The organism is Bacillus sp. JK74, from assembly GCF_053663395.1.
Genome location: NZ_JBSJQB010000001.1, coordinates 1 through 460,188 on the forward strand (window position 1 = coordinate 1; position 460,188 = coordinate 460,188).

General features: G+C 47.2%; 462 protein-coding genes, 2 tRNA genes, 1 other RNA gene, 7 pseudogenes, 3 riboswitches and 2 other annotated features (1 of these 477 only partly in view). Of the genes and pseudogenes, 137 read left to right on the plus strand and 335 right to left on the minus strand.

Annotation, left to right across the window (positions count from 1 at the left end; genetic code table 11):
* Positions 1-165: 165 nt before the first annotated feature.
* Positions 166-972: a sequence feature (16S ribosomal RNA rRNA prediction is too short), on the minus strand.
* Positions 973-1,338: 366 nt separating this feature from the next.
* Positions 1,339-1,439: riboswitch (TPP riboswitch) on the plus strand.
* A gap of 100 nt (positions 1,440-1,539) precedes the next feature.
* The gene (thiT, locus tag ACWJJ5_RS00005; RefSeq protein ID WP_146284167.1) at positions 1,540-2,121 is read left to right on the plus strand and encodes an energy-coupled thiamine transporter ThiT; all 582 of its coding nucleotides are present in this window, start codon (positions 1,540-1,542) and stop codon (positions 2,119-2,121) included.
* Positions 2,122-2,151: 30 nt separating this feature from the next.
* Here thiT and ACWJJ5_RS00010 read toward each other — a convergent pair whose 3' ends face one another.
* Positions 2,152-3,507, minus strand: a complete 1,356-nt coding sequence (locus ACWJJ5_RS00010) for a flotillin family protein (protein ID WP_454022094.1) — start codon at positions 3,505-3,507, stop codon at positions 2,152-2,154.
* Between the two features lie 19 nt (positions 3,508-3,526).
* Positions 3,527-4,057 (minus strand): NfeD family protein, encoded by a 531-nt coding sequence (locus tag ACWJJ5_RS00015; RefSeq protein ID WP_102422044.1) that lies wholly within the window; start codon positions 4,055-4,057, stop codon positions 3,527-3,529.
* Between the two features lie 145 nt (positions 4,058-4,202).
* On the opposite strand from ACWJJ5_RS00015, the gene ACWJJ5_RS00020 reads away from it, so the two are divergent.
* The gene (locus ACWJJ5_RS00020) at positions 4,203-4,691 is read left to right on the plus strand and encodes a DinB family protein (protein ID WP_102422043.1); all 489 of its coding nucleotides are present in this window, start codon (positions 4,203-4,205) and stop codon (positions 4,689-4,691) included.
* 1 nt (position 4,692) lies between these two features.
* Here ACWJJ5_RS00020 and ACWJJ5_RS00025 read toward each other — a convergent pair whose 3' ends face one another.
* The 3 genes from ACWJJ5_RS00025 to betB all read right to left on the minus strand — a co-directional run bounded on the left by ACWJJ5_RS00025 (position 4,693) and on the right by betB (position 8,043).
* Positions 4,693-5,274, minus strand: coding sequence for an MOSC domain-containing protein (locus ACWJJ5_RS00025; RefSeq protein WP_102422042.1), 582 nt, complete (start codon positions 5,272-5,274; stop codon positions 4,693-4,695).
* A 71-nt stretch (positions 5,275-5,345) separates the two neighbouring features.
* Positions 5,346-6,554, minus strand: coding sequence for a choline dehydrogenase (gene gbsB, locus ACWJJ5_RS00030; RefSeq protein ID WP_003152181.1), 1,209 nt, complete (start codon positions 6,552-6,554; stop codon positions 5,346-5,348).
* A 16-nt stretch (positions 6,555-6,570) separates the two neighbouring features.
* Entirely contained in the window at positions 6,571-8,043 is a 1,473-nt protein-coding gene (betB, locus tag ACWJJ5_RS00035; protein WP_003152180.1) for a betaine-aldehyde dehydrogenase, read from the minus strand.
* 200 nt (positions 8,044-8,243) lie between these two features.
* On the opposite strand from betB, the gene cudC reads away from it, so the two are divergent.
* The 3 genes from cudC to ACWJJ5_RS00050 all read left to right on the plus strand — a co-directional run bounded on the left by cudC (position 8,244) and on the right by ACWJJ5_RS00050 (position 10,330).
* Positions 8,244-8,798, plus strand: a complete 555-nt coding sequence (gene cudC / locus ACWJJ5_RS00040) for a choline uptake/conversion transcriptional regulator CudC (RefSeq protein WP_146277402.1) — start codon at positions 8,244-8,246, stop codon at positions 8,796-8,798.
* A 160-nt stretch (positions 8,799-8,958) separates the two neighbouring features.
* Positions 8,959-9,498, plus strand: coding sequence for a biofilm surface layer hydrophobin BslA (gene bslA, locus ACWJJ5_RS00045; RefSeq protein WP_070082729.1), 540 nt, complete (start codon positions 8,959-8,961; stop codon positions 9,496-9,498).
* Between the two features lie 163 nt (positions 9,499-9,661).
* On the plus strand, positions 9,662-10,330 hold the full coding sequence (locus ACWJJ5_RS00050) for a potassium channel family protein (protein ID WP_058906302.1): 669 nt from the start codon (positions 9,662-9,664) through the stop codon (positions 10,328-10,330).
* A 33-nt stretch (positions 10,331-10,363) separates the two neighbouring features.
* Here ACWJJ5_RS00050 and ACWJJ5_RS00055 read toward each other — a convergent pair whose 3' ends face one another.
* Positions 10,364-11,209, minus strand: a complete 846-nt coding sequence (locus tag ACWJJ5_RS00055) for a glucosaminidase domain-containing protein (RefSeq protein WP_077722742.1) — start codon at positions 11,207-11,209, stop codon at positions 10,364-10,366.
* A gap of 141 nt (positions 11,210-11,350) precedes the next feature.
* Positions 11,351-12,526 (minus strand): NO-inducible flavohemoprotein, encoded by a 1,176-nt coding sequence (gene hmpA / locus ACWJJ5_RS00060; RefSeq protein WP_094247926.1) that lies wholly within the window; start codon positions 12,524-12,526, stop codon positions 11,351-11,353.
* Between the two features lie 216 nt (positions 12,527-12,742).
* Here hmpA and ACWJJ5_RS00065 point away from each other — a divergent pair, with 216 nt between their 5' ends.
* Entirely contained in the window at positions 12,743-13,384 is a 642-nt protein-coding gene (locus ACWJJ5_RS00065) for a cupin domain-containing protein (protein ID WP_454021482.1), read from the plus strand.
* A gap of 67 nt (positions 13,385-13,451) precedes the next feature.
* Here the strand turns inward: ACWJJ5_RS00065 and ACWJJ5_RS00070 are convergent, their stop codons facing one another.
* Positions 13,452-13,772: a hypothetical protein gene (locus tag ACWJJ5_RS00070; protein ID WP_454021481.1), complete on the minus strand. Its 321-nt coding sequence runs from the start codon at positions 13,770-13,772 to the stop codon at positions 13,452-13,454.
* 1,090 nt (positions 13,773-14,862) lie between these two features.
* Complete coding sequence (locus ACWJJ5_RS00075) at positions 14,863-15,990, minus strand: response regulator aspartate phosphatase (RefSeq protein WP_377802808.1); 1,128 nt, start codon at positions 15,988-15,990, stop codon at positions 14,863-14,865.
* Between the two features lie 320 nt (positions 15,991-16,310).
* Here ACWJJ5_RS00075 and ACWJJ5_RS00080 point away from each other — a divergent pair, with 320 nt between their 5' ends.
* From ACWJJ5_RS00080 to ACWJJ5_RS00090, 3 genes are all read left to right on the plus strand, one after another.
* Positions 16,311-16,514: a hypothetical protein gene (locus tag ACWJJ5_RS00080; protein WP_015387806.1), complete on the plus strand. Its 204-nt coding sequence runs from the start codon at positions 16,311-16,313 to the stop codon at positions 16,512-16,514.
* Positions 16,515-16,637: 123 nt separating this feature from the next.
* Positions 16,638-16,766 (plus strand): hypothetical protein, encoded by a 129-nt coding sequence (locus tag ACWJJ5_RS00085; RefSeq protein WP_255219924.1) that lies wholly within the window; start codon positions 16,638-16,640, stop codon positions 16,764-16,766.
* 114 nt (positions 16,767-16,880) lie between these two features.
* On the plus strand, positions 16,881-17,144 hold the full coding sequence (locus tag ACWJJ5_RS00090) for a hypothetical protein (protein ID WP_014305651.1): 264 nt from the start codon (positions 16,881-16,883) through the stop codon (positions 17,142-17,144).
* Between the two features lie 176 nt (positions 17,145-17,320).
* Here ACWJJ5_RS00090 and ACWJJ5_RS00095 read toward each other — a convergent pair.
* The 3 genes from ACWJJ5_RS00095 to ACWJJ5_RS00105 form a co-directional block, all read right to left on the minus strand.
* Positions 17,321-17,393: transfer RNA gene (locus ACWJJ5_RS00095), tRNA-Ala, on the minus strand.
* Positions 17,394-17,520: 127 nt separating this feature from the next.
* Positions 17,521-18,351, minus strand: a complete 831-nt coding sequence (locus ACWJJ5_RS00100; protein WP_167860373.1) for an undecaprenyl-diphosphate phosphatase — start codon at positions 18,349-18,351, stop codon at positions 17,521-17,523.
* Positions 18,352-18,442: 91 nt separating this feature from the next.
* Positions 18,443-19,603 carry an AI-2E family transporter gene (locus ACWJJ5_RS00105; RefSeq protein ID WP_014305691.1) on the minus strand — a complete coding sequence of 387 codons (1,161 nt, stop codon included), beginning with the start codon at positions 19,601-19,603 and terminating at the stop codon, positions 18,443-18,445.
* A 179-nt stretch (positions 19,604-19,782) separates the two neighbouring features.
* Between ACWJJ5_RS00105 and ACWJJ5_RS00110 the strand changes: the two genes are divergently transcribed.
* Positions 19,783-20,769, plus strand: a complete 987-nt coding sequence (locus ACWJJ5_RS00110) for a Gfo/Idh/MocA family protein (protein ID WP_173612855.1) — start codon at positions 19,783-19,785, stop codon at positions 20,767-20,769.
* 31 nt (positions 20,770-20,800) lie between these two features.
* On the opposite strand, the gene ACWJJ5_RS00115 is transcribed toward ACWJJ5_RS00110, so the two are convergent.
* The 5 genes from ACWJJ5_RS00115 to tlpB (ACWJJ5_RS00135) form a co-directional block, all read right to left on the minus strand.
* Positions 20,801-21,325, minus strand: coding sequence for a type 1 glutamine amidotransferase domain-containing protein (locus ACWJJ5_RS00115; protein ID WP_003152143.1), 525 nt, complete (start codon positions 21,323-21,325; stop codon positions 20,801-20,803).
* A 65-nt stretch (positions 21,326-21,390) separates the two neighbouring features.
* Positions 21,391-23,493: a methyl-accepting chemotaxis protein TlpB gene (tlpB, locus tag ACWJJ5_RS00120; RefSeq protein WP_454022095.1), complete on the minus strand. Its 2,103-nt coding sequence runs from the start codon at positions 23,491-23,493 to the stop codon at positions 21,391-21,393.
* 19 nt (positions 23,494-23,512) lie between these two features.
* Positions 23,513-25,498: a methyl-accepting chemotaxis protein TlpB gene (gene tlpB / locus ACWJJ5_RS00125; RefSeq protein WP_032876853.1), complete on the minus strand. Its 1,986-nt coding sequence runs from the start codon at positions 25,496-25,498 to the stop codon at positions 23,513-23,515.
* Between the two features lie 127 nt (positions 25,499-25,625).
* Entirely contained in the window at positions 25,626-27,614 is a 1,989-nt protein-coding gene (gene tlpB / locus ACWJJ5_RS00130) for a methyl-accepting chemotaxis protein TlpB (RefSeq protein ID WP_102422037.1), read from the minus strand.
* A gap of 184 nt (positions 27,615-27,798) precedes the next feature.
* Positions 27,799-29,784 (minus strand): methyl-accepting chemotaxis protein TlpB, encoded by a 1,986-nt coding sequence (gene tlpB / locus ACWJJ5_RS00135; protein WP_071392228.1) that lies wholly within the window; start codon positions 29,782-29,784, stop codon positions 27,799-27,801.
* A gap of 141 nt (positions 29,785-29,925) precedes the next feature.
* On the opposite strand from tlpB (ACWJJ5_RS00135), the gene ACWJJ5_RS00140 reads away from it, so the two are divergent.
* A complete protein-coding gene (locus ACWJJ5_RS00140) occupies positions 29,926-30,663 on the plus strand; it encodes a protein-glutamine gamma-glutamyltransferase (protein ID WP_043867366.1) in 738 nt (245 codons plus the stop codon).
* A gap of 17 nt (positions 30,664-30,680) precedes the next feature.
* Here ACWJJ5_RS00140 and ACWJJ5_RS00145 read toward each other — a convergent pair whose 3' ends face one another.
* The 7 genes from ACWJJ5_RS00145 to ACWJJ5_RS00175 form a co-directional block, all read right to left on the minus strand.
* Positions 30,681-30,932: a hypothetical protein gene (locus ACWJJ5_RS00145; RefSeq protein WP_014305693.1), complete on the minus strand. Its 252-nt coding sequence runs from the start codon at positions 30,930-30,932 to the stop codon at positions 30,681-30,683.
* A gap of 25 nt (positions 30,933-30,957) precedes the next feature.
* On the minus strand, positions 30,958-31,989 hold the full coding sequence (locus tag ACWJJ5_RS00150; RefSeq protein ID WP_454022096.1) for an NAD(P)H-dependent flavin oxidoreductase: 1,032 nt from the start codon (positions 31,987-31,989) through the stop codon (positions 30,958-30,960).
* A complete protein-coding gene (locus ACWJJ5_RS00155; protein ID WP_229154418.1) occupies positions 31,986-32,402 on the minus strand; it encodes a secondary thiamine-phosphate synthase enzyme YjbQ in 417 nt (138 codons plus the stop codon). Before ACWJJ5_RS00155 ends, ACWJJ5_RS00150 begins: the two co-directional genes overlap by 4 nt.
* 121 nt (positions 32,403-32,523) lie before the next feature.
* Positions 32,524-34,182, minus strand: coding sequence for a glycoside hydrolase family 13 protein (locus tag ACWJJ5_RS00160; protein ID WP_454022097.1), 1,659 nt, complete (start codon positions 34,180-34,182; stop codon positions 32,524-32,526).
* A gap of 89 nt (positions 34,183-34,271) precedes the next feature.
* Positions 34,272-35,561, minus strand: coding sequence for a hemolysin family protein (locus tag ACWJJ5_RS00165; RefSeq protein ID WP_007408640.1), 1,290 nt, complete (start codon positions 35,559-35,561; stop codon positions 34,272-34,274).
* A 42-nt stretch (positions 35,562-35,603) separates the two neighbouring features.
* Positions 35,604-36,281, minus strand: a complete 678-nt coding sequence (locus ACWJJ5_RS00170; RefSeq protein ID WP_003152125.1) for a zinc metallopeptidase — start codon at positions 36,279-36,281, stop codon at positions 35,604-35,606.
* A gap of 46 nt (positions 36,282-36,327) precedes the next feature.
* The gene (locus tag ACWJJ5_RS00175; protein ID WP_454022098.1) at positions 36,328-36,591 is read right to left on the minus strand and encodes a hypothetical protein; all 264 of its coding nucleotides are present in this window, start codon (positions 36,589-36,591) and stop codon (positions 36,328-36,330) included.
* Positions 36,592-36,723: 132 nt separating this feature from the next.
* Here ACWJJ5_RS00175 and ACWJJ5_RS00180 point away from each other — a divergent pair, with 132 nt between their 5' ends.
* Complete coding sequence (locus tag ACWJJ5_RS00180; RefSeq protein ID WP_003152123.1) at positions 36,724-36,978, plus strand: protein mistic; 255 nt, start codon at positions 36,724-36,726, stop codon at positions 36,976-36,978.
* Complete coding sequence (locus ACWJJ5_RS00185; protein WP_003152122.1) at positions 36,975-37,961, plus strand: potassium channel family protein; 987 nt, start codon at positions 36,975-36,977, stop codon at positions 37,959-37,961. The genes ACWJJ5_RS00180 and ACWJJ5_RS00185 overlap by 4 nt, the downstream gene beginning before the upstream one ends.
* On the opposite strand, the gene ACWJJ5_RS00190 is transcribed toward ACWJJ5_RS00185, so the two are convergent.
* The 3 genes from ACWJJ5_RS00190 to ACWJJ5_RS00200 are packed head-to-tail and all read right to left on the minus strand — an operon-like array spanning position 37,958 to position 40,157.
* Positions 37,958-38,362 carry a YugN-like family protein gene (locus tag ACWJJ5_RS00190; protein WP_003152121.1) on the minus strand — a complete coding sequence of 135 codons (405 nt, stop codon included), beginning with the start codon at positions 38,360-38,362 and terminating at the stop codon, positions 37,958-37,960. The two genes, ACWJJ5_RS00185 and ACWJJ5_RS00190, sit on opposite strands and share 4 nt — an antisense overlap.
* 22 nt (positions 38,363-38,384) lie before the next feature.
* Positions 38,385-38,783, minus strand: a complete 399-nt coding sequence (locus tag ACWJJ5_RS00195) for a transporter (RefSeq protein WP_070082274.1) — start codon at positions 38,781-38,783, stop codon at positions 38,385-38,387.
* Between the two features lie 21 nt (positions 38,784-38,804).
* On the minus strand, positions 38,805-40,157 hold the full coding sequence (locus tag ACWJJ5_RS00200; RefSeq protein ID WP_454022099.1) for a glucose-6-phosphate isomerase: 1,353 nt from the start codon (positions 40,155-40,157) through the stop codon (positions 38,805-38,807).
* A gap of 397 nt (positions 40,158-40,554) precedes the next feature.
* Between ACWJJ5_RS00200 and ACWJJ5_RS00205 the strand changes: the two genes are divergently transcribed.
* Positions 40,555-41,121 (plus strand): NADPH-dependent FMN reductase, encoded by a 567-nt coding sequence (locus ACWJJ5_RS00205; RefSeq protein ID WP_003152115.1) that lies wholly within the window; start codon positions 40,555-40,557, stop codon positions 41,119-41,121.
* A gap of 124 nt (positions 41,122-41,245) precedes the next feature.
* Entirely contained in the window at positions 41,246-41,890 is a 645-nt protein-coding gene (gene ycaC / locus ACWJJ5_RS00210) for an isochorismate family cysteine hydrolase YcaC (RefSeq protein ID WP_070082276.1), read from the plus strand.
* Between the two features lie 297 nt (positions 41,891-42,187).
* On the opposite strand, the gene ACWJJ5_RS00215 is transcribed toward ycaC, so the two are convergent.
* Positions 42,188-43,360, minus strand: coding sequence for an iron-containing alcohol dehydrogenase (locus ACWJJ5_RS00215; protein WP_003152109.1), 1,173 nt, complete (start codon positions 43,358-43,360; stop codon positions 42,188-42,190).
* 85 nt (positions 43,361-43,445) lie between these two features.
* The gene (locus ACWJJ5_RS00220) at positions 43,446-44,609 is read right to left on the minus strand and encodes an iron-containing alcohol dehydrogenase (RefSeq protein ID WP_003152105.1); all 1,164 of its coding nucleotides are present in this window, start codon (positions 44,607-44,609) and stop codon (positions 43,446-43,448) included.
* Between the two features lie 227 nt (positions 44,610-44,836).
* Here ACWJJ5_RS00220 and ACWJJ5_RS00225 point away from each other — a divergent pair, with 227 nt between their 5' ends.
* Positions 44,837-45,073 (plus strand): DUF378 domain-containing protein, encoded by a 237-nt coding sequence (locus tag ACWJJ5_RS00225; protein ID WP_003152104.1) that lies wholly within the window; start codon positions 44,837-44,839, stop codon positions 45,071-45,073.
* Between the two features lie 47 nt (positions 45,074-45,120).
* Here the strand turns inward: ACWJJ5_RS00225 and yugI are convergent, their stop codons facing one another.
* From yugI to ACWJJ5_RS00240, 3 genes are all read right to left on the minus strand, one after another.
* The gene (yugI, locus tag ACWJJ5_RS00230; protein WP_003152102.1) at positions 45,121-45,513 is read right to left on the minus strand and encodes a S1 domain-containing post-transcriptional regulator GSP13; all 393 of its coding nucleotides are present in this window, start codon (positions 45,511-45,513) and stop codon (positions 45,121-45,123) included.
* A 195-nt stretch (positions 45,514-45,708) separates the two neighbouring features.
* Entirely contained in the window at positions 45,709-46,878 is a 1,170-nt protein-coding gene (locus ACWJJ5_RS00235; RefSeq protein WP_102422031.1) for an aminotransferase, read from the minus strand.
* Positions 46,879-47,379 carry an Lrp/AsnC family transcriptional regulator gene (locus ACWJJ5_RS00240; protein ID WP_003152098.1) on the minus strand — a complete coding sequence of 167 codons (501 nt, stop codon included), beginning with the start codon at positions 47,377-47,379 and terminating at the stop codon, positions 46,879-46,881.
* Between the two features lie 152 nt (positions 47,380-47,531).
* Between ACWJJ5_RS00240 and ACWJJ5_RS00245 the strand changes: the two genes are divergently transcribed.
* Positions 47,532-48,353 carry an alpha/beta fold hydrolase gene (locus tag ACWJJ5_RS00245; protein ID WP_454022100.1) on the plus strand — a complete coding sequence of 274 codons (822 nt, stop codon included), beginning with the start codon at positions 47,532-47,534 and terminating at the stop codon, positions 48,351-48,353.
* Between the two features lie 24 nt (positions 48,354-48,377).
* Here the strand turns inward: ACWJJ5_RS00245 and ACWJJ5_RS00250 are convergent, their stop codons facing one another.
* The gene (locus ACWJJ5_RS00250; protein WP_003152094.1) at positions 48,378-48,638 is read right to left on the minus strand and encodes a DUF1871 family protein; all 261 of its coding nucleotides are present in this window, start codon (positions 48,636-48,638) and stop codon (positions 48,378-48,380) included.
* 87 nt (positions 48,639-48,725) lie between these two features.
* Here ACWJJ5_RS00250 and ACWJJ5_RS00255 point away from each other — a divergent pair, with 87 nt between their 5' ends.
* The 3 genes from ACWJJ5_RS00255 (at position 48,726) to ACWJJ5_RS00265 (ending at position 51,729) form a co-directional block, all read left to right on the plus strand.
* Positions 48,726-49,889, plus strand: a complete 1,164-nt coding sequence (locus ACWJJ5_RS00255; protein WP_454022101.1) for a MalY/PatB family protein — start codon at positions 48,726-48,728, stop codon at positions 49,887-49,889.
* Between the two features lie 122 nt (positions 49,890-50,011).
* The gene (locus ACWJJ5_RS00260) at positions 50,012-51,295 is read left to right on the plus strand and encodes a sensor histidine kinase (RefSeq protein WP_077722759.1); all 1,284 of its coding nucleotides are present in this window, start codon (positions 50,012-50,014) and stop codon (positions 51,293-51,295) included.
* A gap of 47 nt (positions 51,296-51,342) precedes the next feature.
* The gene (locus ACWJJ5_RS00265) at positions 51,343-51,729 is read left to right on the plus strand and encodes a kinase-associated lipoprotein B (RefSeq protein ID WP_003152087.1); all 387 of its coding nucleotides are present in this window, start codon (positions 51,343-51,345) and stop codon (positions 51,727-51,729) included.
* Positions 51,730-51,753: 24 nt separating this feature from the next.
* Here the strand turns inward: ACWJJ5_RS00265 and kapD are convergent, their stop codons facing one another.
* Positions 51,754-52,371 (minus strand): 3'-5' exonuclease KapD, encoded by a 618-nt coding sequence (kapD, locus tag ACWJJ5_RS00270; protein WP_003152084.1) that lies wholly within the window; start codon positions 52,369-52,371, stop codon positions 51,754-51,756.
* A gap of 150 nt (positions 52,372-52,521) precedes the next feature.
* Here kapD and ACWJJ5_RS00275 point away from each other — a divergent pair, with 150 nt between their 5' ends.
* From ACWJJ5_RS00275 to ACWJJ5_RS00285, 3 genes are all read left to right on the plus strand, one after another.
* A complete protein-coding gene (locus ACWJJ5_RS00275) occupies positions 52,522-53,766 on the plus strand; it encodes a multidrug efflux MFS transporter (RefSeq protein ID WP_032862488.1) in 1,245 nt (414 codons plus the stop codon).
* A gap of 89 nt (positions 53,767-53,855) precedes the next feature.
* A complete protein-coding gene (locus ACWJJ5_RS00280; protein ID WP_014305709.1) occupies positions 53,856-55,730 on the plus strand; it encodes a transglycosylase domain-containing protein in 1,875 nt (624 codons plus the stop codon).
* Between the two features lie 21 nt (positions 55,731-55,751).
* Entirely contained in the window at positions 55,752-56,165 is a 414-nt protein-coding gene (locus ACWJJ5_RS00285) for a thiol-disulfide oxidoreductase DCC family protein (RefSeq protein ID WP_014305710.1), read from the plus strand.
* 14 nt (positions 56,166-56,179) lie between these two features.
* On the opposite strand, the gene ACWJJ5_RS00290 is transcribed toward ACWJJ5_RS00285, so the two are convergent.
* Positions 56,180-56,737, minus strand: a complete 558-nt coding sequence (locus ACWJJ5_RS00290) for a YufK family protein (protein WP_007408662.1) — start codon at positions 56,735-56,737, stop codon at positions 56,180-56,182.
* 174 nt (positions 56,738-56,911) lie between these two features.
* Here ACWJJ5_RS00290 and malK point away from each other — a divergent pair, with 174 nt between their 5' ends.
* The 6 genes from malK to ACWJJ5_RS00320 all read left to right on the plus strand — a co-directional run bounded on the left by malK (position 56,912) and on the right by ACWJJ5_RS00320 (position 64,361).
* Positions 56,912-58,513 carry a malate sensor histidine kinase MalK gene (gene malK, locus ACWJJ5_RS00295; protein ID WP_003152078.1) on the plus strand — a complete coding sequence of 534 codons (1,602 nt, stop codon included), beginning with the start codon at positions 56,912-56,914 and terminating at the stop codon, positions 58,511-58,513.
* Entirely contained in the window at positions 58,506-59,213 is a 708-nt protein-coding gene (locus ACWJJ5_RS00300; RefSeq protein ID WP_003152077.1) for a response regulator, read from the plus strand. Before malK ends, ACWJJ5_RS00300 begins: the two co-directional genes overlap by 8 nt.
* Positions 59,214-59,614: 401 nt before the next feature.
* A complete protein-coding gene (locus ACWJJ5_RS00305; RefSeq protein ID WP_003152075.1) occupies positions 59,615-60,688 on the plus strand; it encodes a BMP family lipoprotein in 1,074 nt (357 codons plus the stop codon).
* A 141-nt stretch (positions 60,689-60,829) separates the two neighbouring features.
* Positions 60,830-62,362, plus strand: a complete 1,533-nt coding sequence (locus ACWJJ5_RS00310) for an ABC transporter ATP-binding protein (RefSeq protein WP_070082281.1) — start codon at positions 60,830-60,832, stop codon at positions 62,360-62,362.
* Positions 62,355-63,401, plus strand: coding sequence for an ABC transporter permease (locus ACWJJ5_RS00315; RefSeq protein WP_012118308.1), 1,047 nt, complete (start codon positions 62,355-62,357; stop codon positions 63,399-63,401). The genes ACWJJ5_RS00310 and ACWJJ5_RS00315 overlap by 8 nt, the downstream gene beginning before the upstream one ends.
* Positions 63,402-64,361, plus strand: a complete 960-nt coding sequence (locus tag ACWJJ5_RS00320; protein WP_454022102.1) for an ABC transporter permease — start codon at positions 63,402-63,404, stop codon at positions 64,359-64,361.
* A 44-nt stretch (positions 64,362-64,405) separates the two neighbouring features.
* On the opposite strand, the gene ACWJJ5_RS00325 is transcribed toward ACWJJ5_RS00320, so the two are convergent.
* A complete protein-coding gene (locus ACWJJ5_RS00325) occupies positions 64,406-64,624 on the minus strand; it encodes a hypothetical protein (protein WP_070082282.1) in 219 nt (72 codons plus the stop codon).
* A gap of 242 nt (positions 64,625-64,866) precedes the next feature.
* Here ACWJJ5_RS00325 and ACWJJ5_RS00330 point away from each other — a divergent pair, with 242 nt between their 5' ends.
* Genes ACWJJ5_RS00330 through mnhG form a run of 7 tightly spaced genes read left to right on the plus strand, consistent with a single transcriptional unit; the run spans position 64,867 to position 70,636 of the window.
* Positions 64,867-67,269, plus strand: coding sequence for a Na+/H+ antiporter subunit A (locus ACWJJ5_RS00330; RefSeq protein ID WP_167860383.1), 2,403 nt, complete (start codon positions 64,867-64,869; stop codon positions 67,267-67,269).
* On the plus strand, positions 67,266-67,697 hold the full coding sequence (locus tag ACWJJ5_RS00335; RefSeq protein ID WP_007613424.1) for a Na(+)/H(+) antiporter subunit B: 432 nt from the start codon (positions 67,266-67,268) through the stop codon (positions 67,695-67,697). Before ACWJJ5_RS00330 ends, ACWJJ5_RS00335 begins: the two co-directional genes overlap by 4 nt.
* Positions 67,697-68,038 (plus strand): Na(+)/H(+) antiporter subunit C, encoded by a 342-nt coding sequence (locus ACWJJ5_RS00340; RefSeq protein ID WP_003152063.1) that lies wholly within the window; start codon positions 67,697-67,699, stop codon positions 68,036-68,038. The genes ACWJJ5_RS00335 and ACWJJ5_RS00340 overlap by 1 nt, the downstream gene beginning before the upstream one ends.
* Positions 68,031-69,512, plus strand: coding sequence for a Na+/H+ antiporter subunit D (locus ACWJJ5_RS00345; RefSeq protein WP_094247541.1), 1,482 nt, complete (start codon positions 68,031-68,033; stop codon positions 69,510-69,512). The genes ACWJJ5_RS00340 and ACWJJ5_RS00345 overlap by 8 nt, the downstream gene beginning before the upstream one ends.
* 5 nt (positions 69,513-69,517) lie before the next feature.
* Entirely contained in the window at positions 69,518-69,994 is a 477-nt protein-coding gene (locus tag ACWJJ5_RS00350; protein ID WP_071392239.1) for a Na+/H+ antiporter subunit E, read from the plus strand.
* Complete coding sequence (locus ACWJJ5_RS00355; RefSeq protein WP_012118311.1) at positions 69,994-70,278, plus strand: Na(+)/H(+) antiporter subunit F1; 285 nt, start codon at positions 69,994-69,996, stop codon at positions 70,276-70,278. The genes ACWJJ5_RS00350 and ACWJJ5_RS00355 overlap by 1 nt, the downstream gene beginning before the upstream one ends.
* A complete protein-coding gene (gene mnhG / locus ACWJJ5_RS00360; RefSeq protein WP_003152056.1) occupies positions 70,262-70,636 on the plus strand; it encodes a monovalent cation/H(+) antiporter subunit G in 375 nt (124 codons plus the stop codon). The genes ACWJJ5_RS00355 and mnhG overlap by 17 nt, the downstream gene beginning before the upstream one ends.
* Before the next feature lie 39 nt (positions 70,637-70,675).
* On the opposite strand, the gene ACWJJ5_RS00365 is transcribed toward mnhG, so the two are convergent.
* The 6 genes from ACWJJ5_RS00365 to degQ all read right to left on the minus strand — a co-directional run bounded on the left by ACWJJ5_RS00365 (position 70,676) and on the right by degQ (position 75,502).
* The gene (locus ACWJJ5_RS00365; protein ID WP_007613430.1) at positions 70,676-71,059 is read right to left on the minus strand and encodes a hotdog fold thioesterase; all 384 of its coding nucleotides are present in this window, start codon (positions 71,057-71,059) and stop codon (positions 70,676-70,678) included.
* Positions 71,060-71,080: 21 nt separating this feature from the next.
* Entirely contained in the window at positions 71,081-71,725 is a 645-nt protein-coding gene (locus ACWJJ5_RS00370; RefSeq protein WP_003152052.1) for a response regulator transcription factor, read from the minus strand.
* Positions 71,726-71,805: 80 nt separating this feature from the next.
* Positions 71,806-74,157 carry a sensor histidine kinase gene (locus ACWJJ5_RS00375; RefSeq protein ID WP_454022246.1) on the minus strand — a complete coding sequence of 784 codons (2,352 nt, stop codon included), beginning with the start codon at positions 74,155-74,157 and terminating at the stop codon, positions 71,806-71,808.
* Positions 74,135-74,305: a competence pheromone ComX gene (comX, locus tag ACWJJ5_RS00380; RefSeq protein ID WP_045208751.1), complete on the minus strand. Its 171-nt coding sequence runs from the start codon at positions 74,303-74,305 to the stop codon at positions 74,135-74,137. Before comX ends, ACWJJ5_RS00375 begins: the two co-directional genes overlap by 23 nt.
* Positions 74,302-75,231, minus strand: coding sequence for a polyprenyl synthetase family protein (locus ACWJJ5_RS00385; RefSeq protein WP_454022103.1), 930 nt, complete (start codon positions 75,229-75,231; stop codon positions 74,302-74,304). Before ACWJJ5_RS00385 ends, comX begins: the two co-directional genes overlap by 4 nt.
* A 130-nt stretch (positions 75,232-75,361) precedes the next feature.
* A complete protein-coding gene (degQ, locus tag ACWJJ5_RS00390) occupies positions 75,362-75,502 on the minus strand; it encodes a degradation enzyme regulation protein DegQ (protein WP_003152043.1) in 141 nt (46 codons plus the stop codon).
* 465 nt (positions 75,503-75,967) lie between these two features.
* Between degQ and ACWJJ5_RS00395 the strand changes: the two genes are divergently transcribed.
* The gene (locus ACWJJ5_RS00395; protein WP_014305721.1) at positions 75,968-76,309 is read left to right on the plus strand and encodes a hypothetical protein; all 342 of its coding nucleotides are present in this window, start codon (positions 75,968-75,970) and stop codon (positions 76,307-76,309) included.
* Between the two features lie 6 nt (positions 76,310-76,315).
* Here the strand turns inward: ACWJJ5_RS00395 and ACWJJ5_RS00400 are convergent, their stop codons facing one another.
* The 11 genes and pseudogenes from ACWJJ5_RS00400 to essA form a co-directional block, all read right to left on the minus strand.
* Complete coding sequence (locus ACWJJ5_RS00400; protein WP_003152038.1) at positions 76,316-77,536, minus strand: EAL and HDOD domain-containing protein; 1,221 nt, start codon at positions 77,534-77,536, stop codon at positions 76,316-76,318.
* A 129-nt stretch (positions 77,537-77,665) separates the two neighbouring features.
* A complete protein-coding gene (locus ACWJJ5_RS00405; RefSeq protein WP_014305722.1) occupies positions 77,666-79,132 on the minus strand; it encodes a nicotinate phosphoribosyltransferase in 1,467 nt (488 codons plus the stop codon).
* Positions 79,133-79,149: 17 nt separating this feature from the next.
* On the minus strand, positions 79,150-79,701 hold the full coding sequence (locus ACWJJ5_RS00410; RefSeq protein WP_025853916.1) for a cysteine hydrolase family protein: 552 nt from the start codon (positions 79,699-79,701) through the stop codon (positions 79,150-79,152).
* A 96-nt stretch (positions 79,702-79,797) separates the two neighbouring features.
* Positions 79,798-80,196, minus strand: coding sequence for a YueI family protein (locus tag ACWJJ5_RS00415; RefSeq protein WP_003152031.1), 399 nt, complete (start codon positions 80,194-80,196; stop codon positions 79,798-79,800).
* Positions 80,197-80,261: 65 nt separating this feature from the next.
* On the minus strand, positions 80,262-80,510 hold the full coding sequence (locus ACWJJ5_RS00420; RefSeq protein WP_003152028.1) for a YueH family protein: 249 nt from the start codon (positions 80,508-80,510) through the stop codon (positions 80,262-80,264).
* 72 nt (positions 80,511-80,582) lie between these two features.
* Entirely contained in the window at positions 80,583-80,804 is a 222-nt protein-coding gene (locus tag ACWJJ5_RS00425; protein ID WP_003152026.1) for a spore germination protein, read from the minus strand.
* A gap of 61 nt (positions 80,805-80,865) precedes the next feature.
* A complete protein-coding gene (locus ACWJJ5_RS00430) occupies positions 80,866-81,972 on the minus strand; it encodes an AI-2E family transporter (RefSeq protein ID WP_014418769.1) in 1,107 nt (368 codons plus the stop codon).
* 135 nt (positions 81,973-82,107) lie between these two features.
* Positions 82,108-82,344, minus strand: coding sequence for a DUF2642 domain-containing protein (locus tag ACWJJ5_RS00435; RefSeq protein WP_003152023.1), 237 nt, complete (start codon positions 82,342-82,344; stop codon positions 82,108-82,110).
* A 137-nt stretch (positions 82,345-82,481) separates the two neighbouring features.
* Positions 82,482-83,012, minus strand: coding sequence for an HD domain-containing protein (locus ACWJJ5_RS00440; protein WP_003152022.1), 531 nt, complete (start codon positions 83,010-83,012; stop codon positions 82,482-82,484).
* Positions 83,013-83,176: 164 nt separating this feature from the next.
* A complete protein-coding gene (locus ACWJJ5_RS00445; RefSeq protein ID WP_007408685.1) occupies positions 83,177-83,908 on the minus strand; it encodes a (S)-benzoin forming benzil reductase in 732 nt (243 codons plus the stop codon).
* Positions 83,909-83,968: 60 nt separating this feature from the next.
* A pseudogene (gene essA / locus ACWJJ5_RS00450) lies at positions 83,969-84,112 on the minus strand (type VII secretion protein EssA); the annotation flags it as partial.
* An 82-nt stretch (positions 84,113-84,194) separates the two neighbouring features.
* Between essA and ACWJJ5_RS00455 the strand changes: the two are divergent.
* From ACWJJ5_RS00455 to ACWJJ5_RS00465, 3 genes are all read left to right on the plus strand, one after another.
* Positions 84,195-85,424, plus strand: a complete 1,230-nt coding sequence (locus ACWJJ5_RS00455) for a PucR family transcriptional regulator (protein ID WP_070082292.1) — start codon at positions 84,195-84,197, stop codon at positions 85,422-85,424.
* A 103-nt stretch (positions 85,425-85,527) separates the two neighbouring features.
* On the plus strand, positions 85,528-86,658 hold the full coding sequence (gene ald / locus ACWJJ5_RS00460) for an alanine dehydrogenase (RefSeq protein ID WP_070082293.1): 1,131 nt from the start codon (positions 85,528-85,530) through the stop codon (positions 86,656-86,658).
* A 117-nt stretch (positions 86,659-86,775) separates the two neighbouring features.
* Positions 86,776-87,453, plus strand: a complete 678-nt coding sequence (locus ACWJJ5_RS00465; protein WP_039254039.1) for a YukJ family protein — start codon at positions 86,776-86,778, stop codon at positions 87,451-87,453.
* Between the two features lie 44 nt (positions 87,454-87,497).
* On the opposite strand, the gene ACWJJ5_RS00470 is transcribed toward ACWJJ5_RS00465, so the two are convergent.
* From ACWJJ5_RS00470 to ACWJJ5_RS00505, 8 genes are all read right to left on the minus strand, one after another.
* The gene (locus ACWJJ5_RS00470) at positions 87,498-87,713 is read right to left on the minus strand and encodes an MbtH family protein (protein WP_070082294.1); all 216 of its coding nucleotides are present in this window, start codon (positions 87,711-87,713) and stop codon (positions 87,498-87,500) included.
* A gap of 18 nt (positions 87,714-87,731) precedes the next feature.
* On the minus strand, positions 87,732-94,859 hold the full coding sequence (locus ACWJJ5_RS00475) for an amino acid adenylation domain-containing protein (RefSeq protein ID WP_454022104.1): 7,128 nt from the start codon (positions 94,857-94,859) through the stop codon (positions 87,732-87,734).
* Positions 94,860-94,873: 14 nt separating this feature from the next.
* A complete protein-coding gene (locus tag ACWJJ5_RS00480) occupies positions 94,874-95,800 on the minus strand; it encodes an isochorismatase (protein WP_003152006.1) in 927 nt (308 codons plus the stop codon).
* An 18-nt stretch (positions 95,801-95,818) separates the two neighbouring features.
* The gene (locus ACWJJ5_RS00485) at positions 95,819-97,444 is read right to left on the minus strand and encodes a (2,3-dihydroxybenzoyl)adenylate synthase (protein ID WP_031378404.1); all 1,626 of its coding nucleotides are present in this window, start codon (positions 97,442-97,444) and stop codon (positions 95,819-95,821) included.
* 18 nt (positions 97,445-97,462) lie between these two features.
* Entirely contained in the window at positions 97,463-98,659 is a 1,197-nt protein-coding gene (dhbC, locus tag ACWJJ5_RS00490) for an isochorismate synthase DhbC (RefSeq protein WP_454022105.1), read from the minus strand.
* A 23-nt stretch (positions 98,660-98,682) separates the two neighbouring features.
* Positions 98,683-99,468, minus strand: a complete 786-nt coding sequence (locus ACWJJ5_RS00495; RefSeq protein ID WP_077722775.1) for a 2,3-dihydro-2,3-dihydroxybenzoate dehydrogenase — start codon at positions 99,466-99,468, stop codon at positions 98,683-98,685.
* Positions 99,469-99,603: 135 nt separating this feature from the next.
* A complete protein-coding gene (locus ACWJJ5_RS00500) occupies positions 99,604-100,476 on the minus strand; it encodes an alpha/beta hydrolase (protein WP_454022106.1) in 873 nt (290 codons plus the stop codon).
* 175 nt (positions 100,477-100,651) lie between these two features.
* Positions 100,652-101,248, minus strand: a complete 597-nt coding sequence (locus ACWJJ5_RS00505; RefSeq protein WP_012118333.1) for a sulfite oxidase-like oxidoreductase — start codon at positions 101,246-101,248, stop codon at positions 100,652-100,654.
* A gap of 99 nt (positions 101,249-101,347) precedes the next feature.
* On the opposite strand from ACWJJ5_RS00505, the gene ACWJJ5_RS00510 reads away from it, so the two are divergent.
* Complete coding sequence (locus tag ACWJJ5_RS00510; RefSeq protein ID WP_017419438.1) at positions 101,348-101,941, plus strand: biotin transporter BioY; 594 nt, start codon at positions 101,348-101,350, stop codon at positions 101,939-101,941.
* A 45-nt stretch (positions 101,942-101,986) separates the two neighbouring features.
* Here the strand turns inward: ACWJJ5_RS00510 and ACWJJ5_RS00515 are convergent, their stop codons facing one another.
* Together ACWJJ5_RS00515 and ACWJJ5_RS00520 are read right to left on the minus strand one after the other, a co-directional pair.
* The gene (locus ACWJJ5_RS00515) at positions 101,987-103,315 is read right to left on the minus strand and encodes a Na+/H+ antiporter NhaC family protein (protein WP_003151993.1); all 1,329 of its coding nucleotides are present in this window, start codon (positions 103,313-103,315) and stop codon (positions 101,987-101,989) included.
* A gap of 132 nt (positions 103,316-103,447) precedes the next feature.
* Positions 103,448-104,938 carry a leucyl aminopeptidase gene (locus ACWJJ5_RS00520; RefSeq protein WP_003151992.1) on the minus strand — a complete coding sequence of 497 codons (1,491 nt, stop codon included), beginning with the start codon at positions 104,936-104,938 and terminating at the stop codon, positions 103,448-103,450.
* Between the two features lie 147 nt (positions 104,939-105,085).
* On the opposite strand from ACWJJ5_RS00520, the gene ACWJJ5_RS00525 reads away from it, so the two are divergent.
* Positions 105,086-105,562, plus strand: a complete 477-nt coding sequence (locus ACWJJ5_RS00525) for a divergent PAP2 family protein (RefSeq protein ID WP_003151991.1) — start codon at positions 105,086-105,088, stop codon at positions 105,560-105,562.
* 28 nt (positions 105,563-105,590) lie between these two features.
* Here the strand turns inward: ACWJJ5_RS00525 and ACWJJ5_RS00530 are convergent, their stop codons facing one another.
* The 4 genes from ACWJJ5_RS00530 to ACWJJ5_RS00545 form a co-directional block, all read right to left on the minus strand.
* Entirely contained in the window at positions 105,591-106,232 is a 642-nt protein-coding gene (locus ACWJJ5_RS00530) for a 3D domain-containing protein (protein WP_003151990.1), read from the minus strand.
* Between the two features lie 100 nt (positions 106,233-106,332).
* A complete protein-coding gene (locus tag ACWJJ5_RS00535; RefSeq protein ID WP_003151989.1) occupies positions 106,333-106,653 on the minus strand; it encodes a YuiB family protein in 321 nt (106 codons plus the stop codon).
* A 68-nt stretch (positions 106,654-106,721) separates the two neighbouring features.
* A complete protein-coding gene (locus ACWJJ5_RS00540; RefSeq protein WP_007408708.1) occupies positions 106,722-106,847 on the minus strand; it encodes a YuiA family protein in 126 nt (41 codons plus the stop codon).
* Positions 106,848-107,020: 173 nt separating this feature from the next.
* Positions 107,021-108,241 (minus strand): NAD(P)/FAD-dependent oxidoreductase, encoded by a 1,221-nt coding sequence (locus ACWJJ5_RS00545; protein WP_012118337.1) that lies wholly within the window; start codon positions 108,239-108,241, stop codon positions 107,021-107,023.
* Between the two features lie 311 nt (positions 108,242-108,552).
* Here ACWJJ5_RS00545 and yumC point away from each other — a divergent pair, with 311 nt between their 5' ends.
* The gene (gene yumC / locus ACWJJ5_RS00550) at positions 108,553-109,548 is read left to right on the plus strand and encodes a ferredoxin--NADP reductase 2 (protein WP_003151984.1); all 996 of its coding nucleotides are present in this window, start codon (positions 108,553-108,555) and stop codon (positions 109,546-109,548) included.
* A 40-nt stretch (positions 109,549-109,588) separates the two neighbouring features.
* Here the strand turns inward: yumC and ACWJJ5_RS00555 are convergent, their stop codons facing one another.
* Positions 109,589-109,732 carry a hypothetical protein gene (locus ACWJJ5_RS00555; RefSeq protein ID WP_003151982.1) on the minus strand — a complete coding sequence of 48 codons (144 nt, stop codon included), beginning with the start codon at positions 109,730-109,732 and terminating at the stop codon, positions 109,589-109,591.
* Between the two features lie 217 nt (positions 109,733-109,949).
* On the opposite strand from ACWJJ5_RS00555, the gene guaC reads away from it, so the two are divergent.
* Entirely contained in the window at positions 109,950-110,930 is a 981-nt protein-coding gene (gene guaC / locus ACWJJ5_RS00560) for a GMP reductase (protein WP_031378398.1), read from the plus strand.
* A 62-nt stretch (positions 110,931-110,992) separates the two neighbouring features.
* Here the strand turns inward: guaC and ACWJJ5_RS00565 are convergent, their stop codons facing one another.
* The 7 genes and pseudogenes from ACWJJ5_RS00565 to ACWJJ5_RS00595 all read right to left on the minus strand — a co-directional run bounded on the left by ACWJJ5_RS00565 (position 110,993) and on the right by ACWJJ5_RS00595 (position 115,865).
* Positions 110,993-111,214 carry a DUF5970 family protein gene (locus ACWJJ5_RS00565; RefSeq protein ID WP_003151978.1) on the minus strand — a complete coding sequence of 74 codons (222 nt, stop codon included), beginning with the start codon at positions 111,212-111,214 and terminating at the stop codon, positions 110,993-110,995.
* Positions 111,215-111,230: 16 nt separating this feature from the next.
* On the minus strand, positions 111,231-111,758 hold the full coding sequence (locus ACWJJ5_RS00570; protein WP_176283514.1) for a stage II sporulation protein M: 528 nt from the start codon (positions 111,756-111,758) through the stop codon (positions 111,231-111,233).
* The gene (locus ACWJJ5_RS00575) at positions 111,755-112,459 is read right to left on the minus strand and encodes an ABC transporter ATP-binding protein (RefSeq protein ID WP_003151975.1); all 705 of its coding nucleotides are present in this window, start codon (positions 112,457-112,459) and stop codon (positions 111,755-111,757) included. Before ACWJJ5_RS00575 ends, ACWJJ5_RS00570 begins: the two co-directional genes overlap by 4 nt.
* Positions 112,452-114,107, minus strand: a complete 1,656-nt coding sequence (locus tag ACWJJ5_RS00580; protein WP_454022107.1) for a hypothetical protein — start codon at positions 114,105-114,107, stop codon at positions 112,452-112,454. Before ACWJJ5_RS00580 ends, ACWJJ5_RS00575 begins: the two co-directional genes overlap by 8 nt.
* Before the next feature lie 82 nt (positions 114,108-114,189).
* Positions 114,190-114,525 (minus strand): uberolysin/carnocyclin family circular bacteriocin, encoded by a 336-nt coding sequence (locus ACWJJ5_RS00585; RefSeq protein ID WP_003151973.1) that lies wholly within the window; start codon positions 114,523-114,525, stop codon positions 114,190-114,192.
* Positions 114,526-114,592: 67 nt separating this feature from the next.
* Positions 114,593-115,165, minus strand: coding sequence for a hypothetical protein (locus ACWJJ5_RS00590; RefSeq protein WP_014305740.1), 573 nt, complete (start codon positions 115,163-115,165; stop codon positions 114,593-114,595).
* A 262-nt stretch (positions 115,166-115,427) separates the two neighbouring features.
* Positions 115,428-115,865 (minus strand): annotated as a pseudogene (locus tag ACWJJ5_RS00595) (GNAT family N-acetyltransferase).
* A gap of 452 nt (positions 115,866-116,317) precedes the next feature.
* Between ACWJJ5_RS00595 and ACWJJ5_RS00600 the strand changes: the two are divergent.
* Complete coding sequence (locus ACWJJ5_RS00600; protein ID WP_077722779.1) at positions 116,318-117,079, plus strand: SDR family oxidoreductase; 762 nt, start codon at positions 116,318-116,320, stop codon at positions 117,077-117,079.
* Between the two features lie 144 nt (positions 117,080-117,223).
* Here ACWJJ5_RS00600 and ACWJJ5_RS00605 read toward each other — a convergent pair whose 3' ends face one another.
* The 4 genes from ACWJJ5_RS00605 to ACWJJ5_RS00620 all read right to left on the minus strand — a co-directional run bounded on the left by ACWJJ5_RS00605 (position 117,224) and on the right by ACWJJ5_RS00620 (position 120,229).
* On the minus strand, positions 117,224-117,586 hold the full coding sequence (locus ACWJJ5_RS00605) for a HesB/IscA family protein (RefSeq protein ID WP_003151967.1): 363 nt from the start codon (positions 117,584-117,586) through the stop codon (positions 117,224-117,226).
* Between the two features lie 76 nt (positions 117,587-117,662).
* The gene (dapF, locus tag ACWJJ5_RS00610) at positions 117,663-118,517 is read right to left on the minus strand and encodes a diaminopimelate epimerase (protein ID WP_012118345.1); all 855 of its coding nucleotides are present in this window, start codon (positions 118,515-118,517) and stop codon (positions 117,663-117,665) included.
* Between the two features lie 123 nt (positions 118,518-118,640).
* Positions 118,641-119,858 carry a NupC/NupG family nucleoside CNT transporter gene (locus tag ACWJJ5_RS00615; protein ID WP_024085753.1) on the minus strand — a complete coding sequence of 406 codons (1,218 nt, stop codon included), beginning with the start codon at positions 119,856-119,858 and terminating at the stop codon, positions 118,641-118,643.
* Positions 119,859-119,992: 134 nt separating this feature from the next.
* Entirely contained in the window at positions 119,993-120,229 is a 237-nt protein-coding gene (locus ACWJJ5_RS00620; protein ID WP_007408721.1) for a YuzB family protein, read from the minus strand.
* A gap of 266 nt (positions 120,230-120,495) precedes the next feature.
* Here ACWJJ5_RS00620 and ACWJJ5_RS00625 point away from each other — a divergent pair, with 266 nt between their 5' ends.
* Positions 120,496-121,563, plus strand: a complete 1,068-nt coding sequence (locus ACWJJ5_RS00625) for an NAD(P)/FAD-dependent oxidoreductase (protein WP_007613539.1) — start codon at positions 120,496-120,498, stop codon at positions 121,561-121,563.
* 37 nt (positions 121,564-121,600) lie between these two features.
* Here ACWJJ5_RS00625 and ACWJJ5_RS00630 read toward each other — a convergent pair whose 3' ends face one another.
* Positions 121,601-121,927, minus strand: coding sequence for a YuzD family protein (locus ACWJJ5_RS00630; protein ID WP_044052935.1), 327 nt, complete (start codon positions 121,925-121,927; stop codon positions 121,601-121,603).
* Between the two features lie 79 nt (positions 121,928-122,006).
* On the opposite strand from ACWJJ5_RS00630, the gene ACWJJ5_RS00635 reads away from it, so the two are divergent.
* Complete coding sequence (locus tag ACWJJ5_RS00635) at positions 122,007-122,342, plus strand: NifU family protein (RefSeq protein ID WP_169510385.1); 336 nt, start codon at positions 122,007-122,009, stop codon at positions 122,340-122,342.
* A 40-nt stretch (positions 122,343-122,382) separates the two neighbouring features.
* Here ACWJJ5_RS00635 and ACWJJ5_RS00640 read toward each other — a convergent pair whose 3' ends face one another.
* The 5 genes from ACWJJ5_RS00640 to yutH all read right to left on the minus strand — a co-directional run bounded on the left by ACWJJ5_RS00640 (position 122,383) and on the right by yutH (position 128,966).
* Positions 122,383-124,359, minus strand: a complete 1,977-nt coding sequence (locus ACWJJ5_RS00640; RefSeq protein ID WP_454022108.1) for a S9 family peptidase — start codon at positions 124,357-124,359, stop codon at positions 122,383-122,385.
* 103 nt (positions 124,360-124,462) lie between these two features.
* Positions 124,463-125,392, minus strand: coding sequence for a homoserine kinase (gene thrB / locus ACWJJ5_RS00645; RefSeq protein ID WP_003151940.1), 930 nt, complete (start codon positions 125,390-125,392; stop codon positions 124,463-124,465).
* Positions 125,389-126,447 (minus strand): threonine synthase, encoded by a 1,059-nt coding sequence (gene thrC, locus ACWJJ5_RS00650; protein ID WP_156735854.1) that lies wholly within the window; start codon positions 126,445-126,447, stop codon positions 125,389-125,391. Before thrC ends, thrB begins: the two co-directional genes overlap by 4 nt.
* The gene (locus ACWJJ5_RS00655; protein ID WP_003151938.1) at positions 126,447-127,748 is read right to left on the minus strand and encodes a homoserine dehydrogenase; all 1,302 of its coding nucleotides are present in this window, start codon (positions 127,746-127,748) and stop codon (positions 126,447-126,449) included. Before ACWJJ5_RS00655 ends, thrC begins: the two co-directional genes overlap by 1 nt.
* Positions 127,749-127,949: 201 nt before the next feature.
* Positions 127,950-128,966, minus strand: coding sequence for a spore coat putative kinase YutH (gene yutH / locus ACWJJ5_RS00660; RefSeq protein WP_156735736.1), 1,017 nt, complete (start codon positions 128,964-128,966; stop codon positions 127,950-127,952).
* A gap of 154 nt (positions 128,967-129,120) precedes the next feature.
* Between yutH and ACWJJ5_RS00665 the strand changes: the two genes are divergently transcribed.
* Positions 129,121-129,621: a phosphatidylglycerophosphatase A family protein gene (locus ACWJJ5_RS00665; RefSeq protein ID WP_060561902.1), complete on the plus strand. Its 501-nt coding sequence runs from the start codon at positions 129,121-129,123 to the stop codon at positions 129,619-129,621.
* A gap of 26 nt (positions 129,622-129,647) precedes the next feature.
* Here the strand turns inward: ACWJJ5_RS00665 and ACWJJ5_RS00670 are convergent, their stop codons facing one another.
* The 4 genes from ACWJJ5_RS00670 to lipA form a co-directional block, all read right to left on the minus strand.
* Positions 129,648-130,418 carry a TIGR01457 family HAD-type hydrolase gene (locus tag ACWJJ5_RS00670; protein WP_172614944.1) on the minus strand — a complete coding sequence of 257 codons (771 nt, stop codon included), beginning with the start codon at positions 130,416-130,418 and terminating at the stop codon, positions 129,648-129,650.
* A 33-nt stretch (positions 130,419-130,451) separates the two neighbouring features.
* Positions 130,452-130,886 carry a DUF86 domain-containing protein gene (locus ACWJJ5_RS00675; protein WP_003151930.1) on the minus strand — a complete coding sequence of 145 codons (435 nt, stop codon included), beginning with the start codon at positions 130,884-130,886 and terminating at the stop codon, positions 130,452-130,454.
* 25 nt (positions 130,887-130,911) lie between these two features.
* Positions 130,912-131,187 carry a YutD family protein gene (locus tag ACWJJ5_RS00680; protein WP_003151928.1) on the minus strand — a complete coding sequence of 92 codons (276 nt, stop codon included), beginning with the start codon at positions 131,185-131,187 and terminating at the stop codon, positions 130,912-130,914.
* A 217-nt stretch (positions 131,188-131,404) separates the two neighbouring features.
* Positions 131,405-132,301: a lipoyl synthase gene (gene lipA, locus ACWJJ5_RS00685; protein ID WP_003151923.1), complete on the minus strand. Its 897-nt coding sequence runs from the start codon at positions 132,299-132,301 to the stop codon at positions 131,405-131,407.
* Between the two features lie 201 nt (positions 132,302-132,502).
* Between lipA and lytH the strand changes: the two genes are divergently transcribed.
* Positions 132,503-133,480, plus strand: a complete 978-nt coding sequence (gene lytH / locus ACWJJ5_RS00690) for an L-Ala--D-Glu endopeptidase (RefSeq protein ID WP_003151918.1) — start codon at positions 132,503-132,505, stop codon at positions 133,478-133,480.
* Positions 133,481-133,517: 37 nt separating this feature from the next.
* On the opposite strand, the gene yunB is transcribed toward lytH, so the two are convergent.
* The 6 genes from yunB to ACWJJ5_RS00720 form a co-directional block, all read right to left on the minus strand.
* Positions 133,518-134,276 (minus strand): sporulation protein YunB, encoded by a 759-nt coding sequence (yunB, locus tag ACWJJ5_RS00695; RefSeq protein ID WP_454022109.1) that lies wholly within the window; start codon positions 134,274-134,276, stop codon positions 133,518-133,520.
* Between the two features lie 126 nt (positions 134,277-134,402).
* Positions 134,403-135,797 (minus strand): bifunctional metallophosphatase/5'-nucleotidase, encoded by a 1,395-nt coding sequence (locus ACWJJ5_RS00700; RefSeq protein ID WP_003151914.1) that lies wholly within the window; start codon positions 135,795-135,797, stop codon positions 134,403-134,405.
* 17 nt (positions 135,798-135,814) lie between these two features.
* On the minus strand, positions 135,815-136,636 hold the full coding sequence (locus ACWJJ5_RS00705) for a sulfite exporter TauE/SafE family protein (protein ID WP_454022110.1): 822 nt from the start codon (positions 136,634-136,636) through the stop codon (positions 135,815-135,817).
* Between the two features lie 19 nt (positions 136,637-136,655).
* Entirely contained in the window at positions 136,656-137,507 is an 852-nt protein-coding gene (locus ACWJJ5_RS00710) for a DUF72 domain-containing protein (RefSeq protein ID WP_039253989.1), read from the minus strand.
* A 26-nt stretch (positions 137,508-137,533) separates the two neighbouring features.
* A complete protein-coding gene (locus tag ACWJJ5_RS00715) occupies positions 137,534-137,875 on the minus strand; it encodes a YunG family protein (RefSeq protein ID WP_146284132.1) in 342 nt (113 codons plus the stop codon).
* 72 nt (positions 137,876-137,947) lie between these two features.
* Positions 137,948-139,309 carry an allantoinase gene (locus ACWJJ5_RS00720; RefSeq protein WP_165409388.1) on the minus strand — a complete coding sequence of 454 codons (1,362 nt, stop codon included), beginning with the start codon at positions 139,307-139,309 and terminating at the stop codon, positions 137,948-137,950.
* A gap of 179 nt (positions 139,310-139,488) precedes the next feature.
* Between ACWJJ5_RS00720 and ACWJJ5_RS00725 the strand changes: the two genes are divergently transcribed.
* The gene (locus ACWJJ5_RS00725; protein WP_454022111.1) at positions 139,489-141,084 is read left to right on the plus strand and encodes a PucR family transcriptional regulator; all 1,596 of its coding nucleotides are present in this window, start codon (positions 139,489-139,491) and stop codon (positions 141,082-141,084) included.
* 108 nt (positions 141,085-141,192) lie between these two features.
* Here ACWJJ5_RS00725 and ACWJJ5_RS00730 read toward each other — a convergent pair.
* The 5 genes and pseudogenes from ACWJJ5_RS00730 to allC all read right to left on the minus strand — a co-directional run.
* Positions 141,193-141,327: pseudogene (locus tag ACWJJ5_RS00730) on the minus strand (XkdF-like putative serine protease domain-containing protein); the annotation flags it as partial.
* Between the two features lie 61 nt (positions 141,328-141,388).
* Positions 141,389-141,667: a hypothetical protein gene (locus ACWJJ5_RS00735; RefSeq protein ID WP_077722787.1), complete on the minus strand. Its 279-nt coding sequence runs from the start codon at positions 141,665-141,667 to the stop codon at positions 141,389-141,391.
* Between the two features lie 1,283 nt (positions 141,668-142,950).
* The gene (locus ACWJJ5_RS00740) at positions 142,951-144,147 is read right to left on the minus strand and encodes an MFS transporter (RefSeq protein WP_007410110.1); all 1,197 of its coding nucleotides are present in this window, start codon (positions 144,145-144,147) and stop codon (positions 142,951-142,953) included.
* A 121-nt stretch (positions 144,148-144,268) separates the two neighbouring features.
* On the minus strand, positions 144,269-145,522 hold the full coding sequence (locus tag ACWJJ5_RS00745; protein ID WP_454022112.1) for a pyridoxal-phosphate-dependent aminotransferase family protein: 1,254 nt from the start codon (positions 145,520-145,522) through the stop codon (positions 144,269-144,271).
* 18 nt (positions 145,523-145,540) lie between these two features.
* Positions 145,541-146,782, minus strand: a complete 1,242-nt coding sequence (allC, locus tag ACWJJ5_RS00750) for an allantoate deiminase (protein WP_454022113.1) — start codon at positions 146,780-146,782, stop codon at positions 145,541-145,543.
* A gap of 219 nt (positions 146,783-147,001) precedes the next feature.
* Here allC and ACWJJ5_RS00755 point away from each other — a divergent pair, with 219 nt between their 5' ends.
* On the plus strand, positions 147,002-147,871 hold the full coding sequence (locus tag ACWJJ5_RS00755) for an endonuclease I family protein (RefSeq protein WP_070082321.1): 870 nt from the start codon (positions 147,002-147,004) through the stop codon (positions 147,869-147,871).
* Between the two features lie 48 nt (positions 147,872-147,919).
* Here ACWJJ5_RS00755 and ACWJJ5_RS00760 read toward each other — a convergent pair whose 3' ends face one another.
* Positions 147,920-149,026 (minus strand): ABC transporter ATP-binding protein, encoded by a 1,107-nt coding sequence (locus ACWJJ5_RS00760; protein ID WP_454022114.1) that lies wholly within the window; start codon positions 149,024-149,026, stop codon positions 147,920-147,922.
* Between the two features lie 155 nt (positions 149,027-149,181).
* Here ACWJJ5_RS00760 and ACWJJ5_RS00765 point away from each other — a divergent pair, with 155 nt between their 5' ends.
* Positions 149,182-149,910 carry a GntR family transcriptional regulator gene (locus ACWJJ5_RS00765; RefSeq protein WP_454022115.1) on the plus strand — a complete coding sequence of 243 codons (729 nt, stop codon included), beginning with the start codon at positions 149,182-149,184 and terminating at the stop codon, positions 149,908-149,910.
* Between the two features lie 24 nt (positions 149,911-149,934).
* Here ACWJJ5_RS00765 and ACWJJ5_RS00770 read toward each other — a convergent pair whose 3' ends face one another.
* The 5 genes from ACWJJ5_RS00770 to ACWJJ5_RS00790 form a co-directional block, all read right to left on the minus strand.
* Positions 149,935-150,789: a PfkB family carbohydrate kinase gene (locus ACWJJ5_RS00770; protein ID WP_071392249.1), complete on the minus strand. Its 855-nt coding sequence runs from the start codon at positions 150,787-150,789 to the stop codon at positions 149,935-149,937.
* A 13-nt stretch (positions 150,790-150,802) separates the two neighbouring features.
* Complete coding sequence (locus tag ACWJJ5_RS00775) at positions 150,803-151,687, minus strand: carbohydrate ABC transporter permease (RefSeq protein WP_003151895.1); 885 nt, start codon at positions 151,685-151,687, stop codon at positions 150,803-150,805.
* A gap of 3 nt (positions 151,688-151,690) precedes the next feature.
* The gene (locus ACWJJ5_RS00780) at positions 151,691-152,581 is read right to left on the minus strand and encodes a carbohydrate ABC transporter permease (RefSeq protein ID WP_373364971.1); all 891 of its coding nucleotides are present in this window, start codon (positions 152,579-152,581) and stop codon (positions 151,691-151,693) included.
* Between the two features lie 24 nt (positions 152,582-152,605).
* Positions 152,606-153,871 (minus strand): ABC transporter substrate-binding protein, encoded by a 1,266-nt coding sequence (locus ACWJJ5_RS00785; RefSeq protein WP_071392604.1) that lies wholly within the window; start codon positions 153,869-153,871, stop codon positions 152,606-152,608.
* A 73-nt stretch (positions 153,872-153,944) separates the two neighbouring features.
* Positions 153,945-154,931: an SIS domain-containing protein gene (locus tag ACWJJ5_RS00790; protein ID WP_070082323.1), complete on the minus strand. Its 987-nt coding sequence runs from the start codon at positions 154,929-154,931 to the stop codon at positions 153,945-153,947.
* A gap of 196 nt (positions 154,932-155,127) precedes the next feature.
* On the opposite strand from ACWJJ5_RS00790, the gene ACWJJ5_RS00795 reads away from it, so the two are divergent.
* Entirely contained in the window at positions 155,128-156,054 is a 927-nt protein-coding gene (locus ACWJJ5_RS00795) for a MerR family transcriptional regulator (RefSeq protein ID WP_454022116.1), read from the plus strand.
* Positions 156,055-156,087: 33 nt separating this feature from the next.
* On the opposite strand, the gene ACWJJ5_RS00800 is transcribed toward ACWJJ5_RS00795, so the two are convergent.
* Genes ACWJJ5_RS00800 through ACWJJ5_RS00810 form a run of 3 tightly spaced genes read right to left on the minus strand, consistent with a single transcriptional unit; the run spans position 156,088 to position 158,142 of the window.
* Complete coding sequence (locus ACWJJ5_RS00800) at positions 156,088-156,678, minus strand: sporulation delaying protein family toxin (RefSeq protein ID WP_007410098.1); 591 nt, start codon at positions 156,676-156,678, stop codon at positions 156,088-156,090.
* On the minus strand, positions 156,671-157,615 hold the full coding sequence (locus tag ACWJJ5_RS00805) for a sporulation-delaying protein SdpB family protein (RefSeq protein ID WP_094247518.1): 945 nt from the start codon (positions 157,613-157,615) through the stop codon (positions 156,671-156,673). Before ACWJJ5_RS00805 ends, ACWJJ5_RS00800 begins: the two co-directional genes overlap by 8 nt.
* A complete protein-coding gene (locus ACWJJ5_RS00810; protein WP_454022117.1) occupies positions 157,612-158,142 on the minus strand; it encodes an SdpA family antimicrobial peptide system protein in 531 nt (176 codons plus the stop codon). The genes ACWJJ5_RS00805 and ACWJJ5_RS00810 overlap by 4 nt, the downstream gene beginning before the upstream one ends.
* A gap of 123 nt (positions 158,143-158,265) precedes the next feature.
* Here ACWJJ5_RS00810 and ACWJJ5_RS00815 point away from each other — a divergent pair, with 123 nt between their 5' ends.
* The gene (locus ACWJJ5_RS00815) at positions 158,266-158,538 is read left to right on the plus strand and encodes a DUF1648 domain-containing protein (protein ID WP_007410095.1); all 273 of its coding nucleotides are present in this window, start codon (positions 158,266-158,268) and stop codon (positions 158,536-158,538) included.
* Between the two features lie 38 nt (positions 158,539-158,576).
* On the opposite strand, the gene ACWJJ5_RS00820 is transcribed toward ACWJJ5_RS00815, so the two are convergent.
* The 3 genes from ACWJJ5_RS00820 to ACWJJ5_RS00830 all read right to left on the minus strand — a co-directional run bounded on the left by ACWJJ5_RS00820 (position 158,577) and on the right by ACWJJ5_RS00830 (position 160,872).
* Positions 158,577-158,951, minus strand: a complete 375-nt coding sequence (locus tag ACWJJ5_RS00820; RefSeq protein WP_007410094.1) for a nucleotide excision repair endonuclease — start codon at positions 158,949-158,951, stop codon at positions 158,577-158,579.
* 66 nt (positions 158,952-159,017) lie between these two features.
* A complete protein-coding gene (locus ACWJJ5_RS00825) occupies positions 159,018-160,133 on the minus strand; it encodes an NAD(P)/FAD-dependent oxidoreductase (RefSeq protein ID WP_168237165.1) in 1,116 nt (371 codons plus the stop codon).
* 37 nt (positions 160,134-160,170) lie between these two features.
* Positions 160,171-160,872 carry a class I SAM-dependent methyltransferase gene (locus ACWJJ5_RS00830; protein ID WP_094247516.1) on the minus strand — a complete coding sequence of 234 codons (702 nt, stop codon included), beginning with the start codon at positions 160,870-160,872 and terminating at the stop codon, positions 160,171-160,173.
* Between the two features lie 77 nt (positions 160,873-160,949).
* On the opposite strand from ACWJJ5_RS00830, the gene ACWJJ5_RS00835 reads away from it, so the two are divergent.
* Both ACWJJ5_RS00835 and csn read left to right on the plus strand, forming a co-directional pair.
* Positions 160,950-161,414, plus strand: a complete 465-nt coding sequence (locus ACWJJ5_RS00835) for a DUF2691 family protein (protein ID WP_102422535.1) — start codon at positions 160,950-160,952, stop codon at positions 161,412-161,414.
* 133 nt (positions 161,415-161,547) lie between these two features.
* Positions 161,548-162,384, plus strand: coding sequence for a chitosanase (gene csn, locus ACWJJ5_RS00840; RefSeq protein WP_454022118.1), 837 nt, complete (start codon positions 161,548-161,550; stop codon positions 162,382-162,384).
* Between the two features lie 35 nt (positions 162,385-162,419).
* On the opposite strand, the gene sufB is transcribed toward csn, so the two are convergent.
* The 19 genes from sufB to ACWJJ5_RS00935 all read right to left on the minus strand — a co-directional run bounded on the left by sufB (position 162,420) and on the right by ACWJJ5_RS00935 (position 179,204).
* Positions 162,420-163,817, minus strand: a complete 1,398-nt coding sequence (sufB, locus tag ACWJJ5_RS00845; RefSeq protein ID WP_454022119.1) for a Fe-S cluster assembly protein SufB — start codon at positions 163,815-163,817, stop codon at positions 162,420-162,422.
* Positions 163,818-163,836: 19 nt separating this feature from the next.
* Positions 163,837-164,280 carry a Fe-S cluster assembly sulfur transfer protein SufU gene (gene sufU, locus ACWJJ5_RS00850; protein WP_007613601.1) on the minus strand — a complete coding sequence of 148 codons (444 nt, stop codon included), beginning with the start codon at positions 164,278-164,280 and terminating at the stop codon, positions 163,837-163,839.
* On the minus strand, positions 164,270-165,490 hold the full coding sequence (sufS, locus tag ACWJJ5_RS00855) for a cysteine desulfurase SufS (protein ID WP_454022120.1): 1,221 nt from the start codon (positions 165,488-165,490) through the stop codon (positions 164,270-164,272). Before sufS ends, sufU begins: the two co-directional genes overlap by 11 nt.
* Entirely contained in the window at positions 165,490-166,803 is a 1,314-nt protein-coding gene (gene sufD / locus ACWJJ5_RS00860; protein ID WP_003151874.1) for a Fe-S cluster assembly protein SufD, read from the minus strand. Before sufD ends, sufS begins: the two co-directional genes overlap by 1 nt.
* 17 nt (positions 166,804-166,820) lie before the next feature.
* Positions 166,821-167,606, minus strand: coding sequence for a Fe-S cluster assembly ATPase SufC (gene sufC, locus ACWJJ5_RS00865; RefSeq protein ID WP_025853878.1), 786 nt, complete (start codon positions 167,604-167,606; stop codon positions 166,821-166,823).
* Between the two features lie 176 nt (positions 167,607-167,782).
* A complete protein-coding gene (locus ACWJJ5_RS00870; RefSeq protein ID WP_003151857.1) occupies positions 167,783-167,935 on the minus strand; it encodes a hypothetical protein in 153 nt (50 codons plus the stop codon).
* Positions 167,936-168,127: 192 nt separating this feature from the next.
* The gene (locus tag ACWJJ5_RS00875) at positions 168,128-168,505 is read right to left on the minus strand and encodes a carboxymuconolactone decarboxylase family protein (RefSeq protein WP_031306536.1); all 378 of its coding nucleotides are present in this window, start codon (positions 168,503-168,505) and stop codon (positions 168,128-168,130) included.
* A 92-nt stretch (positions 168,506-168,597) separates the two neighbouring features.
* Positions 168,598-169,413, minus strand: a complete 816-nt coding sequence (metQ, locus tag ACWJJ5_RS00880; RefSeq protein ID WP_156735751.1) for a methionine ABC transporter substrate-binding lipoprotein MetQ — start codon at positions 169,411-169,413, stop codon at positions 168,598-168,600.
* 13 nt (positions 169,414-169,426) lie between these two features.
* Entirely contained in the window at positions 169,427-170,095 is a 669-nt protein-coding gene (locus tag ACWJJ5_RS00885) for a methionine ABC transporter permease (protein WP_003151851.1), read from the minus strand.
* Positions 170,088-171,113: a methionine ABC transporter ATP-binding protein MetN gene (metN, locus tag ACWJJ5_RS00890; RefSeq protein WP_003151850.1), complete on the minus strand. Its 1,026-nt coding sequence runs from the start codon at positions 171,111-171,113 to the stop codon at positions 170,088-170,090. The genes ACWJJ5_RS00885 and metN overlap by 8 nt, the downstream gene beginning before the upstream one ends.
* Positions 171,114-171,218: 105 nt before the next feature.
* Positions 171,219-171,325, minus strand: a riboswitch (SAM riboswitch).
* A gap of 110 nt (positions 171,326-171,435) precedes the next feature.
* A complete protein-coding gene (locus ACWJJ5_RS00895; protein ID WP_003151848.1) occupies positions 171,436-171,786 on the minus strand; it encodes an SCP2 sterol-binding domain-containing protein in 351 nt (116 codons plus the stop codon).
* A 96-nt stretch (positions 171,787-171,882) separates the two neighbouring features.
* On the minus strand, positions 171,883-172,203 hold the full coding sequence (locus ACWJJ5_RS00900; protein ID WP_003151847.1) for a thioredoxin family protein: 321 nt from the start codon (positions 172,201-172,203) through the stop codon (positions 171,883-171,885).
* A gap of 2 nt (positions 172,204-172,205) precedes the next feature.
* Positions 172,206-172,571: a toprim domain-containing protein gene (locus ACWJJ5_RS00905; RefSeq protein ID WP_007410083.1), complete on the minus strand. Its 366-nt coding sequence runs from the start codon at positions 172,569-172,571 to the stop codon at positions 172,206-172,208.
* Positions 172,572-172,640: 69 nt separating this feature from the next.
* Positions 172,641-172,877: a YusG family protein gene (locus ACWJJ5_RS00910; RefSeq protein ID WP_003151845.1), complete on the minus strand. Its 237-nt coding sequence runs from the start codon at positions 172,875-172,877 to the stop codon at positions 172,641-172,643.
* A gap of 54 nt (positions 172,878-172,931) precedes the next feature.
* Positions 172,932-173,315 (minus strand): glycine cleavage system protein GcvH, encoded by a 384-nt coding sequence (gcvH, locus tag ACWJJ5_RS00915; RefSeq protein ID WP_003151844.1) that lies wholly within the window; start codon positions 173,313-173,315, stop codon positions 172,932-172,934.
* A gap of 59 nt (positions 173,316-173,374) precedes the next feature.
* Positions 173,375-173,731, minus strand: coding sequence for an arsenate reductase family protein (locus tag ACWJJ5_RS00920; RefSeq protein WP_070082331.1), 357 nt, complete (start codon positions 173,729-173,731; stop codon positions 173,375-173,377).
* A 113-nt stretch (positions 173,732-173,844) separates the two neighbouring features.
* The gene (locus tag ACWJJ5_RS00925; RefSeq protein WP_182069480.1) at positions 173,845-175,629 is read right to left on the minus strand and encodes an acyl-CoA dehydrogenase family protein; all 1,785 of its coding nucleotides are present in this window, start codon (positions 175,627-175,629) and stop codon (positions 173,845-173,847) included.
* Between the two features lie 19 nt (positions 175,630-175,648).
* Complete coding sequence (locus ACWJJ5_RS00930) at positions 175,649-176,824, minus strand: acetyl-CoA C-acetyltransferase (protein ID WP_003151841.1); 1,176 nt, start codon at positions 176,822-176,824, stop codon at positions 175,649-175,651.
* A 10-nt stretch (positions 176,825-176,834) separates the two neighbouring features.
* Positions 176,835-179,204 (minus strand): 3-hydroxyacyl-CoA dehydrogenase/enoyl-CoA hydratase family protein, encoded by a 2,370-nt coding sequence (locus tag ACWJJ5_RS00935; protein WP_015387743.1) that lies wholly within the window; start codon positions 179,202-179,204, stop codon positions 176,835-176,837.
* A gap of 190 nt (positions 179,205-179,394) precedes the next feature.
* Here ACWJJ5_RS00935 and ACWJJ5_RS00940 point away from each other — a divergent pair, with 190 nt between their 5' ends.
* Positions 179,395-179,535 (plus strand): YuzL family protein, encoded by a 141-nt coding sequence (locus ACWJJ5_RS00940; protein WP_003151836.1) that lies wholly within the window; start codon positions 179,395-179,397, stop codon positions 179,533-179,535.
* 29 nt (positions 179,536-179,564) lie between these two features.
* Here the strand turns inward: ACWJJ5_RS00940 and ACWJJ5_RS00945 are convergent, their stop codons facing one another.
* Positions 179,565-180,473: a proline dehydrogenase family protein gene (locus tag ACWJJ5_RS00945; RefSeq protein WP_077722805.1), complete on the minus strand. Its 909-nt coding sequence runs from the start codon at positions 180,471-180,473 to the stop codon at positions 179,565-179,567.
* Positions 180,474-180,562: 89 nt separating this feature from the next.
* Between ACWJJ5_RS00945 and ACWJJ5_RS00950 the strand changes: the two genes are divergently transcribed.
* From ACWJJ5_RS00950 to ACWJJ5_RS00965, 4 genes are all read left to right on the plus strand, one after another.
* Positions 180,563-180,820 (plus strand): hypothetical protein, encoded by a 258-nt coding sequence (locus ACWJJ5_RS00950; protein WP_003151832.1) that lies wholly within the window; start codon positions 180,563-180,565, stop codon positions 180,818-180,820.
* Positions 180,821-180,831: 11 nt separating this feature from the next.
* Positions 180,832-181,164, plus strand: coding sequence for a spore coat protein (locus tag ACWJJ5_RS00955; RefSeq protein ID WP_003151830.1), 333 nt, complete (start codon positions 180,832-180,834; stop codon positions 181,162-181,164).
* 138 nt (positions 181,165-181,302) lie between these two features.
* Positions 181,303-181,764: a MarR family winged helix-turn-helix transcriptional regulator gene (locus ACWJJ5_RS00960; RefSeq protein ID WP_003151828.1), complete on the plus strand. Its 462-nt coding sequence runs from the start codon at positions 181,303-181,305 to the stop codon at positions 181,762-181,764.
* A 19-nt stretch (positions 181,765-181,783) separates the two neighbouring features.
* Positions 181,784-183,379: an MDR family MFS transporter gene (locus ACWJJ5_RS00965; protein WP_007410079.1), complete on the plus strand. Its 1,596-nt coding sequence runs from the start codon at positions 181,784-181,786 to the stop codon at positions 183,377-183,379.
* A gap of 105 nt (positions 183,380-183,484) precedes the next feature.
* Here the strand turns inward: ACWJJ5_RS00965 and ACWJJ5_RS00970 are convergent, their stop codons facing one another.
* Positions 183,485-184,372, minus strand: coding sequence for a LysR family transcriptional regulator (locus ACWJJ5_RS00970; protein ID WP_070082334.1), 888 nt, complete (start codon positions 184,370-184,372; stop codon positions 183,485-183,487).
* Between the two features lie 121 nt (positions 184,373-184,493).
* Between ACWJJ5_RS00970 and ACWJJ5_RS00975 the strand changes: the two genes are divergently transcribed.
* Together ACWJJ5_RS00975 and ACWJJ5_RS00980 are read left to right on the plus strand one after the other, a co-directional pair.
* Entirely contained in the window at positions 184,494-185,240 is a 747-nt protein-coding gene (locus ACWJJ5_RS00975) for an acetoacetate decarboxylase (RefSeq protein WP_077722808.1), read from the plus strand.
* A gap of 13 nt (positions 185,241-185,253) precedes the next feature.
* A complete protein-coding gene (locus ACWJJ5_RS00980; RefSeq protein ID WP_454022121.1) occupies positions 185,254-186,294 on the plus strand; it encodes a ketopantoate reductase family protein in 1,041 nt (346 codons plus the stop codon).
* A 176-nt stretch (positions 186,295-186,470) separates the two neighbouring features.
* Here ACWJJ5_RS00980 and ACWJJ5_RS00985 read toward each other — a convergent pair.
* The 4 genes and pseudogenes from ACWJJ5_RS00985 to ACWJJ5_RS01000 all read right to left on the minus strand — a co-directional run bounded on the left by ACWJJ5_RS00985 (position 186,471) and on the right by ACWJJ5_RS01000 (position 190,059).
* Positions 186,471-186,738 (minus strand): annotated as a pseudogene (locus ACWJJ5_RS00985) (YusU family protein).
* Positions 186,739-186,740: 2 nt separating this feature from the next.
* A complete protein-coding gene (locus ACWJJ5_RS00990) occupies positions 186,741-187,565 on the minus strand; it encodes an ABC transporter ATP-binding protein (protein WP_003151820.1) in 825 nt (274 codons plus the stop codon).
* 155 nt (positions 187,566-187,720) lie between these two features.
* Positions 187,721-188,158, minus strand: coding sequence for a YusW family protein (locus ACWJJ5_RS00995; RefSeq protein ID WP_077722810.1), 438 nt, complete (start codon positions 188,156-188,158; stop codon positions 187,721-187,723).
* Between the two features lie 119 nt (positions 188,159-188,277).
* Positions 188,278-190,059, minus strand: a complete 1,782-nt coding sequence (locus ACWJJ5_RS01000; protein ID WP_317461638.1) for a M3 family oligoendopeptidase — start codon at positions 190,057-190,059, stop codon at positions 188,278-188,280.
* A gap of 132 nt (positions 190,060-190,191) precedes the next feature.
* On the opposite strand from ACWJJ5_RS01000, the gene ACWJJ5_RS01005 reads away from it, so the two are divergent.
* Both ACWJJ5_RS01005 and ACWJJ5_RS01010 read left to right on the plus strand, forming a co-directional pair.
* Complete coding sequence (locus ACWJJ5_RS01005) at positions 190,192-191,034, plus strand: SDR family oxidoreductase (protein WP_454022122.1); 843 nt, start codon at positions 190,192-190,194, stop codon at positions 191,032-191,034.
* A gap of 88 nt (positions 191,035-191,122) precedes the next feature.
* Positions 191,123-191,587 carry a Dps family protein gene (locus ACWJJ5_RS01010; protein WP_038461591.1) on the plus strand — a complete coding sequence of 155 codons (465 nt, stop codon included), beginning with the start codon at positions 191,123-191,125 and terminating at the stop codon, positions 191,585-191,587.
* A 46-nt stretch (positions 191,588-191,633) separates the two neighbouring features.
* On the opposite strand, the gene ACWJJ5_RS01015 is transcribed toward ACWJJ5_RS01010, so the two are convergent.
* A complete protein-coding gene (locus tag ACWJJ5_RS01015; protein WP_146284087.1) occupies positions 191,634-192,995 on the minus strand; it encodes a S1C family serine protease in 1,362 nt (453 codons plus the stop codon).
* 276 nt (positions 192,996-193,271) lie between these two features.
* On the opposite strand from ACWJJ5_RS01015, the gene ACWJJ5_RS01020 reads away from it, so the two are divergent.
* Positions 193,272-193,949, plus strand: coding sequence for a response regulator transcription factor (locus ACWJJ5_RS01020; protein ID WP_007410069.1), 678 nt, complete (start codon positions 193,272-193,274; stop codon positions 193,947-193,949).
* Positions 193,946-195,301, plus strand: a complete 1,356-nt coding sequence (locus ACWJJ5_RS01025; protein WP_166705797.1) for a sensor histidine kinase — start codon at positions 193,946-193,948, stop codon at positions 195,299-195,301. The genes ACWJJ5_RS01020 and ACWJJ5_RS01025 overlap by 4 nt, the downstream gene beginning before the upstream one ends.
* A gap of 27 nt (positions 195,302-195,328) precedes the next feature.
* Here ACWJJ5_RS01025 and spxO read toward each other — a convergent pair whose 3' ends face one another.
* A complete protein-coding gene (gene spxO / locus ACWJJ5_RS01030; protein ID WP_003151811.1) occupies positions 195,329-195,493 on the minus strand; it encodes an anti-adapter protein SpxO in 165 nt (54 codons plus the stop codon).
* A gap of 178 nt (positions 195,494-195,671) precedes the next feature.
* Here spxO and ACWJJ5_RS01035 point away from each other — a divergent pair, with 178 nt between their 5' ends.
* Positions 195,672-196,547 (plus strand): TetR/AcrR family transcriptional regulator, encoded by an 876-nt coding sequence (locus tag ACWJJ5_RS01035; RefSeq protein WP_017418948.1) that lies wholly within the window; start codon positions 195,672-195,674, stop codon positions 196,545-196,547.
* 35 nt (positions 196,548-196,582) lie between these two features.
* Here the strand turns inward: ACWJJ5_RS01035 and fumC are convergent, their stop codons facing one another.
* Together fumC and ACWJJ5_RS01045 are read right to left on the minus strand one after the other, a co-directional pair.
* Complete coding sequence (fumC, locus tag ACWJJ5_RS01040; protein ID WP_003151808.1) at positions 196,583-197,971, minus strand: class II fumarate hydratase; 1,389 nt, start codon at positions 197,969-197,971, stop codon at positions 196,583-196,585.
* A gap of 67 nt (positions 197,972-198,038) precedes the next feature.
* Positions 198,039-198,224 carry a YvzF family protein gene (locus ACWJJ5_RS01045; protein WP_003151806.1) on the minus strand — a complete coding sequence of 62 codons (186 nt, stop codon included), beginning with the start codon at positions 198,222-198,224 and terminating at the stop codon, positions 198,039-198,041.
* Positions 198,225-198,340: 116 nt separating this feature from the next.
* Here ACWJJ5_RS01045 and ACWJJ5_RS01050 point away from each other — a divergent pair, with 116 nt between their 5' ends.
* Genes ACWJJ5_RS01050 through ACWJJ5_RS01060 form a run of 3 tightly spaced genes read left to right on the plus strand, consistent with a single transcriptional unit; the run spans position 198,341 to position 201,967 of the window.
* The gene (locus ACWJJ5_RS01050) at positions 198,341-199,783 is read left to right on the plus strand and encodes a spore germination protein (RefSeq protein WP_039253912.1); all 1,443 of its coding nucleotides are present in this window, start codon (positions 198,341-198,343) and stop codon (positions 199,781-199,783) included.
* A complete protein-coding gene (locus ACWJJ5_RS01055; RefSeq protein WP_454022123.1) occupies positions 199,758-200,858 on the plus strand; it encodes a spore germination protein in 1,101 nt (366 codons plus the stop codon). The genes ACWJJ5_RS01050 and ACWJJ5_RS01055 overlap by 26 nt, the downstream gene beginning before the upstream one ends.
* Positions 200,855-201,967: a Ger(x)C family spore germination protein gene (locus ACWJJ5_RS01060; RefSeq protein WP_326212077.1), complete on the plus strand. Its 1,113-nt coding sequence runs from the start codon at positions 200,855-200,857 to the stop codon at positions 201,965-201,967. Before ACWJJ5_RS01055 ends, ACWJJ5_RS01060 begins: the two co-directional genes overlap by 4 nt.
* A gap of 42 nt (positions 201,968-202,009) precedes the next feature.
* Here the strand turns inward: ACWJJ5_RS01060 and ACWJJ5_RS01065 are convergent, their stop codons facing one another.
* The 11 genes from ACWJJ5_RS01065 to ACWJJ5_RS01115 all read right to left on the minus strand — a co-directional run bounded on the left by ACWJJ5_RS01065 (position 202,010) and on the right by ACWJJ5_RS01115 (position 211,845).
* Positions 202,010-202,642: a response regulator transcription factor gene (locus tag ACWJJ5_RS01065; RefSeq protein ID WP_003151798.1), complete on the minus strand. Its 633-nt coding sequence runs from the start codon at positions 202,640-202,642 to the stop codon at positions 202,010-202,012.
* Positions 202,620-203,702 (minus strand): two-component system sensor histidine kinase LiaS, encoded by a 1,083-nt coding sequence (gene liaS, locus ACWJJ5_RS01070; RefSeq protein WP_003151796.1) that lies wholly within the window; start codon positions 203,700-203,702, stop codon positions 202,620-202,622. The genes ACWJJ5_RS01065 and liaS overlap by 23 nt, the downstream gene beginning before the upstream one ends.
* A complete protein-coding gene (gene liaF / locus ACWJJ5_RS01075) occupies positions 203,699-204,430 on the minus strand; it encodes a cell wall-active antibiotics response protein LiaF (RefSeq protein WP_003151794.1) in 732 nt (243 codons plus the stop codon). The genes liaS and liaF overlap by 4 nt, the downstream gene beginning before the upstream one ends.
* 26 nt (positions 204,431-204,456) lie before the next feature.
* Positions 204,457-205,326 (minus strand): LiaG family protein, encoded by an 870-nt coding sequence (gene liaG / locus ACWJJ5_RS01080; RefSeq protein WP_094247510.1) that lies wholly within the window; start codon positions 205,324-205,326, stop codon positions 204,457-204,459.
* 105 nt (positions 205,327-205,431) lie between these two features.
* A complete protein-coding gene (gene liaH, locus ACWJJ5_RS01085; RefSeq protein ID WP_003151791.1) occupies positions 205,432-206,109 on the minus strand; it encodes a stress responsive protein LiaH in 678 nt (225 codons plus the stop codon).
* Between the two features lie 13 nt (positions 206,110-206,122).
* Positions 206,123-206,503 (minus strand): protein liaI, encoded by a 381-nt coding sequence (locus ACWJJ5_RS01090; protein ID WP_003151789.1) that lies wholly within the window; start codon positions 206,501-206,503, stop codon positions 206,123-206,125.
* 166 nt (positions 206,504-206,669) lie between these two features.
* Positions 206,670-207,938 (minus strand): MFS transporter, encoded by a 1,269-nt coding sequence (locus ACWJJ5_RS01095; protein ID WP_070082346.1) that lies wholly within the window; start codon positions 207,936-207,938, stop codon positions 206,670-206,672.
* A gap of 164 nt (positions 207,939-208,102) precedes the next feature.
* Complete coding sequence (locus ACWJJ5_RS01100) at positions 208,103-208,672, minus strand: cob(I)yrinic acid a,c-diamide adenosyltransferase (protein ID WP_077722819.1); 570 nt, start codon at positions 208,670-208,672, stop codon at positions 208,103-208,105.
* A complete protein-coding gene (locus ACWJJ5_RS01105; RefSeq protein ID WP_454022124.1) occupies positions 208,669-209,895 on the minus strand; it encodes an ABC transporter ATP-binding protein in 1,227 nt (408 codons plus the stop codon). Before ACWJJ5_RS01105 ends, ACWJJ5_RS01100 begins: the two co-directional genes overlap by 4 nt.
* On the minus strand, positions 209,892-210,938 hold the full coding sequence (locus ACWJJ5_RS01110; protein WP_003151785.1) for a FecCD family ABC transporter permease: 1,047 nt from the start codon (positions 210,936-210,938) through the stop codon (positions 209,892-209,894). Before ACWJJ5_RS01110 ends, ACWJJ5_RS01105 begins: the two co-directional genes overlap by 4 nt.
* The gene (locus tag ACWJJ5_RS01115; protein WP_017418938.1) at positions 210,901-211,845 is read right to left on the minus strand and encodes an ABC transporter substrate-binding protein; all 945 of its coding nucleotides are present in this window, start codon (positions 211,843-211,845) and stop codon (positions 210,901-210,903) included. Before ACWJJ5_RS01115 ends, ACWJJ5_RS01110 begins: the two co-directional genes overlap by 38 nt.
* Positions 211,846-212,032: 187 nt before the next feature.
* Between ACWJJ5_RS01115 and ACWJJ5_RS01120 the strand changes: the two genes are divergently transcribed.
* Positions 212,033-212,824, plus strand: a complete 792-nt coding sequence (locus tag ACWJJ5_RS01120) for an SDR family NAD(P)-dependent oxidoreductase (protein ID WP_017418937.1) — start codon at positions 212,033-212,035, stop codon at positions 212,822-212,824.
* A gap of 50 nt (positions 212,825-212,874) precedes the next feature.
* Here the strand turns inward: ACWJJ5_RS01120 and ACWJJ5_RS01125 are convergent, their stop codons facing one another.
* The 5 genes from ACWJJ5_RS01125 to ACWJJ5_RS01145 all read right to left on the minus strand — a co-directional run bounded on the left by ACWJJ5_RS01125 (position 212,875) and on the right by ACWJJ5_RS01145 (position 217,218).
* Positions 212,875-213,753, minus strand: coding sequence for an SMP-30/gluconolactonase/LRE family protein (locus tag ACWJJ5_RS01125; protein WP_071392260.1), 879 nt, complete (start codon positions 213,751-213,753; stop codon positions 212,875-212,877).
* A 63-nt stretch (positions 213,754-213,816) separates the two neighbouring features.
* On the minus strand, positions 213,817-215,559 hold the full coding sequence (locus tag ACWJJ5_RS01130; protein WP_070082351.1) for a HAMP domain-containing sensor histidine kinase: 1,743 nt from the start codon (positions 215,557-215,559) through the stop codon (positions 213,817-213,819).
* Entirely contained in the window at positions 215,556-216,275 is a 720-nt protein-coding gene (locus ACWJJ5_RS01135; protein ID WP_071392261.1) for a response regulator transcription factor, read from the minus strand. Before ACWJJ5_RS01135 ends, ACWJJ5_RS01130 begins: the two co-directional genes overlap by 4 nt.
* Positions 216,276-216,448: 173 nt before the next feature.
* Complete coding sequence (gene rsoA / locus ACWJJ5_RS01140) at positions 216,449-216,685, minus strand: sigma-O factor regulator RsoA (RefSeq protein WP_003151778.1); 237 nt, start codon at positions 216,683-216,685, stop codon at positions 216,449-216,451.
* Positions 216,682-217,218, minus strand: coding sequence for a sigma-70 family RNA polymerase sigma factor (locus ACWJJ5_RS01145; protein WP_088005512.1), 537 nt, complete (start codon positions 217,216-217,218; stop codon positions 216,682-216,684). The genes rsoA and ACWJJ5_RS01145 overlap by 4 nt, the downstream gene beginning before the upstream one ends.
* Positions 217,219-217,460: 242 nt before the next feature.
* On the opposite strand from ACWJJ5_RS01145, the gene ACWJJ5_RS01150 reads away from it, so the two are divergent.
* The 3 genes from ACWJJ5_RS01150 (at position 217,461) to ACWJJ5_RS01160 (ending at position 219,383) form a co-directional block, all read left to right on the plus strand.
* The gene (locus ACWJJ5_RS01150; RefSeq protein ID WP_003151774.1) at positions 217,461-217,616 is read left to right on the plus strand and encodes a YvrJ family protein; all 156 of its coding nucleotides are present in this window, start codon (positions 217,461-217,463) and stop codon (positions 217,614-217,616) included.
* A gap of 117 nt (positions 217,617-217,733) precedes the next feature.
* Positions 217,734-218,894: an oxalate decarboxylase family bicupin gene (locus ACWJJ5_RS01155; protein WP_007410043.1), complete on the plus strand. Its 1,161-nt coding sequence runs from the start codon at positions 217,734-217,736 to the stop codon at positions 218,892-218,894.
* 66 nt (positions 218,895-218,960) lie between these two features.
* Positions 218,961-219,383 carry a regulatory YrvL family protein gene (locus ACWJJ5_RS01160; RefSeq protein ID WP_070082354.1) on the plus strand — a complete coding sequence of 141 codons (423 nt, stop codon included), beginning with the start codon at positions 218,961-218,963 and terminating at the stop codon, positions 219,381-219,383.
* Between the two features lie 35 nt (positions 219,384-219,418).
* On the opposite strand, the gene ACWJJ5_RS01165 is transcribed toward ACWJJ5_RS01160, so the two are convergent.
* From ACWJJ5_RS01165 to ACWJJ5_RS01175, 3 genes are read right to left on the minus strand one after another with little or no spacing between them, the layout of a single operon-like run.
* Positions 219,419-220,225, minus strand: a complete 807-nt coding sequence (locus tag ACWJJ5_RS01165) for an ABC transporter ATP-binding protein (protein ID WP_003151771.1) — start codon at positions 220,223-220,225, stop codon at positions 219,419-219,421.
* Between the two features lie 18 nt (positions 220,226-220,243).
* Positions 220,244-221,254, minus strand: coding sequence for a FecCD family ABC transporter permease (locus tag ACWJJ5_RS01170; protein ID WP_025853867.1), 1,011 nt, complete (start codon positions 221,252-221,254; stop codon positions 220,244-220,246).
* Positions 221,254-222,291 (minus strand): FecCD family ABC transporter permease, encoded by a 1,038-nt coding sequence (locus tag ACWJJ5_RS01175; protein ID WP_172401312.1) that lies wholly within the window; start codon positions 222,289-222,291, stop codon positions 221,254-221,256. The genes ACWJJ5_RS01170 and ACWJJ5_RS01175 overlap by 1 nt, the downstream gene beginning before the upstream one ends.
* Before the next feature lie 247 nt (positions 222,292-222,538).
* Between ACWJJ5_RS01175 and ACWJJ5_RS01180 the strand changes: the two genes are divergently transcribed.
* Together ACWJJ5_RS01180 and ACWJJ5_RS01185 are read left to right on the plus strand one after the other, a co-directional pair.
* Positions 222,539-223,477 (plus strand): iron-hydroxamate ABC transporter substrate-binding protein, encoded by a 939-nt coding sequence (locus ACWJJ5_RS01180; protein WP_229154466.1) that lies wholly within the window; start codon positions 222,539-222,541, stop codon positions 223,475-223,477.
* 146 nt (positions 223,478-223,623) lie between these two features.
* Positions 223,624-224,538, plus strand: a complete 915-nt coding sequence (locus ACWJJ5_RS01185) for a class I SAM-dependent methyltransferase (protein ID WP_229154467.1) — start codon at positions 223,624-223,626, stop codon at positions 224,536-224,538.
* A 53-nt stretch (positions 224,539-224,591) separates the two neighbouring features.
* Here the strand turns inward: ACWJJ5_RS01185 and ACWJJ5_RS01190 are convergent, their stop codons facing one another.
* Both ACWJJ5_RS01190 and sspJ read right to left on the minus strand, forming a co-directional pair.
* Positions 224,592-226,004, minus strand: a complete 1,413-nt coding sequence (locus ACWJJ5_RS01190) for an amino acid permease (protein ID WP_070082356.1) — start codon at positions 226,002-226,004, stop codon at positions 224,592-224,594.
* 110 nt (positions 226,005-226,114) lie between these two features.
* Positions 226,115-226,296: riboswitch (Lysine riboswitch) on the minus strand.
* Positions 226,297-226,418: 122 nt separating this feature from the next.
* A complete protein-coding gene (gene sspJ, locus ACWJJ5_RS01195) occupies positions 226,419-226,559 on the minus strand; it encodes a small acid-soluble spore protein SspJ (RefSeq protein WP_003151760.1) in 141 nt (46 codons plus the stop codon).
* Between the two features lie 183 nt (positions 226,560-226,742).
* Between sspJ and ACWJJ5_RS01200 the strand changes: the two genes are divergently transcribed.
* Both ACWJJ5_RS01200 and ACWJJ5_RS01205 read left to right on the plus strand, forming a co-directional pair.
* Positions 226,743-227,225, plus strand: a complete 483-nt coding sequence (locus ACWJJ5_RS01200) for a metal-dependent hydrolase (protein WP_003151759.1) — start codon at positions 226,743-226,745, stop codon at positions 227,223-227,225.
* Positions 227,226-227,267: 42 nt separating this feature from the next.
* Positions 227,268-229,124 carry an LTA synthase family protein gene (locus ACWJJ5_RS01205; RefSeq protein WP_454022125.1) on the plus strand — a complete coding sequence of 619 codons (1,857 nt, stop codon included), beginning with the start codon at positions 227,268-227,270 and terminating at the stop codon, positions 229,122-229,124.
* A gap of 30 nt (positions 229,125-229,154) precedes the next feature.
* Here the strand turns inward: ACWJJ5_RS01205 and ACWJJ5_RS01210 are convergent, their stop codons facing one another.
* The gene (locus ACWJJ5_RS01210) at positions 229,155-230,081 is read right to left on the minus strand and encodes a substrate-binding domain-containing protein (RefSeq protein ID WP_229154469.1); all 927 of its coding nucleotides are present in this window, start codon (positions 230,079-230,081) and stop codon (positions 229,155-229,157) included.
* A 117-nt stretch (positions 230,082-230,198) separates the two neighbouring features.
* On the opposite strand from ACWJJ5_RS01210, the gene modA reads away from it, so the two are divergent.
* From modA to ACWJJ5_RS01245, 7 genes are all read left to right on the plus strand, one after another.
* Positions 230,199-230,996, plus strand: a complete 798-nt coding sequence (modA, locus tag ACWJJ5_RS01215; protein WP_102422517.1) for a molybdate ABC transporter substrate-binding protein — start codon at positions 230,199-230,201, stop codon at positions 230,994-230,996.
* Positions 230,977-231,660 carry a molybdate ABC transporter permease subunit gene (gene modB, locus ACWJJ5_RS01220; protein WP_070082360.1) on the plus strand — a complete coding sequence of 228 codons (684 nt, stop codon included), beginning with the start codon at positions 230,977-230,979 and terminating at the stop codon, positions 231,658-231,660. The genes modA and modB overlap by 20 nt, the downstream gene beginning before the upstream one ends.
* 93 nt (positions 231,661-231,753) lie before the next feature.
* Positions 231,754-232,401 carry a response regulator transcription factor gene (locus ACWJJ5_RS01225; protein ID WP_102422547.1) on the plus strand — a complete coding sequence of 216 codons (648 nt, stop codon included), beginning with the start codon at positions 231,754-231,756 and terminating at the stop codon, positions 232,399-232,401.
* A gap of 5 nt (positions 232,402-232,406) precedes the next feature.
* Positions 232,407-233,510, plus strand: coding sequence for a sensor histidine kinase (locus tag ACWJJ5_RS01230; RefSeq protein ID WP_232213123.1), 1,104 nt, complete (start codon positions 232,407-232,409; stop codon positions 233,508-233,510).
* 119 nt (positions 233,511-233,629) lie between these two features.
* Positions 233,630-234,565, plus strand: a complete 936-nt coding sequence (locus tag ACWJJ5_RS01235) for an ABC transporter ATP-binding protein (protein WP_015240573.1) — start codon at positions 233,630-233,632, stop codon at positions 234,563-234,565.
* Between the two features lie 23 nt (positions 234,566-234,588).
* On the plus strand, positions 234,589-235,683 hold the full coding sequence (locus tag ACWJJ5_RS01240) for an ABC transporter permease (protein ID WP_434685908.1): 1,095 nt from the start codon (positions 234,589-234,591) through the stop codon (positions 235,681-235,683).
* Position 235,684: 1 nt separating this feature from the next.
* The gene (locus ACWJJ5_RS01245; protein ID WP_077722833.1) at positions 235,685-236,830 is read left to right on the plus strand and encodes an ABC transporter permease; all 1,146 of its coding nucleotides are present in this window, start codon (positions 235,685-235,687) and stop codon (positions 236,828-236,830) included.
* A 32-nt stretch (positions 236,831-236,862) separates the two neighbouring features.
* On the opposite strand, the gene ACWJJ5_RS01250 is transcribed toward ACWJJ5_RS01245, so the two are convergent.
* Positions 236,863-237,693 (minus strand): aldo/keto reductase, encoded by an 831-nt coding sequence (locus ACWJJ5_RS01250; RefSeq protein ID WP_007410023.1) that lies wholly within the window; start codon positions 237,691-237,693, stop codon positions 236,863-236,865.
* 221 nt (positions 237,694-237,914) lie between these two features.
* On the opposite strand from ACWJJ5_RS01250, the gene ACWJJ5_RS01255 reads away from it, so the two are divergent.
* A complete protein-coding gene (locus ACWJJ5_RS01255; RefSeq protein ID WP_020954314.1) occupies positions 237,915-238,400 on the plus strand; it encodes a hypothetical protein in 486 nt (161 codons plus the stop codon).
* 36 nt (positions 238,401-238,436) lie between these two features.
* Here ACWJJ5_RS01255 and ACWJJ5_RS01260 read toward each other — a convergent pair whose 3' ends face one another.
* From ACWJJ5_RS01260 to ACWJJ5_RS01280, 5 genes are all read right to left on the minus strand, one after another.
* Entirely contained in the window at positions 238,437-240,452 is a 2,016-nt protein-coding gene (locus ACWJJ5_RS01260) for a Na+/H+ antiporter (protein ID WP_077722834.1), read from the minus strand.
* A 346-nt stretch (positions 240,453-240,798) separates the two neighbouring features.
* Positions 240,799-242,514: an assimilatory sulfite reductase (NADPH) hemoprotein subunit gene (gene cysI, locus ACWJJ5_RS01265; RefSeq protein WP_052827842.1), complete on the minus strand. Its 1,716-nt coding sequence runs from the start codon at positions 242,512-242,514 to the stop codon at positions 240,799-240,801.
* 27 nt (positions 242,515-242,541) lie between these two features.
* Complete coding sequence (locus tag ACWJJ5_RS01270) at positions 242,542-244,350, minus strand: assimilatory sulfite reductase (NADPH) flavoprotein subunit (protein ID WP_434685904.1); 1,809 nt, start codon at positions 244,348-244,350, stop codon at positions 242,542-242,544.
* Positions 244,351-244,524: 174 nt separating this feature from the next.
* On the minus strand, positions 244,525-246,840 hold the full coding sequence (gene helD / locus ACWJJ5_RS01275; RefSeq protein ID WP_454022126.1) for an RNA polymerase recycling motor HelD: 2,316 nt from the start codon (positions 246,838-246,840) through the stop codon (positions 244,525-244,527).
* Between the two features lie 172 nt (positions 246,841-247,012).
* Positions 247,013-247,621, minus strand: coding sequence for a trimeric intracellular cation channel family protein (locus ACWJJ5_RS01280; RefSeq protein ID WP_007410017.1), 609 nt, complete (start codon positions 247,619-247,621; stop codon positions 247,013-247,015).
* Between the two features lie 222 nt (positions 247,622-247,843).
* On the opposite strand from ACWJJ5_RS01280, the gene ACWJJ5_RS01285 reads away from it, so the two are divergent.
* Positions 247,844-248,644 carry a zinc-dependent metalloprotease gene (locus ACWJJ5_RS01285; protein ID WP_025853854.1) on the plus strand — a complete coding sequence of 267 codons (801 nt, stop codon included), beginning with the start codon at positions 247,844-247,846 and terminating at the stop codon, positions 248,642-248,644.
* A 34-nt stretch (positions 248,645-248,678) separates the two neighbouring features.
* Here the strand turns inward: ACWJJ5_RS01285 and ACWJJ5_RS01290 are convergent, their stop codons facing one another.
* From ACWJJ5_RS01290 to csoR, 6 genes are all read right to left on the minus strand, one after another.
* Positions 248,679-249,098 carry a disulfide oxidoreductase gene (locus ACWJJ5_RS01290; RefSeq protein WP_014305812.1) on the minus strand — a complete coding sequence of 140 codons (420 nt, stop codon included), beginning with the start codon at positions 249,096-249,098 and terminating at the stop codon, positions 248,679-248,681.
* Positions 249,088-249,759, minus strand: coding sequence for a DsbA family protein (locus ACWJJ5_RS01295; protein WP_014305813.1), 672 nt, complete (start codon positions 249,757-249,759; stop codon positions 249,088-249,090). Before ACWJJ5_RS01295 ends, ACWJJ5_RS01290 begins: the two co-directional genes overlap by 11 nt.
* A 117-nt stretch (positions 249,760-249,876) precedes the next feature.
* Positions 249,877-251,988 carry a heavy metal translocating P-type ATPase gene (locus ACWJJ5_RS01300; RefSeq protein WP_454022127.1) on the minus strand — a complete coding sequence of 704 codons (2,112 nt, stop codon included), beginning with the start codon at positions 251,986-251,988 and terminating at the stop codon, positions 249,877-249,879.
* Between the two features lie 149 nt (positions 251,989-252,137).
* Positions 252,138-254,567, minus strand: coding sequence for a heavy metal translocating P-type ATPase (locus ACWJJ5_RS01305; protein WP_454022128.1), 2,430 nt, complete (start codon positions 254,565-254,567; stop codon positions 252,138-252,140).
* An 83-nt stretch (positions 254,568-254,650) separates the two neighbouring features.
* Positions 254,651-254,857, minus strand: coding sequence for a copper chaperone CopZ (gene copZ / locus ACWJJ5_RS01310; protein WP_015240581.1), 207 nt, complete (start codon positions 254,855-254,857; stop codon positions 254,651-254,653).
* A 75-nt stretch (positions 254,858-254,932) separates the two neighbouring features.
* On the minus strand, positions 254,933-255,238 hold the full coding sequence (csoR, locus tag ACWJJ5_RS01315) for a copper-sensing transcriptional repressor CsoR (protein WP_013353610.1): 306 nt from the start codon (positions 255,236-255,238) through the stop codon (positions 254,933-254,935).
* A gap of 138 nt (positions 255,239-255,376) precedes the next feature.
* Here csoR and ACWJJ5_RS01320 point away from each other — a divergent pair, with 138 nt between their 5' ends.
* Positions 255,377-256,417 (plus strand): oxidoreductase, encoded by a 1,041-nt coding sequence (locus ACWJJ5_RS01320; protein ID WP_454022129.1) that lies wholly within the window; start codon positions 255,377-255,379, stop codon positions 256,415-256,417.
* 45 nt (positions 256,418-256,462) lie between these two features.
* Here the strand turns inward: ACWJJ5_RS01320 and azoRB are convergent, their stop codons facing one another.
* The 10 genes from azoRB to ACWJJ5_RS01370 form a co-directional block, all read right to left on the minus strand.
* Entirely contained in the window at positions 256,463-257,098 is a 636-nt protein-coding gene (gene azoRB, locus ACWJJ5_RS01325; RefSeq protein WP_003151719.1) for an FMN-dependent NADH-azoreductase AzoRB, read from the minus strand.
* Positions 257,099-257,292: 194 nt separating this feature from the next.
* On the minus strand, positions 257,293-258,621 hold the full coding sequence (locus ACWJJ5_RS01330) for an LLM class flavin-dependent oxidoreductase (protein ID WP_070082371.1): 1,329 nt from the start codon (positions 258,619-258,621) through the stop codon (positions 257,293-257,295).
* The gene (locus ACWJJ5_RS01335) at positions 258,618-258,905 is read right to left on the minus strand and encodes a glutaredoxin family protein (RefSeq protein WP_003151715.1); all 288 of its coding nucleotides are present in this window, start codon (positions 258,903-258,905) and stop codon (positions 258,618-258,620) included. The genes ACWJJ5_RS01330 and ACWJJ5_RS01335 overlap by 4 nt, the downstream gene beginning before the upstream one ends.
* Before the next feature lie 2 nt (positions 258,906-258,907).
* Entirely contained in the window at positions 258,908-259,924 is a 1,017-nt protein-coding gene (locus ACWJJ5_RS01340) for an LLM class flavin-dependent oxidoreductase (RefSeq protein ID WP_070082372.1), read from the minus strand.
* Positions 259,921-260,700 (minus strand): amino acid ABC transporter ATP-binding protein, encoded by a 780-nt coding sequence (locus ACWJJ5_RS01345; protein ID WP_025853847.1) that lies wholly within the window; start codon positions 260,698-260,700, stop codon positions 259,921-259,923. The genes ACWJJ5_RS01340 and ACWJJ5_RS01345 overlap by 4 nt, the downstream gene beginning before the upstream one ends.
* On the minus strand, positions 260,697-261,404 hold the full coding sequence (locus ACWJJ5_RS01350; protein WP_070082373.1) for an amino acid ABC transporter permease: 708 nt from the start codon (positions 261,402-261,404) through the stop codon (positions 260,697-260,699). The genes ACWJJ5_RS01345 and ACWJJ5_RS01350 overlap by 4 nt, the downstream gene beginning before the upstream one ends.
* Positions 261,405-261,419: 15 nt before the next feature.
* The gene (locus ACWJJ5_RS01355; protein WP_070082374.1) at positions 261,420-262,142 is read right to left on the minus strand and encodes an amino acid ABC transporter permease; all 723 of its coding nucleotides are present in this window, start codon (positions 262,140-262,142) and stop codon (positions 261,420-261,422) included.
* Between the two features lie 22 nt (positions 262,143-262,164).
* Positions 262,165-262,977, minus strand: a complete 813-nt coding sequence (locus tag ACWJJ5_RS01360) for an amino acid ABC transporter substrate-binding protein (protein WP_015387707.1) — start codon at positions 262,975-262,977, stop codon at positions 262,165-262,167.
* 25 nt (positions 262,978-263,002) lie between these two features.
* A complete protein-coding gene (locus tag ACWJJ5_RS01365) occupies positions 263,003-263,815 on the minus strand; it encodes an amino acid ABC transporter substrate-binding protein (RefSeq protein WP_070082375.1) in 813 nt (270 codons plus the stop codon).
* On the minus strand, positions 263,812-264,351 hold the full coding sequence (locus ACWJJ5_RS01370; protein ID WP_003151702.1) for a GNAT family N-acetyltransferase: 540 nt from the start codon (positions 264,349-264,351) through the stop codon (positions 263,812-263,814). Before ACWJJ5_RS01370 ends, ACWJJ5_RS01365 begins: the two co-directional genes overlap by 4 nt.
* 152 nt (positions 264,352-264,503) lie before the next feature.
* Between ACWJJ5_RS01370 and ACWJJ5_RS01375 the strand changes: the two genes are divergently transcribed.
* Positions 264,504-265,394 carry a LysR family transcriptional regulator gene (locus ACWJJ5_RS01375; RefSeq protein WP_070082376.1) on the plus strand — a complete coding sequence of 297 codons (891 nt, stop codon included), beginning with the start codon at positions 264,504-264,506 and terminating at the stop codon, positions 265,392-265,394.
* A 38-nt stretch (positions 265,395-265,432) separates the two neighbouring features.
* Here ACWJJ5_RS01375 and ACWJJ5_RS01380 read toward each other — a convergent pair whose 3' ends face one another.
* The 3 genes from ACWJJ5_RS01380 to ACWJJ5_RS01390 all read right to left on the minus strand — a co-directional run bounded on the left by ACWJJ5_RS01380 (position 265,433) and on the right by ACWJJ5_RS01390 (position 268,183).
* The gene (locus ACWJJ5_RS01380; protein WP_327967688.1) at positions 265,433-266,227 is read right to left on the minus strand and encodes an SDR family NAD(P)-dependent oxidoreductase; all 795 of its coding nucleotides are present in this window, start codon (positions 266,225-266,227) and stop codon (positions 265,433-265,435) included.
* A gap of 114 nt (positions 266,228-266,341) precedes the next feature.
* A complete protein-coding gene (locus ACWJJ5_RS01385; RefSeq protein ID WP_327967685.1) occupies positions 266,342-266,647 on the minus strand; it encodes a barstar family protein in 306 nt (101 codons plus the stop codon).
* 18 nt (positions 266,648-266,665) lie between these two features.
* Entirely contained in the window at positions 266,666-268,183 is a 1,518-nt protein-coding gene (locus tag ACWJJ5_RS01390; RefSeq protein ID WP_327967683.1) for a ribonuclease domain-containing protein, read from the minus strand.
* Positions 268,184-268,651: 468 nt separating this feature from the next.
* On the opposite strand from ACWJJ5_RS01390, the gene ACWJJ5_RS01395 reads away from it, so the two are divergent.
* Positions 268,652-268,816 (plus strand): site-specific integrase, encoded by a 165-nt coding sequence (locus ACWJJ5_RS01395; RefSeq protein WP_236823033.1) that lies wholly within the window; start codon positions 268,652-268,654, stop codon positions 268,814-268,816.
* On the opposite strand, the gene ACWJJ5_RS01400 is transcribed toward ACWJJ5_RS01395, so the two are convergent.
* Positions 268,779-268,931: a hypothetical protein gene (locus ACWJJ5_RS01400; RefSeq protein ID WP_223883513.1), complete on the minus strand. Its 153-nt coding sequence runs from the start codon at positions 268,929-268,931 to the stop codon at positions 268,779-268,781. The two genes, ACWJJ5_RS01395 and ACWJJ5_RS01400, sit on opposite strands and share 38 nt — an antisense overlap.
* 114 nt (positions 268,932-269,045) lie before the next feature.
* Positions 269,046-269,351, minus strand: a complete 306-nt coding sequence (locus ACWJJ5_RS01405; protein WP_146275503.1) for a barstar family protein — start codon at positions 269,349-269,351, stop codon at positions 269,046-269,048.
* 177 nt (positions 269,352-269,528) lie between these two features.
* On the opposite strand from ACWJJ5_RS01405, the gene ACWJJ5_RS01410 reads away from it, so the two are divergent.
* Positions 269,529-270,182 carry a hypothetical protein gene (locus ACWJJ5_RS01410; RefSeq protein WP_101562435.1) on the plus strand — a complete coding sequence of 218 codons (654 nt, stop codon included), beginning with the start codon at positions 269,529-269,531 and terminating at the stop codon, positions 270,180-270,182.
* A gap of 950 nt (positions 270,183-271,132) precedes the next feature.
* Here the strand turns inward: ACWJJ5_RS01410 and ssrA are convergent.
* The 6 genes from ssrA to ACWJJ5_RS01440 form a co-directional block, all read right to left on the minus strand.
* Positions 271,133-271,495: a transfer-messenger RNA gene (gene ssrA, locus ACWJJ5_RS01415) on the minus strand.
* 168 nt (positions 271,496-271,663) lie between these two features.
* On the minus strand, positions 271,664-272,134 hold the full coding sequence (gene smpB / locus ACWJJ5_RS01420) for an SsrA-binding protein (protein WP_003151688.1): 471 nt from the start codon (positions 272,132-272,134) through the stop codon (positions 271,664-271,666).
* A 139-nt stretch (positions 272,135-272,273) separates the two neighbouring features.
* A complete protein-coding gene (gene rnr / locus ACWJJ5_RS01425; protein ID WP_454022130.1) occupies positions 272,274-274,607 on the minus strand; it encodes a ribonuclease R in 2,334 nt (777 codons plus the stop codon).
* A gap of 18 nt (positions 274,608-274,625) precedes the next feature.
* Positions 274,626-275,366 (minus strand): alpha/beta hydrolase, encoded by a 741-nt coding sequence (locus tag ACWJJ5_RS01430; RefSeq protein ID WP_454022131.1) that lies wholly within the window; start codon positions 275,364-275,366, stop codon positions 274,626-274,628.
* A gap of 118 nt (positions 275,367-275,484) precedes the next feature.
* Positions 275,485-275,715, minus strand: a complete 231-nt coding sequence (gene secG, locus ACWJJ5_RS01435) for a preprotein translocase subunit SecG (RefSeq protein ID WP_003151681.1) — start codon at positions 275,713-275,715, stop codon at positions 275,485-275,487.
* 123 nt (positions 275,716-275,838) lie between these two features.
* Positions 275,839-276,024 carry a helix-turn-helix domain-containing protein gene (locus tag ACWJJ5_RS01440; protein ID WP_087920807.1) on the minus strand — a complete coding sequence of 62 codons (186 nt, stop codon included), beginning with the start codon at positions 276,022-276,024 and terminating at the stop codon, positions 275,839-275,841.
* 195 nt (positions 276,025-276,219) lie between these two features.
* Here ACWJJ5_RS01440 and ACWJJ5_RS01445 point away from each other — a divergent pair, with 195 nt between their 5' ends.
* The 3 genes from ACWJJ5_RS01445 (at position 276,220) to ACWJJ5_RS01455 (ending at position 277,485) form a co-directional block, all read left to right on the plus strand.
* Positions 276,220-276,630: a helix-turn-helix domain-containing protein gene (locus tag ACWJJ5_RS01445; RefSeq protein WP_014418895.1), complete on the plus strand. Its 411-nt coding sequence runs from the start codon at positions 276,220-276,222 to the stop codon at positions 276,628-276,630.
* Positions 276,631-276,654: 24 nt separating this feature from the next.
* A complete protein-coding gene (locus ACWJJ5_RS01450; RefSeq protein WP_003151674.1) occupies positions 276,655-277,086 on the plus strand; it encodes a helix-turn-helix domain-containing protein in 432 nt (143 codons plus the stop codon).
* A gap of 81 nt (positions 277,087-277,167) precedes the next feature.
* Positions 277,168-277,485: a winged helix-turn-helix transcriptional regulator gene (locus ACWJJ5_RS01455; RefSeq protein ID WP_003151672.1), complete on the plus strand. Its 318-nt coding sequence runs from the start codon at positions 277,168-277,170 to the stop codon at positions 277,483-277,485.
* Positions 277,486-277,570: 85 nt separating this feature from the next.
* Here ACWJJ5_RS01455 and ACWJJ5_RS01460 read toward each other — a convergent pair whose 3' ends face one another.
* The 9 genes from ACWJJ5_RS01460 to ACWJJ5_RS01500 form a co-directional block, all read right to left on the minus strand.
* Complete coding sequence (locus tag ACWJJ5_RS01460) at positions 277,571-278,974, minus strand: sensor histidine kinase (protein ID WP_146275507.1); 1,404 nt, start codon at positions 278,972-278,974, stop codon at positions 277,571-277,573.
* Positions 278,965-279,627, minus strand: coding sequence for a response regulator transcription factor (locus tag ACWJJ5_RS01465; RefSeq protein WP_102422552.1), 663 nt, complete (start codon positions 279,625-279,627; stop codon positions 278,965-278,967). Before ACWJJ5_RS01465 ends, ACWJJ5_RS01460 begins: the two co-directional genes overlap by 10 nt.
* A 21-nt stretch (positions 279,628-279,648) precedes the next feature.
* Complete coding sequence (locus ACWJJ5_RS01470; RefSeq protein WP_025853836.1) at positions 279,649-280,422, minus strand: lantibiotic immunity ABC transporter MutG family permease subunit; 774 nt, start codon at positions 280,420-280,422, stop codon at positions 279,649-279,651.
* On the minus strand, positions 280,419-281,153 hold the full coding sequence (locus ACWJJ5_RS01475; RefSeq protein WP_154303070.1) for a lantibiotic immunity ABC transporter MutE/EpiE family permease subunit: 735 nt from the start codon (positions 281,151-281,153) through the stop codon (positions 280,419-280,421). The genes ACWJJ5_RS01470 and ACWJJ5_RS01475 overlap by 4 nt, the downstream gene beginning before the upstream one ends.
* Complete coding sequence (locus ACWJJ5_RS01480; protein WP_070082384.1) at positions 281,150-281,863, minus strand: lantibiotic protection ABC transporter ATP-binding protein; 714 nt, start codon at positions 281,861-281,863, stop codon at positions 281,150-281,152. The genes ACWJJ5_RS01475 and ACWJJ5_RS01480 overlap by 4 nt, the downstream gene beginning before the upstream one ends.
* 110 nt (positions 281,864-281,973) lie before the next feature.
* The gene (locus ACWJJ5_RS01485; protein ID WP_172614977.1) at positions 281,974-282,651 is read right to left on the minus strand and encodes an ABC transporter permease; all 678 of its coding nucleotides are present in this window, start codon (positions 282,649-282,651) and stop codon (positions 281,974-281,976) included.
* A gap of 18 nt (positions 282,652-282,669) precedes the next feature.
* On the minus strand, positions 282,670-283,587 hold the full coding sequence (locus ACWJJ5_RS01490) for an osmoprotectant ABC transporter substrate-binding protein (RefSeq protein ID WP_146275513.1): 918 nt from the start codon (positions 283,585-283,587) through the stop codon (positions 282,670-282,672).
* A gap of 14 nt (positions 283,588-283,601) precedes the next feature.
* The gene (locus ACWJJ5_RS01495) at positions 283,602-284,255 is read right to left on the minus strand and encodes an ABC transporter permease (protein WP_014305838.1); all 654 of its coding nucleotides are present in this window, start codon (positions 284,253-284,255) and stop codon (positions 283,602-283,604) included.
* Positions 284,256-284,271: 16 nt separating this feature from the next.
* Positions 284,272-285,417 (minus strand): betaine/proline/choline family ABC transporter ATP-binding protein, encoded by a 1,146-nt coding sequence (locus ACWJJ5_RS01500; protein ID WP_454022132.1) that lies wholly within the window; start codon positions 285,415-285,417, stop codon positions 284,272-284,274.
* 285 nt (positions 285,418-285,702) lie between these two features.
* On the opposite strand from ACWJJ5_RS01500, the gene ACWJJ5_RS01505 reads away from it, so the two are divergent.
* Positions 285,703-286,236 carry a GbsR/MarR family transcriptional regulator gene (locus tag ACWJJ5_RS01505; protein WP_003151660.1) on the plus strand — a complete coding sequence of 178 codons (534 nt, stop codon included), beginning with the start codon at positions 285,703-285,705 and terminating at the stop codon, positions 286,234-286,236.
* A gap of 34 nt (positions 286,237-286,270) precedes the next feature.
* Here the strand turns inward: ACWJJ5_RS01505 and opuCD are convergent, their stop codons facing one another.
* From opuCD to opuCA, 4 genes are read right to left on the minus strand one after another with little or no spacing between them, the layout of a single operon-like run.
* Positions 286,271-286,945 carry a glycine betaine/carnitine/choline/choline sulfate ABC transporter permease OpuCD gene (opuCD, locus tag ACWJJ5_RS01510; protein ID WP_454022133.1) on the minus strand — a complete coding sequence of 225 codons (675 nt, stop codon included), beginning with the start codon at positions 286,943-286,945 and terminating at the stop codon, positions 286,271-286,273.
* A gap of 17 nt (positions 286,946-286,962) precedes the next feature.
* Entirely contained in the window at positions 286,963-287,856 is an 894-nt protein-coding gene (gene opuCC, locus ACWJJ5_RS01515; protein WP_102422576.1) for an osmoprotectant ABC transporter substrate-binding lipoprotein OpuCC, read from the minus strand.
* 37 nt (positions 287,857-287,893) lie between these two features.
* Positions 287,894-288,547 carry an ABC transporter permease gene (locus ACWJJ5_RS01520; RefSeq protein WP_003151654.1) on the minus strand — a complete coding sequence of 218 codons (654 nt, stop codon included), beginning with the start codon at positions 288,545-288,547 and terminating at the stop codon, positions 287,894-287,896.
* Between the two features lie 20 nt (positions 288,548-288,567).
* Positions 288,568-289,707 (minus strand): osmoprotectant ABC transporter ATP-binding protein OpuCA, encoded by a 1,140-nt coding sequence (opuCA, locus tag ACWJJ5_RS01525; RefSeq protein WP_062623563.1) that lies wholly within the window; start codon positions 289,705-289,707, stop codon positions 288,568-288,570.
* A gap of 260 nt (positions 289,708-289,967) precedes the next feature.
* Here opuCA and ACWJJ5_RS01530 point away from each other — a divergent pair, with 260 nt between their 5' ends.
* Positions 289,968-290,525 (plus strand): GbsR/MarR family transcriptional regulator, encoded by a 558-nt coding sequence (locus ACWJJ5_RS01530; protein ID WP_014418904.1) that lies wholly within the window; start codon positions 289,968-289,970, stop codon positions 290,523-290,525.
* Positions 290,526-290,545: 20 nt separating this feature from the next.
* On the opposite strand, the gene ACWJJ5_RS01535 is transcribed toward ACWJJ5_RS01530, so the two are convergent.
* Positions 290,546-291,178 (minus strand): NAAT family transporter, encoded by a 633-nt coding sequence (locus ACWJJ5_RS01535; protein WP_015418237.1) that lies wholly within the window; start codon positions 291,176-291,178, stop codon positions 290,546-290,548.
* A 439-nt stretch (positions 291,179-291,617) separates the two neighbouring features.
* Here ACWJJ5_RS01535 and ACWJJ5_RS01540 point away from each other — a divergent pair, with 439 nt between their 5' ends.
* The gene (locus ACWJJ5_RS01540; protein WP_015387695.1) at positions 291,618-292,328 is read left to right on the plus strand and encodes a hypothetical protein; all 711 of its coding nucleotides are present in this window, start codon (positions 291,618-291,620) and stop codon (positions 292,326-292,328) included.
* 38 nt (positions 292,329-292,366) lie between these two features.
* On the opposite strand, the gene ACWJJ5_RS01545 is transcribed toward ACWJJ5_RS01540, so the two are convergent.
* Positions 292,367-294,157, minus strand: a complete 1,791-nt coding sequence (locus ACWJJ5_RS01545; protein ID WP_454022134.1) for a zinc ribbon domain-containing protein — start codon at positions 294,155-294,157, stop codon at positions 292,367-292,369.
* A 131-nt stretch (positions 294,158-294,288) separates the two neighbouring features.
* On the opposite strand from ACWJJ5_RS01545, the gene ACWJJ5_RS01550 reads away from it, so the two are divergent.
* On the plus strand, positions 294,289-294,750 hold the full coding sequence (locus tag ACWJJ5_RS01550; protein WP_454022135.1) for a GNAT family N-acetyltransferase: 462 nt from the start codon (positions 294,289-294,291) through the stop codon (positions 294,748-294,750).
* Between the two features lie 30 nt (positions 294,751-294,780).
* Here the strand turns inward: ACWJJ5_RS01550 and eno are convergent, their stop codons facing one another.
* From eno to ACWJJ5_RS01570, 4 genes are read right to left on the minus strand one after another with little or no spacing between them, the layout of a single operon-like run.
* A complete protein-coding gene (eno, locus tag ACWJJ5_RS01555) occupies positions 294,781-296,073 on the minus strand; it encodes a phosphopyruvate hydratase (RefSeq protein WP_007409956.1) in 1,293 nt (430 codons plus the stop codon).
* A gap of 27 nt (positions 296,074-296,100) precedes the next feature.
* Positions 296,101-297,636: a 2,3-bisphosphoglycerate-independent phosphoglycerate mutase gene (gpmI, locus tag ACWJJ5_RS01560; RefSeq protein WP_003151620.1), complete on the minus strand. Its 1,536-nt coding sequence runs from the start codon at positions 297,634-297,636 to the stop codon at positions 296,101-296,103.
* Positions 297,629-298,390, minus strand: a complete 762-nt coding sequence (tpiA, locus tag ACWJJ5_RS01565; protein ID WP_003151618.1) for a triose-phosphate isomerase — start codon at positions 298,388-298,390, stop codon at positions 297,629-297,631. The genes gpmI and tpiA overlap by 8 nt, the downstream gene beginning before the upstream one ends.
* 25 nt (positions 298,391-298,415) lie before the next feature.
* Positions 298,416-299,600 (minus strand): phosphoglycerate kinase, encoded by a 1,185-nt coding sequence (locus ACWJJ5_RS01570; RefSeq protein ID WP_167860436.1) that lies wholly within the window; start codon positions 299,598-299,600, stop codon positions 298,416-298,418.
* Between the two features lie 53 nt (positions 299,601-299,653).
* Between ACWJJ5_RS01570 and ACWJJ5_RS01575 the strand changes: the two genes are divergently transcribed.
* Positions 299,654-299,806 carry a hypothetical protein gene (locus ACWJJ5_RS01575; protein WP_015387688.1) on the plus strand — a complete coding sequence of 51 codons (153 nt, stop codon included), beginning with the start codon at positions 299,654-299,656 and terminating at the stop codon, positions 299,804-299,806.
* Between the two features lie 113 nt (positions 299,807-299,919).
* On the opposite strand, the gene gap is transcribed toward ACWJJ5_RS01575, so the two are convergent.
* The 3 genes and pseudogenes from gap to ACWJJ5_RS01590 all read right to left on the minus strand — a co-directional run bounded on the left by gap (position 299,920) and on the right by ACWJJ5_RS01590 (position 303,653).
* Positions 299,920-300,927 carry a type I glyceraldehyde-3-phosphate dehydrogenase gene (gene gap, locus ACWJJ5_RS01580; protein WP_003151611.1) on the minus strand — a complete coding sequence of 336 codons (1,008 nt, stop codon included), beginning with the start codon at positions 300,925-300,927 and terminating at the stop codon, positions 299,920-299,922.
* Positions 300,928-300,960: 33 nt separating this feature from the next.
* On the minus strand, positions 300,961-301,995 hold the full coding sequence (gene cggR / locus ACWJJ5_RS01585; RefSeq protein ID WP_003151607.1) for a gapA transcriptional regulator CggR: 1,035 nt from the start codon (positions 301,993-301,995) through the stop codon (positions 300,961-300,963).
* Positions 301,996-302,259: 264 nt separating this feature from the next.
* A pseudogene (locus ACWJJ5_RS01590) lies at positions 302,260-303,653 on the minus strand (sugar porter family MFS transporter).
* Positions 303,654-303,909: 256 nt separating this feature from the next.
* On the opposite strand from ACWJJ5_RS01590, the gene ACWJJ5_RS01595 reads away from it, so the two are divergent.
* Positions 303,910-304,998, plus strand: coding sequence for a GntR family transcriptional regulator (locus ACWJJ5_RS01595; protein WP_326375034.1), 1,089 nt, complete (start codon positions 303,910-303,912; stop codon positions 304,996-304,998).
* A 29-nt stretch (positions 304,999-305,027) separates the two neighbouring features.
* Here the strand turns inward: ACWJJ5_RS01595 and ACWJJ5_RS01600 are convergent, their stop codons facing one another.
* From ACWJJ5_RS01600 to ACWJJ5_RS01610, 3 genes are all read right to left on the minus strand, one after another.
* Positions 305,028-305,954: an ATP-binding protein gene (locus ACWJJ5_RS01600; protein ID WP_454022136.1), complete on the minus strand. Its 927-nt coding sequence runs from the start codon at positions 305,952-305,954 to the stop codon at positions 305,028-305,030.
* The gene (locus tag ACWJJ5_RS01605; RefSeq protein ID WP_454022137.1) at positions 305,951-306,310 is read right to left on the minus strand and encodes an ATP-binding protein; all 360 of its coding nucleotides are present in this window, start codon (positions 306,308-306,310) and stop codon (positions 305,951-305,953) included. Before ACWJJ5_RS01605 ends, ACWJJ5_RS01600 begins: the two co-directional genes overlap by 4 nt.
* A 122-nt stretch (positions 306,311-306,432) precedes the next feature.
* Complete coding sequence (locus tag ACWJJ5_RS01610) at positions 306,433-307,437, minus strand: LLM class flavin-dependent oxidoreductase (RefSeq protein ID WP_167860437.1); 1,005 nt, start codon at positions 307,435-307,437, stop codon at positions 306,433-306,435.
* A gap of 275 nt (positions 307,438-307,712) precedes the next feature.
* Here ACWJJ5_RS01610 and ACWJJ5_RS01615 point away from each other — a divergent pair, with 275 nt between their 5' ends.
* Positions 307,713-308,120, plus strand: coding sequence for a hypothetical protein (locus ACWJJ5_RS01615; protein ID WP_003151600.1), 408 nt, complete (start codon positions 307,713-307,715; stop codon positions 308,118-308,120).
* A 31-nt stretch (positions 308,121-308,151) separates the two neighbouring features.
* Here ACWJJ5_RS01615 and ACWJJ5_RS01620 read toward each other — a convergent pair whose 3' ends face one another.
* On the minus strand, positions 308,152-309,030 hold the full coding sequence (locus tag ACWJJ5_RS01620) for a LysR family transcriptional regulator (RefSeq protein WP_146284052.1): 879 nt from the start codon (positions 309,028-309,030) through the stop codon (positions 308,152-308,154).
* Positions 309,031-309,127: 97 nt separating this feature from the next.
* Between ACWJJ5_RS01620 and ACWJJ5_RS01625 the strand changes: the two genes are divergently transcribed.
* Positions 309,128-310,045 (plus strand): DMT family transporter, encoded by a 918-nt coding sequence (locus ACWJJ5_RS01625; RefSeq protein WP_070082403.1) that lies wholly within the window; start codon positions 309,128-309,130, stop codon positions 310,043-310,045.
* A 34-nt stretch (positions 310,046-310,079) separates the two neighbouring features.
* Here the strand turns inward: ACWJJ5_RS01625 and ACWJJ5_RS01630 are convergent, their stop codons facing one another.
* The gene (locus ACWJJ5_RS01630) at positions 310,080-311,420 is read right to left on the minus strand and encodes an amino acid permease (RefSeq protein ID WP_022553812.1); all 1,341 of its coding nucleotides are present in this window, start codon (positions 311,418-311,420) and stop codon (positions 310,080-310,082) included.
* Between the two features lie 61 nt (positions 311,421-311,481).
* Positions 311,482-311,721: a binding site (T-box leader), on the minus strand.
* A gap of 632 nt (positions 311,722-312,353) precedes the next feature.
* On the opposite strand from ACWJJ5_RS01630, the gene ACWJJ5_RS01635 reads away from it, so the two are divergent.
* Positions 312,354-313,661: an amidohydrolase family protein gene (locus tag ACWJJ5_RS01635; RefSeq protein WP_146275529.1), complete on the plus strand. Its 1,308-nt coding sequence runs from the start codon at positions 312,354-312,356 to the stop codon at positions 313,659-313,661.
* Positions 313,662-313,690: 29 nt separating this feature from the next.
* Here the strand turns inward: ACWJJ5_RS01635 and ACWJJ5_RS01640 are convergent, their stop codons facing one another.
* From ACWJJ5_RS01640 to ACWJJ5_RS01650, 3 genes are all read right to left on the minus strand, one after another.
* Positions 313,691-314,665, minus strand: a complete 975-nt coding sequence (locus tag ACWJJ5_RS01640) for a LacI family DNA-binding transcriptional regulator (protein WP_327934824.1) — start codon at positions 314,663-314,665, stop codon at positions 313,691-313,693.
* Positions 314,666-314,733: 68 nt separating this feature from the next.
* A complete protein-coding gene (locus tag ACWJJ5_RS01645) occupies positions 314,734-315,402 on the minus strand; it encodes a YczE/YyaS/YitT family protein (RefSeq protein WP_071392307.1) in 669 nt (222 codons plus the stop codon).
* Positions 315,399-316,286 (minus strand): Cof-type HAD-IIB family hydrolase, encoded by an 888-nt coding sequence (locus tag ACWJJ5_RS01650; protein WP_070082406.1) that lies wholly within the window; start codon positions 316,284-316,286, stop codon positions 315,399-315,401. The genes ACWJJ5_RS01645 and ACWJJ5_RS01650 overlap by 4 nt, the downstream gene beginning before the upstream one ends.
* 437 nt (positions 316,287-316,723) lie before the next feature.
* Between ACWJJ5_RS01650 and ACWJJ5_RS01655 the strand changes: the two genes are divergently transcribed.
* The 3 genes from ACWJJ5_RS01655 (at position 316,724) to ACWJJ5_RS01665 (ending at position 320,653) form a co-directional block, all read left to right on the plus strand.
* Complete coding sequence (locus ACWJJ5_RS01655) at positions 316,724-317,581, plus strand: MurR/RpiR family transcriptional regulator (protein ID WP_032858358.1); 858 nt, start codon at positions 316,724-316,726, stop codon at positions 317,579-317,581.
* A gap of 172 nt (positions 317,582-317,753) precedes the next feature.
* Entirely contained in the window at positions 317,754-319,298 is a 1,545-nt protein-coding gene (gntK, locus tag ACWJJ5_RS01660) for a gluconokinase (protein ID WP_007407372.1), read from the plus strand.
* A gap of 26 nt (positions 319,299-319,324) precedes the next feature.
* Positions 319,325-320,653 carry a GntP family permease gene (locus ACWJJ5_RS01665; RefSeq protein WP_015418256.1) on the plus strand — a complete coding sequence of 443 codons (1,329 nt, stop codon included), beginning with the start codon at positions 319,325-319,327 and terminating at the stop codon, positions 320,651-320,653.
* A gap of 35 nt (positions 320,654-320,688) precedes the next feature.
* Here ACWJJ5_RS01665 and ACWJJ5_RS01670 read toward each other — a convergent pair whose 3' ends face one another.
* The 5 genes from ACWJJ5_RS01670 to ACWJJ5_RS01690 all read right to left on the minus strand — a co-directional run bounded on the left by ACWJJ5_RS01670 (position 320,689) and on the right by ACWJJ5_RS01690 (position 325,706).
* Positions 320,689-321,411, minus strand: a complete 723-nt coding sequence (locus tag ACWJJ5_RS01670) for a LutC/YkgG family protein (protein WP_167860443.1) — start codon at positions 321,409-321,411, stop codon at positions 320,689-320,691.
* Positions 321,411-322,841 carry a LutB/LldF family L-lactate oxidation iron-sulfur protein gene (locus tag ACWJJ5_RS01675; protein WP_167860444.1) on the minus strand — a complete coding sequence of 477 codons (1,431 nt, stop codon included), beginning with the start codon at positions 322,839-322,841 and terminating at the stop codon, positions 321,411-321,413. The genes ACWJJ5_RS01670 and ACWJJ5_RS01675 overlap by 1 nt, the downstream gene beginning before the upstream one ends.
* 27 nt (positions 322,842-322,868) lie before the next feature.
* On the minus strand, positions 322,869-323,585 hold the full coding sequence (locus ACWJJ5_RS01680) for a (Fe-S)-binding protein (protein WP_167860445.1): 717 nt from the start codon (positions 323,583-323,585) through the stop codon (positions 322,869-322,871).
* Between the two features lie 180 nt (positions 323,586-323,765).
* Entirely contained in the window at positions 323,766-324,956 is a 1,191-nt protein-coding gene (locus tag ACWJJ5_RS01685; RefSeq protein WP_454022138.1) for an aminotransferase-like domain-containing protein, read from the minus strand.
* Positions 324,957-324,986: 30 nt separating this feature from the next.
* The gene (locus ACWJJ5_RS01690) at positions 324,987-325,706 is read right to left on the minus strand and encodes a FadR/GntR family transcriptional regulator (RefSeq protein WP_017418877.1); all 720 of its coding nucleotides are present in this window, start codon (positions 325,704-325,706) and stop codon (positions 324,987-324,989) included.
* A 205-nt stretch (positions 325,707-325,911) separates the two neighbouring features.
* Here ACWJJ5_RS01690 and lutP point away from each other — a divergent pair, with 205 nt between their 5' ends.
* Positions 325,912-327,588: an L-lactate permease LutP gene (lutP, locus tag ACWJJ5_RS01695; RefSeq protein ID WP_102422570.1), complete on the plus strand. Its 1,677-nt coding sequence runs from the start codon at positions 325,912-325,914 to the stop codon at positions 327,586-327,588.
* Positions 327,589-327,625: 37 nt separating this feature from the next.
* Here the strand turns inward: lutP and rpoN are convergent, their stop codons facing one another.
* Entirely contained in the window at positions 327,626-328,936 is a 1,311-nt protein-coding gene (gene rpoN, locus ACWJJ5_RS01700; protein ID WP_230014609.1) for an RNA polymerase factor sigma-54, read from the minus strand.
* Between the two features lie 77 nt (positions 328,937-329,013).
* Here rpoN and yvfG point away from each other — a divergent pair, with 77 nt between their 5' ends.
* Positions 329,014-329,232, plus strand: a complete 219-nt coding sequence (yvfG, locus tag ACWJJ5_RS01705; RefSeq protein ID WP_003151570.1) for a protein YvfG — start codon at positions 329,014-329,016, stop codon at positions 329,230-329,232.
* A gap of 13 nt (positions 329,233-329,245) precedes the next feature.
* On the opposite strand, the gene ACWJJ5_RS01710 is transcribed toward yvfG, so the two are convergent.
* The 15 genes from ACWJJ5_RS01710 to ACWJJ5_RS01780 all read right to left on the minus strand — a co-directional run bounded on the left by ACWJJ5_RS01710 (position 329,246) and on the right by ACWJJ5_RS01780 (position 344,959).
* Positions 329,246-330,211 (minus strand): polysaccharide pyruvyl transferase family protein, encoded by a 966-nt coding sequence (locus tag ACWJJ5_RS01710; RefSeq protein ID WP_454022139.1) that lies wholly within the window; start codon positions 330,209-330,211, stop codon positions 329,246-329,248.
* Positions 330,190-331,362 carry a DegT/DnrJ/EryC1/StrS family aminotransferase gene (locus tag ACWJJ5_RS01715; RefSeq protein WP_025853490.1) on the minus strand — a complete coding sequence of 391 codons (1,173 nt, stop codon included), beginning with the start codon at positions 331,360-331,362 and terminating at the stop codon, positions 330,190-330,192. Before ACWJJ5_RS01715 ends, ACWJJ5_RS01710 begins: the two co-directional genes overlap by 22 nt.
* 4 nt (positions 331,363-331,366) lie before the next feature.
* Positions 331,367-332,014 carry an acetyltransferase gene (locus ACWJJ5_RS01720; RefSeq protein ID WP_167860451.1) on the minus strand — a complete coding sequence of 216 codons (648 nt, stop codon included), beginning with the start codon at positions 332,012-332,014 and terminating at the stop codon, positions 331,367-331,369.
* On the minus strand, positions 332,011-332,619 hold the full coding sequence (locus ACWJJ5_RS01725) for a sugar transferase (protein WP_322544288.1): 609 nt from the start codon (positions 332,617-332,619) through the stop codon (positions 332,011-332,013). Before ACWJJ5_RS01725 ends, ACWJJ5_RS01720 begins: the two co-directional genes overlap by 4 nt.
* A complete protein-coding gene (locus ACWJJ5_RS01730) occupies positions 332,616-334,133 on the minus strand; it encodes an MATE family efflux transporter (RefSeq protein WP_454022140.1) in 1,518 nt (505 codons plus the stop codon). Before ACWJJ5_RS01730 ends, ACWJJ5_RS01725 begins: the two co-directional genes overlap by 4 nt.
* A complete protein-coding gene (locus tag ACWJJ5_RS01735; RefSeq protein WP_101562452.1) occupies positions 334,130-335,164 on the minus strand; it encodes a glycosyltransferase in 1,035 nt (344 codons plus the stop codon). The genes ACWJJ5_RS01730 and ACWJJ5_RS01735 overlap by 4 nt, the downstream gene beginning before the upstream one ends.
* Complete coding sequence (locus ACWJJ5_RS01740; RefSeq protein WP_058906373.1) at positions 335,161-336,237, minus strand: polysaccharide pyruvyl transferase family protein; 1,077 nt, start codon at positions 336,235-336,237, stop codon at positions 335,161-335,163. The genes ACWJJ5_RS01735 and ACWJJ5_RS01740 overlap by 4 nt, the downstream gene beginning before the upstream one ends.
* A gap of 4 nt (positions 336,238-336,241) precedes the next feature.
* Entirely contained in the window at positions 336,242-337,279 is a 1,038-nt protein-coding gene (locus ACWJJ5_RS01745; protein ID WP_128574701.1) for a glycosyltransferase family 2 protein, read from the minus strand.
* 18 nt (positions 337,280-337,297) lie between these two features.
* The gene (locus ACWJJ5_RS01750) at positions 337,298-338,401 is read right to left on the minus strand and encodes an EpsG family protein (RefSeq protein ID WP_014305874.1); all 1,104 of its coding nucleotides are present in this window, start codon (positions 338,399-338,401) and stop codon (positions 337,298-337,300) included.
* Between the two features lie 3 nt (positions 338,402-338,404).
* Positions 338,405-339,541, minus strand: coding sequence for a glycosyltransferase family 1 protein (locus tag ACWJJ5_RS01755; protein WP_182069569.1), 1,137 nt, complete (start codon positions 339,539-339,541; stop codon positions 338,405-338,407).
* Positions 339,534-340,376, minus strand: a complete 843-nt coding sequence (locus tag ACWJJ5_RS01760; RefSeq protein WP_015387673.1) for a glycosyltransferase family 2 protein — start codon at positions 340,374-340,376, stop codon at positions 339,534-339,536. The genes ACWJJ5_RS01755 and ACWJJ5_RS01760 overlap by 8 nt, the downstream gene beginning before the upstream one ends.
* Positions 340,373-341,512, minus strand: a complete 1,140-nt coding sequence (locus ACWJJ5_RS01765; RefSeq protein WP_014305877.1) for a glycosyltransferase family 4 protein — start codon at positions 341,510-341,512, stop codon at positions 340,373-340,375. The genes ACWJJ5_RS01760 and ACWJJ5_RS01765 overlap by 4 nt, the downstream gene beginning before the upstream one ends.
* A gap of 15 nt (positions 341,513-341,527) precedes the next feature.
* Positions 341,528-343,345, minus strand: coding sequence for a polysaccharide biosynthesis protein (locus ACWJJ5_RS01770; protein WP_172614994.1), 1,818 nt, complete (start codon positions 343,343-343,345; stop codon positions 341,528-341,530).
* Between the two features lie 220 nt (positions 343,346-343,565).
* Entirely contained in the window at positions 343,566-344,246 is a 681-nt protein-coding gene (locus tag ACWJJ5_RS01775) for a CpsD/CapB family tyrosine-protein kinase (protein ID WP_003151543.1), read from the minus strand.
* 5 nt (positions 344,247-344,251) lie between these two features.
* Positions 344,252-344,959, minus strand: a complete 708-nt coding sequence (locus ACWJJ5_RS01780; protein ID WP_454022141.1) for a YveK family protein — start codon at positions 344,957-344,959, stop codon at positions 344,252-344,254.
* Between the two features lie 244 nt (positions 344,960-345,203).
* On the opposite strand from ACWJJ5_RS01780, the gene slrR reads away from it, so the two are divergent.
* The 3 genes from slrR (at position 345,204) to ACWJJ5_RS01795 (ending at position 347,537) form a co-directional block, all read left to right on the plus strand.
* Positions 345,204-345,659 carry an HTH-type transcriptional regulator SlrR gene (gene slrR / locus ACWJJ5_RS01785; protein WP_017418863.1) on the plus strand — a complete coding sequence of 152 codons (456 nt, stop codon included), beginning with the start codon at positions 345,204-345,206 and terminating at the stop codon, positions 345,657-345,659.
* An 80-nt stretch (positions 345,660-345,739) separates the two neighbouring features.
* On the plus strand, positions 345,740-347,188 hold the full coding sequence (locus tag ACWJJ5_RS01790) for a carboxylesterase/lipase family protein (protein ID WP_173613783.1): 1,449 nt from the start codon (positions 345,740-345,742) through the stop codon (positions 347,186-347,188).
* Between the two features lie 148 nt (positions 347,189-347,336).
* The gene (locus tag ACWJJ5_RS01795) at positions 347,337-347,537 is read left to right on the plus strand and encodes a hypothetical protein (protein WP_014418938.1); all 201 of its coding nucleotides are present in this window, start codon (positions 347,337-347,339) and stop codon (positions 347,535-347,537) included.
* Between the two features lie 31 nt (positions 347,538-347,568).
* Here ACWJJ5_RS01795 and ACWJJ5_RS01800 read toward each other — a convergent pair whose 3' ends face one another.
* Positions 347,569-348,099, minus strand: coding sequence for a dihydrofolate reductase family protein (locus tag ACWJJ5_RS01800; protein ID WP_109567228.1), 531 nt, complete (start codon positions 348,097-348,099; stop codon positions 347,569-347,571).
* Positions 348,100-348,178: 79 nt separating this feature from the next.
* Complete coding sequence (locus ACWJJ5_RS01805) at positions 348,179-348,808, minus strand: YczE/YyaS/YitT family protein (protein WP_173613782.1); 630 nt, start codon at positions 348,806-348,808, stop codon at positions 348,179-348,181.
* Between the two features lie 134 nt (positions 348,809-348,942).
* On the opposite strand from ACWJJ5_RS01805, the gene ACWJJ5_RS01810 reads away from it, so the two are divergent.
* Positions 348,943-349,461 (plus strand): GNAT family N-acetyltransferase, encoded by a 519-nt coding sequence (locus tag ACWJJ5_RS01810; protein ID WP_070082421.1) that lies wholly within the window; start codon positions 348,943-348,945, stop codon positions 349,459-349,461.
* A 40-nt stretch (positions 349,462-349,501) separates the two neighbouring features.
* On the opposite strand, the gene ACWJJ5_RS01815 is transcribed toward ACWJJ5_RS01810, so the two are convergent.
* Complete coding sequence (locus tag ACWJJ5_RS01815) at positions 349,502-349,990, minus strand: phenolic acid decarboxylase (protein ID WP_014305882.1); 489 nt, start codon at positions 349,988-349,990, stop codon at positions 349,502-349,504.
* A 21-nt stretch (positions 349,991-350,011) separates the two neighbouring features.
* A complete protein-coding gene (locus ACWJJ5_RS01820) occupies positions 350,012-350,170 on the minus strand; it encodes a DUF3237 family protein (RefSeq protein WP_079898226.1) in 159 nt (52 codons plus the stop codon).
* Between the two features lie 395 nt (positions 350,171-350,565).
* Between ACWJJ5_RS01820 and ACWJJ5_RS01825 the strand changes: the two are divergent.
* From ACWJJ5_RS01825 to ACWJJ5_RS01840, 4 genes and pseudogenes are all read left to right on the plus strand, one after another.
* Positions 350,566-351,584 (plus strand): annotated as a pseudogene (locus ACWJJ5_RS01825) (lipase); the annotation flags it as partial.
* A gap of 13 nt (positions 351,585-351,597) precedes the next feature.
* Complete coding sequence (locus ACWJJ5_RS01830) at positions 351,598-351,909, plus strand: hypothetical protein (RefSeq protein ID WP_264101207.1); 312 nt, start codon at positions 351,598-351,600, stop codon at positions 351,907-351,909.
* Positions 351,910-351,914: 5 nt separating this feature from the next.
* Positions 351,915-352,065: pseudogene (locus tag ACWJJ5_RS01835) on the plus strand (DUF6262 family protein); the annotation flags it as partial.
* A 95-nt stretch (positions 352,066-352,160) separates the two neighbouring features.
* Positions 352,161-353,012 (plus strand): pentapeptide repeat-containing protein, encoded by an 852-nt coding sequence (locus ACWJJ5_RS01840; protein WP_454022142.1) that lies wholly within the window; start codon positions 352,161-352,163, stop codon positions 353,010-353,012.
* Positions 353,013-353,402: 390 nt separating this feature from the next.
* Here the strand turns inward: ACWJJ5_RS01840 and ACWJJ5_RS01845 are convergent, their stop codons facing one another.
* The 4 genes from ACWJJ5_RS01845 to ACWJJ5_RS01860 all read right to left on the minus strand — a co-directional run bounded on the left by ACWJJ5_RS01845 (position 353,403) and on the right by ACWJJ5_RS01860 (position 357,496).
* The gene (locus ACWJJ5_RS01845) at positions 353,403-354,290 is read right to left on the minus strand and encodes a tyrosine-type recombinase/integrase (RefSeq protein ID WP_454022143.1); all 888 of its coding nucleotides are present in this window, start codon (positions 354,288-354,290) and stop codon (positions 353,403-353,405) included.
* A 199-nt stretch (positions 354,291-354,489) separates the two neighbouring features.
* Positions 354,490-354,565, minus strand: a tRNA-Arg gene (locus tag ACWJJ5_RS01850).
* Between the two features lie 214 nt (positions 354,566-354,779).
* Entirely contained in the window at positions 354,780-356,249 is a 1,470-nt protein-coding gene (locus ACWJJ5_RS01855) for a glycoside hydrolase family 32 protein (RefSeq protein ID WP_102422876.1), read from the minus strand.
* 14 nt (positions 356,250-356,263) lie between these two features.
* Positions 356,264-357,496, minus strand: coding sequence for an MFS transporter (locus ACWJJ5_RS01860; RefSeq protein WP_102422875.1), 1,233 nt, complete (start codon positions 357,494-357,496; stop codon positions 356,264-356,266).
* Between the two features lie 390 nt (positions 357,497-357,886).
* On the opposite strand from ACWJJ5_RS01860, the gene ACWJJ5_RS01865 reads away from it, so the two are divergent.
* The gene (locus ACWJJ5_RS01865; RefSeq protein WP_003151514.1) at positions 357,887-358,861 is read left to right on the plus strand and encodes a LacI family DNA-binding transcriptional regulator; all 975 of its coding nucleotides are present in this window, start codon (positions 357,887-357,889) and stop codon (positions 358,859-358,861) included.
* Positions 358,862-359,108: 247 nt separating this feature from the next.
* Positions 359,109-359,705 (plus strand): ATP-dependent Clp endopeptidase proteolytic subunit ClpP, encoded by a 597-nt coding sequence (gene clpP, locus ACWJJ5_RS01870; RefSeq protein ID WP_003151513.1) that lies wholly within the window; start codon positions 359,109-359,111, stop codon positions 359,703-359,705.
* Positions 359,706-359,748: 43 nt separating this feature from the next.
* Here clpP and ACWJJ5_RS01875 read toward each other — a convergent pair whose 3' ends face one another.
* Positions 359,749-360,609, minus strand: a complete 861-nt coding sequence (locus ACWJJ5_RS01875; RefSeq protein WP_077722897.1) for a LysR family transcriptional regulator — start codon at positions 360,607-360,609, stop codon at positions 359,749-359,751.
* Between the two features lie 173 nt (positions 360,610-360,782).
* On the opposite strand from ACWJJ5_RS01875, the gene ACWJJ5_RS01880 reads away from it, so the two are divergent.
* A complete protein-coding gene (locus tag ACWJJ5_RS01880; RefSeq protein ID WP_077722898.1) occupies positions 360,783-361,913 on the plus strand; it encodes a 2-methylaconitate cis-trans isomerase PrpF family protein in 1,131 nt (376 codons plus the stop codon).
* A gap of 42 nt (positions 361,914-361,955) precedes the next feature.
* Positions 361,956-363,332: an MFS transporter gene (locus ACWJJ5_RS01885; protein ID WP_060674016.1), complete on the plus strand. Its 1,377-nt coding sequence runs from the start codon at positions 361,956-361,958 to the stop codon at positions 363,330-363,332.
* A gap of 208 nt (positions 363,333-363,540) precedes the next feature.
* Here ACWJJ5_RS01885 and ACWJJ5_RS01890 read toward each other — a convergent pair whose 3' ends face one another.
* Positions 363,541-364,116 (minus strand): LOG family protein, encoded by a 576-nt coding sequence (locus ACWJJ5_RS01890; RefSeq protein WP_017418850.1) that lies wholly within the window; start codon positions 364,114-364,116, stop codon positions 363,541-363,543.
* A 115-nt stretch (positions 364,117-364,231) separates the two neighbouring features.
* Between ACWJJ5_RS01890 and ACWJJ5_RS01895 the strand changes: the two genes are divergently transcribed.
* On the plus strand, positions 364,232-364,552 hold the full coding sequence (locus ACWJJ5_RS01895; protein WP_003151506.1) for a MazG nucleotide pyrophosphohydrolase domain-containing protein: 321 nt from the start codon (positions 364,232-364,234) through the stop codon (positions 364,550-364,552).
* A 44-nt stretch (positions 364,553-364,596) separates the two neighbouring features.
* Here the strand turns inward: ACWJJ5_RS01895 and ACWJJ5_RS01900 are convergent, their stop codons facing one another.
* Together ACWJJ5_RS01900 and ACWJJ5_RS01905 are read right to left on the minus strand one after the other, a co-directional pair.
* On the minus strand, positions 364,597-366,186 hold the full coding sequence (locus ACWJJ5_RS01900) for a SulP family inorganic anion transporter (RefSeq protein ID WP_014305896.1): 1,590 nt from the start codon (positions 366,184-366,186) through the stop codon (positions 364,597-364,599).
* 2 nt (positions 366,187-366,188) lie between these two features.
* Positions 366,189-366,770 (minus strand): beta-class carbonic anhydrase, encoded by a 582-nt coding sequence (locus tag ACWJJ5_RS01905; RefSeq protein ID WP_003151503.1) that lies wholly within the window; start codon positions 366,768-366,770, stop codon positions 366,189-366,191.
* A 400-nt stretch (positions 366,771-367,170) separates the two neighbouring features.
* Between ACWJJ5_RS01905 and ACWJJ5_RS01910 the strand changes: the two genes are divergently transcribed.
* Positions 367,171-368,136 carry a 2-hydroxyacid dehydrogenase gene (locus ACWJJ5_RS01910; RefSeq protein WP_070082431.1) on the plus strand — a complete coding sequence of 322 codons (966 nt, stop codon included), beginning with the start codon at positions 367,171-367,173 and terminating at the stop codon, positions 368,134-368,136.
* Positions 368,137-368,340: 204 nt separating this feature from the next.
* Positions 368,341-368,730, plus strand: a complete 390-nt coding sequence (locus ACWJJ5_RS01915) for a ribonuclease (protein ID WP_223151841.1) — start codon at positions 368,341-368,343, stop codon at positions 368,728-368,730.
* 59 nt (positions 368,731-368,789) lie between these two features.
* On the opposite strand, the gene ACWJJ5_RS01920 is transcribed toward ACWJJ5_RS01915, so the two are convergent.
* The 21 genes from ACWJJ5_RS01920 to ACWJJ5_RS02020 all read right to left on the minus strand — a co-directional run bounded on the left by ACWJJ5_RS01920 (position 368,790) and on the right by ACWJJ5_RS02020 (position 388,829).
* Positions 368,790-369,536, minus strand: coding sequence for an arylamine N-acetyltransferase family protein (locus ACWJJ5_RS01920; protein ID WP_017418847.1), 747 nt, complete (start codon positions 369,534-369,536; stop codon positions 368,790-368,792).
* Positions 369,537-369,560: 24 nt separating this feature from the next.
* Positions 369,561-369,818, minus strand: a complete 258-nt coding sequence (locus ACWJJ5_RS01925) for an HPr family phosphocarrier protein (RefSeq protein WP_025853523.1) — start codon at positions 369,816-369,818, stop codon at positions 369,561-369,563.
* A 23-nt stretch (positions 369,819-369,841) separates the two neighbouring features.
* Positions 369,842-370,792 carry a DNA-binding protein WhiA gene (gene whiA / locus ACWJJ5_RS01930; protein WP_017418846.1) on the minus strand — a complete coding sequence of 317 codons (951 nt, stop codon included), beginning with the start codon at positions 370,790-370,792 and terminating at the stop codon, positions 369,842-369,844.
* Between the two features lie 26 nt (positions 370,793-370,818).
* Positions 370,819-371,772 carry a gluconeogenesis factor YvcK family protein gene (locus ACWJJ5_RS01935; RefSeq protein WP_007407422.1) on the minus strand — a complete coding sequence of 318 codons (954 nt, stop codon included), beginning with the start codon at positions 371,770-371,772 and terminating at the stop codon, positions 370,819-370,821.
* On the minus strand, positions 371,769-372,656 hold the full coding sequence (rapZ, locus tag ACWJJ5_RS01940; protein WP_012118535.1) for an RNase adapter RapZ: 888 nt from the start codon (positions 372,654-372,656) through the stop codon (positions 371,769-371,771). Before rapZ ends, ACWJJ5_RS01935 begins: the two co-directional genes overlap by 4 nt.
* Positions 372,657-372,681: 25 nt before the next feature.
* A complete protein-coding gene (locus ACWJJ5_RS01945) occupies positions 372,682-373,149 on the minus strand; it encodes an 8-oxo-dGTP diphosphatase (RefSeq protein ID WP_003151491.1) in 468 nt (155 codons plus the stop codon).
* 273 nt (positions 373,150-373,422) lie between these two features.
* Positions 373,423-374,373: a thioredoxin-disulfide reductase gene (trxB, locus tag ACWJJ5_RS01950; RefSeq protein WP_007407423.1), complete on the minus strand. Its 951-nt coding sequence runs from the start codon at positions 374,371-374,373 to the stop codon at positions 373,423-373,425.
* 206 nt (positions 374,374-374,579) lie between these two features.
* On the minus strand, positions 374,580-375,992 hold the full coding sequence (locus ACWJJ5_RS01955; RefSeq protein ID WP_003151485.1) for a C40 family peptidase: 1,413 nt from the start codon (positions 375,990-375,992) through the stop codon (positions 374,580-374,582).
* A 397-nt stretch (positions 375,993-376,389) separates the two neighbouring features.
* The gene (locus ACWJJ5_RS01960; RefSeq protein WP_060674008.1) at positions 376,390-377,844 is read right to left on the minus strand and encodes a tetratricopeptide repeat protein; all 1,455 of its coding nucleotides are present in this window, start codon (positions 377,842-377,844) and stop codon (positions 376,390-376,392) included.
* Between the two features lie 115 nt (positions 377,845-377,959).
* On the minus strand, positions 377,960-379,021 hold the full coding sequence (locus ACWJJ5_RS01965; RefSeq protein ID WP_182069576.1) for a sensor histidine kinase: 1,062 nt from the start codon (positions 379,019-379,021) through the stop codon (positions 377,960-377,962).
* On the minus strand, positions 379,018-379,695 hold the full coding sequence (locus ACWJJ5_RS01970) for a response regulator transcription factor (RefSeq protein ID WP_015387652.1): 678 nt from the start codon (positions 379,693-379,695) through the stop codon (positions 379,018-379,020). Before ACWJJ5_RS01970 ends, ACWJJ5_RS01965 begins: the two co-directional genes overlap by 4 nt.
* 36 nt (positions 379,696-379,731) lie before the next feature.
* On the minus strand, positions 379,732-380,349 hold the full coding sequence (locus tag ACWJJ5_RS01975) for a hypothetical protein (protein WP_327967602.1): 618 nt from the start codon (positions 380,347-380,349) through the stop codon (positions 379,732-379,734).
* 88 nt (positions 380,350-380,437) lie between these two features.
* A complete protein-coding gene (locus ACWJJ5_RS01980; protein ID WP_007407428.1) occupies positions 380,438-382,207 on the minus strand; it encodes an ABC transporter ATP-binding protein in 1,770 nt (589 codons plus the stop codon).
* Between the two features lie 210 nt (positions 382,208-382,417).
* A complete protein-coding gene (hisIE, locus tag ACWJJ5_RS01985) occupies positions 382,418-383,038 on the minus strand; it encodes a bifunctional phosphoribosyl-AMP cyclohydrolase/phosphoribosyl-ATP diphosphatase HisIE (RefSeq protein ID WP_454022144.1) in 621 nt (206 codons plus the stop codon).
* Positions 383,035-383,793: an imidazole glycerol phosphate synthase subunit HisF gene (hisF, locus tag ACWJJ5_RS01990; RefSeq protein WP_077722906.1), complete on the minus strand. Its 759-nt coding sequence runs from the start codon at positions 383,791-383,793 to the stop codon at positions 383,035-383,037. Before hisF ends, hisIE begins: the two co-directional genes overlap by 4 nt.
* Positions 383,790-384,527: a 1-(5-phosphoribosyl)-5-[(5-phosphoribosylamino)methylideneamino]imidazole-4-carboxamide isomerase gene (hisA, locus tag ACWJJ5_RS01995; protein ID WP_454022145.1), complete on the minus strand. Its 738-nt coding sequence runs from the start codon at positions 384,525-384,527 to the stop codon at positions 383,790-383,792. The genes hisF and hisA overlap by 4 nt, the downstream gene beginning before the upstream one ends.
* Positions 384,524-385,162 (minus strand): imidazole glycerol phosphate synthase subunit HisH, encoded by a 639-nt coding sequence (hisH, locus tag ACWJJ5_RS02000; RefSeq protein WP_138093023.1) that lies wholly within the window; start codon positions 385,160-385,162, stop codon positions 384,524-384,526. Before hisH ends, hisA begins: the two co-directional genes overlap by 4 nt.
* Positions 385,163-385,747, minus strand: a complete 585-nt coding sequence (gene hisB, locus ACWJJ5_RS02005) for an imidazoleglycerol-phosphate dehydratase HisB (protein WP_454022146.1) — start codon at positions 385,745-385,747, stop codon at positions 385,163-385,165.
* Entirely contained in the window at positions 385,713-387,026 is a 1,314-nt protein-coding gene (gene hisD, locus ACWJJ5_RS02010; RefSeq protein WP_454022147.1) for a histidinol dehydrogenase, read from the minus strand. The genes hisB and hisD overlap by 35 nt, the downstream gene beginning before the upstream one ends.
* Positions 387,023-387,664, minus strand: coding sequence for an ATP phosphoribosyltransferase (gene hisG, locus ACWJJ5_RS02015; RefSeq protein WP_012118547.1), 642 nt, complete (start codon positions 387,662-387,664; stop codon positions 387,023-387,025). The genes hisD and hisG overlap by 4 nt, the downstream gene beginning before the upstream one ends.
* Positions 387,657-388,829 (minus strand): ATP phosphoribosyltransferase regulatory subunit, encoded by a 1,173-nt coding sequence (locus tag ACWJJ5_RS02020; RefSeq protein WP_101562470.1) that lies wholly within the window; start codon positions 388,827-388,829, stop codon positions 387,657-387,659. Before ACWJJ5_RS02020 ends, hisG begins: the two co-directional genes overlap by 8 nt.
* Before the next feature lie 241 nt (positions 388,830-389,070).
* Between ACWJJ5_RS02020 and ACWJJ5_RS02025 the strand changes: the two genes are divergently transcribed.
* Positions 389,071-389,796 carry a C39 family peptidase gene (locus ACWJJ5_RS02025; RefSeq protein WP_003151460.1) on the plus strand — a complete coding sequence of 242 codons (726 nt, stop codon included), beginning with the start codon at positions 389,071-389,073 and terminating at the stop codon, positions 389,794-389,796.
* 16 nt (positions 389,797-389,812) lie between these two features.
* Here ACWJJ5_RS02025 and ACWJJ5_RS02030 read toward each other — a convergent pair whose 3' ends face one another.
* The 4 genes from ACWJJ5_RS02030 to hprK are packed head-to-tail and all read right to left on the minus strand — an operon-like array spanning position 389,813 to position 392,773.
* Entirely contained in the window at positions 389,813-390,331 is a 519-nt protein-coding gene (locus ACWJJ5_RS02030; RefSeq protein WP_007407438.1) for an acyltransferase, read from the minus strand.
* Positions 390,332-390,334: 3 nt separating this feature from the next.
* Positions 390,335-390,985 (minus strand): pyrophosphatase PpaX, encoded by a 651-nt coding sequence (ppaX, locus tag ACWJJ5_RS02035; RefSeq protein WP_454022148.1) that lies wholly within the window; start codon positions 390,983-390,985, stop codon positions 390,335-390,337.
* A 25-nt stretch (positions 390,986-391,010) separates the two neighbouring features.
* Complete coding sequence (gene lgt / locus ACWJJ5_RS02040; RefSeq protein ID WP_101562471.1) at positions 391,011-391,826, minus strand: prolipoprotein diacylglyceryl transferase; 816 nt, start codon at positions 391,824-391,826, stop codon at positions 391,011-391,013.
* A gap of 14 nt (positions 391,827-391,840) precedes the next feature.
* Positions 391,841-392,773, minus strand: coding sequence for an HPr(Ser) kinase/phosphatase (gene hprK / locus ACWJJ5_RS02045; RefSeq protein ID WP_003151456.1), 933 nt, complete (start codon positions 392,771-392,773; stop codon positions 391,841-391,843).
* Between the two features lie 169 nt (positions 392,774-392,942).
* Here hprK and nagA point away from each other — a divergent pair, with 169 nt between their 5' ends.
* Genes nagA through ACWJJ5_RS02060 form a run of 3 tightly spaced genes read left to right on the plus strand, consistent with a single transcriptional unit; the run spans position 392,943 to position 395,600 of the window.
* On the plus strand, positions 392,943-394,133 hold the full coding sequence (gene nagA, locus ACWJJ5_RS02050) for an N-acetylglucosamine-6-phosphate deacetylase (RefSeq protein WP_454022149.1): 1,191 nt from the start codon (positions 392,943-392,945) through the stop codon (positions 394,131-394,133).
* A complete protein-coding gene (gene nagB / locus ACWJJ5_RS02055; protein WP_146284032.1) occupies positions 394,130-394,855 on the plus strand; it encodes a glucosamine-6-phosphate deaminase in 726 nt (241 codons plus the stop codon). The genes nagA and nagB overlap by 4 nt, the downstream gene beginning before the upstream one ends.
* A gap of 13 nt (positions 394,856-394,868) precedes the next feature.
* Positions 394,869-395,600, plus strand: a complete 732-nt coding sequence (locus ACWJJ5_RS02060) for a GntR family transcriptional regulator (protein ID WP_012118554.1) — start codon at positions 394,869-394,871, stop codon at positions 395,598-395,600.
* 144 nt (positions 395,601-395,744) lie between these two features.
* Here ACWJJ5_RS02060 and ACWJJ5_RS02065 read toward each other — a convergent pair whose 3' ends face one another.
* The 6 genes from ACWJJ5_RS02065 to ACWJJ5_RS02090 form a co-directional block, all read right to left on the minus strand.
* Positions 395,745-396,320, minus strand: a complete 576-nt coding sequence (locus ACWJJ5_RS02065) for a TetR/AcrR family transcriptional regulator (RefSeq protein WP_146284031.1) — start codon at positions 396,318-396,320, stop codon at positions 395,745-395,747.
* Between the two features lie 166 nt (positions 396,321-396,486).
* Positions 396,487-400,356: a metallophosphoesterase gene (locus ACWJJ5_RS02070; protein ID WP_454022150.1), complete on the minus strand. Its 3,870-nt coding sequence runs from the start codon at positions 400,354-400,356 to the stop codon at positions 396,487-396,489.
* Between the two features lie 93 nt (positions 400,357-400,449).
* Complete coding sequence (locus ACWJJ5_RS02075) at positions 400,450-400,809, minus strand: phage holin family protein (RefSeq protein ID WP_014418984.1); 360 nt, start codon at positions 400,807-400,809, stop codon at positions 400,450-400,452.
* The gene (locus ACWJJ5_RS02080; RefSeq protein WP_003151448.1) at positions 400,810-401,004 is read right to left on the minus strand and encodes a PspC domain-containing protein; all 195 of its coding nucleotides are present in this window, start codon (positions 401,002-401,004) and stop codon (positions 400,810-400,812) included.
* Positions 401,005-401,008: 4 nt separating this feature from the next.
* Complete coding sequence (locus ACWJJ5_RS02085) at positions 401,009-402,106, minus strand: DUF4097 family beta strand repeat-containing protein (RefSeq protein ID WP_454022151.1); 1,098 nt, start codon at positions 402,104-402,106, stop codon at positions 401,009-401,011.
* A gap of 24 nt (positions 402,107-402,130) precedes the next feature.
* Positions 402,131-402,457 carry a hypothetical protein gene (locus ACWJJ5_RS02090; protein ID WP_003151444.1) on the minus strand — a complete coding sequence of 109 codons (327 nt, stop codon included), beginning with the start codon at positions 402,455-402,457 and terminating at the stop codon, positions 402,131-402,133.
* 198 nt (positions 402,458-402,655) lie between these two features.
* Between ACWJJ5_RS02090 and ACWJJ5_RS02095 the strand changes: the two genes are divergently transcribed.
* Positions 402,656-402,895, plus strand: coding sequence for a hypothetical protein (locus tag ACWJJ5_RS02095; RefSeq protein ID WP_003151443.1), 240 nt, complete (start codon positions 402,656-402,658; stop codon positions 402,893-402,895).
* A 48-nt stretch (positions 402,896-402,943) separates the two neighbouring features.
* On the opposite strand, the gene uvrA is transcribed toward ACWJJ5_RS02095, so the two are convergent.
* From uvrA to ACWJJ5_RS02110, 3 genes are all read right to left on the minus strand, one after another.
* The gene (gene uvrA / locus ACWJJ5_RS02100; protein ID WP_454022152.1) at positions 402,944-405,817 is read right to left on the minus strand and encodes an excinuclease ABC subunit UvrA; all 2,874 of its coding nucleotides are present in this window, start codon (positions 405,815-405,817) and stop codon (positions 402,944-402,946) included.
* Positions 405,818-405,824: 7 nt separating this feature from the next.
* Positions 405,825-407,810, minus strand: a complete 1,986-nt coding sequence (gene uvrB, locus ACWJJ5_RS02105) for an excinuclease ABC subunit UvrB (RefSeq protein ID WP_454022153.1) — start codon at positions 407,808-407,810, stop codon at positions 405,825-405,827.
* 175 nt (positions 407,811-407,985) lie between these two features.
* Positions 407,986-408,222 (minus strand): CsbA family protein, encoded by a 237-nt coding sequence (locus ACWJJ5_RS02110; protein WP_003151438.1) that lies wholly within the window; start codon positions 408,220-408,222, stop codon positions 407,986-407,988.
* Between the two features lie 299 nt (positions 408,223-408,521).
* Here ACWJJ5_RS02110 and ACWJJ5_RS02115 point away from each other — a divergent pair, with 299 nt between their 5' ends.
* The 4 genes from ACWJJ5_RS02115 (at position 408,522) to ACWJJ5_RS02130 (ending at position 414,474) form a co-directional block, all read left to right on the plus strand.
* Positions 408,522-411,023: a PEP/pyruvate-binding domain-containing protein gene (locus tag ACWJJ5_RS02115; RefSeq protein ID WP_454022154.1), complete on the plus strand. Its 2,502-nt coding sequence runs from the start codon at positions 408,522-408,524 to the stop codon at positions 411,021-411,023.
* A gap of 71 nt (positions 411,024-411,094) precedes the next feature.
* Positions 411,095-411,718 (plus strand): TetR/AcrR family transcriptional regulator, encoded by a 624-nt coding sequence (locus ACWJJ5_RS02120; protein WP_015387638.1) that lies wholly within the window; start codon positions 411,095-411,097, stop codon positions 411,716-411,718.
* Positions 411,691-413,028, plus strand: a complete 1,338-nt coding sequence (locus ACWJJ5_RS02125) for an MFS transporter (protein ID WP_146275608.1) — start codon at positions 411,691-411,693, stop codon at positions 413,026-413,028. Before ACWJJ5_RS02120 ends, ACWJJ5_RS02125 begins: the two co-directional genes overlap by 28 nt.
* 162 nt (positions 413,029-413,190) lie before the next feature.
* Positions 413,191-414,474 carry a BslA/BslB family hydrophobin gene (locus ACWJJ5_RS02130; RefSeq protein WP_079898227.1) on the plus strand — a complete coding sequence of 428 codons (1,284 nt, stop codon included), beginning with the start codon at positions 413,191-413,193 and terminating at the stop codon, positions 414,472-414,474.
* Positions 414,475-414,516: 42 nt separating this feature from the next.
* Here the strand turns inward: ACWJJ5_RS02130 and ACWJJ5_RS02135 are convergent, their stop codons facing one another.
* From ACWJJ5_RS02135 to ctpB, 3 genes are all read right to left on the minus strand, one after another.
* Positions 414,517-415,707, minus strand: coding sequence for a S1C family serine protease (locus tag ACWJJ5_RS02135; RefSeq protein ID WP_039063710.1), 1,191 nt, complete (start codon positions 415,705-415,707; stop codon positions 414,517-414,519).
* Between the two features lie 74 nt (positions 415,708-415,781).
* Complete coding sequence (swrA, locus tag ACWJJ5_RS02140; RefSeq protein ID WP_014305920.1) at positions 415,782-416,135, minus strand: swarming motility protein SwrAA; 354 nt, start codon at positions 416,133-416,135, stop codon at positions 415,782-415,784.
* Between the two features lie 372 nt (positions 416,136-416,507).
* Entirely contained in the window at positions 416,508-417,869 is a 1,362-nt protein-coding gene (gene ctpB, locus ACWJJ5_RS02145) for a carboxy-terminal processing protease CtpB (protein ID WP_418214798.1), read from the minus strand.
* 206 nt (positions 417,870-418,075) lie between these two features.
* Here ctpB and ACWJJ5_RS02150 point away from each other — a divergent pair, with 206 nt between their 5' ends.
* Complete coding sequence (locus ACWJJ5_RS02150) at positions 418,076-419,482, plus strand: right-handed parallel beta-helix repeat-containing protein (protein WP_070082454.1); 1,407 nt, start codon at positions 418,076-418,078, stop codon at positions 419,480-419,482.
* 46 nt (positions 419,483-419,528) lie between these two features.
* Here ACWJJ5_RS02150 and ftsX read toward each other — a convergent pair whose 3' ends face one another.
* The 26 genes from ftsX to degS form a co-directional block, all read right to left on the minus strand.
* A complete protein-coding gene (gene ftsX / locus ACWJJ5_RS02155) occupies positions 419,529-420,419 on the minus strand; it encodes a permease-like cell division protein FtsX (protein ID WP_013353766.1) in 891 nt (296 codons plus the stop codon).
* Entirely contained in the window at positions 420,412-421,098 is a 687-nt protein-coding gene (ftsE, locus tag ACWJJ5_RS02160; RefSeq protein ID WP_003151418.1) for a cell division ATP-binding protein FtsE, read from the minus strand. The genes ftsX and ftsE overlap by 8 nt, the downstream gene beginning before the upstream one ends.
* Before the next feature lie 218 nt (positions 421,099-421,316).
* On the minus strand, positions 421,317-421,649 hold the full coding sequence (gene cccB / locus ACWJJ5_RS02165) for a cytochrome c551 (protein WP_454022155.1): 333 nt from the start codon (positions 421,647-421,649) through the stop codon (positions 421,317-421,319).
* Between the two features lie 35 nt (positions 421,650-421,684).
* On the minus strand, positions 421,685-422,533 hold the full coding sequence (locus tag ACWJJ5_RS02170) for a YitT family protein (RefSeq protein ID WP_058906389.1): 849 nt from the start codon (positions 422,531-422,533) through the stop codon (positions 421,685-421,687).
* 169 nt (positions 422,534-422,702) lie between these two features.
* Positions 422,703-423,804, minus strand: a protein-coding gene (prfB, locus tag ACWJJ5_RS02175; RefSeq protein ID WP_096034905.1) for a peptide chain release factor 2 whose coding sequence is annotated in 2 segments (ribosomal slippage) — positions 422,703-423,731 and positions 423,733-423,804 — 1,101 coding nt in all. Because the reading frame shifts where the segments join, the coding sequence is not laid out codon by codon here.
* Positions 423,805-423,878: 74 nt separating this feature from the next.
* Positions 423,879-426,404 (minus strand): preprotein translocase subunit SecA, encoded by a 2,526-nt coding sequence (gene secA / locus ACWJJ5_RS02180; protein WP_071392358.1) that lies wholly within the window; start codon positions 426,402-426,404, stop codon positions 423,879-423,881.
* Between the two features lie 166 nt (positions 426,405-426,570).
* Positions 426,571-427,137, minus strand: coding sequence for a ribosome hibernation-promoting factor, HPF/YfiA family (gene hpf / locus ACWJJ5_RS02185; RefSeq protein ID WP_003151413.1), 567 nt, complete (start codon positions 427,135-427,137; stop codon positions 426,571-426,573).
* A 194-nt stretch (positions 427,138-427,331) separates the two neighbouring features.
* Complete coding sequence (locus ACWJJ5_RS02190) at positions 427,332-427,709, minus strand: hypothetical protein (protein WP_003151412.1); 378 nt, start codon at positions 427,707-427,709, stop codon at positions 427,332-427,334.
* Positions 427,710-427,718: 9 nt separating this feature from the next.
* Entirely contained in the window at positions 427,719-428,063 is a 345-nt protein-coding gene (gene fliT, locus ACWJJ5_RS02195) for a flagella biosynthesis regulatory protein FliT (protein WP_003151410.1), read from the minus strand.
* Complete coding sequence (gene fliS / locus ACWJJ5_RS02200; RefSeq protein ID WP_003151407.1) at positions 428,063-428,464, minus strand: flagellar export chaperone FliS; 402 nt, start codon at positions 428,462-428,464, stop codon at positions 428,063-428,065. Before fliS ends, fliT begins: the two co-directional genes overlap by 1 nt.
* 19 nt (positions 428,465-428,483) lie before the next feature.
* Positions 428,484-430,004: a flagellar hook-associated protein 2 gene (locus ACWJJ5_RS02205; protein ID WP_101562485.1), complete on the minus strand. Its 1,521-nt coding sequence runs from the start codon at positions 430,002-430,004 to the stop codon at positions 428,484-428,486.
* 249 nt (positions 430,005-430,253) lie between these two features.
* On the minus strand, positions 430,254-431,255 hold the full coding sequence (locus ACWJJ5_RS02210) for a flagellin N-terminal helical domain-containing protein (RefSeq protein ID WP_071392361.1): 1,002 nt from the start codon (positions 431,253-431,255) through the stop codon (positions 430,254-430,256).
* Between the two features lie 144 nt (positions 431,256-431,399).
* A complete protein-coding gene (gene csrA / locus ACWJJ5_RS02215; protein WP_003151402.1) occupies positions 431,400-431,624 on the minus strand; it encodes a carbon storage regulator CsrA in 225 nt (74 codons plus the stop codon).
* Positions 431,618-432,049, minus strand: a complete 432-nt coding sequence (gene fliW / locus ACWJJ5_RS02220) for a flagellar assembly protein FliW (protein WP_060657507.1) — start codon at positions 432,047-432,049, stop codon at positions 431,618-431,620. Before fliW ends, csrA begins: the two co-directional genes overlap by 7 nt.
* 29 nt (positions 432,050-432,078) lie before the next feature.
* Positions 432,079-432,648 (minus strand): DUF6470 family protein, encoded by a 570-nt coding sequence (locus ACWJJ5_RS02225; RefSeq protein WP_003151397.1) that lies wholly within the window; start codon positions 432,646-432,648, stop codon positions 432,079-432,081.
* A gap of 90 nt (positions 432,649-432,738) precedes the next feature.
* Positions 432,739-433,656 (minus strand): flagellar hook-associated protein FlgL, encoded by a 918-nt coding sequence (gene flgL, locus ACWJJ5_RS02230; protein WP_003151396.1) that lies wholly within the window; start codon positions 433,654-433,656, stop codon positions 432,739-432,741.
* Between the two features lie 11 nt (positions 433,657-433,667).
* On the minus strand, positions 433,668-435,185 hold the full coding sequence (gene flgK / locus ACWJJ5_RS02235; protein WP_015387629.1) for a flagellar hook-associated protein FlgK: 1,518 nt from the start codon (positions 435,183-435,185) through the stop codon (positions 433,668-433,670).
* Between the two features lie 15 nt (positions 435,186-435,200).
* Positions 435,201-435,683 carry a flagellar protein FlgN gene (locus tag ACWJJ5_RS02240; RefSeq protein ID WP_003151394.1) on the minus strand — a complete coding sequence of 161 codons (483 nt, stop codon included), beginning with the start codon at positions 435,681-435,683 and terminating at the stop codon, positions 435,201-435,203.
* Between the two features lie 14 nt (positions 435,684-435,697).
* Positions 435,698-435,964, minus strand: coding sequence for a flagellar biosynthesis anti-sigma factor FlgM (gene flgM, locus ACWJJ5_RS02245; protein ID WP_003151393.1), 267 nt, complete (start codon positions 435,962-435,964; stop codon positions 435,698-435,700).
* A 69-nt stretch (positions 435,965-436,033) separates the two neighbouring features.
* Positions 436,034-436,453, minus strand: coding sequence for a TIGR03826 family flagellar region protein (locus ACWJJ5_RS02250; protein ID WP_043867469.1), 420 nt, complete (start codon positions 436,451-436,453; stop codon positions 436,034-436,036).
* 73 nt (positions 436,454-436,526) lie between these two features.
* On the minus strand, positions 436,527-437,216 hold the full coding sequence (locus ACWJJ5_RS02255) for a phosphoribosyltransferase family protein (RefSeq protein ID WP_196616643.1): 690 nt from the start codon (positions 437,214-437,216) through the stop codon (positions 436,527-436,529).
* Positions 437,217-437,221: 5 nt separating this feature from the next.
* Positions 437,222-437,506, minus strand: coding sequence for a late competence development ComFB family protein (locus ACWJJ5_RS02260; RefSeq protein ID WP_017418816.1), 285 nt, complete (start codon positions 437,504-437,506; stop codon positions 437,222-437,224).
* 57 nt (positions 437,507-437,563) lie between these two features.
* Entirely contained in the window at positions 437,564-438,949 is a 1,386-nt protein-coding gene (locus tag ACWJJ5_RS02265) for a DEAD/DEAH box helicase (protein ID WP_454022156.1), read from the minus strand.
* A gap of 107 nt (positions 438,950-439,056) precedes the next feature.
* Positions 439,057-439,905 carry a DegV family protein gene (locus ACWJJ5_RS02270; RefSeq protein ID WP_146284021.1) on the minus strand — a complete coding sequence of 283 codons (849 nt, stop codon included), beginning with the start codon at positions 439,903-439,905 and terminating at the stop codon, positions 439,057-439,059.
* Positions 439,906-440,002: 97 nt separating this feature from the next.
* The gene (gene degU, locus ACWJJ5_RS02275; protein ID WP_003219701.1) at positions 440,003-440,692 is read right to left on the minus strand and encodes a two-component system response regulator DegU; all 690 of its coding nucleotides are present in this window, start codon (positions 440,690-440,692) and stop codon (positions 440,003-440,005) included.
* Between the two features lie 76 nt (positions 440,693-440,768).
* Positions 440,769-441,932, minus strand: a complete 1,164-nt coding sequence (gene degS, locus ACWJJ5_RS02280; RefSeq protein ID WP_003151385.1) for a two-component sensor histidine kinase DegS — start codon at positions 441,930-441,932, stop codon at positions 440,769-440,771.
* Between the two features lie 222 nt (positions 441,933-442,154).
* Between degS and ACWJJ5_RS02285 the strand changes: the two genes are divergently transcribed.
* Positions 442,155-442,802, plus strand: a complete 648-nt coding sequence (locus tag ACWJJ5_RS02285) for a YigZ family protein (protein ID WP_060657503.1) — start codon at positions 442,155-442,157, stop codon at positions 442,800-442,802.
* 4 nt (positions 442,803-442,806) lie between these two features.
* A complete protein-coding gene (locus ACWJJ5_RS02290) occupies positions 442,807-444,021 on the plus strand; it encodes an LCP family protein (protein ID WP_070082459.1) in 1,215 nt (404 codons plus the stop codon).
* 89 nt (positions 444,022-444,110) lie between these two features.
* Here ACWJJ5_RS02290 and ACWJJ5_RS02295 read toward each other — a convergent pair whose 3' ends face one another.
* The 12 genes from ACWJJ5_RS02295 to ACWJJ5_RS02350 all read right to left on the minus strand — a co-directional run bounded on the left by ACWJJ5_RS02295 (position 444,111) and on the right by ACWJJ5_RS02350 (position 458,432).
* Complete coding sequence (locus tag ACWJJ5_RS02295) at positions 444,111-445,187, minus strand: glycosyltransferase family 4 protein (RefSeq protein ID WP_003151382.1); 1,077 nt, start codon at positions 445,185-445,187, stop codon at positions 444,111-444,113.
* A 132-nt stretch (positions 445,188-445,319) separates the two neighbouring features.
* Entirely contained in the window at positions 445,320-446,516 is a 1,197-nt protein-coding gene (tuaH, locus tag ACWJJ5_RS02300) for a teichuronic acid biosynthesis protein TuaH (RefSeq protein WP_454022157.1), read from the minus strand.
* Positions 446,517-446,535: 19 nt separating this feature from the next.
* A complete protein-coding gene (gene tuaG / locus ACWJJ5_RS02305) occupies positions 446,536-447,294 on the minus strand; it encodes a teichuronic acid biosynthesis protein TuaG (protein ID WP_003151380.1) in 759 nt (252 codons plus the stop codon).
* Between the two features lie 23 nt (positions 447,295-447,317).
* Positions 447,318-447,998 carry a teichuronic acid biosynthesis protein TuaF gene (gene tuaF / locus ACWJJ5_RS02310; protein WP_156735502.1) on the minus strand — a complete coding sequence of 227 codons (681 nt, stop codon included), beginning with the start codon at positions 447,996-447,998 and terminating at the stop codon, positions 447,318-447,320.
* Complete coding sequence (tuaE, locus tag ACWJJ5_RS02315) at positions 447,995-449,482, minus strand: teichuronic acid biosynthesis protein TuaE (RefSeq protein WP_454022158.1); 1,488 nt, start codon at positions 449,480-449,482, stop codon at positions 447,995-447,997. Before tuaE ends, tuaF begins: the two co-directional genes overlap by 4 nt.
* Before the next feature lie 67 nt (positions 449,483-449,549).
* A complete protein-coding gene (tuaD, locus tag ACWJJ5_RS02320) occupies positions 449,550-450,890 on the minus strand; it encodes a UDP-glucose 6-dehydrogenase TuaD (protein WP_454022159.1) in 1,341 nt (446 codons plus the stop codon).
* A 4-nt stretch (positions 450,891-450,894) separates the two neighbouring features.
* Positions 450,895-452,091: a teichuronic acid biosynthesis protein TuaC gene (gene tuaC / locus ACWJJ5_RS02325; RefSeq protein WP_454022160.1), complete on the minus strand. Its 1,197-nt coding sequence runs from the start codon at positions 452,089-452,091 to the stop codon at positions 450,895-450,897.
* Complete coding sequence (tuaB, locus tag ACWJJ5_RS02330) at positions 452,088-453,536, minus strand: teichuronic acid biosynthesis protein TuaB (RefSeq protein WP_454022161.1); 1,449 nt, start codon at positions 453,534-453,536, stop codon at positions 452,088-452,090. Before tuaB ends, tuaC begins: the two co-directional genes overlap by 4 nt.
* A 36-nt stretch (positions 453,537-453,572) precedes the next feature.
* Positions 453,573-454,232, minus strand: a complete 660-nt coding sequence (locus tag ACWJJ5_RS02335; RefSeq protein ID WP_003151373.1) for an exopolysaccharide biosynthesis polyprenyl glycosylphosphotransferase — start codon at positions 454,230-454,232, stop codon at positions 453,573-453,575.
* Positions 454,233-454,449: 217 nt separating this feature from the next.
* The gene (locus ACWJJ5_RS02340; protein ID WP_454022162.1) at positions 454,450-455,940 is read right to left on the minus strand and encodes an N-acetylmuramoyl-L-alanine amidase; all 1,491 of its coding nucleotides are present in this window, start codon (positions 455,938-455,940) and stop codon (positions 454,450-454,452) included.
* 21 nt (positions 455,941-455,961) lie between these two features.
* Positions 455,962-458,082, minus strand: a complete 2,121-nt coding sequence (locus ACWJJ5_RS02345) for a SpoIID/LytB domain-containing protein (RefSeq protein ID WP_454022163.1) — start codon at positions 458,080-458,082, stop codon at positions 455,962-455,964.
* A gap of 32 nt (positions 458,083-458,114) precedes the next feature.
* Positions 458,115-458,432, minus strand: a complete 318-nt coding sequence (locus ACWJJ5_RS02350) for a hypothetical protein (RefSeq protein ID WP_003151370.1) — start codon at positions 458,430-458,432, stop codon at positions 458,115-458,117.
* Between the two features lie 181 nt (positions 458,433-458,613).
* On the opposite strand from ACWJJ5_RS02350, the gene tagU reads away from it, so the two are divergent.
* Entirely contained in the window at positions 458,614-459,531 is a 918-nt protein-coding gene (tagU, locus tag ACWJJ5_RS02355; protein WP_003151369.1) for a polyisoprenyl-teichoic acid--peptidoglycan teichoic acid transferase TagU, read from the plus strand.
* 32 nt (positions 459,532-459,563) lie between these two features.
* Here tagU and wecB read toward each other — a convergent pair whose 3' ends face one another.
* On the minus strand, positions 459,564-460,188 hold the 3' portion of the coding sequence (gene wecB / locus ACWJJ5_RS02360; protein WP_015387618.1) for a non-hydrolyzing UDP-N-acetylglucosamine 2-epimerase. The gene runs 515 nt beyond the window's last position; 625 of the gene's 1,140 nt are visible here — the last part of the coding sequence; its start codon lies off the right edge, out of view; it ends in the stop codon at positions 459,564-459,566.

The following is a 460,188-nucleotide window of genomic DNA, read 5'->3' on the forward strand; positions in this document are numbered from 1 at the left end:
CATCAGACTTAAGAAACCGCCTGCGAGCCCTTTACGCCCAATAATTCCGGACAACGCTTGCCACCTACGTATTACCGCGGCTGCTGGCACGTAGTTAGCCGTGGCTTTCTGGTTAGGTACCGTCAAGGTGCCGCCCTATTCGAACGGCACTTGTTCTTCCCTAACAACAGAGCTTTACGATCCGAAAACCTTCATCACTCACGCGGCGTTGCTCCGTCAGACTTTCGTCCATTGCGGAAGATTCCCTACTGCTGCCTCCCGTAGGAGTCTGGGCCGTGTCTCAGTCNAATTCCACTCTCCTCTTCTGCACTCAAGTTCCCCAGTTTCCAATGACCCTCCCCGGTTGAGCCGGGGGCTTTCACATCAGACTTAAGAAACCGCCTGCGAGCCCTTTACGCCCAATAATTCCGGACAACGCTTGCCACCTACGTATTACCGCGGCTGCTGGCACGTAGTTAGCCGTGGCTTTCTGGTTAGGTACCGTCAAGGTGCCGCCCTATTTGAACGGCACTTGTTCTTCCCTAACAACAGAGCTTTACAATCCGAAAACCTTCATCACTCACGCGGCGTTGCTCCGTCAGACTTTCGTCCATTGCGGAAGATTCCCTACTGCTGCCTCCCGTAGGAGTCTGGGCCGTGTCTCAGTCCCAGTGTGGCCGATCACCCTCTCAGGTCGGCTACGCATCGTCGCCTTGGTGAGCCGTTACCTCACCAACTAGCTAATGCGCCGCGGGTCCATCTGTAAGTGGTAGCCGAAGCCACCTTTTATATCTGAACCATGCGGTTCAAACAACCATCCGGTATTAGCCCCGGTTTCCCGGAGTTATCCCAGTCTTACAGGCAGGTTACCCACGTGTTACTCACCCGTCCGCCGCTAACATCAGGGAGCAAGCTCCCATCTGTCCGCTCGACTTGCATGTATTAGGCACGCCGCCAGCGTTCGTCCTGAGCCAGGATCAAACTCTCCGATAAAGTAGTTTGACTGACTACGCACATCGCTGTGCGATTTATTTAAAACTTTGAATTAACAGGTACGTTTTGTCTTGTTTAGTTTTCAAAGATCATTACCGCTTGTTGAAGCAGCTTTATTATCTTACCACTCAGCTTCTTTTATGTCAACAACTTTTTTTAAGTTGTTTCCGAAGCATTTCGTTGTTGTCTGCTGTTCATCAGCGACGTTTAATAATATAACACCCTTTTGAAAATATGACAATAGTTTTTTTAAAAAATCATTAATTATTTTCTTTCATACCTTATTTCAGTTTCTCTTCTATAGAAAGATAAGCTGTCTTGTGGTTTGGCCTATTTTCTTGTATAGTAAGATTGAACTAAATACTTGATGACCACAAGGGGAGCATTAAAGCTGAGAGTGAACGTTTTGTTCTGACCCTTTGAACCTGTTAGTTAACGCTGGCGTAGGGATGTGGCAAAGCCAAATGATTTGCAGTTTATGTAAGCAGCGCGCGGACCTTTTCCCATCCTTCCCCGCGCTGCTTTTTTGTTTATCCTTGATACGGTTGTCTGACCAGGGGGAAAACTATGAATCATTCAACACAGCTTGTGCGCTTAATTGAAATTGCGATTATGACCGGGGCGGCTGTCATTCTTGACATTGTCTCAGGTATGTTTCTCCGGATGCCCCAAGGCGGTTCGGTCTCTATTATGATGATTCCGATTTTTTTGATTTCATTCCGCTGGGGAGTGAAGGCCGGGCTTACGACAGGCTTTTTAACAGGGATTGTCCAGATCGCCATCGGCAATTTGTTTTTGCAGCACCCGGTGCAGCTATTTCTCGATTACATCGCGGCATTTGCAGTTCTCGGTTTCAGCGGCTTGTTTGCTTCCGGTGTACGAGCATCGGCATTGAATAAAAAAAGAGGCGCTTTAACGATGTATGTTATAGGCGGTGTTTTCATCGGCAGTGCACTGCGCTATGCGGCGCATGTGGTCTCCGGAGCTGTCTTTTTCGGAAGCTATGCTCCGAAGGGTACGCCGGTCTGGATTTATTCATCCGTCTATAACGCGACTTACATGATTCCTTCTTTTATCCTTTCAGCCATTGTCCTTATCTTATTATTCATGACTGCGCCGCGGCTTCTTGAAGCTAAGCGGACGAACTGAAACAGCAGGCGGTTTACGCCTGCTGTTTTTTTATTCCGGGCTGTGCCGTTCGTTAGAATCACTCAGTTCTTTTGTAAGTTCATTTATGCTTTGTTTTATGTTTCCTTTGCCTGAAAAATTCTCAATCAGCTCTTTTACATTGATTCCGGAAGATGCTTTTAAGCTTTCCTGGAGACCGGCCATTAAATTGGTTGCGTAGCCTGTGACTTTATTGGCTCCGCCGTTTTCACCGCTTCCTCCCGTATCCACGACGGTAATTTTATCAATGTTTGAAAGAGGCGCTGAGACTTGTTTTGCGTATTCAGGCAGCATTTTCACAATCATATCAAGGATTGCAGCCTGCCCGTATTTTTCGAATGCGTCGGCGATTTTTTCTTTAGCTTCCGCTTCTGCGAGACCTTTCAGGCGGATGACTTCCGCTTCGGTTTCTCCTCTCGCCTTTTCAGCCTCCGCTTTAGCAAGACCGTCAATTCTCACGCGTTCCGCTTCCGCCTTGGCCATCGCTTCGATGCTGTACTGCTCGGCATCCGCTTCGGCGAGCTGCTTCGCTTTTGCGGTTTCAAGATCATATGCCTGGTCGGCATTGGCTTTTGCTGTATCCTGCTCTCTTCTGTATTCCGCCATTTTCAGCTGATTGATTTTTTCCGCTTCAGCTATTTCCGTCGCCCGCTCCAGCTCTGATTTTTTTGCGTCTTTATCAGCGGCCGCGCGTTTAATCCTCGTCTCTTTATCCGCTTCTGCCGTGGCAATGTCCGCATCCCGCTTGACTTGGGCGATTCTCGGCTTACCTAATGATTCAAGATAGCCGTTTTTATCCCGGACGTCTTTAATCGTAAAAGAAACGATCATCAGCCCCATTTTAGCAAGATCCTGAGACGCGACCCGCTGGACTTCCTGAGAAAACTTTTCCCTGTTTTTATAAATCTCTTCAACGGTCATGGAGCCGAGGATGGAGCGCAGATGGCCTTCCAGCACCTCCCGCGCCTCCTGCTCACGGTCGTCCTTGGATTTCCCCAAAAATTGTTCAGCCGCTGTGGCGATTTCACCGATGGAGCCTCCGATTTTAATAATGGCGGTTCCGTCGGCCATTACCGGCACGCCTTGCTCTGTATAGACTTCAGGTGTAGAGACATCAAGTTTGCTTGACAGTAAACTGAGAGGTTCTGCCTGCTGGAATACGGGGAGCACGAACGTTCCCCCGCCCCGGACGATTTTCAGACGATTTCCGCCTTCATCAATGTGGACGTTCTTATTTCCCAAATAACTTCCGGTCACGATAAGGGCTTCATCCGGCCCCGCTGTCCGGTACTTCGTAATAAATACAGCAATAAGTGCGATAAGTAAAAAGAATACGATTCCGATAACAATGATAATCGGCATAGTCATAACAGTTCCCCCTTAGATATCAGATTGGTTCATGCGGCGTCACAAAAAGCACTCCGTCTTTCACGTCAATCACTAATACGGCCGTTCCGTACTTGATCTGTTCTTGATCAAAGCTGACGGCTGATTTAGAAATGGCGCCCCCTATTCCCTCTATGATCACTTCCCCATAGCCGTCTTTCGGGACGGAAGTAATGACCCTGCCGACTCTGCCCTTTAAATCTGTCTCCCGATATGCGAGCGATTCTTCCGCTGATGAAAGCGGGACAAGGACGAAGAAGTGAAGCAGGCTGACCAAAAGAACCGAAAGAACAAATGAAAGTAACGCAATGACAGGACTTGATAGCGGAGCGGCGATTTCGCCGATATAACCTGAGGCTGAAAAGATTGTTAAAAAAGACAGAATCAATGCAGGGTTTAAAAATGAAACAGGAATGGCTTCCGAGAGGCCGTGAAACACATCTTGAAAAAACAGAATCAAAAGCGTGAGACTTCCCGAAATAATCAATGTGTAAAGATAGACCGTTTCAAGCGACAGATGAAATATGTCCACATTCTATCCTCCTTTCGGCTTGGTGTCGGAGTGTTACTTTATATACGGATGTAAAGGTAAATGGTTTCAATTTTCTGATAAGTAAGGCTGATTACATGATTATCCAATCCGGATATGATATGTTTACTCTAAAGGAGGAGATAGGATGAGCATTTTTAATGAAGCCAGACAGCAGACCTGGGAAGTACTGAAAGGACTCTCTGATGAGGAATTCAACCGAAAGCCCGCGGCTGATGAGTGGAGCGTGCGGGAAGTCCTTGACCATTTAAAGAAAATTGACGAAACAGCGCAGGCCCTTTTATCAAAGCAGGCAAAAGACGCACCGTTTAAAAAAATCGAAGACAAACCGATGGAGTTTATAGAGGACAGATCAAATAAACGGCCGGCGCCGTCACACCTCGAACCTGAGCAAAACCGAATCTCAGTCATTGAAGCAAAACAAGAATTAGATACGGCAAGACAGCAGCTGACCGCAGTTATTTCATCATTAAACGAGGAAGATTTTGAACGTGTGCTTCCGCATCCCGTTTTTCAAGAACTGACGATCCGCCAGTGGATTGATTTTATCGGCCATCATGAAAAGCGTCACATCGATCAAATAGAAGAAATCAAGAAAAAAATCGAGAAGGTCTGAGTCAGACCTTCTCGATTTTTTTCTTGACGCGTTTCGGTTCATAAGAATGGATGGTGACCGCATCGCCCGTGCATATATCACCCGGGCGTTCAACAATACAGACAATTCCTCTTCTGCCCATCGCGTGCCTCACAAACGCCGCGGCGAGTTTTGGCTGACCCGGATAAAAGGATTGAATGACTTCTCCCGGCTGAATGCACGGATCATTTTCTCCCTCGCACAACAGAGACGCGCCGCTTGGAAATATCAATCTGCTTCCTTCTTTAAGCGGCGTCAGCGCAGAAAAACCGCTGATTGCAATGTTAGCGCCGAGCCATTCGGGAAAGATATGAGAAATCCCCATCTTCTCCGCAATGTCATCACATTCCTCCATGGACACGATTGAAATTTGTCTCCGGTTAAAAATTTCCGTTCCTCTTTCATACATCGGCTCACGCGCGCCGGCCTTTTTTGTCAGTCCGAAATGCAGGTCACCGGGAAACCCGCCGTATTCCGCGCGAAGCTTGTCCATCTTTTTGGTAACAAATTGTTCGGTATCCGCTATATATACGCCTTCCGTCTTTGCTGTTATGCGTTTCCACATCAGCCACCACCGCCTTTTTCTTGACATTATCCTTAAAAAACCCCGCTCTGTAAAGGAGCGGGGTTCATTTATTATACCGTTTTCGGCGTTAAGTCAAAGCAGCGTTTGTAAATCCAGTTGTATGCTTTCTCATTCAAATCTCTTGGATTTCCGAATGTTTGCGGATCTTTCATGGCTTCTTTTGATAAACGTTCAATCATGTCCGGAGACACACCTTGTTCTTCTAAACTCGGCACCTCTAAATCTTTTACAAGATCATACATCCAGTTGACGGACGCTTTGGCCGCTTCTTCGGTTGTCATGTTGCTTGTATCGATTCCGAATGCTTTGGCGATGCGGGCGAATTTTTCCGGATAGCCTTTCCAGTTGTATTCCATTACCGGTCCCATCATAGCTGCGACGCATTGTCCGTGAGCGACAGGGATGATGCCGCCGAGCGTCTGGCTCATCGCATGCGCCGCGCCTGCTGATTCACTGCCGTATGAAAGGCCGGCAAGCATCGCCGCCTGCGCCATGCCGTATCTTGCTTCCAAATCCTCTCCGTCCGCAAACGCGCGCTTAATATAATGCGCCGCATATTCAATGGCCATTAAAGCGACGGCATCAGTGATCGGCTGCGCGAATTTCATCGTATAGCACTCGATGGCGTGCGCAAGTGCATCAATACCTGTCATGGCCGTCACATGCGGAGGCATGGACGTGTGCAGCTCAGGGTCAATGACCGTTAAATGCGCGGCGATAAGCGGTCCGCCCGTATTGAATTTAAATTCTCTTTCCTCATCTGTAATGACCGCCCATTGTGTGACCTCTGAACCTGTTCCCGCAGTCGTGGGGATCGTTGTCAGCGGAGGAATACGGTTTTCCAGCGGCTTTTTCCCTTCCGCGGCTTCATAATCAAGCACGCTTCCTTCGTGTGTCGCTTCTACCCCGATCGCTTTCGCCGTATCCATGGAGCTTCCGCCGCCGACAGCCACAAGACCGTTGCAGTTTTCTTTTTTATACAGTTCTGATCCTTCGTTCACAAGACGTACAGGCGGGTTCGGCTCCACTTTGTTAAACAGGACGACTTCGATGCCCGCTTCCTGCAAAGATTCAATGACCGGGTTTGCCACTCCCGCGTTATAAATTCCCGGGTCTGTTACGAGCAGCGCTTTTGTGACGCCAAGCGCTCTGACTTCACTTCCCGCGTGCTGAATCGCGCCGATTCCGTGTTTAATGACTGTCGGGATTTCGAATGTATGGAATTTATGCATGCTTTCTACTTTCATATTTAATGTCATATTTATCTCCTCCTAATTATGCTTGAAACCAGTTCACAGCCGCAGGTTTCGTGTTGCGGTAAATATGTTTGATTTCCGTGTATTCTTCCAGGCCGATTTTACCGAGCTCACGGCCGAAGCCCGATTGTTTGTACCCGCCCCATGGCGCTTGCGCGAAATACGGGTGGAAATCATTGATCCATACCGTTCCCATCCGCAGTTTGGCGGCTACGCGTTCGCATTTTTCAATATCCTTTGACCATACCGCTCCGGCCAGCCCGTAAATGGTATCGTTGGCAAGTCTGATCACTTCTTCTTCAGAAGAAAATGACTCGACTGTTAAAACGGGGCCGAAGATCTCCTCTTGGACTATCCGCATATCAGACTTGCAGTTTGAGAAAATAGTAGGTTCATAGAAAAAACCGTTTTGAAGGGCGGGATCATCAGGACGTTTGCCGCCTGTTTCCAGTTTTGCCCCTTCTTCGATACCGATTTCTACGTATTTTTCGACTTTGGCCCGATGCTCGGCGGAAATCAGCGGACCGCTTTCCGTATCTTCATGAAAACCGTTTCCTAATTTGATGCGTTTCGTGCGCTTGATCAGCTCGGCTAAAAATTCATCATGAATGGCTTCGTCCACCAAAAGACGTGACCCTGCTGAACAAACTTGACCGGCATGGAAGAACACGGCGTTCAGCGCTTGATCTGCAGCTGTTTCGAGATCTGCATCTTGAAATACGATATTCGGATTTTTGCCGCCAAGCTCCAGGGCAATCTTTTTCACGTTGCCGCTTGCCGCCTGCATGATTTTTTTGCCTGTTTCAATTCCGCCCGTAAAAGAGACCAAATCGACGTCGAGGTTTCTCGCCAGCTCGTCGCCGACAGAGGCGCCCGGCCCCAGCACGAGATTGGCGGCCCCTTTCGGAATACCGGCTTCTTCTATTAATTGAAAGACTTTAATGGTTGTCAGCGGAGTAATCTCGCTCGGCTTTAAAACGATCGTGTTTCCGGCCGCAAGAGCGGGAGCGATTTTCCAGCTCGCCTGAAGGAGCGGATAGTTCCACGGCGTAATTTGTCCGCATACGCCAATCGGCTCTCTGACGATTTTACTTACTGAATCGGGAATCGGAGATGAAATGACTTCGCCTCCGTCTTTATCCGCCAAACCGGCATAATATTGAAATACATTTGCGATATCATCCATATCGGCTTTACTTTCTTCAATCGTTTTTCCTGTATCAAGCGATTCCAGCTCAGCTAATTCGTTCAGATCGCGTCTGATTAATTCCGCAATTTTCAGAACAAATTGTCCGCGCTCGAGCCCGGAAAGCACCGGCCACTCCCCTTCATCAAATGCTTTTCTGGCTGCGGCGATGGCTTTCACCGCATCATCCCGGTCTCCTTCGCATACCGTTGCAATTTCTTCTTGATTAAATGGATTAATGATACGGCGGGTCTGTTTTTTTTCTGCACTGATCCATTCGCCGCCGATATAAAGCGTTTTGCTCATAAGAGTCCTCCTTACCGAGAAGTAAGTTTGTTAAATAAAAATTTAATGTTTTTAACAATGTTAATTTAACACATGTTTTTTTGCCTGTCAAAACCCGGTCAGTCCGTTTAGATTTTGACATTTTGTCATGATTCGTTAAGATTAAGAACATAAAGAAATGACTTAACAAATTTAAACTTCAAGAGGAAAAGAGGGACAGTATGGATGAGAATCCAGAATTCGCAGCTATAGAACAAGCCAGGGAGCTTGTCATTGATTCCATTGCAGAGACGATGGATCTTTACGGAATCACACGGAGTGTCGGGATTTTATACGGAACAATGTATATGAGGGATGAAATGACGCTTGACGAAATGCGTGAGGAACTGCAGATGAGCAAACCGAGTATGAGCACGGGCGTTAAAAAGCTGCAGGATTTAAATGTGGTCAAAAAAACCTTTCACCGCGGCACACGGAAGCATACATTTGTAGCGGAAAAGGATTTCTTTACGTTTTTCACGAATTTCTTTCCGCCGAAATGGGACCGTGAAGTTCAGGTGAATTTGTCAGCCATCGTACAGGCTCAGGCGGATTTGCAGTCCGTTTTGCTGGCCGAGGAAGGCAGCGCGGAATTACAGGAAGAAGCGCGGCAGTTATATGATCAGCTTGAAAGCTCGAAAGCTTATTATCATTGGCTGAAGCGGCTCGCCGACTCGGTTCAGAGCGGGGAGATTTTTAAATTTATTCCGATAGAAACGGACGAAAAAAACGCCTGATTTTGATTCAGGCGTTTTTTTGTCGTGATTTGATTATTTTTGAGAAAATATAGGAACATAAACCCATTTACTTCCATTAAAATTGATGGTAAATTTTTATAGGTATGGTCGTTCTTTTTTAAGAACAATCAGCAAATTTTTTTTAGGGGGATTTATGAAAATGAAACAGAAATTTTTCTCAACTGTCATGGCAAGTTTATTCGGCCTGGTTTTGCTTCTTTCTCTGCCGACAGCGTCATTCGCCGCTGAGTCAGGCTCAACCGTTCACGAGCCGGAAATGTCCGCGAAAGCGACTGCTACCTTATTTGCAAAATATACAGGTGCCAGCCAGCAGGAATGGTCATTTTCTGATATCGAATTGACGTACCGTCCGAACACGATCCTGAGCTTAGGCGTTATGGAATTTACCCTTCCTAGCGGATTTGCGGCTACAACAAAAGATACAGTCAACGGACACGCTTTGCGTGAAAGACAGATTCTGAATAACGGCAAAACAGTCAGACTTCCGTTAAACATTGATTTGCTCGGCGCAGCGGAATTTAAGCTTTCTCTTAATAATAAAACATTGCCTGCTGCAGGTACATATAAGTTCCGTGCAGAAAATAAATCATTAAGCATCGGCTCTAAATTCTATGCTGAGGACACAATTGTTGTTCAAAAACGCAGCACACCGCCGACACAGCCTTGCAACTGCAAATAATTGCGAAAAACGGACCGGCACAAGCTCATCGCTTGTCAGCCGGTCTTTTTTTGTGCTGTTTTCTTTCTTCCGGCCCTCGCATTGACAAACCCCTGAAACAGGAGTACATTCTTGTTTGTTGTATTTGGAGTGACGAAAACAGTTTCTTAAGGAGTTATGAGGATTGGGAAAAATCAAAAATAAACAATTTGCCGTCATCGGACTCGGCCGTTTCGGCGGAAGCATCTGTAAAGAGCTTTTTAAAATGGGGCATGAGGTGCTTGCGATCGATATCAGCGAAGAGCGGGTCAACGCATACTCCTCTTATGCCACGCATGCCGTGCGGGCAAATTCAACGGAAGAAAGCGAGCTTCAGTCGCTCGGCATCAGAAATTTTGAATATGTCATCGTAGCAATCGGCGCCAACATTCAGGCAAGCACGCTGACGACGCTGTTATTGAAGGAGCTGAACATCCCTAATATTTGGGTGAAAGCGCAAAACTATTATCATCACAAAGTGCTTGAAAAGATCGGTGCTGACCGTATTATCCATCCCGAAAAGGATATGGGCGTGCGGATTGCGCAAAGCCTTTCAGATGAAAACGTCTTAAATTACATCGATTTGTCAGATGAATACAGCATTGTGGAGCTTTCAGCCACGAAAAAGCTGCATTTAAAATCCATTCTTGATCTCGGCGTCCGGGCCAGATTCGGCTGCACCATTCTCGCCGTGAAACATAATGGAGACATTCAGCTGTCCCCTTCTCCGGAGACTGTCATTCATGAATGTGACTGCCTTGTGCTGATGGGGCATAAACGTGATATTAAAAGGTTTGAAACTGAAGGAATGTAAAAAAGCCGGCAAGCTGCCGGCTTTTTTTGATGCTTATGTTTCTTCACTTAACTGGACGGCGGTTTGGTCAACCCAGCCGATCAGCTCATCTTTCACTTGAATTTGGTACCAGACGGATTCTCCGTTTTGTTTTTCAGATACGACTTTAATATGCTCGCCGGTAAACTTTTGCGCCGATGCCAGTTTAATAGAATGCCGCTCTTTCGACGGCTTGGACCACACGTCTTCAATGGCGTGGTCTTTGATGGCGCCTTTCTTATCAACTGCTTTAAGAGAGGCATTGATTTTGTCATATTCATTCAGGTTATAGGTTTCTATGACATCTTTAATTTTTTCAGCATAGCCGGGGTCTGTGGCGTAGCCGGATTTTTGAAGGGCAGCCGCCGCTGTTTTATAATTGTCCGCTTCAATGACGGGCTTGTACTTCTTTTTATTCCAAGACGTTCCGTTGACAAATAATTTGGCATGGTCATCCATTGATTCAAAAAACGTGCTGTATTTACGGAATTTTGCCCGAATCGTTTTTCGTTTTCCTTTTTCAAATTCATCCGTTTTCATCGTGACGTGTTTTCCTTTATAATCACCTTTTACACCGAACAGGTTGCGCGCTTTCCCCGCAAGCTCACTGTTCCCCCAGTCCGATTCGAGAATGGCCTGTGCGAGGGTGATGCTCGGAAGGACATGATATTTCTCATATAAAATCTGAGCATGCCCGGAAAGGCTGTCAATAAAGACCTGCTGCTCGTCCACCTCTTCAGGCGGTTTTTCTTCCGTCACTATGAATTTCGAAAATACCATTGATACCAGAAATAATCCGAATATAAGAGATACAGCAAAAAGGCACCCAAGCACCCTTTTGGTCTTTGCTTTCTTTTTCATATCAACCTTCCTTTAATTCCGGAATCACTAGATTTATAATTTTACTGGTCATTGATGAAAATTTCAATAAAATAGGGAAAAAGACGGAGAAAGAACACATTGTGCAAATAAAAAAGACCCCTCTTTGAGGAGTCTTTTTTGTTATGCCATGCTCAGCTGAGGGCCGAACAATTCATATTGAACAGAATCAGAGTCAAACCCGAGTGCAAGAATCATATCTTTCATTTGCGTCATAAACTGCGCTGACCCGCACAAGTAACATTCAGCATCTTGATTCAGATGAAGCTGCTCCAAGAAGGTTTGATCAATCCGGCCGCTGTAAAAAGGCTTGTCTCCTGAGCGGTCTTGTTCTGCCGGTTCACTGTAAACATAAATGACGTTAATATTCGGATGATTCTCCGCAGCTTGTTCAGCCTCTTTGCGGAACGCGGCGTACTCTCCGTTTTTCGCGGCATGAATAAAAGTAACGGAACGCTCCGGCTGTTTTTCGGCGGCTGTTTTCAGCATGCTCATCATCGGCGTGATTCCGGAACCGGCACTGATAAGAACAACCGGTTTTTCGGCAGCAGACAGCTTGAAATCTCCGGCGGGTGCGCTGACTTCAAGTTTATCTCCCTCTTGAACTTCATTGTGGAGATGAGAAGAAACCGCTCCGTCCTTTTTCACAGAAATCCGATATGCGCCTTTTCGAGAAGCATCAGACAGACTGTACTGGCGAATGTGCGTATAAGGCGAATCCGCAATCCGCACTTTAATGCTGATATATTGTCCCGCTTCAAATCCAGGTAGCGAAGAGCCGTCACTCGGTTTGATATAAAACGATGTGATATCTTTGCTTTCTTTTGTTTTCTGTATAACCGTAAATTCTTTATACCCCTGCCATCCGGCTTCATTGTACATGTCTTTTTCAATGCCGATGAAAGCCTCCGCAATAACACCGTAAGCTTTTTCCCATGCCTGCATAATCTCAGGAGTTGCGGCATCCTGCAGCACATCCTTAATCGCCAGAAGCAGATACTTTCCGACAATCGGATAATGTTCCGGTTTTACACCGATGCTTGTGTGCTTATGGCCGATCTGTCTGACCGCCGGAATGATTTGTTCTAATTGATCAATATTCGCCGCAGCCGCAATGACTGCATTTGCCAATGCTGCGCGCTGAGTCTGTTTCTTTTGGTTCGTTTGGTTAAACATATTTAACAGTTCGGGATGATCTTGAAACATCAGGTTATAAAAGCGCCCGGTGATGTTTTCTCCATGTGTTTTCAATACAGGTACTGTGCTTTTGATGATGTCTATTGTTCTCTCATCCAGCATGTTCATCCTCAACCCTTCTAAAGATGTATTTTCAATATATCTTTATAGTAAGAGATATTTCGAATAAAAGATATATCTAAAATGAATCTTTAAAAAGTCGTCACAATATTGTGTTGGATTTGGAATTTATGGATTTCACCTCCTTTTTTATCACCCGGTGAAACAGGGACACATATATTTGGGAATATACGTTTAAAGATGAAAGCGGGGGATTGCATGGTTTCCGATATTGATTACACGTCTCCGAATACACAGTTCACTTATGATGTGAATGAGAGCCGTTTTTTTACGAAAGATGCTCGGAACTTTATCAATGTATTGGGGATTAAACAGTTAAACACGCTTGAAAATATTTCATTATTAGATATCTTTCTGAGTAAAACAAATGTGATTGAACCGCATACCCATCAAAACGCCGCTGAATTGGTGTACTGTATTTCGGGTTCCGCGGTGGTGTCGATGCTGAATCCGTTCACCCAGAAAATACGTAATTACCCGATTACCCCCGGGCAAGTGGCGAATATTCCGCAGGGGTGGTGGCATTATGAAGTCGCCACTTCAGACAAAACCCATCTTTTGGCCATATTTGACGCCCCTTCGCCTGAAGTGATATACGGCTCGGATATACTCCGTCTGACGCCGCCGGAGATCATGGCGCATACGTACTGTCTGAATGAGCATGAGTGGGAAAAAGCCGTTTCACCGATCCGGCAATCAACTGTGATAGGCCCCGATAAATACTGCGGACAGTCTGAAAACACGGGTATTCATGATATGAATAAGCCTTATCAGCCAAATACGCATTATCCCAATGATCCGTATCAGCATTATGTTCAGCCGTTCTATCGGGGGTATTAAATGGGAAACGGAGCGGCATTCAAGCTTTGACGAAAAAAGCCCCTCATTGGAGAGGGGCTCTTGATCATTACGGTCCGGTTCCGCAGCTTACTTTGTACTCGCCTTCGGACGATTTTTTTGAATAACATACGTGCGGCGTCTGTCCGGTTTCATCTTTCCAATTGAACCAATTTACATAATAAAGGTTCCCGGCCTCTCCGCCTCCTTCTTCTTTTTGAAGAATCGCAAAGCAGCTTTGATACGGATATCCTTTTTTATAAATGTCATGCCTGATGGCTCCTTTTTCTGAAGCAGACGTGAAAATGATGGGAGAAAGAGCCGGGAGCGCTGTTAAAAGAAGTGCCACTGCCGCTGAAAGAGTTAGTATAAGATAGATTTTCTTTTTCATTTTTCCTCTTATTCCTTTCATTTAGTTGTTAGAAACGAAGCGGAACACAGAGGCTGCTGCAGAGGATTAAAAACTTATAAAGGTATGGAGCCAAGGGGGCTCGAACCCCTGACCTCTACGCTGCCAGTGTGGAGATGAGTTTCTGATACGAACAGACGTTTTGTTTCAAACCCTAATCTTTTATTTGGCTAAAAATGAATAAGCTGGTCCCAAAATAGGATTATAAATTAAAGGTTAATTTTCCACTAGACCTGCCATCAAAACGCCCATCACAATCAATAATAATAGTAAAAGTAAACAAAGTGCTAGGATAACAAAAGAAATATTCTTTGCAATTCCTTTAGGGGATTTGATTGCTAGAATACTCCCCACGACAATTCCTAGGATTCCAAGCGCCCAATGAATATGAGGCAGAAAGCACAATCCGAATAAAAGGATGATAAGCGACACGAACCCAAAATACTTTCTCATTTCTCTCCTTTCTATTTTCCCTCCCTTAAATTGAAAAGAAAATTGAACTTATAAATATTGAGTGCCATATTTTTTAAATATTAGCATAGAATTATCGTTCGAGCTTTATGACGGCGGATACATACGCGAGGTTATCTGCGCAGTTCATTACGGGACCACCTACGGAAGGAATTTCGTGTGAAGAACTTAAAGGGGGATACATTATTGTATTTGATTCTCTTTTATCCGTTGAGACTTATGAAGTTGGGAGATGATCAAATGACTGATTTTGAATGAAAAGTGCACCGGATTATCTTTAGATCCAATTCAGGAAGAACCCCTCCTTGGATGAATTGAAGAGAAAAACTGGCAAGGATGAACGCGCTATCCGGGAAGCAGTGAAGAACCTCATGAGGCAGTGTGTGCTGAAGTGGGATAAGCATAAAAACAAGTGGATGTTTTGAAACAATATAATGAAGAAAGGAAAAAAGCCTTTTCCGAAGAAAAGACTTAAGCTGTTCAAGTTTGAAGGCGATCAGAAGCTACTTTGATTGTATCTTGTGCTTGTTTTTCTACTGAGCTCATACCCAACCCACATACTAAAGTCAATGACAGACCCAGGACGATGAAAATGCTCTTTTTAAAATTCATACTGGCACTCTCCCCTTTGAATTTGTGTTTGTGTATCAACCATTTTTTTATGATAAAAATAAGAATTCTCAAACTCCCTTGAATCTGCGTAAACAGATGCAGTTTCGCAAGCAATATCTTCAACATATGAGTAATTCTTATTCTTCTCCAGATACTCAATTGTTTCATTAACTCCCTGTTGATCCACTGCATCCACATAAAGAGCCTTCAGATACCCCTGTAGATTTTCGAAAAGCTTATCGCCTTGGTATACCGCGGCCGACAAACCTTTTTTGCTTACTTGGATACCCTCAGCCATTTTCCCTTGTTTAAAGAGGAATTTTGCATAAGAAAATAAAGAGTGCGGCAAGTTGCTCAGTTTTGCTTTTTCGGTTATCTCTACTGCTTGCCTTAAAAATATCTCAGCCTTTTCATAGTCGCCCCTATCTCCGAAATTTGTACCCAAATTATAAAGAGCAGAACTAATCAACCTCTTGTTATCTAACTCTTTTGATAAATCAAGAGCCTTTTCAAGATGCGGCTGACTCTTCTCATAACGCTTAAAATCAATATAATTCCCTGATATAACAAATAGACATTGAATTTTCCGGACCTTATACAACTCATACTGATCGTAAATATCGAGCGCTTGCTTTACGTGATGCATGGAGACGTGGCTTTGTTTCATACCGTAATATGCTTCAGCCAGTTTAAAATGAAACTCCGCTCTCTCAATTTCATCATGCACATGAACGAGTTGTTTTTCAGCCTCTCTATAAAAGCCGATCGCCTTTACATACTGCTTTTGATCAAATTCATACATGCCGCGGAAAAATAAAGAGTAATAGCACAGCAGGCCGGAAATTCCTTTATTTGATGCTTCGATTTTTTCCAGCAGCTCGTCAATTGTCGGTCTCACACGGGTAGTCACCGGTTCTAAATAATCCAGCATGAGCTGATGGCGGAATTTCATGAGGGTGTAGTAAATCAGTAGATACTCGTCTTCTTCCATCTCATTTATTTCTTGTTCCACTTCCGCTTTCAAAATCTCCGCATCCGGAACACTGAACTGACGTATCATTTTGTACCATTCATTAATCTTAACGCCAACCTCCGATGACGGTAAAACAGAACTCACAAGGCCACTCCTCCTTTTATATAATATTCTAACATTTCCATAATATGTTTGGACGAAAAAAAACCGCAATTTGTTTGCAGTTGCCAGATTACTTATTTTCACATAACTGTTGGAAACGTCCATTCTATTTGCGATAATAAAACTAATGTATGGGGAATATAAATGGGAGGGATTAAGGATGTGTCATTTAAAATGAGCCTTACTTTATCACTCAAATGTTTTAAGCTGTATGAAAATGTGTACTTTGGGATAGCGTTTATAAGTAGACTCTCTACAAGTCTACTTTATTTTTTTCTCATAAATAAACGAGGTGAAAATCAATGGATGGTATAGAATTTTTAGAAAATATGACACGACTCGGAGTACTCATTTTGGTGTTCTCAGGATATGCTGTTTATTGGAAATTAGGTAAAACAAAAAGAGAGCGAGGGCTTACAAAATTTGAAGCTTGTCTTAGGTTCTCTGTCATGTTCGGTATATTAGCTTGGGGGGGTTCGACTCTTGCTTTGAGTTTATGGTCATAATCTTTTTTGTCGATATTTTACTTATCCTGTCTAAACAGATTAAAACTAGATAAATGTACCCTTATTTAGAAAAATGTGTTACCGTGTAGTTTCTTGTACAAGTTTCTAAAAGAGGAAGTTATAATGTTGAAAAGATTAGTTTTTCTGGCGTTGACCCTACTTCTTGCTATTGCTACAATAGCGCCAACAGTTTCAGCAGAGGAAGAGAACGGGTTAGATGGATTAACTAAAGAACAAATTGAAAAATTTTGAAAAGAAGTTGAGTACATCTTTACTAAGATTGTAATTTTTGAAGAAGAGACAGGCTACACAGTTAATGAGGATGAGCTTGAAAAGTCTCCTTATACCAAAGGTCAAAAAGAGGGTATGATCGCTTTCGCTAAATATATGAATAAGGAATATAAGTATGCAAGTGTCCAAAAGAACACTGTTCGAAGATGCCTTGAAGATGCTATTGGTATCTCTAAAGGAGCATTAGATAAAGTTCAAAAGGCAATTGAAAAAGGAGATTGGTGGACAGTATTAGAATATCTGGGCAAATTAGGCGTAGCAATTTCTCCACCAGTATTATTTACATTCTTCCTGTTCTGCGGTGCTACACCAGCAAAGGTTGCTCCGCAAGAAAATTGATAAACAATAAAGCCGCCTTTAGAGGCGGCTTCTTCAATCCTAATTGAAGGCGAAAAGCAACTAAACTTCCTCAAAATAAATTTTTCGTCCCCAAATTGTCCCCAATTGCTTTTTTGGGCTATTGGCTCTGTTCCTGACAAATAAAAAAACCCTTATAGAATAAGGGTTTAAAGGTATGGAGCCAAGGGGGCTCGAACCCCTGACCTCTACGCTGCCAGCGTAGCGCTCTCCCAGCTGAGCTATGGCCCCGTGCTGTAACGTCATGTTTTATTATAGACGACTCTTCTATGAATTTCAAGCAGAAAATTCAGTTTGCTCATATTTTCCTGAGACGTTTTTCGAACATAAAAAGAAGACCCTCCGGGGGCCTCTTCGTTTATCGCACGAGCATGATTAAAATGATGCCGAGGATGACACGGTAAATGGCGAACGGGACAAGCTTAATCCGGTTAATGAGCCGAAGAAAAAATTTGACGACTAAGAGGGCGACGACAAAGGCGCAGATAAAGCCGACAAGAAAAAACGGAATCATGTCATAAGAAAGACTGCCCCAGTATTTCACCAGCTTCAGAAGGCTTGCGCCCGCCATAATCGGAATGGCCATAATAAATGTGAAGTCTGCGGCTGCCCGGTGATTCAAGCCGACAATGACACCTCCGGCAATCGTTGAGCCTGAGCGGGAAAATCCGGGCCATAAGGCGAGACACTGGAATAATCCGACACAGAAAGCCTGTTTGTAGGTGATTCTGTCCACCGTATCGATCGTTTCTTTCCTTTTATTGATCCAGTCCGCTATAAGCATAAGCACAGCTCCGGCAATTAATCCGTAAGCGACCGTTCTGACGGAGAATAAATAGCGGTCAATGAAATCCTCAAATAAAAAGCCGAGCACCGCCGCCGGAACAAGACCGACGGCGATTTGCGAGATGGTCAGCCTGTATCCCTTCCGCTGATCGCGCGTGACGTTTTTTTTGAGGCCGAGTAAATGTAATATCCGATCCTTAAACACAATGGCCACCGCCAGAATCGAACCGAGCTGAATCACCACTTTGAAGGAATTGGCGGCTTCCGGATTCATCAGGCTTCCGGATTTCAGCCAAATGTCATCCGCTATGATCATATGTCCCGTGGAAGAAACCGGCGCGTATTCCGTCAGCCCTTCCACGATTCCCAAAACGGCTGCTGTGAACATCTCCCATAGTGTCATCCCATTCTTCCCTTCATTCATCATTTACAAAAGAGAAGCTCTCCTCTGAAGGAAAGCCTGTCTTATAATAAATATCATGTCCGTTCCAATTTTATGACTTCGATACAGCATCATTTTTTTCTTCTTCATATAAATGCGAACGCATTTTGAACCAATCAAACAGATGGGTCGTGACCACTTTGATGACCGCATACCCCGGGATGGCCAAAATAATGCCGACAACCCCGAACAGCTTTCCGGCGGTTAAAAGAACAAAGATGATGGTAATCGGGTGAATGTGAAGATTTTTCCCCATGATCTGCGGCGAAATTAATTTACCTTCCACGAGCTGGACAACGGTCCAGACAATCGCAAGTTTCAGCAGCATAAGAGGCGAAGTGACCAACGCGATAATAATCGCCGGCGTGATGGCAATGGTCGGCCCTAAATACGGAACAACGCTCGTACAAGCGGCAATGACCGCAAGCAGGGAAGCATAATCAAGTCCGATAATCAGATAGCCGATAAATAATAAAAACCCGATGCAGAAGCTGACGATGACCTGTCCTCTGATATAGGAGCTTAATCTGTGGTTCATTTCACTAAGCATCGTATACGTTTGTTCTTTCAGACGGGTGGGCACAAACTTTAAGATATAGATCGGCAGTTTTTTGCCGTCTTTCAGCAAATAGAACAGAATAAACGGCACGGTCACAATTGAAATAATCACTTCAGTCAGCGCGCCGATAAAATTCCCGACTCCGGTAAATGTGCTGTTTGCAATTGTCGCCGCCTGCGCCGATACTTTATTAGCAAGATCGGAAATGTTGATATTCATCGTCTTTTGCGCCTGATTTACAAAATCGCTTCCGATCAGGCTTTTCGTCTGATCTTCAACGATGTCCACATATTTCGGCAGGTTGTCGATCAGGCTCATGATCTGTTCCTTTAAAAACGGAATAATTGAAACGACCGTAATCGAAATCAGCCCTATAATAATGAGGTAAAGGAGCAGGATGGAATAGACTCTTTTCACTCTTATTTTTTCCAATATATCTACGATCGGATTAAGCAGATAATAAACAATTCCTGTCAAAATGACGGGGAGCGCAATCGTTTTGAGCAGGACGATAATGGGTGTGAAAATAAATGATGTCTTCATAAAGACAAGGATATTGAGACCGATGAGCAGCAATACAAGCAAAAACAAGACAAATTTATTGTCTAAGAAAAACTGTTTAAATCTGCCGCCCCATGTTTGCAATGTTTCCACTATTGTTCCTCCATCATATGTATTTTACTTAAATTGTACACTATCGTTCCTGTAATGAAAAATAATAACCGGTCTCTATGGGGATTTTTCCTATCCGTTTAGCTGGCAGCCTTTTTTCCATTTATGTTTCTTTGAAAAAAAGCTATAATGTAAGCCAATACATAGAAGGAGCGATAGCAATGATTCGATTTGCAACAGTCGGAACGAATTGGATTACAGAACGATTTCTGGAGGCGGCTTCTGCTATTGATGACTTTCAATTAACGGCGGTTTATTCCAGAACTGAGGAACGTGCGGCGGAATTCGCCGGCAAACACGGCGCTGCTCATTATTTCACCAGCCTGAAAGAAATGGCGGAAAGCAAAGCCTATGACGCGGTGTATCTCGCCAGCCCGAATGCATTTCACAAAGAGCAGGCGGTCCTTTTTATGGAACACGGCAAGCATGTACTGTGCGAAAAACCGTTTGCGTCTAACGCAAAGGAAACGGATGAAATGATTCACGCAGCCAAAACGAACGGCGTTCTCTTGATGGAAGCCATGAAAACGACGTTCCTGCCGAACTTCAGCATGCTTCAACACCACTTACATAAAATCGGACCCGTCAGGAGATTCACGGCAAGCTACTGCCAATATTCATCACGATATGATGCATATAAAAACGGTACGGTGCTTAACGCGTTTAAGCCTGAATTATCGAACGGTTCGTTAATGGACATCGGCGTGTACTGCATTTATCCGGCCGTCGTCCTGTTCGGCAAACCGAAAAACGTCATTGCGACCGGTCATAAACTAGCATCCGGCGTTGACGGCGAAGGCACGGTCATTCTGTCATACGACGGATTTGAAGCGGTGCTGATGCATTCGAAAATCTCAAATTCGTTTGCCCCGGCGGAAATTCAGGGTGAAGACGGCACGATCGTTCTGGACAGCATTCACGGACCGGAACGGGCGGAAATCCGCTATCGTGACGGCCGGACGGAAGACATTTCAGTCCCTGATCTGAAACCGTCGATGTACTACGAAACGGCTGAATTCATCAATCTTCTTCGAAACGGACAGCGGGAGTCTTCCGAAAATACATTTGAACGTTCTTTCATTACGGCGAGCATTATGGAAGAAGCGAGAAAACAAATCGGAATCGTCTTTCCCGCCGATCAAAACTAAAAACATCCGCCCGGATTCGGGCGGATGTTTTTTATTTGGACGCTAACAGGTCAGCAAACGCTTTTGCATACTGCGGAAGGTCGGGCGGGCGGCGGCTTGATACAATGTGGCCGTCAGTTACGACAGCTTCATCCAGCCACTGTGCCCCTGCATTTGTCATGTCGTCTTTGATGCCGGGCGTGCTCGTTACTTTTTTTCCTGCAAGAATTCCGGCAGATATAAGCACCCAGCCCGCATGGCAGATCTGGCCGATCGGCTTTTTCTGCTCGTTCATCGTACGGATGATGTCCAAAACTTCGGGATATCTTCGCAGTTTGTCAGGAGCCCAGCCGCCAGGCACGAGCACGGCATCATACTCCTGAATAATCAGGCTCTTAAAATCGTAATCCGCCGTCGCGGGCACCCCGTATTTTCCTTTGTATGAACGGCCCGCTTCTTCTCCTATTAAATGAACGATCGCGCCTTCCTCTCTCAGCCGGTAGACGGGATACCAAAGCTCTAAGTCTTCAAAATCGTCACTGACAAGCGCTATGACTTTTTTGCCTTCTAATCTCATCACTGCCACTCCCTTCTTTTATATTAGTGTATCGCTTTTTTCAGATGAGGAAAAGAAACAGCTCGTTACAGCTGTTCTTCGTCTTCAGACTGAATCGTAAATTTCCGTGTGACCTGCTGCAGTTCTTCAGCCATATGCGCAAGCGTTTCGGCGGATGAACTGATTTCTTCCATGGAGGCCAGCTGCTCTTCAGCTGAGGCGGCGATGTCTTGAATGCCGGCGGACCCTTCTTTGGCGACTGAGGTAATGTCCTCCACTGCGTTTGTCACATTTTGCGACCCGGCTGCAAGCTGCTCAAGCGTTCCGTTCATATGCTGCAAGGCGCCTGAAATCTGAGTCGTCATTTCTGAGATTTTTTTGAAGCTTTCGGCCGTTTGATCCGTAATATCGAGGCCTTCCTTCACATCTTGATTCACCGCTTGGAATACGGAAAGCGATGTGGCGATTTCTTTGACGATTTCCTGAATCAGCGTTTCGATTTCCTTCGCGGAGCCGGCGGATTGTACGGCAAGCTTTCTCACTTCTTCCGCAACGACGGAGAAGCCCCGCCCGTATTCGCCTGCTCTGGCCGCTTCAATGGCCGCGTTTAAGGCAAGCAGATTTGTTTGATCGGCAATGCCGTTAATGACGTTCAGAATGCTCTTAATGTCGTGCGACTTCGTTTCCAGCCCTTTTACGACCGCTTCCGCCTGCTGTACGGAACGATCAATCGTTTTCATCTGGCCGACCGTTTTCGCCACTAATTCTTCTCCGCTTCCGGCCGTTTCAGAGGTTTGGATGGCGGATTCAGTGATTTCCGCCGATACATTCGCCGTCTCGGCAATGCCGGCATTCATTTGGGAAAGGTGATCAGCACTTTCTTCCAATTTCTCGCTTTGTGATTCGTTTCCGTTTGAGAATTGTTCAATCGCCAGAGTAATATGCTCTGTCGCCTTGCTTGTCTGTCCGGCGGATGCCGTCAGCTCTTCGGATGAAGAAGCGACATGTTCGACGGATGATTGGATGACGCCGATGACAGACCGGAGTGATGCCGACATCTCATTGAAGCTTTGGCTGAGCTGCCCGAATTCATTTTTTGACTTGATGTCAATGACTTCCGTTAAATCGCCGTCACTGATTTTAGCTGATGTCGAGACAAGTTTTTTGAGCGGTTTTGCAATCGAGCGAATGATAAAGAAGATTAAAATACCGCCGACGATAAGAGAAACCGCCAGGATGATCAGCGCCATTTTCATGACAGGCGAGGCTGCGTCATGGATCTCACTGACAAAAAATGTGCCGGCGATTTTCCAGCCCGTCAGTTTGTTTGTCGTGAAGGCCATTTTCTTCTGCTGTCCTTCAAACATGTATTCAAACGATCCGCTTGATTTGGAAAATACCTCTTTCGTCCACTCTCCGGAGCCTTCCGTTCCCGCTTTTATAGTCGGATGGGCGATGTATTTTTTATCCCCCGTTGTAATGAAGGCAAATCCTTTATGACCGATCTGGACGCGTTCGGAAGCGTTCAGCAGGTCGCCCAGATTAATATCAAGCGCCACAACGCCTGATCCGTCTTTTGTCTGCTGGGCAATCGTAACGACAGTCTGTCCGGTTGCAGCGTCTTTATAAGGCTCGGTAAACACCGGCTGTCCGTTTTTTTCAACCGCCTTTGTATACCACTCGCGCGTGAGCGGATTATAATCGGACGGCATGTCAGCGGACGGATATTTCACAAACGCTTTGTCGCGAGACGCGGCGTAAATTGACGCGACATCGCCATTTACGGTGACATACTGCTTCATATTGTCGAGCAGTACCGATTTATTTTTCGTGTTCAGTTTTTCCTTTGTGATTGATTCGCTGTAGTAGTCAATCGCTTTCAGCTTGCCTTCGAGCATGTTTTCCAGCACGCTGTTCAGTTCGCTGACATTTCCCTGGGCGCTGTGGGTCAGTTCTCTTTCTAATGTACTCCCCGCCGTTTGGTAGCTGAAGTAGGCGAGTATGCCGACCGGAAGCACCAATACGGCTAAAAATGCCGCGATCAGCGGCTTGCTGATGGATGGCTGTTTGATCCAATGTATCAGTTGTTTCATTTTTTCAGTCTCCTTCTTTGAAAAGCTAAATCTAATATCGTCAGATAGGACAAAAGATTTATTAAAAAAACTAAAAAAAACACCCAAACAGCACATTTGGGTGTTCTATGACCTATTAATCTATTTTAAATCGTTTCGTCATATCACGTAATTCTTCCGCCATCTGGGATAACGTTTCCGAAGACGAACTGATTTCTTCCATTGAAGCCAGCTGTTCTTCGGCAGAGGCCGCGATATCCTGAATGCTGGCGGAGCTTTCTTTTGCGATGGACGCGATTTGCTCAGAAGCTCCTGAAATCTGCTGTGATCCTGCTGTCAGCTGTTCTACCGTCGCATTCATATTTTGAATTTCTCCGGCGATCTGGTTCGTCATTTCAGAAATCCGTTTGAAGCTCGTTTCGGTCTGATTCGTAATATCCAGTCCGCTCTCCACCTCTTTATTGACCGATTGGAACATGCCGAGAGATGTATTGATTTCGTTGACGATTTCTATAATTAAGCTTTCGATTTCTTTCGCTGAATCGGCAGACTGGACCGCAAGTTTTCTGACCTCTTCGGCGACGACTGAGAAGCCCCGGCCGTATTCACCCGCACGCGCGGCTTCAATTGCCGCATTCAGCGCAAGAAGGTTTGTCTGATCAGCGATTCCGTTAATGACACCGAGAATGTTTGTAATGTCTTTTGATTTTGTCTCAAGTCCGCGCACCACTTGTTCAGCTTCTTTCACTGACCGGTCAATGACGTTCATTTGGCCGACCGTCTGGTGGACGAGCTTTCCGCCTGAATTGGCGACTTCCGCTGATGTGACGGAGGATTCGGTAATGACGGCAGATGCTTTCGCCATATCTTTAAGCCCGCTGTTCATTTGATAAATATGTTCCGCCGCGCTTTCGATATTTTCACTTTGGCTTTCATTTCCGTTAGAAAATTGTTCGATCGCCAGTGTGATATGTTCCGTTGCCTTGCTTGTCTGCTCCGCTGAAGCCGTCAGCTCCTCTGAGGAAGATGCGACGTTATTCACGGAATCCTGGATGGCATGGATGAGAGACCTGAGTGAAGCGGCCATATTGTTAAAGCTTTTGCCAAGCTCGCCTAATTCATCTTTTGACTGAATCTCGATCGTTTCTGTTAAGTCGCCTTCACTGATTTGTTTCGATGATGTCACAAGCTGCTTGAGCGGTTTTGTGATTGAACGGATAATCAGCACCATGACGATGGTTCCGATGACAATCGCTAATACGAGAACGAGCAGGGACAGATGAAGGATCGGCAGGGCCGCTTCATGAATTTCGTCCAGATACATTGTTCCGGTAATCTTCCAGCCTGTCAGCCCGTTCGTATCATAAGCCATTTTCTTTTCCTGGCCGTCGTATTTGTATTGAAAATCACCTTTTTTGCTGTTGTACAGCTGTTCAGCCCAATCCCCGTTTAATACTGTGCCTGACGTGCGGTTCGGGTGGGCGACCACTTTTTTGTCTTTCGTCAGGATAAAAGCGTAGCCGGATTTTCCGATGTTCACTTTCTTTGTCGTTTTCAGAAGCTCATCGATTTTCATATTGATGGCGACGACCCCTGAGCCGTCTTTCGTCTGCTGAACGACCGTCACGACCATCGTATTGGTGGAAGCCGTGCGGTAGGGATCTGTTACAACAACTTTCCCCTTATTTTCCACGGCCTTTTTATACCAGTCTCTTTCAAGCGGATTATATCCTTTAGGCATCTGCAGATCCGGATACCGTGTGAAATGTCCTTCCGTGTCACTCGTATAGATGGATTCCACGTCTTTATTGATCTTCATGTACTCTGTGAATTTATCGGTAATTTGCGATTGGTTTTTCGGCTTGTACCGATCCTTTGTGAGCCAGTCGCTGAAATATGCCGTTCCGTCTTCCTTTTGGCTGATGCTTGTGTTGATCATATCGTTAATCTGCTGCACATTATCTAGTGCGCTTCCCATCATCTGCCTGTCAAGCGTACTTACCGCCGATTGATAGGCGATAAAAGCCAGCGTTGAAATAGGAAGAATGAGAATGGCCAAAAAAGAAATGAGCAGTTTTCTTGTAAGCGATCTCTGCTTGATGATTTGCACAATTTTTTTCATCTGCTATATCTCCTCTTGCGTGTTTACCCTTCATATCGGCAATTATGGGTAAATATACACATCCAAAAAGAAGAAATATAACGAAACATACTTTTTACCTATTACAAAATTAGTCTTTTAGACTTAATTAAGAGTTTATCTTAAAACGCTTTGTCAGTTCGCGTAATTCTTCCGCCATTTTTTCCAGCGTGACGGCTGAGGAACTGATCTCCTCCATGGACGCAAGCTGCTCTTCAGCTGAAGCCGCGATGTCCTGAATGCCGGCCGCGCTTTGTCTGGATACGGCCGCGATATCCTCTGAAGCGTTTGATACTTCCTGAGATCCGGCAGAAAGCTGTTCCACGGTTGCATTCATATTTTGCAGTTCACCGGCAATCTGATTTGTTTTGGCGGAAATGTCCCGGAAGCTTTTTTCCGTTTCGTCCGTTAACTGAAGTCCGCTTTTCACCTCGTGATTGACGGATTCCAGCATTCCGAGCGAAGTATGAATTTCTTTGACGATTTCATGAATTAAGGATTCGATTTCTTTCGCTGAATCGGCGGATTGGACGGCAAGCTTTCTCACTTCTTCGGCAACGACTGAAAAACCGCGTCCGTATTCTCCCGCTCTTGCCGCTTCAATGGCTGCATTTAAAGCAAGCAGATTCGTTTGATCGGCAATGCCGTTAATGACGCGCAAAATGCTGGTGATGTCCTGTGATTTGAGTTCAAGCCCTTGTACGACTTGCTCCGCTTTACTTACGGATTGGTCAATGGCGCCCATCTGGCCGGCTGTTTTCTTGACAAGCCGCTCACCGGCGCCGGATATCTCCGCCGATTCAATTGACGTTTCCGTCACCATGGCTGCCGCTTCCGCCAGATCGCTGAGCCCGTCTTTCATCTCATTCACTTGTGCTGTCGCTTTATCAATACTCTCACTTTGGTCTTCCGTTCCATTAGAAAACTGTTCAATCGCAAGGGTGATATGTTCCGTTGCTTTGCTCGTCTGCTCAGCTGAAGCCGTCAGCTCCTCTGAGGAAGAAGCGACATGTTCAACAGAGTCCTGAATTCCCTGAATAAGCGAACGGAGTGAATCTGTCATATGATTAAAACTTTTACCGAGCACGCCGAGCTCATCTTGAGAGCCGACATCAATGGTTTCCGTCAGATCCCCGCTGCTGATTTTTTCCGCTGAAGCTACGAGACGTTTTAACGGTTTGGTAATTGAGCGGATGACAAAATAAATGAAAATCATCCCTGCGGCGATGGCTATCGCCAATATGATAACGGCCAGAGTCAGAACCGGTCTTGCCGCATCTTTGATTTCATCCACGGACATGGTTCCGCTGATCTTCCAGCCCGTCGCTTCATTGGTCACGTACGCCATTTTTTTCGCTTTCCCGTTCAGCGTATATTCATAGTCGCCTTTTTGCCCGCTGTATAATGTATCAACCCATTTTCCCGATACCGCCGCGCCGGCTTTTTCATCACTGTAAGCAACGGCTTTTTTATTTTTGCTGAGGATAAAGGCGTATCCTTCTTTTCCGATGTTCACTTCTTTTGTCATCGTGATGAGATCGTCGATTTTTATATCAATGGCGACGACGCCTGATCCGTCTTGCGCCGCGCGGGCCATGGTGACGACCATCTTTTTGTTTGAGATGGACTCATAAGGGTCCGTGATGATGGTTTGGCCTTTATTCTCCATGGCTTCCTGATACCAGCTTCTTTCAAGCGGATTGAAATCGGCCGGCATATCGGCATGCGGATAACGGGTAAACGTTCCTTCCTTGCTGCTAGAAAATATGGCGGACGCTTTATCATTGCTTTCAATAAACTGTTTGAACCTTTCTTGCATTTCCGTTTGGTTTTTTTCTTTAAATTTAGCGCTTGTCGCCCATTCGCTGAAATATGCTGAGCTTTTTGTAAACATTCCGATCCGGTCATCAATCATATTGTTTAAGATTTGCACATTTCCTTCGGCGCTTTCCATCATTTGCTTTTCAACGGATGAAGCCGCCGAACGGTAGGCGCCGGCAGCCAATACTGCTACCGGAATAATTAAGATCAGTAAAAATGAAATAATAAGTTTTTTGGCTATTGATTTTCTGGCGATTTTTTTTGCTGTTTTTTTCAATTTTGTAAACCTCTTTCAATCATTTACTGTTTATATCGGCCGACTCCCTTTTTATTACATTGAAAATTAAGTCATAAATGAAAAATAGTTCTATGTACTCCCTTTGTATGTAAGACTTTTTATTTAATTATCCGGCTGTCACTATAAAAAAGGACGCCTTCCACCTGGAAAGCGTCCTTTTTTACTAGTTGATTTTAAATTGTTTCGTTAATTCCCGCAGTTCTTCGGCCATTTGCGCCAACGTATCGGCGGATGTGCTGATTTCTTCCATTGATGCAAGCTGTTCTTCTGCGGATGCGGCAATATCCTGAATGCTTGCTGCGCTTTCCCGTGATACGTCCGCAATATCCGTCACTGCAGCTGAAACGTGCTGAGAGCTGTCTGACAGCTGTTCAACCGTGCCGTTCATCGATTGAAGCTTCTCGGCGATATCGTTCGTCATGCCGAAGATATTCTGGAAGCTTTCTTTCGTGCGGTCCGTCACGGCAAGTCCTGATTGCACTTCTTCATTGACGGATGTAAACATGTGAAGCGATGTATTGATCTCAGCCGTGATTTCCTGAATGAGTTTTTCAATCTCTTTGGCAGAACCGGCGGATTGGACGGCAAGCTTTCTCACTTCTTCGGCTACTACTGAGAAGCCCCGCCCGTATTCACCCGCTCTTGCCGCTTCAATGGCTGCATTTAACGCAAGCAGGTTTGTCTGATCGGCAATACCGTTGATGACTCTTAAAATATGAGTGATGTCTTTTGATTTGGCCTCAAGGCCTTTTACAACCGCTTCCGCCTGCTGGACCGATTGATTGATGAGATTCATCTGCCCGACGGTTTGCTGCACATATTCTTCCCCGGTGCCGGCAGCTTCCTTCGATTGTTTAGATGCTTCCGTAATGGATGATGATGTGCGGGAAACGGCGGCGAGTCCGTCGTTTATATGATTCAGCTTGGCTGAGCTTGAATCGACTTTTTCGCTTTGCTCTTCATTCCCGTTTGAAAACTGCTCAATCGCCATTGTAATATGTTCCGTCGCTTTGCTTGTCTGCGAAGCTGAAGCGGTCAGCTCTTCCGATGACGCGGCCACGTTGTCGACAGAGTTTTGGATCGCGCTTATCAATCCGCGCAGAGATTCTCCCATTTCATTAAAGCTCGCGCCGAGTTCGCCCAATTCATCTTTCGAGCGGATATCAATGGTTTCAGTCAAGTCTCCGCCGCTGATTTGTTTAGAAGAGCGGACAAGCCGTTTCAGCGGTGACGTAATGGATCTGACAATCAACAGAATTAAAATTCCCCCGATGATAATGGATGCTGCAAGGACAATCATCCCCATCGTCAGCACCGGTTGTGAGGCGTCTTTAATTTCGTTGAGCTCCATGCTCCCCTCTATTTTCCATCCGGTCAGTTTATTTGTCGTAAACGCCATTTTTTTATTTTGATCATCGAGCTGGTATGAAATAATGCCGCTGTCTTTGCTGTATACCTCATTCAGCCACGGGGTTGAAACTTTATCGCCCGGTTTGTGGTCTTTATGCGCGACATAGGTTTTATTTTTGGACGTGATAAACACGAATCCTTTTTGTCCGATTTTGATTCCCTGCATCTGCTTCAGCAGCTGGTCAATCGTAATATCCATGGCCACTACGCCTGTTCCGTCCTGCATCTGCTTTGCCACGGTAACGACCATGCTGCCGTCGCTTGCCGCGGTGTACGGGTCGGTGACAACGAGCGTGCCGCCGGCCTTCACAGCGTCTTTATACCAAGTGCGTGTTCTCGGATCGTAATCGGCCGGAGTATTCTCCTTCGGCGCCTGTGCGTAGCTGCCGTCTTCCGTACCTCCGTAAATGCGGGCTACGTCCTTATGAATAGACGTGTATTGCCCGAACTTTTCTTCAAGAGCAGACATGTTTTTCTTTGAGAAGGATGACCCTTTTAACGTTTCGCTGAAAAATTCAATCGCCTTTGCTTTTGCGCCGATATCATTTGTAATGGTTGTGTTAAAAGATTCGATGTTATTTTTCGCGTTGCCTGAAATCTGATCATCCAGCGAATTGCTCGCCGTATGGTATGAACTGAATTCTAACACGAGAATCGGTATGATTAAGATCACGATAAATGAAATGATTAATTTACGTGAAATCGATGCCTTTGTGCACCAATTAATGAATTTTTTCATATTAAGCTGCTCCCTCAAGTGTGATACCTTATATATCGGCTCAGTCTTCACATTTTGTTAACATTTCCTCCTTTTTTATGACTTGATTTTCATTGCCCAAGCTTCCTGCATATCTTATAAAAAAAGATAGGGGGCGCGCAGATGATTATCATATCCGGCCAAGTGCTTCGGCCTCAGGACATCGCGAACTGGCAGACGGAAGAAAGCCTTGTTCCGTATATAAATGACCTGCTCAATTCTCCCGTACAATTCGATTACGGGTCGATTGCTGAACTGATGTTCGAGGTGCGGCTGCGCCGCCATATTGTGGAAGCCGCAAGAGAATTGCACGGATCAGGTGTGAAATTTGCAACTTTCGCCAAAACATACGGAAATACGGCTTATTGGAGACTGACGCCGGAAGGAGCCCTGGAGCTGAAGTACAGGATTCCCGCTTCAAAAGCGATTCGGGACATTATTGAAAACGGCGCGTTTTACGCATTTGAATGCGCTACCGCCATTGTTGTGATTTATTATCTGGCCGTCTTAAAGACAATCGGTGAAGAACGGTTTAACCGGCGTTTCCGGGATATCACTTTGTATGACTGGCACTATGAGCATCTGCCGATCTACACGGAAACCGGCAGCCACTTTTTACGGGGAGATTGTTTATATTTTAAAAATCCTGATTTTAACCCTGCAAAGGCCCAGTGGCGGGGAGAAAATGTCATTGTGATGGGGAATGATCAATATTTCGCCCACGGTCTCGGGATTCTGACCGCTGAACAAATCATCCAGAGATTGAATTCTTTAAGAAAAAAAAATGCCGTGCAGCCGGCTTATCTGCTTAACCAGGCAACAAGGCTTGATGCACCCGCGCTTTATCAGATCATGCATTAAAACAATCCCATCGTCTGTCATTGTGACGATGGGATGTGAAATGCTTTTCTTTTCCGGTAAAAAGCCGTCGTGCCGAGCGCTTGGTTTGCAGCCCATTCAAACTTCTCTAAATCATGGCGGGTGACGGCTCTGTCCCGTCTGCTCCATTTAATGGCGCGGACAAAGTAATACCCTTTAATCGGCGCCATGGTGACTTTGGAATGCGGAAAATCTTCAAAGACAAACTCAATAGTTCCTCTTTTTTTATAGGACATTTGAAGAATCTTCATCATCCATCACCTCACGATTTCTGGATTATGATTCGCACAATCCGTCCAAAACGGTTTTCACGTCTGTCGGCCCTTCAAGTTTCGCGGCGGACTGGCCGGCCCATAAAGACATATACTCCGCGTCTCCTGATTGAGCCGCGTGCCCGCGCATCGGCTTTGTCAGCGTATTATGCAGCGGATAAGGCAGCGTTTTTCCCTCGTCAGCTTCATATGTTTTCATGAACTGATTTACGATTCCCCGCGCCTGTTTTCCCGAAAACAGGGTGGTCAGCCGCGTATCGGCTCCTTTTGATTCGGCAATGGCTTTTTGATATGCCGGTGAGGCGCTGCTTTCTTCACAAAGGAGAAACGGTGTTCCTACTTGAACGCCGTCCGCACCCAAACATCGGGCCGCCTGCACCCCGCGGCGGTCAAAAATGCCGCCTGCCGCAATCACCGGGATATTCAGCGCGTCTTTAGCCTGCGGAATCAGCGCCATAAGGCCGAGAGCCGGTTCTCCTTTAACCGGCAGAAACGACCCGCGATGCCCGCCGGCTTCTATTCCCTGAAGGATAACGGCGTCCATTCCCCGTTCTTCAAAAGCCTTCGCTTCCTCCGGCGTTGTCGCCGTGCCGAAAAGGAAACAACCGCTTTTCTTCAGCTTTTCCGCCGTTTCTTCCGGCGGCAGGCCGAAGGTGAATGAACACGCTTTGATTCCGTAACGGATCAGAAGCTCCGCTTTTTCCTCGAAATCATTCCATTCTTCTTTCAGATCAGAGAACGGCTTGGCGTCTTTTGCCCTCGGGATGCGGGCTTTCCATTTTTCAACGAGTTCCGCCTCAGGCATCTGTCTTTCTTCCGGGACGAAAAGATTTACTTGAAAGGAGCGGTCCGTCAGCTCTTTCATCTCGATAAGCTGTTTTTCAAGCGCTTGCGGGCTGACGTATCCTGAAGCGAGGCTTCCGAGCGCCCCTTCATTTGATACCGCCGAAGCCAGACGCGGCGTGACCAGCCCGCCGGCCATCGGCGCCTGAATGACGGGCTTTGTTAATGATAACGGACTCATCCACTCACTCATTTGTTTTCCTCCGTTTCAGCCAGTATTTTGATATAACATGTTCTGTTTCGCGGACCGTCAAATTCGCAAAAATAAACGCCCTGCCATGTTCCGAGTATCAGGCGCCCGTCTTCTATGATGACATGCTGAGAGGCGCCGGTTGTACTCGCTTTCATATGTGCCGCCGTATTTCCCTCCATATGCCGGTCCAGTTCGTGCTCCCACGGATACATTTCATCAAATCTTCTGAGCATATCCCTTTTCACATCCGGGTCGGCATTTTCATTGATGGTAATGCCGGCGGTGGTATGGGGACAGTATATGAGCGCCAAACCGTTTTTTACGCCTGTTTCGCGGAGAAAAGATTCGGCTTCATGTGTGATGTCGATCATTTCATCCCTTTTGTTTGTTTGAATCTGCAATTTTTTCAGCATATGAATGCCTCCTTTCTTTTTCTCTTCCTTTCCCATATTCGTTTCTGTATTTGTCTTTTCCTGTCGGATCGCGATGATAAACGCAGATCACAAAAAACTTCAGCCTCGGGACTGAAGTTTTTCACCATATATATACGCGGGCCTCATAAGGCTTTAAGAGGAAGGATGTCACATGGCGGTGCGCTTCTGTTTCCGCGTTTGCAAGCACGAGAGAAGCGGAGTCAAGCGGATAACCGGGATGCCTGTATAAAGCGGGGGTTCGGGACAGATTTGTGATGATCAGGGCGGTTTTTGTTCCGTTTTTTCTTAGATAGGCATAAATCTGCCGGTCATTCGGAAGCAGCAATTCATATGTGCCGCTGATCAATACGCCGTGTTCTTTTCTGAGGGCGAGCAGCCGTTTGTAGAAATGGTATACGGATGTTTCATCCTGCAATTGTGATGCAGCGTTCAGCCATGTGTGATTCGGATTCACTCCGAGCCACGGAGAAACATCAGAAAACCCGCCGTTCGCCTCACCGCTCCATTGCATCGGTGTCCGTGAATTATCCCGGCCCTTCTTCCAAATGATCTTCATCACTTGTTCATGCGGAACGCCGCGGGACGTCTCTTTTTCATACATATATTTAATTGCGGCGTCATCATAATCTTCAATGGATGGGAACGAAACATTGGTCATTCCGAGCTCCTGCCCCTGGTAAATAAACGGCGTGCCTTTCATCAGCATATACATCGCGGCGAGTGCCTTGGCGCTTTCTGTCAAAAACCGTTCGTCACCCCATACCGAAACGGAACGGGGCTGATCATGGTTCTCCATAAATAACGCATTCCAGCCCTTTCCTTCAAGGCTGTTCTGCCAGTCGGACAAGACGCGCTTAAGCGCCGGAATGGAGATGCTTTGATCATCTTCCGTATCCCAGAGGCCGAGATGTTCAAATTGAAAAATCATTTGAAAGACGCCGTTTTCTTCACCGGCCCAATCAGTTGCCTCCCAAGCCGCCACTCCGTTCGCCTCGCCGACCGTCATGATCGGATAGCGCGAAAATGTTTCCCGCTTCAGCTCTTTTAATAGATCCATTATGCCTTCTCCGTTCATATGATACGGGAAAGACGGGACGTACGGGAGACCGTCCGGGTTCGGCATGTCAGGGAGCCCTTCTTTTTTCTTAATGTGAGAAATGGCATCCACCCGGAAGCCGTCTATGCCTTTATCAAGCCACCAGCGAACCATCTCATAAACGGACTGCCTCATCGCTTCGTTTTCCCAATTTAAATCAGGCTGTTTTTTGTCAAACAGGTGCAGGTAATACTGGCCGGTCTCTTGATCATATTCCCACGCTGATCCGCCGAAAATGCTTTCCCAATTATTCGGCTCTTTGCCGTTTTTTCCGTCTCTCCAGATGTACCAGTCCCGTTTTTCGGAATCTTTCGCTGAGCGTGATTCGATAAACCAAGGGTGCTCATCGCTTGTATGGTTGATGACGAGGTCTATAATCAGCTTCATGCCGAGCGCATGGACATCCGCAAGGAGCCGGTCAAAATCCTCCATCGTCCCGAATTCGCCGGCAATTTGTTTATAATTCCGAATATCGTAGCCGTTGTCCGCGCCCGGCGAGTCAAAAACGGGACAAAGCCAGATCACATCCGCCCCCAACTCTTTTATGTAATGAAGCTTTGCTCTTATGCCGTTCATGTCGCCGATTCCGTCCCCGTTCGAATCCATAAAGCTTCGGGGATAAATTTGATAGACGGCCGCCGTTTTCCACCAATCTGTTTTCATATCGACACTCCTTTCTTTACAGCATATGAAGGAGCGGGACGAAGAAGCATTTTTTCCATAAAAAAAGCCTCATTGCAAAAGCAGGAGGCTCAGAAATCAGTTTTTTTAATTTCAACGAAGCGGATATGATGGTCTTCCGCTTCAAGCACCTTAAATTCACACCCTTCGGCATGAAACACATCACCATTTTTCAGCTCCATTTTTTGTGTTAAGAGCCAGCCGGCAATCGTGTCAATGTCTTCATTTTCGATGGCGATATCAAGAAGATCATTCACCTCTTCTATGAGCGCCTTGCCGTCCATCACATAATGGTGTTCGCCTTTTTTGACGATGTGGGGCATTTCATCCTGGTCATATTCATCACGGATTTCCCCGACGATTTCCTCCAATATGTCTTCGACGGTCACAAGTCCCGCCGTGCCGCCGTATTCGTCAACGAGAATCGCCATATGAATCCGCTCCTTCTGCATGCGGATCAAAAGCTCCTGAACGGGGATGCTTTCAATGACTCTGATGACCGGACGCATAATTTCTTTTAATTCAATGGAGCGGCCGAGAAAATACGCTTTAAATAAATCCTTATTGTTAATAATGCCGAGAATGTGATCTTTGTCTTCCTTAATAACCGGATATCGCGTATACCGTTCGTTGATGATCAAATGTATGGCTTCATCAACTGACTGTTCAAGCGAGATGGCGGCGATTTCGGTGCGCGGCACCATGATTTCTCTGGCGACCCGATTATCGAATTCAAATATTTTATTGACGTAACGGAATTCAGATTGATTGATTTGACCTTTTTTATAGCTTTCGGACAAAATCAGCCGCAATTCTTCTTCACTGACCACGACCTCATGTTCTTTTACCGAATGAAAACCGAACAGCTTGACCAAAAATCCGGCTGAGCCGTTTAACAGCTTAATAAACGGGTACATCACTTTATAAAACAGAATGAGCGGTTTCGCCGTCCACAGACTGACGGCTTCGGCTTTTTGAATGGATATCGTTTTCGGCGCAAGCTCTCCGATGACGACGTGCAGATACGTGACGGCGATAAACGCCGCAATAAACGTGACGACGTGCGTAATAGATGACGGCATTCCGATCAGGCTGAAAACAGGATGAAGAAGCCGCTGAATCGTCGGTTCACCGAGCCAGCCGAGTCCGAGCGCCGTAATCGTAATGCCGAGCTGGCACGCTGATAAATATTCATCGAGATTTGAAATCACCCTGTGCGCCGCGAGCGCCCGGCTGTCTCCGGTTTCAACCAGCTCCGCGATTTTTGAACCGCGGATTTTGACAATCGCAAATTCCGCAGCGACAAAGATAGCCGTTAATCCGATTAACAGCATAATGAGAATCAGTTTTAATATAAGCAAAAAAACCCCTACCGCAAACGGTAAGGGGCCACCTCCTTCGTGTTAATTCTCATCACGACCATTTAAGAAAATCATCACAAAACGAAGCAGCTCGAATAATGAAACGAGCGCCGCAGCCACATACGTCAGCGCGGCGGCGTTCAGCACTTTATTCACGCCGTGTTCTTCACTGTTGCGAATGAATCCTTCCGACACGATAATCCGCTTCGCCCTCGCGCTGGCATTAAACTCGACAGGCAGTGTGACAAGCTGGAAAAAAACAGCGGCCGAAAACAAAATAATGCCGAGTCCGATTAAGTTCAAGCTGCCCAGGAGCATCCCGCCCAAGAAAAGCAGAGGGGCAACCCCGGAGGCAAAATTGACGACCGGAAAAATTTTGTGCCTCAGCACAAGCGCGCCGTATGATTCCTGATGCTGCAAAGCATGTCCGACTTCATGGGAAGCGACGGAAATGGCGGAAATGGAGCGGCCGTAATATACCGGCTCAGATAAACGCACCACCCGCTCCGTCGGGTCGTAATGGTCTGTTAAAGTGCCTCTTACCGGTTCTACCGGCACATCATATAAACCGTTAATATCAAGAATCCGTCTTGCCGTTTCCGCCCCCGTCCGCTGACTGGAGGCTTCCACGTCTGAGTATTTCTGAAAATTGCTTTTCACTTTAAATTGTGCCCAAAACGACAAACCCAATGCAGCAATTGTTAAAAAGATAAACAGCATATTATCCTCTTCCTTTTTCTCTTATATCGTACGATCTGCTTATATATTATTTTAATGATTGCCCGCTTTCCTGTACAGAAATCCGCTTCTTTTTTCTGACAGGAATCAATCCTCCGAGCATGATGAGGATACACCCGGCCACACCGATGTAAAACGGAAACGTGCCTGCGGTCTCTTTTGCAAAAACAAGCCATGAAAATCCGCCGGACATGTGATTGTATCCATTCAAATCGAAAATAAGCAATACGGCCGCCGAAGCGAGCAGCTGCGCTCCGGCCAGCGCCGCCAGCAGTTTTTGAATGACTGTCATTTGACTCACCCTTTTTCGGTCCGCTTTCTTTATCATATGAAAAAATAAGGGTGAATATGTTTTCGGCGATTTTTGAAAGACATCAAACGAACTGGGACATACTGTATAAAAAAAGATACAGGTGTGATCGACATGAAAGTGACAAATGGCGAGAAAGAACAGCTGAGCAATGCGATAGACAGAATGAACGAAGGGCTTGACGCCTTCATCCAGCTCTATAATGAATCGGAAAACGACGAACCTCTCATTCAGTTTGAAGATGAGACGGCCGACTTAATCAGACATGCACGTGACTCATACGGCCAGGAACAGCTGGACGAAAAACTAAACACCATTATTAAGCAGATTTTATCCATCTCTCTGTCGAAAGAAGAGCCGGACGAATGAAATCAAACCGTATATTTATTTCCTGGCTGAGATGGCCGTTATATGTTCGGATCGGGCTGATCATTATCGCCTTGATTTTATTGTTCGGCCAACTCATTTACATGCTCGAACCGAAGCAGTTCACGTCTGTGTTTGAAGGGGTTTGGTGGGCGGTGATTACGGTGGCCACAGTCGGCTACGGCGATTACGTTCCGCAGACGCCGCTCGGGCAGATTGCCGGCATGGTGCTTGTATTAAGCGGAGCGAGTTTTGTGACCGCCTATTTCGCCACGCTTTCTTCAGCCGTATTCAGCAAACAGCACCGCTATGTCGAAGGGAAGGTCGCCTTTAAAGGCAAGGGGCACGTCATTCTTATCGGATGGAATGAAAAATCGCATATGCTGCTGAAAGAACTGCAGCACATCGCACCGTCAAAAACTGTCGTCCTGATTGATGATTCATTAAGGGAAGGGCCGCTTATTGAAAACGTCCATTTCATCCGCGGACATGCCGCTGATGACAGCACGCTCAATAAGGCGAATATTACGGAAGCTGATACCGTCATTCTGACAGCGGACCAGCAGAAAAATGAATCCGAAGCTGATATGCTGTCGGTATTAACGCTTCTCGCCATCAAAGGGCTGCATCCGTCCGTTTATTGTATCGTAGAAATTTTAACGGAACGGTATGTCAAAAACGCCGAGCGCGCAGGAGCCAATAAGATTCTGTGCACATCACGCCTGTCGAGCCGGGTGATGTTTGAGCATTACCGGGTCAAGCTGCAGCTTGCCAAACCGCAAACGCTGTCAGATCTGACACTGGAGAAAAAGGTGCGCATCATTCCCGTCCCCGAGGAACTGAAGGGCTCATCTTATCATGACTGTGCGCTCTATTATCTCAAACGGAGTACCACGATCATCGGCATACAAAAAGAAGAGGGGCCGATGCTGACCCCTCCCCTGTCATACCAGGTGCTCGATACTGATCTGTTTTTGGCTCTTTAATGCAGCAGGACGTCTTCCAGCTCTTTCACAAGCGAGATGCCGATATCTGTATATGAGCGGTCAATTGCCGCATCCCGCCGTTTCGGCTCGGAGAATTGGTTGAATAATGACTCAAAAACACCGCCGCCTGCTGCATCATCCGTTTCCTGCTGATAAACGTGCCTGAGCAAAAAGGGTGTGCCGATTGTAACGGCGGCCCCCCGTTCATCCAGGTGTCCCTTATTTGCTTCAACAGGGATACGGAGAAATAAATAGCCGTCCTGATCGGAAATTTTGTAATCAAAGAACCCGCGGTCATACTCCCAGCCGCCTCCGATGGTATAACCGATCGGTTTCATCACCTGTTCCAATTCGCGGAGTAAAAACGATTGCCCTTCAAGTGAAGATGGTATGCTGATCATGTGCATATGCTCCTTTTTGTCTTTAGCGTCCCCGCTCTGCGGTATCTTCATACGGCGTCCGGGAAGAACCGGGAGCGGCAGACAGACGCTGAAAAGAGGTAACGGCGCATTCAATCAGAACATACGTCACAATTGCGGAGAGAACGGCTTCCGTTGAAATATAGAAAACGGCGGCATAGAGACAGCACTTCGTGATCAGCGTATGCATCCGGCCAACCTTCAGTTTCAGCCGGACCATGTCCGTAAACAAGCCGAGAGGAAAAGCGAAAAACAGGATGGTTTGCAAGAGGGATTCAGGAGACAGTTTTAGTGCCGAATAGACGATAGCGGCGGAACAGACGGAAATGAAGACATGCTTACATAAAAGCCGCATCAATTCATCATCACACCTTTCACGGTTTAAAAAAGGCTGACCCGTCATGCTGAGGGCCAGCCCTTCTTTTTATTTTTCAAGGCGTTTTTCAAGCTCTGCTTTTTTCTCTTCAAAGCCCGGTTTGCCGAGAAGCGCGAACATATTCACCTTATAGGCTTCAACACCCGGCTGATCAAACGGGTTGACTCCGAGCAGATAACCGCTCATCGCCACCGCTTTTTCAAAGAAATAGACGAGATATCCAAATGTATATGCATTAAGCTCCGGAATATTGATAATTAAGTTAGGCACTTTTCCGTCTGTATGGGCAAGCATCGTGCCTTCAAACGCTTTTTTGTTGACGAAATCGACCGTTTTGCCGGCTAAGTAATTTAAGCCGTCGAGATCATTTTCCGCTTCTTCAATTGTCAGCTCATGCTTCGGTTTTTCAACGTTCAACACGGTTTCAAACAGATCGCGTCTGCCTTCCTGCACGTATTGACCGAGAGAGTGAAGGTCAGTTGAGAAGTTAGCGGAAGAAGGATAGATGCCTTTTTCATCTTTTCCTTCACTTTCGCCGAAGAGCTGCTTCCACCATTCCGCAAAGTATTGCAGCGCAGGCTCATAGTTGATGAGCATTTCAATGGTTCTGCCTTTATTATACAGAACGTTGCGGACGACGGCGTATTGATAAGCTGCGTTCTCTTCTAATTCCGAGCTGGAAAAGTCTTTGCTTGCATCAAGAGCGCCTTTCATCATTTCATCGATATCAGCCCCGCTTACCGCAATCGGCAGAAGGCCTACCGCAGTCAGAACGGAGAAACGTCCGCCGACATCATCAGGAATAACGAACGATTCGAAGCCTTCTTCATTAGAAAGCGTTTTTAAAGCGCCGCGCTCTTTATCAGTTGTCGCATAAATCCGCGCTTTCGCTTCTTCTTTTCCGTATTTTTCTTCAAGAAGTTTGCGGAAAATCCGGAAAGCGATTGCAGGTTCCGTCGTCGTGCCTGACTTAGAAATGACATTAATAGAGAAATCAGCGTCTTCCAAAAGGTCCATAACATCTTTCATATAAGTTGAGCTGATATTGTTGCCGATAAAGATAACTTGAGGGTTTTTGCGCTTATCTTTCGGCAGAACATTATAAAAAGAATGATTGAGCGCTTCAATCGCCGCGCGGGCGCCTAAGTATGAACCGCCGATACCCACGACGAGAAGCACGTCTGAATCTGATTTGATTTTTTCAGCGCTTTTTTTAATGCGCGCGAATTCTTCTTTATCATAGTTTTCAGGGAGGTCCACCCAGCCTAAAAAGTCGCTTCCGGCGCCTGTTTTTTCATGGATATTATGGTGTGCCGTTTTTACGAAATCACGTGCGTATGTAAGTTCATGTTCATTGAAAAAAGGTAACGCTCTTGAGTAATCAAAGCGTACATGCGTCATTTGCTTGTCCCTCCATCACGGTGAATTGTTTTCTCTTTCACTTTATATGAACTCACCCGCTAAATCAAGTCATGAAGAAGGCATGATGAATACGGGATTTGCGCTAAAGATGCGTTCATTTTTTATACAATATCCCGGATTCGAAATAGTTATATTTGTAATAATCGTGAAAGAAGTAACGAATCGAATGTTGGTGATCCAGGAACGTATCACCTTTACTTTGGAGCAGGTTGACATCCATCGCCAATACCGATGGGACGGTTCTTTTTATATAGTACTCCTCTTGAGAGGCTGCCGCGCAGGTATATTAAGGAATAAATGTCCATTTTTAAAAATAGTGTCTATATTTGGGGTATCATGTTAAGATGAAAATAATTTTAAACCGGGAGGTGATTTTATGACTAAAACCATTGGTCTTATTTGTGGAAGTTTACGAAAAAACTCGTATAATCGAGTGATTGCTCAATCATTGATTGACTTCGATAATGCGGCTCAATTTCGCTGGGTTGAAATAGACAGTCTTCCTTTTTTTAACGAAGATTTAGAAATCGCCGGAGCACCAGACTCCGTAACATCCTTTAGAGCTGATATACGAGACGTTGACGGCGTCATCATTGTAAGTCCAGAGTACAATTCAGGAATTCCGGGGGTATTAAAAAATGCATTGGACTGGGCATCGAGACCGCGGACCTCTTCTGTTTTAAACAGAAAACCGGTTGGCTTAATCGGAGCAACCCCCGGAGGGTTCGGCACCTCTTTTGGTCAAATGCAAATGAGAGAAGTACTCGAAGCTATGCAAGTCAATGTTCTGCCCTTTCAAAAAATGCTGATTTCGCAAGTCCATGAGAAAATTGATTCCGCTCAAAACATACTTACGGATGAACAAACAAAACGTTATCTTCAACGCTATTTACAACAGTTCATCCATTGGATTGATCATGCTCCGGTTCCCGTTCCGGATTAATTGAAGGATCATCACCCTCACGAAAAGTCACCTCAGAAATAACTTTCTATCTATACAGCATATGAATAGATTTACCGTTTTCCATTGACCAACTGACTTGCCTTAATTCAAGGAGGATGATAAAATGTCTGATCTTTATTCCCGTCTTTCAAAAGATGATGCTGCCGTGCTTTTAGTTGACCATCAAACGGGCCTTATTTCCGGGCTCGTGCGTGACTATGGCGTTGATGAATTTAAAAACAATGTATTGGCTCTCGGTGATACGGCTAAATTCTTTGATTTACCGGTTATTTTAACAACCAGCTTTGAAAATGGACCCAACGGACCGCTCATGCAAGAACTCGCTGATCTCTTTCCTGATGCGCCAAAAATAGCCCGTCCCGGACAAATTAACGCATGGGACAATGAAGACTTTGTTAAAGCCATTGAAGCGACCGGCAAAAAACAGCTGATTATCGCGGGGGTGGTAACAGACGTCTGCGTTGCTTTTCCTGCGCTTTCTGCCATTAAAGCAGGCTACGAAGTGTTTGTTGTGACAGATGCTTCGGGGACGTTTAATAAGCAAGTAGCAGATGCTTCATTAACCCGTATGGCTCATGGCGGCGCGCAGCTTATGAACTGGTTTAGCGCAGCATGCGAGTTACAGCGTGATTGGCGCAACGACGTTGAAGGTTTTGGCGCATTAATCTCCAGTCATCTTCCCGGTTATCAAAACTTAATGGGAAGCTATATAGGGGCGCAGCGGGACCTTAGTACACAAAATGCATAAAAAGGAGCGCTGATTGAATCAGCGCCCCTTTTTTAAATTCGCGGCTCTTCATCTTCATGATTTAGATTGCGTGTAAACAGATGACAGGCAATCGCAAAGTTAATTGGTCCTTTTCTGCTAAATGTACAGAAACAGGGAGTCAAATCCGCATCATGTGATACGAAACGATTTCCATAGTTGTCTCATGGCAAAGGGTGTTTCACTTGCTCCTAATGAACTAATAGAAAATCCGGAAAGAGGGACTCCCAAAACGGTTACATCTGCAGCATGAAAACCACTCCGGCCTGGAATGTGATCCTACAGTGACGCCTTTAAGATGGCAAGTACGTCATCTTTGTTCAGTTTTTGGAAATTGCCGAATCCGCCGTATTCCATTTCTTTTGCGGCGATGTCTGCGATCAGCTCAAGCTTGTCTTCGCCGATGTCATAATCCGCAAGGCGGGACGGTGCGCCGAGGCTTGTCCAGAACGCGGACAATTTATCGATTCCTTCAAGCGCAATTTCTTTATCCGTTTTGCCTTCAGTATCAATGTCAAACATATTAAGCATGAGGTTTTTAAAACGGTCTACATTTGTATCAAGCGTGTATCTCATCCAGTTCGGGAACAGAATCGCAAGTCCTCCCGCGTGAGGGATGTCATAAACCGCTGATACGGCGTGCTCCATCGTATGGGAAGCCCAATCGCCGAAATAGCCCATTTGCAGCGTGCCGTTTAATGCGATCGTACCCGCGTATAAAATCGTTTCGCGGTGCTTATAGTTCTCAAGGTCTTCCAAAAGTTTCGGCGCTGTTTCAATTACCGTCTGAAGGACCGCAAAACACATTCTGTCCTGAAGCGGCGTGTTTTCAACATTGTGGAAGTATTGTTCAAATACGTGGCTCATCATATCCACCATGCCGTATACGGTTTGGTTTTCCGGAACGCTGAAAGTATTCTCAGGATCTAAAATGGAGAAACGCGGATGAGTGACATTGCTGCCCCATACGAATTTTTCGTTTGTTTCCCAATTTGTGATAACGGAATCAGGGTTCATTTCAGAGCCTGTCGCCGCAAGCGTCAGCACCGTGCCGAACGGGAGCGCGTCCTGCGCCGTTACTTTTTTGCTGTAAATGTCCCATGCGTCGCCGTCATATTTCGCACCGGCCGCAATCGCTTTTGTACAGTCGATGACACTTCCGCCGCCGACTGCGAGAAGGAAATCAATCTCATGCTGTCTGCACAGCTCAATTCCTTTATTTACCGTTTCCAGACGCGGATTCGGTTCAACGCCCGCAAGCTCATGAACGGTTGCGCCTTCTTCTTTTAAGATGCCTGTTACTTGGTCATACAGGCCGTTTCGCTTAATGCTGCCGCCTCCGTAAACAAGCAGCACGTTTTTCCCGTATTGCTTCAGCTCTTTTTTCAATTGGTCGATTTGACCTTTTCCGAAAATCAGTTTCGTCGGATTGTAGTACGTAAAGTTCTCCATTTATCATGACCTCCAAAAAAATCGTAAGGGAATTACTATAACACAGAAAAAAAGGAGCTGCCAATCCGGCCGCCCCTTTATGTTATTACAATGATGCTTTCAGTATCGCAAGCACATCTTCTTTCTGCAGTGACTTGAACTGTCCGAATGCTCCGTTTGCCATCGCTTTATCTGCAATCGTATCCAGCTTCTCATCAGAAATATCATAATCAGCGAGTCTGTTCGGAGCGCCGAGACTCGTCCAGAAATCAGACAGCCTGCTGATTCCTTCAAGTGCGATCTCTTCATCTGATTTGCCTGTCTCGTCAATATCGAAAACACGGACGGCAAGCTGTTTAAAGCGGGCCGGATTTTCTTTGAGCACATGTCTCATCCAGTTCGGGAACAGAATCGCTAAACCTCCGGCGTGCGGTATATCGTAAACCGCTGATACCGCATGCTCGATGTTGTGTGTGGCCCAATCCCCTCTTGCGCCCATTGACAGCATTCCGTTTAATGCGATCGTGCCTGTATATAAAATCGTCTCACGAAGCTCGTAGTTCTCCAGATCATTGATCAGCTTCGGCGCTGTTTCAATCACCGTGCGCAGAAGCGATTCACACATCCGGTCCTGATACGGCGTGTTTGACGTGTGGTGGAAATATTGTTCAAACACATGGCTCATCATATCGACCATGCCGTAAATGGTGTGGTCTTTCGGAACGGTAAAGGTGTTTACCGGATCGAGAATAGAGAATTTAGGGTAAACGAGCGGGCTCCCCCATCCATATTTCTCTTGTGTCTCCCAGTTTGTGATGACTGATCCGGAGTTCATCTCTGAACCGGTCGCCGCAAGTGTCAGCACTGTTCCGAACGGCAGCGCTTCTTTCGGCTGGTGTTTTTTCGTGACGATATCCCACGCGTCGCCGTCATATTTAGCGCCCGCCGCGATGGCTTTCGTGCAGTCAATGACACTTCCGCCGCCGACGGCCAATAAGAAATCGATGCTGTTTTCTTTACAGAGCGCAACACCCTTGTTCACCGTTGAGACACGCGGATTCGGCTCTACGCCTGCCAATTCATGCACGGTAACTCCTGCTTTTTTCAGCAGTTTGGTTACTTGATCATAAAGACCGCTGCGCTTAATGCTGCCGCCTCCGTATACGAGCAGTACGTTCTTTCCGTACGGCTTGATTTCTTCAGGAAGTTTTTCGACCTCTCCCTTTCCGAAAATCAATTTGGTCGGATTCCAATATGTAAAGTTTTGCATGACATCTCCTCCTTTGGATTTATATTATGCAGAAAGTTGACGTTCAATGTAAAGCAATCCGCTTTTTTGACGGCACATCACACGGTTTACAGACAGCGGCTTCCCGGGAAAGGCACTTGTACAGCTTGAGACAGTGTGTGATTTACACGGCAGAGAAAGTATGCATAGATTCTTTGCTTTGTCACAATCTATAACTGTTTCACGAATTCATAGAGGAGGTTGTTTACATGAGTGTTATTCAGCGTATCTGTCTCGTATTAACGATTATCGGCGCTATTAACTGGGGACTGATCGGATTTTTCCAATTTGATTTAGTAGCAGCCATCTTCGGCGGCCAAGGATCAGCTCTGTCGCGGATTATTTACGGTCTTGTTGGCATCGCCGGTCTGATCAATCTCGGCCTGCTGTTTAAGCCGAACGAAGAAACATCCCGCGAGGAAGCGGCAAATCCGGAAGTCAGATAAACATAAAAAAAGCACCGAACATACATATCCGGTGCTTTTTTTGATGGTTATTTTTTGATAAGGTCTTTGCGGTTGGACTGTTCGATCCACTCTTCAAGCTTATCTTTCAATGTGTTGAAACCTTGCGGAGCAGATGTTTCTTCAGAAACTTGTGCCGCTTTCGGTTTTCTTGGTTTGCTTTCTTTTCTTTCAGGCGCCGCTTGAGTCGCACGGATAGAAAGGCTGATTTTGCCTTTTTCTTCGTCAACTGCAAGTACTTTTACTTGTACTTCGTCACCGATTGAAAGGTGTTCGTTAATGTCTTTTACGAAACCGTGAGTGACTTCAGAAATGTGAACAAGTCCTTGAGTTTCTTCATCTAATGCAACAAACGCACCATACGCTTGTAATCCTGTTACTTTACCAGTGTAAACACTGCCCACTTCAAATTTTGCTGCCATTCATAACAACTCCTAAGTTAAATTAAATACAGATTATACGCAATTTAAAATTATATCATACAAGTTTGTTTTTCGCAAAGAGAACTTTTTTACATCATCATGTTTAAGCACAGATAAAGGGGGTATACTATGATTACGAAGGCTTTCTAGTATTCCCCCCTTTTATTTGGATGCGAACCGGGTTCGTATCTTTTTTTATGCCCTTTTTTCAACAAACCGTTTGATTCTGACGAGCGCTTCCTGAATCTGCTCAATGGATGTCGCATAGGAACATCTGATGTAGCCTTCGCCGCTCGGGCCGAATACATTCCCCGGAACGACGGCTACTTTTTCTTCAATGAGCAGCTGTTCCGCGAATTCTTCTGAACTCATGCCGGTCGACTGAATGGAAGGAAAGGCGTAAAACGCTCCGCCGGGGTGGTGGCAGCCGAGTCCGATTTCGTTCAATGTTTCCACAATCAGGTTTCGGCGTCTCCGATAGCTTTTTTTCATTCTTTCGACGTCTTCCTGACCGTTTTTCAGCCCTTCAAGCGCCGCGTACTGAGCCATGGAAGGCGCGCACATCATCGCGTGCTGATGAATTTTGAGCATGGCATCCCTGATCACGGGAGGCGCCGCCGTAAATCCGAGTCTCCACCCCGTCATGGCAAATGCTTTGGAGAAACCTGAAATCAAAATCGTCCGCTCCTTCATGCCGCGGATGGCCCCCATGCTCGTGAAAGGCTCATCATATGTCAGTTCGGCATAAATTTCATCGGCAAGCACGATCAAGTCGTGTTTTTCAGCGAAAGCAGCGATGGATTCAAGCTCTTCTTTCGAATAGACGGAACCAGTCGGATTTGACGGCGAGCATAGAAGCAGCGCTTTTGTTTTGTCCGTCAGGGCCGCTTCAAAATCGGCTGATGATGCTTTGAAACCTTTTGCAGCTACAGTCTGAATCGGCACCGGCTTCGCCCCCGTCAGCGTCACGAGTGATTCATATGCGACAAAACACGGTTCGGGAATTAACATTTCCTCTCCGGGATTCATAATGGCGCGGACAGCGAGATCAAGCGCCTGGCTTGCCCCTACCGTAACGATCAGTTCACTGTCAGGCGAATAACTCAGGCCGAACCGCTGATCTAAATAGCGGCTGATTTCTTCTCTCAGTTCATAAAGACCCGCATTTGCCGTATAAGCCGTATAACCCTGTTCTAAAGAAAGAATACTCGCTTCCCTCACGTTCCAGGCCGTCACAAAGTCAGGCTCTCCCACTCCCAATGAAATGACGCCTTCCATCGTAGCAGCCAGATCAAAGAATTTGCGGATGCCTGACGGTTTAATCTGCTGCACGTAGTCAGATAAATAAGAAGTCTTCGTTTCCATTTACGGAGACACCACGATTCTTTTGTCATCGTCTCCGCTTTCAAAGACTTTGCCGTCATGCTTATATTTTTTCAGGATAAAGTGCGTTGTCGTGGAAACGACGGACTCAAGGGTGGACAATTTTTCAGACACGAAGCTTGCCACGTCTGACATCGTGTTGCCGCGGATGACGACAGATAAGTCATACACCCCTGACATCAGGTACACTGATTCAACTTCCTGGAATCTGTATATCCGTTCAGCGACTTCATCAAAGCCGACATTTCGTTTCGGAGTGACTTTTACGTCAATCATCGCCGTGACGCCTTCCAGCCCGTCGACTTTGCGCCAGTCGATCATCGCCGCATAATCAATGATGACTTTTTCCTTTTCAAGCTTTTCAATGATGCTTTTGACTTCTTCGGCGGGAATGTTCGCCATTTTCGCGATCGTTTCCGCATCAACGCGGCTGTTTTCGTCTAAAATTTCTAATATTTCTGTTTCTTTTTCCGTCAGCTTCATACATTTCACACCTTTGCATTATCAAAAATCTTCATGACATTATATCACGATTTTCGACAAATGCTAAGAAAAACCCGAAAGAAACCAGAGCTAAAATCTGACAATCAAAAAAGCCTTTACATTACAACAAAGAAAGGACGGCGAAGGCTCTCATGGAAGCTGTTTCACCGATTAAACGGGCCGCGATAGACGGAGTTGAGCTGTATTACGAGCATTATGAAAATCCCGGCAGACAGACACTCGTCTGCGTACACGGTTTTTTATCTTCGGCATTCAGCTTCAGAAAACTGATCCCGCTGCTCAGAAACCATTATGATATTATCGCCGTTGACCTGCCTCCTTTCGGGCAATCGGAAAAGTCACGGACTTTCGTATATACTTACGCAAACCTCGCCAAGCTTCTGATCGGACTTCTGGAAAATCTCGGTATCAGCCGGGCCGCACTCATCGGCCATTCGATGGGCGGCCAGATTTCCTTATCCGCGTCTCTTCTCAGACCCGAGCTTTTTTCAAAAATCGTCCTGCTGTGCAGCTCGGGGTATTTAAAGCGCTCGCACCCGTCGATTATATTCGGGACGCACCTCCCTTGTTTTGACCTGTATCTTAAGTATTGGCTTTCAAAAGACGGTGTGCTGAAAAACCTGTTAAATGTCGTTCACGACCGGACGCTTATCGATCAGGAAATGATTGACGGTTACGAAAAACCATTTACAGACCGCCAGATTTTCAAAGCGATGACAAGGTTCATCAGACACAGGGAGGGCGATTTAGAGCCCGAGGATTTGAAGAAAGTGCAAAACCCCGCTCTTTTAATATGGGGAGAAGAAGACCGGGTCGTTCCGGTCTCAGTCGGAAAACGGCTTCATGACGACCTGCCGGATTCCATTCTGTATTCACTCAAGGATACGGGACACCTCGTACCCGAAGAGCGCCCGGAGTTTGTTTCAGAGCGGATTTTTGAATTTATTCAATAAAAAAACCGGCGGAACCGCCGGTTTTTAAGGGGTGCAGGAGCTGCTTTCTTTTATGAACAAAAGCTGCTCGGCGGCCTTTTGGCAGCCTTCGATCGGAAGCTTTTGCTCAAATGAAGCTTCAAAGATATCCTGAATGGCTGCTGCCAGCTTGTCGGCACGGTCTTCACTGTAGACGGCCTGAACGATGTCGACGGCTTCTGTCTCATAAAAATCTTCTCCATATTTAAACGGGTCCCACTTGGCAATGATTTTCATCATTTCCATGACCGCTTGGCTTTCTTCCATTTTTCATCACCGCTTATAATAAAGTTTGCAAATCTATTTTATCATAGATACGCTGTGCAAAATAATGATACTACAGGAGTGACATACATGAACTTTGATCTTCGAGAAAACCGTCTTGGCACACAATCGGTGAAATGGGACAAGGCGGAAGCGTTATTCGGCGTATCGGATGCACTTCCGATGTGGGTTGCCGATATGGATTTCCGCGCTCCCGAAGCGGTCACTGACGCCTTAAAAGCCCGCCTTGACCACGGCATATTCGGTTATACGTCTCCTGACGAAAACACAAGAGAAGCTGTCGCTTCATGGCTTGAGACACGGCACGGCTACCGGCCCGATCCCGCAAGCATCACGTTCAGTCCCGGAGTTGTCACGGCAATCAGCATGGCAGTACAAGCCTTTACCGAACCGGGCGATCCGGTGTTGATTCAATCACCGGTGTATACGCCTTTTTATCAGATGATCAAGGAAAACAAACGGCAGGTTTTACATAACCCATTACGGGAAGAAAACGGCGTCTACTGCATGGATTTTGAGGATCTTGAGAAAAAGCTGAACGATTCTGAGGTCAAGCTGATGATTCTTTGTAATCCCCACAATCCGTCCGGCAGAGCGTGGAGCCGGGATGAGCTTATGAAGCTCGGATCGCTGTGCGCCGCCCATAACGTCACCGTCGTTTCTGACGAGATACATTCCGACTTGATGCTGTACGGAAAGCCGCATACGCCTTTTGCTTCTCTGTCTGAGGAGTTTGCGCGGATTTCCGTTACTTGTGTCGCGCCGAGCAAGACGTTTAATATTGCCGGCATTCAGGCATCCGCCATTATCATTCCCGATCGTTATAAGCGGGCGAAATTCTCCGCCACATTGCATCAGAACGGGATTTCCAGCCTCAACACATTTGCGGTTGCAGCAATCGAAGCGGCTTATACAAAGGGAGGCCCTTGGCTTGACGCGCTGATTCCTTACATTGAAGGGAATATGAAATTGGCTGAGGACTTTTTAAGAAAAGAATTGCCGAAAGTCCGCATGATGAAACCTGACGCTTCCTATTTGATCTGGATGGATTTCAGCGGATACGGATTTTCGGATGCCGAGCTCAAAGAAAGAATGCTCAAAAAAGGGAAAATCATATTAGAGCCGGGAACGAAATACGGACCGGGCGGCGAAGGATTTATGAGACTTAATGTCGGCTGTTCAGCCGCAACCGTAAAAGAAGGGCTTGAGAGAATGAAAGCAGCGCTCGCTTAGCAGCGGAAAGAACGCCTTTATCAGACGAGATAAGGGCGTTCGCTTTAGAGAAATATATACTTTTTTTGCCGGTAAAGATGTTATAATAGATTCATATTTACATAGGAAAGGATTTCGCATAAATGGAGATTGTAAAGGATTACCTGCTTCACTTCTCTTTTATTTTATTCCCTATTTTTCTTTATCAAGTCTTCTGGCTCAGCAAGCCCGATTTGCTTGTACCGAGAGCGAACCGCCTGCTGGTCGCCGTATTTGCAGCGTCATCTTCATTATTATGTACGGCTTTTCCCATCCAGGAGCTTCATTCCGTCCGTTACGGTTTGCAGCTGATTCCCATTATCGTCTGCCTGCTTTATTCCGGTACCGCAGCAGGACTTGCCGCAGGGGCGGCATCCGTTTTTTTTCAGCTCATATGGTTTGAACCTTCCGCTCTTTTTTTCTTATCCTTAATTCCTTTTTTAATCATCATCCCTATCCAGCTCCAAACGAAATGGCCTTTTTTCTCAAAGCGGAAGAAACTGCTTTTCGCTCTTCTCATCGGCTGCACTGAAACCGCCTTATTAACCGCATCTGTCTTCATCTATTCCGCGACCAATATTTTCAATTTTCAAAATCTATCTTCCGTTTATTATGAGGCGGCAGTATCCGTTTTTTTTCAAGTCAGCGCCCTTTTGCTGTGCATTTATTTGATTGAGATCATCGATGAGAATGCGTCCATGCGGGCAAGGCTGATTCACTCAGAAAAAATGGCCGTCGTCAGCGAGCTTGCGGCAAGCGTCGCCCATGAAGTCCGCAATCCGCTTACGGTCGTCAGAGGTTTTGTGCAGCTGCTGTTCAGCGGCGAGCAGCTTCAGGACAAATCCCACTCCGGATATCAGAAACTTGTGCTGTCCGAACTCGACCGGGCTCAGACGATCATTACGAATTATCTCGATATGGCGAAGCAGGATGACTATGAAAAAGAAAAGTTTGATATTTCTCTGCTCGTAAAGGAAACAGGTTCCTTAATGGAGTCTTATGCCAATTTTAAATCGGTGACCGTGACTGTTCAAAGCGAGCCTGATTTATATGTGTTCGGCGATGTAAAAAAACTGAAACAGGCCTTCATTAACCTGATTAAAAACAGTATTGAAGCCGTGCCCTCTGAAAACGGCCGAATCGAGGTCTCCGTCCAAAAACAGGAAGAGATGATTCTCATTCAGATTACGGATAACGGAATCGGCATGTCCGATGAAGAACTGCAGAAACTCGGCAAACCGTATTATACGCTGAAAACGAACGGCACCGGGCTCGGGCTTACCGTGACATTCTCGATTATTCAGCATCATGAAGGCTCCGTCTATTTCACCAGCGGCGAGTACTCGGGCACAACGGCTTCAGTCAGGCTTCCGGCAGCTGTTCACTAGCCAATCGCGTTGATCTTTTATAGAATAACTAGAGAGAGGTGAACGCTATGAATTCGTTTGAAATCGGCACAATCGTAAAAGGGTTTTATAAAACAGGAGCATACATAGGGGAAGTGACAGACGTCAGGCCCAATCACTATTTAGTGAAAATTAAAGCCGTTCTGACGCATCCCGCTCAAGGAGATCTTCATCATCCGAAGCAGGCGGATGTTCCGTTCTTTCATGAAAGAAGAGCGCTTGCATTCGGGGAACAGACAAACATACCGCATCAGATGGTCAAACCGTTTGATGGCGAAGTTCCTGATTATACGGCTTCCTTACAAGCGGCGTCTGCCCGGCTGAAAGATCAGCTTACAGCGGACGGCTCAGAATGGGCGGAACGTTCGCTCGCCAACTTGGCCGCGTTAGAGCGTGACTATTTTAAAAGAACTTGACCCAGTCGGCATGATTGGGTTTTTTTATGTGGCCCGGCGAAACAGTTCAGTCAGATCGACGCGATCACCGATCGTCGGAGGTTTCGGTTTTTCAAGATATTGTTTATCCCGCTCGACAAGCTTGAATAATTTGTATGTCGTCCGCGCATCATCCAGCGCTTTGTGATGCGTGCCCGTTCCTTTATCGCCATACTCTTCCGCCGCTTTCCAAAGGCCGGTCAATGTTCTGTCGCCGAAGAAGTTTTTGTATTCAAGGGACAGATCCCGAAGTTCTCCTTTGAACGGAAAAGGGATGTGGTTAAACATGCAATTTTGCTTTAACACTTTCATATCCATATTGCCCCAGGTGACGATCGTGCAGTTTTTATCAGGATCAAGCTCATTTAATTTGCGGATGAATTCATTAAACGTGATTCCGCCGTCCACGTCTTTTTGGGTGATGTTCAGAAAGGTTTTGCATCGTTTCGTCAGCTTTGGAAATTTTTTCGGTTTGATATAACTCGAAAACGTTTCAGTCACTTCATCATTCACCGTCTTGACAATCCCCGCTTCAATAATCTCAGGAAAGAAATTTTGCGGGCTGTATTTTCCGTCAGGCATCGTAAATTCAAAATCAATAATGAGCAGACTGCGCTGATCCACTTTTTTACACCTGCCTTTCCTCCGATCAAAAATGATATTTTATGATAGTATATCAGTTTCCCCTCTGAAACTTTCTTCATTTTCTAAAAATAATGAATTCTCCTATATCCGCATCGAAAATACAAATACCGGATTCATTCCTATATACTAATGATTAGACACACGAAAATTAAAGAAGGTGATGTTATTTCTGTCCGTAAGAAGAACTTCGTCGTCATTTGGATTACAAATTTCTTTATTTCCGCCAGCATGACCATGATTGTTCCGTTTCTTTCGTTATATATCGAAACGATCAGCCCCCATTCGGGCGGGTATGTGCAGAGATGGAGCGGGTATGTGTTCGGCGTCACGTTTTTAATGGCGTTTGTGATTTCCCCGTTTTGGGGCAGATTCGGCGATAAGCGCGGCTACAAAAAAATTCTCTTGATCACAGGCACCGGCATTGCCGTCAGCATTTTATTGATGGGGTTTGTGACATCGGTTTATCAGCTGTTTGTCCTGCGGCTGCTTATGGGCCTTGTAACAGGCTTTGTTCCGACATCGCTTGCCATGATTTCGGCGCAGACGCCGAAAGAGACTGCCGGGAAAACGCTCGGCACACTGCAGATGGGTCAGGTGTCAGGCACTTTATTCGGACCGATGCTGGGCGGGCTGCTCGCTGACAGCTTCGGGTTTACGTACACATTTTTTATTACGTCTTTTGTTATTTTCGTATCCGTGCTTCTCGTTTTATTTCAGGTGAATGAGCAGCCGCTCGGCGAGAAACAAAACAAGCGGAAAACCTATTCCAGAAAACAGGTGCTCTCCTATATTTTTCACCAGCCCGCGCTTTGGGCGATGATGGTGCTTACCATGATCGTGCAGACCGGCAATTTCAGCATCCAGCCGCTGCTCGCTTTATATGTCAATGAGCTGCACGGACCTGTTAATTTAGCCTTTTTCTCCGGAATGGCGTTTTCAGCGACCGGACTCGGAAGCTTATTGCTTGCCCGGAAATGGGGGGACTTCGGCGACCGCTTCGGCCACAGCCGGATCTTAATCGTGCTTTTGATTGCCTCAGCGGTGTTTTTTATTCCGCAGGCGCTCGCCTCCTCCCTCTCCATTCTGTTAGTCTTCAGATTTCTGTTCGGCATGGTCATGGGCGGCACGCTCCCCTGCATTACGGCCGCGATCCGCGTCAGGGCGCCGGGCAGCATCCAGGGAGAGGTGCTCGGCTATAACGTCAGCTTTCGTTTTCTCGGAAACGTGCTCGGCCCTCTGCTCGGAGGTGCGGTCTCAAGCGGTTTTTCTATTTCGGCTGCTTTCTACGTCACCGCCTTTCTCTTTTTAATAGGCGCGGGGCTTTTATGGATGGCGGGACATCTGCAAAAGGATACAGCGTCAAACGCGGGCTGACCGGCAGCGATCACGATTTCTTCTAAATTTAACCTTCTCGTATTCTTAAAAGAATGATACGATATGGCTAGAAATCAGGAGAAAAGAGAGTGACCATGGTACGTAAAATAATCGGATGGATTTTGCTGCTCGGCATTATCCCGTTGTGTGCATTTACAGTTATTGCTTCCGGCAAAGAGGTAAAACAAATCAAGCCTTTTGATCAGGTGCTCGATAAACATATTGACTTAAAAGCGATCAACCTGGTTCAAAACAGTTACATGTATGACAGGGACGGAAGCCTTGTTTCTGAGATTGTCAGCGATCATGAGAACCGCGTGATCGTGCCCTTTAATAAAATACCGAATGAGGTAAAACAGCTGTTTTTAACCTCTGAAGACCGCCATTTTTATGAGCATAAAGGGTTTGACTTTATGGGGATGGTCAGGGCGGCCGCCTCCAATTTCAAAGATCATAAAATTGACCAGGGCGCCAGCACCATCACCCAGCAGCTGGCAAGGAATGTGTATTTAAGCCATGAACGCACCTTCAGCCGAAAACTGACGGAGCTGGCCTATTCCTATCAGCTTGAGAAAAAATACAGCAAAGATGAGATTTTAGAAGGCTACTTAAATACGATTTATTTTAATAACGGTGTATACGGTGTCGGTTCGGCGGCACAATTTTATTTCAGCAAGCCGCTGAAATCTCTCACTTTGGGAGAGATGGCCTTTATCTGCGCCATCCCTAATAACCCTACATTATATGATCCTCTCAAGCATTTTGATTATACGAAAAAACGACAAGTCAGATTGCTTAACGGATTGAAAAAAGCAGGCGTTATATCCGGGAAACAGCTGAAAAAAGCCGAAAAGGAAAAGATCAAGCTTGATATAAACGAAAAAACAAATAAATATCCTGACTATGTTTCCTATGTAAATGATGAATTCACACAGCTTGTTTCCTCATCCGAAGGCTATGACAAACGTCTTGAAAAAGCTTCCGGAAAGGCGAAACAAAAAATACAGAGTGAGCTTTCCGACAGAGTCAGCACATTGTTAAAAGACGGCGTGAAGATTTATACGGCGCTGAATCCGTATATGCAAAACCAGGTCGTCGCCCAAGTGAATCAAAATCTGCCGTATGCAGGCGTCCAGGGCGGAGCGGCCGTGATTAATCATCAGACACATCAGATTATCGCGCTTTCAGGCGGGAAAGATTATCATAAATATGATTTCAACCGCGCCTATCAAGCATACAGACAGCCCGGTTCATCCATTAAGCCGCTGCTTGATTACGGACCTTACATTGAAAAGACCGGCGCAACGCCACACAGCAAGATTGACGCAAGCAAATTCTGCAGTGCGGATTACTGCCCGCAGAACTATAATAACCGCACGTACGGCACGGTTACGCTGGAAACGGCGTTTAAATACTCGTACAACACACCGGCCATCAGAATCATGGACCGCGTCGGCGTTAATAAGGCGTTCAGCTACCTTGAACCGTTTCATTTCGCGAAGCTGGTCAGCGCGGATTACCGTCTGCCTGCGGCGCTGGGCGGTTTTACAAACGGCATGACGCCGCTTGAAATGACCAATGCGTACACCACGTTCGGCAACAACGGCGTTTATACGCCGAGTCACGCGATTACAAAAGTGACTGATTTAAAAGGAAAAACGATATTAAAATGGAAAGATGAGCCGGCGCAGGTATTCAGCGTGCGGACCAACATGCAGATCAAAGAAATGATGAAAGCCGTCGTCAAAAGCGGAACAGGAAAGAAAGCGAACTTTAAAGCTCCGTACGTCGGCGGAAAATCAGGAACGTCAAATGACTATCACGATATGTGGTTTGTCGGCCTGACGGATGCTTATACGATGGGGGTATGGGTCGGCAAGGATACACCGTCAAGCGTCGAATACCTTCATGACGCAAGCCCTCAGCTTTCGATCTGGAAAAACACGCTGCAGGCAGCTTATTAAAGATAACGGAGGGGATCCGCTTTGAAACCAGCTCAGCTTCCGGACCGCGTGCTTTTGTTTGACGGCGTCTGCAACTTATGCAGCGGCGCCGTTCAATTCATCATTAAACGCGATCCGGCCGGCAAAATCTCATTTGCATCATTGCAATCAGATACCGCCCGGGAGCTTTTGGCATCAGAAGGACTTCCGACAGAACAATTTGACAGCATGATTTTCATCGAAAACGGGCGGATATACAAAAAATCCGCAGCCGTGTTAAAGGTTTCGCGTCATCTCCGCGGAGCCTGGCGGCTGTCAGCGGTTTTTTTCGCAGTGCCCCGCCCCCTCAGGGACAGAGCCTATTCTTTCATCGCCCGGCGCCGTTACAAATGGTTCGGAAAAAGGGAAGCATGCATGCTCCCCTCCCCTGAGATCAAAAACAGATTTCTGTCTTAACAAAAATGGCTAGCTTACACAGGTAAGCTAGCCATTATGCTATTATAAAGCTTGATAAAGATGTACAAAATACCGATAACAAAAGTAAACCAAAACAGAATCTCAAGCAATATAAAACCGATCAGCGAAACGATCGAGAGTGTCGAATAGATTCTGTACACCATGAAAATCAAATAAACGAGCGTAACAACGGCAAATAACGCCGCAATCCAAAAACCATTCTGCACGAGCGCAAAGGAAAGAATTCCTCCGCCTACATAAATTAAAGAGCCTAATCTGATTTTTTTCAGATTGTCCCCTTCAGGGTCATTTGTGAAAAACAAAAGAGACAGCTCTGTCACTGTGTTTGCAATCAGCTTCAAAGCCGAAAAAAGCATAAAATACACAAGGGCGAACGCTGCAAAAAGCGCCAGTCTGATCCCTTTCTCAGAGAAATAATCCAGCATCCCCTGATACATGCCGAGCGTCTGAAGTATCTTCATGACATAAAGCGAGGTAGAAATGGATAATGACGAACTAAAAAGCAGAATCGCAACGAGCGGAAAATAACCCGTCCAATAAGTATTTTTCATATAAAAAGTCCCTTTCTGTAATCTACCTCACTTATTATGGAGGACTTAAAACACATTGACAAGATAAAAAATTCCATTTTTCCTCACTTTTACGAAATAAGGGCCTGATCTTCACAAACAGGCTTTTTCGGAGTAAAGTAGAACGCGGGAATGATAAACGTAAGGAAGGCTGTTATGAAAAAAACATTAAAATTGCAAACCCGATTAACGATATTCGTCTGTATTGTCGTCCTTATCGCACTTTGTATCACCTTTTTCACGATCAGCGTCCAGACCGCAGACCGCGTGAAAGAAGAAGAACGGACAACCGCGCTGCGCACCGCAAAGCTGGTCGCGGAAACACCGAGTGTCGCGCAGGCATTGCAAACAAGAAAAGGGCTGAAAGAGCTCCGGAATTATACACTGGATGTCCAGCATACGACAGGAACCGAATTTGTCGTGGTGATGGATATGAACAGCATCCGCCTCACCCATCCCGACGCAAATAAAATCGGGAAGAAATTCACCGGCGGAGACGAACAGCCGGCAATGCACGGCCATATCAAAACGAGCACATCAGCGGGCACTCTCGGAAAATCCATGAGAGCCTTCGTACCGATCTATGGAAAAGATAAAAAACAAGTGGGCGTCGTTTCGGTCGGAATTTCGCTTAACAAAATACAGGATGTCGTCAGCCACAGTTTGAGACCGCTTTATTTCATCATCTGCGTAAGTATTTTTGTCGGCGTCATCGGAGCCGTGATTGTCGCCCGCACCGTCAAAAACATTATGTACGGTCTTGAGCCTTATGAAATCGCCACCCTCCTGGAAGAGCGGAGCGCCATGCTCGAATCAACGAAGGAAGGCATCCTGGCGGTTGACGCGCGGGGAAAAATAAAGCTCGCCAATGCGGAAGCGAAACGGCTTTTTATTAAAATGGGTATTCCGACTAATCCGGTCGATCAAGATGTGAACGATATTCTCCCGAAAAGCCGGCTGAAACAGGTGATTGAAACGAAAAAACCGCTTCAGGACAGGGATATCCGCATTAACGGACTTGAGCTGGTCTTTAATGAAGTTCCGATTCATCTGAAAGGACAAACCGTCGGAGCGATCGCCACGTTCAGGGACAAAACGGAGGTCAAACATTTAGCAGAACAGCTGTCCGGTGTTAAAATGTATGCAAACGCATTAAGAGCCCAGTCTCATGAATTCATGAATAAGCTTCATGTCATTTTAGGGCTTGTCCAGTTAAAAGAATACGATGATCTCGGCACTTACATTAAAGACATTGCCATTCAGCAGAAGACGGAAACAAGCGAGATTATAAGTGATGTCAAAAGTCCGGTTCTCGCAGGGTTTCTTCTGGGAAAACAAAGCTACATACGCGAGCAGGGCGCTGATCTGGACATTCAGCTCGGCAGCCTGATTCCGAATGCGGCGGATCCGGCCGTCATCCATGAGCTCATTACGATTATCGGAAACCTGTTAAACAACGCGCTCGACGCAGTGGCGCAGATGCCGAAAAAAAACATTACGTGCTCGATGCGGTTTCAGGATCGCCAGCTTGATATAGAGATTACGGATACGGGAGCCGGAATGTCTGCGGCAGACCAAGCCCGTATTTTTGAACAAGGTTATTCCACAAAAGGGACAAACCGGGGGTTCGGCCTCTATTTCACCCAGCAGGCAACAGAAAATTTAAAAGGCCATATGATTGTGACAAGTGAAAAGAATGAAGGAACGACTTTCAGTCTTCGCATTCCGTATGAACCGAAGGAGGAAAATGATGATTAATGTACTCATAGTTGAAGACGACCCCATGGTGGGTGAATTAAATAAACGCTATCTCAGCCAGATTGAAGGATTTCAGCTGAAAGGGATCGCATCATCCTTTCAAAGCGCGCTGCACGTGCTGAGCGAGCATCATATCGATCTCATCCTTCTTGACATTTACATGCCGGGAAAAAACGGGCTTGAGCTTTTAACGGAAATCCGCAAGCAGAATGAATCGGTTGATGTCATCGTCATTTCGGCCGCAAGCGAGCTGGACGTCATTAAAAAAACGCTTCGGTACGGCGCCGTCGATTATTTAATCAAACCATTTGAATTTGACCGCTTTCAAACCGCTCTTTCCGACTACAGACGCAAGCAGAAAGTTTATCAATCACACAGAAGCATGACACAGAAAGAATTGGATGCCGAGCTTTTTCAAAAGAAAGAAGCGGCGGAAAAGGTTCACCTTCCGAAGGGATTGACAAAGAGCACGCTTAAACTCATCTGGGCGAGCATTGAGTCTTTCGGCGACGGCTCTTTTACCACGGAAGATCTCGCCAAGCATACTGAAATCTCGCAAGTCTCCATCCGGAAATACCTTAAATTTCTGGAAGACATACAAGTGCTGAATGTAGAGATGGCGTACGGCACGATCGGCAGACCCGTCTTTCAATATCATATCAACACCGGCAATGTCAGCAGCATCAAACAATATTTATAATGTCAAAAAGCGCCGTTTCGCTGTGAACGGTGCTTTTTTACTGTCATATCCCGTGACAAAAGGCTTGAGATTCCTTTTTGATATGCTATATAAGGATAATGACCCGGCTGATCCTCCTCTGTTTTAACCAGATGAGGAAGCCGATTCATAAAATTGATATTTTTTAAAAAATAAGCAAATTTCTATTTATTTATGGCGGGTAAAATGATAAATTATGATTGGTTAGCAGATCTTTTCAGATAAGTCATAAGTCCCGAACCCGGAAGAGACAGCCGCTCAAGGCGGGAAAAAGAGAGACGTCTCATCATTATTATCAGAAAGTTTTTTCGATTCTGCATCCGGCACGGGGACTCAAATCTGAATTGAACGGCACAGCCATATTTTACAGGGGGGTTATATCTTTGAAAAAACGCAAAATCGGAATGGCGATGGCGCTCATCGCAGCGGCCGGAACCATATTAAGCGCATGCGGTTCAAGTGACAAAGCAAACGGCTCCGGCAGCAAAAACTTTACCGTCGGCATGGTAACGGATATCGGCGGTGTTGATGACAAATCATTTAACCAGTCCGCCTGGGAGGGCATCCAGGCATTCGGAAAAGACAACGGGCTTACAAAAGGCAAAAGCGGTTTTGACTATCTTCAATCAAAATCAGATGCAGATTATACAACGAACTTAAATAAATTAGCGCGGGAACACTTTGACCTGATTTACGGCGTCGGGTATCTGATGCAGGATTCCATCAGCGAAATCGCCGATCAGCGCAAAGACACACATTTTGCGATCATTGATGCCGTTGTCAAAAAAGACAACGTGGCGAGCCTTACATTTAAAGAGCAGGAAGGCTCATTCCTCGTGGGAGCGGCCGCTGCGCTATCGAGCAAAACGGGAAAAGTCGGATTCGTGGGCGGAATGGAGTCTGAATTGATCAAAAAATTCGAAATCGGCTTCCGCGCGGGTGTACAAGCCGCAAATCCGAAAGCGACCGTCGAAGTGAAATATGCGGGCGGGTTTGACAAAGCCGATGTCGGCAAGGCGACGGCTGAAAGCATGTACAAATCAGGCGTTGACGTCATTTATCACGCGGCCGGCGCAACGGGAACGGGCGTCTTCACAGAAGCGAAAAATCTGAAAAAAGAAGATCCGAAGCGGAACGTATGGGTTATCGGTGTTGATAAAGACCAGTACGCGGAAGGCCAAGTCAAAGGCACAAAAGACAATGTCACTCTCACATCAATGGTCAAAAAAGTGGATACTGCCGTGGAGGACTTAACGAAAAAAGCGAGTGACGGTAAATTCCCGGGCGGCAAAACATTAACATACGGTTTGGCGCAAGATGCAGTCGGCATCTCGGATCATAAGGAGAACCTTTCTGACGATGTCATCAAAGCAACAGACGATTGGAAGAAGAAAATCGCGGACGGACTCGAGATCCCTTCAACTGAAAAAGAATTGAAATCCTTCAAGGCTGAGTAAGAACCAGGGGATAAGGAGACTTCCGTGCTTATCCCCTCTCTTTTTTGAAAAGAGCGGTGAAGGAAAAGCTGCATCTCTTGCAGCTTTTCTTTTGCCAAGCTCTTTCTCATCAAAGTATCTCTGAAAAGGAGCGACAAATCGGTGGATTATATCATTGAAATGCTTAATATACGCAAGGAATTTCCCGGAATCGTCGCCAATGATGACGTCACGCTTCAAGTGAAAAAAGGCGAAATACACGCCCTTCTCGGTGAAAACGGCGCCGGAAAATCGACACTCATGAACGTTTTATTCGGCCTGTATCAGCCGGAAAAAGGCGAGATCCGGGTGCGTGGCGAACGCGTTCACATCAACAGCCCGAACAAAGCCAACGATCTCGGCATCGGGATGGTACACCAGCATTTTATGCTTGTGGATACCTTTACCGTCTCAGAAAATATCATTCTCGGAAAAGAACCGAAAACTTTCGGCCGAATTGACAGACAGCGCGCCGACCGGGACGTGCGCGATATTTCCGACCGTTACGGCCTGCACATTGATCCTGAAGCCAAAGTTGCCGATATCTCCGTCGGTATGCAGCAGCGGGCGGAAATATTAAAGACCCTCTACCGGGGCGCCGACATTCTCATTTTTGACGAGCCGACCGCGGTGCTGACTCCGCACGAAATTCAAGAACTGATTCAGATTATGAAAAATCTTGTCAATGAAGGAAAATCAATTATCCTCATCACCCACAAATTAAAAGAGATTATGGAAGTCTGCGACCGTGTCACCATCATCCGGAAAGGAAAAGGCATTACAACACTTGATGTCGCACATACGGATCAAGATGAACTGGCAAGCCTTATGGTCGGACGCGAAGTGTCATTCAAGACGGATAAACAGCCGGCCGAACCAAAACAGGAAGTGCTTTCGCTTTCTGATGTAACGGTGAAAGACGCGCGCGGCGTTGAGGCGGTCAAACAGCTCTCCCTCTCTGTCAGAGCCGGTGAAATCGTCGGCATTGCGGGCGTTGACGGAAACGGCCAGTCTGAATTAATTGAAGCCATTACAGGTCTCAGAAAAACAAATGCCGGCACGATCATGTTAAACGGCAAACAGCTCCAAAACATGCCGCCCAGGAAAGTCACTGAAGCAGGAATCGGGCATATTCCGCAGGACAGGCATAAACACGGGCTCGTCCTTGATTTTCCGATCGGAGAAAATATCGTACTGCAAAGTTATTACCAAAAGCCTTACTCTTCTTTCGGCATATTAAATAAACACACGATTTATGACAAAGCGCGAAGCCTGATTGAAGAATACGATGTCAGAACACCTGATGAATATACGCCTGCGCGCGCTCTCTCCGGGGGGAATCAGCAAAAGGCCATTATCGGCCGGGAAGTGGACAGAAATCCGGATCTTTTAATTGCGGCCCAGCCGACGCGGGGACTCGATGTCGGCGCGATTGAATTCGTCCATAAAAAGCTCATTGAGCAGCGTGATGCCGGTAAAGCGGTGCTTCTGTTATCTTTTGAACTTGATGAAATAATGAATCTCAGCGATCGCATCGCCGTCATCTTTGAAGGCAGCATCATCGCAAACGTCAATCCGCTTGAAACAAACGAGCAGGAGCTCGGACTTTTAATGGCGGGTAGTAAGCAAATGGAGGCGGGGAAAACACATGATTAATCGACTTTCTCATCTGGCTGTGCCGCTGATTGCGATCATCCTTGGATTAGCTGCGGGTGCGGTCATCATGCTCGCCAGCGGCTACAATGTCGTAAGCGGGTATTCGGCTCTTTGGAGCGGCATTTTCGGTGAAGTGTATTACATCGGGGAATCGATCCGGCAGATTACGCCATATATTTTGTCCGGATTGGCCGTGGCATTCGCATTTCGGACCGGCCTTTTTAATATCGGGGTTGAAGGACAGCTCCTTGTCGGCTGGACCGCCGCGGTGTGGGTCGGCGCTTCCTTTGACGCCCCCGCTTACATCCACCTTCCGCTTTCATTATTGGCGGCTGCGGCTGCGGGCGGCATTTGGGGCCTGATTCCCGGATTTTTAAAAGCCCGTTTTTTTGTCCACGAAGTGATTGTCACGATCATGATGAATTATATCGCTCTTCATTTAACCAATTATCTCATTTCCGATGTCATGACGGACCACCGGGACAAAACAGACAAAATTCATGAAAGCGCGTCGCTCCGCTCCCCGTTTTTAGAGCAGCTGACAGATTACTCCCGCCTTCATTGGGGCATTCTGATCGCTCTGTTTGCGGCAGTCCTCATGTGGTTTATCATTCATAAAACAAAAAGCGGATTTGAATTCCGGGCTGTCGGCTTTAACCAGCACGCCGCACAATACGCCGGAATGAGCGTCAGAAAAAATATGATGTACGCCATGATGATTTCCGGCGCCTTCGCAGGGCTTGCCGGCGCGATGGAAGGACTCGGAACCTTTCAATATGCGGCGGTTAAGGGCGCCTTTACCGGCGTCGGCTTCGACGGCATTGCGGTTGCGCTTCTCGGCGGCAGCACGGCAATCGGCGTTGTTCTGGCGGCATGTCTTCTCGGCGGCCTTAAAGTCGGGGCATTAAATATGCCGATTGAATCCGGGGTGCCTTCTGAAGTCGTTGACATCGTCATCGCCATTATTATTTTGTTTGTGGCATCAAGCTACGCCATCCGTCTCATCCTTGATAAATTGAAGAAAAAGGGGGCGAAGTAAGTGGACTTCCTGCAGATTTTATCCATTATTGTCCCGGCAACACTCGTATATGCGGCTCCGCTTATTTTAACCGCTCTCGGCGGCGTGTTTTCTGAAAGATCGGGGGTTGTCAACATCGGTCTTGAAGGACTGATGATTATCGGCGCCTTTACAAGCGTCATGTTCAACTTATTTTTCGGACGCGAGCTTGGCGCCGCCGCTCCGTGGCTCGCCTTGGCTGCGGCTATGATTGCCGGCGGACTGTTCTCACTGATCCACGCGGCTGCCGCGGTTTCTTTCCGCGCCAATCAGACGGTAACCGGTGTGGCGATCAATATGCTCGCGTTAGGAGCAACACTGTTTATCGTCAAGCTGATCTACGGAAAAGCGCAGACTGATAAAATCCCGGAGCCCTTTTACAAAACGAACATTCCCGTGTTAAGCGATATTCCGGTTTTAGGAAAGATTTTCTTTTCTGACGTATATTATACGTCGATTTTAGCCATCGTACTGGCCTTTGTTTCCTGGTTTATTTTATTCAAAACGCCGTTCGGCCTCCGCATCCGTTCTGTCGGGGAACATCCGATGGCGGCCGATACGATGGGAATCAACGTGTTCGGCATGCGCTATATCGGCGTCATGATCAGCGGGCTGTTCGGCGGGCTCGGCGGCGGTGTGTATGCTTCCACGATCGCGCTTGATTTCACGCACTCCACCATTTCCGGACAAGGCTTTATCGCTCTCGCCGCGCTGGTTTTCGGCAAATGGCATCCGATCGGCGCGCTCGGGGCTGCGCTGTTCTTCGGGTTTGCGCAGAGTTTGAGCATTATCGGCTCGCTTTTGCCCCTGTTCAAAGACATTCCGAATGTATACATGCTGATGGCTCCTTACATTCTGACCATTCTCGCGCTTGCCGGCTTCATCGGCCGCGCGGATGCGCCTAAAGCCAACGGCATCCCTTATATTAAAGGAAAACGCTGATTGCCACACAAAAAGAGTTCCGCACCCTGGTGCCGGAACTCTTTTCATCTATATACGATTCTGATATACTCACGCGGCTGAAACGGCGTTTGCATTGATTCAGCCGCACTCAGCTTGTCTTCTGCGTATTCCGCACCGAGAAAAAAACGCTCCCAATCATCTGCCTCCGTCTGCTGCCGCGTTTTGCAGAAATCATCTGCTATGAATGTTCCTGCAATAATAGAACAAAATATTCCAATACAAGCCGCCGCCTTTCTCTTCATCTGACCAGCTCCTTTTGTAAAGCTTGATCTGAAAAAGAAATGTATATACAAAGATCCGGATATTTGATAAATTTATTTTGGGTTCAAAAGACCACAAAAACACAAAGAGGAATACATTATGCCGTAGCAGGGTAAAAAAAAGTGCGATATAATTTGTACTGGGTCCTATGACCGTGAATTGATTGATTCATTCTTACATAAAGCAGTTGCTTGATGAAAAAACAAGCAAAGGAGGTCTTCTGTTGCAGCTGTTACATTTCGCGATTTTGGCGCCTTTTTTATTTGCATTTATCGTTCCCTTTCTTTATAAACGGGTAAAACAAGTCCATACAGGCTGGTTTGTGCTGACAGTGCCCGTTGTGCTGTTTGTTTACTTTATCAGCAAGCTCCCTGTCACAATGGCTGGAGAAACCGTCCGGTATGCGGCCGAATGGATTCCGTCCCTCGGTATTAACTATACCGTTTATATTGACGGACTCGGGCTGTTATTCGCTTTACTGATTACGGGCATCGGCTCTTTGGTGACGCTTTACAGTATTTTTTACTTATCGAAGGACAAAGAAAAGCTCGGCCCCTTTTATGTGTACCTGCTGATGTTTATGGGCGCGATGCTCGGCGTTGTGCTCGTCGATAACGTCATCGTGCTTTATATGTTCTGGGAGTTGACAAGCCTGTCATCCTTCTTATTAATCGGGTATTGGCATAAGCGGAAGAAATCACGCTACGGGGCGGAAAAATCACTGCTGATTACCGTCGGCGGCGGGCTGTGCATGCTCGGCGGCTTTATCCTGCTGTATCTGATGACGGATTCTTTCAGTATCAGGGAAATGGTTAACCAGGTGCATATTATCGCAGGCCATCCGTTCTTTATTCCGGCGATGGTTCTCCTGTTATTGGGGGCCTTTACGAAATCAGCGCAGTTTCCGTTTTATATCTGGCTGCCTGATGCCATGGAGGCGCCGACTCCTGTCAGCGCCTATCTGCACTCGGCTACAATGGTGAAAGCGGGTATTTATCTGATTGCCAGATTCAGTCCGGTTTTTGCTTTTTCACCCGTCTGGTTTTGGACGGTTGCCTCAGTCGGTCTGATCACGATGGTATGGGCTTCCTTTAATGCGATTAAACAAACCGATTTAAAAGCGATTCTGGCATTTTCCACAGTCAGCCAGCTCGGTATGATTGTATCGATGCTCGGCGCAGGAGCCGCCGCGCTTCATTATCAGCATTCAGAGTATTTTACGGCGGCTGTCACCGCGGCTGTGTTTCACTTAATTAACCATGCTACTTTTAAAGGAAGTTTATTTATGGCGGTCGGCATTATCGACCATGAAACGGGAACGCGGGATATCCGCAGGCTCGGCGGCCTGATGGCGCTCATGCCGGTAACGTTTACCGTTTCACTGATCGGAACGTTTTCCATGGCCGGCCTCCCTCCGTTTAACGGCTTTTTAAGTAAAGAAATGTTCTTTACAAGTATGCTGCGGATTGCTCATGCAGATATTTTCAGCCTGGATACGTGGGGCGTGCTGTTCCCCGTTCTCGCATGGATCGGGAGCGTCTTCACTTTCATCTACAGCATGAAGCTGTTTTTCAGAACGTTCAGCGGCGCGCCTAAATCTGCTCAGCTTGAAAAGACGCCGCATGAAGCTCCGCTCGGCATGCTGATTTCGCCGGTGATTCTTGCCGCTTGCGCCGTCAGTCTGTTTTTTGCCCCGAACGTTTTGTCTTACAGCCTGATTGAACCGGCGATGAACTCCATTTATCCCGCTCTGTTAACCGGCGGAGATACATTCCATGTCCATATTTCCCAGTGGCACGGGGTGACGGCTGAGGTAATGATGACCCTCGGCATCATCATTGTCGGCACGATCGGTTACGTAACGCTGTCTAAATGGGAGCGTCTGTACGGTCTGTTTCCGAAAAAACTGACGCTGAACAAGCTTTACGATGCGGTGACGGGCAGTATGGAAAAAAGATCTTACCAGCTGACGTCATCTTATATGACCGGATTTTTGCGGGATTATCTGCTGTATATTTTTGCGTCGTTTATCATTCTCATCGGAGCGGCGTTCGTCATGAAAGGCGGCTTTTCCATGACAGCGAAAGGCATGGCTGAGATCGGCCTGTATGAAATCGTGCTGTCCCTCGTTATGGTGAGCGCAACGATTGCGACTGTGTTCGCCAAATCGCGGCTGACGGCCATTATCTCACTCGGTGTTGTCGGGTACACACTCGCGCTGTTTTTCGTGATTTTCAGAGCGCCCGATCTGGCGCTCACGCAGCTTGTCATTGAGACGATATCCGTCGCCTTGTTTCTTCTTTGTTTTTACCATCTGCCGAAAATGCGGCGGAAAAAGAAGACAAGAACATTCCGGATGACGAATTTTATCATTTCTCTCGGTGTCGGCGTCATCGTGACAATGCTCGGAATCGCGTCTTCCAGCGAAAAAACAAAAGACAGCATCTCCTCCTTTTTCACCGCTTACAGCCATAAGCTCGGAGGAGGAAACAATATCGTCAACGTCATCCTCGTTGATTTCAGGGGATTTGACACGATGTTTGAAATCACGGTGCTGTCGATCGCCGCACTCGGGATTTACGGCATGATCAGAACAAAAGTAAAAGAGGAGGGAGAAGAGCGTTGAGACAGCAAAAAACAAACGACATCATCCTTCAGACGGCAACGAAACTTGTATCTTTTATCATTCTGCTTTTCTCTTTCTATTTATTTTTATCGGGGCATAACGCTCCCGGCGGAGGATTTGTCGGCGGATTGATTACGTCTTCGGCCATCGTGCTGCTGCTTTTGGCCTTTGATTTAAAAACCGTTAAATCGATTTTGCCCGTCAATTTTATTTATGTGGCGGGCGCGGGTCTGCTTATCGCGATTGCAACGGGTGCAGGTTCATTCTTATTCGGAGCGCCCTTTCTCACCCATACATTCGGCCATTTTCATCTCCCGGTGCTCGGGAATACGGAGCTTGCGACGGCCACTTTGTTTGATTTAGGTGTGTATCTCGTTGTTGTCGGCGTGACGATGACCATTATTCAAACGATTGGAGAGGAAGAATAGTGGAAATCTTAATGTCTGTCATTGCCGGTATTTTGTTTATGGCGGCAACCTACCTGCTGCTTTCTAAAAGTCTGCTGCGCGTGATTATCGGCACCGCGCTTTTGAGCCACGGCGTCCATTTGCTGCTCCTGACCATGGGCGGACTGAAAAAAGGCGCTCCTCCCATACTGGGCGGAAAAAGCACGTCGTTTGTCGATCCGCTGCCGCAGGCACTCATACTGACGGCGATCGTTATTTCGTTCGGCGTCACGTCCTTCCTGCTTGTGATGGCGTTTCGCGCCTATCAGGAACTGAAAACGGACGATATGGATCGAATGAGGGGAAATGATCAACATGAATAACTTTGTGATATTGCCCATTCTGGTGCCGCTGCTTGCCGCAGTGCTGCTGATTTTTATGAACAGGCACGTGATGCTGATGCGGATATTCAGCACTGCCGCTTCCTGTGTCTCCATCGTCATCAGCGCCGCTCTCGTTCAGACGGTTTTCACACACGGGATTCAGACGCTGACACTCGGCGGCTGGAAAGCGCCGTACGGCATTGTGCTCGCCGCGGATCAGCTCGCCGCACTGCTTGTTTTGACAACCGCCATAATCGGGCTGCTCGTCATCCTGTACTCCTTCCGCTCCATCGGAGAAAAAAGGGAGCGCGCTTTCTATTATTCAGGGGTGCAGTTTCTTCTGGCCGGCGTAAGCGGAGCGTTTTTGACGGGTGACCTGTTCAACATGTACGTCTTTTTTGAGCTTCTGCTTATCGCGTCCTACATGCTGATCGTGCTTGGCGGAACGAAAATTCAATTAAGAGAATCATTGAAGTATATCGTGTTTAACATTGTGTCATCCGCGTTTTTTGTCATCGGCGTCGGTTACTTATATGCGGTGACGGGCACGCTGAATATGGCTGATCTAAGCGTAAAAATAAGCGAATCGGGCCAGACCGGGCTGATAACCGTGATCGGCGTCCTTCTTCTCGTCGTTTTCGGTTTAAAGGGCGGGATATTCCCGCTGTATTTCTGGATGCCGGGCTCTTATTACGCCCCGCCGGCTGCAATTTCAGCTTTATTCGGGTCTCTTTTAACGAAAGTCGGCCTGTATGCCATTTTAAGAGTATTCACCCTGATCTTTATTCACGATACGGGCTTTACCCACCAATTGATGATGTGGCTTGCGATGCTGACGGTGCTATTCGGCGTAATCGGATCTATCGCCTTTTCGGATGTCATGAAAATCGTCATCTACAATATTATTACAGCCGTCGGCGTGATTTTGTTCGGCATTGCCATGAACACGCCGGCCTCCATTCAAGGAGCGGTTTATTACTTGATTCACGATATGCTGATTAAAGGAGCGCTGTTTATGCTTGCCGGCTCGCTTATCGCATTGACAGGCACTGCCAGCCTGCATAAAATGGGCGGACTGATCACCCGTTATCCCGTTTTAGGATGGATGTTCTTTATTTCAGCCATATCTTTGGCCGGCATCCCGCCGTTCAGCGGATTTGTGGGCAAGCTGAAGATCGCGGAAGGCGGGTTCGATAAGGGGGAAACATTGTTTTCCGTATTGATTCTTGTATCAAGCCTGCTTGTGCTCTATTCGGTGCTGAAGGTTTTTACGACGGCTTTTTGGGGGGAAGAAAAAGAAATCCCCGGCGCAGGCGGACGGTCCGCAAAAGGACTTCTTTATCCGGCAGCCGCTTTTCTCCTTTTGTCGCTTCTGTTCGGGCTCGGAACCGAATGGGTTTCGCCGTATGTCAATCAGACGGCTGAGAATCTGCTGAATCCGGAAAAATACATTGAAGCTGTTTTGAAGGAGTAGATGGCATGGCTTTTCAACTTTTATTAAATGTTCTTCTCGCTGTTTGCTGGATGTTTCTCACAAACAGCCTCAGCACGGCGGGTTTTATAACCGGATTTATCGCGGGCTTGGCGGCGCTGTTTTTTTTCCGGCGCTTCTTCTCGCGGCCGTTTTACATTTGGAAAATATGGTCAGTCATCAGACTGGCGATGATCTTTATAAAGGAATTATATTTGGCCAATGTCAGCGTGCTGAAAACCGTTATATCGCCGAAACTGAACATCCGCCCGGGCATTTTCGCGTTTAAGACGGAATTGACGGAGGATTGGGAGATCACGCTGCTCTCGCTGTTAATCACTTTAACACCGGGTACGCTCGTAATGGATATCTCCGATGACCGGTCGATTCTCTATATACACGCCATGGACATTGAAGATGCGGAGAAAGCGATCCATGACATCCGCGTCTCTTTTGAGAAAGCCATTCAGGAGGTGAGCCGCTGATGTTTACGTTTATTCTGCAATTATCACTCGGCATTATGGCGGTTTCGACTCTTCTGTACGTCATTCGCGTCATAAAAGGGCCAACGATACCGGACCGGGTCGTCGCGCTTGATGGGATCGGCATTAATCTGATTGCCATGACCGCACTTGTATCCATTCTCTTAAACACATCGGCCTTTTTGGACATCATTCTGCTGCTTGGCATTTTATCGTTTATCGGCACGATTGCCTTTGCTAAGTTTTTGGAGAAAGGAGAGATTATCGAAAATGATCGAAATCGTTAAATGGGCCGTCGCCGTTTGTATTCTGATGGGATCGCTGATCTGCCTGGTCGCGTCTTTCGGCACACTCAGGCTTCCTGATGTGTATACGCGCGCCCACGCCTCTTCAAAAGGCTCGACACTCGGCGTTAATTTGGTATTGCTCGGGGTGTTAGGCTACTTGTGGATGCTGACCGGAGAAATTTCTGTAAAAATACTGCTCGGCATCATTTTTATCCTGCTGACGGCGCCGGTCGGAGCGCACCTCATATGCAGGGCCGCGTACAATTCGGGAGCGGCGCTTGATAAAAGAAGCGTTCAGGATGATTACAAAGGGATCAGAAACTTTGTGATCAAACGAAAAGAAGATTCATATTTGTAAAAACAAACAGCCGGACGATTCAGGGTTCCGGCTGTTTGTTTATTTTGTTATAACAGCCAGCGTGCAGCGGGAAACACAGATCAGCCTTTCTCGTTCATCGAAAATGTTAATCCCGTACACAATGGTTGCCCTGCCTGTGTGAACGGGTTCCGCTATCGCCGTGACCGTTCCGCCCTCTTTCACGGACTTTAAATGATTGGCATTAATCTCAAGCCCGACACACGCCTGTTTCGACCGGTCGATAAAATGCTGGGCCCCCACACTTGCAACAGTCTCCGCCAGCGCTGCTGACGCGCCCCCATGCAGATATCCGAAAGGCTGCACCGTCCTCTTATCCACCGGCATCACCGCCACGCATCTCTCCGGCGTGTTTTCAGTGATTTCAATACCGAGTGCGCCGAGCAATGTATTGTTCAGATTCATAGGTCATTCTCCCTTCAAGATTTATAGTACGTTATCTGACTTGGCGATCAGCACCGCTTCAGTTCGGGAGCCGACATTCAGCTTATTAAAAATGGATGTCAGGCTGTATTCAATCGACCGCTTGCTTAAGTGAAGCGCATCTGCGATTTCCTGATTGGTCAAACCTTTTTCGACCTCTTGGAGAATATGGCGCTCTCTCGGGGTTAAGCGATCCTGCTCACTTTGAGGGGAAGAAGACGTTTTTGTTTTTTGCTGGGTCATCAGCTGTTTGAAATAGGAGAAATCAACTAAAATCTGTCCGTTCAGCACATGATATATGTATTGCATGATTTTCTCTTTAGATTCGGTTTTGCTGATGGCGCCATGCAGGCCCGCGCGGATGGATTCTTCAAAATAATCTTCAACCTCATAGCCTGTGTAGACAATGATTTTGCAGAGAGGATTCTCTTTTAAGATTTTCTTGGAAAGCTCTATGCCGCTGATGTCATCACCCAGATTTAAATCCATTAATATGAGATCGTAAGCTGAAAAATCATGCCGGAGAACGAATTGTTCACTGGCATCAGGACTAAGGCAATCGACAGAAAGATTCGTGTCCGTTTCCAGAATCGTCTTGGTGCCCTCCATGACAGCCGGATGATCATCAATCACTAGTATCTTTTTCATGGTTTCCTCCCTTTTACTCACTCATTTCCATTTTATTAAAAAGACTTGGCTTCTGCCAAGTCGATTTGGTGATAAATTGGTTACAATTCCATTTCAATATCCGCTTTAAAACCGTTTCCTTCACTTGTGTCGATTTTCATCCGTCCGTCAAGTGCACGGACGCGTTCCTTAATACCCGAAAGACCCATGCTCATCGACTGTCCGCCGCCTTCTTCCTGATTGCAGCCGACACCGTCGTCTTCATAATGGAGAATCACTTTATTTTGAATGCTGATCAGCATAATCAGCACCTCATTCGCCTGTGAATGCTTCATGGCGTTCGAAAGAAATTCCTGAATAATGCGGTACAAATTCAGCTGGGTATCCAAATCCAGCGCCGCCGTAAACCGGCCCGTATTCAGACGGATATGAAACGGCGCACGCTCCTGCTGCTGCGCGGCAAGCTTGGATACCGCCTTGACCAGACCCAAATCATACAGCAGCTGAGGCCGAAGCTCATGGCACGTCTCCCGGGTCATCAAAATGACATCCGACATCTGCTCATTCATCTGATGAAGCTTGTCCTGCACCTCTATGTGGCAAGGCTCTTCTTTCTTAAAATCGGCCAGAAACAGCTCACACTGGCGCTTCAAAGAAATCAAATCCTGCAGCACCGAATCATGCAGATCACGGGCCAAATCCGAACGCTGCTTTTCCTCGATCGTAAACATCAGCTTTTTGAGCCAGACCGGGTTTGAGCCTTGTTGTTTTAGGTTTTGAAGGTGATCCATAAGTTCCTCAATTTGCAAAACGTTTTCCATCGATACACTGGTATAAAATGATAACGTCTTCAGCCATGAAGTCTCATCCATTGTAAGTTTCGGTGTATTTATGCTTGATAAACAAAGCAAAACATAAGAACTTGTTCCTCTCTCGCCAATTTTCATGAGGAACCCTTGATTAATCTCAATGATTTTGCCGATTTCCGAATTGACCTTTTCAAATTTGTCTTTATGGGGATACCAATTTGGTTCTGTACTTTGTTTGTCAAAATACACAATTTCTCCGCCAGAACTAATTTCAAAAATATAAGCTTTGCTTACTGGCAAAACATCTAAAATCGTCGCTTTAAGATGTGTGAAAACTTGGTTCAAGACTGACACACTTTTAATCAATTGTGTGTATTTAAAAATACTGTCTTGATAATTATACTTTTCTGAGAAACGCTTTAAGCGAAACTTATAGTCCAGCACTTCTTTAAAATAAAAAACAGAAAGCATAATCAAAAAAACAAACAAGGTGATTTGAAAAGTATTAAAATCTCTATTTTTGTTCATAAACACAACAAAAACCCAGACAATTCCAATTGTAGGAATAACCGCTAATAAACAATAATAACGCAGGCGCCCCAGCAAAAAATCAATATTATATATCTTATTAACAACAAACTGATATACCAGTGCTAACGGTATAAGCAAAAGAAAAGGTGCAGTGATTACCGCACTATATACATATTGTCCAAAGATCACAAGAGGAACAATATATAATAAAGTAAAAGGTAAGAATGCAATGGTATTAGATACTAATAATACTTTTAACAAATAAGCAAAATCTTTTTTTCTATGCTTTATTTGATAAAGTATAAGACATACATAAACCACCATCATTTCAAATAAAAAAGTTAAGAGATTCAGGCTTGTAATTACATCATACTTTATATGTTTCTCAAAAAGTTCACATATGATATTCACTAAAGGTAGATTATATAAAATTAAAATATAAATCCCTCGTGAAAATTTCACGTTTAATTCTTTAAAATATTGGTACAGGAAATTAAGATACAGAACAGGCACTGCTAAAAATGTATAAAGATTAATGTAACGATTTATAGGGTAACCCCTTGTCACTCCTCCGGCACTTAAATAAGCAATAGATATACATAGCAAAAAACAAATCAGAATATATGCCGATATGCTGTCTTTCTTTAAGTTAACTCTAAAGATGTAAAAAATACATATTAAGCTTAGTAAATAAAAAATACTTGGTACAATATATGAAAAGAAACTGTACGGGCTATCTAAATAGATAAATTCAAAGTTATCTAATTTAATTAACTTATCATTACGCACAACTTTTAATTGTCTAACTTTAGCTAGGTAAGAGCCATAAATATTTTCTTTATTTGGTTTATGTCCATTTATTTCAACAATTTTGTCTCCAATTTCCAACCCCATTAATCTTCCATAGGAAGACCTTGTCATATCAACGACTTTCAGTTCTTGATTAGAAACTTGAACGACATTGGTACCTATAATTATTCCATTTTGAGTATAATATATTACAAAAGTAAAATAGAAAATACTAAACAATAATAAGGCAACCGAAAAAAACTTTAAAAACTTCTTCAAAATACCATGGTTCACTTGTTTTTTAAGTACGCCAAGCAGGATCATCATTCCCTATTTTAAATTTATTGTTAAAGATTTTAATAATATCAGGAATAAGCGAGTCAGGAATACTTATTAAGCTCACTTCTCCCCTTCCTAGCTTTTCCACAACCTCTGGATTCCTCATTAAAAAATTTACGATGTCTTGGTTCATAATGGTGCGCCCTCATTCAATGATTTATAATTGAAAAATTCAAGTTTAATATTGAGTTTGTTTAATTCAGTCATTATTTTATCCTCGTATACTTTGATCATAACCGAAACATATTGAGTCACTCCGGCCTCCCAAAGTTTTTGTTTAAATGAGTTTATATCAGATAGCAATAATTGATACTCCCTGTTTGAATTCATTATATTGAGGATTGATACTGACATCGGGTTAAATTTTCGTTTTAAGTATAATAAAACTAAATTATTTCTTTTTTTATTAATATCACTGCGTTCACTATTAAACAACCCTTGATAATCATTCTCTATTTGTTTCACAATCCCCATAAAATAGGAATAATTCTCAACAGTTTTGTTGTACTCTCCGCACGCAAGCATAGTCCCTAAAACACATGGCATCGCAATAAGTGAACCTGATTTATGTTTTATCATTGCGAGACATTCTTCTTCCGTTTCAGCCGAATTCTTTAGGTCATCATGCTGCCCTTGCATAGCCTCTAATGCATAATTTAAAGCTAAGCGAGAAAAGTCAGAAACTGTACAAAGAGAATTAATGAACTGTATACTAACTGTATAGAGAGTAGTTGAGGCATTTAACGATACTGAGCGATCTATTTTCATCCAAAGAGCACTTCCATTGTCCTCATCTTCATGATCATCTAAAATATCAAATGATAAGATTAACAATTCAATTCCTGCAGCCAGCATCTCTATTTCTTTGAGATTTGCTCCTTGAAATGCTATGTAATGCTGATATGCCAGGTTTCCAAAAAGGAAGGATTCTTTGTTTTCAATGAAAGAGCATAGCAGACTGATCAAATCTGAATTGTAAAGATTATCATTTACAATTTCCTTCATCTTCTCTTTAATCGTTTCGGCATCTAAACACATTTGCTCAATAATTGTCTTCACCCTCCCATTCTATTTTACTAAATGCAGGTGATGAAAGACAGCAGGTTTTTCGTTTTTTAACAATCGTATAATACTTTATCCATGAAATGGATAAAAAATGCACAAAAAAAAGACTTGTTTCCAAGTCTTTTTAAGAAATTTTCATTGCATATGAGAATTTATCGAGCTGATCAATGCTTTTGTTAATGTTTCGTAATGAGTCGGTTGTTTCTCTGATATCATTTTCAAGTCGGAATAATAATTGCTTTACTTCTTCTAATTTGTTTTCCACCGTTTCCACACTCCTTTTTTTGAAAGATCAATGAATTGTGTATGGTGAACGAGTCCTAGGTATTTGATCTGTTACTAATAGTGTAAACGTTTTTGCGGGATTTTTCACCGAAAAGTATGTGTAAAAGTATCTGCGTGACACCGCAAACCATGGTAATCCCATAGTCCCGAACAGGGCATTTAGCGAACAGGACTATATAACTACCATAAAGGCAGACGTTTAGGATAAAGCAGACCAGTCTGGCGGTTCTGCTGTTTTTTCAACGGTTTTCCGACAAACCGGCAGGGACTATAGTCCCTGCCGTCGCAATTTCAAAACAGAATGGGCGAACAGCGTCGCATAACCACCGACAAACACCGAAAAGACCGCAACCCCCGCATTGTGGTCTTTTTGCATGTCATAACTCGTTATCACGCCGCCTATACTCATGTATAACGAATGTTTTCTCAGGAAGGAGGCCGCCGTATGCATTATGTGTATCCATGCTGCCCTGTTTTCGCCGCGCCATACCGGCATCCAGCGCCCAGTGCCCCGGTTCACGCAGATATTTTGACAGCGTCCGCAAAAGAAGCTGCGGGCATGCTGGAGGATGCGCGCCTGCTCCTTGCGCGGCTGTCGGCGTCAAAAGAGCTTGCGCGCAGCATCCTCACCGCAGCGCAATCATCTGACACCGCAGCGGTCAAGCGGCTCATTAAGCAGACCGGCATCAAAAATGACTTTGACGTGACGTATAATCCCGACGGCATCCGTGTCAGTCTGATCAGAGAGCAAAGCAGGTTTATCATCGCCCTCAGGTGGTCGGCTTAAAGCGGCTCAATCGATCAGCTGCCGGCACCATTCGATCGCCTGTAAGTAACATTCATACGCTTCTTCTTTGTTCAGTTCTTTTCCCCACTCGTCGCAGTCCCAGTTGTTGCATTCAATGGCTTTGACGAGCGCGAGCATCTTATAATAATCGTTTTCATAACCGAGCAGCGCCTGTCCGACTTCATCGATTAAAGGCAGTTCTTTGATGATATCCTCCAGCTCCCTGTGGAGAAGCGTATCGATGAGCGAAAACATGCCGATCAGCATGTAAGAAGAGGGCTGGGGCCTTCCGGTTCTTTTCGCCAGCAGTTCGCACAGTTTGGCCCTGATTAAGGAAATCTTAATGATTTCTTTTTGGCTTGAGTGGCTTTTCGCCGTTAAATCTCTGAATGAAAGAATGTAAATCAAGCGCTTAATCTCATTCAGCCCGAGCATCATGATAGCCTGCTGGATGCTGTCTATCTTTTTTTTCAGCCTTGTTTGCGATCCGTTTAAAAAACGCAGAATCTGATACGATAAGCTGACGTCCCGCTCTATGTATTCCGTCACGCGCTGTATATTGGGCTGGTCATTGTTTAATTCGCTTAAAAGCTGGTAGTAAGAATGAAAATGAAACGTCAGATCATTTCCGCTGATGACACGCGGTTCACTGAAAAAATATCCTTGAAACAGGTGAAAGCCGTCTATGGCCGCCTGTTTATAATCTTTTCTCGTCTCCACTTTCTCCGCTAAATAAATCAGACTTTTACAGCTGTACGTCTGAATGATTTTTTTGCGCTCCAGACGCGAGGATTGCAAAAAGTCGATTTTTAAAATATCAATATATTTCATCAGCTGTTCCACTAACTCTTCATTTTCCGGATTGATGGCGTAAAAATCATCAAGTGCTAATGTATATCCTAATTTCTTCAGCTGTCTGCATCTTGAGATGAGTGCCGGAGTGATCGGTATGTCCTCAAGAATTTCGATAATAAGCTGGTCAGGATCAAAGGAGGTAGGGAGATCTGAAAACATCAGGCTTTCTGTAAAATTCACAAAGCAGCGTTTCCCCTCAGTCAGCTTTTCGATTCCGATGTTGATAAAGCTGTTAATAATGAGATCCGTCGTAGCTTTATCTCCGTCCGCGGCCGAATAACGGTTCTCTTCGCTCTCCCGGTAAAGAAGTTCATAAGCAACAACCTGTTCGTTTCTGTTGAAGATAGGCTGTCTCGCAACAAACACCTTCATTCATTTACCCCCTTAGATGCGGCCTTCGAACATAAGTATATCAAATAACTTGACGAAATTTGTCTAAATGTGAAAAATATTATCACAACAAAAAAGCCTTTCCAGAGATAGGAAAGGCCGCTTTGTTTTCTATTCAAGTTCCCGTTTCAGCTTGCTTTTGATTTCATGAATCCGCTGCATCTTGTTGCTCCAGCAGTCTTCGCTTAAATCGACCGGATATTCTTCCGGCTTGCTGATCCGTTTGTATTCCTCCCACAGAAGTTTGAGGTTATCCTGCACGTATTGCTGGATGTCGGTAATTTCGGGATTATCATAGCATAAAACGCCGTTTTCAAAGATCGGCTCATGCAAGTCTTTCGCATAGAAATCAGTGACGAATTTGCTGACGAACGTGTGGACGGGATGGAACATTTTTAAGCGTTTCTGATCATTTACCCGCTCGTCATAAAGCGCGATATAATCACCTTCCGAGTGGTGATTCAGCTTGTTGATAATCCGGTATACTCTCTTTCTTCCCGGCGTTGTCACTTTTTCAGGGTTTGACGAAATTTTAATGGTGTCGGTCAGTTTGCCGTCCTCTTCAATGGCGACAAGTTTGTAAACCGCGCCGAGGGCCGGCTGATCGTATGCGGTAATCAGCTTCGTGCCGATGCCCCACGTATCGATTTTCGCTCCTTGGGATTTCAGATTTAATATCGTGTGCTCATCAAGATCGCTTGAAGCAATGACCTTTGCGTCTGTGAAACCCGCTTCATCAAGCATTTCACGCGCTTTTTTTGACAGGTACGCCAAGTCCCCGCTGTCCAGGCGGATGCCGATGAAGTTGATCCGGTCGCCGAATTCCTTTGCGACTTTAATCGCATTCGGCATGCCCGAACGGATCGTATCGTACGTATCTACGAGAAATACGCAGTCTTTGTGGGTCTCCGCATATTTCTTAAATGCCGTATATTCATCGCGGTACGCTTGTACGAGCGCATGAGCGTGCGTGCCGGATACCGGTATATTAAAACGCTTTCCTGCTCTTACATTACTCGTCGCGCTGAAGCCGCCGATCAAAGCCGCTCTCGCTCCCCACATGGCCGCATCCATTTCATGGGCGCGCCGCGTTCCGAATTCGAGGGCGTCTTCGTCACCGACAACGCCTTTAATGCGGGCCGCTTTCGTGGCGATTAATGTTTGGTAATTCACAATGTTAAGCAGAGCCGTCTCAATCAGCTGCGCTTCAATCAGGGGCGCTTCGACCCGCATAATCGGTTCGTTGTTAAAAACGAGCTCGCCTTCTTTCATGCTGTAAAGAGATCCGGTAAAAGAAAGATCCCGTAAATAATCAATGAAATCATCAGCATAGTGCAATTCCGTTTTTAAATAATTCAGATCGCTGTCGGTAAATTTGAAGTTCTCCAAGTATTCGATTGCTTTTTCTAAGCCCGCAAATACCGCATAGCCGTTTTCAAAGGGAAGCTTTCTGAAAAAAAGCTCAAAAATCGCTTTTTTCTCATGAATGCCGTCTCTCCAGTACGTTTCGGCCATATTAATTTGATAAAGATCTGTATGTAAAGACAAACTGTCGTCTTTAAAACCATGCTCCACCAAAATTGTTTTCCCCTTCCTTACTCTGCCACTTGCGCTCCGATGCTGTTCTTAAAATGGGACAGGGCCCATTCATGCCCTTCCGGATTAAAGCTGGCCACAGCGTTTTGATGAATGACGATCTGAAAGCCCTTGTTGTAGGCGTCAACCGCCGTGTGAAGAACGCAGATGTCGGTGCACAGGCCCGCAAGATGCAGCTCAGTGATCTGCCGTTCCCGCAGTTTCAGCTCTAAATCCGTTCCCGCAAAAGCAGAATATCTCGTTTTTTCCATATAATTTACGTTTTTTGCGTGTTTATGTTTCTCATAAAGAGGCGATAGCCTTCCGTACAGCTCTTTGCCCTCCGTGCCGTTAATATTATGCGGAGGAAACAGGTGTGTCTCGGGATGAAAGTCATCGTCTGCATCATGCGAATCTACCGCAAAGACAACGTAATCACCGTTTTCTATAAATGCTTGCGTCAAACTGACAATCGTATCTTCAATCTGTCTCGCGGGTTCTCCGCAAGTTAATGCCCCGTTCTCAGCTGCAAAATCATTCGTATAATCAATGCATATAAATGCTTTTTTCATAGCCGGCCTCCCCGCCATTCATATGAAAACCATTATATCCTATCTCCACTTGTAAGTGAATTGGCATTGTAAAATGACAAACGGTGTTTTGCCCTTTTAAGATTTCAGGAGTGAGCGCTGAAAAATGTCATCCTGCACGTAAATGCCGTCAAGGTTCACGGCATAATCGGCGGCAAAAACCAGGCCGAGCGGCGTTTCGAATTGAAGGTCCGAGATGACGGAGCTTCGGACACCGGCAAGTGCGGCAAGCTTCATATATGGTGAATAAGCATGATACGGGAGCCTTCCGTTTATATAGAGCACCGCGTCTTTTCGGCTTTTCAGCGCCTGTTTCACTTCTTCATACGGCTGCTTTTGCAGCACCTGTCCCTTCGTCAGGGCAATGATGACTCTTTCACGCAGCGAGCCTAAAAATAAATGGCGTTCATCCGGTTTCGTCTGCAGAGGGCCGTACATCCCCTGCTGTAAATAAAGGTCAACCGTTTTGTCGCTCATCGGCCTGTCCCTCCCAGCTTGTTTTACAATTATCGCCCCGGACGGGACGCGGTAAACCGTTTTCGTTACATTTCAGCCACCCAATGGGAGATCTTGCCGGCGAGCTCTCCGGCGGGTTCTTCTTCAATCAGCTTGCTGAATGATTGTAAAAGCCGCTGCGCCAGCGCCTTTTTCTCTTCCTCATAGGAAATGATCGTGCTCCACTCAAGTTCCGGAACGGCTACAAGGGTATGCTGTTCTTTTTTATTTTCATGCAGATATACATCACCGATCATTCCGGACTGCACGGTAATATTCGCTTTTCTGATTTTCATAAAACATTCCCCTTTTATAAAGACTGATTCTATTATACTACAAAAAAGCGACAGCCTCCTAAAAGGAGGCTGTCACGCGTTAAACCAATCAGGTTCGTCAAACACATCGATGTCTTCAAAGCGCGTTTTGCTGAATTTATTAGTAATTTTGACAAAATCTCCGGAATGAAACGCCCCTGCCCCCGCGCCTGAGTGGTCAACGGCTTTGGGAGAAATGGCAAACACGTCACCGAAGCTCGCCGCAGCGTCTCCGGCTAAACTCATAATATAAATCGGTCCCACAATTGCAGGCATACCCACACCTCCGCTTTTCTTTACAGCATTTTATGCGCTGCACCGGGAGTTGTGCCCGTTTTTATTTCGGCTTGCGGCTGTCTTCGAGCTTTGACCGCTGACGAAGTTTGATAAGCCGGACGATATTTAAGACGAAAGCTTTTAAAACTGCGTAAACCGGCACGGCCAGAATCATTGCGAGAATGCCGCCGAAACTGCCCGCTCCGATAAGCAGAAGAATAATGGTGAGCGGGTGGGTATTCAGCCGTTTCCCAATCACAAGCGGAGAAAGCAGGTTCCCGTCAAGCTGCTGGACGACAACGACAACAATAACGGCAAAGAGCGCCTTAGCCGGCGAATCCATAAACGCGATAATCACCGCGGGCGCCGCCCCGAGAAACGGCCCCAGGTACGGAATGATATTGGTGACGGCGATCACCATCCCGAGAATTAACGCATACTGCAGGCCGATGATCCAATATCCGATAAAGCATGCCGTTCCGACAAAGAGACAAATCAGCAGCTGGCCTTGGAAATAGGCGGCCAATGTGACATATAAGTCGTTAAATATTTTCCGACCTTCCGCCCGGTAGGAAGAAGGCAGGATTTTGACCGCCAAGAGCGGAAACCGCCGGCCGTCCTTCAGCATATAAAACAAAATGAACGGAACGGTGATCACGACAAGCGTGATATTCGTAACGACGCCGAACACGGCCGACAGGCTTGCCGTAATATTTTGCGGAAGGCTTTGTAAAAATCCCGTCAGAGACTGCTGGATTTTTTCTATCGACACATAATCCTGCGTCATCATCCACGTAAACCATTTGGAATGGGATAATTGCGCAGTCAAGACTTGAATCTGATGAATGTAATCAGGGAAATTGTTAATCAGCCCCGTGACCTGGGAAGCCACAATCGGCCCGATGGCAGTGAACATAAAGGCAATCAGGCCTATGAAAACGAGATAAATGAGCAGGATCGCCAATGTCCGGGGGATTTTTTTCTCAAGCAGGCGCACGATCGGATTAAAAATGAAAAACAAAATGCCTGAGATCAAAATCGGAAAAAACAGAGTGGTGATAAAACCGAAAAACGGCTGAAAAATAAACGAGACTTTCGTTGATACGTAAATAATGAGCAAAACGAGCAAAATTTGCAGCGTCCAAAAATGGACCTTTGATTTCAACAAGCGGTTTCCTCCTATTGTCATGTGAACTTGTACTGTGATTGTACCAAAAAAAGCCGCCGTGCATCTATGTATCTCAAAAAAGAAGACGCACCGGGGTTCTATAGTGCCGCCTCCGGTTTGCGCCTTTTCGGGCTGTTACACGCGTTCGGTATAATCAGGCATGACGGAAACCACATGGCGGTTTCTGATATAAAATACACGGTCATGCGTCTCTTCAATGGCGATGTGATCCGGAGTGGCATCAATCAGCCGTCCTCTGACAATGCGTCTGACGGTTTGAATGATAAACCTTGAGCCGATAAGCTTATGGATGGTCTGATAAACGTAAGGATCCACTAACGAGACGATTTGCGGGCTTCCTTGATGGGCCATTTTCGCTGATCCCCTTTACTATGTTTTCCTTCAGCATATGCAGCGGACAAAGGCTTTGACACAGTACGTCTATCGGAGCGGAAAAGGTGTTAGTGAGCATGCGGAGTTATGTAAGCGGAAAAGGCCGCATGAGTGGCCTAGACTGAGCTTCTTATGGGATATTGGGCTCGGTCAATTAACTGATCAAGCTTTTGGATTTGTTTGAGCGCGGCCGTGTGATCCATTTGGCGGTAATGGTGATGTCCGCCGGGTTCTTCATCGAGTTCATCCGCTTGTTTCACGATTTGCTGGAGCGTATTCTTGTCCAGTTCGCCTTCAGGCAGATAGGAATCGGTGTGAAGCAGAATCGCCAGCGCAATGTCCTTCGCCGCTTTCGGTTCTTCACCGAGCCGGATGAGCAGCTTATGCGCCCGTTCCGCGCCTTTAATGGCATGGATATCGTTTCTTCTGTACTTTTCATAATCCCATTTGCCGTCTGTGTACCATTCATAATGGCCGACGTCATGCAGTAATGCCGCTTTCGCCGCCAGATCCGGGCTGACACCTGCTTTTACGGCAAGACGGTATGCATGAAACGCGCAGGCGATCGCATGGGCGACACCGGAACGCTGTAAATACTTTTGTGCGATTGGATGGGTGAAGACATCCATTAACGTTACATTTCTCATGGAAACCCCTCCTTCATATATTTTTAGAATCCTAACATAAATCGAGAAGAAACTCAATTCATCTGATACATTTCTTATACCCCTTATATGTTGTTTCATTCATCATATGCCGCCGGACCCCTAAGTGATTGTACAAACAAAAAAAGAGCAGCGTGAAAGCTGCTCTACAAAAATTCTTTGATATCGTATATCCGTCCGTTTTCCGGCTCGCCCGCGATCAGTGAGTGAATGACGCCGGCGATGTATTCAGGACTTCTGAGGTTTTTCGTTTCTTTCAGATTGCGGAACCGTTCGATGTCATGGAAATCTTCTTTTGACGAAGAACGGATGACAGCCTGCATGTCTGTATCCATCACTCCCGGCGAGAATGAGATCATGCGGACCGGCAGCTCTTCATCTTCCTGTTCAAACCCGAATGTTCTCGTAAACATATCAAGCCCCGCTTTTGAGCTGCAATATGCGCTCCAGCCTTTATAAGGATTTTTCGCCGCGCCCGATGTGATGTTGACAATTGTTTTGCTGCCGCTGAACGCTTCGAAACGCTTTGTGAACATTTGGCTGAGCAAAACGGGCGCCGTCAGATTAAGGGTGTAATGGCGGTTCAATTCTTCGGCGGAAGCCTCTTTCGCCCGCTTGATCGGTTCCACCATTCCGGCATTGTTGATCAGTGTGACGGCGGAGTACCCCTTCTCCTCTGCTTGATCAAGAATCGCCTTCATCTGCCGCCCGGTATCTGCGAGATCGGTTAGATCAACACTGTATTCTGTCAGTCCCTCGCGCTTTTCCCCGCTTATCGTTCTTGAAAGCGCGGCGACTTCGGCTCCTTCTTGAAGCGCCTGTTCCGTAAGCGCCCGGCCCAAGCCTTTTGACGCGCCTGTTATAAGAAAAAACTGCATGAAACTCCTCCTTTTTTTCTTATTTTACGGGCTGTCTTCCCGCAAACACAAGCGATCCGTTTACCGCCTTGCCTTTTCCTGCGCCGTGACTTTCGGGATCAGATAGATCATCGCCGCAATCCCGAGGAGGATCAAGACGGCATAAATAACAGGAAGCAGATAAGAAGTCTTTTTCTCTTCCGTTTCCATATCTGCTATAGAGTGTTACCGGTAAATCATTATCTTTCAGTCTGAAAAGCAAGATGGTAAGATCAAGATATGAAGCTATGAAAAAGTAGGGATACAGATGACCAATCCAAAGGATCCATTTAAGTACAGTTTCGACAGACTTGAAGATGTTGCCGACCATATCAGTGAAGTTCTTCAATGCCCCATTACAATAGAAGACGTTAATCATAAACTGCTTGCATACAGCACGCACAGCGATTGTACAGATCCGGCCCGGACGTCGACGATTATCGGGCGGAGGGTGCCGGAAAAAGTCATCAACAAACTGTGGAAAGACGGAACCATTCCGGCCCTTTTAAAAACGGACCAGCCGATCAAAGTGAAAGAAATTGACGAGGTGGGCCTAAGCAACCGCGTGGCGATTTCCATCTGGAAAAACAGCCAGGTTCTCGGATTTATTTGGGCGCTTGAGATCAAAAAAAAGCTCAATGACGAAGATCTGAAGACACTTCAGCTGGCCGCCAAAGCGGTGCGGAACAAGCTTTTGCACCTGCAGATCCGCAAAACGAAAATCGAAGAGCGGGGCCAGGAGTTTTTTTGGAAAATGCTGACCGGCCATATTTATCAGGAAGCCGAGATGGCCGAAGGGTTTCATAAGCTCGGAATGGCGCTGCCGTCCGTGTTCAGCGTCATGATCATCCGTTTACATGATGAGCTGACTGAAAAGACGGAACAACAGCTGCAATATTTGCAGGAAACGACACAGCAGATTCATGTCATGCTGGCGACTGTTGATTCAAATGAATTAATCTTATTAGCCGCGCCGAAAACCGATCAGCCTTTTAAAGATTTAAAGCACTTCGCTCTTCATATTCAAAAACAGCTGAAGGAACGATATAAAATTGAGGATGCGTCGATTGCTTTCGGCGGTATTTACGAATCGATTTCTTACGTTTACCGATCCTATCAGGAAGCGCTTTCCGTATTAAAAGCGAAAGAGCGGTTTGTGAGAGAAACCAAACACCTTTTCAGCTTTTCTGAACTCGGCATTTATCAGTACCTTGATGTGTTGGATGAAAAACGCAAGCACAGCGGCTATATGAACTATTCCCTGTCAAAGCTTGAGCAGTATGACAGGGAGCACCAAGCCGATATGGTAAAAACCCTCGAACATTTTATTGATGCCGACAGCAACGTCAACACCGCCGCTAAAGCGCTTAACATCCATGTCAATACATTGAATTACAGGCTGAAAAGAATCAGCCAGATCGCAGAAATCGACTTAAAAAATGTGAATGAGAAGTTTACGATTTACCTGGATATCAAACTTCGCAGCATGGGTTCGTGAAATTTCACAAATCCGTGTTTTTTTATTTTCTGTTTCAAACAAAGAATTTTCGCAAAAATCGCGCTACACTTGAAGCATCACACAAACATTGGGGGAAACAGACATGATTATCGGGGTTCCAAAAGAAATCAAAAACAATGAAAATCGAGTGGCATTAACACCTGGAGGCGTTTCACAGCTTATCGGAAACGGCCATCGGGTTCTTGTGGAATCCGGAGCGGGACTCGGAAGCGGCTTTACAAATGAAGATTATGTATCAGCAGGGGCGGAAATTCTGGAGGACAGAAAGCAAGTATGGGATGCGGAAATGGTCATGAAGGTAAAAGAACCGCTGGCTGAAGAGTATGCGTATTTCCGTCAAGGTCTGGTCTTGTTCACTTATCTTCATTTGGCCGCAGAGCCGGAATTAGCTAAAGCGCTTACAGAAAAAGGCGTGACAGCTATCGCGTACGAAACGGTAACGGACGGACGTTCCCTTCCGCTGCTTACGCCGATGTCCGAAGTGGCCGGCAGAATGGCCGCGCAGATCGGGGCACAGTTTCTTGAAAAACCAAAGGGCGGAAAAGGAATTTTATTAGCCGGCGTACCGGGTGTATCCCGCGGAAAAGTCACGATCATCGGAGGGGGCGGTGTCGGAACAAATGCCGCGAAAATGGCTGTCGGACTCGGTGCCGATGTGACAATGATCGATTTGAACGCAGACCGCCTGCGTCAGCTTGATGATATTTTCGGGCATCAGATTAAAACATTGATGTCAAACCCTGTAAATATTGCAGATTCCGTCGCGGAAGCGGATCTTCTGATCTGCGCCGTGCTCATCCCGGGAGCCAAAGCGCCGACTCTCGTTACGGAAGAAATGGTTAAACAAATGAAACCGGGTTCCGTCATTGTTGATGTTGCCATCGATCAGGGCGGCATTGTGGAAACCGTCGATCATATTACAACCCACGATAATCCGACTTACGAAAAACACGGCGTCGTTCACTACGCTGTCGCCAATATGCCGGGCGCCGTACCGCGTACGTCTACGCTCGCATTAACGAATGTAACCGTTCCTTACGCGCTGCAAATCGCCAATAAAGGCGCGGCACAAGCCATTGCAGACAGCCCTGCGCTTAAAGCGGGCTTAAATACGGCTAACGGACATGTCACGTATGAAGCGGTAGCCAGAGACTTAGGCTATGACTACGTGCCTGCTGAAAAAGCAATGCAAGGTTCGGCTGCAAAAGCTTAATAGAGATGAAGAGGACAGCCTGATCAGCGGGCTGTCTTTTTTTCTTTCTCACAAAAGGAAAAACGGCCCCCTGTCTCGAATATCAATTCATATCCCGGAAGAAAAAGGAGGATTCATATGGCTGTTCAGCACTATGGTGTATTAAAAGGCACTGTGTTAGATATGAAAAGGGAAACAGATGATGATTCTCCGCATTTTCAAGTCGAGGTGCTAGGCGAGCCTGATACGCGCTATCGCTGTGCGATCAATGTCATGTCAAGTTCAAAAGAATCAGAGGTTCTGTATGCGGCACGCGATCATTTTGACGCAAGCGCGATCACCCTGCTGCCGAACATTCCGTATGGATATACCCCAATTGATGAAACCAGCCGTGAGCTGGCGCTGGATTATGTCCGCGGCGGATTGTTTGATCCCCGGAACATGGTGCCCCTCCCGCATGAAGTCACCGGTCCGGATAATGACTTAAATGACTTTATTGAGACGTACATGCAAAAAGCCAAATCAGAAAAAGCCACCGTCTATATTTACGGCTCTAAATTTGGGCCGGAGCCGGGCGCTGATAAGATTTTCGGGTTCAAGCCGACAAACGGCATGCATAATATTCATATGAATCAGGGAAACCCAATTGATACACGCTGGAAGAAGGATAACGGAACGTGGCACGACGGCGGTATTTTAATCCAGTTTGCAGACCAGTGGGCCGCGGTCTTTTTGGCTTTTCTGTCTCAGTCATGGTGCACGGATGAAGAAGGCCACCCTTATACATTTTGTGATCATACACAGCTTAACGGCTGATGTCCGCATAAAAAGCCTGCCGAGATAACGGCAGGCTTTTCTTATTACATTTTAGCGGCTTCGGCCCGATTCAGGCTTTCCGGCCTCATATCACGCCAGTTTGTTTCAATATATTCGAGACAAACGGGGCGGGTTTCATTCGTCAGGCGGGTTTCCCAGCCGTCCGGCACATCCAGATAGGCCGGCCACAGTGAGTACTGGCCTTCAGCATTGACGAGCACATGGTATGAACCGTCTTCCCGTTCAAATGGGTTTGTCATATCATCTCTTTCCTTTCTTTACCGGACTGTACGCCGTCCGTTTAATTTCTCTGCCAGAATCGCGCCGATGTCGGCAAGCGGGCCCGGCTGGCACATATCTTTATGGCGGCAGTCTAAGTCATACCGCTCGATTTTCCCCGTAATATACGGTTTCCAAGTATCCGGCTCAATCGGGTCAAACCACTCCGGAATAATCGTGGATCTGAAGAACAGCACATCTCCGTGGAACGGCTTCGGCTTGTATGTTCCTAACAGCCCGACAGAATTAACGTACGTGTCTTTCAGATTCATCATCACTGACTCGTCCAGGCTGGCTAATGCGCTTCCCTCACGGCGGAGAATGGTCAGTGCGGTGTCAAAATCAAGCGGCTGATCCCCGAGGCTGTCCGGGTCGTACCCTCCCAGGGCAAGCAGCGCAATGACCGCTTCCTCGTCATCAGGCGCATTTTTTATCGGCAGAAAATGATTCGGATACGCGTCAAGCATCACCAAAAGCGAAACCTCTTCGCCCCGGCTCTGTAATTGTGTCGCCATGGCCTGAATGACATTCCCTCCGAGAGACCAGCCGAGCAGACGGTACGGCCCTTTCGGCTGCACGGTGCGGATTTTTTCAATATAATCCGCCGCCATGTCATCTAAGCTTTGCGGAAGCGGTTCTTTTTTTCCGATGCCTCTCGCCTGTAAGCCGTATATCGGATAATCAGCCTCTAAAGAAGACATCAGCCCGGCATAACACCAGCTGAGACCGCCGGCCGGATGGACACAGAACAACGGTGTTTCTTCTCCTGCCGTTCTGAGCGGAAGAAGAACATCAAGCGCGCTTGTGCCCGTTCCTGACTCAAGTCTTTCAGCAAGGCTTGCCACCGTAGGAGCTTCAAATAATGTTCCGATACTGAGCTCGGCTCCCATCGCTTCCCGAATACGGCTCATTAAATGAACCGCAAGCAAAGAATGGCCGCCTAAATCAAAAAATCTGTCATCAATACCGACACGCGGCAGATGAAGCACCTCTGCGAACAGCTCACACAGCATTTCTTCCTGCGGCGTTCTCGGTCCCCGGCCGGTGACCTCCGTTTGGAAGTCAGGCGCAGGGAGCGCTTTTCGGTCAAGCTTTCCATTCGGTGTCAGCGGCAGTTCATTCATTTGGACAAAAGCTGACGGAATCATGTAATCCGGCAGGCTTTCTTCGGCAAACCGGCGCACGTCCCCAGTGTCCAAGGTGCTGCCGGCAGATCGGACAAGGTAGGCGGCCAGCCGTTTATCTCCCGGCCGGTCTTCACGGACGACTGCGGCGGCATCCTCGACATCCGGATGTTTGACGAGAACCGCTTCGATTTCCCCCAATTCAATCCGGAAGCCGCGGATTTTAATCTGGTGGTCCGCCCTGCCCATATAATCAAGAGAACCGTCCGTCCGCAGACGGGCTAAATCCCCCGTCCGGTACATTCTCGTTCCCGGCGGGCCGTACGGATCAGCCACAAAGCGTTCGGCGGTCAGACTTTGCCGCCCTAAGTAGCCTCGTGCCACGCCCCCTCCGGCAACATACATTTCGCCCGTGATGCCCGGAGGCACAGGCTCCAGCCGGTCATCAAGCACATATACGTTCAGATCAGGAATGCCGCAGCCGATGAGGCTGTTTGCTCTCAGTTCGGCAATGTTTTTGTCTAATTCAAGGTAACTGACGTGCACCGTCGTTTCCGTAATGCCGTACATGTTCACAAGCACCGGCTGATTGTCCGCGTGGCGGCTGTACCAATCCTCAAGCCGGCTCAGCTCAAGCGCCTCGCCGCCGAAGATGATATATCTGAGTGCGAGCTGACGCCCCAGCTCTTTGTGTTCTTTTTCCGCATGCATCAGCTGGTAAAACGCTGACGGCGTTTGGTTAAGTACGGTCACTCGCTCTTTCACGAGGAGATGCAGAAACGCTTCCGGCGATCTGCTGATGTCATGCGGCACGACGACGAGACGTCCGCCGTGAAGCAGCGGCCCCCATATTTCCCAGACAGAGAAATCGAAAGCGTAGGAGTGAAACATCGTCCACACATCATCAGAATTAAAGTGATACCAATGCCGCGTCGACTCAAACAGCCGGATAACATTGCTGTGCGGAATGATGACACCTTTCGGCACACCGGTTGATCCCGACGTGTAAATGACATAGGCCGGGTGAAGCGGTGACAGCGGACGAATCCGGTCGGCATTCTCAGGGTTCGTGACGGCATATTGCCGAAGTGTTTCCTTATTCTGCGGATCATCCAGGATGAAGGCCGGCATGCCGTTTTCGCCAGAGAGCTTACTTGCGCCTTCACGATTGGTGAGCATAAATACAGGCTTGGCATCATGTAACATAAAAGCGATGCGGTCCGCGGGATAATCAGGATCAAGCGGCAAATACGCTGCCCCCGTCTTCAGGACGGCTAACAGCCCGACAATCATATCTAAAGAACGCGGCAGCGCCAGTGCGACAAACTGCTCCGGGCCGACGCCGCGGGCAATCATCATGTGGGCGAGCTGATTGGCTCTTTCATTCAGCTCTTGATAAGTGAGTCCGCTCTCTTCAAATACTGCCGCCGTTTCATCCGATTTTGCGGCGGCCTGTATTTCAAACAGTTCAGGCAGTGTCTGCCGAGGCTGAATATGCTGTTTTGCCTGTTTAACCGGCAAAAGCTTCCGGCGCTCTTCATCAGAAAGAATGGTTAAGCTTCCGATCGGTTTATCCGGATGTGATGCGGCATCTTCGAGCAAAAGAAGCAGGCGTCCGGCAAGTGCTTCAGCCGTTTCTTTTCTGAATAAGTCCGTACTGAACTCCAGCAGGCCATCAATACCGGCAGGCGTGCCGTCGTCATGGCGCTGTTCAGCCAATTCCAGCGTCAAATCAAATTTGGACGATCCGACACTGCTGATTTGCAGGCTTGTTTCCATATCAGGAAGACTGAGTACAGGGTCAGGCGTATTTTGGAATGCGAGCATCACTTGGAACAGCGGATGTCTTGACCGGGAGCGAACCGGATTCAATTCTTCCACGAGACGTTCAAACGGCACGTCCTGATGTTCATATGCTGCGAGATTCATTTCCCTGACCCTTTCAAGAAGCTCACAAAAGCTCGGATCGCCAGAGGTATCGGTTCTCAGTACGAGTGTATTAATGAACATACCCACAAGGTCTCCTAATGCGTCATCACTGCGGCCGGCTATCGGACTGCCGATCGGAATATCGGTTCCCGCCCCGAGCCGGGTCAGCAGTGCGGAAAGCCCTGATTGAAGCACCATAAACAGGCTTACGCGCTGATTTCTGGCAAGTGAGAGAAGACGGGCATGAAGCTCTTGGCCGATGTTGACCGGAATGACGCCGCCCCTGTAGCTTGATTCAGCGGGACGCGGAAAATCAGACGGCAGCTCCAGCTGATCCGGTACATTTTCAAGCGTTTTCTTCCAGAAATCCAGCTGGCGCGCAATTAAGCTCTCAGAATCAGACGCGCTGCCTAAAAGCTGCTGCTGCCAAAGCGCATAATCAGCATATTGAACCGCCAGCGGCGCCCATTCAGCTTTTTCACCTGTTTTCCGGGCGATATAGGCTATGGATAAGTCACGCATGAGCGGATTCAAGGACCAGCCGTCGCCTGCGATGTGATGCAGGAGAACCATCAGCGTATATTCGCCGTCACCAAGATCAAACAGCTCAGCCCGGACGGCCGGCTCTTTAGCGAGATCAAACCGGTATCGTGCCGCAGCGGCAAGCATGTCTTGGAGCTCGTTTTTGTCTGCTTGTGTCACTGTAAACACAGGGCGGGCTTCTTCAGCAGGTAAAATGAGCTGATGGGATGATCCCTTATTTTCCGGAAAAACGGTGCGCAGGCTTTCATGACGGCTGACAACATCGTAAAAGGCGTGTTTCAGCGCTGATTGGTCAAGCTTGCCTGACATGCGGACAATCACCGGAATGTTGTAAGTCGGGCTCGGCCCTTCAAGACAGTAGAGAAACCAAAGACGCAGCTGCGCAAATGACAGCGGGATGTGCTCCGGCCGGTCAAACGGCTTGAGCTTAGGGCGCGCACTCTTTGCGGTGTCAAGCTGTGCGGCGAGCCCGGCAACGGTCGGCGTATCAAACAGACGGCCGATGCCAAGCTCTGCGCCCATCGTCTCCCGGACCCGGCTCATCAGGCGTCCGGCTAAGAGCGAATGTCCGCCCAATTCAAAGAACCCGTCATCAATTCCGACCCGCGCGAGACCGAGAACTTCGGCAAACAGATCGCATAATATTTCTTCCTGCGGCGTCCGCGGCCCTCTGTCAGACAGGACAGCGGAAAAATCAGGTGCAGGCAGAGCGCTGCGATCGAGCTTCTTATTCGGCGTCAGCGGCAATTCTTTCAGCTGTACAAACGCGCCCGGCACCATATAATCCGGCAGGCTTTCGCCTATATATTCACGAAGTCCGCCGATATCAAGGGGCTGATCCGCGACAGCATAAGCCGCCAGCCGCTTATCTCCCGGCTGGTCTTCACGGACAATGACGGCGGCCTGCGAAATACCCGGGTATTTCGACAGCACTGACTCAATTTCTCCTAATTCTATCCGGAACCCGCGGATTTTAATTTGGTGATCGGCTCTGCTGATATAATCAAGCGAGCCGTCCTCACGCCAGCGCACGAGATCTCCCGTCCGGTACATCCTCGCGCCCGCGGGTCCGTACGGATCGGCAATGAATCTTTCAGCTGTTAAATCAGGACGATTATAATAACCTCTGGCAAGCCCCTCGCCCGCTATATAAAGCTCGCCCGCAATTCCCGGCGGGACTGGCTGCAATGCGGCGTCCAGCACGTATACCCGCGTGTTCCAAATCGGCTTTCCGATCGGAGGGGCCCCTGTATGGTCTTTTGCAAGCGGCTGTGCGGCCGACCAGATTGTTGTTTCAGTCGGCCCGTACAGATTCGTCACCGTACAGCCTGATTCAAGCAGAGCATGCATAAGCGCGTTCGGAAGCGCCTCACCTCCGACAAGCACCTGCAGCTCCCGGAGTGAATCCGGTTCATTGGTGACTAATGAATGCCACAATGTCGGCGTTGCCTGCATGATTGAAATACCGTATGAGTGAATCATGTTCGCAAGCGCCCGCGGTTCCTGAATCGTCTCTTTACGTGCGATGACGCACCCCGCCCCGCTGATGAGCGGAAGGAAGAGCTCAAGTCCGGAAATATCAAACGCCGCAGTCGTAACGGCAAGCAGGCGGTCTTGTGCGCCGAGCGGGAACATTTCCCGCATGGATAAGAGGAAATTGCTTACGCTTTTTAATGTCACGACTACGCCTTTCGGTTTGCCCGTTGAACCCGATGTATAGATGATATAAGCGGGGTGCAAAGGCGAACATTCCGCCTGAGCGGGACAGTCAGCATTTTGAGCGGCAACGGTTTTTACCGTATCGGGGTCATCGAGAATGATCCTTTTTGCATCACTGTCTTCCGGCATGCGGCCGGATAATTCCATCGTTGTAATCAGGCATGCAGGCTGTGCATCTTTGAGCATGTATGTGATCCGCTCAGAAGGAAAATCAGGATCAAGCGGCAGGTATGCGGCTCCCGTTTTCAAAACGGCCAGCATGCTCACGGCCAACTCCTGTGACCGCGGAAGCAGCAAAGCGGCAAATTGTTCCGGTCCGAGCCCCTTTTCCTTTAGCATGCCGGCAAGCTGGTTCGCGCGCTTGTTCAATTCAGCATAGGTGAGCTCTTCGTTTTCGGTGATGATTGCCGGCCGGTCCGGTGTTTTTACGGCCTGTTCGTAAAACAGCTCCGGCAGACTTTTCTGCTTCCCGGCCTTGCGCGTGTCATTCCAGCTTTCCAGTACGCAGAGACGTTCACTTTCAGGCAGAAGGTTGAGTGTGCCGATTTTTTGTGTCTGGTCTTTCACAGCGGATTCCAGCAGAAGCAGGAATCGTTTTTGATGGTTTTCAATATCTTCGGCGCTGTACACTTCCGGATTCGCATCAAAGTCCACACGCATTCCGCTTCCGTCCGCTCTGTCGTAAACGTTAATTGACAAATCATCAACGGGCCCGGCTGATAAGTTATGGACGGTGCCTGGCGCTCCGGCGAAATCAAGCGCATAGTCAAACGGCATCACATTGACTTGCGGGCCGAACAGCCTGCGATTTTCTCCGAGCAATTTAAGGTCGCGGCGCATGTCTTCATGGCGGTATTTCTGATGGCGCCGAATGTTTCGGATTTCTTTTGCCACTTGGCTGACGGCCTCATGAAAATTCATATCCGGTCGGAGAGAAAGCCGCAAAGGCAGAAGATTCATGACCATACTCGGAATATTCAGTGAAATCGAGCCGATCCGCCCCATCATCGGTAAGCCGAGCACGATATCCCCTGCGTTTGTCATCCGGTGGACATATACCGCCGCTGCGGCTGTGACGGCTTCATGCCAGTTCGGAATCGCTTTTACATGCTGCAAAGCCGTTTCAGAAAGATAAGCCGTGCTTCTCCGAAAGCTTGTTGACGTTCTCGGCGCTCTTTCTGCCAAACTGACGACATCAGGTTCATCCGCAAATTTCTCCATCCAAAATTCCCGATCTTTCAGGAATTGATCAGACGCGCGGTATTCTTGATCTTCTTTTACCAGCTCCTCCAAAGAGCCGAAGGAGCGCCCGTTATCCGGACGTCCTTCCCGTATTGCGGTGTACATTTGCGCCGTACGCCGTGCCAGCAGTGAAAAACCGTAGCCGTCTATCGCAATGTGGTGAATGCGCTGATACCAGAAAAAGTGTTCCGGTCCCGCCTGAAATAAAATGTCGCGGAACAAAGGCCCGGCCGCCATATCAACGGGCTCAGCCAAATCTGTCTGCATGAGTCTGAGTGCGGCCTGCTTCGGATCAGCTTCTGAACTCACATCTATGACATCGATCGCAGCCTCAAATGGAGGATTGATGATCTGCTTCGGCCCGTCTGCTCCCTCTTCGAAGCGGGCGTGTAATGACGCAGCTTCCGTCAGCACGCGTTCGAGAGCGGTTTTAAATATGTTCACATCGATCGCGCCGTTTATCTCAACGTACTCGCCTGTATTGTAAATCGGATTATCAGGATCAAGCTGCTGCGCAAACCAGATACCGGCCTGTGCGCCTGTCAGAGGCAGCTGTTGTGTATCATGCATTCTATTCTCTCCCTTTATAAATAATCTGCGTTCGGCAAGACTTTTTGAGATCGGGAAGAAAGAAGTCTCCACCACTCTTCCAGCGTCGGGTTCTCCGCCAGTTCCACAAACGTCACTTCAGCTCCGTCACGGCGCCATTGTTCGACAAGGCTCATGATTCTGACGGAGTCAAGGCCTCTGTCCAGCAGGTCTTCATGATCCGGAATATCAGACGGTGATTCTTGAAGAATCGCCGCAATTTGTTCCCGCACCCGGTCTTTTGTCAATACGGCGGAAGTCTTCCCTTCTCCTTCAGAAACCGGCGCGCCGCCCAGCAGCTCCAGCACTTCGTTTGTCAAAGCCGTGTAAGCGCAGCGCTGAGACGCATATTCGATGGCCATCTTATGTTTTTCTGAAGAAAAATCAGCAACGGCGTCTCCGATAAAGAAGCTTTGGATATCATCCATAAATGCTTCACAGGCTGTGACGAGACAGCCGATGTGTGCATAAATTCCCGTAATCATGAGCTGGTCTCTGCCGCTTTCACGCATGATGTCAAGGAGATTCGTCCGTTTAAACGCGCTGTATCTCCACTTTGTGAGGACAATGTCCTGATCATCCGGGGCAAGCTCCGGAATGACCTTTTCTTCATAAGGCCCGCTTTTCAGCCCCGGCCCCCAAAAATCCGTCAGCAGCGCGCGGTCCGCCGGGTCTTGGCTGCCCGGCTGCGCGGTATACACCACCGGAATGCCGAGTGCTTTGCATTGTTCTTTTATTTTTTTGATATTCTGAGCCGCCTCCGTGATCGGAGCCTTCCCTTTCTCAAAAGCATCGACGAAATAATTCTGCATGTCATGGATCAGAAGCACCGCGCGTTTCGGATTCAGCGTCCACGATACTTTATTTTCAGGCATATCTGACGCTGTCGGCAGCGCATATGCGGGAATAGACGGTATAGCCAATGTAAACACTTCCTTTTTTTAAGATTGTTTGATTTCAGCCGGCTTTACTTTTTGGGCGATCGTTTCGCGAAGATCCTTTTTACTGACCTTGCCGACGCCGGTTTTCGGGAAAGAAGCGATAAATTCAATCCGGTCGGGGATTTTATATGCCGCCAATCCGCGCTCACGTAAAAATGCTTTCAGCTCTCCCGGTTTCGGCGCTTCTCCTTTCGGGATGACGAACACACAGGATCGCTCTCCAAGGAAATCATCCGGCATTGAAACCATGGCCGCATCATGAACGGCAGGGTGCGCAAGAAGGTGATTTTCCACCTCCTCAGCGGCTATTTTTTCACCGCCCCGATTGATTTGATCTTTCGCACGTCCTTCGACGATGATATAGCCGTCCGCCGTCAGTTTGACGATATCGCCGGTCTGATAAAATCCGTCGGCTGTGAATGATCTTTCATTATGTTCAGGCGCTTTATAATATCCGCGAATCGTGTAAGGGCCGCGTGTAAACAAATGTCCCGCTTCACCGGGGGCGACATCCCGCCCGTCATCGTCTAAAACCCTTACCTCATCAAAAGGTGACATCGGTCTGCCTTGCGTATTGACAATGATCTCTTCAGGATCATCCAGTCTCGTATAATTCACCAATCCTTCCGCCATTCCGAAAACCTGCTGAAGGGTGCATCCGAAAGCGCTCTTTACGCGGCGGGCCGCCTCAGCACTGAATTTGGCGCCTCCCACCTGCAGCACTTGAAGGCTTGATAAATCATCACTTCGCGAACCGGATGCGTCCATCCACACCATCGCAAGCGGCGGGACGAGCGCTGTAATCGTGACACGTTCTTTTTCAATTAACGGGAAGCAGTCATCCGGACTCGGCGTCGGTGACAGAACAACCCGGCCTCCGGCATATAAAGTTCCCAGCACACCCGGCGAGCTGAGCGGATAATTATGCGCTGTCGGCAGAGCGGCCAAATAAACGCTGTGATGATCCAAGCCGCATATTTCCGCGCTGAGGCGCAAACTGTATATGTAATCGTCGTGTGTTCGCGGAATAAGCTTGGACAGCCCCGTACTGCCTCCTGAAAGCTGTAAAAAGGCGACTTCCGCCGGGCTTACCTCTTCCAGCTGAACAGGCTCTCTATGCAGGCTGCTCAGTTCCTGAAACTCTTCAGCTTCGCCGGCCACAATGACATGCGCCAAATCCGGAAGTTTGTCTTTCACCTGTCTGGCCAGCGCCCTGTAATCAAAACCTGAATGCGTATCAGGAATGATGTATGCTTTCGCCTCTGCAAACTCGCAGAAATACGTAATCTCACTGCTTCTATGAGAAGGCAGCGCGAAAACGGGCAGTGCTCCGAGGCGGAACAGCGCGAAAATCACTTCAAAAAACTCAGCGATATTCGGCAGCTGCACGACAACGCGGTCTTCCTTTTGAATTCCGAGCTTATGCAGCCCCGCCGCTAAACGATCGGCCCTTTCATCTAATTCTTTGTAGGTCCAATGTACATCTTTACACGTCACGGCAGTTTGATTTCCGTATAAAGCCGCACGCTCTTTCAGCATTCCTCCGAACGTCTCACCCTTCCAGCAGCCGTCTTTTCGGTATTTGTCAGCCCATTCTTCCGGCCATGGCGTAAATCCAGTCAGCACGATCCGTTCCCTCCTTTTTTACAACTCATCTTGGTAAAGCCCCATCGCCCGGAGCATAGTGCGGAATTTCGCCGATGTCTCGTCCAATTCATCCTGCGGCTTTGATCCGGCGACAATCCCGGCACCCGCAAAGAGCCGGAGAGACCTTGTTTCCGCTTCGGCGCAGCGGAGTGCGATAATCCATTCTCCGTCGCCTTCAGCATCACACCAGCCCGCCATTCCCGTATAGAAATTGCGGTCAAACGGTTCAATATCCTGAATCGCTTCTCTCGCCGCATCCGTCGGTGTTCCGCATACCGCGGGCGTCGGATGCAGGGCGATGGCCAGCTCAAGTGATGTCGTTGACGGATCACTAAGCTCTCCCTTTACCTCAGTGGACAGGTGCCACATCGCCTCAGTTTTAATGAGTGACGGTTTTTCCGGCACATCAAGCACACGGCAGAACGGTTTAAGGGCGGCGGCCACGGCGGCCACGACTACGGCATGTTCATGCAGATCTTTTGCTGATTGCAGCAGTTCTTCCGCTCTTCTCTGATCCTCGGCGGGATCTGTGCTGCGAGGTCTGGAACCTGCCAGCGGATTGGACAGAATCGATGTTCCGTTTTTGGACAGCAGCAGTTCAGGACTTGCGCCGAAAAGCGTTTTTCTTGTTTCTGACGTTCCCGTCACATCGGCAGCGAATGTATAGCCGCGCGGGTTGTGCTGCGCCAAATGCTTGACGGCCTGAGGAATGTCGATATCCTTTTCAGCGGTCAGATGAAGTGTCCTTGACAGCACGATTTTGCTGAGCGGGCCGTCCGTAATGTTGAATACGCCTTGTTCCACACCGCTCATAAAGCCCTCAGGCTCCGGAACAGGGCGGATGTCATATGTATTGGATTGCGGCTTTTCTGCGGAAGATTCCGCAAACGAAAGCGGGCCTGCCGTATGGACATTCTTCGGTACAAAAAGCCGGGAAGCTTTTCTGCCGTCAAAAGGAATGGCGCCGGCCGCAATCGGATGTTTGATGCCGGCTTGCTTTGCCTCAAGAAGCGTCTGTCTCACACGTTCAGGCAGTGAGTCCAGCTGATTCTCCGCGTCTGCATCCGGCACTTTTGCAAACACACCTTCTGCAAGGAGCGTCCTTTTCGGGGAAGCTAAAAAGAACGCCCCGGGCTTGTAAGCGTCCAGCACCTCTTTTGCAGACACTTCCGTCAATACATGTTGATTTGTCATGATTATCCCTCCTTCTCGTTACATCAAACGCCTAAAGTAGCGCCGCCATCCACGCATAAATCATGCATCGTGATATGGCTTGCCTGTTCAGAGGCCAGAAACAAAACGGCATTTGCAATATCAGAAGGCTTTGCCAGCTTTTGAAGCGGAATTCCCGTTTTATATGTATCAAGCGAACCTCTGATAACGTCCTGTGCTCCGTTTTCATCCCGCCACAGCGCACGCTGCATGTCGGTTTCCGTTGAACCGGGAGATACGATGTTGCAGCGGATATGATAGGCCGCAAGCTCCAGTCCGAGGCATTTCGTAAACATGGCGGCAGCCGCTTTTGACGCCGCATAAGCCGCCATGGAAGCACGCGGAACGCCGGCTGCATTCGAACCGACCGTAACGATGGCGCCTTTTTGACGCTCCATCATGTACCGGCTGACAGCCCGCGATACATGAAATACGCCGGTCGTATTAACAGAAAATGTTTGATCCCAATCTTCATCACTGAGGGATTGCACCGGACCCGGCCGCAGCACGCCCGCAACGTTCGCCAATATTTCAATAGGCCCCATGTCACGTTCAACGGCAGCGATGATATCATTGACAGCCGCACTGTCAGATACATCTGCGGCAAACCCCTGCGCCTGCACGCCTTTTTGCCGGAGTCTGTCAGTAAGCCCGGGAAGCAGGTCTTCATTTGTATCTATAGCTGCCACATTTACGCCTTGTTCAGCAAGGGCAAGCGCTGTTGCTTCTCCGATGCCTTGAGCGGCGCCGGTGACAACGGCCGTTTTCCCTTTCATTCCCAATGCGTCCATATTATCATTCCCTTTCTATATTGATAATGATTATCATTATCAATTATGATTCAAGACAATCATATCCAAATCAAAACACGCAGTCAATTAGAAAATTAGAATCAGCCGCATTTAGTTCGAAGGGCCTGTTTTTTCTCATGCGGGAGAATACGGGGTATGCGGCCCTCCCGGATTCAGGCAGAAACGCAGGGCTCTGCTGATTAAAACGGGCAGGACAGAAATATGGCCCTCTCCTTCAAACTCGCTGTATTCAGCGCGGACTCCATCATCTTCAAATCCGGATAATAAAGCGTACAGCGCCTCTGCGTGCTCCGGGATTCTGCTTTTATGTGTTTTTTCAATTTCTCCCGCAGCCAGCAATACGCTGACTTGAAGATTTTCCACAGAGAGCCGGTCTGACAAACGTTCCGCATTTTCCTGAATAAAACGCTTGTTCCAATGAATTGACGGACTTCCCGCAACATAGGTCTGGAACATGTCCGGCCTCGTCAAAAGCACTTGCAGCACAAAAAGACCGCCCAGCGAATGGCCGAAAATCGTCTGCCTGTCTCTGTCGATCGGATAATCCCGCTCCATCGCGGGCTTTACTTCTTCTTCTATAAACTCCAGAAACGCTTCCGCCCCTCCCTGTTCGGGCCATGCCGCGCCGCGCGGATGCACCGGCAATTCTGATTCAGAAAGCGGCATCGTAAAATCACTGTGCCGTTCGGCGGAAAACGGCTGATCTGTCGGGTAGCCGATTCCGACAATCACCGCCGGAACAACGCCTGTTTTTTCAGGCCGTCGGCTTTGTACCCGCAAAGCTTCGGCCATTGTGCCGAACACGGAATTCGCATCGAGCAGGTATATGACGGGGAAGCCGGATGCAGGCGGTTCTTCCTGAGGAAAAGAGACAAAGATACGATACTCACGGCCTCCTTTTGAGCGCATTTCTCTTACTTCTGTGCCCGGAACCGCGTATCGGCCGGCCGGCGCGAACCCCCGGTTTATTTGTTGTTTTCCGTCCATTATGTGTTCAACCCCTTTGTGGCAATTGCTTTATCTATCCTTATTGATAATGATTTTCAATATCAAAAGACACCTCAAATAATAGGTTTTTTGCCAAACAAAGTCAATGGATTTTTGATATGAAAAAAGCACCTTATTTCAATAAGGTACCTAAGAACTATGTAGGGATAGGGGCTTAATCCCATGTAAAGCGCTCATTCTTCCATGGATCTCCCCTCATATGGTAGCCGTTTTTCTCCCAAAAGCCGGGGTGGTTTTCCTTTGTGAACTGAATGCCGCGCAGCCATTTTGCGCTTTTCCAGAAATAAAGATGGGGGAAAACGCCTCTGAGCGGATAGCCGTGCTCTGGCGTTAACGGCTCGCCGTTATGCGCATATGCCAGCAGGGATGTTTCCCGCGTAAAATCAGAAAGCGGCAGGTTGGCCGTCCAGCCCTCTTCAGCGTGCAGAATGACGAATCCCGCTTCTTTGTGCACACCCGCTTTCTCAGCGATGTCTTTGGCGCGTATTCCCTGCCAGATATTATCAAGACGGGACCAGCCCGTGACGCAATGAATATCATTTTTCACTTCGGCTTCCGGAAAGGCTTTGATATCTTCAAAGCTTAACAGCATAGGACGGTCAACAAGCCCGTACACTTGCAGATTCCATTTTGACATATCTTCATAATAAGGAACATTTCCGGCGTGAAGCACGGGAAACTTCGTTGTGACATTTTGATTTGGCGGAATCCGTTCCGACTGTTTTGTTTGTTTCGTTTTCCCGAAAAACATATGGCTCCCTCCATTTAGTAAACCTGTATTAAATCTTTGTTGACAATCAATCACCCTTCGATTACGCTAATCTGGTACAAGTGTAAGGGGGAAAAACAAATGAAACAACGCAACCTTCGCGCGGGCGATATGGCGCTTATCGGCATGTTTGCCGCCCTGATGGCCGTCGGCGCCAACATTACATCAATGGCTCCTTTTTTGCAAGTTGCGGGAATTCCGTTATCGCTGCAGCCTTTCTTTTGTCTGTTAGCCGCGATGCTTCTCGGCGCCAGACGGGCAGCCATTGCAATGACGGTATACGCATTGGCCGGACTCGCGGGGGCGCCTGTTTTCGCTCAATTCTCAGCAGGCTTTGCGCCGTTTATCGGAAAGAGCGGCGGATTTATTCTCGCTTACATTCCGGCGGCATTTGCAGCCGGATGGCTGCTGGAAAAAACAAAAAAACCCGGCCGCCTGCATTATGCATGGGCCTCTTTGATCGGTACCGCCGTCATTTATATCATTGGCACGTCCTATACGTATATTGCGCTGAAATTATGGCTTCATGCTCCGATCAGCTACGGAATGGCCTGGTTTTACATGATATGGTTTTTCATAAAAGATATCATTTTAGCACTGTTATTGGCATCTATCGCGCCTGCCGTATACAGGTCTATTCATAAAGCGACGGGGTTCAGCAGAAATCCGGCGTAAGATGTTCTCAGCATACAAAAAGGCTCCCCTTTCCGGGAGCCTTTTTTACAGAACAAGCGCGGCAATCCACCCGAATATCACAAGCGGAATGTTATAGAAAATAAATGTCGGTACGCACGTATCCCAAATGTGGTGGTGCTGTCCGTCAGCGCTGAGGCCTGACGTCGGCCCGAGCGTACTGTCACTTGCAGGAGAACCCGCATCACCGACCGCGGCGGCCGCTCCGATTACGGCGATCGTCGCCATCGGGCTGAATCCGAGCTGAGCGCACAGCGGGACAAATATGGTCGTAATGACGGGTACGGTTGCAAATGATGATCCGATTCCCATCGTGATTAATAAACCGACCACCAGCATCAGGAGCGCGCCTAATGATTGACTGTGACCGATAAAGCCTGTTGATGCTTTGACCAAGGAAGCCACATCGCCCGTTTTGTTCAATACATTTGAAAAACCGGCCGCAACAAGCATGACAAACCCGATAAAAGCCATCAGAATCATGCCGTCCGTGATCAGCTTATCCGCTTCATTGCGCTTCATGACTCCGCTGATAAACAGCGTAAACAAACCGGCAAGCGCGCCCATGATCATACCTTCCACTCCGAGCACTTGTGACAGATAGAGCTGAACGGCAAGCGACACGGCAATGGAGATCAGGGCGATGGCAATGCTTTTTTTCGTATAAGGAGAAGACGACAGTCCGGCAATCTCCTTCGTCTCATATTTCTTCGGTTTCCGGAAGACGATGACGGATAAAATTAATCCGACTACCATCCCGGCCGTCGGGATGATTAAAGCATACGGGATATCACTGAGCGGCACCTTTAAACCGGCTGACGCCATATTATCTCTCAGCATCCCTTGGAAAATCTGTCCGAATCCGACAGGCAGAACGATATACGGCGCAGTCAGTCCGAATGTCATCACACACGCGATCAGTCTGCGGTCTATTTCAAGTTCGTTAAATATTTTTAAAAGCGGCGGAATCAATACAGGAATAAACGCAATGTGAACGGGCACCACGTTTTGCGAGAAACAGGATATGATTAAAATAACCAGTACGATTAACACTTTTGACAGTGCTTTTTTCCGCGAATCTTCCTTTTTTCCGATTAGTTTGACAGACGCTTCCACCATTGCATCGGGAAGCCCCGTCTTCGTCAGCGCCGCGGCAAATGCTCCGAGCAGCGCGTAGCTGACCGCGACGGTGGCATTTCCGCCGAGACCGTCCGTAAAAGCCTTCACCGTCTCTCCGAGGCCTAAGCCGCCGGTCAGCCCGCCGGCAAGCGCGCCGATCATTAAAGCTATAATAATATTGACACGCAGCAGGCTTAAGACGAGCATAAGCAATACTGCGACAACAACAGCATTCATTGATGAGTCCCTCCAAAAATCCTTTAGTTTGCTAATGTAGTAGATAATTAAAGTTAACATACATTCTGCGCTTTAGTCAACTAAAGATTTTGGAAATCAAAAAACCCGCTGCATCAAGGCAGCGGGATGCTGTTATCTTTCGGGCGTAAACCGCTCAGTCAAAACAGCCAACGTCCTTGCCATGACGCCTGTTGCGCCGGCAGGGCCGAAGCATGTCGCTTTATTCGCCGTCGCGGTTCCCGCAATATCGAGATGAACCCACGGCGTGTTTTCCGCGAATTCACCAAGGAATGCCCCCGCCATAATCGCGTGGCCTTCTCTTCCCGGGGAATTGTTCAAATCAGCCATCTGACTGTTTCTCACCCGTTTTTTATCCTTTTCTGTAATCGGAAGCTGCCAGATCGGCTCGCCGGATTCTTTCGCCGATTCCGCCACTTGTTCATAAAACGCGGCGTGATTGGTCATGGCGCCCGTCATTTCGTTCCCTAAGGCGACAATGACACCGCCCGTTAACGTTGCGACGTCTACAAGGACAGAGGCTCCGTGCTGCTTGGCGTATGTGATGCCGTCGGCAAGCACGAGACGCCCTTCCGCATCGGTGTTCAGGATCTCAATGGTTTTTCCGCTGAGCGAGACGATGACGTCATCAGGCTTCATAGCATCGGACGAAATCATGTTGTCCGTAGACGGTATGACGGCGAGCACGTTTTGTTCAGGCCGGAGTTCGCCGATAATTTCCATTGCGCCCAATACCGAGGCGGCCCCTCCCATATCGCTTTTCATGCCGACGATGCCGGTTTTCGGCTTAATTGAATATCCGCCCGTATCAAAGGTAATTCCTTTACCGACCAGGCCGATGACGTCTTCCCACTGATCTTTGCCCTGATACTTCAGAACGATCATTTTCGGCGGTTCGGATGAGCCTTTGTTAACAGCAAGCAGCCCGCCCATGCCGAGCTCTTCCATTTCATCTTTTTCTAAAATTTCACACTCGAAATCGTATTTTGCCGCAAGCTCAGCGGCATATGACGCCAAATCAGTGGCCGTCAGCATATTACCCGGCATATTCACAAGCGTGCGGGCTGAATTCGTCCCTTGGCCGTATGCCGCGCCGACGTTCAGGCCGGCCTGCACTTCCCTCAGGTCTTCTTCGGTCACGGCGCAGACTGATTTCAGTTCCTGATCCGGCTCATTCGATTTATGTTTATAATCCTGCACTTCGTAAACCGCAAGCAGACAGCTTTCCGAAAGCGCATGAGCGGCATCGGCGGCAGGCACTTCCCCGGAGACGAATGTATCGAGCAACACGGATACTTCCTGTTTTTTATCTTGATGAATCTGCTGAAATACTCGTGCAAAGCATTCTTTCGTATCTTCAAACGAATAATCCGCTTCTCTTCCCAGGCCGATAAAATAAATACGTTTCATACCGGTCGCAGCCGGAGGGTATACTTTTGATACACGATTGCGTTTGGCGGACACATCACCATCCTTTAACAGCTGGGTCAGATGACCGTCCAATTTATCATCCAATTCCTTCGTAAATCCGTTCAGCGTGCTTTTTTGAAAAAGACCGATGACCAGTGTTTCGGGATGCCGCAGTTGATCAGATGCATAAAACATGAGTACACACTCCTTATGTGGGTATTTGTTATGTAAAGTGGTATAATGAAAAAACATTTTTCATTGATTTTATTTTACCAAACTAAGGGCGTTTTCTGCAGTTTTTCGATACGATCGGAATCAGCAGATACAGAAAGGATGTCGCATATGGATGTACTTATGAATTTTCCTTTACTGGCGAGTTTTGCCGCCATTATTTTTGCCCAAGTTGTAAAAGTGCCTATTCAATTTATCGTATCCAAAAAACTTGACTGGTCTCTTGTGACGAGCACCGGCGGCATGCCGAGCTCCCATTCCGCCGCCGTCACCGCGCTGTCAACCGGAATCGCTTTGGAACAGGGACTGGACTCGCCCCTGTTTGCAGTCGCCGCGATTTTCGCCGTCATTACGATGTTCGATGCTACAGGTGTCAGGCGGCATGCGGGTGAACAGGCGACAGTCATTAATAAACTGGTCATCGACTTTAATCGGTTTGTCAGCGAAGCGAAGGACTTTCAGAAAGCGGAAGAGAAAGAAAAACAGAAGAAATTGAAAGAGCTGCTCGGCCATCAGCCGATTGAAGTGTTCTTCGGCGGCGTCACCGGTATTGTGCTGACATTGATTTTAGATTATTTCTTTATGTAAAAACGCTTCAGCGGATGCTGAAGCGTTTTTATTCTTTTACCGTTTTGTATTGATTTCTGAACACTTGCAGCGACTTTGTTTCGTTCAGCTTTACAAGTTCGTCCTCGGTCACTGTGCCGTTCCCTTTTTTAATAATGTAGACCTCAAGTGTTTTTTTGCCCCAATTGTTATAGACGTCCTTGACGGTGTCAAAGTAGAGGTCAAGGCGGCTGCCTTTAATTTTTGAGCCGGTATCGGCGACAACCCCGTAACCGTAATTCGGTATAAACAGAATCGTCCCGATCGGGAAAACAGACGGATCGGCCGCAACAGTTGAATATAAATCGCGTTTGACCTTCACGCCTGAATATGTAATACCGTACTGCGGATGACCCGGAGATTTTCCGGTAGATTCCGCTCCGGCGGTATAACCGGTGGCCGTCACCTTTTGTGACGGATAGCGTTCCCAGTCAAAAGCTTCTTCCAGCGGCTTTACCCTGCCTGATGCCTTCTTTTCCGGCTGATTCTGTAAGGATTGAAACGGAGTGCCGATGTTTTTCAAAACGGCGCCGCGATGTTCCGTCATCCAATTTGTCAGATCCTTTGCTTCAACACCGGTTATGGAAAAGTATGTCGCATGGCATGCGCCCAAAAAGAGCACGATCATGAATACGCGTCTGATTATCGTCAATCTGAAATCACTCTCCTCCGAGTCATTGTTCCCAACTCGGTGAGGTGCTATACAAAAAGCGCCGCGACACAAAAAAAGCTTTCTTGAATAAGAAAGCGGCTTAAAACATTTGATATCCTCTTTTTCTGAGCGCCTTTATGGCAATGCCTGACATGATGGCTCCCGCCAGTCCGCCCGCCAAAATCACGACATCCGCAACCGCTAATGACATGATGCGCTGAAACAGGCTTTGAAAGGATTCCCCCGGCGCCTGCACGTAACTGATCATCTTTTTATTGCTGATAATGAAAAGGCATACAATCGGATAGACAACAGCCATAATCCACGACATTCTAAGCAGCATGTTCAACAGAAAGCCTATGCCGAAAAACAGTACAAAAAATAGTACGATTGAGATCAGGACAACCGGCAAACTAATCACAAACATCCACCCCCTACAGCACTTTCAGTGTACCTCGGGGGCGGTAAAAAAGTCAACGTCTGGAAAAATCAGCGTCTCTCTTTGCCGCTTCCCTGGCAGGAGGGACATGTTTCGGAGCCGCCAAGAAGCAATTGAAAATACCCTTTACCTGAGCAGAACGGACACGCCGCCGTGCTTTTTGCTGTCGTTTTCATGCGGACCACCCTTTTTCTTAATTTTCTGATAATATATCATATTTACTTGTCAAGCAACAAGTCAGAATATGTAACATAACAACTCATGTAAGCGGAAACATTCATTTTTTTCTTTTACATGCTTTTTATAGCGCTCTTTTTTAAAAGAAGAGAAAACCCGCGGCTGCGGGTTTTCAGAAGAATTTAAACTTCCCTTTTTTCAGCGTCAGGCCCAGCCCGCCGATCATAAAGAGCGAGCGGTTATCAATGACCTTTTTCATAAAGGACGCCGGCGTTCCTTTGAGCTTCCTGCCGTATACGACTCCGACGGCGTTATGCTCACCGAGGGAGGCGACCGTTCCTTTAATGTCAGGCTTGAACTCTTCAAGCTGGCCTCCTTTAATCAAACCGCCCAGATTTTTGGCGACCGTTTCTCCTTGCTGCATCGCGATCTGAGCAGTCGGCGGGTACGGCCGTTCCGTCTCTTCATTGATAAAGAGCGAGCTGTCGCCGAGAATAAAAACGTCATCATGTCCCGGCGCCCGAAGATCAGGGTTGACCTTGACACGGCCGCGCATATTTTCAAAACCCGCTTCCTCCACGATCGGATGTCCGCGCACGCCCGCGGCCCAGACAACGGTCTGCGATTTGATTTCTTCCGGCTCTTCATCTTTCTTGCCGACTGTGACACCGTCTGCGCGGCATTCTTGAACCGCGGTGCCGATTTTAAATTCAACGCCTTTGCTCTCAAGGTATTGAACGGCGTAATCGACAAGCTCCGGATCAAATCCCGGCAAAACCGTCGGGGCGGCCTCGACACAGACGATCCGGACGAGACTTTCATCTATATCATAATATCTGCATAACTCCGGCTTGCGGTTCGCAAGTTCACCGAGAAATTCAATTCCCGTAAAGCCCGCTCCGCCGACAACGATGGTTAAGCGGTCAGGGCGTTTTTCGGCCTCCGTATTGTATGTCGCAAATTGGAGCTCAATATGGTCTTTCAGCTGGCGCGACGTATTAATATTCGCGATCGGAAAAGCGAATTCTTTTAAGCCTTTAATCCCGAATGTTTCAGGGACGGCGCCAAGCCCGATGACGAGATAATCATAAGGGATGTCCCCTTGTGAAAGCGTCACCTTTTTATTTTGCACATCTATCGCTTTTACGGTATCCTGCACAAATTTAACCCGTGATTCATTGATTACATCTTTTATTTGATATCTGCAGCGGTCATGATGCAGCGTTCCTGCGCTCGCTTCATGCATCCATGTCGTTTCATAATGATAATTGTGTTTATTGACCAAAGTAATGTCGGCGTCATTTGCCCCGATATGCTTCGGAAGCCTTGTTACTGTCATTAATCCACCATAACCTGCACCTAAAACCACGATTTTGGGTTTATTCAATGCCATCACATCCACCTTCTTTTTTTTGCTGTTAGACGCATAATCAAATCAACATTTGTATTAGCTTCAGCTTATTGGCGGGATTTTATGAAATGAAATATAAAATTTTTTAGAAAACCGCACATGTCTGCATATCACCATACTATCCGGAAGAATCGGAAAACATTCAGGAAAAAACAGATTGGAATTTGTCCCCATCTTAGCGGCGGCCGCAATTTTTTTCAAGAATGAAGCGGCCGGGCGGTTTTCGGCACTCGTCATCCTTTCAAATTCTATGTTATAATTAATAACAATTTTCAATTAGGAGGCAATTTGGTATGCAAGAGGATTCAAAGGTTTATGATATTACGGTCATCGGCGGCGGCCCGGTCGGCCTGTTTACCGCTTTTTACGGGGGAATGAGACAGGCGAGCGTCAAAATCATCGAGAGCCTGCCTCAGCTTGGCGGCCAGCTCAGCGCGCTGTACCCTGAAAAATATATTTATGATGTAGCCGGATTCCCGAAAATCCGCGCCCAGGAACTTGTGAATAACTTAAAAGAGCAAATGGCAAAGTTCGATCAGACCATCTGCTTAGAGCAGGCCGTCGAATCTGTTGAAAAACAGGCGGACGGTGTGTTTAAGCTTGTCACGAATTCAGAAACGCATTATTCAAAAACGGTCATTATCACCGCGGGAAACGGCGCATTTAAGCCGAGAAAGCTTGAGCTGGAATCAGCGGAACAATATGAAGGCAAAAACCTGCACTACTTCATTGACGACCTCAATCAATTCGCAGGCAGACGCGTTGCCGTTCTGGGCGGCGGCGATTCCGCTGTTGACTGGGCGCTCATGCTTGAGCCGATTGCTAAAGAAGTCAGCATCATCCACCGCCGTGATAAATTCCGCGCGCATGAGCACAGTGTCGAAAACCTGCATAATTCTAAAGTCAACGTGCTGACACCGTTTGTTCCCGCTGAACTTGTCGGTGAAGACCGGATCGAACAGCTCGTTCTCGAAGAAGTGAAAGGCGACCGTAAAGAAATCATTGAAATTGATGACCTGATCGTAAACTACGGCTTTGTTTCTTCTCTCGGCCCGATTAAAAACTGGGGCCTTGACATCGAGAAAAATTCCATCGTCGTCAAAAGCACGATGGAAACGAATATTGAAGGCTTCTTTGCCGCCGGAGATATCTGCACATATGAAGGCAAAGTCAAGCTGATCGCCAGCGGTTTCGGCGAAGCTCCGACAGCCGTGAACAACGCGAAGGCTTACATGGACCCGAAAGCGCGCGTCCAGCCACTGCATTCTACAAGCATGTTTGAAAAATAATATAAAAAAGAGTCTGTGTCATACCGGCACAGACTCTTTTTTATTTAAACATCCAAATATAATTCATGACGGTTCCGACAACGAGCGCAATGACAAGCGCTGACACGACCCAAATCGTGCCTAAAATAATCCGGTCCTGAATTTTCTGGGCTTTCGGGCTGTGCCCGGGCTGTTTTTGTTCCATACCGGCCCCTCCCTTCTTCTGCAAATCTATCTATCGTAACAAATGTCTTACAACAACCAATACTACTATGATAACCAAACTGCAAATGGATGACAAGCTGACCGCATATGAGGCAGCATGAAATCATTTGACATTCCTGACAAAACAAAGTACATTATAAAAAGACGAACATTTTAATTTTATTTAATTATATTATTCGCTTTTAGGGGTGTTATATATGGAAAATGTATTTGATTACGAAGATATTCAGCTGATTCCTGCAAAATGCATTGTTGAAAGCCGATCTGAATGTGATACATCAGTTACGTTGGGAGGACACACGTTTAAACTTCCGGTCGTACCGGCCAACATGCAGACGATTATAGATGAAAACATCGCGGCCTGGCTCGCGGAAAACGGGTATTTTTATATCATGCACCGCTTCGAGCCGGAAAAACGCCTGGCTTTTGTCCGGGATATGAAAGCGCGCGGACTGATTTCTTCCATCAGTGTCGGCGTGAAGGAAAATGACTATGAATTTATCCGGGAGCTGAAAGAACAGGAGCTGGTGCCGGATTATATTACCATTGATATCGCGCACGGCCATTCCAATGCCGTGATCAGCATGATTCAATTTATTAAAGAACATGTCCCGGAAAGCTTTGTCATCGCAGGGAATGTCGGGACGCCTGAAGCCGTAAGGGAGCTGGAACGCGCGGGCGCTGACGCGACAAAAGTGGGAATCGGCCCCGGGAAAGTCTGCATCACAAAAATTAAAACCGGCTTCGGAACCGGCGGGTGGCAATTAGCCGCGCTTCGCTGGTGCGCAAAAGCTGCGAGCAAACCGATCATTGCTGACGGCGGCATCCGCACGCACGGCGATATCGCGAAATCCATCCGATTCGGCGCGTCTATGGTCATGATCGGATCATTATTCGCCGGCCACGAAGAATCACCGGGACAAACAATTGAAATCGACGGAAAGCTGTACAAAGAATATTTCGGCTCCGCTTCTGAATTTCAAAAAGGCGAAAAGAAAAACGTCGAGGGCAAAAAAATGCATGTCGAACATAAAGGGTCTTTGCAGGACACGCTGGTTGAAATGGAGCAGGATCTGCAATCTTCCATCTCTTACGCAGGCGGCAATACACTCGAAGCCATCCGTAATGTCGACTATGTAATCGTAAAAAACTCTATTTTCAACGGCGACAGATTTTAACACGCAGCAGAGCCGCTCGAAGATAAAAAAAATGACATTCAATATGAATGTCATTTTTTTTATTAAATACCGAAATAAAGAGCCGCACTGGCTAACAGATTAATCACAAAAATAAACAAAAAGATGTAACGAATGAATTTATTTTGCACCGGAGCAAATATAAAGAGATATAGTCCTGCAACCCCAAAAGTAAGAACAGGAAACAGCCACTCAAAGGATAAAGAAATGATATAACCGATAATCATAACAATCGGCACACCGATTAATGATAATTTACTTCTCATATGATTTCTGCCCCTTTTACTTAAAAATTGGTGTGATGTAAGCTTCAATAATGGCAGCGGCGATCAGCAGACAAATAATAAGCAGCACCAATATTCCAATATGCCTGAACATTGAAGCCATTATCTTTTTTTCCTTAGAAAAACACAGCCTGATGACCAATTCAACGCCCTTAAAACCAATGGCGCCACTTAATAATAACGCGGGAACTTCAAATATACCATGAGGAATTAGCAGTAAAAAAATCTGATAAAAAGGAACCCCGCTATGCAGATTTTCTATAATAGAGCCGCTTAAAATAAACCCATTAGTGAATAAATAAAAGATAGAGGTCAACCCAAAGGTAAGAAAACCCGCGGCTAAAAACAGACAAGCGATTGCATTATTTTTCAGCAGTTCAACCGCGCCTGACGAGCCGTTGTAAGCCGCTGATGAAACAAAGTGATCGAAAAAAAACGCAGCGACCACACCGCCTGAAAAAAACAGCACTGACGCGATTAACGGAATGGCGGACGTTCTGATTGCCGGCAACATGCGGTTCATCATGTATAGATACGCTCAGCCAATTCTTCAATCTCTTCTAATGAATGCTCAGATGACTGATACTCCGCCGCAAAAACGCCTTCATGTATAATACCGATCGTATCGCACAGCGAATGCGCCAGCTCCAGCAGGTGAGTCGATAACAGGACTGTATTTCCCTGCTTGACGTACTCCTTTAATAACGTCCGTATCGTTTTACCGCTGATTAAATCAATGCCCGTCAGCGGCTCATCAAGAATTAATATCTTTGGCTGATGAATGAGCGCTGCCGCAATTGATAATTTTTGTTTCATTCCATGTGAATAAGTTTTAATCAGCTGATTTCCGTCTTGAGAAAGCTTCAGCGTCTCCAACATATTCTTTATATAATCATTTGTCCGCTGAGACGGAACTTGAAACATCTCCGCTGTAAAGCGCAAGTATTCGACTCCCGTTAAATAATCATACAAAAAGGCATGGTCGGGCACAAAACCGATATCAGCCGATATTTGCCCCCCCTCTTCTGAATCCAGTTCCTTGCCGTCAATCATGACGCGGCCTGAAGTCGGTTTAAGCAGGCCCGAAATGATTTTCAAAGTCGTTGTTTTCCCGACTCCATTAGTCCCCAGCAAAGCATAGATTGAGCCTTTTTTCACCTCAAACGAAATATCTTTCAATACCTGTTTTTCACTATAGTTTTTTTGTATATTCACTAATTTAATCATTATTCGCTAACCTTTCCGCCATATTGATTCTGCGAAGAAACAGAAACATGACTCCATAGTTTAATAGTGTGAACAGGACAAAAATACCTGATGCAGAATGAATAAGCATCGTTTCAAGTTCCGGCTTTTTATAGATAAAATAGGACGTGATCGCAGCGATTTGAAGCGACACAATGAAAATGAAAGAACTGTATAAGTTGTTATACGTCTTTGCTTTCCCCGCTTCTCCAATTTCGTACAGATGCTCCCAGTTTTTCTTAGGATACAGGGCGGTGCTTGAAATCTGGACAAGACTGTATAAAAAACCCGAACATAAAAACACAATAAACAAGTAGATCGTCAGCGCCGCGGAAGACGGAAAAAACACCGTAATCAAAATGGTGATGATGAACGAATAGATAAGAGCGGCGAGATTATAAATACATACTTTCGGAAACACCAGCTGCCACGCATGTTTGATATTCCGGTGAAACAGATGCTGATTTTTTATTTCCCCGTCAACTGATAATACTGTTTTGAGCGCATCTCCGACGAGCTGATACGAAAAGTTCGCAATGATAACCGCCGCAGACACGATGGCGGCTGCCGAATACCCGATAAAGTGATGCGATAGAAGCGGAATACAAAAACCTAAAAACAGCATGAACAAATACAGCATACTGCCGAAGTTCCTGATAAAAAACCCGTCAATTCTCGATAAGAACAGCAGATCCTTTTGAAAAACGGCATGAAATATTTTGTTATTTCTATATAATTTCAGCTTTGGCGCAAAATCAGCGTTTGTCAAAAACATATAAGGAATAAGGTCCATTTTCTTCAGCGTGGCCGACCACAGTTTAAACATCCCCGCCGTTAAAAGGACGGCGGCCGCAAACACCGCAGCGAAAACGAGCACGGAATGTGAGCGGAATGCTAACCATACATACGGCGTATTCATGAGGATGTTCCGGAAAGCCGGTGACTCCGTAAAGCTTGAAATATCCTTTGCGGTATACTCCCCAAACACGAGAAGATAAACGGCATACCCGACTGCAAGCGGAACCAGCAGGCTGACGCTGAATAAAATGCCTTTCATGATTTTCAAGTAAAACAATTTGCTCCATATATTTGTAAGAAGATAAACAACATAAGAAAACAGCATAGATAAAAATAAATTGAGAAGAAAATAAACGAAGCCCAAGAAAAATACGATGATCGCCGCAGACCCGGTCATGCCTGCGCTTGATAAAAACAAAAAGACCGGAAAAACAAAAAGATACCATACGAAAATGGTTTTTTTGATCGCCTGGCCGGCAAAAACAGAAAACAGCTGTAAAAAACGCACCTTTTTTAATTGATGAATGACCTTGCGCGTATCCAGCAGAAAGGCATTGTGATGTTCTTTAAAGAAGCCGGCAGCCCAAAAAAGCTGCTCAAGTGAAACGGCGATTAAAACAAATTGCCCCCATGCGCTGAGGGGCAGCTGAATCAGTTTTGTCCCGAATACAACACCGCATCCCAGGAAAACGAGATATAAACATAACAGAGAAATAATAATGGCAGACAGCAGTTTGCTGTTGAGTTGAGGAATGCCCCAATCTTCCTTTCTTTTTCGAAACGATGACAGGGTATTATATTTGATAAGAGCCGCAATTTGTTTGACTATCATACTTTCAATCCTTACATATGTATTTGGGAGAGAGGCTCTTTTTGCAGCTTGTACAAAAAGAGCAATTATTTATTGGTCGATTTTACCAAGCAGCTGCGTATTTTTTGCCGTATTTCTTAATCATTGTTTTTGCTGTTGCAACGATTGCATAAGAAATCGCGCCTGCGCCTGTAACGATACCGATGAGAGAAATGATAGAAGCAATTGTTGATGCCGCATCAATAATATCAATTGCTTTTTTAGCTGCTGCTGTAGAGATGCCCAGAGTCGAAGCTAATTCAGCATTGGCTGAGAATGCATGAGCCGCCGCCACGTTTAATTCAGTTCCCGTTAATAATAGTGCATAAACCAATGTTGCTGCAGCAAGAGCCGCGCCAAACAAAATGAAAGACTTTTTATTAGATTTTACTAAGTTCATCATAACATCTCCCTACTCTGTTTTTTTAATTTATAATAAAATTCAGCTTAATTGACTCTCTCCCGAGCTAAATTTTATCCGCCATAAAATAATTAAAGAAAATAGTAAAGAGTTTTAATAAAACAAAACATCCAGTCAAAATGATTCTCTTGCCTTTACTGAGATCGGTCAGTTTTCCTGCGGCAGCATAAAGAGCCGCAATTGATATGAGCAGAAATGGATCCAGCAGCTGCAGACTCAAGCTGGTGCCGCCGGCAGAATATATAAGCGAGGAATCAGCCGTTAAGTAGTTAACAACTGAAAGAATCAACATTTTAAATGCCGAAATTAAAGAAGTCAGTGTATATAGAAGCAAATATATTTTTTTCGGTTTTTTTGTACCGAGAATAAAAGCGGCAACGAATAATAGAAATCCGCCTATCAGAATTTCCACAAAAGTGGTGAAGATCATAAACCCTTGCAGAAACATGACAATCGTACGAACACTTTTCTCCCCGATATCGTAGGTACTTTCTCCGACGGAAGAATAATACGACTGCAGAACTTTATCGGAAATACTGAATTGGAAGAGTAATGAACAGATCAAAATGATGAAAAAAGAACTTAAAAATATTTTTTTATTGCTCAATTGACCTATCATATTATCATCCTTTTCTTACAAAATAAATTAACTATTCTATACTTTTACAATTTAGTTTATTCCTATCAAAAAATCAATATCCTTTCGAAAAATATGACTTTAGAACGTGTTGACTAAGAGCACATCTTTCAGATTTTTTGATTCTATATACCCTTTATTTTTTTCCGAATTTGCAAATAGTATGATTCGGACAATGGATTTGAGGTATTAGAGAAGAATGATCTGTGGAATGAGACGCAGGGTATAAAAAAGGAGGATATTGTTATTTATCCTCCGGATGTATGATCGCCAGCACCTGATGATCTTCCCATTTTCCATTTATCTTTACATTTTTTCTCGCAATGTCTTCTTTATGAAAGCCAGCTTTTTCGAGCACCCGGATTGACGCCTTATTGTGCGGCATGACTCCGGCTTCTATCCGATGCAGTTTCAGCTCATTGAATGCATAATCGACTGCCAGCTTGACAGCCTTCGTCGCATAGCCTTTCCCGTTATGTTTGCCATCTAAAAAAATAACCGATAAAAGCGCTTTGGATGGCGTCCCGAACCACCTGAAAAAGGCTGATCGTGCCAATCAGGGTCTGATCCTGAAGAAAAATGCCGAAGAAGTTGTATTCTGTGTCATTTTCCGCATTCTTCAGTGATTGTTCAATTCGTTTTTCCGGCCTTCCAGCGTATAAAAATCCTCCTGTCCCGACATGGCAAACCTTTCAAAAAACGTGCGGTTTTCCGTCTGCAAAACCAGCTCCTGCTCTGCATCATTCAGGCTGAGCGGCCTGATATCAACGCTGTCTCCTCCTGCATATACATCAGCATCACCATCCTTTTGTTTTGATCAGAAACGTTTTTTAATTGCCTCTCACCCTTGTTATACGGTACGCTTTATCGCATCGAGAAAATCCAAGACTTTACGTTCACCTCCTTTCGTGCAAACGAAATCACAAGGTTCTTTTGTTGACTTAAACCGCGCTATAAGCCGTATCATCATATTGTGACAAGGAAAGAATAGTTTTGGCGGGTTTCCCGGTGATCTAAAAATCAATTTTACAGAATCACTGCTGTCTTAGTTTGCGGGATGAGGCAATATATTGATTGGATCAAAGCTGAAATGTTGACAAAGAAATGTAAAACAATCGGAAAAGAGGAGTTAATATGAAACTGACGGGAAATACAACACTGATTACAGGCGGAAATGCCGGAATAGGATTGGCTTTCGCAGAACGGTTTTTAAAAGCGGGAAATAAAGTCATCGTGACCGGACGGCGTGAGCACGCTCTTCAAAAAGCAAAGGAAATATTCCCGGATCTTATTACCTATGTCAGTGATTTGAGCATTCCATCTGAACGTATATCACTGTTTGATTGGGTGAAAGAAAATTATCCGGAAGTGAATGTGTTAGTAAACAACGCGGGGATTCAACAACGTTTTCATGTGCTGAAAGCGGATGCGAAGGACAATTGGGACTATTTTAATAAAGAAATCACAACGAACATTGAAGCTCCCTTCCACTTGTCTATGCTGTTCGCTCCGTTTTTTGCCGGAAAAGAAGATGCGGCTGTCATTAACGTCTCTTCGGGATTGGCTTTTACACCGCTTGCTATTGCACCGATCTATTCAGCAACGAAAGCGGCGCTTCACTCATTTACAATGAGTCTGAGACATCAGCTTTCTGATTCATCTGTAGAAGTGATTGAAGTTGCGCCTCCGGCGGTGAATACAGATTTAGGCGGAGCAGGGCTGCATACTCAAGGAGAACCGCTGGATGAATTCGCGGATGGGATTTTTAAAGGACTGAAAGAGGGCAAACTAGAAATCGGATACGGTTCTTCAGCGGAACGGCTGCGCATGTCCCGGGATAAAGCCGATGAACATACCGCTAATATGTACAATGCGATGAAACATACAATTGAATAACATCTTTGAAAAAGCAAAAACCCGCTTCTATTGAGCGGGTTTTTGCTTTTATTAAACAGATAAACGCCTTTCTTAACAATGGTGCAAGCGCCATCGAAAAGAAAGACGTCATATTTTTTCATCCTGAGAATGGCGGGCTGACCCTTAGCACTCTTCCGGCGTACCGGCGTTTTTGGCCGTGCGGAAAGAAGATCCGCAGCCGCAGGAAGCGATGGCATTCGGGTTGTCAATGGTGAAACCGCCGCCCATCATGGACTGTTTGAAGTCAATGATCGTGCCGGTCATAATATCAAGGCTTTCGCTGTCGACCAAAACGGTGATTCCGTGCTGTTCAAACATGCTGTCTTTTTCGCCTTTTTCGTGCTCAAATCCCATTCCGTAAGACAGGCCGCTGCAGCCGCCGCCTTTTACGCCCACACGGAGAAACGCGTTTTCTTCCTCATGCTCTTTCATCATATCTTTTATATGCAAAGCCGCTGCTTCAGTGATGGTTACTGGAACACTCATAGGTAGACCTCCTTTTTTAAAAACGGATGCTGATACTATTATAAACCTTGAGGAGCGTATTTCTCAAACGAGCTGTTTACAAATAATAGACGCCGCTGCATACGGTTTCGGCGGGTCCCGTCATCAGCACGTGCCCGTTGTCCTGCCAATTTATCACAAGGTCGCCTCCCGCTAAATGAACGGTGATATCCCGGTTTCGTTCGGAAACACCGTTCAATACGGATGCGACAGCCGCCGCACAGGCGCCCGTTCCGCAAGCCTGTGTAATGCCGGAGCCGCGTTCCCATACGCGGAAATGAAGTTCATCGGCGCTGACGGTTTCCACAAATTCGACATTGACGCCTTCCGGAAATCTCGGGTCTTTTTCAATGACGGGACCGAGCGTTGTAAGAGGCGCTTGATTGATATCCGCAACCGGAAAAACAATATGGGGGTTTCCCATTGATACGGCTGTTCCGGAAAGCTCCGTTTCTCCAAAAACAAAAGTTTCATCGATCGTCCGTTCATCTTCATTGCCGAGCATCGGCAGCTCTTTTTTGGTGAGGCGCGGTTCGCCCATATCGACGGCGACTTCACGCACAATCCCGTTGTCTTCCGTAATGTCTGCTTTCACAAGACCTGAAAGCGTCTCAATGAAAAAGGACGTTTCTTCTGTCAGCTTATGTTCGTATGCGTACTTTGCCACACAGCGAAGGCCGTTGCCGCAATTTTTCCCTTCTGAGCCGTCATTATTAAAAATCCGCATTTTGACCGGCGCTTTTTCTGACGGACAGATGAGGATCATTCCGTCAGAGCCGATGCCCGTGTGAATGCTGGACACTTTAACGGCAATCTCAGCCAGCCGTTCTTCCGGCAGCTGTTCTTCAAATTGATTTACATATATATAACTGTTTCCAAGACCGTGCATCTTGGTAAAACGGAATGAATTCATATCGGCCTCCAACTTTTTTTCTTTTACTTAGTATAAAAGCTCTTCCCCTCGGACACAATACAAATATCCCCCGTTTTTCATACATAAAAGCTCCCTGCATATGCAGGGAGCTTTTATCGTTTACTAAATAAACATGCCGGCAATCGCCGCGCTGAGAAGGTTTGCGAGTGTTCCCGCAATAACCGCTCTTAATCCGAGGCGCGCAATATCCGAACGGCGGCTTGGGGCCAAACCGCCCAGTGTGCCGAGCATAATCGCAATCGAAGAGAAGTTGGCAAATCCGCACAGCGCAAAGCTGATAATCGTAGACGTTTTTTTAGAAAAGTCCGCAATATGCGGACCGAAGTTTGAATAAGCGACAAACTCATTCAGCACAAGTTTCTGTCCGATATAGCTTCCCGCTCCGAGCGCTTCATGCCAAGGAACGCCGATTACAAATGCGATCGGTGAAAACACGTAACCGAGAATGGATTCTAATGTAATATGTTTGAAACCGAACCAGCCGCCGATTCCGCCGAGAATTCCGTTCACTACGGCGATGAGCGCGACAAACGCAAGAAGCATGGCGCCGACATTCAGAGCAATCTGAAGGCCCGTGGATGCGCCTTTTGCCGCTGCATCAATCACATTAGCGGCGCCTTCGCCTTCTTCGTCCATATTAAAATCGCCTTTTATCGTCTGCGTTTTTTCCGTTTCAGGTATTAACATTTTTCCGAACACGAGACCGGCGGGAGCCGCCATAAAGCTGGCCGCCAGCAAGTATTCGATCGGAATGCCTAACAGGGCGTAACCGAAAAGCGTCGAACCCGCTACAGCCGAAAGGCCGCTCGTCATAATCGTAAACAGCTCGGAACGGGTCAATCCCGCAATCAGCGGTTTAATGGCAAGCGGTGATTCAGACTGTCCGACAAAAATATTCGCAGCCGCCGCAAGCGATTCCGTTCTGCTTGTCCCAAGAAGTTTTGACAGTCCGCCTCCGATAACGCGAAAGATGAGCTGCATGATTTTCAAGTGATACAAAACGGCAATCAGCGCTGAGAAAAAGATAATGACCGGCAGAACGCTCAGCGCGAAAGCCGGGCTGCTGCCCACTTTTAACAGCGGGCCAAAAATAAAGCTGATGCCTTCGTTCGCATAATCAATGAGAAGCTGCACACGGCTTGAGAACCATAAAAATACGGCCCGGCCGGCGTCCCACTTTAATACGATGAATCCGAAGGCCATTTGTAAACATAAACCGACAATGACGGTTCGCAGGTTAATTTTGCTTTTCTTCTCTGATAACAAAAAAGCAATGGCTAATATAGCAACTGCCCCGAGCAGCCCCCAAACGATATTCAATGAATCCACCTCTAAAATTTTATTTAAAAAAAGTCTTTATTAAGATAACAATATTTATTTTTGCTGTCTACAAATTTTTTATTTTGCCAAAACCCGGGGCGCAATAAAAAAGAGACCCCGTTCGGAGCCTCTGATTAAAACATCGGATTTTCTTCTATGAATGTATATATGTTGTCAACCAATTCAGCAGGCGTGCCCCCCGTGACCACTTCGCCGTTAACCAAGGCGAACAGGGACTCCATGCATTTTCCGCAGTAGCTTAAACAGCCGTACTCAAGCACGTCCAAGTTCGGATCCTTCTCTAAGATCTCAAGTGCTTCCTGGGAACCGCGCGCTAAATTGCTGACACAGAATTCAATCATCGGATTCATGCGGTTTCACCTCACATATGTACCTTATCCTAACGGAATTTCCTCTATTCGTCAAAGATCCAGTTTCACGCTCAATGTTATCGTAACATATTAATTCAGGTTAAAGGTTTTACTATTACGTGTTTTCTGGTCAATTTGTAGGTTATTTTAAAACTATTATTGTGGTTTTAGATCAAATTCGATATAATTCTAGATGTTATTTTACATAGTTCGTTATTTTGTAACAACATTGACTACCATATTTTTCGGGCAAAAGGGGAATCATTATGAAAAAATTGGTCTTGATCGGCGGGGGTTACGGAAACATGCGGGTGCTGCACCGCTTACTGCCGAACCAGCTTCCGTCAGATATATCCATCACGCTGATTGACAGAAACCCGTATCACTGCTTAAAAACAGAATATTATGCGCTCGCCGCCGGCACGATTTCTGATCATCATATCAGGGTGTCTTTTCCTGAGCATCCGAATCTGGATGTTCAATACGGTGAGGTGGCTTCCGTCGACACGAAAAACAAACAGGTTCTGTTTCATGACCGCGAACCGATTTCTTACGATGACGCGGTGATCGGACTGGGCTGCGAGGATAAGTATCATAACGTGCCCGGCGCGCCGGAACATACTTACAGCATTCAGACCATTGATCAGTCACGCGAAGCCTATCAAAAGCTGAACAACCTCGGCGCCAATGCATCTGTCGCTATCGTCGGAGCGGGATTAAGCGGCGTGGAGCTTGCCAGTGAATTAAGAGAGAGCCGTGACGACCTGAAGATTATGTTATTTGACCGGGGCGACCTGATTTTATCAAGCTTTCCGAAAAGACTCAGCAAGTACGTTCAGAAATGGTTTGAAGAACACGGCGTCACCATTATCAATAATGCGAATATTACAAAAGTGGAAGACGGCATCGTTTATAATCATGATGAAGGAATACCGGCCGATGCCATCGTGTGGACGGCGGGAATTCAGCCGAATAAAGCCGTCAGAGAACTGGACGCTGAAAAAGACCCGCAAGGCCGCATCGTTTTAACACCGCATCACAACCTTCCGGGCGATGAGCATGTTTACGTCGTCGGTGATTGCGCGAGCCTGCCGCATGCGCCGAGCGCCCAGCTGGCTGAAGCACAGGCGGAACAAATTGTGCAGATCCTCCTGAAACGCTGGAACAATGAAGAGCTGCCGGAAACAATGCCGCAATTTAAGCTGAAAGGCGTCCTCGGTTCACTCGGAAAAAAAGCGGGCTTCGGTCTTGTCAACGACCGTCCGCTCATCGGGCGTGTGCCCCGTTTATTAAAATCAGGCCTTTTATGGATGTACAAGCATCATAACGGCTGATAAGAAAAAAGCCGCTGATTGCGATCAGCGGCCATTTTTAAGAGCCCGCCACATAGCCGCGCTTTTCCATTTCTTCATATATATCTTTTAAATGCGGATTCCCTTCCCCCACAATGACATCCTCCACCAGCACGAGCGGATAGAAAAATTCATCGTTCTTGATGCGCTCCGCAAGCTCTTCTGTCTCCTTTTGCTGAGGCGGTGCGTCAATATCAATATACCGCATGTTAAAAGGCTGCTCCGGGTATTTCCGTTTCAGCGCCGCCTCCAGCCATTCAAACGTATCTTTGGCGCTCGGCATATTCACGCAGCTTGCGCAAAGCGTTTCAGCGCCGTAAACACTGAGCGTAACCGGCTTTGTCATGTATATCATCCCCTTTACACCAGTATACAAAGGACGGGGCAGCTTTTGTATAAAAAACGGTTTTTATGTTCAAGTTTAAATATGCTATAATGGAGAAAGCAGCTTTGCAAACCAAACATTAGATTTTTACCGTTACTGTGAATATAATGGTTTTATGTATATGAAAGGAGCGAATCTCATGACTGAGGTTGAAATGAAAGAGCAAGTACAGGAAGTATTGGATAAATTACGTCCGTTTCTGCTTCGTGACGGCGGTGACTGTGAGCTTGTTGATGTAGACGAAGGCATTGTAAAGCTTCGCCTCCTTGGCGCATGCGGCAGCTGCCCAAGTTCAACGATTACGCTGAAAGCCGGAATTGAACGCGCCCTTCTTGAAGAAGTACCGGGTGTCGTTGAAGTAGAACAAGTATTTTAATCATAAAACCAGGCTGCATGACAGCCTGGTTTTTTTATTTTTACAAATAGTCATCAAACCATGAACAAATATAACGGATGCGTTTCATTCGCTGTTCGGGATGGCCGCTTCTCGACAGCTCATGCGTAGCTTTCGGAAATCGGATGAACGACGTCGTTTTGTTCAGTTTCTTCAACGCGGTAAAGAGCTGCTCCGCCTGCTCTATCGGACAGCGGTCATCTCGCTCACCGTGCAGGATCAAAAGCGGCGTCGAAACGCGGGATGCATATTTTACAGGAGAACGATCCCAAAGCTTATCCGCTTCCTCAAACAAATCATGTCCGAGCTGCCAGTCGGTAAAAAAGAAGCCGATATCGCTGACACCGTGGAAGCTGAACCAATTTGAAATGGAACGCTGCGTGACGGCAGCTTTAAAACGGCCTGTCTGTCCGACAATCCAATTCGTCATAAACCCTCCGTAGCTTCCGCCCGTCACACCGAGACGGCCGCTGTCTATAAACGGATACGCCTGAACGGCTTCATCCACCGCCTGCATGACATCACGGTAATCTCCGCCTCCGTAATCACCCCTGACACGATTGACAAAATCCTGTCCGTAGCCGTGGCTTCCTCTCGGGTTGACATACACGACAGCATATCCTTGTGCGGCCAGCACTTGGAATTCGTGAAAATACGTATGGCCGTACATCATGTGAGGCCCGCCGTGTATGTATAGAATGAGGGGATATGTTTGATCCTCTTCAAAAACGGCAGGCTTTAAAAACCAGCCGTTTACCGTCAGCCCGTCCTTTGTTTCATATTGCAGCTTTTCCGGCACGGATATGATACGCTCCTCTATAAACCGATCATTGTAAAATGTCAATTGCCTCTCTTCCCCATTTTCAAGTGAAATGCTGTAAAGCTCGGAAGGCTGTGCGGGTTTGGCGATTGCGGCGATACAGCTTTTCTGATCGGGATGAAAAGCAAAACCGTTCACGTACTCTTCTTCTAATCGGATCGGATATACGAGGCCGTCAATCGAGATATAATAAATAACGGTGCTTCCCTGCTCGCTCCCGAGAACGTAAAAACCCTGCCCGTCGTTTGCCCATACCGGCCGGGGCGTCACTCCTCCTATGATTGAATCCGCAATCAGCGCATCGCTCAAATGAACATCCAGCATATCGGTCAGGCAGGACAGCCGCTCAGTTTTCACGTCGTACAGCCACGCTTTCTCTAAAGTCGCATTGCGAAATTCATTCTCATGGCCCAGCATCGCGATATAAGAACCGTCCGGTGAAAACACGCAGGAACCGAAAGAACCGCGGTGCGGCGTAATCTGCTTCAGGCTTCCGTCCGCCAGATTCATCAGATAGACATCGCTCGGCTTTCCGGCGTCACCCGGCTCGCATAAATTGGCGGTAAACGCAAGCTGCCTGCCATCCGGTGAAAAGGCCGCGCCATAATGATCCGCTTCATAATCCGTCAGCTGCTGAATCTCACCCGTTTCAAGATGAATCAGCACAAGCTGGGCCCAGCTTCCGTTCAGCAGGCCTTTCCCGTCACGTTTATATGTTAATGACTGAATCTCAACCGGCTCATACTCGTCATGCTTCTTTTTTTCTTTCTCCTCGGCGCGCTCCGCTGATGTCAGACTGACGGACACAAGCACGGATCTGCCGTCGGGCGCCCATATCGGATCTGATACGCCCCAAGGAATATCGGCCGCCTGTTCCGCCTCTCCGCCGGCAGCGTCGATGATGTACAGCTGAGGGATGCCGTCCTCCCTGTCAGAAACAAAGGCGAGGCGCCGTCCGTCAGGCGACCACCGCGGACTTGTATTTTTATCGTCCCCGAAAGTCCACGGGTTTGAGATGCCGGATTCTGTGTCATATACCATAATGGCTGAGGAATAGGAATCCCGCTTATGATTGACTGTTGTCCGGACGTAAGCGGCTCTTCTGCCGTCAGGGGCATATTGCGGGTCTGTCACGGATACGAGAGACGCAATGTCCTCCTCGGTTATGAGTTTTTTCAAATCGTTTCTCCTCCTTTTCTTTTTTATTTCGCTTCCCTAAATAAAAATCCTTCTCCAGAAAAAGAAAGCGTCCTTCTCTGATGGGAAGAACGCTTTTTTATCATTATACACTTTTCACCTGTTCTAAAGGATTCCGTTCAATTACGCTTCCTTCTGACGGGACAGTAAGCGCCGCAATCTCACAGTGAGGGAAATGCTCAGAAAGCTGCTTTCTCAGCTCTTCTCCCTTTCCTTTTTCAATCAGGACAAGAATCGTCGGTCCCGCTCCGCTCAGCGCCGTTCCGTAAGCGCCTTTCATTTCGGCCGCATGTTCCACCTTTGAAAGCTCAGGAACAAGCATGGCGCGGTACGGCTGATGGAGGATGTCTTTTCTCATCATTTTCCCGGCGAGCGCCCAGTCATTTGACATGATCGCAGCAACGAGAAGGTTGCTGACTGCGCTTGCTTTAACGGCGCGTCGGTACGGCAGCTCTTTCGGGAGCACGTCCCTTGCGTCCCTGGTCAGAACTTCGTAAAACGGAATCACTGCCACAACGTCGATATCCGCTTCGGCAACACGCACGATATGTGTTTCATCTTCTTCGTGAAGGCCGATCACAAGCCCTCCTGCAAGGGAAGCAGCGGCATTATCAGGGTGTCCCTCTTCAAGACTGGCTAAGTGCAGCTTGTCGCTTTCCGACAGCTGCAGGCCGCATAACTCATCCGCAAGCTCAATGGCGGCGACGATAGCGGCCGCGCTGCTTCCGAGCCCCCGCGCAAGGGGGATGTCACTCCATACTTTGACATGGGCGGGCGGCAGCTCTTTCTGATAGCGGTCAGCCGTCCGTTTGGCGACTTGGTAGATGAGGTTGTCCGTTCCTTGAGGGATGCCCGCGACAGTTTCGGTTTCCGCCGAGAACTGCCATTCATCGTTTCGGAAAACGGAAAGCTTCAAATATCTGCTGAGCGCCATCCCGATGGAATCAAACCCAGGCCCTAAGTTGGCGGTGCTTCCCGGAACCGTAATGGAAAACAGCATCTCCGCCTCATTCATACACGCGCCGCTCCATTTAAGTATTCCAGAATACTGTCCTCATCTGTCGGCAGCGTGATCGGTTTTATGTCAGATACGTCCACAGCCGTGTTCGGATCTTTCAGGCCGTTTCCGGTCAAGACTGCGACAACCTTGCTTCCTTTTGGAATTTCACCGGATTTCACCTGTTTTAAAACACCGGCGATGGATGCACAGGAGCCCGGCTCGGCAAATACGCCTTCTTCACGGGCAATCAGCTGATAAGCGTGAAGGATTTCTCCATCTGTGACTTCATCAATTTTTCCGGCTGATTCTTCCGCAGCGAGCACGGCTTTGTCCCAGCTGGCAGGGTTCCCGATCCGGATTGCTGTCGCAACGGTTTCGGGATTTTTAATGACCTCGCCGCGAACGATGGCCGCAGAACCTTCCGCCTCAAAACCGCGCATCTTCGGAAGTCCGGTGCCGTTTTTCTCATGATATTCTTTGAACCCTTTCCAGTAGGCCGTGATATTCCCGGCGTTTCCTACCGGGATCGCCAGAATGTCCGGCGCTCCGCCGAGCTGTTCGCATACTTCAAAGGCTGCTGTTTTTTGCCCTTCAATCCGGTAAGGGTTTACTGAATTCACTAATGCAATCGGTGATTTTTCACAAATCGACCGGACGATGGCCAGCGCGTCGTCAAAGTTTCCGTCAATCGCGATGATTTCCGCACCGTACATGACGGCCTGCGCAAGCTTTCCGAAGGCGATTTTCCCGTCCGGGATGATGACGATGCATTTCATACCGGCTCTCGCCGCGTATGCCGCAGCCGCCGCGGATGTGTTGCCTGTTGAGGCGCACATGATGGTATCATTGCCTTCTTCTTTCGCTTTGGCGACCGCCATGACCATGCCGCGGTCTTTAAAAGATCCCGTCGGATTAACGCCCTCTGTTTTCACATGCAGTTCAATTCCGAGCTTTTCAGAAAGCTTCGGGAGGTGAATCAGCGGCGTGTTGCCTTCATGCAATGTCAGGGCCGGCGTCCGATCCGTCACCGGCAGAAATTCTTTATATTGATGGATGAGTCCTTTCCACATTAGCTCCAACCGTTCCCTTCTACACGATATGTGCTTTTTACTTCTTGTACCACTTCGAGGTCATTTAAGTTTTGCAGAATGTCACTGAAATCTTCTTCCGATGTATGATGCGTGACGATAACGATTTCCGCGAGATCGTCATGGCCTTTGATCGGCAGCTGCAGAATTTTTTCAAAGCTGACGCCGCGCTCTGAGAAGGCTGATGTGATTTTTGAAAAAGAGCCGACCTGGTCTTTGACATGAATTCTTAAAAACTGCTGGGCGTAGATATCAGACGGCTGCTTCAGATTTCTTTCAAACTGCGGGGCGACAAAGCTGTTTCCGTTTACGCCGAGACGCATGTTTTTCATGACCGCGACCAGATCGGAAACGACTGATGTCGCAGTCGGCATGCTTCCGGCTCCGGGGCCGTAAAACATCGTTTCGCCTACGGCTTCTCCGTACACGTAAACGGCATTAAACTCGTTATGCACGGCAGAGAGCGGATGATGATCCGGGAGGAGTGTCGGCTGAACGCTGACTTCGATTTTATTGTCATCACGCTGGGCGATGCCGATCAGCTTCATCGTATAGCCGAGCCGTTTGCTGAAGCTGATGTCTTCATCCGTAATCCGGGAAATTCCTTTTACTTTGACATCGTCCAGATCGACGTTCATAGAGAAGCCGAGACGGGCTAAAATCGCCATCTTGCGTGCGGCATCGAGTCCTTCTACATCGGCGGTCGGGTCCGCTTCCGCGAATCCGAGATCCTGCGCTTCCTTCAGCACTTCTTCATACGGGCTTTTTTCTTTAATCATTTTCGTTAAGATGAAGTTCGTCGTTCCGTTGACGATTCCCATCATTTTTGTGATCCGGTCAGAGGAAAGGCCTTCTTCGAGCGTGCGTAAAATCGGGATTCCGCCGGCGACACTCGCTTCATAATACAAGTCACAGCCATTTTCCTTTGCGGCGGCTAAAAGCTCTGACCCGTATACGGCGATCAGATCTTTATTTGCGGTCACAACATGTTTTTTCGCTTTCAAGGCATCAAGAAGATATTGCTTCGTCTGTTCGACACCGCCGATGACTTCAATAATCACGTCGACCTCAGGGTCATCGATCACATCATAGACTTCTGTCGTCAGCACTTCTTTCGGCAGGTCTGCGTCTCGTTTTTTATCAATATCTTTAACTAGCACTTTTTTGATCGTCACCGGACAGCCGACCTGGTGCATAAGCTTATCCTGATGATCTTGTATAATTTTGACGACTCCGCTTCCCACGGTTCCCAGTCCTAACAGTCCAATACGAATCGCTTCCAAAGAGAAACTCCACCTTTCTTCCTTTTGTCCACTAGAAAAGGACAATTGTTAACCCTTCACAGACATTTAAGTTACAAATATTATATAAGCCCGCATTTGTTTTGACAAGCGGCTGAATATTGTTTCTGCGGCTATGAAAACGCTTAACACACTGATATGACAAGATTCCCTATTTTCTAAATATTTTTACGTCATATTTTCTTACGAACTGATTCCTTTTCCGAGCCACGCCACAGGCGGGACAAAAACCTGCGCCGCTCTGACATTCAGCATGTCGTGACATGTCTGCAAAAACTGTTCATAGCGGGTGCAGTCTGCAAGAATGTAGTCCAGCTGCTCTTCGTAAAACTGTTTTTCAGAATCATGAGAAATGTAATAGCTCTCCACCGTCTCAAAGAAATGAAGCGGAAACAGCAGGCGGCTGTAAAACAGGCGCTTGGAAAAGGAGGATAACGGCGTAACTTGCTCATATTCCTGCAAAAACAAAAACCCTTCGTTAAGCAAGTCGTCACGATGATACAAATATGTGCTGCGCATATATTCCGCAATATCACGGGCGGCATGGTCGAATACCCAATCGCCCGGAATGCGGATCAATGATTCCTCCGACCAGGTATCCCGTTCCATCCGCTGATGGCAGATTGTCCCCGAGTCTTCTGCGCCGGGATTGTCATCCAGCTCCGTATCCACTAAATATTGAATCGCATTTTCCGCTAAGCCTGAATAATAAGGAAATGCTTCGATCATTTTCTTTTCGAACGGTTCAAGCGGAGACATATGAATTTTCTGCATCCAGAATGATTCCAGCTGATCCACCCGTTTTCCCCATAAGTCCTTCCATTGGCCGATCCTGCCCGCTTCTTTCACTTCGTACGGAAAACCCCGCCCTTTTCTGTGAAATTCGGCAAGCTCCCCTCCGACAGAAAACGACCGGTTTGCGACGGGGATCGGCGCTTTTAAGAGCGCATACGTTTTGCCTTCGTCCTCAAAGGTCAGTTCTCCTTCCTTCGTAAAGATAAACACTGAAACGTATGGGTCACTTTGTTCTTGTAAATACTGACTCATGTAGTAAAGCTCCGTCAGCTCTGATTGCGAAAATCCGGAAACGGGAATAATAAGAAAGAAGGAATTAGGCGTCTGGAAGCATTGGTATTTCTGATAAACGGAAAGCTGTCTGACGTGGATGCCGTACTTTTCTTTAATGATGCTTTTCATCATAATCACCTGCCTGAAAAATTAGAGCTATTCACATCGTAGTCATACGCCGGCGGAATTATGAATACATATTGTAATCCTTTGAGTCAAGTGGAGAAACATCGTACACATCGGAAGGGTGTTGTATAAACTAGTAAAAAAAGATTGGGTGAAGCAAATGTCAGAAAAGGAACAACTGAATCACGTGGAAGCTGTCGCCAGAGCGCGTTTAAAAGAACGGGGGGTTGAGACGGACGATATTGCCGAGCTGGTGTATTTCCTTCAGAAAAAATATCATCCTGATTTGACGATGGAAGTATGCAGGCTCAATGTGGACCGTGTCATCGCAAAACGCGAGGTGCAAAACGCCATTTTAACGGGAATAGAATTAGATGTGCTCGCCGAACAAAAAAAGCTGTCTGAACCGCTTCAGACCATTCTGGCGATTGATGAAAGCCTGTATGGGGTTGACGAGGTGCTCGCCTTCTCTATCGTGAATATATACGGCTCAATCGGCTTTACGAATTACGGCTACATTGACAAAGAAAAACCCGGCATTCTCGGGCGTTTAAATGATAAATCTACGGGCGAATGCCATACGTTTCTTGATGATATCGTCGGCGCAATCGCAGCAGCGGCTTCAAGCCGGCTTGCCCACAGCGCCAGAAATACAGAATAAGGACGGCCGTCATGGCCGTCCCTTTTTTATAGATGTTCAATCCATTCGGTTAAAGAGTCAATCGCATATGTCGGCTTCCGATCGTAATCTGCCATATGCTCACGCTTTGTCACTCCGGTATGAACCAGCAGCGTAGCCATGCCCGCATTGATGCCGGCCATAATATCCGTTGCATAGTTATCGCCGACCATGAGTGTTTCGGAAATATCCGTTCCGAGCACACGCATCGCCTGTTCCATAATAATCGATTCAGGCTTGCCGATAAAGACAGGCTCAACGCCCGTTGACACCGTCAAAACGGATGTGAGCGAACCGTTCCCTGGTAAAAGCCCTCTTTCAGTCGGAATGGCGACGTCGCCGTTTGTTGAAATGAACCGGGCGCCGTTTCTGATCGCAAGGCATCCCGTTGCCAACTTTTCATATGTAATGCCGCGGTCGATTCCCACAACGACAAAGTCCGCGTTTTCTTCTCCGAAGCTCAGCCCGTTTTCTTCAATGGCCTGACGGATGCCTTCTTCGCCGATCACATACACCGACGCGTCTTTTTTCTGCTGGGCGATATGCTGCGCAGTCGCCATGCTCGTCGTGAAGACCTGCTCTTCAGATGCCGGAATGTCAAAGCTCATCAGCTTGTCCGCCACCTGCTTCGGCGTCCGGGAAGAATTGTTCGTCACGAATAAATACGGAATGCCGCGCGCTTTAAGCGTTCTCACGAATTCACACGCTTCTTCGATTTTTTCCGTCCCGTTGTACATTGTGCCGTCCAAATCTATCAAATATCCTTTATAATCCTTCATACTCAACACTCCTGTGGATTTTCTCACTCGTTGTTATTTAAATGCGGAAACAGGCCCTAATTCTGTTTCCAGGTAGGTTCTTACACGGGCCGGAAAGGCTTTCAGCACATCCCTGTTTGACGTGATCAGCGTAAACAGTTCCTGATGATCGGCTTGCTGATATTCCTGAACAAGCCGCTTTCTGGAAGAGATCAGCTGCTTGAGCTTATTCGCTTCATCCTCAGCTACCACCTTTTCATCCGTCAGAATATCCATGATGTCGTCATAACTCCCCGGATCGCGCATGATAAAGCCGTCAATCATATCATTTCCGACATCGAGAATGCATTCGATCATAAGATGGCTGATCCGCTCAAGCGCCCTTTTTTCGATTTCGCTCTGCCATGCAGGCGTGCTGTCAAACAGCGCCAGCTGGGTCTCAAAAAAACGGAGTGTTTGTTCGATATTATTTCTGTCAACAAAATACACGTGACAGCATCCCCTTCTGCATCAATTATTTTCTGATTCGTTTTAAAACAAAATACGCGCAGCCGAAATTGCAGTATTCATAAATGTATTCGTCCAATGTGCTGATTTTCGTTTCAAAGGTTGCTTTTTGATTCTGGTCATCAAAGAAGCCTTTGAGCCGCAGCTGACTGTATCCCCAGTCTCCCACAATGTAATCATATTTATTTAATATGTCCGAATAGCGGGCTTTGAACGCTTCTTCATTAAAGCCGTTTTTAAAATCGTGTACGAGTTCAAACTCGGCATTTTGAATAAGAATCATATCTTCACCTCTTTTATCACTCTTTACTATCATAATTCATTGACTTCTGTCCATCAATTGCAAAATGAGACGGTTCTGACGGACGGAAAAATTTTCCCCTTTTAATCCAGTGTAGCGGTTCTGACGATCCTTATTCAAGAATGACTTTTTCCCTGCACAGACGGCTCCATCACAAAAAACCCAAAACCTGCGGCGTTTTGGGTTTTTTCGGCTTATCTTATGCTTGGGCCTGGCGTTTTTTAGACGCTTCGTTCACTTGTTCATCCGCATGGTAGGAAGAACGGACAAGCGGGCCTGCTTCACAGTGGCTGAAGCCTTTTTGCATCGCGATTTCTTTCAGTTCGGCAAATTCGTCCGGATGATAATATTTTTGGACTTTTAAATGTTTTTTCGACGGCTGCAGGTATTGGCCGATCGCCATGATGTCGACATTGTTCGCAAGCAGGTCGTCCATCACTTCAATAATTTCTTCCTTCGTTTCGCCGAGACCGATCATAATGCTTGATTTCGTCGGGATGTCAGGCTGCATTTCTTTCGCACGGCGCAAGAATTCCAAAGAACGGTCATATGTTGCACGGGCGCGGACTCTCGGTGTCAGGCGGCGCACGGTTTCAATGTTGTGGTTCAGAATATCAGGACGGGTATCCATTAATGTTTTCAGGTTGTCGTAATTTCCGCCCATATCGGATGGCAGCACTTCAATTGTCGTGAACGGGCTTTTTCTGCGGATCGCCCGGACCGTTTCCGCAAAGACGCCTGCTCCGCCGTCTTTCTGATCATCACGCGCCACGGCCGTGATGACGGCGTGTTTTAAGTTCATCAGTGCAACCGAATCAGCTACGCGTTCCGGTTCCTGCAGATCCAGCTCAGTCGGCAGACCCGTTTTGACAGCGCAGAAGCGGCATGCTCTCGTACAGACGGAACCGAGAATCATGAACGTCGCCGTACGTCTGACAGCCCAGCATTCATGGATGTTCGGGCATTTTGCTTCTTCACATACGGTATGCAGATTATTTTCACGCATTAATTTTTTCAGACCCGTATAGTTTTCATTCGTGTTCAGCTTTATTTTGAGCCATTCCGGCTTTCTCAGATGCTCGTCTTTCTTTGCCATTTCCCCATCATCTCCATTATCCCTTTATTCATGTTCGTGTGCGAAAAATTTCTATTTCACGATGGATATAAAACTTGCAGATTTCTATTCAATAGTCACTTTAACATAGGAAAAATTTCTCGACAAGGGAAGAGAATTACTTACATTTTCTCGGATTGTTGCCGCAAACTATTTGTATTAATCCTGAAAGGAGATCATGTTGTGAAAGTTCTGTTATCTGCTCTTCTCCTTTTATCATTTTTCTGTCCGGCTGCAAGCGGGAAAGAACAATCGGCTCCTGTTTACGGCGAACGGATGCAGTTGTACCGCAAAGCCGAAGCAGTCACGCAGATTCCTTGGTATGTACTTGCGGCGGTTGATCAATATGAAGAAAATGTCCGCTCGAACCGAAAGGATCTGCCGGAAAAAGCGGGAATCATCAGCATTTATATTCCGGATCATTTGTGGAGCGGGCCTGAAAATCCAAATCCTAAGGACGAGGCGCCCCTCAGCATTAAAGTATTTGACGGGATCGGCCTGGACGGCGACGGCGACGGAAAAGCCGAGGTCAGCAATGATGAGGATATTCTTTATACATTTGCACAGTATTTAGCGGGATTCGGAACGGATCTTGACCATATCCGCATCGGCCTCTGGAATTATTACCGCCGTGATCAGACGGTCGGCATTATCACCGAATTCATGACACTGTTTAAAACGTTCGGCCGCCTTGATCTCGGAGAGCACGCTTTTCCGCTTCCCGTGAAGACGGATTACAGCTACCGCAGCACATGGGGCGCCGCGCGGGGTTTCGGCGGGCGCCGGATTCACGAAGGAACGGATCTGTTCGCCCATTACGGGCTCCCCGTCAGATCGACCTGCTACGGTATTGTTGAAATGAAGGGCTGGAACCGTTTCGGCGGCTGGAGAATCGGCATCAGGGATATCAATAACACGTATCACTACTTCGCTCACCTGAACGGTTTTGCAAAAGGTGTGCATAAAGGCCAGATCGTCAAACCCGGAGAGGTGATCGGCTCTGTCGGCAGTTCCGGATACGGACCGCCGGGCACCGCGGGAAAATTTCCGCCGCATCTTCACTACGGGATGTATAAAGATAACGGCAGATCGGAATGGTCTTTTGACCCGTATCCTCATCTAAGGGCATGGGAGCGAAAAGAAATCCGCAGGAAAAAGTAAACACACAGCCGCCAGGAAAGATTGCGGCTGTGTGTTTTTATTTATCTTTCTTCTGTTTTTCATTCGGCAGCTGAATGGAAGGCGTCACACCTGATCCGCTGCTTCCGTTATAAAACTGCGGCACCTCTCCTTGAATCGCTTTAATGGAGACCGGTATATTATTTGTCACGACTGATGTTTTACTGGCAAACGGGATAATAACCTTTACCTTAATTTCCACAAAAATACTGATATCGATCAGGGCATTGTTAATGCCGTACGGCTTTATTTTTGTTTTCACATCAGTTAACGCATCACCGATCAGGTTAAAGCGCACGGGGATTTTCGGCCCCAGATTTCCGAGAATGCTGTTTCCCGTGACCTGCCCTAAAGGGATGTTAATCATAATTTCATCGGCCGTTTTGGCGCCTTTTTCCGTTTCATGCTGCTTATTGTTCGACTCCGCTTCCTTCAAATGAGCCTGAAGCTGCTTTGTCACTTTCGCCTTCATACTGTTGACCATTTGTGTATTAAAATCCATCGTTGTGACTTTTCCGTTTTCATCCGTTTTCATATCGACCATATCTTTCACATTGTCGCTGTGAGACATGTATTCTTCAATGGATTCCGTAATGACCTCTGTCGCCACCCGTTTGGTTTCCATTTCTCCTATGTTCATCAGCACCGGTTTGATTGAGGAGTTGATCATCCAGATGCTGATGACCGTCGATATGATAAAAAAAGCAAACGACAGAAGAAGCACATATCGAAAAGGCAAAGGCCCTCTCTTGCGAAGAGCGCTCCGGTATCTAGGCAAGAAAAATCCCCCCTTACATATCACAATGTATGCTTGTAAGGGGGGACATAGTATTTTATTTTTACTCTTAAAAAGTCAAGCTTACCTTCACTCAAATGAGATGGAACGGCGGGCAGCTATTTGACATTACGGCTGCCGCGCGAGCTCCCAGGCGAGCAGATCTCTTAAAAACTCCGGCATAAAGTATTGTTTTTCTTTTGAATCGCGGATGTAAGGGAACAGCTTTCCGAGTGTAAACATGTCGAGAACGGCAACCGAGTATATCCGCTCCGGATCCACCTCTTCTCCGTTCACTTTCACATTGAGGAGATGCGTCACACCGTCTTCAAGGATGCCGGCCTCTGCCTCCGCTCCGGCATATACCATCCTGCCCATCACTTCCCCGCGGAAGCCGAGGCCTTTAATCCGCAGCTGCTCCATTTGTTCCGAGGCTGCCTGGCTGATTGTTTCCCGGAGTTCCCTGCCTGAAAGACGAACGGCGACCGGATTGATCGGATGAGGGCAGATGCGGTGCAAGTCAAGTTTTGTGACAGGCCCCTTCTGTAAAGGCCCCAAAATGACGCCTGAATTCACCATGCTGACTTCACAGCCGCACCAGCTTTTCAGCGCTTCGGCTAATAGAAGCGGCAGCGGCGATTCCTCAAACCACTTCACGCCGGCTTCTTCATTCAGATTGGCGACTTGTACGGAGAGCAGGTTTTCCGCTTCCCGTTCTTTCTCTTTCAGAAAAGCCGCCGTATCTTCAGATTCCCCGTGCCAATCAGCCATTTTCTGTACAGATGCCTGTTTGCTGACAATGGTTCGTGATTCACTTTCTATCGTGAGCTCGACACAGCCGACATAGTTCCCGTATTTCTCCGCACATGCAAGCAATACGCCGTTTATATCCTGTCCGTCCTCAAGAAGGTGGTGCGTATGTGATTCAAGAATGACATCGATGTCGGGAAATTTTTCCGCTGCGGCCCGGTCATCGATCAGGCCTAAATGAGAAAGCAGAATGATGATGTCCGCTTTACCCTTGATATCGTCAAGTGATTCTTGAATGCTTTTTTCCGCATCCGTCACCGTCCAGCCGAGTTTCTGATAGACGGGATAATACGGCACCGTGACGCCTAGTATGCCGGCGGTCATCCCGTTTTTCAGCGTTTTGATCACGTAGGGCTTGGCCCATTCCGGGCGCTGTCCGTCCGCGTCAAACAGGTTGGACACAATGACGGGAAACGCGGCATGAGTATATAAATCCGCCAGCTCATCGTGAGGCAGCGTAATCCCTTCATTATTCCCGACAGCAGCCGCATCAATCTCAAGACGGTTTAACAAGTCGACATTCGCTTTGCCGAAGGTCGCTTCCGTTATCATTTGGAATCTGTCCATATGATCGCCGATGTCGAATACGAGTGTTTCCTCCCCGTCCTTTTCATGCTCACTTCTCTTCTGCTCAATATAATGTACGATTTTCGGCCAATTTTCGAAATGGCTGTGCAAATCATTCGTATGATATAAACGGAGCTTCTCTAACATACCATCTCTCCTACCTTTTAGCTGAATATCCCTTGATAAATCAATTCACAGCCGATCAAAATCAAGACGACCCGCATGAAAAGCACGATCGTTTTCGTCTGCACCCGCTTATTGACCCACGCGCCCATTTTGCCGCCGAACCACGCGCCCGGAACGAGGCACAGCGCATACAGCCAATTGACATGGCCTTCTGCGATATGTGACACGGAACCCGTCACGGAGGATAAGAAAATAATGAGCATTGACGTCGCCACAGCCACTTTCGGCGGGAACAAAAATAACAGCATCATGGCCGGAACCATAAGAGAGCCGCCGCCGATGCCGAAAAGACCGCCCAATAAACCGACGAAAAAGGCAATGGCGATACCGGTAAAAATACGGTACGAATATGTATAAAGCTCACCCGATTCATTCTCATAAGTCCGGATCATGCCTTTATGCGCTTTATTGACCGGTTTTGCTTTCGCCTTCAGCATTAATGTAATAGAAATCAAAATCATAAAAAGTCCGAACCAGACGGAAAACGTATGCGCATTAAAAAGTTTAGACAAATACGCGCCGATGATGCTTCCCGGGCCGGAACCGATAAAAAAGATCAGTCCGCTTTTGTAGTCAACGGTTTTATATTTCATATAGGCCAGAGTTGATGACAGGCCCGTAAAAATAATCACCAAAAGGGACGTGCCGATGGCAGTCTGCGGTGTTACGTCATGGAAAAACGGAGTCATCGTGCTTAAATAGAGCATCGCCGGCACGATGATAATTCCTCCCCCAAGCCCGATCAGGCTGCCGACCGTTCCCGCGATAAATCCCAATATGATCAAAATAAGATAAGACATGTGTCTTGAAACCTCTTTTCTAGCTGAATAGGTCGAGCTGCTTCGGAGCAAGCCCGGTATATGAGATATCTAACATTTCAAGCATCTCAAGCCCGTTATCGGCGGCGTCTCCGCCTGAGTTATTGTTGAAGAGCACATACACATTGCGCGACTGCTTTTTCAGCTCCTGAAGATTGTTTTTCCAATCTTTGAGCTCCTGTTTGTTATAGCGGTATAAATATCTGACCTCACGCCAGTTTTGTCCGCCGTCAGGTTTAATCCAGCCCTGCTTGTTCCGTCCGTGAAAACGGACAAGCGTTTTTTCTTCATCCGTTGCTTTCAGGACGGTCGGAATGCTGCCCTCGCCGATTTGCGGCTCGTCACATATGCTGTGAATCCAGCCTTCCTCCTTCATAAAGGAAAGGGTCTGCTCGTAAAATGGCGGGGAAAACCAAGACCGGTTGCGGAATTCAAGCGCGCACGGGATATCCCCCATCTGCTGCCTGCACCATCTTAAATATGCGACGTTTTCTTTCTTGCAGTCAAACCACGGCGGGAATTGGAACAGCACCATGGCAAGCTTTCCATGCTCTATATAAGGCGATAATGACAGCTTAAACGCCTCAAACATTTCTTCCTTCGATTCAAAGGGAATATCGCCGCGCTGATGACCCGTCATTCCTTGATATGCCTTAATGACAAATTGAAAAGATTCCGGCGTCTCTTTGACCCATCTTTCGTTATTGCGGGCGGGCTGTATCGCGTAAAAGCTCGCGTCCAGCTCAACGATGGGAAAATGGGAGGAATACGCCTGCAGTTTTTGCGGGCCCGCTGTTTTAGGCGGATAGATGCTGTCATGATCCCCCCACCCCGTCAGTCCGATATAAATCACAATCCTTCACCTCTCATTCTAGTTTATCACAGGTGCGTTTCCATGTTTTTTCTGAATGCACTTTTCAGGTAACGGTACTGATGTTCATTGGTGTCCGAAAATGCCTCATCTCTGGAAGAAAGAATGTGCTGATAGACGATCGGCTCTGAAAACTGACTGCTCGTGAAATCATATATCTCCCCGTCTATTCGATTATAAAAATGCCAGCTTGTGCCGGTTTTTGTTTTGAGAATGTCACCGCCGTAAACATCTTGGATGACTAAAGCCGTCACGCCGCACTGGCCTTTGGCCGGGCAATCTTCCGTCCATTTTGTACTGGTCTTGCGCGACCAGGATGCCGTTAATATGTTCAAGATTTGATTATACAATGTGTTTTACTCCTTTTTATAAAAAGATACCACGAGACCCGCTCTCCAAACGACAAAAAAAGCCGATTCTCATCAGAGAATCGGCTCTTTTATTTCAGAAGGCTTCAGGAATGTTCCGAAAGCCCCGCTCTGCTTACGACCATCTTGGTACACACAGCGCCCCTTGCTGTAGGTCGCAGCAATTCGGTATGGAAAGGTGCGGCCTTCATACAAGCTTTGCTTATGTTTGGAAAACATCGTTTCTTTTGTGACGGTAAAAGGTTCCGGCCGGACAATGGCAAAATCAGCGTCAAATCCTTCTTCAAGCCGGCCTTTATTCGTTAAACCGAAGCGCTTGGCAGGTGCTTCGGCCGTCCATCGGGCCACATGTTCAAACGGAATCCCATGATCGATCGCTAATTGAATCATGCCGAGAAGCGTAAATTGGCCTCCGCTGATCCCGCCCCACGACAGGAACATATTATCCTCGCGTTTCAAAGACGGATGACAGGGAGAATGATCCGAAGACACCATATCAATCAGGCCCTCAGCCAAAACCCCGATCAATTCCTCTTTATCAGCCTCTGAGCGGAGCGGCGGAGCGCATTTGGCGGCCGCCCCTTTTTTGAGGAAGTCTTCAAAGCTGAATAATAAGTAGTGCGGACACGTTTCAACGGTGACATCCAATCCGTCTTTTTTCGCCTGCTGAATGGAGAGCACGGCCCGTTTCGTGCTGATATGTACAAAATGAAGCGCGCATCCCGTCGCTCTTGCATATTCAATTGCCCGCTGCACAGCCTCGCATTCGGCTTCTTCCGGACGGGAGGAAGCGTAAGCGCGGGCATCAATTTTCCCTTGGAGCGCGTACTCGGCTTCAAGGAATCGGGTGAGGGCGTCGCTTTCTGCGTGCAGGGCCAAAATCTTGCCGCACGCCGCGATTTCCTTCATTCCCTTTAAAAGAGTCCGTTCATCGGCTGATTGAAATTCATCCGTTCCCGATTTAGACAGAAACGCTTTAAACCCGATTGCTCCCGCTTCTGCCATCGGCCGGATATGTTCGGTATACCCGGGCATCAAACCGCCCCAAAGCGCAAAATCAACCGCTGACTTCCGTTCGGCGATTTCCGCCTTTGCCAGCAGGTTTTCAGCAGTTACCGTCGAAGGAATGCAGTTAAGCGGCATGTCAAAATATGCCGTACAGCCGCCGGCAGCAAGCATGTTTGAGCCGGTTTCAATGCCTTCCCATTCTTCGCGTCCGGGTTCATTGAAATGCACGTGACAATCGACCGCGCCCGGAAACACATACATGCCGTCTGCCTGCACCACTTGGTCCGCGTTTTCGTCAATGCCGGGCTCGATCAATGCGATTTTCCCGTCCTTGACGGCGATATCGGCCCGCTCTGTCCCGCCTTTTCGCACAGCTTTCGCACCCTTTACAATTACGTCATAGGCCATTTTATCTTCCTCCCTGTAAGGATGACGATTTTCTGTCAGTTTTTATCACAACATGCGTCTATGATTGCCAGTTTACTGCTACTATGATCGTAATACATCAGCAAAACCGCTATATTTTTTGATGATTTTTATTCATATTAACTAATGGTTGTCTTTAGAACCTGAAAGGAGATTGACTGATGAACATTTATGATGTGATGAAGATTCCCGCTTATGAGCGGGCGGCATTAATCGCAGGCAGATCCGGCGGCTGGAGGGAGGTGCAGCACGTCAACATGATGGATGCGCCGGACATCGCTGATTTTTTACATAAAAATGAACTGCTCGTCACGACGGCTTACCACTTGAAGGACCGCCCGCAGCTGTTGAAAGATTTGATCCGCCTCATGGCAAAACGGGGCTGCGCGGGACTGGGGATCAAAACGAAGCGCTATCTTAATGTCATTCCGAAAGATGCCGCGGAGCTTGCCGACCGGTATGAATTTCCGATTATTGAGCTGCCGGAAGACATCAGGCTGGGAGATATCGTCAACGCCACACTGAGCCATATTCTTGATATGCGTTCAAATGAGCTGCAGCAGGCCATTTACGCCCATAAAAAATTCACAAACCACATCATGAGCGGCAAAGGGCTGCAATCCCTGCTTAAGAAGCTCTCAGACATTCTCCGGCTTCCCGTGCTGCTTTTGGATCAACATACAAAACTCTTATCATCGTCCCACAGCATACCCATTGACACGTCTTTATTGAAAAACATCTGTTATTCCCTTTCCGGTCCTTATTTCACCTGCTTTTCCATGCTCTCCGACAGAAAGGCGTATTCTGTCCTGCCGATTCTGAATGTTGAAAAAAACTGCGGTTATCTGGTGATTCCGGAGCTGGTGCAGACCGCTGATAAAGGCATGATTTTGACAATTGAACAGGCGGCCAACGTCATTTCCTTTGAACTGCTGAAAGAAAATGCCGTCAAACAATTCGGCAGACGGGCGCGCAATGAATTTTTCAGCAATTTCATCGACCGCTCGTTTACAGGCCATGAAGAAATCAAAAGCCGCGCCAAAGAATTCCGGCTCCGCTGGGATCAGAAATACATGTGCATTTGCGGAAAACTCGACCGAAATGAGAAAACGATCAGCTTTACCAAAAATCAGCTCGTTTCCGATCATGTATTTGATCTGCTTGAAGGGGAGCTGTCATCCTTTCCGTTTCCCCCTCATCTCTTTATTAAAGGAAATGTCGGTATTCTTTTAATTGAAGCGACAGACAGCTGGAATGAAATGCACGCGTCTGTCATCAGCTTTTTGGAGCAGTTTCAAAAACAGGTCCGGACGCAATTTAAACGGACTGTCTCCTTCGGCATCTCAAACATATGCCAAAAGCTGATCGATGTCCCTGACGCTTTTACTGAAGCTTCAGACGCCATTTCATCCGGGCATTTGTCCAGAAGCGCGGAGTTTATTCAAATCTATCATGCCAAAGACGTGCCGGAGCTGCTCCGCCTGCTTCCGGCGGAAGATGTGAAGAAGTTTTACGAAGCCACCCTCCAAAGCCTGGCCGACCGGCAAAAGGAAGATCAGAGCCTGCTTCATACGCTGTCTGTTTACCTGGAGACCCACTGCCAGATTTCAGAAACGGCTAAGCGCCTGTACGTCCATCGAAATACGGTGATCTATCGTTTAGAAAAATGCGAGGAACTGCTCGGCAAAAGCTTAAAAGATCCGGAGACGACGATGCGCCTGCGGCTCGCGCTGAGAATGCAGCGGCTGATCGGTTAAAATTCAGCCATAGACCAGGATGCGGGTGTTCTCCCGCATCTTATTTAAGGGGGATTCATTCAGCTAAATCCTCAAAAAATGCTGCCATCAAAATCCTGACGAGTATCCTTTCAGGAAGCCGTGAGCGGCCTTCTCAATTTCTGCAGCTGTCATGAAATCCTCGTGAGCATCCACTGTGTCCGGCTCATAAACGATACCGTAAACAAGTTTTTGTGCGTCTGCTTCTTTCGCAAGGATCTTCACTTACCTCTCTTCCTCAAAATAAATAAGTATCATCTCAAACGATGATACTTAAATTAGTATTTTATCTAACTGTTTGGATTCCTCCAGGAGTGAGTTGACTAGCCGAAACTACAGCTGAACCAGCTATACAGTTTCCGCCAATAGACAAAGGAAATACTATAGTAACAAATTCTTGACCTGCTGGTGTATACTCAGACCTGTGTATAAACACACGTGTACCAGCAGTAAGCAACCGTCCATTTGGCAAAGTTAGATTAAAAAGGAGAGTGTGAAATTGACCAATTAAACCTTCAAAAGCACGACTTTCCCCAAAATATGGGTAATAATAATTTGGATACATTGAACATTTACCTCTTTCCTATATAATGAATTCACCTTACAATAATTGTATATTCCATATATTGAAAATTCGTGTGTGGAACAAAAGGCGCATTTCCTACGTATACAGCCGCCTATACGTCTGAGGTGTCACGTCTCGTTCCCATGATTTCTTCCCAATTCCTGTTCATCTGCCTTTGTAGAAGGACTTAACACTTTTTTAAGCTGCTGTTTCGTGTCAGCAGATAAAACGTCTCTCATCTTCATCTTTCTTTCATTTCTCCTTGCCGAATAAGCACCGCCTTACGCTATTCGCTTTTATTTATTTGCGGCCCGCCGCTTTATTCCTCAGAAGGTAAGCAAAGAAAATGAAGAGCCGGTTTAAAAAGACTTTCCTTGCAATGAGATTTCACTGCTTGTGTTCCCCGTGACTATCGCGCACAATACTGCATACTTCAGTCGCCCTCCCGAGAAGGCACTTTCATTGTTTAAATTTTGATACGCAGAAATGACTTCCTCCTAAAGGAAAGAGGAAATGCTCTTTTCCTTTTTCACGCGGAGTTTTGGCTACGCTGATACATTCTCCGTTCACAGCGGAAAAAATCTCTCCAAAAAAGGAGGGGCGCTTCCCCTCCGTGAACCGTAATAAAGCTTTGTGTGTTGACTAATGGCTGTCTGGATAATGGTCTCACTGTCATCTTGGAAAGATCACTTACTTCTATAAGTCTTTCTTTTTAACAGAAACCGCAGATATAGCAGCAGAAATAACTATCCGCTCCGCTTCTTATGCACTCTCTGTAACATGGAGAATTATAAAAAGGAGGGCGCGCGGAAACATAGGGAGAGCTCCCTGAATGAGTCAATTGATGGGCCCATGGATAATAATTAAATTCTTGCCGCTGATACAAATGGAATGACGGGTAATAATACAACATTTTCAACTCCTTTTCCGTACACCATATTGTACTTACCGACACCCTTTTTAGATGATTGTCTCTTGCATAATTGTGTGTTGGCCTAATTGCGGGTTTTAATCTGCAAAATTCGTGCAGGAGAACCATCACAACATCTTCCGTGAGAGGTTATAAGATAACCTCTCCTTGTTGTCACCAATCGCCCCTTTCTGAACAGTTCGTATTATTTCAATGACCCGGTTTATCAGAATGCTCTCCCCCCTGCATACGGAACAACTGGTTCGATATGATTTTCCCTCTATGCGCATCCCTGCAATTTCAGAGATGCAGACCGCCGCAGAATAAACGACAATCAACAAAAAGCCTCCGGATACCCGGAGGCTTTTGATTCTTATCCTTGCTGCGTGAACGGCCGGGTCTGTGTCTTTTTGCCCCAGCCAAGCGCGGCCAGAAAACTGATGGCGAGAATGGCCGCTCCCAGCATATACGGAAATTCCATATTTACATCAAAGAGAAAACCGGCGGCTGACGGTCCGGCGATATTCGCTAAGCTGATGAATGAGGTGTTCATCCCGCCGGCAAACCCCTGCTGGTCACCGGCGAGCTTCGACAGCATCGTGTTAACGGCCGGCCGGAGCAGCGATGTCAGCGTCAGAAAAAAGATTGCCGCAGCAAAAACGGCCCAATATGAACCCGCAAACCGGCACCACACAAGTCCTGCAGCAGCCCCGATCAACGTCACGTTAATGACGCGCTTTTCCCCGAACCTGCGGACGAGATAACTGACGCCGACCGCCTGCACAAACACGCCGATGAGACCCGCAGCCGTAATAATAAAGGCAATATCAGAGGCTTTAAATCCGTGTTTATGGTCAACGTAAAGGCCGAAAACGGATTCAAAGTTCATAATTCCGAAGTTCAGCACAAAAACCAGAATCAGCATAAACGCGAACGGCGATTTGAGCGCGCGTGACATTTGCTTAAACAGATGCTCACGTTTTTCCGTTTTTGCCCGGGCTTCCAGCTGCTTTTCACGTCCAAGCGTTTCGGGAAGAAAGAAAAATGAAAGCACCGTTGAAAAGCAGGCGAGACTTGCGGACACGATAAACGGCACAGACATGCCGTAATGAACCAAATAGCCTCCGACACCGGGCCCGATGACGACACCGAGCGTCATCGCCGCGCTGAACAGCCCCATTCCTTTCCCGCGTTCTTCTTCCGTCGTAATATCCGCAATGTAAGCGAACATTGACGGCATTAAAAACGCCGCGCCCATCCCGCCCAAAAGCCGGGATGCGAACAATTGCCACAGGCTTCCGGCAAAGGCGAAGATCAATTGTGACACGGCAAAGGCGGCAATGCCGAAAATAATCAGTTTCCGCCGTCCGTATTTGTCGGTTATTTCCCCGGCAATAGGCGCAAATAAAAGCTGTGTAAGCCCCGCCGCCGCAACAAGCAGACCCATCGTGCTCCCCGTCGCTCCGAATTCGGTAATATATGCGGGCATAATCGGAATAATCAATCCGATCCCAAGCATCGCAATAAACATATTCAGCATTAAAATTGACAATCGCCCCATGTACGCCATGATTTCTTACCTTCTCCCCAGACAAACAGATGATCATTCCATATTTGTCATTTTTTATATCATTCAGTATAACGGGGAAAAGGGAAAAAAGTCCAGATGATTTCAATCTCGTTTTCATGTCTCATGACAGCACACCGGTTTCAGTCGGCAGATCATATATGTTAAGGGCCGCCTGCAGCGCTTCCCCGGCTTTAACTGCAACTCCGTGTCTGATCAGAACCGCCTCAAGTCCGGCCAGCACAAACAGCACATTTTCCTTTCTGCAGCTGTAGCCCATCGTTCCGATTCGCCAAATTTTCCCCTGCAGCGGACCGAACGAGCTGGCGATTTCAATTCCGAATTGAGACAAAAGCATACTCCTGATCGATTCGCCGTCTGCTTCCGGCGGAATCTTCACACATGTGACGACAGGCAGCTTCGCTTCCGGATCGCCGAATAAATCAAGGCCCATCGCTGCAAGTCCCGCCGTAAGCGCTTTTTCATGACGCTGATGCCTGCGGAACCGTTCTTCAAGTCCTTCTTCCAAGACAAGGCGCACACCCTCCCGCAGCGCATAAAGCATTGCTGTCGCTTCTGTATGGTGATTCAGCCTTCTTTCACTCCAATAATCTTCGAGCTGGCTCAGATCAAAATAGTTGCTCGTAACCGGCCGATGACCGGACAGCATTTTACCGTCAGCTGCCGTCGCAATGCCCCGTTCTACCTTTTTACGCGCGGCAATGACAGCTGCCGTCCGGTCATTATAGGTAATCGGCGCCATTCCGGAAGGGACCGATAGGCATTTTTGCGTTCCCCCGATGACTGCGTCAATCTTCCATTCATCCGTTTTTACGGCGCATCCGCCAATCGTGGCTACGGCATCCACGATAAAGAGTGCGTCTTGGGCGCGGCACGCTTCCCCGATTTCTTTCAGCGGGTGAATCCGCCCCGTTGATGTTTCTCCGTGCACCATAGCGACGATTTTCGGGGAAATCTTTTTCATCTCGCTGATAATCTCTTCAGGCCGGAAGACCGTTCCCCATTCACACTCGATCGTATGAACGTCCGCTCCGTACCGCTCGGCGATTTCAGTCAGCAGGTGTCCGAAGCGTCCGTATATCGGAACGAGCACGCTGTCGCCCGGTTCTATCACACTTGCGAGAACAGCCTCAATCCCCGCTCTTGATGTGCCGTCAATCGGATAGGCCCAGCGGTTCTCAGTTTGAAACAATTCACGGAGCATTTGCATCGTTTCATTCATGATGCCGGTAAATGCCGGGTCAAACTGGCCGAGGATCGGAGCGCCCATCGCCCTCAGCACTCTCGGTTCAGCTTCTGTCGGTCCCGGTGTCATAATCGTTCTTTGCGGAATGCACAATTCTTTTCTGGTCGGCACGCCGATTCCCCCTTTACGTTAATAGGCAAGTTTATGTAATACATTCGCCAGCGTAAGGACGCCGGTTTCAAGCTGATGTGCGGGTGTGAATTCAAGCGGCGAGTGGCTGATCCCGCCACGGCTCGGCACAAACAGCATGCAGGCCGGAAAGGTTCTGCCGAGCATCTGGGCGTCATGTCCCGCTCCGCTTACGATCTTCTCCGGGTCCGCCCCCTGCTCTTTTGCAGCCTCTGCTGCGGTTCGTGTCAGTGTCTGATCCATTTGAACCGGCTCTATCCTCATATATTCATCAATAACAGGTCTGACTCCTTTGCTGCGGCTGATGTTTTCAATAATCGACACCAGTTTCTGACGGAAGGCTGCCAGCACGTCTTCCTGCTGGTGGCGAATATCAACGGAAAACTGGATACGGCCCGGAATGACATTCGCCATATTCGGCTCAACCGTCATTTTCCCGCACGTCAGGCGGAGCTCTTCCGGCTGTCTTTCCGCTGAGAGCATGAGTTCGTGGATGATGCTGCTTCCCGCCGCGAGCGGATCTTTCCGCCATTTCATTGAAGTGGTCCCCGCATGGTTGCATTCACCGTCAAGCGTAACGGTATAGCGTCTCTGTCCGGCAACCCCGGTGACAATCCCGATATCCTTTCCCGATCGTTCAAGCGTTTGCCCCTGTTCTATATGAATTTCCAGAAAGGCACTAATATCAGTGCGCAGCGGCGCCGGATAACGGCCTGCACCGAAGCCGTTCTGCCGCATGGCTTCTTTCAGAGAAATGCCGGACGCGTCTTTCGGCGTTTCCGCATCTGAAAGCGAGAAAGCACCGGTGATATTGCCTGAGCCCCAATAGGTGATGGGAAAACGGCTCCCTTCCTCTTCACAGAGTGACACAGCCTCCAGCGTTTTTTTCGGACGCCCGCACGTCTCATGCAAATGCCGGATCGCCAGCATGCCCGCCAGCACGCCGAACGCACCGTCATATTTGCCGCCGTCAATAACGGTGTCAATATGCGACCCGGTCAGAATCACCTGATCAGGCGATTCTGTGCCGTTCAGACGGCCGAATACGTTACCGACATCGTCAAATGCCGTTTCCAGCCCGAACGCCTCCATTTTCTTTTTGACGGCAAGCTGGGCGTCCATCCATTCTTTCGTATATAAAAGCCTCGTCACTCCGCCGGAAGCGGAAGCGCCGAATTGAGACAGCCATTGTATGTCGTCGGAAATCCCGATATTCGCCGCCGAAAGCTGCTGATGTTCCATACACGCCCTCCTTTTAAACTGAAAAACTGACAAGATGATCTTCATTATAGAAGGAGCGCATTATGAGTTCATTATCATATCCTCTAAAAAATCAATGATTTTCCGGATACTTTGACCAAGAAACCGCCCCTCTGTCCCATAAGCCGAAGGAACCATTTTTCAAAAAAGATAGAATATTAGATTTATTTTTTGGATAATAGAGGTAAAGGAGGGCAAGTCATGACAAAAAAACTTTGGTTTCTGCCGATTGTCTGCCTGTTTTTCATTTTTGGATGGGCTGCGCCGTCAGCCTCTGCGGGCGCGCCGGCTGACACAAATCTGTACAGCCGGCTCGCGGTTTCAACTTCCGGCGGCACAACTCTTTTTCCGCAAACTGCCTCAGCTGTCATCACTCCGTCTGCGGATACGGACACATATTACAAAGAAGCTTCCGGAAAAAGCGGAACAGCCTTAAAGAGCGCCCTGCACCGCATCATCAGCGGACATACTAAGCTGTCTTACAGCCAAGTATGGAATGCATTGAAGGAAACTGACGAAGATCCGGCAAATCCGAACAATGTCATCTTGCTCTACACCCAGGAATCACGGGCCAAAAGTAAAAACGGCGGCAGCGTCGGGGACTGGAACCGTGAACACGTGTGGGCAAAGTCACACGGAAACTTCGGAACAGCTGCCGGCCCCGGGACGGACATTCATCATCTGCGCCCTGCAGACGTCCAGGTGAACAGCGCCAGAGGAAACATGGATTTTGATAACGGCGGCTCAGAATACCCGAAAGCGCCGGGCAATTATTACGACGGTGATTCCTGGGAGCCGCGCGATGAGGTCAAAGGAGACGTCGCCCGCATGCTGTTTTACATGGCGGTGCGTTATGAAGGCGGCGACGGGTATCCCGACCTTGAGCTGAATGATAAAACCGGAAACGGCTCAGCTCCTTACATGGGAAAACTGTCCGTTTTGCTCAAATGGAATAAACAAGACCCCGTCGACAGTAAGGAAAAACGGCGGAACGAAATCATTTACGAAGACTATCAGCATAACCGCAATCCGTTTATCGACCACCCGGAATGGGCGGACGAAATCTGGTAATCGTATCATAAGAAGTGATAAGGGAGCCCCATCATCAGGCTCCCTTTTTCAATATACGGCGTTTTGAGTGTCGGCATCAAAAAAGACGGCCCGGTTCATATTGACCGCAAGCAGAATGGCATCGCCGGGTTTCACCTCTGAAGCGCCGTCAAGACGGATCGTCATGCGGTTATCTCCGCTCACCGCATGAACGTACATCTCCGCGCCTAAGTTCTCACATACTTCCGCCACAGCGCGGCACACCGCTTCAGGCGGGTGCTCTGATTGTCCGGCAAGCGTCAAATGCTCCGGACGCAGCCCCGCAGTCATCTCCTTACCGCTGTATCCTTTCTGCACAAGAACGGCCGCTTTTTCTTTCGGAATGGGCAGACGAACGGACGAACCGGCAAAATACCATTGCCCGTGACTTTCTTCTATGACGCCTTTTATAAAATTCATACTCGGAGAACCGATAAAACCCGCCACAAACATATTCGCCGGATAATGATAAATCTCATGGGGGCTTGCGGCCTGCTGAATATCTCCTTCATTCATCACGACAATCCGGTCGCCCATTGTCATCGCTTCCGTCTGATCATGCGTCACATAAACGATGGTCGCTTTCAAACGCTGATGGAGCTTGCTGATTTCGGCGCGCATCGTCACACGCAATTTCGCGTCTAAGTTGGAAAGCGGCTCGTCCATCAGAAACACTTTCGGCTCCCGCACGATCGACCGGCCGAGCGCAACCCGCTGCCGCTGCCCGCCTGAAAGAGCCTTCGGTTTCCGCTTGAGCAGATGCCCGATTTCCAAAATATCAGCGGCCGTCCGGACTCGCTCTGCGATTTCTTTTTTCGGCAGCTTTCTGAGCTTCAAACCGAACGCCATATTGTCAAACACCGTCATGTGGGGATACAGCGCATAATTCTGAAAAACCATTGCGATATCACGATCCTTCGGGGGCAGATCGTTCACCGCGTCTCCATCGATATAAAGCTTCCCTTCAGAAATGCTCTCCAGTCCGGCAATCATTCTGAGTGTCGTAGATTTGCCGCAGCCGGAGGGACCGACAAGCACCAGCAGCTCCTCATCCTTTACATCTAAGTGAAAATCCTTCACTGCCGCCGATTGGGCGCCGTATGTTTTTTTGATATGGTCAAATGTTAATGATGCCATTCGAAACCTCCTCCAATACTGGAAACCGCCACATCTTTCTGTTATGTTAAAAATGTTCGGGGTTTCTGACAGATTCATAAATGAAAAGCAAATTTGTATTATAACGTCATAATACATATAATAGTACTACTACTTGACAAAGGAGGTCCGTCCCATTGTTAAATAACGGGAGCTCGAAACCTTTATATATTCAGCTTAAACAAATTATCGCGGACGATATCAAGAAGGGCGTTTATTCGCCGTCCGTAAAACTGCCGACTGAAAATGAGCTGTGCGAAACGTACAACGTCAGCCGCATAACGGTCAGGAAGGCCATCCTTGATCTTGTGGAAGAAGGCTGGCTCGTCCGGCAGCAGGGAAAGGGAACGTTCGTTAAAAGCCCTAAACTGAAGCGGGAGCTCATCGCGGTCAACGGCTACTCTGAATTTATGGAATCAACGGGAAAAAAACCGAAACACCAGATCCTTTCCCATGAAATCATTGAAGCGCCTAAATCCATCGCTCAAAAACTTCGCGTCGCTTCCGAAAGTCCCGTTCTTGAATTAAAACGCATTTTATTTCACGACGACCAGCCGCTCTCATTCGAAATCGCCCACTATCCGCTCGGTTTATTTCCCGACATCGGCAAGCGTATTAAAGGCGGCGTGTCGATGCATGACATTTTGAAACAGCACTATCAGGTGGTGCCCACCCATAATACGAAGCTGTTAAATGTGGTATACGCCAAGCAGGAAGAAAGCCGCTATCTGGCTTGTGATATCGGGGATGCGCTTTTTGAAATTGACAAAACCGCTTTTATGTCAAAAGACCAGCCGATATACAGCTCGCTGTTTTTAATGCATACCGACCGCGTTACGTTTACCATTAACAGCCCCTATGCGTAACAAGTATAAAAAACGAGACAATGCTTATCGTATTCTCGTTTTTTCACTGCTTTTCCCGCCGTCCGGCCTGTAGGGATGCCCGTAACCGAACGCTCCGAACCCTCCGCATGTTTTGGCAGCCGTCCCGGCGGCCGCAGTAAGCGCTCGCCGAATATCCTGATGCTCGAAGAAATCGGTAAGAAACCCGGCAATAAAAGAATCACCCGCGCCCAATGTATCTATTATATCAGCTCTTACCACCGGCTGATGATAGACGCGTTCCCCATCCGATAACACCGCGCCATGTTCTCCCCTTGTCAGACAGACGATTTTCGCTCCGAAACCGCGGGCTTTTTCGGCAAGCCGCACACATTCACTTTCACTCAAATCACTCCCGGAAAAAAATGCATACGTTACGTACGGACAGACCGCTTCTAAATAGGCTTCGTCACGTTTTACAGAGAAGTCAAAGGAAATCGGCACATGGCCGCTCAGCATCGGAAGGTCACGTTCTATCCTGCTGTATACGCTCGTATGCAGCAGATCATGTCCGGAGATAAATGAGATGTCATTCTCCTGAAAAGCGAGCGTCAGACGCGATTGCACGCCGCCTTTATTTGATCCGGCAAATATCCTGTCCCCTTTTTCATCAAGCGTGACGACCGCCATCCCGTTTTCTCCGTATGCCCGGCGGATCAGATCGGCATTCACCTTTTCCAGTTTCAGCACATTCAATACGTGATCCGCCGCTTCATCACTGCCGAGAATCCCGATATAAGAAGTTTCGTGGCCTAAGCGCCGGGCAAGCACGGCTACATTTAACGCATTTCCGCCCGGGTAAAACGTCTCCTGATCCTGATAATAATCTACTACATTATCTCCGGCCGCTATCAGTTTCATCTTTTCATCCCCCTTATCCTTTCACGCTTCCCGCTGCAATGCCGCGGATAAAATATCTCTGCATCAATAAAAACAGCGCGATGATCGGAGCAGCAGAAATCGTCAGCCCGGCCAGCAGCACGCCCCAATCCGTCTGCAGCGCATCTCTGAACTGCATCAGCCCGGCCGGAATCGTCCGTAAATTTTCATCATCGATAAAAATAATCGCAAACATAAACTCATTCCATGTATGGTAAGCCGTCAAAATGCCTGATGTCACCAGAATCGGCACGCTCATAGGTAAGAATATTCTGAAAAATATTCCGAAACTTGTACATCCATCCAGATAGGCCGCTTCCTCAAGCTCTTTGGAAATCGACAAAAAATAGGAACGGATCAGAATCACGGTAAACGGAATACGGTAGGCTGCGTACGGAAGAATCAATGCCCAATACGTATTGTACAGTCCCAATGACTGGATAATGGAGTACAGCGGCACAAGACTGACCTGCGGCGTCAGCATCAAGCCGCCAAGACAAATGATCAGCACAAACCCTTTTCCTTTAAATTGAAAACGGGCCAGCCCGTATGCCGCCCAGGCGCTCACAAATACGGTGATGAGACAAGTCAGCACGGTCACAATGACGCTGTTCATAAAATAAGCGGAAATCCCTTGGTTCCATGCGGATACGAAGTTTTCGGGATGCCAGACAGAGGGCAGCGACCAGCTGTGCTCAAAAATCTCATCCGAGCTTTTAAAGGCGCTGACCGCCATCCATAACAGCGGATAAGCAACGGCAATGAGGTAGATAAAGAGAAACAGCCACACAGACGTTTCTCCGACATACCATTTTCTCGGTTTTCCGCCTGTTCTGACGGCCTGACGGGCATGACGCAAGTCCGTCTTTTCAGGAAGCATCGGCTACTCCTCCTTTCCGGTCTTAAAGAATTTCATCTGAATAAGCGACAGAGCAAGCGTCAGCAAAAGCACCACCGTGGCGATCGCAGAAGCGTAGCCCATCATATCCTTTGTAAAAGCACTCTTATACAAAAATGTGCTCAGCACTTCTGAAGCATTGCCCGGCCCTCCGCCGGTCAGAATATATGGTTCATTAAATACGGTAAATGCGCCGGTCAGCGTCATCACCACGGCAACAAACGACATTTCTTTCGTCTGCGGCACCGTAATGTGAAAAAACTGCTGGATTTTTCCGGCTCCGTCCAGCTGCGCCGATTCATATAATTCAGCGGGAATGCTCTGAATCGAGACAATGTACAGCATGGCGATGTAACCGACAGACTGCCATTGAGACACAAAAATGACAGACAGCATAGCGGTGTTTTCATCGCCCAGCCACGCGCGGGTCAGTTCATCAAGTCCGACCGCTTCCAGCAGCTGATTCAAAAGCCCGATTTCCGGGTTATAAATAAAATCAAACAACAGCGCAATGACGGTCATGGAAATGACGACCGGAAGAAAAAATACCGTACGGAAAAACGGCGACCATTTTCTTACCAATCTGTCTTCCAGCACGGCCGCCAGAATTAAGCCGCCGCCAACCTGGAAAATCAGCGATATAACCGCATACAGCACATTGTTGCGGAGTGCTGTAAAAAACACGGGATCGTGAAACAGGTCAATATAATTTTTCAAACCGATAAACGTCTTTTCGGGTTGAAATGAGCTCCATTCAAACAGACTGAAAAACACATTTTCAATAATCGGAATGTAAACGAACAGCAGAAAAATCAGCGCGGGCGCGAGAAACAGATACGGAATGAAACGTTTTCGGCTGACCAAGGAAATCCTCATCTCCTTTCTCCAAAGAAATCTGTTCTATTCAGATGACGCTTTGACCTGACGCGCCGCTTTCTGCACGGAATTCATCACCTCGCGCGGTGTCATTGTGCCGCCGAGCATCTGCTGAACGCCTGCCGCATACACATCGGCGATTTCAACATCAACATCCATATCAAACCACGGCACCATTGTTTCGGCGCGGACGATATCCTGCACGGCTTCGCGCTGGATCGGGGTGGAATTGTTTTCTGTCGCCGTTCCCTGAACCGCGCTGTATTTACCGACGTCTTTTATCAGCTTCTCTCCCATTTTTTTCGAGGTTAAAAACTGAAGAAATTCCATAGCTTCTTTCGGGTGCTTCGTTTTTGAGGAAATCATAAATCCTTCCGGAGATCCGGTCAGTGCACGGGGAGATCCCTTTTCGCCGCTGATTTTCGGGAAAGGAAACAAGCCCAGATTGACCGGTTCGACGAGCTTAATTTCTGCCGTTTCCGCATAAATCATCGCCGCTTTGCCGCTCGTAAACTGCTGGCGCACGTATTCGTGATCAACGGAGTTCACGTGCTTTGTAAAGTACGGCAGAAGTTCCTGAAGCTTTTCAAGCGCTTTGACATAGCCTTCGTCCGTAAACTCCCCGGTTTCCGGGCTGTAATCCTTCGCCCGCGTTTTCTCATCCACCATACGCTGGTTCAGCGTCCCGATATAATGAGAAATGGTCCAAGGCGCTTTTGTGCCGAAACTGATCGGAATATATCCGTTCTCTTTCAATTTCTCACAGACTGTGATCAGTTCATCCCATGTCGCCGGGGGCTTCAAATGTAATGTATTAAAAATGTCCTTATTATAAAAGAATGATTTAGCGTCCATTTGCCACGGAACACCGTACTGTTTTCCGTCATGCGTAAAGGGTTTGATTTGTGACTGCACAAGCTGTGAGGACCAATCTTTATCCTGCTGATAGTAAGACGACAGATCGAGGGCTTTATCTCCTTTGATGAATTTATAAGCAAACCGGTCGCTCCATGAAAAGAAAATATCAGGGGGGCTCGTTGTTCCGAGCATGACTTTCACCTTGTCTTTATAAGAATCGTTTAAGACCGCTTCCGTTTGGATATGAATATCCGGATGAGCGGCTTCAAATTCTTTGACCGCTTCTTCAAAATAGCTTTTTTCCGGCTCCTTCGGCCACCTGTGAAAAAACTTCAGGGTCACTTTTCCGTCAGAGGAACTGCTTTGGCTTGAACAGGCGGCGGCTGACAGACATACAGCTAACAGAACGAACAGGCAGATGAGCTTTTTCAGATGCTTTTCCTCCTTTGTCACCGGACTATAACGTTATATATCATTATAGTCCGGTGAAATATAATGCGCGTTCTTAATATTCGACTTTCCACATGTAACGCCGCTGGCTTAACGGATGGTTCCTTGCTTCCGCCAGCGCATCCGCATAGCTTCTGAGCACCCGGTTTAATACGAGAGGAGCCAGGTAGCCTTTTACAGAATCGTCAATTCCGGAAAAATCATATGCTGCCGCATCAAGCACAGTCAGTTTTTTGCCGTATCTTTTTGAGAAGGAAAGCGCCCGCTCTTCAAGGGGTCTTGTTTCGTCTAAGCCGAGCAGGATAATAAATGGAACGGATTCATCAATGATTTCGAACGGTCCGTGAAAATATTCTCCGGCATGAATGGCGTGGGAATGAATCCATTGCATTTCCATGAGAATGCAGATGCTGTAGGAGTAAGCGACGCCGTAGTTCGCACCGCTTGCCATCGTGTAAATGATATCTTCTTTTTCGTGGGCTTTCGCGAATGCCTTTGCGTGATCCGCTTCTTGTTTAAGCGCTTTGTCATATACGGTCTGGAGTTTATTGAGTCCGTCGATCGCCTGCTCAAACGCGGAATGGTTTTCCAGCACGTGTAAAGCGCCGAACACGATTTGATACAGAACCCCGTAATTCGTATTTATCGCCTGTGCGTTCTCACCCCAGTCATACACCGCGACATATTCGGCTTCTTTCGCTAACGGCGAATCAGGCTCAAAGGTCATCGCAATCGTAAGCGCGCCTTTTTTTCTGGCGAAACCGGCGGCTTTCACCGTTTCCGGCGTATTGCCTGACTGAGAACATAAAATCACGAGAGAGTTCTCTCCGAGCTGAATGGGATTGCGCTGAATAAATTCATTTGAACTGTAGAGATCAGAGCTGATGGCTTTCGCCTCTCTGTCAAACACGTACTTGCTCGGATACATAATGGCTGAAGAACCCCCGCAAGCGACAAAAAAGACGTGGTCAATCGTTTTTCCTTTCAGATCATCCAAGAAAGCCTGAACCTTGTGATTCACTTGTGCGGCAGTTTGACTCAAATCCTTCACTCCTCAGTGTTTTATTATATAATGTTATATAACATTATATAACGTTATATTAATCGCAACAAAGGTGCGTTGTCAATCATATTTTCTGAAATTTCTAAAATATAGAATAAACCCGTCTAATTTCCCGCCCTCTCTTGACCTGACCCTTAGAGACACGTTTAGAATGAAAAGCAGGGAGTGATTCAGAATGAATATAAAAGAAGCCGCCAGGCAGACGGGTCTCACGAAAAAAGCCATCAAATATTATGAGCAGGAAGGTTTAATCACCGTCAGCAAAAACCCTGATAACGGATACCGTGAGTATTCCGCTCAGAACGTGAATACGCTGAAAATGATTGCCGCCCTCCGAATGCTGGCACTGTCTGTAAGCGATATTAAAGCGTTCCTCTTAGAGGGCAGCAGTCTGCATGATATACTGCGCCAGCAGCATCAAAAGCTCAGCCGGCAGATTGAAGAGCTTGAGCAGGAACGGAAACTGACTGAAATGCTGATCAAGCGCGTGGAAGATGCGGAAAATGTCGATTCAATTCTGCATGATATCGGCGAGGTCAAAATAGATGAACCGAAGTATATGGGACTTCAGCTGAAAAAACTGTTCCCGGGAGATTTCGGAGAATTTATCGCCGCGCTGTTTGAACCGTTCCTCGACTTTTCTATTGATACAGATGAGAAAAAAACGATATGGGCAAAGCTTATTAAAGTATTGGATGATATGGAAGAAGTTCCGGCTGCACACCCGATGATGCAGCTGGTCGGTAAGGAGGACCCGGCTCAGCTCCAGCAGCACAAAGTCCAGCATGACCAATTTATCGAGCGGATTTTGGAAAGAGACCCCGCCACTTGGGACACTCATAAAAACATCATCATTCAGCTTGTGAAAAGAGTGCAGACAGATGAAGAATACAGAGAAAGCCTGATCAAGGTCGGAGAATCCGCTTCTGATCTGCCCGCGCTGAAGGAAGGATCGCCTTTCAGCAATCTACTTCAAAAGCTCAGCCCGAAATATGACACGTATGTGCGACTTCAGCTTGAACTGAAAAAAGAAGCCGACGAGGAACTCGGCTTTGATTCAGAAGCATATTTAAAACAGATGCTTCAATCAAAAAAACGCTAAGGTTCGTCTCCTTAGCGTTTTCTTTCTTCAGCCTCAGTGCTGCGCGTTAATGCGGTCAACGACATTAGCGATGAGCTGCTCTTTTCCTAAGTCGGAATCTTCGTCAACGCTTGCTACTGTCAAAATGATGGCCGCTACCGCAAGAGCGATCGTCTCAATGGCGGCCGCCGCGTTTAAGAATACCCATACAGCCGTTGCGCATTGGCCGATGGCCGTTGATTTTCCTTTGTCCATGCTCTTTTTGTCAAACTCTTCTTTCAGCACTTTCGCCATAATCTGCGAACCTTGATCAATGACGCTGTTCACTTTCTCATAATCGCCGCTGTAGACCGCCGCTTTTAACTCTTTAAAATAATCTGGCGATGACTTTTTAATATCAGCAATCACCTGATCGGAAACTTGCTTTAATTCATCCTGATCAATCTTTTTAACAGCCTTGGTATCCCATACTTCAGGAAGGAGCTTTGCGACCTCACCTTGTCCGAAAAAGATGCCGGAAAAAATGTCTTCACCCGAATAAGAGACGGACGGCTCAGTTTTTGCCGCGGCATGCGGGCCGACTAATGCGACCATTAAAACAAACACCAGCATCATGGCAGCTGCGGACTTCTTGCTTTTAACCATATAATTTCCTCCTTTTCCTTTTATTGAAAAAATTGTATCTGATAAAAAGGGGATTGTAATGGTTCAAAGCTACTGTTTTCTCTGCCGGCACCAAAAACAGGACCAAAATACCAGCCACCGTAATGGAAAACGAGGTCAGTCCCAGCATAACGGCAAAGATTTCGTGCATAAAAATGGATATAAACAATATCGGACGCCAATATGTTTTCGGAGCGAACAAAGCGCAGAACATAATGGTTTGCACAATGAGCGTGCCCCAAGTCGGGATGATGACAAGCTTGGACTGCAGGATAAAGTCAAACAGACTGTGAAGCGCATCCGGCAGACCCAGCATCGGATCATTCAAATAGTAATAAACGGCGGTCCCGTTCTGCCACTCTTCTTCCATCAGTTTGGCAATGACAGAGTTAAAGTACAGCATCGCGACCTGTATTCTGATGATTGTCAGTGTCGCCCAGCATAAGGAGCGGTAATAAGGCTCAAGCGGCCTTTTCTCAAAAGACGCCTCGTACGGAGACCAGTGCCATTTCCGCGGATCGGTTAATGTCAGCGGGAGCAGCAGCAGCGTAAAAACGGCAGCCACTTGATCTCCCCCGTCAAGGGTAACGGCGGAGTTTTGGAAGCTGTACGAAATCCACCAGTGAAAAAAACCGGTGAGGCGGGGCCGCCAGCCAATGACGACAAGGATTAACATACAGATACAGACGGCTTTGACGATCTCAATGTAACGGAAATCGGGAAACAGCAGAAACAGGCTGAACGTGTCGGAAAAGCTGAGCATTTGATTTTGCGTTTTGAAGAAGACAGACGCCGGATTGAACAGCAATGTCAGCAGCGTGCCGAGCGCGATTAAGCTTCTGGCAAGCCCGTACACATTTGTCCAAGGCGGATTCTTCATCATCCATAAGGTGAGCTGCTTTTTTGCATCCTGAATCAATTGACATCCACTCCGATGTATTTTTTGATGGTTCTTTTCGTTTCGGTATGCTGGCTCCATGCCCATGGGGTAATGCGTTCATATGTAATGATCATTTTCCCTTTCAGCCTTGGGGAGGGAGACTCATTTTTCATTTTCAAAAATGTGGTATCCTTAATGTCTTGGCCAGTCGTGAAGTCGTTCCACTTCTCTTTGGAAGGCAGCTTTTCCAGCATAAGGCCGAGCTCTATCCCTTGCGTCCGGCCGTAACGGTTTAAGCCGATGACATTTTTCAGAGAATTATTCGGCCATCTGAGCTCCTCATCGGCATCAAGAAGATAGATGTTCAAGCTGTCTTCTCTCGGATCTTTACTGAAAAATCCCCAGCTTTGCGGATAAATCATGGAAACGGTTTTGGATTGGTGGTTGGTTAATTGGATGGCGGAGCTTGGCAGTGCCGCGATGATGGTAAAAAACAAAACGATGATCCAGGCGGCCATGATAAAAAGAAAGAATGAAAACATGCTGGTTTGCTTCTTGTCAGTCAATTGAAACCCTCCTAGCGTATGGAAATTTCATTGACATGATTATACACCATTCAGCAGGTAAAATATTGATAAATTAGATTTTTCGGACTAATATACTATTATATGTAAAAAGGGAGTGTTCATATGTTTTTGATGAATGATAAGGTGCTGTGGGGAGCTGTGGTTCTCGCCTTTATTCTGTCGATTGTGTTTTATCCGTTTCTTCCTGCTGATATGGCCATTCACTATGACGTGTCGAACCGTCCGAATACTTCAATCAATAAAACGGCCGGCGTCCTGATTTTTCCTGTGCTCATGATGATCTGCATGTTATTCAGAAAAAAGGTCGTCCAGCTGTTCCTCGTCGTTTACTGTCTGCTGATCGTGCATATTGCAGTGATGTGGCTGGCACTGTAAACATAAAGAAAACCGGAGCCCTTAAGCTCCGGTTTTCCTTATTTATAAAATACTTTCTCAATGTTGTATTTCGACTGAAGGGTATTGATCGCGTACGTTTCGTAAATCTCCCTTTCCATCGGATCATTGACGACACATACTTCAATTTTATACACTTCGTCCCTGTGATGTTTAACAGGCGACACATTGTCTTCAAAATGCTTTTTGATTCTTTGTCTTAATTTACGGGCTTTCCCGACAAACAGCAGCTCATCATGAATGTTATAAAACATAAAGATGCCGCCTTTGTCTCTCGGAATTTGGTGAAAATCAATGAAACCGTAAATCGCTTTAATCGCCGGTTCATTTTCCGACGGTGACTGCTGCCGTTCCGTAATGGTTACATCAGGAGCAGGAAGGTTTATTTTTATCAAAATGGGTCACGTCCTCTTATTCATTAAAGCTCCATCCTATCATAAGAATGCGCCAAAAGCTATTTTTTATTCAAGCGCCCCGGCCGGATCATAAAGGCTCAAATCAATTTCCGTCTGCTGGCCGAGTGCGAGTTTTGCCAGTTCCGCCCCCAGATACGGCCCGCTCGTCAGCCCTGAGGCGCCCAGCCCGTTGGCAACGAGGAGTCCGCTGATATTCGGCACTTTGCCGATGACGGGAAGAAAACCGGGAGTAAACGGCCTGAAACCGACTCTTGTCTCTATCACAGTACTGTCTGAAAGCCCCGGCGCCACAGTTAATGCTTTGTCAAAAATCTCGCGGAGGCCGCCGGCCGTCACCCGCAAATCCATGCCGGTATCGTTTTCATGAGTCGCGCCCGCTATGATTCTGCCGCTGTCAAAGGCGAGAATGTATTGATCGTTTGGGGGCATGACGACGGGCCAGCCGCCCGTATCCTCTCCCTGAAGCTCTAAATGAACGATCTGTGCCTTTTGGTATGATACTGAAAAACGGATGCCGAGCGGTTCAAGCAGCTCTCTCGCCCAAGCGCCGGCCGTTACGAGAACCTGGTCAGCAGTAAGCGTGCGTTCTGCGGTTTTCACACCGATGACGGCACCGTCCTCTGTCAATATTGACGTTTCTTCATTGTAAACAGCAGCTCCGTGCTTAACGGCCGCGTTTAACAGCGCCTTACGAAGCGCCCTCCCGTTCACCCGGGCCGCGCCGCTGACATGAACCGCACCGTATTCCTCCGACAGCGCGGGAAACAATGCCTTCGTTTCTGCCGGTGTCAGTCTTGTAATGTCACCGATTTCAGGGGCGTCCTCTCTTCTTTTATAAGCCCTTTCCTCCATTTGGCTGAGCTTTTTTTCATCCGTATGGAGGCTGACGGCACCGACCTTTTGATAACCGGTGTCCGTTTCTCCGTCAGCTTCAAGCTGCTGTATCAATTGGTTATAATAGCGGGCTCCGCCTTTTGCGATCGCATACCATGCCTGATTGCGGCGCTGCGACAGCCACGGGCAGACGATCCCTGCCGCGGCGTCAGTCGCCTGCCCCGGGTGTTTCCTGTCAAAGACCGTTACATCCGCACCGGCCTTTGCGAGATGATAAGCCGCGGACGCACCGAGAATGCCGGCTCCGATAATTATATAAGACTTCATGTGTAACACCTTTTCTATCTGTTTTGTCTTATTTATTTTAACAAATGGAGCGCCCGGTTCCTACCGGAGTCCTGACGGCGACAATGAGTTTTGAAAACGGAAACGTATAATAAAAGGAATATGTTCTTGTGTGAAAGCCGTTTTCCTCAAGAATTGCTCTGTATTGTGATGTATTTTTTATATCTGACACGGCCAATGTGCCGCCAGGCTTCAGCACCCTCACCATTTCCGTGATCGCCCGTTCCCTCTCTTTTCTGCCTGAAATGTTGTGTACGACAAAATGCGAAATGACAAGGTCAAACGATTTATCAGGAAACGGCATGGCTTGCGCGAGTCCGTCATACAAATCAATTTCCAGCGCTCCTTCTGCCCGTCTGTTCTTTTCAAATGCGTCTCTTCCGTTTCCGCCCAGATCCCAGCTTGACCATTTGTCAATCGCTGAGACGTCAGCGCCTTTTTGAGCCGCGGCGATGGCTAGCAGCCCCCGTCCCGTCCCAATATCAAGCACTTTCATGTCCGGCTTTAACCCGGAAAGCGCAAGAATGCGATGGCGGTGTGAAAGTTTAATGGCCGTTGAATACAAGAGCATCCAAAGACCGAGCACTAAAAACAAGGCACCCGTCAGCCAGCCCCAGAAAAGAGGAATCATGCCGTATAATGTGCCTGCGGCATAAAGGAGCGCAAGAAAGATAAATCCAAACGCTCCATAAGGCGCATCAATTCCGTATCTTGTTGTCATAACACTCACCCCTTTCAATATTTATCCAAATGGCATACCATATTATTCTAGCAAAAGCCGAAAGGAGATACGACCATATGAAACGCGGCATTACTTTTGACATCCCAAATGAAATCGGACGGTTTGCGGCAGATATATTACAACCGTTCCCCATCTCTTCCTATACATGGTTTATCGGTGATGGAGAGGCGTATACTGAATTCAATGAAGACACCGATACAGACCTGTTTCCGCAAAATCAGCGCATCATTCAGGGCCAAGAACTCCGTCAGCGTCTGGAAGGAGACCCTTATTATATGATTTTTGCTGAATTGAAAGCTTTCCCGAGCAGGATGGTAACGGAAATCAATACGTATGAGGAATATTTGGATAGTTCCTGTGAACTTGTGCTTCTCATTGCAGATTGCTCGTATGTAACGTTATATTGCAAAGATCCGGACATGCTCGAAGCCCTTTTTCAGCAGGCTGTACAATGCGGGTTTCACCGCGTTGACTATGTTACAGATGAGAATGACGCGAGAACGGGATTGTCTGTCTGGTGAAGATGCGTTCTTTTTATGAAGCACCGGATAGGGCTTAGTATTCAAAATATTGACAAATTCGTGTGTTTTCAACAACAAAACCACCCCCTCATGTATACTGAGTGCGTAACTTACATATGAAAGGGGTATGACAATGAAAATCAGTTTGAAGAAAAAAGCAGGTTTTTGGAAGAAGACGGCGGTTTCATCTCTTATTTTCACCATGTTTTTTACCCTGATGATGAGCGGTACGGTTTTTGCGGCCGGGCTGAATAAGGATCAGAAGCGCCGGGCGGAACAGCTGACCAGCATCTTTGAAAACGGAAAGACGGAAATCCAATACGGATATGTTGAAGCGTTGGATGACGGAAGAGGTTACACCTGCGGGCGGGCCGGCTTTACGACGGCTACCGGAGATGCGCTGGAAGTAGTCGAAGTATACACGAAAGCGGTGCCGAATAACAAATTGAAAAAGTATTTGCCTGAATTGCGCCGTCTTGCGAAGGACGAAAGCGATGACATCAGCAATCTGAAAGGATTCGCTTCTGCCTGGCGCTCACTTGGCAATGATAAAGCCTTCCGCGCTGCCCAGGATAAGGTAAATGACAGCTTGTATTATCAGCCGGCGATGAAACGTTCAGAAAATGCCGGACTGAAAACGGCCTTGGCCAAAGTGGTGATGTACGATACGGTGATTCAGCATGGTGACGGCGATGATCCAGACTCCTTTTATGCCCTGATTAAACGCACGAACAAAAAAATGGGCGGGTCACCGAAAGACGGAACGGACGAGAAGAAATGGCTCAATAAATTCTTGGATGTGCGCTATGACGATCTGATGAATCCGTCAGATGAGGACACCCAGGATGAATGGAGAGAATCAGTTGCCCGAGTCGACGTTTTCCGCGATATTGTCAAAGAGAAGAACTACAATTTAAACGGGCCGATTCATGTCCGGTCAAGCGAATACGGAAATTTCACTATTCAATAAATAAAAAAACCCCGCCATATGGCGGGGTTTTACTATTAACCGATGGAGCCTTCCATTTCGAACTTAATCAAACGGTTCATTTCAACTGCGTATTCCATCGGAAGTTCTTTTGTGAATGGCTCGATGAAGCCCATAACGATCATTTCTGTTGCTTCTTCTTCAGAAATACCGCGGCTCATCAAGTAGAAAAGCTGTTCTTCAGAAACTTTTGATACTTTCGCTTCGTGCTCCAATGAAATGTTGTCGTTCAGGATTTCATTGTAAGGGATTGTATCAGAAGTTGATTTGTTATCCATAATGAGCGTATCACACTCGATGTTTGAACGGGCGCCGTCCGCTTTCCGTCCGAAGTGGACGATACCGCGGTATGTTACTTTTCCGCCCTGTTTCGAAATCGATTTTGATACGATTGTGGATGACGTATTCGGTGCAAGGTGAATCATTTTCGCACCTGCGTCCTGATGCTGTCCTTTGCCCGCAAGAGCGATAGAAAGCGTCATGCCGCGCGCGCCTTCACCTTTCAGAATGACAGCCGGATATTTCATCGTTAATTTAGAACCGATGTTTCCGTCAACCCATTCCATCGTCGCGTTTTCTTCACAAACCGTACGTTTCGTTACTAAGTTGTAAACGTTGTTCGCCCAGTTTTGAATTGTTGTATAACGGCAGTAGCCGCCTTTTTTGACGATGATTTCAACAACCGCGCTGTGAAGCGAGTTTGTTGTGTACACAGGAGCCGTACAGCCCTCTACGTAATGAACGCTTGCTTCTTCGTCAACGATGATCAGCGTACGTTCGAACTGACCCATGTTTTCAGAGTTGATGCGGAAGTAAGCTTGAAGCGGTGTTTCAACCTTCACGCCTTTAGGCACGTAGATGAAAGATCCGCCGGACCAAACAGCTGAGTTCAGCGCCGCAAACTTGTTATCAGTCGGCGGAATGACTTTCGCCCAGTGCTCGCGGAAAATGTCTTCATTTTCTTTCAGCGCGCTGTCTGTGTCTTTGAAGACAATGCCTTGCGCTTCAAGATCTTCTTTCATGTTGTGGTACACAACCTCAGATTCGTACTGTGCAGAAACACCGGCAAGGTATTTTTGCTCAGCTTCAGGAATACCGAGTTTGTCGAATGTCTGTTTAATTTCCTCAGGCACTTCATCCCAAGAACGCTCTGAACGCTCAGACGGTTTTACGTAGTACGTAATTTCGTCAAAGTTTAAAGAGTCTAAATCCCCGCCCCACTGCGGCATCGGCATGTTGTAGAAATGCTCAAGAGATTTCAGGCGGAAATCAAGCATCCATTGAGGCTCTTCTTTCATGCGTGAAATTTCTTCTACGATTTCTTTTGTCAATCCGCGCTCTGAACGGAAAATGGAAACGTCCTTATCGTGAAAACCGTACTTGTATTCACCAATTTCAGGCATTTTTTTAGCCATCCATTTTCACTCCAATCTTTTAATTGCCGCCTTTTTCGCCAGCGACTCCTTTTTCAAGTGCTTTCCATGAAAGGGTGGCACATTTAATCCGGGCCGGGAATTTCGAAACGCCTTGAAGAGCTTCAATATCCCCGAGATCTATCGAGTCGTCATACTCTTTCCCTTGCATCATGTCTGAGAAAACCTTAGACATGGAAAGGGCGGTATCAATATCTTTTCCTTTAATCGCCTGCGTCATCATGGAAGCTGAAGCCATGGAGATGGAACAGCCTTCCCCTTCAAACTTCGCTTCCTGAACGGTATCGCCGTCAAGCTTCATTGTCAGTCTGATCCGGTCGCCGCAAGTCGGGTTGTTCATATCGACGACGATGCTGTCATCCAAAACCCCTTTGTTGCGCGGATTTTTGTAATGATCCATGATCACTTGTCTGTATAATGTATCTAAATTTGCATTAAAAGACATTTGTAAAGTACTCCTTTGTCTTTTGGAGGGCTTCCGCGAGCTTATCGATCTCTTCCTCTGTATTATACAGATAAAAACTCGCTCTCGCAGTAGCAGATACATCCAGCCATTTCATGAGCGGCTGGGCGCAGTGATGGCCGGCTCTGACCGCAATGCCCTCAGCATCGAGGACAGTCGCGACATCATGAGGGTGAACCTCATCAAGATTAAATGTCACAAGTCCCGCCCGCTCTTTCGGACCGTATACCGTCACGCCGTCTAGCTGCTCGAAACGGTCAAGCGCATAGGCTGCAAGTTTATGCTCATGCCGGGAAATCTCGTCGAGTCCGATCTCTTCAAGAAAATCAATCGCGGCTCCCAATCCGATCGCGCCTGCGATAATCGGCGTGCCTGCTTCAAATTTCCACGGAAGCTCTTTCCAAGTTGATTCATAAAGCCCTACAAAGTCGATCATTTCGCCGCCAAATTCGGCCGGCTCCATATTCTCAAGCAGTTCTTTCTTGCCGTACAGCACGCCGATTCCCGTCGGGCCGCACATTTTATGGGAAGAAAGCGCGAAGAAGTCGCAATCCAAGTCCTGGACGTCGATTTTCATGTGCGGTGTGCTTTGCGCCCCGTCCACCACGATGACCGCGCCATTATCATGAGCGATTTTGGCGATCTCTTTAATCGGGTTGATCGTGCCGAGCACATTTGACACATGAGCGACTGCCACGATCTTCGTATGGCTTGTGACAGTCTGCCGGACGTCGTCCAGCGAAAGCGTGCCGTCTTCCTGCATCGGGATATATTTTAAAGTCGCGCCGGTTGCTTTTACTGCCTGCTGCCACGGAATGATATTCGCATGATGCTCCATTTGGGTGATGACTACTTCATCACCGGGTTTTAAGCTGGCGCGGGCATAGCTCAGCGCCACCATATTCAGTGAAGTTGTCGTGCCTTTTGTGAAAATGACCTCAGCCATTGACTTCGCATTGATAAACTTGCGGACTCTTTCACGCGCACCTTCATAGCCGTCTGTCGCTCTCGTGCCAAGAGTATGAACGCCTCTGTGAACATTGGAATTGTATTTGCTGTAATACTGATCCACTGCTTCAATGACAGCCCGCGGCTTCTGGGAAGTCGCCGCGCTGTCAAGGTACACGAGGTCATGTCCGTTCACTTGCTGATGAAGGATCGGGAACTGTTCACGAATATCGGTGATATTCATTATTTTACTTTCCTTTCGATGACGGAGACGAGCTGTTTCTTAACTCCTTCAATCGGAAGCTCTTTTACCACCGGAGCAAGGAATCCGTAAATGACTAAGCGCTCCGCTTCTTCTTTCGGAATTCCGCGGCTCATTAAGTAGTAAAGCTGGATCGGGTCCACACGGCCGACAGATGCCGCATGTCCTGCAGTTACATCGTCTTCATCAATTAAGAGAATCGGGTTTGCATCTCCGCGTGCTTTTTCACTCAGCATCAGGACGCGGGATTCCTGTTCAGCGTTTGCTTTAGACGCGCCGTGCTCGATTTTGCCGATTCCGTTAAAGATGGAAGATGCGGCATCTTTCATGACTCCGTGCTTCAGGATATAGCCTTCAGAAGCCTTACCGAAGTGGATGATCTGCGTCGTAAAGTTTTCCGTCTGTTCTCCTCTTCCGACAACTACGGTTTTCGTATCGCCGTATGTGCCGTCTCCGTAGAGGTTTGTCGTATTTTCAGAAATCGTGTCGCCGTCGTTCATCAGTCCGAGCGCCCACTCGATTTTGCTGTCGCGTCCGCGCGCGGCTCCGCGGCGGTTGACGTATGTTGTGACACCTGCTGACAGGTTGTCAACAGCGCCGTACGTCACGCTGGCATTATCACCTGTGACCACTTCACTGATAATGTTGAATACCGCTTCTTTCGGATTCACCGTGCTGATGTAGTTCTCAACGTAAGTGACGGAGCTGTGGTCTTCAGCGACGATCAGCACGTGGTTGAACAATGCCGTGTCATTGCTTTCATGAACGTAAACGGCCTGAACAGGCGTCTCCACCTGAACGTTTTTAGGAACATAAAGGAATGCCCCGCCGTTCATTAATGCCGCATGAAGCGCAGTCAGTTTATGTTCGTCGACCTTAACGCCGTCTTTCATGAAGTATTTCTCAACGAGGTCGCTGTGCTCACGGGCAGCCGTTAAGATGTCCGTGAAAATGACGCCTTTGTCTTTCAGTTCTTTGGAAAGAGAAAGGAAAGCAGGCGTTTGATCACGCTGCACATATAACGTTTTGTCTTCGTTTTCGATATCGATCAGCGCTTTTGCTTCATCAGCTAAATCTTCTAAAGAAGCAAGCGGCGCGTTTTCTACTGTATGCTTGTTGAACTTTGTAAAGTTCCAATTTGTGATTTTTGTTTTATCAGGCTTAGGCAGCGGCAGATCTTCAGCTTTTTCAAGAGCCTGTAAGCGCAGGTTTTTCAGCCAGGCAGGTTCTTGATGCTTTTCGGAAAAGCCTTTGACATATTCCTGATCTACGGATAGTTTCGTTTCCAATGTCATGATTATCCCCCTAACGCTTACGCTTCTTGGCCTACAGTTTCGTCTTCAATGCCTAGTTCTTGTTTAATCCAGTCATAACCTTCCGCTTCAAGGCGCTGTGCAAGCTCCGCGCCGCCGGATTTCACTACGCGTCCCTGCATCATAACGTGAACGACATCAGGCGTGATGTAGTTCAGAAGGCGCTGGTAGTGAGTGATCATTAAGCAGCCGAAGTTTTCGCTGCGCATTTTGTTAATTCCTTTAGAAACGACTTTAAGCGCATCGATATCAAGACCTGAATCGATCTCGTCAAGAATGGCGATTTTCGGCTCGATCATCATAAGCTGAAGGATTTCGTTGCGTTTTTTCTCCCCGCCTGAGAAACCTTCGTTCAGGTAACGCTGCGCCATTTCAGGGTCCATTTCAAGGAACTCCATGTTTTCGTCCATTTTGCGGATGAATTTCATAAGAGAAATTTCATCGCCTTCTTCACGGCGTGCGTTAATCGCAGAGCGAAGGAAATCAGCATTTGTCACACCGCTGATTTCGCTTGGGTACTGCATCGCAAGGAAAAGACCCGCCTGAGCGCGCTCGTCCACTTCCATTTCCAGTACATCTTTGCCGTCAAGCGTGATGCTGCCTTTTGTAACTTCGTATTTCGGGTGTCCCATAATCGCTGCTGAGAGCGTGGATTTACCGGTACCGTTCGGCCCCATGACAGCGTGGAATTCGCCGCCTTTTATTTCAAGGTTTACACCTTTTAAGATCTCTTTTCCTTCGATTTCAACGTGAAGATCCTTGATCGTTAATGTTGAAGCAACCATATCTATACCTCCAAAATATATAATCATTATTCTCAATTTATTCTCATTCTAATTTTATAACAAATGAAAAGTAAATACAACTTTTTATATTACCCGGAACATTCCTAAAGTTTATCAAAGATCAAGGCGTAATTAAAGCTGTTTGAAACAGAAAAAGGGCGGAAATCCACCCTTTTTTACTGACCGATTTTCTCATTAAGCTGCGCTGCGAGGAACTTGCTTTTTTGATATTCAAGCTCCCTCTGCCGTTCGACTTCCATCCTTTTTGAAAGACGCCGTCCGTATTCCTCGTAGCCGATGCCGTGTGACTTCTGCATCGCTTTTTCCATTTCAGGCGTATAGTCAAGGTCCAGTCTCTCGTGGCTGGTGCAGATAATGAATCAATCCCTTCATATATTTGTTTCTATTGTAACAATGATCCGCTGCTCCGGCCAAAGAGTGTGTGCCCCTGAATCCTTTCGAATGTGCCGGAAACCGGCGCTCGCTTTATCTGAAAAACGGTATTCACACGATTGCTCATTCTAATGCGTCGTATGTCCGAATTCCTGAATGCACTGCTGCACGAGGGTCACTCCCTGACTGAGAGCCGCGCCGCCCCCGAATGCCGCCGCGACGCTGATGACCTCAAGGATGTTTTCTTCTGTGGCCCCTTGGTCAAGGCAGCCCTTCGTATGATAAATCATGCAAAATTCATCTTGAGCGCTGATGCTGATGCCCAGAGCGATTAATTGTTTCTCTTTTTCAGTTAATGAATCCGCTGAGAAACACTGCTCAGTAAATTCATTAAACTTCCGCCCCATCATCGGCATTTTTTGCTCGAATATGCCTAAACCTTCTTTATATTGTTTCAATGCGTCATGCACGCTTTTTCCGTTATCCTGGTATTGAGCCACTGCCATTCCCTCCAATCGTTAACCTTCCTTTTTATTATGGACAGTTCTTCGATTAATACCCGAAAAAAACCCCGGATGGATCATCCGGGGTTTTCGCTTTATTCAGATACGGGAAGCACGGCTCCGTCGTATTTTTTCTCAATAAAGTCTTTGATTTTCTTAGAATGAAGCACTTCCATAAGCGCTTTGATTTTCTCTGATTTTTCGTCACCTTTGCGTACGGCGATGATGTTTGCGTACGGGTTGTTTTTCGTTGATTCCACTTGAATCGCATCTTTTAACGGATTCAGTTTGTTTTGAATCGCATAGTTGACGTTAATGAAGACTGCATCGCCTTCTTCTTCATTATATGCTTTCGCCGTTAATTCAGGGGCGATTTTTTTGAATGTCAGGTTTTTCGGGTTTTTCGTAATGTTTTTCGTCGTCGCTTCAATCGTTTTTACCTTCGGATCAAGTGTGATCAGTCCGGCTTTTTCAAGCATCGCCAGCATACGGCCTTGTTCAGCGACATTGTTAGTCATGATGATGGTCGCGCCTTTAGGCAGGTCTTTCAGTGATTTGTATTTTTTCGTGTAAATTCCGAATGGCTCAAGGTGAACGGCTCCGGCATTCACGAGTTTGTAATCTTTATTTTCTTTCATTTCCTGTTCAAGGTAAGGAACGTGCTGGAAGTAATTCGCATCCACTTCATCATCAGCTAACGCTTTGTTGTACATTTTGTAATCGTTCAGCACTTTTACTTTTAATGTGTAGCCTTTTTCCTTCAAGAGCGGTTCCGCTTCTTTTAAGATTTCAGCATGCGGTGTTTTTGTCGCGGCGACGACGATTTCCTTTTTATTCGAGCCGTTTGATCCGCAGGCGGCTAAAACTCCCGCGAACACAAGCAGCAGCGCACTTAATACAATCTTTTTCAATGTAAATCCTCCCTTATCTTTTGTCTATTATATTTGTAATTACATCACCGATAATCTGAATGATAAAGACGATGATGAGTATAAATACTGTCGCTACAAACGTTACATCCGTATTATTGGACTGGTAGCCTTCTACATATGCAAGGTTTCCGAGTCCGCCTGAACCGATAGCGCCGGCAATGGCGGTAGATCCGATCAGGGCGATGGCCGTAACGGTGATGCCTGAAATTAACGCAGGCATTGATTCAGGAATCAGCACTTTGAAGATAATCGTCGATGTCTTTGCTCCCATTGATCTGGCAGCTTCGATGACTCCTTTATCGACTTCCCGGAGCGCAATTTCCGCAAGACGGGCGTAAAACGGCGCGGAGCCGATAATCAGCGCCGGCAATGCGGCATTCGGTCCTAAAATCGATCCGACCAAAATCTTAGTAAAGCCGAGAAGCAGAATAATTAAAATAAGAAACGGAATAGACCTGAAAATATTAACGACCGCCGCAATCACGGTGTTAATGATTTTATTTTCCCATAAGCTTCCCTTGCCCGTTAAAAAGAGCAGAAGACCGAGAATCGCTCCGATGATAAATGAAAAAACTAAAGCGATGACCGTCATATAAAGGGTCTCGTATGTGGCCGTCCACAGCTCGGTTATATCAACGTTCGGGAACCATTTTTCAAACATTTGTGATCACCTCTGCTTCTACCTGTTTGTCTTTGATGAACCGGATCACGTTTTCTACTTCTTTTTCCTGACCGTCAATATGAATGAATAAAGAACCGTAGGCTCCGTCCTTCGTCTGTGAAATTTTCCCCTGCAGAATATTGACGTCCACATCAAAGTTTCGGATCATTTCCGTAATGAGGGGCTGCTCGGCGGCCTGCCCGACAAATGAAAGCTGAATCGTTTTCCCTGTCGCTGTTTCCTGCAGAAAATGCTGGATGGTTTCTTTCGTCTCTTCCGGTTCTGTCACCTGCTGAACGAAACGCTTGGTCATCGGTTCGCGCGGGTTTCTGAAAACTTGGAGTACTTCGCCTTCTTCAACGACTTTCCCGTTTTCCATGACGGCGACTCTGTTGCAGATTTTTCGGATGACGTGCATTTCATGGGTAATGAGCACGATCGTCAGACCGAGTCTGTCATTTATATCGGATAAAAGATCCAAAATTGAATCGGTCGTCTGCGGATCGAGCGCTGATGTCGCTTCATCGCACAGAAGGACTTTCGGATTATTGGCGAGCGCCCGGGCGATGCCGACACGCTGCTTTTGACCGCCGCTCAGCTGCGACGGATAAGATTTTTCTTTCCCCTCTAATCCGACCAGTTTAATCAATTCATCAGCGCGGCGGACCCGTTCGCTTTTTTTCACGCCGGCGATTTCCAGCGGGAACATAATATTCTCCCGGACGGTGCGCGACCACAAAAGGTTAAAATGCTGGAAGATCATGCTGATTTCCTGGCGCGCTTTTCTCAGCCCGCGGCTGCTTACTTTATTTAATTCCGTCCCCGCGACTTCCACGGTTCCCGACGTCGGCTTTTCAAGGCCGTTCAGGAGACGGATTAAGGAACTTTTACCAGCTCCGCTATATCCTATAATTCCAAATATTTCGCCCTTTTTGATATCAAGAGTGACATCTTGGACAGCATTGACATCCCCATGCTTCGCTTTGTAAATTTTTGAAACATTTTGAAGATGGATCAAAGCAATCACCCGCCTTACACTATTCTAAGAAATCTTCCGGGTTTCTCCGCAAAAGAAAAGCCTTTCTGCAAAAATGAGCAGAAAGGCTTATTGAAAAAGGCCTTTCTCTCATCTTTCAAAGCAGACCGCTTCGAGTGAATTGGCACCATTTCAACATTGTTGATGGTTGCCGGGCTTCATAGGGCACTTCCCTCCACCTCTCTTGATAAGAGAAAACATATCGTATTTTCGTCCGGAAATTCTTACTGTAGAATAGCACGGCGAATGATAAAAAGTCAATAAAATAAATATTGGAAGCTATTGTCACATAGTAGATTGGCAGTTACGGCCGTTTACTGATCGCCTGAAAAAATCCGTTTGTCAGCCAGAGGATGGCCTCCAGCTTCAGCAGGGCTCTGAATGATCCTTTCACTTTGAGTTTTCCGCTTTGGATAAGCTTTTGCAAAGAGACATCACCATGCAGGAGATGGATGATTTCCGTCTGGTTTCCGTAAAAGGTCAAATTAGATTTTTCCTTTGAAGCCGACGTTTTTCTCATTTCTCCCTGTCCGTTAATTGAGACCGTTAAGGCTTCTGTTTCTCCTTGGAATGTAATCAGCAGCGTTGAGGCGTTTAATAGCGGTTTCAAAAACAGATGCTGTCCGTCATTCTCTGAAACTTCTATTTTCTCCACTCGTATAACCTCCCGTTTTAATGGCCATACATACACTTTCTCTTTTTAACGGACAGAACCCTTTATAAACCGCACGACATTTTCCTGTAAATATTGTCACATCGGGAACGTTTGCGATGTTTTTTGTTTAATCAGCTCATATAAATAGGAAACGGAGCGGAAGGCGTATCCTTTCTCAACAAGCTCTCCGCCTTTAAACAGCAAAAAGCACGGAACGCTTTCAATCTGATAGGCTTTGGCGAATGCGGGGGAATAATTCACGTTGTTTTTATAGAAGGCGGCGCCGGGCAGCATTTCTTCGACGACAGTAAGCATTTTGGACGCCAGCTGGCATGTGCCGCAAAACGGGGTGTACAAATACAGGAGATAAACGTCATCCTGAATCGATTCGAGTTCATTTTCTTGGAGTTCTTTCATGATTACCACCTCAGGTCGTTCTTTTTCAAAAATACAGTGTCAGCATCAAAGCCGGCTCTGATCAGCACAGATGCGAGATGATGGCCCGGGCACGACTCGACTTGCCTGTATGTTCTGTCTATATAAATATGGCGCGCTTCGGGAAGCTCCCGTTTCAGCTGTTTTCTTAGTTTTTCTCCGGAGTCATCTGCGTCCGTTAAAATATAGACGTCTCTGTCAAACAGGCGGTCCGCCAAATCTTCCAGTTCGGTTTGGCCGATCGTCCCGTTTGTACAGACGATTTCCGCGGGTTCGATGAGCACTTCCCTGACTTTGATTTTATCAGATTTTCCTTCTACGATAATGACCTTTTCATCTCCGTTGTACATAAGCGCGTCACCTGCCGATTGTTTTAGCGTCAGATTGAAAAAGAAGGCAGTGAAATTCACCGCCAACTGTTAACACCAGCCATTCTCATAATCGCAATCGACATATTTCGGATCGCTGCCGTTTATGACATCGGCTGTTTTATAAAATTTTTGATTTTCAAATGAAAAGCCCTGTTTGAGCTCGTACTGGTCCATGCCTGTCATCTCGCCGATGGCTTCATTTTCATGAAACAAGGAAAACCGGCCGTTTTGAAAGCGGCCCGTGACGTTCTCCGTCACATCGACCTTTTGTTTATCAAAAGCCATTTTAGACACCTCCCGTTACAGATAGAGTGTCCAAATGGCCCCTTTGCTATCCGATCAGTCTTCCTGTGTCATTTCGTCATATTGCTCAGAAGTCATGAGGTTTTCGATTTCTTCAGCATCAGCCGGTTCCACGACGATCATCCACGCTTTTTCATACGGAGACTCGTTTACGAATTCAGGACTGTCATCAAGGTCTTCGTTCACTTCCGTCACCGTTCCGTTAATCGGTGCGTACAGTTCGGATACGGTTTTGACGGATTCCACGCTGCCGAATGGCTCGTCCGCTTTAATTTCGGCGCCGACTTCCGGAAGCTCAACAAATACGATGTCGCCAAGTTCGGCTTGCGCGAAATGTGTAATCCCGATACGGGCTTTTCCGTCCTCAACTTTGACCCATTCGTGCTCTTTGGAATAACGCATATCTTTCGGTGTGCTCATCTAAATCCCTCCATTTTTTTCTTATAATAAGAAGATACCATAATTCTTTGAACCTGGCATTACATCCAATATTTTTCGAATTGGTCTTCTTTAAAGCCGACAGTGACTTTTTCGCCGTCTGTCGTAATCGGGCGTTTCAGGAGCATACCGTCTGATGCCAGAAGTTCGAGCTGTTCATCCTCTGACATATGGTACAGTTTTTCCTTTAAGTTCAGCTCGCGGTATTTCATTCCGCTCGTGTTGAAAAACTTTTTGAGCTCAAGACCGCTCTTTTCATAGAGGTCTTTAATTTCTTCTTTCGACGGAGTTTCCTCCGCGATATGTATTTCGTTTATTTCCTTACCACGGTTTTCCAGCCATTTTTTCGCATTACGGCACGTTCCGCATTTAGGGTACCAGTAAAAATTTATCGACATCTTCTTCACCCCTTGTAAATGATCGTCGTTATTTTAACACAATCACTTGTAAAAACCTATAACGTTGCTTCATGAAAAAGCGCCCCTGATGAAGGAGCGCTTTCAGCATGTGATCAGACTGTATATTTTTCTTCACGGAAGACGGCTGCTGCCGCTTCACGTTTTTTCTGAATGAGGTTTTTCGGCGTCAGGCGCGTCAGTTTGCGCAGCACGGAAAGCATCATGCGGAGGGAATCTCCTTCCTCCATGGCGATCAGTGATTCTTTGGCGTGCGCTTCAATGTTCTGAAGGGCTTCCTGGGCAAAGATTTCCGTATATAACAGCTTCTGCGCGGCTTTTTCGGCACCGTCCGCCGCAATTGCTTTTTCCGTTCTGAGGACGGCGGATTCCAAAGCGTACAGCGCGCTCACAATATCGGCAATGTTCACCATGATTTCCTGCTCGCCTTCGATCTCTTTGCCGTATTTCTGCGCCGCGAGACCCGCTGTCAAGAGGGCGATCTTTTTCGCCTGTCTGACAATGTATTTTTCCTGTTCAAGAGGTTCTGAGCCCGGCTCTTCAGGCATCAGCATCATGAGTTCATCTTGGAGCGCTTTTGCTTTTTCAAAGAGCGGCAGCTGACCTTTTACGGCTTTTTTCAGAAACGTGCTCGTTACGATCAGGCGGTTGATTTCATTTGTGCCTTCAAAAATCCTGTTGATTCTTGAGTCGCGATAGGCGCGCTCCACTTCATATTCCTGCATAAACCCGTAACCGCCGTGAATTTGAACGCCTTCGTCGGCAATGTAATCAAGCGTTTCAGAACCGCACATTTTGTTGAGCGAGCATTCAATCGCGTACTCGGCGATGGACTTCGCGACTTCGCGTCCGTCTTTTTGCTCCTCTTCCGTCAGTCTGCTCATATTATCTTCGAATAAGCCTACTGTTCTGTATACAGAGCTCTCCATGGCGTAAAGCCGGGCTGACATCGTCGCAAGCTTTTCCTGAGTGAGCGTGAAGCTTGCGATCGGCGTTTTAAATTGCCGGCGCTGGTTTGCATAAGCGGCAGACAGCTCAATCACCCGTTTTGAAGCGCCGATTGTGCCGACGGCAAGCTTGTAGCGCCCGATATTCAGGATATTAAAGGCGATGACATGGCCTTTTCCGATTTCGCCGAGAAGATTTTCTTTCGGGACTTCCGCCTGATCTAAAATCAGCGTTCTTGTCGATGAACCCTTAATCCCCATTTTTTTCTCTTCCGGTCCCGTTGATACGCCCGGATAGTTCTTTTCTACGATAAATGCGGAAAATTTATCTCCGTCCACTTTAGCGTAGACGACAAAGACATCTGCAAAGGCGGAGTTTGTAATCCATTGCTTTTCCCCGTTAAGAATATAGTGTGTGCCCGCTTCATTCAAAACAGCCGTCGTTTTCGCGCCGAGGGCATCTGAACCTGAACCGGGCTCAGTTAAGGCGTATGCCGCGATTCTTTGTCCTGAAGCCAAGTCCGGCAAATAGGTTTTTTTCTGTTCTTCCGTTCCGAAGAACACAATCGGCAATGAACCGATACCGACGTGAGCGCCGTAAGATAGCGAAAAGCTGCCGGCACGTGAAAACTTTTCCGTAATGAAGGCTGAACTGATTTTATCCAGGCCGATTCCGCCGTACTCTTCAGGCACGTCTGCTCCGAGGAGGCCGAGATCTCCGGCTTTTTTCAGCAGTCTGACCGAATGCTCGAACTGATGGTTTTCAATTTCATCTATATAAGGAAGCACATCGTTTACGACATAGTCTTCTGTCGTTTTGCCGATCATTTTATGTTCGTCTGTAAAGTCCTCCGGAGTGAATATTTGATCATATCCCGTCTCTTCAATCAGAAAGCTGCCGCCTTTTTTGACGTTGACCGTTTCCTGTTTCATGCTTCGTTTCCCCCTTGTTTTAAATGAGCTCAAATACGCCGGCAGCGCCCATGCCGCCTCCGATGCACATCGTCACCACGCCGAATTGCTCGTTTCTCCGTTTCATTTCATGAATGAGTGACAGGGTCAGCTTCGTCCCCGTGCATCCGAGCGGATGTCCGAGCGCGATGGCGCCTCCGTTGACGTTCACCTTTTCTTCATCAATCCCGAGCGATCTGATGACTTGAATGGCCTGTGAAGCAAAGGCCTCATTCAATTCAAAAAGCCCGATATCCTGTAATTCGAGTCCGGCAAGCTTGAGCGCCCGCGGAATGGCTTCAATCGGACCGATTCCCATTACCTCAGGGGGAACGCCGCCTACGGCAAAGGAACGGAATTTGACTAGCGGCGCCAATCCGAGCGAAGAAGCTTTTTCGCGATCCATCAGCATGACAGCCGCCGCGCCGTCACTTGTTTGTGAAGAGTTCCCGGCCGTCACGGTTCCCGTTTTAGAAAAAGCCGGGCGGAGCTTCGCCAAGACGTCAGCCGATGTGCCGGGGCGCACGCCTTCATCCTGAGAAAAGGTAAATTGTTTTTTCCGCGGCTTATGGTCATCCCCGACTTCTGTCAGCGATACTTCAACCGGCACGATTTCGTCATTGAATTTCCCTTCCTTAAGGGCTTTTGCGGCATTCTGATGGCTGCGGACTGCAAATGCATCCTGATCTTCTCTGGATACCCCGTACGTTTCGGCGACTTGCTCCGCCGTATGCCCCATGCTCATGTAATACTCAGGCGCATGCTCCGCCAAAGCGATATTCGGCCGTGTCACATGCCCCATCATCGGAACTTGCGACATGGATTCCGCACCGCCGGCGATTACGGTGTCGCCCGCGCCGATCATGATTTTTTCCGCACCGTAAGCGATGGACTGGAGTCCGGAAGAGCAGTAGCGGTTCACCGTAATGGCCGGCACTGTATGAGGAAGCCCCGCCAGCGCACCGATATTCCGCGCCATATTTAATCCTTGTTCGGCTTCAGGTGTTGCACATCCGATAATTAAGTCATCGATATTTCCTTCATAGCCGCCTGCCCGTTTCAGCGTTTCTTTTACACAAAGCGCGCCTAAATCATCAGGACGAACGGCTGCAAGCGATCCTTTTTTCGCTTTACCGACCGGGGTTCTCGCACCGGCCACAATGACTGCTTCTCTCATAAACACCCTCCTAGTTCCGTAAAGGTTTGCCTTTGACGAGCATATGCTGCATTCTCGCTTGAGATTTCGCCTCGCCAGCGAGGCTTAAAAAGGCTTCTCTTTCAATCTCGAGTAAATATTCTTCTGAAACCTCCGTGCCGAACGGGACTCTTCCGCCGGCAATGACATGGGCCAGCTTCTTCGCAATCTTCATATCGTGATCGGATAAATAACCCGACCGTCTCATTTGGTCTGCTCCGAGCAGTAATGCCGCACAGCCGGTTTCTCCGGTGACTTTCACTTTTTTGCGGGCAGGCGGACGGTATCCGCTGTCATATAAGGAAGCAGCCAGCTGTTTCGCATCGTGCAGCAGGTGATCCTGATTCATGCTGATACGGTCTGCCGCGGACAAAATCTTCATGTCACGGGCTTCGTGTGCCGAACCGGACACCTTGGCAAGCGCGATTGTTTCGAAGGTTTTAATCGCTGCGTCCATGAGTTCACTTCCGCCGTCCAAATAATTCATGTACAGCTCTTTGTTTCCTCCGCCGCCCGGAATAAGGCCGACGCCGGTTTCAACGAGACCCATATACGATTCGCTCGCCGCCTGAACGCGTGCCGCCGGGAGACAGACTTCCGTGCCGCCGCCGAGTGTCATCCCAAATGGCGCCGCTACAACGGGTTTAGCGCTGTATTTGATGTTCAGCATCGTCTGCTGAAAACGGCGGATGACAAAATCGACTTCCATGAAGTTATCATCCTGGGCTTCCATTAAAATCATCGCAAGGTTTGCTCCCGCGCAGAAATGTCTGCCTTGGTTTCCGATGACAAGACCTTTATAATTCCGCTCCGTTTCCTCAAGCGCATTGTCAATCATCTGAATAATGTCTAAGCCGATCGCGTTGCTTTTCGTATGAAATTCCAGCAGCGCGACATCATCGCCGAGATCAATCAGACTTGCGCCGCTGTTTTTAGTGATAACGCCTTTTGTTTCTTTTAACGTTTGCAGGCTGATCCGTTTCGGATTTTCTTTCACAGCCCTGTATTGGCCGTCTGAATAATAAAATTGTGTTCCGTTTTCCTTCATATAAAATGTTTCATGGCCCTGATCAAGCATTTCTTTCACCCAGCCGGGGAGTGCTGCGCCTTCTTCTTCGAGCCGCTCCGCTGATTTTCTGACGCCGATGGCATCCCACATCTCAAACGGTCCGAGCTCCCATCCGAAGCCCCATTTCATGGCGTCATCAATTGCTTTAATATCATCAGCGATCTCACCTAAAAGCCGGGCTGAGTATAAGAGTGTTTGCGATGTGATATTCCAAAGCAGGCGTCCGGCGCGGTCATCGGAATATACAAGCGCTTTCATTTTGCCTTTGGCACCCTTTGCCTGTTTGGCGGCTTCTAAAGCGGGCGTCTTCATTTTCGAGCGCTCACCGTATGTCATGGTCAGCGGATCGAGTTCATATATTGTTTTACCTTCTTTTTTGTAAAATCCTTGGCCTGATTTGCTGCCCAGCCAATTGTTTTTCAGCATGTCATTCATAAATTCAGGAAGCTTAAACATGTCTTTTTCAGCGCCGTCGGCTTTATCATACACATTTTTTGCCACATGAGCGAAAGTATCAAGCCCCACAACGTCAAGGGTTCTGAAGGTCGCGCTTTTCGGTCTGCCGATCAAAGGCCCGGTCACCGTGTCCACCTCGCCGATGCGGCAGCCGGAAGAAAGCATTTCTCTTACCGTGACCAGCAGGCCGTACGTACCGATGCGGTTGGCGATAAAGTTAGGCGTGTCTTTTGCGATGACGACACCTTTCCCAAGCGTGTTTTCTGCAAATGAAGTCATAAACTCCAGCACGTCAGGATCTGTTTCCTGAATCGGAATGATTTCCAGAAGCTTCAAGTAGCGGGCCGGATTAAAGAAATGGGTTCCTAAGAAATGAGCTTTAAAATCGGCAGATCGGCCTTCCGCCATTTTTGTGACGGAGATACCGGACGTATTGCTCGACACGATGCTTCCCGGTTTCCGGTATTCATCAACGAGTGAGAAAATCTGTTTTTTTACGTCAAGATTTTCGACGACGACTTCAATAATCCAATCAGCATCCTTCAATTGAGCTGCGTCATCTTCCAAATTCCCCGCCGTTATATAGTCGAGATTGGCAGCCGAAGTCAGCGGCGCCGGTTTTTGCTTCAGCAGCTTTTGCATGGCCGATCGGCTCAGTCTGCTGCGGACCTCCGGGCTTTCTAATGTCAGCCCTTTTTTCATCTCATCCTTTGTCAGCTCGTTTGGCACAATATCAAGCAGCAGGACGGGAATTCCGATGTTAGCCAAGTGCGCGGCAATTCCGGATCCCATGACGCCTGATCCGAGAACGGCTGCTTTCTTTATAAACTTGTGCATGAGTCATCCCCCTTGAACTTTGAATGAATAGTCATTCATTTTTTCGGCAAAAAAAATGAAACCCTTTTCTTCTTTCATCTTAAAAGATTTTCAGGATGACTTCAATAGCAAATATGGAATTTTTTTAAATTTTTCGGCTTCCGCATGTTCCATGGCGCGGGCGGGAAACTTAAACCCGGAGGTGAAGGGAATGGTGCGAGGGAGAAAAGATCCGTCTTCTGCCGCAGTGAGCGCGGCCAGCATGAAAGGAAATGCGGGACCGAAGCAAAAATACGGCGGCGGCAAACGGACGAGCCAAAATCAGCAATATAAAAAAGACAACATGGAATAACATACTGCGGCTGCTTTTTGGAGCAGCCGTTATTTTTTAAAGATCCCTTTCAGCACAAACGCCGCATTTGCCGGGCGCTCGGCAATTCTTCTCATCAAGTACCCGTACCAATCGGTGCCGTACGGGACATACACCCTCATCCTGTATCCTTCTTCGGCAAGCTCCTTCTGGCGCTCCGTTCTGATGCCGTACAGCATTTGGAATTCAAACTGCTCCCGTGGAATCTGATGCTCGCTGATGAGTGTTTTCGTATAAGAAATGATGTCATCATCATGTGTTGCCACCGCCGTTTCATGGCCGCTCAAAAGCTGCAGCTTAATCAGCTGCTGAAAATGAAGATCGGTTGCTTTTTTATCAGGGAACGCAACGGCCGCCGATTCTTTATAAGCGCCTTTTACAAGCCTGAGCCGCGGCTTATATGGCATCAGACCGCTGATGTCTTCAGCTGCCCGGTACAAATAAGCCTGAATGACGGTGCCGAGCATCGGAAAATCCGGCTTGCACCGCTTATACAGCTCAAGCGTACGGCCGCATCTTGAATAGTCCTCCATATCAATCGTTACAGGCACGCCGCGTTCTTTTGCCTCCGTCAATATGTCTCTGACATGCTGTTCCGCGAGTTCCTCGGAAATATCCAGACCGATGGATGTTAATTTCAGCGACAGCTCACAATCCAGTTGATTCTCGGCAATCGCCCTGATTGCTTTTTTACATTCTTCCGCCGTCCTTTTCGCATCCTTCTCTGAACCCGCATATTCACCTAGATAATCAATCGAAGCCGACAGCCCTTTTTGGTTCAGCCGCTTTACCGTTTTCACAGCTTCCGTGAGCGTTTCCCCTGCAACGAACCTTCCCGCGCCGAAGCGGATTCCGTAAGCCTGGGCGAATTTTGTAAGCATTTTATTTTTCGACAAAAATAAACATATGCTCCGCAGCAAGGATGAACTCCCTCCTTTTTCTTTTATTCGTGTATGAATTTCCGGTCGCAGAGAAAGCTAAAAAGAACAGAATTGAAGGAGGCGTTTATATGAACAACCAAGAGCAGCACGGAAACTTGCCGCCTGCCGTCATCTCAACGAAAGACCATTTGTATCTTGAGGACATGCTGAACTGGAATCTGCTTGCCATGAAAAAAGCGCATTTTATGGCGGAACACTGCCAGAATCAGACGTTAAAACAAGAGCTTGATCAGATCGGCCGGATGCATGAGAAGCATTATCAGCACATATTAGGCCGCTTGAACCCCGATCAAGGCGGACAGACAACAACAGGCTACATGCAATAGGAGGACAATCCATGGAACAGCAAAATCAAAAAATCACGAATCCGCAAACGCCCGTGCCCAATACGGCGCAAATGAATGACAGAGACTTGGTCAATGAGCTGCTGACGACGGAAAAATACATCACGGCTTCATATTGCACAGCCCTGCACGAGTTCAGCCACGAGTCTCTTTATCAAGATATTCAGGCGATTTTCGATGAGTCACAAAAAGCGCAAAGAAGATTATACGATGTGATGTTTCAAAATGGCTGGTATTCCATTGAAGCAGCCGATACCCAAAAGCTTCAGCAATCGTATCAGAAGTTCCGGCAGACCATTCAGCAGCAGTCTCCCTACCAGCAGTAAAATGAAGAAGGATTTGATGTTTTCGCCAAGCATCAGTCCTTTTTTTAATTTTGCACAAAAAGATTGACTTATCATTAATCCTTATTTATATTTAACTAATGTTAATTATTTTCTCGAGGAACAAGATGAGGAGGAGTTATGAAAAACGCGGATCAATATGTGTCTGACATTCAGAAATCCCTTCAGACGCTGCTGCAAAACATACAGCCTGAAATGGTGGAAAGCATGGCAAAACACGAGGTGACGCCTGCCCAATTATTTGTTTTAGCCAGCCTGAAAAAACACGGGAGCTGCAAAGTTTCCGAAATTGCGGAACGCATGGAGGTAAAGCCGAGCGCAGTGACGCTGATGGCCGACCGCCTCGAACAAAAAGGACTTATCGTCCGCAAACATAACCAGCAGGACAGACGCGTCATCGACATCAGCCTCACCAAAAAAGGCGAAACAAAATTCGAAGATGTTGTGGAAGGACGGAAAGCGATACTGGCGCGAAACCTGTCCGTTCTGACTGACGACGAACTGATTCAGTCCGTGAACATCATCCGCAAAGTAGCGGAAGCCGCCGAGAAATACGCGGCTGATCAAAAAGAAAACGAATAGAAAGAGGAGCTGCCAAAACATGAGCATTGAAAAGAAAGATCCAAAACGCACATTATTAATAACAGGCTTAATCATCGCCATGTTTTTCTCAGCCCTTGACGGCACCATCGTAGGAACGGCGATTCCTAAAATCGTGGGTGACCTCGGGGGATTAAGCATGATGACGTGGCTGACCACGGCATATCTTTTAACTTCGACGACGATCGTTCCGATTGCGGGGAAACTTGCAGATTTATTGGGGCGCCGCGTCGTTTATGTGTCAGGTTTATTGATTTTTATGGGAGCTTCCGCACTGTGCGGAATGGCCAGCAACATGACGGAACTGATTATTTTCCGCGGACTTCAGGGAATCGGCGGCGGTGTCATGATGCCGATGGCCATGATCGTCATCGGGGATTTGTTCACAGGGAAACAGCGTGCCAAGTTCCAAGGGCTTTTCGGAGCGATTTACGGGCTTGCTTCCGTTATCGGCCCGCAAATCGGGGGCTGGATTGTTGACTCATTAAATTGGAAATGGGTTTTCTATATCAACCTGCCAGTCGGAATTTTAGCCGTGATCTTTATCGCAAGAGGACTTCAAGGCAGAAAACAGACTGGGCCGATTAACTTTGACATCGCCGGCATTTTCACAATGATCGTCGGAATCGTCAGCCTCCTCCTCGCGCTCAGCTTCGGAGGAAAGGATTACGCATGGGGCTCTTGGCAGATTCTCGGTCTCTTTGCGCTTGCGCTTGCCGGGATTGTCGGATTCATTTTCGCTGAAATCAAAGCAAAAGAACCGATTCTGCCGATGTACCTGTTTAAAAACAGAACGTTTACCGTACTGAATCTGATCGGCTTTTTCATGAGTATCGGCATGTTCGGCGCCGTTACGTTCGTTCCTTTCTTTATGCAGGGAATTATCGGAGTCAGCGCCACCGCGTCCGGCACGATTATGACGCCGATGATGGTATCTATGATTATCACAAGTATTATCGGAGGCCAGCTGGTTTATAAGATCGGTATTAAACCGCAAATCATGATCGGCATGCTGATCATGGCCGTCGGCTTCTTCTTATTAACGACCTTGCAGCTGGATACAAGCAAGCTCGCGGCTACATGCTATATGGCCGTGATCGGTCTGGGAATGGGGCTTGTCATGCCGCTTCTCACACTCGCTCTGCAAGAAACGTTTTCAAAAGAAGAGCTGGGCGTTGTGACTTCATCAAGCCAATTTTTCCGGATGATCGGGGGAACGTTCGGCATTACGGTGCTCGGCGCTGTCATGAATGCCAGATCAGGAAGCCTTTTAACCGACAGACTGGTGCCTTACTTAGATTCACTCCCGAAACAGGCAAGTGCCTTTGCCGCCCAGTTTAAAGGGATGATTGACAAGAATCCTGAAGGGCTGCTTCAATCCTTGTTCAGTCAGGAATCGATTAAGCAGATTCCGGCCGCATTTTCTTCCCATATCGTGCCGGTTTTGAAAACGTCACTGATGGATTCGCTTCACAGCGTGTTTTTCACAGGCCTGGCCTTTATCGCTGCCGGATTGATCCTCACGCTGTTTGTTAAATCAATTAAGCTGACAAACAAAAAGACAGGCAAACAAGAAGAAAAGGCGAAAGCCGTTTAACAAAAAAATCCCGCGGATGCCGCGGGATTTTTTTATATCATCTGGGCCTCTCCGTTTCCGAATGTCCAGTCTTCCGCCTCATTGGAAATCGGGGGTGAAAATTATTTAATAAACCTTAAACATTTCATCGTTATCTTTATAGTACGACATAATAAAGTCACGAAAATTTCTTACCGAAGTAGACAACAGCCTATGTCTCATCCAAGATAAGCCGACTGGATATGAAGCAGAGTGATCAGTCACTTTTATAAAATTCAGCCCCAATGTTCTGCAAACTGAAATAGGAAGCAACGCAACACCTCGATCCAGCTTTATAATCTCGACAAGTAAATGAGAATCCGCCTCAAATGCAATATTTGGGGTGAAACCGGCTTTTTCACAAAGCGAGGCTGTAAAACCGCTATACTCCTCATTATTAGCAAGGGTAATAAATGGTTCATCGGCGACAAGACGTAAAGAAATTTCGGTTTTACCCGTAAATCGGTGGTTTGAGGGCAAAGCCAGAACAATATCTTCATTTACCAGCACACAACTCTCTATCTCTTCATCTTGAATCGGATGACCTGTTATTCCTAAATCAATGTCCCCTTTTTTTAAACTTGTTAGGATCCCGCTTTTAACTCCGATGGCTTGGAGAATTTTTGATTGAGGGGAGCGGTTGATATATTCACTCATCAGTCCTGCAAGGAATCTTGGATTAGAAATAGATATTCTTATGGTGTCAGAAATTTGATGTTCCTCCAATTGAATCTCCGTTTGTGCATTTTCAATCTCAGTAAAAATCCTGTTTACATGTTTTAAAAGAATCTTCCCTGATGAACTCAGCTTAATATTTCTGCCTTTTCTCTCAAACAAAGCTGTTCCCAGTTCATTCTCAAGTCTTTTTATAGTGAGACTTAAAGAAGGCTGGGCAATCTTTAATTGTTCTGCTGCTTTAGAAATATGCTCAGTATAGGCAACTGTCTGAAAGTATTTTAGCTGCAGCAATTCCATCTGTCTGCATCCCCCTCATTTATTTCAATAAATATATATATAACTTATTATGTATTAGATTAAATGTAAATGCGGATGTAAGATAATAGCATAGTTAAAGAAAAGGAAAGGGTGTCATGCAATGAAAATTGATGTGAAAGATATAGCAAAAAATTTAAATACGCCACTAACGGCTCCTGCTTATCCTATCCCAAATTATAAATTTGTTAACCGTGAATATTTAAATATTATTTACCGAACGGATGAAAAAGCTTTACGTGCGGCAGTGCCAGAACCTCTTGAAATTACTGAACCTTTTGTGAAATTCGAAGTGATGCGGATGCCCGATGTTTCCGGACTTGGTGCCTATACAGAGGCGGGACAAGTCATCCCTGTCAGCTTTAATGGTGAAGAAGGAGATTATGTACACTCTATGTATGTAGACAATTTCCCGGCTATTGCAAGCGGACGGGAACTTACTGCATATCCAAAGAAATTGGGCGCCCCTAAGCTGTATATAGACTCTGATACTCTTGTCGGCACACTGGATTATGGCAGTCTTCGCGTGGCAGCTGCGACTATGGGATATAAACATTTCGAAATGGACAAGGAAAAAGCGAAAAGGGAAATTTGCCGACCTAATTTTATGGTTAAGATTGCTACTGATTACAATGGTGATTTAAGGGTTTGCGATTTGGTGCGGACGCAAATAACGAATATAGAAGTTAAAGGTGCCTGGTCTGGACCGGCGCGGCTTCAATTATTTGAACATGCTCTGGCGCCTCTTGCAGATTTGCCTGTATTAGAAGTCGTTTCAGCATCTCATATTATTACGGATTTAACCTTAAATGCAGCACAGCCGGTTTATAACTACTTAGAGGAAAAATAAGGAGACGTTTACAATGAGAATTGCAATTTTAGGAGCAGGTTCTTTAGGAACCATAGTTGGAGCATATCTGTCTGCTGGCGGAATGGATGTCGAATTGATTGATTCATACAAAGAACATGTAGATACTTTAAATCAAATAGGTGCTAAAGTAGTTGGTACAACGGCATTTCAGGCAAAGGTGAAAGCCATTACCCCTGAAAACAAATCAGGCAAGTATGATTTCATATTACTTCTGACGAAACAATTATATAATGACTCCATTCTTAAAGAGTTACTGCCTTTTTTAAAGGATGACAGTGTAGTATGTTCCTTGCAAAACGGTATACCTGAACAGAAAGTTGCTTCGATCGTTGGTGATGAACGTGTTATTGCGGGTTCTGTTGAATTTGGTGCTACGTTTATTGAACCAGGCGTATCCAGACTTACAACTGAGTATACTCAATTTAAAGAGTACGCTTTTCAAATTGGAGAATTAAATGGTGAAACAACAAAAAGAATCCAGCGTATTAAATCGGTTTTAGACCTTATCGGCGGAACACATATTTCCGATAATTTAGTTGGAACGAAGTGGTCAAAATTACTTATCAATAATGCGTTCAGTGGTTTATCGGCAGCATTAAACGGAGAATACGGAGACATTCTTGACCATGAAATCGGCATTGTCAGCGCAGTTCATATCGCAGATGAGACGATTAAGGTTGGACACGCCAATGGTGTCAAATTTGCGAAAATGGGCGGCCTTGATTTAGAATCTTTGGAATTAAGAAGTGAAAATGAGATTCCTGAACGTATTCAAACATTTAGGGCAGCCATGGAACCATCCAGGCTTTTAAGAGCAAGTATGCTTCAGGATCTTGAGAAGAAACGCAAAACTGAAATTGATTATATTAATGGAGTCATTCCCAAAATGGCAGAAGGTACTGGAATTTCAACACCTTTTAATGATTTGGTTGTAGCACAAGTCAAATGTGCCGAGGAATCTCAAACAGTGCCCAATTTTGATACAAATATAAAAGCCTATGAAGAGTTATTACGTATCCGAAAGGAAATGTGATATATAGGAAAGAGAGAAAGGGATTGCTGCGGCGGTCCTTTTTTCTTGGTTCAGCAAGTAAACAAACGGGTGTGTTAGTTACATTAAAGTTCTTCGTTATGAATTGAACGGCGCCTTTATTGATTCCTTTTCAGCAAAAAAAGCTTCCGGCACCTCTCTTTGATGCCGAAAGCTTTTTATTGTTTTTTTCTGTGAGCTTCATTGAGCTGTTTAATGTGCTGTATCGCAGCTTTGATGCCCTCTTTGGCGTCCGGGTAGGATTGATTCCAATGTTTGACGAGCGGCGGCATGCTTTTTGCGATATGTGTATACAAAATCCACTGCCTGACTTCTTCCTTTACATCCGGGTTTGTTTCGCCAAGCAATAGTTCCGTGTATTTCTCAAGCAGGCCGTCCAGCTGCTGCTGCAGTTTTTCTTCCATACCGTTTCCTTCCCTTTTTCATGATTATGACAATCGGGCGGTGAGGGCCGCTTCCTGCACGATACATCTGCCGCGTCCGTGCGGAATGCAAAGCGGCGTGCCGAACAGCGGATCTTGCGTTACCTGGCAGTTCATCGCAAAGACCTGCTGTACAAGCTCGCAAGTGATGACTTCTTCGGGACGGCCCTCTGCGTAAATCTGTTTATCCTTAATGGCGACCAGATAATGGGCATAACGGCATGCCAGATTGAGGTCGTGCAGCACCATGACGATTGTGCGTTTTTCTTTTTCATTTAATTCAAACAGCAAATCAAGAATTTCAATTTGATGCGTCATGTCGAGATAAGTTGTCGGCTCGTCAAGCAGAATGATATCCGTATCCTGAGCGAGTGTCATCGCAATCCATGCACGCTGGCGCTGTCCGCCTGACAAGGAATCCACAGGACGGTCGGCCATTTCCTCAAGCTTCGTCGCTTTTAGCGCTTTTGTGACTGCGTCTTCGTCCTCTTTGGACCATTGCTTCAGCCAGCTTTGATAAGGGTATCTTCCCTGCTTCACAAGCTGATGCACCGTCAGGCCTTCGGGAGCTGACGGACTCTGCGGCAAAATAGCGAGCTCTCTTGCCACTTCCTTCGTCGGAAGCTTAGCGATAGCTTTTCCTTCTAAAAGCACAGAACCGCCCCTCGGTTTCATCAGCCGGGCCAATGAACGTAAAAGCGTCGATTTTCCGCAGCCGTTGCTTCCGATCAATACAGTGATTTCGCCTTTTGGAATCGCGACATCCAATTCGTCAATGATAACAGTCTCTCCGTACCCTAAGCTCAGCGTCTCTGTAGAAATTGCACTCATACCGCTAACCGCTCCTTTTTTGAGTTTCCCAACACTATGTATATAAACAAATTGCCTAAACATTCAACGTGAGATCATGATTATATTGTAACAGAAATTAATGACTCTGAATATCATTATCAATTAGTTTTGGGCAAAAAAGCAGCGGACGGCGGTTATTTTTTTATTTCCGTCATTTCTCCGTCGTTCTTTTTCAGTTTCAGATAAAAATGTTCATAGCGGCTGTCTAAATTAAAAGCCGAAAGCACCTGCCGGACGACCTCGCTTTCCTGCATCCGGCCGTTTACGGCAAGTTCTCCGAGGATCATCTTCATTTCATCAAGCGCTTCCTCGCCCTCTCTGTGAACCCCTGAGAGCTTGTCCCGGATGTCCGCCTTTTCATGACCGCTTTTTCTTTCATACAAACCTTCATAGCGGTTATGCTCTCCGGCTCCGTAGCTGACGCGCAGGGAAAAGCTGCTGTAAGGAACCGGCTTCGCGGATGACACGGGGGTGCTGTCTTGTTCCGCTTCCCGTTTTTCTTCATTCAATCGGCAGCCGGCAATCAGCATCAGCGTAAGACATAAAACGCCCGCCGTTCTGATCCATTTCATGCGATTCACTCCCATTCCATTCCGATCGTTTTTAGGTATTTCCAAGGGAGGCGGCTGTCATTCACGGAACAAAAAAGAACCGGAGCGGTAACAGCTCCGGCCGGTTCATCTCCAGATTATCATTCAGTCAGCTCTAAAAATTCCTGCACATCCTGTACGGCAAGGCGGACCGCGTCTTCCCAAAACGACCGTTCCGTGAGATCCGCTCCAAGGTGCTTCATCGCCAAATCCTCAACGGTCATCGAAGCCGTGTCACACAAAAGCGCGATATATTTTTCTTCAAAATCCGCTTTTTCCCGAAGAGCTCTTGCGTATATTCCAAGCGAAAATAAATAACCGAACGTGTACGGAAAATTGTAGAACGGCACTCCCGTAATATGAAAATGCAGTTTTGATGCCCAGAAATGAGGGTGGTATTCCCCTAATGAATCGCAAAATGCTTCTTTCTGCGCCGCTTCCATCAATTCATTCAATTTATCAGCCGGAACGACGCCCTGCTTCCGCTCTTCATAAAAACGCGTTTCAAATAAAAATCTCGCATGAATATTCATAAACATGGCTACGCTTCTTTGAATTTTATCTTCAAGCAAGAACAGCTTTTCATCCTTTGTCTCCGCTTGTTTCAAAGCGGCGTCGGCGACGATCATTTCCGCAAAGGTCGAGGCTGTTTCAGCCACATTCATGGCGTAGGCTCTGTTCAGCTGCCGCACTTGAAGCATGGCCTCCTGATGGAACGCGTGACCGAGCTCATGCGCCAGCGTCGATACATTCGAAGCGCTTCCGGAAAACGTCATAAAAATCCGGGATTCTCCGCTGTCGGGAAAGCTGGTGCAGAAACCGCCGACCCGTTTGCCGCTGCGGTCTTCCGCTTCTATCCACCGATCGCGGAACGCTTTTTCCGTAAATGCGGACAGCTTTTTGCCAAACGTCGAAAATTGGCTGACGATCAGATTAGCCGCTTCATCATATGTGTATTCTTTCGGAGCTTCGCCGATCGGCGCGTCCACATCATACCAATTCAGGCGCTCAAGCCCTAAAAGAGACGCCTTTCGATTCAGGTATTCGGCAAAAGGCTTTTTATGATCGGTAATGACCTGCCACATGACATCCAGCGTTTCTTTTTTCATCCGATTGATCGCAAGCGGCTCTTCCAAAGCGCTTTTCCAGCCCCGCGCTTTATAGATTTCCGTGCGGAAGCCGGCCAGATGGTTCAGCGTGCTGCTGAAAAGCTCCTCTTCTCCTTTCCAGGCTTCATTAAGCTCTTTGAACACTTGACGTCTGATGCGGCGATCCGGGTGCGCCATCATATTTTCCGCTTGGCCGACCGACAGCTCTTTATTCTCAAACGGAATCTTCATTCTGCCGACAGCCGCATTATACAGGTCGCCCCATGCATGGTAGCCGTCAACGGCCAGGCCTTCAATCAGCCTTTCTTCTGAAGCGCTGAGCTTCTCTCTGACCCGGTCTCTTCTCTCATTTAAGACATATGTGAGATCCTGAAGTTCCGGTTTTTGCAGCAGCTCCTCCCAGACCCGCTCGTCAATCCGGGCAAGTGTATCGTCAAGGGTGACCAGAGCGGATTTAAAATCACTGCTCAGCTGATTGATCCGCGCCCTCCATTCATTCGCTTTCTGATCATGAGTGTTCTGAGCCTGAAGACAGCCGACGAACGCTCCCGCCTGCCTGATCATGATCGCTGACCGTTCAAACCTATCAATCAGGTTGATCAGCTCCCGGCTTTCATCCGCGTGCGTCGGAACTGTAAATGCTTCAACCGCATGTTGAAAAGCGCTTAGATGCTTTTTGAGCTCTTGTATGTATTGCTGAAACTCTTCCGACCGGCTCCCGCCCTCAAAAATAGAGTTTAAATCCCATGTTTCCTTCAATCCCTCTAATGCCATCTTTTCTTTACCCCTTTCTACCCGAAGCTGACTCCATTATAAAACAATTCTGACATATTTCCGAACGATTTCTCCTTCTTTCCGCGAGATGTTATACACTATGAGATAAGAACAAACGGGGAGGATTATAAGATGAACAGAAAAGTTGCCATTGTAACCGGCGCAACGAGCGGATTCGGGATGCTGACAGCGCTGAAGCTCACCCGGTCTTATCACGTCATCGCAACAGCCAGACAGCCGGAGAAAGCTGTAATACTGAAAGAGGCCGCCGCTCAAGCGGGTGCATCCGAACATATTACGGTCGTTTCTTTAGATGTGACAAATGAGCAGTCGGTGTCTGACTTCGGGAACACCATCAGCGGTTTCGGACCGATTGACCTGCTTGTCAATAACGCCGGCACTGCGTACGGAGGGTTTATTGAAGATGTGCTGATGGAACATTACAGACAGCAGTATGAAACAAATGTATTCGGTCTGATTCATGTCACAAAAACCGTGCTGCCTTATATGCGGAAACATGGCGGGGCGAAAATCTTCAATATCAGCAGTATCAGCGGACTGACCGGTTTCCCGGCTCTATCTCCGTATGTCTCTTCCAAATTCGCGGTTGAAGGGTTTACAGAGTGTCTGCGCCTCGAGCTTCTGCCTTTAGGAATTCATGCCGCTTTAATAGAACCGGGCTCCTATAAAACGTCTATTTGGGAGACGTCTCTCTCCAGCCATATTACGGCGCCCGGCAAAGACTCGCCTTATTATCGCTTTTATCAGCCCCTTGAAGCTTACTTCAAAGCCAACGCATCCAAAAGCGGCGATCCTGATGACGTAGCGGAGCTGATTTATCAATTGGCACAAAGAAAACGGCTGAAGAAACTGCGGTATCCGATCGGCAGGGGCGTTAAGCTGACATTGGCTTTCCGCTCACTCTTTCCGTGGTCCGCTTGGGAATCGATTATAAAGAAAAAGCTGTTCACTTAAACTAAATTATAATAATTATAATTTAGTATTGATTTTTATTTGATACGTGATATAATTAAATTAACAGATCACAGGGAGGACGATGAATATGAATACACAAAACGCGAAAAAAACTGAAACTCTTGTTGAGAAATCAATGAACACACAATTATCAAACTGGTTTATCCTTTACTCTAAACTGCACCGCTTCCATTGGTATGTAAAAGGCCCTCACTTCTTTACGCTTCATGAAAAATTTGAAGAACTGTATAACGAAGCGGCGGAAACGGCGGATGCCATCGCAGAGCGTCTTCTGGCCATCGGCGGACAGCCTGCGGCGACTTTGCACACTTACCTTGAACAAGCTTCCATTACGGATGAAGGTCAGGAAAAAACGGCGTCTGAAATGGTGGAGTCACTGGTTCAAGACTATAAACAAATCAGCCGCGAATCAAAATTTGTCATCGGCATCGCCGAGGAACAAAATGACTCGTCAACTGCCGACCTGTTTGTCGGATTAGTTGAAGAAGCGGACAAGCATGTGTGGATGCTGTCAGCCTACTTGGGAGAATGAAGAAAAAAGCTGAACCTCAGTTGAAGGTTCAGCTTTTTTTATGCGTTCAGCTTGCGCTTTCAGTTTGTTTCGTTAATGTGACGTTCAGCGTCTTTTTGCTTCCGCTTCTGAGCACTTGAACAGTCGTTTTATCGCCGATTTTCAGCTGGTTATATAAGATCTGTCTGATATCGGCGCTGCTGTCGACATCTTTGCCGTTCAATTGTACAATGACGTCATTTGATTTGATGCCCGCTTTCGCAGCCGGTGAGCCGGATTGCACTTCTTTTACATAAACACCCTTAGACAGCTGGTCGCCGAACAGTCCGAGCGTGTTTTCCTGATAGGTTTCCGGCACTTGCGCCATGTCAATCATCTGCACACCTAAAAATGGGCGCTCCACTTTTCCTTTTGCAAGCAGCTGGTCGACTATCGGTTCTACATCATTGCTCGGAATGGCAAAGCCCAGTGACTCCACGCCGTTTTCACTGACTTTCATGCTGTTGATCCCGATGACCTGGCCGCTTGAGTTGATTAACGGGCCGCCGCTGTTTCCGGGGTTAATCGCCGCATCCGTCTGAATTACGTTCATTTCCACCGTGCCTTGGGATGTATCGGCGTCCACCGTTCTGTTCAGCCCGCTGATGACACCTTGTGTGACGGTGCCGGAAAACTGCTGGCCGAGCGGGTTGCCGATGGCAATCACTTTATCAGCAATGCGGAGCTTGGAGGAATCCCCGAAGCTGGCCGCTTTTTTGACATTGGACGAGCTGATTTCCAATACAGCCAAGTCACTGATGGCATCCTTTCCGACAAGCTTTGCCGTTTCGGTTTTCCCATTGTAAAGAGTGACCGACAGTTTGTTCGCCCCTTCTACGACATGATTGTTTGTAATGATGTACGCTTTTTCGCCGTCTTTTTTGAAGATGACGCCTGACCCCGTGCCGCTTTCCGTTTCAGAGTTTGAACCGCCGTCAAGTCCGAACTGGCTGCTTTGCGAAGCTTGGTAGTTGGACACTCCGACAATCGCAGGCTCCAACTCTTCTACCATATCCGCTACGCTTGAGGTATTTTTCAAAGGCGTTGACGTAAAATTCGAAGACTGAACTTGTTTCGTATCAGAAACGGCTTCTGTCTTATGCTGCTCACCCGGCAGGTTCGGCACGATGCCAAGCACGAGGCCGCCGCCGATAATGCCGCCTAAAATCGGGCTCAGCCAAGCGGCTCTCCGTTTTTTTTCTTTTTTCACGGCAGCCGTTTTTTCAAATTCCGTACCGGCAGCCGTCTCGTTTTCCGGTTCTTTCGAGACGGGCCCTTCAAGCAGCTCGGGCTCCTGATGGCTGATCTGCTGCTGTTCATTTCTGTTTTGCTCCGTATGTGAAAGATCTGACTGATCGCGGCTTCTGCCGTCATCTCGATGATCGTTCATATTCACGCACACTCCTTCAGCATGTTTTCATTCTATCGATTACATATTCATCGCATGTACAAGTTCTATTGTCCCAATAATAAGGAGAAAAGCAAAGCTCCAAAACAAAATGTGTTTGAACATGTTATCTTCCCCGCTTTTTTTCTTCCTTTCTTCCCTTATACACATCATAAACAAACATTGTGGGATAAAAATGAAAAGAATATGTGAAATTATGAAAATGCGGCTTGAGTATGTTAAAACTAGTATAATGACGTTGAAAGGATGTGAAATGCCTTGTCATACACCATTTATCTAGTTGAAGATGAGGATAACCTGAATGAACTGCTCACAAAATATTTAGAGAATGAAGGCTGGAACATTACATCTTTCACAAAAGGCGAAGATGCCAGAAAGCAGATGCAGCCGTCTCCCCACTTGTGGATTCTTGACATCATGCTTCCGGATACGGACGGCTATACATTGATAAAAGAAATAAAAGAAAAAGATCCCGATGTGCCGGTCATTTTCATTTCCGCGCGGGATGCCGATATTGACAGAGTCCTCGGGTTAGAGCTTGGAAGCAATGATTATATCGCCAAGCCTTTTTTGCCGAGAGAGCTTATTATACGGGTCCAGAAACTGCTCGAGCTCGTGTATAAAGAACAGCCCGCCGCAAAAAAAACCGGCATCACCGTTTCTTCCTACAATGTGATCGAAGATGCCCGAGAGGTTTATGATGAAACCGGCAGCCTGGTCAATTTGACGTCTAAGGAATTTGATCTGCTGCTTTTATTTCTTCACCATAAAGGACACCCCTTTTCCAGAGAAGATATCCTGCTGAAAATATGGGGCCATGATTATTTCGGCACTGACCGGGTGGTCGATGACCTTGTGCGGAGGCTGAGAAAAAAAATGCCTGGGTTAAAGGTTGAGACCATTTACGGATTCGGCTACAGGATGATGACGTCATGAAAAATAAGCCGCTTGCTTTTCAAATATGGGTGGTCATCTCAGGCATCCTCTTAGCCATTTCGATTCTGCTTCTCGTGCTGTTCTCAAATACGCTGCGTCATTTTTTCACGGATGAAACGTATACGACGATTGAAAATGAACAGCATGTACTGACGGAGTACCGGCTGCCCGGATCGATCGAGCGGGGATATTACAGCGAGGATGCGACCGCTCCGACGACTTTCCGATCCGTTCAGCACGTTCTTCTGCCGGAACGGGAGGAATCGGCCAGTGACAAAGACTTGAACTACTTTTCTTCTTCCTTTATCCATAAGGTGTACAAGCTCGCGGGCCGCCAGCACAGCGTCACGAAACGATACAGCGCGGACATCAGCGGTGAAAAAGTATTTTTCGTCATTAAAAAAGGCCTCACCATTAACGGCCAGGATGCGATGATGCTGTCTTACGCCCTTGATTCTTATCGTGATGATCTGGCATTCACCCTGTTCAAGCAGCTTCTCTTTATCATTGCCGGCGTGATTTTGTTAAGCTGGATTCCGGCGATTTGGCTTGCCAAATATCTCTCGCGCCCGCTCGTTTCCTTAGAGAAGCATGTCAAACGGATTTCCGAACAGGACTGGGATGATCCGGTCATCGTCGACAGAAAAGACGAAATCGGAAAATTAGGCCATACCATTGAAGACATGCGGAGCAAGCTGGTACAAAAGGATGAAACGGAAAGAACGCTCCTGCAAAATATCTCTCATGATTTAAAAACGCCTGTCATGGTGATAAGAGGCTATACTCAATCAATAAAGGACGGGATTTTTCCTAAGGGGGATCTGGAAACCACAATTGATGTCATTGAAGGCGAAGCAGAAAAACTTGAGAAGAAAATTAAGGATTTATTATATTTAACGAAGCTTGATTATTTAATGAAGCAGCGGGTGCACCATGAGACATTTGACATTGTGAAGGTCACGGAAGAAGTCATTGAACGGCTCAAATGGGCCCGGAAGGAATTATTGTGGAGCGTTGATACAGAAGATGCATTAATGATGCCCGGTGATCCGGAACAATGGAGCAAACTTCTTGAAAACATTCTCGAAAATCAAATCCGCTATGCAGAAACGGCGATTCACATTCAGATCAGCCAAAATCAGCAGCAGATTGTCATGACGGTTGAAAATGACGGGCCTCCGATTGAGGATGAGATGCTATCCAGCTTGTACGAGCCTTTTAATAAAGGGAAGAAAGGCGAGTTTGGCATAGGACTCAGCATCGTAAAACGGATTTTAACCCTGCATAAAGCATCAATTTCAATTGAAAATGACCAATCGGGTGTAATCTACCGAATTATCATACCAAAGTAGACTGTAGTGTTTCATTGCAGTCTTTTTTTATGTGAAGGAATAGCCGTTAAAATCTCTGTAGTTTGCTTTCAGCGGTTTTTGGCATTGATGAACCCATTTCTTTTCACAAATTGTCTTTTTCGGATATTTCACCTTTTCGACTTTAATTCCTCTGTTTCGCAAGCGGCTGATCATTTCATCTAATTCTTTCATTTTCAGATTCACCCTTTCGCCAGAACTTTGACCATTCGGTCAGCTCACTTTATAATATAAATAAAACAAAACAAAAAAACAAGTTACAATCAGGTTAAATTTACGGAATATCAATATGACCATATAGTCATACATGAGAAGCACAAGCCAGCCTCCTGGCTCCGAAAGGGTGGAACCATTGAAGGAAAAAGAAAAGCTGATCATTGAAGCAGCAATCAAACTGTTTGCCCGAAAAGGGTACAAATCTACATCGGTTCAGGAAATCGCCGATGAATGCAAAATCTCAAAAGGCGCTTTTTATCTTTACTTTCCTTCCAAAGAAGCACTGCTCCTATCCATGCTGAATTACTACTATGATAAAACGTTTACCCGAATCACGACGATCCAAACGGAGGGTGACAGTCCGAGAGCCGCTTACCAAAAACAGCTTGCGGTATTTTACGAATCGATTCTCGCCCATCAGGATTTTATTACCGTGCAGATGAAAGACGGTTCACTTCCTTATACCGAAGAAGCGGCGCAGTGCGGAAAGAGAATCCGCCGGTCGATCCTGCAGTTTCATATCGACAGTCTTCTTGCTATTTACGGAGAAAAAGCTGAACCCTACACAGCCGAGCTTTGTTTTTTAATAGAAGGAATCAGTCAGATGTATCTTGAGTATCTGATTCTGACCGGCCGGTCCGTACAGCCTTCGCTTCTGGCAAATACCGTGATTCACAGAATTGATGACATCGTAAACGGAATGGCGGACAGACATGATGAAGCTTTTATTTCTCTTGATGAGGCAAGCTCACTGTTTGGGCCCCTTCATAACGGGCAGCCCGATCCTTTAAGTCAATCGATCTTGCAGACCCTCCGCACGCGCATCGGCACGATGGACAAGGCGCAAGCATCTGAATTCACCGAGAGCTTGGATATTCTGGAAGCGGAAATGAAGAAAAAGTCGCCGAAACCGGCAATCATCAAAGGAATGATTTTGAATTTGAAGGAATCCGACCTGCTGGCTGAAGATGCAGAACAGCTCAGATTTTTACTGAAACAGCAGTTTATTTAGAAGAACGGCCGCAATGACTGCAGCCGTTCTTTCTTTTATGCTTTCGGATGCACCATATCTTCCGGACGCACCATTTCATTAAATTGTTCTTCTGTCAGAAGGTTCAGCTGTAATGCCGCTTCTTTCAGTGTCAGGCCTTCTTTGTGGGCAAGCTTGGCGATTTTCGCGGCGTTTTCATAACCGATGTGCGGGTTAAGCGCCGTAACAAGCATTAATGAGTTAGAGAGATTTTCCTGAATCGTCTCTTGGTTCGGCTCAATACCGACAGCGCATTTGTCATGGAAGGAATTCATTCCGTCACTGAGCAGCTGCACGGTCTGCAGGAAGTTATAAATAATAACCGGTTTGAAGACATTCAGCTCGAAGTTTCCTTGGCTGGCCGCAAATCCGATTGTCGCGTCATTTCCCATCACTTGCGCGGCGATCATTGTCAGCGCCTCACTTTGCGTCGGGTTGACTTTGCCCGGCATGATAGAGCTTCCCGGCTCATTTTCAGGAATGACGATTTCGCCGATTCCACAGCGCGGGCCGCTAGCCAGCCATCTGACATCGTTGGCAATCTTCATCAGGTCGGCAGCCAATGCTTTTAACGCGCCGTGAACGTGAGTGATTTCATCATGGCTTGTGAGCGCGTGGAATTTGTTAGGCGAACTTTTGAATGTCTGCCCCGTTACTTTTGTGATTTCTTCCGCGACGTATTCACCGAACTGCGGATGGGCGTTGATTCCCGTGCCGACTGCCGTGCCTCCGATGGCAAGCGCGCGGATTTTTTCCGTTGACTCAAGAATCATTTCTTTCGAACGGTCAAGCATGTATACCCAGCCGCTGATTTCCTGTCCGAGCGTCAGCGGAGTGGCGTCCTGCAAATGCGTGCGTCCGATTTTCACAATATCCTGATAAGCTTTCGCTTTTTCATCAAGCGTCGCGCGCAGCTGATCAAGCGCCGGAACGAGCTGCTCATATACGGCAAGAACCGCCGCAACGTGCATCGCCGTCGGGAATGTATCATTTGAGCTTTGGCTGCGGTTGACGTCATCATTCGGATGAATCTTCAGCTCGGAATTTTTTTCTTTCAATAAAGCAGTCGCGCGGTTGGCCACCACTTCATTCATGTTCATGTTGCTTTGCGTGCCGCTTCCCGTCTGCCAGACAACGAGCGGAAAGTTATCGTCGTATTTGCCGTTTAAAACATCGTCACATACAGCGGCAATCGCCTGTGCTTTTTCAGACTCTAAGTTGCCGAGGCGTTCGTTGGCGATCGCTGTGCTTCTTTTCAATATTGCAAACGCCTTCACAACACGCTGAGGCATTTTTTCTGAACCGATTTTGAAGTTCTCCTTGCTGCGCTGTGTCTGAGCGCCCCAAAATTTATCTGCCGGAACTTTAACTTCTCCCATGGTGTCTTTTTCAATTCTGTAGTCCATTTATGTATCCCTCCATAACAGTTGCTTCACCCTGAGTATTATTCGCCAGTAACAGATGAAACCCTTTTTATTTTTCGGCCTTGGCCGTTTTTAATTTCAGCTCAAGATAGACGCGCGAATCCTTAGAATATTTATACTTCGGATTTGTTTTACGGTATTCTTTCGACGTGTAAGCCACTTCGTAATGCGCTTCAAATGATTTGATGAGCTGTTCAATTTCTTCGGCATTCCCTGCCAGTCTGACTTGTGCCACATCTCTCCTCCGCTTTCATAAAAAAACTTGTACCATTAAATACTTTATCATAGTATATCATTTTTTTAACAGGAAAAGATAACCTCAATTAAGGATTGGAAGGCGGGTGACTGTCGATGGCGCAATCGGAATTCAAGGAATACATACACGTTAATCTGGCACTGGTGCTTCCCCACGTAGAGCAGAATGATGACCTGGTTCAAAATAAAAAGATGCTTCCGAACGGGCTTGTTTTTTATTATATGTATCTGAGTGAAATGAACGACGAAGACAAAATAAAAGAAGCGATTGAAACGCTGCTTCGTGAGGAAGACACTCTGACGCTGGATACGGTGACGAAACGTCTTGATAAGATCGACGCCCGTCCCGTCTTTACGTCGAAGGAAGCCGTCATCTCCATTCTGCGGGGAAAATGCGCCGTGTTTATTAACGGACTTGACAGCGTATACATTTTGTCCACGGGAAAAAGAGAAAAAAGAAGCGTGAATGAACCCACATCCGAAAAGGTCGTAAGAGGTCCGAAAATCGCCTTCATAGAAGATTCTGATACAAACATCGCCATGATCAGGCAGCGCACGAACCATCCGAAGCTGAAAACGAAAAAGGTTCCGATCGGAGAAAACAAGTTAAAATACGCCACGGTCATGTACATAGATGATAAGGCGGACCCGTCTGTCGTCAGCGATGTTGTAAAGCGCCTCAGCGAAGTGAAGATGGACGACATCCAGGATTCCGGAACGCTTGAGGAGCTTATTGAGGATAATAAGTATTCGCCCTTTCCGCAAATACAAAATACGGAACGGCCTGATAAAGTCTCTTCCGCCTTGTTCAACGGCCGCGTCGCCATCCTTGTCGACAACTCGCCGTTTGCGCTGGTGGTTCCGGCTTCTTTAGGAATTTTAATGCAGTCTCCCGATGATTATTATGAACGGTGGATTTCCGCCTCGCTCATCCGGGCGCTCAGGTTTACGTCTATTTTTATCACGCTGTTTTTTTCGTCCATTTATATCGCCCTCGTTTCGTTTCACCAAGGGCTGCTGCCGACGTCGCTTGCAGTCACCATCGCGGCGAACAGAGAAAACGTTCCCTTCCCGCCTATTATTGAAGCGATGGTGATGGAAATTACGATCGAGCTGCTGAGGGAAGCGGGCTTGAGGCTTCCCAGCCCGCTCGGCCAGACGATCGGATTGGTGGGCGGAGTCGTCATCGGCCAGGCGGCCGTTGAAGCGAATATTGTCAGCTCCATCATGGTCATCGTGGTCAGCATTGTCGCGCTCGCTTCATTTACGGTGCCGCAGTACGGGATGGGTCTGTCGTTCCGTGTGCTCCGTTTCATTTCGATGTTTACCGCGGCAGCTTTCGGGCTGTACGGCATGATTTTATTTATGCTGGCGATCTACACTCATTTATCGAGACAGCGAAGCTTCGGTTCTCCGTATTTCTCGCCGAATGGATTTTTCAGCTTAAAAAACGCAAACGACTCTATTCTCCGTCTCCCTATTAAAAATCAACCAAAAGAGGCGAAAAACATAAATGAGCCAGAAAACAACTCACAATAAGCTTACAAGCTATCAAGGGACAGCATTGATTGCAAACACGATGCTCGGCGCGGGGCTCCTCACCATGCCGCGGACGCTGTCATCCAGGGCAAATTCGCCGGACGGCTGGATCGCGTTATGTCTGGAAGGCGTCATCTTTATCTTTTTGATTTATCTCAATACGCTCATTATGAAAAAGCATCAGTACGGATCATTATTTGATTATATGAATGAAGGACTCGGCAAATGGGCGGGAAATATCGTCAATCTGATGATCTGTCTCTATTTTATAGGAGTCGCCAGCTTCGAAGCCCGGGCGATGGCGGAAATGGTCAAGTTCTTTTTATTGGAAAGAACGCCCGTGCCGGTCACGCTGTTTATCTTTATTGCCTGTTCCGTTTATTTAATTATCGGCGGCATGAGCGATATCGGCAGGCTCTTTCCTTTCTATTTAACGATTACGATTATTATTTTGCTGGTGGTGTTTTCCTTCAGCTTTAAAATATTTGATATCGACAACCTGCGGCCGGTGCTCGGACAGGGGTTTTCTCCCGTTATGGCCTCCTTGACCGTCGTTTCTGTTTCCTTTTTGGGGATTGAGATTATGCTGTTTCTCCCCGAGTACCTCAAAAATAAAAAGCACACGTTCGGCATGTCGGCCATGGGCTTTGGCATCCCGATTATTTTATACATTATTACCTACGTGCTCGTCGTCGGCGCCTTAACCACCCAGGATGTCAAAACAATGATTTGGCCTACGATCGCGCTCTTTCAATCATTTGAAATCAAAGGGCTTTTTATTGAAAGGTTCGAGTCCTTTTTGCTTGTTGTCTGGATTATCCAATTTTTCGCCACCTATGTATCATACGGATATTTCGCGACATCAGGCCTTCATAAAATTTTCGGGCTGAAGCAGAAAAAGGGCGTCATCTTCGTCGGGATTGCGACATTCTTGGGGTCATTGATGCCAAAGGATGCGAACAAGCTGATGCTGTTCAGTGATATTCTCGGCTATATCTTCTTGGTTTTCTTTTTGCTGCCTTTACTGATATTTGCAGTCGTCGCTGTGAAAAGGAAGGTGAAAAAAGCGCAATGAAGAAATACATCGTAATCATATTTTGCACATTGCTTTTGGCCGGGTGCTGGGACAGCCGCAATTTAGAAGACTTGAGCCTCGTTATCGGAGTCGGGCTCGATAAACCTGCGGAAGAAAATGTGGAAGTGACACAGCAGATTCTGGTTCCGCAAAAAGCAAGTGCCCAGCAGTCGTCGTCAGGTGACACGACAAAGGTGACTTCCACTCCAGGGGAAACCGTCCATCAAGCATTAAGAACGGCATCGTTAAAAAATCACCCCGCCTTCTCCCAGCACTTGCGTATCATGCTGTTTTCCGAAGCGCTGTTAAAGGATGACATTCCGCTTGACGCATTGATGAACCAATTTATCAGGGACAACGGTACGAGAAGAAGCTGCAATGTGATGACGGTGCCGGATAAAACGAAAGATATTTTCAATATCAGTGACCAGGGAGAGCCTGCGTCAAATACGATCTATGACTTAACGGAGAACAATGCGGTCACCATCCGGATGATGGAGCCCGTGACATTGGGGGAAATATCAGAGAAAATCGCCAAAGGCGAGACCTTTGCCCTTCCTCAAGTGCGCAAAGTGGGCAGCAGACTGGAAATCTGGGGCGCTACCATTATTAAAAATAAATTCTGGTATGCGAATTTAACGCCTTTACAAGTCCAGAATATGAACCTGTTCACAGGCACGGTAAAGGGAGGCGTTACGTTTGCAAAGCATGACAATTATTATTTATCCTTCGAGGTATTTTCCAGCAAATATGATGTAAAAACACAATATAAAAACGGAAAATTCAAGTTTATCGTCACCCGGTTTGTTGAAGGCCGTCTGTCTGAGGATTGGAACCCGAAAGAAGATTCTTTCAAGGAGTCCTATATAAATGAAATCAAAAACGCGGTAAAACACCGCATTCATTCAGACGTCATGACATTCATTGATTACATGCAGCATGACTTGAAAGTGGATATTACCGGGTTAGGCGATCAAGTCCGGATTCATTATCCTGATAAATGGAAAAAGATATCCTCTGACTGGGATCATCATTTTAGTGAATCGGATATTGAATATAAAGTCAAAGTCGCCATCAGGGATTTCGGAACAAAGGGAATGTCCCAATGACCCCGTCCCTCGGGAGAGTGTGCCGGCGCCGCTCTCCTTTTCTTATGTCACGAGATGATTGCGGTGGGCATATACGGCTGCCTGCGTGCGGTCACTGACATCAAGCTTTGACAATATATTCGTAATGTGGGTTTTCACCGTTTTAATCGTAATGAAGAGCTCTTCACCAATCTCTTTATTCGTCTTGCCTTCCGCGACGAGACAGAGGATTTCCAGTTCTCTTTTCGTCAGCGTTTCATGCGGAAGCTGATTCTCTGAATGGCGCAGCCTTGACAGCACTTTTCCCGCCACTTTCGATTCAAGCTTCGGTTCGCCCTTGGCAGCCGCTCTGATGGCTTCGGCTATTTCTGCCGCCTTGGACGTTTTCAGCAAATAGCTGAGCGCTCCCGCTTCGATCACCGGATACACTTTGTCGTCATCAATAAAGCTCGTCAGCACGATGATTTTCGGGTCATTGAGTTTCGCGCAGATCTGTTTTGTCGCTTCGATGCCGTCCATGCCGTCCATGACAAGGTCCATTAAAATCACATCCGGCAAAAGCTCTGCGGCCAGATCGACGCCCTGCTGCCCGTCTGATGCTTCACCGGCGACTTCAATGTCCGGCTGTGCTTCTAAAAATGCGGCCAGACCCATCCTGACCATCTCATGATCATCAATCAGTAACACTCGAATCACTGTCGTTCTCTCCTTTTGTTTTCTGATAAATCGGGACTTTCACGTCGATCTGCGTGCCTTTTCCCTTTACGGAGATAATTTCCGCTATGCCGCCGATTTCACTCGCTCTTTCCTTGATGGAATGCAGGCCGTATGAGGATGCTTTCACTTGATCCATTGTAAAACCCGCCCCGTTATCAATGACTTTAAGCTGCAGCTTTTGATGTTTCGCGCCGAGTCTGACGGTGACCTTGGTCGCCTTTGAATGTCTGAAAACGTTGGAAAGCGCCTCCTGCACGATGCGGAACAGATGGTCTTCAACGCCTTTTGACACACCCGTATCGCTGATGTCCCACTCAATATCCAGCGGCTGCTTCGCTTTGAACTCTTTTAACAGCTCAATCAGCCCTTCTTTTAAGCCTTTTCCTTCTAAAGTGACGGGCCGCAGATGCAATAGCAGCGCTCTCATCTCGTTTTGCGCTTCCCCCGCCATATGTTCAACCATGCGAATCCGTTTGACGATTTTGTCATCCGCATCTTTCACCTGCTCTAAGACGGCGGATGTCATCATAGAAATGGCAAAGAGCTGCTGGCTGACGGCATCGTGCAGATCGCGCGCCAGCCGCTGGCGTTCTTCAGTGATGACCGATTTTTTCATTTGATCCTGCCATTCCGCCCGCTCGTTGGAGAGCTTTTGCAGCGATGTGACCTGGAGCTCGACCCGCTTGGCCATTTCGTTGAGCTGATCTGCCGCCAGACCGATTTCATCATCGCCGAGCGGCGGCACCCGATAAGCGAAATTGCCGTTTTCAAATTTCAAAACCGCTTCAATCAGTGTATCCATTCTTGTTTTCAGGCGGCCTCCGTATACATAACCGGAAATCAATCCGGCCGAAAGAGACGCCAGAAGCAGGATGACCACAAACGGAATACCGAACCAGCCGGAAGAAAACAGCAGCATCGGGTCAAGCCCGTAATACAGCAGCATCAGCGTAATAAACACCGCGCAAAGGAGCAGACTGAGCCCCGCGGTCATCCGCATGGCGCGCCACTGAATATTGGCGAGTAATTTTTTCCTCATAAATACTTCACATCCACATCGCCGATGAATAACGAAATTGAAATTTTAATCCGCCGCGGCGAGTCGCCGTACTCAGACGATACTTTATAAAGATTCGGGCTCATGCCGCTTTTCTTAGAGCCGAGCAGGTTCATATCGCCGATAAAAGCCGATGAACTGACGGACACTTCGATATCCGGCGGGACGTACACATCGACATTGCCGATGACACCGCTGATGGTCATCGTGCTTTCTCCTTCGGGAATCATCGCTTTTGACAAATCAATTTTCACATCGCCGATGAATCCGGAAACATTTAAATCATTCAGCTCAAACGGGTCCTTCATCATCCGCAGCTCGCCGATAAAAAAGCTGCGGAGGTCCGGCTGTCTGCTTTCCGTCTGGGCGGAAGGCTTTGGCTGCTCTTCTTTTTCAAGATTGATTTTCTTCTCTTTATGTTCATACACGCGCTTTCCTTTCAGGAGCCTGTAGCCCGCGTATATGAGAAAGGCGGCGAAGGCATAGCCGAACAGGTTAAAGGTGGCGCTGAACAGGTTCCTCAAAAATAAAAAAGCGGCGAAGATATACAGGACGGAGCCGAGCCAGCCGCGGGAATATTTATTAAAAATATAGCCTGTGATCAGAAAAAAGAGCGGCCAAAACAAGAAGTCGCCGATGCCGATAATACGCAAAAACATGCTGACGCCTAATAAGGCGATGATAAGTCCGAGAATCTGTTTTTTTGCCATCAGCTGCCTGCCCCTCCTTTCCTTGACTATTGCAGTGCAATATTGCCGCTCGTCACTTTTATATCAATCGGCCTGGCGCCGCTGCCCTTCATACCGGTGAATGCCCCGCCGTCCTTACTCGTTTTCTCAAAGGAATAAGACGGCTGAATCCTTCCGCTTGCCGTCTCGGCGTTCACCGTAAAACTTCCGTCTTTCGGCAGGCTGATCGCTGCGCTGCCGCTCGCAAGCCTGACGGATACGGGAGCATCCGCCGTCTCAAGCGAGGCGTCGACACTGCCGGAAGCGACCCGCACGTCAAGGGCGCCCGCCGCATGTTGAAGCCCGACATGTCCGGAGGATAAGCGGATATCCCCCGTTTTTGACGCAAGGCCTGCTGCTGTGAGGTTGCCCGACAGCCCCTTCGCTTCAAACACATCCGTCTTCACGTGCTTCAGCGACATATTCCCGCTTACAGAACGGACACCGAGGTACGCAAGAGACAGCCCCTTGTTTCCGTCAACGGCAATGGTGCCGCTTGACGTATGGACGGTGATGTCCCGATGATAATCATACGGAATGCGGACAATCAGCAGAGGACGCTGAAAGAGATTCAGAAATTGAAACCCTTTCTCCTGCGCTTTGAGATTGAGGGTCTTTCCCCTGCTTTGGACAAACATTTTCCCCGCCGGTCCCGCCATGTTTGCCGCGATATCATTCCGCGCTTCCGCGATGATTTTTACATCCGTCTGTTCCGATGAAACCGACAGGCTGTTGACGGCACGCGGCGGTATGCTTGCCGATTCCGCTTCTGTTTCGTACAGCGGAAAAAAACGCCCGGCAAACACTTCTTTCACCAAAAACAGACAGCAGATCAGAACGGACGCCGCCATCAGTCCTTTGGCAATCTTACGCTTCATTACGTTCCATCCTTTTTCATTCATTTTATTATAAAGGAAAAGCCGGAGAATTGATACGTGCGTATAGGGAAGAGGCGTAAAAGCGCCGATCTTCCCTTGTGCACATTATTCATGAGCCGCTTTTTGATGCTCTGTTTTCTCCAGAGAAAGCGAGCGCATTTTTTCAATCTCAGCTTCCACCTCATCTGAATATTGGGAGCGGCTGTATTCTGTGTTCGCCTCAGCTGAAGTGCCGTATTTGACGCGGACTTCCATTTCTTCAATGCGGCTTTCCATCCGAAGAAACTCCCTGTAGGCGCTTTCGCTGTCAATTTTGTCGAAAGAAGCGTTCATATGTTCCTTTGCTTTTGCCGCGTTGGCGCGGGCGATGAGCGCCTGTTTTTTATCCTTTACGTCGCGGAGGCGCGTTTCTAAAGTTTCCAGCTGCTCTTTCAGCTCTGCCAGCTGTGTTTTCGCCTGTTCATACGCTTTTTCATGTTCGGCCGCTTTTCCCTCAAGGTATTTCATTTCAGTCAGCGCCTTTTTCGCAAGCTCCTCTTCCCCGGCGTCAAAAGCAAGCTGAGCCTGGTTTTTCCGTTTTGCCGCCGTTTCGGAGGCGTCTTCCTGTTTTTTCTTAAACTGATGGACGATCGTGTGCTGTTTGACAATCGTTTGTTTCGCCTTAGCGATGTCACTTTCCATATCACGCACATATTGATTCAGCATGACTTTCGGATTTTCTAATTTATCAAGCCCTTCGTTAACAGATGCGACGAACATATTTCTTATTCTTTTTAAGACCATTTTGTCTTCCTCCTTATTTTTTCTTCAGAAATTCTTCCCATTCAGTGTCAAATCCGGATTGATAGCCCGGTGATGCCGCTTCCGGTTCATACTGGCGGGAAGCGGTGTCTGAGCCGCCCTGCTTCATCATCTTCCACCCGAAATACACCATGGCGCCGGCCAGTCCGATGGCAACGATAAATGGAAGAGAACCGACGAGAATCATAGCTCCGATGAAGCCCGCGATGATACCCGATACCGCCCGGCCTTTTGAAAAACGTTTGATTCCCCAGTAAAGCATCAGGCCTCCGATCGCCAGCGGGATGATAAATGCGAAATGGCCTCCTCCGAAAAAGACAGAAAGTCCGAACACAATCAGCAGAAAGCCGCCTGCCGTTTTTACATTTATATTCATGCAGATCCTCCTTTCGTTTTCCTTGTCTTTACTATAAACAAATCCCGCGGCCGGCAAAACGAGTCAGAGATTGATTTTCATATCAGACCGGAGTCGTATAACCCCCCGGACCTTCGCATAAAAAAACGCCGCTGCACCGGACGGCGCAGGGCGTTTCACGAAAAATCTATATTCTGATGCTCGCTTCTTTTTCCCTGATGAGATCTGAGCGTTCAGCTTTGGCCAGCTTTGTAAAGATCAATATTCCGAGACCGGACAGGACTTCAACGAGACCGCCGGCGGCAATGACTTTTCCGGGACCGAAGGCGTTAGCCGCGTATCCGCAAAGGACCGCGCCGAGCGGAATGGATATGTTTGAGATCATATGGATGACGGCATAGACTTGCGGCTGATCATCATGGTCCACAGACGTCTGAATAATCGTATATTCCGGCACATTAATCGCGCTGACGGCAGATCCGAACGCAAACGCGGCGAGGAAGACGAGCGGCAGAAAAGTGTTGAGGCCGGTGATGAAAAATGCCGCCCCTTCTATGATTCCCGCTGACACAAACAGGAGACCGTATTTGTTCACCTTCACCTTAGCCAAAATAAAACCCATTAAAAAGGCTCCGCCCGTGCCTGTCGCTTTCAAAAGCGAGTAGATGATCGGCGGCATGTTTAAATCTTCGGCAACATAAACGGCAGAGAGCGCCTCCCACGGAGCGGCCGCAAAATTCATGAAGATACAATAGATGGCGAGCGGGTATAAAATCTGGTGTTTCCTGACAAGAACGAACCCCCGTTTGAGCCTTCCGAAATACGTCCCGCGCTGTCTGACGGCGACGGTATCCTGTTTGGCATGCTGGACTTGGTATGACATAAAGAGTACGAGAAAACCTGATAGAAGATAGAATATAAGAGCGATAAACAAAGAATAAGCGGGACTGATAAATGTTAAGAACACCCCGCTCAGCGTAATGGCGGCAAGCCTGACGATCTGCCCTGATGACTGGATGACCGCATTCGCTTTCTGCAGGCTGTTTTCTCCGACAATATTGGGGATTAATGAGATAGATGCAGGATTATAAGCGGCTCCCGTGGCTGAATGCAAAATCATGAGAAGCATGACAAACCATAAAGGAGAAAAACCGTTAAAGTAACAAACTGGAATGATCAACACGACCGCCGCGCGCGTGAGATCGGAGAAATACATCCAGAATTTCAGCGTATGCTGCTTCATAAAAGGCCCGGTAATCGGCGCCAGCATCGCCTCCGGAAGGAACGTGACCGCAATGAGCAGGGACGTGCCGATCGCGCCTTCCCCGTCAAAAATCAAAAACCACAGAATGGAATTAAAGGCAAAACCGTCGCCCGACAATTTAACAAGCCTCGAGATAAACAGAAGGGTGAAATTTTTATTCCAGATGCTCTCGCTCTTATTATATGTATCCATCTATCAAATCCCCCATTATTTTACAATGTTTCTTATAATATCTCATTTTTTAATTTTTCAGTCAATAATGCATAAGATACATTTTCCTTCTGTCAATAAAGGTTCAATTGATGGATATCTCTATAAAAAAACAGCCGGCTTGCTGCTGCCGGCTGAACAAAACGTTATTCATCATCACGGAATACCGCGGCGCTTCTTTCATACTCTATATCCTGAACGCCCTGTCTTGCGTTAACTGCTCTTGCCGCCGCGAAAAAATAATCAGACAGGCGGTTCAAGTAACGCATCACCGTATCGTTTATCTCTTCTGTTTTGCCCAGTTTCACGACGAGACGCTCAGCCCGTCTTGTGACGGTCCGCGCGATATGAAGCTGAGCAGCCGCCTTATGCCCGCCCGGAAGAATAAATTTCTCAAGCGGGGGCGCTTCAGCCGTGTAACGGTCTATGCAGTCTTCCAATACGGAAATAGATGTCTCTCTTAATGTATAGTTTCTATGTTCAGTGACCGTCGCCAAGTCGCCGCCGCAGTCAAACAGCTCATGCTGAATGTTTCGGAGTTCGGCTTTCACATCACCGCAATTCTCACAATCATCTAGCTCCGCAAGCGCAAGCCCGATAAAGCTGTTCAGCTCATCGATCGTCCCGTAGCTTTCAACCCGCAGACTGTCTTTATCTGTTCTGCCGCCGATCAGGCTTGTCTGTCCTTGATCGCCGGTTTTCGTATACAGCTTCATCGTTGTATTCCTCCTTCTTCCGCCGCTTTTACACATGCCGCGGTTCCTCTTCTGACGGCTCTTTCCGCGTGAGGGACGTCCATTGCCTCTCCTGTCTGCAAGGCACAAATGACAATGTCGCCTTTTGCCTGTCTGCCGGAAAGGGCCTGCATTCTCGCTTCAGCCGCTGCCGTTAACAGCCGAACAAATCCCTGTTCCGATAAACGTCCGCTGATCAGCACCCAAACGGTATACTGCGCAGTCACGGCTATCGTAACCGAATCAAACGTACGGCAGATCAAACCAGCTGCCGCTGAGCCGGAAAGCCGGCGGCTCCACGAAAAGCCCGGGCCGTCAGATGCGGTTGACAGCATTCTGAACGGCCGTTCTGTATGAAGCGTTACGGTATTTCCGCTTTTGTTTATCAGAGAGGCGAACGGAACGCCGGCGGGCTCTCCTTCCTCCCGCGCTTCCGGCATAAAAGAGATCAGCGGTTTCGGCGACGATTGCCGGGCAACAGCGCTGACGGTAATGCCGTAAATGTCTTCAATCGTCTCTTTTTTCAAAGCCTGATCCGGCGGCTGCTTCGGAAAAGCGCGTCCGTCTTTCATCATCAGGAGCTGATCACAATATTGGCTTGCGGCGTTGAGGTCGTGAAAAATACTGATGACCGTCAGGCCTCTTTCTCTCGTCAGCCGCTTTACCGTATCAAGCAGGTCTTTTTGATATTTGAGATCAAGAAAGGTCGTCGGCTCATCCAGACAGAGCACCTCAGGCTGCTGAGCCAGCGCCTGCGCCAGATAGACGCGCTGCCGCTCCCCTCCGCTCAGATTGCGGACGGATTGCTGCGCATATCGGTCGATGCCCGTCATTTCCATCGCTTCCCGGACGATGTCCTCGTCATGTTGATCCATCTGTCTGAAGAGTCCTTTTTGATACGGGTATCTGCCGAAGGACACCGTTTCCTTAACGGTAAATGTAAAAGCTTGCTCCGTATGCTGCGGCAAAACGGCCATGATTTTCGCAAGCTCCCGCGGCTTGTATCTGCCCGCGGGCCTGCCTGCGACGAGCACCTCGCCCTTTGACGGAGAGAGCATTCCCGTCAGCAATTTCATCAGCGTTGTTTTTCCCGAGCCGTTCGGACCGAGTATGCCGACAAATTCACCTTTTCCGGCGGTAAAACTGACATCTTCTACAATCATCCGGCCTCCGTACCCGCCGGACAGGCTGCTCACTCTGATCATAAGCGTTTCCCTCCATGATGCTGGCGAAGCAGAATCAAGGCAAACACAGGCGCTCCCGCCAAGGCCGTCATAATGCCGATCGGCAATTCGACAGGCTCAATGACGGTGCGGGAAAACAAATCCGCCAAAATGAGAAACCCGGCGCCCGTCAATGCTGACAGCGGCAGTAAATGGCGATGATCCGTCCCCCATAAAAGCCGAGTCACATGGGGAATGACAAGGCCGACAAACCCGATCGTCCCCGAGACGGCAACCGCGCCTCCCGTCAGCAGAGATCCGGCGGCGATCATCAGCAGTTTTCTTTTTCCCGTACTGACGCCTAACAGCCTTGCTTTTTCTTCTCCATAAGTCATAATGTTTAATTCTCTGCCATTGATAAGCAGAAGCGCCGTCCCGGCCAGAAAAAAAGGCAGAAACAGCGCGACATAGCCCCAGCCCCTCATGGACACGCTTCCCAACAGCCAGCGGACAATCGGGAGCAGATCATTTCCCGTTAAAGCAATCACAAGCGAAATGAGAGCCCCGAGAAAAGAATTCATAATGATGCCTGTCAAAATGAGCGTCGAAACCGACATCGACGCATGAACGAGGCGGCTGAAAAACAGAACCGCCGCCATAACCGCAATGGCAGCGGCGATGCTGACAACCGGAAGTGTGAACCGGCCGATGACGGGAATCTGAATGCCGAAAAACAAGGTGATAACAGCTCCCGCCGAGGCTCCCGAAGATACCCCGAGTGTATAAGGATCGGCGAGCGGATTTTTCAGAAGTCCCTGAAACGCCGCCCCCGCAATGGATAACGCGGCTCCGACAAGAGCGGCCAGAACGACTCTCGGCAGGCGGATATTGATCATAATATTTACATTCATGGGATCAACAGAGGATGTCCGGCCGATCCCGATCCAAAAAACGTCGGATAAAGGAATATGCAGACTGCCGATTGAAATGCCGAGTGCCGTACAAACGGCTAAAAACAGCAGGCTGACCGTGTAGGCCAGCGGGCGGTTACTTTTTAAACGTTTCAGGATAAACGCTTTCTGCAAGCTTCTCGACCCCTTTGACAAGGCGCGGGCCTGAGCGTGTGACAAGGTCAGGATCAACAGAATAGACATTGTGGTGTTTGACCGCATTGACGGCACCCCAGCCGGCGCGTTTTTCCACTTCAGCGGCCTTTACGCCGTCTGTCGTAATGATGACGTCCGGATTCATTTTGACAATCGCTTCATCCGTCAGCTGCACCCAGCCGGTCTGGCTGCCGGCGGCGTTTTTCGCATGTATATCTTCAAGCATTTCGTTCATAAACGTGCCTTTCCCCGTCGTGTAGCCGTCAGGAGACACTTCGACGAATACTTTCTTTTCGTCTTTTTCAGAAATGGCAGCCGCTTTCTTTTCTATGCCGGAAAGATCGGATTTCATCGATTGGATCAGCTGATCCGCCTGCTTTTCTTTGCCGGCCGCTTTTCCGATCATGCTGATTGATTTGTACACATCTTGGAACGATTGCGCATCATTGACCGTTAAGACGGTGATGCCCGCATCTTTCAGCTGCTTCATCGCATCGGCGGAAGCGGACATAGAGGACGCGTGGGCAAGCACGAGATCCGGCTTCAGCGCGATGACTTTTTCAGCGTTCACATTCATATCTCCGACTTTCGGTTTTTTTACGGCTTCTTTCGGATATGTATCATTTGTCGTGACGCCTGCGACCTTATCTCCCAGTCCGAGCGCGTATGTAATTTCCGTATTGCTCGGCATGAGGGAAACGATTTTTTCCGGTGCCTGCTTTATGGTTACTTTTTCGTTCGCGGCATCCTTAATGGTTACCGGGAATGCTTCGGTTGAGACGGCTTTTTGTTTGGCCGCGCTTCCTTCTCCCTGTGCGCCGGAACAGCCGGCGATCACAAAGGCGGTGACCAAGAGCGCCGCCCAGACGGCAGTGATCTTCTTCATTCTTTTAACTCCCCCTGATTATGGTAAACGATTGTCTCTTTGACATTCGTATCCTTTTTTCGCAGTAATTATACTATAAGTCTTTAAGGCTTGTATATCCGCCCTTTTTGCATGAAAGCAAATTGTTCGTACACACTAAAATTCATCATGTATACTGTTACACAATGGTGTAAAAAGGAGGATTATCATGGAATTACAGCTTGAACGAAAGCTCGTGTTGATTACAGGATCAACTTCAGGGATCGGAAAAGCCGCGGCAAAAAGCTTTTTAGCCGAAGGCGCCGAGGTGATTGTAAACGGAAGAAAAAAAGAAACTGTGGAACGGACGGTTGAGGAGCTTTCCGCTTACGGAACGGTTCACGGCATCGCTGCGGATTTATCGCGTCAGGATGAGGCGGATGACTTGATCAAGCGCGCCGGCGGAATCGGGGAAGTCGATGTTCTCGTCAATAATCTCGGTTTTTTTGAAGTAAAGGACTTCGCTGAGGTGTCTGATGATGAATGGACTCGGTATTTTGAAGTGAATGTTATGAGCGCCGTGCGCCTGTGCCGGCGTTTTCTGCCGCAAATGCTTGAAAGAAACAGCGGACGGATTTTGAACATCTCCAGTGAAGCCGGTGTCAAACCGCTTGCGCAAATGATTCCGTATTCAATGACGAAAACGGCGTTAATCAGCTTGTCCCGGGGAATGGCGGAAATGACGAAAGGCACGAATGTCACGGTCAACTCCGTGCTGCCGGGACCGACATGGACCGAAGGCGTCGCTTCTTACATGGAAGGAGCCGCAAAGGCTGCCGGAGAAGACACGGACAGCTTCGTCCGGGATTATTTTAAAGTGAATGAACCGACATCTTTAATTCAGCGCTATGCAACCCCGGAAGAAGTCGCCAATACGATTGTATTTCTCGCTTCATCAGCTGCTTCTGCCATTAACGGCACCGCACAGCGGGTTGAAGGCGGCATCATCCGCTCCATTTAACACAAAAAAGCCCGGCACAAGGGGAACTTCCCCATATGCCAGGGCTTTTTTTACATCATGCCTGCAAACGGAACCGGCTCCCAGCCGCCCGTCTCAAGCTCTGCTGAAAACAGGCCGCCCGCATGCGGCTGCTCAAGTCTTTCGGCTTCCGTCAATTTTTCCGTCGCGGTCGTAATGTATAACGTGTTCAAATCTCTGCCTCCGAACGCGCAGCAGGTGACGTATTTCGCCGGAACTTCGATAGATGCAATTTCCTTATGCAAAAACGGGTCAATCCGGACGGCACGGCCGCCTCCGAACAGAGCCACCCACAGCATTCCGTCACGGTCAATGGTCATTCCGTCGGGAGATCCTTGCGACTCCGGAAAGCGGTAGACCGTTTTCGGATCTGATACGGCTCCGGTTTCAGGATCGTATGCATAACAGACGATTTCCTGCGTCGGAGTATCAATATAGTACATCAGGTTTCGGTCCCGATCCCAATCCAAACCGTTCGAGGTGGAGACCTGGTCTTTTATTTTGGCAAGGCTGCCGTCCGTATTCAGACGGTACAGCGAAGCCTCCTCTTCTTTGCCTTCCATGCTCGTCGTTCCCGCCCATAATCTGCCGGACGGGTCGCATTTTGCGTCATTGAAACGGATATCTTCCCGCATGTCTTTCGGCTGCTTCATCTTCGTCAATGTGTCTTCCCGCAGATTGTACAGGTAAAACCCATCTTTCATCGTCATCACCAGCTCTTCTTTTGAATACAAGGCCAGAGCCGTGACAAATGATTTGAATTTAACGGAACGGTTGATTCCGTCAGCCGGAGTGAAGATATGGAGCTGGCTGCCCAGTATATCCACCCAGTACAGGCATTCCTTATCCTTGTCCCATAAAGGGCCTTCTCCGATAACTGCTCTCGTATCTGCTCGTAATGCTGCTTCCATGTGTGAACACCTCTTTTGCTTGTCAGTCTTCTATTGTTATTCCCGACAAAGCGGCGTCCAAACTCAATCTTTTTTAAAAAGAATCGTAATCACCGTTCCGGCGCTGATTCTGCTGTTGACATGGATGGTTCCGTTATGAAGGTGAACCAGCTCTTTGGCAATGGCGAGCCCGAGTCCAGTTCCTTCTGACGGCCCCTTCGTATTCGTTCCCCGGTAATAACGGTTAAACAGCTGGTGAATCGTTTCATCGTCCATTCCTCTTCCGTTATCTTTCACCTTCAGAATGAGCTGTTCGGCTGATTCCTCAAGCACGACCCGAATGGCGGTCCCTTTCTTATTATGCTTAACCGCGTTTGCCAGCAGATTCTCCAGAATACGGCGGAACCACGCTTCATCAATGGCGAAAAGAATGTCTTCCTTTTTGGTTTCAAAGGCGATGTCATAGCCTTCCGAGAACGTGTTTTTCGTGAAATCGTTCGTGACGTTTCTGATAAACGGCACGACGTTGATCAGCCGCCGTTCGATCGGGAGGGCCGCGTTTTTGAGGCGATATGTTAAGTTTAAGTCCTCAATCAGCTTCGACATATATTCTGATTTTTCCCGGACGATCTGCCCCATTTCTTTGACTTCTTCCGGTGTCCAGTCGTATTGCTTCGATTCAAGCATCATGCTGTAGCCGTAAATCGTGCTCAGCGGGGTTTTTAAGTCATGGCTCAGCCCGGCGATCCATTCTTCCCTTGTCGCCTGGATTTTTTCTCTGTTTTTCTTATCCCGCTTCAGCGTGTCGGTCAGCTGATCCATCGATTCGAAAATCTCGGCGAAAAAGCGGAACGGCTGTTTTGTTTTGCCTTTTTTGTTTTTGCTGACCGGCTGTCCTTTGCGGTTCTTCGGCTCTTCAAGCCGGCCCTTTGATAAATTGACAAGCCATTTGATGGTATGAAACAGCGGCCAGCCGAAACGGAAAGAGTACCAGATGGTCAGGATGCAGATCATAAATACTAAGATTCCGATCAAGAGGAAGAGGGTTTTCATCACATTTCTCAAAAATGATTTGTTAAACTCGTGATCGGGGATGTACACGGGGTTCGGCACCGACGCGACCATCCATTTCGTTTTATCGAGTCTTTTAAAAGAAATTTCCCGTTTGTAATTCCACGGCTTGGAACTGTATTTCAGCAATTCAAGCTCATTGACGGTGTTCCGTTCTTTTTTCGTGCTGTTGATATCCCCGAGCAGTCTGCCGCTGTCTTCGAGAAGGTAGACCGCCCCTTTTTCCCGTTTAATATAATCAACCGTGCTTTTTTTATATTGAGAAAGGGAAGCGAGGGATGGCTCCTGTGATTCGATGTAAGTGAGAAGCTGCTCACTGGCGGATTTCCAGCCGAACAGAATCAAATAGGTCTCATCATTTATCGTGACCGTCCAGTAATTCAGCTTGTAGTTGTCAAAATTCCGGTACTGGTAAATGGATAAGAGGTCTTTTCTGCTGTAATGGCTCGGGACGTCTTTCGGCACTCTGTACGCGTAGTCGGTTTTTTCTTTGTCATTAATGATCTGCAGCCAGCCCTTCTGCTTTCTGACCGACATCTTTAAAAATTCATCGACATCCCATGTGCCGTCTTCGTTTTTATCAAGCCACGCTTCAAACGAGTCTGCCGTCGCTTTGGTCAGTCCCGCATTGGCTTCCGCTTCGCTGAAACGCCAATCCAAATAGAAGAAAGAAGCGACGGCCAAAACGGACATCAGCAGGATGACAAGCAGAAGCTGTCCGAAAAAGTGGAGCAGAAATTTTCCGCGCATTCTCATGAGCGGGTTCCTTTTTCTCCTTGATCGGGAATAAACCGATAGCCGAGGCCGCGCACCGTTACAATATAGGACGGATTGCTGGGGTCTTTTTCAATCTTTTCTCTGAGCTTGCGGATGTGAACCATGACGGTGTTGTTGTCGCCGTAAGACGGATATCCCCACACTTTTTCATAGATCTGATCTTTAGAGAGCACCACATCAGGGTGTTCACAGAAATATTGAAGCAATTGCAGAAGCTGTGCGGAGCAGCTGACGGGCTCGCCCCCGACGATCAGCTCGGCGTTTTGCGGCGAATAGGAAAAATGGCTGTATGAATACGTTTTTACCGCCGCTTTCTCTTCGCGCTTATAGGTTCTCTTTAACGTCGCTCTGATCCGCGCCGCCAATTCGAGCGGATTAAACGGCTTCGTTATATAATCGTCAGCTCCCAATGCAAATCCTGACAGCTTATCCGCATCAGAAGAACGGGCAGTCAGAAAAAAGATCGGAGCGTCGGTATAGTTCCGGATTTCGGTGCATGCTTCAAAACCGGACATGCCTTCCATCATCACATCCAGCACGAGCAGATCCGCGGATTCATGTTTAACAAACTCAATCGCTTCCTCAGCGCTTCCGGCTGTCTTAATGTTGTGATAGCCTTCTTTGACGAGAACGCGTTTGACCATATCAACGATCGCCTTCTCATCGTCTACAATTAAAATTGACGCATTTTCCACCTTGGACGTTCCTTTCTCTTTGTTTTTTTCATCATATCATTATATGGATAAGATTTGGTACTTTTTTAGTGCGGAGGTCTTGCGGGGAAACAGAAAAGAAAAACGAGACCGGACATCTCTTCTCGTTTTTCTCACGGTGTCAGAGCGGAATATCCATCATTCCGCCGCTTTTGTCAGGAGCTTTCATTTATAAGATGAAGTATAAATTCCCAAAAACCCGGCACTTCCTGGCATAACAGCATGTCCGCTTTTTCAACTATTTTAATCTTCAATTCTTGTTCAAGGTCTTCTCTTTCCTGGTATGATGTATTGCTCAGTTTTTTTTTTATCATTGGCGAAAAACGTGAAATCAAAAGTTCCATTTCGTCGGTATCTGTGTTCTCTTTGTTGAAGTCAAATGGCCCGTTCACTGCTTATTTTCCCCCTTTTTTTGCTTGTCCAGCTGCTTTCTGAGATTGTCGAGCCCTTTTTTATGAATATTGGAAATGTTCTGCCGTGATTCACCCAGCGACTCGGCAATCTCTTTCATCGTCGCTCCGTGAAGATAAATATTCGTCAGCACGCTTTTTTGTTTATCGGTTAACGTCTGAAGCGCTTCGTATAAATCACGGTTTTGGACATGCTGGCTCAAATCTCCCTGCTTCCGCAGAAACTCTTCATACGCGTCTTTTCCCATTTCATAGGGAAGCGCTTCACCTCCCTCCGGCTGATCCACCGTCAGCGGATAGCGATTCTGATTTTTACGGATGCGCTTGTCAAAATCGATGGAGAAAATCCGGATCATAGAGTTCATATATTTGATGATCCGGATTTCCTTATAAAACTGTTTAAAATGGTCGTCCAATGATTTTGCATCCTTCTCGTCTGAATGTTCCAGCACATTTTTAAATTTCTCGTAATGCTTTGGGTCACTTAAAAAATGTTTAACGATCGGATGTTTCATAATTTCCTTGCATTTTGACCGTAAAAGAACTTGATAGTCCATAAAACCGCCCCCTATTTAAATTAAATGAAAGAAAGCAAAAAAAAGTAAACTACTCCTTTCCGACTAAGATTCCGCATTCCTTATGTCCCGGATTTGCCGGAACAAAAAAAAGACCCTCAACCGGGATATCAGGTTTACAGGAGCCGCTCTTTCTTTCACTTATATACATGACTGCAGGTCAAGTCAGGAGGTGGCTGGTGATGGATCAGGTTTTTATAGAAGAAGCGGTCAGACAGATCGGCAATCTCGGCTTTCCGGCTCTGATTGCCATGTATCTTCTCACACGGTTTGAGAAGAAGTTTGACGCCCTGATCGAACTGATGACGGAACTGAAAGAGCAGAAAATGAAAAATTAATTTTCACACGAAGTTGACTTTTCATCGGAACGCATCACTTAACAAAGCAGAAGGGAAAACGAAAGGCCTTTCACATTCTCTTTCTGAAAAAACAAAGCTTGAGAGGAGACGATTTACATGTCAAAAGAAAACAACTGCAATATCCCGCAGCCGATCAGAGGAGACAAAGGGGCGACCGTCACGATTCCGCGCAATCTTGAAAGAGACCGCCAAAATCCGGATATGCTGACGCCGCCGGAAACGGATCACGGCACAGTGGATAATATGAAATTCTCTTTCTCAGATGTGCACAACCGGCTGGAAAAGGGCGGATACGCGCGTGAGGTGACCGTTCGCGAGCTGCCGATTTCTGAAAATCTGGCATCTGTCAACATGCGTTTAAAACCGGGCGCCATCCGTGAACTGCACTGGCATAAAGAAGCCGAATGGGCATATATGCTGACGGGCAAAGCGCGGGTCACGATCGTTGATGAACAGGGACGCAGTTTTATCGATGACGTGAAGGAAGGAGATCTGTGGTACTTCCCGTCAGGCCTGCCGCACTCCATTCAGGCGCTGAAAGAAGGCTGTGAATTCCTCTTGGTGTTTGATGACGGTTCCTTCTCAGAAAACAGCACATTCCAAGTGACTGACTGGCTTGCCCACACGCCGCTTGATGTCATCGCCAACAACTTCGGGGTTTCAGAAAAAGACCTCGCCGGCCTGCCCGGGAAAGAAAAATATATCTTTGAAGAGCCGGTTCCCGGGAAGCTGAAAGATGACATTGTGGAAGGCCCGAACGGCGAAGTGCCTTATCCGTTCACTTACCGCCTGCTGGATGAAGGTCCGACTGCTGAGACGGACGGCGGCAAAGTATATATCGCGGATTCCACAAACTTCAAAGTGTCCAAAACGATCGCTTCAGCGCTTGTCGTGGTCGAACCGGGCGCAATGAGAGAGCTGCACTGGCATCCGAATACGCATGAATGGCAGTATTATATTTCCGGTAAAGGGCGGATGACGGTTTTTGCATCGGACGGCCATGCAAGAACATTTAACTATCAGGCCGGGGATGTCGGTTACGTTCCGTTCGCAATGGGCCACTATGTGGAGAATTTGGGGGATGAGCCGCTCGTCTTCCTGGAAATCTTCAAGGATGACCACTATGCCGATGTGTCCCTGAACCAATGGCTTGCCATGCTTCCTGAGAAATTCGTCCAGCAGCATCTGGATCTGGGCAAAGACTTTACGGATATTCTTTCGAAAGAGAAACACCCTGTCGTCAAAAAGAAATGCTGAAGATACACACCGACTTGCAGAGTTCCGTCTCTGCAAGTCTCCTCTGTGTGAAAAGGAGCTGAACAGATGATCAATCAAAACGGGACGAAAATGTTTTTTCTTCAGGTGCTCCGGTATGCCCTGGCAGCCGCTGCCGTATTATTCGGGTATTTCATCGTGATGATGGCCGTATTTTCATTAGCCGGGACGAGCTACGGATCGATGGCGTACGTCCTGCTTTTTTCCGTGCTTTTTATTCTTCTCGGTTTATGTTTTGAACCGCTTGAACGGCTGATGATACATAGCTTTACCTTTTTTGGGACGGGCAGGCTGCCTTTTCTCCTTTTAGCCGGCACCGTTCAGCTGCTGTTCCTCTGGATGACCGCGTATACGACGGATAAACTGATTGAAAAGATTTGGCTGTCAACGACGGAGGAGCTGATTGTGGCGGGGGTTTTTTTCGTTTTGGATAAATGCGTCTCCGGACAAAAGAAGCCCCGGGCGCAATAAAAAAACGCAGGCCGGAATGGCTCTGCGTTTTTTTTTCATCTTACCGTTGCGTTTTCATGCCGGATTAAATCGTAGGTTAAGCAGACCGGTTTGTTCGTGCGCGGATCTTTTACAATCTGCGCGTCAATTTGAAACACGTCTTCCAATATGCCGGGAGTCATGACTTCCTCCGCCGTTCCTTCCTTGATGACGCGCCCTTTTTTCAAGGCGATCATGTAATGGGAAAAACGGGCGGCATGATTCAGATCGTGAATGACCATTAAAATGGTGCGGCCCTGCTCCTTGTTTAATTTGTCCAGCAGCTGCAAAATTTCAAGCTGATGGGCGAGATCTAAATAAGTGGTCGGTTCATCAAGAAGCAGCAGCTCCGTTTCTTGAGCGAGCGCCATGGCGATCCACACACGCTGCCGCTGCCCCCCGGAAAGCGCTTCGATCGGCCGGTCGTAAAATTCGGCCATCCCCGTCTCTTCAAGCGCCCATTTGATCATGTCACGGTCTTTATCACTCAAGCGGCCCATTCCGGACTGATGCGGAAACCTGCCGTAAGAAACAAGTTCGTACACCGTCAGCCCGCTCGGCGCTTCAGGCGTCTGCGGAAGAATTGCCATTTCCTTGGCGATGTCCTTCGTGGATTTTTGCATGATCGCCTGTCCGTTTAAATAGACGGCGCCGGATTTCGGTTTCATGATTCTTGACATCGTTTTGAGAACCGTCGATTTTCCGCAGCCGTTCGGACCGATCAGCGTTGTAATTTTTCCTTTCGGGATGGCGATATCCAATTCTTTCGCTATCAAACGGTCGCCATAACCGACAGTAAGCTGTTCCGCCGATAATGAGTTCATCGCGGCAGTCTCCTTCCTCTATTTCGTTTTCATCAGCAAATATACAAAATACGGCGCTCCGAGTACGGAAATCACCAGGCCGACGGGAACTTCGGACGGTGCAAGCACATTTCTCGCCAGCGTATCGGCAAGCAGAAATAGAAATGCTCCGATCAAAGCTGAAACCGGAATAAGCGTCTGGTGGCGCGGCCCGGTAAGCCTTCTGGCCAAATGCGGCGCAATGAGTCCGAGAAAAGCGATTCCGCCGGCTGCCGCAACACATGACGCGGTCAGGGCAACGGCGGACATCAGCAGAACGCGCCGCTCCTTTTCAACCCGGGTGCCAAGCCCCGCCGCCAGCTGATCACCGAGCTGGAGCACATTTAAATACCTGGCTTTATAGAGGCTGAACGGTAAAAGAACCAGCAGCCACGGCAAAATGGACAGCACCATTTTCCAATTGGCGTTCCAAATCGAACCGGAAATCCATACAAGCGCCTGCATGAAATCCCGCGGGTCCATTTTCAGCTGAAAAATCAAGAGAAGCGCATTAAACCCCGCATTGACACCGATTCCGACCAAAACGAGCCGGACAGGTGAAACGCCTTTTTTCCAAGCCAGCACATAGATGAGCAGCGCAGCCAGAAAAGCTCCCGCCAAAGCGCTCACCGGAAGCAGCCATGTACTGGCCATGCTTAGATCAACAGCTGACCCTTGGAAAAAGAAGATAAACAGAACGACTGCCAAAGACGCCCCGGCGTTAATCCCAAGAATGCCCGGCTCCGCCAAGTCATTTTGAGACACGCTTTGAAAAATCGCGCCTGAAACCGCGATTCCTGCACCGACAAGCAATGACAGCACCATGCGCGGCAGTCTGAATTCAAATAAAACGAGCTGATCCCGGGCATCCCCCTGTCCGAAAAAGACACGCATCGTATCAAGTGGCGCAATCCGGATCACACCCATGTTTAAGCTGATAAAAAAGACGATGCATATGAGCACAAACGTAACGGCCATGACCGCCAGCGGTTTTTTCGATTTTACATTCATTACAGCCCTCTCCTTTCCCTGCGCGCCAAATAAAAGAAAAAGGGAACGCCGATAAGGGCGGTTAAAGCGCCGACCGGTGTTTCAAACGGCGCATTGACGAGTCTTGCGGCAATATCACTGAAAACTAACAGAACGGCGCCGAATACCGCCGAACAGGGAATGATCCACCTGTAATCTACCCCGACTAAAAATCGGGTGATATGCGGAATCACCAAGCCGATAAAAGAAATGGCTCCGGCGACTGAGACTGAAGCCCCCGTCAAGAGGACAACGACAAACATTCCGATTACTTTCACAAGCGATGTGTACTGCCCGAGCCCTTTGGCCAGTTCCTCACCCAAGCTCAGCACCGTCACTGAGCGCGCAATCAGAAATGCCAGCAATAGTCCGATAACACCGGCCGCCAACAGCAGTTGCACGCCTTCCCATTTCACGGAAGCAACTCCTCCGGCATACCAGAACTTCACATCCTGGGCGACATCAAAACGGATCGCAATCGCGCTTGAAAGCCCCGTTAAGAAATAGCCGACTGCCGTACCGGCCAGCGCGAGCTTCACCGGTGTCAGCCCGCCTTTTGAAAACAGGCCGATGCCAAACACAATAAGCGCTCCGATTCCCGCTCCCGCAAAGGACCACAAAACAAGTCCCGCCGCAGACAGACCCGGAAAAAAAGCAAATGCCAATGCGATCGCAAACCCTGACCCCGACGTCACGCCCATAATGGAAGGCTCAGCAAGCGGGTTCCGCGTCAGCCCCTGCATAATCGCCCCGGACACAGCTAAAAAAGCCCCGACGAGCGCGGCGGCGGCGGTTCTCGGCAGCCTCAGATCGCGTATGATTTGATGAGATGTATTTTGCGGCTGAAAGTGAAAGAGAGCATCCCACACCGTCCGCAGATGAATATCGGCAGCTCCGATGGAAACAGACAGAGCCGCGCCGATCAATAAAACCGCAATACCGGCACACAGCAGCACAGCCGCTCTGAATGAACGCGCCGTCCACTGGATTTCACTCCCTGATGCCCCTTGAGCCGTCATTGTCTGTTTCTTTTTCAATAGACCCAACACTCGTTCTTCCTTTCTCAAAACAAGAATGGTAATGATAATGATTATCAATGACTTGTTTCAGTATAGCACTTTTATCTTCTCTTTTAATAGACCTAATTTCATATAAAAAAAGAAAGTTTTTCTTAAAAAAGATCGTGCTTCTCTATGAAACCAGTGATATAATCACACTGATAATGATTCTCTTTATCACTAATTTTTATGAAAGAAGGAATGTCAGATGTTCCATACATACAAGAAAATCGGCGCAGCGCTGATTGCCATACTGCTCATCGCCGCTTTGGCCGCATGCGGCAATTCTTCAGACACAAAAGGTTCTTCTGAAAAAGAAGAAACCATCACGTATAAAGCCGAAAACGGCCATATTAAAATTCCGAAGCACCCGAAACGGGTCGTCGTCATGGCTGACGGCTACTACGGCGACTTTAAACAGCTCGGCATCAATGTTGTCGGCGCGCCGCAAAACGTATTTAAAAACCCTTATTACAAAGGGAAAACAAAAGGTGTGACAAACATCGGCGACGGCACGTCCGTTGAAAAAATCATTGACTTAAAGCCGGATTTAATCGTTGTCTGGACGACACAAGGCACCGATATTGAAAAACTGGAAAAAATCGCGCCGACAATCGCCATTAAATATGACAAGCTCAGCAACATTGATCAATTCAAAGAGTTTGCGAAAATGACAGGCACTGAAGATAAAGCAGACAAATGGCTGGCTGAATGGGATAAAAAAACCGCTGCCGCTAAAACAAAGGTTCAAAAAGCGGTCGGCTCAAAAACCATCTCCATCATGCAGACAAACGGAAAAGACATCTATGTATTCGGTAAAGACTTCGGCCGCGGCGGAAGCATTATTTATGACAAACTCGGGCTGAAGGCCACAAAACTGACGCAGGAAAAAGCCATTAATCAAGGGCCGGGCTACGCCAGCATTTCACTCGAGAAACTGCCTGACTTCGCGGGAGACTACATCTTTATGGGGCCATGGCAGGCCGGCGGTGACGACAAAGGCGTGCTTGACAGCTCAATCTGGAAAAACCTCGATGCCGTCAAACAAAACCATGTCTACCGCATTGATCCGATCGGCTTCTATTTCTCAGACCCGATCTCACTTGAAGGCCAGCTCGACTACATCACAAAAAGCTTAACGAAGTAACCCCGAAGCCGCTGTCACAGCGGCTTTTTATTACGCTTAAAACTTGACAAAAAAATTTATTTATGCTATAATTTACATTTTTGGATTAACATGTATAATAAGATTCTCCCGGCCGGAGATTGATGTAAATAACGGAGGATCTTTATATGAAAGAAAACAAGGCGAGTATGACTTCCCTGCTGTCCGCTTTCGGAAGGGCGTACCATAGTAAATACGACACCCCGGTGATATTTGATGATTTTTTGGCACAAGATCTGATTTCTGAAAAAGAGCATTCGGACATCCGCGATCATCTCATTCAAGGTATATCATTTTTCAGCAAAGACATGGCACAGAGGCTTCAAGGCCAACCGGATGTCATCTTAAAATGGGTGACTCAAGTACAGCTGTCTCCTACACCGTTAGCCCGTGCCGCATATTGTGAAGAAGTGCTTTTGAATGAAGTGAAGCTCGGGGCCAAACAGTATGTCATCCTTGGCGCGGGTCTGGATACTTTCTGTTTCAGACATCCTGAGGTGACAAACGCGTTAGACATATTTGAAATCGATCATCCCGCTTCACAGGAAGACAAAATAAAGAGATTGAAACATCTGAATCTCGACATTTCCCATCATCTTCATTTTGTACCGATGAACTTCGCCGCTTCGCTTTCTTTCAGCCGTCTGTATCAGGAAGGTTTTTCACGCCAAAAAACCTTTTTCAGCCTGCTCGGAGTGTCATACTACCTTACGAAAGAGCATCTCGCCCGCCTGCTCACACAATTATTTGCCGAAGTCCCGCCGGGAAGCTCTATCGTGTTTGATTATGCAGATGAGTCGCTCTTTGAAGAAAGAGGACTGTCAAACAGAGTGGAAAACATGGTGAAAATGGCTGCAGCAGGCGGAGAACCGATGTTATCGTGTTTCAGTTATAAAGAAATCGAAAAGGTATTAGAATCTTCAGGTCTGCTTATTTATGAACATTTATCTCCGGCAGACGTCAATGACCGTTTTTTCAGCGGACGCACTGACCATTTAACCGCATTCGAGACCATTCATTATATACACGCCGTCAAAAAGTAATCCGCTGCCGCAAACAAAAAAGACATCTCACAGACGCGAGATGTCTTTTTTTGTCATACCGATTGTCTGTTGTTTGCAAATTTCTTTGAGACGAAAGGATATAACAGCAAACCGACGAAAAACAGCCCGATACCGAGAATAAAGGTCGTTAAATCGGCCGTTCCGGTAATAATGACGTAAAAAGAATAAATGCAGGCAAGGATGGCGATGATACCGTCTCTTACTCTTGAGCCCTTTATCTCGTCATACGTTTCACCCGTAAAAATGAGCTTCAGGCTGTAAAACGCTGACACGAGATACGGAATCAGATAAGCAAGCGTCGCCGCCGTTGTTAAAAACGTAAACGCGTCACTGATCGTCCGGGAAATAACCGAAAAGATAAAGATCTGTGACATTACGTTCGTTACGATTAACGACACAACCGGGCTTCCCTGTTTATTCGTTTTTGCAAAAGCAGCGGGAAAGTCTCCTGATTTCGCCGCTTGATACGGAACTTCAGAACCGAGAAGAATCCAGCCGAGCATCGTTCCGAACAGACACAAAATCGCCAGAATCGCCATAATGACGCTTCCCGCGCTGCCGACGATCGCGTACAATACGTCAACAAACGGTTTTTCCGAGCCGACAAGCTTACCATGCGGAAGCACGCCCATCGTAATCAATGTCACGATGATATAGATGCTGAGCGCGATCAATAATCCGGTAATGGTGGCGCGTTTCACGTCGCGCTGCGAACGGGCGCGCCCGGATAAAATGACTGCCGATTCAATTCCGACGAACGCCCATAATGTTGAAATCGCCGCATTGTGGATCTGTCCGCCGATTCCCTCAACCGTGTGAGGACCTGTTTGAACTGGAAAATAAAAATGATCGAAAAACGACGTTTGAAATACAAACAAACCTGCAATGATAAAGAAGATAAATCCTAATACTTTTGAAAACGTCGTGACGAAATTTAATTTACTCGCACCGTTAATGCTGGTGACGAGGATCGTGTGAGTGCCCCATAATAAAACTGTACATACGGCAAACGTCAGCAGCTGGCCGAGCGTAACCGCCTGACCGCCGATCGAAAACATTTCACGCTTATCCGTTAAAATCGGGAAAAATGATGTTAAATATCCGGCAAGGCTCGTGATGATCGCCACGTTGCTGATCCAGCTCGCCACCCAGTAGCCCCACACCATCGTGAAGCCCGCTGCATTCCCTTTTTTCCGATCGCTGAACAGCGCACGCGCATAGCTTTGCGGCCCCGCCGTCAGCTCAGGCTTGCGGATGGATAAGTGGCCGAAGACCATCGCGATCATTAACACACCGGCTCCCGTTAAAAGCCATGCCGATGTGGCGCCGAACGGGCTCGCGATTTTTGCGAGCGTACTCGGAAGCGAAAAGATGCCCGAGCCTACCATATTTCCTACGACAAACGCCGTTAATAACCAAAAACCCCATTTTTTCGTCTGTTCCATTCTTGTACCTCCTGGTTGTTCATTCGTACGGACCAGACCCCGAGACCATATTTACACGCAAAAAAAGCCTGAACAAAAGTCCATGCTTAAAGAAACACACACACCCTTGATCTCCGGATAGCCCTCCGCGAAAAAGCACGCGGCAGTCCTGCACTTATTCAGATACAGTCCCAGCATAAAGAAGGATCGGCTTTCTTTACACTTCGGCGCTGATGCCTTTAACACATGTTTTGCGGCCCCTTATCAGCCTGGCATGTGCGACTCATCATCAAGCGCAACCTCTACCTCACCGAGAAAGAGTGAGGATTTTTATCATTCAATTCTACTCAGAGGTTATCAGAGATAAAAAGATCTGTCAAAGGGAAATATTAGACGGAAAACGGATAGAGCGTTCGCCCTACCCGTCTTATATGGTCAGCGGTTGTTTTTTTTCTTTTGAACAGCTTCTTGAAGCGGATCGTCTTTCAGCGCTGCACTGGCGTCGTCAAGCGCGCCTTGAATGACGTTTTTGTTTTTATCGCTGTTTTTTCCTTTTTCTTTGTTAAAGAAAGCCATCTGTATCACCTCTTTATCAAATATAGGTACACCTATAATGTGTCTTTTTCCGCGGCAGAATATGCGGAATCCGCGTCTCCTTCCTTTTGGCGGAACAGGTAAAGTTTGTTGATCAAACATGCATTCTCTTGATATATTTGTAATTCAGGGGATTTTGGCAAAAATAAAAAGGAGAAGCGAAAAATGACAGGAAAAACACACATCATGGGAGGCATCGCTTCTTGTTCCGCAATTGCGTATTATTATGGGTATGATCCGGTCCTTATGACCTCAGCGGGTGCCCTCGGGGCGCTGATTCCCGACATATGCCATACGAAAAGCAAAATCGGCAGAACGCTGCCCGTTCTGTCCAAGATCGTAAGCACGGTGTTCGGCCACAGAACGTTTACACATAGCCTGCTGTTTATGCTTATTATGTTTTTCATTACGGCAACCTATATTCCGAATCCGAGCATTTCCGCCGGACTGATGATCGGAATGGCGAGCCACCTTGTGCTTGACGCATGGACCGTCAACGGCATTAAACTGCTGTTTCCGTCCGCCATCCGCTTCCGTCTTCCCCTTTATATGAGAACGGGGAGCTTTTCGGAGCAGCTTGTGCTGGCCGGCTTAACGATTGTATCCTGCTATTATTTATACGAACTGGTTCACGGCCGCATCTCTTAAACAAAAAGCGTCTTTTCGCTTTTAGGGTGAGGAGTCATACATATGAAGAAAACCTTTTTCAGCAATCATCGGTTTTTATGCCTGTCCATCCTGTTCATGTGGATGAAAACCTATGCCGTGTATAAGCTCGGTTTTGGTCTGCAGAACAATTCGGTTCTTGAGGAATGTCTGCTTCTCATTAATCCGCTGAGCTTCATTGTGCCGCTGTTCGGCATCGCCCTCTTGCTAACGGAAAAAAAACAGCGGATCTTTCTGCTTTCGGCAAATGTGATGCTGACGGGAATTTTAATCGCGAATACGGTGTTTTACGGGTTTTATATTGATTTTATCACCATACCGGTTTTGTTTCAGGCAAGCAATATGGGTGATATGGGAAGCAGCGTCCAAGAGCTGTTTCACCCGCTTTACATCGCTTTATTTTTGGATATTGCGGTTTTGTTTTATCTTGGTAAAAGGCATAAAGCCGATCAAGGAAAAGCGGGCGGGCGTACCGTTAAAGCGTATGCGTGGGCATCAGCCGGCCTCATGCTGTGCAACCTTGCGCTGTCTGAGGCCGAGCAGCCGAAGCTGTTCAAGCACCCTTTTGATCGTGAAGCGCTCGTAAAAGGAATCGGCCTGTTCCACTTTCATTTGTATGACACCATTTCGCAGACACTGAATGCAGGGGCTAAAGCGTTTGCCGATGAAGACAGCCTTGCGGCGGTCGCGAATTACACTCAAGCCGGCTACAGCAGGCCGTCCGATTCAAAATTCGGGCTTGCAAAGGGGCGCAATGTGATTTTTGTTACGCTCGAATCAACACAGCGTTTTGTAATGGATGAACGGGTCAACGGACGGGAGATTACCCCGTTTTTAAACAAACTGCGAAAAAAAAGTTATGACTTCACTCATTTTTATCAGCAGACTGAACAGGGAAAAACCTCAGATTCAGAATTCATTACTGCGAATTCGCTGTATCCGTCTTCAAGCGGCGCCGTTTTTTTTACAAAAAGCGGCCACCGGTTCAATACGATGTACCATATGTTAAAAGATCATCAATACTATTCAGCCGTTCTGCATGCCAATCATAAAGCCTTTTGGAACCGGGATGAGATGTACGGGGCATTCGGAATCGACCGTTTTTTCGACGCGGATGAATTTAAGGTGACACAGGAAAATTCAACAGGCTGGGGCCTGAAGGATAAGGAGTTTCTCGAACAGTCAGCGGAAAAATTAAAGAAGCTTCCGCAGCCGTTTTACGCAAGCCTGCTGACTTTGACCAACCATTTTCCTTTTGAAATTGATCAACAGGATCAGCTCATTGAGGAACCGGACACAAGCAGCGAGTTATTAAACCGCTATGTGACGACGGTCCGCTATGAAGATGAGGCTCTGAAACACTTTTTCAAGAAGCTGAAAAAAGAAGGGCTGTATGACAACGCGATGATCGTCCTGATGGGAGATCATTACGGTATATCCGAAGCCCATAATCAAGGACTTGCCGAATTCTTAGGGAAAGAGGAAATCACTCCGTTTGATACGGTTCAGCTTCAACGCGTGCCGTTTATCATTCATATTCCCGGGGTGACCGACTGTGCGCCGGAAACGATTGCTTCCGCCGCGGGACAGGTTGATGTAAGGCCGACGCTGCTTCACCTGCTCGGCATTGAAACGAAAGGCAACATTCAGTTCGGCAATGATCTGTTTTCCGGAGAGCGGACACCGTTTGCGGTGCTGAGAAACGGCAGCTTTATCACGGATGATCATATTTATACGAAAAATACGTGTTACAGCCGCAAAACCGGTGAACCGCTTTCTGACATGAGCGCGTGCAGCGATGAGAAAGAAAAAGCGGAACAAGAGCTGATGCTTTCCGATAAAATATTAAACGGCGACCTGCTGCGGTTTTATAAGCAATAAAAAAATCCCTCCGTTATATGGAGGGATTTTTCATGTTTCATATATGAGCCGTCCTGTCATTTTCGTATCATATCCGGATAATTGAGAAAGCTGAGACTTGAATTCCTCAGAATTAAGAATGTCCCGCACGCTTTGAACAAGCTCCCGGTTTTGTTTTAACACAACCACATCGTACTGCTCACTGATCACCGGGATAAAGTCCGTGCCTGCCATATGCGCCGCATGCTGCGACCCGACTCCGATATTCGCCTTTCCGCTTGATACTTGTGAAGCCGCTGACAGATGATCCGTGACAATGTCATGATATCCGGCGACATCAGACGGCGTGATGCCGAATGATCTGAGCTGTTCATCCAGCAGCACCCTCGCGCCTGATCCTTTTTCGCGATTGACGATGCGGACATCCTTTCGGCTCAAGTCCTGAAAGCCCTGAATGTTCAGCGGATTGCCCTTTTTCACATATAATCCGGCCTGACGAAGCACGACATGAAAAAGCGCAAACGGCTCCCCTGAAAGAATGCGCTTCACATACGGGATGTTATACTGCCCCGTCTCCCCATCGTATAAATGCAGACTGACGATGTCACAGGCCCCGCGGTACATCTCGATCAGGCTGTTCAAACTGCCGCTGTACTTGCGGAGCGGAGCCGTCTGTATTGTTTGTTCCAGCTGTTTGCTGAGGAGGTCCATCGACACATCCTGCCCGCTGATGATAACAGACTGCCTTTTTTCCGGCTCCCGCCCGCGTGACGGGTCAGGCGCTTCTGCTGCGGATGGCTTTTTTGACATTCTCATGTTTGCTTTATATTGTTTTAAGTCCTCTTCATCGACCCTCATCTGTCTTCCGACCCTGTACGCCGGAATGAGTCCTTTTTTTATCAAATCATATACTGTCAGTTTGGAGACCTTCAAAAGGCCCGCAACTTCTTCTATTGTATAGGAAGTGGCTTCTGTCATATTATCACGCTCCGTTTTTATTATAACTGTTCAGATATTGAAAAAAAACCGCACCATCACGTACAATTGCGTTATAATTAGTTTGATCTAATGATATTTAGCTATAAGGGGTGCACAATGTTGAAAAAGAAAGCGACACTACTCACAACTGCGGCTATGGCCGTTTTCCTCGCAACTGCGGGCTGCTCATCCGGACAATCGTCCAAAGGCGGACAAAACGAAAAAGTCACGCTGACCGTTTCTGCAGCAGCCAGCGCTCAGGATGCACTTGAAGAAATCCAGACCAACTACGAAAAATCACATTCAAACGTAACCATTCAAGACAACTTCGGATCATCAGGCACATTGCAAAAACAAATTTCCCAAGGCGCGGGAGCTGATTTATTCTTCTCGGCAGCCGAAGATAAATTCGAAAAGCTCGTTCATGACGGAGATATCGACAAAAAGGACAGCACGGATCTTTTGAAAAATGATCTCGTCATGATCGTGCCTGAGAAAAACAGCGCACACCTGACACATCTGAATGACCTGAAAAAAGACAGCACGGAAAAAATCGCGCTCGGCACGCCTGAATCCGTTCCGGCCGGACAATACGCCAAACAGTCACTGACGGCATTATCCCTGTGGGACAAGGTAAAAGATAAAGTCGTCTATGCAAAAGACGTCCGCCAGGTGCTTTCTTATGTTGAAACCGGAAATGTCGATGCCGGGCTTGTCTATAAAACAGACGCACTGATTTCGAAAAAGGTGAAAATCACCGATGAAGCACCGGCGAAAACGCACGATCCGATCGTGTATCCTGTCGGCATCGTCAAGGATACAAAGCACCGTAAAGAAGCAGAAGCGTTTTATCAGTATCTGCAGTCAGATGAAGCGATGAAAGTGTTTAAGAAATATGGATTTACTGCCAAGTAACATTACGGCTTCGGAGTTTTTCACTCCCGTCGTACTGTCGTTTGAGGTGGCTTTGGCGTCGGGCTTCGCCGTCATCATTCTCGGAACGCTTGCCGGCGCCTGGATGGCGAAAGCGCGATTTCCCGGAAAAACGGCTGTGGAGACCCTGTTTATGCTCCCGCTCGTTCTTCCGCCTACCGTTGTCGGCTTCATTCTCATTATCATTTTCGGGAAGCACAGCTTTATCGGCCGGGCGATTGAGCGGATTTTTCACCAGCCCGTCATTTTCACGTGGTCGGCCGCGGTGATCGCTTCGGCCATTGTCGCCTTCCCGCTTATGTATCAGTCCGCTAAAACCGGCTTCGCCGCGGTTGATGCTGACATCGAGGGAGCGGCGAAAGTAGACGGAGCCGGCAGGTGGCAGGTGTTCACCCGTATTTCCGTCCCGCTTGCCTTTCCCTCCCTCTTGACCGGAAGCATTCTCAGTATTGCAAGGGCGCTAGGTGAATTCGGAGCGACTTTAATGTTTGCGGGAAATATTCCCGGCGTCACCCAAACGCTGCCGACGGCGATTTACGTCGCGATGGACTCCGGCAATGAAACACTCGCCTGGGTGTGGGTGATCTGTATTGTGATCATTTCTTTTCTGATGCTGTTTTTCATCCAATTGAAAAAACCCGCTTGACCGATCCGCCTTCCGCGCACCTTTCGCCGGGAGGCTTTTTGATTTAAAATCGGATGGTATATAATGAAACAAAAACACACAAAGGGTGCGGCTATGAAGATTAATGTCATTATCGCGGATGATAATTCTTTCATCAGAGAAGGAATGAAAATCATTTTGCATACATATGAGGAATTTACTGTATCGGCAACGTTGGAAAACGGACTCGAGGCGGCAGAGTATTGTAAACACACCCCCGTCGATATCGCCTTGCTGGACGTCCGCATGCCGGTGATGAACGGCGTCGAAGCCGCAAAACGGATCGCTGAGGAAACGGATACGAAGCCGATGATCCTGACGACATTTGACGACGATGAGTATATTTTAGAAGCAATTAAAAACGGCGCGAAAGGATATTTATTAAAAAATACCGAACCGGAACGGATCCGCGATGCGATCAAAAGCGTTTTCAACGGGCACAGCATCCTTCAGGACACCGTGCTGGACAAAATAAAAGACAGCCTTTTCCGGCCGGCGGAAGCCGCGCATCAGATTGATGAAAGCCAGTTTACTGAAAGAGAGCTCAGCATCATGTCGCTTATTGCGAAAGGACTGTCGAACAGGGAAATTTCAAAACAGCTTTTCATTTCTGAAGGGACGACGGCCAATTATATTTCATCTATTTTAGGGAAAACGGGGCTTGAGCACAGAACGCAGATCGCCATTTTTTATATCACCGGGAAGGTGGATAACGGGCGTTGAACGGTATGGATTTTTGGATGCTGATGAGCAGACTGATCGCCATTTTTTATACGGCTTTTTTGTTCGTATCGGCTGACCGCCCTTACACGCCGTACGCCGTCTTGTTTCTGCTGCTTTATCTGTCTTTGGGCATCGCGGTCTGCATGATCAGGCCGCCCGTTTGGAGGCGCGGGATCACCCTCATGGCGCTGGCATTGACCGCTTGGCTTTCCGCCTTAGGCCATCCGGCGTTTCTGTTTCTTTTGCCGCCCGCCATTTTTGCGGTTCTTGCCGAATATCCGGTTCACCGCTATGTGTTCTGCCTGCTCGTGTTTTTGCCGTTTTTATTTATCCCGTACGGCGACCTTCCGACTTATATCGTCATGACCTTGTTCTGTCTGGCGATATTCGTTTTGGCCGCCCGGTCCGGCAATCGGCTGAAGAAATATGAAGAACAGTCGGACATCATGCGCTCAAGCATTGAAAAACTGACGAAACAGCTGCACAGCAGCACGGAATATATCAAACAATCGGAGTACACCGGCAAACTCGAGGAAAGAAACAGATTATCCCAAGCCATCCATGATAAAATCGGCCATTCCATGACCGGCGCGCTCATTCAGATGGAAGCGGCGAAGCGGATGCTCGGCTCTCATCCGGACAAAGCGGCTGAACTGCTCCAAAACGCCATTACCATTTCCAAAGAGGGCATAGAGGATATCCGCATAACGCTGAAAAATATGAAACCGCCCGCTGAACAAATGGGCATTCACAGATTAAGAACGTTTATTGATGAATTTTCGGCCAAAAACGGGATGCCGGTTCCGTTTACGCATCAAGGCGATTTGGACAGGCTGACGCAAATGCATTGGAGAGTCATTCAGGAAAACGTAACCGAAGCTTTGACCAATGCGATGAAATACGCCGATGCCACGCAGATTTTCATTGATATCCATGTACTGAATAAAGCCGTGAAAGCGGAAGTGAAAGATAACGGAAACGGCGCCGTCCGCTTTAAAAAAGGCCTCGGCATGCTCGGTATGGAAGAACGGGCGGCCGTCCTGCACGGAACCGTTATTCTTGACGGCACGGCCGGTTTTTCCGTCACGACATTGCTTCCGGTTGAATAAGTGAATGTTTTCATGTGAAAAATATGAAGATTCTCATGTCAAAGGAATGAACAGCTGCACTAACGGCCGTTCATTCTTTTTTTTATAATAAGAGCATCATAAGACATAGAGGTGGAAACATGAACATTTTGGAGCTCAAACAGCTGAGTAAGAAATTCGGTGATTATGCCGCCGTTGACCAGATGTCGCTTGCCGTAAAAGAAGGTGAGATTTTCGGGTTTCTCGGCGCAAACGGAGCCGGAAAAAGCACGACGATCAATATGATCTCAGGTCTTTTAAAACCTTCAGGCGGAGACATTCTGTTTCTCGGAAAAGATATTTTCAAATATAGCAAAGCAACGAAAATGAATATCGGTATCGTCCCTCAGGACCTCGCGATTTACGAAGAATTAAACGCCTATGAAAATGTGAAGTTCTTCGCAGGTCTGTACGGCCTGAGAGGTGCGGCTCTGAAAGAACGGGTCGAGGAAGCCCTGACATTCGTCGGCTTGAGCGATAAACACAAATATTTGCCGAAGCATTTTTCCGGCGGAATGAAACGCAGGCTTAATATCGCCTGCGCCCTTGCCCACCGGCCGAAATTGATCATCATGGATGAACCGACGGTCGGCATTGACCCGCAATCAAGAAATTATATTCTGCAATCAGTGAAAAAGCTGAATGAAATGGGATGCACGATCATCTATACGAGCCACTACATGGAGGAAGTGGAAGAAATATGCACGCGCATCGCTATCATCGACCACGGAAAAGTCATCGCCGAAGGCACAAAAGAACAGCTGACCTCCATCATTACCGACACGAAGGACGTCGTGATTGAGCTGTCATCCGGAAACGGCATCAGCCTCGGCGATATTCAGGAGCTGCCCGGCGTCAGAGCCGCCGCACTGGAAGAAAACAGCGTGAAAATCAGCTCTGACACAGGGGTCAACAATTTAAACCGCCTGATCCGGTACTTCATGGACAAAGGCATTGAAATCCGCTCCTTGCAGGAACAGGCCCCTGACTTAGAAACGGTATTTCTCACGCTGACAGGCAGAAGCCTGCGCGACTGACCTAACTGAAAGGAGGATTGCAAATGAATATTCTGCACATCGCAGGGAAAGAAATCAAAATCAGTTTCCGCGACAGACGGACTTTTATTTTCATGCTTGCTTTTCCGATTGTCTTCATGCTGATTTTTACCGCGGCATTATCTAACGCCTTTGATTCAGAGGTGACGGTCGGAAACATCAAGGTGGTATATACGGACCAGTCAAACGGCCCTCTTTCTCATGATTTTACTGAGTTTATGAAAGCCGCCAAAAAAGAGCATGTCTATTTTCAAAAAGCGGACACGGAGGCAAAAGGCAAAAACGAGGTTCAAGAAAATCAGGCGGATGCTTTCGTCACTGTAAAAAACACCGGTTTCCAAGTCTATACAAATGACCGGAGCGGCATCAACGGCACGATCGTCCAAGGCATGCTGACCGCTTTTACCAATCAATACAAAGCAGGCGCCGCCGCTTACAAGGCGCATAAGGAACCTTCCGCCGGACAAATCAAAAGCGATTATATGAAGCAGACGTCTTTACACAAAGCGAAAGAACCGAAGGCGAAAGATTTTTACGCGATATCCATGACGACGATGATCGGGCTGTACGCCTCGATTTTTGCCAGCTCCTTATTCCGCGGGGAAAGAATACGGCACACCGCGGATCGCCTGATCGCCGCCCCGCTCCGGAAAAGCGATATCTTTCTCGGAAAGATGCTCGGCATTTTGGCTGTGAATGTTCTGACGATTCTTGCCGTTGTCGCCTTCAGCAAATTTATCTTGAAAGCGAACTGGGGCAGCCACATGGGACTTGTGCTGTTGATTCTCGTTTCTGAAATTCTTTTGGCCGTCAGCTTCGGGCTCAGCCTGAGCTATTTGACCAGAAAACCCGAAAGCGCCAGATTAATCACCGTCATCATCGTGCAGGTGATGTCCATTATCGGCGGTGCCTATTACAAATATGAAGGAGGGGGGATTTCCGCCTTGTCGCCCTTATCCTGGATCAATAAGGCGATTAACAACATCATTTACGCAAATGATGTATCAGCGGCATGGCCTGCACTCGGTTTAAATACAGCATTGGCGGCACTCTTTTTGCTGATCGCCGCATTTACGTTTCAAAGACGGGAGGGACTGTAATATGAAAAACTTCTGGTGGCTGTTTGCACACACTCTCAAAGGAATTACAAAAAGCAAAAAACAGCTCATTCTTTATATCGGGGCTCCGCTGATCGGCGTCTTCCTCTCCTTCATGACCAATGCCAACGGCGGAGCCGAAACGCTCAATATCGGCATTCTCAATCAAGACGGCGGAGAAGTGGCACAGGATACGGTCACGTTTTTAAAAGGACTGGATCATGTGAAGATTTCGGAGGAAACGGCTGCGTCCGCCTCATCAAAGATCGCTTCAGGAAAAATGGAGGCGCTCATTACGTTTGAAAAAGGCTTCTCCCAAAGCGTAAAAGACGGGAAACCGTCTCACATCGGCATGACCTCGCTGAAAGGCGCCCAGGTCACCGGATATGTCAGCTCTTATTTGTACAATTATATGAACAGCGCCGCCTCAATCGGCAAATCTTCCGGCGGAGACGCGAAGGCCTTTCAGGCGATGTACGCCGATTTCAAGCATTCTCCGATTCAAACGGAGTCCGCTGTTTTACAAGATACATCGAACCATAAAGAAATGACTTACTCAGTCATCGGGTATCTCATTATCATTATGCTCTATTCCGCCGGCAACCTGACGGAACTGATGATTAAAGAAAGAGAAAACAGGACGTACTACAGGCTTCTGTCAACGCCGATCACGTCAAAGCAGTATGTATTGGCGAACGCGGCGGTGAATATGATCATCATGGCCGTCCAAATTATATTCGCCGTTCTCTTTATGGGCGCCGCTTTTCATATTCATCCGTCATTCCCGCTGTGGCAGCTGTTCGTCCTGATGATGCTATTTGCATTAAGCGCAATCGGGATCGCCTTTATTGCCGTCGGTTTTTCCAACAGCAGCTCTTCGGCATCGGCGCTTTTGAACTTGATCGTCGTACCGACATGCTTGCTCGCCGGCTGCTTTTTTCCGGGCAATATTATGCCGAAAACAGTGCAGACAATCGCCGAATTTCTGCCTCAGCGCTGGGTGCTTGATACGGTCGATCAATTGCAGCACGGCCGCACGCTCCAAAGCCTGACGCTGAACATCATCATTTTGGGAGCCTTCGCCGCCGCCCTGTTATTAATAGCCGCATACAGGTTCAGCGTAAAACGTCAGACACAGACATTTATGTAAAGAAAAACAGCCCCGTAAAGGGCTGTTTTTTCTTAGAACAGAAGCTCGTCCGGATTCGGTCCGACACGCTCGTCTTTGTTCAATGCGCTGATCTTTTCCATTTCTTCCTGTGACAGTTCGAAATCAAAAATATCGGCATTTTCTATGATGCGGTGCTCTTTAATCGATTTCGGAATGGTAACGACTTCGTTCTGAAGATCCCAGCGCAAAATCACTTGAGCAACCGATTTGTTATGTTTTTCCGCAATTTGTGACAGCACTTCGTTATCGAGGAGCTGTCCCTGCATCAATGGAGACCACGCTTCCACTTGAATGCCCTGCGCTTTGCAGAAATCTCTTACTTCTTTTTGAGTCAGGCGCGGGTGGAATTCAATCTGGTTGACCATCGGCTTGATTTCAGCATCTTTCAGCAGTTCTTCTAAATGATGCACTTGGAAGTTGCTGACGCCGATGGCGCGGATTTTTCCGTCTTTGTACAGCTTTTCAAGAGCGCGCCATGTGTCTTTATATTTATCCTTGCCCGGCCAGTGAATCAGGTAAAGGTCGAGGTAATCGAGGCCGAGGCGCTCAAGGCTTTTCTCAAACGCGTCAAGTGTCGTTTCGTATCCTTGATCTTCATTCCACACTTTTGACGTGATGAACAGCTCTTCTCTGGCAACGCCCGCAGCTCTGATGCCTTCGCCGACACCCTCTTCATTTTTATAAATAGCCGCCGTATCAATGCTGCGGTAGCCGTTTCTGATTGCCGCTTCGACGGAGTCCGCCGCTACGCTTCCGTTTTCCACCTTGAAGACGCCAAGGCCGAACCACGGCATTTCAACGCCATTATGAAGCTTTACAGTATCTTTTAAGCTTTTTGCCACGTTGAACCATCCTTTCTAGTCATTATGTAAACGGTTATTATTATCTCACATTTCCGCCGTAAGAAACCAATTATACGCTCATCGTTATCACAAAAACCATCTTTAGTGCCCAAGTACCACCAACGTTATTATTTTCCTATTTTTCAAAAATTACGGTTAATCGGGTAACTGTCCGGGTAAATCGCTACTGTAGCCACCACACAATTGAAGGAGGAAATCATATGAAACGTATGCGTATCCCGATGTCCGTTGCCCTTGGCGCCGCTTTGTCTCTGACTCCTCTGTCCTTTGTATCCGCAAAAGAAAACCCGGTCCCTCAAAACATGGCACAGCAATCATCAGATGTCTCAGCAAAAGATGTCGGATTAAACATTGACGTTGACCTGCTCGGCATCGGCAATTCGATTGCTGACGCGATTAAGTCGGCGCAAAACCGTGACGGCTTCGTCAAAAACTTAATGGAATCTTCATTCTATGCTTCCGGACAAAAATATAATGTCATGGTGTTTAATTTAAGCCAGGAATATGAAGATCATTTTAACGGCGTTCAGTTTTACGGTTCCGCCGTTTATGACGGCATCACGTACGGCATTTGGGTGTTTGAAGACGGAAGCTTCACCAACAAAGGAGATGGCGGCTGGATCAACTGGGCCTTCAGAGGCTGGTTTGACCGCGACGGCGATCACGTCGAATTCCATCGTCCGTAATCTAAAAAAGTCCGGCGAACAGATGCCGGACTTTTTTTATTCATCTCCGTCAAGCATGGCCGCTTCCACATCATTGATGTATTGGCGAAGCTCATGCGACATGTCGCGGGAAATTTCCCGCTCTTCGAATAATGTTTGGATTTCGTTGCGGATGGCCTGTACGGCCCGCAGTTTGATTTCGAGTTTTTGATTTTCAAAACGGCGGCTCGGACTCTGTTCGTGATACGAGTGCCCCAGCCTGAAAATCAAGTGATTGTAAAAGGAAATGACGGCAAGCGTCACATCTTTATTTTCTTCAGTCATGTGTTTTTTCAGGCTTTCAATGGCCGCTTTTGCCGTTTTAACCCTTGTGGAGCGAATGAGGCCTTCTTCATTTAAAATCGACATTTCCGGCTTTTTATGTTCACCGAAAAAGATCCAGTACATCAGGCGTTTCAGCTTTTTCTTAGATAAGCCGACTTTAAACGGATTCGTATACAGCACTTCCAGTTCATCAAACCGTTCCTGAAGGCTGTCAGCCGTTTCTTCCGGGATGTCGCCCCGCTCAATCAGCCGCAGCAATTCTTCCTGTTCTGCCTGAATCCCTTGGGCGCGGACTTTCCGCTCATCTTTTTTCGTGCGGTTTTTGACGGTGAACTGCTGAAACCTGAGATTTTTCATTTTCTCATTGTATTCGGCAATGACCGCAAAAGAAGCCGTTTTGTTTGTCTCATTCATATTTTCTTTAATGGCGGTTAAGGCAGCTTTTATCAGCTTCCGTCTCGCTGTCAGCAATTTGACTTTCTTCTCTTTCACATTGTCTTCCGGCTTATCTGTCAAAATCGGCAGTACGATTGTCGCCAGCACCAATGTGCACAAAATAACGCCCGCGGCTAAAAAGAGAATCAAATTCCGTTCAGGAAACGGTGAGCCGTCAGAGAGCACGTAAGGAATGGAAAAGGAACCCGCAAGCGTGACCGCTCCCCTGACGCCTGAAACCGAAATCAGCAGGGTCGAGCGCAGGCCGGGTTTATAAATGCTCTGATCCTTGTTAAAAAACCACTTGCCGTTCCAAAAAAACAGCACCCACAAAAACCTGAGAATCATTAACGTCAGCGTAATGACGATAATATACCCGATGACCATCATATTGTTAAACGCGGTATCATTAAAGATGACGGAAACCACGTCCGGTATTTGCGCACCTAAAATAACGAAAACAAGACCGTTCAGAATGAACAAAATAATATTCCACGTACTTGAAGAGACGATTTGCAGTTTGACCATCGTTGATTCAAGACGGTCCTGCTCCACCGCATGCGTGATGCCGCCGGCCACAACCGCTAAAATGCCGGAAACGCCGATTTCTTCAGCCGCGAGATAGATGACGAACGGCGTCAGAATTTGAATCAGCATATGCATCGTGACATCCTGCATGCCGAGGCGCCGCATAAACAGCCGGAAACGGATAATCAAAAAAGAAATGACGACACCGCTGAGTAAACCGCCGGCTGAAATCAGAACGAAACTGAAGGCGGCCTGCGCCAGCGAAAATGCGCCCGTCACGGCCGCCGCAATCGCAAATTTAAAAGCGACCAGGCCGGATGCGTCATTCATCAGTCCTTCTCCTTCAAGGAGACGCAGAATGCCTTTTGGCATCTTCACACGCCCTGACAGCGCGCTGACCGCGACGACGTCAGTCGGTGACAGGATCGCCGCCAGCCCGAACGCGGCGGCCAGCGGAATGCTCGGAATCATCCAATGAATCGTGTAACCGCCGACAATCACCGTGGCAAACACGAGCCCGAGCGCAAGCAGCAGAATCGGCGCTCTTAAATTCCAAAGTTCCGCACGCGGCGTCCGTTTTCCATCGTTAAAAAGCAGCGGCGCGATAAACAAAACAAAAAACAATTCAGTATTCAGTTCAAAATGAAGCCCCTGCGGAAATGACGCCGCAATGATACCGAGCGCCACCTGAATCAAAGGCACCGGGATAAAGGGGACAAACCGATTTACGATATTTGAGATCGCGATAATGGTTAAAAGTACGAGTACGACTAAAAATATGTCCAAAGCTGACCTCCTTCATCTGCTGCATCATATCATTATTGTCTGTTCTCTGCCCTTGTCAAAGGCCGGAGCCGATGATCGGGCAGATTCAATATATTTTCCGCACGCAACCATTCTTCTTTTATTTTACCCGTTTTTATTTAAAATTTCTCATAACGCGCTCACGGCGAACTTTTTTTGCCTTCGGCTACATTTTTTCCGGAAAAAGAAAAAGCCTGTTTTCTCTGAAAACAGGCTTTTTCGCAAGCTGCGTCATCTGTTTCATGACGCGGTGCAGCGTTTATGCTGCTTAGCAAAGGATAGAGAACCACCGCCAGTGTGTCTCTATCCTTGGTTTTAAGAGCTCATCTTATTCGTGAAAATTCGTACCGTCTGTCGTCGCTTTAATGATGCCGGCGCGGATGACGAAATCGCCGAAGTGTTCGCCTTCCTCACGCTCTTTCGCGTAGCGCGGGAGAATAGTGCGAAGCTCACTCAGAATTTCCTCTTCACCGATATTTTCCCGGTACATTTTGCTCAAACGGCTGCCGTCAAACGCCGCTCCTAAATACATATTATATTTTCCGGGCGCCTTTCCGATAAATCCGATTTCGCCGAGTGCATGGCGGGCGCAGCCATTCGGGCACCCGGTCATACGGATGGTGATTTCTTCATCCCGCAGCCCGTTTTCGTCAACAATGTCTTCAATCTTATCAATCAATTTCGGCAGATACCGCTCGGCTTCGGCCATGGCGAGCCCGCATGTCGGAAGCGCGACGCAAGCCATTGAACTGCGGCGGAGGGCGGAATGCTGCCGGCCGTCTGTCAGACCGTATTGTTCGATTAATGCGCTGATTTGTTTCTTTTTCTGGCTCGAGACATTGCCGATAATCAGGTTTTGATTAGAAGTGAGACGGAAATCCCCTGTATGGACTTTGGCGATTTCACGCAATCCCGTCATCAGCTTATAATTCTCATAGTCCGTGACGCGGCCGCCTTCGATAAACATCGTAAAGTGCCATTTCCCTTTTACGCCCTTCACCCATCCGTAACGGTCGCCGTTATGGTCAAAATGATAAGGTTTCGCTTCATCCAGCTGCCAGCCGAGGCGGTTTTCCAGCTCGGCTTTTACGTTTTCCAGCCCGAGACGGTCAACGGTGTACTTGAATCGGGCATTCTTTCTGACGGAACGGTTTCCGTAATCGCGCTGAATTGTAATGGTTTTTTCCGCTACATCATACAGCTGCTCCGGTTTGCAGAAGCCGATGACTTTTGAAAGCTGCGGATAAGTGGCCGTATCGCCGTGCGTCATTCCCATACCGCCGCCGATTGCCACGTTGAATCCGATAAGACGGCCTTCCTCCACGATGGCAATGAAGCCGAGATCTTGAGAAAAGACATCGATATCATTGGACGGAGGCACGGCGATTCCGATTTTGAATTTCCGCGGCAAATACAGCGGCCCGTACATCGGTTCCGTTTCCGTGTCAGGAGTTCCCGCCACACGTTCCTCATCAAGCCAGATTTCATGATAGGCTCTCGTGCGCGGAAGAAGGTCATCGCTCAATTTCTTCGACCATTCGTATACTTCCGCATGAATTTCAGACTGGTGCGGATTTGAAGCGCACATGACGTTTCGGTTGACATCTCCGCAGGCCGCAATGGTATCAAGCAGCGCCGCATTGATTTTCTGAATCGTTTTTTTCATGTTCCATTTTAAAATTCCGTGCATTTGGAACGTTTCACGCGTTGTCAGCTTCAATGTATTGTTTCCGTATTTTTGCGCCAGTTCATCCATGACAAGCCATTGTTCCGGAGTTGACACGCCGCCTGGCATCCGGACGCGCAGCATGAACTGATAAGCCGGTTCAAGCTTTTGTTTTTGACGTTCATTACGGAGATCGCGGTCATCCTGCAAGTAGCTTCCGTGATGCTTCATCAGCCGGTTGTCATCGTCCGGGATGCCGGCTGAAATCCGGTCGAGCATGACTTCTTTCAATGTGCCGCGCAAATAATCACTTTTTTCTTTAATTTCCTCAACATCACTTGGAGGGCCTTCCGGCGCTTTTAAAATGTTGTTCACCATGCTGAATAAGCTCCTTTCAAACCAAAATCAATATACGTCACGCTGATAGCGTTTTTTCTGCTGCATGTCTGCCAGGAAGCTTTCCGCTTTTTCACGGCTCATGCCGCCTTCTTCCTGAATGATATCGAGAAGCGCCTGGTGCACGTCATGCGCCATATGCTGTTCATCACCGCAGATGTATACGGCGGCTCCCTGCTGCAGCCATTCATACAGCTCTTTGCTTTGTTCTTTCATGCGGTGCTGCACATATACTTTTTCCTCCGAATCCCGGGAAAAAGCGACGTCCATTTTTGTGAGAACACCGTTTTGCAGCCATTTTTGCCATTCCGTCTGGTACAGAAAATCAGTGACAAAGTGCTGATCCCCGAAAAACAGCCATGTTTTCCCTTCAGCTCCGGTTTCTTCACGCTCCTGCATAAAGGAACGGAACGGTGCGATGCCTGTCCCCGGCCCGACCATAATGATCGGTGTATCCGGATTTTCCGGCAGCTTGAAGTTTTGGTTGTGCTGAATGTAAATCGGAAGCGTATCTCCCGGCTGGAGTCTTTCCGCACAAAGAATGCTGCAGACGCCTTTGCGTTCTCTGCCGTGCGCGTCATATCTGACCGCTCCGATTGTCAGATGCACCTCTTCCGGATTCGCTTCTAAACTGCTTGCGATCGAATAGAGCCGGGCCGGCATTTTACGCAGGATGGAAAGAAAGTCTTCCGCGGAAGCTTCCCACGGACCGAAATCCCGGACGAGATCGAGCAGATCACGGCCGTTGGTGTATGCTTTCAGCTGCTCTTCGTTTCCTTCGGCCAGAAGTTCACTCAGCTTTTGATCAGCCGTAAACTGTGCGGCCTTTTGCAAAAGCGGCTTTGTTAAGACGGTAATTTCAAAATGAGAAGTAAGCGCGTCTTCCAGCGGACGGCGCTCTCCTTGTTTATTCACCGCCACTTCCTGTTTTGGGTCCCATTTCAGCTCATTGATCAGCTCATCAACGAGCGCCGGATCATTTTCCGGATAGATGCCGAGGCTGTCTCCGGGCTGATACGCGAGGCCCGATCCTTCAAGCGATAGCTCGAGATGACGTGTTTCTTTATTCGAACCGCGTCCGTTCAGATTGATGTTCTCAAGAACCTCCGCCCGAAACGGGTTCGTTCTGGAATATACGGATTCACCGAGAGCGGGCGTCTCGGCAGGCGCTTCGGCTGTTTGATTTCCCGCTCCTTCGTTCAAACCGCCGATAACCGCGTCAAGCCATTCCGAAAACGGCTCATCATAATCAAGATCGCAATCAACCCGCGGCGCAAGCTGGGTGCCGCCGAGCTCTTGAAGACGCTCGTCAAACTCTTTGCCGGTCTGGCAGAAAAATTCATACGAGCTGTCCCCGAGCGCCAAAACGGAGTAACGGAGCGCTTCAAGCTTCGGCGCGCGTCTGCCGTGAAGAAATTCATGAAAGGCCAGCGCGTTATCCGGCGGATCGCCTTCTCCGTGCGTGCTCACCACGATCAGTAAATTGTTTACTTTTTTCAGATTATTCGGCTTAAAATCGTTCATCGACGCGACGGTGACCTGGAATCCCCGTTCCTCAAGCGTCTTTACCGTCTGTTTCGCAAGACCTTCCGCATTTCCCGTTTGCGATCCGTATAATACGGTCACTTCTTTCGAGACTGCCGGGCTTTCTGCAGGAGCCGGAGCAGCGGGCGCGGCTGTTTCACCGGATTCGGACCGGGCCGCAGCCAAATAACCGCTCAGCCAGATTTTCTGTGATTCTGTCAAGGTCGGCAGAAGGCGGTTAAGGAGCTCTGCCTGCTCCTGATTAAACGGACTGTTCATGACCTGAAGTTGCAACGATATCCACCTCACAAGGAATTAAACGTAACGTACGTTATTTCTATAGGAATTGTCAAAATAATATTCTAATTGAAACTTTACCGAAAGTTTGTATGTAAGTAAAATATATAATCATGATGACAACGATTAAGATTACTAATGATAAAAAGCCCTTTGCACTCGGCAAAGGGCTTATACGAATAAGCCGGCGGGCACTTCTTTTATAAAAGGAGAGGGTTCTCCCGGAGACAATATGGTCAAATGATGCATCGCCCGCGTACAGGCCGTATATAACAGCTTACGGTCATGTTCGCTATTGTACTGGGCAGCAGAGGCGTCAGCGGCAATGACGGCGTCAAACTCAATGCCTTTTGCCAAATAAACGGGAATGACGCATACCCCTTTTTGAAAAGGCTGGTTTTCTTTATTGATCAAGCGGACACCGCTCTCGGCGCTGACTGCCTGAAACACTTTTTTGGCTTCCGCGGCCGTTTTGCAGATGACGGCGACCGTCTCCCAGCCTTTTTGTCTGAGCTCCCGGATTGTATCCGCCAATTGTTCCCGCCGCGCATTTTCTGTATCCGTCCGCAAAACACGCGGTTTTTCCCCGTTCCGGTTAAAAGGCTCAATGTCATCGCCGTCAGCCAGCAGCGCTTTCGTAAATTCAACAATCTGCCGCGTCGATCTGTAAGTCCGCTTCAGGCTGACATACTTTTCTGCACCATTGCGAAAGCAGCCGGCGAGGGAAGAAGGGCCCGTAATGGTGTGAGCATAAATCGACTGGCTGACATCACCGAGCACCGTCATCTTTGCCGCCGGGAAGATGCTTTGAATATACGTGAGCTGAAATGAGGAATAATCCTGCGCTTCATCAATGAAGACGTGCTTCATTTGTGTGTTTTTTCTTTTTCCTTCTAGCAGATCCTGCAAATACAGATACGGAGCGGCATCTTCATACAGAAGCGACCGTTCTGCAAATGCGTTTCTGGTCAAAGCGCCGATGCTCTCCCAATGATCGGGCTTTTCATCAGCTCCCCAGTCTGAAAACAGCCGGAGATACATCCGTTTTATATCGAGAAAGCCGAGCCGTCTGACGGCCTGCTTAATCGGTTTAAAGGCTTTCCCGACAATAATGGCGCCAAGCAGGCGCTGTTCGCGCTGATGGTCGTCAAATGCAGGTTCATCATCTGCCGCCTGCTTCTTGAGTGTTTGATAAACCTCAGCATAGTCTTCCTTATCAAGCAGCTCGCTCTCCTGCAAGACCCATTCCTTCTTACGCTCCTTTTTTTCGAGAGCGCTGATTTCCGCGAGAAGCCATTCCGCCGTCAGCTCCGCTCTGTTCGGAATCGGCAGCTGCTGATCAAGCGAATAAAAATAGGCTTCAATCCGCTCTTTTGAAATCAGGATGTCTCCCCGGAAGCTGATCTGTTTACATATCAGGCCCGAGCAGGAAAGTGAGCCGGCATAGCGGTCAATCATGGCCTGAAAAGCTGATGACGCTTTGTAAGCAATGGCTGCAAGCCTTACGGAAAGTGCGTCCTGATTTTGTTCAGTCAGGCAATATTCAAGCTGCTCGTACGGGCTTTCACAATCAAACTTTCGTCCGAGACGGCGGATGATATATTCCTGAAAGGTGGCCTGCTCCATATTCTCTTCTCCCAATTCCGGCAATACGGCGGAAACATAACTGTTAAACAAAATGTTCGGGGAAAACAATACAATCTGACGGGCATCAAGCACCCCGCGCCCGCGGTACAGCAAGTAAGCGGCCCGCTGCAGCGCCGCGGATGTTTTCCCGCTCCCGGCGGCTCCCTGAACGATGAGATATTTGCTTTTTTCATCCCGGATGATTTCGTTCTGTTCTTTTTGGATGGTCGACACGATGTTTTTCATATGCTGTCCGGAATGACCGCTCAGCACCTCTTGCAGCATTTCGTCACCAATCGTCATATCCGTGTTAAACATCGCTTTAAGCGTCCCGTTTTTAATGATGAACTGCCGCTTCAGTGTGATGTCTCCCTCTATCGTTTCTTCCGGAACTTCATAGCGGGCTTTTCCCGGGGAATATTGATAGTAAAGAGATGAGATGGGCGCGCGCCAATCATAAATGAGAAATTGCTCGTTGTTTTCATCCATCAAAGAAGTCAGCCCGATATAAATCCGCTCGGAAGAGGACTCCCCTTCTTCCGTAAAATCGACACGGCCGAAGTAAGGAGAGGTTTTCAGCTTTTGGATTTTTTGAAGCTGCCGGTATTGAAGCCGATGCGTCCGTTCACGTTCTGAAAGCATTTCCGCCTGCTGTTTAATGCTTGAAAATGTCTCAGCCGCTTCATGGGCGTCATCCATATTCACGGTGACATCATCCCAAAACGTTTTTCTCAGGCCGACAATATCCTGCTTCAATCCGCCCGATGAGGCTTCAAGATGAGTTTGTTTCTGTTCCAGTTCCTTCATGACAAAATTGATTCTTTCCTGCTCTTCTTTCCACTCTTTATCACGTTTTGCCATCAGCGGCACCTCCGAGATCAAGCTGACAAATCCGGCTTTCCTCATACAAACATATATGCAACATATTATTCAGCATTATGGTCAAATACCCTTTTTCTTATCATATCGGGCGTCTTTTTTTATCAGAAGCGAGTTATGCAGAAAAACCGATTTCTTTTATGAAATCGGTTTTTTACTGATCTATATGATAGGAACGATTCGGCAGGCGCCACCTGAACACATAACTGCAGATGCGGCATGCCACAAGCACAAGAAACAGCACATACAAACCGGCGGCATCCCCGGCCCAGCCGAGGCCCACGATTAACCCTCCGAGCGCGGCCCAGACTGCATAAATTTCCGCCTTGAGCACAAGCGGCTTTCTGCCCGCGAGCAGATCCCGTATGATGCCGCCCCCGCTTCCGGTCAGGACCGCTGCCGCAATCACCGCACTGAGCGGATGGCCCATTTTCACGGCATATAAAGCGCCTTGGATGGCAAACGCCGATAGCCCGATGGCATCGGATAGGTTGCCCCATTTACTCCAATGTCTTAACAGCAGCTTCGGAAACAAAAAGACAATCGTAACTGATGCGAGAGCGATTTGAAAAAACGCGCCTTGCTCCCACAAGGCGGAGACCGGAACACCGATCAGCAGATTTCGGATGGCTCCTCCGCCGAACGCCGTTACAATCCCCAAGATATACACGCCTAAAATATCATACTCCTCTTCCATCGCAACAATCGCTCCGCTGACCGCAAACGCAATGATGCCGATTACACTAAGCAGCTCCCAGGCCATTCCATATGCTCCTTTTTATTTGTTAAATTTTCTGACGACCATTAGATTTTATAATCGCTTTCTCTTAAAATCAACCTTATTTTTGAAAGATTCTGATTCCTAATCCGGGACAACCTCACCCGCAACCGCTGAGAGCGAGAATATTTTCCTATTTTATACTTTAATGGAAGGTTTATTGGAAGTTTCATTGAATACTTTCTCTAACAAAAAGGGGGTTATGAGATGAAAATCAGTTCACTTGTTTTTCCTGTTTTATTGGCCGCCGGATTAATTCCCGGCCTGCCGTCAGCCGAAAGCCATACGCATTCGCACACTCATGCGGAGCCGGCGAAAACGGTATATACGGACCCGCTTCCGAAAGCCGATCATTTTAAAGATCTGAAGGGCCCGGTCCAAGTTGAACAGACGGTTGACACAAAAATTCTGGATGAGAACGGCAAGCAGGTCGGCACGAAACGATTCAATGCCAATGTCAGTCAGGATAAAGCCTCAACTAAAGCCAGCACGGGCTCCCAGAAGGTCAGAGTGCTGGCGGTGGCGGACGCTGAATACCGCGCCAAATACAGCGACTGGCAAACGCGAATCGTCCAGATCGTGGAGCAGGCGGATGTCGCTTTTAACCGTGATCACAACATTGATTTCGTCGTACAGGCCGTGCAGGCTTGGAATTCTTCCGGCTCAAACAGTTCTCAGATTTTATCGAATCTCCAAAGCAGCTTCAGAAATCAAAATTATCATTTCGTCGTCGGTTTTACCGCAAAATCAAGTTTTGACGCCGGCGGTATCGCGTATGTATATAACGGCAAACCGAGCGGCCCGGCTTTCAGCGTGAACCTTGATCAAGGAACGGCCAACACGGCGAAAGCGGCACAGCACGAGTTTTCCCATAACTTCGGACTTCAGCATGACGCCCAAGGCAGCGGCATCCGCTGCGTCATGAATTATGATTATGCCTATTCCGTGGATATCTGGGACAGCTCCCATAACAGACAGATTGCGACAAACAAAGCTTGGTACAAATAATAGAAAAAGAGCCGCTCCCCATGGAGCAGGCTCTTTATTTTGCCGTGCGTTCCGTTTTGACAAAACACATGCAGATCATAATGAGAATAAATGCCGTCAATGCCAAGAAAGGAATGGTAATGAAACCGAACCAGTTAATATATTCAGATGAGCAAGGCACGCCGTAGACACACGGCTTGATGCCGCTGAAACCGGGCACCTTCTGCTCAAGGTAATGCATGATCGATATAAACGCGCCGATGACGGCCATCGGCAGCACATATTTTTTCACGCGCGTGTCACCCTGGAAGGTGGCGATTCCTAAAATCAGGACAAGCGGATACATGAGAATTCTTTGATACCAGCACAGCTCGCACGGTATGAATTTTCTGATCTCGCTGAAATAAAGGCTGCCGAGCATGGCAGCAAGAGCTATCACCCAAGAAGCATATAAAAATACGATTCTATTTTTCATTTTTCAGCTCTTTCTTAATCGTTTTTGAAATTTCCTCATAATTAGAGAATTCTTTAATCACTTTGTCATTTACGTAAATCGTCGGTGTCGCCGTAATGTTTAATTTATCATTCAGGTCAGTGTCAGCTTTCAGCTCTTTTGCAAATGTCTCTTTATCAAGGTTTTCCTTCAGCTTGTCAGGATCAACCTTTTTCGCGGTGCTTTTGACCGTTTTTTCAAGCAATGCAGGCGTGACCCATTCCTGTTCGCTTGACGGCTGCTCTTCAAACAGCTTTTCATGGAAAGCCCAGAATGATGCCGGGTCTTCCTTCCACACCTCTTCTGAAGCAAGTGCCGCCAGACGCGAGCCGCTTCCGTGGTACATGACGTTCACAAATGAAAATTTCACGTCGCCTTTATCGATAAAATCTTTTTTGATTTTCGGAAAGATATCGCTGTTAAATACTTTGCATGACGGACATTTGTAATCTCCGAATTCAACTACCGTAACAGGCGCGCTGTCTTTGCCGAGCACGGGCTGTCCTTTAATGGAAGGCTGTTCGGCGACTGTTTCGCCCGCTTTTTCCGTTTGGTTGTTAATAATTACGATGGCCGCAAATAAAACGACAACGATTAACGTCAGAATCACCGCAAATTTCGCAGACGATTGTTTCTTTTTCACTCAGACACCTCATTGTTTTTAAAATAAAAAAGAAGCGGATGCCGGATGGCCCGCTTCTCTATTTTACCAAGACAACCTTGTTTAAGAAAACCCTGAAAAACGAATTATCTTTGACAATTATTCCGCTTTCACTCTCATGACGCGCATCGCGTTGGCAACGGCGATCAGCGTGACGCCTACATCTGAAAAGACCGCTTCCCACATGGTGGCGAATCCGAATGCGCCAAGCAAGAGAAAAATGATTTTTACGCCTAAAGCAAATCCGATGTTCTGCCAGACGATCCGGCGTGTGCGGCGTGCAATCCGGATGGCTTCGGCTGCTTTTGACGGCTGGTCTGTCATCAGGACGACATCGGCCGCTTCGACGGCGGCATCAGAACCGAGAGCCCCCATGGCAGCTCCGATGTCAGCTCTGGCAAGCACAGGCGTATCATTAATCCCGTCGCCGACAAACATCAGTTTTTCATTCGGTGAAAGCGCGGCTTCAAGTTCTTCGACGCGGTCTACCTTGTCACCAGGCAAAAGCTCTGTGTACACGTCATCAATACCGAGCTCTCGGCCGACAGCTTCTCCGGTCTGCTTTGAATCACCCGTCAGCATCACTGTCCGCTTCACGCCGAGCGCTTTTAAATTGGCAATGGCCTGTTTGGCGTCCTCTTTGATTTCATCGGCGATCACGATTGCCCCCGCATACTGCTGATCCACGGCGACATAAACGACGGTTCCGTTATTTTCAGCTGTGCCGGAAGCGATTTGTTCTTTTGCCATCAGTTTTTGATTTCCGGCCAAAATCGTTGATCCGCCGGTTTTCACCCTAATGCCGTGTCCGGGTATTTCTTCATATTCTTCAATCTCCTCAGCCGCTAACGGTTGATTGTAAGCTTCACGGATGGAAGAAGCAATCGGATGATTGGAATGGACTTCTGCAAGCGCGGCTGCATGAAGCAGGCTGTCATTCGTAAATCCTGCCGCCGGTTTGATATCAGTAACGGCGAAATTGCCTTTCGTTAAGGTTCCCGTTTTATCAAACACGGCGTATGCCACCTGATTGAGCGCTTCTAAATAGTTGCTGCCTTTCACGAGCACCCCTGCTTTAGACGCAGCCCCGATACCGCCGAAAAACCCGAGCGGAATGGAGACGACGAGTGCGCACGGACAAGAAATCACAAGGAAAATCAGCGCGCGGTACACCCAGTCGGATAGCGCGGCTGAAGGCACGAGAAGCGGCGGTAAAAAGGCGAGAAGCACCGCAACAATGACAACGGCCGGTGTATAGTACTTGGCAAACTTCGTAATAAAGTTTTCCGTTTTCGCTTTGCGTCCGGCCGCATTTTCGACCAGATTCAATATTTTTGACACGGCAGAGTCTTCATACCCTTTAGAGGTTTCAATATGAAGCACGCCGTTCTGATTCATAAATCCGGCCATCACCTCTTGCCCCGGCTCCGCTTTTCTCGGCACGGATTCGCCCGTTAAAGCGGATGTATCAACCATCGAGGAACCGCTCAGCACCTTTCCGTCCAGCGGAATCCGTTCTCCGGGATTCACGATGATGACCTGTCCGACTTTGACGTCCTGCGGGGGAACGGCAGCCATGCCGTTTTCCGTTTTCACATTGGCGTACTCAGGACGGATGTCCAATAACGCGCTGATCGATTTTCTGGATCGGCTGACGGCCGCTCCCTGAAACAATTCACCGATCTGGTAGAACAGCATGACCGCGACGCCTTCCGGATATTGATGAATGATAAATGCGCCGATTGTGGCAAGCGCCATCAGAAAATGCTCATCAAATACCTGGCCGCGGACAATATTTTTTCCCGCTCTGGCTACGATATCGCCGCCGATGATCAAATATGAAGCAAAAAAGAGCAGAAACTCAAGGACGGCGCCCGTGTGCGCGAAGTAAGCGATGACGGCCAAAACAGCGCCCGCCGCCAATCTCACTAACATCAGCTGCAGCTTTTTGCGGTATTCATCCTCACCGGGTTTGTCTTCGTGCTTCGAACGAACGGTCACATGAGGATCAATGGACTTTACTTTTTTCGCGACTTCGTCTTTCATCCATTGCTCGTTTTTCCCGCCGGCTGAGACCGTGATGGTGCTTGCCGCAAAATTGACAGCACAGCCGTCTATGCCGTCAATGGCTTTTACGCCGTTTTCTATTTTTTTTGCACAGTTGCTGCAATCAAGTCCGTCTAATACAAATTCACCTTTGGCTGCTTTCATTTTCGACTCACCCTACTTTCCGTAATAGGATTCCCATAACATCAATACAGCTAAACGAAATTATATATATGAGCATATATTCATATAAGTGTTTTCTCTATTATATGCAGGCTTTGAATAAAGTGTCAATAAAAAAGACAAAACCGGCATCAGCCGATTTTGTCTTTTTTCACCTTCTGTAAACGCAAGGCATTAAGCACGACCGATACCGAGCTGAATGCCATGGCGGCGCCTGCCACCCACGGAGCCAGAAAGCCGGCTGCCGCAATCGGAATGCCGATGCTGTTGTAGCCCAATGCCCATCCTAAATTCTGCTTGATGTTTCTCATAGTCAGCCTGCTCATGCCGATGGCGTCGGCAATGCCGTTCAGGTCTCCGCGGATCAGCGTAATGTCCGCTGCTTCCATTGCGATATCGGTGCCGGTGCCGATGGCCATTCCGATATCGGCCACAGCCAGCGCCGGAGCATCATTGATGCCGTCACCAACCATCGCCACGCGCCGGCCTTCTTTTTGCAGCCGGGAAATTTCTGCCGCCTTTTGTTCGGGAAGCACTTCTGCGATCACGCTGCCGATGCCCGCGGCTTTTGCAATGGCTTCCGCGGTCTTTTTGTTGTCACCGGTCATCATGATGACGTCAAGCCCCATATCATTCAGACGTTTCACCGCGGCCGGAGATGTTTCTTTGATGGTATCGGCGACTGCGATAAGCCCCGCCGCTTTGCCGTCTGCCGCAATAAGCATCACCGTTTTTCCTTCCGCCTCCAAGCGGGCCATGTGCGGAAGCAGTGCTTCATGTTCAATGTGCTCTGATTCCATCAGCCGTCTTGATCCGGCAAGAATCGTTCTCCCTTCAGCCTCTGCATAGATTCCGGAACCGATCCGGGCTTGGAACCGGGCGAGTTTCGGGATGGAAATCCCCCGTTTTTCGGCTCCTGACACGATGGCTTCTCCAAGCGGGTGCTCCGATCCCGTTTCGGCGGCCGCCGCCAGCCGCAGGAGCTCCTCTTCGTTCATTCCCGCTGCCGGTACGGCGTCTGTCAGCACCGGTCTGCCGTTTGTCACCGTTCCGGTTTTATCCAGTACGATGGTCGTCAGACGCTGGGTCTTTTCTAGATGCTCCCCGCCTTTAAAGAGAATGCCGAATTCAGCTGCGCGGCCGGAGCCCGCCATAATGCTCGTCGGAGTGGCGAGCCCCAGTGCGCACGGACAGGCAATGACAAGCACGGCGATGAATTTGCCGATCGCTTCAGAAAACTGTCCCGGCGCCGCCCATACATACCAAATGAGAAAAGTCAGCACGGCCAGCCCCAGCACAATCGGGACGAAAATGCCTGAAATGTGATCCGCGAGCCGCTGAATGGGGGCTTTTGATCCTTGGGCTTCTTCCACGATTTTAATAATGTGTGCAAGCGCGGTATCTTTGCCGACATTCACCGCTCTGATTTTGAGAAAGCCGTTTGCATTGATCGTCGCCCCGGTGACGGTGCTTCCGGGAGACTTATCGACAGGCATGCTCTCTCCCGTAATCATCGATTCATCAATCGCGGAATGGCCTTCAATCACTTCGCCATCGACAGGAACGCGTTCTCCAGGTTTCACGTATACGATATCCCCCGTCCGGACCTCGTCAATCGGAATCACCTGTACTTTGCCGTCCCGCTCAACCGCCGCCGTCTTCGCCTGAAGCTTCATTAGCTTTTTAATCGCTTCTGATGAGCGGCCTTTTGCTTTCATCTCTAAAAGCTTTCCAAGCAATATCAAAGTCAGCAAAATGGCGCTCGTTTCATAATAAAGCCCCTCAGCATGTCCGTCTCGCCCGAGAGACGCAATCGTCATGTACAGGCTGTATGCGTAAGCGGCCGTCGTTCCGAGCGCAACGAGAACATCCATATTGGCGCTTTTGTTTCTCAGCGCCTTGTACGCTCCCGTATAAAAAGGCCAGCCGATGACGAGCTGCACCGGGGTGGCAAGCGCGAATTGCAGCCACGGATTCATCAGGATATCCGGCATCCAGATAAAAGAAGTAAAAGAAAAATGGCTGACCATCGACCATAAAAGCGGAAAGGAGAGAACGGCAGAAAATATCAGCCTGATCAGCTGCTTTCGCTGCTCTTTCTCCTTTTGGGATAATCCGCCGTCTCCATCAACCGCTTTCTTCCCGTCTAATCGGTAGCCGAGTTTTGCCACGATCTCTTTCAGCTCTTTCGGTGTCACCTCTTTCGGATTGTATTCAACGGTGACTGTTTCCAGGGCGAAATTCACCGGTGCGCTCACAACGCCCTCTGTTTTGTTCAGGCGCTTTTCAATCCGGTTGGCGCAAGCGGCACACGTCATGCCTTCAATCTGAAACTCGGCTTTTTCCGTCACGACGTGATAGCCGAGTTTTTCAATTTTATCCTTTATGGCGCCAGCTTCGATTTTGTCAGGCTGATAAGAAATATTTGAGGTCTCAAGCGCAAGATTGACGGAAGCGTCATTGACGCCGTCCATCCGTTTCAGCCCTTTTTCAATTCTTGAAGCGCAGGCGGCGCATGTCATGCCTCCCACCTGAATGGTCATCTCTTTCGGTTCACTCAATGTCCTCATCTCTCTTCATAAACCCCATGGGGGTATAATTATGATAAAAGAAAACCGCGCCCGTTCCCGAAGCGCGATAAATCCTATACGACGTCATACCCTTGATCTTCAATCGCGTCTTTTATATCTGATACGGAGACTTTGTTTTCATCAAACGTCACATCCACCTGTCCGGCTTCCAATTTCACCTGAACCGCCGTCACTCCGTTCAGTTCTCCCACTCCGGTCTCTACTGCTTTTACGCAGTGCTGACAGGACATGCCTTCGACTTGCAGTGTTTTTTGTTCCATGATGATTCCCTCCACGTCTTGTTTTTTCTTTTTTATGTTACCATACCCCTGTAGGGTATTTCAAAACATTTTATTTTACGATTTCGCGATTTTTTTCACAACATCAAGCAGCTCGGCAATCGCCTGCTCCCCGTTTCCGCTCTCAATGGCGCCGGCTACGCAGTGATGGGCGTGATCTTCCAGCAGATGAAACGCGACTTTCTGCATGGCCGCCTGCACGGCTGAAATCTGCACGAGAATATCCACGCAGTATCGTTCGTTTTCCACCATATTCTGAATGCCCCTGACTTGGCCTTCAATCCGTTTCAGCCGGTTCAGAATCTGGTCTTTTTCTTTGGCGCTTTTATGATTTAACGATTGATGCTCGGTATGTTTGTCCATTTTCCACCTCGGTTTTGTTCTTCGTTACCTTCATTATACAGACTTGAAAATCCGGTGTAAAAAATTTTCAACACACAAGTTTAACCAGTACACCCGCGGGGTATATATTGTTATCACATATCATGAGGGGGAAGTTCATTGAAAACGATACAGGTTGGCATATTGGGATATGGTTTGTCCGGGAAAGTCTTTCATGCGCCGCTTTTGGACGTCCTTGATGATTATCAGATCAAAAAAGTCATGACCTCCAGAACGGAGGAGGTCAAACGTGATCTGCCGGGGGCTGAAGCCGTGCGCGCGATTGAAGACATTACCGGTGATCCTGACATTGATCTCGTCATCGTTACGACACCGAGCGGAATGCATTATGAATCAGCGATGAAATGTCTCCTGGCGGGAAAACACACCGTCGTGGAAAAACCGATGACGGCGACTTCAGCAGAAGCGGAGGAGCTGAGAAGAACGGCTGAAAATAAAGGCGTCTTACTGAGCGTGTACCACAACCGGCGGTGGGACAATGACTTTTTAACGATACAAAAGCTGATTCGGGACGGGGCGCTTCAAGACATTCATACATATCAAGTCAACTACGATCTGTACAATCCGGTTGTCCAAGAAAGATGGCGCGAAAAAAGCGGACCCGCCACGGGAACGCTGTATGATCTCGGTTCACATATTATTGACCAGACACTCCTGCTTTTCGGAATGCCGGAATCCGTCACGGCACATGTGATGAAACAGCGGGACAACAGTGAAACCGTCGATTATTTTCTGGCCGCGCTCCATTACGGCAAGCTTCAGGTCATTCTTCAATCCGGCTCTATAAATGCGGCAAACGGCCCGCGCTATCAGATTCACGGACGGAATGCAAGCTTTATCAAATACGGAAAGGACGGACAGGAAGAGGCGCTTTCAGCCGGCCAAAAGCCGATTGACGACAGCTGGGGCGCCGATGACCCTGACAACTTCGGAGAGCTGACAATCGCAGCGGATGAAAAAAGGCATACAGAAACAATCCCCTCTGAGAACGGCTCTTACCTTACGTACTACAAACTGCTGGCGGACAGCATCTTAAACGGAAAACCGCTTCCCGTTACGGCGGAAGAAGGCATCGATGTCATCCGTGTCATTGAAGCGGCGATGAAAAGCAGCGAGCAAAAACGGACGATTGCCCTTTAATATAAAAAAACCTCCCTGCCGACGGCGGGGAGGTTTTTTTTAAGATCAGAATGATTTTCCGGCTTCTTTCGCGCGGGCAATCGCATCTTCTTTAATTTGCTGTGCTTTATTCGGTTCAGCATTATGGCCTTCAACGATTAAACCGTCAAAAGAAGGAACGCCGAAGAAGTTCATCATGATGCCGATGTAACGGTGGCCCATTTCCATGTCAGCCGCCGGGCCTTCAGAGTAATAGCCTCCGCGCGCCTGAATGTGGAGCGCTTTTTTGTCAGTCAACAGGCCGATCGGGCCTTGCTCTGTATATTTGAATGATTTTCCGGCTACAGCCACAGAATCAAGGTACGCTTTCATAACAGGCGGGAATGAGAAGTTCCAAAGCGGTGTGACGAATACGTATTTGTCAGCTGACGCGAATTGATCGCTCAGCTCATTCAGACGGCCGACTTTCGCTTTTTCGTTTTCAGAAAGCTCTTCAAAACCTGTGCCGGATTGAAGTTTTCCCCAGCCGCTGAATACATCCGCGTCGATATGAGGAATGTTCTCTTTGTAAAGGTCGATATGTACAACCTCATCATTCGGGTTTGATTCTTTATAAGAATCGATAAACGCTTTTCCTGTCGCCATGCTGTAAGATGTCTTTTCATCATGAGGATGAGCAGTGATATAAAGTACTTTTGCCATTGTTAACAGCCCTTTCGTTTTCAAATTACACACACATTTATTATGAAATATGAATGTTTTTTTATACTGATCAGTTCTGTAATAATTATAGTTACAAAAAATTCTTTTCGCAACAATAATATCTCGAAATCAGTATATTTTTTAAAAAAGGCTGTAATGACGGGAATGGCAAGCAGCAGAAAAAGCAGAAACATTTAGTTTCTGCTCAAAATCGGATTTGGTTTGCAGACCGGAATATCCAACCCGAGATTCCCCCGCAGTGTATCCGCCGGATAGCTTTTTCGGTACAGCCCCTTTTCCTGAAGGATCGGTATGACTTGATCTACAAAGGCTTCAAGCATGCCCGGGATGTCAGAGTGAATGATAAACCCGTCCGCCGCTTCCCGCTGAAACCATGTTTCAATTAATGATGCCACACGTTCCGGTGTCCCGATAAAGTTGGTTCGCGGAAACGCGGCTTCGCGCGCCACTTGACGCAGCGTAAGATTCCTGGCTTTCGCCTCTCTTTTGATACGGTCTGTCGTACTTTGAAACGCGTTTTTCCCGACGTCGCCCAAATCAGGAAACGGCTCATCCAGCGGAAAACGGCTCAGATCATAATCGTCAAAAAATCTGGCCACATATTTAACGGCGTTCTCTATCGGTATCAGCTCGGCGAATTCCTGATATTTCGCTTCCGCTTCTTCTTGTGAGCCGGCTATAATCGGACTGATTCCCGGAAAGATCCGCAGCTTGGAAGCGTCCCGGCCGTAATCCGCCGCCCGCTTCTTCACATCATCATAAAAAGCTTTCGTTTCCTCAAGTGAATTGGAGTGCGTAAAGACTGCATCTGCATTCCTCGCGGCAAACGACCGGCCGGTTTCTGAAGACCCCGCTTGGAAAACGACCGGCTCTCCCTGTTTGGACCGGCCGATATTCAGCGGGCCCTCCACTTGAAAATACTCGCCTTTGTGATACAGGCGATGCAGTTTGTCAGGGTCAAAAAACTGCCCGGTTTCTTTGTTGCGGACGAAGGCATCTTCTTCCCAGGAATTCCACAGACCGCGCACCACGTCCACATGTTCCTGGGCGATGTCGTAGCGCCGGCTGTGGTCGGGAAGGCTTTCTTTGCTGTGATTGCGCGCGGCTCCCGCCTGCGGAGAGGTGACGAGATTCCAGCCCGCCCTGCCGCCGCTGATATGGTCAAGAGACATCAGCTGTCTTGCGATGGTAAACGGCTCAGTGAACGAGGTGGAAAATGTGCCGATTAAACCAAGATGGGTTGTAGAGGCGGCAAGCGCCGATAAAATAGTGATCGGCTCAAACCGATTTAAGAAATGCGGGATGGACTTTTCAGAAATGAACAAGCCGTCCGCAATAAAAGCAAAGCTGAACAGCCCTCTTTCAGCGGTCTGCGCTTTTTGCCTGTAAAACGCCGCATTCGTGCTTGCTGTCGGATCGACGTCGGGATGACGCCAGCCGTCCGTTGTGCCGCCGACACCGTGAATCATGGCTCCGAATTGAATTAGATCCGTCCGGCTCATTTTCTCTCCCCCTTTTTCCCCTCGTAATCGGCAAGCGCCCGTTCTACATGCTCAATGCCGACTTGAGTAACGGCCTGATACACACGGCTGTCACCGCTGCCGATTTCAACGACGGGAACATGACGGATGCCGTACTTCGTCTGCAGCACGTCACGCAATTCGTCCCGCTCTGTCACATCAATTGTTTCGTATGCCACGGCTTTTTCCCGCAAATATCCTTTCACTTCATCACAATAGGAGCAGCCCTGTTTGCTCCAGACCACTACGTTTACTTCATGACTCATGTTCATCCCTCCTGTAATTGTGGGGCCGGCTGCACCGCTTCGCTTAACAGCCGGTAAGACAATCGTTTTTCCTCAGCGTTTTTGATAGGCGACAAAATCACAAAATCGGTAATGCTGTATTGAACGGATAATCGTCGCAGCTCGGCGGCGGTCTCTTCTTTTGTCCCGGCAATCACACCCGTCTTTTGTGTGATCAGCTTATATGGCTGCGTGACTTGTTCAAGAAACCCTTCCGCTTGTTCCCGGGAACCGACATTCACCTTTTTGCCGTCTTCGAGAATGATTTTGACCGACTCACGCGATACGACGTGTTTTTCCGCTTCTGCTTTTGTATGCGCGGTAAATACCATCGGCGCAAGGTGAAATTCCGCCTTCGATCCTTTCGGCAGATGCTCGTCAAAGGCGTGGCGCGCTTTTTCTAACGCAGCCTCTTCACCGTTTATGAAATAGGCGAAAACGAAGGAAATGCCGAGTTTGGCCGCGGATATCGCGCTTTCCGCGCTGCCGCCGAGTAAAAAGATGTCAGGCGCATACTCAGTATGCGGCGTCGGCCGCAATGACGCGTAGCGGTGCGAGTCCGGAAAATCATTTCGGATGAAATGAGTCAGCTCCTCAAGCTTTTCTTCAAACAAACGGGCGGGCTGGATAAGCTCCCGCTGCAGCGCATCGGTTGACAGCTGAAATCCGCCGGGCGCTTTGCCGACACCGAGCGCCACACGGCCGGGAGCAAGGGCGGACAGAACCCGGAACTGCTCCGCCACTTTATAAGGACTGTAATGCTGCAGCATCACCCCGCCGGATGCGAGACGGATTTTTTTCGTGCTTGCGGCAAGATACCCCAGAACAATTTCCGGCGCTGATCCCGCTATCTCTTCATTGTTATGATGCTCCGCCGCCCAGAAACGGTCATATCCGTATTGTTCGGCCTCCTGAGCCAATTTCACCGTTTGCCGCAAGGCTTCTTCTGCGGTTTGGTTTTCCGCGGTGACACTTTGGTCTAAAATGCTTAAACGAATCATACGACAGGCTCCTTTATGCGCTCTTTTATGTCATAACCGTAATCAGGCAGCACGCGGCGGAGGAACTTCTTCGTTCTTTCTTTTTTCGTCTTGTGAAAAACTTCCTCAGGCGTTCCTTGTTCCACGATTGCTCCTTCATCCATAAACACAATTTGGTCGGACACTCTTCTGGCGAATTCCATCTCATGTGTGACAATGATCATGGTGGCGCCGGTCCGCACAATGTTAAGCATCACCTCAAGCACCTCGCCGACAAGCTCCGGATCAAGGGCTGCGGTCGGTTCATCAAACAGCATCACATCAGGATGAATGGCAAGCGCCCGGGCAATCCCGACCCGCTGCTTTTGTCCTCCCGACAGCTGATTCGGATAGGCATGCAATTTATCCTGAAGCCCCACCTTGGCCAGTTCCCGCTCGGCAATGGCGTACGCATCTGATTTTTTCATTTTCCTTGCGACCGTCAGGCCTTCCATGACATTTTGAATCGCCGTTTTATGCGAAAACAAATGATATTGCTGAAAAACCATCGCCGTCTGTTTCCTCAGTCTGAGAATGTCTTTTTTGGCAGGCTTTTTGCAGTTAATGACTTCACCGTGCAGCGAAATGGCGCCCTCATCCGGCCGCTCAAGTAAATTAAGGCAGCGCAGAAAAGTGGTTTTCCCGGAACCGCTCGGGCCGATGATCGTCACGACTTCTCCTTTCCGGACACTTAAATTGATCCCCTTTAACACGTGATGACTGCCAAAATGTTTCTGAATGTTTCGGATTTCGATCATAATGCGCCTCCTTGATATCTGGCCGCTCTTTTTTCCGCCAGACTGTTTACTGCTTCGAGAATCAGCGTTAATCCCCAATAAATCACGGCCGCCCCGATAAATGCTTCCAGAAACGCATAGTTATCGGATGCCGCAATCGTCGCCGTTCCTGTAATTTCAGGCACTGCAACAATTGCCGCGATGGAAGTGGTATGCAAAAAGCCGATGCCTATATTGGTGAAGTTCGGCAGCGATATCATGAACGCCTGCGGCAGAATTACGCGCCGAATCATCTGGCCCCGCGTCAGACCGATTGAATATGCCGCCTCCGCCTGCCCCGTATCGACGGCCATGATCCCGGATCGGAGAATTTCCGTCATATAAGCGCCTGCCGTTAATGACAGTGCCATGATGACAAACACGGCGACCGGAATCTGATTGGCCGACCAGCCGAGATGAAACGCGCGGCTGAATTGTTCGGCAATCAGCGGAACCCCTAAATAAATCAGCATGATATGGAGAATCGCCGGGGTGCTGCGGAAAAAAGACACGTAAAACGCTGAGCAGGCCAGCAGCCATTTGATGCGGAATATACGCACCGTGATATTGCCGAGAGCTATGAAAAATCCGGCAATAATCGGAATGACCGTCATCGCCAATGTAAGCGGAACGGTTTTCAACATTTGTTTTATCGCAGTGCCGATAAATGGAATGTCCAGCTCCACTGTTCTCCCTCCTTTTCAGCCGTGCGCACTCATGTCAAAAACCGTCACAAGGCGCGTCTCATCTTTCTTGATTCGTTTTTCGGCCCATCTGAAGACACATTCAAATAAAAGGGCGGCCGCGTAATACAGAACAGACAGCGAGATATACACTTCAAGAGAATGATTGCTCGATGTAATCAAGGTCTGTCCTCTGCCCGACATATCCATCACCCCGATCGAAAAAGCGAGTGATGTATCTTTTAAGAAACCGATCACCATATTCCCGATGTTGGGAAAGGCCTGCACAAGCGCCTGCGGCAGAATGATGCGCCGGAATGTCTGCCCCCCGTTCAGCCCGATGCTGAACGCCGCCTCCGCCTGCCCGCGGCCGACGCTGTTCACACCTCCCCTGATGATTTCGGCCGCTCTTGCCGCGCTGCTCAGCGCGTACGTGGCGATGGCCGCATACAAAGGGTCCATTTTAGAGGTATCAATTCCGGCGAGCGCCGTGAGCGCCGGAATGCCGTAAAATACAATGAACAGCTGCACCATGATGGGCGTTCCTCTGAAAAAAGAGATATACAGCTTCGCATACTGATTCAAAACGGGAATGCGATAGATGCGGGGCAGCGCCAAAAGCAGCCCCAAAAGAAAGCCGAACAGCAAAGACACCGCCAATATATACAGCGTGACGGGCAAATACCCGAGCAATGTCGGCACAAAGGAGGCGATCATACTGATATCAAACGCTTTTTCCATTGCCGGTCCCTCTCTTTTTCACTTAATATTGCTCCTTTGAATAATCCGCGCCGAGCCACTTTTCACTCAGCTTTTTAAGCGTGCCGTCATCAATGATTTCCTTGAGCGCTTTATCAATGTCATCGCTCAGCGTTTGTTCATTTTTGTTAAACATAAAGAACACTTTGGCATTTGACAGCACCCCGCCGACCGTTTTTTCTTTGATTGCGCTTGTTTTGTTTTGAAAATCGACAGCAAACGGCGTTGAAATCGTTGCATCGGCGCGGCCGGATTTCAGCTGATTGGCCGCATCGTTTGAACCTTGGCCGGCATAGGCGATTTCAAACGGACTGCCGTGTTTTTCATTCCATTTTTTCAGCACAAGCGCGCCGTTTGACGTCGGACTTGTAATGACCCGCTTTCCTTTCAAGTCATCAATGCCGTGAATGTCCCCGTTATCTTGGAGCACCGTGATTTTCAGCGGGAAGTTGTTATACGCGACTTGATTGAACAGAAATTTTTTCTCCCGTTCGGCGCTTTTCTCCATTTGATGAGCCACGATATCGACTTTATGCTGGCCAAGGCTGACAAGCAGGTTGGAGAAATCCATCGTTTTAAAGGTGAATCGATAGTCCGGCAGGCGCCTGTCAAGCTCTTTCACCAGCTCAACGTCATAGCCCGTCAATTTGCCTTTATCATCAATAAAGCAAATATTCGGAAATTGAGTGCCGGTGCCGACCGTAATGTTCTTCACGTTTTTCTGATTGCCTGATGCCGCCTCCCCGCCCGCGCCGCAGGCTGATAACGCCGCCGTTGCCGCAATTGTTAATGACATGACCGCCAGTCTTATTTTCATGTGATCGCCCCGTTTTCTGCTTCAATTATTTCGTGAAACTTGATTTTGAATAATCCGCGCCGAGCCATTTTTCACTCAGCCTTTTCAATGTGCCGTCCTTCTCAAGCTTTTGAATCGCCCGATCCGTATCGTCCGCCAGGGTTTGGCTGTTTTTATTGAACATAAAATACACCTCGGTATCGAGCAGCACATCACCGACCGTCTTTTGTTTGAACGCGTGCGTCTTATTTTGAAAATCGACGGCAAACGGCGTGGATACGGTGGCGTCAGCACGTCCTGTCTCCATTTGGTTCGCTGTATCATTGCCGCCCTGCCCGGCGTATTTCAAGTGTATCGGGCTGCCGTGGGACTTGTTGTATGCCGTCATATAATCCGCCGCGTTTGACGTCGCGCCGACGATGACGGTTTTCCCTTTTAAATCCCGGAGCGTGTGTATCGCGTCATTATCCGCCTTCACCGTAATGTACATCGGCGAGTAGTTATACGGGATTTTGTGATACAAAAAGCGTTTCTCCCGTTCCTTGTTTTTCGCCATATTGTGCGCGATCACGTCAATTTTCCGGTTTCCGAGACTTGTAAGCAGATTCGAAAAATCCATCGTCTTAAAGACAAATTTGTATTGCGGCAGCTGTTCATCAATGGCTTTCATCACTTCAATGTCATAGCCGGTCAGCTCGCCTTTTTCATCCATAAAAGCAATGTTCGGAAAATCAGTTCCCGTGCCGACGATAACGGTCTGCACGCCGCTCCCCGCTTTCGTGCTTTCTCCTTGCCCGCACCCGGCCAGCACGCCGAGCAGCAGAAGCAGACAGCCGGCTCTGATCCGTTTTTTTATCATTGCGCCCAGCTCGGTGTGCCTAACAGCGACGCGTCAAACCGCTCCGGTATGAGCACCTTTCTCATCATGACTCCGATGTCTCCGTCTTTCTCCTGCTCAAAATACACTTCATATCCCCTCCGTCTGTACATATCTACAAGCCAGGGATGCTTGCGCGCCGAAGTGCCGAGCGTGATGGCCGGGGCCTTCAGCGTATCCCGCAGCACATGTTCCTCCACATAAGTCAAAAGTTTGCTGCCGATGCCCTGCCCCTTCAGCTCAGGAAGCGTCGCAAACCACCAGACAAACGGATATTTTGACGGAGGCGTGTCACTCTCCCACGGAAAACGGATCGTAATTGTTGAAAGAAGCCGTCCGTCCCGTTCGAGCACGACGGCTGAATGATTTTCAATATTTTCCGTTACCATATCGATGTCGGCCCGCGCCGACGGCCAGTCAATCTCCAAATTGCGGATCGGCTGAAACGCGCTGTACAGCAGCTCTAAAAACTCCGGCGCATCCTTTTTCTCAGCCAATCGAAATATGTCTTCACTCATTCCGGTCACTCTCCCCGCAAAAAATATATAATTCCAATTTGTTTACTAAGCTTTGATTGTTTATACTATAAAGCAAACTGATTTGTTTGACTAATCAAAAAAAGTAAAGGAAAGGTTCAAGAAAATTAATGAACAGCCGGGAGGGGATTTCGTTGGAATTACGCACCATTAAAACGTTTCATACCATCGTACAGTCAGGCAGCTTTTATAAGGCCGCCGAAATTCTGAACTACTCACAGCCGACGATTTCAATGCGGATTAAACAGCTGGAACAGGATGTAGGCGCGCAGCTGTTTGAACGGGGAAAGAAGCTGAAGCTGACAAGGGCGGGGCGGCTGTTTCATGAGCGGGCCGGGCAGCTTCTCGCGCAATACGAGGTGCTTGACCATACTCTGGCCGATATCAGACAGGGCCAGGCCGGCCTTATTCAGATCGGCATATCCGAACCGACGGCAAGCCTGATCTTCCCTGCCGTGCTGCGGGGTTTCTTAAATGATTACCCGGACATGTCCGTCAATGTCAGCGTGGATGATGCCAATACATGCAGCCGCAAACTGCTGGAGGGCGCCATTGATTTTGCGGTATGCGGCGAGCCGGAGCTGATTCTGGAAAATTACTTTGATCCGTTTTTCCATGACTCGCTCAATGTCATCGTGTCCAACAGACATCCCCTTGCCGCCAAAGCAAGCGTTAATCTCGAGGATTTAGAAAATGAATGCCTGATTTTTACGCCCGCCAATTGCCCGATCCGGATTCAAATTGAACAGCACCTGCAGCGGGCCATCGGCAGCCGCTATCGAAAAATGGAGCTGACCAGCAGCATGGCTCACCAATACTATGTCAGGGAAAATATCGGCGTCTCAATCTTTACGGCGACGGCGCATTCAGAGCCGATCGAGGGCACGAAGGTCATTCCGATCCATAACTTAACAATTTCACCGCCGGTCGGGCTTTTGACAAACCAAAAAGAAGAGCATTTTGACTGTGCCACAAAAGATTTAATCAGCAGGATCATCAGCCGGTTTCAGCGTGATCCGCATTAAAAAAACCCCCGCTTTACGGGGGTTTTTGTATATTCATCTTATATAATGCTCCGCACCAAGCCGCCGTCGATCCGCAATGCAGATCCGTTAATTGCAGACGACAGCGGGCTGCTTAAAAAGGCGACAAAGTGGGCGATCTCTTCCGGACGGATCAATCGCTGAATGATCGACGTCGGACGATTTTCCTTCATAAATCGTCTCTCCGCTTCAGCCACTGTCAGGTTTTCACCGGGATAAAGCGACTCCAGCATCGTTTCGACGCCCTCTGTTTTCGTGGAGCCCGGCATGACCGTATTCACCGTCACATTCGTCCCTTCCGTGAGCTCGGCCAGACTGCGTGACAGCGACAGCTGCGTCGTTTTCGTAGCGCTGTAATGAGCCATTTCCTGAGAAGGCATGACGGCCGCTTCACTCGCGATAAAGATCACCCGTCCTTCCTTCCGCTCAATCATCCGCTTTGCATACCGGCGTGTCAGCCGCACGCCGCTCATGATATTCACCTCGAAAAACCGGAGCCACTCTTCGTCAGGAATATCAAAGTATCCCGCAGGTTCAAAGATTCCTAAATTGTTGACGAGAATATCCACATCCGGATACTGCTGAAAAATCGCGCCGCATCCTTCCGCCGTGCCTAAATCAAATGCGGCCGGATAGAGACGGGCATCCGGCGTCTGTTTCTCTAGTTCCCGGATCGTTTCGTTCACCTTTTCTTCACGGCGGCCGTTAATGATCACGGCCGCACCTTCTGCAATCAGCGAAGCCGCAATCGCCTTCCCGATGCCTGACGTAGATCCCGTCACAAGCGCCGTCTTCCCTTTTAACTGCAAGTCCATCATCCATTCCTCCCTATCGCAAGTCTCTTCTTATATATGGACAGAAATCGAAAGCCTGAAACCTTCCGTCCCTATTATCGGATAGAAAAATGGATGAGGGGAAGTACGCACTTTTTAGTGCCTGTCCGTTGTCCCGGCTGACGGCTGATCAATTTGAATGAAAAACTCACCATCTAATTCTGCCTGAGCCTTTTTTAATATCCTTAATACATCATCAGCATCCGAACCCAATGCCTTCTGACTGATCTCAAAATTCTTCCACACCAAAGTCAGCGGATATTCTATCCAGCCTGTCAGACAATCCCATAAGGCATTCAGATTTTCACCATAAAAGTCCGGGAAATCTAATTGATCTTTTAAGATTCGGTGTAATGCTTCTATATTTTTAAAATCGTTACCATCAATAACTACTTTTAACATCAATAAAGTCCTCCATTATTATTTTATTTTATGAAATGTTTTGTAATGATTTGTTGTTTTGTAAATCAAACCATCATTCGAATAAAGCAGCCTGTCACTTCCCCTATACCCTTTAGTATAATTGATATCTGCTTCATGCCATACTCTATTTTTTGCTGCAGGCAAACGGTTGCCCTCGTTCTCAAATATATCTCCACCAATACTTTTCCCTGGTGCTACCTCTGCTAAATTTCCCTTTTTATTTTTCCACCCCAATTTTTTCGCTTCTGCTTTTGTAATGTAGTTATTCGGCAACTTACCATGTTTGGAAACATAATCAGCAACTTCACTGAAGCTATTCAGTACTTTATTAGCTTTAACACTATTCTCAACATATTTTGATGTTTTGTTAGCCTTTGATACGGTTCCCGCCAATTTTCCTGGAAGCTTAGTTAAATCTCCCCCTACTATACTTAATGCGGCTACTGTTCTATCAAAAGCGGATAGATCATTTTGGGTAATCAGGTCTTTACCTGATATGGCTTCGCTCCCACCTTTAATATTCGATAAAATTGGAATGAGATCAGCAGTAACAGAGAACATGCTTTTTGCATTTTTTAGGTTACCTGCATCATAATGAGAGATATTGTCTATATTAACTTCTATATTCTTTATATTTTTTTGAGAATTCTCCAATTCCTTTGTTTTTTTATTTAGTTTATTTAATTTCGTAGTCGTTAAACCATCTGAAGAATAATAATGATAATTATAATTCACTTTAGTCTTACCTACAGCATCCAAGTTTTTATCCAGCTTATCAAGTGAATTATTCACATGTTTCATATTTTTGGATACTTGCGAAACTCCAGAATTAATCTGATCAACTGATTTGGTCATTTGCCTTATATTAGAATCAATAGCTTTAAGGTTAGCATTCGTCTCGTCTGTTGCTTTATTCAGACCGACCAGTGCATGATTCATTTGATCATAACCATGATTACACTGATCCATGGCTCCTTGCATATCATCTAAGTCCCTATTCATTTCATCTACTATTTTATTCATGTCATCAAGGTTTTTAACCCATCCGTCCATGGCTTTATTCATTTGGTTAACATTTTTTACTTCGCCATCAAGAATAACATTAATTTCATCCATAGCTTTATTACATTGATCTAATGCAGCAACTATTTCATCAATATCGTTACCAATTTCCTTCAAAGTCCGCACAAGAATTTTATAATCATCTACTGCTCTTTGTACTACAGGGATAACCTTAGTTCTTATTAATTTTTTTGCATTTTTAATTTCGTTATCAATAATTTTTTTAACTGCTTTCTTTTTTGTTTCTACCCATTTTGTTTGTTTAGACTTGTCTAATTTGTGATACTCTTCCTGAAGCTTTAAAAGCGTATTTAATGCTTTGTCTAAATCAGTAAGATCCTTCTTGTTTATTTCATTTGAAGCAGCAATTGCTTTTTCAGGCTTTATGTAATTCGGTAAATTAATCATTGAAAACATGAAAATAATTAGAATAGCAATTAAGATTTTTTTCACAAAAATGTCCTCCAGATTCTATTATCAAAAATAAAGTTAAATTTATAAATTGAGTAAAGCACACTCCACCTTTCCTTTATATATATTTTTTTCAACAATTTAACTTAATAGTTATATCACTAAAATATGGTTTTTTCAACCTATAAAAACCTTGCAGTTATAAAGTTTTTACTTTCATTTAATTAATTTACTAATTATAAGGTAAGAAGTATGAGGATTATTTATCTAATTAGAAGGGAAGGTACACGAAAAAAACCGCAGCGCTGTCATATGCAGGCACTGCGGTTCTGAGTTATTATTGAGACGGTGAAATTTATTTTAGTTCTTAAAAAGGTATAAAAAAACGCTAAAAAAATAGCGTAAGTTAAAAAACATAAATATAAAGTTTTATATTTTTTATAAAGTACCGCAACAAGTACAATAGATAGTCGATACGAGAAATATTTAAAGCTGTCTGGTGTCAAAAGAATCCTTATTCATGAATTTAGACGCTCTCACGCATCATATTTGATTCATAAAAGATGCAATCCTCTTGTCATTGCTCAGAGGCTAGGACATAAAAATGTGGTGAAAGCGTTAATACATATAGTCACCTCTATCCCTCTGCCACAAAGGAAAAGGTTGCGCTTATGAACAAAGAAATTTTTAAAAAGTGTTGCCACTCTGTTACCGTCCATTGTTGAACCTTCCCGATGCCTGACGTAGATCCCGTCACAAGCGCCGTCTTCCCTTTTAACTGCAAGTCCATCATCCATTCCTCCCTATCGCAAGTCTCTTCTTATATATGGACAGAAATCGAAAGCCTGAAACCTTCCGTCCCTATTATCGGGTAGAAAAATGGATGAGGGGAAGTACGCACTTTTTAGTGCCTGTCCGTTGTCCCGGCTGACGGCTGATCAATTTGAATGAAAAACTCACCATCTAATTCTGCCTGAGCCTTTTTTAATATCCTTAATACATCATCAGCATCCGAACCCAATTCCTTCTGACTGATCTCAAAATTCTTCCACACCAAAGTCAGCGGATATTCTATCCAGCCTGTCAGACAATCCCATAAGGCATTCAGATTTTCACCATAAAAGTCCGGGAAATCTAATTGATCTTTTAAGATTCGGTGTAATGCTTCTGTGCTTGTAACATCTTTTCCGTCTATGATGACGACTATCATTCACATGGACTCCTTTTTTCTTCGAATTATATTTAGCAGGATACACCTTGATCCATTACCTTCGACCCGTTATTATAACTCACCTCACACTTGTTAAGGAGAAATTAATATTCTAGTTATTTACTGTATTATTTATTATTGGTAGAATTTAATTGAATCTTATGAGGAGGGTTATAGATGAAAAAATCTTTTGTTTTTCTATTATCGCTAGTGCTTTTATTTAGCATTTTTCCTATTAGCACTTTAGCCACCGTGAAAACGTCAGAAGATGACACGATAACTGTACCTGGAAAAGATGTAAAAAACACTGCAGTATTAGTTGATGCTATCAATGAATTAGATGAAAAATTGGATATGAAAAATCTATCATCTAATTCTCCAGAAGATATAAGTCAACTGAGTTTAGCAGCAAAAACGCTGTATGATACTATTGTAAATTATGAAAATCAAACATCTGCTTCTTTGACAGGCACTGACGCGTTGATCATATTCAAAGAGTATATTGACGAGTTAAATAGAAGTGAAGTTATTAAACCTGTTGAACACATTGTAACAACAATGGGAGTTATAAACTATAAAGAATATAAAATTAGCAACTCACAAATAAAACAATTGAGTGCTGCTGTTGGAATTAATAGTGGATTTTGGGGTACAGCTACAGCTATAGCTAAAATTTTTGCTAAAAGCCCAACTGCACTTACATTAATGTTAGGTGCGGTACCGCTTTTAGGTATGGGTACTATAAATGCCTGCAATTCTAAAGGTAAAGGCATTATTATTACAAAAATGGGTTCAGGAGCAACGAATACATATAGTTGCAGGTCTCAATAAAAAAGTGTGAGCTTTCGCTCACACTTTTTTATTTTTTATTTTTTATTTTTCTGATACATTTTGATATAAATTCACTAACAAAAAAAACTATTAAGCCTGATATTAATAACAAAAGTGAATTTATCTTTAAACCCTTGTTAAAAAAATCAAGGATACTATTTATCAATAAAAAACCTGACCAATAGATGAATAAAGAATAGAAAGCTATATTAGTGCTCTTTTCATCCGTATTTCTACTAGTTTTAAAAAACAATGATCTGCCCTCCCTATTCTTGAATCTTTTCAATCCTTACTATAAAATTTTTCAATGCTCATCAAAAATACTTATTGGTGGTTAAGTGCTTAATCTTTCGTTTAGGTTGGTACATTGAGCCTTCTTCATTTTACTCATGTCGTCACCTCCCATAAAACAATGATAACATGAATTAATTCTAGTTTATATTGTATGTAATTCCCGAAATAGCTAATACTCTTCACTAACTTCAAGTATAAACCGAAAAATTTAAACAATTTCATTTAAAATCTAAACAGAAGTCCATGTACGAGACTGAAGAAAATACTCCGCAATTCGATCCCTATCTTTCATTTCATTCTGAAAACAATTAAAACAAAGAGCATAGTAATTCTGTTGGCTTTATCTCTATTCTTTACTGTATTTCCTGGACAGCTTTTTTGCCAAAATTATACAAACGGATAATACAAAATAATAGGATAAAGCAAAAGCAGCACATCTTTTAGATTATCCTTTTTAAGTATTGAATGAGTAGTAAGAGAAATTAAAATGAACAGGCAGGAATTTAGATAGGAGGAGGTATGGCATTAACACGAAAGCCATCTTCCTTTCAGCACAAAGGGAGAAAACGAAGAATTTTAAAAAGTGTTACCAAAATGTTACCGCAGTGCCATCGAAAGCTTTGAAAGCCTTGATAACACTGCGGTTTCGGCGTTATGTATGGAGACGGTGGGAGTCGAACCCACGTCCAGAAACATCGATTACTTAAGCGTCTACGAGCGTAGCCTGCATATTTCGTGTTTCACTCGTCTTCATGCCTGCGGGCGGGCCTTCCGAGAGCTAGTCTGTCAGTCTCTTCTTACGTTCTCAGACGGGAACGCAAGCGTAGCCTACTTGGATGTGCTCTTCACGGACACATAGGCAATGTCAGGAAGAGCTCGCTGCGTTTATTAGGCAGCTAGTGCTAAGTTTTGGTTAAAACTTTTAGTTTTGCCAGTTATATTTAGGTGCGTGTTAACGAGATCGCCTCTCGGCTCGCAGCTCAAGCTCGATCCATCCCTGTCGAATCCGTAACGTCCCCTTGTTAAGGGTATACGGGAGATCTATCAAGCTCTTGCTCAACTGGCTGTACTGTTATTATACCATGATCACAGGCAAATTCAATTGGGAATATCTTCAATAAACAGCCTGTGAATCTGATGTGTGAACAGTATAGCACAGGGCATATCATCACATCAAGGCTCAGGCATCAGAAGCCTTTTTGTCTGTCTCTGAACGCTCTTTCGATTTCTCTTTTGGCGTCTTTTCGTTTTAAATCTTCACGTTTATCGTATGTTTTCTTCCCTTTTCCGAGGCCGATTAATACTTTGGCGAAGCCGTTTTTCAAGTACAGCTTCAGCGGCACGAGGGAATAGCCTTTCTCTTTCGTCAGGCCGATCAGCTTATTGATTTCTTTCCGGTGCATCAAAAGCTTTCTCGTCCGGAGCGGGTCGTGGTTATAGCGGTTTCCCTGCTCGTACGGGCTGATGTGCATGTTGTGGAGGAACACTTCGCCGCGCTCGATTTTCGCAAAGGAATCCTTCATGTTTACGCGGCCGGCGCGGATGGACTTAATCTCCGTTCCCTGCAGCACGATGCCTGTTTCATAGGTTTCTTCTATAAAGTAGTCATGATTTGCTTTTTTGTTTTGCGATAATACTTTGCCTGATCCTTTTGGCATGCCTTATCCTCCTCTCTCCGCAAAAACCGTTCATGTGTGCGATACGCTTTATTTTAGCAAATGGATCGTTCCGCGACAATGAAAATGCGGCTTGCGAAAGAAAGCAAACAGAGCATTATGCCCCATTTGCTTTTCGCATTTACTTCTTCTTTTTGCGTTTTTGTTTCGGCGCGTTTTGGAAACCGCGTTTTTTCTTTTTCTTCTTCGGTTTTGTAAACCATTCCCCTTTTTCCTCCGATTTCGGCGGTGAAGCCGGGGTATTGCTGTTTAACACGCGTTTCCGCGCCGGTCTGCCTCGTTTTCTGCGGTCGCCTGTTGTTTCTCTCGGACGGCGGGTGCCTTTCATGCCGACAATTTCAAAGTCGATGTTTCTCTCATCTTTATTGACGTCGACGACTTTGACCGTGATTTCGTCTCCGATGCGGTAAACGTTGCCCGTGCGTTCACCGATCATGGCGAAATGCTGCTCGTCAAAACGGTAATAATCATCCGTCATAAAGCTGACGTGCACAAGCCCTTCAATCGTATTCGGCAGCTCGACGAACATTCCGAAATTCGTGACGGAACTGATCATGCCGTCAAATTCCTCGCCGATTTTATCAAGCATATATTCCGCTTTTTTCAGATCGTCCGTTTCCCGCTCGGCGTCAACGGCGCGCCGTTCCATCGTTGACGTATGATCAGCGATTTCCGGAAGGCGTTCGGCCCACTTTTCCTGAGTTGCTTCGTCCGATTGTCCGTTGATCAAATACGTTCTGATCAGCCTGTGAACGATTAAGTCAGGATAACGGCGGATCGGCGATGTGAAGTGCGTATAAAATTCAGTCGCCAGCCCGAAATGGCCCAGGCTTTGCGGATCGTATTTCGCCTGCTTCATGGAACGGAGCATAACCGTTGAAATCACCGTTTCTTCCGGACGGTCCCGCACTTCATCAAGAATGCTTTGCAGCGCGCGCGGATGAATGTCTCCGGCTTTCCCTTTGACGATATAACCGAATGTCGTCACGAACTCCAGAAACTTTTGCAGTTTTTCGGCGTTCGGCTCTTCGTGAATCCGGTAAATAAACGGCACGTTCATCCAATGGAAGTGTTCGGCCACCGTTTCGTTTGCCACAAGCATAAATTCTTCAATCAGCTTTTCCGCTACTGAGCGCTCTCTGATGACGACGTCTTTTACGGCGCCTTCCTCATCGACGAGCACCTTCGCCTCTTTGAAATCAAAATCCACGGCGCCGCGGTCCATCCGTTTCGCCCGGAGAATTTCCGCCAGACGTTCCATGTCTTTGAACATCGGGACGAGCGGCTCATATCTTTCTTTCAGCTCGGCGTCGTCTTCTGTGAGAATCCGGTTGACATCTGAATAGGTCATTCTTTCCGTCGTTTTAATGACGCTTTGGAAGATCTCGTGCTCTGTCACCTGTCCCTGCTGGTTGATTGTCATTTCGCAGGAAAGCGTCAGCCGGTCGACCTTCGGATTTAAAGAACAGATTCCGTTAGACAGTCTGTGCGGGATCATCGGAATGACCCGGTCAACCAAGTACACGCTTGTCCCTCTTTCCAGCGCTTCTTTGTCAATCGGGGAATTCTCCGTGACGTAATGGCTGACATCGGCAATATGGACGCCGAGCTTGTAGCTGCCGTTATCAAGCTTTGTCACGGTGACGGCGTCATCCAGATCCTTCGCATCGGCGCCGTCAATGGTGACGATGACCTGATCGCGGAGATCACGGCGGTCTTTGATGTCTTTTTCATCGATGGTATCGGGCGTGCTTGTTGCCTGCTCCATCGCTTCAGCCGGAAAATCTCCCGGCAGGCCGTGCTTATGGATGATGGATAAAATATCGATGCCCGGATCATTTTTATGGCCGAGTATTTCAACGATTTCTCCTTCGGCGTTCATTCTGCCTTCAGGGTAGCTTGTCAGTTTGACGACGACTTTATGGCCTTCCGCAGCGCCGTTATTGGCATGTTTCGGAATAAAAATATCACTCGTGATTTTCTTATCATCCGGGATGACAAAGCCGAAGCTTTTCGTTTCTGTGTATGTGCCCACGACGCGGTCGATACTTCTTTCCAGGATGCGGATGACCGTGCCTTCCTGTCTCGATCCGCTTGACTGGGAATTGAGCCGCACCATGACGATATCGCCGTTCATGGCCGTATTCAGCTCGTTCGGCGGAATAAACACGTCGCTTAAAGAGGTATCCTCCGGCAGCAGAAACGCGAAGCCCTTCGCATGCGCGGAAATTTTTCCTTTTACTAAATTCATTTTTTCCGGAAGCCCGTAGCGGTTGCTTCTGGTGCGGACGATCTGTCCGGTCTCCTCGAGCGCCACCAGCGCTTTTACCAGCTCTTTAAATTCATCGGCTTCCTTGATGTTCAGCATCTCCTCAAGTTCCTGAACGGTAAGGGGCTTGTACGCCTCTTCCTTCATAAACGCGAGAAGACGGTCCATAAACGCTTCTTTTTCCATTATCCGACCTCCTGTTTGTTACCAATCGAGTTTCTCTAAAAATTCGTACACATCCTGATGAACGAGGTCCCGTTCTTTGTCGAGCGTAATGACATGTCCTGACTCTTCATACCATTTCAGCTGTTTGTCGTCCGTTTCCACCTCGTTGTAAATGATGTCTGCACTGTCTGTGTTAATCATATGGTCATGCCGTGCCTGAACAACAAATGTCGGGGAATAGATCATGTCGACGTTTTTGCGCACATCGGCAATCAGCTCCTGAAGCGATTTGAGCGTATTCATCGGCGTTTTTTCAAACTCCTTCATTTCCTTTTCAATCTGCTCCGGCTGTTTTCCTTCGAATTTTTTATAATTGCGCGCGTAGGAGAGAACTCCTTCGTACATAACCTCTTCACTTTTAATGTGCATCGGCGCACACATAGGAACAATTCCCTTTATGGGTACAGTGTAACCCAATTTCAATGAAAAAACCCCGCCAAGCGACAGTCCGCACGCCGCAATGTTTTCATAGCCTTCAGACCGTAAATACTCATAACCGTCCATGACGTCTTTCCACCAATCTTCAGGTCCCGTATGTACCAGCTCTTCCGGCGGAACGCCGTGCCCTTTATATTGAGGCGCGTGACAAGTGTAGCCGCGCTCATTCAAGTAGCGGCCGAGCATTCTGACGTCTGCCGTATTTCCCGTAAATCCGTGCAGCAGAAGCACCGCTTTGTCTCCGCCTTTAAATGTAAATGGTTTTGGTGTCACAATTTTCATGCTCATAACCCCTTTTTTGCACATTCAATTTAGTTTTCCACAGTTTTGCGAGAAACAAACGCCGTCTCTCAACAAGAAAAAGGCCTGATATTAAATCAGACCTTATACAAACATTGCCTTATACGATATACGCTAGCGAAATCGTCAACACGAAAAACAAGACTGCCAGCACAACGGTTGTGCGGTGAAGAATCAGATCAAGGCCCCTTGCTTTCTGTTTTCCGAAAAGCTGCTCCGCCCCGCCTGAAATTGCACCCGATAAACCGGCGCTTTTGCTGGTTTGAAGCAATACGACAATAATAAGTGCAATACTGACGATAACCAATAAGGTAATCAATAATGTGTGCATCCCATACACCTCCAGACTGACTGGCCTACATTGCTTCTATTTTACATGAAAAACAAAGGCATGTCACGCCGTATCGGTGCACATCATGTCAGAAAAACGGAAATGCGTTTGAATCTTCCATCATTATTGACTTTTGTCAACAAAGTCGTAGTAAAAAAGATCTTCAAATTTCATGTCAAAGTAATAGAGCATTTTTCCGATGACCAGCTGGCCCGGCCTCCGCTCTCCATTCAGTACACGGCTCAGTGTGGCGGGAGATATTCCGATCTCCAGGGCGAGCTGGTTTAACGAGTAGTCATTATTGACCATATACTGCAGCACATAATCTCTTCTGATCTGTATCTTTTCGACCACTTTCTTCACCTTCCGTTCTGTTAAATACTTTCTTTCTTATACATAAGATACGGCTTTTGTTAACTTTTGTCAATACTTTTCCAGCCTGGCTATTCCCTTTAGTCAATAAACATACTAGAATATAAATAGACCGCGGGAGGGGGAGAGACTGTGGAAAGCTTCGGGAAACAATTGCGGACATTACGGGAAAAAAGGCATCTGACAGTGAATCAGCTGGCAACGTATTCAGGCGTCAGCGCCGCGGGAATCTCGCGGATTGAAAACGGCAAACGCGGGGTGCCAAAACCTGCAACCATTAAAAAGCTCGCAGATGCGTTAAAAATCCCGTATGAGGAACTGATGCAGACGGCGGGATACATAGAGACCGTCCAGGAAACGAGAGCCCCGTACGACACGGGCTGCACCTTGCTGGAAAAAGCCGAAACGTATGAGCTGCATGATTTATCCCTTTTGGAGCGGGAGAACTGGCGGCACCTGTCGAAAGAAGACTTGGTTCTGCTTGATAAATACTTTGCGTTCTTAGCGGCGGAAGCCAAAAAAAGAACAAATGAAGACTCATGACTTTGCACATGTGAGGCGATCTTATTGAACACATTCGGAAAGCAATTAAGAGAGCTGCGCCGCGCCCGGAAGCTTACCGTCAATCAGCTTGCCGTCTATTCCGGCGTCAGCTCGGCGACCATTTCCAGAATTGAAAACGGGCACCGCGGCATTCCTAAACCCGCGACCATCAGAAAATTGGCGGACACATTAAAAATCCCGTACGAGGAGTTAATGGCGCGGGCCGGACACATCAAGGCATTTCAGGAGGAAATCCGTGAAACCTCCGAAAGCTATCAATCCATCTGCGCCATCTATCAGACCGCCGTTGACAGAGGCGCGGAGCATCTGCCGCTGTTTGACAGCAAAAAGTGGCAGCACTTCACAAAAGAAGATATTGAAAGCGTCAGCAAGTACTTTGATTTTATTGCGGCTGAAGCGAAAAAACGCTCCCCGGATTCCTCTTCCTCTTTTTGATCCTCTCCTCAACTTAACAAGCGCCAGACGTACGTTCCCTCCGATTTTGCGGTATAATAGCAGAAGACGAGGTGAAAAAGCATGAACCAATCAGAAATGTGCCCCAGATTCGAAAAAGCGGTCGACATCCTAAGTAAACGCTGGGTGGCTCTAATCGTCTTTCAGTTATTGAACGGACAGCAGCGATTTAGCGAAATTGAAGCGGCGCTTCCGAATTTAAGCGGAAGAGTCTTGTCAGAACGTCTGAAAGAACTTGAAACAGAAGGTGTCATCAAACGGGATGTTATCCCCGAAACGCCTGTCCGCATTGAGTATTCTTTAACGGAAAAAGGCTGCGCATTAGCCCCTATTTTAGAGGAAATTTCCAAGTGGTCTTCAACATGGATTGATCCTTCCTGATAAACTCTTTTCCGCATAAGCGGCTGATCTCTCAAACGGACAGCCGTTTTTATTTTTGCTTTTTCTTAAACAGAAAAACAAGCCCTCAGGCGTGCAGGGCTTGTTTTTGTCTGACGCCTTCCAGCGGAATTCGAATCTCCGCCCGGGCTCCTCCAGACTCCTGATTTTCAAGTATTAATTCGCCGTGATGAAGATGTACGACGTGATGGGCGAATGTAAGCCCCATGCCGTGATGCCCCGCCGAATGTCTGCTTTTATCCTCCGTGTAAAAAAGCTGTGTCGCTCTTTTCAGCGCTTCCGGCGAGAACCCGCTTCCGCTGTCGGATACGGCAAGCTGGAGGGCGGAATCGGTGCACAGGACGTCCACGCGGATTTCCCCTCCTTCCGGCGTATAGTCGACGGCATTTGCCGCGATATTCATGACCGCCCTGTGGAGCAGCTCATGATCGATCGGCGCTTCTTTTCGGTCAATGCCCCGCTCACTGAGGACGAGATCAATCTGTTTCGGCCCCGCAAGCGCCGCTGCGTCACGATATATGTTTTGAGCCCACTCTTTGAGATCGGTATATTCCAGATGAACGGCAACTGCCTCCTCCGCTTTAGAAAGCTGAATCAGCTGCCCGACATATTGCTCGATTTTGTTTCCGGCATCAAGGATATACTGCGTGTATTCCGTCTGCTCTTCATCAGGTTCTGTTAACTGAAGCAGCTCGGCATTTCCTTTAATGATCGTTGCCGGAATTTTAATATCATGCGCAAGCGCGCCGATCTGTTCCTTCTTTATCCGCTCCGCCTCCCATTGCGCCGCCAGAGATGCCTGAAGCGCGTCTTTCATTTTCAGCAGAGAGTCAATGACATCGTCAAATTCCTTTATACGCGACCTTTTTGGATTGATATTTAAATTCTGTTTTTGAATGCTTGCCGTAATGGAGCTGAGTGTGCTGAAATGCCGTCTCAGCTGATTGGCGAAACGCGTCGTCACGATAAACACAGTTAAAAGAAGCAAAGAGATCAGAATCGTAAGACCCGTCCATTCATAATTCGGCAGATAGCGCCTTAACAGCGGCGACTGAAATTCCGACCTGAGTGAATATTGGAGAACGCCGTATTCATCTTTCCGATTTATCACCATGAATCCTTTTTGAGCATAATTAAAATACGGCTGATGCTGAATCTTTTTTCTGGCGTTGGCCGCATCTTGTTCCGTCATCGTTCCTTTTGTCATCCGCTTTGTTTTTTTATCAAAAACGGCGTATGTCATACCTGCGGGGATCATGTCTTCTGTTATCTTTTCCGCTGATTTCAGGCGGGGTTTGATCTGTTCCGCCTCATGTTCGCTGTAGTTTGCGGGCAGGATCGCTCCGGCATTCATGGCAATGGCATTTAAGGCGACGCATAATGCCGCCACTCCCATCGTGCTCAGACACAAAGTGATGGTAAATTTGACAAGCTCTTTGCGGATGCTGGATTTTCCTTTTGCTATTCCCATTTGTATCCGACACCCCACACCGTTTTGATCGGATCAGCCCCGTGTTCTTTACATTTTTTCCGGATGGTTCTGATAAACTCCGTAATGGTTGAATAGAGCGCATCGCCGTCCAAGCCGTACACTTCCTCGTAAATCTGCTCCCGTGAGAATGTTCTGTTTTTATGCTGTGCCAGAAATTCAACGATTTTATATTCGTTTTTCGTAAGAGGCAGTTTCCGGTCATCCATCCATACTTCTTTACTGTCAAAATCAAACATGAAGCCTGATATCAGCCGTTTCGTCTGATGCTTTTCCCGCCGTTCCCTTCTGACATGCGCGTTTACCCTTGCCATCAATTCCTGTACGCCGAACGGCTTTGTGATGTAATCATCAGCGCCTGTCATGAGGCCTTTCACAATGGATTCTTCGTCAGACTTTGCCGTTAAAAACAGGATCGGGCTGTCCACCAGCGGCCGAATCCGCCGGCAGAGTTCAATCCCGTCCGTTCCGGGCATCATGACATCAAGAAGAATCAAATCATAGCCTTGAAAAAAATCCAATGACTGATCTTCCGCTTTTTCGAGAATCGTTACTGTATGCTGATCACGCTGTAAAATGTTTCTGATCAGAACGAGAATATCTTTTTCATCATCAATTGCTAAAATGTTTGCCACCGGCCGAATCGCTCCTTGCCTTTATTCATATGAACGCCGCCCTTCCCATCTTCTGCACCAATAGAGGCCGGCCAGACATAATATCACTATAGAAAAATATAACATTATTTCTCCGAATCTCATATCGTATCTTACATAAGGGAGGAACTCTTTTTTGACTTTGTCAAAATGCAGCAGTCCTGCAAGGCCTGAAAGCCGCACGCTCCATGCCCACGGGAAAAAACGCCAGATGATATCGCCAAGTCCCGTATTCATGAGCGCCGCCATTAATAATCCCGCACCCCCTAAAAGCCCGGACGGTCCCATGCCGTACTGTATGCCGACAAAAAAAGAAATCATATAAAGCGGAATACTGCCGGCAATCAGCCACGCCCCTCCTTTTAAAAAGAGAAGATACGGGAGATCATTGATGTGAAGAACAAATTTCAACCCCGCCAAATAAAGACAGATGGCGAGACCTGCCGATAACACATTCAATAGGAGCAGCAAAAGCAGCTTGCCCGCAAAACTGACGATTTTCGAATGCGGAACCGCCAGCATCATCTGAAAATAACCCGCCTGTTCCTCGACGGAGGCAGACATGCCGCAGACAATACTGATGATTAAAGGGTATAAAACGGCAATCACGTTGAAGAAGACGCTGTACAGCACATAAGGCTCCTGAATCCTTCCATACATCATATATAACAGGAAAAATCCCGCGCATAAAACCGGCGCCGCAACATGCATCCATATGAACGGCGTGCGCTTCATTTTTAATACATCGGCCCACATATATCGTAAAAGCACGGTCATGACCGGTTTCCCCCTTTTGAAAAAGACACTGCGGAAATCAAACTTATTGCGATAAAAGAAAGGATAGAAAGAATAATAGCCGGAAAGATCACGTTTCCGTTTAATAAGCCGCTGTCTGCGGGAAGCGGAATTCCGTTCGGATGGACCCCGAGAATCGGTGACATCACCCGGACTGACCAGCTCCATGGGCTCAGCCACCACAATGAGCCGGACGCCGGCACAATGCCTAAAACAAAGGCGGCGATCATATTCACGAGAATGACTGCCGTAAATCCGAACTGCCTGGCAATCCATAAGCACAATGGAATTTCCCAAAGCGTCGTCAGCCATAAAAGGAAGCCTGCTTCAACGCCTTTCAGCTGCAGCGCAGCAATTGCCGGAAATACAAGGCCAAGTAAAAACATGATGATGAAAAAGACGATTTGCGACAGGAGTGAATACAGCGCGATCAAGCTTATTTTTGAGAGCCATATGCTTTTTAAATCTGCCGGCAATGAGTACACCGCGCGGTCATTCGCAGATTTTTTCTCTTTTTTAACAGATAAACCGCACATTAGAGCAATCATGAGCGGCATGAAAATAACCGCCCACCAATTGAACGTGCCCGTCATAAAATAAGCCGTATTCAGCAGAAAAGAAAAAGCCGTGTTCAGAAGCGGGATCAGAATGATCAGCTTTCTGATAAATGTTCTTTTAGATGTAAGGTGTTCCGCCTGCATGTACTGAATCATTTCCCATTCCCCGCTTTCTCGCGTGTTGATTTGACAACCTCCAGAAACAGCCGCTCCAGATCGTCTTCCCGGCTGATTTCTCCCTGATATCCTAAAACGCCGTCACTGATGATTCCGATATGGTCTGCGATCTGCTCGACTTCTGATAACAGGTGGCTTGATAAAATAACCGTCATTCCCTGTCCGGGCAGGGAGCGGATAAATTCCCGCAAATCCTGAATCCCCATCGGGTCCAATCCGTTTGTCGGCTCATCAAGAATTAAGAGCGACGGACGGTTTAATAATGCTAACGCAATGCCGAGACGCTGTTTCATTCCCATGGAAAATTGTCCGGCGCGCTTTTTTCCGGTTCCCGTTAATCCCGTGATTTCCAGCACTTCCGCAATTCTTGAATCAGGCAGCCCGAGCATCACGCAGCGGACTTTCAGATTTTCAGCGGCTGTCAGGTTGCTGTAAAGCGGCGGCGCTTCAATCAGGGAACCGATGCTTTTCAAATCTTCGCGCTTCCATGTATGTCCGTCGAACAGAACCTCGCCGGATGTTTGCTGCAGCATGCCGGTCAATATTTTGAGAGTCGTCGATTTTCCCGCGCCGTTCGGACCGAGCAGGCCGTATATACTGTTGCGTTTAACCGATAGAGACACATCAGCCACTGCCTGTTGTCTGCCGAATGATTTTTGCAGCCGTCTCGTTTCTAAGATGTTGCTCATATGATTACCCCTCTGCTTTGTTATTTGATATGTAAGACTTTACAGCGCAGTTATCAAAATTTAATCAAGAAATCAAAAAAAGCATCCTTCACGCGGAAGAATGCTTTTTTTCATGAGGCTGAGCGTACGATCAGCTTTCTTTTTTGTTTTTTCACCGGGCTTAGGGCTCGCTCCAGCCACGCCATCAGCAGGTCTGCGGCCACCGCCATCAGCGCGGTCGGGATGGCGCCCGCCAGAATAATGGCGGTTCCGTTTGTCGCGTTCGATCCTCTGACGATCATATCGCCGAGGCCGCCCGCCCCGACGAAGGTGCCGATCGCCGTGATGCCGATGGCAATGACGAGCGCCGTTCGGAGACCCGCCATAATGACGGAAAGCGCAAGCGGCAGCTCCACCATACGAAGGATTTGGTATTTCGTCATGCCCATCGCTTTTCCCGACTCGAGATAAGCGTGCTCGATATTAATAATGCCCGTGTGCGTATTTCTGAGAATCGGCAGCAGTGAATACAAAAACAAAGCCGTGATAACCGTATTGGCGCCGAGTCCCATGACAAGCATCAGGACGGCGAGCATCGCAAGCGCCGGAACGGTTTGAATCACGTTCGCCACAGCAAACACCCAGCCGGCGAGACGCCCGTGCCTGGCTGTCACAATTCCGGCCGGAATGGCGAAAGCGGCAGCGAAAACGACGCCGTACGCCGACATGAGAAAGTGCCGCCAGCACTCATCCAGAACATAGCTGCCGTTTTGAGCGTAATACGTAAACAGCTCTTTCATCGTGTCCATCCGCACATCTCCTTTCCGTTATTCAAAGTAATGATGTTTTTCTAAATATTCCTTGGCCACGACGGACGGCTCTTTTAATCGGCCGTCAACTTCGTAATTCATTTTCTGCATCATCTTTGTATCAATCGCGCCGATCATTTGATTGATCACGCCCTCCAGTTCGGGATGCTCTTTTAATACATGATCCGGAACGACGGGTGAACAGTCATACGGAGGAAAGAAACGCTTATCATCCTTCAGCGTTTTCAGTCCGTAAGCGATGATTCTTCCGTCGGTGGAATAAGCGAGCGCGATATCCATCTTTCTGCTTTTCAGCGCGTCGTATACGAGGCCGATCTGCATTGGATACGTGCCTTCAAATGACATTCCGTATGTTTTCATAAAATCCTGATATCCGTTGCCTCTCAGCTTCATCCAATAGTTATCTACGCCGAATTTCAGATGAGACGCTTCTTTTTTGACATCGGATACCGTTTCTAAATGATACTTTCGGGCAAGCTGTCCGGAAACGGTAAAGACGTATGTATTATCAAAACCGTAAGAATCAAACCATTTCATGTCATATCTGTTTTGAAATTCACGCTGAACGAGCCGCAGCGCTTTGTCCGGGTCTTTTTCCGGCTCCATGCGAAGCGTCCCGGTCAGCGCGTCTCCTGTATAGCGCGTCGCGGCGATATCAATATCACCGTTGATCAAGGATTGCTGCTGTACGGCGTTGGAGCCGAGATTTTTAATAACGGATGTTTTCAACCCGCTGTGATGTTCGATCATCTGTCCGAGCATGCTTGCGATGATTTCCGATTCGGTCATGCTTTGCGCGCCGATTTTAATGGTGTCCTCCGATGCGGCGCTCAATCCCGGGAGCGAGCATCCGCCAAGGAGCAGCATGCCGAGACAGGTGATTGCGAGCAGCCGTTTTTTGCATCTATTCCCCATGTGAGACCTCCTCCTTATGAAGCGTCCTTTATGCTTTTCAGCCCGTCAGGCGTGACTTTCCGTTCTGTCATCCCCAGCATGTAATCGACGGCGGCCGCCAGCATCGTGACCGGAACGGCGCCTGCGATAATATACTCCGGCTGATAAAGGTTCAAGCCGATAAAAATGTAATCTCCCAGCCCGCCTCCGCCGATAAAGGAGGCGAGCGTCGCCCAGCCGATTAAATAAATCGAAGACGTTCTGATGCCCGCCATGATGACCGGAGCGGCAAGCGGGAGCTCTACAAGCCTGATCTGCTCCCATGCCGTCATGCCGATTCCTTTTCCCGATTCCAGAAGATGCCGATTGACGCCGAGAATCCCCGTATACGTGTTTCTGAGAATCGGCAGCATGGAATAGAAAAACAGCGCCGCAACGGCCGGGACCTTTCCTACGCCTAAAAGCGGAATAAAAAACGCAAGAATGGCAAGACTCGGCAAGGTTTGAATGATGTTGACGATGCCGATGACGGCGCCGGCTCCTCTTTTCATCCTCGTCAGCAGGACGCCGAGCGGAACGGCGGCGAGAATGCCCGCCATGACGGCGATTAATGAGATGTACAGATGCTCCCATGTTTTATAAAGCATCTCTCCTCCATTTGCCTGTAAAAATTGTACGGTCTGATTCATATCAATGGAAGCCTCCTCATGACATCACCGCGAGCTGATTCTCTTCTCCCCAGATGGAGTCATAGACGATGTCAACGAGGCTTGCCCTTGTCACGATTCCCGTTAGCCGGCCGTCCTCATCAAGGACCGGCACAAATTTCACGCCTCTTTTTAAAATTTTATGGACGGCGTCGCGAAGCAGAGTGCCGCTTCTGACCGTGTACAGATCCCGTTCAAGCACTTCCGCGACGGTTACCGCTTGTCTTCGTTTGCGGTCAATCATCTCCACATCGACATAACCTTGGAGAACGTTCTTTTCATCAATGACGAGCAGCGAATCCACCCGCTCGGCATGCATCAGCTGAATGGCGGCTGACAGTGTTTTCTCAGGTGTTACCGTCACGGGATCGGGATTCATGATCTGCTCCACCCGTTCAATATCAGGGCTGGATGATTGAATCAGCCGTTCCTTGCCGATAAACTCCTCAACAAATTCATTCGCCGGAAATCTGAGAATCTCATCAGGCGTTCCGGCCTGGACGATTTCTCCCGCTTTCAGAATGACGATTCTGTCCGCAAGCTTGATGGCTTCGTCCATATCATGGGTAACAAATACGATGGTTTTATGTAAGGTTTTTTGCAGTTTTTTAAATTCTTCCTGAAGGGAATCTCTCGTAATCGGGTCAAGCGCCCCGAACGGTTCATCCATTAAGATAAGCGGCGGCTCTGCGGCAAGTGCCCGTAATACACCTATTCGCTGCTGCTGTCCTCCGCTCAGTTCATGAGGGTAACGGTCTAAATATTCAGGCCCCATATCAACGAGCTTTAAAAGCTCCCGCGCCCGTTCCTTCCGTTTTTCGGCAGAATGCTTTAAAAGCTTCGGAACGAGCGTAATGTTCTGCTGAATGGTCATATGCGGAAACAGCCCGATCTGCTGGATGACATAGCCGATGCTTCTTCTGAGTTCCACCGGGTCTTGTTCCATAATGTTTCGGCCCTCTATCAGGATTCTGCCTTCTGTCGGTTCAATTAAGCGGTTGATCATTTTCATCGTCGTCGTTTTGCCGCAGCCGCTCGGTCCGATAAAACAAATAAATTCGCCTTTGTCGATATTCAGGCTGATGCTGTTGACGGCTTTTTTCCCGCCTTTATACGTTTTCGAGACATTTTCTAATGTCAGCAAACACTCACACCTCCGATATTAAATTTGTTCAAATCGTTAAATTCAAATTTAACTTTTCAGACAATTGAACGTTTCCCATTATAAATTAAACTTTGTAAATTAAAAAGTTTACAATTTGTCCATATTATATATAAAGGTTGTGTAAGCACTGATTTACCCGTATTGACCGGCAAAGTTCTTCTTATTGCTCCGAATTACTGCCAAATTCTCTCGGAAGAGCATTTCCGCCGGTTTAAAAATGTGGTATATTGACATCGGAATTGCTGACTGAAAGGATTGAAACTGTTGGAGAAAGATCCGTTACACGTAATCGAACAAGCTGAAGATCATTTAATAGAACGAATCGCTGAAAATATGCATACATTCGGAATGCCCGCGACGGTGGGGCGCATTTTAGGCATTATTTATATGAACCGCAAGCCGATGACCTTAACTGAATTATCAGAAGCGACCGGCATGAGCAAAACGAGAATGAGCCAGGCGGTCCGTGAAATGCTTGACGTCAATCTGGCGGAAAAAGTGTTTGAAAAAGGCGTCCGCAAAGATTTATACGACGTCGAGCAGGATTACTACCAAACCTTTATTACGCTGTTTACGGCCACATGGAGCAAGGTCGTCAGCAAAAATAAAATGATGCATAAAAAACTGAACCGCGAACTGACGGCCGTCCTTGAAAACGGCGTGCCGGAAGAAGCTGAGGAAAAAATCAACGAACTGCTGAAAGAATTAAAGGATTGGCTTGATTACTACAACTGGATCAGCCGTCTGATTGAGTTTTTTGAAAGCGAAGAAATATTCAAGCATGTTCCGAAGCCATAAGAAAAAAACGCCCTGACCCGCAAGGCGTTTTTTTTCATGCCGCATTCGGCGCTTTGGTTCGTTTTTTCATTCTCACCGGACTCAGCGCCCGCTCCAGCCATGCCATCACAAGATCTGCGATAACGGCCATCAGCGCTGTCGGAATGGCGCCGGCCAAAATAATCGCGGTTCCGTTCGTGGCGTTTGAGCCCCTGACAATGATGTCACCGAGCCCGCCCGCGCCGACAAACGTACCGATTGCCGTAATGCCGATCGCGATGACGAGCGCCGTCCGCAGCCCCGCCATGATGACAGAAAGCGCAAGCGGCAGCTCCACCATGCGGAGCACTTGAAATTTGGTCATGCCCATCGCTTTTCCCGATTCAAGATAAGCGTGTTCAATGCTGGCGATTCCGGTGTACGTATTCCGGATGATCGGAAGAAGCGAATATAAAAACAGCGACAAAATCACCGTATTGGCGCCGAGCCCCATGACGAGCATCAGCACCGCGAGCATCGCAAGCGCCGGCACGGTCTGAATCACGTTTGTCACCGCGAATATCCAGCCGCTTAATGTTCTGTATCTGGCAATGAAGATGCCGAGCGGAATCCCAACGATCGCCGCAAATAAAACGCCGTATACCGACATGAGAAAATGGCGGTAAAACTCCTGAAGCACATAGGCGCCGTTTTGAGAATAATAAGTGCCGAGCTGCTGCAGCACTTCCATTTGCCCCACCTCATTTCTTATTCAAAATAATGATGTTTCTCCAAAAATTCTTTAGCGACGACGGACGGTTCTTTCAGCTTGCCGTCCACCTCGTAATTCAATTCCTGCATCGTTTCCGTATCGATTTTGCCGATCAGTTTATTCACAATGCCCTTCAGTTCAGGATGCTGCTTCAGCACGCTGTCGGGAATGACCGGCGAACAGTCATACGGCGGGAAAAACTGCTTGTCGTCTTTTAAAATTTTCAGATCGTACGCTTTAATCCGTCCGTCCGTTGAATAAGCGAGGACGGCGTCCATTTTCCCGTTTTTCACGGCATCGTATACAAGTCCGATCTGCATCGGATAGGTTGTGCCGAATTCATAGCCGTACGTGTCGGTGAAGCCCTTATAGCCGTCGCCTTTTCTTTTCAGCCACGCATTGTCTACACCGAGCTTAAATTGATCCGCATACTTCTTAATATCGGATACTTTGTCTAAATGGTCTTTTTCCGCAAGCTCTTTCGTGACGGTAAAAGCGTATGTGTTCTCAAATCCGTAAGAATCAAACCATTTGTAATGGAAGCGTTTCTCAAATTCCTTCTGGACGATAGATAATGCTTTTTTCGGGTCTTTTTCCGCTTCCATGCCGAGGGTGCTCGTTAAATCCGTTCCCGAGTAGCGCGTCGCGGCGATATCGATTTCACCGCCGAGCATCGCCTGCTGCTGGACATAGTTCGATCCGAGGTTTTTAATTAATGCCGTATTCAAGTCTGTATTGTGCTCAATCATCTGTGCAATCATATTGGCGATAATTTCTGATTCCGTCATGCTTTGCGCCCCGATTTTAATCGTATCATCGGAAGCCCCGCTCAGGCCGGGAAGGGAACAGCCGCCCAGAAGCAGAGCAGCTGACAGCGCCAGTGCGCACATCCATCTCTTTTGGTTTCTTTTCAAAACAGCCAACTCCTTATGATACTTCCTTCAGTCCTTTCAGCCCTTTCGGCGTCACCTTCCGTTCCGTCGCCGCCAGCAGATAATCAATGATAATGGCTAAAATGGTGACGGGCACGGCGCCGCCGATAATATATTCAGGCTGATAGAGATTCAGGCCGATAAAAATATAGTCTCCGAGCCCGCCGCCCCCGATAAAGGAAGCAAGCGTCGCCCAGCCGATCAGATAAATGGTGGATGTGCGGATGCCCGCCATGATCACCGGAACCGCAAGCGGCAGTTCCACAAGCCTGATCTGCTCCCAGACCGTCATCCCGATGCCTTTTCCCGATTCCAGCAGATTTTTGTTTACGCCTTGAATGCCAGTATACGTGTTTCGGAGAATCGGCAGCACCGAATAGAAAAACAGCGCGACGATCGCGGGCACCTTTCCCACGCCTAACAGCGGGATAAAAAACGCCAGTATCGCGAGACTCGGCAAGGTCTGCACAATGTTGACGGCGCCGATGACGGCGCCTGCGCCCTTTTTCATTCTCGTCAGCGCCACTCCGAGCGGAACGGCGACGACAATGCCTAATATGACGGCGATGATCGAAATGTATAAATGCTCCCACGTTTTATATAACAGTTCTCCGCCGTTCGTCTGCAAAAACTTGATCATTTCATTCATTGTAAGCATTCCTCCCCTTGTCAGCCTGTCACCAGCTGGTCTTCCTCGCCCCAGATTGAATCGTAAACGATGTCGACAAGGCTCGCTCGCGTGACAATTCCGACTAAATGCCTTTGTTCATCAACGACGGGTACATATTTCATTCCGCGCTTTAAAATTTTGCGTACGGTATCACGCAGCAGTGTACCCTGCTCGACCGTATACAGATCAGAGCGGAGCACGTCGCCGACGAGGCTCGCTTTTTTCCGGTTCTGATCAATGATCTCGACATCGACATACCCTTGCAGCACATTCAGGTCATCAACGACAAGCAGGGAATCGACACGGTGCTCCCGCATCACCTGGATCGCCTGCGAAAGCGTTTTGTCCGCCGTAACGGTGACAGGCTTTTTGTTCATCATCTGCTCGACGCGCTCAATGTCCGGTCTTGATTGCAATAACCGTTCTTTGCCGATAAATTCTTCGACAAACTCATTAGCCGGATTCCGGAGAATGTCATCAGGAGTGCCGGCCTGAACGATCTCTCCCGCTTTTAAAATGACGATCCGGTCAGCCAGCTTAATGGCTTCATCCATATCGTGGGTTACAAACACAATCGTTTTATTCAATGTTCTTTGCAGTTTTTTGAATTCTTCCTGAAGGGAATCCCGTGTAATCGGGTCAAGCGCGCCGAACGGTTCATCCATAAGAATAAGAGGCGGTTCCGCTGCAAGGGCGCGCAGCACGCCGATTCTCTGCTGCTGTCCGCCGCTCAGCTCGTGAGGATAGCGGTCTAAATATTCCGGGCCCATATCGACGAGCTTCAAAAGCTCCCGCGCCCGTTCCTTCCGCTTTTGTTCCGGCCATTTCAGCAGTTTCGGCACGAGGGAAATGTTCTGCTGAATGGTCATATGAGGGAAAAGTCCGATCTGCTGAATGACGTAGCCGATTTTCCGTCTCAGCTCCACCGGGTCCTGCTCCATAATGTTTTCGCCATCGATAAAAATCTTTCCGGATGACGGCTCAATCAGTCTGTTAATCATTTTCATCGTCGTCGTTTTTCCGCAGCCGCTCGGCCCGATAAAACAAATAAACTCGCCTTTTTCGATGTTTAAATCAATGCTGCTGACAGCTTTTTTTCCGCCTTTATAGACTTTCGATACATTTTCTAATCTCAGCAATCCGTGCACCTCCGAAGGGTTCCGTTATTTTTCTGAAAAGTATAATCTTTATTATAAGATAAAATTTGTAAAATAAAAAGTTTACAATGTGTTGAAATTATATACAATATACGTATTTTTTCATGTTATCCCGCTGACAATGCGGATGTTCTTACAATCGCTCCCGATAGCTCGCATATCCTGCCGCATCATCTTTTTCATCAACTGTAAAAAATATGATATATTGTCAGCATGAAAAGCCAGTGAAGGGATGATCAGCCGTGGAAAAAAACGCTCTTGATATCATCGGGCATGCTGAAGAGCATCTCATTGAGAGAATCGCCGAGAATATGCATACATTCGGAATGCCGGCCACACTTGGTCGTGTGCTCGGTATTATTTATATGAACCGCAAGCCGATGACGTTAAATGAGCTGTCAGAGGCGACCGGGATGAGCAAAACGAGGATGAGCCAGGTGGTCCGTGAAATGACTGATGCCAATCTGGCGGAAAAAGTGTTTGAAAAAGGCGTTCGCAAAGACCTTTACGACGTGGAGCGTGATTATTACCAGACGTTTATCTCCCTGTTTACGGCAAATTGGACAAAGGCGGTCAGCAAAAACAAAATGCTCTATAAAAAGCTGAACCGCGAGCTGACTGAGCTTCTGGAATCGGAAAATCTCAGTCCCGATATTGAAGAAAAAGCCCGTCAGCTTTTGGATGAACTGACGGATTGGCTCCATTATTATGACTGGCTGAGCCGTTTGATAGAATTTTTTGAGAGTGAAGAAGTGTTTCAGCATGTGCCGAAAATAGAAAAAAGCAGCACCCGAAGATAACCGGGCGCTGCTTTTTTAAGTCAGGAAACCAATATCGGGAACATGCCTTTCAGACCGGCGCCGATCATGCCGATCGCCACCACCGCCAAGATCAGCCCCATCAGTCGGGTAATGACGTTCATTTCGGTTTTCCCGAGCTTATTGCTGATGAAAGATGAATAGTGAAAGAAGATGAACGTCATCGCGATGACGGCCGCAATGCCGATCAGCACGCTGATGTAATGGAAGATGCCGCCGTGGCCGGCCGACAGACTCATTACCGTCGCGATCGTACCGGGACCGGCGATAATCGGAATCGACAAAGGCGTCACGGATATATCGGCTTTCTCCTTGCTCTCCCCTTTCTCTTCATGATGGAGAGACTGTACATGAGATTTCTTCGCGTTCAGAAGATTATAAGCGATGCCGAAAATAAAAATGCCGCCCGCGATACGCAAGGCATGAATGTTAATGTCAAACAGTTTAAAGATCAGATGGCCGAAGATTAAAAAAGCCGCCAAGATGATAAACGACAGCACGGAAGCCTTGCGTGCGATCGCTGTCCGTTCTTTCTCCGGGTATCCTTCCGTCAGTGAAAGAAAAATCGGCACGTTTCCGATGGGATTGGAGACTGCAAACAGTGAAATGAAGACATGAATGATGAATGAAAACATGCGTACCTCCTTATGACTTGCCATTATTGAGTTATGTTTTGTTCTCCGCTGTTTCTTATGCATGATTTTTACCCCGGGGTCTGCTTTTTATAACCTCAGCCGGACGATCCGGAAAACAGAAAAAACCGTCCTTGTAAGGACGGTTTTTTTCTGTTTGCTATCTCCATAAGCCTTTTCCGAATTTCAACAGCCGATAAAGCATTTTCAATTTTTTTAGCATGCGTTAATTTCCTTTTTCACTCTGAATCAATGCGCCGAGAGACATGATATCTATCAGCTCCAATAAAATTCTACCATAATGGGTACTTTTTCTCTATTATCAATTCATAGAGAAGGTGATTTATATATCTTTAGAAAACTCCGTTACATCCGTCCTATTTTCTTTTATAATGTAAATATTGAACAAAATCCCTATATTACTTGTAAAAGGAGTTTTAGAATGTATTGTTCTCAATGCGGCCATCATACTGATGGCGGAAAATTTTGCGAAAAGTGCGGTGCGCCCCAGCCCGGGCAGGGAGGCGCAGGCCAAACACAGGGTCAGGCCGCTCAGGCCGGCGCCGCGGCTAAACAGGCTTCAAAGCAATTTGCCTTATTCGTGCTTGATGTGTTAAAGAGACCGTATCAAACATGTAAAACGACAGGCGGCGAACAGCTTGTCAGCAGCATCATCAACATGGTGCTTTTCTGCCTGGTGACGCCGATTATGTTTTATATTCTCTTATCGGACGGCTTTCGTGATGTCAGTTTTACCGCGGTTGTGATCAAACCGGCGCTTACCTTTGCATTATGCGTATTCTGCCTGTATCTCTTGATTTTTATCGCTTTGAAGGCCGGCGGCGCGCAGGTGTCATTTAAAGATTCGCTGTCCAGATTCGGAGCATTTTTGATTCCGTTTACAGCTATTTTGCTTCTTGCCCTCATTTTTATGCTGCTTCATACAACCGTTTGCTTTACCATTCTGGCTGTCGGTCTTTTAGGAGCGGCGTTTGCCGTGCCTCCGCTCATGCTGGCGAGCTATCAGCATCAGCTCACGGCTAAAGCGGATATCATTTATTCTGTTATCGTCATCTATTTGATCATTTGCGTAACGTTTCAATTCACGATCAAGCATTATATGAAAGAACTCATGAATTATTTCTTCTTTTAAAAACGGAAACCCCGCCGCCTGATTGGCGCGGGGTTTTTTTATTGAATGGATGTTAAATAAATTCTTCCGTCTTTGACAACGCCGCCATACGTCCAATTGTATGTTCTGAGCTTCGGACTGCCGCCGGCTTTCGTAATATAAAACTCCTCGTACGTATGAATCGTCAGATGAGAGCCTTTCTGTGAAAAGCTTTTGACATTCACTTCATTAAATACTTCGGTCGTGCCCTCGCTGTGCAGTTTTTTGACCAGTTTCTGCTGATCAGCATACAAAGGGCTTCCCTCTTCTAAATTGCCCGCCATGATGGCAAAATTGTTAAGGCTGACGGCGCTTGATTGATTTGTCAGGTAATCAGTCATAAACGATGTGACTTGCTCGTTTGTCACGCTGCCTGAAGCTGTATTTCCTTTGGAAAATGCCCATGCGGATGTATAGGTTTTCGGCTGGTCGTTTTTTATTTTTTTTACATTTGTCCCAGAAGAATCTGAGCCAGGGTCAGCTTTTTCGAAAACCCATTTTTTATGTTTTGTATCATATGAGAGTACATAATGAAAGCTCGGCTCAGCCTCTTCCATATCAGGCTTCGTATTCCCGTCGAAATAAGCAGACTCATGAAGCTCTTTACCCGTAACAGTTGCTTGCCAGCGGCCGTTCTCTTGAGAAATCGCAAATGAATCCAGATCAAAGCTTGTCTCTTTATACTGATCCTTCAAAAAGGTGCCGGAACTCTTCATGCCGGATACCACTTCTTTCGTCTGCTCTTTCCAGGCGGAACCAGCCTCGGTCATCTGATCGGTATTTCCGTCTGCCATCGCTTTTGTATACTGCTTCGTTGTTTTGACAATCGTGTCCATAATTGTTTGTTGTGTATCTTGATCCGGGATAAGCGTTAAGTCCACATCAGTACTGTTGATCGGAACATCGGCAGTTTTCATTTTTCCCCAAGGAAAATCAGCCTCCACGGCGGCTGTCATGGAACCGTCAGTTAAGAGCGGACCGTATGTAACGGATTTAAACGGATCTTTATGGACGGACTTGCCGTTTATCAGCAGATCGCCTTTCGCGTTTTTGAAGCTGTCTGCCGGAGTGAACGTCACATCCTCGGCGTCTAACGGCAGGTCAAAATCAACATTCCGGCTGCCGGCCGCCTCTGCCTCTTGCTTTTTGACAACGTCAACCGTGTCATTTTTAAGCTTGGCTTCCGCCGTGTAGACACCGGGTGCATACGGGCCGAAGATTTGGGTTTCATCGGCTTTTTTGACCGTCCCTGTTTTCTCGCTGTTGATATAAAGATCGGCACCTTTATAATTGCTGGTGACGCGGAAATAAACCGGATCGACTTTCAGTTCGTAATGGTCAAACAATAGAAGGGTTTTACCCTCTTTTTTGACGTATACCGCATCTTTTTCTGATGAATTGCCGCGAAGCGTTGCCAGCAGTTCATCGTGTTTCTTTGCGTATGCAAGGAGCGGTTTGACATTGGTCTCATTCAGCTTCAGTTTTTTGTCTGAAGGAGTGAGCAGGGCTGCGAGCTTTTTCGTGTCCCCGTCATGAACTGCCTGTTCGAATTGATCCGTGAGCCTTTTTTCAGATGTCAGCCAGGCTCCGGTTTTATATGCGGCAATCAATAAGATCAGCGCTGCGGCTATGCCGCCCCATATGAAGAGCGTTTTTTTAGGGATCGGCTTTCTCGTTTGTGAAGCAGGTTCAGCCGCTCTTACAGCCGCCTGCCGTTCAAGCCGGCTTCCTTTCCCGATCGGTTTTCCGCATTCTTTACAGAAATGCGCCTCTTCGTTGTTCTGTCGGCCGCAATACTTACAAAAAAACATGACTTTCCTCCTATTCAATCTGCAAAACTTGTATAACTTTTCCTATGTTTCATATTTTATAATAAAGTAGAATGATTTTGGAGTTATTTTGAAAAATAGCTGTCGATCATAATGGAGGAGGAGAAACAGACATGCAAAAACTGAGCATCCGAAAAGCCGCGGAGCCGGATGAAGCGCTGTATGAACTATTGCTGCTGGCCGATCCGTCGAAAGAGATTGTCGATGATTATCTTGTAAGAGGAGAATGCTATACGGCTTGGACGTCAGACGAGCTTGCAGGGGTTTACGTCTTATTGCAAACAAGGCCGAAAACGATAGAAATCGTAAACATCGCGGTAAAAGAATCGCTGCAGAACAATGGCATCGGCAGAAAGCTCATAGAAGAGGCCATGAATAAGGCAAAACAAATGGGAGCGGCGACTATTGAAATCGGAACGGGCAACTCCAGTATAGGCCAGCTTGCCCTTTATCAAAAATGCGGCTTCAGACTTCAAGCCATCGACCATGATTTTTTCATCAGGCATTATGAAGAGGAGATTTTCGAAAACGGGATACAGTGCCGCGACATGATAAGGCTTTATGCAGACATATAAAAAAACCTCCCCGTGGGGAGGTTTTTTCGATTACTTATTCAAGTTATAGAAAGAGTTGATACCATGGTATTGAGCAGTTTCAGCCAACTGATCTTCGATGCGAAGAAGCTGGTTGTATTTCGCAACACGGTCCGTACGGGACGGAGCACCTGTTTTGATTTGTCCTGCATTAGTTGCCACAGCGATGTCAGCGATTGTGCTGTCTTCAGTTTCACCTGAACGGTGAGAGATAACGGCAGTGTAGCCCGCGCGTTTCGCCATTTCGATCGCATCGAATGTTTCAGTCAATGTACCGATTTGGTTTACTTTGATCAGGATAGAGTTGCCTACGCCGTTTTTGATACCTTCAGCAAGCTTTTTCGTGTTTGTAACGAAAAGGTCGTCACCGACAAGCTGAACTTTTTTGCCAAGACGCTCTGTAAGAAGTTTGTGGCCTTCCCAGTCGTTCTCGTCAAGTCCGTCTTCGATAGAGATGATTGGGTATTTAGAAACCATTTCTTCGTACCAGTCAACCATTTCAGCAGATGTTTTCACAACGCCTTCGCCAGACAGATGGTATTTGCCGTCTTCTTTGTTGTAGAACTCAGAAGATGCAGCATCCATAGCAAGCTTCACTTCTTCGCCAGGTTTGAAGCCGGCTTTTTCGATTGCTTCAACGATTGTTTGAAGCGCTTCTTCGTTAGAACCAAGGTTCGGAGCGAATCCGCCTTCGTCACCTACAGCTGTGTTCATTCCTTTAGCAGAAAGAACTGATTTCAGGCTGTGGAAGATTTGAGCGCCCATGCGAAGCGCTTCACGGAAGTTAGGCGCGCCTACAGGCATAATCATGAATTCTTGAATGTCTACGTTGTTGTCAGCATGCTCTCCGCCGTTTACGATGTTCATCATCGGTACAGGAAGCGTTTTTGAGTTGAATCCTCCAAGGTATTGGTAAAGAGGAATCTGTAAGAAATCAGCAGCTGCGCGCGCACAAGCCATAGATACGCCAAGGATTGCGTTCGCACCGAGTTTGCCTTTGTTTTCAGTTCCGTCAAGCTCGATTAAAAGCTGATCGATTGCGTTTTGTTCAGTTACGTCAAAGCCGAGAAGCTCTGGAGAAATGATTTCGTTTACGTTGTTAACAGCAGTTAACACGCCTTTTCCAAGGTAACGGTCTTTGTCGCCGTCACGAAGCTCAACCGCTTCGTATTCACCTGTAGAAGCTCCGCTTGGCACTAATGCGCGGCCGAAAGCTCCTGTTTCTGTATATACTTCAACTTCAACTGTCGGGTTGCCGCGGGAGTCAAGGACTTCGCGTGCATAAACATCAACAATGTATGGCATGAGTTTGTCTCTCCTTTTGATTTACGCTTATTTTTGAATTAAAGATGTTCCGGTCATTTCTTTCGGTTTTTCAACACCGAGAAGGTCTAATAACGTTGGTGCGAGGTCGCCTAGGATTCCGCCTTCGCGCAGCGTCACGCCTTCTTTCGTCACAATGACAGGGACTGGGTTTGTCGTATGGGCAGTGTGCGGTTCGCCTGTTTCTGTAATCAGAATGTCCGCATTACCGTGATCAGCGGTAATGATGGCATGTCCGCCTTTAGCGATAATGGCGTCAACCACTTCGCCTAAGCATTCGTCCACTGCTTCAATTGCTTTAATCGTCGGTTCGACCATTCCGGAGTGGCCGACCATGTCAGGGTTTGCAAAGTTCAGGATGATCGCGTCGTGCTTGTCAGCCGCGATTTCTTTTACAAGAGCATCCTTCACTTCATACGCGCTCATTTCAGGCTTCAGGTCATATGTCGCGACCTTCGGCGAGTTAATGAGGATGCGCTCTTCGCCCGGGAATTCTTCTTCGCGGCCGCCGCTCATAAAGAACGTAACGTGCGGATACTTTTCAGTTTCTGCAATGCGAAGCTGTTTTAACCCGTGCTGTGCTAATACTTCACCGACCGTATTGTCAAGGTTTACCGGTTTAAAAGCCACATATCCGTCAACAGATTCACTGAAGTGAGTCAGGCAGACGAAATACAGGTTTTTCGGATGATTTTCACCGCGGTCGAAATCGCGGAAATCTTTGTTGGTAAACGTGTTTGAAATCTGGATGGCGCGGTCTGGTCTGAAATTATAGAAAATCACAGAATCGCCGTCATGAATTTTCGCAACGGGTTCACCGTTTTCTTTTGTGATGACGGACGGAATGACGAATTCATCATGAATGCCGTTCGCATAAGAATCGTCGACTACATCCATCGCGCTGCGGTAAGACGGGCCTTCGCCGTAAGCCATTGCGCGGTACGCTTTTTCCACACGGTCCCAGCGTTTGTCGCGGTCCATGGAGTAGTAGCGTCCGGAAATGCTGGCGATTTCGCCGACACCGATTTCTTCGATCTGCTCATTCAGCTGCTGAATGTAAGTTTTCGCCGTTTGCGGACCTACATCGCGGCCGTCGAGGAAACCGTGAATATACACCTTCGTCAGTCCTTCACTTTTCGCAAGCTTCAGCAGCGCGAATAAATGATTGATGTGACTGTGTACGCCTCCGTCAGAAAGAAGGCCGAACAGGTGCAGCGCTTTGTCGTTGTCTTTCGCGTTTTTGATGGCGTCAAGGAACGTTTGATTGCGTTCGAATTCGCCTTCGCGGATGGCAACGTTCACGCGTGTTAAGCTTTGGTACACAATACGTCCGGCGCCGATATTTAAATGACCGACTTCAGAGTTCCCCATCTGTCCTTCAGGCAGTCCGACTGCTTCGCCTGATGCCGTCAGCGTCTGATGAGGGTATTGGTTCCAATAACGGTCGAAATTCGGTTTTTTCGCTTGTGCGACTGCGTTTCCGACTGTTTCATTGCGTAATCCGAACCCATCAAGAATGATGAGTGCAGCTGGTTTTTTACTCATATTGACCTTCCTCCAATAATTGAACGAATGACTGCGGTTCAAGGCTTGCGCCGCCGACCAAAGCACCGTCAATATCGGACTCTGCCATATATTCTTTAATATTTGCAGGTTTTACGCTGCCTCCGTATTGAATGCGGAGCTTGTCAGCAGTTTCCTGGCTGAAGCTTTCAGCAACGACTTTACGGATATGCGCGCAGACGTCGTTTGCATCTTTCGCTGTAGAAGACTTGCCTGTTCCGATTGCCCAGATTGGCTCGTACGCAATAACGGAAGCAGCAACTTGCTCTTCAGAAAGACCCGCAAGCCCTTTTTTCACTTGATCGGCAACAAGATCATTTGTTTTTCCGGCTTCGCGCTCTTCAAGCGTTTCACCTACGCAAATGATCGGCACAATGCCGTGTTTGAAAGCGGCATGCGCTTTTTTGTTAACTGTTTCATCAGTTTCAGCGAACATTTCACGGCGCTCAGAGTGGCCGATGACGCAGTAATCCACGCCAAGGTCTTTCAGAGCGACCGGGCTGATTTCACCTGTGAACGCACCGTTTTCTTCAAAATGCATGTTTTGGGCGCCGACTTTCAGGTCAGTTCCTTTAACAGCAGAAGTCAGCTTTTCTAAGAAAAGAGCTGGTGCGCAAACAACGGCTTCCGCTTTGTCTGCTGCTGGAATGGAAGATTTCACTTCTTCAACGAAGCTGACAGCCTCGCCGAGTGTTTTGTTCATTTTCCAGTTACCGGCTATAATTGGTTTTCTCATCTGTTCCACTTCCTTATAGCAGTTTTTATTTATCGTTCAGCGCAGCTACACCCGGAAGCTCTTTGCCTTCCATGAATTCAAGGGATGCGCCGCCGCCTGTTGAGATATGGCTCATTTTGTCAGCAAGGCCGAATTTTTCAACGGCTGCCGCAGAGTCTCCTCCGCCGATGACAGAGTATGTATCGTTTGCCTCTGCCAATGCTTCAGCCACTGCTTTTGTGCCTTGAGCGAACAAGTCGATTTCGAATACGCCCATCGGTCCGTTCCATACGACAAGTTTGCTGTTTTTGATAACTTCAGCGTACGTTTCGCGGGTTTTCGTTCCGATGTCGATCGCTTCTAAATCACTTGGGATCTCAGAGATCGGCACGATTTGAACGTTTGCATCGTTAGAGAAATCATCAGCAACGAGAACGTCTTCCGGCATATAGAATTTAACGCCTTTTTCTTTCGCGCGGTCCATGAATGATTTTGCAAGTTCGATTTTATCTTCTTCAAGAAGAGATTTACCGACTTCATAGCCAAGCGCTTTTACGAATGTGTAAGCAAGACCTCCGCCGATGATCAGGTTGTCCACTTTATCAAGCAGACTTTCGATTACGCCGATTTTGTCTTTTACTTTCGCGCCGCCGATGATTGCCGTAAACGGGCGCTCAGGATTTGTCACGGCTTTGCCGAGAACGTCAAGCTCTTTTTCCATCAGGAATCCTGCAACCGCCGGCAGATGCTCGGCAATTCCGGCTGTAGATGCGTGAGCACGGTGGGCAGCACCGAATGCGTCATTGACATATACATCCGCAAGCTCAGCAAATGCTTTAGCAAGCTCAGGATCGTTTTTCTCTTCACCAGGGTAGAAACGTACGTTTTCCAATACAAGAACGTCTCCGTCCTTCATATCAGAAATTTGTGCTTTTACAGCATCGCCGTAAGCTTCATCCGCTTTTTTCACTTCTTTTCCGAGCAGTTCGCCTAAGCGTGCAGCGACAGGAGTTAAACGAAGCTCCTCAACCACTTCGCCTTTCGGGCGGCCTAAGTGGCTCGCAAGAAGGAGTTTCGCGCCTTGGTCTGCAAGGTGTTTGATTGTTGGAAGCGCAGCTCGGATACGAGTATCGTCTGTTACTTCCCCGTCTTTCATTGGAACGTTAAAGTCAACGCGGCAGAATACGACTTTGCCTTTTACGTCGATGTCTTTTACTGTTTTTTTATTCATGCCTTAGGAGATCCTCCTTCAAAATGGTTTGCATAGCACGAAAAACGTGAAACGTGAAACCGCCTCATGATGCTTCCGCCGCGGGGCAGATTGCAGCTTCCGGGCACGGGGCAGATCGTCTTCTGAGCCAGGGCAGGCGGCCGAAAACGAAAGTGCCGCGGAAACTTCAAAACGCGGACGTTCTGCAGCAATCCGGCGCTTTCTGAAAGCCGGTTCTCATGGAAAAAGGGAAAGGGAGTCCGTCCCCTTCCCTTGTCCGCTTTCATTATAGCGTTTCTGTCCGAAAGAACCAAGTCCGGCCCTTTCCGGGAGCTATGAATTAAAGACCTTGTTTTGCGATGTAAGCTGCAAGGTCAACAACGCGGTTAGAGTAGCCGCTTTCGTTATCGTACCAAGAGATTACTTTTACCATGCTGCCTTCCATAACCATTGTAGAAAGAGCATCGATTGTAGAAGAGTTAGCATTGCCGTTGTAGTCTCCGGATACTAATGGCTCTTCGCTGTATCCAAGGATTCCTTTAAGATCGCCTTCTGCCGCTTCTTTAAGAGCTGCGTTTACGTCTTCAGCCGTTACGTCTTTGTTAAGTTCAGCAACTAGGTCAACAAGAGAAACGTTTGGAGTCGGCACACGCATAGCTCCGCCGTTCAGTTTGCCTTTCAGTTCAGGAAGAACAAGGGAAACTGCTTTAGCAGCACCAGTTGAGGTAGGAATGATGTTTTCAGCTGCTGCACGCGCACGACGGTAGTCTTTGTGCGGAAGATCAAGAATTTGCTGATCGTTTGTGTAAGAGTGAACAGTTGTCATCATACCGCGTTTGATGCCGAATTTGTCGTTAAGTACTTTTGCAAACGGCGCAAGGCAGTTTGTTGTGCAAGATGCGTTAGAGATAACATGGTGGTTAGCCGCATCGTATTTGTCTTCGTTAACACCCATAACGATTGTGATATCTTCTTCGTTAGCAGGTGCAGAGATGATAACTTTTTTCGCGCCTGCTTCTAAGTGTTTCGCAGCGTCTGCGCGTTTTGTGAAGAAACCAGTAGATTCAACTACGATTTCAACGCCTTGTTTGCCCCAGCTGAGTTTCGCAGGATCGCGCTCAGCAGAAACTTCGATTGTTTTGCCGTTAACAACAAGGTTGCTGCCGTCAACTTTAACTTCTGCATCTAATTTTCCGTGTACGGAATCATATTGTAAAAGATGAGCAAGCATGTTAGCGTCTGTTAAATCGTTAACTGCTACTACCTCAACTTCAGGATTGTTTAATGCTGCGCGGAATACGTTACGTCCAATACGACCAAAACCGTTAATACCGACTTTTACTGCCATGATTATTTCCTCCTTTAAATAAGTGAGAGATATTTATATTGAGGGACTGTTATCCCTTAATAACTTCTTTGCGGCTCCTTCGTCCGTGACGAGAACCGTGTTTCGCTGCTTTTTAAAATAAGCTTCGATTGCTTCTGCTTTTGATGATCCGCCCGCTACCGCGATAATGTCGGGAATGGCATCGAGGTCATCGAGCTGCATTCCGACTGAATGCACCTTGTGAACGACTTCTCCGTCCGCATTAAAGTAGTAGCCGAATGCCTCTGTCACCGCATGATTGTCATCTATTTTCTTCAAATCTTCCAATGGCGTGTTTCTTCGCTCCGCCATTGTTCTAGCTTCGCCGATTCCGTGAACGAGCATACTCGCTGATTTAATCGTGTGAAGCACCTCTTTTACGGAAGGCTCTTCAATAATAGATGAGTAGGCGCCTTGTGACAGCTGGCCGGGAACGAACAAAAGCCGGTAAGTGCCTGAAGCCTTTTCCGCCATATGCGCGCATATGGTGTTCGCCTGGTTTTTCACATCTTCGCCTAAACCGCCTCTTGCGGGCACAAACAGGAGCTCGCGGTTTTTTGAATCCGGCGTCATCATATCGGCGACGGCTTCAATTGTCGTACCGCCGGTTACAGCGACGATATTTTTGCCTGAAAATCTCTTTTTCATACATGCAACGGCCGCTCTCCCTAATTCTTTTTTGACCCAAGGAGATTGGTCGCTGTCTCCGGAAACGATAATGGCGTCTTTCAGATTGAGCCGCTCTTTTAATGTCTTTTCCAAAAGCGTCAATCCTAAAACATCCTTCATCGTATCTTCCAGAATCGAAAGCAGTGAATAGCCCTCTTCCGTCATTGTCATGCCGTTTGTTTTAATATCGATGAGATTCTGTTCTTTCAAGAACTGAACCTCGCTTCTGAGAACACGCTCGGTCAATCCGAGACTGGCTGCAAGACTTCTGCGGCCGATCGGTTCTGTAAGCCTGATATACTGCAAGATTTCAAATCTTTTCTGCATCACAAGCAAAAGATCAGGCAATAATTTTTTTTGAGCTTGTATTAACTGGTTCATGACTCAAACGTTCCTTCCTATTCATACTGGACAGAAAATGTCCCGCTATGACAAAAAACGTCCCATCATAGCCAAAAAAAATTATGTCTGCTTTCTTTAATTATTTTAACAGGATGACATTGTTAATTCAACTGTTAAAGGTCAATTCCTCGACATTCTTCGCAGGATTTACCAGTATCTCCTTGATACAGTCATTATATACAGAAACGGAATGAAGGTGACAGACAAAAGCCCGCCGGAGCGGACTTTTGTCGTAAAACGCTTTCATTTTATCCAGAGTTTTTCTATTTCTTCTAATGATTTATTTTTCGTCTCAGGGCAGATCGTCACGACAAACAAGAAACAGAGAATATTAATGACGGCGAATATCCAGAAGGTGTACGCGAGCCCCAACCCGCTGATCATCATCGGCACGAACTGGCCGATCGCCCAGTTGGCCCCCCATAAGAATATCGTCGCAATACCGGCGGCGCGTGCGCGGAGGTGGTTCGGAAAGATTTCCGAAATCATGATCCACGTAATCGGCCCGACTGATACGCAGAAAGCGGCGACGAATCCCAATATGATGACGACTAAAGCCGGACCGCTCGCCAGCTGAAAATAAAAGGATGCCCCGATTAAGATCATGAACAGCGCCATAAAGGCAGATCCGACCCCCATCAGCTTTTTCCGGCCTACCTTATCGACTAAAAGCACCGCGATGATGGTGAAAATCACTTCAACGACACCGACGATGCATGTCGTGATAAACCCCGCATTCTGTCCGAAGCCCATCATTTTGAAAATTTCCGGCCCGTAATACGTAATTGCGTTCATGCCGATGACCTGATTGAATAAAGCCAGCAGAATCCCGATCACAAGCGCTTTTCTCAGCCCCGGTTTAAACAGCTGAGACAATGAACCCATTTTTTCTAATTGTAAAGACGTTTCGATTTGTTTGATTTCTTCTTTCGCGGTCTGTTCGCCGTTAATGCGCGTCAGCACGGCGAGGGCTTCATTCCGGCGCCCCGCTTTCGCAAGCCAGCGCGGACTTTCCGGCACGATAAGCAGCACGATAAAAAAGATGACGGACGGAATCATGCCGTAAGCAAGCATCCACCGCCAGCCGGTGTGCACCCCCCATTCATACGAGCCGGACTGCTGGACGGCCAGGTTAATAAAATAAGTGCCGGATATCCCTAATATCGTAAACAGCTGATACAGTGAAGACAGACTGCCGCGTATGGCCGGCGGAGCCGCTTCTGTAATATACGTGACAGAAAGCGAGGAGCCCATGCCGATTCCGAGACCGCCGATGACTCTGGCGATCACTAAGGAAGACACACTTTGAGAAAGCGCAGAGACAACCGCTGACACCGCAAACAACAGAGCCGCTGCCATCAAAATCTTTCTCCGTCCGAAACGGTCACTCAAAAATCCGGAAATTCCGACGCCGAAAACACCGCCGATCATAATGCTCGAAATCACGAGCCCTTCCATAAAAGGACTTAAGCGGTACAAATCTTTCAGGAAACCGATGGCGCCGAAATCACCGCCGTGTCATAACCGTACAAAAGCCCTCCCAGTCCGGCCGCGCATGAGATGAGAATGACAAACCACTTCGAATGCTGCCGAGTGACAGGTACATTTGAGCCAATTGGTGCCGGGTGATTCTTCATGAATTTTACCCTCCCGCGAATAATAGAATAAAAACGCTTACAAAACAGAGTGCGGCGCTTGACGTTGCTTTGTTTTCTTCAGAACCGCCACATTTGTACGTACTTATAAAGAATTTTATCTAAAAATAAGGAAAATTAGTACGTACAAATAAAGAATAAGCAGTTTTTCATAATCTGTCAATTATTTTTACAGCTTGATGAAAGGGCTTACTATGTTATACTGGAATTTGTCCGTATACATTTTGGAGGAATTGATATGCTACCGAAATATGCTCAAGTAAAAGAAGAAATTTGTTCATGGCTGAATCAAGGAAAAGTACAGCCGGACGAAAAGCTGCCTACGGAAAATGAGCTGATGCAGCAGTTCGGGGTCAGCCGCCATACCATCAGAAAGGCGATCGGAGATTTGGTCTCGCAGGGGCTGCTGTACAGCGTTCAGGGCGGAGGCACCTTTGTCGCTTCACGCACGGCGAAATCAGCCATGCATTCAAACAAAACGATCGGTGTCATTACAACGTACATATCAGACTATATTTTCCCGAGCATCATCAGGGGAATTGAATCTTATTTAAGCGAACAGGGCTATTCCATGCTGCTGACGAGCACCAACAACAATACAGAAAGTGAGCGGCGCGGCCTTGAAAACCTGCTGTCCAAAAATATAGACGGGCTGATTGTCGAGCCTACGAAAAGCGCGCTGCAGACGCCCAACATCGGCTACTATCTCAACCTGGAGAAAAACGGCATTCCGTTTGCCATGATTAACGCCTCTTATGCGGAGCTGGCCGCACCGAGCTTTTCCGTCAATGATGTCAAAGGCGGCATGATGGCTTGCGAATACGTCATGTCCCTCGGCCACACGCACATTATGGGTATCTTTAAAGCGGATGACACGCAGGGCGTCAAACGGATGAACGGCTATCTTCAGGCGCACCGGGAGCGCGGGATTTTCCCGTCTCCGGACATGATCGTGACTTATACGACTGAGGAAAAAGAAACCGTGCTTCTTCAAAAAATTAAGCATACCCTTGAGCAAAACAGCGGATCATACCCGACGGCCATTCTTTGTTATAATGATGAAATTGCGCTGAAGACGATTAATCTTCTCAGAGAATTCGGCTTAAAGGTGCCTGATGACGTGTCAATCATGGGCTATGATGATTCACATTTCGCCCAGATTTCCGAGGTGAAGCTCACCTCTGTCAAGCATCCGAAATCCATTATGGGGAAAGCGGCGGCAAAATACGTCATCGACTGCTTAGAGCATAAAAAACCGAAGAAGGATGACGTCGTGTATGAACCGGAACTCGTCATCCGGAATTCCGTCAGGCGGATCGGCGAATAAAAATGGGCAGATACAATAGTATCTGCCCATCAGTCATTAAATTGAAAACTAAGCTGAAAATCATGAGGCGGAAGAACATCATCTATATTTTCTTTATTAAAATGCTTTAAAATATAATAAAATAACGAATCTGAAATATATAGTCTTTTATCATAGTATATAAAGACCTTTGGAAAGATATCCTTTTTGGATTGCAATTCATCGAAGTGATTAAGTACAGAGGTCAGCGCACCATGATTTATTGACTTTTTCTCATGGATTCGGTGAATATTCTCATATAAGTACTGAAAAGAAAATCCTCTCCTCGCTATATCTGGATCAGATGTTAACACAATTTTCATTATATAATAGTATAACTTCAGCTTCGCTTTTCTTTCTCCATCTGCAATGTCTTGTATTTTTGTCAAATATTCCTCGCTTACTCTTTTATAATACAGAGCATTACATTCCTTAGCTAATTCAAGACTGTCAAGAACAATGTAATTCCGACTTCTCTTTCTTATTCCACTTTCACGACAAAAGTCAAAAAGAAGTTGTTGATATACAGCAACTATTTGGCTGGATGCCTCTATAAAATAATTTGTTACATTTTCACTAATGTCTATGTTCAGCTCTTTACAGCCTCTACTCTTTATATTCATTAAATCTCTAGTAGACCATTTAGTAGCATCAATATAATCAATCCTTTGAGATAATTCTCCATTGAATTTTTCAAAATAGCCATTTATAATTTTTGTCCCGATTATAATGAATCTTAAGCCGCTTTGATAAAACATTTTCAGGTCAAAAGCCAACAGATATTGATCGACTAAATTTAAATAATGAAAGTCATCCAGTACGATAAACTGAATACCTTTTTCCTTCAGTGATTCAGCCACTCTGACACTTACGGTTTTGGGAAGATCCATTTTCCCTGATTCACTTAATAACTCTTTTTCAGATGAATCTCCGGTCACTTCGCTTTTAAAAATTGAAATAGATTTGCCTCTACTTGACTATCAATTTTTGAGCACTTTTCAATACTTTTGGAGAAGTTATCAGATATCTCCACACCAGATTTGTATAAAATCTGTGTGTAAATATCAGCTAAATCAACTCCCTTCGTACAGTCTATCACTATAGTGTTTTCAGCTTTGGTTACATATTTTTTTCTTAATAATGTTTTTCCGACTTTTGTTTCGCCATATATTACGATGTGATGATCCGTAAGTTCAATTTTATCTTGGTAATCCTCATCAATTTGTTGTCTATCAACATAACTTTTTAAAACATTCCGCGATATACCAAAAACATCTTTCAAAGAAACATCCAAATTTTTATTCCCTCCCTATATTTCAAGAAAATTTTTCTAATAAATAATATCATAATAGTATGAAATTTCATATTATTACATAAAAACAGGCAGCACACTATATATTATGTGCTGCCTGTTTTTCATCTTTTTAATTCGGCGATGATCTCAAATGATCTCATTCTGTCGGCATGCTCAAAGCTTTCTGAATTCACCATGATTTCATCCGCCTGTGTTGTCCGGATGAAGCTTTCCAGCTTTTCCTTCACACGCTCCGGTCCGCCGACGATCGTTGAACTGAGCTGTTCATTGACCATCGCTTTTTCATACGGCGACCAGATTTGATCCATGTCTTCAACAGGAGGCTTCAGCTGGTTCGGCGTGCCGCGGACGAGGTCTAAAAATCTTTGATAATGCGATGTCGCCAGATGCTCCGCCTTTTCATCCGTATCGGCGGCAATGACGGTGACGCCGACCATCGCGTACGGTTTATCCAGTACGTCTGACGGACGGAAGGAGCTTCGGTACAGCTCAAGGGCGGGCACGGTGTTTTTCGGTGAGAAGTGAGCCGCAAAGGCGAACGGAAGCCCGAGCTCTCCCGCAAGACGCGCGCTGAAGCCGCTCGATCCCAAAAGCCAAATCGGCACGTCCAGCCCTTCGCCCGGAATGGCGCGGACTTGATTGCGCACATTGCCTGACGGTTTGAAGTAATTTCTCAATTCTTCAAGCTGCTCCGGGAAATCCTCCCCGCTGTTTATGTTTCTTCTTAAGGCCCTCGCCGTTAATTGGTCGGTACCCGGCGCACGCCCGAGTCCGAGGTCAATCCGCCCCGGATATAACGTTTCAAGGGTTCCGAATTGCTCCGCGATTATAAGTGACGAATGATTCGGCAGCATAATGCCCCCTGAACCGACGCGGATTTTTTTCGTGCCGCCGGCGATGTGGCCGATCAGCACCGCCGTTGCCGAGCTGGCGACTCCTTCTATATTATGATGCTCCGCAAGCCAATAGCGGTTATAGCCCCACTCCTCGGCGCGGCGCGCTAAATCCATGCTGTTGCGGAACGATTCAGCAACCGTTCCCCCCTGTACGACCGGCGATAAATTCAATACGGAAAACGCAGTATCTTTCAATGTATGTTCAGCCATCGTTTTCTCCTTTATGGTTTAGTGTAAGCAGATCTTAAACAAGGTCTCTACCACACACCTTACCACAGCTTTTCCCGTGAGTTAAACAATTTGATTCGATGATCTTCGAACAATCAGTCAGCGGTCGTCACTAGTGAACTCTGTATGAATGAATCTATTACATTCAGATATGAAGAGCTTTTCATCCTATAAAAGTGAAAATCTCTCGTTGAAAAAACATATCCAATAATGTTAAGATATGTATGATATTGAATAGGAAGGAAGTCATAGTCTATATGCGTAAAAAAATCTTAATGGCACTCACCACAGCTTTACTGGCAGCAATCTTCTTTACCGGAAACACCGATAAGGCATATGCCGCAGACTTTTATTCCGGCACTCAGCAGCATTTAAATGTAAGCGGATTTACCGATGCCTCCTACTACACGAAAAAAGCGAAAAGTGTCGATTTTACTCTCAGTACAGCGTATCCGTCAGATCGAACTTTTAAAGGAAACCTATACTTACAGCGAAAGTCAGGAAAGAAATGGACGACTTGCAAAAAAACAACCTTTTCTTTCTCAGTAAGGGTGACTAAGTCATTCTCTTTAAAAGGATGCAAGACAGGTTATTATCGTGTCAAAGCTACGTTCAGCGGTTCAAAACTTGTCAATACGACAAACTCTTTTAAAATTAACCGATAAGATTCAGGACCCTAAGATTTTTAGGGTCTTTTTATTCATTCTTTGTGAGCTCCTGCGCGATTTGAATAAAAAGTTTTGCAGCTAATGAAGCCTCTTTTACAGACGGAACGGCAAGCAGAACATCACGGTACACCGCCTGATTGAGTTCCCTTGTCACGACATTTTCCGGCAGCGATATTCCGGACATAGACATTTGTGATAATATCGCAATTCCCAGTCCCTCTTTGATCATGCTGATGGACGTATTGACGTTGTAAACAGTGAATGCGGCAGTCAGCACAGATCCTGCCTCCTTAAACATATCAATAAACGGTGATTCGTATCCTCCGTCACAGATGATCATCGGCTGGCGGTCAAGATCTTTCAGAGTGATTGACTCACAGCTGCAAAACGGATGATCATTTCTAAGCACGACGGCCATTTTATCTTTTTTCAGCGGCAGATATTCCATGTCTTCCGTAGGAAAAAGAGTGATACCCACATCTATTACCCGGGAGCGGAGCCATTCCTTTACTTCGTTAACCGTTCCTTCATGAAGCACCAGTTCAAGCTTCGGATACCGTTTTTTAAACACGCTGATCAGCTTTGGAATGAAATAAGCGGAAGCGGCCGGAAATGTGCCGATGTGAATCGTTCCCTGTTCAAGCCCTCTTTCCGCGGCCGCCAGCTGCTCGGCTTTTTCTATGCCTTTGAGCACCTCTCTGATATGAACGAGAATTTTTCCGCCCGTGTCCGTGAGCCTTACGCCGTTGCGGCGCTCGCGGATGATCAGCTTGATGCCGAGCTCTGACTCAAGCGCCGAGATGGCATGGCTGACGGCGGGCTGCGTCATATTCAGCGCCTGCCCCGCTTTTGTAAAGCTTCCCGTTTCAGCGATTTGAACAAAAACCCGCAGTTGTGTAATCGTCATAACGTTTTACTTATGCTCCTTATAAAAAAGATTCATTTTATTTATCTTACTGATTACCGTATCATATGATGGAATTGTTCTACAAGGAGTGAACGACGTGAAACAGCTTTCGAAAATACAGACGGCTCTTATGCTGGCGTTTCTAGTCACGGTATGGGGAATTAACTGGCCGCTGACAAAGGCCGCGCTTGCCTATTCGCCGCCTCTTCTGTTTGCCGGAATCCGCACGCTGATCGGCGGACTTCTATTATTAATGGTGGCGCTGCCCCGTTTTAAAAAGCTGCGTTTTAAAGAAACGTGGCCGATCTATCTGATTTCTGCCATTTTAAATATTACTTTATTTTACGGCCTGCAAACGGTCGGATTGAATTACCTGCCTGCCGGCTTATTTTCAGCCATCGTGTTTTTCCAGCCGGTGTTAATGGGCGTTTTTTCTTGGCTGTGGCTCGGGGAAGCGATGTATCCTTTAAAAATAGCCGGTCTTATTCTGGGCTTTGCCGGTGTGGCCGTCATCAGCGCAGCCGGTTTCGGAGGCCATATTTCCATCGCCGGCATTCTTTTGGCTCTAGGCTCCGCAGTCAGCTGGGCGCTCGGCACGGTATATGTGAAAAGAACGGGCGGACGGGCGGACTCTATCTGGATGGTCGCTCTTCAGCTTCTGATCGGCGGCGTGCTGCTTGTCAGCTCCGGCCATTTTTCAGAAAGCTTTTCAGCGATTCAATGGAAAGCTCCGTTCATTCTCAGCCTTCTGTTCATTTCGGTATTTGTCATCGCGCTCGGCTGGCTCGCCTTTTTTACGCTTGTCGGTTCAGGGGAAGCAAGCAAGGTTGCCTCTTACACCTTCCTGATCCCGCTCATATCCATTGTCGTCAGCTCGATATTTCTGCATGAGCCGCTGACCGTCAGCCTTTTAGCCGGACTGCTTCTGATCGTCACAAGCATTTGTTTTGTGAATATAACACCGAAGAAACTGAAAACACCTGCTCTGGCCGCAGAAAAAAAGGCCGTTCATTAAAAAAACTCTTGCCGCGCGGCAAGAGTTTTTTTATTTATTGACGTCTCCCTTTTACGAGATACGCAGCCGTAATGAGGAGATAGATGGCCGCAGTGATGCATGTGATGACGATGGATGTCGTCGCAATTACGCCGATCAGGATGGCCAAAAGCGCAAGCACCGCGAACCATGTCGTGTACGGGAACCATTTGACGTAATAAGCCGGCTGTTCTGTTGAATGTTTTCTTGATTTCAAATGGGCAAATCCGATAATCAGCCAGATGAACAGCACGGTATAGCCGAGGGAACCCATCAAATAATTAAACGTCTGGCTTCCCGCAAATAATGAAATCAGGACGCCTACATATAAAAATGACGTACAAGTCAGAATCGCATAGACGGGAACCTTTTTCTTCGATAGTTTTGAAAAGATTTTCGGCACCCGGCCGTCAGAAGCCTGCGTAAATAAGACGCGGGATGATCCGTACAGTCCCGAGTTCATAGACGAGATAATCGCAAGAAGAATGACGGCATTCATAATATGGTCGGCACCCGGAATTCCGATCATCTTAAATACTATGACAAACGGGCTTTCGGGAACGCTGTTGACTTGATTCCAAGGAATCAGGCTGACGATGATGAAAAACGGCAGCAAGTAAAAAGCGACAATCCGCGTTAACGTGCTTCGGACAGCTTTCGGAATCACCTTTTCGGGGTTTTTTGTCTCCGCCAGCGTGACGCCGATGATTTCCGTTCCGCCGTATGAGTAGATCACGACGAGCATCGCCGTAATGACGCCCCCCGCTCCATGCGGGAAAAACCCTCCGTGATCCGTTAAATGAGACAGCCCCGGCGCCGTGTGATTGCCGAATGAGAAAAATAATAGCAGAATTCCGCATAAAATAAAGATGACAATCACCGTAATTTTAATGAGCGCGAGCCAGTACTCCGTCTCGGCAAACAGTTTCACAGAAAGCATGTTTACGACCGTCACCACGATGGAAATGATCAAAGCCAGTATCCATATCGGACATTCCGGCAGCCAATATTGAATGAAAATGGCGGCTACGACCGCCTCCGCGGCAATATTGAGCACCCACATTTTCCAATAGATCCAGTCTAAAAAGTATGCAGCGTACGAACCGAGAGACTGCTGAACCAAATCACGGAACGTCCTTGCATGTTTGTTTCTGACGGCCATTTCGGCCAGCCCCTGCATAATAAACAGCAGAATGATTCCCCCGAGGAGGTAGGCCAGCAGCACGGACGGCCCCGCTTCATCAATCGCCGTGCTGCTGCCTTTAAAGAGCCCGGCCCCGATTGCGCCTCCAAGCGCCATCATCATAATGTGTCTGGACGACATCGTCCGTTTTAACGTTTGCTTGTCCTTTTCCATTTATCACACGCCCTCTCGCAAAAAGTGTTCATCACATAAAAAAGCACGCCGCCTCTTTAGGAAAAGAGACGGCGTGCCTCAGGCAGCCGCGGTACCACTCTTGTTGATCCCGAATATCCGGAATCCAGCTTAAAAACCTTTTAACGAAGGTCAGCCGTTAGGACATAGGGAATATTCCGACAATTCCGTTCCGCCCTGCCACTTCCGGGCGAGTTCAAAGAACAATCAGTCCGCGTTTCACCAACCCGCGGCTCTCTTTTTCTGACTGGATTCTTTTACTGCTCCCGTTCACAGTGTTTTATGTTAAATGAATCTCTTGAGTTTTTATTTTCTGAATATAGTAACATAATATACAGTCTTCTATTTTCAAAGTCAATACTAATTTTTTCCGCTGGTTTTCTTATCACCTATATAAGACATTTTGACTGAACATGTTTATCTTCATATGAGGATTGAGACGGCTCCTAATATGGCGTAATCGGCATATATGGACTGAGCGGCAAAAAGTTGGCAGAAATATGAAAGGTTACTCTTATTCCGGTACCTCAGCTTAGTAACTGTGCACATTTCATTTCTAATAGTTCAACTCCAATGACCCCACAAGGTTCTATACCCGGAAGTCATATTCCATTTATTAAAGCTATTGACATGAAACCAATTCCACAAATTAAACTCGTGGAGAACACTAGTTGGCGTAACACGAAACAGTATAGATGCATTAGTGGCGTTACAGCTAGTGTTTTTGAGTTTTTAAAAGAAATTTACAGGATATAAATGACAATAACGAGAAAATCGGGTGTAGAAAGTTGAATAAAACACCTATTTTTTTACAAAAAATGATAATAAAAGGTTGATATGGTACGGGTTTCATACTTTAAGATGATGATGTGTCTTCACTGAATACTAAATAAACATTTCCAGGAGGCGTTTCCTATGCAGTCCAGCACATCATTTAACAGCCCGGCTTACCTTGAAACAAACGGAGTAATGAAAATCGCTGATATAACCTATAGTAATAATGAATGGCTGAACTTTGACATTGGAGGAGAAGGGATTTTTAAGAAATCAGGTTCTTATTTAGTTCCATCTCTTCCAGTAGAATTTCATTGTCATGGAATCGGTGACTATGATTTTAGCAATTTAGACCAATTAGATATTGAAAAGATCAATACACTAGCTGAAATAGAAGGGATTTTCTGTGTACCCTCTATCTTTCTTCCTCATAATCAATTAGATCAATTTGCATCCTTTATGAAAGAGTTCCATACACAAAAGAGAAAGGGACGTTACCGTAATATTTTAGGTATTTCACTAGAAGGACCATTATTGGCCAGCTTTGCAGGCACACCGGAAAAAGGGAATTGGGCACCCTTAAAAGAAGAATGGGAAAAGATCGCTTCATGTGGAGAATACGGTCTTATTTATACTGTACTGTCTCCAGATGCTATGACTGAAAACTCCTATCTAAAGAAATATATCACCGAAAAACATCCAAGTTTAGAATGGATTGTAGATACACTTGTGGAGGCTGGAGTAAAACCCGCGCTGGGTCACTTCCAAAAAGCATACCCGGAGGAAACCTCTGAACTTATAATGAAAGTTATAGATACAGCGCAAAAACGCAGCAATTACACTGGATCAGATGCCGTTTTAACAGATCATTTGTTTAATGATATGCCAAACAATTTTAAACACACCTGGAGAACCCCCCAAGAAAGAGTGCATAGATTAGAGGGGTTAAAAGATGCTCGGTTAGATAAATGGAACATAGATAATATAAACACACTTGTCGGAGAAGTTCCCGGTACTTTGATGAGAGCCGCGAAAGAAGGTTTATTAACCATTTGTATGAACTTTGATAGTGAACATGTAGACTTAGAAGTTGCACGGCGGGTTGTAGAACTTGTTGGCTCTGAGGGTATTATAGCAATGACAGATCGCATTGACACAGATTCCATGTGCGGCCAATCACTGGAGAAAATTGAAGGGAATAATCTGTGGTATCAAGGAAAAGGGTATGTAGCGGCAGGGTCTTACACAATTGATCGGCTTATGCATAATATTCGTGCTATAGGTTTTAATGAGAAAGTTGTATGGAATATGACATCATTTGTGCCATTAAAAGCTTGTCATTTCCTAAATGAACTTGAAAACCTATCCATGAAGCCCTTCAGTTTTATAGATGAAACGAAAAAAAGAGCTCATTTCAAAGCGCCTGCCCCAGAGCTGATTCTGCGCTAAGCAAAAAAGACCACCATAAAGTGGTCTTTTTAAGTTGACTTTCTTTTAATAAGTTTTAGGTCCAACTTATTTATATTGGGGACATCTTTGTTATTCATTAAGTTATATAATAAATTTGCTGCTGTTTGTCCCAACTCTTTAATAGGTTGATGTATCGTTGAAAGTTCTATTACCTTAGATATCGGCTGATTATCAAATCCAATAACTGCCAGTTCTTCAGGTATTCGTATTCCCTGTCTTTTCGCTTCATAAATGATCCCCGCCGCAACATAATCACTTCCTACAACCATTGCCGCAGGACGAGGTGACTTATTTAGTAATAATTTTGCTATTTCTATACCATTCTCAATAGTGTACTGTTCCTCAAAGTACCAATTATCACACCATTTCAATCCGTATTCATTTTGAAAGTGAAAAAATGATTTTTTTCTGCTTATGCCAACACCGCTCTTAGGATTTCCTATACACAGACCAATGGATTGATGTCCTTGATTTCGCAGATGATCTATTGCCATTTTGATTCCTGACTCATGATTAATAAATATATGTGCAACCTGTTTGCTCGCAGAAGCTTCACAGGAAACAATATTACCAAACCCAGATATCTCGTCGAGTACGTGATGGGGGCTTACACAGGATCCCAAAATAAGACCGTCAATAAGTTTGTATTTCAATCTGTTAAAAAACTCCATTTCTTGTTCAGGATCGTTATTTGATTGGTGCACAAGTAAACTGTAATTATGTTTATTACACTCTTCGCCTATTCCGGCAATCAGTTTACTGAAAAACGGATGGTTGATTTTAGGAACAATGACTCCGAAAACATTTGTCTTCCCCCTGGATAGGTTAATCGCGTTGAAATTCGGTACATAATTTAATTCCTTCATAGCTTTTAACACAGCGTCCCGCTTCTCAGGTTTTACATAAGGATGATTATTGAGAACTCTAGAAACTGTTGTCCGAGAAACGTTCGCTTTCTTTGCTATCTCTGTAATGTTTGTCATTACTGCTACTCCTTTTTAGACAGCGTTATCAGGATTTCACACTGAACAACACAAGGGAAAAAAAGCATTTAATTCATTGTTTTATCATGGCCTGCATGAATATGTGCGCCTTCCTGTCCCACACTATAGATAGAACGGGGCTTCCCCATCTTGTGTAATAGTTTGTCAAATAAACCTACTAATATCCCCAGACACAGCAGCACAATGATGGTTCCTATCCCAATCGGCCCCTGAAGAATGATTGCAAGCACAAAAGCTAAAGCTTCCCCTATCGTCTTTGTAATATGAATACCCCAACCTGTACGTTCAGTAATAGCCAACATCAATTCATCATTCGGTATCGAAGGAAAAGATGCTCTTAAATAAATAGCGATTCCCATAGCCAATATACACAACCCTATCAAAAATAAACTCCATTGAAGAATTACAGCATCTGTTTTTAAGAACGAAAGAACCTTTAAGTTTAAAAGGTCAACAAAACTTCCAATAATAACAATCGGAATAAAACCGGCTAGATTAGGAAACCGCATTTTTATGAGGCTGTTTATAAAGATAAGAATTCCTCCGACGATGAAAACCCATGACCCGATTGTAAGGCCAATGAGTTCTGATAAAGCCACGTTCAGAGCATCCCAGGGTGCAATTCCGGTATTAGATTTAATCATACATACAACCCCTACGGATAAAATAAACAATCCGACAATATAGATTAAACATCTTTTCACAAAATGGATCATGGCTGTATACTCCGCGGTTTAGGGTCTTCTTCTTTCGTCAGAATGTAGTGATCAAAAGCATAAGATACACCACACTCATCATTCGTTAACGTTTTAAAAGCAGCCAATTGAATAAGCTTCTTATCTGCATTTCCCATGGCTATCCCTATTCCTGCTGCATGAAACATAGGCAGATCATTTAGATTATCACCTATTGCGATTGCATTCCGCGCATCCGTTCCATAATGTTCACAAAGTTTATTTAATGACGCTCCTTTATCTACTCCTGAACTTGTGATTTCAAGATTGAATGCTCCTGAACTCGTTACGGCACACTCCTTCAGTTGTCCAAAATATTCTTTTGCTTTTTTTAATTTTCTTTGGTTTGGCGAAACGATCATACATTTTATGACATACCGATAATCGATAGGGTCAATTGTACCCGGTATTTCCTCTAACCCGTATTGATGTATCTGAGCTTTAATAGAATTCCAAAATACTTCTTGATTAAAATGAGGTTCTTCCATTACTGTATTGTAAAGTTCTTTTTCAAGCTGCTGAATTCCTTGATTTGATACGGCAATTTTGTCAGATAAGTAAAGCTGATAATAGATTTCCTCTTTATTTAACCATGTGATGATAGGTTGGATTACATCTGAATCCATAAAATGTTCGAATATTAACTGATTTCCCACATCAATTTGAGCGCCGTTTGAAGCAATGATCGGAAAATCCAAATCATATTTATTGATGATGTGTTTTGCATCAAATAAAGCTCTCCCTGTAGCGATTGTTACAAGATGACCTTGTTTTTGTCCGAGCTTTAAAGCTCTTACATCTTGTTCTTGGATAGTTAAGTTCTCTGATAACAGCGTGCCATCTAAGTCGATTGCAATTACTTTCATGTGAATTTCCTCCTCAGAGTTTAAAAATCATTGAAAGTATAATGTATGGTACGCGTTTCAGAGCAATTAGATTATTATATTAATTTGAAGTTTTTCTGAGAAGCTGATCAGACTGTGCTTCTCAAGTGTTCTCCTGCTTAATAATCCTTCTCTTTCGATCAATCCAGTTAATAATGAACTGACTGCTAATGGCCGAACACTAATTTGAAGAAATTCATCTGGAACTTCAAGCGCCGGCGACTTGGGCACCGGCGCTTTTCAGAGAACGATCACTTTTTGTAAAAATCGGATGTCTGAAGTGTCATTGAGGCGGTTTCCCCGATATACTTTTCTCTTTTCTTTCATTTGCGGTAAAGAAAGCAAAACCTGATTCCCTTATGACAGAACTTGCTTTATCATAAAAGTATGCGTTTACATTCGAGTAGGGAGGTTATAGCATGACCCCTGTGAATTCAAGCAGCATCGGGAAAATTCAGGCGGCCAGCAAAGGGTTGTCGCCAAAATTGAGAGCGATTGCAGACCATATCGTGAAGGAACCGAAAGACGTGGTTCACCTTTCCATCATTCAGCTGGCGGAAAAAACGAAAAGCTCTGAAGCGACGATTTTCAGGCTGTGCAAGCGGCTCGGTTTTTCCGGCTATCAGGATTTAAAAATCGCGCTTGCTCAAGAGATCGTTCAGGAGCCGGTGCAGCACATTCATGAAGAAATGAGCCCCGACGACGATATCGAAGTCATCATCCGGAAAGTTTTTCGCACAAACATTTCCGGTCTGACCGATACCTTTCAATTATTAGATCCGGCCGACGTTGAAAAAGCGGCAGAAATGATCCACCGCGCAGACAGAATCGAATTTTACGGAAACGGCGGTTCCGGGCTGATCGCCACTGACGCGTATCATAAATTTATGCGTACGGGTATAAATTGCATCGCGCACACGGATTCTCACTTTCAGGCGATGTCAGCGGGTCTTCTCGGTCCCGAAAGCGCAGTCATCGGCATTTCTCATTCGGGGAGCAACAAGGACGTGCTCGACGCGGTGAAAACGGCCAAATCGCTCGGCGCCGGCACGATCGGCATTACAAGCTACCAAAAGTCGCCGCTCACCCAGATTTCCGACGTTGTGCTGTATACGTCAACAAGGGAGACGGCTTTCAGAACGGAAGCGATGTCCGCAAGGCTTGCCCAGCTGTCGGTCATTGATACACTGTATTTCGCCACGGCCCGGCTGCGGCAGGAGAAAACGCTCGCCAACTTGCAGCAAATCAGAAAAATGATCGCGCACAAACGTTTGTAATATTTATTTTTCAAAAGAGAGAATGCCGATACAGCGGGAATTGAGGCAATTTTATGAAAAAATTTTTCTTCTTCATCGTTGATTTATAAAAAAATTATTCCTATAATTGACTTTGTAAGGGCATACATTATAAATCTATCTTATTATTCAATCAGATTAGGCGGGATATATTATGAAGGAAACCCAAGCTGTTATCGGTCTGGATATCGGCACGACCAGTACGAAAGCCGTTCTGTTCGGACCAAGAGGCAAAGTGTTAGCCAAGCATTCGGTTCACTATGATTTAATACAGCCAAAGCCGGCATGGGCCGAGCAGGATCCTGAGCACATTTTGGAAGCGGTGATCGGAAGCATCAGGGGCGCCGTCACAAAGGCCGGACTGAGTCCTGACAATCTGCTTGCAATCGGCATCAGCACCGCCATGCACTCATTGATAGCTGTCGATCAAAACGGCGGCCTGCTGACCAAAAGCATCATTTGGGCGGACAACCGCAGCGCCGAGCAATCAAAACGGATTTTAAAAGAGATGAACGGTTTTGATATTTATAAAAGAACGGGTACGCCGATTCATCCGATGTCTCCGCTTTCCAAAATTGTGTGGATGAAAGAACAGGACAAGGAGACATTCGCGAAAACCGCCAAATTCATCAGTATTAAAGAATATATTCTGCACGAGTTTTTCGGAACTTATGTCGTCGATTATTCGATCGCTTCGGCAACGGGGCTGTTCCGATTAGATACGCTTTCCTGGGATGAAGAAGCGCTCCGGATTGCCGGAATCCGGGAAGATCAGCTGTCGGACATCGTGCCGACCACTCATCAGCTGCGCGGCCTTGCGCCGGAAATCGCTGCACGGATGGGCATTCATGCGGATACACCGTTTATTATCGGCGCAAATGACGGCGTGCTCGCCAACCTGGGAGTCGGCGCGATCGGCAAAGGCGAAGTGGCCGTTACGATCGGAACAAGCGGAGCCGTGCGTTCGGTGACGGATGCGCCGATTACGGATGAAAAAGCGCGGACATTCTGTTACGCGCTGACTGACAAGCATTGGGTCATCGGAGGCCCGACGAATAACGGAGGCATTATGCTGCGCTGGCTTCGAGACGAATTCGCTTCTCCGGAAGTTGAAACGGCGAAGCGGCTCGGCATTGATCCGTACGATTTAATGATTGATATTGCTGATAAAGTGCCCGCAGGCTCTGAGGGATTGCTGTTTCTGCCGTTTTTATCAGGGGAGCGCGCGCCGTTTTGGAACCCGAATGCCCGCGGAACGTTTTTCGGCATCAGCCTCCGCCATAAACGGGAGCATTTTATCAGAGCGGTGCTGGAAGGCGTCATCATGAGCGTCTTTTCAATCGGTGTCGCACTGAGAGATTTGGCGGGCCCCGCAAAAGACGTGCGGGCTTCGGGAGGATTTGCGAGATCGCCGCTGTGGAGGCAGATTTTGTCTGATACGATGGGACGGGAAGTCCTCGTTCCGGAAAGTTACGAAGCCTCGGCGCTCGGAGCGGCCGTTCTCGCTTTGCACAGCCTTGGCGAAATGGAACGGATCGAGGATGTTCAGGACTGGATCAGAATTTCGCACCGCCATGAACCGAACGTCAAAAACAGCGAAACATATATTGAGCTGTTTTACTTATACGAGCGGCTGTATGACAAGCTCAAAGATGAATTTGACGTCATCAGTGAATTTCAGCTCAAACAAAGCCGGTAATTCTTCTTTGAAAGGGTGAAAAGGTCATGTTACTGTTTATTGTCATTGCCGCTATTATCGTTTTACTCTTATTGATTACGGTCGCTAAGTTAAATCCTTTTATCAGTCTTTTGATTACATCCATCCTTGTCGGTTTCGCAACGGGCATGAATCTGCCGGACATTATCACTTCGATGAAAACCGGGCTCGGCAATACGCTTTCGCTGCTTGCGATCGTGCTGGCCCTCGGTACGATGCTCGGCAAAATGATGGCTGAATCAGGCGGTGCGGAGCGGATCGCCCACACCCTGATCGGCCGCTTCGGCAAAAAGAAAGTGCATTGGGCGATGATGGCCGTCGCTTTTATTGTCGGCATCCCGGTCTTTTTCCAGGTCGGCTTCGTCCTGCTCGTGCCGCTTTTATTTACGATTGCGATTGAAACCGGGGTTTCATTAGTGACGATCGGGATTCCGCTCCTTGCGGGACTTTCCGTCGTGCACGGATTGGTTCCGCCCCACCCGGCGGCGATGGCGGCTGTCGGCATTTATCACGCCAATGTCGGAAAAACGATTTTGTTTTCTTTAATCGTCGGCATTCCGACTGCCATCATCGCGGGGCCGCTTTACGGAAAATGGATTGGTAAGCGCATTCATAAACCCGTTCCCGAACTGTTGAAAAAACAATTTATTGAACGGAATGAAAAACGCAAGCTTCCGGGATTCGCAAATACATTGTTTACGATATTGGTACCGGTGATCCTGATGCTTATGGCAACGCTTGCCGAAATTGCGCTTCCGGAAAAAAGCACGCTCTATGAAACTTTTAAATTTATCGGCGACCCTGTCACGGCGCTTTTGATCGCCACGGTTTACTCCTTTTTCAGCCTTGGTTTTTATCAGGGCTTTGACAGAGAAAGCATTTTAAAATTCAGCAATGACTGTCTGGGACCGATTGCTTCCATTCTGCTTGTGATCGGAGCCGGCGGCGCTTTTAACAACGTCCTGATTGATTCAGGCGTCGGCACGTATATCGCTGACATGGCGAAACACTCAAGCTTCTCTCCCGTTCTTTTAAGCTGGACGATCGCGGCGGTCATCCGTGTTGCCACGGGTTCAGCGACTGTCGCCATGATGACGGCGGCCGGCATTGTTGCTCCGATTGCATCTGTCATGCCGGGCGTCAGCAGCGAGCTTCTCGTTTTGGCAACGGGAGCGGGCTCTTTGATTCTGTCACATGTCAATGACTCCGGTTTCTGGCTCATTAAAGAGTATTTCGGAATGACGGTAAAAGAAACGTTCCTGACATGGACGGCGATGGAAACGATTATTTCTGTCAGTGCGATCTGTTTTATCATGATCATTAACGCGTTTATATAAAAACAAACCCCGGCCGTAAACCGGGGTTTGTTTTTTTATCGGTCATTCACGAGGATATAAGCGGCTTTAACGGGTCCGTGGACGCCGACAACCAAATCCATTTCGATATCGGCCGAGTTGCTCGGTCCGGTAATATAGTTGATGCAGGAAGGAACGGTGACGCCGTCTCTGATCTGCTGTTTCAGTATATCGCTGGCCTGTGTCATTCTCGGCACAATGGAAGATTTCGGGATGATTGCGATATAGGTGGTCGGAAGCAGGCTGACGGAACGGCCGGCATGCTCTGACGCATTCAAAACGACGGTGGCTGATTCCGCAAGCGTGATCTCGCTGAATGTGATGCCCACATTCGCTTGTTCCGCTTTTTCAATATTTTTCGCTCCTTGTTCCGCGTCCCATTCCCAAACGGGAATCCCTTCGTCCGGCCACTCTTCTGTCATAAGGGTCTGCAAGCCGTACATTTCAAACCGGCTGTCCTTCGGAATGATGACAGGCCCTCCTTCAAAGCGGTTCACCTGCGTGCGCAAAGCGTCGTAAAGCCCGGCTGCATCCGTTTCGATCAGTTCGGTATGAATGTTGACGCAGTGGTCTTTCAGCATTGTGACAAGATCGTCTTCCGTACAGTCCGCATGCGTTTGATATTGAGGCTGATACTTCCATTCAGGCAGGGACACGCCTGATTTCCTGCGCTCTCTGCCCAGACTTCCGGCGATCCGGTTTAGAAAGGATTCCTGATGTGTAACCGTCCCTTTCATCATCATTCTTCCCCCTTTTGTTTTTCCCGGTCTTTAAACCAATCTCTGAATCTCGATTTATGCGGCGCAGGGAAGTCCCGTATTGCCGTCCATTCTTTTAACGGCCCCGGCCCTTTTGATATTTTGTCATCCTCCGTAAACGGCGTCATGGCGGCAGGCGCCCATTTCGATCCCATTTTATAAAGGGACGGGGATGACGAGCCGAGCCCGAAGGCTTTCATCGCCAGTTTTTCGCTGATCGGCGCTTTGCCCTCTTTTTCCACAATGTTCTGCCGATGCTTGAGCAGCAGCTCGTGCAGCGGAATTTTAACGGGACACGCTTCCGTACAGGCCGCGCATAAGGAAGATGCGTACGGGAGCTCCTTGTATTCGTCATATCCGCCGAGAAGAGGCGATAAGACGGCGCCGACCGGACCCGAATAGATGGACCCGTACGAGTGTCCGCCGACATGCCGGTACACGGGACAGACGTTGATACAGGCGGCGCAGCGGATACATTGCAGCACCGATTGGAATTCCGTGCCGAGTATGCGGGAACGCCCGTTATCCACAACCACGAGATGAAATTCCTCAGGCCCGTCAGCCTCTCCTTGCTGCCGGGGGCCCGTCAGCGCCGTAATGTAACTTGTAAGCCGCTGGCCGACCGCGCTTCTCGTCAGCATGCTGACAAGCACTTCAAACTCAGAAAATGAAGGAACGATCCGCTCCATTCCCATCACGGTGATCTGCGTCTTCGGCAGCGCGGACACAAGGCGGCCGTTTCCTTCGTTTGTCACGAGACTGACCGATCCGGTATCCGCGATTGCAAAGTTGCAGCCCGTGATGCCGACATCCGCTTCGAGAAATTTTTTCCGGAGGACGCTGCGCGCGTGCATGACGAGCTCTTCCGGTTTTTCCGTCTGTTTGTATTCGAGTCTCTCTTTAAATACGTCACGGATCTGCTCTTTGTTTTTGTGAAGAGCGGGAGCAACGATATGTGACGGCGGATCATGATCGTCAATCTGGAGAATGTATTCGCCGAGGTCCGTTTCTGTGACTTCACAGCCCTCTTCCTCAAGCACTTCGTTCATATTGATTTCTTCTGTCACCATGGATTTGGATTTTACGATTTTTTTGGCGTTTTTCTGCCGGATGACATCGCGGATATAGGAGGACGCTTCTTCCGCCGTTTCGGCGAAAAAGACATGTCCGCCTCTGTTGGCGACGTTTTCGGCGAGCTGTTCCAAATAGAAATCAAGATTGTCCAGCACATGCTGTCTGATTTCTTCCGCATGGGAACGCCAATCCTCCCAGTTTCCCAATTCCTCGGCCGCCTGAAGCCTTCTTGTCCTGAGCCGTTCCTGCGCTCCGGAGACGGCTCCTCTCATAAACTCATTATCTATTCCTTCTGATACCCGCTCTTTAAAAGCGGCGGTACCGATTTTCATCGCCATGATTTTACCCCCTTGTTGTTTCTCGTCTTATCTGCTGTTCAGCACTTCTGCGATGTGCATGACTCTGACGTTTTTATCCTTACGGTCAAGACGCCCGCCGATATTCATCAGACATCCGCAATCCGCCCCGATCAGCACCTCGGCCTCCGTGTCTTCCACGCAGGCGACCTTCTCATCCACCATTTGTTCAGAGATTTGCGCCATTTTCACAGAAAATGTTCCTCCGAATCCGCAGCATTGGTGCTTTCCGGGAAGCGCGGTCAGCTCGAGCCCCTTGACATGGCGCAAAAGCTTCATCGGCTCCTCCGACACGCCGAGCAGCCTCGTCATGTGGCATGATGTATGGACTGTCGCTTTTTTATGCAGCACCGCCCCGACATCCTCCACCCCGAGAACGTTGACGATAAAATCCGTTAACTCATATGTTTTGTCCGCAAGCTGCTGCGCTTTTTCGGCCCACTTCGGATCGTCCTGAAACAGATGCGGATATTCACGGAACATCGTCGTACAGGAACCTGACGGGCTGACGACGTACTCCGCTTCTTCAAACGCGGCAATCATCCGCTTCATCGCTTTTTTCGCATCCGTCACATACCCGCTGTTGTATGCGGGCTGCCCGCAGCAAATCTGCCCCTCGGGAAAATCCACCTCGCACCCGAGCCGTTCCAGCACCTCAACCGTCGCCTTTCCGACATTGGTCTGAAACATATCCACAAGGCACGTGACAAATAATGAGACTTTCATGATGAACCCCTCTTTCATCCTCAGTATGTGATCTGGTCATCTGATGACCTGTTTTTGGAAAGCTCTATGAATATCCTACACTATTCTGAATATGGATTGGAAGGTTTTTCTGAAAAATCCTTTCGCCCGATGCGCTGAAGGGTGCAAAAAAAGAGAAGCCTGAAAGCTTCCCATGCTGCTCTACATCCCGTTTTTCAGCAGGCGTCCCAGTTTTTGCACACCCTCTTTTATCGCGGCTTTACCGGCAAAACTGAACGACAGGCGGAGATATTCGGCACCGTCTTCCTGATGCGGAAAAAAATATTTTCCGGGTACATAGGAAACGCCGTGAGACAGAGCCCTCGCCAGCATTGCGGACGTATCAGCCCCCGGCGCTTTCAGCCATACAAAGTAACCGCCTTCAGGCACGTGCCAGGATGCGGATTCCGGAAGATATCGCGCTGATGCGGCGAGCAAAACATCACGTTTGCTTCGATATGCTTCCCGCAAGGCGGCGAGCCGTTCTTCAATATTCGTTTGTTCCAGATAGACGGCGGTCACCGCTTGGGAAAACGGGTGGCCTAAGTCTTTTTTTAACCATGACAATGCCGTAATGAATGCGGCGTCCCCTGCAATCCAGCCGATCCTCATACCCGGGGCGATGACTTTTGATAATGAACCGGCGTACAGCACCCGGCCGTTTTGATCCATGGCTTTCAAGGGCGGCGGAATATCGGTGAATCCGAGCTCGCCGTATGCATCATCCTCCAAGATGAGAAAATCATACGTTTCGGCAAGCTGAAGCAGGCGGGTTCTCCGCTTCGCTGACATTACGGTTCCCGCAGGATTCTGAAAAGCGGGTATCGTGTAGAGAAGACGGGGAAGCACAAGCCCTTTTCGTTTTCTTTCCTCAAGCATGAAGGCTAATGTTTCTGTTTGCAGGCCCTCTTGATCTGTCGGAATGCTCATGATATGCGGTGTATAATTTTTAAAAATCTCGAGCGCTTCCATATAGACCGGAGCTTCAACGGCAGCGGCGGTTTGTTCATCGAGGAAAACCCGCGCAGCCAGATCTATCGCCTGACAGGCGCCTGATGTCACGATCAGCTCATCGTCCCGGCAGTGAATGCCGCGGATGGCTAACCGTTCTTGAATCTGCTTTTTTAAAACGGCCGTCCTCGGGCTTCCCATATAATGCAGCGGCAGATCACGCTCCTCATCCAGAAGGCGGGAGGCTGCTTCTTTCAGCTCCTTATCAGGAACGAGTGCGGGATCGGGATAGCCGGAGTGCAGAGGGATGCACGCTTTCGGAACTGCCGGCATCCATTCCCCGGGAGGATCGTTTGTCAGAGCTTTCTTTACATGGTCAGAAAAAAAAGATTCGGCCTGCATGTGATGTTATCCCCTTTCACAAGTCAGCTTCTATACATTTTCTTCAAAATAAGCCCCCAGCACTTCTTCCACATTCGTCAGGTGCGCCGTCATCGCGGCTTCCGCTTCATCCGCGTCTCCGGCGGCGACGGCGCTGTAAATGCGTTCATGCTCTTCATACAATCGCTGCACGCTCGTTCGTTTAGAAAACAGCCAAATTTTTCTCGTTTCTCTCATTGTTTCCAAAAGGAGCGCGGAGACATGATTCATGAGATGCTTAAGCAGCCCGTTTTGTGATGCTTCCGCCAGCGCCATGTGAAAGGAGAAATCTGCTTTTTCGCCCAATTCTTCGTCTCCGTCAATGTCTTTCATCTCCAGGAGAGCTTGGCGGATTTTTTGCAAATCGTCTTCGGTGCGTTTTTCAGCGGCCATGGCGGCGACGCCGAGTTCAAGCAGCTTTCTGACTTCGAGCAGCTGTTTGACGTCCTCTTTTTTCATCAAGAGGGCGGAAGAAAGCGGCTGGGAAACATGAGACGGCTCAAATTCTCTTATGTATGTGCCTTCTCCCTGCTTCATGTCGACGAGCCCCATCGCTTTCAAAGCCGACAGCGCTTCTCTGACCGCCGAGCGGCTGACCTGAAAACTCTCAGAAAGCGCCTGAACGGAATCAAGCTTTTCACCCGGCTTAAGCTCGCCCGCTTTTATCTTCTCCAGCAATGCGTCAGCGACTTCTTCGTAGATTTTTTTCGTTTTAATTTGTTTATATTTCAACGCGATCACCCCGTCACTTGTGAATCTTGATGTTTATCGTCTATTATACTTCTTTTTTTGTGTTGCCGACAGGTTCAGACAATTTGTTCAAGAAAAGTATTGTACTTTCAAAACTTTCAAAATATAATGCTAATTAACCCAGTCATCAGATGACCTTATCATAAAAAGTAATCGTTTACATGACATAAGGAGGGGTTTTTTAGGGATGCAATGGACACAGGGGTACGCTCCTTTAGGGGGAAATTTGCTTTTATCGGCAGCTTGCGCGCTCGTGCCGATTATCTTCTTTTTTTGGGCGCTTGCGGTGAAACGGATGAAGGGGTACATAGCGGGGCTTTTAACGTTAGCCGTTTCACTTTTAATCGCTGTATTTGTTTACGGCATGCCGGCGGAAAAAGCGGTGATGTCCGCTTCTCAGGGAGCGGTGTACGGGCTGCTTCCGATCGGCTGGATTATCGTCACATCGGTCTTTCTGTATAAAATCACCGTGAAAACGGGACAGTTCGAGATTATCCGGAGTTCGGTGCTCTCAATTACAGATGACCGGCGTTTGCAGGCGCTGCTCATCGCCTTTTCATTCGGGGCTTTTTTAGAAGGCGCCGCCGGTTTCGGCGCTCCCGTCGCGATCTCGGCCGCTTTGCTCGTCGGACTTGGTTTTCAGCCGCTGTATGCGGCGGGAATTTGCCTGATTGCCAATACGGCCCCCGTTGCCTTCGGTGCGATCGGCATTCCGATTACCGCCGTCGAAGGTCCGACCGGGATACCGGCAATGGAAATTTCTCAAATGGTCGGCCGGCAGCTTCCGTTTTTATCCGTGTTTATTCCGCTTTACTTAATCATTTTGATGAGCGGGTTTAAAAAGGCTTTTGAAGTATGGCCGGCCATTCTTGTTTCCGGCGTCTCCTTTGCGGCCGTGCAGTACGCAAGCTCGAATTTTTTAGGGCCCGAGCTTCCGGATGTGCTGTCGGCGCTTGTTTCCATGGCCGCGCTCGCTCTGTTTTTGAAATTTTGGAAACCGAAAACGGCCTTTCGTTTCGCAGCAGAACGGGAATCAGCAGCGTCCGCTGACCGGGCGCCGATCAAGTACGGGGGCGCCGCGGTGTTTAAAGCGTGGTCTCCTTTCCTTCTTCTGACGGCCATGATATCCGTTTGGGGGATTCCCGGCGTGAAGGCTGCCTTAACCGGTCATTATGAAGGAACGTCAATGTGGCTTTCCTGGCTGAATGCAGCCGGGCGCGCATTGACCTTCACGCCTCCCGTCCCATTTGTAAATCAGCAGATTCTTCAGGCGGACGGCACGCCGATTGAAGCCGTGTACAAGCTTGAGCTTCTCGGTTCAGCGGGCACGGCGATTCTGATTGCCGCCGTCATCTCCAAGTTCGCCCTCGGCATGTCGTGGAAGACGTGGGGCGAAGCGTTTATTGAAACGGTGAAAGAGTTAACGCTTCCGGTTGTGACCATTGTTTCTGTTGTCGGCTTTGCTTATGTGACGAATGCTTCCGGCATGAGCACGACACTCGGTCTTTCGCTTGCCATGACGGGCTCGATGTTTACCTTTTTTTCGCCGGTGCTCGGCTGGCTCGGCGTATTTATTACCGGCTCTGATACATCGGCCAACCTATTGTTCGGCGGATTGCAAAAGGTGACGGCGCTCTCTGTCGGGATGGACCCGGTTCTCTCCGTTGCCGCCAATTCATCAGGCGGTGTCACCGGAAAAATGATTTCTCCGCAATCCATTGCGGTTGCCTGTGCCGCTGTCGGTCTGGCGGGCAAGGAAGCCGACCTTTTCCGCTTTACGATTAAGCACAGTCTGTTTTTGCTTCTGCTCGTCTGTCTCATTACATTTTTACAGCATCATCTGTTTTCATGGATGATCCCGTAACACGGAGAACCTCCCCGGGGTTTGGCTCGGGGAGGTTTCAGCTGTACCGTTTTCTCGCCGATGACGGCGGAATATTTAATTGATCACGGTATTTGGCGACGGTGCGCCTTGAGATTCGGATGTCATATTGTTCATGAAGCAGATCGGCAAGCTTTTGGTCTGAAAAAGGTTTCTTTTTATCTTCTTTACGGACCAATGCTTCCAGATGCGCTTTTACGGCATAATTGGAGGCGCCGCCATCCCCCGATGATTCAGCTTTCGCCGAGAAAAATGTTTTCATTTCATACAGTCCGTACGGCGTCTGAACGTACTTCCCTTTGATGGCCCGGCTGATCGTTGATTCGTGGAGCTCCAGCGTTTCCGCCACCTCTCTTAAGGTCAGCGGCTGCATTCCGCTTTTTCCTGTGAGAAAAAAGGATTCCTGCCGTTCAGTCAGGACGCCGATAATTCTCGTGATCGTTTGTTTTCTTTGCGACAAAGCCCGGTTCAGCCAGCGCCATTCCTGATATTTTGCCGACAGATAATTTTTCGTGTCACGGCACCCGGCAGCTGACAGGAGCGGCTGATAATGGGCATGAAGCTGGATGTCAGGAAACGAACGGCTGTTGAGCCGCGCTTGAATGATGCCGTTTTTCACCGTGATGAAAATATCCGGTTCTACGTAAAAACCCGGCTCCTCATGCGCATAACGGAGCCCCGGCCTCGGATCAAGCGCGCTGATCATGTCAGCGATGCCCTGAATGTCTTTAAGCGGAATGCCCGTTTTCAGTGTAAGCGCTTTCCAGTTCTTTCTGGCAAATAGCTCAAAATAGGCTTCGGCAATCCATTCCGCCTGTTCGTTACGCTCGGGCAGACGGCGGAGCTGAAGAAGGATGCATTCCTGCAAAGACCGGGCGCCGATTCCCGCGGGCTCAAGGGATTGAAGCTTTTTCAAAACCGCTTCCGTCTCCTCTTGTGAAGCGGATACATGGTCGGCGGCGGCTGATATGTCCTCTTTTAAATATCCGTTTGAATCCAATGAATGTATCAGATAATTGAAAATTTTTTTCTCATCATCGGACAGCTTCATGTCTAAGGCTTGCTGTTTGAGCGAATCCTGCAACGTTTTACGGGTAAGTCTGATCTGCTGGCTTCCGTCCCGTTCTTTCATGCTGTTTTTATTTGTTTTATGGTAAGATAGTGGCGGCGTGTCTGTTTCCTTTCGTTCAATCAGAGGGTTTTCCAGTGAGAGCTCATCAATATATCCGGCCAGTTCCGCGGAATTGTATCCGAGTAATGTGATGGCCTGTTTAAGCTCTTGCGTTAATTGAGGCTTTAACATTTGTGTTTGCTGAAGTTTGATATCCATCATGCTCACTCCCCTTTTTTCATTGTACATGATTGGTTTCATACCGTATATACTTATTAAAAGGAGTTGCTTTATAGATGTCAGAACTTTTTTCTGTTCCCTATTTTATTGAAAACTTTACACAGCACATTGAAATGAATCCGAATGAAGACCGAATTCATGCGATGAACAGCTATTACCGCTCCGTCGTCTCAACCCTTGTACAGGATCAGCTGACGAAAAACTCGGTTGTGCTCAAAAGAATTCAGCATTTGGATGAGGCGTACAACAAAGTAAAACGCGGAGAAACAAAATAAACCTTCCGCTCATTCAAAGCGGAAGGTTTTCCTTCGTGCCGGCGGTTTCACCGATCAGCCGGACGTCCGGCGCTTCGTGCGTCCAGGTGTAATAATAGTTGGCATTTTTCCCGTATGAATTATCAATGACGGTATTCGGTTTCCCGAGAAGCGAGGACAGGATGTGGCCGTGGAGCCTTGACGTTTCCACCGATTCGTACCTGCTGAAAAACAGGACCGCTTTTTTCGTTAAGAAATCGGAATAGCGTTTCCAAAACCGCGCAATCGGCAGCGGGTTTCCCGCTTTTTTATTCAAAACATTCAGCGTTTGGAAAAAAGCGATTCCCCTGCGGTCGCTTGCTGACAGAACATCCTGCCAGTCACAGCTTTTAACGGAAGAATTGTTTTGCAGCTTCGGGTTGATTTCCCCATCCGTGCGGATAAAATGAAGCCTGCCGCGTGACGGAGCCGCTGACGCCGCGATCGGATACAGCTGATGGGCCATATCAGGCATAAGCCCGATATGATTCGCCGAAAAAAAGTGTTTCGCAGTCTCGTATGACACATGATCTCTCGTAAACAGGTGGAGATCCTTGTGCTCCGCAAAAAGCGCCGATGTCTTTTGCAGCCGTGTCTCATCCTGATAATAAATCGATTGCGGCAGGATGACGATCCTGTTTTCCGGAAAGGATTTGACGATTTTTTCCCTGAACGTCTGATAGTACGGATAGAGATCCCCGAAATTTCCGCCACCCTGACAGACGATGATCGTCTTTTTGTCCGCCCGGCGCCCGAATGGAAAATTGTCGGGATTCCAGCGCTGTCTTACGCGGATGCCGTGCGCTTTAAAAAACGCCTCCGTCCCTTTCATAATCAATAAATCCCCTACATTTCCGTAGAGGGGATAGTCGGCATATATGATGTCGGATTGCGGCGGTATAACGCTGAGCAGACCCGTCAGCGTCTCTTTTAATCGGCTCATAACATGGCGGCTGTCCATGTTTTCTCCCCTTTCGTTTCAAACAGTTGCGCAAGTGCGTCAATGACACGCTGCTGCTCCTCAGAAGACAAGTCAGACCCGGACGGAAGACAGATGCCCCGGCTGAAAAGGTTCTCAGAGACACGCTCATGTTCGCTGTGAGGATAAAAGACGGAAGATGAGAAAAGCGGCTGCGTATGCAGCGGTTTCCACAGCGGCCGGGCCTCAATGTTCTGTTCCGCAAGACAGGCAACGGCTTCTTGCGGCGTCACGCCGTTATCAAGCGTCAGAGCCGTCAGCCAGCGGTTTGAAACCGTTCCTTCAAGCTCCGGCATCATGCGGATGCCCGGATATGTTTCCAGCGCTTCCCGATACCGGTTAAAGATTTCTCTCCTCGCCCGGACGCGATCTTCGAGCACTTCCAGCTGCGATATCCCCACGCCCGCGAGAATGTTGCTTAGCCTGTAGTTGTAACCGAGCTCGCTGTGCTGGTAATGAACGGCGGCATCTCTCGCCTGTGACGCAAGAAACCTCGCTTTTTCAATCGCGGCTTCATCGTCAGACACGAGCATGCCGCCTCCCGATGTTGTAATGATTTTGTTGCCGTTAAAGGAATAAATGCCGAAACGGCCGAAGGTGCCGCTCTGCCTGCCTTTATATGTTGATCCTAAGGACTCGGCAGCGTCTTCAATCAGACAGACGCCGTATGCGTCACAAAGGCTCATTAATTCATCCATTTTCGCGCTTTGGCCGTAAAGATTGACGGCGATCACCGCTTTCGGGAGTCTGCCGCGCCGCTTTGCATCCCGGAGCGCCCGCTCAAGCGCAGCGGGCGACATATTCCACGTCTCCCATTCCGAATCAATAAAAACGGGCTCAGCCTGCTCATACACAATTGGATTCGCCGTGGCGACAAACGTAAAGGAAGGACAAAATACAACGTCTCCTTTTTTCACACCCGCAAGCCGCAGGGCAAGATGGATGGCGGCCGTTCCCGAGCTTACGGCCGCCGCGCTTTTCACTCCCGCATATTCCGCGAGCCGCGCTTCAAACGAATTGACGAGCGGACCGAGCGGGGCAATCCAATTGGAGCGGAAGGCTTCTGCGATGTATTCCTGTTCTTTTCCGCTCATATGAGGTGGAGACAAATAAATCCGTTTGTTTGTTTGCATGAAATCATCCTTTTTCATTATGGATAGGGGGGATGACGCGGGCCGGAACGCCGACCGCCGTCACATGGCCGGGAATTCTGCTGATGACCGCAGCCCCCGCGCCGATAACGGACCAAGGGCCGATGTCCATCTGCGGTATGACGGACGCGCCGATTCCGATGTGCGTTCCTTCCCCGACTTTCACTCCGCCGGCAAGCGCCGCGCGCGGTGAAAGATGGACGTAATCTCCGATTGCATTGTCATGATCGGCAACCGCCCCCGTATTGATGATGCAATGGGCGCCGATGTCAGCGCCCGCCTGAATGACGGCGCCCGCCATCACAACCGTTCCGTGTCCGACGGAAGCCGTTTCACTGACGATCGCCCCGGGGTGAATGAGTGCGGCATAATCGGCATCTTCAATCCCAAGCGTTTCAGCGAACTGCTTTCTGACGCCGTTGCGGCCGATGCATATCGTGAACACGGCCTCGGGGACGAGTTTCTGAAGCATGTGCACGTCTTCCGTCCGGCCCGTATACAAACCGTTCCGAACGGTAAAACCGCTGAATCCGTCGTCCAATATGCCCGCAAGCTCCATATCGGAACGGGCCTGCACGATTTCCTTCACGACTTTTCCGTGTCCGCCGTTTCCGATCAGCACGACCTTTTTCACGATGACATATCTCCGCTGCCTGTGAAGCGCTTTGCCGTCACATGGCCGGCTTCGTGTATGCCTTCTGACACGAGAACTTTTTTCACTGTTAAAAGCAGAATCTTTAAGTCGAGAAGAAAGGTGCGGTTGTCGACGTACCACACGTCGAGCTTGAATTTCTCCTCCCATGAAATCGCGTTTCTCCCGTTAATCTGCGCCCAGCCCGTAATTCCCGGCTTCACCTCGTGCCGCCGCGCCTGCTCCGCCGTGTAAAGCGGCAGATAATCCATCAGCAAAGGGCGGGGGCCGACCAGACTGATATCGCCTTTGAGCACATTAAAAAGCTGGGGAAGCTCATCGATGCTTAGTTTTCTGATCAGCCTTCCCGTTTTGGTCAGGCGCAGATGATCCGGAAGCAGCACACCGTTTTCATCACGCGCATCCGTCATCGTTCTGAGTTTATACAACGTAAACGGACGCCCGTTATGCCCCGGTCTCGTCTGTTTGAACAATACCGGAGACCCGATGGCGCATCTGACGGCTGCCATGGCGAAGAGAAGAATGACACTCGCGCCGCACAATAACAGCATCGCGGCCGCTATATCAAATACACGTTTCGCCTTCAAATCTGAACAGCTCCTTTCACTTTTCGGCATTTCTGTAAAGCAAGCCGCCTTTCTTCTTTCGTACAAATGAAGAAAAAAGCGAATGCGGCATAGCTTATGCATACGGCAAGCCCCGCGGCGATCAGACCGGCCCAGCTGTCAAGCGGTGAAAACAGCCGGATACCCCGGCAGACGGCCCAGGCAAATACGGCCGCCGCCAACGGTCCGAACATGCCTTTGTAAAACGCGGTTTTCTGAAAGCCGGTAATATGCGAAACATACAGCGGCGTGAAGACGGCATTTTTCAAAATGAGGGAGACAGCCCCGGCAATGGTGGTGCCGTACAGCCCGAGATGTGCCGGTCCGCTGAGAACCACGGCCAATATGACATTCAGTCCGCCTAAACATAAAGTAACGACGGCGGGCGTTTTTTGTTTATTAAAAGCCGTCCATACGTAAAAAAGCGGCATGACAGAGAGACTGACCGCCAAATACGCGGCGTGAATATATAAAAGCGGCGCCGTCTGCACAAACGACGGGCCCAGCCAAATCGCCAGAAACGGTTCGGCAAGCCCTCCTAATAACGCAGCGGGAAGCGCGAGGAGAAGCCCGTTCATCCGCACGGCCTTATTGGCGTAAGACAGGAGACCTTCCATATCGCCTTTTGAATAATAGGAAGTCAAAACCGGCGCAAACAGTGAAGCAAGCGTCCCGGCAAGACTTCTGAGCAGAAGCGGGAATTGAATAATCGCCGCATAGACACCCGCTTCAGACGGCCCCAGCACGAGGTTGACCGTCATGAGGTCAATCTGCAGAAACAGCAGCACGCCGATCTGGTTGACAGAACTCCAGGCACCAGCCGAAAACAGCACTTTGCTCGTCTGTAATGACAAGGTTTTACGGCTGAAAGAAAACCACGGAATCAATTTCTTAAAGAAGAAAAAAGTCAGCACAGCCGCACAGACGGCTCCCGCTAATGCCGAAAGCTGGATCTGCCAGATCTTCGGCGGCAGGCACGTAAACAGAGCGAGCACACACAGCACCCTGACCAGCATTTGCACGGCCTGAATGGAACTTGTGATATAAAGCTTGTTGGCAAAAAACGGCCCCGTCGCGAACCCCGCCATAAAAAACGTCAGCATAAACAGCACGCTGCCGATTACGATAGACAGCCTCACATCCGTTAAGAGCCCGGCCGGTACATTCATAATCTTGTCAATAAAAAAAGCAGTCCCGGCGAGCGGCACAGCGAGTAATAGAGATATCACGACAGACGCGGCTAAATAGTTGCTTACATACGCATTGGCCTCGTCCCTGTTCCCCCTGTGGGCGGCGACGGAGAAAAACCTCACAACGACTGAGCTCAGCGCAACGGTAATAATAGAGAAATAGTTAATGATATTCTGTGTCAGATGGACAAACCCAAAGGCCTCAACACCTAATGTTTTCACAATAAAGGGCGTCATCCACACTGATAAAAACACCGATAGTAAAAACGCCGTCACATTGGCGCCGAAATTAATGGCAAATTTCATGCTCCTTCCGCACTGCCTTTCTCTTTCGATTTCCGTTCGAAAAACGCATGCAGAAGAAGAGGAAGGCGCATTTTGCACAGACCGAGCACCACGCGCTCCCCGGCCAGCAGCTGTTTATGGCGGCACGGCGTCCTGCGCACGGCCGTTTTTACCATGTCATACGTTAAGATTCTGCCGATATGCGCCGTAATCTGGTGTGACGGCTGCGGGGCGGCGCATGCGTTGGCGATCAGCATCGGAATCTGATGCTTGCACAAATACGTATCAATATCGCTCCGGCAGGCGTCCGTCAGCCCGTTTTCCTCATAAAAAGCCATTTTCGCTGCATATTGCTTTTGCAGTTCGTGATCTAAGCGGGGCTTAAACGGTGTTTCTGTAAGACTTTGCGGATTTTCCCGGTAGATATACAGCCCTTCGTCTATCACTTTGACACGCGCGGCTTGGCGGAACGCTGCCAAGTTAAACGGAGAGTCCTCGGCAAACCGGATATCTTCATGGAACAACAGCCCTTGCAATGCTTCTCGCCGGTATATATAGCGCCACACATACCAAATAAACCGATGTTCGTGCGCGCGGGTCAGCAATGCAGTCATTTCATCCGCTGTGAAGACGCGGCCCGGCGGAAGGGACGGCGGCATATATGTTCTTTTCTTAGACGGCGTTTCCTTATAATAACCGCAGCCGGCGATATCCAGCCGGTTCTTCTCCGCTTCTTCATAAAGCCGCTCGAACATCGTTTCCGTCACATAGTCATCGCCGTCCGCAAAACCGATATAACGGCCGCGGGCGGCTTTTATTCCGGCATTGCGGGCCGAGCTGAGGCCGCCGTTTTCTTTATGAATCACCCGGATTCTCGCATCTTCTGCGGCGAATTGTTCAGCCATCCGGCCTGACTGATCCGGTGAACCGTCATTGACGAAAATGATTTCGATGTCTCTCAGCGTCTGTTTTGTTAAAGAAACCGCGCATTCTTTAATAAAAGGCTCTGTCTTATACATCGGCACGATCACGCTCACAAGCGGCGCGGTCATTGGGCATCACCGCTGATTTTCGAGCGCAGCCCGGCAAAATAAACACTTCGCAAAGAACCGCCTTCCTCATGCTTGCCGCTGAGCAGCCGGTTTACGGCGGACGTTACGGCTTCAGGGTCGGGACGTTCAAGCAATGTCATGTTCGGTATGTTTTTCAGCCATTGATAGCCTTCCATCACCTTATGATCAAACGAACGAATGACGACACAAGGCGTTTTCGTCAGCGCACAAAAAATCATCCCGTGAAGCCTGTCAGTGACGACGGCTTCCGCGCCTTTCAGCGTATTCCAAAGCGCTTCCAGCTCCTTTTCGCGTGTATGGCGGCTGACCCTCCGGCCGACCGTCGTGGTAAAGGAATACAGCTCTCCGTACTCTTTGGCCAAAGCTTCTTTTACCATCGTTCTGTCCTCAGCCGTCAGCGCGCTCTCCTTATCCTCCCGTAAACAGAGGTAGATCCCTTCCCGCGCTATGCCCCGCTCGCTTTTATCCAAATATAAGACCATGTCAGGCTGTTTGAGCACTGTTTTTCCGGGAAAATGACGCTTCATCCATTGATACGTCGTCTCATCTCTCGCCATTAACAAAAGGTCGGGATGCGCATTGTACACTTTTCGGGCGCGCTTCAGTTCCTTCCGTCCCTTTTTTGATTCAGAAAAGTGAGCCGTCGCCGGAAGCTGAACGATCCGATATTGCCGGAATGTTTTTATGATAAAGCGGCGCGTCCATTCCTCATACCGGTACAAATCCCCCATGTTCCCGCCGCCGATGATGAATACCATATCATCGGGGTGGCGCTTTTTGATCAGCGCTTTTGCCGATCTGTATATATCCTTCATATCCACCTCGACAATGTCAAAATCGGGATACTCCCGTTCAAGAAATTTTTTGCTTGCGTAGGCGATGGCGTGATCGCCGAGATTATCGTGGGACGGGAGCAGCGTCAGAATGATCTTTTTTCTTGCCGCTGTAAGCCCCGCCCCATCCGCTCCCGTTCCGAAATGAAATTGGGACGGGTATTTGACCTTAAGCAAAAGCCATTCCGCGAGATTGATTTTTAAAGATTGTATCGACATGTCTTCACCCTCTGATTTTCATTTTGTACTCGATTGCCCGCTGATACGCGGCTGATGCCAGCGACACGAACGGAATCAGCTTCAGCTTCGCCAAAAGCAGAAGGCATGAGCGTTTGGCGTCAAACGGCGCCGTTCCCGTTTTGGAAAGGCTCAGGCGGAATACGGGATCAGCGCATATCCGGCTGATATTCTTCCACTTCTCAGAAAATCGGCCTCCGTTATTCCGCTTCCATTCATTCAGCAGGCAGACTGTTCCGTGCTGAACGATGAAAAAATCCAGCTCCTGCCGGTATTCCTGTAAGCAGCCGTTTTCACGCAAAAAAGCCTCGTTCAGCCGATAGAGAACGAGACCTGAGTCAAACAGCTTTTTCTGATAGCTTTGCACAATGGAAGTCAAGTGAATCCGATAATGATAGAGCGGCTGATCCACGTATGAGACGGCACCTGCGAAAACATGCGCCCGGAGGCTGAAGTACTGATCCTCCACGTGCTCCAGCTCATCACGAAGCGGAAAGCGCAGCTGATGATGCTCGATCATGGATCTTTTGTACAGCTTGTTCCATGAAAAGCCGCTGACTCTTCCTTCAAATAAATCTTTCAGGTACCGTTGTTTCGGGCGGCCCTCGTACGCTGAAGCGATCGTTGAAACGGCGGTTTTCCCCGTATCCGCAAATTCAGCCGCATATTCGCAAATCACGAGATCAGACTGATCAGCCTTCGCTTTTTCATACATGCTGAGGCAATAATCAGGTTCAACCCAGTCGTCCGCATCAATAAAAGCGATAAATTCGCCGCGCGCCGCCTCGATTCCCCTGTTGCGGACCGCGCCGAGCCCCCGGTTTTGCTGATGAACGACCCTGATTCTCTCATCCCGCTTCTGATAGGTTTCAAGAATGGCCGGGCTTTGATCCGTTGATCCGTCATTAACGGCCACGATTTCGATATTGGCGAGCGACTGATTGAGCAATGAATCTAAGCATCTTTCTAAATAAGTTTCCGTATTATACACAGCAATTAATAAACTGACCGCGGGTGTTTCCATATAAACCTCCAGTGTCCATTACCGGGAAAAAATCGTTCTGTACGGAAGCACAGACGAATCGACCGGCATAAGCAAGTAACTGTAAAGAAAATAACAGACAATAATGGCGATATAAATCAGCGCATTTGATTTTTCATCAAAAATCCTCACAAAATAAGGGATCAGGATCATTTGGTACAGGCCGAAATATATATTAAACCGGGCAAAAATAACATCCTTTGTCGCCAAAAGACCGAAGAGCAGGCCGAGCAGACAGAAATTCACGATGACATCAATGTCAGGCCAGAGCTTCCGCAGCCGCTCCCGATAGCAGAAAGCCAAAAACAGCGGCAGAAGCAGCACCGCGATTTTTACGACGTTCATCCCGTTCGTATTGGTCATCAGCCATTTCTCATAATGGCCGTACGAGCTGTTTTCCAGCACGACGACAAACAGCGAAATGAACTTCTGATACAGAAACGTCATAAGAAGAAACAATGCCGACAGTCCGAAAATCGCGGGCGACCATGCTCTTTTTCTGACGAGAAAATAAACCGGAATCATAATCAGCGCTGAGGAATGAAAAAGCGAACACAGCAGCACGATTGACATATAACGCTTCCAGCTTCCGCTGATCACGTAGCGGACGGCCCAAAACAAAACGGCCGCCACCATATACTGCCTGATCCCGTTAAAGGAAGCGTAATAGTGATACGTGCCCAAAAACAAAAATACACTCAGCTCAAACGGACGGCCGAACTCAACGAGCCCCTTTAAAATAAAGCTGCACGTCACGACCGCCACGGTGAAATACATGATTTGCGGATCTTTCGTGATAAAATTCATGAGCCAGATGAGAGCCGTAAACCCCGGATCAACGGCTGCTTTTTTCGCTCCGAACCCGAAGATCTCCCAAATGCTGCCGTAATTTCCCGCCAGCTTGTACATCAGCGCGTAGGTCTGAAAATCCGTCCCGACTCTGTAGCGCAAACCGGAGACCAATACCAGCGATAGCAGCGGAACGAGCATGACGAGCTGATTCGGCCGGTATCCGGTCGAAAGCGATTGATCACGCCCGCCGCACATTTTCGCGAACCATGACCAAATATAAACAATTCCCATATTGACTACATATACAATCATTCGTTACTGTTCCTTTTTCCAATTCATATTGTAAAGCTTCATAACAGCCCCCGCATTTTCTCCCGCATCATATCCCAGCCGCCTGAGGGTTTCTTTAATACGCGCTCCGTCAGGCTTTGCCGCCTCTGCTGCCCGTAAAACCGCGGATGCCCATTGTCCTGGCGGTTCTTTGAGGCTGAGCCTTTTGACCAGCCCGAGCCCGGCATCGGCTTCTTCCGTTATGCCGTCTGATATCACGCACGGCACCCCGGAGGCCTGCGCTTCAACGAGCGTGACGGGCAGCCCTTCATAAAGAGACGGCATGACAAATACATCCAGCGTTTTCAGCAGATCATGAACGTGGTCTTCTATGCCGATAAAACGCACATCATCATCAAGCCCCAGCTTCGCCGCCAGATTTTCCATATCGGTGCGAAGCGGACCGTCTCCGGCGAGAATCAGCTGTAAGCCGATGCCCCGCTCTTTCATATCAGCGGCCAGCCGGAGCAGAAATTCGTGGTTTTTTTCTTCTGTAAAGCGGCCGATATGGCCGATCACCAAACGGCCGTCTGAAATGCCCCGCTTCCTTTTTTCAGCTTCTGTATCCGCGCACCCGCCGGCAAATAGGTCGAGATCAATGCCGTTCGGCAAAAGATGCACGTCTTTTTCTTTCCCGAATAAGAAACGGCCCGCCTCTTTTCCGCAGGCGCACAGTGCCGTGGCGTTTGCCGTGATCAGCCGTCTGAACACAAACAGCTGCATCCCGGCAAGCCGCGACGCCCGCCCCCGCCACGACGTACTGTGCGAATGGCAGATCCGCACCGGGACGCCGGCTAAACGAGCGGCAAGCGCGATAAATCCCGACTGAAAATCGGTATGGGCGTGCACGGCGGCAAACGGGCCTTTTTCCTGAATCACCCGCTTGACCTGTTTTACAAATGTAATCGGGTTTGTGCTGCCGATGCTCGGCACATAAAAAAGCCGTCCGCCGAGAGCGAGAATTTCCTCGTCATAAGCGCACGGATCGTTCCTATGGGTTAAAAAATCAAACTGCACCTTCGTTCTGTCCATCTTCCGGTACAAATTCATCATCATCGTTTCTGCGCCGCCCCTGTTCATCCCGCTGAAGATGTGCAGCACCCGCATCGGTTTGTCAATCATGTTCGGCAAGCCCTTCTTTTTGGCGGATGTCCCTGTTTTTATGATAACGGTTCATGACCGCGGGCGGCGTAATGGCGCGGATGAGCGGTTTTGCGATATACGCGTAATGGGAAATCGGCAGCTTCAGCCGTCTGCATGCCTGAAAAACGAGCACCGCATTATCAATGGAATACGTAAACGATCTCCTTTTAAACGCATCACTGTCCTCTCTGACTTTATACAGCGTTTCCTGAAGGTTGTACCCTCGGAAACCCGCTTCAAAAAAGCGCAGCCACAAATCGATATCCTCCATCCGCCGCGTCCGCCTGACTGACCGGTAGCCGCCAAGCGCTTTGTACGCTTCAGCCCGCATCATAATGGTGCCGTGGCAGAACGGTGTGCCTTTCGCCATAATTCCCGGTTTCGGCACGGGCGGCAAAAGCCGGGCGCCCCTGACGCCGAATTCGTCAAATACGAGCATCCCCGTGCCTACGACTTGATAGTGGGCGTGCTTGTTTAAGAAAGCGGCCTGTTTTTCCAGTCTCCTCGGGTTGGAGATGTCATCACCGTCCTGCCTGGCGATATAATCCCCCGTTGCGTATGTCAGACAGCGGTTCAGCGAAGCGGCAAGCCGTTGATTCGTCTTATTTTGAATCAGCGTGATCCGGTCGCTGTAATGATCCGCGTAACGGCGCGCAATCTGATACGTTCCGTCAGTTGACGCGTCATCACACATAATCAGTTCCCAATTCTTATACGATTGGCTCAGGATGGATTCAATACTCTCCGCTAAAGTCTCTTCGCAATTATAAATTCCCATGATGACGGAAATTTTCGGTTGTGCTCCTGCATTCATACGCTTTTCTCCTTTTTATCCATATAACCGGCGTAAATGTGCGCCATTTCCTTTACCGTACGTGTTTCTGAAAAACATTCCGCCGTCCTGCGCCCTTCTTGTCCCATTGCTTTTCGCAGACCCGGGGATCGGTACAGCTTTTCAATCCGATCGGCAAATGCCGCGCTGTCCCCTGCCGGCACGAGAAAACCGTTCACACCGTCTTCGATGATCTCACGGTGCCCCCTGTTGTCTGCGGCAACGGCGGGCTTTTCGGCAGCCATCCCCTCAAGCAGATTCATGCCGAGCCCTTCGCGGATGCTTGAGGCGACAGACAGATCGGCAAGCTGAATCAGCTCATGAATGTCACGGCAAAAACCGTAAAACCGCACAATGTCGGATACCCCGAGTGATTCAGCCTTTTTTCTGTACGGCTCTTCCATCGCGCCTTCTCCGGCAAATACGAGTTTCAGCTCCGGAATGCGGTTCTTCAGCAGTGCCGCAGCCTCAATGAGAAGTCCCTGGTTTTTATTGCCGTTTAATTCAGCGGGGTATATGAGGATAAATTCCCCGGCGCCGAAGCCGTGTTTTTCTCTCAGACGTTCACTCTCTGCCCGGCTCACAGGGCGAAACCTGTCTGTATTCACGCCGATGCCGTGTATTTTCTTCGCGCCGCAAGCTGTTTTTTTCATTTGCTTGGCCCGTTCGTAATCCTCTTCATTAATCGTAATCAAACAATCCGTGTAAGAAGAGAGAAATTTTTCGATCGGGTAATAAAGAAGCCAGTTTTTCAGGGGCGCTCCGTCGCAGAAGTGAAAGCCGTGCGCGGTGTACAGCACCTTTGTCCCTTTTTGGCGCGCTTGTCTCGCCGCAAGGCGTGCAAGCACGCCGCCGACCGGCGTATGACAGTGAATCATGTCGTAGCCGTTGTCCTGAATGAGCCGTTTCAGCCGCCTGTAAACAGAAAGATTTTCGGGATGAAACGGCGAGCGCCGGATCGGAATGGAAAACTTTTCATCAACGAACGGAAGATTCATATTGCCGCCTGCCGCGACGTGCACTTCCCACCCCATATCCTGAAACCATTGAAAATACGGAAGATGAAAGGCTTTAAAATGATAATCGACAGTGGCGCAGAATAATACTTTTTTCGTCATCTTTCTGTCCTCCCATCACACACCTGCGGCCGCTTCTTCATGTACTGATTCGATCGCCTCAAACAGCCGTTTTCTCAGCTCATCTTCAGGCAGACGGCTGAATTCCTCCATAAAACGGATGAGCACGGCCCAATCCCCGTCGATCGCTTTCCCGATATGGATTTTCGGAAAAATCTGTTCCGTATGTACTTCATTATGATTCAGCAGTTCTTCATACATCTTTTCTCCCGGGCGGATACCGGAGAATTCAATGGGAATCTGTTCTGTCGTATAGCCTGATAAATGAATCAGGTTTTTTGCCAAGTCGACGATTTTGACGGGTTCTCCCATATCCAGAACGAAAATCTGCCGCCCCTTTGCAAGCGCCCCCGCCTGAATGACGAGTCTTGACGCTTCGGGGATCGTCATAAAATATCTTGTCATCGCCGGATGCGTGACGGTGACGGGTCCGCCTTTTTCAATCTGCTTCTTGAAAATCGGAATGACGCTGCCGCGGCTTCCGAGCACATTCCCGAAACGGACGGCGGCGAATTTGGTGTTGCTGACCTTTCCGAGGTTCATGATGACCATTTCCGCAAACCGCTTCGTCGCGCCCATGACATTGGCCGGATTGACCGCTTTGTCAGAAGAAATCAGCACGAATGTTTCCGTTCCGCACATATCGGCGGCTTCGGCGACATTTTTCGTGCCGATAATATTGTTTTTGACGGCTTCTTCCGGATTATGTTCCATTAACGGCACATGTTTATGGGCGGCCGCATGATAGACGACGTGCGGCTCGTATTTTTTCATCAAGGTAAAGATTTTATCTCTGTCCTGAATATCGGCGATCTCCGCGTGAAAAAGCACCTCTTTGCCGAAGCGTGCGGACAGTTCGTTATGCACCGAATAAATGCTGTTCTCCCCGTGGCCGAGAAGGACGATTTCATGCGGAAGAAACGAGCTGATCTGGCGGCAGATTTCAGAACCGATAGAGCCGCCGGCGCCCGTGACCAGAATCGTTTTCCCTTTGATGCTGTCAGAAATTTTGCTCGTATCAAGGGTGACCGGCTTTCTGCCGAGGAGATCTTCGGCTTTCACATCCCTGATGTGTCCGGCAGCCTGCGTTCCGAGCAGGATCTCATCAAATTGCGGCATGATTTTAATATGGGCGCCCGTCTGTACACATTCTTTGTACAGCGTCTGAAGCTCATGGGTGCAAAGAGACGGAATGGCGATGATAATGTGGTGAATTCTCAGCCTCTGCACCGCCGGCATAATGCTTTCTTTTCCGCCGATGACGGGCAGGCCCATAATTTTGAGCTTATGCTTCGTCTGATCATCATCAATAAAAGCCACAGGCATGATTCCAAGATCGTTTTTCTGGGTAAGCTGACGGACGAGCAGCGTTCCTCCTGCGCCCGCGCCGATGATCAGCGCCCGGGAAGAGTCATTTTGCTTCCTGCCGATCGTTTCTTTCAGTACGCGCGAAATCATCCGGCTTCCTCCGATGAACAATAGCTGAATCATCCAGCTGACGGCTAACAGCCGGAATAAAATCGTGTGGAACACCCCGTATTGGACGGCGGCTGTCACAGCTGCGGACAGCGTGATCCCCTTCAGCAGATCAAGCAGCTCGCCTATTCCCGTATACGTCCATACCTGCTTATACTGGTGAAACATAAAAGCGCATACATGATGGCTGATCAGCATGCTTACGGCAGTCAGCAGCAACGCTCCGGAGTCATAAAAGTGATAAGAATCCTCAAAAAATTGATATCCTATAACAACGGAAAGTAAAACGAGATACGTATCCAATGCAAAAATCATTGAAAGTCTTCTCCGGTAAGTCAATCTTTCCCCTCCTCATTTATCGGTTTAGCTGATACGGTTTTCGTAAAAACAGACATAACAGCTAAGCCGATAACAATGCATCATCTTAAGATAAATTGGGCATTTAACCCGTCCTCACACCCCGCCACCGACGACCAGCATCTAAGGCAGCGGAAAACGCCGCCCACAGCAGAGCCGAGTGCCTCCGTTGATAAAGGTAAGGAGACATCACCTGCACCGCTCAATACGAGTAGTGCTCTGTTTTTTTGATTTTCTTTTTATTCAGCAGCGCCCCCAAAAGCTTTGCCTTAGACTGCTGAAGCGCGTCTTTCGCCTTTTGGACGGTATCCATTTTCGTTTTTCCGCTCAAGACGACGAGAACGCTTCCATCTGTCTGGTTCGCTAAAATCTGTCCGTCCGCCACCGCCAAAAGCGGAGGTGAATCGAAAATAACCAGACTGTACCGGCTGTACATCTCCTGAATCAGCTCTCCCATCGCCTTTGAAGATAAAAGCTCAGCCGGATTCGGCGGCGTCGGCCCGCTCGTTAAGACGTAAAGGTTATCAATCAGCGTTTTTTGCACCGTTTCGCCGAGGGAAGCGTTTCCGACTAACACATTCGTAAGGCCTTGTACATTTTCAAGCTGATAGGTCTCGTGTATCGTCGGTTTTCGTAAATCCGCATCGACGAGCAGCACCTTTTTTTCCTGCTGCGCAAATACCGCGGCAAGGTTGGCGGCGCTGAATGACTTTCCTTCTCCCGGAACGGAGGAAGTGACGAGAATAGAGCGCAAATGGGTCTGAACAGAGGAGAACTCAATATTTGTCCGAATGGTGCGGTATTGTTCAGCCACCAATGATTTGTGATGTAAAACGGATATTTGAGCCAGTCCCCTTCTTGATTTCTTTTTTCTGAATCCCAAACGCCTCACTCCCCGAAATGTTTTTCATCAGACCGTGTCTGCTGATTTTTGATGTCATACACAACCCCTAAAACAGGCAAGTCTGTTTTTTCGCTGAGCTGCCGCTCGCTTTTAACGGTTTCATCAAGAAAGTGGAGAAAAAACGCAAGCGTCACACCCGCCATGAGAGCCGCACCGAACGCCATCATGATATTCCTGATGCGCGAAGGCTTGACCATCGGGCTTTCCGATGCTTTTGCCTCGGACAAAACAATGACGCCTTTTATATTCATCCTGTCACGGACTTCTTTTTTAAATGTCTTCATCAGCGTGTTCGCTATAGCGGCGGCCTGTTTCGGGTTCTCGTCCTGCACCGCTACGGTAATGATCTCTGAATCGGTTTCGCTGCTTGTCTTGATCTTTGCTTTTAAAGCGGATGCCGTCTCAGAAAGATGCAGCTTCTGTTTCACTTTCTCAAGCACAACCGGGCTTTTCATTATCGTTTGAAACGTATTGTTGTAATGAAGATTCAGCTGAACGTCGCTGAGATTCGAATTTTTTTCACCGCTTGTTTCATGAATGAGCACTTGGGTCGATGCCTGATAAACGGGCGAAACCACCCGGAATTGGATGTATCCCGTCACCAGCGTTACAACTGCTGTCATGATAAAAATCAGTAAAAGTCTGTGTTTAATAATGTCAAATAATTCTTTAAAACTCATATTCTCATTCATGTAATTACAGCCTCATCCTTATTGCATCAGGCTTAAACGCCCCCTTCTGTTAATGATTGGATTATAAAAGAAAAGGTCGAAATTTGAAAATTTCAAATTAAGCCATTTGGTTCTTTTTAGAGAACATTATCATGATTTTCCTCTTATTTACTGCACTTCCCTTATAATTTTAAATTTTATAAAGAACGAAAAATTTCTTATAATGAACAAAAAAATGCCAGTATACAGGGGAGAATTCAGCACAATGATTGGAAGAATAATTCGTTTATACCGCAGAAGAAAAGGCTACTCTATTAATCAGCTAGCAGTTGAAGCAGGTGTCTCTAAATCTTATTTAAGCAAGATAGAACGGGGGGTTCACTCAAATCCGTCCATCCAATTTCTGAAAAAAGTATCCGCCACCCTTCAGGTCGATCTGACGGAGCTTTTTGATGCCGAAACGATGCTGCATCAGATGGGAGACACAGAAGATGAGTGGCGCATCCACCTTGTGCAGGCCGTGCAGTCGGGCATGCCGAAAGAAGAACTGTTCACCTTTACGAACAAACTGACTGAAAAACGGCCGGAGCCCGCACCCTACCGCAACAGAAAACTGACTGAATCCAACATTGAAGAATGGAAAGCGCTGATGCAGGAAGCAAAAGAACTCGGCTTGTCCGTTCAGGAAGTCAGATCATTTTTAGAACGGAAGCGTTACTGATGATATGCTGATGAAAGGGCTTTTATTCGCTTCATGCCTTCATCTCTGTTTATAATGAAAAGAAAAAAGGGGATGAAATCATGACAAAACTTACCGTTCAAACCCGCTGCGGCGCACTGAAAGGAACTGCCGGCCGCGGTGCCCGCACATGGAAGGGCATACCGTACGCGAAGCCGCCCGTCGGAGAGCTGAGATTTAAAGCGCCGGAGCCGCCCGCACTTTGGGACGGCGTAAAACATGCCGATTCGTTCGGACCGGTTTGTCCGCAGCCGGATGATATGCTGTCCATATCGTTTTCCGGGGATATACCGCCTCAATCTGAAGATTGCCTTTACCTCAACGTTTTCGCCCCCGATTCAGAGGGCGAAAAAAAGCCTGTCATGGTATGGATACACGGCGGGGCATTTTATTTAGGTGCCGGAAGCGAACCGCTTTACGACGGATCTGCCCTTGCCGCTGAGGAAGATGTCATTGTCGTGACACTCAATTACAGGCTCGGACCGTTCGGCTTTTTACATTTGTCTTCTATTCATGACGCGTATTCCGCCAATATCGGGCTGCTCGATCAGGTCGCCGCGCTGCGCTGGGTGAGGGACAATATCTCCGAATTTGGAGGAGACCCGGATAACGTCACGATATTTGGTGAATCGGCAGGCGGCATGAGCATCGCCTCACTTATGGCAATGCCTGACGCAAAAGGCCTGTTTCATAAAGCCATTTTAGAAAGCGGCGCCTCTCATACGATCCCGGCGGACATGGCAAAAGACATCGCGGCGGCATTTATTCATGAAGCCGGCACTGATCAATTGCAGGAGCTTTCCGTTAATGACCTGCTTAAGACTGCGGATAAAGTGCGGCGCTCACTGGATCAAAACATTTTTCAGCTTTTGTTTCAGCCCGCCATCGATCCGGCCACATTGCCTGCGGAACCGGTGAAAGCCATAGCAGACGGGGCCGCAGAAGGCATACCTATGATCATCGGAACCAATCGTGATGAAGCATATTTGTTTTTCACCCCTGATACAGACATTCATTCCGAGAAAAAGCAGCAAGATTATTTGCATTATTACCTCGGAGAAAACTGCACCGAGCAAGCGGCAGATTTATATCCGCATTCATTAACGGGACAAATCGATATGATGACGGATCTGATTTTCTGGCGGCCGGCTGTCGCTTTCGCACAAGGACAGTCGCAACACGCACCGGTCTGGATGTACCGCTTTGATTGGCATGGCGAAACACCGCCGTTTCATAAAGCCGTTCACGCTCTGGAATTGCCGTTTGTGTTCGGAAACTTTGATTCTTTGAGAAAGACGCTGCAAGAGCCGTTCGGTGATGACGCAGAACAGCTTTCCAAACAAATCCAATCCGCATGGCTCGCTTTTGCAAAAACCGGAAACCCGAACACCTCTCACTTCAATTGGCCTGAATATGAAACCGATTCACGCGAAACTTTGCTTTTCAACACGGATACCGCTGTCGAAAGTGATCCCGATTCCGCAAAACGCCGCATCCTGTTTCAAGCCTAAAAAACGCCAAGGGAGCCGGCTCCCTTGGCGTTTCATTTTCATCTTACAGACATCAGTCAGCTTCGCAGCATATCCATTTCCGCATTACCCCTGATATGTTATATTCCAACCCAATACGTTAACCAAACATTCATAAAGGAGTTTTTATATGGAGAAATCAAGTATTATCGGCACAGCTGCCGTTATAATCGGGGCGCTTATGACCTTAGTTTCATTTATCTTCCTGCGCGACACTGATTTCTATGCCGTGAGGTGGATAGGGGTTGTTATCATGGTTGCAGGGTTTTCATGCGGTCCGGCCCACACCATTTCAAAACATAAAAACAAACATGAAAAAGAAACCCGGTAACCTTTACTGGGTTTCTTTCATACCTTTCATTTTATCTCACTTCATAATGCAACTCCGCAAATTGTTTGTAACGCCTGACATCAGTCAGCTTCAGTCCTGTCTCCCGGTCTCCGGGTTTAAACAAAGAAATTCCGCGGCCGAGCAGAACGGGGGCGATCTGAATGATAAACTCATCGACAAGTTTTTCCTCCAAAACCGGGTGCAGCAGATCACTCCCGCCGACAATCCAAATCCGCTTGCCTTCTTGGCGTTTCAATGCTTTTATAAAATCGGCAGGCTCTTCATGAATAAACCGCACATGTTCAGTACGCCCGGTCAATGTCCGCGAAAACACATAGCATTCTTTACCTTTGTACGGAAATTCCTCAGGGAATAAAACCAATATTTCCTCGTATGTTTTTCTGCCCATAATGATCGTATCGACAGATTCATAGAAAGCTTCATAATCGGTGCTGTCTTCACCTTCAGTTCCGATTAACCAATCTAAAGAATGATTTTCCCGCGCAAGATAGCCATCTGCGCTGACAGCTCCGTAAAAAACGAGCTTTCTTTGACCGCTCATAAAAATCCCTCCCCCTTTTTTATTATACCTTAAACATGCAGGTGACATGAAAAATGATAGAATCGGATAAAAACCGCCGTTACCGGGTTTTCGTTTCTTCCTGCTTTGGAGATGCTGTTAATATGCCGTCTATCCATCTTCCGGTAATCGGCATAAAGAAATGAAGGATGATCCCTCCTAAACAAACGGTTAATAACGTTCCGATGCCTACCGGACCTTTTAGCATCACGGCCAGTATGAAAAATATGAAGTAAATGACCGTTCTTGAAAAAAAGATGCTTCTCCCGGTTAATTCGCCGACAATTAACGTTAACCGATCAACCGGGATCGGTGCGAAATTTGTGTGCAGGTAGGTTGCGGTTCCTATCCCTATCACAACTAAACCGATTGCAAAACAGCCCGCCTTTCCGTACCATAGTTCAGGCGTTATGACTCGATGCAGAAAAAAAAGCCACATATCAATCCCGATTCCCGTTATAAACGCCGTAATCATCCCTGAAAATTCCGGTCTTTGCCTTTTTAACATTGAATTACAGCAAATTAACAGGAAAGCAATGATGATTTCCCAGCTTCCCACGGTAAGCCCTGCATGGACGGACAATCCCACAATAAGCGCATCAAAAGGCGACGTTCCAAGATCTGATTGAATCGTGACAGAAATACCAAAGGTCAAGATCATGATTCCTAAAACATAAAAAACATATTTCACTTTATCGTCCTCATTTTCTAATTTTATGTTGCAAATACAACAAAATTACGATATGTTTACTATACGGTATTTTTATTGCAAACACAACAAAAAAAACAGCTGATATGATAAATGAAGAAAGGAGCTGTATGACCATGAGTATTAAATTAAAAAAGTGCAGCCTTAACGATATAACAGAGCTCCGGGAGATAAGCATTGAAACATTCAATGATACATTTAAAGATCAAAATTCACCTGAAAATATGAAAGCTTATTTGGAAAATGCATTCCGCTCTGAACAGCTGAAAAAGGAATTATCCAATCCGTCTTCTCAATTCTATTTTGTTTATTATCATCATGACCTTGCGGGGTATGTAAAAGTCAACATGAACGAAGCACAGTCAGAAAAAATGGGGGAAGACTCTCTTGAGATTGAGAGAATTTATATAAGAAAAAGCCATCAGAAACACGGGCTTGGCAAATATCTGCTGAATGAAGCTGTGAAAATCGCAACAGCACACAATAAAAAGAACATCTGGCTGGGCGTATGGGAAAAAAACGAAAATGCAATCGCCTTTTATCAAAAAATGGGGTTTGTCCAAACCGGAGAACACTCTTTTTATATGGGGGATGATAAACAAGTCGACTTTATCATGACCAAAACCCTGTCGTAAAAGGATACAAAAAACCCGGCCAAGCTGCCGGGTTTTTCTCTTATTTTAATTTTCCCGCACGGATATCATCGGTCATTCCTTCGTACGGCGCTTCTGAAATCAATGTTTCGTTATTGATTCCCGCATTGTTGAGATACGTAATATCCGCAAACTCGGGAACGACATATTTCGGGTACGTTTCATATTTCTCACGTGACTCTTTCATCACGTCAATGTAATCATTTTGGTAGCACACTGTGATTTCCGGATGCTCATGCACCCATTTCGGGAAGAAAATAATTCCGTGCATCCGTTTTTCATTCGGCATAAAGTTTAAGGAAACGTCTGTGCCTGTCGGTTCAGTCCATGACACTTTGTATACGCCTTCTGTCAGCTTGACGATATTCACTTCCTGGTCGCGCACCCAGCGGCCGCCTACCATTCCGCTATGAATCCGATAGTCGATGGTATGATCATTTTTAATATAGATTTCATACTCCCAGCCGTTTTCATACGTGTAAATCATATGGCTTCCGATAAAGTTTTCCATGTTGGCTCACTCTCCATCTTATTATTGAATTTCATAAATATCTAACCGAATGTCATCCGGCAATCTGACCGCAGCCCCGATAAACAGCCGGTCCTGCAGATGCTGATATGCCTCACTGCTTGTTTCAAACACAGGCACAGTGCGGAAATACACGTGCTCGGGATCAATGATGCGGTTCACTGACTCATGAATGACTTTTTTAAAGAAAGTTCATTCAAGGACGTATCACCTCCCGAGACATTATGTTTATTTAAACATGTAACTATTTACACGTTTAATTGTAACGCTGTTAAAATGGACTGTCAAATAATGAGCTGTTTCCGGTTATGTTTTACAGTGTTCAATAAAAAAAGACAAGGGCGGCACATGCCGAAACCCTTGTCTTTTTCGTTAAGCTCATCTATAAAAAACGCAGACGAGCGTCTTCTTAGTAATCACAATCTTTATCTCTGCATCCTTTCTTACTTACAGCGTCTATTGAGTGCCCCATGATCTTGTCATTTGCTTTATCATAAATACCATCAAATTTATTCGATGTATCACCGTTGTAATAGCCAAATACCTCTATCCCGCCCAAATACAATGGAACGCCCTCTCAAGACGCCATGCTAACAACCGGAAAGTATAAGCTGATAACGAAAACATTGCAAATCGATCAAGCCGATCAGCTGGTACGCAGCGTAAAGAAAAAGTATGCCGGAACGTCAACGATTATTTCAACAACCGGCCATTCACTCGGCGGCGCTGAGGCCGAATACAGCGCGGTGAATAATGATGTGTATGCCGTCGCGTTTAACAGTCCTTCCGTCGTGAAACTGCACGATGAGGAAACACAGAAAGACATCAACAGCGGCATATACGATCCTTACATCCGGTCCATTATCAATCCGGACGACATGGTCGGGGCGGGTTATTGGAACGAATATGACCGCCACAACGGGACAACAATTTATACGAAAAACCCCTCGCTCTCACAGTTCAGCCGGAAGCAGCGGCTTGGCGGGAACTTAAACGAGCAGATCGGCAAGAATCTCGCTTATTTCTTCACTACCGTCATTCTGAGAAATCCGGATACACACGGCTTAAACGAAGCGAATTTCATATTTGACCGAAACGGAAACATCACAAATCCGAACGGAGATTAGTTAGTCTTCGACAAAAACCTCGGCGCTCTTCTGCCGGCCGGTGCGATCGGAAGCGGAGACGCGATAAAAGTAACGCCGAAAAACGCAAAGAAGCTGGCTGAAAAGGTGCAGGCCTGACTGAGGATTTGCGGACGATGAAAAAAGAAGCGCAGAACGCATATCAGGAGCACGATGAAAAAATCGCCGAGCTGAAAACGGAATTTTACTGCCAAGTTGGGCATGGCTTTTATGATCAGCTTAATTCACAGGATGTAACAAATACGTTAGAGGATATAGCCCAATCTTACGATAAAGGACCGATATTTTACGACACACAAGCTGAACAATCATTCATAGATTCACTACAGGCAGCGATTACAGACCTTGAGGAAATAGGCGGTTTCTTGAATAAAATCGCCGACGACTTTGAGGAAAAAGATCAAATGCTTGCCAATTGGCTAAGATTATAGGAGTGACAAAGCAATGCCAACGTTAGATAACCTTTTAGAACATAAAGATGATCCAATGCGAAAACAGCTGCAGCGTCAAATGTTAAAAGCAGGTATGACGCAAATGGCAAATACTAAACTTGAGACGGTTCGAAAAAACCTTAAACCAAAGTTCGAAATGAATTCGTTGCAGGAAGAATTAAACGATGTTTATTCAGTCCTTTTATACAGTTTCGAGGGAAAAGCGCAAAAAGCACTTGCTCAGCGTATCAGTGAAAGTGCCAAGCTTATTGTTAATGTGGAGAACGACGGAGAAACTTTCGTTAATAGCTTTAAAACGAGATAAAAAGCCCCTCTGCAAAGCAAGTTAAGTATGAAATGAACAAAAAAAGATGCGATTATCGAGTCATTAAAGCGGAAAGTTAAGCGACTAGAGCATGAGAACAAAGATTTTAGAAACCAATTAAAAGTAGCGTATGCAGAAGTCTACAAAAAGTTCTAGTTGACAAGGTATTTATTATTTAACAATCAAGATTGTTTAGGAATCTTGTATAATAAACTCAAAAGTTATTTAACTAAAGATAAGAGGGTATAAAAATGGATAATGAAACAGCCAAAAATATTAGAGAAAGTTTAACGGCTGATTGTACGAAGTGCTTTGGACTTTGCTGCACAGCGCTTAATTTTGTAGCATCAAGCGATTTTCCAATTAACAAGCCAGCAGGTGCGCCTTGTGTTAATTTACAATCTGATTATGGTTGTCAAATTCACAGCAACTTACGAGAGAAAGGTTTTAAGGGCTGTACAGTGTTTGACTGTTTAGGTTCTGGACAAGTTGTTTCTCAAATTACTTTTAAAGGTCAAAGTTGGCGAGATAATCCTGAAATTAGAGAAAAAATGTTCCGAGTGTTTCCGATCATGGAACAAATACATGAAATGATTGCGTACACGGCAGAAGCCTTGTCGTATGACATTCCCCATGCTTTGTCTGATAAATTGAGTGTGCAGTTAAAAGAATTGCAGAACTTAACAAAACTCGATGCTGAAGAATTATTATCTCTTGATCTAGTGGTGTACAGATTTCCATTAAACAAATTGCTTTCGGAAACCAGCGAGTATATTCGGGAAAGCTTAATTTCAAAGTTACCTGACACTAAAAATGCCAAGAATTATAATTACGAAAGAGCCGATTGGATTGGCAAAAAATTAAGAGGTAAAGATTTAAGGGCGTTAGATTTAAGGGGAGCATATTTAATTGCTGCAGATATGAGGAATGTAGATTTAAGAGGTGTTGATTTTATTGGCGCTGATTTGCGCGATGCTGATTTAAGGGGAGCAGACTTATCTACGAGTATGTTTTTAACTCAAATGCAAATTAATTCGGCTAAAGGTGATGTAAAGACAACATTCCCCTCTCATATACAACGACCTTCCCATTGGATTAACTAATTTTGTTCAGTTTGTGTATTGAAGGAAACTTTTTGAAGATGGTCCTACTATCAGTCTTATTCCAGAAAAGGACGCTTTAATTGAATAAAAGGAAAGCACATATTAGTCATGTATAATATATGCTTTATGCTTTCCTTTATTTTTGAGGATTTTTATAATTTAGGTCTTGATAATACTGTGCCATCCGGATTTTCCGAATATATCAATTGAAAAGTTATGAACTTGCATCATCTCACGCGATATATCTCGTTAGTATCGGAGTGAGGCCGAAATTAGTACAAGAACGTCTTGGTCACGTGAATATTAAAACAACGCACGGAACGTACAGCCACGTCTTGCCGTCGATGGAGCGCGAAATAGCCAAAAAACTAGATCGGTTGATTGCGGAAATCAAGTAACAACTAGGTCATCGAATCGATCTGAAAGCAAACGGTCCAGCATCCGATCCAGCACGCCATTATAATAGCCGGCCAAGTTGCAGATAGGCTTCCGTTTAGTCGCGATAAACGTTTGACGAACGGCTTCCAGTCCTATTCCTTGAAGAATATCGGCAGCATACACGCCTTTTAAATACAACGTATGCGCAAGGTATATACCGTACAGCTTGTTCGTTAATCTGCGATCGCTAACAAACGTATTGACCGCAGACTTAAACGCAGCATACGTATTCTGTAAGAACTTTAATTTGCTTTGAGAAATAACATATTCGTTTTCCCGTTCCGGTGCTTCCGGCTTGAGTCCTTCAAGCTCATTCGATCGAAGCCCGCACTTCAGCGCAATAAGGAACGCAACATAATCGCGAAAGCCCGGAAACGTATCTTTATCGATCATTTTGAAGAAACGCCTCACTTGACTATCCCTGAGCATTTTTATCGTCTTTTCATCGACTCGCAGCTTTGTTACTCTTTTCGCGGGGTTCTCGTTTAGAAGGCCGCGCTTAGTCATTCGGCTAAGGATCGATTTAATACCGCCTAAACGAATGTTTATCGTTACAGGCGAAAGATCTCGTATGTTTAGCATCGTTGTAATATAAGAACGCAGATGATCTTCCGTGATGTCCGTTACGTTATCAGACGGCATGATACCGGCTACCTCCATAAATTCGGCCCAATACTTCCGGTAATCATTGATCGTTCTATCGCGGTAATTCTCCGTTACATATAATTCGCAAACGATTTCCAACGCTTCCTGAACGGTCTTCACCGCTTTGAAGCTCTTTACTATTCCGTCAGTCTCGCGTCGATTTCTGACGCCTTGCCTCCGTTTTAAAACCGCCATAACAAAAAACCTCCCGGATTTATTTATCCGCGAGGTTACGTTTGCTGAATCGGACTATTTCGTTTTAGGAGAAGCGAGCCGACCGATTAAAGCCGGGCCCGTTCTTTACCGGTTCGCGTCCTTCCAGACACTTTTCGTACACTTAACGCTTAACGGACCGTCGTAAAACGTTGATATGACGGGGTTATAACGTATTGGACGCGCTCGGAGGGATTCGAACCCCCGACAGACGTGGTACCGGAAACCACCGCTCTATCCAACTGAGCTACGAGCGCACGTTTTTTCAATCAGATACCTTTATATTATAATAAAGAAACGCACAGAAAGCAACTCTTTTTTGATTACACACAACAGGATTATGCAGCGTCCTCATGCAGCATAATCCTGCATCATTTAACGGCATTGATTTTCACAAAAAACTTATTTCAGGCGGACGCCCCCGGCTCGGTACATTTCCAGCCGCTGCAGAAAAAGCGGCAATCACCCGTTTCAGCTTTTTTTCCAAATGTCTTTTAACGTCCAATAGGTGAATTCCTCAACCTTTACGGCGCCTTTCTCAGAAAACAGCTCAATCCCCAATCTGCCCTCATTCGGATAGATACGGCTTGTCATCGTTGTTTCTCCATGATTGGCGAATACTTCAATCGAGGATCTGTCAATAAAGATACGCAGCGCCAGCTTGCCGTTTGCATCCAGCCGCACCCTTCTCACACCGTCTTTCGCTTTCCCCATCTTAGTGCAATCAAGTGTCAGCTTTTTATCCGTTAGATTGTATGTCAGCACAAGTTCTTCTTCGTCAAGGCCGCGAATTTTAAAACCTGCCGCTTCGGCATCAGAATCGTTTACATCAAACACGGCTCGGACTTCAAGCAGGTCTTCGGACGTCTTTGCCAAGTAACTCCCTGAAATCGATCGTCCGGCACATTCCCGATATTCCATTTTCCGCAGCTGCTTGGTTTCTTCCACGGGATTCATCAAAAGTTTATGATCATCACGCAAAGTCAGTTCTCGCGGCAAAGTCAGTGCACCGCACCATCCGTCTGCTTTTGTCGGCATCTCAGATTCCCACATATCCATCCAGCCGATAGCAATTCTGCGTCCTTTATCATCTAATAATGTTTGCACGGCGTAAAAGTCATGGCCGTGATCCAGTTCTTTAAAAGCGCCGTGTGTAAATTTGTTTGTTTCATTATTATAGTCACCGATTAAATAGCCGGTTTGATGTAAATTTTGATAGGAATCACCGTCCGCTTCAATACCCTGTGGCGAAATCAGCAGGACATGTTTGCCGCCTAGTTCAAAGAAATCAGGACATTCCCACATATAGCCGAGATTACCGTCACTTTGGGCGAGAACCCCCGCGTATTCCCAATCACGCAAATCAGGTGAACGGTATAAAACGACCCGTCCGACATTTTCTTTTGAAGAGTTGCCGATGACCATATACCAAACATCGCGATGCTTCCATACTTTCGGATCGCGGAAATGACGGGCGCTGTCTTCCGGCGGTTCCGCAATAACGGGGTTTTCCTGAAGCTTTTCAAACACGGTGCCATCTTGGCTGACAGCGATATTTTGAGTTTGATAGAATAGGTCTTTCTCTTGATCAATTATATTATGTCCTGTATAGATGAGGGCCAATCTTCCATGATCATCGACCGCGCTTCCCGAAAAACAGCCGCTTTGATCGAATGCGTCGCCCGGAGCTAAGGCAACCGGCAGGTGCTCCCAATGAACGAGATCTTTACTTTTTACGTGTCCCCAATGCATCGGCCCCCAATGCTCATCATACGGATGATGCTGAAAAAAGACGTGGTATTCTCCTTTAAACTGAATAAGCCCGTTCGGATCATTGATCCAATTCGCCCGCGGCATAATATGATACCCCAATCGATACCTTTGTTTTACTTTACCCTCGGCTTCCTTCAAAGCTTCTTCCGCCTGCTGAATTCTATCCATTTGTAACATCCTCTCTATCCGATTTTTTGCAGACGCTGGACACGCCTGCTGTTTTGTTTCGGGCCCAATAAAGTAAATATGGAGATGACGGTAAAACCAAAGACGACGAATCCCATGATGAGATAGGTTTGACGGAACCCCGCACTGTCATATAATCCTCCCGCAAGCGGCGACAGAATCGACGCGCCTGCCTGAGATGCGAATTGAAAACCGACGAGATAAAGGACGGACGACAGACGCGTATCAAAATTGGCAGCCAAATATTTAAAAACGGCGATCAGCATAATCGGCAATTCCAGTGCGTGGATGAGTTTCATTGATGAAATGCCTACAGGCTCAACTGCAATTCCGGACCCGACGATGCGGAAAGCCATTAAAAACCCCGCTAAAATCAAACTGTTTTTCGCTCCGAACTTATTGACGATAAAAGGCGCAAGAAACATCATGCCGGCCTCCAAAAACACCTGGAATGAATTCAGATAGCCGAATACTTGGTTACCCGTCGACACTGAAGGAAACAAAGACGCATAGTAGATCGGGAACTGCTGATCATATACGCCGTAAATGCAAGTCACCCCGATAATGTACATCATAAAAAACCAGAAATCTTTTAATAAAAAGAGCCGCCCCACATCTTTTAACCGGACCGATTCCGCTCTGTTTTTCTCATGATCGGTCATTTCTATTTTCACAGACATGATAATGGCCGTTAATATGACGGCTGAAACAGAGGCGATCCAGAAGTTGATATTGGGATTGATATTGAAAAGCTGCCCTGCAAAAAATGCAGCCGCCGCCCAGCCCAGCGAGCCCCACATTCTTGATTTTCCATACTCGAAATCATACTTACGGCTGACCTTTTCAATGTACGTTTCAATCGCGCCTATTCCCGCTAAAAAAGCGGCTCCCAAATATAAGCCTCCGACAACGGCGCCAAGAAAGACGTTGTATTGTAAAAGCGGCCCATAGACGAAGATATAAAACGGACCCGTGAATATGAGAAGACAGCTGATCATAAACAATATCTTTTTCTTCAGCCCCAATTTGTCAGAGATAAAACCGTAAAGAGGCTGCATGCATAGGGCAAATACGGCGTTTACAGAAAAGATAATGCCTGTCGCTGATCCGTTTAAATTGATTTCCTGCCCTAACCAAATCGCAAATAAAGAATAGCTGGAAGACCAAGTAAAAAAGAAAAAGAAGAAATAAGCACTCAGTTTCCAATACAGACTTTTTGAGCTTTTCATTTGCACCGCTCCTTTAATAGGACCTTTTAATAGCCGTTTTAGAGCCGCATACTTCCTTCTTCATATTCATCACATACATGCGAGCTCCGAGTAAGCGCTTACTTTCCGCCGCTGCTTGATTCCTTCACTTTATTGCCGCCAGCCATCTCTCCATACCCGTCACTTCCCTTCACTCCATAAATAAAGCGCTTTCAAAAAGAATTGTATGTCAACCGGTTTCATATGTCAATCGGTTGACATATGATTTTCTGATTATTCCAATCAAACAAAACGCACCCTCTTTATATGAAAACAGAAACATGGAATGTCCTTGCACATGTCAGCCTGATTCTCTAAAATAAGTGCGTGACGGAAATTGTAAGCCATTTCAGTATGCAGGAGGGCACGGGAATGAAGCCTAACATTCATGATGTTGCGAAAATAGCGGGAGTTTCCTCTACAACCGTTTCGCGGGTATTAAATAACCGCGGCTATATCAGCGAAAAAACAAAAGAAAAAGTGTACAAGGCGATGGAAGAAATCAATTACTTTCCAAACGATCTGGCCCGCTCTTTATTCCGAAAACGAACCAATTTAATAGGACTTATCATCCCAAACTCCAGCAACCCGTTTTTCGGCGAACTCGCCTTTCATATTGAAAGCATTTGTACGTCCATGGGCTACAAACTGCTGCTTTGCAACAGTTTACATCGAAAGGATAAGGAAGAAAAATATTTGGAGATGCTGATAAGAAACCAAGTGGACGGCGTGATCGCCGTGACTTATAACCGGGGAATTCTCAATTATCACAAGCAGAATCTGCCGATTGTCGCCATTGATCATTACTTATCGGACACGATTCCCGTCGTCGGCTCAGACAACTATGACGGCGGAAAAAAGGCGGCTGAACTGCTGATTGAAAAAGGGTGCCGGCACATCGTCCATCTCAACGGCCCGATTGAACTCGAAACACCGGCCAACCTCAGAAGAAAAGCATACGAAGACGTCATGCATGAACACGGACGGAAGCCTATTACATATGAAGTACCCTTTTATCAGCATTACCATGATATTATTTCAACATTATTCGATGAACAGCCTGACACCGACGGAATTTTTGCCAGCGATGATATCATGGCGGCTGCCGTGATGAACGAGGCTAAAAAACGGGGGAAAGACATCCCGAATCAATTAAAAGTGATCGGTTATGACGGCACTGAAACCGTTCAATCGGTTCTGCCGGACTTGACAACCATCCAGCAGCCGATCGAATTGATTTCCAAAACAGCCATCGAGATTTTAGCAAAAGAAATTGAAGGCGAATTTGATGATTTGCCGCTGGAAACGTGTTTGCCGGTACGGCTTTTGGAAGGACGGACAACGTAGTCAGACCGTTCAGCCGTATGTACCGACGGAACTGCGGTCTATTTTGAGCGCTCCGGCCATATCATTTTCTCAAGGCTCCGGCGCTGATCATCCTCATTTCCACTTTGCTGTTTGAACTTTTTGTTTTATGGGAAAAATGGTGTTAGAAGAAAAGGTTGGCATTTTGGTCAGCGTTTTGTTTGACCTTTATTGACCAAAAATGTATCATGTAAATACATACTTACCTAAAAGGTGAAGGAGGAGCATTATGAATTTAATACCTACAGTCATTGAACAAACGAACCGCGGAGAAAGAGCTTATGACATTTACTCCCGTCTTTTGAAGGACCGTATTATCATGCTTGGATCTGCGATTGATGACAACGTTGCGAACTCCATCGTGTCACAGCTTTTATTCCTTGAAGCGGAAGACCCTGAAAAAGATATTTCCATTTACATTAACAGCCCTGGCGGATCAATCACTGCCGGTATGGCAATCTATGATACAATGCAGTTCATTAAACCGAAAGTATCCACGATCTGCATCGGTATGGCCGCTTCTATGGGAGCATTTTTACTTGCAGCCGGAGAAAAAGGCAAACGTTACGCGCTTCCTAACAGTGAAGTTATGATTCACCAGCCGCTTGGCGGAGCGCAAGGACAGGCGACAGAAATTGAAATCGCGGCAAAACGCATTCTCTTGCTTCGCGACAAATTAAACAAAGTGCTTGCTGAACGTACCGGCCAGCCGCTTGAAGTCATTGAGCGCGATACAGACCGCGACAACTTCAAATCAGCTGATGAAGCCTTAGAATACGGCTTAATCGATAAAGTGCTGACACGCAATACGGAAGACCAGAAGTAATGCCTCAGAAACCTGCAAGAGATGATGTCTCTTGCAGGTTTTTTTATGCTTTATTCCCATTCAAAAAAGTAATGAATGCTTTGACGACAGATAATTCTAACGCTGAAGAATCATACATGAGCCAAGTATCGCGTATCACAGGCTCGTTATTTTTATAGGATAGCGCCAATGTGTATAATTCATCAGAAGGCTGAAGACAGATTTCCGGCACAACAGAATAACCGAGGCCGTTTTTCACCATCTCTTTACAGGTTTCCTGCCTGTCTACCTCCATTGCAATGAAAGGCGGTTCAGTAAATTGGTTATTCCACCATTTTTGAATCAAACTTTTCAAAGAAGCATCAGTTTGATAATAAATCATCGGCAATTTTGGAAGGTCCTCACTGTTGATTTCAGTTTTTGAAATAAGGTACAGTCTCTCTTCATTCAGCAGTTGTTTTTCCCCTTGCCAATCATAATTTCCCCTCATAATCCCAAGGTGTACCCCCGAATGATGAAGCAGATCCATCACTTTTGCACTCCATCCCGTATTGACGTGGAATTGAACAGACGGATACTGATCAGAAAACCGTTTTAGAATCGCCGGAAGCTTATACTGAGCAAAATTGCTTGAGACTCCTAATCTGAGAACCCCGCTGACTTCATGGCTCATATTGAGCATATCATCCTTCACTCTTCTGAACTCCTTCAGCATCTCTTTCGAATAATCAACCAGATGTTCACCTTCTGAAGTGAACTCCATCCCTTTTTTTCTTTTATAAAAAAGGCGCACTCCAAATTGTGCTTCCAGGTTTTTGAGCCGATAACTTAACGCCGGCTGTGTCATATATAATCGCTCTGCCGCCTTCGTCATATTTTTTTCTTCGAATAATGTAATGAGCACAATCCAATCCTTTTCATCCATATGAAATCCCCCAAAATATTTTTCTGCTATAAAATTTTCTCATATTATAAAAGTTTTTTATTCAACTTTATAAAAATTATATGTTTTACTTATAATCCTTATTTATCATACGATATCTTCCAAAGGGACCGGTACCTTTTTATCCACACAAAATGATGTAAGGATGAGACAGCATGGAAAAAGTTCCTGTAACCGTTATGAGAGGCGGCACCAGCAAAGGCGTTTTTATTCTTCAAAAAGACATGCCAGACGATACAAACCTATGGAGCGATTTTCTTTTAGACATTATGGGGAGCCCTGACGAGAGACAAATTGACGGTCTCGGCGGCGGCCATTCTCTCACAAGCAAGGCAGCCATTATTAAGAAATCCGCCAGAAAGGACGCAGATGTTGAGTATACGTTTGCTCAGGTCAGTTTGACTGACAATTTTACCGACTTCAAAGGCAATTGCGGAAATATCTCTTCTGCCGTAGGCCCTTATGCTATTGAGAAAGGGCTCGTTCAAGCTGAAGAGCCGGTGACAACAGTCAGAATTTTAAATACAAACACTCAAAAAGTGATCGTAGCAGAAGTCGAAGTCAGAAATGGAACATTTCATTACCAGGGGGACTGCTCGATTCCGGGGGTTCCAGGTACAGCTTCTCCTATTTATCTTTCATTTCACCAGGCTGAAGGGGCGGTGACCGGTAAGCTGTTTCCGACCGGTCAGCCTATTGATGTTCTCGATACACCGTATGGGAATATCTCCGTATCGATTATTGATTACGCCAATCCGCTTGTCTTTGTCAAAGCAGAGGACGCGGGGCTTACCGGCATAGAACTTCCGAACGAATATACTCCGGATATATTGGAAAAGCTCGAAATAATCCGATCAATTGCAGCCGAGAAATGCAGATTCGCTCCGAGACATGAGGCTGCTGCAAAATCACCGGCCGTACCAAAACTGACATTAATCTCATCTCCAGCGGATTATATCGATACAAAAGGGATAAAGAGACACGCAGAAGAGATGGATCTTGTCATTCGTATGATGTCCATGCAAAAACCGCATCAAGCTTTAGCCATTACAGGGGCGGTATGTACGACTGCCGGCATGCTATTGCAAGATACAATATTATCTGAATTTTCATTCTCCGGCAGAACGATTCGATTGGGGCATCCAAGCGGTATTTTAAAAACCGAGGCAGATGTTGATCCGGATGGAACAACGATTAAAGTAGTACGCACAGCAAGAAAAATCTCTGAAGGCTATGTGTTTACTAAACAAAGTTACAACATGAATACGCTGAATCACATTGGTTAATACCGTCTTCAGACAAGTCAAAGATAAACGGAGGAATACGAGATGATCAATGTAAATGCGTCTAATCGATTAAACAGACTGCCTTTTTCAAGGGCCCATCAAGCAGTGCTCGTTATCCTTTCATTCGCTTACTTTTTTGATTTTATCGATTTAAATACGTTTTCATATGCGGCGCCTTCACTTTTAAAGGAATGGAACATATCCACTCATACCATCGCTTTTATTACGTCTGTCTCCTATTTCGGGATGTTTATCGGCGCCTCTGCCGGAGGATGGTTTTCAGACCGTTTCGGAAGGAAAAAAGGTTTAATTCTGGTTGTCACCTTTTTCTCTTCCTTCTCCCTCCTCTCTTCTCTGGCTTGGAACCCAGAAATACTCGGTGTTTTTAGATTTCTTACGAGTTTAGGTATCGGCGCCACAACGATTGTGGCAAGTACGTATATCAGCGAATTTTTCCCATCCGCAACTAAGGGAAAATACCAGGCAATCTGTATTACAATCGGCATATGCGGAATTCCTGCGGCCGGCTGGGTGGCTAAATTGGTCGTGCCGTCCGCCTCTTACGGCTGGCGGTTTATCTTTCTATTCGGCGCTGTCGGTATTTTTTTCCCGCTGATCGCCAGAAAACTGGAAGAATCACCGAAATGGCTGGACACGAAAGGAAAAAGCGAACAAGCACACCGCATTCTGCTTGAACTGGAGGCAAAAGCAGAAAAAGAAAAGGGTGAACTGCCTGAACCAGCTCCAGCTCTGCAAAGCAGACAAACCGCTGTAAAATCCGTTCCATATCGGACGCTGTTTCAAAAGCCTTTGGCAGGAAGAACTTTTGTTTTAATGACGATGTGGGCAGCTTCCACGATTGCAATTCAAGGCTTTGGCACGTGGGTTCCCACCCTTCTGGTGAAAGAAGGCGTATCAATGGATGAGTCTATCGTATACGTCACTCTGGGAACGATCGGTGCCCCGCTGGGCGCTCTCATTGCGTCGCAAATCTCTGACCGTGTGGACCGAAAGTGGGCCATTTCTGTTTTATCGTTAATTATTATGGCGCTTGGATTCTTTTACGGCATCAATCCTTTGCCGATGGTCATTATCGTATGCGGATTTCTCATGCATATGTTTGAGCGTACTTTCAGTTCGATCGCATATGCTTATACGCCGGAATTATATCCGGTTGAAGCCAGGGCATCTGGAAATGGCCTCACTTACGGCGTAGGACGTCTTGCAAATGTAGCCGGTCCCTTTGTCGTCAGTTTCCTGTATTCAGGCTACGGATTTTTAAGTGTTTTCTTATTCTTTACAGGCTGCTGGTTTCTTTGTGCACTGACAGTCGGTATATTTGGAATCGGTTCAAAAAAACAAAAAATGCAGCAGGATGATTTCATATCGGAAGAAACATTCGTACAACAAAAGTTGTAAACGCATACAGTCTGCAAACCGCAAAACATCCATCTCCTCTGAGGAAATGGATGTTCTTCTTTCACCCCCAACAGCATTCTCATTCGCATCTTATTCTCAGCCATATCTCTTATTACGAAGAAAGGCGTGGTACGCACGAGAAAGAGAAAAGAACTTTCCGTCAGAATAAATTAGATGCAGCCGCCGAAACATATTTCCGACCGCCATCTTACAATTCCTGCCATTTCTTATCTAAAATCGGGTATGTATACCGATTCATCTGCTCAATCAGCTCATCCGGCCGGGAGGAACTGTGTATCAGCTTTAAATGAGACTCATTCGAAAATCCTTCCTGGATGCTGTACTTGACCATCTTCATCATCGGCTCAAAATACCCGTTCACATTGTACAGTCCGATCGGTTTTTGATGAATGCCGATTTGCGCCCAGCACAGCACTTCAAATAACTCTTCATATGTTCCGAAACCGCCGGGCATGGCAATGTACCCGTCGGCAAGTTCACTCATTTTCGCTTTCCGCTCATGCATGCCGCTGACTTCAATCAGCTCCGTCAGATTCTGATGAACAATCTCTCCGCTGAAAAGCCCGCTCGGCATGACGCCGACAGCTTTTCCGCCGCCTGCCATTAACGCATCAGCGACGGTTCCCATCAGACCGACCCGTGAACCGCCGTAAACAAGGCCGATTCCCTGCTCGGCCATATATTCACCCAGTTCGGCCGCTTTGCGTTTGTACTCTTCATTTACCCCCGGGTTTGACCCCGCAAATACACAAATGGTTTTCATTTTTTCATCTCCGCATCTATATATGTACATCAATAAATCAAAATACACTATATATTGTCCCATCTCTATATGATAATATCAATAAGAATCATACAGGACATAAGGAGTGTTTCACATGCAGATGGCTGAAGCAGAACAATGGACGAAAGATTTTTACGAAAAACGAGGATGGACGGCGTACGGGCCATTTATCAGAATCGGCTTTTTAATGGAAGAGGCGGGTGAGCTCGCCCGGGCGGTAAGAGCATATGAAATCGGCAGAGACCGGCCGGATGAAAAGGACGCAACCCAGGCTGAACGCAGACAGGAGCTGATTGAAGAAATGGGTGACGTCCTCGGAAATCTGGCTATCCTTGCCGATAAGTACGGAATCACGTTAGAAGATGCGATGAAAGCCCATCAGGAAAAACTGATCAAGCGCTTTGAAACCGAATAAAAACACGGCCTGTCCGCTTTTTCATGGACAGGCCGTATCTGAATTTATCCCGTTATCTCGTCCTGATGCTCAAAGAAATGCTGTTTCCCGATTTTATGAAACAGCCCCGTCTTCCGGATCAGCTCTCTCGGCTGTGATTGCAATCCGACGATCATCAATCTCCCGTTATGCCGTTTGATCCGGTTCATCACATTCCCCAGCACCGCTTCTGCGGAGGTATCCATGTAATGTACATTATTCATCAGCAGAATAAGCGTCTTCGGCTTTTCCTGAAGCCTCTCCAGCAGCGATGATTCCAGTGAATCAATTGAACCGAAAAACAGCGGCCCTTCAATGGAATATGTGCTGACGGACGAATCATTTTTAACCGATTTGACCGCGGCATGCGGTGTTTTAATGCTTGTTGATTCGCTCATTTTTCTGATAAAGAAAACAAAAGCGAGCACAAGACCGGCAGAAACGCCGATAATTAAATCAAACAGAACCGTCAGCAAAAAGGTTGCCGCCAGTACGAATGAATCAGTGTTTTTCAGCCGCATCATATTGGCGACTTCCCTCCGCTCACTCATGTTCCAAGCCACAACCATCAATACCGGCGCCATGCTTGCCAGCGGTACGTGAACGGCAAGCGGGGCGAAGACGAGCAGGACGAGGAGGACGGTGACTCCGTGGACAACACCGGAAATCGGAGAAACTGCGCCGTTTTTAATATTTGTTGCGGTCCGCGCAATCGCTCCCGTTGCCGGTATGCCGCCGAAAAGCGGCGCTGCCATATTGGCGATGCCCTGCCCGACAAGCTCCCTATTGCTGTCATGCCGTGATCCTTTCATATTGTCCGCGACCATCGCCGATAATATGGATTCAAGTCCGCCGAGAAGCGCAATGATCAGAGCCGACGGAAACATCATCACCATGTTATCAATTGAGAAATCCGGAAGCTGGAAAGCCGGAAGCTGCCGCGGAATTTCCCCATAAGCAGAACCGATTGTCGCCATTTTGTCAGGAAAAAACACGACCGCCGCGGCTGTAGAGACAAGCAGCGCCACAAGCGCGCCCGGAATCTTCGGCATCAGCCTGGCTGATAACAGCAAAATGGCCAAAGCAATTCCCGCGATGAGGATGCTGTACAAATTAAAGGTTCCGATCTTCTTGCCTATTTCCGCAATGTTGAGGATAAAGCTTTCATGCTTTTGGATATCGCGCAGACCGAGAAAATGGGCAATCTGCTCCGAGAAAATCAGCACCGCGATCCCGGCCGTAAATCCGACGATCACCGGCTTCGGCACGAATTTCATAATCTTTCCGAGCTTAAATACGCCAAACAGGACGAGCATGACGCCTGCCATAAAACCGGCTACAAGTAAATTCTCAAAACCATACTGCATCACAATGGCAAATAAAATGGGAACAAACGCCCCTGTAGGCCCGCCGATCTGATATTTAGACCCGCCCAACAGCGAAATCAGAATTCCGGCCACAATAACGGTGTAAAGCCCGTATTCCGGACCGACCCCCGAGGCGATGGCAAAGGCCATTCCCAGTGGAATCGCTACAATTCCGACCACAATTCCCGCGATTAGGTCTTTCTGAAATTTCTGCAAATTGTACCCCTGGTATCTGCCGGTAAATTGCATCGTCAGCTGCATCCTCCTTTGACTGTTTCATAACCGTCAACGACTACATCCAGCGTCCCCGTTCCCGGATCGATCACCAGCCCGTGCACCGGCACCTCTTCAGGCAAGAGCGGATGATGCCTGACCATATTCACGCTGTGGGCCACGCTTTCTTCGACGCTGTGAAAACCGGTCAGCCATGTTTCCAAATCGACTCCCGCATGCTGCAGAAGGCTCAGACATTTGTCCTCCACGCCGCGCTCTTTTGCTTTATTTAATATGGAAGCCGCATTTAATCCCGACATTCCGCACTCGCGGTGACCTATGATGCAGACTTCCTCTGCCTGCAGTTCATAAACGGCAACCAAAATACTCCGCATGACACTTCCAAATGGGTGAGAAACAATGGCTCCCGCGTTTTTTATGATTTTGGCATCGCCGTTTCTGAGTCCCATCGCCTGCGGCAGAAGCTCCGTCAGCCTTGTATCCATACAGGATACAATGACAAGCTTTTTTTTCGGGAATTTTGTCGTTTGGTAAGGTTCATATTTCCTTTCTTGGACAAACTGCTGGTTGTGCTCCAAAATGCTTGATAAAGAAACCATTTTTCTATTCATCTCCCATCCGATTGTATTGCAAGCCTTCTTACCCAGCTTACAGTAAGGAATTATAGCACAGAAAAAGGCCTCAAAAGCGCTTTCAAAAAAAGACACGATAATTTGACTGTAAATTCAGATTATATTCATTTATATCTTTCAAAAATAATAAAATTTATCTTTACACCAACCTATAAAGCTTTTAAAAACAGCGGTTCCGCTCATTTTGCCTTCAGAAATATAGGCGGATTCTGTTACTGTTTGGAGAAATCAAGCATGTACATTTCTTTTTCTTTCATTTTAAGTTCAAAAGAACCAGAAATTTATCGTAATGCGTTTGAATATTTCTCACGTTACCGCTTCTCTTATATAATAAAATAGAGAAGAAAGACAAAGGAGGAGAAGCCCGTTGAAACCCTATGTATTCATCGCGAAACCGATACCGCCCGAAGTCGAACAAATGATAGGCGAGCATTGCCGCTATGACATCTGGAAAGAAGATACCATTCCAAAAGAGGAACTGTACGAAAAAATGAAAGATGCTGAAGGGCTGCTGACATCCGGAACGGCGATTGACAGTGATTTGCTGGATCACGCGCCGAAGCTGAAGGTCGTCAGCAATAATTCAGTCGGCTATGATAATTTTAATATTGAAGAAATGAAAAGACGCGGGGTTGTCGGCACGCATACACCGTACACCTTAGATGACACTGTCGCTGATCTGGCTTTTTCATTAATTCTGTCTTCCGCCAGACGGGTTGCCGAATTGGATCGATTCGTCCGCGCCGGCAAATGGGGAACCATTGAGGAGGAATCTCTTTTCGGTATGGATGTCCACCATCAGACTTTAGGAATTATCGGCATGGGCAGAATCGGTGAACAAGCTGCCAAACGGGCAAAATTCGGCTTCGATATGGACGTGCTGTATTATAACCGCAGCAGAAAACCGGATGCTGAGAAGGAACTCGGGGTTACATATGCCGACTTAGATACACTGCTGAAAACATCAGACTTTGTGCTTTTAATTACGCCGCTTACTGACGAAACGTATCATATGATGGGAGAGCGGGAATTTAAATTGATGAAAGATACGGCATGTTTCGTCAATATTTCCCGGGGAAAGACGGTTGATGAGAAAGCGCTCATCCGCGCATTGCAGGAGGGCTGGATAAAAGGCGCCGGTTTAGATGTGTTTGAAAAAGAGCCGATCGCCGAAGACAATCCGCTCCTGCAGCTGGAAAACGTCACATTGCTTCCTCATATCGGGTCAGCAACGGCAAAAATCCGCTTGAATATGTTCAAGCAAGCCGCACAAAACATGATTGACGCCGTATACGGAAAAACACCGAAAAACCTCACGAAGGAATTTCAATGAGATGAAAAATCCCGGCCGTTTCAGCCGGGGTTTATTTTTCACTAGATCAAAAGTACTATTTTAAAATTCTTTCTATTCCTTTCTCTTGATGCTGATACAATGAAAAGGAATCAGCTTCACATGATAAAAATGGGAGGTATTGCTTTGAAAAAACGATTATCGTGGATTTCCGTTTGTTTGCTGGTGCTGTTCTCCGCGGCGGGGATGCTGTTTTCAACGGCTGCCAAGACGGATACATCTTCTCACAAGGCGCACACTGAAGCACAGGTTATCAACACGTTTGACGGGGTTGCGGATTATCTTCAGACCTATCATAAGCTTCCTGATAATTACATTACAAAATCAGAAGCACAGGCCCTCGGCTGGGTGGCATCAAAGGGGAATCTGGCGGACGTCGCCCCGGGGAAAAGCATCGGCGGAGACATCTTCTCAAACAGGGAAGGCAAACTCCCTGCAAAAAGCGGACGGACGTGGCGTGAAGCGGATATTAACTATACATCAGGCTTCAGAAATTCAGACCGGATTCTTTACTCAAGCGACTGGCTGATTTATAAGACGACAGACCACTATCAAACCTTTACAAAAATGAGATAAACACATACAAAAAACGGCTTCCCTGCGGAGGCCGTTTTTTTACAGAGAACCTGCGAGCTTCATATAAAATGAGCAGTAAATTTTTCTTCGAACTCTGATCGGTCTATTCTGCTGTTTTCCGCCGTGCCATCGTGTTTTTTTATTGTTATATTGCGTTCAGACAGAACCATGTGCCCTTCCGGTGTCCGCTTAGAAGCAAGCAGGCGTTTGTTGAAAGGAGAACGTTCATGTTCAAAGATTGTTTGTTTCATAGACTTGAGGTCCTTTTCATCGATTTCTTCAAGCGAAAATGCGTAACCTGTCTGCCAGCCGTCCCCTTTGTTCATTTCAAGCACGTATGCCCCGAATTCCGTCTCTTCTATCCTCACGCGGAACGCTCCGGCCGCTGATACCGTCTCGTCTCCCGACATCGGCACAGGCTGCATGGCGAGATTGAGGCCGAAGCCTGCATCAGCGATGTACTCATTCCCTCCGGCGGAAAGAAGTACGGCCGCATGTGTGCCGGGCAGCGCCCAGCCGTTTTTCCAGACCGTTCCGCGGATCAATTTGACATCCAATCCGGCATCTTTCAGGATGAAATAAAGCAGTCCGTTCAAGTCATAACAAAGGCCGCCATGAGGTTCCTTCACCATGTGCCGCCACAGTCCTTCTTTCGTGACGTCATATTCTTTTTTGGACAAAACCGCGCGATTTTCAAACGGAAACCGATACGCGAGCGCCTTTAAAAACTCCGGCAGGTTGCTGAAATCGAGGGAATCCTTTTCCCAGCCTATCGTTTGATAACAATCTTTCAGAAACTCATTCATCGTTCCGTCCCCCTTACAAAGTGTTTACACTTCTTCCTGCACATAAGCGGACAACTTTTCCAGCGCTTCCTTTTCATCGTCGCCTTCAGCGATCAGAGTGACTTCCGTCCCCGAGCTGACTGCCAGACTCATTAATCCCATAATGCTTTTGGCATTCACTTTCTTGCCGTTTTTTTCAAGAAACACATCTGATGCAAAACGATTTGCCTCCTGTACAAACAATGCAGCGGGGCGCGCCTGCAATCCTGTCTTTAAACGCACTTCCACTTTCCCCTGAACCATAAGATCTCCCCTTTTCTGTACGGTTATTTCAAAGTGATGCTTTGTCCTGTACGCAGCTGTTCTGCGATTTCATCGAGCTTTCTCAGCCTGTGATTGATGCCGGATTTGCTGATTTTCCCGCTTGCAACCATTTCCCCCAGTTCTTTCAGCGTGACCTCCTGATAATCAATCCGCAGCTGCGCAATTTCGCGAAGCTTTTCCGGCAGCGCTTCAAGACCGATCCGTTCATCAATGTATTTAATATTTTCCACCTGTCTGAGAGAAGCCCCGATGGTTTTGTTTAAGTTTGCTGTTTCACAATTGACGAGGCGGTTCACTGAGTTTCTCATATCTCTGACAATCCGCACATCTTCAAAGCGCAGCAATGAATTGTGAGCGCCGATGACATTCAGAAATTCAGTGATTTTTTCCGCCTCTTTTAAATACGTAATATAGCCTTTTTTCCGTTCAAGCGTTTTGCTGTTCAGATGAAATTCATTCAGCAGCGCGCATAATGAATCGTTATGTTCCTTATAAAGCGAGAAGATTTCCAAGTGGTACGACGAGGTTTCGGGATTATTCACAGATCCCCCCGCCAAAAACGCCCCTCTCATATAAGATCGTTTGCAGCACCGTTTCGCCACCAGTTCCTCAGAAATATTCCGTTCAAATATAAAGTTCTCCCCGAGGATTTTCAATTCCTCTAAAATCAGCTTTGCATTTTCAGAAAAGCGCACAATATAAACATTGTTTTTTTTCAGCCGCATTTTTTTTCTGACTAACAGTTCGACCGATACATCATATTGTTTCTTCAGCAATGTATAAATGCGGCGGGCAATCGCCGCATTTTCGGTTTGAACGTCAAGCACGAGATGGCGGTTTGAAAATGACAGGGAACCGTTCATCCGAATCAGCGCGGACAGCTCCGCCTTGGCGCAGCAGTCCTTCACTTCCAGATTCGTCAGTTCTTTTTTTGTTTCCGATGCAAATGACATATTAGCCACCTCATTTCAAAAGGCCTCTAGTCCCTTAATAAATCGACAAGAAGAGAAGCCACTTTATGTGTATCGTGACGGATTACGCCATTTTTATACGTGATAATCTGATCCCTGATGACCTCAAGCCCCATGGATTTCAGCTTTTCAACATTGAAGTCGACGGGCCGGGCCAGCTCTTTCGCATATTTGCTTTTGATTTCGTCAGGGATCTCCTCATTGTTGATTAAGATCGTGTCGATAAACGGCTGCTCCATATGATCGTTCAGCGCCTTGACATGGTCGGCCGCGCTGTATTGAAGCGTCTCGCCGGGCTGTGTCATGACGTTGCATATATATACTTTTTTGGCCGCGGCCTTGACGACTTCCTCTCCGATTTTCGGCACGAGCAGATTCGGAAGAATGCTTGTGTACAGGCTTCCCGGACCGATAATGATTAAATCGGCCTGACGGATGACGTCAATCGTTTCCGGCAGCGGATCAATTTTTTCAGGCGTAAGAAACACCCGTTTAATCCGCTGGCCGTAAGAAGGGATTGTCGATTCTCCGGAGACGACCTGCCCGTCCTCCATTTCAGCATGAAGAACGACACTGGTGTTGGCAGCAGGCAGCACTCTGCCGCGGACATTCAGCACCTTGCTCATTTCGGTGACAGCGTGAAAGAAATCACCGGTTATATTTGTCATCGCTGCCAAAATCAAATTGCCGAGCGAATGTCCGGTTAAGTCGCTTCCTTTGTTGAAACGGTGCTGAAACAGATTTTCAACGAGCGGCTCAACATCTGACAAAGCGGCCAGTACGTTACGGATGTCACCCGGCGGCGGAATTTGAAGTTCATCCCGCAGACGGCCTGAACTTCCGCCGTCATCAGCAACTGTCACAATCGCCGTAATATCAACGGGCTTATGCTTTAACCCCCGAAGCAGCACGGACAGACCTGTTCCGCCGCCGAAGATTGCGATTTTCGGCTTCTTATTCATTTCCGGCTTCTCTTTTCAATGTCCCGGTGAGTGACATGAGTATAGAAATCTTTTTTAAAATAGTCAGCCAAATACTCAGCGAGCGTGACGGAGCGGTGCTGGCCGCCCGTACAGCCGATCGCGATGACAAGCTGGCTTTTACCTTCCCGCTTATAAGACGGAAGCATAAAGCCGAGCAGATCAACAAGCTTTTCAATAAACTTTTGTGTTTCGTTCCACTTCATCACATAGGATGACACTTCCTCATCTTTCCCCGTAAGCGGCCTCATGCTTTCAATGTAGAACGGATTCGGCAGAAACCTTACATCAAACACGAGGTCGGCATCTATCGGAAGCCCGTATTTGAACCCGAATGACATTACGTTCACTGTAAATGTTTCACCTTGGTTCGTGGCGAAATGCGCCACGATTTTTTCACGCAGATCACGCGGTTTCATATCCGATGTGTCATAGATCAGCTGAGAGCGCCCTTTCAATTCTTCAAGCAGCTGGCGTTCCAGCGCGATTCCTTCGAGAGGAAGCCCGGTAGCGGCCAGCGGGTGAGAACGCCTCGTTTCTTTGTATCTCGTCACAAGGATGGAATCCTTAGCGTCTAAAAAGAGAATGCGCGGTGTAATCCACGGATTTTCCGCCATTTCATCCAGTGCCTCAATCAGCCTGTCAAAAAATTCACGTCCCCGCAGATCCATGACAAGCGCGACCTTGCTCATTTTTGAACTTGATTCTTTCATCAGCTCCAAAAATTTCGGCAGCAAGGAAGGCGGCAGATTGTCGACGCAAAAATAGCCGAGATCCTCAAAGCTTTGAATGGCGACGGTTTTCCCCGCTCCAGACATTCCCGTAATGATGACGAGCTGAATATCATGGTTTTCATTCATACTCATCTTTCTCCCCCCTGCGGTCTTTCTTTTATTTGATAAGCTGCGGATCTAAACGATAGCTGAGCAGCTCGAAGTCCGGCGTATACGTAAAGGTGCCGTGCAAAAGCCCTTGGCCCTTGATCATAAAATCAAGGATATGCCCGTCTCCGGGGGCCATCGGAAGGCTGTGGATATCTTTTACGTCATGCCACTTCAGAACGCCTTCCTCTGATTCAGCGACATTCCGCCCCGTGTAGGAGTCGGCGACGAAAGTAAACATCATCCACTCTGACACGATTTGTTCCTGTTCCTTAATAATAAAGGTAAACACGCCTTTTAACTGCGGATTTAGTATATAAATGCCCGTCTCTTCTCTGTACTCTCTGATAACGGAATCTCTGACGGATTCGCCGCTTTCCATCTTCCCGCCGGGCGCGACCCACCAGCCCCGTCTCGGCTTTTGGAGAAGGAGAACCTGATCATCTGTCTGCAGCACACAATTTGTCACTCTTTGCACAAGTACGTCACCTAACCTTCTCAACAAATCATCGTCTCTTCATTATACCGTTTCGGCATGTCTCTCACAATGCAGAGACACCGACATCCTTTTCTTTTATTTGACAGAAAACAAAAAATCGCAAAAAAAGGGCACGGATACTGGAATCCGTGCCAAAGTGTATTCATTAAAAAGGGGGTCAATTACTACCTTCATCTTAAAACATCAGTATTTCACCCGTGTTACAGCGTAATTAAAACACAGTAACGATTCAAAAACTGAACATTACAGTGATTATTTAACGGTTTTGAGCGTTTCCTCAAGCTCTTCCACATAATGCTGAACGCTTTGAGCCGCAATACTTCCGTCGCCTGTCGCCGTTACGATCTGGCGGAGCGTTTTTTCACGGATATCTCCCGCGGCGAAAATGCCTGGAACTTTTGTCTCCATTTGGGCATTTGTTTCAATGTAGCCTTCTTCATTTGTGATGCCCAAGTTTTCGAACGGTTTAGAAAGCGGAAGCATACCGATATAAATAAAGACGCCGTCAGCTTTGAATTCTTCCTCTTCTCCCGTCACGGTATCCACAAGAGTAAGTCTGCCGACTTTTCCGTTTTCCTCATGGATTTCTTTTACGGTTTTGTTCCATTTGAAGTCAATTTTCTCATTGTCAAAGGCACGCGCCTGAAGAATGCTTTGCGCCCGCAATTTGTCACGTCTGTGAACGATGGTGACTTTTGAAGCGAAGCGTGTCAGATAGACGCCTTCTTCAACGGCGGAGTCTCCGCCGCCGACAACGACAAGCTCTTTATTTTTAAAGAACGCGCCGTCACAAACCGCGCAGTACGATACGCCGCGGCCGCCCAGTTCTTTTTCGCCGGGGACACCGATCTTTTTGTATTCCGCTCCGGCAGAAATGACGATGGCGCGCGCTTTATATTCTTTTGAACCGGCTTTGACCGTTTTATATTCTTTACCGTCAACAATTTCTTTAATATCACCGTACGCATATTCCGCACCGAATTTTTTCGCATGTTCAAACATTTTATTAGAAAGTTCAGGGCCGAGAATGCTTTCAAAACCCGGATAGTTTTCAACATCCTCCGTGTTGGCCATCTGGCCGCCCGGAATTCCTCTTTCGATCATTAATGTGGATAAGTTCGCTCGTGATGTGTAAACAGCAGCGGTCATCCCCGCCGGACCCGCGCCGATAATGATCACATCATAAATTTTTTCTTCTGACACCATGATTCACTCCTTTTCGAAATGGGGCGCACCCTATATGACTAAGAATCCCCATCAATCGTATTCCTTACCCATATCCTATTAAATCTGAGGGCAATTCGCTATTTTTTTGCTCATTTTTCTGAGAAACCGTGATTAGGCAGCTCCTGAGCGGGTATACAAATAAAGAAAGAGCCTTCCGGGATAGAAGGCCCTTGTCTTATTCATTATTGCACGACACGTCTTACATTGCCGTTGAATGCTTTCTTCCAGTAAGGGTTGCTCATAGAATCAATGGATACACCGTGTGATGTATTATCGTTCAGGAACGTTCCGTTACCTAAGTAGATGCCGACGTGGCCGTTTGTTTTATACGTGTTGAAGAAAACTAAGTCTCCGCGTTTCATGTCAGACGCGCTTACTGCTTTACCTCTTCCGATTAATGTATCTGTGTTTGTGCCGCTTGCAGGTCCGAGATTAACGCCTGCGTTAGCATAAGCCCAGCGTACGAATGAAGAGCAGTCAAAAATACGGTTGTCAATATCGGATTGAGTGCGTCCGCCGCCGAATTTATACGGAGATTGACCCACAAGGCTTGATCCTACGCTGATCGCGCCTTCAATACCGCCTGAATTTGAAATAACAGATCCGCCGTCAGAATCATCTGAACCGCCGCTGTTATGAGATGATCCGCCTGAAGTGCTCTTCGGTTTGCTTGAGCTGTCAGATGAATCAGATGATGTTGAAACAGCCGCTTTTTTCACAGTTTTAACCGCCGGTGCCGGCTGGCTGTCATCTTTTTGGTTTTGGTCTTCAGAAGCTTTTTGCGCTTCTTCCTGTTTTTTGATCAGGGCAGCCGCTGCAGCCTGCTCAGCTTTAATGCGCTTCTGTTCTTTTTCAGTGTCAGCTTTTTGGTTTGCAAGCTGTGACGCTTCTTTTTTCAGATCAGAGATAGCGGAAGCCGCTTTTTTCTGACCGTTTTTCGCTTCGTCGAAAAGCTTGTCTTTCTGATCAAGCTGTTTGTTCAGGTCTTTTTGCATAGACTCGAGTTTCGCAAGATCATCTTGAACTTTTTTCAGCTTCACGTTAAGTTCAGCCTCTGCGTCTTCGAGTTTCGCTTTATCCTGCTCCTGCTGTTTGATCAGGTCTTTATCCGCATCAACGATAGAAGATACTGCAGTCGCACGGGAAATGAAGTCTCCGAAGCTTGTCGCTCCTAAAAGTACATCTATGTATCCTTGAGAACCGCCGTTTTCCTGTAAAGAGCGAACGCGTTTTTTCAGGATTTCATTGCGTTTTTCAATACGCGCTTCTGTTTCTTTGATTTCTTTTTTCAAATCAGCGATCTGCTTTTTCGTTTTTTCGTTTTCAGCTTTTTTATCTTCGATTTTATTGCTTGTATCCAACGCTTTAGCGTTAATGTCTTTCAGTTCTTTTTCAATCTTAGCCTGCTTATCCTGAAGCTTAGACAATTCTCTTTCTTTTGCTTCAAGGCTTGAAGCCACCTCAGATTGCTTGCTTTCAATTTTCGCTTTTTTGCTGTCTAATGTTTCCGCCGATGCAGTTTTTGTAAACGGGATTAAAAAACTGCTTGTCCCGATGACGGAAGCCAAACCAAGTGTTAATAAACTCTTTTTCACTTTTTCTTTCCTCCCTTTTACTTTAAACCTGTTCTCATTTGGAATTCTATTATGAACATCAAAGTTACGCTCCCTCACATGCCCGTGAGGCTGATGATTTTTATGTACGATTCTTTGAATCTGGTTAATTGGTATAGATTATACAGCACATGTAAAATAAACTAATCTCTTATGTACGAGACTCATTATACCATCATGTTTCGACAATTTTTATTACAGTTATATTTCAATGTGATTGCAAATCTCATATTTTGCAAAATAAACGGTGATTACAGCCTGATTTCGATTCAAAAAGCAAAAAAATACGTATGAATACCTCTTTTTTCGGCGGTAAAGTTCTGTTTTGCCCCTTTATGATAAAAAAAAGAACCGACTCTTTATATAGAAAGAATCGGTTTTATTCTAATATATCATCTATTTGTCTGATGTATTTCGAAAGGGTTGCCGGGGTTATACCGTAAACGGCGGCCGTTTCTTTTTTCGTCGTTTTTTCGCCGTTAGCTTCTTTCCATACGTATGCGATGGCTGCGGCCCATGCCCGCTCATTCTGTACGGCAGCGGCGGCGCGGATGTGCTGAATGACGTGAAAAACCCAGCAGCTCATGACGTCAGTTTTTAAACTGTCGGCTTCCGCTTTCTCCAGAAGCTTGACCGTCCGATACGTGAACAGCGCGTCACCGGAGACGCCTGAAGCGCCTTTTTCACCGGAAAGCAGCAGTCTGACGAAATCTTGTTCAAACGGTGAAACGGCGCGTTTTACCGTCAGAACTTTTTCAAGCTGGTTCCGCTCTCCTTCAGCGCTGCTGATATAATAGGCGGCAAGCCGCTGTTCAAGTGAAGCAGGCAGCGGTTCCTGCCGCTCCGCCCAAGGCGCGGGCCGGTCTGATTCGGGAAATTCGGCTTCGGCCTTTTTCCAAATGGTTTCTGCAAATTCTGTGCGGCCTGTCCCGTAGGCTGAGGCGGCAAGCCAGTAATAAAACGTTTCGTCGCCTTCGAACCCGCTTTTGTAAAGAGAACGGAGCCATTTATAACCGAGATCATGTCTGCCGACAAGCGCAAGCGTCGCCCCCAGCTTATAGCGCTGTTCGAATAAAATCGGATACACGTTGGCGAGTTTTCCGCTCAATTCTCCGACTTTTTCATCTTCCCTCTCGTAATAGCAGAATACAAGGAGGTTGCACAGGGCATGGAGATTGCCTTCATTTTTCTCAAGCACTTCGAATACCGTCTGTTTCGCTTTTGTAACATTGCCTGAGTAAAAGTAAGCGAGCGCCAGGTTGTTGTATGCAGACCAAAGCTCGGGGTAATCGGCCGTAATCTCTTCAAGCATGACAACCGCTTCATGAAGCTGGCCGCTCTCAAGAAGCATTTTTGCCCGGTCCTGCCTGATCAGCAGCTCATCCTGGTCATAGAGCGATTCGTTTTCACCCGCTTCGCCGAAATCCAAAAGCTCCATCAGATTTTCAATCTCTTCGCTGAATTCCCCGTCCGGATCGGCATCTGAATAAGCCGCCGCTTCTTTGTATGCTTCCTGAAAGAGCCCCAAATGCGCGAAATTATTCGCTTTAAAATAATGACACTCGGGCATTTCTTCTTTCAGGTTCACCAAAATAAAGTCGAACAGCTCATTTGACTGCTGGTAGTGGCCCATTTCAGAATAAATGACGGCCAGCCGGGACAGCATTTCGGAATCATTCGGCTCGAGGTGGACGGCCCGCTGAATCAGTTTGCTGGCCCGTTTTAAATTCCGCTCTTTATATGCTTTTAAGCCTTTATGAAAAAAATATTGTCCATCCTGAAGCAGCTGGACAATTTGCGCGTGCTTTTTCTGTTCAGAAGTGTGTTTTCCCACAAATATCCTCCGTTTTATACGTATTACCGTCAGTAGTATACCATAAAACGGTTTCGCCTCAATAGTTCAAAAGACAGGATCGGCTTCGTTTTTTACTGGCTGGTTCGACCAGATTTTAGCTGTTTTTTTCACGAGGCTCGGCTGGAAGAATGACGCGGAAAAGGGTTCCTTCGCCGCGCTTGCTCTCAACCTTTATCGAACCGCCGTGCAGCTCTGCGATTTTTTGGGCGATGGACAGGCCGAGCCCGCTTCCCCCTGCGTTTCTCGCCTTGTCCGCTTTATAAAACCGTTCAAATACACGCTCCGCCTGTTCAGGCTCCATTCCGATTCCGTCGTCGGCGATTTCGACAGCCGCCGCTCCCGGCAGATCAACAATTTTAACGGAAATGCGGCCGCCTTCACCGGTAAATTTTACGGCATTGTGAATCAGATTCATCCATACTTGGCTGAGCAGCGCTTCATCTCCGTACACATACGACTCCTGTAAATCAATGAGAAACTCAATCTGTTTGGCGGACCATTCAGGCTCACAGGTCAATATGGTGCGCCGCAGCTGTTTGTCAATGCGGAACGGTTTTTTTTGTATCGGTTCGGTTTGGCGTTCAAGCGCAGTGAGCTTCAGCAGATTTTCACTGATTTTTGATAATCGTTCTGTTTCTGTCTCGATGATGTGTAAATAGCGCCCCCGCTCCTCATATGATAAATCCGGTTTTTTCAGAAGATGCGCGTAGCCCTTTAATGAAGTAAGCGGAGTTTGGATTTCATGGGAAACGTTCGAAATAAATTCTTGTTTCAGCTTTTCCATTTCACTCAGTTCCGCGGCGAGTGTCGACAGTTCATCAGCCAATTTCGTCACGGGGTGGTCCCGTTCAATCTTCTCCATTTTCCTGGAGGCGGCCGCGGTGAAGTTGCCGCTGGACATTTGCTTGATCGTGGCGGTCAGCGAATCCCAGATCGCATGATGTCTTTCACGTGCTGACTTTGAAAAAATAAACATCGTTACAAATAGCAGGCCGAAAACAAGCCAGAGCGTCAGAATCTGCTCGGCGTACGGCACAAGCAAAATCGGCCATATGAGACCGAATCCCTGAACGATCAGGTGAGCCGCCAGCCATAAGAATGCGGTGACGGTGAGAAGGATGATGATTTTTCCAGCCGTTCTGAAGATCCGTTTCATTCTGTCACCACAAACCGATACCCGAGCCCCCGCACCGTATGGATGGCAAACGGATAGTCCTTTTCCGGAAACCGTTCCCTCAGCCTTTTAACATGCACATCAACCGTCCGCTCGTCACCTTCATAATCAAAGCCCCAAATATCTTCTATTAATTGTTCTCTTGAAAACGTCTTATTCGGATAACCGGCGAGCTTAAATAAAAGCTCAAATTCACGCCGGGGCAGCGTCAATCCCGCTCCGCCGCCGCGCGTTACGGTGCGGGATTGCTTATCTAATGTGACATTTCCGATGGTCAGCAGTTTTTCAGCGGTGATCCGGTACCGTTTCAGCAATGCTTTGACCCTTGCTTCCAGCTCAAGCGGCTCAAACGGTTTGACGAGATAATCATCCGCTCCGGAAGTAAAACCTTGCACTTTGTCCAGCGTTTCGCCTTTTGCCGTCAGCATCAAAATCGGAATGTCCGTAAAGCTGCGGACGGCTTCACTGACTTCAAACCCGTCCATTTTCGGCATCATCACATCCAGTATGATGAGATCAATAGGTGCTGATTCGATCAGCCGCACCGCCGCTTCCCCGTCTTCCGCTTCTGCGACGTCAAAGCCGCTCTGCTCCATCATGAGGCGGACAAGCTCACGGATATGGCGGTCGTCATCCGCAACCAATATGACAGCCATGAAAATCCCTCCTTCTGCTTTTTTGCCTGTCTTCTTTTAATGAATCGACATGATGTCTATTAACCGTCTTATTTTTTCATTGTCTCCTGTATCGACAGACACTTTTTTTGTATGGCGGATCATTTCCTCCGTCACTTCTTTCATTTCGCCTTGATCAGTATCTTCACGAGACTCCCAGCGCAAAGGAACATTGTATACCTGAATGGTGCCGTCACCATTGCTGCTGTAAGTGACTGACCCATCGACTAACCGGGAGCCTGCTAACTGCGTAACATCTTCCGGATAGCGGGCGCTCGTATGATCGTCAGGATTGACGAGTGCTCCGGCTGGAATGCGGCGAACGTTCAATTCATCTATCTGCTGATTTTCCCCAAGCTGCAGCCAGATGCGGGCATATTCAATTTGCAGAGGAGAATAATCTGCCGACATGTTGTTCGGTTCGCTTTTGTCCGCAGAGATGTGATGTGAATCTTTGTTTACGGGTTCTTTTTTTTCTGCCGCTGATGCTGTTTCAGCCTTGTTGATGCCGCTGATTTCTCCGGCCGGACTTGAAGAATGGCTCGGCTCTTCATCGTTACCGTCCGTACACCCGGCAGTCATGAATACGAGCAGTAAGGCCACGTGACAATAAAAAATCTTTGTGCGTTTTTTCATAATTCACCCCCCGCTTCCAATGAATAGGATTCCGGCTGCAAAATAAAAAGCAGCTTTTTCAGCTGCTTTCTATTCATAAAGTCTTGCTTTACACAGCTTTGTTTTCTAAGTCGGCATTCAGCTTCAGCTGCTGCTCCGCAAAATCGCGGTACAGCGAATGGGATGCCATTAATTCATGGTGTGTGCCCCGTCCGGTGATTTCACCCTGTTCGACAAAGAGAAGCTGATCTGCATCCACAACCGTGGATAAACGATGGGCGATCACAATCGTGGTGCGGCCTTCCATTAGAACTTCCAGCGCCTGCTGCACCCATTTTTCAGATTGGCTGTCCAGACTTGATGTCGCTTCATCAAGCATCAGAATGCTCGGGTTGCGAAGGAGCGCTCTGGCAATGGCGATGCGCTGCCGCTGTCCGCCTGACAGCATAATTCCCCGCTCACCGACCTCTGTTTCAAATTTCTTCGGTAAGTCTTCAATAAATTGCAGGGCGTAGGCCATGTCAGCCGCTTGCCTCAGTTCCTCATCAGTCACCTCGCGTTTTAATCCGTAGCAGATATTGTCGCGGATGGTGCCTGACATTAACGGGCTTTCTTGCGACACGTAGCCGATATGCTCCCGCCATGACTCAAGGGAATATGCATCAATCGGTTCATTTCCGAGCAGGATGCTGCCCGCAGTCGGATTGTAGAATCGTTCAAGCAGCTTAAATAACGTTGTTTTTCCGCCGCCGCTCGGTCCGACGATCGCGGTGACTTTGCCGGCCTCAATCGTAGCCGTAATGTCTTTTAAGATGGTTTGATCTGTTTTGTAGCCGAATGAGACTTGTTCGAGCTTAATCGGCTGATCTGCGTTTTCAATGGCTTTTCCGGTTTGGATATCTTCTTCTTTTTCTGCAAGAATATGAATCATCCGTTCCGTTGCGCCGACGGATTTTTGAAGCTGTGTGAAAAATGAAGTGATCTGGCCCATCGGCATAATGATTTGAAACAAATACAGGATAAAGGCAACGAGTGCGCCGGCTGTCAATTCACCGGATGACACCTGCATCCCGCCGTACCCGATGACAGCGACCAGCGCCGCCATTAATACAAGTGTAATAAGCGGGCCTACGAGCGACTGCACCTTCGCTTCACGCAACCCGAGTTTAAAGAGCGCCATGATGCCTGCTTTTCCGCGTCCGTATTCCGCTTCTTCAGCGTTTGACGCTTTTACAAGCCTGATTTCCGGGAGGATGTGGTTTAATAATCCGGTGAATCTCGCCGTTTCATCCTGTGTTTCCCGAGAAATTTTAAACATTTTCCGGCCGATCGGCACTAAAATCACCGCAGCCAGCGGCACGACGATCAGCACGAGCAATGTGAGCTTCCAGTTCATGAAAAATAAGATCGTCAGTGACCCGATAACGGAAATGATTCCGGTAATAAATCCGCTGATATTGTTTGTGATCAGCTCTTTTACCACCATTGTGTCATTGGTGACACGGCTGATCGTTTCTCCCGTGGCGTTTTTGTCAAAATAAGAGACGGGCAGTTTAATTAATTTCTGCCACAACAAATCACGCAGTCCCGAGATGATTTTCTGGCCGCTGTAGTTCAGGGCGTAGGTGGCGTAGGCGCTTAATGCGGCCTGTACGATAAACACGGCTGCGATGATTCCGATTTGCACGCCTGACAGCGACGACATGGAAAAGCCGTCAACGAGCTGCTTTGTCAACAGCGGAATCAGCAGGCTGACGAGCGTTGTCACAATACTGAGAGACAGCGCGAAGGCCAGCATACCGTATGATGGTTTTGTTTTTTTGACTAATGAAAAGAATGAGCTGAATTTCCCTTTAGGTTTTGGTTGTTTATTCGGCATATGTTTTCCTCCTATATCACTGTTTATACTATAACGGATGTGCATGAACGGAATATGAACAAAACGTATATTTTTGATAAAAACCAAAATAAACTCTATTAGTCAATATTATCAAATTCATCTGCCTCCGGTTGCGGAAATAAGGAATATTTTATTGAATGTTTAAGTTTGACAGAATAAAAACCTCACGGACTCTCCGTGAGGTTTGTTTTACTCAGATTCTGAATGGCGTTTCGCAAGGACATCAAGCACGTCATCCAGAGGAAGCGACTGCTCACGCAGAAGAACGAGCAAATGATACAGCAAATCCGCCGCTTCCCATTTTAATTCTTCATGGTCGCGGTTTTTCGCGGCGATAATAACCTCTGCGGCTTCCTCTCCGACTTTTTTAAGGATTTTATCGACGCCTTCTCGAAACAGATACGTTGTGTAGGCTCCGTCAGGCATCTCCGCCTGCCGTTTGGCGATTACGCTTTCCAGTTCATTCAAGATGCCGAAACGATCCTGCGTGTCTGCTTTTTCCGTGGAAAAGCAGCTGTAGCTTCCCTTATGGCATGCGGGTCCTGAGGGCTCCGCAAGCACGACGAGGGCATCTTGATCGCAATCATATCGGATGGCTTTCACCTTTTGGGTATTCCCCGATGTCGCTCCTTTATGCCACAGCTCCCTGCGTGAACGGCTGTAAAACCAGGTTTCTTTCGTTTCTATCGTTTTTTCGTAGGATTCTCGGTTCATATAAGCCAGTGTCAGCACTTCTTTGCTTGCCGCATCCTGTACGATGGCGGGTATCAGTCCGGCCTCGTCAAACCGCAGTTCATCTGCCTGTTTCATCTCACATTCACCCCGTGTTTCTTCATATAATCTTTCACTTCTTTTATAGATGTCTCTTTGTAATGGAAAATGGAAGCTGCAAGCGCGGCGTCCGCTTCACCGACTGTGAAGGCTTCAAGCATATGACGCGCGCTGCCGGCTCCCCCTGACGCAATGACGGGCACCGGGACGGCACGTGAGACAAGCTGTGTGAGCGTATGATTAAAGCCTGTTTTCTCACCGTCTGCGTCCATGCTTGTCAGCAGGATTTCACCCGCTCCCCGGCTGACGGCTTCTTTTGCCCAGGCCGTGACTTCCCGCTCGGTTTTCTTTCTGCCGCCGTGTGTGTACACTTTATAGCAATCCGAATCTTCGTCATACTTTGCGTCAATCGCCGCTACGATGCATTGCGAGCCGAAAAACTCAGCTCCTTCCGTAATCAGCTCGGGTCGGAGAACGGCCGCTGTATTAACGGATACCTTGTCAGCGCCGGCGCGAAGCATTCGTTTCATATCGCTTAATTGATTGATTCCGCCGCCGACCGTAAACGGAATCGCCAGTTTTGCCGCAACTTGTTCTACGACGTCTGTCATCGTCTTGCGGCCTTCGTGAGAGGCGGAAATGTCGAGAAAAACAAGTTCGTCAGCGCCCTCCCTGTCGTAGGCTTCGGCCAGCTCGACAGGATCGCCCGCATCTTTCAGCCCGAGAAATTGAATGCCCTTGACGACGCGTCCTTCTTTCACATCGAGACACGGAATGATTCGTTTCGTGATCATGCGTCCTTCACCCCGCTGAGCGCTTCAGCCAATGAAAAATGTTTTGTATACAGCGCTTTTCCGATAATCGCTCCCGATACGCCGGCGTCTTTGAAGCGGGCCAGTGCTTTGAGGTCGGCGACTGAGCTGACTCCGCCTGAAGCGATGACGTCTTTTCCCGTTGCTTTTGCGAGCTGAACGGTGCTTTCGATGTTCGGGCCTGACAGCATGCCGTCAGTTGCAATATCCGTGAAAATGAAGGTTTCCGCTCCTTCGGCCGCCAATTCACGGCCCAGATCGGCCGCCCTTACCGAAGATGTTTCCAGCCAGCCTTCCGTCGAGACATATCCGTTTCTTGCATCAAGGCCGATCGCGATTTTGCCGCCGTATTGTTTCAGCATGCTCTTCACAAATGCCGGATCGGATACGGCCGAGCTGCCGAGAATGACGCGATCAACGCCTTGTGATAAATAACCGTACACATCCGCTTCAGAACGGATACCGCCGCCGATCTCGACTTTGACATCAAGCTGCTGCGCAATGTCAAGAACATGCCTGTCGTTTACTTTCTTGCCTGCTTTCGCGCCGTCAAGATCCACGAGATGAATCCATTCGGCACCTTCTTGTGCAAATTGCGCCGCCATGTCTAAAGGAGAGTCACCGTATATCGTTTCCTTGCCGTAATCGCCTTGGATGAGGCGGACGCATTTGCCGTTTCTCATATCGATTGCCGGATATAATGTAAAAGCGTTCATTTCTTCACCTTCTGTTCCGCTGCCATTTTTGTAAATTGCGTTAAGATCGCCATTCCGGCCGTACCGCTTTTTTCCGGGTGAAACTGTGCACCGAAGACATTGCGTTTCCCGACGACTGCCGGAACACGAACGCCGTACTCAGCGCTTGCCAGAAGATCGCCGTCTTCCAGCCCGTCTATATAATAGGAATGGACAAAGTAAACGAATCCTTCTTCCGCTTCCGAAAGCAAAGGAGACGTTTGGTGAAACGTCAGCCGGTTCCAGCCCATATGCGGCACCTTCAGCTTGTTTCCTTCGGCATCTCTGTCTTTGAGTCTCACAGCTTTTCCGGCTAATAAACCAAGTCCTTTTGCAGAGCCGTTTTCGGTGCTTTCTTCGAAAATGAGCTGCATGCCGAGGCAGATGCCGAGGAGCAGCTTACCCTCGTCAACCATACGGTGTATGAATTGATCAAGCTTCGTGCTGCGTAAATTGTCCATGGCGTCACTGAATGATCCGACACCTGGAAGAATAAAAGCATCCGCTTTTTCAAGCTCTTCCGGCCGGTCTGATACGACATACGGGACCCCGACGCGTTCCAGCGCTTTCGACACGCTGAATAAATTGCCCATACCGTAATCAATTACACCGATCATTTACAGCATTCCTTTCGTAGACGGCACACCCTTGACGCGCGGATCAATGGATGACGCTTCATCAAGCGCTCTGCCAAGCGCCTTAAACACGGCTTCTATCATATGATGGGTATTCGTGCCGTAATGAACGATGACGTGCAGATTCATTCTCGCTTCGAGCGCCAGTTTCCATAGGAATTCATGTACCAGCTCGGTATCAAACGTTCCGACTTTCGCTTGCGGAAATGCAGCGCGCATCTCAAGGTGCGGCCGGTTGCTCAGGTCTACGGCGACTTGGGCGAGCGCTTCGTCCATCGGCACAAGCGCTGATCCGTACCGTTTGATCCCTTTTTTATCACCGAGCGCCTCAAAAAAAGCCTGCCCTAAACAGATGCCGATATCTTCAGTCGTATGGTGATCATCTATCTCCGTATCGCCTTTTGCGTCAACAGTTAAATCGAATTGCCCGTGCTTTGTGAACAAATCAAGCATATGAGTCATAAACGGCACATCCGTGCTGATGTCGGCTTTTCCTTCTCCGTCTATTTCGAAAGCCAGCTTAATATCCGTCTCATTTGTTGTTCTGGCGCGTTCCGCTTTTCTCATCGGTCATTCCTCCGTTTCTCGCTTCAATCGATCTTGCGTGCGCTTCAAGCCCTTCCAGTCTCGCAAAGGCGGCAATGCTGTCCGCGTGCGTTTCAAATGCCTTCCGGCTGTAAGAGATGATGCTCGATTTCTTTTGAAAGTCTGTTACATTCAGCGGGCTTGAAAACCGCGCCGTTCCGTTTGTCGGCAAAACGTGATTCGGTCCGGCAAAATAATCGCCGACCGGTTCAGCGCTGTATCGTCCTAAGAAAATCGCCCCCGCGTGTCTGATGCTTCCAAGCAAAGCCTCCGGCGAATGCGTCATGATTTCTAAATGCTCGGGCGCCAGCGCATTCACCGTGTCCACCGCATCTTCCATCGATTCCGCGATATAAATGCGGCCGTGATCCCTGATCGACGCTTCGGCGATTTCTTTGCGCGGCAGGGTCTGAAGCTGTTTATTCACCTCATCTGATACCGCTTCGGCAAGCTTCTGTGAATCGGTGACAAGCACGCTTGAACTGAGCATATCGTGTTCGGCCTGTGAAAGCAGGTCAGCGGCGACTTCTTCGGGCACCGCCGTATCGTCTGCCAGGACCACGATTTCACTTGGCCCGGCGATCATGTCAATATCCACAACGCCGAAGACTTCGCGCTTCGCGAGCGCTACAAATATATTTCCGGGGCCCGTGATCTTATCTACAGGCTGTATCGTTTCCGTTCCGTAAGCGAGCGCGGCAACCGCCTGCGCGCCTCCCGCCTTGTAAATTTCCTTTATGCCGAGCTCAGATGCCGCCGCCAGAACGCCCGGCGAAAGGCGGCCGTCTTTTCCCGGAGGACTGACGAGAACGATCCGTTCCACTCCCGCAGCGAGAGCGGGGATGACATTCATTAAAACGGAAGACGGATAAGCGGCCGTCCCGCCCGGCACGTATACGCCCGCGGAATCGAGCGCCGTTATTTTCTGTCCGAGCATCGAACCGTCTTTGCGATGGTAAAACCAAGAGGATTGCATCTGGCGCTCGTGATATTCTTTAATATTGGCAATCGCCTGCCTGATCACTTCCAGCAGCTGATCATCAAGCAGACGGTACGCCTCGGTGATTTCCTCTGCGCTCACGGACATTCGGTTCAGGCTGATGCCGTCAAATGTTTTTGTATAGGCCAAAACGGCTTTGTCACCGTTTTGTCTGACGTCTTCAATAATCCCCCTGACGGTTTTCCGCTGCTCTTCGGTTCCGCTGTCGATGGAACGCTTCAGTGAAAACCGCTCGCTTCTTTTTACTGCGGTTATTTTCATTGTGCCGTTTCTCCTTCCACAACCCTGGCCAGCCTGGCCGCCATTTCGTCGATTACATCATCCTTCATGCGGTAGCTGACCGGATTGACGATAAAACGCGATGTGATGTCACAAATATGTTCTGATTCAACGAGACCGTTTTCCTTTAATGTCCGCCCGGTTGATACGATATCTACGATTCTGTCAGCAAGCCCGATTAAAGGCGCCAATTCAATGGAACCGTTCAGCTTAATGATTTCCACCTGTTCGCCCTGCTCTCTGAAATAACTCGACGCAACATTCGGATATTTCGTCGCAATCCTCGGGGCGACTCCGTTCCAATCCGCTCCGGGAAGCCCCGCAACGGCGAGATGGCATTTGCTGATTTTCAGATCGAGCACCTCATACACGTCACGCTCTTCCTCAAGCATGACATCCTTCCCGGCAATACCGGCATCAGCGACGCCATGCTCGACATAAGTCGTAACATCCATCGGCTTTGCCAGAATAAAGCGGAGATTTTCTTCAGGAACGTCAATGATCAGTTTTCTCGATTCTTCAAACTCTTCGGGCAGCCTGTATCCGGCCTGCCGCAGCAACCCGGCCGCTTCTTCGAATATCCGTCCTTTTGGCATTGCCATTGTGAGTACCTTACCCATTCCGCTCTTCCTTTCTGGCACCGATAAAGTATGTGACGTTTGCGAATGATTTTGTCATATGATCGATATTTTCAATGCCCGCCAGATCCTGCAGGACGACTTTTCTGCCTCGCGCCCTTTCTTCCTCCGCGAATAAAATGGCCTGGGCCCGCTGCTCCTTGCTGAAAATCACGGCGTCCGCTTCACTTGTTTCTTCCTGAATGCCGAGCGCTTCAATCAGCCTGTCGATACGGAGCCCGAAGCCCGTGGCGGGAGCGGGATTGCCGAAATGGCCGAGGAGATTGTTATAGCGTCCTCCGCTTCCGATGACGAAACCGACATTTGCCGCGTACACTTCGAATAAAATTCCCGTGTAATAACTCATATGGCTTACCATATTCAGATCAAGGCGAATATGCTCGGCACACCCGTAATCCTCAAGAATGTCCCACAGGTCTTCCAGCTCCTGAATTAAGCTTTGTCCGGAGATTCCGATGATCTCCTCCGCTTTGGCGCATATCTCTTTCCCGCCCCGCAATTCCAGAAGTGCGAGCAGCCGGCTTTTGTCTATTGAAGAAAGCGGAAGCGATTTGACATGTTCCCTGTATCCCACGTAATTCTTTTCAAAGAGAAAGCGCCGCAGAACATCCGCCCGCTCGGCATTGCCCAAAACCTCGACAAACAGCTCATCAGCGAGTCCGGCATGGCCGATCGCGATTTTAAACCGGTGCAATCCCGCGTTTTTCAAAGCGCCGGCCGCCAGCGCAATGACCTCGGCGTCCGCGCTTGTTGATCCGTCGCCGATCAGCTCCGCGCCGACCTGTTCGAATTCGGCCGGACGTCCGCCTTCCCGCTCCTGAGCGCGATAGACGCTTGCCGCGTACCCCGCTCTGAGCGGATGATGGTGTTTGTGCAGCTTAGATGCCGCCACCCTGGCAATCGGTCCGGTCATGTCGGGCCGAAGCACAAGCGTTTTTCCGTCCTGATCGAGAAGCTTAAACAGCTGCTGTTCTTCAATGGCTGACTGGACGCCTACTGTTTCATAGAATTCAAGGGTCGGCGTCTCCATAAACTGATAACCCCATTTATCAATTAAATCCGTCAGTGTGGAACGGACTTTCTTCTTTGCTTCGTATAAACCAGGCAGCGTATCTCTCATGCCATGCGGTTTCTCAAACATAAACATTTGCCTTTTACACCTCCGCTTTGTCTGAAGGAAAATTCCGAATCCTTTAGTTCGCTAATATGATAATATGTTAGCAGATAAAAGAATGGATTGCAACGCCCAATGTCCGCCTATTCTTTTCCATAAACATGGCTAAAGAATGAACAAACCTGTAAACATATCGGAACGATCGAATCATATTGAGCAGAAGTGCTATAATACATAGAACAGCTTCATCAGAAACAAGGGAGAATAATTGATAATGAAGACGCTTGGAACATTATGTGTGCTGATTCTGACAGCCATCCTTGTCTATCTGGGATATAACATCTATACAAACGATATTCATTTAAATTTTTTCAATCAGCAGTCCGACGAGCCTGATGAGAAAACACCGTTAAAAGGGAGCGCGTCACCGCTGAATGTCGTTCTGTACAGACAGATGGATTCTCCCAGACTGTACAATGGCTGTGAGGTGACCAGCCTTGCCATGATTTTGAACAATGCCGGATATCATGTGTCAAAAAATACATTGGCGGATAAAATCAATAAAGTTCCGCTCACATACAGCAGCGGGCTGAAGGGAGATCCGAATGAAGGATTTGCCGGAGATATGGAAAACGGCCCGGGTTTAGGCGTTTATCATGAGCCGATTGATAAACTTGCCAAAGAATATGCGGGAAACAAAGTATACGATCTTACGGGAAAAGACATTTCTTCAGTGTACCGCCAGCTTGAAAAAGGGCGGCCGGTCTGGGTGATTACCACCACATCCTTTAAGCCGGTTGATCATATGCAGACTTGGGATACGCCGAACGGAAAGATCGACATTACGTTCAGCATGCATAGCGTAGCCGTAACCGGTTATGATCACGATTATGTATACGTTAATGATCCTTACGGCTATAAAAACAGAAAAACAGACCGGTCTGACTTTGAAAAAGCCTGGAAGCAGATGGGCAGCCAGGCCATTGTGATCAAGTCATAAAAAAACCCCGCTGACGTTAATCTGCGGGGTTTTCCATTCGTTTTTTCATTTCTTCGTCCGTATAGATCACCTGCATCGGATTTCCTCCGACAAACGCCCCGGCGGGGACATCTTTGTGCACCAGCGTGCCGGCTGATACAACGGCTCCGCTCCCGATGGTGACGCCGGGCAGAATGGTTGTGTTTGCTCCGATCATCACCTCGTCACCGATTGTGACAAAACCGGTCCGGTACTCATGTATTAAATATTCATGAGCCAAAATCGTCGTATTATAGCCGATAATGCTGTTTTTTCCGACAGTGATTTTTTCGGGAAACATGATATCCGGCATCACCATCAGCGCGAATGACGTCTGTTTTCCGACATTCATTTTCAAAAAGGTTCGGTACAGCCAGTTTTTCACGCTTAAAAACGGCGTATACCTTGCGATCTGAATGATGATGAAATTTTTCATCACCTTCAGAAAGGGAACCGTCTGATAAACATGCCACAATGAATTTGCACCTGAAACCGGATGGCGGTCTGTTTTTCTCACGGGTTACTTCACTCCGGTGATGTGCAATAAATCACTCATTTTCTCGAGCATATAATCGGGTTCATAGGCGGAAAGCGCCTGTGCGCCTTTAATCGTCCACGCGACGCCGGCTGTTTTCGTGCCGGCGTTTTTTCCCGCCATGACATCGTGATAATTGTCACCGACCATGATGGCTTCCGACGGATCGCACCCAAGCCGGCTGAGCGCAAGCCGCACAGGCTCGGGGTCAGGCTTCGGGTGCTTTACATCATCAAGCGTGACGACAGTATCGAAAAACGCCCCGATGCCTGTCAGCTTCAATCCCATATTGACTGTATCCCTCAGCTTTGCGGTGACAATACCGAGCTGATAGCCCGCTTTTTTCAATTCATCAAGCGTTTCATAAACCGTTTCGTACTCCGTGACGAGCTCATCGTGCTTTTCATGGTTGAATGCTCTGTACATGCTGATCATCTCATCGCACTTTTCAGCATTAATGCCTGAAAACGTTTCGTACAGAGGCGGGCCGATAAACGGAAGTACATCTTCCCTTTTGAACTGCCCCGGGCAATAATGATCAAGCGTATGAAGGTAAGAAGCGATAATCAGTTCATTCGTGTCAATCAGCGTGCCGTCGAGATCGAATAAAATGGCGGTTACACGTTTATCAGTCATCTTATGTCCTTTCCGATTTCAGTCGTCAGTCCGTGTCAGCATACCGCTTATCGGCATACCCCTTCATGCGTCTGAAAATCATTAAAATAATCGCAAGTACAATCAGCACAATGGAAATGACCTGCGCGATCCGAAGCTGGCTCGTAAGCATCAGGCTGTCCGTCCGCATTCCCTCAATAAAGTATCTGCCGATTGAATACCAGATCACATACGTCAAAAACAGATTGCCCCTGCGCAGGTTCACGCGGCGGAGCAGAAGCAGAATCACGACGCCCGCAAAACTCCACAGCGATTCATACAAAAACGTCGGGTGATAATATTGTCCGTCTATGTACATCTGATTAATGATGAAATCCGGAAGATGCAGACTTTCCAAAAATGACCGGCTGACCGCTCCACCGTGAGCCTCCTGGTTGATAAAGTTCCCCCAGCGTCCGATGGCCTGGCCGAGCAGAATACTCGGCGCGGCAATATCCGCCAGCTTCCAGAATGAGATGCCTCTTACTTTTGAAAAGACGATTCCCGTCGCGATCGCACCGATTAATCCGCCGTGAATCGCGATGCCGCCTTTCCAAGTTTTAATGATTACCCCGGGGTGTTCCGAGTAATAGCTCCACTCGAAAAGCACATAATATGCCCTTGCGCAAATGATTGCGATCGGGATGGCGAAAAGAACAAGATCAATAAAAATGTCCTTTTTCAGCCCCCGCTTTTCACTCTCCCTCATGGCCATCCAAAGCCCTAATAACGCGCCCGCGCCGATAAGGATTCCGTACCAGTGCACGGATAAAGGCCCGAGCTGCAAGGCAATCGGATTGATCGGTGTTCCTGCTTCATTCATATTATTGCCAACTCCTATTCGTCTTGTTCGCCGTCCTCAATGACATCCGCCAGCTTATTCGTGAATTGCTCGGCAGCATTCAAGCCCATCCGCTTCAATCTGAAGTTCATCGCCGCAACTTCGATAATAACGGCGAGATTCCGCCCCGGGCGAACGGGAATGGTCAGTTTTGTAATTTCCGTATCAATGATTTTCATTTTTTCTTCTTCAAGTCCGAGACGGTCGTATTGCTTTCCTTGCTCCCAAAGCTCAAGGTCCATGACGATTGTAATTCTTTTATTGCTTCTGACGGCGCCCGCCCCGAACAGCGTCATGACATTTATAATGCCGAGCCCCCTGATTTCGAGCAGATGCTCAATCAGATCAGGCGCGTTCCCGACAAGGGTATCCTGATCCTCCTGCCGGATTTCAACGCAGTCATCCGCGACAAGACGATGACCTCGTTTGACAAGCTCCAGCGCCGTTTCACTTTTACCGACGCCGCTTTTTCCCGTAATGAGCACGCCGACGCCGTATATATCCACAAGCACGCCGTGAATGGCCGTTGTCGGCGCGAGACGGCTTTCAAGAAAATTCGTCAGCCTGCTTGACAGCCTGGTTGTTTTCAGAGGGGATCTGAGCACAGGCACGCCGTTTTGCTCGGAAGCTTCTACAAGCTCCGGCGGGATCGGCATATCTCTGGAAAGTATGATAGCCGGCGTCACATCGGTGCACAGCGATTTCATCCGCTGTTTCTTATCTTCCTCGGGAAGCTGATCGAAAAATGACAGCTCCGTTTTTCCTAAAAGCTGCACCCGTTCTCTCGGGTAATATGTAAAATAACCGGCGATTTCAATACCGGGCCGTGATAAATCACTCATCGTAATCGGGCGGTTAATCCCTTCTTCTCCGCTGATCAATTCTAAATGGAACTGCTCCATTACGTCTTTGGTCCGAACCTTTGCCAAGATATGTTCCTCCTGTTCTGGGATGTTCCGAGCTTTGAACAGTTATATTTTATCACTTTACTGTCTGAACCAAAACAGATTTATACAATTCCGGCATAACTGGTCTAGATAACTAGTCTGAAAAGGAGTAAAATAAAACTAACAACTAACCAGAAAGGCGTGTTTTAAAGTGGCTGAAAGCTTGTTAATCAGCGGTGCGGACATCGTAACAGAAAAAGAAATCATCCGAAACGGTTTTCTCGGTATAAAGGACGGCATCATTTCTTACGCGGGAAAAACAAGACCGCAAGAAACGTATGAGAAGGAATGGAAGGCGCCCGCGGGCTCGTATGCGCTTCCCGGAATGATTGATATTCATATTCACGGCGGATACGGCGCGGATACGATGGATGCCGATGTTGCAGCTCTTGATACAATGTCCGCCCGGCTGCCCGAAGAAGGAACAACCGCTTTTTTAGCGACAACGATCACACAGCAGCACGAAAACATTGAAAAAGCGCTCATCAACGCCAAAAAATGGGCGTCTTCCTCACCGCAGGCCCAAAAAGGCGCTGAGTTGATCGGCATTCATTTAGAAGGACCGTTTGTCTCTCCGAAAAAGGCGGGAGCACAGCCGAAACAATGGATTACTCCTGCTGATGCCGGGCTCTTTCAGAAATGGGAGCGGCTCTCGGGAGGGCTGATCAAAATCGTGACGCTTGCGCCGGAAGAAGATCCTGATTTCAGCCTGATCCGTTATTTAAAAGACCAAAACATCATCCCGTCAATGGGACACACAGACGCAGGAGCCGAGCTTTTACAAAAAGCGGCGGATGCCGGGGCGGTGCATATGACGCACCTCTTTAACGCCATGAGCTCCTTTCATCACCGTGAGCCGGGGGGTATCGGCACGGCTCTCGCCTGCGGCCGCATCACGGCGGAGCTGATCACTGACGGCATTCATTCTCATCCTCTGGCTGTAAAGCTTGCTTATTTGGCGAAAGGAAGCCAAAACCTGATCATGATTACAGACTCCATGCGGGCAAAAGGGCTTAAGGACGGAGAATACGAATTCGGCGGGCAAAAAGTCACCGTTCACGGGGACACGGCGCTTCTCTCTGACGGAACGCTGGCCGGTTCCATTTTAAAAATGAATGAAGGCGCGGCGCTCATGCGCAGGTTTACAAACTGCTCATGGCTGGATATAGCAAATATGACATCGGCAAATGCGGCCCGCCGCCTCGGCATATTCGACCGTAAAGGAAGCATCGCCGAAGGAAAAGACGCCGACGTTGTTCTGACGGACGGACAGTGCGGCGTGCTGGCCACGATTTGCCGCGGAAACACCGCATATATCTCAAGGGAGGCTGATTGGACATGAATGTTATCACATGCAGACATTATGAAGAATTAAGTGAAAAAGCCGCAGCGATTATTGCTGAAACAGTGAAACAAAAGCCGGATGCCGTTCTCGGCCTTGCGACGGGGGGCACTCCTGAAGGCGTATACAAAGAACTTGTGCGGATGCACCGCTCAGAAGGCTTGTCATTCCGGAATGTCACGACGATCAACCTTGATGAATACGCCGGGCTTTCTCCCGAGGACAAAAACAGCTATCATTATTATATGAATACACATTTTTTTGCACACATCGACAGCCGAAAGGACCGCCACTTTCTCCCTGACGGACGGGCAGACGATCTTGATGCCGAATGCGGACGATATGACCGATTGATTCAAACACTCGGCGGAGCGGATATACAGCTTTTAGGCATCGGACACAACGGCCATATCGGCTTTAATGAACCCGGGACGCCATTTGAATCCCGAACCCATGTCATTGAGCTGAATGAAGAGACAAGACAGGCGAATGCGCGGTACTTTCCGTCAATTGATCAAGTCCCTGAAAAAGCCCTGACAATGGGGATCGGGACGATTTTGTCAGGCAAACGGATTTTGATCATGGCATCCGGAAAAAGCAAGGCCCAAGCGGTGAAGCAGCTTCTGGACGGGCGCGTCAGCGAAGCATTCCCCGCCTCCGCCCTGCACGCGCATCCGGATGTGACGGTCTTGATTGATGAAAAGGCTGCGGGCGGCGATTGAAAGGATTTGACCTATGCAGATTGATAAACAATCTCCGATTCCGATTTACTTTCAGATTATGGAACAATTGAAAACACAAATCAAAAACGGCGAGCTGAAAGCGGATGCGCTGCTTCCGTCGGAGCGGGAATACGCCGAACAATTCGGCATCAGCCGCATGACGGTGCGCCAGGCGCTTTCCAATCTGGTGAATGAAGGATTTTTATACAGACAGAAAGGCCGGGGAACGTTCGTCAGCAAACTGAAGATGGAACAGCCGCTTCAAGGGCTGACAAGCTTCACCGAAGATATGAGAAGCCGGGGCATGAAGCCGGGGAGCAGACTTGCCGAATACCAGCTGATTCAGGCGACGGAAGAATTATCTTCTATCCTGGGATGCGGCTATCCGGCAACGCTTCATAAAATCATCCGCGTCCGGCTGGCAAATGATATCCCGATGGCGATTGAGGCATCGTACATCCCGTTTGACAAGGCGGGAAAACTGGACGCCTCCCATTTTCAATCATCCATGTATGAGCATATTGAAGCGTACAATCAGATGCCGATCTCACGGGCAAAACAAGAGCTTGAACCGGGAGCCGCTTCTGAGGAAGAAGCTGAGCTGCTCGGTATTCAGCCCGGCGCGCCCGTCCTCTATATCAAGCGGACCACTTATCTGCAGGACGGCACTGCCTTTGAGCACGTCAAATCCGCCTACAGAGGCGACCGCTACACATTCGTGCATTATATGGACAGGGTGAAATGAAACATCTCCAACCGTTACGGGTTGGAGATGTTTTTTTGATCTGCCATTTTCAAATCAAGCCGGTGAATGTTCTCTATGACTCAGTCAAAACGAAGAGGCTGGGGTTCCGGTATCTATTTTTATAAAGAAAAGAGTAATAAAATGCTACCCTCTGTTTTGGATAATATACGGAACCTGCTTTGAAATCAGCAGCAGCGGTTCTTTGTTTTTATGAGCCAATGAAAACATGATTGCGCCTTCAATCATCGAGTTGATTGTCATCCCAAGCTTCTCCGCTTCCTCTTGTTCAAACCCATGCTCAAGAAATTTAGCCGCAAACACATCCGTCCACTTCTTGAACACCTCAACACATGTGCATCTTAACGTTTCATTGATCAGAGCGGTCTCACCTGCCAGCAATCCAACCGGCACGCCCTCAATATTCTGAGGGTCATTAAACTGTTCAGCCGTTACATGAATAAAGTGCTGAATCGCTTCTACAGGGTCCGCGAATTGATCCATACTATTCTGTATCTGCTTTTCAACGCATCTTCCCGTATGTTTGATCGCCGCAATGGCGAGTTCTTCTTTTCCGTTTGGAAAGTGATGATACACAGACCCTCTGGGTGCTCCGCTCTCTTTTATAATTTGATTCAAACCAGTCGCATGGTATCCCTGAATCTGAAAAAGATATGCAGAGGTTTGAATAATTCTTTCTTTTGTCCCGGTTTTACTGTTCATTATGTTTCCTCCTGCATATTACGAAAACCAATCGATTTTAGTATAGAAAAGGGAGATAAAAAAGTCAAAAACACTTATCACAGCAGGGCGCCGCCATTTACGAACAGAAAAAAACCTGCTGACCGTCAGATTTTCTTCTGACCGATCAGCAAGCTGTATGTTTTCGTTATGGGTTTGAGGCATGCCTGAAATCAAACTGATCCGGAGCCGGGTGATACGGCGTATTTCCCGTTTTGAACATCCACAGCGGTGATATTGTTTTGCCGTTGTACGGGTCCTTCACGACGGTATACCAGTAATAAACGGAATCAGGCTGCAGGCCGTCCCAGACCCAATTTGCGGTTTTTCCGCTTTTTACGTGTTTTTTATGACCGAGCAGTTCGTTCGTATAGACGTTGCATTCAAAATAATCGGTCGCTACCCTTTTCCTCTTCGGCTGTAAATCCATTTCTGCTGAGAATTCGTCTTTATCAGCGAACAGATCGGTGTCATAGTAATTGATGTCATCCGTGTACGGCGAGTAGGAGAACATGTGAACCTGATTGGCGGCCTGATCAAATTGCATAATGCGCATAAAGCCCTGCCCCCCTTCCGGACCGTCCTGGTAGTCGGTCAGAATTTGGTGGACGAGGCGGTCCGGTTTTCCGTCCCCGTCATCGTCAAGCGCATCGGTTTTTTTCATGGCGTTATGGTAATGACCGCTTAATACCATCGCCACATTGCGATTCGGCTTGACGACTTTTCGATAGATCGTCTCCCCGATCGGGCTTCGATTTCCGCTCACAAGCAAGTACTCATGAAAGCATAAGATGGCGGTTCGGTCCGGATACCTCTTCAGCACTTGATTGATCCAGTCAATCTCTTGTTCCGTAATGCCCCAGCCCATATAAATCATAATAAAATCGTTCCCGCTTGCCGACAGCAGATCATAATGCCCGCGGTTATTTTTGTATGATCCGCCGTAATGCATGTTCTGTTCAAACCGGCGGCTCCCGAAGAAATCCCCGAAGGTTCGGTATGTGCCGTCTTTATGGCCGACGTCGTGATTGCCGGCAAGCACTCCGTACGGAATTCCCGCCTTGTCAAGCGTCCGCATGGAGTGGTCGGCGTTTTTCCACTGTTTCATCACCATTGAATCATCGACAATATCACCGGTATGAAAGACATATTTAATATTGTGCTTTTCCTTATTTTCTTTGATCCACTCCGTCATTTTGTCAAAAATGTGCGGGTGCCCTTGTGCGTAATACTGTGTATCCGACATCCAGACAAACGTGTAATTGCCTTTCGCCGGTATTTGATCCTGCACGATGACATTCATTTTTGAGTTCTTCACCACATCCGCTGCGGAAACGGCGGCTTTTAATGTAAACGGTTTTTTATCTTTGGCAAGGACGCTGTCCGCCTCCTGCCAGCGGCTCGTCCGGTAATTCCAAATATACATGGTTACCTTTCGGCCGGGCAGAGAGCTTCCTTTCCAGACCGCCTCGGCCAGATCCGTTTCGTCGACAGACGGGTCAACGGAGACTTCGAACCGGTGATAAGGAAAACGCTCCACACTTTCCGCCGAAACGGTTTTTCCGTCATTTGCCGAGATACGGTTCATTTCCGGCAGGGTAAACGGCATTTCATTTTCTTTTACGCCCTTCGGCGGTTCCGTTAATGAGGCGTGTTTATACACTTTCACGCTGCCCGGATTCCGCGCGGTATAACGGAAGCCGCGATAAAATGATACATTCATGTCATCCTTCGTCGGGTCTTTTACCCGGACGGACAGCTTTGCTTTGCGGGCGCCGATTTTTTGACCGGCAAGCTCCGGCTGGTTCGGCTCCTCCCGTTTGATATGGAAGGTGCGGACGGACGTTGTTTCATTTCCGGCAAGGTCTGCCGCAATGATGGTAAGGGTGTGCTTTCCGGGCTTGAGATCGGCTGATGACGTGTGATGCGGGAGCGTAATGCTTTCTCCGTCCAAAAACGCTTTCACCTCTTCCACTTTGCTCCATTTATCACGGATGTCCGCATTCAGCTCAACATTACCTTTCAGCGCCGCGCCTTCTTTAATACCCGGGACAATCTTCGGCCCCGAATTGTCCACCCTCACAGATTGGCTCAGCTGCTCCTCACCGTCACTGACAAAAATATGGTGATAGCCTTCCGAAAGCTTCGCCGTGTTCCACGGCAGCAGCCGTGACGTAAACAAATGATCCGGCAGGCTGAATGAGAAGGTCTTCTGCTGATTCGCCCGCCTGCCGTCACCGATAAACAGCTGCTCGGACGGGTCCGTCTTCCCGTCTTTGATCACCGTTCCGTCCGAAAGCACCAGACGGGCATGTTTCACGACAAAATCATCCCGATTCTCTCCCGTGTCATACGGAGAAACCTTTGAGCCCGAACGGATGGATACTTTCTGTGTTTTGCCCCCTTTTAGCAGCAGACGTTCCGGAAGCAGAACCGAGTGCGTTCTGTAGCGGTGAGACGGATCGTCAAAAATGTGCAGCACCTCGTTTTCCATCATGACGGTGTTTTGAAAATAAAGATTCGTTTTCCGGGCATCGAAGGCGAAATAGACCTCTTTTTCCAGCGCCGGCCGGGTCTCCTGCCGCTTGCCGTCAATCCACAGCTTGATCTTATCGGCGCTGACGTCGGAAGTCGCTTTGAGCAGATAGGTGCCGGATATCGTATCTTCCGGTTCAACATTCATTCTGAGTCCGTGTGATTTGCTCGTCTGTTCAATGTCAATCATCTTGACGGGCGTTTTTGCTTCATTTTCTCCATCACTGGCTGCGATATAATACTCAAGCTGATCCTGGCCGAGCAGTTCCGGGGAATAAAGAATGTGATGGTATAAGCTGTCGTTGCGGTCTTTTTCGGCCAGAATTCGTTTGAATGGTTTTTTCTCATTGGTCCGGTAATAAAACGCGGCTGTTTTGACAAGGTTTTTGTCTTTTATGTCAGCCTTTAATTCAATGCTTTCAGCGGGCCGGACGGGCTTTCTGTCTGTAAGGTCTTCGATGACCGGTTTTTCCTTGTCCGGTTTGATCACCCTTTTCTGCTGCGGAATCTGCGCCTGAAAAACGGAGCCCGGTGACGGCTTATGCTCGCTCGTGGAGATCTTCAGCAATTCTCCCGTTCCGTTCAGCGGATATTTGTACAGCAAAGAAGTCAGCCGGCGGAAAGCGTGTTTCCGGTATTGCGCTGAGGCGATATCCTTGCCGGTATTTGCCGACAGCACGACCGTACGCGGGCGGCCGTTGGACATTCCGTCTGTCCCTTCGATGACGGCGAGATGTTCTCCTTCCTTCAGACGTGTCCCGTAATAGCGGTTGAAATCATCTATCGTCAGTTCTGATGCGGCGCGTCTCAGCCAAAACACGTAAGTCCCGCCTGACGGAATGACAGTATCTTCTTTCGGCCTCCATATCATATCTGATTCCGGCCCTTCCTTCGGATAGCGGTAGCGGATATGATAGTCTTTAAAATGAATGGGCCTGTCCGTCGTGTTATACACCTCGATAAATTCATAGGCATCAGCGCCGTCTTCATTTTTCGTATCAACCGCAAGCTCCGTAATCATCAGCTCGGGAATATGATTCAAATCGGCTTGATAGCCGTCCAGCTTCAGCCGCTTTTTCTCCGATTCCGCCCGCTGTCTGCCGTTGGTGAAAACGAGGTAATATTCCAATTCTCCATTCCAGATATCCCGTTTTGAAACCTGGGCCGTAAAAAGCCGGATTGCGCCTGGCGCGGGCTCCATCGGCACCATCTTAAACCCCAGCTCATTGCTTTGTTTATAAAAAAGAAACGCCGAAAACGCTTGATAGTCAGCATTCCGTACATGAGCCTGTATGAACAGGTTTCTTTTCATTTCCGCCTTTACTTCGATTTGGGGAGGATTCTCCAGAAGCGGTATGTAATGAGGCGGCTGTCCGAATTCCTGCTGATTCACGGGGATTGCCGATTCTTTGCGCGCCGCATCCGCAGAAGGACTCACACAAAGCAAACCAATCAGAAAAAAGAGCGTCATCACAAGTTTCATCTCATTACCTCCCTATGCATTATGTTGCGTCAGGAGGCTGCCGCTTATGTAAACCGCACATAAAAAAGCTGCCCTCTCGGGACAGCTTGTTTTTTATCCTTTTCTAAGCGGCTCCAATATGCCTTTTTGGATCAGCAAGTGGAAAACGGACAGCACGACGGATGCCCAAATGGCGGTGCCGAACCCGTCAATCTGAAAGCTGTCTCCCATCAAGGCTGCGGTCATCATTAACGTAATGGCGTTGATGACAAACAGAAAGAGGCCGAGGGTCACAACCGTGACAGGCAATGTCAATATGACGATGATCGGTTTGATCAGCACATTTAACACAGAAAGAATCACACTGGCGATGACAGCCGCTCCGATACTGCTGATATGGACGGAATCAAAATATCCCGCGATAACGATTAATAATAAAGCATTTACTAAAATGCTGACTGCCCATTTGATCATTTATTTCAAATCTCCTTCTAATGGTACAACAAAACACCAGATAATATATACAATCGGCACGATTCCGCTCGTGACAAGCGCTAATACAACGGTTATAATGCGCAAAAGCGACGCATCCATATTGATGTACTCCGCCAAACCGCCGACGACGCCGGCGATTTTACGGTTTTTTTCTGAACGGTAAAGTCTTTTCATCCAATCACCTCTGAGTATGCTTGAGCTTAATGGCTCCTGTTAACGATTCTGAGAAAATCGAGAGATGCTGATCATGGCCTTGATTTGATGCCAGCATCAGTTCTTTTTGAATGGTATCATTCTTTTCCTTTAAAATTTCCGCATCAATCAGCTCATGGCTGAGAGAGCCGAGATTGCTTTTGAGCTCCGCTTTCACCGCCGAATCATCAGGCAGAGCGATCTCCACGTTTCCGGTCGTCGTTTTCGTGTAGATGGAGTGGCAGTGCGGCGCTGTCACGGTAAGCATGATATTGCCGTTAAAGCTTTGAACGTCAATGGATTCACTCGATCCGCGCAAATCAATCAAGCCGTTGATCGTTTCCGCTTCAATCGCGCCGCATTGATGTCCGGCCAGCTTGATTTGTCCGTTAGCCGTTTCCGCCGACGCTTTCTCAGCCGTCAAATGAGAGAATGACAGAACGCCGTTTGTCGTTTTCGCCGAGAATTCTTTTACATGTAAATGTTCCCCTCTGATCGGTCCGTTAAACAGCTTCACTCTTATCTTATCGTACTCTTTCTGGGGAACATAAAGCGTAACATTGGTTTTCATCGTTTTCTTTTCCGTGCGGACAAAAAACTTATTACCCTTCACTTCACACTCAATGTGCTGAAGAAATGCGGTGCGCGCCGCCTCCTGACTGTCCGCCCGGTACACTTTCGCCTGGCACTCCGCTCTGATATCTTCATCCGCCCACGGCACGATATTGACGCTGCCGTTTGCGATCTGCATATCAATGGCCGAGAATTCACTGTCTTTAAATTGAAAAATATGCTGCACTTCGTGTGCGTGGCCGAAATTCAGATCAAGATCCGCTTCCTTCACTTTTTTGACGGCAGAATCAATCCAGTCGAACAGCTTCGCCCCGAGCGACGGCTTTTGGCTTTCTTTTGCCCCGCTTTCGAAATCTTCCGCAGGTTCCTGAACCTCCGCAGATAATGCGGTGATCTGCTCTTCTTTTTCTTTATATTCATGATCCAGTTTTTCAATGAGCGTCAGTGCTTCCTGCGCCGTCAGCATCCCGTCTTCCACAAGCTTTAAAATCCGTTCTTTCTCCTGTTTCATACAAAACTCCTCCCCCGACTTTTCTTACACCTGGCGTAACACCTTAATTCCCTGCACGATATTCCAAATGACCATTCCGATGAGGATCAGAAAATAAACAGCTGCTCCTGTTATCATAACAAAAACGGGCACCATACTCTCCCCCTGGGCCGTAATCAATCCGCCGACAACACCCGCGGTCACAATCAGCAAGCCCGCAAACGGAATGATATGGGAAATCAGAGCGCGCATGGCATGCCGCTTCGTCTCTTTTTCATCGACGACAAAATAAGCCACAATCGGAAGAATGAGCGGCGCGAGAAACACGCTGAAATAACAAATTGATGCGATAATCGCTTGATTTCGGTTCAATAAAAACACTCCCTGTGCCGTGATGTAAAAAACCCTTCCTTATACATACGTATGACGAATGAGCGGGTTTCATTTTCATGCTAAGGACATGCTTCGTTATACGTAATTTTTGGTTTCAGAGATTTCACTATAGAATCTTTTCCCCGAACCGATTACAATATGTAACAAAGCCTGACCGTATGCAAGGAGGACATACAAATGGAGAAAGATCCCGAAAACGCCCAAGTAACGGAAGAGAGTCTTCGAAATTTAATTCGCGAACAGAAAAGAATGAACAGCGAAATGCTGGCTGAATTGGAACAGATCAAAGCAGCCCCTCTTCCCATTTCCCATGATATCCAATATATAAAAGTGCTGCTGGACAGCAGCAGCACCCATATTCTGCAGGACTTAATGCATTTAAGCAGACAGCTTCCCCAACAGAAAAAAAGCCTGTAACAACAACAGCCCAAAACCGATGAGTTTTGGGCTGTTGTTATTGATCTATTACGTGGCTGCCGTTTCTTTTTCGGCCAGCAATGTTTTCATCCGTTTTTTATCGCGTTCCATTACCGGTTTCAGATAGCGGCCCGTATATGATTCTTTCACTTCGACAACTTCTTCGGGCGTCCCGGAGGCTACGATCATGCCGCCGCCCGCTCCGCCTTCAGGTCCCAGATCGACGATGTAGTCCGCCGTTTTAATGATATCGAGATTGTGTTCAATGACCAAAACGGTATCACCGTTATCGACGAGTCTGTGAAGCACAACTAAAAGCCTTGCGATATCATCAACGTGGAGGCCTGTCGTCGGTTCGTCCAGAATATACAGCGTCCGGCCGGTGGAACGCTTATGCAGCTCGGAAGCGAGCTTGACGCGCTGCGCTTCTCCCCCTGACAGCGTCGTCGCCGGCTGGCCGAGCGTCACATACCCGAGTCCGACATCGGCAAGCGTTTGAAGCTTGCGTTTGATTTTCGGGATATTTTCAAAGAAAGACAGAGCATCTTCCACCGTCATATCCAGAACGTCGGAAATGCTTTTTCCTTTGTATGTGACCTCCAGCGTCTCCCGGTTGTAACGTTTGCCGTGGCACACTTCACACGGAACGTACACGTCAGGAAGGAAGTGCATCTCAATTTTGATGATGCCGTCGCCTCGGCAGGCCTCACAGCGCCCGCCTTTTACATTAAAACTGAACCGGCCTTTTTTATAGCCGCGCACCTTTGCTTCATTTGTCTGCGCGAATACATCGCGGATATCATCAAACACACCCGTGTAAGTTGCCGGATTTGATCTCGGTGTCCGGCCGATCGGCGCCTGGTCGATGTCGATCACCTTATCAAGATGGTCAAGGCCTTTGATTTCTTTATGGCTTCCCGGTTTCGCTTTGGCTTTATGAAGCTTTTGCGCAAGCGCCTTATGCAGAATTTCATTCACAAGCGTGCTTTTTCCGGAACCGGACACACCTGTCACCGCCGTAAAAGTGCCGAGCGGGAATTTGGCATTCGCTTTTTTCAGGTTGTTTTCTGAAGCGCCTTTGATTTCAATGAACCGGCCGTCAGGCTTTCTTCTCTCCGGAGGCATCGGGATGAATTGAGCCCCTGACAAATAACGTCCGGTCAGAGAATCCGCATCATTCATCACTTCTTCAGGCGTCCCCGCCGATATGACGCGGCCGCCGTGAATGCCGGCGCCCGGACCGATATCTATCAAATAATCGGCAGCCATCATCGTATCTTCATCATGCTCCACGACAATCAGTGTGTTGCCGAGATCCCTCATATTTTTCAGCGCGCTGATCAGACGGTCATTGTCACGCTGGTGAAGGCCGATGGACGGCTCATCAAGAATGTACAGGACGCCTGACAAACGGGAGCCGATCTGCGTCGCAAGCCTGATACGCTGGGCTTCTCCGCCTGACAGCGTTCCCGCCGCCCTGCTCAGCGTCAGGTAATCAAGACCGACTTTATCTAAAAAGCTGAGACGCTCCACAATCTCTCTTAAAATTAAATCGGCAATCTGCATATCTTTCTCAGACAGCGTCAGGTTTTTGAAAAATTCCAGCGCATCGCCGACGGAAAGCTCGGTAATGGTGCCGATGTGGCGCCCGTTGACCAAAACGGCAAGCGCTTCTTTCTTCAGCCGGTAGCCTTTGCACGTCGGGCACGGCTTCTGTGACATGTACTGCTCCATCTGTTCACGGATATAATCGGAGCTTGTCTCTTTATACCGTCTCTCAATATTGCGCAGCACACCTTCAAATTCAATTTCATTTTCGCGCACTTGTCCGAAATCATTCTCGTATTTAAAGTAGATCCGTTCATTGCCGCTGCCGTACAGCACTTTATCAAGCTGATGCTTCGGCAGGTCTTTGACCGGAGTCTCCATATCAATGCCGTAATGGCGGCAGACCGCCTGAAGCAGCTGCGGATAATATTGTGAACTGATCGGCGTCCACGGCGCGATGGCGTGTTCCTTTAATGACAGTTCAGGATTGGGAATGACAAGCTCAGGGTCCACTTCCAGCTTCAAACCGAGACCGTCACAAGTCGGGCAGGCGCCGAACGGGCTGTTAAACGAAAACAGCCGGGGTTCAAGCTCCCCGATAGAAAAACCGCACAGCGGACAGGCGTGATGCTCGCTGAACATCAGCTCTTCCTGACCGATGACATCTATCATGACACGGCCTTCCCCTAAGCGGAGCGCGGTTTCCAGTGAGTCGGAAAGCCGGGCGGCAACCCCTTCCTTGACGACAATCCGGTCAATGACCACTTCAATGGAATGCTTTTTGTTTTTTTCAAGTTCAATATCGTCGGAAAGCTCGGCCATTTCTCCGTCAATCCGCACCCTTACGTAACCTTGCTTTCTGATTTGGTCAAGCACTTTGACATGGGCGCCTTTTCTGCCTGAGATGATCGGCGCAAGCACTTGAAGCTTCGTCCGCTCCGGATATTCAAGAATCCGGTCAACCATCTGTTCGATCGTTTGCGACGTAATTTCAATGCCGTGCTCCGGGCAGTGCGGCTTCCCGACCCTCGCGTACAGCAGCCGGAGATAATCATAAATCTCCGTTACCGTTCCGACGGTTGACCGCGGATTGCGGCTCGTCGTTTTCTGATCAATGCTGATCGCCGGAGAAAGCCCTTCGATCGCATCAACGTCCGGCTTATCCATCTGCCCTAAAAATTGGCGCGCATAGGCAGAAAGCGATTCAACATACCGCCTCTGTCCTTCCGCGTAAATGGTGTCAAAGGCAAGGGATGATTTTCCCGATCCGGACAGCCCCGTCACGACGACGAGCTGATCCCGGGGAATCGTTACATCAATGTTTTTTAAATTGTGCGCCCTTGCGCCTTTCACCTCGATCCGGTCAATTGCCATGTGTTCATCATCCTTCCGCTTTAAGCTCTAACAGTAAATCACGAAGCTCTGCCGCCCGCTCGAAATCAAGCGCTCTGGCCGCTTCTTTCATTTCGTGCTCCATTTGCTCAACGACTTTCTGGCGTTCTTTCTTCGTCATCTTCGCCAGTTTAGGCACGGCTTTTGTTTTATATTCTTCTTTATCCTCAGCGGCCTGCGTCGCGCGGATCACATCGCGGATTTCCTTATTGATCGTTTGCGGCGTAATGCCGTGAATTTCGTTAAAGCGCTCCTGCTGTTCCCGGCGGCGCTTCGTTTCATTAATCGCGATTTCCATCGAATTCGTGATTTTATCGGCATACATGATGACGCGGCCTTCCGCGTTTCTGGCCGCCCGTCCGATCGTCTGAATCAGCGAACGTTCAGAACGAAGGAAGCCTTCTTTATCCGCATCGAGAATGGCGACAAGTGACACTTCCGGAATATCAAGCCCTTCCCTCAGCAGGTTGATGCCGATTAACACATCATGTTTTCCGAGGCGGAGGTCACGGATGATTTCAATCCGTTCAAGCGTCTTAATCTCGGAATGCAGATAATTGACCTTGATGCCGATTTCCTTGAGGTAATCGGTCAGATCCTCTGACATTTTTTTCGTTAAAGTCGTCACGAGAACGCGTTCATTCCGTTCAATCCTCGCCTGAATCTCGCCGATCAGATCATCAATCTGTCCTTCGATCGGACGGACGTCAATGAGAGGATCGAGGAGTCCCGTCGGTCTGATGATCTGCTCGATCATTTCCGGCGTATGCTCAATTTCATACGGTCCCGGAGTCGCCGACACGTACACGATGTTGTGCATATGCTTTTCAAATTCCTCGAATCGGAGCGGACGGTTGTCAAGCGCTGACGGCAGGCGGAACCCGTGATCGACAAGCACCTGTTTTCTCGCCTGGTCACCGTTGAACATGCCGCGCACCTGCGGAATCGTCACATGTGATTCATCAACGACAATCATGAAATCGTCCGGAAAATAATCAAGCAGCGTATACGGCGTAGAGCCAGGAGGACGGAGCGTCAAATGTCTTGAATAGTTCTCGATCCCTGAGCAAAAACCCATTTCCCGCATCATTTCAAGATCATACCTCGTCCGCTGCTCAAGCCGCTGCGCTTCAAGGAGCTTGCCGTTTTCGCGCATCACTTTCAAGCGCTCCTCAAGCTCCTGTTCAATATTCAGAATCGCTTTTTCCATCTTTTCTGCCCGGGTGACGAAGTGGGAAGCCGGGAAAATCGCGACATGGTCACGGTCGCCGAGAATTTCTCCGGTCAAAGCGTCGACCTCTCTGATCCGCTCAATTTCGTCTCCGAAAAATTCCACTCTGATACAATGTTCGTCACGGGAAGCCGGGAAGATTTCCACAACGTCTCCGCGCACGCGGAACGTCCCGCGCTGAAAGTCGATATCATTGCGGGCATACTGGATATCCACAAGCTTTCTCAGCAGCTCGTTCCGCTCAATCTCCATTTCCGGTCTGAGCGACACGACCATTTCCCGGTATTCTTCAGGCGAACCGAGACCGTATATGCATGACACACTCGCGATAATAATGACATCTCTCCGTTCAAACAGAGAGGATGTCGCGGAGTGTCTCAGTTTATCAATTTCATCATTAATGCTTGCGTCTTTCTCTATAAAAGTATCCGTTTGAGGCACATACGCCTCCGGCTGATAGTAATCGTAATAGCTGACAAAATATTCGACAGCGTTGTTCGGGAAAAACTCCTTAAACTCGCTGTACAGCTGTCCGGCAAGGGTTTTGTTATGGGCAATGACCAGTGTCGGTTTATTCACTTCTTTAATCAGATTGGACACGGTAAAGGTTTTGCCCGTCCCTGTCGCACCCAGGAGAGTCTGGTGTTTTCTGCCTTCCTGTATGCCTTTGACAAGCTTCTCAATCGCTTGCGGCTGATCTCCCTGGGGCTGATATTTCGAGACTAACTCAAAACGATCTTTCACAAAAAAGCCTCCGTTTCTTTACGAAATCTTCCTATTGATATAGTAACACAATGACGGGCAAAATCACTAAAAATACGAACTAAAGTTCGATGGTTTATTTTTACCAAGTCAATTTTTGTATAAAAAACCTGCTTTTATGGCGTAAAAGCAGGCATTCTATTTCATATTCACCATGTCAGGCATTGTCTTTCTTTTTGTCTGCTTCTTTTTTGGCCATGTACAGCCCTCCGGCCACCAGCGATACGACATCCAATCCAACGATAAAATACGTTTCGGTGTAACCCTTTAAATAGGATGCGAAAAGCAGTGCGGCTGTGAGAGCGATCGCCACATAGTGGTTAAACGTGACGCGCGTAAAAAGGACAACCAGCATAAAAGGGAAACATAATGCAAAAACGGCTTTTGTAATCACAAAAACCCTCCTCGGGAATTCTTCATCTCATCTGATTATAGTAAAAAATGAAGAATCGGACAATCGTTCCCCTGCTATCACAATACCCTTTTTCAGCAGTCTTCAATCATCTGTCAAAAAAAATGTGAATATAAATCCATTGAACCATTAACCAGATGAATCGAACTACCTTTCTTCAGCCGAAAGGATGAGAAGGTTTAGGTCTTTGTATCTTTGACAGTTTCTTCCTCCCTCTTTACAATGTAATGATAGTGTTTACTATCATTTTCTTGGATGAAGAAAAAAGGGGGTCATACCGCATGTATTCAGTGCGATTTCAAAAAGCGGAAGAATCGAGCCGCTCTGCAGGAGCAAAAGGAATGAACCTGATTAAACTGACGAAAAACGGGCTGCCCGTTCCCGGCGGTTTTATCATTCAGACGAATGCCCTGACACGTTTTATGGAAGACAACGGGCTTCAAGCAGATCAGGAACAGATGGAGCGCGCCATTATGAACGGCACGTTTTCAAAAGAGCTTCGGAAGGAACTGACCGCGTCGTTTTATGAATTGAGAGAATCATACGCCTCTGTCGCCGTACGTTCCTCCTCCGCGTCCGAAGATCTTGAAGGCGCTTCTTTCGCGGGCCAGTACGAAACCTATTTAAATATCAAAACAGAAGAAGAGTTTCTCGGAAAAGTGAAAGAGTGCTGGGCTTCCTTCTTCTCGGCGCGGGTCAGCGGTTATAAAGAGAAAATGAACAATGACACCGCAGAACCGTTAATGGGCGTTGTCGTGCAAGGTCTGATCAATTCCGAGGTTTCAGGGGTCATTTTCAGCCGCAACCCCGTCACACACGATGACGGAGAACTGATGATCAGCGCGAGCTACGGCCTCGGAGAAGCAATCGTCTCCGGCAGCGTGACGCCCGACACATTTATCGTCAATAAAGACACATTTCAGATTGAAAAAGAAATCGGCTTAAAAGAAATGTATATCGTCTCTAAAGACGAAGGCGTGACGGAAAAAGAGACGTCCGCTGACATGAGAAGCCGCTTCTGCCTTGATGACGAGAGCGTCAAAGAGCTTGCCATGCTGACGATAAAGACGGAAGAACTGTACGGTTATCCCGTGGATCTCGAATTCGGATTTGCCGAAAATAAGCTGTATCTGCTTCAGGCCAGACCGATTACAACGATCGCGCAGGATCAGAAAGCGGCAGACGAAGAACGGGAATTTATCATGACGCCCCGGGATCAGAAAGATTTTTGGCTCAATATGGAGGCCAATATAGAAGGTCCCGTCAGCCCGTTATTCGCTTCACTCATTGTGCCGGCTTTGGAATACGGCCTCAAAGAGAGCACGAAGGCCTTCCCTGTGATGGGCATCGAGATTGAGCGTGTCAAACTTCATCAGGGCCATGTTTTTTCCAGACAGCATAAGACGGACGACAAGCTGCCCGCAGAACAGTTAGAAGCGCTTTTCCCCGTCTTGGCTGACCGCATGTATGATATTATTCAGGAAACCTTTCTGCCTTTTTATCAAAAGCTGGACGAACTGGCGCATACAGACCATACGCCGGAGACTGCCCTTGATGCGTTCCGAAACCTGCAAGACTTCTATTTAAAAGGATACGAAGAACATTTCAATATTGTCTTACCGCAGGTTGCGTTAAACATGATACTGGAATCTATGTACGGACAGGTTGAGAAAGAAAACACCTCCCTTCTGTATGAAATGCTGGCCGGCGTCATGAATAAGTCATTGGAGACCGACAGACAGCTCTGGCTGCTTTCCGGACAAGTAAAAGACAGCCCTGAACTGCGGCGCGTCTTTACGGTTTCTCATGCCGATGAGCTGCATCAGACGCTTCTGCAATCAAATGAGGGAAAACGCTTTCTCGAACAAGTCGGTGAATTTTTACAGGAATACGGCTGGAGATCCGTGAAAAGCCATGATCTCATTGAACAAACTTGGGCGGAAAACCCTTATTTCGCTTTGGCCAACATTCAGAACTATGTCCGGAACGGATACGATTTTGACAGTGAGTTTCATAAAACGATAGAAAAACGAAAACAGCTCTACGCCGACTTTATGGATAGAATTGAAGATGACGGCTTCCGGGAGACGTTTGACCGCTATTATCAGTGGACATTGTCTTCATCCGTCATCAAAGATGATCACCATTTTTATATTGATGCGATGCTGGACGCCAAAGCGCGCCTTTGCCTTCTGAAAATCGGCGAGCTGCTTCAAAAACAAGGCGTAATCGATGATCGGGAGGATATGTGGTACTTATACAGCGATGAAGTCGAGAAAGCGCTGGCGTCGCCGGTTCCGATGCAGGAAAAAGCCGCTGAACGAAAACAGCTCTTCCAGCAATATCAATTGCTTGAAGCCCCCGCTTATCTCGGGACTCCGACTTCGGAACAGCTGAAAACGGCTGAACAGATTACCGGCTCCATCACAGAAGATGAAAAAAACACTGAACATCAAATTTACGGACTTGCAGCGTCAAGCGGAATCGCAAGCGGACCGGTGAAAGTCATTCGTGACGCAAGTGAATTTTCCCGTTTTTCAACAGGAGACGTGCTTGTCTGCAAAATGACGACACCGCTGTGGACCAGTCTGTTTCAGGATGCAAAAGCCGTCATTACGGACACGGGCGGCATCCTGTCACATGCGGCGATCATCGCGAGAGAATACGGGCTCCCGGCCGTTCTCGGCACACGTGCCGCGACTGACAGGCTCAACGACGGAGATATCGTCACGGTAGACGGGACAAACGGCAAGATTACGATTGTCAAACGCGCTTCATGCTAGGTTTCCCTCTTTATTGACGGGCAGGGCGGGTGTATACTTGTCCTGCCAGTATTTACGCGAGGTGAAACATGTTGAGAACGACGAACAAGAGAATTATTGACGCCGCGATGAATCTGATCATCCAAAAAGGATACCGCGCAGCGACAACAAAGGAAATCGCAGAAAAAGCAAAAGTAAGCGAAGCAACGATTTTCCGTAATTTTAAAAACAAACAAGGATTAATGAAAGCCATGATTGAACAGCAGGCGCCGGTTCCGGAAAGCATGATCACCAAGGCGGAAGGCGATCTGTATGAGGATCTTCTTCATTTCGCCACGACCCTTCTGCAGCAATTGGAACAAAAAAAAGAAGTGTTCCGCATCTGCCTGCGCGAACCGGAACTATTCGAAGACGTCCTGCAGGATATTGTCGTATATCCTCAATCCGTGAAAAAGCATTTAATCGTTTACTTTAAGGAGCTGACAAAGAAAAATATGATAAGCCCCGGCAGCGAAGAAGCTAATGCAGACGTCTTTATGACGATGGTTTTCGGTTATTTTATACACCGGCTGCAGCTGGGGAAAAGAGTCATTACTCTCTCTGAGGAAACGATGCTGAAACACAGCACTGAGATTTTCATGAAAGGCATTACCGGCCGGTCACTTTCCGGCTCCAAGGAGGATGAAGGATGGGTTCAAAGAAAGAATGGGCGCTGATCGTTTCGCTTTTGCTGGGAGCCATACTCGTTCCCATCAATTCTACGATGATCGCAGTCGCCCTTTCGTCCATTTCCCGCTCATTCAGCGAATCAATTGCCAGCATCACATGGGTAGTGACCGTGTATTTAATCGTGATGGCCGTGACACAGCCCATTGCCGGCAAACTCGGTGATATGTACGGAAACAAAAAAATGTATTTATGGGGCGTCGGCCTTTTTCTCATCGCATCATTGGGGTGCGCCCTCTCGCCAAGTCTTTTCTTATTGATTTTCTTCCGGGCGCTTCAGGCTGCCGGCGGCGCTTTGCTTACGCCAAACAGCATCGCCATCATCCGCCATGTCGTGTCTGAAAAACGTCTTCCGAAAGTATTCGGCTTTTTCGGCCTCGGTGCCGGGCTGGGCGCGGCTCTCGGTCCGTTTATCGGCTCTCTTTTAATTGAGAGCTTCAGCTGGCATTCGATCTTTTGGGTCAACATTCCGTTTCTTGCGATCGCACTCGTGACGGCATTAATGATGTTTCCTAAATATAAAGAAGAAACGTCCGACGCTCCGCTTGATATCATCGGGTCCGTTTTGCTTGCCGGAAGCATTGTGTCTATTATTCTTCTGACGAAAAATGAAAGCTCTTTGGGCTATTGGGTGTACGCGCTGCTCATTCTCGTATTGGTTCCGCTATTTTTCAGACGGGAGCTGCGCACGAAACATCCGATTATTGATTTTGATCTATTTAAAAACACGACATTTACGAGCGCCAATCTGTCGGTTCTGTTAAGCAATTTAATGATGTACGCCGTTTTATTGATTATGCCGCTCTTTATGACCGGCCACTTCAGCATGAACACGTCGCACAGCGGCATGGCGCTGTCAGTCTTTTCTGTTTTCATGTCCGCCAGCAACTGGGGCGGAGCTCAGCTGCATCAGAAATGGGGCGCGCGAAGAATGATTTTTCTGTCCTTCGGGCTGATGGCCGTAGCCAATCTCTTATTTTTGCTTTTGGTTTATTCCCATTCCGTTCCGTTTCTTATGGCATCGCTTATTGTAGGAGGCATCGCGTCAGGTGCGGGGCTGACGAGCATGCAGGTATCTTCTCTTGCAACGGTAGAACCGGGCATGTCCGGCATCGCATCCGGGATTTTTTCCACCTTCCGTTATTTCGGAAGCATTATTTCTTCAGCACTGATCGGTTTAATCTCCGGGTTTCATATTCTGTTTATCATATTGATCGGAGTTTCTGTGATCGGCTTGTTCGTATCGCTTGGAATTAAGTCCGGGGAAACCGTTCAGACGAAAAAAAGCCATTCGGCATAACGAAAAAGGTTCCGTAAGCATCTGCTTTCCGGAACCTTTTCTAGTTTTCCTTCTTCATTTTCTCTCTCAAAGTGTCACCGCACTCCCCCGATGCATAGAGTATCGCAATGCGGTTTTGCTCTATGAGATTCTTTTTATTTAAAAGAGAAAAGGGGAATGTAAATGGCTGAGAATCCAGATCAAATTCGCCCGCTGGCACCGTCTCTTACGATCACGGCCGTTCAAAACAGCATAGAAGGAACAGCGTCAGATCTCGTTCTTACCTATTCGCCGAATTCCGTGCTTTCGTTAGGCGGAGTCGTATTCCGTCTGCCTGAAGGGTTTACCGCGACAACGAATGACACCCTCAACAACAATAACTTAACTTCTTCACAACTATCAGAAGGCGGCAGAAAAGTCACTTTGCCATTGACGCTTGATCTTCTCGGACTTGCCCAGTTCACGCTTGTGCTGAAAAACAAAACACTCCCGGCGCCAGGCACGTATACCTTTTCTGCAGAGAATACGGTGCTGATCATCGGTTCGCTTCTGCCGGCTTCCGCGGATCTTACTGTGAACCCGGCAGCTTTTGCGTATGTGACCAACTATTTAAGCAACCATGTCGGCGTCATCAATAAAATGACCGGCACGGTTTCAAGTGTCATTCCGGTGGGAGCAGCACCGCTGGGCATCACGATAACGCCTGACGGCAGATTTCTGTACGTCTGTAATTCGGGAGAAAACAGCGTATCCGTTCTCTCAACCGAGACAAATAGCGAGGTCGGGAGAATCCCGGCAGGCGCGTCTCCTTATAAAATCGCCGCTTCGCCAAACGGAAACTTTATATACGTCACCAACCAGCAAAGCAGCAATGTATATGTGATCAGCACACAAACCAATACCGTCACCTCAGTCATCCCCGTCGGCCTTCTGCCGACAGGCATCGCCGTATCGCCGAACGGACAGCTTGTCTATGTGCTGAATACCAATACAAACACCGTTTCAATCATCCGCACGTCAGACAATACAGTGGCGGCAACCATTATTATGCCGTACAGCTCCCCTTCAGATGCCGTCTTTTCGCCAGACGGAAGCAAGGCTTATATGACAAACCTTAACAGCAACAATCTCGCCATCATTGATACCGGTACAAACACGATCATTGATACCGTCAATTCGGAGCTGAATCCGCTCGGTGTCACGGTAACGCCTGACGGGGCGAAAGTGTATATTTTAAATTCGAGCAGCAGCACCGTATCTGTGCTGGATACAGCTGCAAACACGATCACCGCGGTTATTCCGGTCGGTCTGTATCCGTTCAGCGCCAAACCGGCAGCTGACGGAACACGTATCTTCGTCACGAATTTTTTCAGCAATCTGATTTCCATCATCGACACGGCATCCGATACCGTCGTCGGCACCATTACCTCAGTATTGTATCCGGCTGACATCGTAATCCGGCCGTAAAAAAAAGCCCGGCCGCCGTGTTGTTAGCGGCACCGGGCTCTTTTATAATGCTGTCATTTCTTCGTGCTCGTGTTCATCCTGCACGAATAAAATACCTAATTCATGATGTTCGCCTTCATAGGACGCGCGCTGATCAAACCGGATCTCACCGTTCAGGCCGATGATCTCCATTTTTACAAATGCGCGGTTTTTTTGAAGTGCTTCATAAAAATCCGATACATGCTTCACGGGGATGCCGTTTACTTTCGTAATAATCTCACCGATCTTCAGCTCAAGATCGTCCGCGGGTGTATTCGGAATGATGCCGAGCACCATTAAGCCCTGATCCCGCTTAGAGAAATAAAACGGAGCCGCGTTATCGTTCAGCCGCTGTCTCAATGATAAAAACAGGCGTCCGAGCACCGCAATACAAGCGGCAGCTCCGGCAAGCGGAGTCCACCAAAGGGCAGCTGCCCCGAATGCGGTCACGATAACCCCGAGAATCATGACACGTTTCGCCGTTATCCTTATGCTGACTTCCGGAAGTGACCCCTGCACACGCTGTCCGAAGCCGGCGATATAAGGAATCCAGATCAAATGGAAAGAGCCGCCCGGCACGGTAAAGACAGGCCACCAAGAAAGGTGGGACTCAAGCCCGCTGCCCGGCACCAATAAGAAAAGCGGAAGCAGCCATGCGCGATTCGCCAATTGTCGGCCGATGGGCAGGCCTCTGCTGCTGACGACAAGCGCCGGAGATGTTTTCAGATGCGCTGAACGGCAGGCAGCCGCTCCCTCCGTGATAATCAAAAGGCCCATAAACACGGCCGCCGACGCCCAATTCACACCGAATGCCTGCGGAAACCGATCCGCAAACGGCACTGTGTGGGTATACTGAAGGATAAACGCAATGAACATGCCGGCGCTGACAATATAAGCTGAGGACAGCCAATTCATACGGAACGTCAGCGAAGCCAAAGCCGTCACGGCCGCGATTATGCCGAGAAGACCGAATGGAATCGAAATTCCCAGTCCAAAAAATAATATGGAGAGAAGAATACCCGGTATAAGTCCTTTTATGTATGTAAAGATAAGCTCGTCATACATATCCGCGATTTTTGTATGAAACGTATGGCGTTCACGTTTGATCCGCAAATATCCGCATGCGAGACTTATGATGATAAAAAACCAGAACATCGGGTGCAAAAAAAACAGACCGATACTTTTCAGAAGTTCAATTCCCCATTGAACAGACACTGCTTTCACCGCCTCAAGCCAAACATTTTAATTCTATTCTACCAAATAATCATTGGCTTGAATATCTCAAACGTCTATCTCTCTTCCGTCATCCACAGCGTTACATTTGAGAGAGAGAAATCTTTCAGATAGTGGTCAACCTCCACCTCGATCACGCCGCTGATCAGAAGCATGGACCGCTTAATATCCGTCAGATTGATTCCTAAACGTTTATGGTTTTTCATTAAGTAAGTGAAATAATGCTTCGCACACTCTTCATTGATTTCGTGAACGCATTCAACATTTGTGTAATTGACCAGGTATCTGCTGAACAGCATAAGAAGACTTAGTGCTTTTGTTGATGAAAATGTGACGTCTTTTGTTCTGTCTTTTAGTTGTTCCACTAATTCATAATATTTTTTTTCACGCACAATACTTGCCCTCTTCAATTGTGAACCCCCATTTTTTTATCCAGATAAGCACGGGTGATTACAGCTGCCGTGCTGAAGCGCCGCAAACACTTCTGCTTTCGATACTGAAATGCAGCTGCCAAACTAAAACTGTTCTCTATTAGAACCTTCTTTTATTGTAAGAACTAAAACTGACTGAGGCAACTTTCAAAAGTTTCATTTTGAATACATATTAACTCGGCATAAAGTCTCTCTTCTCTATAAATATCGGGTAATGTTTGTCCTTTATAAATGTTTAAATGTGAAAATTTTTTTAATATCTTGTCAAAACCGTCATAATTATATGTCTTTTGGTTCACTTTTTATGAATGACAAAAGAAACAGGAGACGCAAAAAACGCCTCCTTTTCATTTATTTTACAAATAATGATTTTAACGCCATTTGCAGCTGCAAATCATTTTTTTCGTCGGATTTCTTTTCATTCATCAGCTGATTCATTTTTTCCGCTGTCTTTTTATCAATGACCGCTGTTTTATCAAGCTTGTACCGGTCTTGAAACGCCAGAACGGCTTTTTTCATTGGTTTGCTGAAATAGCCGTCCGCTCTGCCCGGGTCGAAGCCTAGGCCTTTCAGCAGGATTTGGGCGTGTTTGACATCCGCGCTGTTCATATCAGGCTGAAGCGGCTGTTTCAGCTGAAGCGGTCCCGCCGCAAAATAATCCGGCTGGCTCACGGCGATTGTCGGAGCAATGCCTTTTTTGTGAATCCAATTGCCTTTCGGTGTCAGCCATTTGTAAAGCGTCAATTTAATGTTGCTCCCGTCTCCCATAGGCACTGCCTGCTGAACCGTTCCTTTACCGAAAGAAGTGTCACCGACAACGTCATAATGTCCCGCTTCTTTTAACGCGCCCGCAAGAATTTCTGAAGCGGAGGCGCTTCCTTTATCTGTTATAATATTGACGGGATACGGCTTCTTATGTTTTAAGGTTGAGAAATATTGTTTTTTATCGCCGTTACGCTCCGCAATTTGGATATACGGCATGTCTTTTGTGATGAAATGCTTTAAAATTTGTTCGACGCTTTGAAGGTAGCCGCCGGGATTCCCCCTTACATCAAGGACGAGACCGTCAATCCCTTGTTTTTCAAGCTTTTTCAGCGCCGCGGCGAAGTCCTCGGCGGTATGCTCGGAAAATGTCGATATGCCGATGTAGCCGACATGATGACCGCCTGATTCTTTGCGGGAAGCAAATACGGTTTCAAGCGGGATTTCCGCTCTTTTAATCCGGAATGACAGCTGTTTTTCAGTACCCGGACGCTGTATTTTAATAGAAACCTTCGATCCTTTTTTTCCTCTGATTTTCAGCACGGCTTCGTTTAAATCTTTCCCGTTCATTGACACGCCGTTTATACTGATGATTTCATCATTCGGCTTGAGGCCCGCTTTTTCCGCCGGAGATTGCTTAAACGGTGATACGATAATGATTTTATTGTCTTTCATACCGACTTCAGCGCCGATCCCTTCGAAAGAAGAATCAAGAGAATCAGAAAACTGCTTAGCGGTCTGCTTGTCCATATAAACGGAATAAGGGTCGTTTAATGTAGACAGCATCCCCTGAATCGCTCCTTCAAGAAGCTTTTCTTTATCTACATTTTCCACATATTCGTTCGAGATCAGCTCATATGCTTTTTCGATTTTTTCCATTGCCCGGGTTCTTTCTGCGTCTGATGAATTCGGCTGTGCCGCCCCGGCAATATGGGCTCCGCCGCACATCATGCTTAGGGCCGCTATCACTGCGATCATTTTCTGCTTCATCGTTTACCTCCTCTTAGTCCTTTTACGAAAACCTGGAGATAGTATGTGTAAATTGCAAAGAATTCATGTAACGGCAACAAAAAAATGAAAATGCGAGATTGTTTCATATATATGGGTGACGTATAATATTTTGTATGCAATTCATTATATATACAGGAGAATGCGATATGAAAATAAAATTATCGATTTTATCCGCGGCGGTTCTGGCCGCAGGCATTACCGCCTTTGTCTGGCCAAAAACAGAGGCCAATGAGAAAGCGCAGACGGACGCCTTGTATGTTTCTCCCGCAGGCAGCGACCAAAATGAAGGAACGAAAGAAAAGCCGTTCCGCACATTAAAACATGCGGCTGAAAAGGCAGAGGCCGGAACAACCGTATTGATTCGGGAAGGGACATATGATGAAACGTTTGAAGTAAAGCACAGCGGCACGGCCGAAAAGCCGATTACATTTCGGAACTATCAGAATGAGCATGTCGCCATCAGCGGCAAATCTGCGCCAAAAAGCGATTCTGAAACTCCGTTAATTCAAATCCGCAATAAACAGTACATTACCATTCACGGCATTACGCTTGAGAATCTCTCCGTATCATCAGAAGATGCGACGGCCATGGGGATCTGCGTCACCGGATCAAGCAGTCATATCAACATTGACGGCAACCATATCCGGAACATTAAAACCACGGCTGATGAAGGAAACGCACACGGCATCGCATTTTACGGCACAGGCGCCATGAAGGATGTCAGCATCACAAATAATACGGTTGAAAAACTGACGCTCGGCGCAAGCGAAGCGGTCGTGCTGAACGGAAATGTTGACGGATTTAAGATTGCCGGCAATACCATCCGGGACAATAACAATATCGGGATTGACGTGATCGGATACGAAGGAACATCCAAGCAAAACGACTATGCGCGAAACGGCATCATTGAAAACAATACGGTGAGCCATAACTCTTCTTACGGAAATCCCGCTTACGGAGATGAATATTCAGCGGGCGGTATTTACGTTGACGGCGCAGAACATGTGGACATTAAGAAAAACACCGTTTACAACAATGACCTTGGGATTGAAGCCACCTCTGAGCATAAAGGGAAATACGCACGAGATATCCGGATTACGGATAACAAGGTGTACGGCAATGCTTACACCGGTATTTCAATCGGAGGCTATGACACGAAACGCGGCGGCACCATCAATTCGGTGATCGCTCACAACATCATGTACCGAAATGACACGAAGGACCTTGACGGCGGCCAGCTGCTCCTGCAGTACGGCACAAAAGGGAACACGATCGAAAAAAACATCATGACGGCAAGCGATTCACGGATTTTTATCGCAAATGATTTTACGAAAAACGAAGAAAATACCGTTAATCATAACGTCTATCACAAAGAAGAGGGAAAAGACGGTATCTGGAATTGGAAGAACAGAGAATATGATTCATTCACAGCGTACCGAAAAGGAACGGCAAACGATTCGGATTCCATTTATGCGGACCCGATGTACCGAGACGAATCGTCTTATGACTTTACATTAAAGCCCGGATCACCGGCCCTGCCCGTCATTCAGTAACGAGACCATTAAAAAAAGCCAGTCTATATCAGACTGGCTTTTGTATTTATACACGAAGGAATTTCCGGATGGAAGTCAGACTTCCCCATACCCCGATCACCGCGCCGATCAGAATGAGCACAAGTGATACTTGGAACACAAACGGACTGTACGGCAGAAGTGAAACAAATGATCCCTGAACTTTCGGGGCCACCCAAGCGACCATCGACTGGTACGTACTCAGCACGAGAGCGATCGGTATGACAGAACCGAATACCCCCAGCAGCAGTCCTTCCAGGAAGAACGGCCAGCGGATAAACCAGTTTGTCGCGCCGACAAGCTTCATGATTTCAATCTCTTTTCTTCTGGCGAAAATCGTGATTTTAATCGTATTCGAAATTAAGAACATCGCCGTGAACAGAAGGCCGATGATTAACGCAATCCCGATGTTGCGTGACACCCCGACGATCTTAAACAGACGGCTGACTTCTTCTTTCCCGTATGTCACTTTATACACATGATCAAGCTTCTCAATTTTTTTCGCGACTTTCGGCGTATCATGCGGATCTGTCGTTTTGACGATAAACGCGTTGTTCAGCGGGTTTTCCTGATCTTGCATTTTCATGGCCTTTCCGCTGTCGCCGAAGCTTTTGACCAATTGATCAAGCTCTTTATCTTTAGATGAAAACTCTACGCTTTGGATACCCGAGATGTCTTTAATCTCATTCTGCAGCGTATCCTGCGTTTTCTTATTTGACGTCAGATCGATTAATACTTTAATTTCCACTTCTTTTTCAGCATTTTTAGCCATGTTGTTTAAGTTCAGCATAATGACTAAAAACACGCCGACCAAAATCAATGTAACGGTAACGGCACTGATGGATGCAAATGTCATCCACGTGTTTCTTCCGAGAGACTTAAAACTCTCACGCAAATGGCGCCCGAGAATTTTAATCATAAGAACCATACTCCCCTCTTGACTCATCACGCACAATAATTCCGTCTTCGATCGCGATGACCCGTTTCTTCATGGTGTTTACTATTTCTTTATTGTGTGTCGCCATCACGACGGTCGTTCCGCGGTTATTAATCTCTTCCAGTGTCTTCATCACTTCCCATGATGTTACCGGATCAAGGTTGCCCGTCGGTTCGTCAGCTATCACGACGTCAGGATTGTTGACGATGGATCTTGCGATGGAAACACGCTGCTGTTCTCCTCCGGAAAGCTGGTCGGGAAACTGCCGCGCTTTATGCTTCAGCTGCACAAGATCGAGCACTTCGAGCACGCGTTTTTTAATGACTGACTGCTGCTCTCCGATAACCTCAAGCGCAAACGCTACGTTTTCAAATACCGTCAATTTCGGAAGAAGTTTGAAATCCTGGAAAACAACACCTATTTTACGCCGCACGAAAGGAATCTCTTTTTCTTTTACAGCCGCGAGATCTTTATGATTAATCAATATTTGCCCTTTTGTCGGTTTTTCTTCTCTGTAAATCATTTTAATAAAAGTAGATTTACCGGCTCCGCTCGGTCCTACGACATATACAAATTCTCCGGGATGAATCATGACTGACAGCCCGTTAATCGCTTTTACACCGTTCGGATAGGATTTATATACTTCTTTCATCTCTATCATGAAATCACCTAATCTTTTATTTATGTCTTGCAGCCATAGAGTTCGCAAACGTACAGCGGTTTATGGCCGATTCGTCAGGAAACAGATGAAAAATCTGAAAGTTCCTTTTCCTCAGTACACTTCATTATACGTCAAATTTAGACATATTACTATTACAGTTTCTTTTCATTCCCAGACCGAGAAAAAACCTTGCCCCTATAACAGGCAAGGTTTTTCTGTTATTTTTTCTGTGACAGCCATTTTGCGATCTTCGCGGCTTCCTCATCATTTACAAGATGGCTCGGCATATTGCCGCGTCCGTTTTTAATGATGCTTTCAATTTTAGCTTCATCATACTTCCCGCCGACTTCCTGTAAATTCGGACCTCCGCCGCCTTCTAAGTCTTTACCGTGACAGCCGATACAGCTTTGCTGATAAAGCTCTTCGCCCGCTGACGCAGATGCTTTTGATCCGCCTGAGCTTTCTTTTTTCGATTCATTGGATCCGCCACATGCCGCCAGCAGGACGGACATGGTCAGAACCAGCGCCAGCAGCGCCCATTTTGATTTCATATGTAAGATGCACCCCTTCGCTATTATAACCTCGTTTACGCGCGTTTGAAACCCTCGCCGAGCACCTCGCTTGCGTCTGCGACAATGACAAAGGCTGACTCATCAATTTGTTTGACGATTTGTTTCAGTTTTGTGAATTCGGTCTGACCGACGACACACATTAAGATCGGCCGGTCATGTTCCGTATACCCGCCGACTGCGGAGATCTTCGTCACACCCCTGTCGATTTCTTTAAACACAGCCGATCTGACTGCTTCTTCATGCTGCGTAATGATTAAAGCCATTTTGGAGCGGTTGAACCCGACCTGCACGACATCAATCGTTTTGCTTGAAATAAATACCCCGAGCATCGCATACAGTCCCTGCTCCACTCCGAAAACGAGCATCGCGCTCAGCACAATTAATCCGTCCATGATGGCAAGGCACGTTCCCAGCGACAGCCCCGTGTATTTGTGAATGATCTGCGCCGCCAGAGCCGTTCCCCCTGTTGAGCCTTTGCCGAGATACACGATGCCGATTCCCGTTCCGATCCCGACGCCTCCGAAAATCGCCGCCAGCAGTTCATGGGTCGTCGCGGCAGGCAGATCTCTTGTTAAAAAGACGGCGAGCGGCAGAACGATGGAACCGACCAGTGTCTTCATTCCGAACTTCCCGCCGAGAATGATCACTCCGGCGATAAACAAAGGGATGTTAATAATCCACTGCACGTAAGCCGGTTCAAAACCAAACGTTTCTAAAATGGTGCTGATCCCGCTTACTCCCCCCGCTGCTATACGGTTCGGCAGCAAAAATACGTTAAACACGACCCCCGTAATCGCCGCGCCGATCATGATATATATGTAATCTTTGATCAGACGGAGCGGCTTATTGTGATTCACATCCATGCAAAATCCTCCGTTCTCCGATTTTCTCTCGATAGCATTTTAATTCTTCCCGGCTTAGAAGTAAATAACAGCCAAATACCGTATTAATTTGCTAAAGCGCTGTTGTGAAAAATGGAAAAAGAGAACGGATAAAAAAACACACCTTGCCAAAGGCAGGTGTGTTCCCGGATTACGACAGTTTAGAACGTAAATAGGCGTCAATGAAGATATCGATATCTCCGTCCATAACCGCCTGCACGTTCCCCATTTCCGTATTGGTGCGGTGGTCTTTCACCATGGAGTACGGATGGAAGACGTACGAGCGGATTTGGCTGCCCCAGCCGATTTCTTTCTGTTCGCCGCGGATTTCGTCAAGCTCCGCCTGCTGTTCTTCAATTCTGCGCTGATACAGCTTCGCTTTGAGCATTTTCATCGCCCGGTCGCGGTTTTTGATTTGTGAGCGTTCCGTCTGGCACGTGACGACTACATTTGTCGGCAGGTGGGTGATCCGAACGGCTGAATCAGTCGTATTGACGTGCTGTCCGCCGGCACCGCTCGCCCGGTACGTATCAACTTTAATATCTTCGGTACGAATATCAATGTCGATTTCTTCATTGAATTCAGGCATGACTTCACATGACACGAATGACGTGTGACGGCGGCCTGATGAATCAAATGGAGAAATCCGCACGAGACGGTGTACGCCTTTTTCCGCTTTTAAATAGCCGTATGCATTGTGGCCTTTAATAAGCAGTGTGACAGACTTAATTCCTGCTTCATCTCCCGGGAGATAATCAAGCGTTTCAACTTTGAAGCCGCGTCTTTCCGCCCAGCGGGTATACATTCTGAGCAGCATGGAACCCCAGTCCTGAGATTCCGTACCGCCGGCGCCCGGGTGAAGTTCTAAAATCGCATTATTTTTGTCATATGGTTCACTGAGCAGCAGCTGAAGCTCAAATTCATTCAATTCCTTCGTTAATGACTTCAGCTCTTTCTCAAGCTCTTGCTGAAGGTCCTGGTCAGGTTCTTCTTTTAAAAGATCATGTGTCATTTGCAGCTCTTCGTGAGACTCGCTCAGCTGATGGTAGGAGTTCACGTATTCTTTCAGACCGTTCGCTTCGTTGATGACGGTTTGGGCCTTCTGCTGGTCATTCCAGAATTCCGGTTCCGCCATCTTTTCATCTAATTCTGCAATGCGGGCTTCCTTTGATTCGAGGTCAAAGAGACCCCCTGAAGTCCGCTAAACGAGAAGCCATATTTTCGAGCTCTGCCCTGATTTCTGATAATTCCATTCCATTCACCTCATTAAAAGATCCGGGGCGCCATAAGACGCAGACCCGGTCATGTTCGCTTCATACAGTCCAGACTATTCTGTCCGGCCGCAGCAATTTTTATATTTTTTTCCGCTTCCGCAATGGCAAGGCGCGTTGCGTCCGATATCCACAACTTTGCGGACCGGCGCTTTTTTCGCTTGTTTGGCCTCATCGCCGTCCTGCGGCTGATGAGCCGTCGTTTGGCCCTGAACAACTTCTTCGCGTTCCAAATTGCTTTCAATCTCGGCCTTCATGACGAATTTCGCAACTTCGTCCTCAATGGACTCAATCATGTGCTCAAACATTGCGAAACCTTCCATTTGATATTCACGCAGCGGATTTGTCTGCGCATAAGCGCGAAGGTGAATCCCTTGACGCAGCTGATCCATCGCATCAATATGATCCATCCATTTTGAATCAACGGCACGCAATACGATGACTTTTTCAAATTCACGCATCTGCTCCGTACCGAAATTCTCTTCTTTTTCATTATATTTCGTCATGATGCGGTCCATGATCATCTCATGCATTTCGTCCGGTTCTTTTCCGAAGATATCGCTCTTTTCAAGCGCGCCTTCATCAAGATACGTTGTATTCACCAGCTCCACGAGGCCGTCAAGATTCCATTCTTCCGGAAGCTCCTCTTTCGGCGTATAAGCGGCAATCGCACGCTCCAGAGAAGACTTGATCATGCCTTCCACAATGTCGCGCAGGTTTTCAGAGTCAATGACTTCAAAACGCTGCTTGTAAATGACTTCGCGCTGCTGACGGAGCACGTCGTCATATTGAAGAAGCTGTTTACGTGAATCGAAGTTGTTTCCTTCGACACGTTTTTGAGATGATTCCACGGCGCGTGACACCATTTTGCTCTGAATCGGCGTGGAGTCATCCATACCGAACCGGTCAAGCATCGCCATCGTCCGTTCAGCTCCGAAACGGCGCATCAATTCATCTTCCATTGAAAGATAAAATTGTGTGATGCCCGGGTCTCCCTGACGTCCTGAACGTCCGCGGAGCTGATTGTCAATCCGGCGGGATTCGTGGCGTTCCGTACCGACGACTGCAAGGCCGCCAAGCTCTTTTACGCCTTCCCCGAGTTTAATGTCGGTTCCGCGTCCCGCCATGTTGGTCGCAATCGTGACAGCGCCTTTTTGTCCCGCTTCTTCAATAATCTGAGCTTCACGCTCATGGTTTTTGGCATTCAGCACCTGATGCGGAATCCCTTTGTTTTTCAGAAGTTTAGAAATCAATTCAGACGTTTCAACGGCAACCGTACCGACAAGAACCGGCTGTCCGGTCATGTAGCGCTGGGCGACATCCTCCGCCACCGCCTTGAATTTCCCTTCCATTGAGCGGTAGATCAAGTCCGGACGGTCGTCACGGATGACCGGCTGGTTGGTCGGGATGGATACAACCTGCATGTTATAAATATTGCGGAATTCTTCCTCTTCCGTTTTTGCGGTACCGGTCATACCGGCCAGCTTTTCGTACATACGGAAATAGTTTTGGAACGTAATCGTCGCCAATGTCATGCTTTCATTTTGAATTTCCAGGCCCTCTTTCGCCTCAATCGCCTGGTGAAGACCTTCGCTGTAGCGGCGTCCTTTCATCAGACGGCCGGTGAAGGAATCAACGATGACGACCTGGCCGTCCTCAACAACATAATCCACGTCTTTCTGCATCGCCGCATGGGCTTTTAAAGCCTGGTTGATATGGTGGTTCAAGGCCACGTTTTTGACATCAAACAGGTTGTCGATGCCGAACGTTTTTTCAGCCTTCGTCATTCCTTCTTCCGTCAGCTGAACGCCCTTCGTTTTGACGTCATACGTGTAATCCTGATCTTTCTTGAGCGTGCGGACAAACGCATTTGCCTGCACGTACAGTTTTGTGGACTTCTGAGCTTGTCCGGAAATAATCAATGGCGTTCTCGCTTCATCGACTAAAATTGAATCGACTTCATCAATAACGGCAAAATGAAGCGGGCGCTGCACCATTTGTTCTTTATAGAGCACCATGTTATCACGCAAATAATCAAAGCCTAGTTCATTGTTCGTTGAATACGTGATATCGGCTGCGTAAGCTTCGCGTTTTTCATCTTTTGACATCGAATTCAGGTTCAGGCCGACTGTAAGCCCGAGAAACGCAAAGATTTCTCCCATTTGCTGGGCATCACGGCTCGCCAGATATTCGTTGACCGTTACGACGTGAACGCCTTTTCCCGTCAAGGCATTTAAATACACGGGAAGCGTAGACGTCAGCGTTTTCCCTTCCCCTGTTTTCATTTCGGAAATGTTCCCCTCATGAAGGGCGATGCCCCCCATGAGCTGCACTTTAAACGGGAACATGCCGGTTACGCGGCGGGAAGCTTCACGAACGACGGCAAACGCTTCGACAAGAAGGTCATCCGTCGTTTCTCCTTTTTCAAGCCGCTCTTTAAATTCTGCCGTTTTATTTTTAAGCGCCTCGTCAGAGAGATTTTCATAATCTCCTCTTACGGCATCAATGTCATTTGCTATTTTTTCGTATTTGTTCAGCGCACGTTTGGTCGGATCAAACATTTTATTTAAAATCCCAAGCATCTATAACGCTCCTCTATGTTCACATGCAGATTTTGCATGGAATAAATGATAATTTTCTGTCCATGTATACCTCTCATTATCATAACATACCTTTTGCTATTTCCAAAGAATTTGCAGATAAAGATAGAGAAAAACCTTCCGCGCGTTCACGGAAGGCTGGATGGGTTTATTCAGTCGGTTCAATTAATCCGTATTTGCCGTCATTTCTGCGGTAAACGACATTTGTGAGATTCGTCTCCGCGTTGGTGAATACGAAGAAATTATGTCCGAGCATATTCATTTGGAGAATCGCTTCTTCATTATCCATCGGTTTTAAATTAAAACGCTTTTGACGGACAATTTCCGGGCTGTCATCTTCAATTTCGTCCTGAACCGCTACGCCCGTATCAGCAGCGCTGCCGTTCTCGAAATAATGTTTCGGAAGACCCTGCTCGCGGAATTTTCGGTTGACTTTTGTTTTATGCTTTCGGATTTGACGTTCCAGCTTGTTTGTTGCGAGATCAATTGCATTGTACATATCCTCGTTATGCACTTCAGAACGAAGCGCCAGATCAGTCATCGGAATGGTGACTTCAACTTTGGATTCCTTATCGTTATAGAATTTTAAGTTGACGTTCACATCGGCATTGACGCTCTGCTCGAAATATCGTTCCAGCTTGCCGATTTTTCTCTCCACATGATCCTTTAACGCAGGTGTAACCTCAATGTTTTCTCCTCTGATATTGTAGTTCATCAAAGAACGCCTCCCTTTATCTAAGGATATGTAACTATTTCTCTTTTACCCCTTCTGATCCCTGCTGAAACGTTAAAATAATGTGTAAATTCGGTGAACGATGACGAATGGTGTCGGTTTTATCCGGCAGCGTCCGGCAGGATTATAAGTATATGCAAAGGACGCAGGCAAAAGACCTGCCGCTTGCAGCAGGTCTAGTGAAGAACATACGGTTTGATGCAGTCGTGCGTCTGCTCCATCCATAGCTTATAATGCGGCAGAAAGATGGTTTTTAAAAACTCCTGAAAAGGGGCGGACGGGAAATCATAATCATTTAACATGCTGAAATCCTGAAAGATCTCGTCAAATGAGCGGATCGCCGTCTCCACGCATCGGCACTCAATGATAGACAACAGAAGCGCATGAGAGGAATCGAGATGAAAAAAAGCCTGAATCAAATCGTTGTAAATCCGCTCGCCCTCCGTCTTAAAAAAATCGTCCTGCGTGTCCAACAGGTAGCAAAGCCCCTCATCAATCGTAAAAAGAAGCTGGTAATAGGCTGACACCAAATGGTAATCGTTCAAACTTCTCAAAACACTCACCTATTTGCGTTTGTCGTAATAACGGCCGTCACTTGTCGTTTGCTGATACGGATTGAAATACGTATTATGGTAGATTCGTTTTTTCTTAAGCGTTTTTATTTCATTTCGGATGCCATCCTGAATCCGTTTCACTTCGCCGGTAATCAGACGGTCCATCGCGGCCACCTGCTGAAGCAGCGTTTTTTCTTCTTCGGAAAAAGGCGGCTTTATGCCCGCAAGCATCTCCTCCCTTTTCTCCGTAAATGCCGTAACGCTGCTGATGAGACCGTCGCTTTCCGGGGCGTCCTTCAGTGCAGCGTACATGTTCTTCGTTTCGTTATACAAAGAAAAGACATTGCTGTTCATCAGGCAAGGCCGCCCGCGCCATGGCTGTTTTTCCGTTCACTCTGCATGGCCTGCTTCCACGTGTCGCGAAATTCAGTAACGAGCTTTTCCGCTTCATCTAAAAACTCTCCGTTATTCTGCACGTTCGCATCGATCAGCCGGCGGCGGATGTAATCATAGATTGATGACATCTGCTCAGAAATCTCAATCTCCCGGTTTAACGTGATGCTGAGCTCTTGAATGATGTTTTGCGCCTTTACGATATTTTCATTTTTGGCTTCAAGGTTGTTTTGCTTCATCGCCTGCCTTGCCAGCTTAATGAATCGCAGGCAGCCGTTATAAAGCATAAGGGTCAGCTCTTCCGGAGCGGCTGTAAAGACGGATGTCTGCTGGTAAGCAGCAAAAGGATTATTTATTGCCATTTTTATAAAACCTCCAAGGTTATGATGTTGAAGATCCTAACATTGACGTGAGATATGAAGATTGGCTGTTCAATTTCTCCAATGCCGTATCCAGTGCGCTGAACTTTTTATAATATCTCGTCTCGATGTCATCCAGCTTCGTTTTCATATTGGAAATATTTGTTTCTATTTCATCCAGGCTTTTTCCGATGGCAAAGCTGGTTGATACCGAGCTTTCCGTACCCGCCTGTTTTGAAATTTGAATCTGCATTTTATTTAATGTGTCTTTTAATCTCCGGGCAATCCCCTGTTCCTCCGGGTTTTTGGTTTTCGCTGTATCAGGGCTGTCTGCATTAAACAGTTTAGCCACGAGAGCAGGATTCTCGGTAATTTTCTGTTTCAGTTTCGCTTCGTCTTTAATGACAAGCTTTCCTTGATCCGTATAACTATCAGACGTCTCAATTCCGAAATCGGCAAGCTGATATTTTTTCCCGTCAATCGTAACGGTTGAGTACAGATCAAGCCGCATCTCCGCCAAACCGTTCTGCAGCGTGCTGTCACTCCGTAATAAACCGCTTTTAGCTTTTGCCTCCCACTGCTCAATCTGCTTATCGGTCATTGCTTCTCTTTGTTCATCGGTTAGCGGCTTATAATCGCGGTATTTTGATTCTGTCACCTTCTCGTTTGCGCTTTTAATTAACGTATTGTATTTATCAACGAAATCTTTAATGTTGTTAAAAATGCCGTCCGTATCCGTCGTGCTGTTAATCGTAACCGTTTTATTGCTGTCCGTCACGCTGTTCAGCGTGTATTTGATGCCGTTGATCGTAAAGTTATTGGACGTTTTTGTCATTTCAAGCCCGTTGAACGTAAACTTCGCGTTTTTCCCTTCGGCATTGGCCGTCAGTTCATTTGTTGCATCATCAACGGCAAAACCGAGCTGATCTTTCAGAAAGCTTTTGGTCGCGTCATCACCTGCTGAAAGGGTAAACCCTTCCCCCGTTTTATTGGAAGTGAACGCAATCGTGTCCACATAATCCGAGCCGTTAGAGATTTTCTCTTTTAAAGCCGTCACTCCGAGACCCGAGCTGTTCAGTTTGGTGACCACATCATCAATCGTATCGGTTGCGGCGATCGTGACGTTTACCTCAGTCGGCTTCGTTTCACCCGGATTTGTGACATTGAATTTCAATGTTTGGCTTTGACCCGAAGTGAAATTGATGGCCCCTGAGGATTTATAAGTCGTCGGCGTAGCCAGCTGCTGTACAGACATGCTCGTTGAAATATTCTGCTCAGCACTGACGGCCACCGCGCTGACACTGGAATCCGAACTTGTTACTGTTTTTTTATTCCAGTTTGTGGACATCAGCATATTATTAAATGTAGTAGAATACATGTCGGCAATCTGGGTATTCATTTCCCGATAAGCATCGCGCTTCCATTCAAGCGTCTGCTTTTGCTGGTTTAATTTATTAAGCGGCTGCTTTTCGGCATCCATCATTTTTTTCACCAGAGAATCTACATCAAGACCGGAATTAAGGCCTGTGATTCTTGTGACCATATGTACCCTCTCCTTTTCGGCGTTTAGTCGTAGACGGCTCTATGACAACAGTGAGTTTCCGACTGTTTATCATATCACAGCTCCATAAATGTATGATCTTATTCTTATATCGGTCATATTAAAAGGTTTTCAATAATTTAACTGCAAAATATAATGTTTCATTTTGTCAATAGGGTTCTTTGGCTTGCTGAAGGAGGAGTTAGCTGAAGAAATAAAAAAAGACCCTGGAGAACCAGGATCTTTCCGTCATTAACCTTTAAGCAATTGAAGAACTTGCTGAGGCTGTTGGTTAGCTTGCGCAAGCATAGCTTGTGAAGCCTGAGTAAGGATGTTGTTTTTCGTGTACTCCATCATCTCAGAAGCCATGTCTACGTCACGGATACGTGATTCAGCAGAAGTCAGGTTCTCAGAAGAAGTACCAAGGTTGTTGATTGTGTGCTCTAAACGGTTTTGAACCGCACCAAGTTTAGCGCGCTCGCTAGATACTGTGTCGATAGCTGTTTTGATTGTTGTAAGAGCTGAAGACGCAGCTTTAGCTGATGAAGAGATGTCGATACCTTTTGTTACTTTAGAATCTGCAGCTAATTTTTCAGATGCAACGACTTTACCTTTATCATCATAATATCCAGCAGCTTTTGTGACTTCACCAGTAGTTGCGTCTTTTTCTTCATCCGCCCAAGTAGCAGTGCTTCCGTCAGTTGCTGTAAGTGTATTTTGATCACCAGATACAGTATAAGTCGTACCAACTTTCAGGCTTTCAGAGTCCATTTTATTGATAGACAGGCTCATTGTTTGGCCTTCGTTAGCTCCGATTTGGAACGTAAGGTTTTGCGCAGTTCCGTCAAGAAGTTTCTTCGTGTTGAACTCAGTGTCAGTAGAGATTCTTGTTACTTCAGACGCTAATTGGTCCATCTCTTTTTGAAGCTCAGAACGGTCAGAATCAGTGTTTGTATCGTTCGCCGCTTGTGTAGCAAGCTCGCTCATACGCTGAAGAATGCTGTGAGTTTCGTTCAATGCACCCTCAGATGTTTGGATAAGAGAGATTCCGTCTTGAGCGTTTTTAGACGCCATGTCTAAACCGCGGATTTGAGAACGCATTTTTTCAGAGATCGCAAGACCCGCAGCGTCATCACCAGCGCGGTTGATGCGAAGACCTGAAGATAATTTTTCCATGTTTTTTGCAGCAGAGTTTGAACCTGCATTCAGCTGACGGCTAGTGTTAAGAGCCGCGATATTGTGGTTGATTCTCATTTTGTATTTCCTCCCTGAATTGTTTTTCGCACGTCCTTGTGCATTTGCGCAGCGTCATTTCTGAAGAAAATTTTTCCTCTCATTGGCTACAATATATATATCGGATGGCCGCTTCTATTGTTTATATTGAAAATAAAAAAATCCTCACTTTTTTTGTGAGGATAAGTTAAGTAATAAATCAGTATTAAAAGATACGGCTCTGTTGTTCTCTTCCAGGATCGACAAGTAGATTTCTTTCCGGTGAATATCTACGTGCTGAGGCGCTTCAATTCCCAGCTTCACTTGTTCTCCTTCGATAGCGATCACCTTTATTTCAATATCCGGCCCGATCTGAATGGACTCATTCACTTTTCTTGAGAGAACTAGCATGATCCTCCTCCTATCAGATGTTTTGTTTCATAGGAAGCATCATGTAAAATGATTTGTTTCGCCTTCATTTCCTTTTTATTGACGATAATCGGCGCTTTTAAATTGGCGGTCGTGTTTTCAAAAGGCTCTTCCAGTGTTAAAATCGCCATCACTTCGACGTCCTCTATATCTTCAATGTGCAAAAGCTCAAGCGTCGCTTGGTCAATGTCAAATTCGTACCCTTTAAAGAAAATAAACGGACTGGCGACAATAAAGGCGATGTGCTCCTGTTTCACAGACTGCAGCGCCAAAAACGGTGAATCTTCCGACAAAGGAAGAACAACAAATTGAGTCTCTTCATTAAATCCCGGCAGGCCGTTTTCAAATGAGATAATCTGCCCTTCATCTATTCTGATTTCTCCGTGATATTTTGTTTTAATTATCATGCTTCACAATCCTTTACCACTTTCATCTTTTATTCTGCGTTGCCATCATCAACCGAAATCGTCACCTTAGGGTCTTGCATCATATCAATCTGAACTTTCCCCGGCGTATAATTCCATACAGGTTTATTGACGGCTGCTTCAATTGAAGGTTTGCGGGCTTCAATATCAATCGTAAGCTTTGAAGGAATGCAGTCAATGTCGACGAGAAACTGCGCAGGCAGAAAGTCGCTGAATTCGCCGAATGGATCGGGCGGACTGACATCTGCTGCCTGCCGGGCCATCACATTGCCCGTTTTCTTTTCGATAGCCGCCATTTCCTTCCCTTCCCTGACTGTTTTTGCGATAAACTCGCTGCAGGCTTCCGCACCTTTTTGAGCGGCTTCAGCGTTCAGCTTTTCAAATGATTTGAGATTCAAGTTCTCCCACGCCCTCGTCTGGTCAATCGTCAGTTTGGCCGGCGTGCTTTCAATGTTCAGCTCTGCCGGCGGCTGCTCGATTTCCAGGTCAGCGGGCGGCTGTTCCATCTCGATTTCTTCCTTTTGAAAGGTTATACCGATTTTAGCAGGCACACTGTCAATAATCAATCTCGGCATCTGCACAGAGATCCCTCCTATTTATAGTATTTTAGTAAAAAAAGCGATCTCCCTGTTGTGAGTCGCTTTTTTTATATATTGAAGACGATAGTTATATTATTTCAGGAAGTCGATCAGTGACGGCTGAATGATATTCGCATTCACTGACAGCGCTGCTCTATGAACCGTCTGTTGAGATAGATAATCAACAATTACATCTTCCATTTCTACATCCTCATTATCCGACAATACTTTTTCAGCGGTTGCCGCTTGTGATTCCAATCTTGTCTGAATGAGTTCCAACCGGTTTGTGCGTGCGCCGATATTGGATTTTTCAGCATTCATTTTGTCAGTAAAACCGTCGATATCTGACAGAATTTGATTTGAATCTGCTTCGGACAGCGTGCCTTTGCTTAAAGAAGCTTCTAAGGAGTTGAGAAATTCAAATACATTATCTCCATTTTGTGCGACGCCTCCGAAAGCTGAGTTTGGATCAGAATTCACTTTCAGCACTGCTCCGTTTGAGATGTTGATGTTAACATCCGAAGCACCGGTATAATTCTCATAGTTGTACGTATATGTGCCGTCGGCATTTTCAGTGATCGGCGGGACGTCTGAATTTGTTCCGTTAAACAGATAACGTCCGTTTACCTGAGTATTCGCGACAGAAACGAGCTGCTTTTTCAGCTGGCCGATTTCTGTACCGATTGCTTTCAATTCTGTTTCACCGTTCGAATCACTTTTCGCCTGAACCATCAAATCCCGGATTTTCCCCATAATATCCGTTTCCGAGTTTACGCTTGATTCCGAGTTTTCCAGCCATGTAAAACCTTGCGAAACATTCCGCTGATACTGGTTTACCTGCGCAAGCTGAGTACGGTACTGCATTCCCTTCATTGCGACGACCGGATCATCAGAAGCTTTCGTGATTTTTTTCCCCGTAGACACTTGCTGTTGAAGCCGATCGAGCTTGTCATAACTTGAGCCGATAAATCGAAGAGAATTTTTTGCGATCATCCCTTGAGTTACTCTCATTTACTTATCTCCTATCTTCCTCCGGTGCCCATACCGTTAATAATTTTATCGAATATTTCATCCTGCATCGTTATGATCCGCGCAGCCGCATTATAAGCGTGCTGAAACTGAATCATATTTGTCATTTCTTCATCTAAAGACACTGCACTGACTGATTGTCTCCGTTCATCGGCTGAAAGGGTGTTGCTTTCAGAGTTGTTCATAAGATTGGCCGCTTTTTGTGAATTAACGCCCAGCTTTCCGATAAGGGATTCATAAAAGTCATTAATTGTAGTGGTTTCACCGTTAATAGTCAGCTTGCTGTTCTGTACGGCTGCAAGATTTGTCGCGTTTGTGCCGTCACTTTTTTCTCCGTTTAACGACGCTGCGATATTATCAGTAGACGCAAGGATTTTGTCACTGACTTTTATTTTCGCTGCCGCACCTTTTGCCGGCACCGCTTCACCGCCGCTGAAATCAAAAAATGCTGCACCCTGTTCGCCTGTATAGGTCTTCCCTTTTTCATGAACTGCATTAAACGCGTCAGCAAAGGATAGCGCCATATTGTCAAGAGCCGTCAGCATTTCAGGATAAAGCCCTTTTTCTTCTCCGTTTGACATATAGCCGTATGATTCAATAAGACCTAAAAGTGAGCCTTTTCCGGTAAATGCATCCGCATTGACCGTACTGCTGCCGACTGACACACTCGACACGAGTCCGCTGTCCTTGTCGTAGTTGATTTTCATTTCTGAAACTGTTTTTGTGTTACCGTCGAGCAGCGTACCGAGAGAATTGTTGTTCCCGTTCAGCAATTCGACGTTAACCGTGCCCTCAGCAGTCGCCAAGGCATGTCCGCCCGACTTATTATATGAAACTTTTATATTTGCCATAGAAGATAATTGATCAATCAATCTGTCTCTTTGGTCATACAAATCATTAGGGAGCATACCGCTCGGCTCAACTGCCGCTATTTGATTGTTAAGGTCATTCAGCTGATTGAGAATGGAATTGACCTGATCCGCTGTGTTATCCAGGTTCTTTTTAATATCACCCTGAATGTTAGTCAAAGAGGTAGATATATAGTTAAAACTTTCGGCAAGAGATTTCCCCTGCTCCTGCAAAACTGAGCGCGCTCCCGTATTTTCCGGATTCGTCGCCAGATCCTGAAGGGCATTCCAAAACGAACTGAGCGATCCGTTTAATCCGTTATTGTCAAGCTCTTTCATGACGCCTTCCATTTGCGACAATGAATTGGAACGGGCTGTATAGTATCCTAATTTTGTATTTTCAGTTCTGTACTGATAGTCTAAAAAACTGTCTCTGACGCGCTCAACTGAACCGGCTTTTACTCCTGTTCCGATTTGTCCGGCCGTCAGATCACTGTTTTTTGATACTGCGGGATAAGGGCTCGTCGATTGTAATGTGACGCGCTGCCTCGTATATCCTTCTGTATTTGCATTTGCAACGTTATTTGAAACTGTGCTCAATGCAGTCTGCTGCGCACTCAATGCACGCCTTGCTGTTTCGAGCCCCATAAAAGTCGATGGCATTGAAAATCCTCCGTTCTAAGCTTTTGAATCGAATAATGTCAAACGGCTGACAGGCTTGCGCGCCGCTTGCGGCTCTTTATAATTCATATTCTCTTTTTCACCCGGCATGATCATATCGAATGCCCCGGAGATGAATTGTAAAGCCTGAATCGTGAGCTGTTTGTTCATCTCATTCACTTCTTTCAGACGGTCAAGAAGCGCAGACAAAGAGTGAAATAACCCTTCAAGCTCCTGTTTTTCACTGCCTGAAGTTCTGGAGATGCATGCAGCAATTGTATTGTCCTCACCGCGGCTGAGAAACTGAGAAGTTAACCTGATTCGCTCTTCCTCAGTCTGCCCGATTGCCTGAATATACTTTTGCTCTTTAGTCAATATGTTGGAGAGCTCTTTTGTTTTACCTGCTTTCAGCGCTTCCGTTTTCTCCTCAGACAGCGTGAGCAGATGTTCATGCAGTGCGCAAAGTCGCTTCAGTTGATCAATAATTGGCTTTGCTGACATTGGCTTTCTCCTTTTTATTGCTTTTTATAAAAATTCACTATGTTTTCAGCGATGCTGTTTGAATCTATTTTATATGTTCCGCTCTCTATATCCGCTTTAAGCTGAGCGATTTTTTCCTGACGTGTTTTAGTGACCGCATCTGACGCATTTTGAAGCTCTTTTGCATGAGAAGAAATTTCCACTTTGTCCTTCGGCTTTGCAGCCTCTTTTTGTACGGCTTGCTTTTCGTAATTTTTTTGGTATGGATTAACGGATTGTGTTCCGTACTGATTGATTTTCATAGGATTCCTCTCGCTTTCTGTTCGCAGTCTAATTCTTTTATCGACTGCGTTATCAGTTAGTTTAGGGAATCAGGTGTTTTTGGTATTATAGGCATAGTATGTGTCTTTTGTACTGTTTTTTTCTTTGGATTCAGCGGCTGTTTTTTGGTTCATATGGTCTAATTGTGACTCAATATCTGTCTGACAGGACTTGCAAAATTTCCCCGTCCTGATCGGATTTCCGCACCTTTCGCAAGGATATGCCAAATTTGGAAGCTGGCTGATCTGAATCCTTTTTTGTTTGATAAACTTGAGGATCAGCTCTTCATCCACACCTGTTTCCTCAGTGATCTGCTGCATCGTCGACTGTCTGTTGATCTGCTTTCTCAAAAATTTATAGACGGTTTCAAATGCTTTTTCTTCTTCTTTAATACATGCCTGGCACACGGTCTGCAGGTTCGTTTTAAAAAATAAAGCATTGCATTTTGGACAATTCGCCAATTCACCCATCGTATTAACTCCTATTCCTTCTTTAATCTGCCTTATATTTCTATCAATTATATCGGCAGAAAAAAAGAATAATTTAGCTCCTGATTAAAGTAAAAGAGGAGACCGATGACGCTTTACCCGCTGTCAGCAGGACTTCGGCGGCTTGATGCAGTGTGGCGCCCGTCGTATAAATATCGTCTATTAAGATGACGTTCATACCTTCGGCCGAGTTTTCGGCTGCTGAAAACTTTTTTTCTGCGGACAGCCTTTCTGTTTTGCTCTTTTTGGATTGTTTTTCATTGTTCAGTCGGATGAGGGGGAAAATGACGGGCATTCCGAGCAGAGAGGCCAGCAGCTCGGATTGATTGAATCCGCGTTCCGCCAGCCGTTCGCCGCTCAGCGGAATAGGGATGAGAGTATGTGTATTTGATGGATATGCCGCTTTAAAGCCGGCAGCAAAGTCACGTCCAAATGCTTGAATGATTTTCGCATCACCCCTGAATTTAAACCGGGCTAATGAGTCCTTCATCGCATCATTATACAAATATACCGAACGGTTTTGCCGCAGCAAAAAGCGCTTTTCCGTTTTTGATTCCCGGGCCGCACAATCAGCGCATTTTTCATTTGACTCCTGAGGCCTCCCGCATATACTGCATACGGGGCCTTCAATTTTTTCGAATCGGCTGCTGCATATAGTGCATACCTCTTGCTCGGGCGCCAGAGAAAACAGAGATCTCCAAGTCAATGAACTTGAAATTGGTGAGTCACACAATAAACAATTCAGAGATATTACGCTCCTTCCCGAGTTTCACAGAACTCGCTTGGATTAACCGAAACAATCGCCGCTGATTCAGCCAGAATGACAAGCAGCGCTGTATTTTTCTGTTTATCAACTATCTCTGCTTTTGCATAAGCAACTTTCTTTTTATCTGTAACATATGCCGGCTCAGCCCGGTTTAATGAAAGTGCCAGTACATCATTTTTGCATACCCGGCATGTGCATTTCATATGAAGCTGAGGCATATGGCGGTCGAGAAGTTCCTTTAATATGATTTCTTTAGAATTGACAAGCATGCTGACAGCTCCTCATAGGAAAGTATGAGTATACTGTATCATGTTTTCTGAAATTAACTAGTCCAACAATTTACTTTTTTGTGCCAATTTGTTCATATGTTCTATATGTTTTTTTGCTTTTTTCATTCCGTTTGTAATTCCGAAATGAAACAGGACGACATCACCGCTGAAATGTTTATAATGCCTTCCCGTTCTGCCCGCGATCTGTACGAGCGCGCTCTCAGTAAAGATAGGTGCTTCTGCGCCGAGGACACATGTCTGAACTTTGGGCACGGTAACCCCTCTTTCTAAAATCGTAGTCGTTACCAGCAGATCAAGCCGGCCGTCTCTGAACCGTTTCACTTTATCCTTTCTGAATGTGTCTTCCGCATGCACGCCCTCTGCCCTTACGTTTAATTTCTGAAAATAATCCGTTGTCTTTTTCAATACGTGTACAGACGGAACGAATAAGAAAACCGGCAGCTGTGATTGAAGTTTTTGGCGGACCCAATCCGTTACAGAGCGCGGCAGTTTTCCTTTCTGAAGCTTCTTCTTCCAATTGCCGCACCACAAAAAACGCGGCTCCGGCAGGGGTTTCCGATGATATCTGGCCGGTATGCGAACGCTTTTCAGCAAACCGGCTTCAGCATTCTTTTTTAATGTGTCTGAAGGAGTTGCCGTTACATAAACAAGGGCGCTGTTTTTCTTCCTCGCTTTATCAACAGCGAATCTTAATGTCTCATCGGCTGAAAAAGGAAACGCATCTACTTCATCTATTATCATGACATCAAAAATATCTCGGTAGCGCATCAGCTGGTGAGCGGTTGAAATCATCAGCGGAGTCAAGCGGCCTTTGTCCTCGCTGCCGCCGTACAAAGCAGAAACGTCGACTTTCTCAAATGCTTTTTTCAGTCTCGGCAGCAGTTCAAGTACGACATCTGTACGCGGAGTCGCGACACAGACGCGCAAACCTTGATTCAGGGCAAACTCGATACCAGGAAACAGCATCTCTGTTTTCCCCGATCCGCAAACCGCCCATACTAACAGCTCTTGTCTCTCTTTTATCGCATCTGTAAGCGCGGCGGCGGCCTGCTTCTGTCCGTCTGTCAGTGTTCCTTCCCAAGAAAGCTTTACAGGCTCCCAGCTGTTTTCAGGGGCTTGATTCCAAGAATATAATGATGTCAGTTCATCAGCCCTTCCCATCATGACACAGGCACGGCAATAGGTAATCTGCCTCTTGGCAGAGGGCGCCCAAAATGCCGCAAAGCAGGCTTGATCAGACTGACCGCATCGTTGGCAGACGTAACGGTTTTTCCGGCGGATGATTGACGGCTCGGCCGTTATATGCTCTTTTTCTATAAAACGGTTGATGCGCTGATCTGAAAACGGTATCTCAGATCTCAATAAATGCCGGCCGCAAAAGAAATCCCGCACCTCTGAAAATTCTGAAGCACCTTCGGCCATCTCCCTGCCTCCTTTCTGCTCAAAGTATGCCTGCCGGGAATTTTTTTGTCGAATCACGAAAATTTAATAATAAAAAAATCTCCGCCCTTGAAAACGGAGATTTTCACTTAGTTTTTAAAGCACCAGCCGATTCCGATGGCGCCTTCGCCCAAATGGGTTCCGATCACGGCACCGAAATAGCTGTTATAGAATTCGACATGAGGATATTTACCGCTTAACTCCTGTATAATATCCGTTGCTTCTTCTTCCCTGTTTGCATGGATGACAGCGGCCCGCATCGGGATTCCTTTACTTGCATCCTCCCCAAACAGTTCAAAAATTCTCGAAATCGCTTTTTTGCGTGTCCGAATCTTTTCAAAAGGAACAATTACCTTATTGTCAAAATGAAGAATAGGCTTTACCTTTAACAGACCGCCGATAAAAGCCTGAGCACTGCTTAGACGCCCGCCCCGCTGGAGGTGTGATAAATCATCCACCATAAAATACGCACGGACTGTTTTTTTCATTTCTTCCAGCTCTTTAATAATCTCTTCCGGTGAGTCAACACCGTCTTTAATGAGCTGTGCTGCCTTTAATGCATAAAAACCTTGCGCCAAACAGCTGATCTCTGAATCAAAGGGATAAACTTTAATATGATCAACCATAGTGTTTGCCGAGGCGGCGCTGTTATAAGTTCCGCTGATTCCGCTGGACAAATGTATGCTTATGACTGCGTCATATGTTTTGCCCAGTTCTTCGTACAATGCGATTAATTCACCGAAAGAAGGCTGGGACGTAGTCGGCAGCTCATCATGATTTTTTACTTCTTTATAAAAACTTCTCCAGTCGAGTTCTGTTTCTTCGCGAAATGTTTTTTCACCGAAAACCACTTGAAGAGGGATCATATGAATATGATGTTCTTCTCTCATCTCTTTCGGAATATATGCTGTACTGTCTGTTACAACTGCAATCTTCATCACTTTACCTGCCTTATTAAGTACTTAATAAGTATTTTAATAGATATGAAGCAGTAAAAAAAGACTTGCCTATTATGGCAAGTCTTCTCATACATGACTAACGCATCTCTACCCATCCGTTTTTAATGGCTACGACAACGGCTTGTGTCCGGTCATTAACGTTCATTTTCTGCAAAATATTACTCACGTGATTTTTCACTGTTTTCTCACTGATAAACAATGATTCACCGATTCCGCGGTTGCTTTTTCCGTCTGCAAGCATTTGCAGCACTTCACATTCCCGTCTCGTTAATATATGTAATGGTCTCCGGATTTCCGGGTAAACCTCATGCTGAGGATGAGCAGAAACTCCGCTTGTCGCAAGACGGCGGAATTCGTTGACAAGATTGTGGGTTACTTTCGGGTGAAGGTAAGAACCGCCCTCGGCTACCACTTTCACTGCTTCGATTAAAGTATCTGCGTCCATCTCTTTCAGGAGATAGCCTCTTGCACCTGTTTTTAAAGCATGAGTCACATAGTTTTCATCATCATGGATGGAGAGGATAATCACCTTAGATTCAGGGTACAGCTCAACAAGCTGTTTAGTAGCCTCTACTCCATTTACATTCGGCATATTGATGTCCATTATGACAACATCGGGATGATAATGCTCGACGATTCGAGCCGCCTCATCTCCATCGTCACCTTCTGCTACCACTTCAAAGGTAGGTTCAAAATCCAATATTCTTTTTACACCCTCACGGAATAGTTGATGGTCGTCGATAATAACAATATTTACTTTAGTCACACGCTACGCCTCCTTATCCTATTGTTCTATATACGCCGCTGTTCGGTCAATATGTCTTTTGGCTCTATTTAACAAATTATAGGCCGAGAGATAACGGAACCTTAATCATGATAAATGTCCCAAGACCTATTTTAGAGTCTATCGTTATCGTTCCTTCAAGCAGATCTACTCTTTCTTTCATTCCCAGCAAGCCGAATGACTTGTTTTTCTTTTGTTTAGCATCCTTAATATCAAAGCCTTTTCCGTTGTCCTTAATGATAAGAACGACAAAATCAGCGGTTACTTCCACTTTTACTGTTATTTCCTCTGATTCTGAATGCTTGAGTGCATTTGTGACGGCTTCCTGAGCGAGACGGAAAAGCGCCACTTCAAATTGCGGGGCAAGCCTTTTGTTCTCCGTGTCTCCGATACACTGAAAATGTATTTTCACCTTTCCGTTGTATTCTTCAGTTGTATAAAGATATTTTCTCAGTGTCGGAATCAGCCCGAGATCGTCCAATGCCATCGGTCTTAAATCATATATAATCCTTCTGACTTCGTAAAGGGCATTCCGCACATTCTGCCGAAGATTTCTGATTTCCTGAAATCCGTCCTCCGTGCCGCGGTCGCGGAAGATCCGTTCAATTAATTCCGATCTCATCATGACATTTGCCAGCATTTGCGCGGGACCGTCATGAATTTCTCTGGAAACTCTTTTTCTTTCTTCCTCTTGGGCTTCGATGATTCTTAAGCCGAAATCTTGTTTAGCCTGCGCATCGGCAAGAAGAAGCCCTACTTGGCGAAGGTCTTGATTCAGGTAATTCAGAACGACGGTTATTTGGCTGACCAATGATTCTGACCGTTCAATGATTTCCTGAAGCCCCAAAAGCCGGCGTTCTAAATCATCTCTGCGCTCCCGCAGCTGCTTTTCACGCTGCTGGATCATCGTCAGTTCCACTTGAAGTTTGTGCGCCTTTTCATAGGCGTTGCGAATTTCTTCTTCGCTGAACTTATGGAAATTTCTGCTTACTTCAGACAAGCGGTTTCGTGCGTGCCGCGTATGAACTTCAAGTTTGTCGCCCAGCTCAATGACTTCGTACACCTGCTGTTTGATCTGTTTGAGTTCTTCAACCAGCTGCTCATATTGCTGGCGCGACTGCTCTCCGATTTGAAAAACCTCGTCCTTGCTCCCGTCCACGGTTTTCAGCATTTTCATAAGTATAGAATCCAAAACTTTGGAGTCCATCTTCGATTTGTTCATCTGTCTCCCTCCGTAACGGTGTTGTTATGTATTTTTATTATAAATGTAATTGAACTGCAATTTATGTCGAATTATAATGAAAGAATGCGTATATTCTAGAAAAAAACATTTTTATATAGTATCTTACTCTTTCATGATACCAAAATATGCGCAAAAATTCTAAAGTCTGTTCGAATTTGTAGAAACAAGTCTTTTAATGCTTGTCAGGAGGGTCCAGCAATCATGCTGCACAGCTATTTAACTGTTAAAGAAGCGGGTGAACATGAGATTGTGATTGAAAAATCACGTTTTATCTGTCACCTGAGCCGTGCTGCTTCTGAAGAGGAAGCGCAGGAATTTATACAAAAGATAAAAAAACAGCACTGGAATGCGACTCATAACTGCTCAGCTTATCTGATCGGCGAAACCGACCATATACAAAAGGCCAATGATGACGGAGAACCAAGCGGAACAGCCGGCGTCCCCATGCTGGAAGTGCTGAAAAAACGAGGTCTGAAAGATACCTGCGCGGTGGTTACCCGGTATTTCGGCGGAATAAAGCTCGGTGCAGGCGGATTGATTCGTGCATATGGGAAGTCAGTGTCTGAAGGCTTAAATCATATAGGAGTTACGGAGCGGAAGCTGATGCGGATTATGCATACATCAGCGGATTATACGTGGCTCGGCAAGATAGAGAACGAACTGAGAGAATCAGTTTTTTTACTGAAAGATATCCATTATGCGGATCATGTCGAATTTGAAACGTACGTTGAAGAAAAAGACAAAGAAGCGTTTCTAAAATGGATGACAGAACTGACGAACGGCAAGAGTAAGAATACAGAGGGAGAACTGACGTATTTAGAAACAGACGTCAGCCCTAAAGGAGACTAATGTAATGGCTGAACGTGTAAGAGTGCGTGTTCGCAAGAAAAAGAAAAGCAAACGAAAGATCATATTCAAACGGATTTTGCTGCTGCTTACCCTCGTTTTGTTAGTCGCTGCCGGATTTGGCGGATACAAAGTATACAAAACGATTAATGCGGCAGATAATGCATATGATGCCCTTTCCCGCGGAGACAAATCAAAATTGCGGGATAAAGTCATCAATATGAAGAAAAAACCGTTCTCCATTTTGTTTATGGGGATCGAAAATTATGCCACCAGCGGAAAAGGCGGACGATCAGATTCTCTTATTGTCGTTACCCTTGATCCGAGAAATAAAACAATGAAAATGCTGAGTATTCCGCGTGATACGCGGGTGACGCTTGCCGGTGACACAACCGGTAACAAAACAAAAATCAATGCGGCTTTTGCTAAGGGCGGAGCGGATGAAACCGTCTCAACCGTCGAAGACTTATTAGGCATACCGATTGATAAGTATGTCACTGTCGACTTCAATGGCTTTAAGGATGTTATTGATGAGGTAGGCGGGGTCGATGTAAAAGTGCCGTTTGACTTCGACGAGATGAGTGACGTCAGTAAAAAGAAACGGATCTATTTCAAGAAAGGAAACATGCATTTGAACGGTGAGCAGGCTTTGGCTTACGCCCGGATGAGAAAGCAGGATAAGCGCGGAGACTTCGGCCGGAATGACCGCCAAAAGCAAATCTTAAACGCACTGATCGACCAAATGTCAAGAGCTGGAAATATTGCTAAAATCGATAAAATCGCTGAAACAGCGAGCAATAACGTCCAAACAAATATCCGAATCACTGAAGGACTCGCTCTTCAGCAGATTTACAGCGGCTTTACCAGCAAAAAGATTGATACACTGACCATAACAGGATCAGATTTATATTTAGGCGGAACCGCAACTACGCGCGGAACATATTATTTCCAGCCGGATCCAGCCAATCTCGAAAAAGTACGGCAGGAATTGCAGAAGCACCTGGATTACCCGTCCGGAAGCAGCACGGCGTCCGATCCCGCTTCTGACAGCACCGGAACGGACAGTACGACTGATTCGACTTCCGACAGCACGGGAACAGGCGGTACGGCTGATTCGACTTCCGGCAGCACAGGAACAAGCGGCACAACCGATTCAACCAACGGTACTGCAGGTGCAAACGGTACGGACAGCACACAGTCCGGCGGCACAACAGGCTATTAAGAGTAAACCCGATCCTTTGAGCAGGATCGGGTTTTTCTATATAATAAGAGAATAGCAAAAAAGCAGACCATTCGCATGATCTGCTCTTTTTAATTTTTCTTTACCAATCTTTTGTAAAACTTGGTAAATGGTTTAAATTGTTCATTTACTAACCCTGTGACCTCTGCTATGATTTGCATAAATACAATCAATACAAAAATAATAAACAGCGAAAGCCATATGGTCGCACTTTTCAGCAGGATGGCACTGACGCTGAAAATAAAGCCGATTAAATAAATGATAATGACAGCCGTGCGGTGTGACAGCCCGAAGGCCATCAGCCGGTGGTGTATATGTGACTTATCAGGCGCTGAGATCGGCTGTTTGTTTAAAATCCGCCTGATGACGGCGAATGTCGTATCAAAAATCGGCACGCCCAAAATGATGATCGGAATGATGATACTGAATAAAGTAACACTTTTATAAAGACCTAATAATGAGAGTACTGAGATGACGTATCCGAGAAAGAGCGATCCGGTATCTCCCATAAATATCTTTGCCGGGTGAAAATTATAAAATAAAAATCCGAGTGTGCTTCCTATCACGACAAGTGAAAGTGACAGAATAAGGATTTTCCCTCCGGATAACGCCATAACGGCGATAGTGGAGAGTCCGATGACCGACAGGCCGGCAGCGAGTCCGTCCAAACCGTCAATCAGGTTCATCGCATTCGTAATACCGACGATCCATAACACAGTCAGCGGGTAAGCGACCCATCCCAATTCTAAACGTTCCGTTAAAAACGGTACGGAGAAAAAGTCCATTTTCAGTCCCGTGCTCACAATCATAATGGCCACGGCCAGCTGGACGAAAAACTTTACCTTTGCGCTTAATTGGTATTTATCATCAAGGATCCCTAAAATAACAATAATAAACGCACCCACCGTAATGGCGGTCATTTTCGTTTCATTATATATGCCGGCCGCGAGCACACCCGCCGCTACGCCGATAAAGATGGCCAAGCCGCCCATACGGGGCATTATTTTATCATGTACTTTTCGGTTGCTGGGCTGGTCAACTGCACCTATTTTGATCGCAATTTTTTTTACGATAGGAGTTAGGATTAAAACCGTTAGCAGAGAGACAAAAAACGCAACAACTATGCGAAACATGCGTTCGTCAAGCATAAAGAAGTCTCCTTTGGAATTATATGAAGTCTTTTCTGATATTGAACCGTTCCTTCCATTATAATTCTTACTAGTTATTATAACAAGCATCATCAAAAAGAAACACGCAAATCAAAAAATGCGCTTTCCCTTTTAATGGGATTGCGCATTTTTCAATATACCCGTGCATTCGAGCATTCGGCCGAATAAAACATTCCAATCTCGTCTCCGGGCCAATTCACGGCGCAAAGCCTCGTATGATCCGCGGCGGTCCGCTGCCAGAAGCGCTTCGCAGGCCGCGATGAAATCTGCGGGGTCGCTCCCTTCAACGTATTCATAAACGTAAGGCCTTTTGATTTTTGACGTAGAAGAAAGGTTGCAGCCGACAACCGGTTTCCCGGCGGCTAAAAATTCAAAAAGCTTAAGCGGAAATACCGCGTCATTATAAGGTGAATTTTTATACGGCATGATGCCGATGTCGACAAGCTGCATATAGGACGGCACTTCATTCGGCGCGGCAGGTCCCGTCCAGATGACATTCGAGCGTTCCAGAAGCGACTCGAAATCCGGATCGTCCTGAGCCGTGTTCGGGCCCACCAATAAAATCGTCCAGTCAGGCCGCACATCTGCCGTTTCCGCCATAAGCGCAAAATCGAGCTTCGGTTTGATTCCGCCGATAAAACCGAGAACCGTTCCGTTTCTTCCCCGTAAAATGTCTTCATCCGGCTGTTTATTTTCCCGTGAAAACAGGTCATATTCCACTCCGTTTTCAATGGTGAACACTTTCTGGTGCGGGTTCTCCAGCTTTTTTCCGACCTCCCGGTGCAGACAGTCAGATGTGCAGGTGATGGAATCGGCACGCTGAATGATTCTCATTTCCGCCTGTTTAATGATGTTTCTTCTTACATTTGACAGCACACCGGCCCGGCCGCTGATCGGAGCGGCCCACAGATCACTGCAATCGTAAATCACTTCATCCCAAGGAAACAGATCTGCCAGAAGCGGAAAACCGGGGAAGGTGTACCATAAGCAGCAGCGGGCCCCTTCTCCTTCTTCCTTCAGCATGTGCAACAATGGTGAAAGTTTATGCCTGTAACACATGTCTGTATACCTGCCGAAACGGAATGCTTTTTGCTGCATGAGATCCTTTACAGTGAACTGCCGGATTCCCTCGGCGATCCCGGCCGTCTGACCATCATTGGCTCGCGGGGACGGGCATACCCAAATGACGCTTTTCGTTTCTTTTTGCCGGGAAAGAAATTCAGCCAGCCGGTGCCGTCTGTATCTCAGCCGGTCATGCCCCCATTCCGCCGCTCCGACGATTACGTGAATAATCGGTTCCACCTTCATCACCCAGCTCCTCTGACGCCTACAGTCTTTTCAAGACCGCGTTTTTCGCATATTGCATAAAACACCACGAAGCCTTGATAAAATGCAGGCGCTCAATTTCTCTATAAACAAACCACGTTTTTTTTGCGGCTTTCCACTTGTTGCTTGAAATCGAATTCTGCACAAGCCTGTATTCTGAAAGGCACTCATTCAGGCCGTAAGCCGTAAATCCCCTTTTCAGCAGGGAAAGCCATGTCGCTAAATCCTGCCGCGTTCTGATATCAGGCATTTGAATCTGCCCCGTCTGCTCTCTGTCAATCATGACCGTTAAACATCCGATAATCGTGTTTTTTAAAGCTTCATCATATGACAGGCTTTCAGGGGCTTGAATCGTTTTGTCCGTCGGCGTTCCGTCCTGCTCCATGACGCTGTAGCCCGTAAATGAAAAAGCGCAGGAACGCTCCGCCATAAACGCAAGCTGTTTTTGAAGCTTTTCCTTTTTCCATCTGTCATCGCTGTCCAGAAATGCGACATAACGGCCCTTGGCATGTTTAAGGGCTGTATTTCTGGCAGCCGCGGCTCCCCCGTTTTTATCTAAATAAACGACGCGGATCCGCTCATCTTTTTGTTCATATTGCCGTAAAATATCTCTCGTTCCGTCCGTTGAACAATCATCCGCGATAATCATTTCCCAATGCGGGTGGCTTTGATGTAAAACGGACTGAATCGTGTCTTCGATATATTCACTTGCGTTATAAGACGGTGTAATGACAGATACGAAAGGTTTCCAGTTTGTCATGGTCACATCTCCATCGCAGATTTTTACAAGGACTCTCTAAAAAACTCCGGAATGACAATGAACATAAATGCAACTGCAATGCCGATTAAAACGCCCAGAACCGCTTTCTTTTTCGGCGGCATGCCTTGTCCCGCCGTTTCATTCATCGGCTCTGAATTGATGACGCCGGCCGCTTTCAGGTTCAGCTGCGTATTTTTCAATTCGTATAAAAATCGTTCCTTATCCACTTTGGCGTCCGCGCTGACGGTTTCTCCTTCAAGCGCAGCAATACTCTGCCGCACTACTTTTGCCCGTTTCTCAAACAGGTCCTGATCATTCTTCAGAAAAGTTGTTATGACGGCTTGAAACACCGATTCGGTCTCCTGTTTGTTTTGGCCGCTGTAGCTGACCGTGATCAATGAATCTGATTGTGTTTCGACAGTCAGTTTACTTTTCACGGCCGCTCTTTCTGCGTCTGTTTTATCAGGCAGAGCCTGCTTTAAAAAGGCATCGCTCGTCAAAAGGAGCGGGATTTCTTTTGTATTGTTATAAAGCGGATGATCATAATTTCCCGCGGCGATCGCGGCTTCTGATGTAAAACTGCTGTTTCCGCTTATTTTTGACGGCAATACATATCCCGCCGCCCCTAACACAACGGGCAGCGCAATGATCCAAATGATATTTTTTTTGATACGCCGGGTTATTCTTGTCAACATATCCTTCATCTCGCATCTCCCTGTTTTTCATAGTACGCCGTGACGGCAGACTCCTTTTGTAAACGCCTCAATATATTGACCGCCGCGATCACGAGCGAGAGAAATACCCAGTGGAAAAATAAATTTGATACGGAGCTTGGGCTGATGCTGCTTACCAAAAAACCGGCCATCGCCGTGATAAGTCCTTCTGTGATCAGTCTTGACTGATTTTCCGATTTTCTTTCATGACATTTATAAAGTGTCCAAAAAAGGAACAAATAGACTGTCAGGTAACCGAGCATCGTAAGCACGCCGAAGTTCGCCATAATCTCGACGAGCCAGTTGTGCACCTCAACTACGCCGCCCGTATCATAAACGGGCTCCGCTTTTAAATAGTAAGAGACATTTCCGGCACCCACTCCGAACCCCCAGGAATCAATCACATAGTGAAAGGCGTTCTTTAAAAGATTCGCCCTGGCGAGGTTGGAAGGAAGCGGCTGCTGTCCCGGCATCGCCTGCGGAGCTGAAAACAGATTCAAGACGGCATTGGTGATACGGCCCGCAAATAAAACCGCAAACAGCGCAGCACCCGCTCCCGCAGCGTACAGCGCGAATTTTTTCAACAGGGAAGGCAGCAGGATGAAGACGTATACAGCCGCCCCCGCGCATATGCCCAGCAGACTCGCGCGCGAACCGGTCAAAATGATTAAATACAAAGCGCAGATCGCAAAGAGCAGGCTGACGGCCTTCACATAGCCGTTTTTCATATTTTTCACCGCCGCCGCATACAGAAAGAAACTGATGCACAAAAACGTCGCGAAATCATTTTGATTAAAGAAAACGGACGTCGGATAATGCTGTTTGTACTGCGGGCCGTTATAAAGCGTGGAGCTCGGCAGATGGTTGTGTGTAAAATGGTTGTAAAAGCCGATCGCCATCACAAAAATGGTCATCACAAGCCATATGCCGTAAAAAACCATCAGCTGATCAAAGCGCTGAATGAACATGACAATAAGATAAATCAAAAACATGCCCATTCCCATTAAAGCTAAATATTTAATCCCGTACGTCACGGATTTTGCCCACAATAACGATAGGAGACCGTATGTAAACCATAAGGCGAAAAACATCAGAACCCCTTTTACATTCACCCGATTCCATCTGTCAATATGATGACGGTTTGTCAGGATGCCGGCGATGTGAAGGGCGCCCGCTCCGATTAATAACAGCCGGTATATAAATAAGCTGAAAAATCCGAGATGAACCGCAAAGAAGGCCTGGTTTAAAAATGTACACGCGATCAGTATATAAATGAGCCCCATAAACATCTGACCGTTTGTTGTAAAGGCGGATAGCAAAGCAAGTCCGGCAATGCCGATCATGGCGGCAAGCAGCAGCACGGTGATTTTTCCGAAGCCGGCATCCGCCCTGACCGCCCCCAGCATGATGCATCCTCCTGTAATGACAGCGGCAAGCAGCACAAGAACATGTGCCGCTGAACGTTTGATACTCACATGGCAAACCCCTTTCCAAAACCGGCAGCCGAGCCGGACTGCCGAGAGCCTGAAAACAAATCTTTTTCTATCTTGCCAGTTCTTTTATTTGCCGATCGGCATGAACCGCCGGACGTCCGACGGAATGATAAGTGAATCCTGAAACCCTCATATACTCCAACGGAAACATATTTCTGCCGTCAATGATGACCGGCTGTTTGAGCAGCTGCTTCACTCTCTGAAGATCCATCTCCTTGACTTCCGGCCAATCTGTTGTAATCAGGCATGCGTCTGCGTTTTTGATGGCACTGTACATCTCTGTGTGATATTCAATGCCGCCTTCTCCTAATATCGCTGACGCTTCGGGAATCGCGATCGGATCATACGCTTTCACGTGAGCACCCTGCTCTTTAAGACTTGTGATGATATCAAGAGCCGGGGCGGAGCGGACGTCATTTGTATGCGGTTTAAAGGCCAGCCCCAGTACGGCCACGGTTTTCCCTTTTAAGGGACCGATGGCGCGGTTCAATTTTTCCGTAATACGGACCCTTTGCTTCTGATTGGTTTCAATGACGGCTTCCATCATTTCAAACGGATAGCCGGCGGCGTTTGCGATATGCAATAAAGCCGTTGTATCCTTCGGAAAGCAGGATCCGCCGAATCCGATGCCCGCCTGCAGAAATTTATTCCCGATCCGGCTGTCAAGGCCGACGCCTTCTGACACGTGAGAAATGTCCGCCCCGACACGTTCGCAAATATTGGCGATATCGTTAATAAAAGATATTTTGGCGGCTAAAAAAGCATTTGCGGCATACTTAATCATTTCCGCGCTTTCAAGATTGGTCTTTACGATCTTCGTACGGAACGGCTTATGAAGCTCTTCAATGACCGAAGCGGCATGTTCGCTTGTGGCGCCGATAACCGCCCGCTCCATCTGCATCGTATCCCGCACCGCCGAACCTTCGCGGAGGAATTCAGGATTTGACGCGACATCAAACGGATATGTTCCCTTTGACGCTTCGCTGACGATTTGGTAAACGAGCTTTCCCGTCCCGACCGGAACAGTGCTTTTGGTGACAATGATTTTGTATCCGTTCAGCTGTTCTCCGATTGTTTGCGCCGCTGCCTTAATGTAGGTCAGATCGGCTTCACCCGTCTTTGACATCGGCGTACCGACGGCGATATAGATGATATCAGCGGCTTTCACAGCCGGCTCAATATCGGCCGTAAAGGATAACCGCCCGTCACTGACATTTTTTTCGGCTAATTCCTCAAGCCCCGGTTCATATATCGGGATGACTCCGTTTTGCAAGCTTCTGATTTTCGCTTCATTGATGTCACAGCAAGTCACATGATGGCCGATTTCCGCAAAACAAGTTCCAGATACAAGACCTACATACCCTGTTCCTAATACAGCGATTTTTTTCACAGCTTCATCCCTCTTTCGAAAGGTTCTCCTCTTGCCCGGCCCGGTTCATGACGGACCGGTATTTCTCTTTCAGCGTTTTCGCATTGTGGCTTGCGTCAAAATACGTGCGGACGGTTTGAGAAAGTTCCTCGGCTGTTTGCGGCGTCCAAGCCTCTCCTTCGTCATATTGCAGAATGGATTCTGCCAGTGTGCCAGGTGAACCCGGCTTGATCAGCAAACCTCTATATTTCCCAAATAAAGAAGCCAATCCTCCGACATCGGTACAGATCACCGGCACCTTCAGAGCGAGCGCCTCAATGACCACAGTCGGCATGCCTTCGCTGTAGGACGGCAGCGCCATTACATCCGAGGCCAGCAGATAGTCCTGTACCTTGTCGTTCGGCACTTGCCCCGTGACGATATGAGCGGCTTCACGCAATGAAGATTCGGCGGGACCGTCACCGACAAAGACAGCTTCATATCTTTCATCCAATGACTGAACGGCTTTTGATAAGTCGAAAACACCTTTCTCTTTGACAAGCCTGCCGATGAACACGATCAGTTTTCTATCCGGAGGAAGGCCGAGCCGTTTTCTGACGGCTTCTTTCGTCTCGTTCCTTTTTCGGAAGGCGTCAAGCGTGATGCCGATCGGAAGCACGCTGCACTCCGCTTCGATGAGCTTTTTCATTTGTTCCCGCAGACTGCCGCTCACAGCGTAAATATCGGCTGCTTCCCGCACCGCAAATGTAAATGCGCGATGAGCGCTTTTGCTGTAATGCGGATAGACATTGACATCACTGCCATGCAAGGTCAGCACATACGGGATGCCTAAAGCCTTTGACACAATGGCGGCCGCTCCGCCTGACGGCATGGCGAAATGCGCGTGAATCAGATCGGGCTTCAGGCCATGATTTTTAATTTCGGAAAGAACCGATGACGCCATTCTTTTATGCGGCTGCGCCCATTTCAGCTGCCCGGGAACCGCCTGATAAAACGGCCGGTGGACGGACACGCCTTTCCGCCATTCATGCGCCGGCCTTATATCCTTTTGCCGATACGTCTTTTTCAGCACCCGGAATGGCGCGGCGAGTTTCGGCCGCGGACAAATGACAGTCATCTCCGCGCCAAGCTTTCTCAGTTCTTGGGCCTGCGTCTCATGAAAAACACCTTCTCCCGGCTTCTCACTGCTCGGATATACACTTGTCATCCACAATACCTTCATAGCAAACGTCCTTTTCTTAATTTACTTTTCATATGCGGATAAGCTTTTCCTAACAGGAATAAATAACACAATGCGCCGCAGGCTACGGAGATCGCCAGCCGCAGCTTGACATCAAGGCTGATCCGCTCCGTTCCGAAGCTGGCTGTAAAGGCGATGACACCCATTGCCGCCGTAAGCAGAAACGGTTTGGCCACGGCTTTGAAGTAAGCCGACAGCCGCAGCTTAATGACATATGCCAGCAGCCAGCGCCCGATCAGGAAATTCAGGATGCTGATGAAAGCGTACGTCCAGGCTACCGTCAAGAGATTTCCGGACAGCACGGCGGCGTACAAAGATGCACCATACAGCAGCATCACCCCGGCGTCCCAATAAAATGCCAGATCGGCCCGCCCTTTTGCCAGCAGCACTGATCCGTTCGGATTCATCAGAACCCTTAAAATCCCGACGATGGCGAGAACGTTTAAAACCGGGACAGCCGCCAGCCATTTTTCTCCGAAAACCGAAGCCACGAATGCATCCGATACTGAAACCAAACCGAGCAAAAGCGGAAAGGATATCAGCGCGAGTATTTTGGTCATATTGAGAAAACCTTCTCTGATCACGCTGTTTTCATGCTTGTTTTTCGCAAAGACGGGAAACGCGACTCTCGTAATGATCGGATTGATTTTTAATACCGGAAGCGTGACAATCTGGTAGGCCAGATTGTAAATGCCGAGCGCCTCGGCGCCGATAAAACTGCCGATCAGAATCATATCAATATTCGCCCCGAGCCGGTTCACAAGCCGGGAAGACAGCTGAAAGGCCCCGAAAGAAAAGAAGCCTTTCATTCCCTTCAGATCAAAAACGAACGCCGGTCTCCATGTTTTTCTGCAGGACACCCAGTACAGAATGCCTTTTGACGATTGCAGCAGCACCTGGGAAATCACATACGCGAGAATCGGGTCCGTATAAAAAACCGCAGCCGCCAAGAAAACGAAGGACAGCACATTTGAAAAGATTTCAATCTTGCTTAGCGTGTTAAATGCCAGCGCTTTTTGCAGCATATACTGATATTGCTGACCGATCGGCGCAATTAAAAACATGACGGCCAGCACGCGGATTAAATAGTCAAGCTCCTCCCGCCGATAAAAATCGGCAATGAGCGGACTGCTGAAGAACAGCAGCGCAAACAGCGCAAGCCCCGTTATGATATTCAGCCAGTACAAGGAAGACATCTGTTTTTCAGTCACATGATCTTTTTGAATGAGCGCGGCGCCAAAACCCATATCAAGCGCAATTTGGGCAAACACCACTACCGTTGTGATCATGCCGACAAGGCCGAATTCAGCCAGTGACATGACCCGCCCGAGCAGGGCGAATTGAACGATTTGAATGACCGTAATACACGCTGTCGAAATACTTGTCCATTTGGCACCGCTCAAAATTTGATTTGTAATACTAGGCATCGTTTTCCCTACTTTTTTGTCTGCTGACCAGAATTTTTATCGCGCCCCGTCACCGGTCCAGATCACTTTGCACGTTTTGAGCATAATCTTCAGTTCCAATGAAAAGGTCAGGTTGCGGATATAATATAAGTCAAACATCAGTTTTTCCCTCGGTGTCATGTCATATCCCCCGTTGACCTGCGCCCAGCCGCTTAATCCCGGCTTAACGGCCAGCCGCTCTGTAAACCCCGGAATCTCAGCCTGAAACTGTTCCGTAAACACGGGACGCTCGGGACGCGGGCCGATCAGGCTCATTTCTCCCCGAAGCACATTTACCAGCTGCGGCAGCTCATCAATACGGGTCCTTCTGATAAAAGCGCCGACCTTTGTCACGCGGGGATCCTTTTTCAGCGCCCAGACCGCCCCCGATTTTTCAGCATCTATTTTCATAGAGCGGAGCTTATACAAATAAAACGGCTTCCCGTCTTTGCCTACCCGCTCCTGCTTGTAAAAAGCCGGGCCGGGCGACTCCAAACGAATCAGTATGGAGAACAGGCCCATCACCGGGAGCGCCGCCAAAAGCCCCGCAAGCGCAAACACAATGTCCATGAATCGCTTAAAAGCCAAATAACGGGCCGTTCTTTCCGTAACGGCAGCGGAAGTCCCCTGCCGCACTGCATAGTTATTATTTACATTCATGCTTTTCTCTGCTCCCACTGACACACACCTCACGATTTGTTGGGATGTTTGATGACCTATGCCGTGAGTTTAGCAGATGGATGTTAATTGGAAGTAAAGGAAACGTTAATGTTTATTAGAATGTTTTGATTATTGTTTTTTTATTGTAAATCTATTCATATCCATATTTGAGACAAAGCATAATGAAAAAATAAAAAAACAGACCGGTATGATTGGTCTGTTTCCATGAAAAAAATTATCTGAAATAGGAGGAAACGCCTTGGGTGATCCCCGCCGCGAGTCTTTCCTTTTTCGTTGATTGTTTTAAAATATTGGCATCAATCGGGCTTGTGACAAAACCGGTTTCTAACAAGACACTCGGCATTTTAGAATACTTAATGACGTAAAATCCGGCAGTTTTCACACCGCGGTCACGCGTGCCGAGAGCAGAAACCATTCTCGGCTGAATATTTTGGGCAAGCCTCAGACTGTTTGCCGATTGGTAGGTTTTATCATAATACGTCTCCGTACCGTTTGCACTGCTGTTATCATTCGCATTTGCATGGACGCTGATGAAAATATCGGCGTTCGCCTTCGCCCCTTTGTTCACTCTCTCCTCAAGCGAATCAAAGGTGTCGCCCTTTCTCGACATTACAGTAAGCGCGCCCGCGCCGTATAATTGATTGTTAAGACGCGTAGCGATATCAAGGTTTACATTTTTCTCAAGCAAGCCGTTTCCGGTTGCACCTGAATCCTGATAGCCGTGCCCCGGATCAATAAAGACCGTTTTGCCGACAACGGGATTTTTAAGCTGCGACGCGGCATTGTTGCTTAAAGATGAAGCACTTCCTATGACGGTGAAGCTGGTGATGTTTTTACTTCCGATATACGTCCGGACGTCTTTTGACAGACTGTCTCCATTCGTCAGCAGGTGAACTCTTCCCTGTTTGGCGCTCAGCACGCCTCCGACGATGGTATCCGCCTCTTTAAAGCCATTGGTAACAAACGTATAGCCTGTGCTTAAGCCTGTCTTTTTTGCAAGATTCACAGACAGGTTATAGCGGTTTTTGCCGCTGATTCTTGAAGGGTTCGGCAGCTTATTATAAAGTGAGCTGCTGATGCTGCTTGTCCCGCCGATGACAATCGTGTTTTTAATCCCTAAGCTTTTGATCGCATTGGACGTAGAACCATTTAACGTTGAATCATTAGTGAATAAAATCGGATATTTTTTAGCGGACGCATAAGAAATCGCAGCCATTCCATCTGCATCAACAAACCCGTTGACCACAAGGGCTGTAGAAGATCTTGTCATTTCACCCGCCACTTTTGCGGCTGTGGCATATCTCGTACTCCCTGATAATCGTTTGACACTGATGCCTAATTTAGCAATTTGATTTGCGGTATTTTTCGAAACGGCAGGTGTGCCGCCTACGATAATCACATTTTTCGTTTTTAAATCAATTAATCCCTTTTTTGTGCCGGCAGACAGCTGATCTTTATTTGTAAACAGCAGCGGCGCATTTTTTTGATATGCAAGCGGCGCAGCGGCAATTGCATCGGCATATGAAGTTCCGCCGGTGATAATTACCGTTTTCGCTTCACCCCATGATTGTTTTGCCGCCAGTACAGCCGTATCATACCGGGTGCTTCCGCCGATTCTTTTAACCGTGTTGTCAGCCAAAGCGGAAGGGACAAATAGAATGACCCCGAGAATAAAGACGGGGAGACATTTTATGATGAATTTCAATCCGATCTCCTCCACAGAAGTTTAGTAGTTTGTAAGTGCTGTATTAGGATAATAGAACGCAAGAATAGAAGTATACGGCTCTCCGGCCTCCGCTCTTTCTTTTGCTCCGTATTGACTCATTCCTACGCCGTGACCGTATCCCTTTCCTGATATCGTGATTTGCGAAGAATTACCGGACGCACTGGCGTATGTGCTTTTAAAAGATGAAGCTCCGATCATCGTCCTGAGTTCAGACGCTTTCACCTCAACAGATGCAGTCTTGTTCATGACATAGCCCTTCGACTTGTCATTCACATGGTACGTGACCTTCACCGCGGCGTCTTCCGCGCGCTGGCCTTTTGTTTTTCCGGTGAGCGAGAGATCAGAGATGCTTGCAATTTTTATGGAACTTGCATTGGTTTCTTTATTTTTCATCAGCCAATTTTTTATTCCGCTGAGCTGCGCAGCATTTGCTTCGTTTGTTTTAGACCACCAGGATGCGGGATTTTTCATATCCAGACCCGCTGGCAGCTGCTGCTTCTGCAATGTTAAAGACCAGCTGATTTCCGGATCTTTTGTGTCCTTTTTGGCTACTAAATACGGCACTTTCGATCCCCACACTTCATCGCCGGCTTCCATGTAACCGCCATTGCTTGATGAGTAAGTGGCATCTATCAATCTGCCGGAATAAGTGAGCACTTTCCCCTTTGTTCCGTTAACGGCTGCGGTGGCGTTTGGATACCAGCTGTATCCCCCGTAAACCTGAAAGGCCGTTGTATCCGCGACTGTTTGTCCCATCTTGCCGATAGAGTAGGTGCGGGCGGCAACAGCCTGGGCTTTCAGCGCTTCTGTCGGCCAGCTTCCCGGCATTTCATTCGGCAGGACACCTTTCAGATAATCCTCAAAAGGAATGTTTTCATTAACAGGTCTTACATATTTGCCGGATTCCGCAGTGAAACTCATATTCCCCAGATATGCTTTCCCGTCAATGCTGATTGTGTTTGCTGTTGAATATTTTTCAGGAACCGCCTTGAAAGACGTTTTTCCGCTGTTAATGCCTGCAACGCCTAATTTGCCGCCGGACGTTTCAATACGGTACGTCTTTCCGTTTACGAGATAAAACTCTTTTGCGTAAGCAGCCTTAACTGAATCGGCAATTGAATTCGCGCTGCCTATTAATGTATAAGAATAGGTGCCTTTCGTTTTAAAAAGGCCGGCCTCGTCGGCGGGTGTTTCGCTTTTTTTGATGTATACAAGCGGCATGTGATTTGCGGCGGCAATATTTGATCCGACTACGATGTCCGCTAATTTAGTCCCGTTGGCAGCCACCGTTTTGCTTGCATCCATGCCAAGCGAAGTGACTGCGTTTGCTGATATTTGATATCTGTTTGATCCGGTAATTCGTTTGGTGACCGAGGCCTTCTTTTTAATTTGATTCTCCACATCTTTGCTGACGCTTGAAGTGCCTCCCATGATGATCACTTTTTTAGGCAGATTGTAGCTCGGAAGGGAGTCTTTTTTCGTCAGAAGAATCGGATAGCCGTTTTGCGCGGCATATGGCGCGATTGCCAGCGCATCCGTATATACATCCCCCGTTACTACGACCGCCTGGTCATAGCTGCCCATTTCGGCCGCAATATTTTTGGACAGATCATATCTGTTTTTTCCGCTGATCCGTTTCGTGCGGCCGTATTTCTTCAATGTCTTTTCCGCGGCTGACGAAATACTGTTCGTCCCGCCGATGATTAAAATATTATCCGGATTGAATTTCTTGATTTGCGCTTCTGTGCTGCTGCTCAGTTTTTTCGCTTCAGTCAGCAGAACAGGCGCTTTCAGTTTATTCGCTAAAGGAATGACGGAAAGCGTGTCCGCAAAATAAGCGTCCGTATTCACGACGACTACGTTGGACGGGTTTTTCCAATACTTAGATGTCGCGGCGTTAGCCGTATCATATTTGGACGCGCCTCCCAATCTGACAACGGAGGACACATCGCTTCCCGTCAGTTTATAAGTTCCTGAAGGTTCGATATTCAGAGTCGATTTATTACCAATATAATTCGTCAGTTTTACTGAGATATCAGAACTGGCCGCAAAAGTGCTTTCCGGTAATAAAGCCAGGCTGAATATCACAGAAAAACAGACAGCCCATATTGTTTTCTTCAATTTTTATCCCGCCTTTTGCTGATCATGGTGTATTATTTTGCTTTCTCGATTTCCTTGATCTCTTTTTGGCCTTTATCATTTGTGAAATAAGTAATGCTGACTTTGTCATTTTCGCTGAATTTATTCAGAACATCAGAGAAGTCATCAGAAAATTCAAAGCTGACGGGCTGATCATCCACTTTTACTTCAATTGTGTGCGTATCCGCCATACCGACATAATATGCCGTTTCTTTTTGAGCCTGGTTCTCCGAAGAACCGCTTCCCTTCTTTGATTGTTCCGCCGTTCCGCACGCTGCCAATACAACAGAAAAAAGCAGTATTAAGAACGAAGCTGCAATAGTTTTTTTCATTTTTTTCACCTCATCTTTATGTATCGTCTTATACTAACTTTTTTTTAAGGTAATTTTAAGGTCTTTTTGTAACCTTTTTTTTAAGAATTTCGTCTATTACATGGTTATAAGTAAAAATATGACTGGGTTTATAAAGATTAGTAAATTGCATCATGAAAGTTAATAGAAAAGGTGATGACAAATGAGAGCTGAACGAAAAAGAAAGAAGAAAAAGGTTCTTCTGACAATCGTAACAATCATCGGGCTGTTAGTTTTATCATCAGGAGGCTACGTCTACTACTTGTGGCACAAAGCGGCTTCAACGGTGGCAAGCATTCAGGAAGACTTAAAAAAATCGGACAAACGTGACACGGATATAGATCTCGGAAAGAAGGATCCGATTTCTGTTTTAATCATGGGAGTCGATGAGCGGAAAAATGACAAAGGGCGCGCGGACACGATGATTTATATGACCGTCAATCCTAAAACGAATACAACGGAAATGGTCAGCATCCCGCGCGATACGTATACGAAAATCTCCGGCAAAGGTACGATGGATAAAATCAACCACTCCTATGCCTTCGGCGGAACCCAAATGGCCGCGGATACCGTCGAGGACCTGCTTGACGTGCCGGTAGATTATTTTGTGAAAGTAAACATGGAGAGCTTCAAAGATACCGTGGATACACTCGGCGGGATTACGGTGAACAGCACGTTCGCCTTCAACTACGACGGGCATTCTTTCGGAACGGGGAACATCAGCCTGAACGGCGAAGAAGCACTTGCCTACACCCGCATGAGAAAAGAAGACCCCCGGGGGGATTTCGGCAGACAGCAGCGGCAGCGCCAAGTGATTGAAGGGATTATTTCTAAGGGGGCAAACATCTCGTCTGTCACGAAATTCGGAGATATGTTTAAGGTCATTGAAAACAATATGAAAACAAACATGTCATTCGATGATATGTGGACGGTTATGACTGACTATAAAAATGCCCGCAGCAAAGTCACTCAGCATGAACTGAAGGGAACGGGAACGAGAATCAACAATATCTATTATTACAAATTAGATGAAGCAAGCCTCGCTTCAGTCAAAAAAGAATTAAAAGAAAGCCTGAAATAATAAAAAAACTCTGCATATGATGCAGAGTTTTTTTATTCTGTAAAAGGCTGCGGACGGGTTTTTCTATAGCCATACCGATAAAGCAGTTCTTCCGCAATCCGTTTTGAGGCCGATCCGTCACCATAAGGGTTTGACGCCTTTGACATCCGTTCATACTCGGCCTGATCGGTTAAGAGCTGTTTTGTCAGCTGATACACCGTTTCTTCATCTGTACCCGCCAGCTTCAATGTCCCGGCTTTCACTCCTTCGGGGCGCTCGGTTGTGTCCCGAAGCACCAGGACCGGCTTTCCGAGAGAAGGCGCTTCCTCCTGAACCCCGCCTGAGTCGGTCAAAATGAAATTTGCTTTCGCAGCGAAGTTATGGAAATCCACGACCTCCAGAGGTTCTATTAAATGCACCCTGTCCGAATCAGCAAAATGGGCTTCTGCAGCCTCACGAACTGCGGGATTCAAATGAACGGGATAAACGACTTGTACGTCCTCAAACTCTTCAACGATTCTTCTGACGGCCTTAAACATCTGTTTCATCGGCCTGCCTAAATTTTCACGTCTGTGCGCTGTCAAAAGAATCATCCTGCTTCCTTCCAGCTTGTCAAAAATCGGATGAGAATAGTCTTCCCGCACTGTCGTTTGAAGCGCGTCTATCGCCGTATTTCCC

Bases quoted from the DNA above. Each gene is read 5' to 3' on its own strand.
- flgM (WP_003151393.1), bottom strand. From the start codon at position 435,964: ATGAAAATCAATCAGTACGGAACACAATCCGTTAATCCATACCAAAAA.
- ACWJJ5_RS01385 (WP_327967685.1), bottom strand. From the start codon at position 266,647: ATGTTAAAAGTAGTTATTGATGGTAACGATTTTAAAAATATAGAAGCA.
- betB (WP_003152180.1), bottom strand. From the start codon at position 8,043: ATGAGCAAAACGCTTTATATCGGCGGCGAATGGATCAGTGCAGAAAAA.
- ACWJJ5_RS00440 (WP_003152022.1), bottom strand. From the start codon at position 83,012: ATGAGAAATGTAACGTTAATGGATGTCTTCACCCATCCAATCGCACAA.
- ACWJJ5_RS01855 (WP_102422876.1), bottom strand. From the start codon at position 356,249: ATGGATAGAATTCAGCAGGCGGAAGAAGCTTTGAAGGAAGCCGAGGGT.
- ACWJJ5_RS01840 (WP_454022142.1), top strand. From the start codon at position 352,161: ATGGATAATGAAACAGCCAAAAATATTAGAGAAAGTTTAACGGCTGAT.
- ACWJJ5_RS00735 (WP_077722787.1), bottom strand. From the start codon at position 141,667: ATGTATCCAAATTATTATTACCCATATTTTGGGGAAAGTCGTGCTTTT.
- ACWJJ5_RS00400 (WP_003152038.1), bottom strand. From the start codon at position 77,536: ATGAAGGTGTTTGTTGCGAGACAGCCTATCTTCAACAGAAACGAACAG.
- sufD (WP_003151874.1), bottom strand. From the start codon at position 166,803: ATGACATTGGAAACGAAACTATCCGTAGATCAGGAATATGTCAAAGGC.
- ACWJJ5_RS00910 (WP_003151845.1), bottom strand. From the start codon at position 172,877: ATGGCTTTTGATAAACAAAAGGTCGATGTGACGGAGAACGTCACGGGC.
- hpf (WP_003151413.1), bottom strand. From the start codon at position 427,137: ATGAACTACAATATCAGAGGAGAAAACATTGAGGTTACACCTGCGTTA.
- ACWJJ5_RS01360 (WP_015387707.1), bottom strand. From the start codon at position 262,977: ATGAAAATAAGACTGGCGGTCATGTCATTAACAATTGCGGCAACGGCG.
- ACWJJ5_RS00175 (WP_454022098.1), bottom strand. From the start codon at position 36,591: ATGACAGTCATTCAAAAACTGCTGGCGGCGCTGGCCGGAGCGCAGCTG.
- ACWJJ5_RS00215 (WP_003152109.1), bottom strand. From the start codon at position 43,360: ATGGAGAACTTTACGTACTACAATCCGACGAAACTGATTTTCGGAAAA.
- ACWJJ5_RS01685 (WP_454022138.1), bottom strand. From the start codon at position 324,956: ATGCAGGCCGAATCTTTTTTTTCTGACCATGTAAAGAAAGCTCTGACA.
- ACWJJ5_RS01920 (WP_017418847.1), bottom strand. From the start codon at position 369,536: ATGAATGAGTTTCTGAAAGATTGTTATCAAACGATAGGCTGGGAAAAG.
- ACWJJ5_RS02250 (WP_043867469.1), bottom strand. From the start codon at position 436,453: ATGGGTGAATTGGCGAATTGTCCAAAATGCAATGCTTTATTTTTTAAA.
- ACWJJ5_RS01665 (WP_015418256.1), top strand. From the start codon at position 319,325: ATGTTACTGTTTATTGTCATTGCCGCTATTATCGTTTTACTCTTATTG.
- ACWJJ5_RS00770 (WP_071392249.1), bottom strand. From the start codon at position 150,789: ATGAAACTGATAGCGGCCGGAGATAATGTAGTAGATTATTATCAGGAT.
- ACWJJ5_RS02020 (WP_101562470.1), bottom strand. From the start codon at position 388,829: ATGTTTATGTTTGAGAAACCGCATGGCATGAGAGATACGCTGCCTGGT.
- ACWJJ5_RS00410 (WP_025853916.1), bottom strand. From the start codon at position 79,701: ATGAAAAAAGCATTTATATGCATTGATTATACGAATGATTTTGCAGCT.
- ACWJJ5_RS00580 (WP_454022107.1), bottom strand. From the start codon at position 114,107: ATGATAGTCAAACAAATTGCGGCTCTTATCAAATATAATACCCTGTCA.
- ACWJJ5_RS00010 (WP_454022094.1), bottom strand. From the start codon at position 3,507: ATGACTATGCCGATTATCATTGTTATCGGAATCGTATTCTTTTTACTT.
- ACWJJ5_RS00670 (WP_172614944.1), bottom strand. From the start codon at position 130,418: ATGAAGGATTATAAAGGATATTTGATAGATTTGGACGGCACAATGTAC.
- ACWJJ5_RS00365 (WP_007613430.1), bottom strand. From the start codon at position 71,059: ATGAATCTGAACAATACATTGCTCGGCGCACTCGGTATTGAAATCACT.
- hisIE (WP_454022144.1), bottom strand. From the start codon at position 383,038: ATGAAACAGGCAGATGAACTGCGGTTTGACGAGGCCGGACTGATACCC.
- ACWJJ5_RS02260 (WP_017418816.1), bottom strand. From the start codon at position 437,506: ATGCTTGTCAATTCTAAAGAAATCATATTAAAGGAACTTCTCGACCGC.
- secG (WP_003151681.1), bottom strand. From the start codon at position 275,715: ATGCACACATTATTGATTACCTTATTGGTTATCGTCAGTATTGCACTT.
- hisG (WP_012118547.1), bottom strand. From the start codon at position 387,664: ATGGGTAAGGTACTCACAATGGCAATGCCAAAAGGACGGATATTCGAA.
- ACWJJ5_RS00465 (WP_039254039.1), top strand. From the start codon at position 86,776: ATGGCTGTTCAGCACTATGGTGTATTAAAAGGCACTGTGTTAGATATG.
- ACWJJ5_RS01975 (WP_327967602.1), bottom strand. From the start codon at position 380,349: ATGAAAAAACGCACAAAGATTTTTTATTGTCACGTGGCCTTACTGCTC.
- ACWJJ5_RS00150 (WP_454022096.1), bottom strand. From the start codon at position 31,989: ATGAGTGAGTGGATGAGTCCGTTATCATTAACAAAGCCCGTCATTCAG.
- spxO (WP_003151811.1), bottom strand. From the start codon at position 195,493: ATGAAAGAATTAGATGAAATGATCAGCCGCTTGCGAAACAGAGGAATT.
- ACWJJ5_RS01355 (WP_070082374.1), bottom strand. From the start codon at position 262,142: ATGGAAAAAGCGTTTGATATCAGTATGATCGCCTCCTTTGTGCCGACA.
- uvrA (WP_454022152.1), bottom strand. From the start codon at position 405,817: ATGGCAATTGACCGGATCGAGGTGAAAGGCGCAAGGGCGCACAATTTA.
- ACWJJ5_RS01540 (WP_015387695.1), top strand. From the start codon at position 291,618: ATGTATTGTTCTCAATGCGGCCATCATACTGATGGCGGAAAATTTTGC.
- ACWJJ5_RS00080 (WP_015387806.1), top strand. From the start codon at position 16,311: ATGGATGGTATAGAATTTTTAGAAAATATGACACGACTCGGAGTACTC.
- ACWJJ5_RS01480 (WP_070082384.1), bottom strand. From the start codon at position 281,863: ATGAGCAACATCTTAGAAACGAGACGGCTGCAAAAATCATTCGGCAGA.
- ACWJJ5_RS01830 (WP_264101207.1), top strand. From the start codon at position 351,598: ATGCCAACGTTAGATAACCTTTTAGAACATAAAGATGATCCAATGCGA.
- ACWJJ5_RS00630 (WP_044052935.1), bottom strand. From the start codon at position 121,927: ATGACAAAGCCGGTTACGCTCAGTGTTTACGGCGCTGAAACGCTTTGC.
- ACWJJ5_RS00100 (WP_167860373.1), bottom strand. From the start codon at position 18,351: ATGACACTATGGGAGATGTTCACAGCAGCCGTTTTGGGAATCGTGGAA.
- whiA (WP_017418846.1), bottom strand. From the start codon at position 370,792: ATGTCATTTGCATCGGAAACAAAAAAAGAACTGACGAATCTGGAAGTG.
- csoR (WP_013353610.1), bottom strand. From the start codon at position 255,238: ATGGACAAACATACCGAGCATCAATCGTTAAATCATAAAAGCGCCAAA.
- ACWJJ5_RS02070 (WP_454022150.1), bottom strand. From the start codon at position 400,356: ATGAAACTTGTGATGACGCTCTTTTTTCTGATTGGTTTGCTTTGTGTG.
- ACWJJ5_RS00590 (WP_014305740.1), bottom strand. From the start codon at position 115,165: ATGATAGGTCAATTGAGCAATAAAAAAATATTTTTAAGTTCTTTTTTC.
- ACWJJ5_RS01115 (WP_017418938.1), bottom strand. From the start codon at position 211,845: ATGAAGAAGATCACTGCCGTCTGGGCGGCGCTCTTGGTCACCGCCTTT.
- dhbC (WP_454022105.1), bottom strand. From the start codon at position 98,659: ATGACAAATCAACATGTATTGACGGAAGTGTCTGCAAAAGAGGTGCTG.
- thiT (WP_146284167.1), top strand. From the start codon at position 1,540: ATGAATCATTCAACACAGCTTGTGCGCTTAATTGAAATTGCGATTATG.
- flgL (WP_003151396.1), bottom strand. From the start codon at position 433,656: ATGAGAGTAACTCAAGGGATGATCGCAAAAAATTCTCTTCGATTTATC.
- ACWJJ5_RS00250 (WP_003152094.1), bottom strand. From the start codon at position 48,638: ATGGAAGAAAGCCAAGCGGTCATGGAAATGATGAAAATCATTGCCAAG.
- ACWJJ5_RS00620 (WP_007408721.1), bottom strand. From the start codon at position 120,229: ATGAATCCGATGATTGAATTCTGTGTCAGCAATTTAGCGCGCGGTTCC.
- ACWJJ5_RS02295 (WP_003151382.1), bottom strand. From the start codon at position 445,187: ATGCTTGACGAACGCATGTTTCGCATAGTTGTTGCGTTTTTTGTCTCT.
- cccB (WP_454022155.1), bottom strand. From the start codon at position 421,649: ATGAAATCAAAATGGGCGCTGCTGGCGCTGGTTCTGACCATGTCCGTC.
- ACWJJ5_RS01900 (WP_014305896.1), bottom strand. From the start codon at position 366,186: ATGCAATTTACCGGCAGATACCAGGGGTACAATTTGCAGAAATTTCAG.
- eno (WP_007409956.1), bottom strand. From the start codon at position 296,073: ATGCCATACATTGTTGATGTTTATGCACGCGAAGTCCTTGACTCCCGC.
- fliS (WP_003151407.1), bottom strand. From the start codon at position 428,464: ATGGCAATAAATAATCCTTTTGCTGCTTACCAGCAGACATCCGTCTTT.
- copZ (WP_015240581.1), bottom strand. From the start codon at position 254,857: ATGGAACAAAAAACACTGCAAGTCGAAGGCATGTCCTGTCAGCACTGC.
- azoRB (WP_003151719.1), bottom strand. From the start codon at position 257,098: ATGGCAAAAGTACTTTATATCACTGCTCATCCTCATGATGAAAAGACA.
- ACWJJ5_RS00960 (WP_003151828.1), top strand. From the start codon at position 181,303: ATGAAAAACGCGGATCAATATGTGTCTGACATTCAGAAATCCCTTCAG.
- tuaG (WP_003151380.1), bottom strand. From the start codon at position 447,294: ATGACAAACTGGAAACCTTTCGTATCTGTCATTACACCGTCTTATAAC.
- ACWJJ5_RS01630 (WP_022553812.1), bottom strand. From the start codon at position 311,420: ATGGAAAAGGACAAGCAAACGTTAAAACGGACGATGTCGTCCAGACAC.
- ACWJJ5_RS00825 (WP_168237165.1), bottom strand. From the start codon at position 160,133: ATGAAGTCTTATATAATTATCGGAGCCGGCATTCTCGGTGCGTCCGCG.
- nagB (WP_146284032.1), top strand. From the start codon at position 394,130: ATGAATGTTATCACATGCAGACATTATGAAGAATTAAGTGAAAAAGCC.
- ACWJJ5_RS00315 (WP_012118308.1), top strand. From the start codon at position 62,355: ATGATTAATCGACTTTCTCATCTGGCTGTGCCGCTGATTGCGATCATC.
- liaS (WP_003151796.1), bottom strand. From the start codon at position 203,702: ATGAGGAAAAAATTACTCGCCAATATTCAGTGGCGCGCCATGCGGATG.
- ACWJJ5_RS02115 (WP_454022154.1), top strand. From the start codon at position 408,522: ATGTATTCAGTGCGATTTCAAAAAGCGGAAGAATCGAGCCGCTCTGCA.
- ACWJJ5_RS00800 (WP_007410098.1), bottom strand. From the start codon at position 156,678: ATGGTTAAAAGCAAGAAGTCCGCAGCTGCCATGATGCTGGTGTTTGTT.
- ACWJJ5_RS00835 (WP_102422535.1), top strand. From the start codon at position 160,950: ATGAAACGCGGCATTACTTTTGACATCCCAAATGAAATCGGACGGTTT.
- ACWJJ5_RS00415 (WP_003152031.1), bottom strand. From the start codon at position 80,196: ATGAGCGACAAAACGGTTGACCTTTATTTACAGCAGGGGATGTACGGC.
- ACWJJ5_RS01285 (WP_025853854.1), top strand. From the start codon at position 247,844: ATGAAAATCAGTTCACTTGTTTTTCCTGTTTTATTGGCCGCCGGATTA.
- ACWJJ5_RS00930 (WP_003151841.1), bottom strand. From the start codon at position 176,824: ATGAGAGAAGCAGTCATTGTGGCCGGTGCGAGAACCCCGGTCGGTAAA.
- ACWJJ5_RS00205 (WP_003152115.1), top strand. From the start codon at position 40,555: ATGACTAAAACCATTGGTCTTATTTGTGGAAGTTTACGAAAAAACTCG.
- ACWJJ5_RS01815 (WP_014305882.1), bottom strand. From the start codon at position 349,990: ATGGAAAACTTTATCGGAAGCCATATGATTTACACGTATGAAAACGGC.
- ACWJJ5_RS00680 (WP_003151928.1), bottom strand. From the start codon at position 131,187: ATGATTCTTATTCAAAATGCCGAGTTTGAACTCGTACACGATTTTAAA.
- ACWJJ5_RS00555 (WP_003151982.1), bottom strand. From the start codon at position 109,732: ATGGAACAAAAACAGCCCGGGCACAGCCCGAAAGCCCAGAAAATTCAG.
- ACWJJ5_RS01635 (WP_146275529.1), top strand. From the start codon at position 312,354: ATGCAGTCCAGCACATCATTTAACAGCCCGGCTTACCTTGAAACAAAC.
- ACWJJ5_RS01345 (WP_025853847.1), bottom strand. From the start codon at position 260,700: ATGATCGAAATCCGAAACATTCAGAAACATTTTGGCAGTCATCACGTG.
- hmpA (WP_094247926.1), bottom strand. From the start codon at position 12,526: ATGCTGGATGAGAGAACAATAGACATCATCAAAAGCACAGTACCTGTA.
- ACWJJ5_RS00515 (WP_003151993.1), bottom strand. From the start codon at position 103,315: ATGAATGCTGTTGTTGTCGCAGTATTGCTTATGCTCGTCTTAAGCCTG.
- ACWJJ5_RS00740 (WP_007410110.1), bottom strand. From the start codon at position 144,147: ATGGCGTACATGGGGCGATTGTCAATTTTAATGCTGAATATGTTTATT.
- ACWJJ5_RS00585 (WP_003151973.1), bottom strand. From the start codon at position 114,525: ATGAACTTAGTAAAATCTAATAAAAAGTCTTTCATTTTGTTTGGCGCG.
- ACWJJ5_RS01245 (WP_077722833.1), top strand. From the start codon at position 235,685: ATGAAAAACTTCTGGTGGCTGTTTGCACACACTCTCAAAGGAATTACA.
- ACWJJ5_RS01795 (WP_014418938.1), top strand. From the start codon at position 347,337: ATGGAGAAATCAAGTATTATCGGCACAGCTGCCGTTATAATCGGGGCG.
- ACWJJ5_RS01130 (WP_070082351.1), bottom strand. From the start codon at position 215,559: ATGAGAATGCGCGGAAAATTTCTGCTCCACTTTTTCGGACAGCTTCTG.
- hisA (WP_454022145.1), bottom strand. From the start codon at position 384,527: ATGAACGCTTTTACATTATATCCGGCAATCGATATGAGAAACGGCAAA.
- ACWJJ5_RS01200 (WP_003151759.1), top strand. From the start codon at position 226,743: ATGACAGGAAAAACACACATCATGGGAGGCATCGCTTCTTGTTCCGCA.
- tuaC (WP_454022160.1), bottom strand. From the start codon at position 452,091: ATGAAGGTATTGTGGATGACAAGTGTATATCCGAGCAGTGAGAAGCCG.
- ACWJJ5_RS01460 (WP_146275507.1), bottom strand. From the start codon at position 278,974: ATGGGAATAGCAAAAGGAAAATCCAGCATCCGCAAAGAGCTTGTCAAA.
- ACWJJ5_RS01885 (WP_060674016.1), top strand. From the start codon at position 361,956: ATGATCAATGTAAATGCGTCTAATCGATTAAACAGACTGCCTTTTTCA.
- ACWJJ5_RS00780 (WP_373364971.1), bottom strand. From the start codon at position 152,581: ATGAGGATTTCCTTGGTCAGCCGAAAACGTTTCATTCCGTATCTGTTT.
- ACWJJ5_RS02350 (WP_003151370.1), bottom strand. From the start codon at position 458,432: ATGAAAAAAACTATTGCAGCTTCGTTCTTAATACTGCTTTTTTCTGTT.
- comX (WP_045208751.1), bottom strand. From the start codon at position 74,305: ATGAACCAAGACATCGTAAATTTTTTAATGAGGAATCCAGAGGTTGTG.
- ACWJJ5_RS00830 (WP_094247516.1), bottom strand. From the start codon at position 160,872: ATGACAACAAGATACGGAATTGATGCGCCTTATGGAGCGTTTGGATTT.
- ACWJJ5_RS00955 (WP_003151830.1), top strand. From the start codon at position 180,832: ATGGAACAGCAAAATCAAAAAATCACGAATCCGCAAACGCCCGTGCCC.
- gpmI (WP_003151620.1), bottom strand. From the start codon at position 297,636: ATGAGTAAAAAACCAGCTGCACTCATCATTCTTGATGGGTTCGGATTA.
- ACWJJ5_RS01915 (WP_223151841.1), top strand. From the start codon at position 368,341: ATGCTGTTTTCAACGGCTGCCAAGACGGATACATCTTCTCACAAGGCG.
- ACWJJ5_RS02075 (WP_014418984.1), bottom strand. From the start codon at position 400,809: ATGATCAAATGGGCAGTCAGCATTTTAGTAAATGCTTTATTATTAATC.
- ACWJJ5_RS01170 (WP_025853867.1), bottom strand. From the start codon at position 221,254: ATGAATGTAAAATCGAAAAAACCGCTGGCGGTCATGGCCGTTACGTTT.
- liaH (WP_003151791.1), bottom strand. From the start codon at position 206,109: ATGGTCTTAAAAAGAATAAGAAATATGTTCGTCGCATCTGTTAACGAA.
- ACWJJ5_RS01615 (WP_003151600.1), top strand. From the start codon at position 307,713: ATGCGTAAAAAAATCTTAATGGCACTCACCACAGCTTTACTGGCAGCA.
- ACWJJ5_RS00275 (WP_032862488.1), top strand. From the start codon at position 52,522: ATGATTAGACACACGAAAATTAAAGAAGGTGATGTTATTTCTGTCCGT.
- ACWJJ5_RS00025 (WP_102422042.1), bottom strand. From the start codon at position 5,274: ATGTGGAAACGCATAACAGCAAAGACGGAAGGCGTATATATAGCGGAT.
- ACWJJ5_RS01050 (WP_039253912.1), top strand. From the start codon at position 198,341: ATGGCGCAATCGGAATTCAAGGAATACATACACGTTAATCTGGCACTG.
- ACWJJ5_RS01750 (WP_014305874.1), bottom strand. From the start codon at position 338,401: ATGATTGTATATGTAGTCAATATGGGAATTGTTTATATTTGGTCATGG.
- fumC (WP_003151808.1), bottom strand. From the start codon at position 197,971: ATGGACTACAGAATTGAAAAAGACACCATGGGAGAAGTTAAAGTTCCG.
- yugI (WP_003152102.1), bottom strand. From the start codon at position 45,513: ATGGCAGCAAAATTTGAAGTGGGCAGTGTTTACACTGGTAAAGTAACA.
- sufU (WP_007613601.1), bottom strand. From the start codon at position 164,280: ATGTCTTTTAATGCAAATTTAGATACATTATACAGACAAGTGATCATG.
- ACWJJ5_RS01905 (WP_003151503.1), bottom strand. From the start codon at position 366,770: ATGGTTTCTTTATCAAGCATTTTGGAGCACAACCAGCAGTTTGTCCAA.
- ppaX (WP_454022148.1), bottom strand. From the start codon at position 390,985: ATGACTGATAAACGTGTAACCGCCATTTTATTCGATCTCGACGGCACG.
- csrA (WP_003151402.1), bottom strand. From the start codon at position 431,624: ATGCTAGTTCTCTCAAGAAAAGTGAATGAGTCCATTCAGATCGGGCCG.
- cggR (WP_003151607.1), bottom strand. From the start codon at position 301,995: ATGAACCAGTTAATACAAGCTCAAAAAAAATTATTGCCTGATCTTTTG.
- ACWJJ5_RS00245 (WP_454022100.1), top strand. From the start codon at position 47,532: ATGGAAGCTGTTTCACCGATTAAACGGGCCGCGATAGACGGAGTTGAG.
- ACWJJ5_RS01000 (WP_317461638.1), bottom strand. From the start codon at position 190,059: ATGGCATTAGAGGGATTGAAGGAAACATGGGATTTAAACTCTATTTTT.
- ACWJJ5_RS00905 (WP_007410083.1), bottom strand. From the start codon at position 172,571: ATGTACAACGGAGATGAAAAGGTCATTATCGTAGAAGGAAAATCTGAT.
- modB (WP_070082360.1), top strand. From the start codon at position 230,977: ATGGATTTACTGCCAAGTAACATTACGGCTTCGGAGTTTTTCACTCCC.
- ACWJJ5_RS02265 (WP_454022156.1), bottom strand. From the start codon at position 438,949: ATGGCCGAAGGTGCTTCAGAATTTTCAGAGGTGCGGGATTTCTTTTGC.
- ACWJJ5_RS00870 (WP_003151857.1), bottom strand. From the start codon at position 167,935: ATGGAAAAAGCGATGCAGAAGTCACACGGCATCGGCTACGAGGAATAC.
- ACWJJ5_RS00065 (WP_454021482.1), top strand. From the start codon at position 12,743: ATGGTTTCCGATATTGATTACACGTCTCCGAATACACAGTTCACTTAT.
- guaC (WP_031378398.1), top strand. From the start codon at position 109,950: ATGGAAAATGTATTTGATTACGAAGATATTCAGCTGATTCCTGCAAAA.
- ACWJJ5_RS00350 (WP_071392239.1), top strand. From the start codon at position 69,518: ATGGCTTTTCAACTTTTATTAAATGTTCTTCTCGCTGTTTGCTGGATG.
- lutP (WP_102422570.1), top strand. From the start codon at position 325,912: ATGCAATGGACACAGGGGTACGCTCCTTTAGGGGGAAATTTGCTTTTA.
- ACWJJ5_RS01715 (WP_025853490.1), bottom strand. From the start codon at position 331,362: ATGCAAACAAACAAACGGATTTATTTGTCTCCACCTCATATGAGCGGA.
- ACWJJ5_RS00970 (WP_070082334.1), bottom strand. From the start codon at position 184,372: ATGGAATTGCTGCAGCTAAAATACTTTCAGACAGTTGCCTATACTGAG.
- ACWJJ5_RS02065 (WP_146284031.1), bottom strand. From the start codon at position 396,320: ATGAACAGTAAAACCGGGACAAAAGAAAGAATTATTCAAACCTCTGCA.
- ACWJJ5_RS01875 (WP_077722897.1), bottom strand. From the start codon at position 360,609: ATGGATGAAAAGGATTGGATTGTGCTCATTACATTATTCGAAGAAAAA.
- ACWJJ5_RS01550 (WP_454022135.1), top strand. From the start codon at position 294,289: ATGCAAAAACTGAGCATCCGAAAAGCCGCGGAGCCGGATGAAGCGCTG.
- ACWJJ5_RS01475 (WP_154303070.1), bottom strand. From the start codon at position 281,153: ATGATTCAGTACATGCAGGCGGAACACCTTACATCTAAAAGAACATTT.
- ACWJJ5_RS01790 (WP_173613783.1), top strand. From the start codon at position 345,740: ATGACAAAACTTACCGTTCAAACCCGCTGCGGCGCACTGAAAGGAACT.
- ACWJJ5_RS00425 (WP_003152026.1), bottom strand. From the start codon at position 80,804: ATGCCTGCAATTGTGGGACCGATTTATATTATGAGTTTAGCCGGAGAC.
- ACWJJ5_RS02125 (WP_146275608.1), top strand. From the start codon at position 411,691: ATGGGTTCAAAGAAAGAATGGGCGCTGATCGTTTCGCTTTTGCTGGGA.
- ACWJJ5_RS00290 (WP_007408662.1), bottom strand. From the start codon at position 56,737: ATGAAAAATACTTATTGGACGGGTTATTTTCCGCTCGTTGCGATTCTG.
- ACWJJ5_RS00085 (WP_255219924.1), top strand. From the start codon at position 16,638: ATGTTGAAAAGATTAGTTTTTCTGGCGTTGACCCTACTTCTTGCTATT.
- allC (WP_454022113.1), bottom strand. From the start codon at position 146,782: ATGGAACATCAGCAGCTTTCGGCGGCGAATATCGGGATTTCCGACGAC.
- ACWJJ5_RS01645 (WP_071392307.1), bottom strand. From the start codon at position 315,402: ATGATCCATTTTGTGAAAAGATGTTTAATCTATATTGTCGGATTGTTT.
- hisD (WP_454022147.1), bottom strand. From the start codon at position 387,026: ATGAAAATAACCGCAGTAAAAAGAAGCGAGCGGTTTTCACTGAAGCGT.
- ACWJJ5_RS00020 (WP_102422043.1), top strand. From the start codon at position 4,203: ATGAGCATTTTTAATGAAGCCAGACAGCAGACCTGGGAAGTACTGAAA.
- hisF (WP_077722906.1), bottom strand. From the start codon at position 383,793: ATGATCACGAAACGAATCATTCCGTGTCTCGATGTGAAAGAAGGACGC.
- ACWJJ5_RS01895 (WP_003151506.1), top strand. From the start codon at position 364,232: ATGCAGATGGCTGAAGCAGAACAATGGACGAAAGATTTTTACGAAAAA.
- ACWJJ5_RS00545 (WP_012118337.1), bottom strand. From the start codon at position 108,241: ATGGCATTGAATAAACCCAAAATCGTGGTTTTAGGTGCAGGTTATGGT.
- ACWJJ5_RS02060 (WP_012118554.1), top strand. From the start codon at position 394,869: ATGCAGATTGATAAACAATCTCCGATTCCGATTTACTTTCAGATTATG.
- ACWJJ5_RS00475 (WP_454022104.1), bottom strand. From the start codon at position 94,859: ATGCATGATACACAACAGCTGCCTCTGACAGGCGCACAGGCCGGTATC.
- ACWJJ5_RS00115 (WP_003152143.1), bottom strand. From the start codon at position 21,325: ATGAGATTAGAAGGCAAAAAAGTCATAGCGCTTGTCAGTGACGATTTT.
- ACWJJ5_RS00565 (WP_003151978.1), bottom strand. From the start codon at position 111,214: ATGAGAAGTAAATTATCATTAATCGGTGTGCCGATTGTTATGATTATC.
- ACWJJ5_RS00600 (WP_077722779.1), top strand. From the start codon at position 116,318: ATGAAACTGACGGGAAATACAACACTGATTACAGGCGGAAATGCCGGA.
- ACWJJ5_RS00240 (WP_003152098.1), bottom strand. From the start codon at position 47,379: ATGAAGCTGACGGAAAAAGAAACAGAAATATTAGAAATTTTAGACGAA.
- ACWJJ5_RS00510 (WP_017419438.1), top strand. From the start codon at position 101,348: ATGAAACAACGCAACCTTCGCGCGGGCGATATGGCGCTTATCGGCATG.
- ctpB (WP_418214798.1), bottom strand. From the start codon at position 417,869: ATGATGTGCGGCGGAGCCCATATTGCCGGGGCGGCACAGCCGAATTCA.
- ACWJJ5_RS00900 (WP_003151847.1), bottom strand. From the start codon at position 172,203: ATGAAAGAACTCCAAGAAAATGAACTCGAATCGATTCAGGATGACGTT.
- tlpB (WP_454022095.1), bottom strand. From the start codon at position 23,493: ATGTGCTGTTTGGGTGTTTTTTTTAGTTTTTTTAATAAATCTTTTGTC.
- thrB (WP_003151940.1), bottom strand. From the start codon at position 125,392: ATGAATGAGGCGGAGATGCTGTTTTCCATTACGGTTCCGGGAAGCACC.
- ACWJJ5_RS01055 (WP_454022123.1), top strand. From the start codon at position 199,758: ATGAGCCAGAAAACAACTCACAATAAGCTTACAAGCTATCAAGGGACA.
- ACWJJ5_RS00540 (WP_007408708.1), bottom strand. From the start codon at position 106,847: ATGAAAACGACAGCAAAAAGCACGGCGGCGTGTCCGTTCTGCTCAGGT.
- ACWJJ5_RS01490 (WP_146275513.1), bottom strand. From the start codon at position 283,587: ATGGGGAATAGATGCAAAAAACGGCTGCTCGCAATCACCTGTCTCGGC.
- ACWJJ5_RS01010 (WP_038461591.1), top strand. From the start codon at position 191,123: ATGAATACACAAAACGCGAAAAAAACTGAAACTCTTGTTGAGAAATCA.
- ACWJJ5_RS00920 (WP_070082331.1), bottom strand. From the start codon at position 173,731: ATGTCGATAAATTTTTACTGGTACCCTAAATGCGGAACGTGCCGTAAT.
- rpoN (WP_230014609.1), bottom strand. From the start codon at position 328,936: ATGGATATCAAACTTCAGCAAACACAAATGTTAAAGCCTCAATTAACG.
- ACWJJ5_RS00345 (WP_094247541.1), top strand. From the start codon at position 68,031: ATGAATAACTTTGTGATATTGCCCATTCTGGTGCCGCTGCTTGCCGCA.
- fliW (WP_060657507.1), bottom strand. From the start codon at position 432,049: ATGATAATTAAAACAAAATATCACGGAGAAATCAGAATAGATGAAGGG.
- ACWJJ5_RS01935 (WP_007407422.1), bottom strand. From the start codon at position 371,772: ATGAATAAGAAGCCGAAAATCGCAATCTTCGGCGGCGGAACAGGTCTG.
- ACWJJ5_RS01175 (WP_172401312.1), bottom strand. From the start codon at position 222,291: ATGACGGCTCAAGGGGCATCAGGGAGTGAAATCCAGTGGACGGCGCGT.
- opuCC (WP_102422576.1), bottom strand. From the start codon at position 287,856: ATGTGCGCACTGGCGCTGTCAGCTGCTCTGCTTCTGGGCGGCTGTTCC.
- ACWJJ5_RS01150 (WP_003151774.1), top strand. From the start codon at position 217,461: ATGGATCAGGTTTTTATAGAAGAAGCGGTCAGACAGATCGGCAATCTC.
- ACWJJ5_RS00775 (WP_003151895.1), bottom strand. From the start codon at position 151,687: ATGCTTCCTGAAAAGACGGACTTGCGTCATGCCCGTCAGGCCGTCAGA.
- cudC (WP_146277402.1), top strand. From the start codon at position 8,244: ATGGATGAGAATCCAGAATTCGCAGCTATAGAACAAGCCAGGGAGCTT.
- ACWJJ5_RS01060 (WP_326212077.1), top strand. From the start codon at position 200,855: ATGAAGAAATACATCGTAATCATATTTTGCACATTGCTTTTGGCCGGG.
- ACWJJ5_RS00260 (WP_077722759.1), top strand. From the start codon at position 50,012: ATGGAGATTGTAAAGGATTACCTGCTTCACTTCTCTTTTATTTTATTC.
- ACWJJ5_RS01470 (WP_025853836.1), bottom strand. From the start codon at position 280,422: ATGACCGTGCTTTTACGATATATGTGGGCCGATGTATTAAAAATGAAG.
- ACWJJ5_RS00155 (WP_229154418.1), bottom strand. From the start codon at position 32,402: ATGCTGAAAAAATTGCAGATTCAAACAAACAAAAGGGATGAAATGATC.
- ACWJJ5_RS01925 (WP_025853523.1), bottom strand. From the start codon at position 369,818: ATGGTTCAGGGGAAAGTGGAAGTGCGTTTAAAGACAGGATTGCAGGCG.
- ycaC (WP_070082276.1), top strand. From the start codon at position 41,246: ATGTCTGATCTTTATTCCCGTCTTTCAAAAGATGATGCTGCCGTGCTT.
- ACWJJ5_RS00950 (WP_003151832.1), top strand. From the start codon at position 180,563: ATGAACAACCAAGAGCAGCACGGAAACTTGCCGCCTGCCGTCATCTCA.
- gbsB (WP_003152181.1), bottom strand. From the start codon at position 6,554: ATGACATTAAATATGAAAGTAGAAAGCATGCATAAATTCCATACATTC.
- ACWJJ5_RS00375 (WP_454022246.1), bottom strand. From the start codon at position 74,157: ATGATCCTGCTTGGCGTACTTAAAAAACAAGTGAACCATGGTATTTTG.
- ACWJJ5_RS00110 (WP_173612855.1), top strand. From the start codon at position 19,783: ATGATTCGATTTGCAACAGTCGGAACGAATTGGATTACAGAACGATTT.
- ACWJJ5_RS00470 (WP_070082294.1), bottom strand. From the start codon at position 87,713: ATGACAAACCCATTTGAACGGGAAGACGGTTCATACCATGTGCTCGTC.
- lgt (WP_101562471.1), bottom strand. From the start codon at position 391,826: ATGAATGAAGCAGGAACACCGATCAATCCGATTGCCTTGCAGCTCGGG.
- ACWJJ5_RS01865 (WP_003151514.1), top strand. From the start codon at position 357,887: ATGAAGCCTAACATTCATGATGTTGCGAAAATAGCGGGAGTTTCCTCT.
- ACWJJ5_RS01680 (WP_167860445.1), bottom strand. From the start codon at position 323,585: ATGAAAGTCTCATTATTTGTCACGTGCCTTGTGGATATGTTTCAGACC.
- ACWJJ5_RS01595 (WP_326375034.1), top strand. From the start codon at position 303,910: ATGCTACCGAAATATGCTCAAGTAAAAGAAGAAATTTGTTCATGGCTG.
- ACWJJ5_RS01495 (WP_014305838.1), bottom strand. From the start codon at position 284,255: ATGAATCAGACCGTACAATTTTTACAGGCAAATGGAGGAGAGATGCTT.
- ACWJJ5_RS00795 (WP_454022116.1), top strand. From the start codon at position 155,128: ATGAATATAAAAGAAGCCGCCAGGCAGACGGGTCTCACGAAAAAAGCC.
- tlpB (WP_032876853.1), bottom strand. From the start codon at position 25,498: ATGAAAAAAATTGTGCAAATCATCAAGCAGAGATCGCTTACAAGAAAA.
- ACWJJ5_RS01025 (WP_166705797.1), top strand. From the start codon at position 193,946: ATGAAAAATAAGCCGCTTGCTTTTCAAATATGGGTGGTCATCTCAGGC.
- gcvH (WP_003151844.1), bottom strand. From the start codon at position 173,315: ATGAGCACACCGAAAGATATGCGTTATTCCAAAGAGCACGAATGGGTC.
- yumC (WP_003151984.1), top strand. From the start codon at position 108,553: ATGCAAGAGGATTCAAAGGTTTATGATATTACGGTCATCGGCGGCGGC.
- ACWJJ5_RS01430 (WP_454022131.1), bottom strand. From the start codon at position 275,366: ATGAAAATTGTGACACCAAAACCATTTACATTTAAAGGCGGAGACAAA.
- ACWJJ5_RS01765 (WP_014305877.1), bottom strand. From the start codon at position 341,512: ATGACGAAAAAAGTATTATTCTGCGCCACTGTCGATTATCATTTTAAA.
- ACWJJ5_RS00255 (WP_454022101.1), top strand. From the start codon at position 48,726: ATGAACTTTGATCTTCGAGAAAACCGTCTTGGCACACAATCGGTGAAA.
- dapF (WP_012118345.1), bottom strand. From the start codon at position 118,517: ATGAATTCATTCCGTTTTACCAAGATGCACGGTCTTGGAAACAGTTAT.
- ACWJJ5_RS01655 (WP_032858358.1), top strand. From the start codon at position 316,724: ATGACCCCTGTGAATTCAAGCAGCATCGGGAAAATTCAGGCGGCCAGC.
- ACWJJ5_RS01160 (WP_070082354.1), top strand. From the start codon at position 218,961: ATGATCAATCAAAACGGGACGAAAATGTTTTTTCTTCAGGTGCTCCGG.
- ACWJJ5_RS00995 (WP_077722810.1), bottom strand. From the start codon at position 188,158: ATGAAATGGATCAGAACGGCGGGCGTTTTATGTCTTACGCTGATGCTG.
- ACWJJ5_RS02095 (WP_003151443.1), top strand. From the start codon at position 402,656: ATGGAGAAAGATCCCGAAAACGCCCAAGTAACGGAAGAGAGTCTTCGA.
- ACWJJ5_RS01890 (WP_017418850.1), bottom strand. From the start codon at position 364,116: ATGAAAACCATTTGTGTATTTGCGGGGTCAAACCCGGGGGTAAATGAA.
- ACWJJ5_RS00090 (WP_014305651.1), top strand. From the start codon at position 16,881: ATGATCGCTTTCGCTAAATATATGAATAAGGAATATAAGTATGCAAGT.
- fliT (WP_003151410.1), bottom strand. From the start codon at position 428,063: ATGAACAGCAATGTCTTTTCTTTGTATAACGAAACGAAGAACATGTAC.
- ACWJJ5_RS01105 (WP_454022124.1), bottom strand. From the start codon at position 209,895: ATGATCAGAGTGAGCAGCCTGTCCGGCGGGTACGGAGGCCGGATGATT.
- ACWJJ5_RS00190 (WP_003152121.1), bottom strand. From the start codon at position 38,362: ATGATCAGCATACCATCTTCACTTGAAGGGCAATCGTTTTTACTCCGC.
- ACWJJ5_RS00300 (WP_003152077.1), top strand. From the start codon at position 58,506: ATGATTAATGTACTCATAGTTGAAGACGACCCCATGGTGGGTGAATTA.
- hisB (WP_454022146.1), bottom strand. From the start codon at position 385,747: ATGAGAAAAGCGGAACGCGCCAGAACAACAAATGAGACGGATATTAAG.
- sufB (WP_454022119.1), bottom strand. From the start codon at position 163,817: ATGGCTAAAAAAATGCCTGAAATTGGTGAATACAAGTACGGTTTTCAC.
- ACWJJ5_RS01545 (WP_454022134.1), bottom strand. From the start codon at position 294,157: ATGTTTTTTTGTAAGTATTGCGGCCGACAGAACAACGAAGAGGCGCAT.
- ACWJJ5_RS01535 (WP_015418237.1), bottom strand. From the start codon at position 291,178: ATGTTTTCATTCATCATTCATGTCTTCATTTCACTGTTTGCAGTCTCC.
- ACWJJ5_RS00145 (WP_014305693.1), bottom strand. From the start codon at position 30,932: ATGAAGATTCTTCAAATGTCCTATAAAAAAAGAGGAACTATTGAGTTT.
- ACWJJ5_RS00160 (WP_454022097.1), bottom strand. From the start codon at position 34,182: ATGAAAACAGATTGGTGGAAAACGGCGGCCGTCTATCAAATTTATCCC.
- ACWJJ5_RS01675 (WP_167860444.1), bottom strand. From the start codon at position 322,841: ATGGCGATGAAAATCGGTACCGCCGCTTTTAAAGAGCGGGTATCAGAA.
- ACWJJ5_RS01180 (WP_229154466.1), top strand. From the start codon at position 222,539: ATGTTCCATACATACAAGAAAATCGGCGCAGCGCTGATTGCCATACTG.
- ACWJJ5_RS01710 (WP_454022139.1), bottom strand. From the start codon at position 330,211: ATGGACAGCCGCCATGTTATGAGCCGATTAAAAGAGACGCTGACGGGT.
- ACWJJ5_RS01810 (WP_070082421.1), top strand. From the start codon at position 348,943: ATGAGTATTAAATTAAAAAAGTGCAGCCTTAACGATATAACAGAGCTC.
- hisH (WP_138093023.1), bottom strand. From the start codon at position 385,162: ATGATCGGTGTAATTGATTACGGTATGGGCAATTTATTCAGCGTGTCG.
- sufC (WP_025853878.1), bottom strand. From the start codon at position 167,606: ATGGTTGCTTCAACATTAACGATCAAGGATCTTCACGTTGAAATCGAA.
- ACWJJ5_RS00435 (WP_003152023.1), bottom strand. From the start codon at position 82,344: ATGGCCCATCAAGGAAGCCCGCAAATCGTCTCGTTAGTGGATCCTTAC.
- ACWJJ5_RS00625 (WP_007613539.1), top strand. From the start codon at position 120,496: ATGAAAAAATTGGTCTTGATCGGCGGGGGTTACGGAAACATGCGGGTG.
- gap (WP_003151611.1), bottom strand. From the start codon at position 300,927: ATGGCAGTAAAAGTCGGTATTAACGGTTTTGGTCGTATTGGACGTAAC.
- ACWJJ5_RS01120 (WP_017418937.1), top strand. From the start codon at position 212,033: ATGGAATTACAGCTTGAACGAAAGCTCGTGTTGATTACAGGATCAACT.
- ACWJJ5_RS00605 (WP_003151967.1), bottom strand. From the start codon at position 117,586: ATGAGTGTTCCAGTAACCATCACTGAAGCAGCGGCTTTGCATATAAAA.
- ACWJJ5_RS00940 (WP_003151836.1), top strand. From the start codon at position 179,395: ATGGTGCGAGGGAGAAAAGATCCGTCTTCTGCCGCAGTGAGCGCGGCC.
- rnr (WP_454022130.1), bottom strand. From the start codon at position 274,607: ATGGAAAAAGAAGCGTTTATGGACCGTCTTCTCGCGTTTATGAAGGAA.
- csn (WP_454022118.1), top strand. From the start codon at position 161,548: ATGAAAATCAGTTTGAAGAAAAAAGCAGGTTTTTGGAAGAAGACGGCG.
- liaF (WP_003151794.1), bottom strand. From the start codon at position 204,430: ATGGCAAAAAAACAGATTCTCGGACTTATCATCGCCTTATTAGGCGTC.
- thrC (WP_156735854.1), bottom strand. From the start codon at position 126,447: ATGTGGAAAGGACTCATCCATCAATATAAAGAATTTCTGCCGGTGACG.
- ACWJJ5_RS00420 (WP_003152028.1), bottom strand. From the start codon at position 80,510: ATGAAAATCAGAAAAGCGAATATTACCGTGCAGTCCGGAATGATCGGT.
- ACWJJ5_RS01730 (WP_454022140.1), bottom strand. From the start codon at position 334,133: ATGAAATTTGCCATTAATTTCGGCGCCAATGTGACGGCGTTTTTACTA.
- lipA (WP_003151923.1), bottom strand. From the start codon at position 132,301: ATGGCAAAGAAAGACGAGCATCTGAGAAAGCCGGAATGGCTCAAAATA.
- ACWJJ5_RS01185 (WP_229154467.1), top strand. From the start codon at position 223,624: ATGAAAGAAAACAAGGCGAGTATGACTTCCCTGCTGTCCGCTTTCGGA.
- ACWJJ5_RS00195 (WP_070082274.1), bottom strand. From the start codon at position 38,783: ATGACGGGTCAGCCTTTTTTAAACCGTGAAAGGTGTGATGATGAATTG.
- ACWJJ5_RS01735 (WP_101562452.1), bottom strand. From the start codon at position 335,164: ATGACCGCGCCGCTTGTGAGCGTGATCGTGCCGATGTATAAGACAGAG.
- ACWJJ5_RS00140 (WP_043867366.1), top strand. From the start codon at position 29,926: ATGATTATCATATCCGGCCAAGTGCTTCGGCCTCAGGACATCGCGAAC.
- secA (WP_071392358.1), bottom strand. From the start codon at position 426,404: ATGCTTGGGATTTTAAATAAAATGTTTGATCCGACCAAACGTGCGCTG.
- ACWJJ5_RS01255 (WP_020954314.1), top strand. From the start codon at position 237,915: ATGAAACGTATGCGTATCCCGATGTCCGTTGCCCTTGGCGCCGCTTTG.
- ACWJJ5_RS00180 (WP_003152123.1), top strand. From the start codon at position 36,724: ATGAAAGTGACAAATGGCGAGAAAGAACAGCTGAGCAATGCGATAGAC.
- ACWJJ5_RS00760 (WP_454022114.1), bottom strand. From the start codon at position 149,026: ATGGCATCATTAACATTTGACCATATCAAAAAAACATACGGCGCCCAA.
- ACWJJ5_RS01610 (WP_167860437.1), bottom strand. From the start codon at position 307,437: ATGGCTGAACATACATTGAAAGATACTGCGTTTTCCGTATTGAATTTA.
- ACWJJ5_RS01670 (WP_167860443.1), bottom strand. From the start codon at position 321,411: ATGATGAAAGGGACGGTTACACATCAGGAATCCTTTCTAAACCGGATC.
- bslA (WP_070082729.1), top strand. From the start codon at position 8,959: ATGAAACAGAAATTTTTCTCAACTGTCATGGCAAGTTTATTCGGCCTG.
- ACWJJ5_RS01165 (WP_003151771.1), bottom strand. From the start codon at position 220,225: ATGAACTCATTATCGGCGGAACAGCTTACTGTCGGTTATGGCGACCGT.
- ACWJJ5_RS01640 (WP_327934824.1), bottom strand. From the start codon at position 314,665: ATGACAAACATTACAGAGATAGCAAAGAAAGCGAACGTTTCTCGGACA.
- ACWJJ5_RS01400 (WP_223883513.1), bottom strand. From the start codon at position 268,931: ATGGACTTGCAGTTAAAAGGGAAGACGGCGCTTGTGACGGGATCTACG.
- ACWJJ5_RS01380 (WP_327967688.1), bottom strand. From the start codon at position 266,227: ATGGACTTGCAGTTAAAAGGGAAGACGGCGCTTGTGACGGGATCTACG.
- ACWJJ5_RS01205 (WP_454022125.1), top strand. From the start codon at position 227,268: ATGAAGAAAACCTTTTTCAGCAATCATCGGTTTTTATGCCTGTCCATC.
- ACWJJ5_RS01650 (WP_070082406.1), bottom strand. From the start codon at position 316,286: ATGAAAGTAATTGCAATCGACTTAGATGGCACGCTGTTATCAGAGAAC.
- ftsX (WP_013353766.1), bottom strand. From the start codon at position 420,419: ATGATTAAAATTCTCGGGCGCCATTTGCGTGAGAGTTTTAAGTCTCTC.
- ACWJJ5_RS01745 (WP_128574701.1), bottom strand. From the start codon at position 337,279: ATGGAAACACCCGCGGTCAGTTTATTAATTGCTGTGTATAATACGGAA.
- ACWJJ5_RS01095 (WP_070082346.1), bottom strand. From the start codon at position 207,938: ATGGATACATATAATAAGAGCGAGAGCATCTGGAATAAAAATTTCACC.
- ACWJJ5_RS01455 (WP_003151672.1), top strand. From the start codon at position 277,168: ATGAACCAATCAGAAATGTGCCCCAGATTCGAAAAAGCGGTCGACATC.
- ACWJJ5_RS00445 (WP_007408685.1), bottom strand. From the start codon at position 83,908: ATGCAGTTTTTTCTTATAACAGGCGCGTCAAAAGGCTTGGGCCGGGCG.
- ACWJJ5_RS01280 (WP_007410017.1), bottom strand. From the start codon at position 247,621: ATGGCCTGGGAGCTGCTTAGTGTAATCGGCATCATTGCGTTTGCGGTC.
- ACWJJ5_RS02210 (WP_071392361.1), bottom strand. From the start codon at position 431,255: ATGAGAATCAACCACAATATCGCGGCTCTTAACACTAGCCGTCAGCTG.
- ACWJJ5_RS00990 (WP_003151820.1), bottom strand. From the start codon at position 187,565: ATGAGTGCAATTTCTACAGAGACGCTGAGCTTAGGGTACGGAGAGACT.
- ACWJJ5_RS01980 (WP_007407428.1), bottom strand. From the start codon at position 382,207: ATGCCGAATAAACAACCAAAACCTAAAGGGAAATTCAGCTCATTCTTT.
- ACWJJ5_RS00070 (WP_454021481.1), bottom strand. From the start codon at position 13,772: ATGAAAAAGAAAATCTATCTTATACTAACTCTTTCAGCGGCAGTGGCA.
- ACWJJ5_RS01335 (WP_003151715.1), bottom strand. From the start codon at position 258,905: ATGAGTCATGAAGTAAACGTAGTGGTCTGGAGCAAACAGGGCTGCTCC.
- ACWJJ5_RS00325 (WP_070082282.1), bottom strand. From the start codon at position 64,624: ATGAAGAGAAAGGCGGCGGCTTGTATTGGAATATTTTGTTCTATTATT.
- ACWJJ5_RS00055 (WP_077722742.1), bottom strand. From the start codon at position 11,209: ATGAAAAAGAAAGCAAAGACCAAAAGGGTGCTTGGGTGCCTTTTTGCT.
- ACWJJ5_RS02150 (WP_070082454.1), top strand. From the start codon at position 418,076: ATGAAAATAAAATTATCGATTTTATCCGCGGCGGTTCTGGCCGCAGGC.
- ACWJJ5_RS00170 (WP_003152125.1), bottom strand. From the start codon at position 36,281: ATGCTGTTTATCTTTTTAACAATTGCTGCATTGGGTTTGTCGTTTTGG.
- ACWJJ5_RS00875 (WP_031306536.1), bottom strand. From the start codon at position 168,505: ATGGCAGTGGCTCAATACCAGGATAACGGAAAAAGCGTGCATGACGCA.
- ACWJJ5_RS00265 (WP_003152087.1), top strand. From the start codon at position 51,343: ATGAATTCGTTTGAAATCGGCACAATCGTAAAAGGGTTTTATAAAACA.
- ACWJJ5_RS01485 (WP_172614977.1), bottom strand. From the start codon at position 282,651: ATGGACACGATGAAAGAGCTGTTTACGTATTACGCTCAAAACGGCAGC.
- ACWJJ5_RS01410 (WP_101562435.1), top strand. From the start codon at position 269,529: ATGAAAAAATCTTTTGTTTTTCTATTATCGCTAGTGCTTTTATTTAGC.
- ACWJJ5_RS00975 (WP_077722808.1), top strand. From the start codon at position 184,494: ATGAAAATTGATGTGAAAGATATAGCAAAAAATTTAAATACGCCACTA.
- ACWJJ5_RS02205 (WP_101562485.1), bottom strand. From the start codon at position 430,004: ATGGTCACAAGAATCACAGGCCTTAATTCCGGTCTTGATGTAGATTCT.
- ACWJJ5_RS00185 (WP_003152122.1), top strand. From the start codon at position 36,975: ATGAAATCAAACCGTATATTTATTTCCTGGCTGAGATGGCCGTTATAT.
- flgK (WP_015387629.1), bottom strand. From the start codon at position 435,185: ATGCCATCGACTTTTATGGGGCTCGAAACAGCAAGGCGTGCATTGAGT.
- ACWJJ5_RS00570 (WP_176283514.1), bottom strand. From the start codon at position 111,758: ATGATGAACCGCATGTTGCCGGCAATCAGAACGTCCGCCATTCCGTTA.
- gntK (WP_007407372.1), top strand. From the start codon at position 317,754: ATGAAGGAAACCCAAGCTGTTATCGGTCTGGATATCGGCACGACCAGT.
- ACWJJ5_RS00980 (WP_454022121.1), top strand. From the start codon at position 185,254: ATGAGAATTGCAATTTTAGGAGCAGGTTCTTTAGGAACCATAGTTGGA.
- ftsE (WP_003151418.1), bottom strand. From the start codon at position 421,098: ATGATAGAGATGAAAGAAGTATATAAATCCTATCCGAACGGTGTAAAA.
- ACWJJ5_RS01300 (WP_454022127.1), bottom strand. From the start codon at position 251,988: ATGAAAGCAGCCAAAGGTGAATTTGTATTAGACGGACTTGATTGCAGC.
- clpP (WP_003151513.1), top strand. From the start codon at position 359,109: ATGAATTTAATACCTACAGTCATTGAACAAACGAACCGCGGAGAAAGA.
- mnhG (WP_003152056.1), top strand. From the start codon at position 70,262: ATGATCGAAATCGTTAAATGGGCCGTCGCCGTTTGTATTCTGATGGGA.
- tpiA (WP_003151618.1), bottom strand. From the start codon at position 298,390: ATGAGAAAACCAATTATAGCCGGTAACTGGAAAATGAACAAAACACTC.
- ACWJJ5_RS01520 (WP_003151654.1), bottom strand. From the start codon at position 288,547: ATGAATGAAATGATCAAGTTTTTGCAGACGAACGGCGGAGAACTGTTA.
- ACWJJ5_RS00455 (WP_070082292.1), top strand. From the start codon at position 84,195: ATGACCAATCCAAAGGATCCATTTAAGTACAGTTTCGACAGACTTGAA.
- ACWJJ5_RS01440 (WP_087920807.1), bottom strand. From the start codon at position 276,024: ATGGTCAATAATGACTACTCGTTAAACCAGCTCGCCCTGGAGATCGGA.
- ACWJJ5_RS01005 (WP_454022122.1), top strand. From the start codon at position 190,192: ATGAACAGAAAAGTTGCCATTGTAACCGGCGCAACGAGCGGATTCGGG.
- ACWJJ5_RS02170 (WP_058906389.1), bottom strand. From the start codon at position 422,533: ATGGATGTGAATCACAATAAGCCGCTCCGTCTGATCAAAGATTACATA.
- ACWJJ5_RS02240 (WP_003151394.1), bottom strand. From the start codon at position 435,683: ATGTCAGCAAAGCCAATTATTGATCAACTGAAGCGACTTTGCGCACTG.
- sspJ (WP_003151760.1), bottom strand. From the start codon at position 226,559: ATGGCTTTCTTTAACAAAGAAAAAGGAAAAAACAGCGATAAAAACAAA.
- ACWJJ5_RS00525 (WP_003151991.1), top strand. From the start codon at position 105,086: ATGGATGTACTTATGAATTTTCCTTTACTGGCGAGTTTTGCCGCCATT.
- ACWJJ5_RS01090 (WP_003151789.1), bottom strand. From the start codon at position 206,503: ATGAATATAAATGTAAAAACGGCAGGCGGCTTTCTGCTGATTGTGTTC.
- ACWJJ5_RS01965 (WP_182069576.1), bottom strand. From the start codon at position 379,021: ATGAAACGGATCTTCAGAACGGCTGGAAAAATCATCATCCTTCTCACC.
- ACWJJ5_RS01225 (WP_102422547.1), top strand. From the start codon at position 231,754: ATGAAGATTAATGTCATTATCGCGGATGATAATTCTTTCATCAGAGAA.
- helD (WP_454022126.1), bottom strand. From the start codon at position 246,840: ATGGCAAAACGTGATAAAGAGTGGAAAGAAGAGCAGGAAAGAATCAAT.
- ACWJJ5_RS00755 (WP_070082321.1), top strand. From the start codon at position 147,002: ATGACAAAAAAACTTTGGTTTCTGCCGATTGTCTGCCTGTTTTTCATT.
- rapZ (WP_012118535.1), bottom strand. From the start codon at position 372,656: ATGAGTATGAATGAAAACCATGATATTCAGCTCGTCATCATTACGGGA.
- sufS (WP_454022120.1), bottom strand. From the start codon at position 165,490: ATGAATATCACCGATATTCGTGAACAGTTCCCGATCCTTCATCAGCAA.
- ACWJJ5_RS00505 (WP_012118333.1), bottom strand. From the start codon at position 101,248: ATGTTTTTCGGGAAAACGAAACAAACAAAACAGTCGGAACGGATTCCG.
- modA (WP_102422517.1), top strand. From the start codon at position 230,199: ATGTTGAAAAAGAAAGCGACACTACTCACAACTGCGGCTATGGCCGTT.
- ACWJJ5_RS00575 (WP_003151975.1), bottom strand. From the start codon at position 112,459: ATGATTAAATTAGTGAATATACAAAAAAACTATAGTGAAAAACAGGTA.
- ACWJJ5_RS02085 (WP_454022151.1), bottom strand. From the start codon at position 402,106: ATGAAACAGGAGAAAGAACGGATTTTAAAGCTTGTGGAAGACGGGATG.
- ACWJJ5_RS02130 (WP_079898227.1), top strand. From the start codon at position 413,191: ATGGCTGAGAATCCAGATCAAATTCGCCCGCTGGCACCGTCTCTTACG.
- yutH (WP_156735736.1), bottom strand. From the start codon at position 128,966: ATGATGAAAAGCATCATTAAAGAAAAGTACGGCATCCACGTCAGACAG.
- opuCD (WP_454022133.1), bottom strand. From the start codon at position 286,945: ATGGAAGTGCTGCAGCAGCTCGGCACTTATTATTCTCAAAACGGCGCC.
- ACWJJ5_RS00225 (WP_003152104.1), top strand. From the start codon at position 44,837: ATGAGTGTTATTCAGCGTATCTGTCTCGTATTAACGATTATCGGCGCT.
- ACWJJ5_RS02080 (WP_003151448.1), bottom strand. From the start codon at position 401,004: ATGAAAAGACTTTACCGTTCAGAAAAAAACCGTAAAATCGCCGGCGTC.
- ACWJJ5_RS00700 (WP_003151914.1), bottom strand. From the start codon at position 135,797: ATGTTAGAGAAGCTCCGTTTATATCATACGAATGATTTGCACAGCCAT.
- ACWJJ5_RS02290 (WP_070082459.1), top strand. From the start codon at position 442,807: ATGGCTGAACGTGTAAGAGTGCGTGTTCGCAAGAAAAAGAAAAGCAAA.
- ACWJJ5_RS00720 (WP_165409388.1), bottom strand. From the start codon at position 139,309: ATGGCCTATGACGTAATTGTAAAGGGTGCGAAAGCTGTGCGAAAAGGC.
- ACWJJ5_RS01620 (WP_146284052.1), bottom strand. From the start codon at position 309,030: ATGACGATTACACAACTGCGGGTTTTTGTTCAAATCGCTGAAACGGGA.
- smpB (WP_003151688.1), bottom strand. From the start codon at position 272,134: ATGCCAAAAGGATCAGGCAAAGTATTATCGCAAAACAAAAAAGCAAAT.
- ACWJJ5_RS01210 (WP_229154469.1), bottom strand. From the start codon at position 230,081: ATGACAGAAGCCACTTCCTATACAATAGAAGAAGTTGCGGGCCTTTTG.
- ACWJJ5_RS01235 (WP_015240573.1), top strand. From the start codon at position 233,630: ATGAACATTTTGGAGCTCAAACAGCTGAGTAAGAAATTCGGTGATTAT.
- ACWJJ5_RS02270 (WP_146284021.1), bottom strand. From the start codon at position 439,905: ATGAAGATTGCAGTTGTAACAGACAGTACAGCATATATTCCGAAAGAG.
- ACWJJ5_RS01780 (WP_454022141.1), bottom strand. From the start codon at position 344,959: ATGAATGAGAATATGAGTTTTAAAGAATTATTTGACATTATTAAACAC.
- ACWJJ5_RS01240 (WP_434685908.1), top strand. From the start codon at position 234,589: ATGAATATTCTGCACATCGCAGGGAAAGAAATCAAAATCAGTTTCCGC.
- ACWJJ5_RS00220 (WP_003152105.1), bottom strand. From the start codon at position 44,609: ATGCAAAACTTTACATATTGGAATCCGACCAAATTGATTTTCGGAAAG.
- degS (WP_003151385.1), bottom strand. From the start codon at position 441,932: ATGAACAAATCGAAGATGGACTCCAAAGTTTTGGATTCTATACTTATG.
- liaG (WP_094247510.1), bottom strand. From the start codon at position 205,326: ATGAAGCGTAAGATTGCCAAAGGACTGATGGCGGCGTCCGTTCTGATC.
- ACWJJ5_RS01100 (WP_077722819.1), bottom strand. From the start codon at position 208,672: ATGAAGCTGTATACGAAAACCGGCGATCAAGGACAGACAAGCCTGATC.
- ACWJJ5_RS02025 (WP_003151460.1), top strand. From the start codon at position 389,071: ATGAAGACGCTTGGAACATTATGTGTGCTGATTCTGACAGCCATCCTT.
- ACWJJ5_RS00815 (WP_007410095.1), top strand. From the start codon at position 158,266: ATGTTTTTGATGAATGATAAGGTGCTGTGGGGAGCTGTGGTTCTCGCC.
- ACWJJ5_RS00965 (WP_007410079.1), top strand. From the start codon at position 181,784: ATGAGCATTGAAAAGAAAGATCCAAAACGCACATTATTAATAACAGGC.
- ACWJJ5_RS00885 (WP_003151851.1), bottom strand. From the start codon at position 170,095: ATGTTTGAAAAATGGTTCCCGAACGTTGATATAACCGAGCTGTGGACG.
- ACWJJ5_RS01365 (WP_070082375.1), bottom strand. From the start codon at position 263,815: ATGATAAAAAAACGGATCAGAGCCGGCTGTCTGCTTCTGCTGCTCGGC.
- yvfG (WP_003151570.1), top strand. From the start codon at position 329,014: ATGTCAGAACTTTTTTCTGTTCCCTATTTTATTGAAAACTTTACACAG.
- tlpB (WP_071392228.1), bottom strand. From the start codon at position 29,784: ATGAAAAAATTCATTAATTGGTGCACAAAGGCATCGATTTCACGTAAA.
- ACWJJ5_RS00355 (WP_012118311.1), top strand. From the start codon at position 69,994: ATGTTTACGTTTATTCTGCAATTATCACTCGGCATTATGGCGGTTTCG.
- tuaH (WP_454022157.1), bottom strand. From the start codon at position 446,516: ATGAAGGTGGAACCGATTATTCACGTAATCGTCGGAGCGGCGGAATGG.
- ACWJJ5_RS01155 (WP_007410043.1), top strand. From the start codon at position 217,734: ATGTCAAAAGAAAACAACTGCAATATCCCGCAGCCGATCAGAGGAGAC.
- ACWJJ5_RS01370 (WP_003151702.1), bottom strand. From the start codon at position 264,351: ATGAGTGAAGACATATTTCGATTGGCTGAGAAAAAGGATGCGCCGGAG.
- ACWJJ5_RS00495 (WP_077722775.1), bottom strand. From the start codon at position 99,468: ATGGACGCATTGGGAATGAAAGGGAAAACGGCCGTTGTCACCGGCGCC.
- ACWJJ5_RS01845 (WP_454022143.1), bottom strand. From the start codon at position 354,290: ATGGCGGTTTTAAAACGGAGGCAAGGCGTCAGAAATCGACGCGAGACT.
- ACWJJ5_RS01340 (WP_070082372.1), bottom strand. From the start codon at position 259,924: ATGATTCGTTTAAGCATTTTAGACCAAAGTGTCACCGCGGAAAACCAA.
- ACWJJ5_RS00925 (WP_182069480.1), bottom strand. From the start codon at position 175,629: ATGAAACAGGAAACGGTCAACGTCAAAAAAGGCGGCAGCTTTCTGATT.
- slrR (WP_017418863.1), top strand. From the start codon at position 345,204: ATGATTGGAAGAATAATTCGTTTATACCGCAGAAGAAAAGGCTACTCT.
- ACWJJ5_RS01230 (WP_232213123.1), top strand. From the start codon at position 232,407: ATGGATTTTTGGATGCTGATGAGCAGACTGATCGCCATTTTTTATACG.
- ACWJJ5_RS01290 (WP_014305812.1), bottom strand. From the start codon at position 249,098: ATGAAAAATAGAATCGTATTTTTATATGCTTCTTGGGTGATAGCTCTT.
- ACWJJ5_RS01760 (WP_015387673.1), bottom strand. From the start codon at position 340,376: ATGAATGCAGGAGCACAACCGAAAATTTCCGTCATCATGGGAATTTAT.
- ACWJJ5_RS01015 (WP_146284087.1), bottom strand. From the start codon at position 192,995: ATGAACGATCATCGAGATGACGGCAGAAGCCGCGATCAGTCAGATCTT.
- ACWJJ5_RS02285 (WP_060657503.1), top strand. From the start codon at position 442,155: ATGCTGCACAGCTATTTAACTGTTAAAGAAGCGGGTGAACATGAGATT.
- tuaF (WP_156735502.1), bottom strand. From the start codon at position 447,998: ATGAAGGATATGTTGACAAGAATAACCCGGCGTATCAAAAAAAATATC.
- ACWJJ5_RS01970 (WP_015387652.1), bottom strand. From the start codon at position 379,695: ATGGCTGTCATATTGGTTGCGGATGACGACCGCCATATCCGTGAGCTT.
- ACWJJ5_RS00935 (WP_015387743.1), bottom strand. From the start codon at position 179,204: ATGCACAAGTTTATAAAGAAAGCAGCCGTTCTCGGATCAGGCGTCATG.
- tagU (WP_003151369.1), top strand. From the start codon at position 458,614: ATGAGAGCTGAACGAAAAAGAAAGAAGAAAAAGGTTCTTCTGACAATC.
- ACWJJ5_RS00665 (WP_060561902.1), top strand. From the start codon at position 129,121: ATGTCAGAAAAGGAACAACTGAATCACGTGGAAGCTGTCGCCAGAGCG.
- ACWJJ5_RS00520 (WP_003151992.1), bottom strand. From the start codon at position 104,938: ATGTTTTATGCATCTGATCAACTGCGGCATCCCGAAACACTGGTCATC.
- ACWJJ5_RS01330 (WP_070082371.1), bottom strand. From the start codon at position 258,621: ATGAGCCGGACGGATCTAATTCAATTCGGAGCCATGATTCACGGTGTC.
- ACWJJ5_RS00200 (WP_454022099.1), bottom strand. From the start codon at position 40,157: ATGACGCATGTACGCTTTGATTACTCAAGAGCGTTACCTTTTTTCAAT.
- ACWJJ5_RS01755 (WP_182069569.1), bottom strand. From the start codon at position 339,541: ATGATTGACAAACCGATGCGGGTGCTGCACATCTTCAGCGGGATGAAC.
- ACWJJ5_RS00370 (WP_003152052.1), bottom strand. From the start codon at position 71,725: ATGAAAAAGATACTAGTGATTGATGATCATCCGGCTGTCATGGAGGGC.
- ACWJJ5_RS00235 (WP_102422031.1), bottom strand. From the start codon at position 46,878: ATGGAAACGAAGACTTCTTATTTATCTGACTACGTGCAGCAGATTAAA.
- ACWJJ5_RS01125 (WP_071392260.1), bottom strand. From the start codon at position 213,753: ATGGAAGCAGCATTACGAGCAGATACGAGAGCAGTTATCGGAGAAGGC.
- ACWJJ5_RS01880 (WP_077722898.1), top strand. From the start codon at position 360,783: ATGGAAAAAGTTCCTGTAACCGTTATGAGAGGCGGCACCAGCAAAGGC.
- ACWJJ5_RS01860 (WP_102422875.1), bottom strand. From the start codon at position 357,496: ATGAAAAGCTCAAAAAGTCTGTATTGGAAACTGAGTGCTTATTTCTTC.
- tuaB (WP_454022161.1), bottom strand. From the start codon at position 453,536: ATGCCTAGTATTACAAATCAAATTTTGAGCGGTGCCAAATGGACAAGT.
- ACWJJ5_RS01190 (WP_070082356.1), bottom strand. From the start codon at position 226,004: ATGGAACAGACGAAAAAATGGGGTTTTTGGTTATTAACGGCGTTTGTC.
- ACWJJ5_RS01405 (WP_146275503.1), bottom strand. From the start codon at position 269,351: ATGATAGTCGTCATCATAGACGGAAAAGATGTTACAAGCACAGAAGCA.
- ACWJJ5_RS00500 (WP_454022106.1), bottom strand. From the start codon at position 100,476: ATGGACGGAAAACAACAAATAAACCGGGGGTTCGCGCCGGCCGGCCGA.
- ACWJJ5_RS00395 (WP_014305721.1), top strand. From the start codon at position 75,968: ATGCATTATGTGTATCCATGCTGCCCTGTTTTCGCCGCGCCATACCGG.
- ACWJJ5_RS01570 (WP_167860436.1), bottom strand. From the start codon at position 299,600: ATGAATAAAAAAACAGTAAAAGACATCGACGTAAAAGGCAAAGTCGTA.
- malK (WP_003152078.1), top strand. From the start codon at position 56,912: ATGAAAAAAACATTAAAATTGCAAACCCGATTAACGATATTCGTCTGT.
- ACWJJ5_RS01800 (WP_109567228.1), bottom strand. From the start codon at position 348,099: ATGAGCGGTCAAAGAAAGCTCGTTTTTTACGGAGCTGTCAGCGCAGAT.
- ACWJJ5_RS01145 (WP_088005512.1), bottom strand. From the start codon at position 217,218: ATGAAACATCCGATCGTTAAACATTTTTTAAGTGACCCAAAGCATTAC.
- ACWJJ5_RS01740 (WP_058906373.1), bottom strand. From the start codon at position 336,237: ATGTCGATACAATCTTTAAAAATCAATCTCGCGGAATGGCTTTTGCTT.
- ACWJJ5_RS00725 (WP_454022111.1), top strand. From the start codon at position 139,489: ATGAACATTTATGATGTGATGAAGATTCCCGCTTATGAGCGGGCGGCA.
- ACWJJ5_RS00705 (WP_454022110.1), bottom strand. From the start codon at position 136,636: ATGTCTTATCTTATTTTGATCATATTGGGATTTATCGCGGGAACGGTC.
- cysI (WP_052827842.1), bottom strand. From the start codon at position 242,514: ATGGTGAACAACATTTTAAAAGCGCCGGAAGGCCCTCCAAGTGATGTT.
- ald (WP_070082293.1), top strand. From the start codon at position 85,528: ATGATTATCGGGGTTCCAAAAGAAATCAAAAACAATGAAAATCGAGTG.